General features: G+C 71.8%; 402 protein-coding genes, 1 tRNA gene, 3 rRNA genes, 1 pseudogene and 3 riboswitches (2 of these 410 running past the window's edge). Of the genes and pseudogenes, 245 read left to right on the top strand and 162 right to left on the bottom strand.

Annotated elements, in window-relative coordinates; all coding sequences use genetic code 11:
* Positions 1–193, bottom strand: the 5' portion of a protein-coding gene (locus AC5677_RS11070; RefSeq protein WP_497194850.1) for a DUF3043 domain-containing protein. 404 nt of this gene lie to the left of the window's left edge; the window shows 193 of its 597 coding nt (coding positions 1–193); the start codon lies at positions 191–193; its stop codon lies off the left edge, out of view.
* Positions 194–736: 543 nt separating this feature from the next.
* On the opposite strand from AC5677_RS11070, the gene AC5677_RS11065 reads away from it, so the two are divergent.
* The 5 genes from AC5677_RS11065 to AC5677_RS11045 all read left to right on the top strand — a co-directional run bounded on the left by AC5677_RS11065 (position 737) and on the right by AC5677_RS11045 (position 7,350).
* On the top strand, positions 737–1,531 hold the full coding sequence (locus AC5677_RS11065; protein ID WP_497194849.1) for a PspA/IM30 family protein: 795 nt from the start codon (positions 737–739) through the stop codon (positions 1,529–1,531).
* Between the two features lie 57 nt (positions 1,532–1,588).
* A complete protein-coding gene (pspAA, locus tag AC5677_RS11060; RefSeq protein ID WP_497194848.1) occupies positions 1,589–1,867 on the top strand; it encodes a PspA-associated protein PspAA in 279 nt (92 codons plus the stop codon).
* A 138-nt stretch (positions 1,868–2,005) separates the two neighbouring features.
* Positions 2,006–3,271: a sensor histidine kinase gene (locus AC5677_RS11055; protein ID WP_497196583.1), complete on the top strand. Its 1,266-nt coding sequence runs from the start codon at positions 2,006–2,008 to the stop codon at positions 3,269–3,271.
* Positions 3,268–3,957, top strand: a complete 690-nt coding sequence (locus AC5677_RS11050) for a response regulator (RefSeq protein ID WP_497194847.1) — start codon at positions 3,268–3,270, stop codon at positions 3,955–3,957. The genes AC5677_RS11055 and AC5677_RS11050 overlap by 4 nt, the downstream gene beginning before the upstream one ends.
* Positions 3,958–4,161: 204 nt before the next feature.
* The gene (locus AC5677_RS11045; protein WP_497194846.1) at positions 4,162–7,350 is read left to right on the top strand and encodes an efflux RND transporter permease subunit; all 3,189 of its coding nucleotides are present in this window, start codon (positions 4,162–4,164) and stop codon (positions 7,348–7,350) included.
* Between the two features lie 169 nt (positions 7,351–7,519).
* Here the strand turns inward: AC5677_RS11045 and AC5677_RS11040 are convergent, their stop codons facing one another.
* Together AC5677_RS11040 and AC5677_RS11035 are read right to left on the bottom strand one after the other, a co-directional pair.
* Entirely contained in the window at positions 7,520–8,026 is a 507-nt protein-coding gene (locus AC5677_RS11040; protein ID WP_497194845.1) for a DUF1877 family protein, read from the bottom strand.
* Between the two features lie 163 nt (positions 8,027–8,189).
* Positions 8,190–9,056: a helix-turn-helix transcriptional regulator gene (locus AC5677_RS11035; RefSeq protein ID WP_497194844.1), complete on the bottom strand. Its 867-nt coding sequence runs from the start codon at positions 9,054–9,056 to the stop codon at positions 8,190–8,192.
* A 228-nt stretch (positions 9,057–9,284) separates the two neighbouring features.
* Here AC5677_RS11035 and AC5677_RS11030 point away from each other — a divergent pair, with 228 nt between their 5' ends.
* Both AC5677_RS11030 and AC5677_RS11025 read left to right on the top strand, forming a co-directional pair.
* The gene (locus AC5677_RS11030) at positions 9,285–10,718 is read left to right on the top strand and encodes an MFS transporter (protein ID WP_497194843.1); all 1,434 of its coding nucleotides are present in this window, start codon (positions 9,285–9,287) and stop codon (positions 10,716–10,718) included.
* Between the two features lie 97 nt (positions 10,719–10,815).
* Positions 10,816–11,487, top strand: a complete 672-nt coding sequence (locus AC5677_RS11025; protein ID WP_497194842.1) for a rhomboid family intramembrane serine protease — start codon at positions 10,816–10,818, stop codon at positions 11,485–11,487.
* 155 nt (positions 11,488–11,642) lie between these two features.
* Here the strand turns inward: AC5677_RS11025 and nadA are convergent, their stop codons facing one another.
* Positions 11,643–12,830, bottom strand: a complete 1,188-nt coding sequence (nadA, locus tag AC5677_RS11020) for a quinolinate synthase NadA (protein ID WP_497194841.1) — start codon at positions 12,828–12,830, stop codon at positions 11,643–11,645.
* Between the two features lie 309 nt (positions 12,831–13,139).
* Here nadA and erpA point away from each other — a divergent pair, with 309 nt between their 5' ends.
* Both erpA and AC5677_RS11010 read left to right on the top strand, forming a co-directional pair.
* Positions 13,140–13,496 (top strand): iron-sulfur cluster insertion protein ErpA, encoded by a 357-nt coding sequence (erpA, locus tag AC5677_RS11015; RefSeq protein ID WP_490854082.1) that lies wholly within the window; start codon positions 13,140–13,142, stop codon positions 13,494–13,496.
* Between the two features lie 118 nt (positions 13,497–13,614).
* On the top strand, positions 13,615–14,208 hold the full coding sequence (locus tag AC5677_RS11010) for a MepB family protein (RefSeq protein ID WP_497194840.1): 594 nt from the start codon (positions 13,615–13,617) through the stop codon (positions 14,206–14,208).
* Between the two features lie 65 nt (positions 14,209–14,273).
* Here AC5677_RS11010 and AC5677_RS11005 read toward each other — a convergent pair whose 3' ends face one another.
* Positions 14,274–15,755, bottom strand: a complete 1,482-nt coding sequence (locus AC5677_RS11005) for a hypothetical protein (RefSeq protein WP_497194839.1) — start codon at positions 15,753–15,755, stop codon at positions 14,274–14,276.
* Between the two features lie 157 nt (positions 15,756–15,912).
* Positions 15,913–16,143, bottom strand: a complete 231-nt coding sequence (locus AC5677_RS11000) for a hypothetical protein (protein ID WP_497194838.1) — start codon at positions 16,141–16,143, stop codon at positions 15,913–15,915.
* Positions 16,144–16,302: 159 nt separating this feature from the next.
* On the opposite strand from AC5677_RS11000, the gene AC5677_RS10995 reads away from it, so the two are divergent.
* Positions 16,303–17,277, top strand: coding sequence for a carbohydrate kinase family protein (locus AC5677_RS10995; RefSeq protein ID WP_497194837.1), 975 nt, complete (start codon positions 16,303–16,305; stop codon positions 17,275–17,277).
* A 16-nt stretch (positions 17,278–17,293) separates the two neighbouring features.
* On the opposite strand, the gene AC5677_RS10990 is transcribed toward AC5677_RS10995, so the two are convergent.
* Complete coding sequence (locus AC5677_RS10990; RefSeq protein WP_497194836.1) at positions 17,294–18,691, bottom strand: cysteine desulfurase/sulfurtransferase TusA family protein; 1,398 nt, start codon at positions 18,689–18,691, stop codon at positions 17,294–17,296.
* 307 nt (positions 18,692–18,998) lie between these two features.
* Between AC5677_RS10990 and ctaC the strand changes: the two genes are divergently transcribed.
* From ctaC to AC5677_RS10970, 4 genes are all read left to right on the top strand, one after another.
* Entirely contained in the window at positions 18,999–19,961 is a 963-nt protein-coding gene (gene ctaC / locus AC5677_RS10985) for an aa3-type cytochrome oxidase subunit II (protein WP_497194835.1), read from the top strand.
* Positions 19,958–21,694, top strand: a complete 1,737-nt coding sequence (gene ctaD / locus AC5677_RS10980) for an aa3-type cytochrome oxidase subunit I (RefSeq protein WP_497194834.1) — start codon at positions 19,958–19,960, stop codon at positions 21,692–21,694. Before ctaC ends, ctaD begins: the two co-directional genes overlap by 4 nt.
* A complete protein-coding gene (locus AC5677_RS10975; protein ID WP_128506350.1) occupies positions 21,691–22,089 on the top strand; it encodes a cytochrome c oxidase subunit 4 in 399 nt (132 codons plus the stop codon). The genes ctaD and AC5677_RS10975 overlap by 4 nt, the downstream gene beginning before the upstream one ends.
* A 192-nt stretch (positions 22,090–22,281) precedes the next feature.
* Positions 22,282–23,571 (top strand): L,D-transpeptidase, encoded by a 1,290-nt coding sequence (locus tag AC5677_RS10970; RefSeq protein ID WP_497194833.1) that lies wholly within the window; start codon positions 22,282–22,284, stop codon positions 23,569–23,571.
* A gap of 45 nt (positions 23,572–23,616) precedes the next feature.
* Here AC5677_RS10970 and AC5677_RS10965 read toward each other — a convergent pair whose 3' ends face one another.
* A complete protein-coding gene (locus AC5677_RS10965) occupies positions 23,617–24,018 on the bottom strand; it encodes a hypothetical protein (RefSeq protein ID WP_497194832.1) in 402 nt (133 codons plus the stop codon).
* Between the two features lie 307 nt (positions 24,019–24,325).
* On the opposite strand from AC5677_RS10965, the gene ctaE reads away from it, so the two are divergent.
* The 6 genes from ctaE (at position 24,326) to AC5677_RS10935 (ending at position 31,497) form a co-directional block, all read left to right on the top strand.
* On the top strand, positions 24,326–24,946 hold the full coding sequence (ctaE, locus tag AC5677_RS10960) for an aa3-type cytochrome oxidase subunit III (RefSeq protein WP_497194831.1): 621 nt from the start codon (positions 24,326–24,328) through the stop codon (positions 24,944–24,946).
* An 89-nt stretch (positions 24,947–25,035) separates the two neighbouring features.
* On the top strand, positions 25,036–25,845 hold the full coding sequence (qcrC, locus tag AC5677_RS10955) for a cytochrome bc1 complex diheme cytochrome c subunit (protein ID WP_497194830.1): 810 nt from the start codon (positions 25,036–25,038) through the stop codon (positions 25,843–25,845).
* On the top strand, positions 25,842–26,903 hold the full coding sequence (gene qcrA / locus AC5677_RS10950; protein WP_497194829.1) for a cytochrome bc1 complex Rieske iron-sulfur subunit: 1,062 nt from the start codon (positions 25,842–25,844) through the stop codon (positions 26,901–26,903). Before qcrC ends, qcrA begins: the two co-directional genes overlap by 4 nt.
* Entirely contained in the window at positions 26,900–28,537 is a 1,638-nt protein-coding gene (gene qcrB / locus AC5677_RS10945; protein WP_497194828.1) for a cytochrome bc1 complex cytochrome b subunit, read from the top strand. Before qcrA ends, qcrB begins: the two co-directional genes overlap by 4 nt.
* A gap of 136 nt (positions 28,538–28,673) precedes the next feature.
* A complete protein-coding gene (trpD, locus tag AC5677_RS10940) occupies positions 28,674–29,738 on the top strand; it encodes an anthranilate phosphoribosyltransferase (RefSeq protein WP_497194827.1) in 1,065 nt (354 codons plus the stop codon).
* Positions 29,739–29,829: 91 nt separating this feature from the next.
* A riboswitch (SAM riboswitch) is annotated at positions 29,830–29,947 on the top strand.
* A 170-nt stretch (positions 29,948–30,117) separates the two neighbouring features.
* Positions 30,118–31,497, top strand: coding sequence for an aminotransferase class V-fold PLP-dependent enzyme (locus AC5677_RS10935; RefSeq protein ID WP_497194826.1), 1,380 nt, complete (start codon positions 30,118–30,120; stop codon positions 31,495–31,497).
* Positions 31,498–31,934: 437 nt separating this feature from the next.
* Here AC5677_RS10935 and AC5677_RS10930 read toward each other — a convergent pair whose 3' ends face one another.
* Positions 31,935–32,216 (bottom strand): Lrp/AsnC family transcriptional regulator, encoded by a 282-nt coding sequence (locus tag AC5677_RS10930; protein ID WP_497194825.1) that lies wholly within the window; start codon positions 32,214–32,216, stop codon positions 31,935–31,937.
* Entirely contained in the window at positions 32,213–32,893 is a 681-nt protein-coding gene (locus tag AC5677_RS10925; protein WP_497196582.1) for a rhomboid family intramembrane serine protease, read from the bottom strand. The genes AC5677_RS10930 and AC5677_RS10925 overlap by 4 nt, the downstream gene beginning before the upstream one ends.
* A gap of 309 nt (positions 32,894–33,202) precedes the next feature.
* Here AC5677_RS10925 and AC5677_RS10920 point away from each other — a divergent pair, with 309 nt between their 5' ends.
* The 6 genes from AC5677_RS10920 (at position 33,203) to AC5677_RS10895 (ending at position 40,319) form a co-directional block, all read left to right on the top strand.
* Positions 33,203–33,442: a hypothetical protein gene (locus AC5677_RS10920; protein WP_497196581.1), complete on the top strand. Its 240-nt coding sequence runs from the start codon at positions 33,203–33,205 to the stop codon at positions 33,440–33,442.
* 18 nt (positions 33,443–33,460) lie between these two features.
* Positions 33,461–34,834 (top strand): NYN domain-containing protein, encoded by a 1,374-nt coding sequence (locus AC5677_RS10915; protein WP_497194824.1) that lies wholly within the window; start codon positions 33,461–33,463, stop codon positions 34,832–34,834.
* 316 nt (positions 34,835–35,150) lie between these two features.
* Positions 35,151–36,176, top strand: a complete 1,026-nt coding sequence (locus tag AC5677_RS10910) for a C40 family peptidase (RefSeq protein ID WP_497194823.1) — start codon at positions 35,151–35,153, stop codon at positions 36,174–36,176.
* A 370-nt stretch (positions 36,177–36,546) separates the two neighbouring features.
* Complete coding sequence (locus AC5677_RS10905) at positions 36,547–37,602, top strand: C40 family peptidase (RefSeq protein ID WP_497194822.1); 1,056 nt, start codon at positions 36,547–36,549, stop codon at positions 37,600–37,602.
* A gap of 73 nt (positions 37,603–37,675) precedes the next feature.
* The gene (locus AC5677_RS10900; RefSeq protein WP_497194821.1) at positions 37,676–39,067 is read left to right on the top strand and encodes a hypothetical protein; all 1,392 of its coding nucleotides are present in this window, start codon (positions 37,676–37,678) and stop codon (positions 39,065–39,067) included.
* Positions 39,068–39,176: 109 nt separating this feature from the next.
* Positions 39,177–40,319 (top strand): glycosyltransferase family 4 protein, encoded by a 1,143-nt coding sequence (locus AC5677_RS10895; RefSeq protein WP_497194820.1) that lies wholly within the window; start codon positions 39,177–39,179, stop codon positions 40,317–40,319.
* A 379-nt stretch (positions 40,320–40,698) separates the two neighbouring features.
* Here AC5677_RS10895 and AC5677_RS10890 read toward each other — a convergent pair whose 3' ends face one another.
* On the bottom strand, positions 40,699–42,495 hold the full coding sequence (locus AC5677_RS10890) for an AMP-dependent synthetase/ligase (protein WP_497194819.1): 1,797 nt from the start codon (positions 42,493–42,495) through the stop codon (positions 40,699–40,701).
* A 285-nt stretch (positions 42,496–42,780) separates the two neighbouring features.
* Between AC5677_RS10890 and AC5677_RS10885 the strand changes: the two genes are divergently transcribed.
* The 6 genes from AC5677_RS10885 (at position 42,781) to AC5677_RS10860 (ending at position 48,080) form a co-directional block, all read left to right on the top strand.
* Positions 42,781–43,557 (top strand): metallophosphoesterase family protein, encoded by a 777-nt coding sequence (locus AC5677_RS10885; protein ID WP_497194818.1) that lies wholly within the window; start codon positions 42,781–42,783, stop codon positions 43,555–43,557.
* Between the two features lie 150 nt (positions 43,558–43,707).
* Positions 43,708–44,190 (top strand): SRPBCC family protein, encoded by a 483-nt coding sequence (locus tag AC5677_RS10880; protein WP_497194817.1) that lies wholly within the window; start codon positions 43,708–43,710, stop codon positions 44,188–44,190.
* A gap of 2 nt (positions 44,191–44,192) precedes the next feature.
* Positions 44,193–45,446 (top strand): ArsA family ATPase, encoded by a 1,254-nt coding sequence (locus tag AC5677_RS10875; RefSeq protein ID WP_497194816.1) that lies wholly within the window; start codon positions 44,193–44,195, stop codon positions 45,444–45,446.
* Positions 45,447–45,642: 196 nt separating this feature from the next.
* Entirely contained in the window at positions 45,643–46,128 is a 486-nt protein-coding gene (locus AC5677_RS10870) for a DUF5304 domain-containing protein (RefSeq protein ID WP_497194815.1), read from the top strand.
* Between the two features lie 86 nt (positions 46,129–46,214).
* Positions 46,215–47,156 carry an ROK family glucokinase gene (locus AC5677_RS10865; protein WP_497194814.1) on the top strand — a complete coding sequence of 314 codons (942 nt, stop codon included), beginning with the start codon at positions 46,215–46,217 and terminating at the stop codon, positions 47,154–47,156.
* A gap of 174 nt (positions 47,157–47,330) precedes the next feature.
* A complete protein-coding gene (locus AC5677_RS10860) occupies positions 47,331–48,080 on the top strand; it encodes an endonuclease/exonuclease/phosphatase family protein (RefSeq protein ID WP_497194813.1) in 750 nt (249 codons plus the stop codon).
* A gap of 7 nt (positions 48,081–48,087) precedes the next feature.
* Here the strand turns inward: AC5677_RS10860 and AC5677_RS10855 are convergent, their stop codons facing one another.
* Both AC5677_RS10855 and AC5677_RS10850 read right to left on the bottom strand, forming a co-directional pair.
* Positions 48,088–48,684 carry a hypothetical protein gene (locus tag AC5677_RS10855; protein WP_497194812.1) on the bottom strand — a complete coding sequence of 199 codons (597 nt, stop codon included), beginning with the start codon at positions 48,682–48,684 and terminating at the stop codon, positions 48,088–48,090.
* Positions 48,671–49,468 carry an alpha/beta hydrolase gene (locus tag AC5677_RS10850; protein ID WP_497194811.1) on the bottom strand — a complete coding sequence of 266 codons (798 nt, stop codon included), beginning with the start codon at positions 49,466–49,468 and terminating at the stop codon, positions 48,671–48,673. Before AC5677_RS10850 ends, AC5677_RS10855 begins: the two co-directional genes overlap by 14 nt.
* A 219-nt stretch (positions 49,469–49,687) precedes the next feature.
* On the opposite strand from AC5677_RS10850, the gene AC5677_RS10845 reads away from it, so the two are divergent.
* The 5 genes from AC5677_RS10845 (at position 49,688) to AC5677_RS10825 (ending at position 55,027) form a co-directional block, all read left to right on the top strand.
* Positions 49,688–50,437, top strand: a complete 750-nt coding sequence (locus tag AC5677_RS10845) for a lysophospholipid acyltransferase family protein (RefSeq protein WP_497194810.1) — start codon at positions 49,688–49,690, stop codon at positions 50,435–50,437.
* A gap of 29 nt (positions 50,438–50,466) precedes the next feature.
* Complete coding sequence (macS, locus tag AC5677_RS10840; protein ID WP_497194809.1) at positions 50,467–51,738, top strand: MacS family sensor histidine kinase; 1,272 nt, start codon at positions 50,467–50,469, stop codon at positions 51,736–51,738.
* Positions 51,735–52,406: a response regulator gene (locus tag AC5677_RS10835; RefSeq protein ID WP_497194808.1), complete on the top strand. Its 672-nt coding sequence runs from the start codon at positions 51,735–51,737 to the stop codon at positions 52,404–52,406. The genes macS and AC5677_RS10835 overlap by 4 nt, the downstream gene beginning before the upstream one ends.
* 181 nt (positions 52,407–52,587) lie before the next feature.
* The gene (locus AC5677_RS10830; protein WP_497194807.1) at positions 52,588–53,616 is read left to right on the top strand and encodes a 6-phosphofructokinase; all 1,029 of its coding nucleotides are present in this window, start codon (positions 52,588–52,590) and stop codon (positions 53,614–53,616) included.
* A 394-nt stretch (positions 53,617–54,010) separates the two neighbouring features.
* A complete protein-coding gene (locus AC5677_RS10825; RefSeq protein ID WP_497194806.1) occupies positions 54,011–55,027 on the top strand; it encodes a 2-hydroxyacid dehydrogenase in 1,017 nt (338 codons plus the stop codon).
* Here the strand turns inward: AC5677_RS10825 and AC5677_RS10820 are convergent.
* Both AC5677_RS10820 and AC5677_RS10815 read right to left on the bottom strand, forming a co-directional pair.
* On the bottom strand, positions 54,993–56,954 hold the full coding sequence (locus AC5677_RS10820) for an anthranilate synthase family protein (RefSeq protein WP_497194805.1): 1,962 nt from the start codon (positions 56,952–56,954) through the stop codon (positions 54,993–54,995). The genes AC5677_RS10825 and AC5677_RS10820 overlap by 35 nt on opposite strands.
* A 109-nt stretch (positions 56,955–57,063) precedes the next feature.
* A complete protein-coding gene (locus AC5677_RS10815) occupies positions 57,064–57,126 on the bottom strand; it encodes a trp operon leader peptide (RefSeq protein ID WP_497196580.1) in 63 nt (20 codons plus the stop codon).
* A gap of 620 nt (positions 57,127–57,746) precedes the next feature.
* Between AC5677_RS10815 and AC5677_RS10810 the strand changes: the two genes are divergently transcribed.
* A complete protein-coding gene (locus AC5677_RS10810; protein ID WP_403507464.1) occupies positions 57,747–59,090 on the top strand; it encodes a class II 3-deoxy-7-phosphoheptulonate synthase in 1,344 nt (447 codons plus the stop codon).
* A 189-nt stretch (positions 59,091–59,279) separates the two neighbouring features.
* Positions 59,280–59,558 (top strand): (2Fe-2S)-binding protein, encoded by a 279-nt coding sequence (locus tag AC5677_RS10805; protein ID WP_497194804.1) that lies wholly within the window; start codon positions 59,280–59,282, stop codon positions 59,556–59,558.
* 39 nt (positions 59,559–59,597) lie between these two features.
* Here the strand turns inward: AC5677_RS10805 and bfr are convergent, their stop codons facing one another.
* Positions 59,598–60,074, bottom strand: coding sequence for a bacterioferritin (gene bfr / locus AC5677_RS10800; protein WP_497194803.1), 477 nt, complete (start codon positions 60,072–60,074; stop codon positions 59,598–59,600).
* Between the two features lie 154 nt (positions 60,075–60,228).
* On the opposite strand from bfr, the gene AC5677_RS10795 reads away from it, so the two are divergent.
* Positions 60,229–60,852, top strand: coding sequence for a sulfite oxidase-like oxidoreductase (locus AC5677_RS10795; RefSeq protein WP_497194802.1), 624 nt, complete (start codon positions 60,229–60,231; stop codon positions 60,850–60,852).
* A gap of 32 nt (positions 60,853–60,884) precedes the next feature.
* Here the strand turns inward: AC5677_RS10795 and AC5677_RS10790 are convergent, their stop codons facing one another.
* From AC5677_RS10790 to thiO, 6 genes are all read right to left on the bottom strand, one after another.
* Complete coding sequence (locus AC5677_RS10790) at positions 60,885–61,469, bottom strand: DUF4396 domain-containing protein (RefSeq protein WP_497194801.1); 585 nt, start codon at positions 61,467–61,469, stop codon at positions 60,885–60,887.
* Between the two features lie 66 nt (positions 61,470–61,535).
* Positions 61,536–62,447, bottom strand: coding sequence for a deoxyribonuclease IV (locus tag AC5677_RS10785; protein ID WP_497194800.1), 912 nt, complete (start codon positions 62,445–62,447; stop codon positions 61,536–61,538).
* A gap of 61 nt (positions 62,448–62,508) precedes the next feature.
* Positions 62,509–64,467, bottom strand: a complete 1,959-nt coding sequence (pknB, locus tag AC5677_RS10780; RefSeq protein ID WP_497194799.1) for a Stk1 family PASTA domain-containing Ser/Thr kinase — start codon at positions 64,465–64,467, stop codon at positions 62,509–62,511.
* Between the two features lie 435 nt (positions 64,468–64,902).
* Positions 64,903–65,700 carry a thiazole synthase gene (locus AC5677_RS10775; RefSeq protein ID WP_497194798.1) on the bottom strand — a complete coding sequence of 266 codons (798 nt, stop codon included), beginning with the start codon at positions 65,698–65,700 and terminating at the stop codon, positions 64,903–64,905.
* A 9-nt stretch (positions 65,701–65,709) separates the two neighbouring features.
* Positions 65,710–65,931 (bottom strand): sulfur carrier protein ThiS, encoded by a 222-nt coding sequence (gene thiS, locus AC5677_RS10770; RefSeq protein WP_497194797.1) that lies wholly within the window; start codon positions 65,929–65,931, stop codon positions 65,710–65,712.
* Positions 65,928–67,145, bottom strand: a complete 1,218-nt coding sequence (gene thiO, locus AC5677_RS10765; RefSeq protein WP_497194796.1) for a glycine oxidase ThiO — start codon at positions 67,143–67,145, stop codon at positions 65,928–65,930. Before thiO ends, thiS begins: the two co-directional genes overlap by 4 nt.
* Positions 67,143–67,255: riboswitch (TPP riboswitch) on the bottom strand. Its footprint overlaps the gene before it by 3 nt.
* Positions 67,256–67,399: 144 nt before the next feature.
* Here thiO and AC5677_RS10760 point away from each other — a divergent pair.
* The 5 genes from AC5677_RS10760 (at position 67,400) to AC5677_RS10740 (ending at position 72,293) form a co-directional block, all read left to right on the top strand.
* Positions 67,400–68,641, top strand: coding sequence for an NAD(P)/FAD-dependent oxidoreductase (locus AC5677_RS10760; RefSeq protein WP_497194795.1), 1,242 nt, complete (start codon positions 67,400–67,402; stop codon positions 68,639–68,641).
* Between the two features lie 143 nt (positions 68,642–68,784).
* Entirely contained in the window at positions 68,785–69,150 is a 366-nt protein-coding gene (locus AC5677_RS10755) for an Rv2175c family DNA-binding protein (protein ID WP_497194794.1), read from the top strand.
* 95 nt (positions 69,151–69,245) lie between these two features.
* Positions 69,246–69,896 (top strand): thiamine phosphate synthase, encoded by a 651-nt coding sequence (gene thiE / locus AC5677_RS10750; RefSeq protein WP_497194793.1) that lies wholly within the window; start codon positions 69,246–69,248, stop codon positions 69,894–69,896.
* A 212-nt stretch (positions 69,897–70,108) separates the two neighbouring features.
* Positions 70,109–71,026, top strand: a complete 918-nt coding sequence (gene metF / locus AC5677_RS10745) for a methylenetetrahydrofolate reductase [NAD(P)H] (RefSeq protein WP_497194792.1) — start codon at positions 70,109–70,111, stop codon at positions 71,024–71,026.
* A gap of 37 nt (positions 71,027–71,063) precedes the next feature.
* Positions 71,064–72,293 (top strand): hypothetical protein, encoded by a 1,230-nt coding sequence (locus AC5677_RS10740; protein ID WP_497194791.1) that lies wholly within the window; start codon positions 71,064–71,066, stop codon positions 72,291–72,293.
* A 57-nt stretch (positions 72,294–72,350) separates the two neighbouring features.
* On the opposite strand, the gene AC5677_RS10735 is transcribed toward AC5677_RS10740, so the two are convergent.
* The 5 genes from AC5677_RS10735 to AC5677_RS10715 all read right to left on the bottom strand — a co-directional run bounded on the left by AC5677_RS10735 (position 72,351) and on the right by AC5677_RS10715 (position 78,924).
* Positions 72,351–73,868 (bottom strand): phytoene desaturase family protein, encoded by a 1,518-nt coding sequence (locus AC5677_RS10735; protein WP_497194790.1) that lies wholly within the window; start codon positions 73,866–73,868, stop codon positions 72,351–72,353.
* Between the two features lie 363 nt (positions 73,869–74,231).
* Positions 74,232–74,852, bottom strand: coding sequence for a DUF4126 domain-containing protein (locus AC5677_RS10730; protein WP_497194789.1), 621 nt, complete (start codon positions 74,850–74,852; stop codon positions 74,232–74,234).
* Between the two features lie 400 nt (positions 74,853–75,252).
* The gene (locus AC5677_RS10725) at positions 75,253–75,867 is read right to left on the bottom strand and encodes a TetR/AcrR family transcriptional regulator (RefSeq protein ID WP_497194788.1); all 615 of its coding nucleotides are present in this window, start codon (positions 75,865–75,867) and stop codon (positions 75,253–75,255) included.
* A gap of 35 nt (positions 75,868–75,902) precedes the next feature.
* Positions 75,903–78,110: a YhgE/Pip family protein gene (locus AC5677_RS10720; RefSeq protein ID WP_497194787.1), complete on the bottom strand. Its 2,208-nt coding sequence runs from the start codon at positions 78,108–78,110 to the stop codon at positions 75,903–75,905.
* Entirely contained in the window at positions 78,082–78,924 is an 843-nt protein-coding gene (locus AC5677_RS10715) for an ATP-binding cassette domain-containing protein (RefSeq protein WP_497194786.1), read from the bottom strand. Before AC5677_RS10715 ends, AC5677_RS10720 begins: the two co-directional genes overlap by 29 nt.
* Positions 78,925–79,167: 243 nt before the next feature.
* Here AC5677_RS10715 and AC5677_RS10710 point away from each other — a divergent pair, with 243 nt between their 5' ends.
* The 3 genes from AC5677_RS10710 (at position 79,168) to AC5677_RS10700 (ending at position 81,291) form a co-directional block, all read left to right on the top strand.
* Positions 79,168–79,698, top strand: a complete 531-nt coding sequence (locus AC5677_RS10710; protein ID WP_497194785.1) for an SAV_6107 family HEPN domain-containing protein — start codon at positions 79,168–79,170, stop codon at positions 79,696–79,698.
* Between the two features lie 166 nt (positions 79,699–79,864).
* Positions 79,865–80,620, top strand: a complete 756-nt coding sequence (locus AC5677_RS10705) for a class I SAM-dependent methyltransferase (protein ID WP_497194784.1) — start codon at positions 79,865–79,867, stop codon at positions 80,618–80,620.
* A 266-nt stretch (positions 80,621–80,886) separates the two neighbouring features.
* The gene (locus AC5677_RS10700) at positions 80,887–81,291 is read left to right on the top strand and encodes an SCO2097 family morphological protein (RefSeq protein ID WP_497194783.1); all 405 of its coding nucleotides are present in this window, start codon (positions 80,887–80,889) and stop codon (positions 81,289–81,291) included.
* 112 nt (positions 81,292–81,403) lie between these two features.
* On the opposite strand, the gene AC5677_RS10695 is transcribed toward AC5677_RS10700, so the two are convergent.
* From AC5677_RS10695 to AC5677_RS10680, 4 genes are all read right to left on the bottom strand, one after another.
* A complete protein-coding gene (locus AC5677_RS10695) occupies positions 81,404–83,818 on the bottom strand; it encodes a transglutaminase TgpA family protein (RefSeq protein ID WP_497194782.1) in 2,415 nt (804 codons plus the stop codon).
* Between the two features lie 40 nt (positions 83,819–83,858).
* A complete protein-coding gene (locus AC5677_RS10690; protein WP_497194781.1) occupies positions 83,859–85,235 on the bottom strand; it encodes a DUF58 domain-containing protein in 1,377 nt (458 codons plus the stop codon).
* Positions 85,235–86,257: an AAA family ATPase gene (locus tag AC5677_RS10685; protein ID WP_497194780.1), complete on the bottom strand. Its 1,023-nt coding sequence runs from the start codon at positions 86,255–86,257 to the stop codon at positions 85,235–85,237. The genes AC5677_RS10690 and AC5677_RS10685 overlap by 1 nt, the downstream gene beginning before the upstream one ends.
* A gap of 116 nt (positions 86,258–86,373) precedes the next feature.
* The gene (locus AC5677_RS10680; protein ID WP_497194779.1) at positions 86,374–86,931 is read right to left on the bottom strand and encodes a beta-class carbonic anhydrase; all 558 of its coding nucleotides are present in this window, start codon (positions 86,929–86,931) and stop codon (positions 86,374–86,376) included.
* A gap of 415 nt (positions 86,932–87,346) precedes the next feature.
* On the opposite strand from AC5677_RS10680, the gene rsmH reads away from it, so the two are divergent.
* The 16 genes from rsmH to AC5677_RS10600 all read left to right on the top strand — a co-directional run bounded on the left by rsmH (position 87,347) and on the right by AC5677_RS10600 (position 105,362).
* Positions 87,347–88,312: a 16S rRNA (cytosine(1402)-N(4))-methyltransferase RsmH gene (rsmH, locus tag AC5677_RS10675; RefSeq protein ID WP_497194778.1), complete on the top strand. Its 966-nt coding sequence runs from the start codon at positions 87,347–87,349 to the stop codon at positions 88,310–88,312.
* Entirely contained in the window at positions 88,309–88,905 is a 597-nt protein-coding gene (gene ftsL, locus AC5677_RS10670) for a cell division protein FtsL (RefSeq protein WP_497194777.1), read from the top strand. Before rsmH ends, ftsL begins: the two co-directional genes overlap by 4 nt.
* A gap of 7 nt (positions 88,906–88,912) precedes the next feature.
* A complete protein-coding gene (locus tag AC5677_RS10665) occupies positions 88,913–90,934 on the top strand; it encodes a peptidoglycan D,D-transpeptidase FtsI family protein (RefSeq protein WP_497194776.1) in 2,022 nt (673 codons plus the stop codon).
* Positions 90,935–90,952: 18 nt separating this feature from the next.
* Positions 90,953–92,743, top strand: a complete 1,791-nt coding sequence (locus AC5677_RS10660; protein WP_497194775.1) for a Mur ligase family protein — start codon at positions 90,953–90,955, stop codon at positions 92,741–92,743.
* A 62-nt stretch (positions 92,744–92,805) separates the two neighbouring features.
* Complete coding sequence (locus tag AC5677_RS10655; protein ID WP_497194774.1) at positions 92,806–94,239, top strand: UDP-N-acetylmuramoyl-tripeptide--D-alanyl-D-alanine ligase; 1,434 nt, start codon at positions 92,806–92,808, stop codon at positions 94,237–94,239.
* A gap of 5 nt (positions 94,240–94,244) precedes the next feature.
* Entirely contained in the window at positions 94,245–95,309 is a 1,065-nt protein-coding gene (mraY, locus tag AC5677_RS10650; RefSeq protein WP_403507466.1) for a phospho-N-acetylmuramoyl-pentapeptide-transferase, read from the top strand.
* Positions 95,310–95,338: 29 nt separating this feature from the next.
* Positions 95,339–96,745 (top strand): UDP-N-acetylmuramoyl-L-alanine--D-glutamate ligase, encoded by a 1,407-nt coding sequence (murD, locus tag AC5677_RS10645; RefSeq protein ID WP_497196579.1) that lies wholly within the window; start codon positions 95,339–95,341, stop codon positions 96,743–96,745.
* 56 nt (positions 96,746–96,801) lie between these two features.
* Positions 96,802–98,151, top strand: a complete 1,350-nt coding sequence (ftsW, locus tag AC5677_RS10640; RefSeq protein WP_497194773.1) for a putative lipid II flippase FtsW — start codon at positions 96,802–96,804, stop codon at positions 98,149–98,151.
* Between the two features lie 6 nt (positions 98,152–98,157).
* Positions 98,158–99,249 (top strand): undecaprenyldiphospho-muramoylpentapeptide beta-N-acetylglucosaminyltransferase, encoded by a 1,092-nt coding sequence (gene murG, locus AC5677_RS10635; protein WP_497194772.1) that lies wholly within the window; start codon positions 98,158–98,160, stop codon positions 99,247–99,249.
* Between the two features lie 23 nt (positions 99,250–99,272).
* Positions 99,273–100,082 carry a cell division protein FtsQ/DivIB gene (locus tag AC5677_RS10630; RefSeq protein WP_497194771.1) on the top strand — a complete coding sequence of 270 codons (810 nt, stop codon included), beginning with the start codon at positions 99,273–99,275 and terminating at the stop codon, positions 100,080–100,082.
* 282 nt (positions 100,083–100,364) lie between these two features.
* The gene (gene ftsZ, locus AC5677_RS10625; RefSeq protein WP_497194770.1) at positions 100,365–101,597 is read left to right on the top strand and encodes a cell division protein FtsZ; all 1,233 of its coding nucleotides are present in this window, start codon (positions 100,365–100,367) and stop codon (positions 101,595–101,597) included.
* Positions 101,598–101,610: 13 nt separating this feature from the next.
* Positions 101,611–102,375, top strand: a complete 765-nt coding sequence (gene pgeF, locus AC5677_RS10620; protein ID WP_497194769.1) for a peptidoglycan editing factor PgeF — start codon at positions 101,611–101,613, stop codon at positions 102,373–102,375.
* Positions 102,372–103,094, top strand: a complete 723-nt coding sequence (locus tag AC5677_RS10615) for a YggS family pyridoxal phosphate-dependent enzyme (RefSeq protein ID WP_497194768.1) — start codon at positions 102,372–102,374, stop codon at positions 103,092–103,094. Before pgeF ends, AC5677_RS10615 begins: the two co-directional genes overlap by 4 nt.
* A gap of 122 nt (positions 103,095–103,216) precedes the next feature.
* The gene (locus tag AC5677_RS10610; RefSeq protein WP_497194767.1) at positions 103,217–103,837 is read left to right on the top strand and encodes a cell division protein SepF; all 621 of its coding nucleotides are present in this window, start codon (positions 103,217–103,219) and stop codon (positions 103,835–103,837) included.
* A gap of 66 nt (positions 103,838–103,903) precedes the next feature.
* Positions 103,904–104,194, top strand: coding sequence for a YggT family protein (locus tag AC5677_RS10605; RefSeq protein WP_046928503.1), 291 nt, complete (start codon positions 103,904–103,906; stop codon positions 104,192–104,194).
* Between the two features lie 49 nt (positions 104,195–104,243).
* Complete coding sequence (locus AC5677_RS10600) at positions 104,244–105,362, top strand: DivIVA domain-containing protein (protein WP_497194766.1); 1,119 nt, start codon at positions 104,244–104,246, stop codon at positions 105,360–105,362.
* A 222-nt stretch (positions 105,363–105,584) separates the two neighbouring features.
* On the opposite strand, the gene ileS is transcribed toward AC5677_RS10600, so the two are convergent.
* Positions 105,585–108,722 carry an isoleucine--tRNA ligase gene (gene ileS, locus AC5677_RS10595; protein WP_497194765.1) on the bottom strand — a complete coding sequence of 1,046 codons (3,138 nt, stop codon included), beginning with the start codon at positions 108,720–108,722 and terminating at the stop codon, positions 105,585–105,587.
* 574 nt (positions 108,723–109,296) lie between these two features.
* Here ileS and AC5677_RS10590 point away from each other — a divergent pair.
* From AC5677_RS10590 to AC5677_RS10575, 4 genes are all read left to right on the top strand, one after another.
* Complete coding sequence (locus tag AC5677_RS10590; RefSeq protein WP_497194764.1) at positions 109,297–110,136, top strand: TraR/DksA family transcriptional regulator; 840 nt, start codon at positions 109,297–109,299, stop codon at positions 110,134–110,136.
* Between the two features lie 124 nt (positions 110,137–110,260).
* On the top strand, positions 110,261–110,929 hold the full coding sequence (gene lspA, locus AC5677_RS10585; protein ID WP_497194763.1) for a signal peptidase II: 669 nt from the start codon (positions 110,261–110,263) through the stop codon (positions 110,927–110,929).
* A 93-nt stretch (positions 110,930–111,022) separates the two neighbouring features.
* A complete protein-coding gene (locus AC5677_RS10580) occupies positions 111,023–111,964 on the top strand; it encodes an RluA family pseudouridine synthase (protein ID WP_497194762.1) in 942 nt (313 codons plus the stop codon).
* Positions 111,965–112,150: 186 nt separating this feature from the next.
* Positions 112,151–113,746 carry a Na+/H+ antiporter gene (locus AC5677_RS10575; protein ID WP_497194761.1) on the top strand — a complete coding sequence of 532 codons (1,596 nt, stop codon included), beginning with the start codon at positions 112,151–112,153 and terminating at the stop codon, positions 113,744–113,746.
* Between the two features lie 7 nt (positions 113,747–113,753).
* Here the strand turns inward: AC5677_RS10575 and AC5677_RS10570 are convergent, their stop codons facing one another.
* Complete coding sequence (locus AC5677_RS10570) at positions 113,754–114,836, bottom strand: mechanosensitive ion channel family protein (protein ID WP_497196578.1); 1,083 nt, start codon at positions 114,834–114,836, stop codon at positions 113,754–113,756.
* A gap of 178 nt (positions 114,837–115,014) precedes the next feature.
* Between AC5677_RS10570 and AC5677_RS10565 the strand changes: the two genes are divergently transcribed.
* Positions 115,015–115,581, top strand: a complete 567-nt coding sequence (locus AC5677_RS10565) for a dienelactone hydrolase family protein (RefSeq protein ID WP_497196577.1) — start codon at positions 115,015–115,017, stop codon at positions 115,579–115,581.
* 30 nt (positions 115,582–115,611) lie between these two features.
* Here AC5677_RS10565 and AC5677_RS10560 read toward each other — a convergent pair whose 3' ends face one another.
* The 6 genes from AC5677_RS10560 to AC5677_RS10535 form a co-directional block, all read right to left on the bottom strand.
* A complete protein-coding gene (locus tag AC5677_RS10560) occupies positions 115,612–117,255 on the bottom strand; it encodes an alkaline phosphatase D family protein (RefSeq protein ID WP_497194760.1) in 1,644 nt (547 codons plus the stop codon).
* Positions 117,256–117,367: 112 nt separating this feature from the next.
* Positions 117,368–118,309 carry a thioredoxin domain-containing protein gene (locus AC5677_RS10555; RefSeq protein WP_497194759.1) on the bottom strand — a complete coding sequence of 314 codons (942 nt, stop codon included), beginning with the start codon at positions 118,307–118,309 and terminating at the stop codon, positions 117,368–117,370.
* A gap of 44 nt (positions 118,310–118,353) precedes the next feature.
* Positions 118,354–119,028, bottom strand: coding sequence for a hypothetical protein (locus tag AC5677_RS10550; RefSeq protein WP_497194758.1), 675 nt, complete (start codon positions 119,026–119,028; stop codon positions 118,354–118,356).
* Positions 119,029–119,090: 62 nt separating this feature from the next.
* Positions 119,091–119,939 (bottom strand): thioredoxin domain-containing protein, encoded by an 849-nt coding sequence (locus AC5677_RS10545; RefSeq protein ID WP_497194757.1) that lies wholly within the window; start codon positions 119,937–119,939, stop codon positions 119,091–119,093.
* Between the two features lie 87 nt (positions 119,940–120,026).
* A complete protein-coding gene (locus AC5677_RS10540) occupies positions 120,027–120,692 on the bottom strand; it encodes a hypothetical protein (RefSeq protein WP_497194756.1) in 666 nt (221 codons plus the stop codon).
* A gap of 237 nt (positions 120,693–120,929) precedes the next feature.
* Complete coding sequence (locus AC5677_RS10535) at positions 120,930–122,264, bottom strand: DUF2252 domain-containing protein (RefSeq protein ID WP_497194755.1); 1,335 nt, start codon at positions 122,262–122,264, stop codon at positions 120,930–120,932.
* Positions 122,265–122,548: 284 nt separating this feature from the next.
* Here AC5677_RS10535 and dnaE point away from each other — a divergent pair, with 284 nt between their 5' ends.
* Positions 122,549–126,091: a DNA polymerase III subunit alpha gene (dnaE, locus tag AC5677_RS10530; RefSeq protein ID WP_497194754.1), complete on the top strand. Its 3,543-nt coding sequence runs from the start codon at positions 122,549–122,551 to the stop codon at positions 126,089–126,091.
* Between the two features lie 56 nt (positions 126,092–126,147).
* On the opposite strand, the gene AC5677_RS10525 is transcribed toward dnaE, so the two are convergent.
* The gene (locus tag AC5677_RS10525) at positions 126,148–126,648 is read right to left on the bottom strand and encodes a COG4705 family protein (protein WP_497194753.1); all 501 of its coding nucleotides are present in this window, start codon (positions 126,646–126,648) and stop codon (positions 126,148–126,150) included.
* 131 nt (positions 126,649–126,779) lie between these two features.
* Positions 126,780–126,956: a hypothetical protein gene (locus AC5677_RS10520; protein WP_497194752.1), complete on the bottom strand. Its 177-nt coding sequence runs from the start codon at positions 126,954–126,956 to the stop codon at positions 126,780–126,782.
* A gap of 354 nt (positions 126,957–127,310) precedes the next feature.
* On the opposite strand from AC5677_RS10520, the gene AC5677_RS10515 reads away from it, so the two are divergent.
* From AC5677_RS10515 to AC5677_RS10500, 4 genes are all read left to right on the top strand, one after another.
* Positions 127,311–128,651: an NYN domain-containing protein gene (locus AC5677_RS10515; protein ID WP_497194751.1), complete on the top strand. Its 1,341-nt coding sequence runs from the start codon at positions 127,311–127,313 to the stop codon at positions 128,649–128,651.
* A 61-nt stretch (positions 128,652–128,712) separates the two neighbouring features.
* Positions 128,713–129,723 carry an ABC transporter ATP-binding protein gene (locus AC5677_RS10510; protein WP_497194750.1) on the top strand — a complete coding sequence of 337 codons (1,011 nt, stop codon included), beginning with the start codon at positions 128,713–128,715 and terminating at the stop codon, positions 129,721–129,723.
* A 91-nt stretch (positions 129,724–129,814) separates the two neighbouring features.
* Positions 129,815–130,636 (top strand): ABC transporter permease, encoded by an 822-nt coding sequence (locus AC5677_RS10505; protein ID WP_497196576.1) that lies wholly within the window; start codon positions 129,815–129,817, stop codon positions 130,634–130,636.
* Between the two features lie 68 nt (positions 130,637–130,704).
* On the top strand, positions 130,705–131,484 hold the full coding sequence (locus tag AC5677_RS10500; RefSeq protein ID WP_497194749.1) for an ABC transporter permease: 780 nt from the start codon (positions 130,705–130,707) through the stop codon (positions 131,482–131,484).
* A 435-nt stretch (positions 131,485–131,919) separates the two neighbouring features.
* On the opposite strand, the gene ybaK is transcribed toward AC5677_RS10500, so the two are convergent.
* From ybaK to AC5677_RS10485, 3 genes are all read right to left on the bottom strand, one after another.
* Positions 131,920–132,414 (bottom strand): Cys-tRNA(Pro) deacylase, encoded by a 495-nt coding sequence (ybaK, locus tag AC5677_RS10495; RefSeq protein ID WP_497194748.1) that lies wholly within the window; start codon positions 132,412–132,414, stop codon positions 131,920–131,922.
* 17 nt (positions 132,415–132,431) lie between these two features.
* The gene (locus tag AC5677_RS10490) at positions 132,432–133,178 is read right to left on the bottom strand and encodes an LON peptidase substrate-binding domain-containing protein (protein WP_497194747.1); all 747 of its coding nucleotides are present in this window, start codon (positions 133,176–133,178) and stop codon (positions 132,432–132,434) included.
* A gap of 143 nt (positions 133,179–133,321) precedes the next feature.
* On the bottom strand, positions 133,322–134,953 hold the full coding sequence (locus tag AC5677_RS10485; RefSeq protein WP_497194746.1) for an oxidoreductase: 1,632 nt from the start codon (positions 134,951–134,953) through the stop codon (positions 133,322–133,324).
* A 195-nt stretch (positions 134,954–135,148) separates the two neighbouring features.
* Here AC5677_RS10485 and hisD point away from each other — a divergent pair, with 195 nt between their 5' ends.
* Genes hisD through hisF form a run of 8 tightly spaced genes read left to right on the top strand, consistent with a single transcriptional unit; the run spans position 135,149 to position 140,940 of the window.
* Positions 135,149–136,474, top strand: a complete 1,326-nt coding sequence (gene hisD / locus AC5677_RS10480) for a histidinol dehydrogenase (RefSeq protein ID WP_497194745.1) — start codon at positions 135,149–135,151, stop codon at positions 136,472–136,474.
* Between the two features lie 8 nt (positions 136,475–136,482).
* Complete coding sequence (locus AC5677_RS10475; protein WP_497196575.1) at positions 136,483–137,589, top strand: histidinol-phosphate transaminase; 1,107 nt, start codon at positions 136,483–136,485, stop codon at positions 137,587–137,589.
* Entirely contained in the window at positions 137,586–138,179 is a 594-nt protein-coding gene (hisB, locus tag AC5677_RS10470; protein ID WP_403835125.1) for an imidazoleglycerol-phosphate dehydratase HisB, read from the top strand. Before AC5677_RS10475 ends, hisB begins: the two co-directional genes overlap by 4 nt.
* A 4-nt stretch (positions 138,180–138,183) precedes the next feature.
* Positions 138,184–138,348: a CG2302 family histidine operon protein gene (locus AC5677_RS10465; protein WP_497194744.1), complete on the top strand. Its 165-nt coding sequence runs from the start codon at positions 138,184–138,186 to the stop codon at positions 138,346–138,348.
* Entirely contained in the window at positions 138,345–138,992 is a 648-nt protein-coding gene (gene hisH / locus AC5677_RS10460) for an imidazole glycerol phosphate synthase subunit HisH (protein WP_497194743.1), read from the top strand. Before AC5677_RS10465 ends, hisH begins: the two co-directional genes overlap by 4 nt.
* 5 nt (positions 138,993–138,997) lie before the next feature.
* Positions 138,998–139,720: a bifunctional 1-(5-phosphoribosyl)-5-((5-phosphoribosylamino)methylideneamino)imidazole-4-carboxamide isomerase/phosphoribosylanthranilate isomerase PriA gene (priA, locus tag AC5677_RS10455; RefSeq protein ID WP_497194742.1), complete on the top strand. Its 723-nt coding sequence runs from the start codon at positions 138,998–139,000 to the stop codon at positions 139,718–139,720.
* 35 nt (positions 139,721–139,755) lie between these two features.
* Positions 139,756–140,178: a Rid family hydrolase gene (locus tag AC5677_RS10450; protein ID WP_497194741.1), complete on the top strand. Its 423-nt coding sequence runs from the start codon at positions 139,756–139,758 to the stop codon at positions 140,176–140,178.
* 6 nt (positions 140,179–140,184) lie between these two features.
* On the top strand, positions 140,185–140,940 hold the full coding sequence (hisF, locus tag AC5677_RS10445; RefSeq protein ID WP_497194740.1) for an imidazole glycerol phosphate synthase subunit HisF: 756 nt from the start codon (positions 140,185–140,187) through the stop codon (positions 140,938–140,940).
* Between the two features lie 80 nt (positions 140,941–141,020).
* On the opposite strand, the gene AC5677_RS10440 is transcribed toward hisF, so the two are convergent.
* Genes AC5677_RS10440 through AC5677_RS10430 form a run of 3 tightly spaced genes read right to left on the bottom strand, consistent with a single transcriptional unit; the run spans position 141,021 to position 144,494 of the window.
* On the bottom strand, positions 141,021–141,764 hold the full coding sequence (locus tag AC5677_RS10440) for a succinate dehydrogenase/fumarate reductase iron-sulfur subunit (protein ID WP_497196574.1): 744 nt from the start codon (positions 141,762–141,764) through the stop codon (positions 141,021–141,023).
* Positions 141,765–141,799: 35 nt separating this feature from the next.
* On the bottom strand, positions 141,800–143,785 hold the full coding sequence (locus AC5677_RS10435; RefSeq protein ID WP_497194739.1) for a fumarate reductase/succinate dehydrogenase flavoprotein subunit: 1,986 nt from the start codon (positions 143,783–143,785) through the stop codon (positions 141,800–141,802).
* A 1-nt stretch (position 143,786) separates the two neighbouring features.
* A complete protein-coding gene (locus tag AC5677_RS10430; protein WP_497194738.1) occupies positions 143,787–144,494 on the bottom strand; it encodes a succinate dehydrogenase cytochrome b subunit in 708 nt (235 codons plus the stop codon).
* A 95-nt stretch (positions 144,495–144,589) separates the two neighbouring features.
* Between AC5677_RS10430 and AC5677_RS10425 the strand changes: the two genes are divergently transcribed.
* Entirely contained in the window at positions 144,590–145,489 is a 900-nt protein-coding gene (locus tag AC5677_RS10425; protein WP_497194737.1) for a LysR family transcriptional regulator, read from the top strand.
* Positions 145,490–145,500: 11 nt separating this feature from the next.
* Here the strand turns inward: AC5677_RS10425 and AC5677_RS10420 are convergent, their stop codons facing one another.
* The gene (locus AC5677_RS10420) at positions 145,501–146,136 is read right to left on the bottom strand and encodes a TIGR03085 family metal-binding protein (RefSeq protein WP_497194736.1); all 636 of its coding nucleotides are present in this window, start codon (positions 146,134–146,136) and stop codon (positions 145,501–145,503) included.
* A gap of 46 nt (positions 146,137–146,182) precedes the next feature.
* A complete protein-coding gene (locus AC5677_RS10415; RefSeq protein WP_497194735.1) occupies positions 146,183–146,332 on the bottom strand; it encodes a hypothetical protein in 150 nt (49 codons plus the stop codon).
* 94 nt (positions 146,333–146,426) lie between these two features.
* Between AC5677_RS10415 and hisI the strand changes: the two genes are divergently transcribed.
* The 11 genes from hisI to lgt all read left to right on the top strand — a co-directional run bounded on the left by hisI (position 146,427) and on the right by lgt (position 155,806).
* The gene (hisI, locus tag AC5677_RS10410) at positions 146,427–146,792 is read left to right on the top strand and encodes a phosphoribosyl-AMP cyclohydrolase (RefSeq protein WP_497194734.1); all 366 of its coding nucleotides are present in this window, start codon (positions 146,427–146,429) and stop codon (positions 146,790–146,792) included.
* A gap of 124 nt (positions 146,793–146,916) precedes the next feature.
* A complete protein-coding gene (locus AC5677_RS10405) occupies positions 146,917–148,452 on the top strand; it encodes an anthranilate synthase component I (protein WP_497194733.1) in 1,536 nt (511 codons plus the stop codon).
* 55 nt (positions 148,453–148,507) lie between these two features.
* Positions 148,508–149,161 (top strand): TIGR02234 family membrane protein, encoded by a 654-nt coding sequence (locus AC5677_RS10400; protein ID WP_497194732.1) that lies wholly within the window; start codon positions 148,508–148,510, stop codon positions 149,159–149,161.
* Between the two features lie 82 nt (positions 149,162–149,243).
* A complete protein-coding gene (locus AC5677_RS10395) occupies positions 149,244–149,489 on the top strand; it encodes an HGxxPAAW family protein (RefSeq protein ID WP_497194731.1) in 246 nt (81 codons plus the stop codon).
* A 138-nt stretch (positions 149,490–149,627) separates the two neighbouring features.
* Positions 149,628–150,071: a DUF2752 domain-containing protein gene (locus tag AC5677_RS10390; protein ID WP_497194730.1), complete on the top strand. Its 444-nt coding sequence runs from the start codon at positions 149,628–149,630 to the stop codon at positions 150,069–150,071.
* A gap of 187 nt (positions 150,072–150,258) precedes the next feature.
* The gene (gene trpC / locus AC5677_RS10385) at positions 150,259–151,068 is read left to right on the top strand and encodes an indole-3-glycerol phosphate synthase TrpC (protein ID WP_497194729.1); all 810 of its coding nucleotides are present in this window, start codon (positions 150,259–150,261) and stop codon (positions 151,066–151,068) included.
* 25 nt (positions 151,069–151,093) lie between these two features.
* The gene (trpM, locus tag AC5677_RS10380; protein ID WP_403835080.1) at positions 151,094–151,336 is read left to right on the top strand and encodes a tryptophan biosynthesis modulator TrpM; all 243 of its coding nucleotides are present in this window, start codon (positions 151,094–151,096) and stop codon (positions 151,334–151,336) included.
* A 160-nt stretch (positions 151,337–151,496) separates the two neighbouring features.
* The gene (gene trpB, locus AC5677_RS10375) at positions 151,497–152,777 is read left to right on the top strand and encodes a tryptophan synthase subunit beta (RefSeq protein WP_497194728.1); all 1,281 of its coding nucleotides are present in this window, start codon (positions 151,497–151,499) and stop codon (positions 152,775–152,777) included.
* Positions 152,777–153,595, top strand: coding sequence for a tryptophan synthase subunit alpha (trpA, locus tag AC5677_RS10370; RefSeq protein WP_497194727.1), 819 nt, complete (start codon positions 152,777–152,779; stop codon positions 153,593–153,595). Before trpB ends, trpA begins: the two co-directional genes overlap by 1 nt.
* 90 nt (positions 153,596–153,685) lie before the next feature.
* Positions 153,686–154,549 carry a DsbA family protein gene (locus tag AC5677_RS10365; protein ID WP_497194726.1) on the top strand — a complete coding sequence of 288 codons (864 nt, stop codon included), beginning with the start codon at positions 153,686–153,688 and terminating at the stop codon, positions 154,547–154,549.
* Positions 154,550–154,669: 120 nt separating this feature from the next.
* Positions 154,670–155,806, top strand: coding sequence for a prolipoprotein diacylglyceryl transferase (lgt, locus tag AC5677_RS10360; protein ID WP_497194725.1), 1,137 nt, complete (start codon positions 154,670–154,672; stop codon positions 155,804–155,806).
* Between the two features lie 113 nt (positions 155,807–155,919).
* On the opposite strand, the gene AC5677_RS10355 is transcribed toward lgt, so the two are convergent.
* Genes AC5677_RS10355 through AC5677_RS10330 form a run of 6 tightly spaced genes read right to left on the bottom strand, consistent with a single transcriptional unit; the run spans position 155,920 to position 162,979 of the window.
* Positions 155,920–156,789: an HpcH/HpaI aldolase/citrate lyase family protein gene (locus AC5677_RS10355; RefSeq protein WP_497194724.1), complete on the bottom strand. Its 870-nt coding sequence runs from the start codon at positions 156,787–156,789 to the stop codon at positions 155,920–155,922.
* Complete coding sequence (locus AC5677_RS10350; protein ID WP_497194723.1) at positions 156,786–158,027, bottom strand: CaiB/BaiF CoA transferase family protein; 1,242 nt, start codon at positions 158,025–158,027, stop codon at positions 156,786–156,788. The genes AC5677_RS10355 and AC5677_RS10350 overlap by 4 nt, the downstream gene beginning before the upstream one ends.
* Positions 158,024–159,481 carry an ADP-ribosylglycohydrolase family protein gene (locus AC5677_RS10345; protein WP_497194722.1) on the bottom strand — a complete coding sequence of 486 codons (1,458 nt, stop codon included), beginning with the start codon at positions 159,479–159,481 and terminating at the stop codon, positions 158,024–158,026. The genes AC5677_RS10350 and AC5677_RS10345 overlap by 4 nt, the downstream gene beginning before the upstream one ends.
* Positions 159,482–159,483: 2 nt before the next feature.
* Entirely contained in the window at positions 159,484–160,692 is a 1,209-nt protein-coding gene (locus AC5677_RS10340) for an ADP-ribosylglycohydrolase family protein (protein WP_497194721.1), read from the bottom strand.
* Positions 160,689–161,969 carry an ADP-ribosylglycohydrolase family protein gene (locus AC5677_RS10335; protein ID WP_497194720.1) on the bottom strand — a complete coding sequence of 427 codons (1,281 nt, stop codon included), beginning with the start codon at positions 161,967–161,969 and terminating at the stop codon, positions 160,689–160,691. Before AC5677_RS10335 ends, AC5677_RS10340 begins: the two co-directional genes overlap by 4 nt.
* A complete protein-coding gene (locus AC5677_RS10330; protein WP_497196573.1) occupies positions 161,966–162,979 on the bottom strand; it encodes an ADP-ribosylglycohydrolase family protein in 1,014 nt (337 codons plus the stop codon). The genes AC5677_RS10335 and AC5677_RS10330 overlap by 4 nt, the downstream gene beginning before the upstream one ends.
* 432 nt (positions 162,980–163,411) lie before the next feature.
* Here AC5677_RS10330 and AC5677_RS10325 point away from each other — a divergent pair, with 432 nt between their 5' ends.
* The 3 genes from AC5677_RS10325 to AC5677_RS10315 all read left to right on the top strand — a co-directional run bounded on the left by AC5677_RS10325 (position 163,412) and on the right by AC5677_RS10315 (position 170,514).
* Entirely contained in the window at positions 163,412–164,152 is a 741-nt protein-coding gene (locus AC5677_RS10325; protein WP_497194719.1) for a VIT1/CCC1 transporter family protein, read from the top strand.
* Between the two features lie 292 nt (positions 164,153–164,444).
* A complete protein-coding gene (gltB, locus tag AC5677_RS10320; RefSeq protein WP_497194718.1) occupies positions 164,445–169,061 on the top strand; it encodes a glutamate synthase large subunit in 4,617 nt (1,538 codons plus the stop codon).
* Positions 169,054–170,514 (top strand): glutamate synthase subunit beta, encoded by a 1,461-nt coding sequence (locus AC5677_RS10315; protein ID WP_497194717.1) that lies wholly within the window; start codon positions 169,054–169,056, stop codon positions 170,512–170,514. The genes gltB and AC5677_RS10315 overlap by 8 nt, the downstream gene beginning before the upstream one ends.
* 105 nt (positions 170,515–170,619) lie before the next feature.
* On the opposite strand, the gene AC5677_RS10310 is transcribed toward AC5677_RS10315, so the two are convergent.
* Entirely contained in the window at positions 170,620–171,180 is a 561-nt protein-coding gene (locus tag AC5677_RS10310; RefSeq protein WP_497194716.1) for a hypothetical protein, read from the bottom strand.
* A 79-nt stretch (positions 171,181–171,259) separates the two neighbouring features.
* Here AC5677_RS10310 and AC5677_RS10305 point away from each other — a divergent pair, with 79 nt between their 5' ends.
* Positions 171,260–172,072 carry an ArsR/SmtB family transcription factor gene (locus AC5677_RS10305; RefSeq protein WP_497196572.1) on the top strand — a complete coding sequence of 271 codons (813 nt, stop codon included), beginning with the start codon at positions 171,260–171,262 and terminating at the stop codon, positions 172,070–172,072.
* Here the strand turns inward: AC5677_RS10305 and AC5677_RS10300 are convergent.
* The 3 genes from AC5677_RS10300 to AC5677_RS10290 all read right to left on the bottom strand — a co-directional run bounded on the left by AC5677_RS10300 (position 172,069) and on the right by AC5677_RS10290 (position 174,366).
* Positions 172,069–172,542 carry a PPOX class F420-dependent oxidoreductase gene (locus tag AC5677_RS10300; RefSeq protein ID WP_497194715.1) on the bottom strand — a complete coding sequence of 158 codons (474 nt, stop codon included), beginning with the start codon at positions 172,540–172,542 and terminating at the stop codon, positions 172,069–172,071. The genes AC5677_RS10305 and AC5677_RS10300 overlap by 4 nt on opposite strands.
* 64 nt (positions 172,543–172,606) lie before the next feature.
* On the bottom strand, positions 172,607–173,086 hold the full coding sequence (locus AC5677_RS10295; protein ID WP_497194714.1) for a hypothetical protein: 480 nt from the start codon (positions 173,084–173,086) through the stop codon (positions 172,607–172,609).
* 224 nt (positions 173,087–173,310) lie between these two features.
* Complete coding sequence (locus tag AC5677_RS10290; protein ID WP_497194713.1) at positions 173,311–174,366, bottom strand: LacI family DNA-binding transcriptional regulator; 1,056 nt, start codon at positions 174,364–174,366, stop codon at positions 173,311–173,313.
* 88 nt (positions 174,367–174,454) lie between these two features.
* On the opposite strand from AC5677_RS10290, the gene AC5677_RS10285 reads away from it, so the two are divergent.
* Entirely contained in the window at positions 174,455–175,150 is a 696-nt protein-coding gene (locus tag AC5677_RS10285) for an alpha/beta fold hydrolase (protein WP_497194712.1), read from the top strand.
* Positions 175,151–175,220: 70 nt separating this feature from the next.
* Here the strand turns inward: AC5677_RS10285 and AC5677_RS10280 are convergent, their stop codons facing one another.
* The 3 genes from AC5677_RS10280 to AC5677_RS10270 form a co-directional block, all read right to left on the bottom strand.
* Positions 175,221–175,673, bottom strand: coding sequence for an ABA4-like family protein (locus AC5677_RS10280; RefSeq protein WP_497194711.1), 453 nt, complete (start codon positions 175,671–175,673; stop codon positions 175,221–175,223).
* A complete protein-coding gene (locus AC5677_RS10275) occupies positions 175,670–176,623 on the bottom strand; it encodes a hypothetical protein (protein WP_497196571.1) in 954 nt (317 codons plus the stop codon). The genes AC5677_RS10280 and AC5677_RS10275 overlap by 4 nt, the downstream gene beginning before the upstream one ends.
* A gap of 306 nt (positions 176,624–176,929) precedes the next feature.
* Positions 176,930–177,829, bottom strand: coding sequence for a hypothetical protein (locus AC5677_RS10270; RefSeq protein ID WP_497194710.1), 900 nt, complete (start codon positions 177,827–177,829; stop codon positions 176,930–176,932).
* Between the two features lie 274 nt (positions 177,830–178,103).
* Here AC5677_RS10270 and AC5677_RS10265 point away from each other — a divergent pair, with 274 nt between their 5' ends.
* The 3 genes and pseudogenes from AC5677_RS10265 to AC5677_RS10255 all read left to right on the top strand — a co-directional run.
* Positions 178,104–178,916, top strand: coding sequence for a S1 family peptidase (locus AC5677_RS10265; RefSeq protein WP_497194709.1), 813 nt, complete (start codon positions 178,104–178,106; stop codon positions 178,914–178,916).
* Positions 178,917–179,060: 144 nt separating this feature from the next.
* Positions 179,061–179,741, top strand: a complete 681-nt coding sequence (locus AC5677_RS10260) for a response regulator (protein WP_497194708.1) — start codon at positions 179,061–179,063, stop codon at positions 179,739–179,741.
* 169 nt (positions 179,742–179,910) lie between these two features.
* Positions 179,911–183,015, top strand: a pseudogene (locus AC5677_RS10255) (endo-alpha-N-acetylgalactosaminidase family protein); the annotation flags it as partial.
* Here the strand turns inward: AC5677_RS10255 and AC5677_RS10250 are convergent.
* Complete coding sequence (locus AC5677_RS10250) at positions 182,907–184,808, bottom strand: glycoside hydrolase family 35 protein (protein ID WP_497194707.1); 1,902 nt, start codon at positions 184,806–184,808, stop codon at positions 182,907–182,909. The pseudogene AC5677_RS10255 and the gene AC5677_RS10250 sit on opposite strands and share 109 nt — an antisense overlap.
* Positions 184,809–184,967: 159 nt before the next feature.
* Here AC5677_RS10250 and AC5677_RS10245 point away from each other — a divergent pair, with 159 nt between their 5' ends.
* The 4 genes from AC5677_RS10245 to AC5677_RS10230 all read left to right on the top strand — a co-directional run bounded on the left by AC5677_RS10245 (position 184,968) and on the right by AC5677_RS10230 (position 192,044).
* Positions 184,968–185,843: a helix-turn-helix domain-containing protein gene (locus tag AC5677_RS10245; protein ID WP_497196570.1), complete on the top strand. Its 876-nt coding sequence runs from the start codon at positions 184,968–184,970 to the stop codon at positions 185,841–185,843.
* Positions 185,844–186,459: 616 nt separating this feature from the next.
* A complete protein-coding gene (pepN, locus tag AC5677_RS10240) occupies positions 186,460–188,991 on the top strand; it encodes an aminopeptidase N (protein ID WP_497194706.1) in 2,532 nt (843 codons plus the stop codon).
* A gap of 201 nt (positions 188,992–189,192) precedes the next feature.
* Positions 189,193–190,623: a pyridoxal phosphate-dependent decarboxylase family protein gene (locus tag AC5677_RS10235; RefSeq protein ID WP_497194705.1), complete on the top strand. Its 1,431-nt coding sequence runs from the start codon at positions 189,193–189,195 to the stop codon at positions 190,621–190,623.
* Positions 190,620–192,044: a lysine N(6)-hydroxylase/L-ornithine N(5)-oxygenase family protein gene (locus AC5677_RS10230; RefSeq protein ID WP_497194704.1), complete on the top strand. Its 1,425-nt coding sequence runs from the start codon at positions 190,620–190,622 to the stop codon at positions 192,042–192,044. The genes AC5677_RS10235 and AC5677_RS10230 overlap by 4 nt, the downstream gene beginning before the upstream one ends.
* A 49-nt stretch (positions 192,045–192,093) precedes the next feature.
* Here AC5677_RS10230 and AC5677_RS10225 read toward each other — a convergent pair whose 3' ends face one another.
* Complete coding sequence (locus AC5677_RS10225) at positions 192,094–193,914, bottom strand: bifunctional metallophosphatase/5'-nucleotidase (RefSeq protein ID WP_497194703.1); 1,821 nt, start codon at positions 193,912–193,914, stop codon at positions 192,094–192,096.
* A gap of 347 nt (positions 193,915–194,261) precedes the next feature.
* On the opposite strand from AC5677_RS10225, the gene AC5677_RS10220 reads away from it, so the two are divergent.
* The gene (locus AC5677_RS10220) at positions 194,262–194,990 is read left to right on the top strand and encodes an SIMPL domain-containing protein (protein ID WP_497194702.1); all 729 of its coding nucleotides are present in this window, start codon (positions 194,262–194,264) and stop codon (positions 194,988–194,990) included.
* A gap of 145 nt (positions 194,991–195,135) precedes the next feature.
* Complete coding sequence (pyk, locus tag AC5677_RS10215) at positions 195,136–196,572, top strand: pyruvate kinase (RefSeq protein ID WP_497194701.1); 1,437 nt, start codon at positions 195,136–195,138, stop codon at positions 196,570–196,572.
* Between the two features lie 91 nt (positions 196,573–196,663).
* Here the strand turns inward: pyk and AC5677_RS10210 are convergent, their stop codons facing one another.
* The gene (locus AC5677_RS10210; protein ID WP_497194700.1) at positions 196,664–197,437 is read right to left on the bottom strand and encodes a helix-turn-helix domain-containing protein; all 774 of its coding nucleotides are present in this window, start codon (positions 197,435–197,437) and stop codon (positions 196,664–196,666) included.
* 110 nt (positions 197,438–197,547) lie between these two features.
* Positions 197,548–197,620 (bottom strand) — tRNA-Leu (locus AC5677_RS10205).
* Positions 197,621–197,717: 97 nt separating this feature from the next.
* Between AC5677_RS10205 and AC5677_RS10200 the strand changes: the two genes are divergently transcribed.
* Positions 197,718–198,368 (top strand): ANTAR domain-containing response regulator, encoded by a 651-nt coding sequence (locus tag AC5677_RS10200; protein ID WP_497194699.1) that lies wholly within the window; start codon positions 197,718–197,720, stop codon positions 198,366–198,368.
* 78 nt (positions 198,369–198,446) lie between these two features.
* On the opposite strand, the gene AC5677_RS10195 is transcribed toward AC5677_RS10200, so the two are convergent.
* The 7 genes from AC5677_RS10195 to AC5677_RS10165 form a co-directional block, all read right to left on the bottom strand.
* Positions 198,447–199,163, bottom strand: a complete 717-nt coding sequence (locus AC5677_RS10195) for an ABC transporter ATP-binding protein (protein WP_497194698.1) — start codon at positions 199,161–199,163, stop codon at positions 198,447–198,449.
* Positions 199,160–200,086 carry an ABC transporter ATP-binding protein gene (locus AC5677_RS10190; protein ID WP_497194697.1) on the bottom strand — a complete coding sequence of 309 codons (927 nt, stop codon included), beginning with the start codon at positions 200,084–200,086 and terminating at the stop codon, positions 199,160–199,162. The genes AC5677_RS10195 and AC5677_RS10190 overlap by 4 nt, the downstream gene beginning before the upstream one ends.
* 5 nt (positions 200,087–200,091) lie before the next feature.
* A complete protein-coding gene (locus AC5677_RS10185) occupies positions 200,092–201,888 on the bottom strand; it encodes a branched-chain amino acid ABC transporter permease (protein ID WP_497194696.1) in 1,797 nt (598 codons plus the stop codon).
* A gap of 5 nt (positions 201,889–201,893) precedes the next feature.
* Positions 201,894–202,823, bottom strand: a complete 930-nt coding sequence (locus AC5677_RS10180) for a branched-chain amino acid ABC transporter permease (RefSeq protein WP_497194695.1) — start codon at positions 202,821–202,823, stop codon at positions 201,894–201,896.
* A gap of 96 nt (positions 202,824–202,919) precedes the next feature.
* The gene (locus tag AC5677_RS10175) at positions 202,920–204,140 is read right to left on the bottom strand and encodes a branched-chain amino acid ABC transporter substrate-binding protein (protein ID WP_497196569.1); all 1,221 of its coding nucleotides are present in this window, start codon (positions 204,138–204,140) and stop codon (positions 202,920–202,922) included.
* A 593-nt stretch (positions 204,141–204,733) separates the two neighbouring features.
* The gene (locus AC5677_RS10170) at positions 204,734–205,207 is read right to left on the bottom strand and encodes a PaaI family thioesterase (protein WP_497194694.1); all 474 of its coding nucleotides are present in this window, start codon (positions 205,205–205,207) and stop codon (positions 204,734–204,736) included.
* Between the two features lie 181 nt (positions 205,208–205,388).
* Positions 205,389–207,707, bottom strand: coding sequence for an FdhF/YdeP family oxidoreductase (locus AC5677_RS10165; RefSeq protein WP_497194693.1), 2,319 nt, complete (start codon positions 207,705–207,707; stop codon positions 205,389–205,391).
* A gap of 272 nt (positions 207,708–207,979) precedes the next feature.
* Here AC5677_RS10165 and polA point away from each other — a divergent pair, with 272 nt between their 5' ends.
* The gene (gene polA, locus AC5677_RS10160; protein ID WP_497196568.1) at positions 207,980–210,640 is read left to right on the top strand and encodes a DNA polymerase I; all 2,661 of its coding nucleotides are present in this window, start codon (positions 207,980–207,982) and stop codon (positions 210,638–210,640) included.
* A 313-nt stretch (positions 210,641–210,953) separates the two neighbouring features.
* Here the strand turns inward: polA and AC5677_RS10155 are convergent, their stop codons facing one another.
* On the bottom strand, positions 210,954–211,802 hold the full coding sequence (locus AC5677_RS10155) for a DUF4184 family protein (protein WP_497194692.1): 849 nt from the start codon (positions 211,800–211,802) through the stop codon (positions 210,954–210,956).
* A gap of 150 nt (positions 211,803–211,952) precedes the next feature.
* On the opposite strand from AC5677_RS10155, the gene AC5677_RS10150 reads away from it, so the two are divergent.
* The 3 genes from AC5677_RS10150 to pgfA all read left to right on the top strand — a co-directional run bounded on the left by AC5677_RS10150 (position 211,953) and on the right by pgfA (position 215,161).
* The gene (locus AC5677_RS10150) at positions 211,953–213,842 is read left to right on the top strand and encodes a lytic transglycosylase domain-containing protein (RefSeq protein ID WP_497194691.1); all 1,890 of its coding nucleotides are present in this window, start codon (positions 211,953–211,955) and stop codon (positions 213,840–213,842) included.
* A 173-nt stretch (positions 213,843–214,015) separates the two neighbouring features.
* On the top strand, positions 214,016–214,150 hold the full coding sequence (locus tag AC5677_RS10145) for an SPW_0924 family protein (protein WP_497194690.1): 135 nt from the start codon (positions 214,016–214,018) through the stop codon (positions 214,148–214,150).
* Positions 214,151–214,168: 18 nt separating this feature from the next.
* On the top strand, positions 214,169–215,161 hold the full coding sequence (gene pgfA / locus AC5677_RS10140) for a cell envelope lipid trafficking protein PgfA (RefSeq protein ID WP_497194689.1): 993 nt from the start codon (positions 214,169–214,171) through the stop codon (positions 215,159–215,161).
* 345 nt (positions 215,162–215,506) lie between these two features.
* On the opposite strand, the gene hrpB is transcribed toward pgfA, so the two are convergent.
* Together hrpB and AC5677_RS10130 are read right to left on the bottom strand one after the other, a co-directional pair.
* Entirely contained in the window at positions 215,507–218,125 is a 2,619-nt protein-coding gene (gene hrpB, locus AC5677_RS10135) for an ATP-dependent helicase HrpB (RefSeq protein ID WP_497194688.1), read from the bottom strand.
* Positions 218,029–218,844: a class I SAM-dependent methyltransferase gene (locus AC5677_RS10130; protein ID WP_497194687.1), complete on the bottom strand. Its 816-nt coding sequence runs from the start codon at positions 218,842–218,844 to the stop codon at positions 218,029–218,031. Before AC5677_RS10130 ends, hrpB begins: the two co-directional genes overlap by 97 nt.
* Before the next feature lie 365 nt (positions 218,845–219,209).
* Between AC5677_RS10130 and rpsA the strand changes: the two genes are divergently transcribed.
* The gene (gene rpsA / locus AC5677_RS10125) at positions 219,210–220,727 is read left to right on the top strand and encodes a 30S ribosomal protein S1 (RefSeq protein ID WP_046928576.1); all 1,518 of its coding nucleotides are present in this window, start codon (positions 219,210–219,212) and stop codon (positions 220,725–220,727) included.
* A 137-nt stretch (positions 220,728–220,864) separates the two neighbouring features.
* Here rpsA and AC5677_RS10120 read toward each other — a convergent pair whose 3' ends face one another.
* Positions 220,865–221,866: a right-handed parallel beta-helix repeat-containing protein gene (locus tag AC5677_RS10120; protein WP_497194686.1), complete on the bottom strand. Its 1,002-nt coding sequence runs from the start codon at positions 221,864–221,866 to the stop codon at positions 220,865–220,867.
* A gap of 519 nt (positions 221,867–222,385) precedes the next feature.
* Between AC5677_RS10120 and AC5677_RS10115 the strand changes: the two genes are divergently transcribed.
* From AC5677_RS10115 to AC5677_RS10100, 4 genes are all read left to right on the top strand, one after another.
* On the top strand, positions 222,386–223,333 hold the full coding sequence (locus AC5677_RS10115; RefSeq protein WP_497194685.1) for a PAC2 family protein: 948 nt from the start codon (positions 222,386–222,388) through the stop codon (positions 223,331–223,333).
* Between the two features lie 162 nt (positions 223,334–223,495).
* Positions 223,496–224,086: a dephospho-CoA kinase gene (gene coaE, locus AC5677_RS10110; RefSeq protein WP_497194684.1), complete on the top strand. Its 591-nt coding sequence runs from the start codon at positions 223,496–223,498 to the stop codon at positions 224,084–224,086.
* Between the two features lie 23 nt (positions 224,087–224,109).
* Entirely contained in the window at positions 224,110–224,586 is a 477-nt protein-coding gene (locus AC5677_RS10105; protein WP_497194683.1) for a cupin domain-containing protein, read from the top strand.
* A 162-nt stretch (positions 224,587–224,748) separates the two neighbouring features.
* Entirely contained in the window at positions 224,749–225,150 is a 402-nt protein-coding gene (locus AC5677_RS10100; RefSeq protein WP_497194682.1) for a tetratricopeptide repeat protein, read from the top strand.
* A gap of 309 nt (positions 225,151–225,459) precedes the next feature.
* On the opposite strand, the gene AC5677_RS10095 is transcribed toward AC5677_RS10100, so the two are convergent.
* Entirely contained in the window at positions 225,460–225,774 is a 315-nt protein-coding gene (locus AC5677_RS10095) for a DUF6343 family protein (protein WP_497194681.1), read from the bottom strand.
* A gap of 102 nt (positions 225,775–225,876) precedes the next feature.
* The gene (locus AC5677_RS10090) at positions 225,877–227,469 is read right to left on the bottom strand and encodes a UvrD-helicase domain-containing protein (RefSeq protein WP_497194680.1); all 1,593 of its coding nucleotides are present in this window, start codon (positions 227,467–227,469) and stop codon (positions 225,877–225,879) included.
* Between the two features lie 621 nt (positions 227,470–228,090).
* Between AC5677_RS10090 and AC5677_RS10085 the strand changes: the two genes are divergently transcribed.
* The 3 genes from AC5677_RS10085 to AC5677_RS10075 are packed head-to-tail and all read left to right on the top strand — an operon-like array spanning position 228,091 to position 234,190.
* Complete coding sequence (locus AC5677_RS10085) at positions 228,091–230,862, top strand: SCO1167/SCO6262 family helicase (RefSeq protein WP_497196567.1); 2,772 nt, start codon at positions 228,091–228,093, stop codon at positions 230,860–230,862.
* A 5-nt stretch (positions 230,863–230,867) separates the two neighbouring features.
* Positions 230,868–232,304 carry an SWIM zinc finger family protein gene (locus AC5677_RS10080; protein WP_497196566.1) on the top strand — a complete coding sequence of 479 codons (1,437 nt, stop codon included), beginning with the start codon at positions 230,868–230,870 and terminating at the stop codon, positions 232,302–232,304.
* A complete protein-coding gene (locus tag AC5677_RS10075; RefSeq protein WP_497194679.1) occupies positions 232,301–234,190 on the top strand; it encodes a helicase-associated domain-containing protein in 1,890 nt (629 codons plus the stop codon). Before AC5677_RS10080 ends, AC5677_RS10075 begins: the two co-directional genes overlap by 4 nt.
* Before the next feature lie 37 nt (positions 234,191–234,227).
* On the opposite strand, the gene AC5677_RS10070 is transcribed toward AC5677_RS10075, so the two are convergent.
* Both AC5677_RS10070 and AC5677_RS10065 read right to left on the bottom strand, forming a co-directional pair.
* Positions 234,228–235,304, bottom strand: a complete 1,077-nt coding sequence (locus AC5677_RS10070) for an RNA ligase (ATP) (RefSeq protein ID WP_497194678.1) — start codon at positions 235,302–235,304, stop codon at positions 234,228–234,230.
* A gap of 142 nt (positions 235,305–235,446) precedes the next feature.
* Positions 235,447–236,829 (bottom strand): FAD-dependent oxidoreductase, encoded by a 1,383-nt coding sequence (locus tag AC5677_RS10065; protein WP_497194677.1) that lies wholly within the window; start codon positions 236,827–236,829, stop codon positions 235,447–235,449.
* Positions 236,830–237,552: 723 nt separating this feature from the next.
* Between AC5677_RS10065 and AC5677_RS10060 the strand changes: the two genes are divergently transcribed.
* The 3 genes from AC5677_RS10060 to AC5677_RS10050 all read left to right on the top strand — a co-directional run bounded on the left by AC5677_RS10060 (position 237,553) and on the right by AC5677_RS10050 (position 240,420).
* Entirely contained in the window at positions 237,553–238,497 is a 945-nt protein-coding gene (locus AC5677_RS10060; RefSeq protein WP_497194676.1) for a quinone oxidoreductase family protein, read from the top strand.
* Positions 238,498–238,653: 156 nt separating this feature from the next.
* Positions 238,654–239,622, top strand: a complete 969-nt coding sequence (locus tag AC5677_RS10055) for an IclR family transcriptional regulator domain-containing protein (RefSeq protein WP_497194675.1) — start codon at positions 238,654–238,656, stop codon at positions 239,620–239,622.
* Positions 239,623–239,781: 159 nt separating this feature from the next.
* Complete coding sequence (locus AC5677_RS10050; protein WP_497194674.1) at positions 239,782–240,420, top strand: nucleoside/nucleotide kinase family protein; 639 nt, start codon at positions 239,782–239,784, stop codon at positions 240,418–240,420.
* Positions 240,421–240,444: 24 nt separating this feature from the next.
* Here the strand turns inward: AC5677_RS10050 and AC5677_RS10045 are convergent, their stop codons facing one another.
* Positions 240,445–241,875 (bottom strand): WGR domain-containing protein, encoded by a 1,431-nt coding sequence (locus AC5677_RS10045; protein ID WP_497194673.1) that lies wholly within the window; start codon positions 241,873–241,875, stop codon positions 240,445–240,447.
* A gap of 141 nt (positions 241,876–242,016) precedes the next feature.
* Here AC5677_RS10045 and AC5677_RS10040 point away from each other — a divergent pair, with 141 nt between their 5' ends.
* Positions 242,017–242,487: a type II toxin-antitoxin system PemK/MazF family toxin gene (locus AC5677_RS10040; RefSeq protein ID WP_497194672.1), complete on the top strand. Its 471-nt coding sequence runs from the start codon at positions 242,017–242,019 to the stop codon at positions 242,485–242,487.
* A 22-nt stretch (positions 242,488–242,509) separates the two neighbouring features.
* Here the strand turns inward: AC5677_RS10040 and AC5677_RS10035 are convergent, their stop codons facing one another.
* The 3 genes from AC5677_RS10035 to AC5677_RS10025 all read right to left on the bottom strand — a co-directional run bounded on the left by AC5677_RS10035 (position 242,510) and on the right by AC5677_RS10025 (position 244,810).
* Entirely contained in the window at positions 242,510–243,052 is a 543-nt protein-coding gene (locus tag AC5677_RS10035) for a DUF1697 domain-containing protein (RefSeq protein WP_497194671.1), read from the bottom strand.
* 120 nt (positions 243,053–243,172) lie between these two features.
* Positions 243,173–243,775: a methylated-DNA--[protein]-cysteine S-methyltransferase gene (locus tag AC5677_RS10030; RefSeq protein ID WP_497194670.1), complete on the bottom strand. Its 603-nt coding sequence runs from the start codon at positions 243,773–243,775 to the stop codon at positions 243,173–243,175.
* Positions 243,776–243,925: 150 nt separating this feature from the next.
* A complete protein-coding gene (locus AC5677_RS10025) occupies positions 243,926–244,810 on the bottom strand; it encodes a glycerophosphodiester phosphodiesterase (RefSeq protein WP_497194669.1) in 885 nt (294 codons plus the stop codon).
* A 522-nt stretch (positions 244,811–245,332) separates the two neighbouring features.
* Here AC5677_RS10025 and uvrB point away from each other — a divergent pair.
* From uvrB to AC5677_RS10005, 4 genes are all read left to right on the top strand, one after another.
* Complete coding sequence (uvrB, locus tag AC5677_RS10020; RefSeq protein ID WP_497194668.1) at positions 245,333–247,477, top strand: excinuclease ABC subunit UvrB; 2,145 nt, start codon at positions 245,333–245,335, stop codon at positions 247,475–247,477.
* Between the two features lie 185 nt (positions 247,478–247,662).
* Positions 247,663–248,241: a TerD family protein gene (locus AC5677_RS10015; protein WP_497194667.1), complete on the top strand. Its 579-nt coding sequence runs from the start codon at positions 247,663–247,665 to the stop codon at positions 248,239–248,241.
* 102 nt (positions 248,242–248,343) lie between these two features.
* Positions 248,344–250,260, top strand: coding sequence for a TerD family protein (locus AC5677_RS10010; protein ID WP_497194666.1), 1,917 nt, complete (start codon positions 248,344–248,346; stop codon positions 250,258–250,260).
* A 294-nt stretch (positions 250,261–250,554) separates the two neighbouring features.
* Positions 250,555–251,538 carry a TerC family protein gene (locus AC5677_RS10005; protein ID WP_497194665.1) on the top strand — a complete coding sequence of 328 codons (984 nt, stop codon included), beginning with the start codon at positions 250,555–250,557 and terminating at the stop codon, positions 251,536–251,538.
* A 59-nt stretch (positions 251,539–251,597) separates the two neighbouring features.
* Here the strand turns inward: AC5677_RS10005 and AC5677_RS10000 are convergent, their stop codons facing one another.
* The 3 genes from AC5677_RS10000 to AC5677_RS09990 all read right to left on the bottom strand — a co-directional run bounded on the left by AC5677_RS10000 (position 251,598) and on the right by AC5677_RS09990 (position 254,662).
* The gene (locus AC5677_RS10000; protein WP_497194664.1) at positions 251,598–252,254 is read right to left on the bottom strand and encodes an MBL fold metallo-hydrolase; all 657 of its coding nucleotides are present in this window, start codon (positions 252,252–252,254) and stop codon (positions 251,598–251,600) included.
* Between the two features lie 9 nt (positions 252,255–252,263).
* Positions 252,264–252,995: a maleylpyruvate isomerase family mycothiol-dependent enzyme gene (locus AC5677_RS09995; protein ID WP_497194663.1), complete on the bottom strand. Its 732-nt coding sequence runs from the start codon at positions 252,993–252,995 to the stop codon at positions 252,264–252,266.
* A gap of 116 nt (positions 252,996–253,111) precedes the next feature.
* A complete protein-coding gene (locus AC5677_RS09990) occupies positions 253,112–254,662 on the bottom strand; it encodes an FAD-dependent monooxygenase (RefSeq protein WP_497194662.1) in 1,551 nt (516 codons plus the stop codon).
* 48 nt (positions 254,663–254,710) lie between these two features.
* Here AC5677_RS09990 and AC5677_RS09985 point away from each other — a divergent pair, with 48 nt between their 5' ends.
* Positions 254,711–255,433, top strand: a complete 723-nt coding sequence (locus tag AC5677_RS09985) for a TetR/AcrR family transcriptional regulator (RefSeq protein WP_497194661.1) — start codon at positions 254,711–254,713, stop codon at positions 255,431–255,433.
* 286 nt (positions 255,434–255,719) lie between these two features.
* The gene (gene uvrA / locus AC5677_RS09980; protein ID WP_497194660.1) at positions 255,720–258,719 is read left to right on the top strand and encodes an excinuclease ABC subunit UvrA; all 3,000 of its coding nucleotides are present in this window, start codon (positions 255,720–255,722) and stop codon (positions 258,717–258,719) included.
* A 63-nt stretch (positions 258,720–258,782) separates the two neighbouring features.
* Here the strand turns inward: uvrA and AC5677_RS09975 are convergent, their stop codons facing one another.
* Positions 258,783–259,751, bottom strand: a complete 969-nt coding sequence (locus tag AC5677_RS09975) for a carbohydrate kinase family protein (RefSeq protein ID WP_497194659.1) — start codon at positions 259,749–259,751, stop codon at positions 258,783–258,785.
* On the bottom strand, positions 259,748–260,842 hold the full coding sequence (locus tag AC5677_RS09970; protein ID WP_497194658.1) for a LacI family DNA-binding transcriptional regulator: 1,095 nt from the start codon (positions 260,840–260,842) through the stop codon (positions 259,748–259,750). The genes AC5677_RS09975 and AC5677_RS09970 overlap by 4 nt, the downstream gene beginning before the upstream one ends.
* 247 nt (positions 260,843–261,089) lie before the next feature.
* Here AC5677_RS09970 and AC5677_RS09965 point away from each other — a divergent pair, with 247 nt between their 5' ends.
* A complete protein-coding gene (locus AC5677_RS09965; RefSeq protein ID WP_497194657.1) occupies positions 261,090–261,503 on the top strand; it encodes a Rieske (2Fe-2S) protein in 414 nt (137 codons plus the stop codon).
* Positions 261,504–261,528: 25 nt separating this feature from the next.
* Here AC5677_RS09965 and AC5677_RS09960 read toward each other — a convergent pair whose 3' ends face one another.
* The gene (locus AC5677_RS09960; RefSeq protein WP_497194656.1) at positions 261,529–262,467 is read right to left on the bottom strand and encodes a hypothetical protein; all 939 of its coding nucleotides are present in this window, start codon (positions 262,465–262,467) and stop codon (positions 261,529–261,531) included.
* A gap of 241 nt (positions 262,468–262,708) precedes the next feature.
* Between AC5677_RS09960 and AC5677_RS09955 the strand changes: the two genes are divergently transcribed.
* The 13 genes from AC5677_RS09955 to AC5677_RS09895 all read left to right on the top strand — a co-directional run bounded on the left by AC5677_RS09955 (position 262,709) and on the right by AC5677_RS09895 (position 276,410).
* Positions 262,709–263,341: a papain-like cysteine protease family protein gene (locus tag AC5677_RS09955; protein ID WP_497194655.1), complete on the top strand. Its 633-nt coding sequence runs from the start codon at positions 262,709–262,711 to the stop codon at positions 263,339–263,341.
* A 4-nt stretch (positions 263,342–263,345) separates the two neighbouring features.
* Positions 263,346–264,200 (top strand): hypothetical protein, encoded by an 855-nt coding sequence (locus AC5677_RS09950; RefSeq protein ID WP_497194654.1) that lies wholly within the window; start codon positions 263,346–263,348, stop codon positions 264,198–264,200.
* Between the two features lie 271 nt (positions 264,201–264,471).
* Positions 264,472–266,523, top strand: a complete 2,052-nt coding sequence (gene uvrC, locus AC5677_RS09945) for an excinuclease ABC subunit UvrC (protein WP_497194653.1) — start codon at positions 264,472–264,474, stop codon at positions 266,521–266,523.
* Between the two features lie 14 nt (positions 266,524–266,537).
* Entirely contained in the window at positions 266,538–267,464 is a 927-nt protein-coding gene (gene rapZ / locus AC5677_RS09940; RefSeq protein WP_497196565.1) for an RNase adapter RapZ, read from the top strand.
* Positions 267,461–268,525: a gluconeogenesis factor YvcK family protein gene (locus AC5677_RS09935; protein WP_497194652.1), complete on the top strand. Its 1,065-nt coding sequence runs from the start codon at positions 267,461–267,463 to the stop codon at positions 268,523–268,525. Before rapZ ends, AC5677_RS09935 begins: the two co-directional genes overlap by 4 nt.
* Positions 268,516–269,505 (top strand): DNA-binding protein WhiA, encoded by a 990-nt coding sequence (whiA, locus tag AC5677_RS09930; RefSeq protein WP_018091880.1) that lies wholly within the window; start codon positions 268,516–268,518, stop codon positions 269,503–269,505. The genes AC5677_RS09935 and whiA overlap by 10 nt, the downstream gene beginning before the upstream one ends.
* A gap of 233 nt (positions 269,506–269,738) precedes the next feature.
* Positions 269,739–270,743 carry a type I glyceraldehyde-3-phosphate dehydrogenase gene (gene gap, locus AC5677_RS09925; RefSeq protein WP_497194651.1) on the top strand — a complete coding sequence of 335 codons (1,005 nt, stop codon included), beginning with the start codon at positions 269,739–269,741 and terminating at the stop codon, positions 270,741–270,743.
* Positions 270,744–270,853: 110 nt separating this feature from the next.
* Positions 270,854–272,065 carry a phosphoglycerate kinase gene (locus AC5677_RS09920; protein WP_497194650.1) on the top strand — a complete coding sequence of 404 codons (1,212 nt, stop codon included), beginning with the start codon at positions 270,854–270,856 and terminating at the stop codon, positions 272,063–272,065.
* Between the two features lie 39 nt (positions 272,066–272,104).
* Positions 272,105–272,860 carry a triose-phosphate isomerase gene (gene tpiA, locus AC5677_RS09915; RefSeq protein WP_497196564.1) on the top strand — a complete coding sequence of 252 codons (756 nt, stop codon included), beginning with the start codon at positions 272,105–272,107 and terminating at the stop codon, positions 272,858–272,860.
* A gap of 111 nt (positions 272,861–272,971) precedes the next feature.
* Entirely contained in the window at positions 272,972–273,208 is a 237-nt protein-coding gene (gene secG, locus AC5677_RS09910; protein ID WP_497194649.1) for a preprotein translocase subunit SecG, read from the top strand.
* 157 nt (positions 273,209–273,365) lie between these two features.
* Positions 273,366–273,701, top strand: coding sequence for an RNA polymerase-binding protein RbpA (locus AC5677_RS09905; RefSeq protein ID WP_016578660.1), 336 nt, complete (start codon positions 273,366–273,368; stop codon positions 273,699–273,701).
* Between the two features lie 232 nt (positions 273,702–273,933).
* Positions 273,934–275,586 (top strand): glucose-6-phosphate isomerase, encoded by a 1,653-nt coding sequence (pgi, locus tag AC5677_RS09900; protein ID WP_497194648.1) that lies wholly within the window; start codon positions 273,934–273,936, stop codon positions 275,584–275,586.
* Between the two features lie 71 nt (positions 275,587–275,657).
* Complete coding sequence (locus AC5677_RS09895) at positions 275,658–276,410, top strand: hypothetical protein (protein WP_497194647.1); 753 nt, start codon at positions 275,658–275,660, stop codon at positions 276,408–276,410.
* Between the two features lie 83 nt (positions 276,411–276,493).
* On the opposite strand, the gene pgl is transcribed toward AC5677_RS09895, so the two are convergent.
* The 5 genes from pgl to tkt are packed head-to-tail and all read right to left on the bottom strand — an operon-like array spanning position 276,494 to position 283,098.
* Positions 276,494–277,276 carry a 6-phosphogluconolactonase gene (gene pgl / locus AC5677_RS09890; RefSeq protein ID WP_497194646.1) on the bottom strand — a complete coding sequence of 261 codons (783 nt, stop codon included), beginning with the start codon at positions 277,274–277,276 and terminating at the stop codon, positions 276,494–276,496.
* Positions 277,273–278,307, bottom strand: a complete 1,035-nt coding sequence (opcA, locus tag AC5677_RS09885) for a glucose-6-phosphate dehydrogenase assembly protein OpcA (RefSeq protein WP_497194645.1) — start codon at positions 278,305–278,307, stop codon at positions 277,273–277,275. Before opcA ends, pgl begins: the two co-directional genes overlap by 4 nt.
* The gene (gene zwf / locus AC5677_RS09880) at positions 278,304–279,836 is read right to left on the bottom strand and encodes a glucose-6-phosphate dehydrogenase (RefSeq protein WP_497194644.1); all 1,533 of its coding nucleotides are present in this window, start codon (positions 279,834–279,836) and stop codon (positions 278,304–278,306) included. The genes opcA and zwf overlap by 4 nt, the downstream gene beginning before the upstream one ends.
* A gap of 6 nt (positions 279,837–279,842) precedes the next feature.
* Positions 279,843–280,961 (bottom strand): transaldolase, encoded by a 1,119-nt coding sequence (gene tal / locus AC5677_RS09875; protein WP_497194643.1) that lies wholly within the window; start codon positions 280,959–280,961, stop codon positions 279,843–279,845.
* Between the two features lie 34 nt (positions 280,962–280,995).
* Positions 280,996–283,098, bottom strand: coding sequence for a transketolase (gene tkt, locus AC5677_RS09870; RefSeq protein ID WP_497194642.1), 2,103 nt, complete (start codon positions 283,096–283,098; stop codon positions 280,996–280,998).
* A 479-nt stretch (positions 283,099–283,577) separates the two neighbouring features.
* Here tkt and AC5677_RS09865 point away from each other — a divergent pair, with 479 nt between their 5' ends.
* From AC5677_RS09865 to AC5677_RS09855, 3 genes are all read left to right on the top strand, one after another.
* Complete coding sequence (locus AC5677_RS09865; protein WP_497194641.1) at positions 283,578–284,528, top strand: heme o synthase; 951 nt, start codon at positions 283,578–283,580, stop codon at positions 284,526–284,528.
* A gap of 49 nt (positions 284,529–284,577) precedes the next feature.
* Positions 284,578–284,955: a hypothetical protein gene (locus AC5677_RS09860; protein ID WP_497194640.1), complete on the top strand. Its 378-nt coding sequence runs from the start codon at positions 284,578–284,580 to the stop codon at positions 284,953–284,955.
* A 131-nt stretch (positions 284,956–285,086) separates the two neighbouring features.
* Positions 285,087–286,151, top strand: a complete 1,065-nt coding sequence (locus tag AC5677_RS09855; RefSeq protein ID WP_497194639.1) for an amidohydrolase — start codon at positions 285,087–285,089, stop codon at positions 286,149–286,151.
* Here the strand turns inward: AC5677_RS09855 and AC5677_RS09850 are convergent.
* From AC5677_RS09850 to AC5677_RS09835, 4 genes are all read right to left on the bottom strand, one after another.
* Positions 286,124–287,128, bottom strand: coding sequence for a COX15/CtaA family protein (locus tag AC5677_RS09850; RefSeq protein ID WP_497194638.1), 1,005 nt, complete (start codon positions 287,126–287,128; stop codon positions 286,124–286,126). The two genes, AC5677_RS09855 and AC5677_RS09850, sit on opposite strands and share 28 nt — an antisense overlap.
* 70 nt (positions 287,129–287,198) lie before the next feature.
* Positions 287,199–288,080, bottom strand: coding sequence for an MBL fold metallo-hydrolase (locus AC5677_RS09845; RefSeq protein ID WP_497194637.1), 882 nt, complete (start codon positions 288,078–288,080; stop codon positions 287,199–287,201).
* Positions 288,081–288,244: 164 nt separating this feature from the next.
* Positions 288,245–289,069 (bottom strand): ABC transporter permease, encoded by an 825-nt coding sequence (locus AC5677_RS09840; protein ID WP_497194636.1) that lies wholly within the window; start codon positions 289,067–289,069, stop codon positions 288,245–288,247.
* A complete protein-coding gene (locus AC5677_RS09835; protein WP_497194635.1) occupies positions 289,066–289,992 on the bottom strand; it encodes an ABC transporter ATP-binding protein in 927 nt (308 codons plus the stop codon). The genes AC5677_RS09840 and AC5677_RS09835 overlap by 4 nt, the downstream gene beginning before the upstream one ends.
* A gap of 159 nt (positions 289,993–290,151) precedes the next feature.
* On the opposite strand from AC5677_RS09835, the gene AC5677_RS09830 reads away from it, so the two are divergent.
* The 14 genes from AC5677_RS09830 (at position 290,152) to AC5677_RS09765 (ending at position 301,113) form a co-directional block, all read left to right on the top strand.
* Positions 290,152–291,012 (top strand): helix-turn-helix transcriptional regulator, encoded by an 861-nt coding sequence (locus AC5677_RS09830; protein WP_497194634.1) that lies wholly within the window; start codon positions 290,152–290,154, stop codon positions 291,010–291,012.
* Complete coding sequence (gene sufB / locus AC5677_RS09825; protein ID WP_053926972.1) at positions 291,009–292,430, top strand: Fe-S cluster assembly protein SufB; 1,422 nt, start codon at positions 291,009–291,011, stop codon at positions 292,428–292,430. Before AC5677_RS09830 ends, sufB begins: the two co-directional genes overlap by 4 nt.
* Before the next feature lie 61 nt (positions 292,431–292,491).
* Positions 292,492–293,676 carry a Fe-S cluster assembly protein SufD gene (gene sufD / locus AC5677_RS09820; protein WP_497194633.1) on the top strand — a complete coding sequence of 395 codons (1,185 nt, stop codon included), beginning with the start codon at positions 292,492–292,494 and terminating at the stop codon, positions 293,674–293,676.
* The gene (locus tag AC5677_RS09815) at positions 293,673–293,990 is read left to right on the top strand and encodes a non-heme iron oxygenase ferredoxin subunit (RefSeq protein ID WP_083104538.1); all 318 of its coding nucleotides are present in this window, start codon (positions 293,673–293,675) and stop codon (positions 293,988–293,990) included. Before sufD ends, AC5677_RS09815 begins: the two co-directional genes overlap by 4 nt.
* 7 nt (positions 293,991–293,997) lie before the next feature.
* Positions 293,998–294,762: a Fe-S cluster assembly ATPase SufC gene (sufC, locus tag AC5677_RS09810; RefSeq protein ID WP_403507295.1), complete on the top strand. Its 765-nt coding sequence runs from the start codon at positions 293,998–294,000 to the stop codon at positions 294,760–294,762.
* Positions 294,759–296,015 (top strand): cysteine desulfurase, encoded by a 1,257-nt coding sequence (locus AC5677_RS09805; RefSeq protein WP_497194632.1) that lies wholly within the window; start codon positions 294,759–294,761, stop codon positions 296,013–296,015. Before sufC ends, AC5677_RS09805 begins: the two co-directional genes overlap by 4 nt.
* A gap of 55 nt (positions 296,016–296,070) precedes the next feature.
* A complete protein-coding gene (sufU, locus tag AC5677_RS09800; protein ID WP_497194631.1) occupies positions 296,071–296,529 on the top strand; it encodes a Fe-S cluster assembly sulfur transfer protein SufU in 459 nt (152 codons plus the stop codon).
* Positions 296,526–296,855, top strand: a complete 330-nt coding sequence (locus AC5677_RS09795) for a metal-sulfur cluster assembly factor (protein ID WP_497194630.1) — start codon at positions 296,526–296,528, stop codon at positions 296,853–296,855. The genes sufU and AC5677_RS09795 overlap by 4 nt, the downstream gene beginning before the upstream one ends.
* A 139-nt stretch (positions 296,856–296,994) precedes the next feature.
* The gene (locus AC5677_RS09790; RefSeq protein ID WP_497194629.1) at positions 296,995–297,315 is read left to right on the top strand and encodes a DMT family transporter; all 321 of its coding nucleotides are present in this window, start codon (positions 296,995–296,997) and stop codon (positions 297,313–297,315) included.
* A complete protein-coding gene (locus AC5677_RS09785) occupies positions 297,315–297,854 on the top strand; it encodes a TetR/AcrR family transcriptional regulator (protein WP_497194628.1) in 540 nt (179 codons plus the stop codon). Before AC5677_RS09790 ends, AC5677_RS09785 begins: the two co-directional genes overlap by 1 nt.
* Positions 297,855–297,970: 116 nt before the next feature.
* The gene (gene dapD, locus AC5677_RS09780; RefSeq protein ID WP_497194627.1) at positions 297,971–298,978 is read left to right on the top strand and encodes a 2,3,4,5-tetrahydropyridine-2,6-dicarboxylate N-succinyltransferase; all 1,008 of its coding nucleotides are present in this window, start codon (positions 297,971–297,973) and stop codon (positions 298,976–298,978) included.
* Between the two features lie 199 nt (positions 298,979–299,177).
* The gene (locus tag AC5677_RS09775; protein WP_497194626.1) at positions 299,178–299,360 is read left to right on the top strand and encodes a hypothetical protein; all 183 of its coding nucleotides are present in this window, start codon (positions 299,178–299,180) and stop codon (positions 299,358–299,360) included.
* Positions 299,357–300,028 (top strand): hypothetical protein, encoded by a 672-nt coding sequence (locus AC5677_RS09770; protein WP_497194625.1) that lies wholly within the window; start codon positions 299,357–299,359, stop codon positions 300,026–300,028. Before AC5677_RS09775 ends, AC5677_RS09770 begins: the two co-directional genes overlap by 4 nt.
* A 98-nt stretch (positions 300,029–300,126) precedes the next feature.
* Positions 300,127–301,113, top strand: a complete 987-nt coding sequence (locus tag AC5677_RS09765) for an EI24 domain-containing protein (protein ID WP_497194624.1) — start codon at positions 300,127–300,129, stop codon at positions 301,111–301,113.
* A 74-nt stretch (positions 301,114–301,187) separates the two neighbouring features.
* On the opposite strand, the gene AC5677_RS09760 is transcribed toward AC5677_RS09765, so the two are convergent.
* Together AC5677_RS09760 and AC5677_RS09755 are read right to left on the bottom strand one after the other, a co-directional pair.
* Positions 301,188–301,328 carry a hypothetical protein gene (locus AC5677_RS09760; RefSeq protein ID WP_497194623.1) on the bottom strand — a complete coding sequence of 47 codons (141 nt, stop codon included), beginning with the start codon at positions 301,326–301,328 and terminating at the stop codon, positions 301,188–301,190.
* 195 nt (positions 301,329–301,523) lie between these two features.
* Positions 301,524–303,362 carry a DUF8508 domain-containing protein gene (locus AC5677_RS09755; RefSeq protein WP_497194622.1) on the bottom strand — a complete coding sequence of 613 codons (1,839 nt, stop codon included), beginning with the start codon at positions 303,360–303,362 and terminating at the stop codon, positions 301,524–301,526.
* A 234-nt stretch (positions 303,363–303,596) separates the two neighbouring features.
* Between AC5677_RS09755 and AC5677_RS09750 the strand changes: the two genes are divergently transcribed.
* Together AC5677_RS09750 and AC5677_RS09745 are read left to right on the top strand one after the other, a co-directional pair.
* Positions 303,597–305,081, top strand: coding sequence for a hypothetical protein (locus tag AC5677_RS09750; RefSeq protein WP_497194621.1), 1,485 nt, complete (start codon positions 303,597–303,599; stop codon positions 305,079–305,081).
* 178 nt (positions 305,082–305,259) lie between these two features.
* Positions 305,260–306,711, top strand: coding sequence for an alkaline phosphatase PhoX (locus tag AC5677_RS09745; protein ID WP_497194620.1), 1,452 nt, complete (start codon positions 305,260–305,262; stop codon positions 306,709–306,711).
* Here the strand turns inward: AC5677_RS09745 and AC5677_RS09740 are convergent.
* The 4 genes from AC5677_RS09740 to AC5677_RS09725 form a co-directional block, all read right to left on the bottom strand.
* The gene (locus tag AC5677_RS09740; RefSeq protein WP_497194619.1) at positions 306,695–307,561 is read right to left on the bottom strand and encodes a class I SAM-dependent methyltransferase; all 867 of its coding nucleotides are present in this window, start codon (positions 307,559–307,561) and stop codon (positions 306,695–306,697) included. The two genes, AC5677_RS09745 and AC5677_RS09740, sit on opposite strands and share 17 nt — an antisense overlap.
* 196 nt (positions 307,562–307,757) lie before the next feature.
* Complete coding sequence (locus AC5677_RS09735) at positions 307,758–308,945, bottom strand: TerD family protein (RefSeq protein ID WP_497194618.1); 1,188 nt, start codon at positions 308,943–308,945, stop codon at positions 307,758–307,760.
* A gap of 85 nt (positions 308,946–309,030) precedes the next feature.
* Positions 309,031–309,303: a GlsB/YeaQ/YmgE family stress response membrane protein gene (locus tag AC5677_RS09730; RefSeq protein WP_497196563.1), complete on the bottom strand. Its 273-nt coding sequence runs from the start codon at positions 309,301–309,303 to the stop codon at positions 309,031–309,033.
* Positions 309,304–309,441: 138 nt separating this feature from the next.
* Positions 309,442–310,260: an NAD-dependent epimerase/dehydratase family protein gene (locus AC5677_RS09725; RefSeq protein WP_497194617.1), complete on the bottom strand. Its 819-nt coding sequence runs from the start codon at positions 310,258–310,260 to the stop codon at positions 309,442–309,444.
* Between the two features lie 273 nt (positions 310,261–310,533).
* On the opposite strand from AC5677_RS09725, the gene AC5677_RS09720 reads away from it, so the two are divergent.
* Positions 310,534–311,505, top strand: a complete 972-nt coding sequence (locus AC5677_RS09720) for a 5-dehydro-4-deoxyglucarate dehydratase (protein ID WP_497194616.1) — start codon at positions 310,534–310,536, stop codon at positions 311,503–311,505.
* Positions 311,505–312,725 (top strand): hypothetical protein, encoded by a 1,221-nt coding sequence (locus AC5677_RS09715; protein WP_497196562.1) that lies wholly within the window; start codon positions 311,505–311,507, stop codon positions 312,723–312,725. The genes AC5677_RS09720 and AC5677_RS09715 overlap by 1 nt, the downstream gene beginning before the upstream one ends.
* A gap of 40 nt (positions 312,726–312,765) precedes the next feature.
* On the opposite strand, the gene AC5677_RS09710 is transcribed toward AC5677_RS09715, so the two are convergent.
* The 5 genes from AC5677_RS09710 to AC5677_RS09690 form a co-directional block, all read right to left on the bottom strand.
* Positions 312,766–313,344, bottom strand: coding sequence for a hypothetical protein (locus tag AC5677_RS09710; RefSeq protein ID WP_497194615.1), 579 nt, complete (start codon positions 313,342–313,344; stop codon positions 312,766–312,768).
* A 168-nt stretch (positions 313,345–313,512) separates the two neighbouring features.
* Entirely contained in the window at positions 313,513–314,214 is a 702-nt protein-coding gene (locus AC5677_RS09705; protein WP_497196561.1) for a response regulator transcription factor, read from the bottom strand.
* 14 nt (positions 314,215–314,228) lie between these two features.
* Positions 314,229–315,392 carry a histidine kinase gene (locus AC5677_RS09700; protein ID WP_497196560.1) on the bottom strand — a complete coding sequence of 388 codons (1,164 nt, stop codon included), beginning with the start codon at positions 315,390–315,392 and terminating at the stop codon, positions 314,229–314,231.
* Between the two features lie 104 nt (positions 315,393–315,496).
* The gene (locus AC5677_RS09695) at positions 315,497–316,522 is read right to left on the bottom strand and encodes a hypothetical protein (protein ID WP_497194614.1); all 1,026 of its coding nucleotides are present in this window, start codon (positions 316,520–316,522) and stop codon (positions 315,497–315,499) included.
* An 87-nt stretch (positions 316,523–316,609) separates the two neighbouring features.
* Positions 316,610–317,380, bottom strand: coding sequence for an IclR family transcriptional regulator (locus AC5677_RS09690; RefSeq protein WP_497194613.1), 771 nt, complete (start codon positions 317,378–317,380; stop codon positions 316,610–316,612).
* Positions 317,381–317,522: 142 nt separating this feature from the next.
* Between AC5677_RS09690 and AC5677_RS09685 the strand changes: the two genes are divergently transcribed.
* Together AC5677_RS09685 and AC5677_RS09680 are read left to right on the top strand one after the other, a co-directional pair.
* Positions 317,523–319,082 (top strand): aldehyde dehydrogenase (NADP(+)), encoded by a 1,560-nt coding sequence (locus AC5677_RS09685; RefSeq protein WP_497194612.1) that lies wholly within the window; start codon positions 317,523–317,525, stop codon positions 319,080–319,082.
* Positions 319,083–319,087: 5 nt separating this feature from the next.
* A complete protein-coding gene (locus AC5677_RS09680) occupies positions 319,088–319,627 on the top strand; it encodes a GNAT family N-acetyltransferase (protein WP_497194611.1) in 540 nt (179 codons plus the stop codon).
* Here AC5677_RS09680 and AC5677_RS09675 read toward each other — a convergent pair.
* Positions 319,587–320,258, bottom strand: a complete 672-nt coding sequence (locus AC5677_RS09675; protein ID WP_497194610.1) for a class I SAM-dependent methyltransferase — start codon at positions 320,256–320,258, stop codon at positions 319,587–319,589. The genes AC5677_RS09680 and AC5677_RS09675 overlap by 41 nt on opposite strands.
* Positions 320,259–320,385: 127 nt before the next feature.
* Between AC5677_RS09675 and AC5677_RS09670 the strand changes: the two genes are divergently transcribed.
* From AC5677_RS09670 to AC5677_RS09660, 3 genes are all read left to right on the top strand, one after another.
* Positions 320,386–321,099, top strand: coding sequence for a DsbA family oxidoreductase (locus tag AC5677_RS09670; RefSeq protein ID WP_497194609.1), 714 nt, complete (start codon positions 320,386–320,388; stop codon positions 321,097–321,099).
* A gap of 52 nt (positions 321,100–321,151) precedes the next feature.
* Positions 321,152–322,240: an aminotransferase class V-fold PLP-dependent enzyme gene (locus AC5677_RS09665; RefSeq protein WP_497194608.1), complete on the top strand. Its 1,089-nt coding sequence runs from the start codon at positions 321,152–321,154 to the stop codon at positions 322,238–322,240.
* A 119-nt stretch (positions 322,241–322,359) separates the two neighbouring features.
* Positions 322,360–323,433, top strand: coding sequence for an alkene reductase (locus AC5677_RS09660; RefSeq protein WP_497194607.1), 1,074 nt, complete (start codon positions 322,360–322,362; stop codon positions 323,431–323,433).
* A 102-nt stretch (positions 323,434–323,535) separates the two neighbouring features.
* Here AC5677_RS09660 and thpD read toward each other — a convergent pair whose 3' ends face one another.
* The 4 genes from thpD to ectA all read right to left on the bottom strand — a co-directional run bounded on the left by thpD (position 323,536) and on the right by ectA (position 327,007).
* Complete coding sequence (gene thpD, locus AC5677_RS09655) at positions 323,536–324,435, bottom strand: ectoine hydroxylase (protein ID WP_497194606.1); 900 nt, start codon at positions 324,433–324,435, stop codon at positions 323,536–323,538.
* A 106-nt stretch (positions 324,436–324,541) separates the two neighbouring features.
* Positions 324,542–324,946, bottom strand: a complete 405-nt coding sequence (locus AC5677_RS09650; protein ID WP_497194605.1) for an ectoine synthase — start codon at positions 324,944–324,946, stop codon at positions 324,542–324,544.
* Between the two features lie 66 nt (positions 324,947–325,012).
* Positions 325,013–326,281 (bottom strand): diaminobutyrate--2-oxoglutarate transaminase, encoded by a 1,269-nt coding sequence (gene ectB / locus AC5677_RS09645; RefSeq protein ID WP_497194604.1) that lies wholly within the window; start codon positions 326,279–326,281, stop codon positions 325,013–325,015.
* A gap of 159 nt (positions 326,282–326,440) precedes the next feature.
* Positions 326,441–327,007, bottom strand: a complete 567-nt coding sequence (gene ectA, locus AC5677_RS09640) for a diaminobutyrate acetyltransferase (RefSeq protein ID WP_497194603.1) — start codon at positions 327,005–327,007, stop codon at positions 326,441–326,443.
* 474 nt (positions 327,008–327,481) lie between these two features.
* On the opposite strand from ectA, the gene AC5677_RS09635 reads away from it, so the two are divergent.
* Complete coding sequence (locus tag AC5677_RS09635) at positions 327,482–328,573, top strand: amidohydrolase family protein (RefSeq protein WP_497196559.1); 1,092 nt, start codon at positions 327,482–327,484, stop codon at positions 328,571–328,573.
* Positions 328,574–328,723: 150 nt separating this feature from the next.
* On the opposite strand, the gene AC5677_RS09630 is transcribed toward AC5677_RS09635, so the two are convergent.
* Positions 328,724–329,728: a bile acid:sodium symporter family protein gene (locus tag AC5677_RS09630; protein WP_497194602.1), complete on the bottom strand. Its 1,005-nt coding sequence runs from the start codon at positions 329,726–329,728 to the stop codon at positions 328,724–328,726.
* 464 nt (positions 329,729–330,192) lie between these two features.
* Here AC5677_RS09630 and AC5677_RS09625 point away from each other — a divergent pair, with 464 nt between their 5' ends.
* Positions 330,193–331,233: an SCO1860 family LAETG-anchored protein gene (locus tag AC5677_RS09625; RefSeq protein WP_497196558.1), complete on the top strand. Its 1,041-nt coding sequence runs from the start codon at positions 330,193–330,195 to the stop codon at positions 331,231–331,233.
* Between the two features lie 106 nt (positions 331,234–331,339).
* Here the strand turns inward: AC5677_RS09625 and cobC are convergent, their stop codons facing one another.
* From cobC to AC5677_RS09585, 8 genes are all read right to left on the bottom strand, one after another.
* Complete coding sequence (gene cobC / locus AC5677_RS09620; RefSeq protein ID WP_497194601.1) at positions 331,340–332,518, bottom strand: Rv2231c family histidinol phosphate aminotransferase CobC; 1,179 nt, start codon at positions 332,516–332,518, stop codon at positions 331,340–331,342.
* Positions 332,502–333,479 carry a sirohydrochlorin chelatase gene (locus tag AC5677_RS09615; RefSeq protein ID WP_497194600.1) on the bottom strand — a complete coding sequence of 326 codons (978 nt, stop codon included), beginning with the start codon at positions 333,477–333,479 and terminating at the stop codon, positions 332,502–332,504. The genes cobC and AC5677_RS09615 overlap by 17 nt, the downstream gene beginning before the upstream one ends.
* The gene (locus AC5677_RS09610; RefSeq protein ID WP_497194599.1) at positions 333,479–334,084 is read right to left on the bottom strand and encodes a cobalamin biosynthesis protein; all 606 of its coding nucleotides are present in this window, start codon (positions 334,082–334,084) and stop codon (positions 333,479–333,481) included. The genes AC5677_RS09615 and AC5677_RS09610 overlap by 1 nt, the downstream gene beginning before the upstream one ends.
* A gap of 79 nt (positions 334,085–334,163) precedes the next feature.
* A complete protein-coding gene (locus AC5677_RS09605) occupies positions 334,164–335,555 on the bottom strand; it encodes a cobyrinic acid a,c-diamide synthase CobB (RefSeq protein ID WP_497194598.1) in 1,392 nt (463 codons plus the stop codon).
* Positions 335,556–335,613: 58 nt separating this feature from the next.
* Complete coding sequence (cobO, locus tag AC5677_RS09600) at positions 335,614–336,210, bottom strand: cob(I)yrinic acid a,c-diamide adenosyltransferase (RefSeq protein WP_497194597.1); 597 nt, start codon at positions 336,208–336,210, stop codon at positions 335,614–335,616.
* The gene (locus AC5677_RS09595; RefSeq protein WP_497194596.1) at positions 336,210–338,369 is read right to left on the bottom strand and encodes a putative cobaltochelatase; all 2,160 of its coding nucleotides are present in this window, start codon (positions 338,367–338,369) and stop codon (positions 336,210–336,212) included. The genes cobO and AC5677_RS09595 overlap by 1 nt, the downstream gene beginning before the upstream one ends.
* Before the next feature lie 148 nt (positions 338,370–338,517).
* Positions 338,518–340,059, bottom strand: a complete 1,542-nt coding sequence (locus tag AC5677_RS09590) for a cobyric acid synthase (protein ID WP_497194595.1) — start codon at positions 340,057–340,059, stop codon at positions 338,518–338,520.
* On the bottom strand, positions 340,056–341,012 hold the full coding sequence (locus tag AC5677_RS09585; protein WP_497194594.1) for a cobalamin biosynthesis protein: 957 nt from the start codon (positions 341,010–341,012) through the stop codon (positions 340,056–340,058). Before AC5677_RS09585 ends, AC5677_RS09590 begins: the two co-directional genes overlap by 4 nt.
* 130 nt (positions 341,013–341,142) lie before the next feature.
* Positions 341,143–341,295: riboswitch (cobalamin riboswitch) on the bottom strand.
* A gap of 206 nt (positions 341,296–341,501) precedes the next feature.
* On the opposite strand from AC5677_RS09585, the gene AC5677_RS09580 reads away from it, so the two are divergent.
* Genes AC5677_RS09580 through AC5677_RS09570 form a run of 3 tightly spaced genes read left to right on the top strand, consistent with a single transcriptional unit; the run spans position 341,502 to position 345,992 of the window.
* Positions 341,502–341,942 carry a hypothetical protein gene (locus AC5677_RS09580; protein ID WP_497194593.1) on the top strand — a complete coding sequence of 147 codons (441 nt, stop codon included), beginning with the start codon at positions 341,502–341,504 and terminating at the stop codon, positions 341,940–341,942.
* Positions 341,943–341,946: 4 nt separating this feature from the next.
* Complete coding sequence (locus AC5677_RS09575; protein WP_497194592.1) at positions 341,947–344,601, top strand: caspase family protein; 2,655 nt, start codon at positions 341,947–341,949, stop codon at positions 344,599–344,601.
* Positions 344,598–345,992 carry an extracellular solute-binding protein gene (locus AC5677_RS09570; RefSeq protein ID WP_497194591.1) on the top strand — a complete coding sequence of 465 codons (1,395 nt, stop codon included), beginning with the start codon at positions 344,598–344,600 and terminating at the stop codon, positions 345,990–345,992. Before AC5677_RS09575 ends, AC5677_RS09570 begins: the two co-directional genes overlap by 4 nt.
* Before the next feature lie 68 nt (positions 345,993–346,060).
* On the opposite strand, the gene AC5677_RS09565 is transcribed toward AC5677_RS09570, so the two are convergent.
* Both AC5677_RS09565 and AC5677_RS09560 read right to left on the bottom strand, forming a co-directional pair.
* Positions 346,061–346,297 (bottom strand): hypothetical protein, encoded by a 237-nt coding sequence (locus AC5677_RS09565; RefSeq protein ID WP_497194590.1) that lies wholly within the window; start codon positions 346,295–346,297, stop codon positions 346,061–346,063.
* Positions 346,298–346,343: 46 nt separating this feature from the next.
* On the bottom strand, positions 346,344–347,645 hold the full coding sequence (locus AC5677_RS09560) for an inorganic phosphate transporter (protein WP_497194589.1): 1,302 nt from the start codon (positions 347,643–347,645) through the stop codon (positions 346,344–346,346).
* A 712-nt stretch (positions 347,646–348,357) separates the two neighbouring features.
* Between AC5677_RS09560 and AC5677_RS09555 the strand changes: the two genes are divergently transcribed.
* The 3 genes from AC5677_RS09555 (at position 348,358) to AC5677_RS09545 (ending at position 351,893) form a co-directional block, all read left to right on the top strand.
* Positions 348,358–349,038, top strand: a complete 681-nt coding sequence (locus AC5677_RS09555; protein WP_497196557.1) for a class II aldolase/adducin family protein — start codon at positions 348,358–348,360, stop codon at positions 349,036–349,038.
* 107 nt (positions 349,039–349,145) lie between these two features.
* A complete protein-coding gene (locus AC5677_RS09550) occupies positions 349,146–350,273 on the top strand; it encodes an alpha/beta hydrolase (protein ID WP_497194588.1) in 1,128 nt (375 codons plus the stop codon).
* Positions 350,274–350,414: 141 nt separating this feature from the next.
* Positions 350,415–351,893, top strand: a complete 1,479-nt coding sequence (locus tag AC5677_RS09545; protein WP_497194587.1) for a hypothetical protein — start codon at positions 350,415–350,417, stop codon at positions 351,891–351,893.
* 26 nt (positions 351,894–351,919) lie between these two features.
* On the opposite strand, the gene AC5677_RS09540 is transcribed toward AC5677_RS09545, so the two are convergent.
* The gene (locus AC5677_RS09540; RefSeq protein WP_497194586.1) at positions 351,920–352,330 is read right to left on the bottom strand and encodes a VOC family protein; all 411 of its coding nucleotides are present in this window, start codon (positions 352,328–352,330) and stop codon (positions 351,920–351,922) included.
* Between the two features lie 237 nt (positions 352,331–352,567).
* Here AC5677_RS09540 and AC5677_RS09535 point away from each other — a divergent pair, with 237 nt between their 5' ends.
* From AC5677_RS09535 to AC5677_RS09525, 3 genes are all read left to right on the top strand, one after another.
* A complete protein-coding gene (locus AC5677_RS09535) occupies positions 352,568–354,166 on the top strand; it encodes an ABC-F family ATP-binding cassette domain-containing protein (protein WP_497194585.1) in 1,599 nt (532 codons plus the stop codon).
* Positions 354,167–354,521: 355 nt separating this feature from the next.
* Positions 354,522–354,743 carry a helix-turn-helix domain-containing protein gene (locus AC5677_RS09530; RefSeq protein ID WP_030366669.1) on the top strand — a complete coding sequence of 74 codons (222 nt, stop codon included), beginning with the start codon at positions 354,522–354,524 and terminating at the stop codon, positions 354,741–354,743.
* A 116-nt stretch (positions 354,744–354,859) separates the two neighbouring features.
* Entirely contained in the window at positions 354,860–355,639 is a 780-nt protein-coding gene (locus AC5677_RS09525) for an enoyl-CoA hydratase/isomerase family protein (protein WP_497194584.1), read from the top strand.
* 97 nt (positions 355,640–355,736) lie between these two features.
* Here the strand turns inward: AC5677_RS09525 and AC5677_RS09520 are convergent, their stop codons facing one another.
* Positions 355,737–356,453, bottom strand: a complete 717-nt coding sequence (locus tag AC5677_RS09520) for a hypothetical protein (protein ID WP_497196556.1) — start codon at positions 356,451–356,453, stop codon at positions 355,737–355,739.
* A 216-nt stretch (positions 356,454–356,669) separates the two neighbouring features.
* Here AC5677_RS09520 and AC5677_RS09515 point away from each other — a divergent pair, with 216 nt between their 5' ends.
* Genes AC5677_RS09515 through amaP form a run of 5 tightly spaced genes read left to right on the top strand, consistent with a single transcriptional unit; the run spans position 356,670 to position 359,066 of the window.
* Positions 356,670–357,128: an Asp23/Gls24 family envelope stress response protein gene (locus tag AC5677_RS09515; protein WP_497194583.1), complete on the top strand. Its 459-nt coding sequence runs from the start codon at positions 356,670–356,672 to the stop codon at positions 357,126–357,128.
* 55 nt (positions 357,129–357,183) lie between these two features.
* Positions 357,184–357,381 (top strand): hypothetical protein, encoded by a 198-nt coding sequence (locus AC5677_RS09510; protein WP_497194582.1) that lies wholly within the window; start codon positions 357,184–357,186, stop codon positions 357,379–357,381.
* A 6-nt stretch (positions 357,382–357,387) separates the two neighbouring features.
* Positions 357,388–357,777 (top strand): hypothetical protein, encoded by a 390-nt coding sequence (locus tag AC5677_RS09505; protein WP_497194581.1) that lies wholly within the window; start codon positions 357,388–357,390, stop codon positions 357,775–357,777.
* Positions 357,774–358,451: a DUF6286 domain-containing protein gene (locus AC5677_RS09500; protein ID WP_497194580.1), complete on the top strand. Its 678-nt coding sequence runs from the start codon at positions 357,774–357,776 to the stop codon at positions 358,449–358,451. Before AC5677_RS09505 ends, AC5677_RS09500 begins: the two co-directional genes overlap by 4 nt.
* Before the next feature lie 9 nt (positions 358,452–358,460).
* Positions 358,461–359,066, top strand: coding sequence for an alkaline shock response membrane anchor protein AmaP (gene amaP / locus AC5677_RS09495; RefSeq protein ID WP_497194579.1), 606 nt, complete (start codon positions 358,461–358,463; stop codon positions 359,064–359,066).
* Positions 359,067–359,096: 30 nt separating this feature from the next.
* Here the strand turns inward: amaP and AC5677_RS09490 are convergent, their stop codons facing one another.
* From AC5677_RS09490 to AC5677_RS09465, 6 genes are all read right to left on the bottom strand, one after another.
* Positions 359,097–359,852 carry an SDR family oxidoreductase gene (locus AC5677_RS09490; protein WP_497194578.1) on the bottom strand — a complete coding sequence of 252 codons (756 nt, stop codon included), beginning with the start codon at positions 359,850–359,852 and terminating at the stop codon, positions 359,097–359,099.
* A 4-nt stretch (positions 359,853–359,856) separates the two neighbouring features.
* On the bottom strand, positions 359,857–361,653 hold the full coding sequence (locus AC5677_RS09485; RefSeq protein WP_497194577.1) for a glycoside hydrolase family 15 protein: 1,797 nt from the start codon (positions 361,651–361,653) through the stop codon (positions 359,857–359,859).
* A 29-nt stretch (positions 361,654–361,682) separates the two neighbouring features.
* Positions 361,683–362,606: an SURF1 family cytochrome oxidase biogenesis protein gene (locus AC5677_RS09480; RefSeq protein ID WP_497194576.1), complete on the bottom strand. Its 924-nt coding sequence runs from the start codon at positions 362,604–362,606 to the stop codon at positions 361,683–361,685.
* A 112-nt stretch (positions 362,607–362,718) separates the two neighbouring features.
* Positions 362,719–362,952 carry a metallothionein gene (locus tag AC5677_RS09475; protein WP_497194575.1) on the bottom strand — a complete coding sequence of 78 codons (234 nt, stop codon included), beginning with the start codon at positions 362,950–362,952 and terminating at the stop codon, positions 362,719–362,721.
* 322 nt (positions 362,953–363,274) lie between these two features.
* Positions 363,275–364,339 (bottom strand): DEDDh family exonuclease, encoded by a 1,065-nt coding sequence (locus AC5677_RS09470; RefSeq protein WP_497194574.1) that lies wholly within the window; start codon positions 364,337–364,339, stop codon positions 363,275–363,277.
* Positions 364,340–364,830: 491 nt separating this feature from the next.
* Entirely contained in the window at positions 364,831–365,505 is a 675-nt protein-coding gene (locus AC5677_RS09465) for a TetR/AcrR family transcriptional regulator (RefSeq protein ID WP_497194573.1), read from the bottom strand.
* A 127-nt stretch (positions 365,506–365,632) separates the two neighbouring features.
* Between AC5677_RS09465 and AC5677_RS09460 the strand changes: the two genes are divergently transcribed.
* From AC5677_RS09460 to AC5677_RS09435, 6 genes are all read left to right on the top strand, one after another.
* Positions 365,633–366,430: an acetoacetate decarboxylase family protein gene (locus AC5677_RS09460; protein WP_497194572.1), complete on the top strand. Its 798-nt coding sequence runs from the start codon at positions 365,633–365,635 to the stop codon at positions 366,428–366,430.
* Positions 366,430–367,314, top strand: coding sequence for an SDR family NAD(P)-dependent oxidoreductase (locus tag AC5677_RS09455; protein WP_497194571.1), 885 nt, complete (start codon positions 366,430–366,432; stop codon positions 367,312–367,314). The genes AC5677_RS09460 and AC5677_RS09455 overlap by 1 nt, the downstream gene beginning before the upstream one ends.
* A gap of 10 nt (positions 367,315–367,324) precedes the next feature.
* Positions 367,325–368,626 carry an amidohydrolase family protein gene (locus AC5677_RS09450; RefSeq protein ID WP_497194570.1) on the top strand — a complete coding sequence of 434 codons (1,302 nt, stop codon included), beginning with the start codon at positions 367,325–367,327 and terminating at the stop codon, positions 368,624–368,626.
* A gap of 41 nt (positions 368,627–368,667) precedes the next feature.
* Positions 368,668–369,942 (top strand): amidohydrolase family protein, encoded by a 1,275-nt coding sequence (locus tag AC5677_RS09445; protein ID WP_497196555.1) that lies wholly within the window; start codon positions 368,668–368,670, stop codon positions 369,940–369,942.
* A gap of 191 nt (positions 369,943–370,133) precedes the next feature.
* Positions 370,134–371,030 (top strand): sterol desaturase family protein, encoded by an 897-nt coding sequence (locus AC5677_RS09440; protein WP_497194569.1) that lies wholly within the window; start codon positions 370,134–370,136, stop codon positions 371,028–371,030.
* A complete protein-coding gene (locus AC5677_RS09435; RefSeq protein WP_497194568.1) occupies positions 371,027–371,743 on the top strand; it encodes a lysoplasmalogenase in 717 nt (238 codons plus the stop codon). The genes AC5677_RS09440 and AC5677_RS09435 overlap by 4 nt, the downstream gene beginning before the upstream one ends.
* Here the strand turns inward: AC5677_RS09435 and AC5677_RS09430 are convergent.
* Complete coding sequence (locus tag AC5677_RS09430) at positions 371,740–373,257, bottom strand: S8 family serine peptidase (protein ID WP_497194567.1); 1,518 nt, start codon at positions 373,255–373,257, stop codon at positions 371,740–371,742. The genes AC5677_RS09435 and AC5677_RS09430 overlap by 4 nt on opposite strands.
* Before the next feature lie 196 nt (positions 373,258–373,453).
* Positions 373,454–373,651, bottom strand: coding sequence for a hypothetical protein (locus AC5677_RS09425; protein WP_497194566.1), 198 nt, complete (start codon positions 373,649–373,651; stop codon positions 373,454–373,456).
* 205 nt (positions 373,652–373,856) lie between these two features.
* Between AC5677_RS09425 and AC5677_RS09420 the strand changes: the two genes are divergently transcribed.
* From AC5677_RS09420 to moaA, 3 genes are all read left to right on the top strand, one after another.
* The gene (locus AC5677_RS09420; protein WP_497194565.1) at positions 373,857–374,255 is read left to right on the top strand and encodes a DUF485 domain-containing protein; all 399 of its coding nucleotides are present in this window, start codon (positions 373,857–373,859) and stop codon (positions 374,253–374,255) included.
* Positions 374,252–375,889 (top strand): monocarboxylic acid transporter, encoded by a 1,638-nt coding sequence (locus AC5677_RS09415; protein WP_497194564.1) that lies wholly within the window; start codon positions 374,252–374,254, stop codon positions 375,887–375,889. The genes AC5677_RS09420 and AC5677_RS09415 overlap by 4 nt, the downstream gene beginning before the upstream one ends.
* Positions 375,890–376,077: 188 nt before the next feature.
* Positions 376,078–377,067, top strand: coding sequence for a GTP 3',8-cyclase MoaA (gene moaA / locus AC5677_RS09410; RefSeq protein ID WP_497194563.1), 990 nt, complete (start codon positions 376,078–376,080; stop codon positions 377,065–377,067).
* Between the two features lie 12 nt (positions 377,068–377,079).
* Here moaA and AC5677_RS09405 read toward each other — a convergent pair whose 3' ends face one another.
* Together AC5677_RS09405 and AC5677_RS09400 are read right to left on the bottom strand one after the other, a co-directional pair.
* Complete coding sequence (locus AC5677_RS09405; protein WP_497194562.1) at positions 377,080–377,349, bottom strand: hypothetical protein; 270 nt, start codon at positions 377,347–377,349, stop codon at positions 377,080–377,082.
* A gap of 197 nt (positions 377,350–377,546) precedes the next feature.
* Complete coding sequence (locus AC5677_RS09400; RefSeq protein WP_497194561.1) at positions 377,547–377,936, bottom strand: DUF3099 domain-containing protein; 390 nt, start codon at positions 377,934–377,936, stop codon at positions 377,547–377,549.
* Positions 377,937–378,168: 232 nt separating this feature from the next.
* On the opposite strand from AC5677_RS09400, the gene AC5677_RS09395 reads away from it, so the two are divergent.
* Positions 378,169–378,447: a GlsB/YeaQ/YmgE family stress response membrane protein gene (locus AC5677_RS09395; RefSeq protein ID WP_497194560.1), complete on the top strand. Its 279-nt coding sequence runs from the start codon at positions 378,169–378,171 to the stop codon at positions 378,445–378,447.
* Between the two features lie 82 nt (positions 378,448–378,529).
* Here AC5677_RS09395 and tyrS read toward each other — a convergent pair whose 3' ends face one another.
* The 3 genes from tyrS to AC5677_RS09380 form a co-directional block, all read right to left on the bottom strand.
* A complete protein-coding gene (tyrS, locus tag AC5677_RS09390) occupies positions 378,530–379,933 on the bottom strand; it encodes a tyrosine--tRNA ligase (RefSeq protein WP_497194559.1) in 1,404 nt (467 codons plus the stop codon).
* Positions 379,934–380,062: 129 nt separating this feature from the next.
* The gene (locus tag AC5677_RS09385) at positions 380,063–381,517 is read right to left on the bottom strand and encodes a metallopeptidase TldD-related protein (protein ID WP_497194558.1); all 1,455 of its coding nucleotides are present in this window, start codon (positions 381,515–381,517) and stop codon (positions 380,063–380,065) included.
* An 82-nt stretch (positions 381,518–381,599) separates the two neighbouring features.
* A complete protein-coding gene (locus tag AC5677_RS09380) occupies positions 381,600–383,132 on the bottom strand; it encodes a TldD/PmbA family protein (RefSeq protein WP_497194557.1) in 1,533 nt (510 codons plus the stop codon).
* 162 nt (positions 383,133–383,294) lie between these two features.
* Here AC5677_RS09380 and fabG point away from each other — a divergent pair, with 162 nt between their 5' ends.
* The 3 genes from fabG to AC5677_RS09365 all read left to right on the top strand — a co-directional run bounded on the left by fabG (position 383,295) and on the right by AC5677_RS09365 (position 385,290).
* On the top strand, positions 383,295–383,999 hold the full coding sequence (gene fabG / locus AC5677_RS09375) for a 3-oxoacyl-[acyl-carrier-protein] reductase (protein WP_403515703.1): 705 nt from the start codon (positions 383,295–383,297) through the stop codon (positions 383,997–383,999).
* 5 nt (positions 384,000–384,004) lie between these two features.
* Positions 384,005–384,775 (top strand): enoyl-ACP reductase FabI, encoded by a 771-nt coding sequence (fabI, locus tag AC5677_RS09370; protein ID WP_497194556.1) that lies wholly within the window; start codon positions 384,005–384,007, stop codon positions 384,773–384,775.
* Between the two features lie 164 nt (positions 384,776–384,939).
* Positions 384,940–385,290, top strand: a complete 351-nt coding sequence (locus tag AC5677_RS09365; protein WP_497194555.1) for a hypothetical protein — start codon at positions 384,940–384,942, stop codon at positions 385,288–385,290.
* A 355-nt stretch (positions 385,291–385,645) separates the two neighbouring features.
* Here AC5677_RS09365 and AC5677_RS09360 read toward each other — a convergent pair whose 3' ends face one another.
* Positions 385,646–386,329: a FadR/GntR family transcriptional regulator gene (locus AC5677_RS09360; protein ID WP_497194554.1), complete on the bottom strand. Its 684-nt coding sequence runs from the start codon at positions 386,327–386,329 to the stop codon at positions 385,646–385,648.
* 154 nt (positions 386,330–386,483) lie between these two features.
* Between AC5677_RS09360 and AC5677_RS09355 the strand changes: the two genes are divergently transcribed.
* The 4 genes from AC5677_RS09355 (at position 386,484) to AC5677_RS09340 (ending at position 389,321) form a co-directional block, all read left to right on the top strand.
* Positions 386,484–387,791 (top strand): CynX/NimT family MFS transporter, encoded by a 1,308-nt coding sequence (locus AC5677_RS09355; protein WP_497194553.1) that lies wholly within the window; start codon positions 386,484–386,486, stop codon positions 387,789–387,791.
* Positions 387,792–387,807: 16 nt separating this feature from the next.
* Entirely contained in the window at positions 387,808–387,924 is a 117-nt protein-coding gene (locus tag AC5677_RS09350) for an SGM_5486 family transporter-associated protein (RefSeq protein ID WP_497194552.1), read from the top strand.
* 214 nt (positions 387,925–388,138) lie between these two features.
* Positions 388,139–388,351 carry a hypothetical protein gene (locus AC5677_RS09345; RefSeq protein ID WP_497194551.1) on the top strand — a complete coding sequence of 71 codons (213 nt, stop codon included), beginning with the start codon at positions 388,139–388,141 and terminating at the stop codon, positions 388,349–388,351.
* 451 nt (positions 388,352–388,802) lie between these two features.
* Positions 388,803–389,321, top strand: a complete 519-nt coding sequence (locus tag AC5677_RS09340) for a SixA phosphatase family protein (protein ID WP_497194550.1) — start codon at positions 388,803–388,805, stop codon at positions 389,319–389,321.
* Positions 389,322–389,558: 237 nt separating this feature from the next.
* On the opposite strand, the gene serB is transcribed toward AC5677_RS09340, so the two are convergent.
* Positions 389,559–390,806: a phosphoserine phosphatase SerB gene (gene serB / locus AC5677_RS09335; RefSeq protein ID WP_497194549.1), complete on the bottom strand. Its 1,248-nt coding sequence runs from the start codon at positions 390,804–390,806 to the stop codon at positions 389,559–389,561.
* A 545-nt stretch (positions 390,807–391,351) separates the two neighbouring features.
* Between serB and AC5677_RS09330 the strand changes: the two genes are divergently transcribed.
* Entirely contained in the window at positions 391,352–393,922 is a 2,571-nt protein-coding gene (locus tag AC5677_RS09330; RefSeq protein ID WP_497194548.1) for an ABC transporter ATP-binding protein/permease, read from the top strand.
* A gap of 86 nt (positions 393,923–394,008) precedes the next feature.
* Here the strand turns inward: AC5677_RS09330 and AC5677_RS09325 are convergent, their stop codons facing one another.
* Positions 394,009–394,749 carry a transglycosylase SLT domain-containing protein gene (locus AC5677_RS09325; RefSeq protein WP_497194547.1) on the bottom strand — a complete coding sequence of 247 codons (741 nt, stop codon included), beginning with the start codon at positions 394,747–394,749 and terminating at the stop codon, positions 394,009–394,011.
* Positions 394,750–395,412: 663 nt separating this feature from the next.
* Here AC5677_RS09325 and AC5677_RS09320 point away from each other — a divergent pair.
* The 4 genes from AC5677_RS09320 (at position 395,413) to AC5677_RS09305 (ending at position 398,046) form a co-directional block, all read left to right on the top strand.
* Positions 395,413–396,558: a GAF domain-containing sensor histidine kinase gene (locus tag AC5677_RS09320; protein WP_497194546.1), complete on the top strand. Its 1,146-nt coding sequence runs from the start codon at positions 395,413–395,415 to the stop codon at positions 396,556–396,558.
* A complete protein-coding gene (locus AC5677_RS09315; RefSeq protein ID WP_497194545.1) occupies positions 396,551–397,207 on the top strand; it encodes a response regulator in 657 nt (218 codons plus the stop codon). Before AC5677_RS09320 ends, AC5677_RS09315 begins: the two co-directional genes overlap by 8 nt.
* 190 nt (positions 397,208–397,397) lie before the next feature.
* Positions 397,398–397,643, top strand: coding sequence for a chaplin (locus AC5677_RS09310; protein ID WP_497194544.1), 246 nt, complete (start codon positions 397,398–397,400; stop codon positions 397,641–397,643).
* A gap of 157 nt (positions 397,644–397,800) precedes the next feature.
* Complete coding sequence (locus AC5677_RS09305) at positions 397,801–398,046, top strand: chaplin (RefSeq protein WP_497194543.1); 246 nt, start codon at positions 397,801–397,803, stop codon at positions 398,044–398,046.
* A gap of 103 nt (positions 398,047–398,149) precedes the next feature.
* On the opposite strand, the gene AC5677_RS09300 is transcribed toward AC5677_RS09305, so the two are convergent.
* A complete protein-coding gene (locus AC5677_RS09300; RefSeq protein ID WP_497194542.1) occupies positions 398,150–398,995 on the bottom strand; it encodes an Rv1486c family protein in 846 nt (281 codons plus the stop codon).
* An 89-nt stretch (positions 398,996–399,084) separates the two neighbouring features.
* On the opposite strand from AC5677_RS09300, the gene AC5677_RS09295 reads away from it, so the two are divergent.
* The 4 genes from AC5677_RS09295 (at position 399,085) to AC5677_RS09280 (ending at position 402,274) form a co-directional block, all read left to right on the top strand.
* Positions 399,085–399,894, top strand: a complete 810-nt coding sequence (locus tag AC5677_RS09295; protein ID WP_497194541.1) for an ABC transporter ATP-binding protein — start codon at positions 399,085–399,087, stop codon at positions 399,892–399,894.
* A gap of 71 nt (positions 399,895–399,965) precedes the next feature.
* Positions 399,966–400,379 (top strand): NfeD family protein, encoded by a 414-nt coding sequence (locus AC5677_RS09290; RefSeq protein WP_497196554.1) that lies wholly within the window; start codon positions 399,966–399,968, stop codon positions 400,377–400,379.
* A gap of 128 nt (positions 400,380–400,507) precedes the next feature.
* Positions 400,508–401,443 (top strand): SPFH domain-containing protein, encoded by a 936-nt coding sequence (locus tag AC5677_RS09285; RefSeq protein ID WP_497194540.1) that lies wholly within the window; start codon positions 400,508–400,510, stop codon positions 401,441–401,443.
* A gap of 63 nt (positions 401,444–401,506) precedes the next feature.
* Positions 401,507–402,274, top strand: a complete 768-nt coding sequence (locus tag AC5677_RS09280; RefSeq protein ID WP_497194539.1) for a sulfite exporter TauE/SafE family protein — start codon at positions 401,507–401,509, stop codon at positions 402,272–402,274.
* A gap of 27 nt (positions 402,275–402,301) precedes the next feature.
* On the opposite strand, the gene AC5677_RS09275 is transcribed toward AC5677_RS09280, so the two are convergent.
* The 3 genes from AC5677_RS09275 to AC5677_RS09265 all read right to left on the bottom strand — a co-directional run bounded on the left by AC5677_RS09275 (position 402,302) and on the right by AC5677_RS09265 (position 404,583).
* A complete protein-coding gene (locus AC5677_RS09275) occupies positions 402,302–402,808 on the bottom strand; it encodes an HNH endonuclease (RefSeq protein WP_497194538.1) in 507 nt (168 codons plus the stop codon).
* 409 nt (positions 402,809–403,217) lie between these two features.
* A complete protein-coding gene (locus AC5677_RS09270) occupies positions 403,218–403,757 on the bottom strand; it encodes a YbhB/YbcL family Raf kinase inhibitor-like protein (RefSeq protein WP_497194537.1) in 540 nt (179 codons plus the stop codon).
* A 43-nt stretch (positions 403,758–403,800) separates the two neighbouring features.
* On the bottom strand, positions 403,801–404,583 hold the full coding sequence (locus AC5677_RS09265) for a sporulation protein (RefSeq protein ID WP_497194536.1): 783 nt from the start codon (positions 404,581–404,583) through the stop codon (positions 403,801–403,803).
* Positions 404,584–404,767: 184 nt separating this feature from the next.
* Between AC5677_RS09265 and AC5677_RS09260 the strand changes: the two genes are divergently transcribed.
* The 6 genes from AC5677_RS09260 to AC5677_RS09235 all read left to right on the top strand — a co-directional run bounded on the left by AC5677_RS09260 (position 404,768) and on the right by AC5677_RS09235 (position 413,249).
* On the top strand, positions 404,768–405,424 hold the full coding sequence (locus AC5677_RS09260; protein WP_497194535.1) for a DNA-3-methyladenine glycosylase: 657 nt from the start codon (positions 404,768–404,770) through the stop codon (positions 405,422–405,424).
* Positions 405,425–406,142: 718 nt separating this feature from the next.
* A 16S ribosomal RNA gene (locus AC5677_RS09255) occupies positions 406,143–407,671 on the top strand.
* Between the two features lie 299 nt (positions 407,672–407,970).
* Positions 407,971–411,092: ribosomal RNA gene (locus tag AC5677_RS09250) — 23S ribosomal RNA — on the top strand.
* 114 nt (positions 411,093–411,206) lie between these two features.
* Positions 411,207–411,323, top strand: a 5S ribosomal RNA gene (gene rrf, locus AC5677_RS09245).
* Together the 16S, 23S and 5S rRNA genes form the textbook arrangement of a ribosomal RNA operon.
* Positions 411,324–411,507: 184 nt before the next feature.
* On the top strand, positions 411,508–412,566 hold the full coding sequence (locus AC5677_RS09240; RefSeq protein WP_497196553.1) for a hypothetical protein: 1,059 nt from the start codon (positions 411,508–411,510) through the stop codon (positions 412,564–412,566).
* Positions 412,503–413,249 (top strand): tetratricopeptide repeat protein, encoded by a 747-nt coding sequence (locus AC5677_RS09235; RefSeq protein ID WP_497196552.1) that lies wholly within the window; start codon positions 412,503–412,505, stop codon positions 413,247–413,249. The genes AC5677_RS09240 and AC5677_RS09235 overlap by 64 nt, the downstream gene beginning before the upstream one ends.
* Before the next feature lie 64 nt (positions 413,250–413,313).
* On the opposite strand, the gene AC5677_RS09230 is transcribed toward AC5677_RS09235, so the two are convergent.
* The 5 genes from AC5677_RS09230 to AC5677_RS09210 form a co-directional block, all read right to left on the bottom strand.
* Positions 413,314–415,134, bottom strand: a complete 1,821-nt coding sequence (locus AC5677_RS09230) for an IucA/IucC family protein (protein ID WP_497194534.1) — start codon at positions 415,132–415,134, stop codon at positions 413,314–413,316.
* The gene (locus AC5677_RS09225; protein WP_497194533.1) at positions 415,131–415,700 is read right to left on the bottom strand and encodes a GNAT family N-acetyltransferase; all 570 of its coding nucleotides are present in this window, start codon (positions 415,698–415,700) and stop codon (positions 415,131–415,133) included. The genes AC5677_RS09230 and AC5677_RS09225 overlap by 4 nt, the downstream gene beginning before the upstream one ends.
* Positions 415,697–417,073: a lysine N(6)-hydroxylase/L-ornithine N(5)-oxygenase family protein gene (locus tag AC5677_RS09220; protein ID WP_497196551.1), complete on the bottom strand. Its 1,377-nt coding sequence runs from the start codon at positions 417,071–417,073 to the stop codon at positions 415,697–415,699. Before AC5677_RS09220 ends, AC5677_RS09225 begins: the two co-directional genes overlap by 4 nt.
* Positions 417,074–417,093: 20 nt before the next feature.
* Positions 417,094–418,656 carry a pyridoxal phosphate-dependent decarboxylase family protein gene (locus AC5677_RS09215; protein WP_497194532.1) on the bottom strand — a complete coding sequence of 521 codons (1,563 nt, stop codon included), beginning with the start codon at positions 418,654–418,656 and terminating at the stop codon, positions 417,094–417,096.
* Between the two features lie 175 nt (positions 418,657–418,831).
* The gene (locus AC5677_RS09210; RefSeq protein WP_497194531.1) at positions 418,832–420,097 is read right to left on the bottom strand and encodes a DUF1015 family protein; all 1,266 of its coding nucleotides are present in this window, start codon (positions 420,095–420,097) and stop codon (positions 418,832–418,834) included.
* A gap of 213 nt (positions 420,098–420,310) precedes the next feature.
* On the opposite strand from AC5677_RS09210, the gene AC5677_RS09205 reads away from it, so the two are divergent.
* Entirely contained in the window at positions 420,311–421,336 is a 1,026-nt protein-coding gene (locus AC5677_RS09205) for an HAD-IIA family hydrolase (protein WP_497194530.1), read from the top strand.
* Between the two features lie 46 nt (positions 421,337–421,382).
* Here the strand turns inward: AC5677_RS09205 and AC5677_RS09200 are convergent, their stop codons facing one another.
* Together AC5677_RS09200 and AC5677_RS09195 are read right to left on the bottom strand one after the other, a co-directional pair.
* The gene (locus tag AC5677_RS09200) at positions 421,383–422,303 is read right to left on the bottom strand and encodes a siderophore-interacting protein (protein WP_497194529.1); all 921 of its coding nucleotides are present in this window, start codon (positions 422,301–422,303) and stop codon (positions 421,383–421,385) included.
* A gap of 79 nt (positions 422,304–422,382) precedes the next feature.
* Positions 422,383–423,411, bottom strand: coding sequence for an ABC transporter substrate-binding protein (locus AC5677_RS09195; protein ID WP_497194528.1), 1,029 nt, complete (start codon positions 423,409–423,411; stop codon positions 422,383–422,385).
* A gap of 91 nt (positions 423,412–423,502) precedes the next feature.
* Here AC5677_RS09195 and AC5677_RS09190 point away from each other — a divergent pair, with 91 nt between their 5' ends.
* From AC5677_RS09190 to AC5677_RS09180, 3 genes are read left to right on the top strand one after another with little or no spacing between them, the layout of a single operon-like run.
* Positions 423,503–424,552, top strand: coding sequence for a FecCD family ABC transporter permease (locus AC5677_RS09190; protein ID WP_497194527.1), 1,050 nt, complete (start codon positions 423,503–423,505; stop codon positions 424,550–424,552).
* A complete protein-coding gene (locus tag AC5677_RS09185) occupies positions 424,549–425,670 on the top strand; it encodes a FecCD family ABC transporter permease (protein ID WP_497194526.1) in 1,122 nt (373 codons plus the stop codon). The genes AC5677_RS09190 and AC5677_RS09185 overlap by 4 nt, the downstream gene beginning before the upstream one ends.
* A 5-nt stretch (positions 425,671–425,675) precedes the next feature.
* A complete protein-coding gene (locus AC5677_RS09180; RefSeq protein ID WP_497194525.1) occupies positions 425,676–426,587 on the top strand; it encodes an ABC transporter ATP-binding protein in 912 nt (303 codons plus the stop codon).
* On the opposite strand, the gene AC5677_RS09175 is transcribed toward AC5677_RS09180, so the two are convergent.
* Positions 426,535–426,882 (bottom strand): sterol-binding protein, encoded by a 348-nt coding sequence (locus tag AC5677_RS09175; RefSeq protein ID WP_497194524.1) that lies wholly within the window; start codon positions 426,880–426,882, stop codon positions 426,535–426,537. The two genes, AC5677_RS09180 and AC5677_RS09175, sit on opposite strands and share 53 nt — an antisense overlap.
* A gap of 130 nt (positions 426,883–427,012) precedes the next feature.
* Here AC5677_RS09175 and AC5677_RS09170 point away from each other — a divergent pair, with 130 nt between their 5' ends.
* From AC5677_RS09170 to AC5677_RS09160, 3 genes are read left to right on the top strand one after another with little or no spacing between them, the layout of a single operon-like run.
* A complete protein-coding gene (locus AC5677_RS09170) occupies positions 427,013–427,336 on the top strand; it encodes a hypothetical protein (RefSeq protein WP_497194523.1) in 324 nt (107 codons plus the stop codon).
* A 7-nt stretch (positions 427,337–427,343) separates the two neighbouring features.
* Positions 427,344–428,159 carry a TlyA family RNA methyltransferase gene (locus AC5677_RS09165; RefSeq protein WP_497194522.1) on the top strand — a complete coding sequence of 272 codons (816 nt, stop codon included), beginning with the start codon at positions 427,344–427,346 and terminating at the stop codon, positions 428,157–428,159.
* A complete protein-coding gene (locus AC5677_RS09160) occupies positions 428,156–429,097 on the top strand; it encodes an NAD kinase (protein WP_497194521.1) in 942 nt (313 codons plus the stop codon). Before AC5677_RS09165 ends, AC5677_RS09160 begins: the two co-directional genes overlap by 4 nt.
* Here the strand turns inward: AC5677_RS09160 and AC5677_RS09155 are convergent.
* Complete coding sequence (locus AC5677_RS09155; RefSeq protein WP_497196550.1) at positions 429,094–430,548, bottom strand: S41 family peptidase; 1,455 nt, start codon at positions 430,546–430,548, stop codon at positions 429,094–429,096. The genes AC5677_RS09160 and AC5677_RS09155 overlap by 4 nt on opposite strands.
* A gap of 388 nt (positions 430,549–430,936) precedes the next feature.
* Here AC5677_RS09155 and recN point away from each other — a divergent pair, with 388 nt between their 5' ends.
* The 6 genes from recN (at position 430,937) to AC5677_RS09125 (ending at position 438,361) form a co-directional block, all read left to right on the top strand.
* Positions 430,937–432,682, top strand: a complete 1,746-nt coding sequence (gene recN / locus AC5677_RS09150; protein WP_497196549.1) for a DNA repair protein RecN — start codon at positions 430,937–430,939, stop codon at positions 432,680–432,682.
* A gap of 174 nt (positions 432,683–432,856) precedes the next feature.
* Positions 432,857–433,840 (top strand): IS481 family transposase, encoded by a 984-nt coding sequence (locus AC5677_RS09145; RefSeq protein ID WP_497190566.1) that lies wholly within the window; start codon positions 432,857–432,859, stop codon positions 433,838–433,840.
* Between the two features lie 348 nt (positions 433,841–434,188).
* A complete protein-coding gene (locus tag AC5677_RS09140; RefSeq protein ID WP_497194520.1) occupies positions 434,189–434,974 on the top strand; it encodes a hypothetical protein in 786 nt (261 codons plus the stop codon).
* 410 nt (positions 434,975–435,384) lie between these two features.
* Entirely contained in the window at positions 435,385–436,545 is a 1,161-nt protein-coding gene (locus tag AC5677_RS09135) for a glycosyltransferase family 4 protein (RefSeq protein ID WP_497194519.1), read from the top strand.
* Positions 436,546–436,674: 129 nt separating this feature from the next.
* On the top strand, positions 436,675–437,337 hold the full coding sequence (locus tag AC5677_RS09130; RefSeq protein ID WP_497194518.1) for a LysE family translocator: 663 nt from the start codon (positions 436,675–436,677) through the stop codon (positions 437,335–437,337).
* A 256-nt stretch (positions 437,338–437,593) separates the two neighbouring features.
* The gene (locus AC5677_RS09125) at positions 437,594–438,361 is read left to right on the top strand and encodes an NAD(P)-binding domain-containing protein (protein ID WP_497194517.1); all 768 of its coding nucleotides are present in this window, start codon (positions 437,594–437,596) and stop codon (positions 438,359–438,361) included.
* Between the two features lie 144 nt (positions 438,362–438,505).
* Here AC5677_RS09125 and AC5677_RS09120 read toward each other — a convergent pair whose 3' ends face one another.
* Together AC5677_RS09120 and AC5677_RS09115 are read right to left on the bottom strand one after the other, a co-directional pair.
* Positions 438,506–440,140: a PucR family transcriptional regulator gene (locus AC5677_RS09120; protein ID WP_497194516.1), complete on the bottom strand. Its 1,635-nt coding sequence runs from the start codon at positions 440,138–440,140 to the stop codon at positions 438,506–438,508.
* Positions 440,141–440,260: 120 nt separating this feature from the next.
* Positions 440,261–441,322, bottom strand: coding sequence for a LacI family DNA-binding transcriptional regulator (locus tag AC5677_RS09115; RefSeq protein ID WP_497194515.1), 1,062 nt, complete (start codon positions 441,320–441,322; stop codon positions 440,261–440,263).
* Positions 441,323–441,532: 210 nt separating this feature from the next.
* Between AC5677_RS09115 and AC5677_RS09110 the strand changes: the two genes are divergently transcribed.
* The 3 genes from AC5677_RS09110 to AC5677_RS09100 all read left to right on the top strand — a co-directional run bounded on the left by AC5677_RS09110 (position 441,533) and on the right by AC5677_RS09100 (position 445,264).
* A complete protein-coding gene (locus AC5677_RS09110; RefSeq protein ID WP_497194514.1) occupies positions 441,533–442,531 on the top strand; it encodes a glycoside hydrolase family 16 protein in 999 nt (332 codons plus the stop codon).
* Complete coding sequence (locus AC5677_RS09105) at positions 442,528–443,730, top strand: beta-1,3-glucanase family protein (protein ID WP_497194513.1); 1,203 nt, start codon at positions 442,528–442,530, stop codon at positions 443,728–443,730. Before AC5677_RS09110 ends, AC5677_RS09105 begins: the two co-directional genes overlap by 4 nt.
* A gap of 73 nt (positions 443,731–443,803) precedes the next feature.
* Positions 443,804–445,264: an MFS transporter gene (locus AC5677_RS09100; protein WP_497194512.1), complete on the top strand. Its 1,461-nt coding sequence runs from the start codon at positions 443,804–443,806 to the stop codon at positions 445,262–445,264.
* 461 nt (positions 445,265–445,725) lie between these two features.
* Here the strand turns inward: AC5677_RS09100 and AC5677_RS09095 are convergent, their stop codons facing one another.
* Positions 445,726–447,540 carry a glycoside hydrolase family 15 protein gene (locus tag AC5677_RS09095; protein ID WP_497196548.1) on the bottom strand — a complete coding sequence of 605 codons (1,815 nt, stop codon included), beginning with the start codon at positions 447,538–447,540 and terminating at the stop codon, positions 445,726–445,728.
* Positions 447,541–447,938: 398 nt separating this feature from the next.
* Here AC5677_RS09095 and pyrG point away from each other — a divergent pair, with 398 nt between their 5' ends.
* The 10 genes from pyrG (at position 447,939) to AC5677_RS09045 (ending at position 460,291) form a co-directional block, all read left to right on the top strand.
* Positions 447,939–449,594 (top strand): CTP synthase, encoded by a 1,656-nt coding sequence (pyrG, locus tag AC5677_RS09090; RefSeq protein ID WP_497194511.1) that lies wholly within the window; start codon positions 447,939–447,941, stop codon positions 449,592–449,594.
* 97 nt (positions 449,595–449,691) lie between these two features.
* Positions 449,692–450,318 carry an NUDIX domain-containing protein gene (locus tag AC5677_RS09085; RefSeq protein ID WP_497194510.1) on the top strand — a complete coding sequence of 209 codons (627 nt, stop codon included), beginning with the start codon at positions 449,692–449,694 and terminating at the stop codon, positions 450,316–450,318.
* A 170-nt stretch (positions 450,319–450,488) separates the two neighbouring features.
* Entirely contained in the window at positions 450,489–452,699 is a 2,211-nt protein-coding gene (locus AC5677_RS09080; RefSeq protein WP_497194509.1) for a tetratricopeptide repeat protein, read from the top strand.
* 166 nt (positions 452,700–452,865) lie between these two features.
* Positions 452,866–453,981: an alanine dehydrogenase gene (ald, locus tag AC5677_RS09075; RefSeq protein ID WP_497194508.1), complete on the top strand. Its 1,116-nt coding sequence runs from the start codon at positions 452,866–452,868 to the stop codon at positions 453,979–453,981.
* A 501-nt stretch (positions 453,982–454,482) separates the two neighbouring features.
* Positions 454,483–455,499, top strand: coding sequence for a ParA family protein (locus tag AC5677_RS09070; protein WP_046928739.1), 1,017 nt, complete (start codon positions 454,483–454,485; stop codon positions 455,497–455,499).
* Positions 455,496–456,146 carry a hypothetical protein gene (locus AC5677_RS09065; protein WP_497196547.1) on the top strand — a complete coding sequence of 217 codons (651 nt, stop codon included), beginning with the start codon at positions 455,496–455,498 and terminating at the stop codon, positions 456,144–456,146. Before AC5677_RS09070 ends, AC5677_RS09065 begins: the two co-directional genes overlap by 4 nt.
* A 28-nt stretch (positions 456,147–456,174) precedes the next feature.
* A complete protein-coding gene (locus AC5677_RS09060; RefSeq protein WP_497194507.1) occupies positions 456,175–457,278 on the top strand; it encodes a segregation and condensation protein A in 1,104 nt (367 codons plus the stop codon).
* Entirely contained in the window at positions 457,275–457,991 is a 717-nt protein-coding gene (scpB, locus tag AC5677_RS09055; RefSeq protein ID WP_497194506.1) for an SMC-Scp complex subunit ScpB, read from the top strand. The genes AC5677_RS09060 and scpB overlap by 4 nt, the downstream gene beginning before the upstream one ends.
* On the top strand, positions 457,991–459,151 hold the full coding sequence (locus tag AC5677_RS09050) for a pseudouridine synthase (RefSeq protein WP_497194505.1): 1,161 nt from the start codon (positions 457,991–457,993) through the stop codon (positions 459,149–459,151). Before scpB ends, AC5677_RS09050 begins: the two co-directional genes overlap by 1 nt.
* A gap of 123 nt (positions 459,152–459,274) precedes the next feature.
* Positions 459,275–460,291 (top strand): ADP-ribosylglycohydrolase family protein, encoded by a 1,017-nt coding sequence (locus tag AC5677_RS09045; protein WP_497194504.1) that lies wholly within the window; start codon positions 459,275–459,277, stop codon positions 460,289–460,291.
* Positions 460,292–460,728: 437 nt separating this feature from the next.
* On the opposite strand, the gene AC5677_RS09040 is transcribed toward AC5677_RS09045, so the two are convergent.
* Positions 460,729–461,373 carry the 3' portion of a nucleotidyltransferase domain-containing protein gene (locus AC5677_RS09040; protein WP_497194503.1) on the bottom strand. It continues 60 nt past the right edge of the window, so 645 of the gene's 705 nt are visible here — the last part of the coding sequence; its start codon lies beyond the right edge, outside the window; its stop codon occupies positions 460,729–460,731.

The following is a 461,373-nucleotide window of genomic DNA, read 5'->3' as shown; positions in this document are numbered from 1 at the left end:
CCTCGCGCTGCGCCTTCGCCGCGTCCTTGCGGTTGGTGGGCGTCTGCGCGCGGGACCGGCGCTGCGTCTGGGCGTCGCTGCGCTTCGGGGTCGGGCGACCCTTGGGGGCCTGCGGGTCGCGGGGCTGCTGGGGCTGGTCCGCGTTCGCCTTGGCGGTCGCGGCCTGCTGATCGTTCGAACGGCTTCGGAACACACTGCCAGGGTACGTGCTGGCCGGGTGTGGGCCAGGGGCGGACGGGGAACGATATGGCAACTCTGTTGTTCCCCCGCGGCGTGGTGGGCCGGGGCGGGAGCCGTTGGTGGTTTGGGTTGGTGGTGGGGATTCGGGGGTTCGGCTGTTTCCCCGCGGCGTGGTGGGCCGGGGCGGGAGCCGTTGGTGGTTTGGGTTGGTGGTGGGGATTCCGGGGGTTCGGCTGTTTCCCCGCGGCGTGGTGGGCCGGGGCGGGAGCCGTTGGTGGTTTGGGTTGGTGGTGGGGATTCCGGGGGTTCGGCTGTTTCCCCGCGGCGTGGTGGGCCGGGGCGGGCGTTGTCGGTGGCCGGGGGCCGGTTCGGGTGGCGCTTCCGGGCCCGCCCTACTCCTTGGGCGGGAGACGCCGGGCCGCCGATCGTCCTGGAGGAGGAGCGCATCCGGGCCCGAACAGTGCGGTAATGGAACCAGGGCCCGTACTGTGGGGTCTGTAGATGTGCTGGAGCCAATGCCCGATGTAACTCGGTCAGAAGGGGGCGCGCGAGGCCCATGAGCGATGGTGTCATGAAGCGGATGGGGATGATCTTCCGCGCGAAGGCCAACAAGGCCCTGGACCGGGCCGAAGACCCGCGCGAGACCCTCGACTACTCGTACCAGAAGCAGCTGGAGCTGCTCCAGAAGGTGCGCCGTGGAGTCGCCGATGTGGCGACCTCCCGCAAGCGCCTGGAGCTGCAGCTCAACCAGCTCCAGGGTCAGTCCTCCAAGCTGGAGGACCAGGGCCGCAAGGCGCTCGCGCTGGGCCGGGAGGACCTCGCCCGCGAGGCGCTCTCCCGCCGTGCCGCGCTGCAGCAGCAGGTCACCGACCTGGAGACGCAGCACCAGACGCTGCAGAGCGAGGAGGAGAAGCTCACCCTCGCCTCCCAGCGGCTGCAGGCCAAGGTCGATGCCTTCCGTACGAAGAAGGAGACGATCAAGGCGACGTACACCGCCGCCCAGGCACAGACCCGGATCGGCGAGGCCTTCTCCGGCATCTCCGAGGAGATGGGCGATGTGGGCATGGCCATCCAGCGGGCGGAGGACAAGACCGCACAGCTGCAGGCACGTGCCGGTGCCATCGACGAGCTGATGGCCTCCGGCGCGCTGGACGACCCGTCCGGCATGGCCAAGGACGACATCGCGGCCGAGCTGGACCGGCTCTCCGGCGGCACGGACGTCGAGCTGGAGCTGCAGCGCATGAAGGCGGAGCTGGCGGGCGGCTCGTCGGCCGGCCAGCAGGCCATCGAGAGCGGTCAGGGCGGCCAGAACGGCCCGCAGCAGGACCAGCCGCGTTTCGACAAGCAGTGACGACCGGCGGCGGATAGCCTCGCAGAGATCGTCGGGACCGGACCAAGGGAGACCGTCGTGATCGTACGGATCATGGGGGAGGGCCAGGTGAAGCTGGACGACAGCCACTTCATCGAGCTCAACAAACTGGACGACGAGCTGCTCGACGAGATGGAGAGCGGCGACGAGGCGGGCTTCCGCCGCACCCTCGGCGCTCTCCTGGAGGCGGTCCGCCGCATGGGATCGCCGATGCCGGACGACTCCCTGCAACCGTCCGAACTGATCCTCCCGTCCGAGGACTCGACGCTCGACGAGGTACGGGAGATGCTCAGCGACGACGGCCTCATCCCCGGCTGACCGTCTCCGCTCCGCTCCACTCCAGCGCATACGGCACACGGCGCCCCGGCCCCATTTGGGACCGGGGCGCTACCGTTTCCTCTTGTGACCTCCCTCGACGCCGCTCCGGGCACCGCGCCGGCGCCCGCACCGGATGCCGTGCCGCAGGCCGTGCCGGAAGCCCGCCGCACCGGCCGCTTCCAGTGGCACCGGACGCATCCGCTCGCGTTCGACGCCGTCCTGGCCACGGTGTTCTTCGCGGCGACGCTGTGCGGCGCGGTGATCGATCCGCACGGCGCGCACGGTGGCCCCCGGTTCGGCGGCCGCGAGCTGTCCGTCACCACCGTCGTCCTGGCCGGGCTCGCCTGCACCGCCCTGGTCGCGCGCCGCCGGTTCCCCCGCTCCGTCCTGGCCGCCACCGGCTCCCTGACCGTCGTCGAGCTGCTCACCCGCACCGACGACCCCCGCGCCCCCGTCGCCTTCTCCGCCGTCCTCGCGCTCTACACCGTCGCGTCCCGCACGGACCGGCCCACCACCTGGCGGATCGGCGCGCTGACCAGCTTCGTGCTCACCGCCGCCGCGATGCTCTTCGGCGGGAACCCCTGGTACGCCCAGCAGAACGTCGCGATCTTCGCCTGGACGGGCATGGCCGCGGCCGCCGGCGACGCCGTACGCAGCCGCCGGGCCTACGTCGACGCCATCCGCGAGCGCGCCGAACGCGCCGAGCGCACCCGCGAGGAGGAGGCCCGCCGCCGGGTCGCCGAGGAGCGCATGCGCATCGCCCGCGAGCTGCACGATGTCGTCGCCCACCACATCGCGCTGGTCAACGTCCAGGCCGGGGTCGCCTCGCACGTCATGGACAACCGCCCCGACCAGGCCAAGCAGGCCCTCGCGCACGTCCGCGAGGCGTCCCGCTCCGCCCTGGACGAACTGCGCGCCACGGTCGGCCTGCTGCGCCAGTCCGACGACCCCAAGGCGCCCACCGAACCCGCCCCCGGCCTGGGCGTCCTGGACCAGCTCGTCGAGGGCTTCGTCCGCGCCGGCCTCCCCGTCGACCTGGAGATCCCGCCCGCACCGCAGTCCCTGCCCGCCTCCGTCGACCTCACCGCCTACCGCGTGGTCCAGGAGGCGCTCACCAACGTCCACAAGCACGCCGGCGACGGGGCCCGCGCCACCGTACGGATCATCCGCTCCGAGGCCGCGCTGACGGTGACGGTCCAGGACGACGGCGGCCGGACGGACGGCCCCGCACCGCAGCGGGCGGACGAGCCGGCGGAGCGCGGCGGCGGCCACGGCCTGATCGGCATGCGCGAGCGGGTCTTCGCGCTGCGCGGCACGGTCGTCACCGGCCCCCGTGCCACCGGCGGCTTCCAGGTACGGGCCACCCTTCCGTTGCACACCACCCGTCCGGGGGAGACGTCATGACCATCAAGGTGCTGCTCGCCGACGACCAGATGCTGCTGCGCAGCGCGTTCCGCATACTCGTCGACTCCGAGCCCGACATGCAGGTGGTCGCCGAGGCCTCCGACGGCGCCCAGGCGTACGAGCTGACCCGTACCAGCGGCGCCGATGTCGTCCTGATGGACATCCGCATGCCCGGCGTGGACGGCCTCGCCGCCACCCGCATGATCAGCCAGGACCCGGAGCTCACCGACGTCAAGGTGGTCATCCTGACGACCTTCGAGGTCGACGACTATGTGGTGCAGTCGCTGCGGGCCGGCGCCAGCGGCTTCCTCGGCAAGGGCGCCGAGCCGGACGACATGCTCAATGCGATCCGCATCGCGGCCGCCGGGGAGGCGCTGCTCTCGCCCGTCGCGACCAAGGGCCTGATCGCCAAGTTCCTTGCACAGGGCGGCAGTTCGGACGAGGCCGGCGGGCCGGGCGGCCGGGGCGCCGAGCGGCTGGCGACGCTCACCGGCCGCGAGCGCGAGGTGCTGGTCCTGGTGGCCGGCGGACTGTCCAACGACGAGATCGCCGAGCGGCTGGCGGTCAGCCCGCTCACCGTCAAGACGCACGTCAACCGCGCGATGGCCAAGCTCCGCGCCCGCGACCGGGCCCAGCTGGTGGTCATCGCCTACGAATCCGGACTGGTCCGCCCGCGGGTGCAGTGAGCCCTTACGGGCGCGCCGCGGCCCCTACGCCCACGGGTGCAGGGCGGAAGGAGTCGCCCGTACTCCGAACGCGGTACGGCCGGCGACCGGAAACCGACCTGCGAGCGAGGAAAACCGGCCTGGGCATGGCGGAAGGTGTAGGTGGGCCTGTGCAGGCCCCGCCGACCTTCCGGACTTTTCTGAACAGAAGAGAGACCCTCACCCATGTCCTGGCTGTCCCGACTCAGCCTCGTACAACGGGGCCTGATAGCGCTGATGTCGATCGTCGCGATCGCCTTCGGCGCCATCGCGATCCCGCAGCTCAAGCAGCAGCTCCTGCCCTCCATCGACCTTCCGATGGTGTCCGTGGTGGCGCCTTATCAGGGTGCCTCGCCCGATGTCGTCGAGAAGCAGGTGATCGAGCCGCTCGAGGACGGCATCCAGGCGGTCGACGGCATCAAGGGCGTCACCTCGACCTCGAGCGAGGGCTCGGGCGTCGTCATGGCGCAGTTCGACTACGGCAACGACACCAAGACGCTGGTCGCCGACGTCCAGCAGGCGGTCAACCGCGCCCGCGCGAAGCTGCCCAAGGACGTCGACCCGCAGGTGGTGGCCGGCGGCACGGACGACCTGCCCACCGTCGTCCTCGCCGTCTCCTCCGACACCAAGGACCAGCAGACCCTCGCCGACCAGCTCAACCGCAGCGTCGTCCCGGGCCTGAAGAACATCGACGGCGTCGGCCAGGTCAGCGTCAGCGGTGTCACGGACCGGGTCGTGGCGGTCACCCCCGACGACCGTAAGCTCGCCGCCGCCGGACTGAACGCTGCCGCGCTCGGCCAGGCGCTGGACGCGGGCGGGGCGTCGGTCCCGGCGGGCTCCTTCTCCGAGGACGGCAAGAGCCGGACCGTCCAGGTCGGCGCGGGCTACACCTCCGTCAAGCAGATCCGGGACCTGATGATCGCGCCTTCGGCGGGCGCGGGCGGTGCGCGGGACGGTGCCCCCGGCGCCGGCGCGGCCAGGCCCGTTCGCCTCGGTGACGTCGCCACCGTCAAGGAGGAGTCGGCCACTCCGACCTCCATCACCCGCACCAACGGCAAGCCCAGCCTCGCCGTCACCATGACGATGGCCCAGGACGGCAGCGCGGTCGCCATCTCCGACGCGGTCAAGGACAAGCTCCCCAAGATCCGTCAGGACCTCGGCAAGGGCTCCGACGTCACGGTCTCCTTCGACCAGGGCCCGGCCGTCTCCAAGTCCATCGAGTCGCTCACGACCGAGGGCCTGCTCGGCCTCGTCATGGCCGTGATCGTGATCCTGCTCTTCCTCCTGAGCCTGCGCTCGACCCTGGTCACCGCGGTCTCCATCCCGCTGTCGGTCGTCATCACCCTGATCGTCCTGTGGACCGGCGACCTCTCGCTGAACATGCTCACCCTCGGCGCGCTGACCATCGCGATCGGCCGCGTCGTCGACGACTCGATCGTCGTCCTGGAGAACATCAAGCGGCACCTGGGCTACGGCGAGGAGCGCCGCGAGGCCATCCTCACCGCCGTCAAGGAGGTCTCCGGAGCGATCACGTCCTCCACCCTCACCACCGTCGCGGTCTTCCTCCCGATCGGCGTGGTCGGCGGCATGGTGGGCGCCCTCTTCGGCTCCTTCTCCATCACGGTCACGGTCGCGCTGCTCTCCTCCCTGATCGTCTCGCTCACCGTCGTGCCGGTCCTGTCGTACTGGTTCCTGCGCGCCCCGAAGATCGCCGAGGGCACCACCCCCGACGAGCTCCGCCGCAAGGCCGAGGAGAAGGAGAGCCGCAGCCCCCTCCAGCGCCTCTACGTCCCGGTCCTGCGCTTCGCCACCCGCCGCCGGTTCACCAGCCTGCTCATCGCCGTCGTCATCCTCATCGGCACCTTCGGCATGGGCCCGCTGCTGAAGACCAACTTCTTCGACCAGGGCGACCAGGACACCCTGAGCATCAAGCAGGAGCTCAAGCCCGGTACGAGCCTGGGCGCCTCCAACGCCCAGGCCAAGAAGATCGAAAAGCTCCTCGCCGACACCGACGGCATCGAGGACTACCAGGTCTCCGTCGGCTCCGCCGGCATGATGGCCGCCTTCAGCGGCGGCAGCGGCGCCAACGAGGCGTCGTACCAGGTGAAGCTCAAGAACTCCGAGGACTCCGACAAGGTCACCGACGCCCTGCGGGCCGGTCTCGACAAGCTCGGCCCGTCCATCGGCGAGACCACCGTCACCGCCAGCGGCGGCGGCTTCGGCAGCCAGGACCTGAGCGTGGTCGTCAAGGCCGGCGACGCCGACGTCCTGCGGAAGGCCTCCGAGCAGGTCCGTAAGGCCGTGGCCTCCCTCGACGACGTCACCGACGTCCAGAGCGACCTCGCGCAGAGCGTGCCGCGGATCTCCGTGACGCCCAACGCCAAGGCGGCGGCCGCCGGTTACAACCAGACCACGCTCGGCGGCGCGGTCGCCCAGGCCGTCCGGGGCACCACCAGCCAGAGCAAGGCCGTCCTGGACGACACCGAGCGCGATGTCGTGATCAAGTCGGCCCACCCGGCCACCACCGAGGCCCAGCTGAAGAACCTCCCCATCCCGACCCCCTCGGGCATGGCCAAGCTCGGCACCCTCGCCACCGTCAAGACGGTTCCCGGCCCGGTCCAGATGACCCGTATCGACGGCGCCCGCTCGGCGACCGTCACCGCCAAGCCGACCGGCGACAACACCGGCGCGGTCAGCACCAAGCTCCAGTCCAAGATCAACGACCTGAAGCTGCCGGACGGCGCCACGGCCACCATCGGCGGCGTCTCCCAGGACCAGACCGACGCCTTCTCGTCCCTGGGCCTGGCCATGCTCGCGGCCATCGCCATCGTCTTCATGCTGCTGGTGGGCACCTTCAAGTCCATCGTCCAGCCGCTGATCCTCCTCATCTCCATCCCCTTCGCGGCAACGGGCGCGATCGGCCTGCTGGTCGCCACCGGCACCCCGCTGGGCGTCCCGGCGATGATCGGCATGCTGATGCTGATCGGCATCGTCGTCACCAACGCCATCGTGCTGATCGACCTGATCAACCAGTACCGCGCACAGGGCTACTCCGTCGTCGAAGCCGTCATCGAGGGCGGCCGGCACCGCCTGCGCCCCATCCTGATGACGGCCCTGGCGACGATCATGGCGCTGCTCCCGATGGCCCTGTCGATCACCGGCGACGGCGGCTTCATATCCCAGCCGCTCGCGGTCGTCGTCATCGGCGGCCTGATCACCTCCACCCTCCTGACCCTCCTCCTCGTCCCGACGCTCTACGCGATCATCGAACTCCGCAAGGAACGCCGGGCGAAGAAGAAGGCGGCCAAGCGCGCCAAGAAGGACGGCACGCCCACCGAGGAAACCGAGCGCACCCCGGAGCCGGCCGGGGTGTGACCACCCCGATCCGCTGACTCCCCGACCGCAGCCCCCGCAGCCGTGACCCACGGCCGCGGGGGCTCTCGCCGTTCGGCGGCCCGTGCGGGCCGCGTGATGCATGCGGCGGGGGCTCAACTCCCTCTCGCCGTGAGGTCGGTCGAGGCGGCCGTCCCCGAGCGGACGCACCCTAGAAGCTGAAGGTCATGAAGGCCCCGTATCCGCCCTCGGCCGCTTCGGTGAAGAATCCGAGAATGTCCTCGTAGGCGTTCTTGAGCCACGCCAGCTCATCGTCGGGGGCGAATCTCCACATGTTGGGGTACACCTCCTCCTTCGTCATCTGCTCCGGGGCGTAGTGGGCCGCCAGCTGCTCCCACGGGGTCGCCCGCAGCCGGCGTGCCACGCTCGCGATCTGCTTCGGGGACCACGTGAACAGGGTGCCGCTCTCCAGGACCATGAACCCGTCCATCAGGAAGTCGAGACGCACATCCGTCCTGTCGAGCAGGAACTGGAGGCCGGCGAACGCCTTCTCCGGTCCGCCACAGGGGCGATCCCGCATCGAGGGGTCGTCACACTCGTTCAGCCCGTAGACGCATCCCTCCAGGGCGTCGACGTATTCCTCGGCCCCGCTCGGGTCCTTCTCCGCCCGCTCCAGCTCCTCCGTTGTCGCGCCGACGAACGAAACAGTCACGCTCATGAGAGGCAATCCCCCTTGCCGTACCGCGTGTTCGACCCTTTGGCCGCACAGTGGCGGCGAGTGTTCCACGCGGCTCTGACAACCGGGCCGTGCCGTGCCCCGTGGGTGTCCGACCGCCTCGCCGTCCGGTGCCGGGCGGGCCGGGTGCGTCGTCCCGGGGGCGCTACTCGGAAGCCCGGGGCGCCCCGCCCGCACCCGCCGCGGGATCCAGCCGCAGCATCGCCGCCTCGTCCGCGCTGCCGGGCGGGGCCTGGTAGACCACGAGCCGCTGTCCGCCCGTGCGGGCCAGCTTCATGACCTCGTACGTGAGGGTCATCGCGCCGACCTTCGGATGCGCGAAGTTCTTGGTGCCGCCGCCGCGCTCCCGCACGTCGTAGCGGTCCCACAGCCGCGCGAAGTCCGGGGACTTCAGGAGGAGTTCGCCCACCAGGGCGGCCATCTGCGGCGAGTCCGGATCGGCGCCGCCGACCGCGCGCAGATGCGCCACCGACTTGGCGACGGTCTCCTCCCAGGGCTGGTAGAGGGCGCGTCCCGCCGGGTGCAGGAACAGATACCGCGTGACATTGCGCTGCTCCGCCGGCCAGTCCCACAAACCGGGCAGCAGCAGCCGGCCCGCCGGGTTGGCGGCCAGCATGTAGCTGTGCGGGCTCACGACGTACGCGGGCAGCGGACGCACCGCCTCCAGCATGTGCAGCACCGAATCGCGCACCGTGTGCTCGGCGGTGGGGCGCGGCTCCGTGAAGCGCCCCGAGGCGAGTTCGGCGAGGTCGTGCAGCCGCTCGTGGGCGTCGCCGCTCAGGCGCAGCGCACGGCCGAGCGCGTCGATCACGGCCGGCGACGGGTTGGTCTCGCGCCCGCGCTCAAGTCGCGTGTAGTAGTCGACGCTCACCCCCGCCAGCGTCGCCAACTCCTCGCGGCGCAGCCCCGGCGTGCGACGGATTCCCGTGCCCGCGGGGAGCCCCGCTTCCTCGGGGGTGATCCGCGCGCGCCGCGCCCGTAGGTATCTGCCCAGTTCCGTGCCGTCTGCCATCCGTTCATTGTCCCCGGTGGCCGCCGTGGTTGGGGGGCCGTGTCAGGGCCAGGAACGCGGCACCCCGGAGAACCGCGGCCTGCCATCGCGCGGGCCGGCCGAACAGACTGGTCACCGTTGCGGACGGCCCGTCCGCCGCGGTCCCAGGGGGCGCACGTCGCCGGACCGCGGACGCGGTGGACGGTGCCGACCGCGGCCCGCCGCCCGAAACGCAGGAGGTCCTCGTCCATGTCGTCCCCCACCACAGCACAACGGCAACGGCCCGCCCCACCCGCGGCGCACCCCGACGTGCCGCCGGCGACGCCCGCGCCCCCGGCCTCCTCCGTCGCGCTGATCGCCGCCCTCCTCGGCTTCACCGTCATCACCATCGATGTCTCCGCCGTCAACATCGCGCTGCCCGCCATCCGCAGCTCCCTCCATGCCGGGATGTCCGGACTGCAGTGGGTCGTCGACGCCTACACGCTGATGTTCGCCGCCCTGATGCTCTCCGCCGGCGCCCTCGCCGACCGGGCCGGTGCGCGGCGCGCCTACGCCTGGGGCGTCGCCCTGTTCACGCTCGCCTCCCTCGGCTGCGCCCTCGCCCCCGGCATCGGCGCGCTCATCGCGGCGCGCGTCGTACAGGGCGGCGCGGCGGCCGTCGTCATGCCCGCCTCGCTCGCGCTGATCCGGCAGGCGTATGACGACCCGCGCCGCCGCGCCCGTGCCATCGCGCTGTGGACGGTGGGCGGTTCCGTCGCGCTGGCGGCCGGGCCGGTGCTCGGCGGCGTCCTCACCCAGACGTCGGGCTGGCGCACCGTCTTCCTGCTCAACCTCCCGGTCGGCGCCGTGATCCTGGCGCTCCTCCTGCGCACCGCCGCCTCCCCGCGCCGCCCCGCCCCCCTCGACCTGGCGGGCCAGGCCACCGCCGTCCTCGCCCTCGCCGGCCTCGCGTACGGGGTCATCGAGGGCGGACACACGGGCTGGACGTCCGCGCCGGTCCTCGCCGCCTTCTCCGTCGCGCTCGCCGCCGCCGTCGCCTTCTACGCCACCGAGAAGCGGCACCGCGCGCCGATGGTCCCGCTCGGCATGCTGCGGCAGCGCCAGGTCGCCGTACCCCTCATCGTCGGCTTCGCCATGAACGCCGGCTTCTACGGCGTCGTCTTCCTCCTCGGCCTCTACTACCAGCAGCTGCGCGGTATGACGGGCACGGCCGCGGGGCTGATGTTCGTCCCGCTGGCGGCCGTCACGACGCTGATGAACGTGGTCTCCCCGCGCCTGGCGGAACGCGCGGGCCGCCGCACGGTCATAGTGGCCGGCCAGGTGATCATGGCGCTGGCGATGTTCGCCCTGCTCCCGCTCACGGCCCACACCCCGCTCTGGCTGGTCCTGATCCTGCTCGTCCCCACCAGCATGGGCGGCGCGCTGGCCGTCCCGGCGCTCACCGCGCTGCTCATGGACGCCGTCCCCGGCCACCGCGTCGGCACGGCCTCCGGCCTGCTCAACGCCCTGCGCCAGACCGGTGGAGCCCTGGCCGTCGCGCTGTTCGGCATACTCCTCGCGGGCGGCGGGGACGGCGCGGGCTTCTCCCTCTCCGGTATGCACGAGAGCCTCCTGGTGGTGGGCCTCACGCTCTGCGTCACGACCGGTCTGGCCGCCTGGCTCCTGCCGCGGGACCGGTCGTAGTGGCCCCCGGCGTCGGGCCCACCCAGGACATATGTCATGGCCGTTCCACCACAGGGATCCCTGTTGGCCGGCAGGGTGCGCGCGCCACCATTGCGGCATGAACCTGCACACTCTCGTCCTGTACGGCTGTGCGGCCGCTGTCGTCGTACCCGGTTCGCGGCTCGTCATGGACCAGTTGGCGGGACGGCAGGCCGGCCCCGGCCGGCTGCTCGCGGCGCTGTGGCGGCGGCCGGTGCCGTGGGCCGCCGCCGTCCTGGTGGGCGTGATGACGGCGATGGCCGTGGTGCAGACCGTCGTCCCCGGTGTCCTGCCCCACCTGGAGCGGGCGCCCCATGGACCGTGGTGGCGAGTGGTGACCGCGCTGCTGGTGCAGACGTCGGGATGGCTGCAGCTCGCTTTCAACCTGGCGGCCCTCGCGGTCGTCGCGCCGGTGGCCGAGCGCAGGCTGGGTGCCGTGTGGATGCCGGTGGTCTTCGTTCTGTCCGGCGTGGCGGCACATGTGGTGAGCACGGCGGGCTGGAGCGTGCACGGCGGGGGTGACTCGGTGGGGATATGCGGTCTGGTCGGCGCGCTCGCGACGTCCTACGCGCTCGGCGGCCGGATACGGCGGCTGCGGCTGCTGTCCGTGCTCGTGCCGGCCGCCGGTGTGGTGCTGTGCCTGATGGAGAACAACCATGGCATCGGCGTGCTGACCGGGACGGTGCTGGGCGTCGCCCTCGCGCGGCGGCCCGAGGGCGGCCGCGCGAAGGCCGTGGCCGTGCAAACGTGAAACCCGCACCCGGCCGATGGCGGCGCACGGAGAACCACCGAAGGACATCCGACCCGCGGGCACCGCGGGCACCTCGGCGGATCTCCCCGTAACGACTGCGGGGCGCCCCTCCGAAGAGGGACGCCCCGCGGTGCCTGTCGGCTTGCCCACGGCGACTACGGCAGCGCCAGCATCCGCTCCAGCGCCAGCTTCGCGAAGCTCTCGGTCTCGCGGTCGACCTCGATCCGGTTGACCACCTTGCCGGCGGCCAGCGACTCCAGGGTCCACACCAGGTGGGGGAGGTCGATGCGGTTCATGGTCGAGCAGAAGCAGACCGTCTTGTCGAGGAAGACGATCTCCTTGTCCTCCGCGGCGAAGCGGTTGGCGAGGCGGCGGACCAGGTTCAGTTCCGTGCCGATCGCCCACTTCGAGCCGCGCGGGGCGGCTTCCAGGGCCTTGATGATGTACTCCGTCGAGCCGACGTAGTCCGCCGCGGCCACGACCTCGTGCTTGCACTCGGGGTGGACGAGGACGTTCACGTCGGGGATGCGGGCGCGGACGTCGTTGACGGAGTCCAGGGAGAAGCGGCCGTGGACGGAGCAGTGTCCGCGCCACAGGATCATCTTCGCGTCCCGCAGCTGCTCGGCGGTCAGGCCGCCGTTCGGCTTGTGCGGGTTGTAGACCACGCAGTCGTCCAGCGACATACCCAGGTCGCGGACGGCGGTGTTGCGGCCCAGGTGCTGGTCGGGGAGGAAGAGGACCTTCTCTCCCTGCTCGAAGGCCCAGTCCAGGGCGCGCTTGGCGTTGGAGGAGGTGCAGATCGTGCCGCCGTGCTTGCCGGTGAAGGCCTTGATGTCGGCGGAGGAGTTCATGTACGAGACGGGGACCGTACGGTCGGCTATGCCCGCCTCCGTCAGCACGTCCCAGCACTCGGCGACCTGCTCCGCCGTCGCCATGTCGGCCATGGAGCAGCCGGCGGCGAGGTCGGGGAGGATGACCTGCTGGTCGTCGCCCGTGAGGATGTCGGCCGACTCGGCCATGAAGTGGACGCCGCAGAAGACGATGTACTCCGCGTCCGGCCGGGCGGCCGCGTCCCGCGCGAGCTTGAAGGAGTCGCCGGTCACATCGGCGAACTCGATCACCTCGTCGCGCTGGTAGTGGTGCCCCAGGACGAAGACCTTGTCGCCGAGCTTCTCCTTGGCGGCGCGGGCGCGCTCGACGAGGTCGGGGTCGGACGGGGCCGGCAGGTCGCCGGGACACTCCACGCCGCGCTCGCTCTTCGGGTCGGCCTCGCGGCCGAGGAGGAGCAGCGCCAGCGGGGTCGGCTGGACGTCCAGGGGCTGGGCGGTGGTCACGACACGCACCCTCTCTTTTCTGCAGACGGCTCTGAGGCACGGCCTTTTCGTCTATTTGACGCTATCTATCATAGCTTCTTCACGTCACTTTGACGATGGCCATAGTGTCGATGTGACGCATCCGCCTTCCCCTTGCGCTTCGCGGATTCCTCCCCTTCCCGCCCCTCCGTGTGACCAGGCAGCCACCGGCGTCCGGCCCGTCATGTGCGAGCATGAAGAACGAAGACCAAGGACAAGTTGCGCGCTGCCGGAATAGATCCGGAGGCCCTTCGGTTGCAGCCGAGGGCAAGCGGTCCGTACAACCCGGGAGAGATGTAGATGAGCGTTCAGGACGAGCAGACCACCGTCAGCGACGGCATCATCCTGTCCGACGCGGCCGCGTCGAAGGTCAAGAGCCTGCTGGAGCAGGAAGGCCGGGACGACCTCGCGCTGCGGGTGGCGGTCCAGCCCGGCGGCTGCTCCGGACTGCGCTACCAGCTCTTCTTCGACGAGCGCTCGCTCGACGGCGATGTCGTCAAGGACTTCGACGGCGTCAAGGTCGTCACCGACCGGATGAGCGCCCCCTACCTCGGCGGTGCCTCCATCGACTTCGTCGACACCATCGAGAAGCAGGGCTTCACGATCGACAACCCCAACGCCACGGGCTCCTGCGCCTGCGGCGACTCCTTCAGCTGAGCGGCGGAGTAGCGGGTACGAAGGCGGCGCGCCCCCGGGTGGGGGAGCGCCGCCTTCGTCGTTCCCGGGCGGCCGCCCCCCGTCGGAAGCGCCCGCCCGGGGATGCCACGATGGCGCAATGGTGAAAGATCACGACGAATGCGCAGCGGCGGCCGCCGGTGCACCCGCGGCCGGGACCTGGCCGGGCGCAGGGCCGGTCCACGGCGACCTGCTCGCCGCGAAGACGCTGGTCTACGACCCGCTCGGGTTCACCTGCTCGCCTCCGCTGCCCGAGGCGGAGAGCGCCGAATACGCGGCGTACGCCTTCACCCTGGACGGACTTTCGGTCAGATTCCGCGCGGCCAGGACCACCCCGACGAAGATCGGCCAGTTCGTGACGGTGTGGCAGCGGTCCGCGAGCGGGCCGATCCGGCCTTTCGACACCGCCGACCCCGTCGATCTCTTCGTCATCAGCACCCGGGACGGCGACCACTTCGGGCAGTTCGTCTTCTCGCGGGACGCGCTCTGCGAACGGGGCATCGTCTCGCGGAACGGCACCGGCGGTAAGCGTGCCTTCCGCGTCTACCCGCCGTGGGTCACGACGGTGAACCGCCAGGCCCGCAGTACGCAGCGGTGGCAGCTGGAGCATTTCCTGGAGATCGGCACGGACGGCCGGGGCGGCGCGGCCGGGGCCCTGGACGCCGCCCGCGCCCGGGCGCTCTACCGGCCATGAGACGGCGGCTGCCGGGCACCACGCCCGGCAGCCGCCGCCCTCGTGTCACGCCCCCAGGCGAGCACCTACTGCTTGGGGACCGACTTACCGGTCGAGACATCGATCACCTTGCGGCCGTCCAGCGGCTTCTTCAGCGTCACCGACTTGGTGAACTCCTTGGCGATCTTCACGCAGATCTGGTGCGGCTTCTTGTCCCGCCCGACGACCTTGGTCTTCACCGTCGTGCCCGACTCCTCGGCGCTCACCGAGTAGACGCTGCACACCCCGCCCCAGAAGTGCACCGTCACCTTCCGGCCCCCGTCGCTCACGTCGTACGACTCCAGCGCCATCACGCCGGGCTTCCCGGACGGGATCTCCGGCGTCCGGTCCTTGTGCGCCAGGTACTTCGGGTTCACCGCGGGGTGCGCGACGAGCGAGGTCGCGTCCGGGCCGTCATCGGCGCCCGGCTGCCGCACCCGGTAGAGCCACGACGGCACCAGCGCCTGCCCGCCGTCCACGTACTGCACCGCCAGCCCGAAGGTCGCGCCGGTCACCTCGGTCGGCCGCTGGCCCTTCGTCGGCGAGGGCTCGCAGGGCGCGATCGGGGTGCCGCTCTTCTCGTCCGGGGGCGTCGAGGGGCAGGCGGCCGGCTTGCGGCCGTCGCCGGTGTTCAGCCGGTCCAGGGTCTTGTCGGCGCTCAGCACGGGATAGTCGGCACCCTTGACCGGATGCGCCAACTGGCCGCTGCCGCCGACCACTTGGCCGTCCGGGCCGACCTGGAGGTCGCTCTGCCAGCCGTAGGTCGGCAGCCCGCCGAACACCGGGTCCGCGGTCACGATCCGTACCGCGCCGGACAGCCCGCTCGCCTCCAGCTTCGCGTCCTTCTGGCCGAGCGCCGCGAGCGCCGGCCGCACGGCCTGCTTCGCCTTCGCCGCCGAGACCGCGCCCTTGCCGCTGCCGTCGTCCTCGGTGGACGCGTCCCCGCCCCCGCGGTACGAGGGGCAGCCGGGGCGGCTCGACGGGGAGCCCTTGTCGGGCAGCGCGCAGTTCGTCCCGCCCGGGGTGCCGTACTGCGAGTACGTCCACGCCCCCGAGCCGGTCTTGGTGACCTGGAGCACGGGGCTACGGGCGTCCCGCGTCAGCCCGCCCACCTTCCAGGTGTTGCCCTCCGAACGGACCTTTCCGGCCACATCCAGCGCCTTCGCCAGCCGTTCCACGGCCGCCTTGCCGATCTGCCCCTTCGGCCGGTAGACGGGCGCCGAGTCCGGCCCGTCGGGCAGCTTCGCCACCGCCTTGTAGTGCGCGCCCTGCGGATTGGGCTCGCCGGCCGCGATCCCGCCGCCGGTGTAGCCGTCGAGGGCCAGCGGCGGCGGGCCGCCCTTGGCCGCGGCCCCCGCCGGGGCCTCCTTGCTTCCGGCCGTCGACGAGGCCCAGTACGCCGCGCCGCCCCCGGCGATCAGCACCGCGGCGGCCATCGAGGCGATCACGAGCCGGCTCGGCCGCCTGCGGGCTTCGGGCTCCGGGCTCTTCGGGGCCGCCCCGGTGTCCTCGGTGTCCTCGGTGTTCACCGCATCGCTCCTTCAGCTCCGCCGAACATCTGACGTGCCATCCTCCAGGAAACCGGGAGACCCGCTTCCTGGAGGTCTGGACACCGATGGGACGGAGCCGGGGCGAAGGTGGTTCCCTCCCCGGGGCGCCCGGCCGTCGTGCCGGGCCCGCCGTCACTCAGTCGCCGTACTCGGACATCCCGTCGACGAGCGCGGCCGACTTCGCCGGGACCGTGACGCCGTGGAGATCGGAGGCCTTGCCGGGCACGGGAGCACCGGACCGCCGGGCACGGAAGCGCGGCGCCATCCGCGCGCAGTCGCCGCGCAGCTGGGCGAGCGACTCCGGGTCGGCCGTGGCGGAGGCGGAATGTACCGCGGACGGTGTGACGGCTTTCACAGGCTTGGTCATAGGGGCACCGTACGCAGCCGCCGATCGCGAAGAAAGACCTACTATTGGGTAGTTTCTGTATGTCCAATCGTCCGGGATGACCGGGTGGTACGGGGCTACGCCGGGTAGCGTTGTCCTACGTCCGCCCGTCCCTCCGCCTTCCGCAGGAGCAGACCAGCCGTGCGTATCGCAGTCTCCGGCTCCATCGCCACCGACCATCTGATGACCTTCCCCGGCCGCTTCGCCGACCAGTTGGTCGCCGACCAGCTGCATACGGTCTCCCTCTCCTTCCTCGTCGACCAGCTCGACGTCCGCCGCGGCGGCGTCGCGCCCAACATCTGCTTCGGCATGGGCCAGCTCGGCATCCAGCCGATCCTGGTGGGCGCCGCGGGCAACGACTTCGAGGAGTACCGCGCCTGGCTCGACCGGCACGGCGTCGACACCCGCTCCGTGCGCATCTCCGAGGTGCTGCACACCGCCCGCTTCGTGTGCACCACCGACGCCGACCACAACCAGATCGGCTCCTTCTACACCGGCGCCATGAGCGAGGCCCGGCTGATCGAGCTCCAGCACGTGGCCGAGCGGGTCGGCGGGCTGGACCTCGTCCTGATCGGCGCGGACGACCCCGAGGCGATGATCCGGCACACCGAGGAGTGCCGCAGCCGCGGCATCCCCTTCGCCGCCGACTTCTCCCAGCAGATCGCCCGGATGGACGGCGAGGACATCCGCACCCTCATGGAGGGCGCCACCTACCTCTTCTCCAACGAGTACGAGAAGGGCCTGATCGAGTCCAAGACCGGCTGGACCGACGAGGAGATCCTCGCCAAGGTCGGCACCCGGGTCACCACCCTCGGCTCCAGCGGCGTCCGCATCGAGCGGGTCGGCGAGCCCGCCATCGAGGTCGGCGTCCCCGAGGAGAAGGCCAAGGCCGACCCGACCGGCGTCGGCGACGCCTTCCGCGCCGGCTTCCTGTCCGGCCTGGCCTGGGGCGTCGGCCTCGAGCGCGCCGCACAGGTCGGCTGCATGCTGGCGACGCTGGTCATCGAGACCGTCGGCACCCAGGAGTACGAGCTGCACCGCAGCCACTTCATGGACCGCTTCACCAAGGCCTACGGCCACGAGGCCGCCGCCGAGGTCCAGGACCACCTGGCCTGAGCCCGGCCCGTTCCGCTCAGACGCGGCGCCGCACGACGTACGCGGCGCCGCGTTCCGCGTTTTCCTCTCCCACATACTCCTGCTCGCGCATCGCGCACCAGGCGGGAATGTCCTGCCGCGCGGCCTCGTCGTCGGACAGCACCGTCACCGTGCCGCCGACCGGCACCTGGCCGATCACCTTCGCCAGCTCGATGACCGGAATCGGACAGCGCCTGCCCAGGGCGTCGACCACCAGCCCGGGCTCGGCCCCGGGCTCCTCCGGCACCGCCTCGGCCGACGGCGCCCCCCACCGCTCCCGCACCGAGCGCACCGTCACGGGCAGCACCTCCAGAAACCGCTCCACCTCCGCCGCGGGCGTGCCGTACGGGAGCGATACCCGGACATTCCCCTCGGACAGCACACCCATCGCGCGCAGCACATGGCTCGGCGTCAGGGTGCTGGACGTACAGGAGGATCCGGACGACACCGAGAAGCCCGCCCGGTCGAGTTCCTGCAACAGGGTCTCTCCGTCCACATAGAGACAGGAGAAGGTGACCAGATGCGGGAGGCGGCGGTCCGGGTCGCCGACCACCTCCACATCGGGGACCAGCTCCGGTACCCGGGCGCGGATCCGCTCCACCAGGCCCCGCAGCCGGGCCGCTTCGTCCCGTTCGGTCCCGGCTTCCACCCGCAGCGCCCGCAGCGCGGCGGCCGCCGCCACGATCGCCGGGAGGTTGCCGAACCCTGGCGCGCGGCCCGACTCCCGTTCGTCCAGCGGGCCCTGGGGCGCGAAGCGGGTGCCCTTACGGATGGCGAGCAGACCGACGCCGGGCGGGCCGCCCCACTTGTGGGCGCTCGCCGCCAGCAGCGACCAGGCCCCGGCCACCGGCCCCCAGGCCAGCGACTGGGCCGCGTCCACCAGGAGAGGCACCCCCGCCTCCTGGCAGAGCTGCGCTACCTCCTCGACCGGCTGTTCGGTTCCCACCTCGTGGTTGGCGGACTGGAGGCAGGCGAGCGCGGTACCGGGCAGCAGCGCGGCGCCGAAGTCCCCGGCCGCGATCCGGCCCGTACGGTCCACGCCGACCTCCGCCGCCGTGCCGCCGGCCGCCTCATGGACCTCGGCGGCGTGCAGTACGGAGGAGTGCTCGACGGCGGAGTGCACCAGACGACGGCCGACACGCCGACGGCCGGCCAGCGCCCCGAAAATCCCGGAATGTACCGCCTGCGTCCCCGAAGGGGTGAAAACCAACTCGTCGGGGCGGCAGCCCACCGCCTCCGCCGCGGCCTCCCGCGCCGCGTCCAGCAGCAGCCGGGCCCGCCGGCCCTCCCGGTAGAGGCGGACAGGGTCGGCCCACCCCTCGTCCAGAGAGGCGAGCAGGGCCTCCCGGGCGACGGGATGCAGCGGGGCGGCGGACGCGGCGTCGAAGTAGGGCACGTACGAGACGGTAGAACACCGTTCCCCCGCCCCGCGGCGGAACGGGTCCGGGGCGGAGTTCGGCACGCCGTCAGATGCCTGGTGGGGCGGGGCATTCGAGGGTCCGGAAGGGGGCCAGCGAAGGACACGCCCACCCCATCGGGGTGGCTCGCGGCGCGTTGGGCACCCTCCCCGCGCGACCCCAAATAGCGTCCAGTAGGGTTTGGTCCGCATAAACATCCAAACCCCTGCCCGACGCAGGGCGGCGACCGACCAGCGAGTAAGGCCGCAGCCGACCGCGCGGGCGAGACTCTCGGGAAGGCGCTACGTGAGTCCCAACGGCTCCGACCGCTCGTCGCGGCGCCCGATGCGGCGGAAGCTGCCGCAGGTGCTTGCTGCGGGCCTGGTCCTGGCGACCGCTACTGGTTGCACATATAAGGACTTCCCCCGCCTCGGCATGCCAACGCCCGTCACCGACGAGGCGCCGCGGATCCTCTCTCTTTGGCAGGGCTCCTGGGCCGCCGCCCTCGCAACGGGCGTGCTGGTCTGGGGCCTGATCATCTGGAGCGTGATCTTCCACCGCCGCAGCAGGACCAAGGTGGAGGTCCCCACACAGACGCGTTACAACATGCCCATCGAGGCGTTGTACACGATCGTCCCGTTCATCATCATTGCGGTGCTTTTCTACTTCACCGCGCGCGATGAGAGCGCTGTTCTGAAGACTTCCAAGAAGCCGGACCACGTCATCAACGTGGTGGGCTTCCAGTGGAGCTGGGCGTTCAACTACATGGAGAACGTGGACGGCAACAAGTCGACCACGGGTATCAACTCCCCTGAACTCTCCGCCATCCCGGACAAGTGGAAGAAGTCCGCTCCGGCCGGCGCCGACGGCGTCTACGACGTGGGCACCCCGGGCACGAAGAACCCGCAGACCGGCAACCCGGGTCCGACCCTGTGGCTGCCGAAGGGCGAGTCCGTCCAGTTCATCCTCACGTCCCGCGACGTCATCCACTCCTTCTGGGTGGTGCCGTTCCTGATGAAGCAGGACGTGATTCCGGGCCACACCAATGTCTTCGAGGTGACTCCCAACAAGGAGGGCACCTTCATGGGCAAGTGCGCCGAGCTCTGCGGCGTCGACCACTCCCGGATGCTCTTCAACGTCAAGGTCGTCTCTCCGGCTAAGTACCGGGAGCACCTGAAGGACCTGGCGAAGAAGGGCCAGACCGGATACCTGCCGTCGGGCATCAAGCAGACGGATCATGCCAGGAATGCGGAGACGAAGAACACGTGAGCATCCTCAACGAACCTCAGGGTGCCGCCGCCGATACGGCTCCGGCAGCACCGCCCGTACGCAAGAAGCAGCCGGGCATCGCCGCGGTCAAGTGGCTCACGACCACCGACCACAAGACCATCGGCACGATGTACCTGGCCACGTCGTTCGCGTTCTTCTGCGTCGGCGGCCTGATGGCGCTGCTGATGCGCGCCGAGCTGGCCCGCCCCGGCGAGCAGATCATGACGAACGAGCAGTTCAACCAGGCCTTCACGATGCACGGCACGATCATGCTGCTGATGTTCGCGACGCCGCTGTTCGCCGGGTTCGCGAACTGGATCATGCCGCTGCAGATCGGCGCGCCCGACGTGGCGTTCCCGCGGCTGAACATGTTCGCGTACTGGCTGTACCTCTTCGGCTCGCTGATCGCGGTGGCCGGCTTCCTCACCCCGCAGGGTGCGGCCGACTTCGGCTGGTTCGCCTACTCCCCGCTGTCGGACGCGGTCCGCTCGCCGGGCGTCGGCGCCGACATGTGGATCATGGGTCTGGCCTTCTCCGGCTTCGGCACGATCCTCGGTTCGGTCAACTTCATCACCACGATCATCTGCATGCGGGCACCCGGCATGACGATGTTCCGGATGCCGATCTTCACGTGGAACGTCCTGCTGACCGGTGTGCTGGTCCTGCTGGCCTTCCCGGTCCTGGCCGCCGCGCTGTTCGCCCTGGAGGCGGACCGTAAATTCGGTGCGCATGTATTCGATGCGGCAAATGGCGGAGCATTGCTCTGGCAGCACCTCTTCTGGTTCTTCGGCCATCCAGAGGTGTACATCATCGCCCTGCCGTTCTTCGGCATCATTTCCGAGGTCATTCCGGTGTTCTCCCGGAAGCCGATGTTCGGTTACATCGGTCTGATCGCGGCGACGATTTCGATTGCCGGTCTTTCGGTCACGGTCTGGGCGCACCACATGTATGTGACGGGCGGCGTGCTGTTGCCGTTCTTCTCCTTCATGACGTTCCTGATCGCGGTGCCGACCGGTGTGAAGTTCTTCAACTGGATCGGCACGATGTGGAAGGGCTCGCTGTCCTTCGAAACGCCGATGCTGTGGACGATCGGCTTCCTGATCACCTTCACCTTCGGTGGTCTGACCGGCGTCATCCTGGCCTCGCCGCCGATGGACTTCCACGTCTCCGACTCGTACTTCGTCGTGGCGCACTTCCACTACGTCGTCTTCGGCACGGTCGTCTTCGCGATGTTCGCCGGCTTCCACTTCTGGTGGCCGAAGTTCACCGGAAAGATGCTCGACGAGCGCCTCGGCAAGATCACCTTCTGGACGCTGTTCATCGGCTTCCACGGCACCTTCCTCGTCCAGCACTGGCTGGGCGCCGAGGGCATGCCGCGCCGGTACGCCGACTACCTGGCGGCCGACGGCTTCACCACGCTGAACACCATCTCGACCATCAGCTCCTTCCTGCTGGGCCTGTCGATCCTGCCGTTCTTCTACAACGTCTGGAAGACCGCCAAGTACGGCAAGAAGGTCGAGGTCGACGACCCGTGGGGCTACGGCCGCTCGCTGGAGTGGGCGACCTCCTGCCCGCCGCCGCGGCACAACTTCCTCACCCTGCCGCGCATTCGCTCCGAATCCCCGGCGTTCGACCTGCACCACCCGGAGATCGCGGCCCTCGATGCGCTGCACAACGGTCACGGCTCTGCGGATGACAAGTCCCTCGCCGGCGGCAAGGAGGCGGGCAAGTGAAGATCCAGGGCAAGATGTTCATCTGGCTCTCCGTCTTCGTCCTCGCCATGGCGATCGTCTATGGCGTCTGGTCGAAGGAGCCGGCGGGCACCACCGCGCTGTTCCTCGCCTTCGGACTGTGCATCATGGTCGGCTACTACCTGGCCTTCACGGCCCGGCGGGTCGACGCGGGTGCGCAGGACAACGAGAACGCCGAGGTCTCGGACGACGCCGGTGAGCTGGGCTTCTTCAGCCCGCACAGCTGGCAGCCGCTGTCCCTGGCCGTCGGTGGCGCGCTCGCCTTCATGGGCGTCGTCTTCGGCTGGTGGCTGCTCTACTTCTCGCTCCCGGTGATCCTCGTCGGCCTCTTCGGCTGGGTCTTCGAGTACTACCGCGGCGAGAACCGCACCCAGTAGGACATGCAGTAACGACGGCCGAGCGCCGTACGGGCCGGGCCCGGACACCTCATCAGGTGTCCGGGCCCGCTGTCGTTCCCGGCGGGGCGCCGGCGCGTCGGCGTGTCGTCCCGGCGTGTCGGGCGCCCGGACCGCACCCCATTTGCAGTCATCCAGCGCGCCGGAAGAGGTGATTCTTCATATTTTTGGGGCATGAGCAATAGACCTCGAACCCGGACGGTGCTGCGCTGCGGCCTCCTGATAGTGCCCCTGGCGGTGAGCGCCGCTGCCTGCGGGGACTCGTCGTCACAGTCGCTCTCCGTCAAGCCCTACGACGCGGCCGACCAGATCTCGGCCAACACCCCGGACGGCAAGCAGAAAGCCGATCCCGACAAACCGCTTGAGGTCTCCGTCAAGGGAGACGCCGATGGAGCCGCGCGGATCACGGACGTGACCGCCACCGACGCCTCCGGCCGCTACATCCGCGGCGAACTGAGCGCCGACGGCAAGCGCTGGAAAACCACCGTGCCACTGGCCGCCGGCACCCGCTACACGGTCCGGGTCAGCACCGAGGACCACAAGGGCGCCCCGGGCCGCAAGACCCTCGTCGTCGACACCGTCGACAACGAAAGCGGCGACCGGCTCGGCGTCACCTTCGGCCCGGACACCGGCGAATACGGCGTCGGCCAGCCCGTCACCGCCGTACTCAGCAGGGAGATCAGCGACCCCAAGCAGCGGGCCGTCGTCGAAAGCGCGCTGAAGGTGGACTCCTCGCCGCGCGTCGAGGGCTCCTGGCACTGGGTGGACGGCAAATCCCTGCACTTCCGCCCCAGGGAGTACTGGCCCGCCCACGCGACCATCTCCGTCCACAGCAACCTGGACGGCCTCAAGATCACCCGCGGGCTCTACGGAGGCCCCGCCAAGCCTGTGAAACTCACCACGGGCGACGCCATCGAGGCCATCACCGACGCCGCGGCACACCACATGACGGTGCTGCGCAACGGTGAGGAAATCAACACCATTCCCGTCACCACCGGAAAGCCCGGCTTCTCCACCCGCAACGGCGTCAAGGTCGTCCTCGGCAAGGAGAGCTTCGTACGGATGCGCTCCTCCACCGTCGGCATCGCCGCCGGGAGTTCGGACTCCTACGACCTGCCGGTCCACTGGGCCACCCGGGTGACCCTGAGCGGCGAATATGTGCACGCCGCCCCGTGGTCCGTCGGCTCACAGGGCGCCGCCAACGTCAGCCACGGCTGCACGGGCATGTCCACCGGCAACGCCCAGTGGTTCTTCAACCATGTCCGGGTCGGCGACATCGTCGAGGTCATCAACAGCGGCGGCGACACCATGACGCCGTTCGACAACGGCTTCGGCGACTGGAACATGCCGTGGAAGGAATGGCGGGACGGCAGCGCGCTCAAGAACAAGGCCTCCAGCACCACAGGAGCGGCCGAGCGCGAGCAGGACACGTCCGCCGACGCCCGGCTGCGCCCGAAGCTCTGAAGGCCTCTCAGCAGCCGTCCAGGCCCGCTCTCCCGGGCCGCCCGCTCAGGCCTGGACGAGCAGTCGGCGGCGCAGCAGCGAGGCGAGGGAGTCCGCGAACGCCACCGGGTCGATCGGATGGGTCACGGCGGCGTCCGCGCGGCTCCAGGTCGCCAGCCAGGCATCCTGCGGGCGGCCGATGAGCAGCAGCACCGGAGGGCAGTTGAAGATCTCGTCCTTGATCTGCCGGCAGACGCCCATCCCGCCCGCGGGCGCGGTCTCGCCGTCCAGCACGCAGACGTCGATCCCGCCCCGCTCCAGGGCCTCCAGCACGGCCGGGGCGGTGGCGCACTCCAGGATCTCGACCTGCGGGGCGTCGGCGGCGGGGCGCCGGCCGGCCGCCAGCCTGACCTGCTCGCGGGTGTGGGCGTTGTCGCTGTAGACCAGCACCGTGGCAGTCGCCTGCATCGTTCCTCCACGCGTTGTAGCGGCTCAGTTAGCGGCACAGCTCGGGCGGGACCCGCCGGCTGGCGCCGGGAGGTGCCCCACCGCGGAGGCTACTCCCGCACCGGGCCCCCGAAGGAGGGTTCGTAAGGATCCAAGATCTGTCCGACGGGCCGTCAGGACCGGTCCGGGAGCGGACCCGCGCGCGCCGGGGGAGCCCGCGCTTCCCCCCTTTGGGCGACCGCCGCAGAGGTCCCCGCGAGCAGGCATTACGGCCTTGACACACCGAACGGCACCCCCCGGAGTGAGGGCGGGATAAGCGACCGACATAATGTCGGTCGTGGCGACAGCAACGACAGTAGAAACCGGGCACGCGCACCCGACGGTCAATCGGCCGAACCTCACCAGCGTCGGAACCATCATCTGGCTGAGTTCCGAGCTGATGTTCTTCGCGGCCCTCTTCGCGATGTACTTCACCCTTCGATCGGTGACCGGTTCGGAGTATTGGAAGGAATCGGCCTCCGCGCTGAATCTTCCGTTCTCCGGAACGAACACCGCGATCCTGGTGCTCAGCTCTCTGACGTGTCAGCTCGGCGTTTTCGCCGCCGAGCGCGGCGACGTCAAGAAGCTGCGGGCCTGGTTCGCGGTCACCTTCGTCATGGGTGCGATCTTTATCGGCGGTCAGGTCTTCGAGTACACCGAACTGGTCAAGCACGAGGGCCTCTCGCTCTCGTCCGGCCCGTACGGTTCGGTCTTCTACCTGACCACCGGTTTCCACGGACTGCATGTGACGGGCGGACTCATCGCCTTCCTGCTGGTCCTGGGCAGGACGTACGCGGCCAAGAGGTTCACCCACACGCAGGCCACCGCGGCCATCGTTGTGTCCTACTACTGGCACTTCGTCGATGTCGTCTGGATCGGCCTCTTCGCCACGATCTACCTGATCCGGTAACCGGTACGCATCCGGTCAAGACCGGTTACGCATTTCAGACAGACATAGCCAAAGCATCGACGCAGAAGATCCTGACACCGGGGTAATCCGTGAAAAAGCTCTCCGCACGACGGCGCCATCCACTGGCGGCGCTCGTCGTCCTACTCTTCGCGCTGGCGGTCACTGGGGGGCTGTACGCCGCGTTCGCGCCGGCGGACAAGGCTCAGGCCGATGACACCGCCCAGTCCCTTGCCATCAAGGAGGGCAAGAAGCTCTTCGCCGTGGGCTGCGCAAGCTGCCACGGCACCGGCGGTCAGGGCACCTCCGACGGCCCGAGCCTGGTCGGAGTCGGCGCCGCAGCCGTCGACTTCCAGGTCGGCACCGGCCGCATGCCCGCCCAGCAGCCCGGCGCCCAGGTGCCGCGGAAGCGGAACATCTACACCAACGCCCAGATCGACCAGCTCGCGGCCTACGTCGCGTCGCTGGGTGCCGGTCCCGCTGTGCCCGACAAGGAGCAGTACAGCCCGGACGGTGCCGACATCGGCAAGGGCGGCGAGCTGTTCCGTACGAACTGCGCGCAGTGCCACAACTTCACCGGTAAGGGCGGCGCCCTCACCAACGGCAAGTTCGCACCGACCCTCGAGGGCGTGGACCCGAAGCACATCTACGAGGCCATGGAAACCGGCCCGCAGAACATGCCCTCCTTCGGTGACGGCTCGCTGTCGAAGGAAAACAAGAAGGACATCGTCGCGTACCTCGGCGCCGTCAACGGCGATGAGTCCGAGAGCCCCGGCGGCCTGGACCTCGGCGGTCTCGGTCCGGTCAGTGAGGGTCTCTTCGGCTACATCTTCGGCCTGGGCGCGCTGGTAGCGGTCGCCATCTGGGTCGCAGCCCGGACTACGAAGGCCAAGAAGTCATGAGTGAGACTGGACGACACGAAGACGTGCCAGAAGAAAACCTTCCCGCGCGGGAGACGGCGCACGAGGGCGCGGTGACGCCGGCGGAGGATCCGTTCGCGGACCCCGGCCTGCCGGCGCACGAGCACCGCATCCAGGACATCGACGAGCGGGCAGCCCGGCGCTCCGAGCACATGGTGGCGCTGCTGTTCCTGGTGTCGATGGTGGCCACGGTCGGCTTCATCGCCTCCTACGTGGCCATCCCGATCGACAAGATCGTCTACATCTGGCCGATCGGCCACATCAGTGCCCTGAACTTCGCGCTGGGCCTCACGCTCGGCGTCGCGCTGTTCTGCATCGGCGCCGGCGCGGTCCACTGGGCCCGCACGCTGATGTCGGACGTGGAGGTCGCCGACGACCGCCACCCGATCGAGGCCACCCCCGAGGTCAAGGCCAAGGTCCTGGCGGACTTCGCGGAGGGCGCCAAGGAGTCGCAGTTCGGCCGGCGCAAGCTGATCCGCAACACGATGTTCGGCGCGCTGACCCTCGTCCCGCTCTCCGGCGTCGTCCTGCTGCGTGACCTCGGTCCGCTGCCCGGGACGAAGCTGCGCACGACGAACTGGAAGAAGGGCGTCCGCCTCGTCAACCAGTCCACCAACCTTCCGCTGCGTCCCGAGGACATCGCGGTCGGCTCCCTGACCTTCGCCAAGCCCGAGGGCCTGGAGGAGGACAGCGAGGACTTCAACGAGAAGATCGCCAAGGACGCCCTGATGCTCGTGCGGATCAAGCCGCAGGACATCAAGGACAAGCACGAACTGTCCTGGTCGCACGAGGGCATCGTCGCCTACTCGAAGATCTGCACCCACGTGGGCTGCCCGATCAGCCTGTACGAGCAGCAGACGCACCACGTGCTGTGCCCCTGCCACCAGTCGACGTTCGACCTCTCTGACGGTGGCAAGGTGATCTTCGGCCCGGCCGGACACGCCCTGCCGCAGCTGCACATCACGGAGAAGGACGGCTTCCTGGAGGCCGCGAGCGGCTTCGGTGAGCCCGTCGGCCCGAGCTTCTGGGAGCGCGGATGAGTAACGAGACAAGCGCGACCACACCGCGCCGTGGCCAGGCGCCACGGGGTGAACGGATCGCCGACTGGGCGGACGGCCGGCTGGGTATCTACAGCCTCGCCAAGTCCAACATGCGCAAGATCTTCCCGGACCACTGGTCCTTCATGCTGGGTGAGGTCGCGCTCTACAGCTTCATCATCATCATCCTGACCGGTGTCTATCTGACGCTGTTCTTCCACCCGAGCATGGCCGAGGTGACCTATCACGGTCCCTACGTGCCGATGCAGGGCATCCGGATGACCCAGGCCTTCGAGTCGACGCTGAACATCAGCTTCGACGTCCGCGGCGGCCTGCTCATCCGCCAGATCCACCACTGGGCGGCGCTGGTCTTCCTCGCCGCGATGATGGTGCACATGATGCGGGTGTTCTTCACCGGCGCCTTCCGCAAGCCGCGCGAGGTCAACTGGCTGTTCGGCTTCCTGCTGTTCGTGCTGGGCATGTTCACCGGCTTCACCGGCTACTCGCTCCCCGACGACCTGCTCTCCGGCACCGGCGTGCGGTTCATCGAGGGCGTCATCCTGGCGATCCCGCTGGTCGGCTCGTACCTGCAGATGTTCATCTTCGGCGGCGAGTTCCCCGGGCACGACATCATCGCGCGGTTCTTCACGGTGCACGTCCTGCTGCTGCCGGGCATCATGCTCGGCCTGCTGGTGGCGCACCTGATCCTGGTCTTCTACCACAAGCACACGCAGTTCCCGGGTGCCGGCAAGACCAACAACAACGTCGTCGGCATGCCGCTGCTGCCGGTCTACATGGCCAAGGCCGGAGGCTTCTTCTTCCTGGTCTTCGGTGTGATCTCGGTGATCGCAGCGATCGCCAGCATCAACCCCGTCTGGGCCATAGGGCCGTACCGGCCGGACCAGGTCTCCACTGGTGCGCAGCCGGACTGGTACATGGGCTTCGCCGAGGGTCTGGTCCGTGTCATGCCGGGCTGGGAGTGGAACTTCTGGGGCCACACCGTCAACTTCGGTGTGCTGATCCCGATCGTGATCTTCCCGCTGGTCCTGGTCGCCATCGCGGTCTACCCGTTCGTCGAGTCCTGGGTCCGCGGCGACAAGCGCGAGCACCACATCCTGGACCGCCCGCGCAACGTGCCCACCCGCACCGGCTTCGGTGTGGCCTGGCTCGTCGCGTACTTCGTGATGCTCATCGGTGGCGGCAACGACCTGTGGGCGACGCACTTCCACCTGTCGCTCAACTCGCTCACCTGGTTCGTCCGGATCGGCTTCTTCGTCCTTCCGGTGCTGGCCTTCATCGCCACCAAGCGGATCTGCCTGGGTCTGCAGCGGCGCGACAAGGACAAGGTGCTGCACGGCCGCGAGTCGGGCATCATCAAGCGCCTGCCGCACGGTGAGTTCATCGAGGTCCACGAGCCGCTCGGCCAGGAGCAGCTGCACGTGCTCACCCAGCACGAGCAGCCCGAGCCGCTGGAGCTGGGCCCGGAGGTCGACGAGAACGGCGTCCGCCGCAAGATCTCCCGGTCGCAGAAGCTGCGTGCCAAGCTCTCCAAGACCTACTACGGCGAGGACAACGTCATCCCCAAGCCGACGGTCGAGGAGTACAAGGAGATCACCAGCGGCCACGGCCACCACTGATCACCACGGCGCCGTGAGGCGCACGCAGCAACGCCACCCAGAGGGCCCCGTCCGAGCATCGGACGGGGCCCTCCGGCGTGTCCCAGGGGTCGATAGGGTGAGGTCACAGGCAGTAGACAGACCAGGAGTGTGGACCATGAACGTTGTGACCCCGGTTGGCGGCGACAGCGTGGCGGCCCACACCTGGCCGGGCATCCTCAACGCCCTGCTGGACGGCCGCGACCTCGCCGCCGACGACACCGCCTGGGTGATGGACAAGATCATGCGGGGCGAGGCCAGCGACGCCCAGATCGCCGGGTTCGCGGTGGCGCTGCGGGCCAAGGGCGAAACCGTCGCCGAGATCTCCGGGCTCGTACGCACCATGTACGCGCACGCCCGGCTGATCGAGGTGCCCGGCCCCAGCGTGGACATCGTCGGCACCGGCGGCGACGGCGCCAAGACCGTCAACATCTCCACGATGTCCTCGATCGTGGTGGCCGGCACCGGCGCCAAGGTCGTCAAGCACGGCAGCCGCGCGGCCTCCTCGGCCAGCGGCGCCTCCGACGTCCTGGAGAAGCTCGGCGTCAATCTGGACCTCACCCCCAAGCGGGTCGCCGAGGTCGCCGAGGAAGCGGGCATCACCTTCTGCTTCGCGGTGAAGTTCCACCCCTCGCTGCGCCATGTCGCCAACGCCCGGGGCCAGCTCGGCATCCGTACGACCTTCAACGTGCTGGGCCCGCTGACCAACCCCGCCAAGGTCCGCGCCCAGGCGACCGGCGTCGCGGACGCCCGGATGGCGCCGATCCTGGCCGGGGTGCTCGCCGAGCGCGGCTCGTCGGCCCTGGTGTTCCGCGGCGACGACGGCCTGGACGAGCTGACCACCACCGCCACCTCCCGGGTGTGGGTCGTCCGGGACGGCGCGGTGCACGAGGAGCCCTTCGACCCCCGGGACGTCGGCATCGACCTCGTCCCGGTCGAGGCGCTGCGCGGCGCGGACGCCTCGTACAACGCCGATGTGGCCCGCCGGCTGCTCGACGGCGAGCGGGGCCCGGTGCGCGATGCGGTGCTGCTGAACGCCGCCGCGGCGCTGGTGGCCCTGGAGCCGTCCGAGGCGCCGCTGGCGGAGCGGATCCGGGCCGGGATCGCCAAGGCCGCCGAGGCCATCGACTCGGGCGAGGCCAAGCGGGTGCTGGAGCGCTGGGTGGCGGCCAGCAACAGATGAGCGCCCGGTGACCCTGGGTGTGACGCAAGGCCCTGTCCGTTATCCGGACCGGGCCTTGCGCCATTCCGTGCCTGTGGCATCATTCTCGGCAGGTCACGAGTGACAGCGACACAGGCCCCGGCCCGCTGTCCGGCAACCCTCCGTCCGTGGCGGGGTGCCCCGGGTGATGACCAGGCCGCAGGCAGCGAGGTCTGCGGCAAGCGCGGATCCCTCGCCAGGGATCCTGGTCCTCGAGGGAGCCCCTTCCGTGATGAAGCGAATGCGATAGGGCCGTCGGCCCCTTTCCCGCACCCCTTTTCCTTTTCCACCGCGGCGCCGTTCCGCGCGCTGTGACGCGCCCGCCCGCGGTGAATTCGCTTACCTCTTACGGGAGTTCGCCATGTCTGTTTCCGCCGTTGCCGCCGACCGTTCCGTTTGTGCCCCACTGCCGGTTCTGGGCCGGGATGTCACCGTGCCGCTCGTGACCGGCGGCGAGGTCGACTACGCCGCACTGGACTACGCCGCCAGCGCCCCGGCCCTGCAGCGGGTCTGGGACGACGTGGCCGCCTACGCCCCGTACTACGGCAGCGTGCACCGCGGCGCCGGATACCTCTCGCAGCTGTCCACCGACCTCTTCGAGAACAGCCGCCGGACCATCTCCGACTTCCTCGGCTGCCGCGCCGACGACCAGGTGGTCTTCACCCGCTCCACCACCGACTCGCTCAACCTCCTCGCGGCCGCGCTCCCGCAGAACACCCGGGTGTTCGTCTTCGAGACCGAGCACCACGCCTCGCTGCTGCCCTGGGAGCAGCGCGCGGACACCCCCGTGACGTACCTGAACGCGCCGCGTACGCCGCGGGAGGCGGTGGACACCCTGGAGAAGGCGCTGGCCGAGCGCAAGCCTCACCGCTCCGCGCTGGTGTGCGTCACCGGCGCCTCGAACGTGACCGGTGAGCTCTGGCCGGTGCGGGAGCTGGCGGCCGCCGCGCACGCCCACGGCGCCCGGATCGTCCTCGACGCCGCGCAGCTGGCCCCGCACCACCCCGTCGACATCGCCGAGCTGGACGTCGACTGGGTCGCCTTCTCCGGGCACAAGCTGTACGCGCCGTTCGGCGCCGGCGTGCTGGCCGGCCGCGCGGACTGGCTGCAGGACGCGGACCCGTACCTGGCGGGCGGCGGCGCCAGCCGCAAGGTCTCGCGGCGTACGGACGGCGGGGTGGACGTCGAATGGCACACCACCGCCGCCCGGCACGAGGCCGGCTCGCCGAACGTCATCGGCGCCTACTCCATCGCCTCCGCCTGCCAGGCACTGACCGAGGCCGGTTTCGACGCCCTGGTCGCCCGCGAGCAGGCGCTGGTCGCCCGCGTCCGGGCGGGCCTGGCCGAGGTCCCCGAGGTCAAGGTCCTCTCCCTCTTCGGCGACGACGCCCCGCGCGTGGGCGTCATCTCCTTCGTCGTCGAGGGCTGGAACAGCTCGCACTTCGCGGCCGCCCTGTCGGCGGAGTACGGCATCGGGGTCCGTGACGGCCTGTTCTGCGCCCACCCCCTCGTCCGCACCCTGCTGGGCAGCGACCCGCAGGACCCGGGCGAGTGCGGCGCCCCCGAGGCGGCCCCCGGCGAGCGCTCCCTGAACGCCATCCGCGTGAGCTTCGGCGCAGGCACCCCCGACGAGCACATCGACCGCTTCGTCCACGCGGTCAAGGAACTGGTGGCAGACGGCGCGCGGTGGAACTACCACACGGAGGACGGCCGTTGCGTGCCCGCGCGGAGCGCGGGGTAGTTCCCCACGTTGTCGTCTGCGGCCCCTCCGCTGCGCTTTGCCTGGGCCGTACGTTGTCGGCTTTCCCGCCGTGGGGGTGTGTCGCCGTTGCGCCTGCGCGGCGGGCGTGGGTTTGTCGGGTGCGGTGCCACCCCTCCGGACTTCGTCCTGCGGGGTGGCCCCTCCCGTGGGTGGGTGGGAGAGGCCGGTGGGGGCGGACGTCTCATGTCGGGTGCCGATGGTCGTGTCCACCAGGCACACCTGACCACTGACGCACGCCCCCACTGTCCTTCTCCCTACCCCCAACGGGGAGGGGGCGGGCCGCAGGACGGAGTCCGGAGGCCCGGTCCCGCAGCCGAACAGCCCCGCGCAAGCGGCACCAGCCCGCCGCAGGCGCAACGGCGACAAACCCCCACGGCGGGCAAGCCGAAAACGTGGGGCGCAGGCCAAGCGCAGCGCTACGCGTCGAGGCCGATCGAGAACGCGGCCTCGAGGTCATGCTGCGAGTACGTCCGGAACGCGATGTGCGTCTCGGTGGAGGCGACGCCCGGTACCTTGCTGATCCGGCCGGGGATGACATCGGCGAGGTCGTCGTGGGCGGCGACGCGGACCATCGCGATCAGGTCGTGGGCGCCGGTGACGGAGTAGACCTCGCTGACACCCTCCAGGGCGGCGATCTTCTCGGCGATCTCCGGGATCCGGTCCACGCTGGTCTTGATGAGCACGATCGACGTGATCACGGCTGGCTCTCTCCCTCGGTCGCCGGTTCGTTCCCCCTGGTGGACCCCACACTATCCCCCCTGTAGCGGGCCCATGCGTACAGGAAACCCAGCGCGAAGCCGACGACATGGGCGAGGTAGGCGACGCCGGGGCCGTTGGGGTCCTGCTGCGCGGCGTGCCACTGGAGTGCGAACCAGAAGAGCAGCACGATCCAGGCGGGGAAGCGCAGCGGGAGGAAGAAGAGGAAGGGGAAGACGCTGGTGACCCGGGCCTTGGGGAAAAGGTAGAGGAAGGCGCCCAGGACGCCGGAGATCGAGCCGGAGGCGCCCACCAGGGGCTGCGCGGAGGCGGCGTGCGCGGCGGCGTAGCCGAGCAGGGCCAGATAGCCGGTGACGAGGTAGAAGACGGTGAACGGCAGCCGCCCCATGCGGGTCTCGGTCATGCCGCCGAAGACGTACAGGAACAGCATGTTGCCGAGCAGATGAAGCCAGCCGCCGTGCACGAACAGCGCGGTCAGCGGGGTGATCAGCGCGCGGGGTGAGCCGCTCCACAGGTCGAGCGGAACCACTCCCCAGCGTTCGAAGTAGGCGGTCTGGGCCTGGAGCAGGGCGTCGCCTTCGCCGTACACGTGGTTCAGGCCCGAGCCGGGGCCGATCACGAAGATCACGCAGCACAGCCCGATCAGCACATTCGTCATCCGGGAGAAGACCGCTGTCAGGGAGCGCGCGGGGTGCGGTGGCCGGGGGAACCACGAGGGACGCGAGAAGGGGGACGGCGCCGTCATGAAGTGATCATGGCGCAATGCGGGCATTCAGGGCAGAGCGCCTCGCCGCGTCCCGCCTCCTGGGCACGGCCCGCGCCCGTCCCCTCTCAGGCCGTAGGGTTGCAGTCAGTACCTTGCGTATTTTCCGCAGTCCGACGGCGCACCGCGTGCACCTGTTGCATCAGGACGGGCGCACATCAGCACAGACCGACGAGCATGACGAGTACGAAAGAGGACAACACGATGGGTGTTCCCCTGCCGACGGCCGAAACCCGGTGGCGCTGCACGCTCTGCGGCAACCTCACCCGTTTCGATGTGACCCGCCGGTCCAAGGTTGTGGAGTACGTCCACCTGGACCTTGCCGGGGAGCCCAAGGTGGAGGAGCGCGACGTGCTCAGTGAGAGCATCGAGTCCGTGCGCTGCCGCTGGTGCAACGCGGTCGACCAGATCGAGCTGGTGGACCGGCCGGGCGCGAGCGCCTGAGATCGGAGCGAGCAAGCCGTGGTGGAGCGTCCAGAAAGGGAGCCGGGGGCGGCGCGTGCCGACGCATCCGAGGACGGCGTCGACGAAGTGCTCGACCGCCCGCTGCCCGAGGGCGTACGGCGCCGTGTCGTGGCGCTCACCGCGGAGTCGTTCGGTGCGCTGACGGTCTCCGAACTCCCGCCCCCCTTGCGGCAGTACGCCCGTTTCACCCCGACCCGCCGGGCCAAGTTCGCCGGGAACGCCATGGCCGCGGCGCTGGAGAGCGACGCGGTCTTCCGGCAGCGGATCGCGGGCAAGCTGCGCGAGGCCCAGCCGGAGCTGGCCGCGGCGTTGGAGGACGGCACCCCGCCCGCGGCCGCCGATCCGCTGGATGTCGCGGCCGCGGCGTATGTGCTGCGCCCCGAGGGCTGGGTCAAGCTGGTCGCGGCGGCCGGCGAGGAGGCGCAGCGGGTGCGCGCCGAACGGGCCGGCGAGGAGACCGAACGGGAGCTGGCCCGGCTGCGCGAGGAGCTGGCGCAGGCGCGCGGCGAGGCCCGCGGCGACGTCGACCGGGCGCGGGCCGACCTGGAGGCGGCCCGTAAGGAGAACGAGTCGCTGCACCGCAAGCTGCGCAGCGCGCTCAGCGACGTCAAGCGCCGCGAGGCGGCGGTGCGCAAGGCCGAGGCCGCGCTGGAGGCCGCGCGGTCCCAGGCCGCGACCGACAAGACCCTGGCGGACAGCGAGCTGCGCCGGCTCAAGGCCCGGGTCGCCGAGGTCGAGACGGCGCTGGAGGCCAGCCGGCGGGCCGCCCGCGAGGGCCGCAGCGTCGAGGACATGCGGCTGCGGCTGCTGCTGGACACGGTGCTGGACGCCGCCCAGGGGCTGCGCCGCGAACTGGCCCTGCCGCCCGCCAGCGTCCACCCCGCGGACACCGTCGAGGCGGTCGCCCCGGGCAAGATGACGCCCAGGGACATCGCGACCCGGGCCTTGTCGGAGATGGATCCGGCGCTGCTCGACCAGCTACTGGCGCTGCCGCAGGCGCATTTGGTGGTGGACGGCTACAACGTCACCAAAACCGGCTATCCCACCATGCCTCTGGACAAACAGCGGCTGCGGCTGCTGGGCGGCCTGGCGGTGCTGGCCGCGCAGACCGGCGCGGAGATGACCTGTGTCTTCGACGGCGCGGAGCTGGCGGCGCCGGTGCTGCTCGCGCCGCCGCGCGGGGTGCGGGTCCTGTTCAGCAAACCGGGCGTAACGGCCGATGAGTTGATTCGTCAGCTGGTACGGGCCGAACCCCCCGGCCGCCCGGTCGTCGTGGTCTCCACGGACCGGGAAGTGGCCGACGGCGTCGCCAAGGCGGGCGCCCGGCCGGTCGCATCGGCCCTGCTGCTGAAGCGACTTGCCCGGACCTGACGGTTTTGCGGCACCGGCGCCGTCCCGTCGGGAAAATCGCTTGCGTTCCCCTCCATTCCGTATCGCAGCGTCAGATGACGCTCACTGCCTGTGTGATGTTGGTAAAGGATGGGGCTGGTGAAGCAGTTTTTTCCCGGGGGGATTTGAAGGGATCACAGCTCGGTTACTAAGGTCGGGCCTCGAACCTTCATACAGGTGATTATCCAACCGGGATGGTCAGTGAAGGTACCGCCGAGTCCGCGGCGTTCGCGCGGAGCCGGGGCTTCACCCCCCCCACTTCCCGGTAGGCGGCTGGAGGAAGAAGGAGCTCGCCCCCGTGGCGTCCCACCGTCGACCCAAGCAGCCGAGCCGTACTCGCGTGACCGTGCTCACCGCGACCGCCGCCGCGGCCGTCGCCCTCTCGTCCCAGGCCGCCCAGGCCGCCCCGAACCCGTCCAAGAAGGACGTCAAGGCTCAGGTCGACAAGCTCTACGAGCAGGCGGAGCAGGCCACCGAGAAGTACAACGGTGCCAAGGAAGACCAGCAGAAGCTCCAGAAGGAGGTGGACCGCCTCCAGGACAAGGTCGCCCGCGGCCAGGAGGAGCTGAACCAGCTCCGCAAGGGCCTCGGCGCCGTCGCCTCCGGTCAGTACCGCAGCGGCAGCATCGACCCCTCCGTCCAGCTCTTCCTCTCCGGCGACCCGGACAGCTACCTGGACAAGGCCTCCACCCTCGACCAGCTCAGCGGCCACCAGGCCGAGCAGCTGAAGACCATCGCGGACAAGCAGCGCCTGCTCGCCCAGGAGCGCGCCGAGGCCGCGGGCAAGATCAAGGACCTCAGCGAGACGCGTAAGGCGCTCGGTGAGAAGAAGGACGAGATCAAGGGCAAGCTCGCCAAGGCGCAGGAACTCCTGAACACCATGACCGCCAAGGAGAAGGCGGCCATGCAGGCCAAGGAGGAGCGCGCCAACCGCGACAACAGCCGGGTCAACCTCGGCGACGACGTGCCCGCCTCGCAGCGCGGTGCCGCCGCCCTGGCCGCCGCCCAGTCCAAGATCGGCTCGCCCTACGTCTGGGGCGCCACCGGCCCGTCCTCCTTCGACTGCTCGGGCCTGACCTCCTGGGCGTACCAGCAGGCCGGACAGTCGCTGCCGCGCACCTCCCAGGAGCAGGCCAACGCCGGCACCCGGATCGGCTCGGAGAGCGCCCTCAAGCCCGGCGACCTGGTGCTCTTCTACAGCGACCTGCACCACATCGGTCTCTACGCGGGCAACGGCACCGTGCTGCACGCCCCGAAGCCGGGCGCCGCGGTGCGCTACGAGTCGATCAACAACATGCCGTTCGCGTTCGGCGTGCGGGTCTGACCGTCCCCGCCCCGGCTCCGAACGCCCCGGCGCACGGGTCGGAAAAACCTCACAACAGTCTCGACCTGCCGCCCGAACGGGCGAATTGCGGCCCCCGCCGCTGACCTGCCGCCCCGCCGGTGACCTGCACAGTCACCGGCGGGGCGGCCTTTTGCGTACGGAAATCCACCGCGCGCAGTCTTTGGCCGCCACCGACCGTCGCGGCTACTGTCCTGGCTCGCGGCCGCCGGTCACCGTCCGCCCTCCCGGGCGACAGCGGCTTCCCCCGGGCTCCCGGTGCCTCCCCGAACTCTCGGCTCCTTCCCCAAGCGCTCGAGCAGGGGGGACCGCCATGAGCGTGGGGACCCCTCTACGGAAGGAAGCGGCAGACGTGGTCTCCCATCGCCGTACCTCACAGCCAGGTCCCGTCACCCGCACCGGTGTCACCGTCGTCTCGGCGGCCCTGGCAACCGCCGCCGCCGCGCTGTCCGGCCCGCCGGCCGCGGCCGACCCCACGGAAGGCCCCCTGACGAGCCGGGAAGCGGTCGGCGCACGGGTCGACAAGCTCTACGAGGCGGCCGAGCGGGCCACCGAGAAGTTCAACGGCGCCAACGAGCGGACCCGGCAACTGCGGGACGAGGTCGCGGCCCTCCAGGACCGCACCGCCCGCGCCCAGGAGCGGGTCAACCGGATGTGCAACCGGCTGGGCGCGCTGGCCGCCGCCCAGTACCGCGCCGGCGGCATCGACCCCACCCTCCGGCTGCTGCTCTCCGAACGCCCCGACAGCTACCTGGAGAAGGCCGCCGCGCTCGACCGGATCGACCGCAGCCAGGCCGGCGAGCTGCGGGTGCTGCAGAGCGCGCGACGGGCCCTGGAGCAGCAGCGCCGGGCGACCGCCGCCAAGCTGGCGGACCTCGAGGCCGGACGCCGGGACGTCGCCCTCCGCAAGAAGGACGTCCAGCGCAAGCTGGCCGCCGCCCGGCATCTGCTGAACACGCTCCCGAAGGCGGCCAGGGCGGCCTACGACCGGGCCTCGCGCGGCGACGGGCGCGAGGGGATGCTCGCGGGCCTCCCCGACCTCTCCGGCGCCGCGGCGGTCTCCGGCCGGGCCGCCGCGGCGGTCGCCGCCGCCCGCGCGGCCGTCGGCTCTCCGTACGCCTGGGGAAGCACCGGCCCCTCGGCCTTCGACTGCTCCGGACTCACCCAATGGGCCTATGCCCAGGCCGGCGTCTTCATCCCGCGCACGTCCCAGGCCCAGAGCGGCGCCGGCCACCAGGTGCCGCTCGCCCAGGCACAACCCGGCGACCTGGTCATCTACCGCTCGGACGCCAGCCACGTCGGGATGTACGTCGGCAACGGCCAGGTCGTCCATGCGCCCTATCCCGGCGCACGGGTCCGCTACGACCCGGTCGGCGTGCTGCCCGTTTCCTCCGTCACCAGGCCCTGAGACGGGCCGCGGACCTCCCCTCACGCCCGCCCAGCGTTTTTGCCCCGCCCCCGTCGCACATACGATCAGCGGCATGTCACGTCAGCGGGCGGGGCGGCGGTGGCCGTCGCGAGCCGGGGCGGCGGCCGGTGCCGTCCCGCTCCTCGCGCTGCTCGTCCCGGTCACCGGCTGCGCGCCCCAGGCCCCGCCGCGGGACCGCTACCCGGACGTCCAGCGGATGCTCGACACCCGCTCGCGGGCCGTCCGCGACGGCGACACCACAGCCTTCCTGTCCACCGTCGACCCGCACGCCGGCGGCTACCGCGCCCGCCAGCGCCGCATGATCGCCAACCTCGCGGCGGTACCGCTCACCGACTGGCACTACGACCTCGTCGCCACCGACGCCTTCCCGCTCCCGATGGGCGGCCCCCGCGGCCGGATGGCGGCCAAGGTACGGCTCAGCTACCGCCTCAAGGGCTACGACACCGCGCCCGTCACGTCCCTCCAGTACCTCACGCTGACCCGGCACGCCGGCCGCTGGCGGATCTCCTCGGACTCCGACGGCGCCTCCTCCGGAAAGCCCGGCACCCGCCAGCTGTGGGACCAGGGCCCGGTACGGCTGGTCCGCGGCCGGCACAGCCTGGTGCTCGGCGGCGCCGGGACCCCGGAGCGGCTGCGCGATCTGGCGCACCGGGTCGACGAGGCGGTGCCCGCCGTCTCCGACGCCTGGAAGGGCGGCTGGTCGGGCACGGTGGTGGTGGAGGCCCCGGACACCGTCGACCAGATGGCGCAGCTGCTGGGCGACGGCGACTCCGCCGGGTACGCCGGGATCGCCGCCGTCACCACCGGCGAGGCGGGCGCCTCGGCCACCGCCCCCGCGGACCGGGTGATCGTCAACCCGGAGGCGTACGAGGAACTCAACGACCTCGGCCGCGCGGTCGTGCTCACCCACGAAACCACCCATGTGGCCACCCGCACGGTCACCACCGCGGCCACCCCGCTGTGGCTCTCCGAGGGCTTCGCCGACTGGGTCGCCTACCGCCGGATACGCCGCGAGGCGGCCAGCACCGCCCCCGAACTCTCCCGCGCGGTGGCCCAGGGCACGGCTCCCGACCGCCTCCCCACCGACGAGGACTTCGGCTTCCAGGCCGGTGCGGACCGCCTGGCGAAGGCGTACGAGGGCGGCTGGCTGGCCTGCCGGATGATCGCCGACAAGTGGGGCGAGGCCAAGCTCATCGCCTTCTACCGGGCGGCGGGCCGCAGCGGCACGGAGAACACCGCCGGCCGCGTGCGCGGCCCGATGGAGGCCGTACAAGCAACCCACCGCCCCCGGCCGCACCGCACACCCGGCTCCGCCCCCGCCCGCACCCGGCGCCCGCCCGACCGCGCCGAGCGGCTGGACCGGGCGATGCGCGCCCAACTGGGCGTAGGGCTCGCGGAGTTCACCCGGGAATGGCGGGAGTACGTGGCGGGCGAGCTGCAGTGAGGGAAGCGGGCCCGGCCGCCCCCGGGAAGCCGGGCCGCCCCCCGCCGGCCGGCGACCCGGTACTGTCGGCCGGGACCGGCCCCCTCACAGCCCCTGTCGAAAGACCACCGTGCACAAGACCTTGATCGTCACCAACGACTTCCCGCCCCGGCCCGGCGGCATCCAGGCCTTCCTGCACAGCATGGCGCTGCGCCTGGACCCCTCGCAGGTCGTGGTCTACGCCTCGACGTGGAAGCGCACCGAGGAAGGTCTCGCGGCCACCGCCGCCTTCGACGCCGAGCAGCCGTTCACGGTGGTCCGCGACCGTACGACGATGCTGCTGCCCACGCCCCGGGTGACCCGCCGCGCCACCGCCCTGCTGCGCGAACACGGCTGCTCCTCCGTCTGGTTCGGCGCGGCCGCGCCCCTCGGCCTGATGGCCCCCGCGCTCCGCGCCGCCGGCGCCCGCCGCATCGTGGCGACCACCCACGGCCACGAGGCCGGCTGGGCCCAGCTCCCCGCCGCCCGGCAGCTGCTGCGCCGCATCGGCGAGGGCACCGACACCCTCACCTACCTCGGCGAATACACCCGCTCCCGGATCGCCGCCGCCCTGACCCCGGCCGCCGCCTCGCGGATGGTCCAACTCCCGCCCGGCGTCGATGAGAAGACCTTCCACCCCGCCTCGGGCGGCGACGCCGTACGCGCCCGCCTGGGCCTCACCGACCGCCCGGTCGTCGTCTGCGTCTCCCGCCTCGTCCCCCGCAAGGGCCAGGACACCCTCATCGAAGCCATGCCCGCCGTCCTGGCCGCGGTCCCGGACGCGGTCCTGCTGGTCGTCGGCGGCGGCCCCTACGAGCGGGAACTGCACGCCCTCGCCCTGCGCAAGGGGGTGGCCGACTCCGTACGCTTCACCGGCGCCGTCCCCTGGGAGGAACTCCCCGCCCACTTCGGCGCCGGCGACGTCTTCGCCATGCCCTGCCGCACCCGCCGCGGCGGCCTGGACGTCGAAGGCCTCGGCATCGTCTACCTGGAGGCCTCCGCCACGGGTCTCCCCGTGGTCGCGGGCGACTCCGGCGGCGCGCCCGACGCCGTCCTCGACGGCGAGACCGGCTGGGTGGTCCCCGGCGGCTCCCCCACCCCCACGGCCGAGCGCCTCATCACCCTCCTCAAGGACCCGGACCTGCGCCGCACGATGGGCGCCCGCGGCCGCGCATGGGTGGAGGAGAAGTGGCGCTGGGACCTTCTTGCGGGGCGCCTGGAGGCGCTGCTTTAGCCCCACGTTGTCGGCTTTCCCGCCGTGGGGGTTGTTGTGCGTTGCGCCTGCGGCGGGCGTGGTTTGTCAGGTGCGGTGACGGCCCTACACGGCTTCGCCGCTACGGTCCGTCCCCTCCCGTGGGTGGGTGGGAGAGGCCGGTGGGGGCGGACGTTTCGTGTTCAGGTGCAGGTGGTTGTGTCCACAGGGTGCACCTGACCACCGACGCACGCCCCCACCGGTTTTCTTCCCACCCCTCACGGGGAGGGGCCGGGCCGCAGGACGGAGTCCGGAGGCCCGGTCCCGCAGCCGAACAGCCCCGCGCAAGCGGCACCAGCCCGCCGCAGGCGCAACGGTGAGAAACCCCCACGGCGGGACGGCCGACAACGTGGGACGCCGACTACCCCCGGTAAATCGCCTCGATCTCCTCCGCGAAGTCCTTCGCCACCACATTCCGCTTCAGCTTCAGCGAGGGCGTCACATGACCCGACTCCTCCGTGAACTGCGTCGGAAGGATGCGGAACTTGCGCACGGACTCGGCCTTCGACACGGCCGCATTGCCGTCGTCGACCGCGCGCTGCACGGCGGCCAGCAGCTCCGGGTCCTGGGCGATGTCGGCCGGGGCGACATCGGCGGGGTGGCCGTGTTCCTCGGCCCAGCGGGGGAGGAATTCCTCGTCGAGGGTGACGAGGGCGCCGATGAAGGGGCGGCCGTCGCCGACGACCATGCATTCGGCGATCAGCGCATGGGCGCGGATACGGTCCTCGATGACCGCCGGGGCGACGTTCTTGCCGCCCGCGGTGACCAGGATTTCCTTCTTGCGGCCGGTGATGGCGAGGTAGCCGTCCTCGTCGAGGGTGCCGATGTCGCCGGTGTGGAACCAGCCGTCGGAGAGGGCCTCTTCGGTGGCCGAGGGGTTGTTCCAGTACTCGGTGAAGAGGTGCTCGCCGTGCAGCAGGACCTCGCCGTCGTCGGCGATACGGACCACGGAGCCGGGCAGCGGCTGGCCGACCGTGCCGATCTTCTGGCGGTCCCACGGGTTGAAGGCGGTGGCCGCGCAGGACTCCGTCAGGCCGTAGCCCTCCAGGGCCGTGAAGCCGATACCGCGGTAGAAGTGGCCGAGGCGCTCGCCCAGGGGGGCGCCGCCGGAGATGGCGTGGGTGGCGCGGCCGCCGAGGACGCCGCGCAGCTTGCCGTAGACGACGCGGTCGAAGACCTTGTACTTGAGCTTGAGGCCGAAGGAGGGGCCGTCGGCGCTGTCCAGGGCGCGGCTGTACTCGATGGCGGTGTCGGCCGCCTTGTCGAAGATCTTGCCCTTGCCGTCGGCCTGGGCCTTGGCGCGCGCCGAGTTGTAGACCTTCTCGAAGACGCGGGGGACGCCCAGGATCATGGTCGGCCTGAAGGACGCCAGATCGTCGGTGAGGTTCTTGATGTCGGGGGCGTGGCCCAGCCGGATGGGCGCCATCAGCGCCGCCACCTGCACCATGCGGCCGAAGACATGCGCGATCGGCAGGAAGAGGAGGACGGAGGCCTCGCCCGTACGGAAGAGGGGGCGCAGGCGCTCCACGATGTTGCCGCACTCGGCGAAGAAGCTGCGGTGGCTGAGCACACAGCCCTTGGGCCGGCCGGTGGTGCCGGAGGTGTAGACGATGGTGGCGGGCGAGTCCGCGTCGGCGACCGCGCTGCGCTCGTCGACTTCCTCGTCCGTGATGCTGTCGCCCGCGGCCCGCAGCCGGGCCACCGCGTCCCGTTCGATCTGCCAGATGTTCGCCAGGTCCGGGAGCCGGTCGCGGACGGATTCCACGGTGGCCTCGTGCGCCGGGCTCTCCACCAGGCAGGCCACCGCGCCCGAGTCGCCCAGGATCCACTGGATCTGCTCGGCGGAGGACGTCTCGTACACCGGGACGGTGATACCGCCGGCGCACCAGATCGCGAAGTCCAGCAGCGTCCACTCGTAGCGTGTGCGCGACATCAGGCCGACCCGGTCACCGGGCCGGACGCCGGAGGCCATCAGGCCCTTGGCGACGGCGCGGACCTCGGCCAGGAAGGTGGTGGCGGTGACGTCCTGCCACTGCCCGTTCACCTTGCGTCCGATGACCGCAACATCCGGGTGCTGCGCGGCATTTCGGCGGATGAGATCCGTCAGATTGCCGTCTGCGGGGACCTCGTACAGGGCCGGAAGGCTGAACTCGCGCAAGACTGCTGCTCCTCATTGGCGCCGGCGCCACGACGCTGTGTGAACACCGGTTGCGGTCCATGATCATGCAGGGGGGGATTGGACTGCCCGGACGTTACCCACCGGTATTGCTTTTGGGATAGGGGGTCACGGCCAGATGTTTGATGCGTCACACGCGCACACAGGGTTCACGACACGCCATGGGACTGCTCCCGCGCAGACTAGACCAGCAGCGTGCTGACCCGAAAGTAACCCCAGGTCGTGGGCGCCCTCCCGGCAACTGCCCGGGGCATCTAAGGTGGCGCCATGCGTGTGCATGTGGTCAGTGACGTCCATGGCAACAGTCGTGGCCTGGCAGCCGCGGGCGACGGCGCCGACGCGGTGGTCTGCCTCGGCGACCTGGTGCTCTTCCTGGATTACGCCGATCATTCGCGCGGCATCTTCCCCGATCTGTTCGGCGCCGAGAACGCCCGCACCCTCGTCGAACTGCGCACCGCGCGCCGCTTCGAGGAGGCCCGCGACCTGGGCCGCAGGCTCTGGGGCGAGCTGGAGGGGGCGGGCCGCAGCCGGGAGTCGGTCATCGAGGGTGCGGTCCGCAAGCAGTACGCCGAGCTGTTCGCCGCCTTTCCCACCCCTACGTACGCCACGTACGGGAATGTCGATATGCCGCGGCTGTGGTCCGAGTACGCCAGGGAAGGCGTCACCGTCCTCGACGGCCAGCGGGTGGAGATCGGGGGGTGGGTGTTCGGGTTCGTCGGCGGCGGGCTGACGACGCCGATGGCCACCCCGTACGAGATCGCGGACGAGGAGTACGCCGCAAAGATCGAGGCGGTGGGGGAGGTGGACGTGCTGTGCACGCACATTCCGCCGGAGGTCCCCGAGCTCTGCTACGACACGGTCGCCCGCCGCTTCGAGCGCGGGAGTTCGGCGCTGCTGGAGGCGATCCGCCGGACCCGTCCCCGTTACTCCCTCTTCGGGCATGTGCATCAGCCGCTCGCCCGCCGGGTGCGGATCGGCGTCACGGAGTGCGTGAACGTCGGCCACTTCAACGCGACCGGTACGCCGTACGTCCTGGAGTGGTGACCCGGCGTCCGTGCCGGGCCCGGCCGCGCGTCCGCCGGGCAGCGCCCGCGCGGTAGCCTTCAGCAGCACGGACATGGAGTTTGACGAGGTTGACGCGAGTCGGCGGACCGGCCCGAATCGGCATGGAATTGGCATGGAGGAGTCACGGCGATGGCCGAACACACCAGCTCAAGCATCACGATCGAGGCGGCGCCCGCCGAAGTGATGGGAGTGATCGCCGACTTTGACCGCTACCCGGAGTGGACCGGAGAGGTCAAGGAGGCGGAGGTGCTGGCCAAGGACGACCGGGGCCGCGCCGAGCAGGTGCGCCTGGTGCTGGACGCCGGTGCGATCAAGGACGACCACACCCTCGCCTACACCTGGACGGGCGAGAGTGAGGTCAGCTGGTCGCTGGTCAAGTCGCAGATGCTGCGGGCGCTGGACGGTTCGTACCGGCTCGCCGCGGTGCGTGGCGGAGCGGCGACCGAGGTGACGTACCGGCTCACCGTCGATGTGAAGATCCCGATGCTCGGGATGATCAAGCGCAAGGCGGAGAAGGTCATCATCGACCGGGCGCTGGCCGGGCTGAAGAAGCGCGTGGAGTCCGGTCCCGAGGGCTCCGGTGCGCCCGCCGACGAGGGCAAGAAGCTCTGAGCATGCGCACCGTCCTCGTCACCGGTCCCGGCGGGGCCGGCCGCAGCACGCTGGCCGCCGCGACCGCCCTGGCCGGTGCCCGGCGGGGAGCGCGCGTACTGCTGCTCACGGCCGAGAGCGGCGCTCCGGAAGCGGTGCTGTGCTCGCGTCTGAGTGCGGATGCCCCGACGGCGATAGCCCCTGGCCTGCACGCCCGCCGCATCGACTCCGGCGACCGCTTCCGCCAGGAGTTCCTCGCCTTCCAGGAACGCGCCGGCGCCGCCCTCGACCTGCTCGGCGCCGGCCCGCTCGACGAGGACGAACTGACCGAACTCCCCGGCTCCGAGGCCTTCGCGCTGCTGCACGCCCTGCGCGCCGAACACTCCTCGGACGACTGGGACCTGCTCGTCGTCGACATGCCGCCCGCCGCCGAAACGATCCGGCTGCTCGCGCTGCCCGCCCAGGTCCGACGCTATCTGCGCCGCCTGCTGCCGCCCGAGCGGCAGGCCGCCCGTGCGCTGCGCCCGGTGCTCGCCCAGCTCGCCGGCGTCCCGATGCCGGCCCAGAAGCTGTACGAGGCCGCCGAGCGCTGGGAGCGCGAACTCGCCGCCGTCCAGCGGGTGATCGAGGCCCCCGGCACCTCCGTACGCCTGGTCACCGACGCCGGTCCGGTCGCCGCCGCCGCGCTGCGCGATCTGCGCGCCGGACTCGCGCTCCACGGCCGGCGCACCGACGCCCTCCTCGTCAACCGCCTGCTGCCCACCGGCTCCGCGGACCCCTTCCTCGCCGCCCTCTCCGGCAGCCAGCAGACCGCCCTCAAGGCGCTGCGCGAGGAATACCCCGATCTGCCGGTGCACGAGGTGCCGCACCTGGGCCGGGACCCGCAGGGCGTCGAGGACCTGGCCGAGCTGGCCGGCCCTGCCGAACCGGCGGACCTGGATGAACCTGCCGAATCTGCCGACGCGACCGGCCCGGCCGACGCCACCGGCTCCGCCGACGCCCGCCACGACCCCTGGACCGTGGCGGACCGCCTCGCCACCGACGGCATCCTCCTGTGGCGGGTGCCGCTGCCCGGCGCCCGGCGCGACGGCCTGAGCCTGGTGCGCCGCGGCGACGAAATCGTCGTCACCGTCGGCTCCTTCCGGCGGATCCGTACGCTCCCCTCCGCGCTGCGCCGCTGCACGGTCTCCGGCGCCGGACTGCGCGACGGCGTCCTCGACATCCGTTTCACACCCGACCCCGCCCTGTGGCCGGCGGGCACCGAGCGGAGTTCCTGAACGCCGTACCGCCCTGCGGCCGGCGCGTTTCCGGCGGCGTGGACAGCGCGATCACGGCACCACGGACGGCCGTGCGGATCCCGCCCGCGGAATCCGTACGTATTTTCGGCCTTGGTGCCGAAAGGCCGACGTTGTCACCCGGCATCGTTGGTAACGTCGGGAGTAAGTCCCGCCGCCGGAGCCCACGGAGAACATCATGAGTGACGCCACCGAGCGCCCCGCCGACCGCACGGCCGGCGTCGACGCCGATGCCTGGGAGACGGCCTGCGCCGAGGACCTTGCGGCGGAGCAGGCCCGCCGCCGCAGTGCATACGGCCCGCAGCCGGGCAGCGCCGCCGAGGAGCTGCGCAAGCTCGCCGAGGCCGTCACGGACAAGCTCGCCGGCATCCAGCTGCCCGGCGCGCTGGGCGGGATCGCCGCGCAGGGCGCCGTCAGCCAGCTGTTCCGGCAGGCCAAGGCCGCCGTCGAGCCGGTGATCGAGCGCAACCCCGATGTCTTCGACCACCTCGCCGCGGCCGGTTCCGAACTGCTCGCCGCCTACCGCTCGGCCGTCGAGCGCAGCGAGCGCCGCTGGACCCGCGACGACGCCGCCGACCGCCCCGGGGACCGCCCCGAGGGCCGCTCCGGCGACCCGCGCGACGACGACGGCCCCACCGGCACCGAGCGCATCGATCTCGACTGACGCCCCGCAACCGCACGGCAGGGAAGGCGGTCCCTCCTCCGGTACGGTTGATCCCGGCGGGGTTCGAGCGAATAACTGAGGGACACATGGGACTCACCATCGGCGTCGACATCGGCGGCACGAAGATCGCGGCCGGCGTGGTCGACGAAGAGGGCTCGATCCTCGAAACGTGCCAGGTGCCGACCCCGCAGGCCACCGACGCGCTGACCGAGGCCATCGCGGACGCCGTCCGCCAGGTCGGCAGCGGCCATCAGATCGAGGCCGTCGGCATCGGCGCGGCCGGCTATGTCGACGAGAAGCGGGCCACGGTCCTCTTCGCGCCCAACATCGACTGGCGCCACGAGCCGCTCAAGGACAAGGTCGAGCAGCGCGTCGGCCTCCCCGTGGTCGTCGAGAACGACGCCAACGCCGCGGCCTGGGGCGAATACAGATTCGGCGCGGGCCAGGGCCACAGCGACGTCATCTGCATCACGCTCGGCACGGGCCTGGGCGGCGGCATCATCATCGGCAACAAGCTGCGCCGCGGCCGCTTCGGCGTCGCCGCGGAGTTCGGCCACATCCGGGTCGTGCCCGACGGCCTGCTGTGCGGCTGCGGCAGCCAGGGCTGCTGGGAGCAGTACGCCTCCGGCCGCGCCCTGCTGCGCTACGCCCGCCAGCGCGCCTTCGCCACCCCCGAGAACGCCACGGTCCTGCTCTCGCTCGGCGACGGCACCCCCGAGGGCATCCAGGGCAAGCACATCAGCGCGGCCGCCCGCCGCGGCGACGCGGTCGCCATCGACTCCTTCCGCGAACTGGCCCGCTGGGCCGGCGCGGGCCTGGCGGACCTCGCCTCCCTCTTCGACCCGTCCGCCTTCATCGTCGGCGGCGGCGTCTCCGACGAGGGCGAGCTGGTCCTCGAACCGATCCGCAAGTCCTTCCGCCGCTGGCTGGTCGGCAACCAGTACCGCCCGCACGCCCAGGTGCTCGCCGCGCAGCTGGGCGGCAAGGCCGGGCTGGTCGGCGCGGCCGACCTCGCCCGTCAGGGCTGACTTTTCCGTTGCAGCACAGCGCCCGCCGCGTCCTATGGGAACGTGGCGGGCGCTGCCGTTCCATGAGAAGGCCGACGTGCGGCAGCCGCGCAACCACCGACCGAGGAACCCGACGGCCGTCCGCCATGTCCCTGGGAGCGGCGCCGGGTCAGCCGTAAGAGGAGGCCCGCCCCCTTGAACCCGCTCCCCGACTCCCATACCGAACCCGACGGTTCGGCCGTGATCCGGGTGCTCAGCTACAACATCCGCTCGCTGCGCGACGACCGCGCGGCGCTGGCCCGGGTCATCAGGGCCTGCGCCCCCGACCTCGTACTGATCCAGGAGGCGCCGCGGTTCTTCCGCTGGCGCAAGGCCGCCGAGCGGCTGGCCCGGACGTCGGGGCTGGTGTACGTCACCGGCGGCGCCCCGGCCGCGGGCCCGATGATCCTCTCCACGCTGCGCGCCCATGTGGAGCGTACGGAGGACATCCTGCTGCCCCGCACACCCGGCCTGCACCAGCGGGGCTTCGCGACCGCCGTGGTACGGATCGGCGGCGCCCGGCTCGGGGTGCTCAGCTGCCACCTCAGCCTCGCCGACGCGGAACGCTACCGGCAGGCAGGTCTGCTGCTGGAGCGGCTGGCGCTGCTGGACGTCCCGTACGCGGTCGCGGGCGGAGACCTCAACGACCGGCCGGACGGCAGGAGTTTCCGGCGGCTGGCGGGGGCGCTGACGGACGGCTGGACGGCCGGGCCGTGGGGCGGGGAGTTCACCTCCACGCCCCACGATCCGCATCAGCGGATCGACGCCGTGTTCGCGACGGAGGGCGTGGAGGTGCTCGGCTGCGGTGTGCCGCACGGCCTGCCCGGCGTGCGGGCCGCGGATCTGCGGGCCGCCACGGACCATCTGCCCGTGCTGGCCGCACTGCGCGTGCCGGCCAGCGGCTAGCCGGGGTCTACACCACCGCCCCGCCGCCCGGCAGATCGTCGTCGTCCCCGTCGTCGTTGCCCATCCGCCCCACCAGCGTGGCGAAGCCGCCGAGAAAGCCGCCGATGCCCAGGAGGGCGATCCACCACGTCACGGGCTGCTGGATGATCACCATCGTCACCAGCAGCAGCGGACCGCCGAGCACCGCGAGCCAGGCGAACTTCGTGGTGACATCGGCCTGTGGCAGCGGGGGCGGCTCCGGCGGGGTGAAGTGGCCCTCGTCCGTTTCGTCGAAGTCGTCGTCGGACGGCTCGGAGGCGCTCCAGTCGCGGGGTCCCACGCCGGGGGCGAAGACGACGAAGCTGCCCGGCCGGGCGCTTCCGGAGGCCGTGTCGCCGCCCTCCGGAAGCGCCTTGCCGTCCTTGGCGTCCGCGGCGTCCGCGCCGCCCTTGCCGTCCGTACCGTCCTCGGCGCCCTTGCCGTTCTCGGCGTCCATACGGCCGTCCTCGGTGTCCTCGTCCACCGTGGGGAACTCCGGCTGCTCGCCGTACCCCGCGACGATCTCGGCCCACGCGGCCTCTTCGTCCAGCGGTTCCTGGGGGTCGCGCGGGCTATGCTCCGCCACTGGCCGCCGTCCCCTCCTTGACGTCACCGGGCAGCGCCTCGGGGGCGAGCCGGGTGATGAAGGCGAAGGTATCCGCGAAGATCTGCTCGGCGTCGTGGTCGAGCGTGGCGACGTGATAGCTGCGCTCCAGCAGCTTGTGCCGGACGTCCGTGGAGGACACCCGGGCGAGGATCCGCTCCGAGTCCGCGGGCGGTACGACATGGTCCTGCGGGCTGGTCATCACCAGCAACGGCTGCGTGACGCCCGGGAGTTCGGAGTCGACCTGCTGGAAGAGGCGGCGCACCGAGTACGCGGCCTGCAGCGGCACCCGGTCGTAGCCGACCTCCGCCGCGCCCGGCTTGGCGATGTCGCTGGCGATCCCCTTGGTGGACCGTACGAGATGCCGCAGCACCGGAAGCAGCGGCGCCGCGGCATCATGGACCTTGTTGGCAGGGTTGACCACGGCCACGCCGCTGATCGCGTCGCCGTGCCGGGCGGCCAGACGCAGCGCCAGCGCGGCGCCCATCGACAGGCCGCAGACGAAGACCTTGGTGCAGCGCTCGGACAGCGCGCGCAGCTCGCGGTCGACCTCGGCGTACCAGTCCTGCCACGTCGTGATCGCCAGGTCCTGCCAGCGGGTGCCGTGCCCCGGCAGCAGGGGCAGGGCGACGGTCAGCCCGCGGTCGGCCAGATGATCGGCCCAGGGGCGTACGGACTGAGGGGAGCCGGTGAAGCCGTGGCACACAAGGACGCCGACCTCTCCGCCGTCACGGCGGAACGGCTCGGCTCCGGGAAGGAGCGGCACCGGGGAACTCCGATCGATAAAGGGGGCCTGGTGGGTTACCTCAGGGTACGCGGAGCGACGCGGAGCGGATAGGTCCGGCGGCGCCCGCGCGGCCCCGTTGCGCGCAGTCCGCTCGGCCGTAGATGGGCCCCTCGCAGCCCCGCCGCGGCGAGCGGGGCGCCGGGGCAGGTTAAGGTCTTTGCGTCACACACAGGAGGCAGTCGGTTGATCTACGGCGCAATGAAGTTTTCCATCGGCGGGTCGCTGAAGCTTGCGTTCCGGCCCTGGGTGGAAGGCATCGAGAACATCCCCGCCGAGGGTCCGGCGATCCTCGCGAGCAACCACCTGTCCTTCTCGGACTCCTTCTTCCTGCCCGCGGTGCTCGACCGCAAGGTCACCTTCATCGCGAAGGCCGAGTACTTCACCTCCCCGGGGGTGAAGGGCAAGCTGACGGCCGCGTTCTTCAAGGGCGTCGGCCAGCTGCCGGTCGACCGCTCGGGCGGCCGGGGCGCCGGCGAGGCGGCCATCAAGAGCGGCATCGAGGTGCTGGAGCGCGGTGAGCTGTTCGGCATCTACCCGGAGGGCACCCGCTCCCCGGACGGCCGCCTCTACCGCGGAAAGCCGGGCGGACTGGCCCGCGTCGCACTGGCCACCGGAGCGCCGGTCATCCCCGTGGCGATGATCGACACCGAGAAGGTGCAGCCTCCGGGCAAGATCGTCCCGAAGATGATCCGGCCGGGCATCCGGATCGGCAAGCCGCTGGACTTCACCCGCTATCAGGGCATGGAGGGCGACCGCTTCATCCTGCGGTCGGTCACCGACGAGGTCATGTACGAGATCATGAAGCTGTCCGGCCAGGAGTACGTCGACATCTACGCGACGGCGGCCAAGCGGCAGATCGCCGAGGCGGCGAAGGCGGCCGAGACGAAGAAGAAGGCCGAGGCGGAGGCCGGCAAGGCCGCCGGAAAGGCCGAGACGACCGGGGCGTAAACGCGCCCGGCGAGGGGTGGGGGGCCGGCATGACGGATGCCGACACAGCGGCGGTCGGCGCCGCCAGGCGCCACGGCAAGCGCCCGAGGGTGCTGCGGATGTCCGTGGAGCTGCCGCTGTGGCGCGCGCTCACGGGCTACCGCATCCTCACCCTCTGCTACGCGCTCTGCCTGTTCGCCCTCACGTACAAGCAGTACGCCCATCCGCTGGGCGCCTTCGCCTACATGGCCACGCTCACCGTCTGGATGGCGTTCACCTGGCGCCGTACGACCACCGCGGAGCGCTGCACCCGGCACTTCCTGATCGTCGACCTCGCCCTCGCCGTCGGCGGCATCCTCCTGACGCCGCTGGTCGACACCGCCGCCCGCGTCGCGGGCGGCGGGCCCACGCTGCCCTCCATCTGGACGGCGGGCGCCGTCCTGGGCTTCGCGATCAAACGCGGCTGGCGCTGGGCCGCGGTGGCCTCCGCCGCGGTGGCCGTCGCCAACCTCGTCGAACGCCAGGAGCTGGCCCGCGACACCATCCACAACGTCGTCCTGGTGTGGGTGGCCAGCGTCGCCATCGGCTATGTCGTCGAGGTGGCCCGCGCCAGTGAGCGCACCCTCGCCCGCGCACTCCGGATAGAGGCCGCCACCCGCGAACGGGAGCGCCTGGCCCGCGACATCCACGACAGCGTGCTGCAGGTGCTGGCGATGGTGCAGCGGCGCGGCAACGCCATCGGCGGCGAGGCGGCCGAGCTGGGCCGGATGGCGGGTGAACAGGAGGTCGCGCTGCGGACGTTGGTGGCCGGCGGGCTGCTGCCGCCGCCGCGGGCGGAGGCCGCACCCCTGCCGCCGGCCCCGCACACCGGCCCGTCGCCCGCACCGGCCGGCGGCCCGTGCGACGTCCGTGCCCTGCTCGCCCCGTACGCGGGTGCCGGCGTCACCTTCTCCGAGCCCGGCGCCCCGGTCGAGCTGGCGGCCGCCGCCGCGGCGGAGCTGGCGGCCGCTGTCGGTGCCGCACTGGACAATGTACGGGTGCACGCGGGGGACGACGCCCACGCGTGGATCCTGGTGGAGGACGAACCGCAGGCCGTGATCGTGACGGTCCGCGACGACGGCCCCGGCATCCCCGAGGGACGGCTCGCGGACGCCGAGCGCGAGGGCCGCCTCGGCGTGGCCCTGTCGATCCGCGGCCGGCTGCGGGACCTGGGCGGCAGCGCCGAGTGGATCTCGACCCCCGGCCAGGGCACGGAAGTTGAGCTGACGGTCCCCAAGGGCGCGGAGCCCAAGGGCAGAGGGCGGGGGAAGGCGAAAGAGTGAGTGAGCAGACGGCCCTGAGGGTGATGGTGGTCGACGACCACCCCATGTGGCGGGACGCGGTCGCGCGGGATCTGGCCGAGGCCGGGTGCGAGGTGGTGGCGACGGCCGGCGACGGCCTCCAGGCGGTGCGCCGGGCGCAGGCCGCCGCCCCCGATGTGCTGGTGCTGGACCTGAATCTGCCGGGCCTGCCCGGCGTCGAGGTGTGCAAGGAGCTGGTCGGCTCCCTCCCGGCGCTGCGGGTGCTGGTGCTCTCCGCGAGCGGCGAGCACGGCGACGTCCTGGAGGCGGTCAAGTCCGGGGCGACCGGCTATCTGCTGAAGTCGGCGAGCACGGAGGAGCTGCTCGACGCGGTGCGCCGCACGGCCGCCGGCGACCCGGTGTTCACGCCGGGCCTGGCCGGTCTGGTGCTCGGCGAGTACCGCCGCCTCGCCACCGAGCCGGCCCCCTCGGCGCCGGACGAGCCGGGCGCACCGCAGCTGACGGAGCGGGAGACCGAGGTGCTGCGCCTGGTGGCCAAGGGCCTCTCGTACAAGCAGATCGCCGAGCGGCTGGTCATCTCGCACCGCACGGTGCAGAACCACGTCCAGAACACCCTCGGCAAGCTCCAGCTGCACAACCGCGTGGAGCTGGTGCGGTACGCCATCGAGCGCGGCCTCGACGACGCGTAACCACGCGGCCGTGAGTTCACCCGCTCGTACGGGTGAACGCCCGGAATCAACTCCCGGGCAAATCAATGGAATCGGCGTTTGCCCCATCCCGGAGTGACGTACGTGATGTACGTCACCATTAGCGTGACGCGGGTCTGCTCATGCACGGCCGTAGGCGGCCAACGACGGGATAGGTGAAGCGATGCGGGTCGGAGTACTCACCGGCGGCGGCGACTGCCCTGGTCTGAACGCGGTGATCAGGGCCGCCGTCCGCAAGGGCACCCAGGAATACGGATATGACTTCGTCGGCTTCCGGGACGGATGGCGCGGCCCCCTCCAGGACGACACGGTGCCGCTGGACATCGCCGCGGTCCGCGGGATCCTGCCGCGCGGCGGCACCATCCTCGGCTCCTCGCGGACCAACCCCTTCAAAGAGGACGACGGCATCCGCCGGATCAAGGACACCCTGACCAAGAACGAGATCGGCGCGCTGATCGCGATCGGCGGCGAGGACACCCTCGGCGTCGCCACCCGCCTCTCCGGCGAATACGACGTGCCCTGCGTCGGCGTCCCCAAGACCATCGACAACGACCTCTCGGCCACCGACTACACCTTCGGCTTCAACACCGCCGTCGGCGTCGCCACCGAGGCCATCGACCGGCTGCACACCACCGCCGAATCCCATATGCGGGTCCTGGTCGTCGAGGTGATGGGCCGCCACGCCGGCTGGATCGCTCTGCACTCCGGGCTCGCCGGCGGCGCCAACGTCATCCTCATCCCCGAGCAGCGCTTCGACATCGACGAGGTCTGCGGCTGGATCGAGTCCCGCTTCAAGGTCCGCTACGCCCCGATCGTGGTCGTCGCCGAGGGCGCGATGCCCAAGGACGGCCAGATGGTCCTCAAGGACGGGTCCACCGACTCCTTCGGGCACGTCCGGCTGTCGGGCGTGGGGGAGTGGCTGGCCAAGGAGATCGAGTCGCGCACCGGCAAGGAGGCGCGGACGACGGTACTCGGGCACACCCAGCGCGGCGGCACGCCCAGCGCCTTCGACCGCTGGCTGGCCACCCGCTTCGGGCTGCACGCCATCGACGCGGTGCGGGACGGCGACTTCGGCAAGATGGTCGCGCTGCGCGGCACCGACATCGTCCGGGTGCCGATCGAGGAGGCGACGGCGAAGCTGAAGACCGTCGACCCGTCGCTCTACTCCGAGGCGGGCGTCTTCTTCGGGTGAGTTCGCGGGGGCCTGCGAGGGCCTGCGGGGCCCTGCGGGGCCCTGCGCGGCGGTGCGTCAAGGTGCCTCCGGATGCCTGGACCCCCGGATGCCTGGACCCCCGGGAACATCCGGCCCGCCCGCCGCGTTGTGGCCCCGCAGGGGGCGCTCGCAACCCCTACGGGATCTGTTCGCCCGCACCCTAAGGGACCCCGCCCCAAGGCCCCCGCCCCGCCCCGCGCCACCCCATCCCCATCCCCATCCCCATCCGCGTCCCCACCCCCACCCCCACCCCATCCCCGCCCGGCCCCCGCTCCGGTCGGCGCCGCCACCCAATGGGCCGTATATTCGCCATACGCGACATATCCGGCCCATTGCGTCTATGCGGGGCGAAAACGTACCGGCGGGAGAGAACGTGGAGATCGTCGCCTTCGGTGTCCAGGCGGATGAGCGCGCACAGCTGGAGCGGGCCTTCGAGGGTCGGCACCAGGTCCGCAGCCTCGACGTCTTCATCAACCGCGACACCGCCCCCATCGCCCACGGCTACGAGATCGTCAGCTCCAGCGTCAACGCCGATCTGAGCGCCGACGTGCTCCAGGTCCTCGCGGTCGGCGGCACCAAGATGATCGCCCAGCGCTCCACGGGCTTCAACAACGTCGATCTGCAGGCCGCGGCCGACCTCGGCCTGACCGTCGGCCGGGTCTCCTGCTACTCCCCCTACGCGGTCGCGGAGTTCGCCTGGGGCCTGGCGCTGGCGCTGAACCGGCGGATCGTCCTCGCCGCCAACCGCACCCGCAACTTCGACTTCCGGCTGGACGGCCTGATGGGCCGCGATCTGCGCGGCCGCACGGCGGGCGTGATCGGCACCGGGAGGATCGGCGAGGCGTTCACCCGGATCGCCCATGGCTTCGGCATGAATCTCCTCGGCTGCGACATCGCCGAGAACCCCAACTGCGCCGCGCTCGGCATGAAGTACGTCGGCCGCGAGGAGCTGTTCGCCCGGTCGGACCTGATCACCCTGCACGTCCCGCTGCTGGAGGACACCCGGCACCTCGTCGACGCCGCCGCGCTCGCCGCGATGAAGGACGATGCGATCCTGATCAACTCCAGCCGGGGTGGGCTCATCGACACCGCGGCCCTCGTCGACACGCTCAAGGCCGGCCGGCTCACCGGTGTCGGCCTGGACGTCTACGAGGAGGAGGCCAAGTTCTTCTTCTTCGACAAGTCCCTGGACGTCATCGACGACGACACCCTCGCCCGCCTGATGACCTTCGCGAATGTGCTGGTCACCTCGCACCAGGCGTACTTCACCGAGGACGCGGTCGGCCAGATCGTCGACGCCACCGTACGCAACGTCGAGGACTATCTGGCCCACCGCACCAACGAGAACATGCTGGTCACACGAGGACAGCTGCCAGCAGCTGGGCAGTGACCGCGGCGCCGTCCAGCGTCAGCACCGACTCGGGGTGGAACTGCACGCCCGCGAAGCCGGGCCCGCGCAGCGCATGGACGTCGCCGGTATCCGCGTCCCGGCTCAACTCGACGCGGTGCATGGCCAGTTCGGCTGCCGTGGTGTCGTCGCAGCGGGCCGTGAAGGTGTTGTAGAAGCCGACGGTCTCCCTGCGCCCGAAGAAGTCGATCCGCTCCTGCGCGCCCTGGAAGGGCACCTCCTTGCGGACGATCTCCAACCCCAGCTCGGCGGCGAGCAGTTCATGGCCCAGGCACACCCCCAGCAGACCGTGCCGGTGCTCGCGCACCAGCTCCGCGGTCAGCGCGCGCAGCGCCCGCATCTTGGGGTCGGCGGCGTCGGCCGGGTTGCCGGGGCCGGGGCCGAGCACCACCGGCCCTTCGTGCGCGAGCACGGCGGCCCGCAGCCCCGGCTCGTCGTAGCGGCGGACGTCCACCGTCAGACCCGAGGTGCGCAGCAGATGCGCCAGCATCGCGGTGAAGGTGTCCTCGGCATCGATGACCAGCGCATGGCCGCCGAGCGCGGCGGTCGGCGCGGTGGTCTGCATCCGCAGCCAGAAGGGGGCCAGGGCGGCGCGGCGGCCGGCCAGCGCCGCCTGCACACGCGGGTCGTCGGCCAGCCGGGGTGCCGGGCCCGCCGCGCCCTCCCGCCCGCCGGGGCGGGCGGGAGCGGGGCGCACACCGAGCGCGCTGAGCACGCCCGCCGCCTTGGCGTGGGTCTCGGCCACCTCGCCCGCCGGGTCCGAGCCACGTACCAGCGTCGCCCCGACCGGCACCCGCAGTTTCCCGTCCGCGGCGATATCGGCCGTACGGATCAGGATCGGCGAGTCCAGCGTCTGCGCGCCGCCCGCATCGCGCCCGATCAGCGCCAGCGCACCGGCGTAGTAGCCGCGGCCGCCCGCCTCGTGCCGTTCGATGACCCGGCACGCGTTCTGCACGGGCGATCCGGTGACGGTCGCCGCGAACATCGTCTCCTTCAGCACCTCCCGCACATCCAGCGACGACCGTCCGCGCAGCTCGTACTCGGTGTGCGCGAGATGCGCCATCTCCTTCAGCCGCGGCCCGATCACCACGCCGCCCATGTCGCCGACGGTGCACATCATCTTGAGCTCCTCGTCGACGACCATCGAGAGCTCCTCGATCTCCTTGCCGTCCGAGAGGAACTCCAGGAGCCCCTCGGCGGTCGGGCCGCCGGCCGGATAGCGGTAGGTCCCGCTGATGGGGTTCATCACGACGGTGCCGCCCACCCGCCCCGGGCCACCGCTGGGAGATGCCCCCGGTCCGCCGTCGCCCGCGAGCGCCTCGGCCCCGCCCCGCTCGCCCGTCATCCGTACGTGCACCTCGGGGCTGGCACCGACCAGGGTGCGCCCCTCCGCCCCGTCACCGGTGTGCACCACGAACGTCCAGTACGCGCCCCGCTCCGTGACCAGCAGCCGCCGGAACAGCGCGAGCGCATCGGCCCTGCCGAACCCCGGGATCTCGCCTTCATAGGTACGCCGGATGACGAAGTTCGCGCCCTCGCCCCGCCCGATCTCCTCGTCCAGCACCCGGCCGACGATCGCCGCGTACTCCTCGTCGGTCACATCGAAGCCCCCGCCCCGCACCTGCACCGCATGGCCGGGAAGCTGCGCCAGCGCCTCGGCGAGCGGCACCTCGTACGTCTCCTCCGGGACCAGCGCCATGAGCGGCGTGCCGTCGTCGCGGACATCGAAACCGCGCTCCCTGATCTGCCGGAACGGCACCATCGCCAGCCCCTCGGGGAGGTCGGCGAGCCGGTCGTACGCCGCGACGGAACCGATGAGGACCTCCACCGTGTGGTGATCACGGCCGGGGGTGCGGCGGTGCAGCAGGGCAAAGGGCCGGTCGTCGGCGAGCAGCTCGGGCAGATGCATGATTCTCGTCCTTCTCACTCATGTGCTGGGGGAGAGGGACGACCCGGATCGGGAAACACCGAAGGCCGCCCCTGGGGCGGCCTTCGCGGAGTCTGTGGGTGCGCGCGAATCAGTGGGCCGCCGGATGAGCGGTCCACCACCAGTTCCTGTTGAAGGTCGGCTGCGCGTGCATGGGCGGCACCTTACCCCACGTTGTCGTCTGCGGCGCCGCGCTGGTTGTTCGCCGTTGCGCCTGCGGCGGGCGTGGGATTTTCGGGTGCGGTGACGGCCCTACACGGCTTCGCCGCTACGGTCCGTCCCCTCCCGTGGGTGGGTGGGAAAGGCCGGTGGGGGCGAGCGTCTCGTATCCAGCTCAGTGTGACGGGATGCACAGGCCGTACCTGACCGCCGACGCATACCCCCACCGGGTTTCTCCCACCCCCATCGGGGAGGGGCCGGGCCGCAGGACGGAGTCCGGAGGCCCGGTCCCGCAGCCGAACCGCCTCGCGCAGCGACCACCGCCCGCCGCAGGCGCAACGGCGGCAAACCCCCACGGTGGGAAAGCCGAAAACGTCGGCCCAGGCAAAGCGCAGCGAACGGGCCGCAGGCGCAACGGCGGCAATCCCCCACGGTGGGAAAGCCGAAAACGTCGGCCCAGGCAAAGCGCAGCGGACGGGCAGGCGCAACGGAGAGGACCCCTACGGCGGGGAAGCCGACAACGTGGGGCGCAGGCAAAGCGCAGCGGACCCGTCTCATACTGCGGTCGCCGTGCTGGACCCCCCGTCGGGACCCCGTAATGTGGTGTTCGTGACCGTGAACGCTGAAACCCACGCCGGTGGCAACACCTGGCGAGACCTGCCCGCGGCGCAGCAGCCTGACTGGCCGGACCAAGAGGCTCTGCGCGATGTGATCGCGGAGCTCGAGTCCTATCCCCCGCTCGTCTTCGCGGGCGAGTGCGACCAGTTGCGTGAGCGCCTGGGAGCGGTCGCCCGTGGTGAGGCGTTCCTGCTTCAGGGCGGCGACTGCGCGGAGGCCTTCGACGCCGTCTCCGCCGAGCACATCCGCAACAAGCTCAAGACGCTCCTGCAGATGGGCGCCGTGCTGACCTACGCCGGGTCCGTCCCGGTGGTCAAGGTCGGACGGATCGCCGGCCAGTACAGCAAGCCGCGCTCCAAGCCGACCGAGACCCGCGACGGCGTGACGCTGCCGACCTACCGCGGCGACTCCGTCAACGGCTTCGAGTTCACCGAGGCGGCCCGCATCCCGGACCCGCAGCGGCTCAAGCGGATGTACAACGCGTCCGCCGCGACGCTCAACCTGGTGCGTGCCTTCACCACCGGTGGCTACGCCGACCTGCGCCAGGTGCACGCCTGGAACCAGGACTTCGTGAAGTCCTCGCCCTCCGGGCAGCGCTACGAGGCGCTGGCCCGCGAGATCGACCGCGCGATGAACTTCATGAACGCCTGCGGGGTGGACCCGGAGGAGTTCCGCACCGTCGAGTTCTACGCCTCCCACGAGGCGCTGGTCCTCGACTACGAGTCGGCGCTGACCCGCGTGGACTCGCGCACCGGCAACCTCTACGACGTCTCCGGCCACATGGTGTGGATCGGCGAGCGCACCCGGCAGCTCGACGGCGCGCACATCGAGTTCGCCTCGCGCATCCGTAACCCCATCGGCGTCAAGCTCGGCCCGACCAGCACGGTGGAGGACGCGCTCACGCTCATCGAGCGCCTCGACCCGGAGCGCGAGCCCGGCCGGCTGACCTTCATCACCCGGATGGGTGCGGACAAGGTCCGCGACAAGCTCCCCGAGCTGGTCGAGAAGGTCACCGCCACCGGCGCCCAGGTGGCGTGGATCTGCGACCCGATGCACGGCAACACCTTCGAGGCGGCCTCGGGTCACAAGACCCGTCGCTTCGACGATGTGCTGGACGAGGTCAAGGGCTTCTTCGAGGTCCACAAGGGCCTCGGCACGCACCCGGGCGGCATCCACGTCGAGCTGACCGGTGACGACGTCACGGAGTGCGTGGGCGGCGGCGACGAGATCTTCGTCGACGATCTGCACCAGCGCTACGAGACCGCCTGCGACCCCCGGCTCAACCGCAGCCAGTCGCTCGACCTGGCGTTCCTGGTGGCGGAGATGTACCGCGACCAGTAGGGCTCGCGGGGCTTCGGCCCGTATACGGCAGTGGGGCGCGGATCCTGTGATCCGCGCCCCATCGCGTTGTCTCCGCATTGTCGCCGCCCCGCGGTCCAGGTAAGGTAAGGGTTACCTCACTCAAGATCGGCGGGCCGGTGAGCGTCGCCGGGCGTCCGCGGGTGAGTGTCCCTACGGAGGTGAAACCGCGTGTACGTCTGCTCATGTTTCGGGATCACCGAACAGCAGGTCCGCGAACACGCGGGGACGGGCGCCTGCACGCCCCGCCAGATAGCCTCCGCCTGCAAGGCCGGCACGGACTGCGGCGGCTGTGTGCGCCGCATCCAGCAGCTGCTCGGCCGTGGCGCATGCCCGCGCCGTGAGCTCATCGACAGCGGCGCTTCCGATCTGCTGGGCGCCGCGGCCGAACCCCCGCCGGTCGCGGAGGTGGCCGCAGCGGCGCCCGTGGAGCTCCAGGAGGCCGCGTAGCCCTGCGGGGCGGTACGGCCCGTGCGGTGGTGAGCGCGCTCAGCTCGGCTGCTCGATCAGCTGGGCGATGTACAGCGCCTCGCCGAGCTTCTCGACCAGCTCCAGCTGGGTGTCGAGATAGTCGATGTGGTGCTCTTCGTCCGCGAGGATGTCCTCGAAGATGTTCGCCGAGGTGATGTCGCCCTTGGCGCGCATGATCTCGATACCGCGCCGGAGCCGGTCGATCGCCTCCACCTCGACCTGCCGGTCGGCCTGGAACATCTCGGTGACGGTCTGGCCGACGCGCACATGGAACAGCCGCTGGTAGTTCGGCAGCCCGTCGAGGAAGAGAATGCGGTCGGTCAGGATCTCCGCATGCTTCATTTCGTCGAACGACTCGCTGCGCGTGTACTTGGCGAGCTTCGTCCAGCCGAAGTTCTCCTGCATCTTGGCGTGCAGGAAGTACTGATTGATCGCGGTCAGCTCGGCAGTCAGCTGCTCGTTGAGGAATTCAATGACCTCGGGGTCGCCCTGCATGGCTGCGGGCTCCTTCCGCGCGAGAACTGGGCAGGTGCCGCGCATCCTTGCACCGCCCGGAGCAGACATCCAGTAAGTGCACGCTTAGTACGAGTTGCCCGATTCTCTCCCTCCCTGGTCATCGGCACCCCGTCCGGTCTGACAACATGGAGGCATGGGTCAGCCGCACAGCCGCGATGAGGAGCATCCTCAGCTGCCTCCGGGGCAGCGACTGCAGCGGGGCTGGCCGGTGACGCATTACGGTCCGGTGCCGAAGTTCCGCTCCGAACGCTGGGAGTTCCGCGCCTTCGGCGCCACCGCGGACGGCGGAAAGCACTGCTGGACGCATGAGGAATTCACCGCCCTGCCCTATGCGACCGTCGTCTCCGATATGCACTGCGTGACGAAATTCAGCATGCTGAAAGCCGAATGGGGCGGGGTCCGGACGCAGACGATCTTGGATCTCGCGCCGCCCGCGCCGGACGTCACCCATGTGATGGTGTGGGCCGAGTACGGATTCAGTTCGAATCTGCGGCTGGCGGATTTCGCCGACGGGAACTGCATCTTCGCCACCCACCGTTCCGGTGAACTGCTCACCGCCGAACACGGCTTTCCGGTCCGGCTGATCGTGCCGCATCTGTACGCCTGGAAGGGCCCCAAGTGGGTCCGCGGCATCGAATACATGACGGCCGACCGCCGCGGCTTCTGGGAAGAGCGCGGCTACCACAACCTCGGCGACCCCTGGCGCGAGCAGCGCTACTCGTATCAGGAGGAGCCGGGCGAGGGCCCGGAGCTCTGAGCCCCGCGCCCCCGCCCCTCGTGCGCCCGCCCTCAGTGGTGGTACCGGTGCACCACCGCATGGTCCTTGCCGCGGCCGATCATCCACTTGTTGACCGGCGTGGTCACCACGAAGGCGAGCGCCAGTGAGGCCGCCAGGGCGCCCCAGAACAGCAGGTCCGACAGATGGGCGTCCATGGCGCTGGGCCACAGTGCGATGACGCCGTTGTCGATCAGCTCCATCACGGCGATGGAGAGGGTGTCGGCGGCGAGCGCGATCCGGAACGCCGTACGGAAGTCCACGCCGGCCTTGAGGACGCCGCGCAGGGTGAGCGAGTAGCCGAAGACGAAGGCCAGCGCGATCGCCAGGATCATCGTCGGGACGTTGTGCCAGCCCAGCGCGGTACCGATCACCATGCCGAGGATCTCGCCGATGGCGCAGCCGGTGAGGCAGTGCAGGGTGGCCTTGGCGGCCATCGCCCAGCTGACGGGGCCGTGGCCGTGACCATGATCGTGGTCGTGGTGCCCGGCGTGGTGCTGCCCGGCCGCCTCGTGCCCCGCCTCCTCGTGCTCGATGGCGTGCTGGTCGACGGTGTGGTGCTCGGCGGTGTGGTGCTCATGGTGCGCGTGGTGCTGCATGGGGAGCCCCCAACGAGAGGTAGCGGTTCCTGCCCGACAGCGGGAACCGTATACCCCCGGGGGGTATCAAGCAAGGGTGGTGGAAGCCGACGGCGACCGCAGCTCCTTCAGCCGGGCCACGTCCGCCGCATGCCCCTCCTTGCCGCCCGGCGTCTCGATGACCAGCGGCACCCCCTCCGTCGCCGGATGCCGGAACAGCTCCCCGAACGGCTCCGCGCCGATGTGCCCGGCGCCGATGTTCGCGTGCCGGTCCTTGTGGGCGCCCACCACGTCCTTGGAGTCATTGGCGTGGATCAGCTTCAGCCGGCCCTCGCCGGTCACCTCCACCAGCTCGTCCAGCAGCGCCTTCATCCCGCCCGGCGCCGCCATGTCGTGCCCCGCCGCGAACGCATGACAGGTGTCCAGGCAGACGCCGAGCTTCGGGTGCCGGTCCAGCGCGGCGAAATACGGCCCGAGATCCTCGGCCAGCGCGCACAGCGAAGCGCCCTGCCCGGCCGTCGGCTCCAGCAGCAGCCAGGGGTCGTCGTCCCGCGTCAGTTCGTCCAGCAGCGGCCGCATCCGCTCCCGTACCTGCGCCAGGGCCTCGGTCCGCGGCCGCCCGCCGGTCGCCGACCCGGTGTGCACGACCACCCCGAGCGCGCCGATCTCCCGGCCGCGCCGCAGCGAGTGCCGCAGGGAGTCCACCGACTTGTCGACCGTCGCCTCGTTGTGCGACCCGAAATTGATCAGATACGGCGCATGGACGTACGCCGGAATGTCCTCCTGCGCACAGGCGGCCCGGAACGCCTCGTCCTGTGCGGGGCTGCCGGCCGGCGTCGCCCAGCCGCGCGGATTGGCCACGAAGACCTGCACGGTTTCCCCGCCCATCTCACGGGCGTACGGAAGACCGATCTTCGCCAGGCCGCCGGCCACCGGCACATGGCCGCCGACCGGATTACGTGCGCGGGCGCGGTGCCCGTCGTGCTCTGCGGTACTCACCCTCACAGGGTGCCAGGTGCCCCGCGGCGGCCGTCCGCCGGACGGCCGCCGACCAGGAGAACTACAGGGCGCCCTTGAGCTTGATGGTGATCGTGCTGCCCTTCGGGGCCTGCTGGTCACCCTCGACCGACTGGCTGTCGACCTCGTCCTGCGGGAAGAGCCACGGCTTCTTCACCTCGACCTGGAAGCCGGCATCCGTCAGCGCCTTCCTGGCGTCCGCTTCGCTCTGGCCGGTCACGTCCGGGACGGTGACCATCTGAGGCCCCTTGGAGAGCGTGAGGGTGACGGTGTCGCCCTTGCCCAGCGGCTTGTCCGGGTCGTTGGACTGCTGGGCGACGGTGCCCTTGTCCTGCTCGGAGAAGACCGGCTGGTCCGCGAACTTGACCTTGAAGCCCGCCTCGCGCAGCGTGCTCTCGGCATCGGCACGGTCGTCCCCGATCACCTCCGGCACATCGATCGGCGCACCCCGGCTGACCGTCAGCGCCACCGCGGTGTCCGGCCGCCGCTTGCTGCCCGCGGCCGGATCCGTACCGATCACCGAGCCCTGGGCGACATCGGCGTCGAAGTCCCGCTTCACGGTGCCCGGAATCAGACCCAGGTCACGCAGCTTGCGCTTGGCGTCGGCCACCGGGGTGCCCGACAGGTCCGGTACGGAGACGATCTCCGGGCCCCGGGAGACGGTGAGGGTGACCGTGTCCGTACCGCGGATCTGCTTGCCGGTCCCCGGGTCGGTCTTCATGACATGGCCGCGCTCCACATTCGAGCTGAAGCCGCGCACCACCTTCACGTCCAGCCCCTCGTCGTGCAGCGTCTTGACCGCCTTGGCCTGCGTCATGTCCAGGACCGCGGGGACGGTCGTGAACTGGCCGGCAGTGATGTACCAGACGCCCGTGCCCACCCCGAGGACCAGCAGGACGGCCGCGACGATGGTGAGGATCTTGTGGCGCTGTATCAGGCCCGCACGCGGCGCCGCGGCGGGCACCGGGCGCAGCCGCGTGGTCCGCTCGTTGGCGGGCACCGCGTCCGCCGGCGGAACCTCGAAGCGGCTGGTGCGGTTCAGCTCCGCGTCGCCGGGCGCCGCCGGACCGCCGACCCGCGGCAGCACGTCCGTACGCTCGGCGTCGCTCCCCGGCACGTCGTGCGCCTGCGGCGGCACCGCGTCCAGCTGCTCGTCGCCCAGCTCGGCGCGGGCCGACCGCGTCCGGGACAGCAACGCCACCGCGTCCTGCGGGCGCAGCTGGGGATCGCGGGCGGTGGCCAGCGCGACCAGACCGTCCAGCTGCGGCGCCAGACCCGGCACGAAAACGGACGGCGCGGCCACGTCCTCGTGCAGATGCTGATAGAGGATCTGCGCCGCGGAGCCGCCGGTGTGCGGCTTGCCGCCGGTCAGCATCTCGAAGAGCACCACACCGCAGGCGTAGACATCGACCCGGGCATCCGCCGTGCCGTGCTCCATCTGCTCGGGCGCGAGATACGAGACGGTGCCCAGAACGGAACCGGTGGAGGCGGTGGTGTTGGTGTCGACCGCGCGCACCAGCCCGAAGTCGGCGACCTTGACCCGGCCGTCGTCGCCGATCAGGACGTTCTCCGGCTTCATGTCCCGGTGGACCAGACCCGCGCGGTGCGCGGCACCCAGGGCGGCGAGGATCGGCTCGAGGATGTCCAGCGCGGCCCGCGGCTGCAGGGCGCCCCGCTCCCGCAGTACGTCCCGCAGCGTGCACCCGGCCACGTACTCCATCGCCAGATAGACGTACGTACCGTCCGTACCCTGGTCGAACACGCCCACCACGTTCGGGTGCGACAGCCGCGCGACCGACTTCGCCTCGCGGATGAACCGGTCCACGAACGCGGCGTCGGTGGCCAGGCTCGGGTGCATCACCTTCAACGCGAGCACACGGTCGAGACGGGTGTCCAAGGCCCGGTAGACCGTGGCCATCCCGCCTGCGGCGATGCGCGCCTGGACGTGGTAGCGGCCGTCGAGCAGCTGGCCCTCTAGCGGGTCCTGAAGGGTCGTATCCACGGGCCGTAGTTTAGAGGCCCCACGTGTTCGGCTGTCCCGCCGTGGGGGTTTCTCGCCGTTGCGCCTGCGGCGGGCGGTGCCGCTTGCGCGGGGCTGTTCGGCTGCGGGACCGGGCCTCCGGACTCCGTCCTGCGGCCCGCCCCCTCCCCGTTGGGGGGTGGGGAAGACCGTGGGGGCGTGCGCCGGTGGTCAGGTGCACCCGGTGGACACGATCACCGGCACCCGACGCACGACGCCCGCCCCCACCGGCCTTTCCCACCCACCCACGGGAGGGGCCACCCCGCAGGACGAAGTCCGGAGGGGTGGCACCGCACCCGACAAACCCACGCCCGCCGCGCAGGCGCAACGGCGACAAACCCCCACGGCGGGACAGCCGAAAACGTACGGCCCAGGCAAAGCGCAGCGAAGGGGCCGCAGACGACAACGTGGGGCGCGTTACTGAAACGCCGGCCGCTCCGGATCGAGTGCCGCCACGCCCTCCTCCGGCGATGAGGCCAGGGCGAAGTGGCGTCGGGGGATGCGCCCCGCGAGGCGGGCCAGGCGGCCCGCCTCGACCGCATGGCGCATGGCCGCGGCCATGCGTTCCGGTTCCTGGGCGCGGGTCACCGCGGAGGCCAGCATCACCGCCGCGCAGCCCAGCTCCATGGCGAGCGCGACATCCGAGGCGGTGCCGGCGCCGGCGTCCAGGATGACGGGGACGCCCGCCCGTTCCGTGATCAGCTGGAAGTTGTGCGGATTGCGGATGCCCAGTCCGGAGCCGATCGGCGAGCCCAGCGGCATGATCGCGGCGCAGCCCACGTCCTCCAGCTTGCGGGCCAGCACCGGGTCGTCGTTCGTGTACGGCAGCACCGTGAACCCGTCGTCCACCAGGGTCTCGGCGGCGTCCAGCAGCTCGATCGGGTCGGGCAGCAGGGTGCGCTCGTCCGCGACGACCTCCAGCTTGACCCAGTCGGTACCGAGCGCCTCCCGGGCGAGCCGGGCGGTGAGCACCGCCTCGCCCGCGGTGAAGCAGCCCGCGGTGTTCGGCAGCACCCGGATCGAGTGCCGCTCCAGTACGGACAGCACCGAGCCCTGCACGCTCGGGTCCAGCCGCCGCATGGCGACCGTGGTCAGTTCCGTACCGGAGGCGAGCAGCGCCCGCTCCATGACGTCAAGGCTGGGCGCACCGCCGGTGCCCATGATCAGGCGCGAGGTGAAGGTGGTGTCACCGATGGTGAGCGGATCGTCGGCCATGTCTGCGGATCAGCCTCCCTGGACCGCGGTGAGCACCTCGACGCGGTCGCCGTCGCCGAGCGGAGTGGTGGGCCACTGGGTGCGCGGCACCACGGTTTCGTTGACCGCGGCGGCCACCCCGGAGGACGCCGGGGTCAGGGTCGCGACAAGGCGGTCGAGGGTCAGATCCCCGGGGATCTCGCGGGCCTCGCCGTTGACGGACACCGACACGGTGGAAGGGGGCGCGCTCATACGGGCTGCTCCTCTGGGACGCGGGCGCGCTCGGCCCGTGGGGCGGTGAAGCGCGCGGGGGAGAACGGGCGGGCCTCTTCCGGGAGGCGCCCGGTGACCAGCGCCTCGGCCATCACGTCGCCGGTCACCGGCGTCAGCAGAACACCGTTACGGAAGTGCCCGGTGGCCAGCTGGAGACCGGGCAGCGCGGACGGGCCGAGCAGCGGGGCGTTGTCGGGGGAGGCGGGGCGCAGGCCCGCGCAGGTCTCGACGAGCGGCAGCTCGGTGATGCCGGGGACCAGTTCGTGCGCGTCCCGCAGCAGCTCGTAGACTCCGCCCGCGGTGACGGTGGTGTCCCAGCCCAGCTCCTCGCTGGTGGCGCCCAGCACCAGCTCGCCGTTCTCCCGGGGCACCAGGTAGAGGGGATTGCCCCGGACGACGGCCCGTACGGTCCGCGACAGAAAGGCGGGGCTCCGGGCCGGCACCTGCGGCAGCCGCAGCCGCAGCACCTGCCCCTTGACCGGCCGCACCGGCGGCAGCACCGCCTCGGGCACCCCGGCCAGCCGCCCGCTCCAGCTGCCCGCGGCCAGCACCACCTGACCGGCCGGCAGCCGCCCGCCGCCGGCGAGTTCGACGCCCGTGGCGCGCCCGCCGTCGACCGTCAGCCGCTCCGCCCGGTCCCGGTGGAAGACCACCCCCGCGCGCTCGCAGGCCGTCAGCAGGGCGCTCGCCAGGCGGCGCGGATCGACCTGGTGGTCGCCGTCGACCCGGAGGCCGCCGCGTACCCCGGGAGCCAGCATCGGCTCCAGACGGCGGCACTCGCGGCCCGTCAGCCACTGGGAGTCCAGCCCGCACCGGGTCTGCAGGGCGTGCAGTTCGCGCAGATGGGCACGGTCGTCGGCGTCCAGCGCCACGGCCAGGGTGCCGCACCGCCGGTACCCGATCCGCTGCCCGGCGGCCTCCTCCAGCTCCGCGGTGAAGTCCGGATACCGCCGCGCCGAGGCCAGATTGAGGCCGAGCAGGGTCTGCTCGCCGTAATGGAGTTCGGTGACCGCGGCCAGCATGCCGGCCGCGACCCGGGCGGCGCCGCCACCGGGCGCGGGGTCGACGACCGCGGCCGTCAGCCCGCGGCCGGCCGCCCGCCAGGCGGTGGCCAGCCCGATGATGCCGCCCCCGATGACCAGGACATCGGGGTGGCCTGCGGCGGGCACGGATGATGTGGCAGGTGGAAGCATGGGCGTCCAGCCCCTCCCTTCGCCGGCATGACCCGGATCAGGTTCGTACGGTCGGAGGCCGGCCAGCCTCCCTCTCAGCCCGGTACGTCCGGGCTCCCGCGAGTGCGTGTATCCGTCACCCTAATACGCGCCCGCGACGCGCCGTAAGGGAGCGCCCCCGGGCGGCGCCCCGGCGTCACCGTCCGTGACGCTGTGTCAGAGATCTCCTTGCGTGCTGCTGCGAGCGGCCTCCCCCGCCGTCCTACAGTGAGCGGGTGAGCGAGCAGAGCACGTCCTCCCGGACCCCTGACCACACGCCGCGCGTCGTGATCGCCGGCGCGGGAATCGCGGGGGTACAGACCGCGGTCGCCCTGCGCGAGGCGGGCTGGCGCGGCGCGATCACCCTGCTCGGCGACGAGCCCCACCAGCCCTACGACCGCCCGCCGCTGTCCAAGGCGCTGCTGCTCGGCAAGGCCGACGGCGCCGCCTTCGACGTCGACTTCGCCGCCCTCGGCATCGAACTGCACCTCAACCGCCCGGTCACCGCGCTCCGCCCGGACGCCCACGAAGCCGATACGGCCGAGGGCCCGATCGCCTACGACTACGCGGTACTCGCGACCGGCGCCGACCCCGTCCTGCTGCCCGGCAGCGAGGGCGTGCCCGGCGTCCATCTGCTGCGCACCCTCGACGACGCCGAGCGGCTCCGGCCGGTGCTCGCCGCCCGGCACGAGATCGTGGTCGTCGGCGCGGGCTGGATCGGCGCCGAGTTCGCGACCGCGGCCCGCGAGGCGGGCTGCTCGGTCACCGTCGTCGAGGCCGCCGACCGCCCGCTGGCCGGTGCGCTGCCCGCCGAGGTGGCCGCCCATATGGCCTCCTGGTACGCGGACGCCGGCGCCGAACTGCGCACCGGAGCCCGGGTCGCCGCCGTCGCACCCGGCGCGGTCACGCTCGAGGACGGCACGACGCTCCCCGCCGACGCCGTCGTCGTCGGCATCGGCGCCCGGCCCGCGACCGGCTGGCTGGCCGGCTCCGGCATCGCCCTGTCGCCCGAGGACGGCTCCGTACTCGCCGACGAACAGCTGCGCACCTCCGCCCCCGACGTCTACGCGGTCGGCGACTGCGCCTCCTTCCCCTCCGCCCGCTACGGCCGCCGCCTGCTGATCCACCACTGGGACAACGCCCTCCAGGGCCCCCGCACGGTCGCCGAGAACATCGCCCGCGGGGAGGCCGAGGGCATCGTCTACGACCCGGTCCCGTACTTCTGGTCCGAGCAGTTCGGCCGGTTCGTGCAGTACGCCGGGCATCACCAGTCCGCCGACGAGATGATCTGGCGCGGCGACCCGGCCGGCGCCTCCTGGTCCGTGCTGTGGCTCCGCCAGGGACAGCTGGTGGCGCTGCTCGCCGTCGGCCGCCCCCGGGACCTGGCCCAGGGACGCAAGCTCATCGAGAAGGGCGCCGCCCTCGACCCGGTCCGGGCCGCGGACGCCGCACGGCCGCTGAAGTCGGCGGTGCGGTAGCGGGCCGCGGGCCGCGACGAACGAGGCACGGTGACGGAGGGTGGTGGCGGGGGCGCGCCGAGGCGTCACCCTCCGGGGTGCCGCACGCCCCCGATGGCGATGCCCGGCTACCGACTGTCAGTGCGAGATGGCACGCTTGTCCTGTGACCGAGATTGACGCAAACATCGATGGACTCGTCCCCGCCTGGCTCACCCTCCCCGACATCGCCGAAGAGATCGGCGTCGAGGTGACACGCGTCCGGCAGCTGGTCAAGGAGGGCCAGCTGATCGCGGTGCGCCGCGGCGAGAACAGGGCGCTGCAGGTGCCCGCCGATTTCATCAAGGACGGCAAGGTCGTCAAGGGCCTCGTCGGCACCCTGACGCTGCTGCGCGACGACGGCTTCGCCGACGACGAGATGCTCGAATGGCTCTTCACGCCCGACGAGACCCTGCCCGGCACCCCGGCGCAGGCGCTGCGCGAGAATCGCGGCACGGAGGTGAAGCGCCGGGCGCAGGCGCTCGCCGTCTGACGCCACCGCACCCGCACCCGAATCCGTAACCGCACCGGGGCGTACGAGCCGGAGCCTCCGGCCCGTACGCCCCCGACCTGGGGGGAAGCCGCCCGATGACCACCGCACGACAGGCCCTCGCCGACGCCCGGCTCTACCTCTGCACGGACGCCCGCAAGCAGCAGGGCGATCTGCCGCAGTTCCTGGACGCGGTGCTCTCCTCGGGCGTGGACATCGTCCAGCTGCGCGACAAGGGCATGGAGGCCGGCGAGGAGCTGCGCCATCTCGAGGTCTTCGCGGACGCCTGCCGCCGGCACGGCAAGCTGCTGGCCGTCAACGACCGCGCGGACGTCGCTCATGCCATCGGCAGCGATGTGCTGCACCTCGGCCAGGGCGACCTGCCGGTCCCCGCCGCCCGCGCCATCCTCGGCCAGGACGTCCTCATAGGCCGCTCCACCCACGCCGAGGCCGAGGTGGACGCCGCGATCGCCGAGGCGGGGACGGACTACTTCTGCACGGGCCCGTGCTGGCCCACACCCACCAAGCCCGGCCGCCACGCCCCGGGCCTCGACCTGGTCCGCTACACCGCCGCCCGTACACCCGAACGGCCCTGGTTCGCCATCGGCGGGATCGACGCCGGCAATCTGGACGAGGTGCTGGAGGCCGGCGCCCGCCGGATCGTCGTCGTCCGGGCCATCACCGCGGCCGACGACCCGGCCGCGGCCGCCGCCGGCCTGGCGAAGCGGGTCCGCGCCTGGGGCGCATAGCGACGCCGTACGGCGCGCGTACGGGGCGCATACGGGGTGGATGCGAGACGGACACGGGCCCGGCCGCACACCGGGTCCGGGGACGTTCCCCACCGGCCTCCCGTACGCCCCGGCGACGATTTCCGGACGCCCGGTGGCCGGGAAAATGTCCAACCCGTGGACAAACGCCGCCGCCGGTTGGTGTGCGCCAGGGCTCTGGTTAACCTGCCCGTATGGCCCTAGGTACAGCTTCCACCAGGACTGATCGCGCACTCACCGTGCGCGAGCTGCTGGCTTCCGGCAAGCAGTCGTATTCGTTCGAGTTCGCCGCCCCGAAGACGGAGAAGGGCGAGCGGACCCTGTGGAACGCCATTCGCCGGATCGAGGCCGTCTCCCCGACCTTCGTCTCCGTGACGTACGGCGCCGGCGGCACCTCCCGTGAGGGCACGGTGCGCGCCACCGAACGCATCGCCACCGACACGACCCTGACCCCGGTCGCCCATCTGACCGCCGTCAACCACTCCCTGGCCGACCTGCGCAACGTCATCGGACAGTACGCCGACGCCGGTATCCGCAACATGCTCGCGCTGCGCGGCGACCCGCCCGGCGACCCGATGGGCGAGTGGGTCCGCCACCCGCAGGGCGTGGACTACGCCGCCGACCTGGTCCGGCTCATCAAGGAATCCGGCGACTTCTGCGTGGGCGTCGCGGCCTTCCCCGAGATGCACCCGCGCTCCACGGACTGGGACACCGACGTCGCGCACTTCGTCGACAAATGCCGCGCCGGCGCCGACTTCGCGATCACCCAGATGTTCTTCTACGCCGAGGACTACTTCCGGCTGCGCGACCGCGTCGCCGCGGCGGGCTGCTCGACGCCGATCATCCCCGAGATCATGCCGGTCACGAACGTACGCCAGATCGAGCGCTTCGCCCAGCTCAGCAACGCCGCGTTCCCGCCCGAGCTGGCCGAACGCATTCTGGCCGTCAAGGACGATCCCGCGGCGGTACGCTCCATTGGCATCGAGTACGCAACGGAACTGTGTGCGCGCTTGATGGCCGAGGAGATTCCGGGGCTGCACTTCATTACCCTGAACCACTCCACGGCGACCCTGGAGATCTACGAGAATCTGGGGTTGCATCAGCAGTCCTGATCTACGGTGGCCGGACAGCGGCGGAAGAGGGGCGTACATGGGCTGGACGGTCCTCTACATCGCGTTCGGTCTCGTTGCGGTCTGGCTGCTGGCCGAAGTGCTCCTCCAGTACAAGGCCCGGCTGCGCTGGCGGCTGCTGGCCTTCGTGGGCTTCCTCGGCGTGGTCGTCGGCGTGGTGCTCCCCCAGATCATCGTGATCGGGGTGGGCCTGATCGCGTTCGCCATCGGCCAGACCCAGGTCACGCTCTCCTTCCGGCGCGGCTTCTCCACCGGCTGGGCCCTGGGCGGCAAGCCGGGGGAGAGCCGGCGCCGCCGGGGCCGCTCGGGCCGCGCGCCCGCTGCTGCCGAGCCGACCCTCCAGGTCTCCGATCTGGAGGCGGTGCCGGCCGGCGGCGACAGCGAACAGGACGAGGACGAGAACGTCTTCGCGGGCGGCCACGCCTTCCAGGGCCAGGACGCCTACGCCGGTCAGGGCGGCTACCCGGGGCAGGACGCGTACGGCGGCGGCCAGGACGCCTACGGCGGGCAGAGCGGCCCCTACGACTCCCGGGACTCCTACGAATCCCAGGACTCCTACGACTCCCGGGACCCCTACACCGGCCAGAGCTCCACCACCGGCCAGGGCTCCTTCTCCGGCGACGGCCCGTTCTTCGGCGGCGGCTCGTACCCGGGCGAGAGCCCCTCTCCCACGCAGAGCACCTACGACACCACCGCCGTCTACGCCCCCCAGCCGCTGCCCGACGAGACCGGCCAGTACGGCATATACAGCCCCGACGCCCGCGCCCCGCAGGCACCACAGCCCGGTTACCCGTCCTACGACGCCTACGGCACCACCACCGGAAACGGCGACATCGGCGACATCGCCGGCAACGGCGGCGGCGATGCCAACGGCTATGCCTACGGCGGCAGTTACGACCGGAGCGCGACGGGCCAGGACGGCTACGCCGACCCGTACGCCGACCCCTACGCGGCGTACGGAGACGGGTTGGGCGGCCAGGCCGGGCAGGCGCCCTACTCCGACCCCTACATCGGCACCCAGCAGTACTCCGCGCCCTACGACCCGTACGCGCAGCCGGATCCCTACGGCCAGGCGCCCTACGCCAACGGGCAGTACGACGACGGCCGGCCGCAGGACCAGGGCTACGGCACGACGTCGCCCGGCGGGGTCTGGATGCCGCAGCAGCGCGACGGCGAACTCCCGCCCGAGCCGCAGCCGTACACGCCGTACCAGCAGCAGGGATACGACGAGCAGCAGTACCGCTACTGAGCCCGGGCCGGAACGCCGGGGCCGGAGCCCTGTGGCGTCCGGCCGGGGGCTAGGCGCTCATACCGAGCCGTGCCAGTCGTCGCCGTTCACGATCAGGCCCGCCACGATCGCGCCGGACATCCCCGCATGCGCCGGCCCGCCGCCCGGGTGCGACCAGCCGCCGACCGTATAGAGCCCCGGTATCCGGGTGCGGTTGCCGGGCCGCAGAAAACGGCCGTCCTGGCCCGCCAGCGCCGGTCCGGGCACCAACTCCTCGTCCGTGGGCGGCAGTACCTCCCGCCACAGCACCCGCTCGCGCAGCCCCGGAACGGCCGCCTCGGCGATCTCGGTCATCCGGTCCGCGACCCGCGCCAGGGCCTCCCGGTCCTGCCGGTCGGCCGGACCGGGCGGGGCCACCGTCGCGGACAGCGTCACGGCCTCATGGCCGTCGTCGGGCCGGGTGGTGGGGTCGTCGGGGCGCAGCACCGTCAGCGTGGGCCGGGCGCAGGGGGCCCGCAGGCCGGAACCGTCGCCGAACACGCCCGCCAGCTCCGCCTCGCGGTCCGCGGCATGCACCACCGTCCGGTGCACGGCATCCTCCGGGCGCCCACCACGCAGCGCCAGACAGACCGTCAGCCGCGCCGTGGCCCGGCCACCCGGCCCCGAGGAGGGGCGTACGTCGTCGGCCCCCCAGGGCTCCCTCCCGGGGCAGAGCGCGGGAAGCCGCACCGGATCGATGCCCGCCACCACGAACTCCGCCTCCGCCACCCGCCCGTCGGCCAGCTCGACGCCCGCCGCGCTGCCGTCCTTCTCCAGGATCCGGGTCACCTCCGCACCGAAGGTGAACTCCACCTTGCGCGCCAGGCACCGCTCGTGGACCGCCTCGGCCAGCGCCCGCATCCCGCCACGCGGGTACCAGCTGCCGAAGGTCTGCTCCATGTACGGGAGCACCGTGGCACTGGCGGGCGCGCTGCGCGGGTCGAAGCCGTAGGCCAGCGCATGGCTCTCCAGCAGGGCGATCAGCCGCGGGTCGGCCAGCTCGCGGCGGGCGATCTCGGCGAGCGTGGCGGTCGTGGGGCCCTTGCCGCGCCCGAACAGCCCGCGCCTGCGGACCGCCGGATACGGATCGCGGCCCAGCACCCGCCAGTCCTGCCACAGCGGCTCCTCCAGCAGGGGGCGGCGAGTGGCGTCCCAGGCGTCGCGGGCGCGGCCCACCAGCGCGCTCCAGCGTTCGCCCGCGCCGTCGCCCAGCGCCTCGTCCAGTGCCGTGAGCACACCGGCGCGGGAGGCGTTCGGCAGCGAGACGGTGGTGCCGTCCGCGAAGACATGGCGGCTCGCGGGATCGACCTGGGACAGCTCGACGCGGCTCTCGAGCGGCTCGCGGCCGGTCTTGAGGAACAGATCGCGGTAGACGGCGGGCAGATACAGCAGGCCCGGCCCCGTGTCGAAGGCGAAGCCGTCCCGTTCGTGGCGCCGCAGCGCACCGCCGTACGTCGCGCCGCGCTCGTACACCGCCACCCGGTGGCCCGCGACGGCCAGCCGGGCAGCGGCCGCCATCGCGCCCATCCCGGCGCCGATCACCGCAATCCGTGCCATGCCTGCGACTTTATCCGCCGCCACTGACAACGCGGCGGGGCGGTGGGGCGGCGGGAGTCCCCGGCCGCACGTCGTCCGCCCTGGGCCGGGCCCGGGCCCCCGCCCCCACCCCCCCGTCACCCTGCCCTCCCCCCTTCGGGGGGAGGGCAGGGTGGGGGCGGGGGAGGGTGTGTGGGTGGGGTGGGGGAGCGGAAGACGCACCTCCGCTCCCGTCGGAAAGCCTCCCCCGCCGGGCCGTCTCGCCCGCCGGCCCCGGCCTCGCTCCGCAGACCCGGCCCGCCCGCCGGTCCCGGCTCACCGGCCCCGGCCTCCGCTCCCGGCGGCCCGGCCCGCCGTACCCGGCCCGGCCCGCCAACCCCGGCCTCAGCCCGTAGGCGGAGCCACCGCGCCCTCCGCGGCCAGGCGCTTCTCCTCACGGCGCGCCCGCCGGCGGCGCAGGAACCGGCGGATCCGCGACCACATGAAGATCACCAGCGCGATGCCGCCGATCAGCAGCACCGCCGCGATACTCGCCGCGATCACCGGGTGGAAGACGGCGAAGGCGATGAGCGCGGCCACGCCCAGATCCTCGGCCAGGCTCAGCACGATGTTGCTCGCGGGCTCCGGCGAGGTGTTGACCGCGATCCGCGTGCCCGCCTTGACCAGATGGCTCAGCAGCGCCGTGGTGCCGCCCACCGCACCCGCCGCGAGCTGCGGCAGCGACCCGTCGTGCCCGGCCAGCAGGGCCGCCACGACCCCGCCCGAGATCGGCCGGATCACCGTGTGGACCGCGTCCCACACCGAGTCCACGTAGGGGACCTTGTCGGCGACCGCCTCGCACACGAAGAGCACCGCGGCCACGATCAGCACATCCGGGCGCTGCAGCGCGGCGGGCACATCGTCGGTGACACCGGTGGCGCCGAGCAGACCGAGGAGCAGGACGACGGCATAGGCGTTGATCCCGCTCGCCCAGCCACTGGTGAAGACCATCGGGAGTACGGACACGCAGGCGATCGTAGACCGACAGCGAGGGGTGCGGGACGGCACCGGCGTCATGTGCTCAGGTTTGAGTATCCGTACTCAGTCGCCGAGATGAGTAGGTACGCGGATGGGCCGGCCGCTGTCCGGACGGAAGAGTGGTGGCCACGGAAGGGACGCGGCGCCGCACCGCCGACACGGGGCGGCGGAACGGCGCGGCTCCCGGCCGTAACGGGGAAACACGGGGGAAAGTACGGGGGCTCCACGGGGGAGCACGGGGGAGTTCGGGGGAAGCGCTGTCCTGGTCGGATCGATGGGGGAACGATCCGTGCCAGGGCAGCGCGCTCTTTTGCGCGGAGCCGGAGACCGGCCCGTACGGTGCGCGCCGGATCCGACCGCCCGGCGCGCACCACCTCCTCGGCCCCGGTCACTCCCGGCGGCCGGTGACCCTCCCCTGGAGGAGCCGCGACAGCGCCGCATGGACATCGTCGATCGACCGGTCCGGCTGGTAGGACTGCCAGTCCAGGGCGGCCACCAGGACCATCCCGAACAGCGCCGAGGCGGTCAGCGGAATGTCGATCTCCTCGCTCAGCTCCCCGCTGGCCACCGCCTCCCGCAGCACGCCCTCCACCACCGTGATGGCCCGCCCCCGCACCACCATCAAGGTGGACTGCCAGGCGCGGTTGGTGCGCCACAGTTCGGCGACGTAGAGCTGGGTGAGCGCCGGGTAGGTGGAGATGAACTCCAGCCCGGCCCGGATCATCGCGTCCAGCGCGTCGATCTGGCTGCCGCCCCGGCCGGTCACCGCGTCGGCCGCTTCCTGCAAGGAGGTCGCCAGCAGCTCGATGCCGTGCCGCAGCAGCTCCTCGAAGAGAACGTTCTTGCTCGCGAAGTTGTAGTAGACGGTGCCCTTCGCGACGCCCGCCCGCTCGGCGATCTCGTCCACCGTGGTGGAGGAGAAGCCCTGTTCGGCGATGAGCGTGACCGCGGCTTCGAAGAGCTTGCGCCGGGTGGCGTCGCGGCGTGTAGTGGAGCTGTCCATGGGGGTGATTGTGCCGGTCCTCACCGGGCGGGCGCTCACAGGCTCAGCTCCGGGTGCAGGTCCTTCATCCGCACGACCTGGCGGCCGCGGGCCGCCAGCGACGTCAGCGCGAGCGCCCCGAGGGTGAAGGCGACGAGGACGAGACTGCCCTGCCATACGGGCGTGAGGTCGCCCCCGGTGATGAGCCGGCGCAGCCCCTCGACGATGTAACTCATCGGCAGATAGGGGTGGATGGCGGCGAAGAAGCCGGGGCTGGTCTGCACCGGGTAGGTGCCGCCGGCCGACGTCAGCTGGAGCATCAGCAGCGCCAGTACCAGGATCCGGCCGGCCGGTCCGAACTTCGCGTTCAGCCACTGGACGATCGCCGAGAAACAGGCCGTGACCAGCACGAGGAAGCCGATGGTGCCGGCCGCCCGCGCCATCTGGAGGCCGAGCGCGAAGTGCAGTACGGACATCAGGGCGGCGGTCTGCAGCACCCCGATGCCGACCACCGGCAGCCATCCGGACACCGCCACCCGCCAGGGGGAGGCGCCCATCGCCAGCGCCCTCCGGTTGAGCGGCTGGATCAGCATGTACGCCACCATGGCGCCGACCCACAGGGACAGCGGGATGAAGTACGGGGCGAAGCCGGTGCCGTAGTTCGGCGCCTTGTGGGCGGAGTCGGAGGCCAGCCGCACCGGGTCGGACATCACCCGGGTACGTGCGTCGCGGTCCTTCTTGCCGTAGTCGGGGATCTGCGCGGCCCCGTCGTGCAGCCCGCCGGCCAGCTTCTGCGAGCCGTCGGAGAGCTTGAACAGGCCGCCGTTCAGCGTCTGCGCGCCGTCCTTGAGCCTGCCCACACCGGAGTCGAGGTCGCCCATCCCGGTGGCGGCGCGGCCGGTGCCGTCGTGCAGTTGGCGGGCACCGTCGTCGAGCCGGTCCGCCCCGGCGGCCAGTTGGGCGTTGCCGGCGGCCAGCTTGCGGGCTCCCGCGGAGACCCGGTGCGCACCGTCGTTGAGGTCGTTGACCTTCTTGACCGCGGCGTCCATGTCCCGGCCCAGGGTCGGCCCGCGCCGGGCCAGCTCGCCCGCCAGGGAGTGCAGCGTGTCCAGGTCCCGGCCCAGCTGGTCGAGGTTCTTCTGGTCGTGGACGTAGCCGCTGATCTCCTCGGCCTGGTCCGCCGCGGTGGCCGCCTCCTGCTTGATCTTCTTCAGCTCGGCGCAGGACGGGTCGAGGGTGACCGCGCCCGCACACCGCAGCCGGTAGTACGTGGCCAGGTGGTCGGCGATGCCCCGGGAGAGGCGCGCCCCGGTGTCGGCCGCGGCGGGGAGCTTGTCCAGGTGGTCGCGGGCCGCCTGCGAACCGTCGGCGACGAGCTGCGCCGCCTCGCCGATCTCCTTGCCGTGCGCCCGGATGAAGGGCCCCACCTTGTCGGCGATCCCGTTGACGGTGTCGGCCAGCTGCTGCGTGCCGTCGGCCACCTGCCCGGAGCCGTCGGCCAGTTGGCGCGACCCGTCGGCGGCCGTACCGGCTCCCCGGGCGAGGTCGGAGCTGCCCCGGGTGAGCCGCCCGGCGCCCGCGTCGAGGTCGCCCAGGCCCTTGACCAGCTGCCCGCTGCCGTTCTTGGCGGTGCCCAGTCCGTCGGCCAGTTCGCCGCTGCCGTCCTTGGCCCGGCCGATGCCGTTCTTCAGCTTGTCGGCGCCGTCGGCGGCCTCTTCGGTCTTGCCGTGCAGCGTCGAGAAGGAGACGAAGATCTTGTCCAGGAAGGTGCGGGAGGCCTTCGTGGAGGCCGCCGAGCGCACTTCGGAGAAGACGGTCCGGGAGATCTGCCCGACGATGTAGTTGTTCGCGTCGTTCGTCCGCACCTTGAGGGCGCCGGTCTCCGGACGGTCACCGGAGCTGGAGGCGATCCGCTCGCTGAAGTCCTTGGGGATGGACAGCGAGAGGTAGTACGAGCCGTCCTCGACGCCCCGGGCGGCCTCCTTGGCGTCCACCGGGCGCCAGTCGAAGGTGTGGCTGTCGCCCAGCCCGTCGACGATGTTCTCGCCCGCCGAGAGCCGCTTGCCGTCGACGTCGGCGCCCTTGTCCTCGTTGACCAGCGCGACCGGAATCCGGTCCAGCCGTCCGTACGGGTCCCAGAAGGACCACAGGTACAGCGCGCCGTACAGCAGCGGCAGCAGCAGCAGCGCGGCCAGCGCGGCGCGCGGCAGCTTGCCCCTCCCGAACCGCTTGAGCTCAAGCGCGGCCAGTTTCGGCGAGCGCATCGGCCGCCCCCTCCTTGTCGTCGTGAATCCCGTCGCGAGCCTCGTCGCGAACGTCGTCCCGGGCGCCGTCGCGGGCGCCGTCCGTGCGGTCCGCCCCGGAGCGGCCGGTACGCACCAGCACCACGCCGTCGGTCCCCTCGCCGCCCTCCGGCGGTTCGCTGCACACCGCGAGCACCGTCGTGCCGGCCGCCGCCAGGCCGCGCAGCATCTCCCAGGCCCGGCGCCGCTCGTCGTCGGACAGCTTCAGATCGGTGTCGTCCACGGCCAGCAGCCGCGGGCCGCCGATCAGCGCCAGCGCCACCGACAGCCGCAGCGCCTCCAGCCGCTCCAGATCGCGGACCGACGTGCGGATCCCCTTGGGTAGCGACTCCAGGTCCAGTCCGGCCGCCTCGAGCGCGGAGTCCACCAGGGCGCGGGCCGCTGCCCGGCGTTCCTGGCGCGGCCGCAGCAGCGCCCGCACCGAACCGCCGAACCGGCCCTGCAGCAGGGCGCGTTCGCGCAGATGCTCGCCCACCGTCAGTGCGGGATCGAGCTCGGCGACGCCGGGGACATGGGCGAGTGCGGTGACGGAACGGACCGCGGCTATCTTCTTGGGGAGCGGCAGTCCGCCGACCTCGGCGGTGCCCTCGGCCGACTTCATCCGGCCGGTGAGCGCGAGCAGCAGGCACGTACGGCCCGAACCCGACGGGCCCTGTACGGCGATCAGCGAGCCGGGCGCCGCCGTGATGTCGATGCTCCGGAACGCCCAGCCGCGGGGGCCCTTGAGCCCGAATCCCGCGGCCGTGACCGCCGCCCCGTGCGGGGTGCTGTCCACGGTCCCCTCTCCCTCCTTGAACTGACTGGTCAGTTCAAAAAGTATCGGTGCCGCACCCGCCTTCCCGCAAGGGGCTGCCGGGAACCGACGCCAAAATCCCGCCCACCGCCGCGGCCCCGCCGTCCGCTTTCCGGGGAAAGTGCAGGTCAGCGCCGATTGTCAGTGGTGTACCTCACGATGGGGTCATACGGTCCCGAATCGGCATTCGGTCCCGAACCGGCATGCGACGACAGGAGGTTCGTCATGGCAGCTCGTCCCACAGCGGGCAGCTCCGCTGCGTACGGTCCCCCGAGCGATGTCCACCCCGTCCTGCGGCGGACGACGGCACCACCCGCCGCCCTCGACCTGCTCGCCCAGGCCCGCCGCGGCCTGGACGAAGCGGCGGCCCTCGAGATCCCCAACGAGCGGTTCGCCACGGCCCATCTGGCCGCCCTGCGCACCGCGGCCGCGGTCCTCGCCGTACGCGGCCGCCCGGAGGCCACCCGGCGCCGTCGGCAGCAGATCCGCAGCGCCTGGGAGGTCCTGCCCGAGATCGCGCCCGAACTCGCCGAATGGAGCGCCCTGTTCGCCTCCGGCGCCGAGCGCCGGGCCAGGGCCGAGGCCGGCATAGCCGGGGCGGCCGGGAGCCGAGACGCCGACGATCTGCTGCGGGACGTGGGGATGTTCCTGCGCCTGGTGGAGCGGATGCTGCTGCTCCAGCCGCCCCTGCCGCCGCAGCGGGTGGGCGACGCGGCGGCAGGCCGGGAGGGCGGAGAGCGCCGCCGGGCGGGCTGAGCCGGGGGCGGCGGGTCCGCGGGACGGGGGCGGGCCGGGGCGGCCGGCCCCCGGAGCCGCCCGCGCCCCACACGCCGCGGGCGGCTCCGCAGACCAGGCACGGTGCGGGACGCAATAGGGTGGTGGGTGACTGGATGTTCATGCCCCCGCCGAGGAGCCACCCGCCGTGTCTGACCCGCTGCGCCCCCGCGCATCCCTTCGTACCGCCGTGGTCTGGGACGTCCTCAAGGACGCCCTGGAGCGCAGGGTCAAGGCCGCCGGGCGCGATGCCCTGGACGTCCTGGACACCGGCGGCGGCACCGGCAACTTCGCCGTACCGGTGGCCCGCCTCGGCCACCGCGTCACGGTCGTCGACCCCAGCCCCAACGCCCTCTTCGCCCTGGAGCGCCGGGCCGCGGAGGCGGGGGTCGAGGACCGGGTGCGCGCGGTCCAGGGCGACGCCCACGGCCTGTTCGACGTCGTCGAGCGCGGCGGCTACGACGCCGTGCTGTGCCACGGCGTCCTGGAGTACGTCGACGACCCGGCCGAGGGCGTGCGCAACGCCGTCGACGCACTGCGCCCGGCCGGCACGCTCAGCCTGCTCGCCGCGGGCCTGGGCGGCGCCGTGCTGGCCCGCGCCCTGGCGGGCCACTTCACCGAGGCCCGGCATGCCCTGACCGACCCCGCCGGGAGCTGGGGCGAGGGCGACCCGGTGCCCCGCCGGTTCACCGCCGAGCAGCTCACCGGCCTGGTCTCCGCCACCGGCCTCGAGGTCGGCGCGGTGCACGGCGTACGCGTCTTCGCCGACCTGGTCCCCGGTGTGCTGGTCGACACCGAGCCGGGAGCCATGGAGGCCCTCCTCAAGCTGGAGGCGGCCGCGGCCGAGCAGCCCGCGTTCCACTCCGTGGCCACCCAGCTGCACGTCCTGGCCGAGCGCGACTGAACCACGCCCCACCCGAGCTGCACGATTACCGCGTGCAGTCGGCCACAGGCCACCCGATCGGCCCCTTCTCCCCGTATGATCGGGGTACAACGTTCCGGCATGACGGAAGGGCGGGTGGGGAATGCAGGCAGCATCACACCGGTCGCCGTGGCGGCCCGGAGCAGTGAACTGGCGTTGAGGGGCGGGTTTCACGGGGACGAATCCCTGCCTATCCTGAAAGGGTCGCACCCCGGTCGCCCCCCGCGACCGACGAGTAGGAGGACTCCGTGCCGCTCTCGGAGCACGAGCAGCGCATGCTCGAGCAAATGGAGCGAGCGCTGTACGCCGAAGATCCCAAGTTCGCGACAGCGCTTGAGGGAAGCGGGCTGCGTACGTACACCCGGCGACGGGTCTACCAAGCGGTCGCGGGCTTCCTGGTGGGTATCGGCCTGCTCATGGCCGGAATGGTCGCGCAGCAGATCTGGATCAGCGTGGTGGGCTTCCTCGTGATGCTCGGCTGCGCGGTGCTTGCGGTCACCGGATGGCGTAAGGCTCCCAAAGCCGGGGAGCAGCAGGCCTCCGGAGGCGCCGCGGGCGGTGGTTCCGCACGCCGGCAGCCCAGGCAGCGGCGCTCGATGATGAACCGCATCGAGGACCGCTGGCAGCGCCGCCGGGACGAACAGGGCCACTGAGGCCCCGGACACCGAGGCTCCGGCCCTCTCCTTCGCCTCTGACCAAGCTTTGCGCGGCCGCCCGACAGGATCGGGCGGCCGCGCCGCTGTGTGTACGCAGCGCCCTGACCCGTTACGCCCGCTGCCGTCCCGGCCGCAGGGCCGACGCCGCGCGCCGGGCCGCGGTGGCCGGACCACCCGTGGCGCAGCGCAGGAGAAGGGCGTTCCAGCGGTCGGCGCAGCCCCGGGCGAGGCGGACGGCCGAGCGCGGGGCGAGCAGGGCGCGCAGGCGCAGGGTCCGTCCGGCGGCGGCGCGCAGTCCGGCGTGTACACGCCGCACGTCCGCGGTGAGGCCGGCGGCCGGGCGCGGCTGCGGGGCGTACAGGGCCTGCTCCACGGCTGCCGCCACCCGGTGGGCGGCGTCGGCCGCGTCCGACGGCAGTTCCCCGATGCGAACGATCCGGGCGGCCGCCTTGCGCGGGGTCAGCGAGTCGTCCGGCAGGATGCCGAAGTCCCAGCCGGTGTCCAGCAGCTCCCGCCAGGCGGCGAGGACGCCCGCCGCGCCGTCGCCGCCCGCCAGCCGCCGGGACCGGATCCGTATGCGCCACAGGAGCGGCACCCCCGGGAGCAGCAGGACGAGCAGCACGGCGAGGCCGAGGGCAACGACGGACCAGGGGGAGGGGCCGTCGTCCGAGGGACCTGCGCCGGCCTGCGCGGGCATCGCGGCGCAGGCCGTGCCGGCGTCTTGGCGCTCTTCACCGGGGGCGCAGCTGGGGGCCGTGGACGGAGCGTCCGGCGCGGTGGCGGACCGTGACGGCGCCGGCTCGCGCTCACCGGGGTCGACGGTGGTCGACCCCTGGCCGGGGAGGGTGTAGTCCGGGGTGCTGCCGCGGCTCGGGGTCGGCTCGAAGCGGGTCCAGCCGATGCCCTGGAAGTACAGCTCGGGCCAGGCGTGCGCGTCCTTGAGGCTGACGGAGGTCGTGCCGTCGGACTGCGGGGTGCCCGGAGTGAAGCCGACCGCGACCCGGGAGGGAATGCCCAGGGTGCGCGCCATCGCGGCCATCGAGAAGGAGAAGTGGACGCAGAAGCCCTCTTTCTGCTCCAGGAACCGCGCGATGGCCTCGCTGCCGCTGCCGGCGCTGACCTGCGGGTTGTAGGTGAAGCCGCCGGAGATCGCGAACCAGTCCTGCAGCTTGACGGCCTTGTCGTACGAGGTGCGGGCGCCGCGCGTGACCGTGCGCGCCGTCTTGCGCACCACCGCGGGCAGCGAGGCCGGCACCTTGGTGTATTCGTGCACCAGCCGCGCGGGCGGCGGCGGGGCCGCGGCCAGCTGCTTCGCGGTCGGCCGCACCTGCAGGCTTTCGACCTGGTACTGCATGCCGCGGGTGGTCTGACCCCGGTCACCGACCAGGGTGCGGCCCTTGGGCTCGAAGCGCCACCGCCCGGTGATGTCCACCCTGGAGGCCGGATAGGGCAGCGGCAGCCAGTTCTGGGCGTACCACGCGGCGGTCGAGACGGAGGTGTTGATGCTGGTGGTGGCCACCTGGCCGGAGAGGCCGGGCGGATCCGGCAGCCGGTCGGGGACGTCCGTGACCATGCGCTCGGACGGCTTCCAGGCCGTGCCGTCGAACTGGTCCAGGGCCACGATCCGCAGATACATGTCGCGGGTGTCGGGTGCGGTCGTGCGGTAGTTGAGGACTTCCTTGTCCTCCGGCTGGTTGAGGCTGTTCTGCAGCGACACCAGCGGGTTCACCGCGGAGATCGTGCCCCCGCCGCCCCCGGGGCCGCTGCCGCCGCCGGGCGCGCCGATCAGCCCGCCGCCCAGCGAGGGCAGCACGGCGGGCACCACCAGCGCGATCCCCAGCGCCAGCGCGCCGATCCGGCGGCCCGTCCGGACCGGGGCGAGCGCCGGGCCGCCCGCGGCGCGGCCGAAGCCCGGCCGGCCCGTGTCCGTGGCGCCGAACACCCGGCCCCACCGGGACAGCCGGTCGCGGCCCTCGGCGAGCAGGAGCAGCAGATAGCCGGCCGCCGCCACCAGGAACCACAGCCATCCCGCGCCGCCCTGGGACAGCCCGGCCGCCACCGAGTACAGCGCGAGCAGCGGCAGCCCGGCGGGCGCCGCGCTGCGGTAGCTGACCGCCAGCGCGTCCACCACCAGACCGATCAGCAGCACGCCCGCCACCAGCAGCAGCCGGATACCGGGCGTGACCGGGGCCGGGGTGGCGTACCGGCCGACGTCCCGCATGCCGTCCTGGACCAGCCGTCCGAACTCCGTGATCGCGTCCGGGCCGGGCAGCAGCCCCAGGACGGCCTGGCCGGGGGCGAAGAGCAGGGTCAGCAGCAGCACGCCGGCCAGCGCCTGCGCGCCGATGGTCAGCGGTCTGGCCAGCGGCACCCGCCGGGTCAGCGCCCCCACACCGCTCACGATCGCCAGCAGGACCGCGGCCTGCACCAGCCAGGTGAACGGCTGCACCAGCGGCAGCAGCGCACAGGCCGCGCACAAGGTCGCCACCGCCGCACACAGCGTCAGCCGTCCCAGGCCGCTCATGCGCCCGCCTCGCTTCCCTCAAGGCCCGTCGTCCGCGTCCTCATACCCGGCCTCCCGCCGCGGCGCCGCTCCCCGCGGCCCGGTCCGGACCCGCCCCGGCGTGGTCGGCGGCGCACCGCCACAGCTCGGGGAGGGTCGTGCCGGAGGTGACCGGCAGGGCCGTCCAGCCGGCCTTTTGCAGCATCAGCACCCGCTCGCCCACCGGCACCTGGCCGTCGGAGAACCGGATCCCGCCCGGCCCCGGCAGCCAGGAGTCACCGTCCAGGACGAAGGCGACCGCCGCGCCGCAGCGCTGCCGTATCCGTCCGGCGACCGCGGCCTGTTCCTCGTCCAGATCGCCGAAGAAGGCGACCAGCAGGCCTTCGTTGCCGCTGCGCAGCGCGTCGTACGCGCCCGAGAGCCCGGCTTCCTCGGAGTGCTCCAGCACGGCGAGGGTGTCCAGCATCAGGCCCGCGGCGTCGGCGGATTCGGTGCCGCCGACGCCGTCCGGGCCGGGCACCGAGGCGCCGGTGTCGGTCAGCAGCCGCACCGAGAACCCCCGCTCCAGCAGATGGACGCCCACCGATGCGGCGGCCGTGACCGCCCATTCGAAGGCCGAGTCGGGCCCGGCCCCCTGGTGGGCCGTCGCGCGGGTGTCGAGCAGGACCGTGCAGCGTGCCTTCTGCGGCTGTTCCTCCCGGCGCACCATCAGTTCGCCGTAGCGGGCGGTGGACCGCCAGTGGACCCGGCGCAGATCGTCGCCGTGGCGGTAGCCGCGCGGGATGACGTCGTCCTCACCGGCCAGCGCCGGCGAGCGCCGGAGCCCGTCGCCGTACCCGGGAGTGCCGCCCGTGAGGCGGACCGGCGGCAGCGGCTCGGTACGCGGCACCACCGTCAAGGTGTCGGCGACGCTGAAGGAACGCGTCAGCTCGCACATGCCGAACGGGTCCGACAGGCGCAGCTGCAGCGGCCCCAGCGGATAGCGTCCGCGCAGGTCCGAGCGGACGCGGTAGGCCACCTCACGGCGGCCGCCGGCCTCCACCCGGTCCAGTACGAAACGCGGCCGCGGCCCCAGGACATAGGGCACCCGGTCCTGCAGCATCAGCACCCCGGTGGGCAGCCGGGAGACGTTCTCGATCACCAGCCGGACCCGGGACTCGGCGGCCGCCGGCACCCGGGCGGGGGAGAGCGTACGGCTGCCCGCGACGCGGTGGCGGGTGCGGTGCAGGACCAGCACGCACACCAGCGGCAGCGCCGCCAGCAGCAGCCCGACCCGCAGCAGATCCGCCTGCCCGAGGAGGAGCGAGCACACCGCGGCGGCCACCCCGGCCGCCAGGAACGATCTGCCGCGCGTCGTCAGCCCCCCGAGCGCGGCCCGCAGCCCGCCCCGCTCCGACGTCCCTTCCTGCCCCGCCACCGGACTCCCCCCTTCGGACATCACAACCCCCGTGCCCCGGGCGGCTGCTGGCCGATGCCGTGCCGCCACTGCGGCGCGGACGGGTCGGGAACCGGGGTGCGGCGCAGGATCTCCAGCACGATCTGCTCGGCCGTACGGCGGTTCAACTGGGCCTGCGCGGTGGGCAGCAGCCGGTGTGCGAGCACCGCCACCGCCAGCGACTGCACATCGTCGGGCAGCGCGTACTCCCGCCCGGCCAGCGCCGCCGCGGCCTTCGCGGCCCGCAGCAGATGGAGCGTGGCCCGCGGCGAGGCACCCAGCCGCAGTTCGGCGTGGCTGCGGGTGGCCGCCACCAGGTCCACCGCGTATCTGCGGACCGCTTCGGCGACATGGACCGTGCGCACCGCGTCGATCAGCTTGACGATCTCGTGGGCGTGCGCCACCGGCCGGAGGTCGTCCAGCGGGGAAGCGCCGCCGTGCACGTCCAGCATCTGCAGCTCGGCCGCGGGGCTGGGGTAGCCGATCGACACCCGCGCCATGAAACGGTCCCGCTGCGCCTCGGGGAGGGGGTAGGTGCCCTCCATCTCCACCGGATTCTGCGTCGCGACCACCATGAACGGGCTGGGCAGCTCATGGGTCTGCCCGTCCATCGTGACCTGGCGCTCCTCCATGGACTCCAGCAGCGCCGACTGGGTCTTGGGGGAGGCGCGGTTGATCTCGTCGCCGATCACGATCTGCGCGAAGATCGCGCCCGGCTTGAACTCGAATTCCCGGCGCTGCTGGTCGAAGACGCTGACCCCCGTGATGTCCGAGGGCAGCAGATCGGGCGTGAACTGGATCCGCCGCACCGAACAGTCGAGGGAACGGGCCAGCGCCTTGGCGAGCATCGTCTTGCCCACGCCCGGCACATCCTCGATGAGCAGATGTCCCTCGGCCAGCAGCACCGTCAGCGCGAGCCGTACGACCTCCGGCTTGCCTTCGATCACCCTTTCCACCGACCGGTGCACGCGCTCCACCGTCGCGGTCAGATCCCCAAGGCCCGCGCGTTCGTCGTACGTCGTCACTCGGCCCTCCCCGGCCCTTCCCCAAGCACTGTTCACCCACGCATTCTTGCTGTCCGCGCGGGTTCGCGTCATGGCCTGTGGATAACTCGGGGCCGATATGTCCGGACCCTCCGGGATCAGGGCTGGGGATCGACCTCCCGCAGCAGTCCCGTTGTCACGTCGAAGACAAACCCGCGGACGTCGTCGGTGTGCAGCAGGAAGGGCGAGGTGCGCACCCGCTGCATGGACTGGCGCACATCGTCGTCGAGATCCTTGAACGCCTCGACCGCCCAGGTGGGCCGCTGTCCGACCTCGGCCTCCAGCTCGTGGCGGAAGTCCTCGGTGAGGTTCAGCAGACCGCAGCCCGTGTGGTGCAGGAGCACGACGGAGCGGGTTCCCAGTGCCCGCTGGCTGATGGTCAGGGAGCGGATGATGTCGTCGGTCACCACGCCGCCCGCGTTGCGGATGGTGTGGCAGTCGCCGAGCTCCAGGCCCAGCGCGGCGTGCAGATCGATCCGGGCGTCCATGCAGGACACCACCGCAACCTTCAGGACGGGCCGGGCGTCCATGCCGGGATCGGTGAAGGCGGTGGCATAGCGCCGGTTCGCCTCGACGAGGCGGTCGGTGACGGTGTCACCGCCGGCGGCGGCGCCGTCGGCGGACGGGGGCAGAGGCTGCGACGCAGGTATGGGCATGCCCTCACCGTAATCGGCAACATCGGATCCGGCCCCGTATGAGGCCGGGCATACGGGTCGACATCACCCTTTGTGAGGTAACCCACAGCGCCCTCCGCCCCGCCGCCATTCGGGTGAGAGGCCGGTCCCGAAGCCGTCGCGGGACGCGCGGAACCGGTTGATTGACCGGGACAGCCGGTGGACTAAAGTGGCGCGAAGTGGGAGGCGTGACGCTCTCCTTGGATCCCGAATCCCTCGCGTGCGACGCGTCGCACGTACGGCTCGGCCTCCTCCCGCTCCACCGGTCTTCCGACGCCACTTCCCCGTCGCCGGAGGGCCACTTCCCCTTCAGAGCGGGCGGGGACCAAGCGGTGCGTACGGCGTCCCCCAGCCAACGGCCGGGGACCCACCTGCCGCCCACCCCATCGGAAGGCGCATGAGTAACACTCGGCACGTACCCGTCATGCTCCAGCGTTGTCTGGACATGCTCGCCCCTGCGCTCACCGGGCCCGGAGCGGTCGTGGTCGACTGCACGCTCGGGCTCGGCGGGCACAGCGAGGCACTGCTCGCCGCCTTCCCCGAAGCCCGGCTCATCGCCCTCGACCGCGACCCGGCGGCCCTGAAGCTCGCGGGCGAGCGGCTGGCCCCGTACGGCGAGCGCGCCACCCTGGTGCACGCCGTCTATGACGAGCTCCCCGAGGTCCTCGACCGGCTCGGGGTGCCGCGTGTCCAGGGCGTGCTGTTCGACCTGGGCGTCTCCTCGATGCAGCTGGACGAGGCCGACCGCGGCTTCGCCTACGCCCAGGACGCCCCGCTGGACATGCGGATGAACCAGACGACGGGCATCAGCGCCGCGGATGTCCTCAACACCTACGCGCCCGGTGAGCTCGTGCGGATCCTGCGTGCCTACGGGGAGGAGAAGCAGGCCAAGCGGATCGTCGGGGCGATCGTGCGCGAGCGGGCCAAGGAGCCGTTCACCAACAGCGCGCGGCTGGTCGAACTGATCCGGGACGCGCTGCCGCAGGCCGCCAAGCGCACCGGAGGAAACCCCGCCAAGCGCACGTTCCAGGCCCTGCGCATCGAGGTCAACGGCGAACTCGCCAGCGTGGAGCGGGCCATCCCGGCCGCCGTCAAGGCGCTGGCGGTCGGTGGCCGGATCGCCGTGCTCTCGTACCACTCGCTGGAGGACCGCCTGGTCAAGCAGGTCTTCGCGGCCGGTGCGGCCAACACCGCGCCGCCCGGCCTGCCGGTCGTGCCCGAGCGCTACCAGCCCCGTCTGAAGCTGCTGACCCGCGGCGCGGAGCTCCCCACCGACGAGGAGATCGCCGAGAACCGCCGCGCGGCCCCCGCCCGGCTGCGCGGCGCCGAGCGCATCCGCGAGAACGTCGAGGACTCCCCGTGAAGGCCCGGGGGCGGCCGCGCGGGGGAGGGGGGCGCCTGGGCGCGCTCTTTCCCGCCGCCTCCGGTACGGCGGCGCGCACGCCCTTCGTCCTCCTGATCGTCCTGCTCCTCGGCTCCGGGCTGATCGCCCTGCTGCTGCTCAACTCCGCCCTCAACCAAGGGTCGTTCGAACTCAGCAAGCTGGAGAAGAAGACCGACGACCTGACGGACGAGCAGCAGGCGCTCCAGCAGGAAGTGGATGGCTACTCGGCTCCGGGCGCCCTGGAGAAGCGGGCCCGCCGGCTGGGGATGGTGCCCGGCGGCAACCCGGCGTTCCTGATGCCGGACGGCACGGTCCGGGGCAGGCCGAGCGTGGCGACGGGCGAGGAGGACGCGGCGGCGCTCGGCGCGGCCGCCGAGCCGCCGTCGCTGGGGCCGTCCGCCTCCGGAGGCCCGTCCGCCTCCGGAGGCCCGTCCGCCACTCCCGCACCGCCCTCCGGGACGCCCGGCAGGACGGCGGGCCGGCCGGCGGCCGCGGCCGCATCCGGCACCCCGCACGCCCCCGGCCGCCGCGCCGCCGCGGCCGGCCCCGCCCCGACGGCCCCCGGCAGGTGACGGCGCCATGACCGAGCCCAGGGACCCCCGCCGCCGCGTACCGCGCCCGGCCCGGCCCGCCCGCGGCGGCCCGCAGCGCCCGGCCGCCCGCCCGTCCGCGGCCGCCAAGCGGCCCGGCGCCAGGCCGTCCCCCAAGCCGCCCTCCAGGCCGTCCGCCCCCGGGCCCGCGGCCCGCCGCCCGGCGGCCCGCCCCGCCCCGCTCCGCCTCGGCAGCCCCCGCCCCCGGCTGCGCCTGGTCTCCCTCGCGCTGACGCTGGTCCTGCTGGTCTTCGTCGTACGGCTCTTCCAGGTCCAGGCCGTCGACGCCGCGGCGTACGCCGCCAAGGCCAACGAGAACCGCTATGTCCCGGTCAAGCTGGCCGCCGAGCGCGGCGCGATCACCGACCGCAACGGCGTGGCGCTGGCGACCACCGTCGACGCGTACGACATCACCGCCGACCCGAGCCTGCTGGCGCCCGACCGGACCGGGATCGACGACGCGCCGCAGCGGGCCGCCGCCCTGCTCGCGCCGATCCTCCACGAGGACCGCGGCACCCTCGCCGGGAAGCTCGCCAAGCGCGGGACGCGCTATGCCCTGCTCTCCCGGCAGCAGACCCCGCAGGTCTGGAAGCGGATCAAGGACCTCCGCCGGACCCTGGACGCCGAGGCGGCCGCCGCCCCCAAGAAGGCACCCCGCCCCAACGTCCTGGTCGGGATCTTCGCCGACAAGCACAGCAAGCGGCTCTACCCCAACAAGGACCTGGCCTCCGGCGTCCTCGGCTTCGTCAACAGCGAGGGCAAGGGCCGCGGCGGGATAGAGGCACAGCTCGAAGCGGCCCTCGCGGGCAAGGAGGGCAAGCTCGTCTACGCCCAGTCCGGCGGCCGCCGGGTGCCCACCGGCGACACCCAGGAGCACCCCGCCGTCCCCGGCAGCGACGTGCAGCTGACCCTGGACCGCGACATCCAGTGGGCGGCGCAGCAGGCCATCACCCGGCAGGTCAAGAAGTCCCGGGCGGACCGCGGCTATGTCGTCGTCCAGGACACCCGGACCGGCCAGATCCTGGCGATGGCCGATTCCCCCGGCTTCGACCCCAACGACGTCTCCAAGGCCGACCCCGAGGCGCTGGGCAACGCCGCGCTCACCGACGCGTACGAGCCCGGCTCCACCAGCAAGCTGATGTCGATGGCCGCGATCCTGGAGGAGGGTGTCGCCACGCCGTCCACCCGGGTCACCGTGCCCAACCGGCTGCACCGCGGCGACCGGCTGTTCGCGGACGACGTCGACCACGACACCTGGCATCTGACCCTCAACGGCGTCCTCGCCAAGTCCAGCAACATCGGGACGATCCTGGCGGCCGGCCAGCTCGGCGAGACACAGCCCCAGGCCAACCGGGTGCTCTACTCCTATCTGCGGAAATTCGGCATCGGGCGGCCCACCGGGCTCGGCTTCCCCGGGGAGACCGACGGCATCCTGGCCAAGCCGCAGGACTGGAACACCTCGCAGCAGTACACGATCCCGTTCGGCCAGGGGCTGTCCCTCAACGCCGTCCAGGCCGCCTCCGTCTACTCCACGATCGCCAACGGCGGCGAGCGCATCGCCCCCACCCTGGTCCGCGGCACCACGGGCCCCGACGGCCGCTACACCCCCGCCCCCAGGCCCCAGCGCGACCGCGTCGTGAGCAAGAAGACCGCCACGACACTGGCCGCCATGCTCGAATCGGTGGTCGACGACCGGGAGGGCACCGGCCCCAAGGCGAAGATCGACGGCTACCGGGTCGGCGGGAAGACCGGCACGTCCAACCGGGTGGACCCCGAAACGGGCCGCTATCACGGCTACACCGCGTCCTTCGCCGGCTTCGCGCCCGCCGACAAGCCCCGGATCACGGTCTACTGCGCCATCCAGAACCCCACCACGGGCAGCTACTTCGGTGGCCAGATCTGCGGCCCCATCTACCGGCAGGTCATGGAGTTCGCGCTGAAAACCCTGCAGGTTCCGCCGACCGGCACCACATCCCCGCACCTGCCGGTCACCTTCAAGCCAGGCGACTGAAATCGAGGCAACACCGCCGTGACGACCATCACTACCGACGGCACCCCCGACCCCGCGAACAGCCCCTGCGCGCGGCCCTCACTTCGCCCCGGGCCCGATCGGCCCGGTACGCTCACCGCCGTGTCACAAGCTGATCAGTCCCCGAAACCCCCGCAGGCGGAGGAGGGCGGCCCCGGCAGATATCCGGGCGCGCCCCGCCCCGAGCAGGTCCGCCCCACCCCTTTGGCGGAGCTCGCCGCGCAGCTGGGCATCCCCGCTCCGGCCGGTGCAGAGGATGTCCGGGTCACCGGCATCACGCATGACTCCCGGGCAGTCCGCCCCGGCGATGTCTATGCCGCGCTGCCCGGTGCCCGCCTGCACGGCGCCGACTTCGTCGCGCAGGCCGCCGACCTCGGCGCCGCCGCGATCCTGACCGACCCGTCGGGCGCCGACCGCGCCGCCGAGACCGGCCTGCCGGTCCTGGCCGTCGAGCACCCGCGCTCCCGGATGGGCGCCCTGGCCGTCTCGATCTACGGAGCGCCGGGCAAGGACCTCCTCCAGATCGGCATCACCGGCACGTCCGGCAAGACCACCACCGCGTACCTCATCGAGGGCGGGCTGCGGGCCGCGGCCGCCGCGAAGGCCGATGAGGAGGGCCTGCGCGAAGGGCAGTCGGCCGAGGGCGGTGGCGGGCGCCGGGTGGGACTCACGGGCCTGATCGGCACGGTCGAGACCCGGATCGGCGACGAGCGCCTGAAGTCCGAGCGCACCACCCCGGAGGCCACCGACCTGCAGGCGCTGTTCGCGGTGATGCGCGAGCGCGGCGTGACGGCGGTCGCCATGGAGGTTTCCAGCCATGCGCTGGTCCTCGGCCGGGTCGACGGCTGCGTCTTCGACGTCGCGATCTTCAACAACCTCAGCCCGGAGCACATGGAGTTCCACTCCGGCATGGAGGACTACTTCCAGGCCAAGGCCCGGCTCTTCACCAAGGCCCGCAGCCGCGCCGGTGTCGTCAACATCGACGACGAGTACGGCAAGCGGCTGGCCGAGGGCGGATCCGAGGTCCCCGTCACCACCTTCTCCGCGGAGGGCCACCCGGACGCCGACTGGCGCGCCTCCGACGTCGAGGTCGGCACCCTGGGCTCCACCTTCACCGTGCACGGCCCCCAGGGACAGCGCCTGCGCGCCGCCGCCCCGATCCCCGGTCCGTTCAACGTCGCCAACGCGCTCGCCGCGATCACCTCGCTGATCGTCGCCGGGATCGACCCGCAGACCGCCGCCGACGGCGTCGCCGCGGTGCCCGGCGTCCCCGGCCGCCTGGAGCGCGTCGACGCCGGCCAGCCGTATCTGGCGGTCGTCGACTACGCCCACAAGACGGACGCCGTCGAATCGGTTCTGCGCGCGCTGCGCAAGGTCACCGAAGGCAAGCTGCACGCCGTCCTCGGCTGCGGCGGCGACCGCGACCCGCACAAGCGCGTCCCGATGGGCGCCGCGGTCGCCCGCCTCGCCGACACCGCCGTACTGACCTCCGACAACCCCCGTACCGAGGACCCGCTCGCGATCCTGGCCACCATGCTCCAGGGCGCCGCGGAGGTGCCGATCCACGAGCGCGGCACGGTCCTGGTCGAGGAGGAGCGGGCCGCCGCCATCGCCGCGGCCGTCGCCCGCGCCGAACCCGGCGACACCGTCATCGTCGCGGGCAAGGGCCATGAGCAGGGCCAGGACATCGCCGGAGTGGTACGCCCCTTCGACGACCGTCAGGTGCTCCGCCAGGCCATCGAGGAATCGCTGAAGACACAGCAGTCACAGCAGCCGAACCACCAGGGATGACACACCGCCATGCGCGCACAACCCTTTGACTGGCCCGCTCCGCCTCCGGCCGGGGGTGACCTGTGATCTCCCTGTCCCTCGCCGAGATCTCGAACATCGTCGGCGGGCAGATGCACGACATACCGGACGCCGGCCTTACGGTCACCGGCCCCGTCGTGACGGATTCCCGCCAGGTACGCCCCGGCGGCCTGTTCGTCGCGTTCGCAGGTGAACGCGTCGACGGCCACGACTTCGCCGCGGGCGCCGTGGCGGACGGCGCGGTGGCCGTACTGGCCGCCCGGCCCGTCGGCGTCCCCGCGATCGTCGTCGACGACGTGGTCGCGGCCCTCGGCGCGCTCGCCCGCGCCGTCGTCGGGCGGCTGGGCACCAAGGTCGTCGCCCTCACCGGCTCGGTCGGCAAGACCGGCACCAAGGACCTGATCGCCCAGCTGCTGCAGCGGCACGGGCCGACGGTGTGGCCGGAAGGCAACCTCAACAACGAGATCGGGCTGCCGCTGACCGCGCTGCGCGCCGAGGCGACGACCCGTCATCTCGTCCTGGAGATGGGCGCCCGCGGGGTCGGCCACATCCGCTATCTGACGGAGCTGACCCCGCCGGAGATCGGTGTGGTGCTCAACGTCGGCACCGCCCACATCGGCGAGTTCGGCGGCCGCGAGCAGATCGCGGTGGCCAAGGGCGAACTCGTCGAGGCGCTTCCCGAGCACGGCGTCGCGGTGCTCAACGCCGACGATCCGTACGTACGTGCCATGGAGTCGCGTACGAAGGCCCGTACGGTCCTGTTCGGCGAGGCCGAAAATGCCGACATCCGTGCCGAGAATGTCCGGCTCAGCGCTCTCGGTCAGCCCGCTTTCACGCTTCACACACCCTCCGGGTGCAGCGATGTGACGATGCGGCTGTACGGTGAGCACCACGTGTCGAACGCGCTCGCCGCGGCCGCCGTCGCCCATGAGTTGGGCATGCCCGTGGACGAGATCGCCACCGCGCTCTCCGAAGCCGGCACGCTCTCCCGTTGGCGGATGGAGGTCACCGAGCGCGCGGATGGCGTGACGGTCGTCAACGACGCCTACAACGCGAACCCCGAGTCCATGCGAGCGGCGCTGCGAGCGCTGGTCGCGATGGGCGCAGCCGCCAAGGCGAAGGGCGGTCGTACGTGGGCGGTGCTCGGTGAGATGGCCGAGCTCGGCGAGGACGCGCTCGCCGAACACGACGCGGTCGGACGCCTGGTCGTCCGGCTCAACGTCAGCAAGCTCGTGGCGGTCGGCGGCAGGGAAGCGGCCTGGCTCGACATGGGCGCCAAGAACGAGGGTTCGTGGGGTGAGGAGTCGGTGCACGTGTCCGACGCGCGGGCGGCGGTCGACCTGTTGCGCAGCGAGCTGCAACCGGGAGACGTGGTGCTGGTGAAGGCGTCCAGGTCGGTGGGACTGGAGCGGGTCGCCGCGGCATTGCTGGACGGCGAGAGCGTCATCGGCGCTGAGGGCGGAGCCGCGTCCCGATGAACTCGATGAAGCAGATCCTCTTCTCCGGAATGATCGGGCTCTTCCTGACCCTGATCGGCACGCCGCTGCTGATCAAGCTGCTGGCCAAGAAGGGGTACGGGCAGTTCATCCGCGATGACGGCCCGCGCACCCACGGCAGCAAGAAGGGGACGCCCACCATGGGCGGTATCTCCTTCATCCTGGCCACGATCATCGCCTACGCGCTGACCAAGGTCATCACGAGCAGTGACCCCACCTTCTCCGGTGTGCTGGTGTTGTTCCTGATGGCGGGCATGGGCCTGGTCGGCTTCCTCGACGACTACATCAAGATCGTCAAGCAGCGTTCGCTGGGCCTGCGGGCCAAGGCGAAGATGGCCGGCCAGCTGATCGTCGGTATCGCTTTCGCGGTGCTCTCGCTGCAGTTCGCGGACCTGCGGGGGCAGACCCCGGCCTCCGACCGGCTGTCCTTCACCCAGGACTTCGGCTGGCAGGTCGGCCCGGTGATCTTCGTGATCTGGGCGCTGTTCATGATCCTGGCGATGTCCAACGGCGTGAACCTCACCGACGGCCTCGACGGCCTGGCCACCGGCGCCTCGGTGATGGTCTTCGGTGCCTACACCTTCATCGGCATCTGGCAGCACCAGGAGTCCTGCGCCAACCAGATCACCGCGGGACCGGGCTGTTACGAGGTACGCGACCCGCTCGACCTCGCGGTCGTCGCCTCCGCCCTGATGGGTGCCTGCTTCGGCTTCCTGTGGTGGAACACCTCGCCCGCCAAGATCTTCATGGGTGACACCGGCTCGCTGGCCCTGGGCGGCGCGCTCGCGGGCCTGGCGATCTGCTCCCGTACGGAACTGCTGCTCGCCCTCCTCGGCGGCCTCTTCGTCCTGATCACCATGTCCGTGGTCATCCAGGTCGGCTCCTTCAAGCTGACCGGCAAGCGGGTCTTCCGTATGGCGCCACTTCAGCATCACTTCGAGCTAAAGGGGTGGTCGGAAGTCCTTGTGGTGGTCAGGTTCTGGATCATTCAGGGCATGTGCGTGATCGTCGGACTCGGCATCTTCTACGGCGGCTGGCAGGCAGCGAAGTGACCACGCAGGGGCCGGTGGACTTCGCCGGTATGCACATCACCGTGGCCGGTCTCGGCGTGAGCGGCGTTCCCGCCGCCCGCGCCCTGGCCGGCCTCGGCGCCCGCGTCACCGTCGTCAACAGCAGCGACGGTGAGCGGGAGCGCCGGCAGGCGGCCGAGCTGGAGGCGCTCGGGGTCACCGTGCGCCTCGGCGACGGGGACACCCTCCCCGAGGACGCGGAACTGGTCGTCACCACCCCGGGCTGGAAGCCGTCCAGCCCGCTCTTCCTCGCGGCGGAGAAGGCCGGCATCGAGGTCTGGGGCGACGTCGAACTCGCCTGGCGGCTGCGCGGCCCCGACTCCGCACCGTGGCTCGCGGTCACCGGCACCAACGGCAAGACCACCACGGTCCGGATGCTGGCCTCCATCCTGGAGGCCGAGGGGCTGCGCACGGCCGCCGTCGGCAACATCGGCGTACCGCTCGTCGATGTCGTGCTGGGCGAGGGGCAGGAGGGCGGCGAGGCGTACGACGTCCTCGCGGTCGAGCTCTCCAGCTACCAGCTGCACTGGGCGCCCTCCGTACGCGCCCACTCCGCGGCCGTCCTCAACCTCGCCCCGGACCACCTCGACTGGCACGGCTCGATGGCGGCGTACGCGGCCGACAAGGGCCGCATCTACGAGGGCAACACCATCGCCTGCGTCTACAACGTCGCCGACCCCGCGACCGAGGAGCTGGTCCGCGTGGCCGACGTCGAGGAGGGCTGCCGGGCCATCGGCTTCACCCTCGGCACCCCCGGCCCCTCGCAGCTGGGCGTGGTCGAGGACCTCCTCGTCGACCGGGCCTTCGTCGAGAACCGGCAGACCGCCCAGGAGCTCGCGGAGATCTCCGACCTCGCCTCCCCCGCGCCGCACAACATCGCCAATGCGCTCGCCGCGGCGGCCCTGGCGCGGGCCTTCGGGGTGCGGCCGGCCGCCGTACGCGACGGACTGCGGGCCTTCCACCCGGACCCGCACCGCATCCAGCACATCGCGGACACCGGCGGCCTGACCTACATCGACGACTCCAAGGCCACCAACACCCACGCCGCCGAGGCGTCGTTGGCGGCGTACGAGCACATCGTCTGGATCGCCGGCGGGCTCGCCAAGGGCGCGACCTTCGACGAGCTGGTGCAGAAGTCGGCGGACCGGCTGCGCGGTGTGGTGCTGATCGGTGCCGACCGGGCGCTGATTCGCGAGGCCCTGGCGCGACACGCCCCGGATGTCCCGGTCGTCGACCTCGACCGGACCGACACTGGGGCGATGTCCGAGGCGGTACGGGAAGCCACCCGGCTCGGCAGGCCCGGCGACACCGTTCTGCTGGCCCCGGCCTGTGCCTCGATGGACATGTTCGTCAATTACACCAAGCGGGGCGAGGCCTTCGCCGACGCGGTCCGTCAGCTGACCGCCGGGGAAAACTAGCCGGTCCCCGCCGCCGTCGGCGACCCGCGGCGCGCGCACCTGTGGAGGGGGCGAGGATGACGGCCCGATCGGCCAAGGCGGCGCCGGCCCGTCCGGCCCGCCGGACTTCCACGGTGCGGGCGCCGCGCGGCGCCCGCCGCCCCGGCGGCCCCCGGCGCCTGTCGACCCGGCTCAGGCGGGCCTGGGACCGCCCGCTGACCGCGTACTACCTCATCCTCGGCGGCAGCCTGCTGATCATCGTCCTCGGTCTGGTGATGGTCTACTCGGCCTCCCAGATCAAGGCCCTGCAGTCCGGCCTCGCGCCGTCCTACTTCTTCCGCAAGCAGCTGCTGGCCGCGGCCATCGGCGGCGTCCTGCTGCTGGCCGCGTCGAGGATGACCGTCAAGCTGCACCGGGGGATGGCCTATCCGCTGCTCGCGGGGTCGGTGTTCCTGATGTGCCTGGTGCAGATTCCGGGCATAGGGGTCTCGGTCAACGGCAACCAGAACTGGCTCAACCTCGGCGGCCCTTTCCAGATGCAACCGAGCGAGTTCGGGAAGCTCGCCCTCGTCCTGTGGGGCGCCGACCTGCTGGCCCGTAAACAGGAGAAGAAGCTGCTGGTGCAGTGGAAGCATCTGCTGGTGCCGCTGACCCCGGTCGCTTTTCTGCTGCTCGGGCTGATCATGCTCGGCGGCGACATGGGAACAGCGATCATTCTCACGGCGATCCTCTTCGGGCTGCTGTGGCTGGCCGGCGCTCCCACCAGGCTGTTCGCGGGGGTGCTCGGCGCCGCCGCGGCGATCGGGGCACTGCTGATCGCCACCAGCGCCAACCGGATGTCCCGGCTGGGCTGTACCCTCGCCACCGACCCCGGCCCCGGCGACAAGTGCTGGCAGGCGGTGCACGGTATCTATGCCCTCGCATCCGGCGGATTCTTCGGATCCGGCCTCGGTGCGAGTATGGAAAAATGGGGTGAACTCCCTGAACCGCACACCGACTTCATCTTCGCCATCACCGGGGAGGAACTGGGTCTGGCGGGGACGCTGTCGGTGCTCGCCCTCTTCGCGGCTCTAGGCTATGCGGGTATCCGCGTGGCCGGACGTACGGAGGACCCCTTCGTCAGGTACGCAGCGGGAGGTGTGACCACCTGGATCATGGCCCAGGCCATGATCAACATCGGTGCGGTGCTCGGCCTGTTGCCGATCGCCGGTGTTCCGCTCCCGCTGTTCTCCTACGGAGGCTCCGCCCTGCTGCCGACGATGTTCGCCATCGGGCTGCTGATCGCCTTTGCGCGTGAGGAGCCCGCTGCGCGGGCGGCACTGGCCGCATTGGCTACGCGGAGGCCGGTTTTCGGCAGAAGGCCGGCCGGGGTGAGATGGAAGACGATGAGACGGCGCATGAAGAAGCGTCCGTCCGGAGAGCGGTGAATTTCGGTGCATGTCGTACTCGCCGGTGGGGGGACCGCCGGCCACATCGAGCCCGCGCTCGCCCTCGCGGACGCCCTGCGCAGGCAGGACCCGACCGTGGGGATCACGGCACTCGGCACGGAGAAGGGCCTGGAGACCAGGCTCGTCCCGGAGCGCGGCTATGAGCTCGGCCTGATTCCGGCCGTACCGCTGCCGCGCAAGCCCACCCCCGAACTGATCACCGTCCCCGGGCGGCTGCGCGGCACGATCAAGGCCGCCGAGCAGATCCTGGAGCGCACCAAGGCGGACTGCGTCGTCGGCTTCGGCGGCTATGTCGCGCTGCCCGGCTATCTCGCGGCCAAGCGCCTCGGGGTGCCGATCATCGTCCACGAGGCCAACGCCCGGCCCGGTCTCGCCAACAAGATCGGCTCGCGGTACGCCAAGTTCGTCGCCGTCAGCACGCCGGACAGCAAGCTGCGTGGCGCCCGTTATGTCGGGATCCCGCTGCGCCGCACCATCGCCACCCTGGACCGCGCCGCGGTCCGGCCCGAGGCGCGGGCCGCCTTCGGGCTCGACCCGAACCTCCCGACGCTCCTGGTGTCGGGCGGTTCGCAGGGCGCCCGCCGGCTGAACGAGGTCATCCAGGCCGCCGTGCCGACGCTGCAGCGCGCCGGGATCCAGGTCCTGCACGCGGTCGGCCCGAAGAACGAACTGCCGCACGTCGACAACATGCCCGGGATGCCGCCGTATGTCCCGGTACCGTACGTGGACCGGATGGATCTCGCGTACGCCGCGGCCGACATGATGCTCTGCCGCGCGGGCGCGATGACCGTCGCCGAACTCTCCGCCGTCGGGCTCCCGGCCGCCTTCGTCCCGCTGCCCATCGGCAACGGCGAACAGCGGCTGAACGCCCAGCCGCTGGTCAACGCCGGCGGGGGCCTGCTGGTCGACGACGCCCAGCTGACCCCGGAGTGGGTGCAGTCCACGGTGCTGCCGGTCCTGTCCGATCCGCACCGGCTGTACGAGATGTCCCGCGCCGCCTCCGAGTTCGGCCGCCGGGACGCCGACGAGCTGCTGGTCGGCATGGTGTACGAGGCGATTGCCCAGCAGCAGAAATAGCGAACGAGCAAAGGCAGGGGAGCGTGGCCGGACCCAGAACCGCCCAGCGCGGCGCCAAGAAACGGCCGTCCGGCCCGCCCTCCGCCTCTGCCGCACGGCGTTTCGCGCGGCTGCGCGTACTCCTTCGCACCCCGCGCCGCCGCCGGGTGGCCCTCGTACTGGTCCTCGCGGCGGTGCTCGGCGGCTTCGGCGCCTGGGTCCTGTACGGCTCGGACTGGCTCCGCATCCGTCAGGTGAAGGCCGCCGGCACCCGCGTTCTGACGCCGGATGAGGTGGTGGCCGCGGCCGACGCCCCGATGAACGCACCGCTGATTTCGGTCGACCCCGACGCGATGGCCCACCGGATCCGGGCGCGGCTGCCGCGCATCAAAACCGTTGAGGTGGTGCGGTCCTGGCCGGACACCATCGGTCTGAAAGTGTCGGAAAGAACGCCGGTACTGGTGATGCGATCGGGCGGAAAGTACAGCGAAGTGGACCGCGAGGGCGTCCGTTTCGCCACCGTCCGTACCGCTCCTCGCGGCATTCCGCTTCTGGAAATGACCGTTTCTGACTCTCCGAGCCTTCGTCGGTACGGAATCGACCGCTTGCGACGCGCAGCCGTTGACGTCACCGGACAGCTCCCCAAGGCGGTCCGCAAAGACCTCAAAAAGGTCCGGGTCATCTCGTACGACTCCCTCACCCTGGAACTGACAGATGGTCGTACGGTCGTATGGGGAAGCCCCGAACGGGGCGCGGACAAGGTCAGGGTGCTCACCGCCCTGCTGAAAGCCGCGCGTGATGCGCACCACTTCGACCTTTCGGTACCCAGCGCCCCTGCGGTATCGGGGAGTTGACGTTCGTAGCCGCAGGCCAGCACCCTGGATGGCTACGACTATGGGTGATCACATAGGGTGAAAAGAAAAACGGGAGGTTCGGCGTGTTCGTTGAACGCGCGCGCCTTGTCGACTTAGTGTCTCGTTCCAAAGGGACTATGGAACCAAGGAACACAGGCACAGGTAACCCTAAACTTCAGGCTTAGGGTTCGGGTCGGCATACGAACCGCCCCATCGGCATCAGTCGGCGTCCACACGGCATGTGAGGCGGCGACACGTAACTCGAGGCGAGAGGCCTTCGACGTGGCAGCACCGCAGAACTACCTCGCAGTCATCAAGGTCGTCGGCATCGGCGGCGGTGGCGTGAACGCCATCAACCGGATGATCGAGGTCGGGCTCAAGGGCGTCGAGTTCATCGCGATCAACACCGATGCACAGGCGCTGCTGATGAGCGACGCCGACGTCAAGCTCGACGTCGGCCGCGAAATGACGCGCGGACTCGGCGCCGGCGCCAACCCGGATGTGGGTCGCAAGGCGGCCGAGGACCACCGCGAGGAGATCGAGGAGGTCCTCAAGGGGGCCGACATGGTCTTCGTGACCGCGGGTGAGGGCGGCGGCACCGGCACCGGCGGTGCACCCGTCGTCGCCAACATCGCCCGCTCGCTGGGTGCCCTGACGATCGGTGTGGTCACCCGGCCGTTCACCTTCGAGGGCCGCCGCCGCGCCAACCAGGCCGAGGACGGCATCGCCCAGCTCCGCGAAGAGGTCGACACCCTCATCGTGATCCCCAACGACCGGCTGCTGTCCATCTCGGACCGTCAGGTGAGCGTGCTCGACGCGTTCAAGTCCGCGGACCAGGTGCTGCTGTCGGGTGTCCAGGGCATCACCGACCTGATCACCACCCCCGGCCTGATCAACCTCGACTTCGCGGACGTCAAGTCCGTGATGTCGGAGGCCGGCTCGGCCCTGATGGGCATCGGCTCGGCACGCGGCGACGACCGCGCGGTGGCCGCCGCCGAGATGGCGATCTCCTCGCCGCTCCTGGAGGCGTCCATCGACGGCGCCCGCGGCGTGCTGCTGTCCATCTCCGGCGGCTCCGACCTCGGTCTCTTCGAGATCAACGAGGCCGCGCAGCTGGTCAGCGAGGCGGCACACCCGGAAGCCAACATCATCTTCGGCGCGGTCATCGACGACGCCCTGGGCGACGAGGTCCGGGTGACGGTCATTGCCGCGGGTTTTGACGGGGGGCAGCCGCCGGCCCGTCGCGACTCGGCGGCGAGCGGGCTGACGTCCGCCAAGCGCGAGGAGCCCGCACCGGCCCCGAGCCGTCCGGCCAACCCGCCGGAGCCGCGGACGTCGTCGTTCGGGGGCCTGGGCTCGGTGCCCGTACGGGAGGAAGAGCCGGCCCCGGCCGAGTCCTCCGCGCTGGGTGAGGTCTCGACCCCCTCGACCGGCGCACCGCAGGTTCCCCCGGCCCGCCCGTCCTACACGGACAGCGCGGCCGAGGAGCTGGACGTCCCCGACTTCCTGAAGTGACCAAAGCACCGAAGTGATAGGGAAACAGCACCACGAGAGCGGCGCGCACTTCGCCTTCACCGACAGGTGGGGCGGGGTGAGCGCCGCTCCGTATGATCAGCTCAATCTGGGCGGCGCGGTCGGCGACGACCCGCTGGCGGTTCGTACGAACCGGGAGCTCGCCGCCAAGGAACTCGGCCTCGATCCGGGCGCGGTGGTCTGGATGAACCAGGTCCACGGCCGGGACGTGGCGGTGGTCGACGGACCGTGGCGCGGCGCCGACACCCCCTGTGTGGACGCGGTGGTGACCGCCCGTCGAGGTCTCGCGCTCGCCGTACTGACCGCCGACTGCACCCCGGTGCTGCTCGCCGATCCGGTCGCCGGGGTGGCCGGGGCCGCGCACGCGGGCCGGCCGGGTCTGGTGGCCGGGGTCGTGCCGGCCGCCGTCGAGGCGATGGTGGAACTGGGTGCCGAGCCGTCGCGGATCGTGGCCCTCACCGGGCCCGCGGTCTGCGGACGCTGCTACGAAGTGCCCGAGGAGATGCGCGCCGAGGTTGCCGAGGCGGTGCCCGCGGCCTGGTCGACGACCAGCTGGGGCACCCCCGCGGTGGACGTCACCGCAGGTGTACGGGCCCAACTCGGCGCGGCGGGCGTGTCGGTCCGTGCGGATTCCCACCTCTGCACACGCGAATCCGCGGACCATTTCTCCTATCGGCGGGACCGCACCACGGGGCGGCTCGCGAGCTATGTATGGCTTGGAGACCCCTCCCGGCCGAAGGTTGGGGGAGCTGACCAGTGACGGACGATCGTAGAACCCAACTGGCCGACAATCTGGCGCGGGTGGAGGATCGTATCGCCGCCGCCTGCGCCACGGCCGGCCGGCCGCGTGACGAGGTGACCCTGATCGTGGTCACCAAGACCTACCCGGCGAGCGATGTCCGGCTGCTCGCGGAGCTGGGCGTGCGGCATGTCGCGGAAAACCGCGATCAGGATGCGGCACCGAAAGCCGCCGAATGTGCCGATTTGCCTCTTACTTGGCACTTCGTCGGTCAATTGCAAACGAACAAGGTACGGTCCGTCGCCCGGTATGCCGGAATTGTTCAATCGATCGACCGGGCCAGGCTCGTGACCGCGCTCTCCAAGGAGGCGGTCCGTGCCGAGCGTGAACTGGGCTGCCTGATTCAGGTGGCGCTCGATGCCGAGTCGGGGGAGCAGGGGAGCCGGGGCGGGGTCGCACCGGACGGTGTCGCGGCTCTGGCCGATGCGGTCGCCGGGGCCCAAGGTCTGCGGCTGGACGGTGTGATGACCGTCGCGCCGTTGAGCGGACCGTATGCCGGGCGGCAACTCGCCGCATTCGAACGACTCGTGGAAATCTCAACCGACCTGCGCGCCAACCATCCTGCTGCCAACATGGTGTCAGCAGGCATGAGCGCGGACCTCGAAGACGCCGTGCAGGCCGGGGCGACACATGTGCGCGTCGGCACTGCGGTACTCGGAGTCCGACCACGGCTCGGGTAACGTCGCGAAGCAAGTCGGACCACAGCACAAAATATGGTCATTCCCGCAGAAAGCGGGAGGCTGCGTGGATCCAAGGCGCCCGGTGACGGAGCCGATCCACCACAGAGCGGAGGACGCAGAGAATGGCCGGCGCGATGCGCAAGATGGCGGTCTACCTCGGCCTCGTGGAGGACGATGGGTACGACGGCCGGGGTTTCGACCCCGACGACGAGTTCGAGCCCGAGCTTGACCCGGAGCCGGAGCGGGGGCGGCGCCAGCAGCACCAAGTACCGGCGGAAACACGCCCGGAACGGGAGGAACCGGTCCGTGCCGTGACGCCTCCGGCGCAGCGCGAGCCTGCCCCGCTTGCCGCGGAAAGCGGACGACCCGCCCGAATCGCCCCCGTGGCATCCATCACACCCGACCGTCCGAATCTGGAGAAGAACGCACCGGTGATCATGCCCAAGGTTGTGTCCGAGCGGGAGCCGTACCGCATCACGACGCTCCACCCCCGGACCTACAACGAAGCCCGTACCATCGGGGAACACTTCCGTGAGGGCACTCCGGTGATCATGAATCTCACGGAGATGGACGACACCGATGCGAAGCGACTTGTCGACTTTGCGGCCGGTCTAGTCTTCGGCCTGCACGGCAGCATTGAGCGGGTGACGCAGAAGGTGTTCCTGTTGTCGCCTGCTAACGTCGATGTCACGGCGGAGGACAAGGCTCGTATCGCAGAGGGCGGGTTCTTCAACCAGAGCTGAGACGCAACACCGGGCACACCAGGGCCAACAGGCCAAATCGGGACCAAGGGGAGAGGGACGCGCGAGATGAGTGTCGCTGGTCAGGTGATCTATATCGCGCTGTACTGCTTCCTGATCGTGTTGATCTTCCGGCTGGTGATGGACTACGTGTTCCAGTTCGCCCGTTCATGGCAACCCGGCAAGGCGATGGTGGTCGTTCTGGAGGCCACCTACACTGTCACCGATCCGCCACTCAAGCTTCTGCGGCGGGTCATTCCGCCGCTGCGTCTCGGGGGCGTGGCGCTCGACCTGTCCTTCTTCGTATTGATGATCATCGTCTACATCCTGATCACCGTCGTGAGGTCGGTGTTGTTGTGAACGATACGGTCTTGCCGATTGCCGACGACTACGTTGAGGTGAAGTAGAGATGCCGTTGACCCCCGAGGACGTGCGGAACAAGCAGTTCACGACCGTCCGCCTCCGAGAAGGCTATGACGAGGACGAGGTCGATGCCTTCCTCGATGAGGTCGAAGCCGAACTGACCCGGCTCCTGCGGGAGAACGAGGACCTGCGCGCCAAGCTGGCCGCCGCCACGCGCGCGGCCGCGCAGAACCAGCAGCAGCAGGGCCTGCGCAAGGGACCCGACCAGCAGCAGGAGCAGCAGCAGCGAGGCGGGGCCCCCGTGCCCGCCGCCATATCCGGTCCGCAGCCGGTTCCGCCGCAGCAGCAGGGGATGGGTGGCCCGCCCCAACTGCCCGGTGGTGCACCGCAGCTGCCCCCAGGTCCCGGTGGCCACGGTCCCGGTCCGCAGGGCCCGCACGGCCCCGGTCCGATGGGCCAGGGCGGTCCGATGGGCGGCCCGCTCGGCGGCCCCGGCGGACCGCAGCAGCTCCAGCAGGGCGGCCAGCAGGGCGGCCCCGGCGGTGACAGCGCGGCGCGCGTGCTGTCGCTGGCGCAGCAGACCGCCGACCAGGCGATCGCGGAGGCCCGTTCCGAGGCCAACAAGATCGTCGGCGAGGCGCGCAGCCGCGCCGAGGGCCTGGAGCGGGACGCCCGCGCCAAGGCCGATGCGCTGGAGCGGGACGCGCAGGAGAAGCACCGCGTGGCGATGGGCTCGCTGGAGTCGGCCCGCGCGACGCTGGAGCGCAAGGTCGAGGACCTGCGCGGCTTCGAGCGCGAGTACCGCACCCGCCTGAAGTCCTACCTGGAGAGCCAGCTGCGTCAGCTGGAGAACCAGGCCGACGACTCGCTGGCCCCGCCGCGGACCCCGGCGCCCGCCGCTGCCTCGCTGCCGCCGTCCCCGTCGATGGCGTCGGCCGGTGCGGGCACCATGGGCGGCAACCACACCATGGGTGGCAACCACACCATGGGTGGCGGCCAGTCGATGGGCAACGGCTCCAGCGGTGGTCCGTCCTACGGCGGCCAGCAGCAGATGTCGCCGGCGATGACCCAGCCGATGGCACCGGTACGGCCGCAGGGCCCGTCCCCGATGGGGCAGGCGCCGTCGCCGATGCGTGGCTTCCTCATCGACGAGGACGACAACTGACGCCCGCCTAGCGCACAGCGTCGGCAATCAAGGGCCGGGCCCCGAGGGATTCCCTCGGGGCCCGGCCCTTTTGCGTGCCCCGAGTCGGGCGGGACGTGCCACATCGGGGCACCGACGGCCCGCGCCACGGGTGCCTGCCGTCGCGGCGGACGGTGCCCGCCCATGACGAAGCCCCCGGCACCGCATGCCGGGGGCTTCGTCGGATCGGCCGTGCCGTACCGCTTACGCCTTGCGCAGGTGGAACGTCAGCGCCAGGCTCTCGTCCGTGAAGGCGGGACCGTAGGAGCCGTCGGGCTCGCCCTGGGCGTAGTCCGCGGCGAGGACCTCGTCGGCGATCAGGGCGGCGTGGTCGGTCAGGGCCGTACGGACGTCCTCGTCGCCGGCGCTCCAGCGCAGGGCGATCCGGTCGGCGACGTCCAACCCGCTGTTCTTACGGGCCTCCTGGATCAGCCGGATGGCATCGCGGGCCAGGCCCGCCCGGCGCAGCTCCGGGGTGATCTCCAGGTCGAGGGCGACGGTCGCGCCCGAGTCGGAGGCCACCGACCAGCCCTCGCGCGGGGTCTCGGTGATGATGACCTCGTCGGGGGCGAGGGTGACGGTCTCGCCGTCGACCTCGACCGACGCCGTCCCCTCGCGCAGCGCGAGCGAGAGGGCCGCGGCGTCCGCGGCGGCGACGGCCTTGGCGACCGCCTGGACGCCCTTGCCGAACCGCTTGCCCAGGGCGCGGAAGTTGGCCTTGGCGGTGGTGTCGACGAGGGAGCCGCCGACCTCGGAGAGGGAGGCCAGCGAGGAGACATTGAGCTCCTCGGCGATCTGGGCGCGCAGGTCCTCGGAGAGGTCGGCGAATCCGGCCGCGCCGACCAGCGCGCGGGACAGCGGCTGGCGGGTCTTCACACCGGACTCGGCGCGGGTCGCCCGGCCCAGCTCGACCAGCCGGCGGACCAGCTGCATCTGGGCGGAGAGGGCGGGGTCGATGGCCGTCGTGTCCGCCTCCGGCCAGGTGGTGAGGTGGACGGAGTCCGGGGCGTCCGGGGTGACCGGGACGACCAGGTCCTGCCAGACCCGCTCGGTGATGAAGGGGGTCAGCGGGGCCATGAGGCGGGTGACGGTCTCGATGACCTCGTGGAGCGTGCGCAGCGCGGCCGCGTCGCCCTGCCAGAAGCGGCGGCGGGAGCGGCGCACGTACCAGTTGGACAGATCGTCGACGAAGGACGAGAGGAGCTTGCCGGCGCGCTGGGTGTCGTACGTCTCCAGGGCCTGGGTGACGCCCTCGACCAGGGTGTTCAGCTCGCCGAGCAGCCAGCGGTCCAGGAGCGGACGGTCGGCCGGGGCCGGGTCGGCCGCGGACGGCGCCCAGCCGGAGGTGCGGGCGTACAGCGCCTGGAAGGCGACGGTGTTCCAGTAGGTGAGGAGGGTCTTGCGGACCACTTCCTGGATGGTGGTGTGGCCCACCCGGCGGGCGGACCACGGCGAGCCGCCGGCCGCCATGAACCAGCGGACCGCATCCGCGCCGTGCTGGTCCATCAGCGGGATCGGCTGGAGGGTGTTGCCCAGGTGCTTGGACATCTTCCGGCCGTCCTCGGCGAGGATGTGCCCCAGGCAGACGACGTTCTCGTAGCTCGACTTGTCGAAGACGAGGGTGCCGACGGCCATCAGCGTGTAGAACCAGCCGCGGGTCTGGTCGATGGCCTCCGAGATGAACTGCGCCGGGTAGCGCTTCTCGAAGAGCTCCTTGTTGCGGTACGGGTAGCCCCACTGCGCGAACGGCATCGAGCCCGAGTCGTACCAGGCGTCGATGACCTCCGGGACGCGGGTCGCGGTGCCCTGGCACGTCGGGCAGGCGAAGGTGACCTCGTCGATGAACGGGCGGTGCGGGTCCAGGCCGGACTGGTCGGTGCCGGTCAGCTCGGTCAGCTCGGCGAGCGAGCCGACGCAGGTGAGGTGGTCCTCCTCGCAGCGCCAGATGGGCAGCGGGGTGCCCCAGTAGCGGTTGCGGGACAGTGCCCAGTCGATGTTGTTGTTCAGCCAGTCGCCGAACCGGCCGTGCTTGACCGACTCCGGGAACCAGTTGGTGTTCTCGTTCTCCCGGAGCAGGGCGTCCTTGATCGCGGTGGTGCGGATGTACCAGGACGGCTGGGCGTAGTAGAGCAGCGCGGTGTGGCAGCGCCAGCAGTGCGGGTAGCTGTGCTCGTAGGCGACGTGCCGGAACAGCAGGCCGCGGGCGGTGAGGTCCTCGACGAGGGCCTCGTCGGCCTTCTTGAAGAAGGCGCCGCCGACCAGCGGCAGCTCCTCGCCGAAGGTGCCGTCGGGGCGGACCGGGTTGATCACCGGCAGGCCGTACGCCTTGCAGGTCTTGAGGTCGTCCTCACCGAAGGCCGGGGCCTGGTGGACGAGGCCGGTGCCGTCGTCGGTGGTGACGTACTCGGCGTTGACGACGAAGTTGGCGCCCTCCAGCTCGACGAGCTGGAAGGGGCGCTCGTAGGCCCAGCGCTCCATCTCGCGGCCGGTGAAGGACTCGCCGGTGGTGCTCCAGCCCTCGCCGAGGGCCTTCTCCAGCAGCGGCTCGGCGACGACCAGCTTCTCCGTGCCGTCGGTGGCGACGACATAGGTGACGTCGGGGTGGGCGGCGACGGCGGTGTTGGAGACCAGGGTCCAGGGGGTGGTCGTCCAGATCAGCAGCGCCGCCTCGCCCGCGAGCGGGCCGGAGGTCAGCGGGAGGCGCACGAAGACGGAGGGGTCGACGACCGTCTCGTAGCCCTGCGCCAGCTCGTGGTCGGACAGGCCGGTGCCGCAGCGGGGGCACCAGGGGGCGACGCGGTGGTCCTGGACCAGCAGCCCCTTGTTGAAGATCTCCTTCAGCGACCACCACACCGACTGGATGTAGTCGGGGTCCATCGTGCGGTACGGGGACTCCAGGTCGGTCCAGTAGCCCATCCGGGTCGTGAGCTCGGCGAACGCGTCGGTGTGCCGGGTCACCGACTCGCGGCACTTGGCGTTGAACTCGGCGATGCCGTACGCCTCGATGTCCTTCTTGCCGTTGAAGCCCAGCTCCTTCTCCACGGTCAGCTCGACCGGGAGGCCGTGGCAGTCCCAGCCGGCCTTGCGGTTGACGTGGTAGCCCCGCATGGTGCGGAACCGGGGGAAGACGTCCTTGAAGACGCGCGCCTCGATGTGGTGGGCGCCGGGCATGCCGTTGGCGGTCGGCGGGCCCTCGTAGAAGACCCACTCGGGCCGTCCCTCGGACTGCTGGAGGGTACGGGCGAAGACCTTCTGCTCCTGCCAGAACTCGAGCACCGCGTGCTCAAGGGCGGGAAGGTCTACCTGGGCGGGCACCTGGCGGTACTGGGGCTGCTCACTCATCGGGGGTTTCCTCCGGCGGACACCTGCTGCGTTCTCCGTCCGGAGGGACGAGAGCCTGCGCTCCCGCGGTACCACCCTCCTTGGCGGCGCCGCTGGCACCGCCCCCTCATTGGGGTCGCGCGGCCGGTTCTACTCGCCCTGGACGGCCCGTGGGCGGAGCCCACTGTCCCAAGCTTTCTTCCGGCGGCTCCGGGCTGATCTTCACGTCGCGCACGCCCCCGGGCTCACACCGTCCCCGGGTCGCTCCTGGCTGCGTACGACGCTACTCGTCCCATCAATGCCTCTCGCTGGGCCCAGTGTACGGGGCCGCGCCGCCGGCGGCCGACCGGATTTCCGGGCGCCGGCGGCGCGGCGGGCCGGGCGGCGGTCGCGGCGCGGGTGTCACCCGAATGGCCAGATGCCGGGCTCCGGAGTGTGCGGCTCGGGCAGCGGGGCACAACCGAGGCAGACCGGGCTTCCGGGCGGGGCGGCCGGGTCCGCCGGGCGGTGCGTCCCGTTGCCGCGTGCCGTGTGGCGTTTTATCGTTCCCGTCACGATTCGCGCACAAGCTCACATATGTGAAGGGGTCGCGGCCATGGTGGCGAAAAAGACCGCCGCGCAGACGAGCTCGACGCCTGCCGAAGAGGCCGATGAGGCTGTCGCGAAGCAGCCCGCACCGACCAGGACAGCATCGACGAAGACAGCACCGAAGAAGAGCGCGGCCACGAGGAAGAGCGCGGCCACGAAGTCCGACGCGCAGAAGTCCGGGGCGAAGAAGACCGACGCGCACAAGCCCGAGGCGAAGAAGGCGGCGGCGAAGAAGGCAGCGGCGAAAAAGGCGCCCGCCAAGAAGACCGCCGCGAAGACGACAGTCACCAGGACGGCGTCGAAGAAGACGGCGAAGAAGACCGCGGCCAAGAACGCCGCGGTGCCCGCGAAGAAGACGGGAGCTCACACGGTGGTGGCGAAGAAGACGGCGGCCGCTGCGGCGCATGCCATGGATACCGCGGTGCCCCCGGCCCGGGTGGCCGCGTCGCCCGGTGAACTCGCCGTACGGCCCGGCGAGGACCCCTGGACCCCGGAGGAGGTCGCCGAGGCGCGGTCCGACCTGATGGGCGAGGTGGGGCGGCTGCGCGCCGAGATCGTCGCGTCGGAGGACGCCATCGCCGGGCTGATGCGGGACTCCGGTGACGGCGCGGGCGACGACGAGGCCGACACCGGCAGCAAGAACATCACCCGCGAGCACGAGCTGGCGCTGGCCTCCAACGCCCGCGAGATGCTGCAGCAGACCGAGCGGGCGCTCGGCAGGCTGGACGCGGGCACGTACGGGCTGTGCGAGAACTGCGGCAAGCCCATCGGCAAGGCGCGGATGCAGGCCTTTCCGCGCGCGACCCTGTGTGTGGAGTGCAAGCAGAAGCAGGAGCGGCGCGTCTGACGGCGTGAGCGGATCCGTCGCGGGCGGCGCCCGTACCGCCCGCGACCGTACGTGTGTGCCGTACGCTCGTGCTCAGCCAGGCGTGTCGCCTGGTCGCTGACTCGAACGGGCTGAGGACTCACACGTGGCAGAGGCGGAGCGCATCACCAGGACGCCGGAATCCGGGCCGGAATCCGGGCCGGGTGCCGAAGCGGATTCCAAGGCGGAGACCGGGACGGGTTCCGAGGCGGGGTCCGGGACGGGTGCGGAGACCGAGCGGGGTTCCGAAGGGGGAGCGCCGGTGGAGCCGGAGCAGAAGGCGGGCCGGGGCAAGCGGCGGATCCTCGCGCTGCTGCTGGTGGCCGCGGTCGTCTACGCACTGGACCTGGGCAGCAAGCTCCTCGTGGTCGCGAAGCTGGAGCACCATGCGCCGGTCGAGGTCATCGGGACGCTGCTGCGGTTCACGGTGATCCGTAACCGCGGTGCGGCGTTCAGCATGGGCGAGGCGCTGACGATCTTCCTCACGCTCATCGCGACCGCCGTGATCGTGGTGATCGCCCGGATCGCCCGCAAGCTCTACAGCCTGCCCTGGGCCATTGCGCTGGGCCTGCTGCTCGGCGGCGCCTTCGGCAACCTCACCGACCGGATCTTCCGCTCGCCGGGCGTCTTCGAGGGCGCGGTGGTCGACTTCATCGCCCCGGCGCACTTCGCGGTCTTCAACCTCGCCGACTCCGCGATCGTCTGCGGCGGCATCCTGATCGTGATCCTGTCCTTCCGGGGCCTGGACCCGGACGGCACGCTGCACAAGGACTGACGGGCCCGGGGGCCGCCCACGGCCCGGGCCCGGGGCCGGGCGGTCGGCACCGCACCGGACCGGACACCGCGACGGGACTGCCATACTCGTGGGGTGAGCACGATTCCCGAGATCCGCACCCTGCCCGTACCGGACGGCCTCGAGGGCGAGCGCGTCGACGCCGCGCTGGCCCGTATGTTCGGCTTTTCCCGGACGAAGGCGGCCGAGCTCGCCACGGCCGGCAAGGTCCGGGTCGACGGCTCCGAGGTGATGAAGTCCGAGCGGGTGTCCGGCGGCGCCTGGCTGGAAGTCGAGATGCCGCAGGCCGCGCAGCCCGTGGAGATCGTCGCCGAGCCCGTCGAGGGCATGGAGATCGTGCACGACGACGACGACATCGTGGTGATCGTCAAGCCGGTCGGCGTCGCCGCGCACCCCAGCCCCGGCTGGACGGGTACGACCGTGATCGGCGGTCTGGCCGCGGCCGGTTACCGCATCTCCACCTCCGGCGCCGCCGAGCGCCAGGGCATCGTGCACCGCCTCGACGTCGGCACCTCCGGCCTGATGGTCGTCGCCAAGTCCGAGCGCGCCTACACCCTGCTCAAGCAGCAGTTCCGCGAGCGTACGGTCGACAAGCGCTACCACGCCCTGGTCCAGGGCCACCCGGACCCGATGAGCGGCACCATCGACGCCCCCATCGGACGGCATCCGCAGCACGACTACAAGTGGGCGGTCACCGCCGAGGGCAAGCCGTCGGTCACGCACTACGACCTGATCGAGGCGTTCCGCGCGGCCAGCCTGCTCGACATCAAGCTGGAGACCGGGCGGACGCATCAGATCCGGGTGCACATGGCCGCGCACCGCCACCCCTGTGTCGGCGATCTCACGTACGGCGCGGACCCCACCCTCGCCAAGCGCCTCGGCATCGGCCGGCAGTGGCTGCACGCGGTCCGGCTGGGCTTCACGCACCCCGCCGACGGCGAGTGGGTCGAGTTCGCGAGCGCCTACCCGGACGATCTGCAGCACGCGCTGGACACCGTGCGGGACGAAAGCTCCTGACCCGAAGGCGTCGCACCGCCGAGGAGACAGGCACCGTGCACCGGCAGTGCGACGCACACCGCGGGCAATGAGACGCATGCCAGGAAAGCGTCGCGCCGCAAAAGCGTCCGGCAAAGCGGGTAATCCGGCGGAACATGGCAGGCTTGGGGCGGAAGTGATCACACCCGACCCCGGAGCGTAGCCACCGTGGATCAGCTGGCTCTGCTGTTCGTCCTGCTGCTCGGCGCCGTGGTCATGGTGCCGGTCGGCGACCGGCTGGGGCTGCCGTCACCGGTGCTGATGACGCTCGCGGGGGCGGTGCTGGCGCTGCTGCCGTTCGTGCCCAACGTCGAGGTACCGCCCGAGTTCATCCTGCCGCTGGTGCTGCCGCCGCTGCTCTACGCCGCCGTACAGCGCACCTCCTGGCGGCAGTTCACCGCCAACCTCCGGCCGATCTTCCTGCTCGCGGTGGCGCTGGTCTTCGCCACCACGGCCGCGGTCGCGGCGGTCGCGCAGGCGGCGGTGCCCGGTATGCCGATCGCCGCCGCGGTGGTGCTCGGCGCGCTGGTCGCCCCGCCCGACCCGGTGGCCGCGACCGCCGTCGCCGGCAAGCTCGGGCTGCCCCGCCGGATGGTCTCGATCCTGGAGGGCGAGGGGCTGTTCAACGACGTCACCGCGATCGTGCTCTACCACGTCGCGCTGGCCGCGGCGGTCAGCGGCACCTTCTCGGCGCCCGCCGCGGTCGCCTCGCTGGTGCTGTCCGCGGTGGTCGCCATAGCGGTCGGGCTGGTGCTCGGCTGGCTCACCAACAAGCTGATGGGACTGCTCGGCGACCCGACGCTGCAGATCGGGCTGACGCTGCTGGTGCCGTTCGTCGCGTACGTCCTGGCCGAGGACTTCCACGGGTCGGGCGTGCTGGCCGTGCTGACCACCGCGCTCTTCCTGGCCGAGTACGCGGTCGACGCCGACGATGTGCTGGGCCGCCTCGCCGGCTACACCTTCTGGGAGGTCGTCGACACCCTCGTCACCGGCGTCGCCTTCGGGCTGATCGGGCTGGAGCTGCACAATATCTTCGGGGCCGCGTCCGAGCGCTGGGACGCGATGCTCGGCGCCGGCGCCGCGGTCGTCGCGGTGGTCGTCGCCGTACGGCTGCTGTGGCTGCTGCCCGCCGCCTGGCTGGCCAAGCGGATGCACAAGCTCCGCGACTACGACGAGGACATCCCGATGAGCTGGCGGGAGACGCTCATCATGTGGTGGTCGGGGATGCGCGGGGTGGCCTCCGTGGCGCTGGCGCTGGCGATTCCGTACAGCGTCGACGGCGGCGGGCCGTTCCCCGCCCGCGACGAGATCCTCTTCATCGCCTTCGCCGTGGTCCTCACCACCCTGCTCGTCCAAGGGCTGACGCTGCCCTGGCTGGTGCGCCGGCTGCGGGTGCGCGCCGACGCCGATGCGGAGGACGCGCTGGAGCGGGAGCTGGCGCTCCGGGTGATCAAGGCGTCCAAGCGGCGGCTGAAGGAGATCCTGGAGGTGGAGGAGCTGCCGGAGGAGGTCAGCGACCAGCTCTCCCGCCGGGCCTACGACATCGGCGCCCGGATCGCGCCGGACATCGTCGACGACGAGCGGCGCGAGCTGTTCGACAAGCGGATCACCCGGATGAAGAAGGTGCAGCGCATCCAGGGCGAGATGCTCTCCGCGGCCCGGCACGAGGTGCTGGCGGCCCGCAGCGAACCGGGCGCCGACCCGGAGATCGTGGACCGGGTGCTGCGCCATCTGGACATGCGCAGCCTGCGCGGCACGCCCTGACGAGCGCTCAGCCCGCCGGCGGTGCACCGTCGCCCCGGCGCACCGCGTGGTGGCCCGGCGGCGCGGGCGCGGTGGTGATCCGCGGCAGCGCATAGGCGTGCTCCGCCTGCAGCCACTCGATCATCCGCTCCCGCACCTGGCAGCGCACCGCCCAGATGGTGTCCGCGTCGCGGGCGGTCATCAGCGCCCGGACCACCATGGTGGAGGGCGTGGTGTCGGTGACCACCAGGCTCCAGGACCGGCCGTCCCAGTCCGCGCACTCCTGGAGGATCTCGTGGAGGCGCCGGCGCATCTTCTCCACCGGCGCGCTGTGGTCGAGATGGAAGAGGACGGTGCCGGTCATCTGGGTGCCGCCGCGGGACCAGTTCTCGAAGGGCTTGCCGGTGAAGTACGAGACCGGCATCGTGATCCGCCGCTCGTCCCAGGTCCGTACGGTCAGGAACGTCAGGGTGATCTCCTCGACGGTGCCCCACTCGCCGTCCACCACGACCGTGTCGCCGATGCGCACCATGTCGCCGAACGCGATCTGCAGGCCGGCGAAGAGGTTGCCCAGCGTGGACTGGGCGGCGATACCGGCGACGATGCCCAGCAGCCCGGCCGACGCCAGCACGGACGCGCCGGCCGTCCGCATCTCGGGGAAGGTCAGCAGCATCGCGGCCGCGGCGACCACGATCACCGTGGCCGTCACCACCCGCTGGATCAGCGTCACCTGGGTGCGTACCCGCCGCACCCGGGCCGCGTCCCGGGCACTCGCCGCGTAGCGGGTGTACGAGGATTCGACGATGGCCGCCGCGGCCCTGATGAGCAGCCAGGCGGTGGCCGCGATCAGCACCAGGGTCAGCGCCCGGCCGACCCCCGCCCCGTGCTCCTCGACGGGCCGCAGTCCGGTCTGGTCGTACGCGCCGCGCAACAGGGCCGTGCACAACGCCACTTGGGCCGGTCTCCGGCAGCGGCGCAGCAGCCCCCACAGAGGGGTCTCGGGGTGGGCGGCGTCGATCCGCTGCAGCGTCCGGTCGGCGAGCCGGACCAGGATGAGCGTGACCACGATCGAGCCGCCGATGACGGCGAGCGGGCGCAGCACGTCCTCCAGGGACACGGGTTCCTCCTTGCGGTGGTGCGGTGGTGCGGTGGTACCGGTCGTGCGGTGGTGCCGGTCGTGCTGGTGCCGGTCTCCCCGACCGTAGCTGGCACCATGGAAGAGAGCGATCCAACCCAGGGAAGTGATCTCAGTGCCCGAGCCCAGCGAGGCCGCCACCAGCGGGTCTTCGATGATTGTCCTGTTTCATTCGGTGTGCGGCGTGCGTCCCGCGGTGCAGGCCGCGGCGGACCGGCTGCGGGCCGCGGGCCATGAGGTGATCGTCCCCGATCTGTTCGACGGCCGGACCGCGGACTCGGTGCCGGACGGCATCGTCATCAAGGACGAGATCGGCAAGGACGAGCTGCTCAAGCGGGCCGTCACGGCCGCCGCGCCCTACTCCGACCGGGGCCTGGTCTACGCCGGCTTCTCCTTCGGCGGCTCGGTCGCGCAGAACCTCGCGCTGGCCGACGAGAAGACCCGCGGGCTGCTCCTGCTGCACGGCACCTCCGACATCGCCGAGGGCGCCGTCGCCGACGATCTGCCGGTGCAGCTGCATGTCGCCGACCCGGATCCGTACGAGCCGCACGACTGGCTGAACGCCTGGTACCTCCAGATGCGCCGGGCCGGCGCGGACGTCGAGGTCTTCCGCTACGCCGGCGCCGGTCACCTCTACACCGATCCCGACCTGCCGGATTACGACGAGGAGGCGGCGGAGAGCACCTGGAGGGTCGCGCTGGGGTTCCTGGCCGGGTTGTGACCCGGAAGGGGAGGGGGCGGTCGGTGTGCGTCAGGCCACCGGCTGGTCCGTCTTCTCGACCTGCTGGGTGCCGCTGAGCGTGCGGTACGAGCGCAGCAGCTCGGTGGTGGCGTTCGGGTCGGTCTTGTCGGAGATCCCGAAGTAGTCCATCTGGGTGCGCTCGGCGCTGACGTCGAGGACGCCGTAGCCGTGCGAGTCCATGTCCACCCACTTCACATGGCGGTTGGCGGCCCGGATGGCGGCGACCCCGACCAGCGAGACGGTGTGCGGGGCGACGTGCAGGATGTCGTCCACGTTGTCGGAGGTGACGGAGGTGACCACGAACTCCGTCGCCACCGGCTTGGTGTGCGGGTAGGTCGCCGCTTCCAGCGGTACGTCGTTGGCCCAGGCCATGTGGATGTCGCCGGTCAGGAAGACGGTGTTGTCGATGCCGCGGTCGCTGAGGTGGCCCAGCAGCTCGTGCCGGTCGTCGGTGTAGCCGTCCCACTGGTCGGTGTTGACCGCCAGGCCCTCCTTGGGGATGCCGAGGACGTCGGCGAGCGGGCCGAGCAGATGCGCGGGTACGGAGCCGAACGCCACCTGCGAGATCATCACCGAGGTGCCGACCAGCCGCCAGGCGGTGTCCGACCCCGCAAGTCCCTTCTTGAGCCAGTCCAGTTGGGCCCGGCCGGTGATCGTCCGGCTCGGGTCGTCGACCGCGCCGCTGCCCGGCTTCGCCTGCTCGTCGCGGAACGACCGCAGGTCGAGCAGATGCAGATCGGCCAGGTTGCCGAAGCGCAGCCTGCGGTACGTGGTCCCCGCGATGGAGGGCCGCACCGGCATCCACTCGAAGTACGCCTGCTTGGCCGCGGCCATCCGCGCCGCCCACGGGCCCTCGGTGTCCGGGGTGTGGTTGACCGCGCCGCCCTTCCAGGCGTTGTCGGCGAACTCGTGGTCGTCCCAGATGGCGATGACGGGGTGGGCGGCGTGCATCGCCAGCGCGTCCGGGTCGGTCTTGTGGACGCCGTGCCGGATGCGGTAGTCGGCGAGCGTGAGCAGCTCGTGGGCGGGGGAGTGCGGGCGCACGACGTACTTGAAGGCGGGGTATTCGCCGGACTTGTACTCGTAGAGGTAGTCGCCCAGATGCAGCACCGCGTCCAGGTCGGCGCGGGCGGCCAGGTGGCGGTACGGCGAGAAGTAGCCGGACTCCCAGTTGGCGCAGGAGACCACGCCGAAGCGGACGTTGCCGGGCTTCGCGCCGTTCGCGGGTGCGGTGCGGGTGCGGCCGACGGGGGAGTGCTGCCCGTCGACGGTGAAGCGGTAGTAGTAGCGGGTGGCCGGGCGCAGTCCGCGGACGTCCGCCTTGACGGTGTGGTCGGCGGCGGCGGTGGCGGTCACGCTGCCGTGCGCCACGAGGTCGGCGAAGCCCTCGTCCTTCGCCACCTGCCAGGTCACCTTGGTGGCCGGTCCCCGGCCGGAGCCGGGGGTGGCGTCGTCGTTCGGGGTCACCCGGGTCCACAGCAGGATGCCGTCGGGCAGCGGGTCGCCGGAGGCGATGCCGTGCCGGAAGAACCGGCGCCGGTCGGGGGCGCCCTGGGCGTGTGCGGTGGTGGCGCCGGCCAGCGGCAGCAGGGCGGCGGTGGCGGCTACGGCCGTGACGGCGGAGCGGCGTGAGATGTGGTCATGATCGGTCACGGCCGCTCACCTTACTGGCCAGTAGGTGGAGAAGGGGAGGACGAACCCCGGGGATACCGAGAATTCGCCCACCCGTTCCCGTTACGACCTCATTGCGGCGCCGCCAGGGCACTCAGCGCCCGGCCGTGGGGTCCTTCTCGCCCTCGCGGATGCCCTGGCCGCCGCCCTTGCCGGGCTCGGTCCCCTTGCCCTTGCCCTTGCCCTGGTCCGCGCCCTTCGCCGGGCCGAACTCCTTGTCGATCATCTTCTTGAAGTTGGCCAGCGAGATCTGGTTGTACTGCGCCTGCGTCATCTGCTGCTGCGGGATCTTGTCCATCACCAGCTTCTTGTCGCCGTGCATGAACGTCGGCGTGCCCCGTACGCCCTTGCGGCCGAACAGCGCGGTCATGTCCATCGCCCAGCGGTCGTAGGTGCCCTTCTTGACCGCGTCCTCGAACGCCTTGTTGCCCTTGAGCGCCGGCACTTCGGCGGCCACCTTGAGCAGCGCGGAATCCTTGGCATAGGTGTCCACGGTCTCTTCGGGGTGGTTCTTGGCCGAGTACAGCGCGGTCTTGTACTCGAGGAAGGCGTCCGGGCTGACGTTGAGGGCGGCGCCCAGCGCGCTCAGGGCGTTCTTCGAGCCCTCGCCGCCGGACATGCCGTCGATGAACGAGTACATCGTGTAGCGGACCTTGAACCGGCCCTCCTTGATGTCCTTGATCAGCTCCGCGCCGGTGCTCTGCTCGAATGCCGCACACGCCGGACACCGCACGTCCTCGAAGACCTCCAGCGTCTGCTTCGCCTTCGGGTCGCCTATCAGGATCTCGGTGCCGTTCTTGCCCTGGGTGTGGGCCGGCGGCACGGACTTGGCCTCGGCGGCGGCCTCCCAGCCCTTGGGCGCGGTCAGCTTCATGATGCCGAAGCCGATACCGGCGGCGACGGCCAGGACACCGACCACCGAGGCGCCCACGATGAGCTGCCGCCGCGTCTTCTCCTGCTTCTTCTGCCGCTCGCGCTCGGCGCGGATCCGTTCGCGGGCCGCCGACTTGCTGGCCTGACTGTTGCGATTGCTCATGGGGGGTTCCCGTTCCTCAGGAGGTGATGGCTCGTACGTACCGGTCAGCGGGCTGCCACAGGGGGCGGGCCGCGGCGCAGTACGCAGTGCACGAGGAGGAGGAGCGGGCGGGCCGGGGGCCGGGGGCGCAGCGGGCGCGGCACCCCGCGGCGGGGCCGGCCGGGGCAGGAGCCGTTGGCGGTGCCCCTCAGTGCGTGCAGCAGCGGGCGGAACGCGAAACCGGCGATCGCGCGCAGCAGCCCGTCCAGGGCGGCGTCCCCGCGGTGCAGCCAGGCGGCGGCGAGCAGGCCGACGGCCAGGTGGGCGGCGAGCAGCAGCCAGGGGGAGGCCCCGCCGGTACCGGCGGGGCCCTGGGCGAGGGCGGCCATCCTGGCCAGCGGCAGGCCCAACTCGCCGCCCCGGCACAGCAGATCGACGCCGACCGAGTGCAGCGCCCCGACGACCGGGCCGCCGGCCGGTCCGTAACAGGCGTGCTGGCCGGTGGTGAAGACCGTGTCGGCGGCCAGCTCCAGCGGCACCAGCAGCGCGGCGACCGCCCCGTACCCGCGCTCCCGGCCGGTCAGCGCGTACGCCGCCGCGAAGACACCGGCGCTGACGGCCGCCGGCATGACGGGCGGCAACGGGGCGCGGGAGAGCAGGACATGGGAGGCGGCGGACAGGGTGACGCACAGCGCCGTGAACAGCGCCGCCCGTACCGCCCGAAATCCCCTCCCCTGCATGCCGGGAGTCTGCCATGAGCACGGCAGACTCCCGGGTCAAGATTTGGCATCGGCCGGATGCGTCAGTGCTTGAGTTCCTTGTCCACCATGGAGTTGAACTCCGCCACGCTGGACGGCGCCGCGACGCCCTGGGGGCCCTTCGTACCGATCACGGTGTCGTTGACCTTGAGGGTCGGGGTGCTGGCGACGTCCTTGTGCGAGTTGAACTCGTCGGACATCTCCAGCGCCCACCGGTCGTAGGTGCCGCTCTTGACGGCCTTCTCGAAGGCCGCGTTGCCCTTGAGCGCCGGGACGGTGTTCGCGACCTTGAGCAGGTAGCTGTCCTCGGCGAACTTGTCGGGGCCGCGCTCGTCCGGGTGGAACTGCTTCGAGTACAGCGCGTACTTGTACGTGAGGAAGGCGTCCGGGCTGACGTTGAGGGCGGCGCCCAGTGCGCTCAGCGCGTTCTTCGAGCCGGTGCCCTGGAGGTTGCCGTCGAGGAACGTCCCGAGGTGGTACGCCGCCTTGTACTTGCCGTCCTTGATGTCCTTCTCGACGGTCGCGCCGACGGTCTCCTCGAAGGCGGCGCAGCCGGGGCAGCGCGGGTCCTCGAAGAGGCTGAGGGTGTTCTTGGCGTCCGGCTTGCCGATGACGATGGTGGTGCCGTTGGCGCCGGAGGTGTGCGCGGGCTTGACGAGCTTGGCCTTCGCGGCCTTCACCCACGCCTGGCTGTCGTCCGTGCCGCCGTTGCCGCCGCCGCCCGAGTTGGCGACCGCCAGCCCGATTCCGCCGGCCACCGCCAGCACGCCGACGACCGCGCCGCCGACGATCAGCTGCCGGCGCAGCCGCTCCTTCTTCGCCTGCCGCTCACGCTCGGCGCGCAGCCGCTCACGGGCTGCCTGCTTGTTGGCCTGACTGTTGCGATTGCTCATGACTGTGGTGCTCCGTGGTGATCCGTGGACAGGGGGATGCCTGGGTGCGGTGCTGTCCGAGGGGCGCGCACAGGGCGCGGCCGGGTCTCAGGCAGCGAGCGCGCAGGGCGGTCCACGGCGGACGACGCTGTGCACGAGCAGCGGGACGGCGCGGGCGGGCCGGACGGAGCGCACGGGGGCGGGCAGCGGGCGGCCCGGGGCGGGCCGCGCGCCGATGACCGCGACGGCGATCAGCAGCGGGCGGAAGGCGAGGCCGGCCACCGCGCCGAGCAGCTGCGTCAGCGCGGCCTCGCCGCGGCGCAGCCAGGCCGCCGCCAGCAGCCCGACCAGCAGATGCGCCGCGAGCAGCAGCAGCCACGGCGCGGTGGTCGCGGGGGCGGCGGCGTCCTGGGGCAGCCGAACCAAGGGGGCGCCGACGGAGCCGCCGCCGCAGAGCAGATCGACGCCCAGCGAACGCAGCGGCCCGGTGACCGGACCGCCGCCCTCGCCGTAACAGGTGTGCTGGCCGATGCTGAAGACCGTGTCGGCGGCCAGCTCCAGGGGGAGCAGCAGCGCGGCGATCCGCCAGTAGCCGCGCTCCCGCCCGGCCAGCGCGTAGGCGAGGGTGAAGACGGCGGCCGAGAGCGCGGCGACGGTGGTCAGCGGCAGCGGCATCCGGGACAGCAGCACATGCGACGCCGAGGACAGCGTCACGCACAGCGCCGTGAAGAGCGCTGCGCGCAGTGCCCGCAGGTGTGCCGCAGATATGTCCATTGCTGCGAGTGTGCCATGGTCCGGGCCGGGCGGTGCCCAAGGGGACCCGGACCCACAGGAATCTCAGAAACCTCTCAGAAACCGCCGAGGCGGTCTCCCGGGAGTCTCTTCCGCTCTCCCGGGAGACCTCGTGTGCAATGCCTTACAGGTCCCTTGCAGATCCCCCTGCAGCTCCCGTGCAAGCCCTTGCGGGCCTCTTACGGGCCTCTTACGGGCCTCTTGCGGACCGGGAATCCCTTAAAGGCCGGGGATCCGCCCGTTCCGGAACAGATCCACGAAGATCTGGTGGTCGGCGCGGGCGCGGGCCCCGTAGGAGTGCGCGAAGTCGACCAGGAGCTGGCCGAAGCCGTCCTCGTCGGCCGCGATGGCCGCGTCGATGGCGCGCTCGGTGGAGAACGGCACCAGCGAGTGCCCGCTCTCGTCGTCCGCCGCGGCGTGCATGGTGGCCGTCGCCCGGCCGAGGTCGGCCACCACGGCGGCGATCTCCTCCAGGTCGTCGATGTCCGACCAGTCCAGATCGACCGCGTACGGCGAGATCTCGGCGACCAGCTGGCCCGCGCCGTCCAGCTCGGTCCAGCCCAGCCAGGGGTCGGCGTGGTCCTGGAGGGCGCGCTGCGAGATCACCGTGCGGTGGCCCTCGTGCTGGAAGTAGCCGCGGACCGCCGGCTCGGTGATGTGCCGGGAGACGGCCGGGGTCTGCGCCTGCTTCATGTAGATCACGACGTCGTTCTCCAGGGCGTCGCTGTTGCCCTCCAGCAGGATGTTGTACGAGGGCAGCCCGGCCGAGCCGATGCCGATGCCGCGGCGGCCCACCACGTCCTTGACGCGGTAGGAGTCGGGGCGGTCCAGGCTCGAGTCGGGCAGGGTCTCCAGATAGCCGTCGAAGGCGGCCAGCACCTTGTAGCGGGTCGCCGCGTCCAGCTCGACGCTGCCGCTGCCCGCCGAGAAGCGGCGCTCGAATTCGCGGATCTCCGTCATCGACTCCAGCAGCCCGAACCGGGTCAGCGAGCGGGCGTCGCGCAGCGCGTCCAGCAGCGGGCCCTCGGCGGTGTCCAGGGTGAAGGGCGGGACGTCGTCATCCTTGGCCCCGGAGGCCAGCGCGTGGATGCGCTCGCGGTAGGCGGCGGCGTAGATGCGCACCAGCTCGGTGATCTGCTCGTCGCTGAGCGCCTTGGCGTAGCCGATCAGCGCGACCGAGGCCGCGAACCGCTTGAGGTCCCAGGTGAACGGGCCGACATAGGCCTCGTCGAAGTCATTGACGTTGAAGATCAGCCGGCCCGTGGCGTCCATGTAGGTGCCGAAGTTCTCGGCGTGCAGATCGCCGTGGATCCACACCCGGCCGGTCCGCTCGTCGAGGTAGGGGCCGTTGTCCTTGCCGTCCTCGAGGTCCTTGTAGAACAGGCAGGCCGTGCCGCGGTAGAAGGCGAATGCGGAGGCGGCCATCTTCCGGAATTTGACGCGGAAGGCCGCGGGGTCGGCGGCGAGCAGCTCTCCGAAGGCGGTGTCGAAGACGGCGAGGATGTCCTCGCCGCGCTGAGCGGCGTCCTGGGCCGGGGCGTGCTGGGACGACATCGCTGGGTGCCTCCTGGGGTGCGGGAGATGCAGAAGAGGGGTGACAGGAATCCATGACGGATAACGATCGCGAGGTGACCGCGATTGTTCGTTATGGATCTGCGTGTGACAACGGGTGAGGCTACTCGGGAGTGCCCCGCGGCGGGCACCGGGGAGCCGCGGCACGCACATCGATTGTCGGCGCGGAGTCGTAGACTTCGAGACCGTCCACCCCGTCCCGCGCGACCCGCCCGCCACCCCTGACAGCACTGCGCGCCGCACCGTTCCCCTGGAGGTCCCCCGCCGTGGCCAAGCCGCCGTTCACGCACCTGCACGTCCACACCCAGTACTCGCTGCTGGACGGTGCGGCCCGGCTGAAGGACATGTTCGCCGCGTGCAACGAGATGGGCATGACGCATATCGCCATGTCCGACCACGGCAACCTGCACGGGGCGTACGACTTCTTCCACTCGGCGCAGAAGGCGGGCGTGACACCGATCATCGGCATCGAGGCGTATGTCGCCCCCGAGTCGCGCCGCAACAAGCGCAAGATCCAGTGGGGCCAGCCGCACCAGAAGCGCGACGACGTCTCCGGCTCCGGTGGTTACACCCACAAGACGATCTGGGCGGCGAACAAAACGGGCCTGCACAACCTCTTCAAGCTGTCCTCGGACGCGTACGCCGAGGGCTGGCTGCAGAAGTGGCCGCGCATGGACAAGGAGACGATCTCCCAGTGGAGCGAGGGCCTCATCGCCTCCACCGGCTGCCCCTCCGGTGAGCTGCAGACGCGGCTGCGCCTCGGCCAGTTCGACGAGGCCCTGAAGTCGGCCTCCGAGTATCAGGACATCTTCGGCAAGGACCGCTACTTCCTGGAGCTGATGGACCACGGCATCGAGATCGAGCGCCGGGTCCGCGACGGCCTGCTGGAGATCGGCAAGAAGCTCGGCATCCCGCCGCTGGTGACGAACGACTCGCACTACACCTACGCCCATGAGGCGACCGCGCACGACGCCCTGCTCTGCATCCAGACCGGCAAGAACCTCTCCGACCCGGACCGCTTCCGGTTCGACGGGACGGGCTACTACCTGAAGTCCACGGACGAGATGTACGCCATCGACTCCTCGGACGCCTGGCAGGAGGGCTGCCGCAACACCCTCCTGGTCGCCGAGCAGATCGACACCACCGGCATGTTCGAGAAGCGCGACCTCATGCCGAAGTTCGAGATCCCGGACGGCTTCACCGAGGTCACCTGGTTCCAGGAGGAGGTCCGGGTCGGCATGGGCCGCCGCTACCCGGAGGGTGTCCCCGAGGACCGGCAGAAGCAGGCCGAGTACGAGATGGACATCATCATCCAGATGGGGTTCCCGGGCTACTTCCTCGTCGTCGCCGACTTCATCATGTGGGCCAAGAACAACGGCATCGCGGTGGGCCCGGGCCGAGGTTCGGCGGCCGGTTCGATCGTCGCGTACGCCATGGGCATCACCGACCTCGACCCGATCACGCACGGCCTGATCTTCGAGCGGTTCCTCAACCCCGAGCGTGTCTCCATGCCCGATGTCGACATCGACTTCGACGAGCGCAGGCGCGTCGAAGTGATCAGGTACGTGACGGAGAAGTACGGCGCCGACAAGGTCGCCATGATCGGCACGTACGGCAAGATCAAGGCCAAGAACGCGATCAAGGACTCCGCGCGCGTGCTCGGCTACCCGTACGCGATGGGCGACCGCCTCACCAAGGCGATGCCCGCCGACGTCCTCGGCAAGGGCATCGACCTCTCCGGCATCACCGACCCCAAGCACCCGCGCTACAGCGAGGCGGGCGAGATCCGGGGGATGTACGAGAACGAGCCGGACGTCAAGAAGGTCATCGACACCGCCAAGGGCGTCGAGGGCCTGGTCCGGCAGATGGGCGTGCACGCCGCCGGCGTCATCATGTCCAGCGAGCCGATCGTCGACCACGCCCCGATCTGGGTGCGGCACACCGACGGCGTCACCATCACGCAGTGGGACTACCCGCAGTGCGAGTCGCTCGGCCTGCTGAAGATGGACTTCCTGGGCCTGCGAAACCTGACCATCATGGACGACGCCGTCAAGATGGTGAAGACCAACAAGGGCATCGACCTGGAGATGCTCTCCCTCCCGCTGGACGACCCGAAGACCTTCGAACTGCTCTGCCGCGGTGACACGCTCGGCGTCTTCCAGTTCGACGGCGGCCCGATGCGCTCGCTGCTGCGCCAGATGCAGCCCGACAACTTCGAGGACATTTCCGCCGTCTCGGCCCTCTACCGGCCGGGCCCGATGGGCATGAACTCCCACACGAACTACGCGGAGCGCAAGAACGGCCGCCAGGAGATCACACCGATCCACCCGGAGCTCGAAGAGCCCCTGAAGGAGACGCTCGGCCTGACCTACGGCCTCATCGTGTACCAGGAGCAGGTGCAGAAGGCCGCCCAGATCATCGCCGGGTACTCGCTCGGCGAGGCCGACATCCTGCGCCGCGTGATGGGCAAGAAGAAGCCCGAGGAACTGGCCAAGAACTTCGTCCTGTTCCAGGAGGGCGCGAAGAAGAACGGCTACTCGGACGCGGCGATCCAGGCCCTGTGGGACGTCCTCGTCCCCTTCGCCGGCTACGCCTTCAACAAGGCGCACTCCTCCGCGTACGGCCTGGTCACCTACTGGACCGCCTACCTCAAGGCGAACTACCCGGCCGAGTACATGTCCGCGCTGCTCACCTCGGTCCGCGACGACAAGGACAAGTCCGCGGTCTATCTGAACGAGTGCCGCCGGATGGGCATCAAGGTGCTGCCGCCGAACGTCAACGAGTCCGAGGCCAACTTCGCCGCCCAGGGCGACGACGTGATCCTCTTCGGCCTCACCGCGGTCCGCAACGTCGGCCAGAACGTCGTCGAGGCGATCATCCGCTCCCGCAAGGCCAAGGGGAAGTACTCCTCCTTCCCCGACTACCTCGACAAGGTCGAGGCCGTCGTCTGCAACAAGCGCACCACGGAATCGCTGATCAAGGCCGGCGCCTTCGACGAGATGGGGCACACCCGCAAGGGCCTGACCGCGCAGTACGAGCCGATGATCGACAACGTCGTGCAGGTCAAGCGCAAGGAGGCCGAGGGACAGTTCGACCTGTTCGGCGGGATGGGCGACGCCGCCGCCGACGAAGGCCCCGGCTTCGGTCTCGACGTCGAGTTCTCGGACATCGAATGGGACAAGACCTACCTGCTCGCCCAGGAACGCGAGATGCTCGGCCTCTACGTCTCCGACCACCCGCTCTTCGGGCTGGAGCACGTCCTGAGCGACAAGGCCGACGCCGCCATCGCCCAGCTCACCGGCGGCGACTACTCCGACGGCTCGATCGTCACCATCGGCGGCATCATCTCGGGCCTCCAGCGCAAGATGACCAAGCAGGGCAACGCCTGGGCGATCGCCACCGTCGAGGACCTGGCCGGCTCCATCGACTGCATGTTCTTCCCCGCCACCTACCAGCTGGTGTCCACCCAACTCGTCGAGGACTCCGTGGTGTTCGTCAAGGGCCGCCTCGACAAGCGCGAGGACGTCCCCCGGCTCGTCGCCATGGAGATGATGGTCCCCGACCTCTCGGAGGCGGGCGCCAACGCCCCGGTGACCATCACCATCCCCACCGTGAAGGTCACCCCGCCGATGGTCGAGAAGCTCGGCGAGGTGCTGAGCAGCCACCGCGGCTCGACGGAGGTCCGGATCAAGCTCCAGGGCGCCCGGAAGACCACCGTGCTACGGCTGGACCGCCATCGCGTCACACCCGATCCGTCCCTGTTCGGCGATCTGAAGGTGCTGCTCGGCCCGTCCTGTCTGGCGGGGTGAGCCGGCCGCCGGGGACGGGGACGGGCGGCGGCCCGCCCGCCCGGCCCCGGCGGTGCTCAGGAGAGGCTCTTCGCGAGGGGCCCGCCCTGCGGGCCGGCCCGGCGCTCCTCGGCCTGGGCGTGGATCATGAGGCCGACGAAAATCGCCAGGGGTACGGCCGACGAGCCCGCCGTGCCGAGACCGGGACCGCCCTTGGTGACGGGCTTGGCGACGGGCTTGGTGAGGAAGTCGCCGGCGGTGGCCCCGAGCGGGCGGGTGAGCACGAAGGCGATCCGGAACAGCAGCACATTCGGCACGACCGGCACCCGCCTCAGGGCGAGGAGGCCCGCGAGCGGCCCGCCGACGAGCAGCGCGCCACCCGCGTAGCCGAGTCCGGAGCCGTCCGGGAGGAAAGCCCCCGCGGAGGTGCCGAGCGTGTTCGGGACGAGGATCGCGGCACCGGCGGGGTAGCCCGGTCCCAGGCCCTGCGGACCCCGGCCGAGCGAGGTGGCGCCGCCGGTGAGGTACCGGGCACCGGCGTCACGGTTCATGAAGTCGGACATCGTGGTGCCGGCCATGCTCGTGGACAGGATGACCGTCCAGGAGAAGAACGGGTTGTACCGCTCGACCGCAGCTGGACGACCGGCGTCACCACGACAAGGGGCGCGCCCGCAATCGGGCGCGCCCCTCAACTCAGCGGCGAATCAACTCAGTTGTGACCGAAGCGCCTCTGGTGCTTACGGGCGACATCCGCCGGGCTGCCCTGGGCGTGCTGCGGGGCCTGGGAGATGGCCTCGATGGCCGACTTCTCCGCCGCCTGCTGGCCGCGCTCCGCCGGGCTGCCCTTCTGCTGACTTCGTTCCTTCTTGGACTTGTTCTTCGCCATGGCCGTGCCTCCTGAGGGGGATCCTGGATCGGGGCCGGGACCAGACTTACATGTCGGATGAAAAGCCGCATTTCGGGCAATTACCGTGCGTGATGCGGGACGTGGGACAGGGCGTGCCGCGGGACGCGACCAGGGACGCCCGGCACCCCGCGACGAGACACGAACACCCCTCTCCCGGCACGGACTCACGCCACATGCCCAACATCCCCGCCGAATCCGCCACGCCGATGATCCAGACGGGGCAGATAACCCCCGTACGGTCGGGCAGACTCGAGGGAAAGCCGAAGAGAACTCGTGCCACGGGCCGAGCCGGGGGGCGACCGGACCTCAGCACCTCAGGGAAGAGGGTGGAACGTGGATCGCTGCGTCGTCCTGGTGGACGCCGGATATTTGCTCGGCGCCGCCGCGAGTCTGCTCGCGGGAGAGCCCGCCCGTTCCCGGATCACCGTCGATCACGCCGCCCTCATCCAGGGCCTGCGGCAACGCGCCGAAGCCGATACCGAACGGCCGCTGCTGCGGATCTACTGGTTCGACGGCGCCCCCGACCGCGTCCCGCAGCCCGAGCACCGCAGGCTGCGCGTCATGCCCCGGGTCACCGTCCGACTCGGCGCCCTGACCCGCAGCGACGGCCGCTGGGCACAAAAGGGCGTGGACGCCGCCATGCACGCCGAGCTCACCGAACTCGCCCGCAACCGCGCCTGCTCCGACATCGTCCTGGTCACCGGCGACGGCGACCTCCTGCCCGGCCTGATGTCCGCCAAGGAACACGGCGTCGCCGTCCACCTGTGGGCCGTACAGGCGGCGGACGGCGACTACAACCAGTCCGAGGACCTGGTCGCCGAGGCCGACGAACGGCGGGTGCTGGACCGCGCCTGGATCATCCGGGCGGTGCGCGCCAAGGAGCTCGGCGGGTCCTGCGCGCCGACGCCCGCCCCGCGCCCGGAGATCGCCGCGATCCTCTCCGCCCCGCTGCCCGAATCCGCCGTCGCCGCGGCCGCCGCGGCCGCCGCCGGCCCCGACACCGCCGACCACCCCCACGAACGCAACGGCAGCAACGGCACCGCGCATCCCGCCCCCGACGCCGACCGGGACGGCGCTACCGCCGACGCACCGGGCGCCGGCGCCTCCCGGGTCGTGCCCACCCCCAAGGACCTGGCCGGACTGAGCCGCACCCACGCCCCGGGCACCCCCACCCCCGGGAACGGCAACGGCAACGGCAATGGAAACGGCAACGGCAACGGCAACGGCAACGGCACCGCCGTCCCCGCCCCCTCCGCCACCCTGCGCTGGTCCTCCGACAAGGGCTGGGCCGAGCGCGGCGGCCCCGTGGGCGAACCGTCCGAGACCGCCTCCCTGCCCACCCTGGCCCTGCTCACCAGCGCCGAGCAGCGCTGGGCCGACCGCGAGGAGGACATCACCGCCGTCAGCGGTGACCCCTTCGAGGTGGGCCAGGTCTTCGCCCGCCGCTGGACCGAGCGGCTCTCCGAGACCGCCCACCTCCAGCAGCTCTCGACGGAATACCCGCGCATCCCGCACCGCATCGACGGTGAACTGCTGCGCTACGCCGCCCGGTTCGGCCTGCTGGCCCACAAGGACGACCAGATCGACGAGCACGACCGCTATGCGATCCGGGCCGGCTTCTGGCGCGAGGTCGACGCCCGCACCGCCGCCGAGCATGCACCGGTCGCCGACTGAGGGCGCGCCCCGAGTGCCCCGCGGCCCGGGGCCCGCGCCGGGCCGCGTACCCTCGTAGCTCGTGAGGACGGGCGCAAAACAGGCGGAGCGCGGCGGCACGGCGTGCGTCGTACAGGACCTGGTCAAGACCTACCCCGCGGTGCGCGGGCGTCGCGGGGCGGACCGGGCGCCCGCCGTACGGGCCAGCGACGGCATCAGCCTGGAGGTACGGCGCGGGGAGATCTTCGGGCTGCTCGGCCCCAACGGAGCCGGCAAGTCCACCCTGGTGCGCCAGCTGACCGGACTGCTCCGCCCGGACTCCGGCCGGATCTTCGTCCTCGGCCACGACCTGGTACGCCACCCCGAGCGCGCCGCCCGGCTGCTGGCCTACCTCGGCCAGGAATCGCCCGCCCTGGACGAGATGACCGTCGCGCTCGCCGTGGAGACCACCGGGCGGCTGCGCGGACTGGACCTGCGCCGGGCGCGCGCCGAGCGCGACGCGCTGATCACCGAGCTGGACCTCGCCGACATCGCCGCGCGTCCCCTGAAGAAACTCTCCGGCGGGCAGCGCCGGCTGGCCTGCTTCGCGACCGTACTGATCGGCGAGCGCCCGCTGCTGGTGCTGGACGAGCCGACCACCGGCATGGACCCGCTCGCCCGCCGCGCCGTCTGGGCCGCGGTGGACCGCCGCCGCGCCGAGCGCGGCGCCACCGTCCTGCTGGTCACCCACAACGTCCTGGAGGCCGAGAGCGTGCTGGACCGGGTCGCGGTGATCGACCGGGGCCGGGTCATCGCCTGCGATTCGCCCGGCGGCCTCAAGGAGCGCGTGGCGGAGGAGGTGCGGCTGGAGCTGGTGTGGCGGGACCGGCCGCCCCTCGACGTCCCCGAGGTCGCCGCCCTGCGGCCCGCCGCCCAGGTCTCCGGCCGCCGCTGGACCCTCCGGCTCCCGGCCGCCGAGGCCCGCGCCGCGGTCTCGGCCGTCACCACCGGCCCGGCCTTCGCCGCCCTCGACGACTTCACCTTCGCCACGCCGAGCCTGGAGGACGTCTATCTCTCACTCGGCGGGCGCGCGGAAGGACTGGTCAAGGCGTGAAACGGCCGATGACGACGGGAGCGGCCACGCAGGCCGCCGGCGGGACGACGTACCGCGGGGGCAGCGACGAAGGCCGGGTGAGGGCGTGAGTGTGGTTCCCACGCAGGCCGTGCCCGGGGCATCCCCGGGCACCGGCACGTGGCCCGAGGACGAGGCGCCCGCCCCGCTGGCGCCGCGCGCCCGGATGCTCCCCGCGCTCGGCGCCGTCTACCGCGCCCAGCTCTCCCGCGCCCGGGTCGCCCGGATCCCGCTGCTGTTCGTCGCCACCTTCCAGTCCGTCGGCATCATGATCATGATGCGTGGGGTGGTCGACGGCGGCACCGCGGCCCGGTCCGTGGTCTCCGGCGCGAGCGTGCTGGTCGTGGCCTTCGTGGCGCTGAACCTGCTCGCCCAGTACTTCGGCCAGCTACGGGCGAGCGGCGGCCTCGACCACTACGCGACGCTGCCGGTGCCGCCGGCCGCCGTGGTGCTGGGCGCGGCCGCCGCCTACGCCTCCTTCACCGTGCCCGGCGCCGTCGTCACCGCGCTCGCCGGCGGCCTCCTCTTCCAGCTGCCGATGGCCCATCTGTGGGTGCTGGCCGCCGTCATCCCGCTGTCCGGAGCGGCGCTCTCCGGCCTCGGTGCCGCCTGCGGACTGCTCGCCCCGCGCCAGGAAATCGCCACGCTCTGCGGCCAGTTGGGCATGTCGGCGGCGCTGCTGCTCGGCGTCCTGCCGCCCGACGGCATGCCCCCGGTGGTCGGCTGGGCCCGCGATCTGCTGCCCTCGACGTACGGGGTGGAGGCGCTGACCCGGAGCTACGCGGCCCGCCCCGACTGGCCGGCCGTCGGCGCCGACCTCGGCGTCTGCGCCGCCGTCGGCGTCCTCTCGCTGGCCGTCGCGACCTGGGCATACCGCCGCGCCGCGGCCCGATGACGGACACGGCCGGCCCTCATGGGCGTCCCTCTTCCCGCCCCACCACGCCGACCTGGCACGATGACAGGGTGACCGCACCGCTGACGCCACGCGACAACCAACCGCCCGACGAACCGCAGCACGACCGGCAGGGGAGCGACGGGCCGGACAACCCCTGGGCCGCGCCCGCCGCCCACCACGGGGCCACCGCCGTCGACGCCGGCCCCGGACTCGTCCGTGAACTGCGCGAGGCCGCGGTGATCGCGCTCCTTGTCGCCGTGTGCGGCCTGCTGCTCGGCGTCCTGTGGAACTGGCTCGCCCCGCACACCCCGCTGATCTCCGACACCAAGGCCGTCTACCTCAAGAACACCGAGGGCGAGGAGGCGATCGGCGCGGACGGCACCTTTGTGCTGCTGGCCCTCGGCTTCGGGCTGCTCACCGCGGCGGTGGTCTTCCGCTTCCGCCGGCGTGGCGGAATCCCGCTGGTGGTGGCGCTGGCCCTCGGCGGGCTGCTCGGCGCCGTGCTGGGCTGGCAGACCGGGATGTGGCTGGGACCCACCGCCGATGTCGCCGTCCACGCCCGGCAGGTCGGGCCCGGCGTCACCTTCGACGGTCCGCTGCAGCTGGGCGCCAAGGGCGCGCTGCTGGCCTGGCCGGTCGCGGCGATGCTGGCCCAGCTCGCGCTGAGCGGCCTGTTCGGCCCGCGCGACCCGGAGCCGCCGCACCCGGACTGGTCCGCTCACTACGCGCAGGGGCCCGAGCGGCACGAGCACGAGCAGCACGAGCACGAGCACGAGCGGCATGAGCACGAGCCCGAGCGGAATGAGCAGGAGCACGGCCGGCACGGGCAGGGGCCTGCGGGCTCCTAGGGGGCGGGGGAACAGATCCCCTAAGGGTCGCGAGGGCCCCCTGCGGGGCCACAACGCGGCGGGGCCGGGGAGGTATTCCCGAGTGCCGCCGCGGCGGGCGGGCCCTGTGAGCCGGCCGACGAGCCGACCGGTAAGCCGACCGGTTGGCCGACCGGTGAGCCGGCCACTCGACGAAGCCGGTCGGCCAGTCGGTCAGCCCGCCGGTCGGCCGGCCCGCCGGTCCGCGGCCGGCCGGCGCGCTACGCCGGCTTTCGCCCGTGGTTGGCGCGGTGCTTGCGGATGCGCCATTTGCGCTTGCGGGTCCGTTTCGACATGGCGGGTCTCCTCCCCGGTCCGGTCGACCGCTCTCCCGGTCGTAGTAGCCGAGGAGGAGACGGCCGTAAAGGCTTACGGACCGGGTGTACGGCTCTTATCGGCCACGCCGCCGGACCGCGGTCACCCGCGGGCGATCGGCGCGAGCAGCGCCCCGGTGAGCGCCACCAGGTCCCCGGGCGCCAGCTCGACCTCCAGGCCGCGCCGCCCCGCCGAGACACAGACCGTGGCCCGGCCCTCGGCCGACGCGTCCACGACCGTCCGCAGCCGCTTGCGCTGCCCGAGCGGAGAGATCCCGCCCAGGACGTACCCCGTACTGCGCTCGGCCGCGGCCGGATCCGCCATCGCGGCGCGCTTGCCGCCCACCGCGGCCGCCAGCGCCTTGAGATCCAGCGAGCCGGACACCGGCACCACGGCCACTGTCAGGGTGCCGTCGACCTCCGCGAGCAGCGTCTTGAACACCTGCTCCGGCGCGACCCCGAGCGCCTCGGCGGCCTCCTCGCCGTACGAGGCGACGGCCGGGTCGTGCGCGTAGGAGTGCGTGGTGAAGGCGACGCCGGCCTCGGTGAGGGCGACCGTCGCGGGGGTTCCGGCGGACTTCTTGGACTTCTTCGCCAACGTCTTCGTGCCTCGCGTCAGTTCGGGCTGGTCGGCTGCCGCGTCAGATCCACCGCCGGCAGCGACGGGAGCTTACCGAGCAGCGCCGACTCCTGGCGCAGTAGCGTCAGCTCCTGGGTCAGGCGGGCCGCGGTGTCCGGGGCCTCCAGCAGCCGCTGCTTGGCGGGCACGTCCAGCACCGCCGCCGCGGCGACCAGGTACGACAGCACCGAAGGGTCGGCCGGCAGGTCCTGGCCGCTCGACAGGGTCCGCTCGTTCGCCCAGGCCAGCCGCTTCTGATAGGTGCGGAAGGCCCGTACGACGCCCGAGGCGAGCGCGCCCGCACCCTCGCCGTGGTCCTCGTCCAGCTCGTCCGTCTCGGCCGTCAGATACGGCCCGGAGGCGTCCACCGACCGCAGCCGGAAGCGGGTGGTGCCGGTGGCCAGCACCTCGTAGCCGGTGTCGTCGTCGGACGACTTGGCGCGGATGGTGGCCGCGTCCGCGATGCAGCCCACCGTGTGGAACGCCTGCATCGGATCGTCGCCGAAGCCCGCCGCGGGCCCCTCGGCGGTCGGCAGCGTGGCGTCCGGCATGCCCTGTGCGGTGGGCGCGACCTCGCGGCCGTCCCGGATGGCGATCACCGCGAAGCGGCGCTCGTCCTCGGGCCGGTCGGCCAGGTCGCGCATCAGCGCTCGGTACCGCGCCTCGAAGACGTTCAGCGGGAGAACGAGTCCCGGGAACAGCACCGAGTTGAGCGGGAAGAGCGGCAGGCGCACGGAGGTCACAGCGGGTAAGCCTAGAGCCTGTGGCCGGCCGGGCCATCACCCCGGGGGCGCATTGGCACGCCCCGGCCGGGAGGCGAAAGCATTCCCCGACCACCGGGCGGAGCCACCAACGGCTCCTGCCCCGGCCCACCCGCCGTACGGGATCATTGCCGTCGCAGCAGCCGCGACGCGCCCGCCGCCACCGTCGTCGCCAGCACCCAGCCCGCCAGGATCAGCACCGCCGCCGCCCACTGCGCCCCGCCGCCCGGCTTCCAGGCCGCGCCCTGGTTGAGGTCGATCACCGGCAGCAGCAGGTCGAGGGCGTAGAGATACGGATTCCACGGCGGGGTCTCGCCCGCCTTGAGCGGCGGCGGCGGATTCTCCGAGAAATAGACCGTGCCGATCGCCCACAGGATCGCCATCCACACCGCGGCCCGCCCCGGGCGGTAGCCGTACGCCACCGTCCAGTCCTGCAGCACGCCCCACGTCTTCGCCGCCAGCGGCAGCGTCTCCCGGCGGCGCCGCTGCTTGGCCAGCAGTACCTCCCGGGCGTCGGCGTCCTCACCGCTGGCGCGCAGTGAGGCCGCCAGCATCTCGTACGGCTCGGGCGCGTACTCGGGCGTCGCCGCGGCCACCCACTGCAGCCGCAGCGCCAGCGGGAAGTGGCCGCGCGGGATCAGCGTCTCGTAGGCGAAGCCGGCCATCCACAGCCCGCCCAGGCCCGGCCAGCTCGCCGACTTGTCGACGAGATTGACGACCCGGGCGCCGGAGAGGATCACCCGGCCGCGCTGCGGGCGCTCGCACAGGAACCGCAGTTCGGGCGTCTGGATGCGGCGCAGCGACAGCTCCTGGTCGGACTCCATCAGGAACCGGGCGTGCTCGATGTCGACCGCGTCGCCGAACCGCCCGTCGTCCAGCCGCATCCCGCCCTCGCACTCGAAGCGCTGCATCCGCGTGCCGCGGGAGGGGGTGTGGCCGATGCCGTACGGGGGAGTGGCGCCGCTGGAGAACGGGGAGTTCGCCAGGCCCGCGGCGGTCAGATGGAGGGTGCGTTCGACGGTCAGCTGGGGGGCGTTCAGCGCCCGGCGGCCGAACGGGTTGCTCAGCCGGCTGCCGCGCAGGCTCAGCGACACCCCGATGGTGGCGCCGCGCAGCGACAGCTCGCCGTAGGACTCCATCATCTCGGCCTGCAGGTCCTGGGCGACGGTCAGCCCGTCGGCCATGATCGAGCGGCCCTGGCGGTCCTTGTGCGCCACCACCTGATTGAGCATCAGGTCCGTGCCGATGTGTGCGTCCGTGAGCCGGATGCCGTTCTGCACCACGCAGCGCGGCAGATGCAGATCACCCTCGGTCTGCAGCCGGGCGGCCTCCAGCCGGGGTATCGCGCAGTTCACCAGCCGCAGCGTGGTGAACCGGCTCTCCGGCAGTACCACCTCGGCCTCGAAGCGGCAGTCCCGCAGCTCCACGAATGGCTTGATCGTGCCGCCCGCAAGGTCGAGAGTGTCCGTGATGTACGCACCGGTGAGCTTGAGCGCGGAGACCCGCCCCGGCTGCGCCACCGGCCCCTCCAGGAGCAGCAGCGCCACCACGCGGGCCCGCACCCGCCGCTCGGGGCCCCACAGATGCTGTCCGTGCGGATCGTCGCGGGCCGGATCGCCGATGTGCAGATCGCAGGTGCTGCCGTTGCGGAAGGCCTGCCACATGCTCCACTCCGCAGAGGTCAGCTGCAGGTCGGCGGGCGCGTCGCCGTCGCCGGGCTCGGTCACGTGTGTCCCCCTTTCTTTGCCCCCGTACATCCCGTGTTGCCGTACGCCTGTACGGACCCCTTGCCCGCTGGGTGATCGGTTGAACACGCGCGGTGAGGTCCAACTCCGGTCAACTTCACACGGCCGGTACCAGCCGGTCGCACGGGCGTCCGGCCCCTGCCTGGCTGTGTATCACTGAGTGATACGGGCGGCCGGGCCCGAGATCGGGTCTGAGACACTGGGAGGGTGATCTCCCGAATCGATCTGCGCGGTGACGCCCTCCCCGAGGGCGGCGCCCTGCGCGACCTGCTGCCCCGTGCCGAGTTCGACGTGGAAGCCGCCCTGGAGAAGGTGCGGCCCATCTGCGAGGACGTACGCCATCGCGGCACCGCGGCGCTGATCGACTACGCGCGGCGGTTCGACGGCGTCGAGATCGAGCGGGTACGCGTCCCCGCCGAGGAGCTCACCAAGGCCCTCGACGAGCTGGACCCGGCCGTCCGCGCCGCCCTGGAGGAGTCCATCCGGCGCGCCCGGACCGTCCACCGCGCGCAGCGCCGCACCGACCACACCACCAAGGTCGTCCCCGGCGGCACGGTCACCGAACGCTGGGTGCCGGTCGAGCGCGTGGGCCTCTACGTCCCCGGTGGCCGCTCGGTCTACCCCTCGTCCGTCGTCATGAACGTCGTCCCCGCCCAGGAGGCCGGCGTCGCCTCCCTCGCCGTCACCTCCCCGCCCCAGGCGGAATTCGGCGGCCTGCCGCACCCCACCATCCTCGCCACCTGCGCCCTGCTCGGCGTCGACGAGGTCTACGCGGCCGGCGGCGCCCAGGCCATCGCGATGTTCGCCTACGGCACCCCGGAGTGCCCGCCCGCCAACCTCGTCACCGGCCCCGGCAACATCTACGTCGCCGCCGCCAAGCGCCTGCTCAAGGGCCGTATCGGCATCGACGCCGAGGCCGGGCCCACCGAGATCGCCATCCTCGCCGACGACACCGCCGACCCGGCGCACGTCGCCGCCGACCTGATCAGCCAGGCCGAGCACGACCCGATGGCCGCCGCCGTCCTGGTCACCGACTCCGTCGAGCTGGCCGAGGCGACCGAGAAGGAACTGGCCCCGCAGATCGCGGCCACCAGGCACGTCGAGGACCGGATCAACCCGGCGCTCTCCGGCCGGCAGTCCGCCATCGTCCTCGTCGACGGCATCGACGAGGGCCTGCGGGTCGTCGACGCCTACGGCGCCGAGCACCTCGAGATCCAGACCGCCGACGCCTCCGCCGTCGCCGCCCGGGTCCGCAACGCCGGCGCGATCTTCGTCGGCCCCTACGCCCCCGTCTCCCTCGGCGACTACTGCGCAGGCTCGAACCACGTCCTGCCCACCGGCGGCTGCGCCTGCCACTCCTCCGGGCTGTCCGTGCAGTCCTTCCTGCGCGGCATCCACGTCGTGGACTACACCCGCGACGCGCTGGCCGAGGTCGCCCACCACGTGGTGACCCTCGCCGAGGCCGAGGACCTTCCGGCGCACGGCGCGGCGATCAAGGCACGGTTCGACTGGAAGGTCCCGCAGAGCAAGTGAGTCAGCACGTGACCAGGATCGACGACCTCCCCATCCGGGACGAACTGCGCGGCAAGTCGCCCTACGGCGCCCCGCAGCTGGACGTCCCCGTACGCCTGAACACCAACGAGAACCCCTACCCGCTCCCCGAACCGCTGGTCCGGCGGATCGCCGAGCGGGTGACCGAGGCCGCCCGGCAGCTCAACCGCTACCCCGACCGGGACGCGGTCGAGCTGCGCACCGAGCTGGCCCGCTACCTCTCCCGTACCGCCCGTCACGAGGTCACCAAGGAGCAGGTCTGGGCCGCCAACGGCTCCAACGAGGTCATCCAGCAGCTGCTGCAGACCTTCGGCGGCCCCGGGCGCACGGCCATCGGCTTCGAGCCCTCGTACTCCATGCACGCGCTGATCGCGCGGGGTACGGGCACGGGCTGGATCTCCGGCCCGCGCCACGACGACTTCACCATCGACGTGCCGGCGGCGAAGGCGGCCATCGCCGAGCACCGCCCCGACGTCGTCTTCATCACCACCCCCAACAACCCCACCGGCAACGCCGTCCCGGCCGAAGCGGTCCTCGCCCTGTACGACGCGGCCCAGGCGGCCCGGCCGTCGCTGGTCGTGGTCGACGAGGCGTACATCGAGTTCAGCCACGGCGATTCGCTGCTGTCGCTGCTCGACGGACGGCCGCATCTGGTCATCTCGCGCACGATGTCGAAGGCGTTCGGCGCGGCCGGGCTGCGCCTGGGCTACCTCGCCGCCGACCCGGCGGTCGTCGACGCCGTGCAGCTCGTACGGCTGCCCTACCACCTCTCGGCCGTCACCCAGGCCACCGCGCTCGCCGCGCTGGAGCACACCGACACGCTGCTCAAGTACGTCGACCAGCTCAAGCAGGAACGCGACAGGCTGGTGAACGAACTGCGCGCGATCGGCTACGACGTGACGCAGTCGGACGCCAACTTCGTCCAGTTCGGCCGCTTCGACGACGCGCACGTGGCATGGCAGAAGATCCTCGACCGGGGCGTCCTGGTCCGGGACAACGGCGTACCGGGATGGCTGCGGGTCACCGCCGGCACCCCGGCGGAAAACGACGCGTTTCTCGACGCGGTCCGTGAACTGAAGAAGGAGCAGAGCGCATGAACCGCGTCGGACGCGTGGAGCGCACGACCAAGGAGACCACCGTCCTCGTCGAGATCGACCTCGACGGCACCGGACAGGTCGATGTCTCGACCGGGGTCGGCTTCTACGACCACATGCTCGACCAGCTCGGCCGGCACGGTCTGTTCGACCTCAAGGTCAAGACCGACGGCGATCTGCACATCGACACCCACCACACCATCGAGGACACCGCCCTCGCCCTGGGCGCCGCCTTCAAGCAGGCCCTCGGCGACAAGGTCGGCATCTACCGCTTCGGCAACTGCACCGTCCCGCTGGACGAGTCGCTCGCCCAGGTCACCGTCGACCTCTCCGGCCGCCCGTACCTGATCCACACCGAGCCGGAAAACATCGCGCCGATGATCGGCAGCTATGACACGACGATGACCCGGCACATCTTCGAGTCGTTCGTCGCCCAGGCCCAGATCGCGCTGCACATCCACGTCCCCTACGGCCGCAACGCCCACCACATCGTGGAGTGCCAGTTCAAGGCGCTGGCCCGCGCGCTGCGCTACGCCAGCGAGCGCGACCCCCGCGCGGCCGGCATCCTCCCCTCCACCAAGGGAGCCCTGTAGCACCGTGAACGGTCTGTCGACAGTCTTCATCCTCCTCGGCCTCTTCCTCCTGGGCGGCGTCTACTCCTTCTGGAAGCAGCAGCTGCCCAAGAGCATCATCACCGTGCTCGCCCTCGGCTCCGCGATGTGCCTGGCCGCGGGCGTGCTCCGGCTGGAGGTGTGGAATTGACCGCCGCATCCCGCAAGAAGGTCGTCGTCTTCGACTACGGCTTCGGCAACATCCGCTCCGCCGAGCGCGCCCTGGCGCACGTCGGCGCGGACGTCGAGATCACCCGTGACTACGACACCGCCATGAACGCCGACGGCCTCCTCGTCCCCGGCGTCGGCGCCTTCGCCTCCTGCATGCAGGGGCTCAAGGACGCCCGCGGCGACTGGATCGTCGGCCGCCGGCTGTCCGGCGGCCGCCCCGTCATGGGCATCTGCGTCGGCATGCAGATCCTCTTCGCCCGCGGCATCGAGCACGGCGTCGAGACCGAGGGCCTGGACGAATGGCCCGGCACGGTCGGCCCGCTCAAGGCCGACGTCGTCCCGCACATGGGATGGAACACCGTCGACGCCCCTGAGGGGTCGCGGCTCTTCGCCGGCCGGCCCGACGACGCGCGCTACTACTTCGTGCACTCCTACGCGGTGCACGACTGGGAGCTGGAGATCGGCAACCCCGCCCTCACCGCGCCGAAGGTCACCTGGGCCACGCACGGTGAGCGGTTCGTGGCCGCCGTCGAGAACGGCCCGCTGTGGGCCACGCAGTTCCACCCCGAGAAGTCCGGCGACGCCGGTGCCCAGCTCCTGACCAACTGGATCGAAACGCTGTGAGTGCTGTGAACAAGCTTGAACTGCTGCCCGCCGTCGACGTCCGCGACGGCCAGGCCGTGCGCCTGGTGCACGGCGAGTCCGGCTCCGAGACCTCCTACGGCGACCCGCTCCAGGCGGCCCTCGCCTGGCAGCGGGCCGGCGCCGAATGGCTGCACCTCGTCGACCTCGACGCCGCCTTCGGCACCGGCGACAACCGCACGCAGATCGCCGAGGTCGCGCGCTCCATGGACATCAAGGTCGAGCTGTCCGGCGGCATCCGCGACGACGACTCCCTCGCCGCCGCCCTCGCCACCGGCTGCACCCGCGTCAACATCGGCACCGCGGCCCTGGAGAACCCCGACTGGGTCGCCAAGATCATCGCCGAGCACGGCGAGAAGATCGCGGTCGGCCTGGACGTCCGCGGCACGACGCTGCGCGGCCGCGGCTGGACCCGCGACGGCGGCGACCTCTACGAGACGCTGACCCGCCTGGACTCCGAGGGCTGCGCCCGCTACGTCGTCACCGACATCAACAAGGACGGCACCCTCCAGGGCCCCAACCTGGAGCTGCTGCGGAACGTCTGCAAGGCCACCGACCGCCCGGTGGTGGCCTCCGGCGGCGTTTCCTCCCTCGATGACCTGCGGGCACTTGCGACCCTGGTGCCGGAAGGTGTCGAGGGCGCCATCGTCGGCAAGGCGCTCTACGCAAAGGCCTTCACCCTCGAAGAGGCCCTGGCAGCAGTGTCGTAGCCGCGTCGTGGCGGCGCGTACGGAAAGGCGGCGTGATGACCATCGAGCGCGTACGGACCGACAGCCCCTGGGAAGCGACCATCGGATATGCGCGCGCCGTGGCGGCCGGCGACCGCGTCCTGGTCGCCGGCACGATGCCACTGGTCAACGGCGTACTCCAGGGCGAGGGCGACCCGTACGAACAGACCAGGGCCGCCTTCGCCAACGCGCTGGCGGCCCTGAAGCCCTTCGGGCTCGACGCCGCCGCCGTCCTGCGCACCCGGATGTATCTGACCCATCTGCGCGATGTGGACGCGGCCGCCCGCGCCCACAAGGAGATCTTCGACGCCGCTCCGCCCGCCACGACCCTGGTCGTGGTCTCCGGCTTCGTCGACTCCCGCGTCCTGGTGGAAGTAGAGCTGGAAGCCTTCCGAGAGGTCCCACAGCCCTCGGACCCCACACCCTTCAGAGAGGCCTGAACAGCAATGACCCTGGCGGTCCGCGTCATCCCTTGCCTGGACGTCGATAACGGCCGGGTCGTCAAGGGCGTCAATTTCCAGAACCTGCGCGATGCGGGCGACCCCGTCGAAATGGCCAAGATCTACGGGGACGAGGGCGCCGACGAGCTGACCTTCCTCGACATCACCGCCTCCTCCGGCAACCGCGAGACCACCTACGACGTGGTCCGCCGCACCGCCGAGCAGGTCTTCATCCCGCTCACCGTCGGCGGCGGCGTCCGCACCACCGAGGACGTCGACAAGCTGCTGCGCGCGGGCGCCGACAAGGTCGGCGTGAACACCGCCGCCATCGCCCGCCCCGACCTGATCCGCGAGATCGCCGAACGCTTCGGCAGCCAGGTCCTGGTCCTCTCGGTCGACGCCCGCCGTACGGCATCGGGCTCCTTCGAGGTCACCACGCACGGCGGCCGCCGCTCCGCCGGCATCGACGCCGTCGAATGGGCGCACCGCGCCGCCGAACTCGGCGCCGGCGAGATCCTGCTCAACTCCATGGACGCCGACGGCACCAAGGACGGCTACGACGTCGAGATGATCGAGGCCGTCCGCAAGCACGTCACCATCCCGGTCATCGCCTCCGGCGGCGCCGGCAAGCTGGACCACTTCGCCCCCGCGGTGGCGGCGGGCGCGGACGCGGTGCTGGCCGCCTCCGTCTTCCACTTCGGCGATCTGCGGATCGGGGACGTCAAGGGCGCCCTGCGGGACGCGGGTCACCCGGTGCGCTAGGTCCGGAACGGCAATACGGCAAAACGGCAACAGGGGGCGCCACCGCACCGCGGTGACGCCCCCCTGTTGCCGTCGGCCCCTTACCCCCGCTTGCGCGCCGCCCGGACGAACTCGCGGTTCATCCTGGTGATGCTGAACAGCGGAATGCCCTTGGGGCAGGCCGTGGCGCACTCGCCGGCGAGCGTGCAGCCGCCGAAGCCTTCGTCGTCCATCTGCCCGACCATGTCCACCACACGCGACTCGCGTTCCGGCGAGCCCTGCGGCAGCACATTGAGATGGTTGACCTTCGCCGAGGTGAACAGCATCGCCGAGCCGTTGGGGCAGGCCGCCACGCAGGCCCCGCAGCCGATGCACTCGGCGTGCTCGAAGGCGGCGTCGGCGGTCGGCTTGGGCACGGCGGTGGCGTGCGCCTCGGGGGCGGCGCCGGTGGGGGCGGTGATGTAGCCGCCGGACTGGATGATCCGGTCGAAGGCGGAACGGTCCACCACCAGGTCCTTGACGACCGGGAACGCCGACGCCCGCCAGGGCTCGATGTCGATCGTGTCGCCGTCGGAGAACGCCCGCATGTGCAGCTGGCAGGTCGTGGTCCGCTCCGGGCCGTGCGCATCGCCGTTGATGACGAGGCTGCACGCACCGCAGATCCCCTCGCGGCAGTCGTGGTCAAAGGCGACCGGGTCCTCACCGCCGAGGATCAGCGACTCGTTGAGGGTGTCGAGCATCTCCAGGAACGACATGTCCGGGGAGATGCCGTCCACCTCGTACGTGGACATGGTGCCCGGGGCATCGGCGTTCTTCTGACGCCAGACGCGCAGGGTGAGGGACATCGTGGCTGCGGGGGTCGCCCCCCGGGAGACGGCGGTCATGCGTAGCTCCGCTGGGTGGGGTGGACGTACTCGAAGAGGAGGTCTTCCTTGTGGAGGGTGGGAGCGCCGCCGGTGGCGGTGCTGTGCTCTCCCGGGGGACGACCCCCGGACCCCCCGTGTTCCCAGGCGGCCACGTACGAGAACTCCTCGTCGCGGCGGGCGGCCTCGCCGTCCGGGGTCTGGGACTCCGTGCGGAAGTGGCCGCCGCAGGACTCCGCCCGGTGCAGCGCGTCGAGGCACATCAGCTCCGCGAGCTCCAGGTAGTCCACGACGCGGTTGGCCTTCTCCAGCGACTGGTTGAACTCCTCGCCGGTGCCCGGGACCTTGATCCGCCGCCAGAACTCCTCGCGGATCCCCGGAATCCGCTCGAGGGCCTTGCGCAGCCCCTCGTCGGTACGGGCCATCCCGCAGTACTCCCACATGAGTTCACCGATCTCGCGGTGGAAGGAGTCGGGCGTACGGTCCCCGTCCACGGCCAGCAGCCTGGCGAGCCGCTCCTCGGTCTCCCGCACGGCCGCCACCGCCTCCGGATGACCGGCGTCGACCTCGTCCTTGTGCGGATGGCGGGCGAGATAGTCGTTGATCGTCGAGGGCAGCACGAAGTAGCCGTCGGCCAGGCCCTGCATCAGGGCGGAGGCGCCGAGGCGGTTGGCGCCGTGGTCGGAGAAGTTGGCCTCCCCGATCGCGAACAGGCCGGGGACGGTGGTCTGGAGGTCGTAGTCGACCCACAGACCGCCCATCGTGTAGTGCACGGCCGGGTAGATCCGCATCGGGACCTCGTACGGGTCCTCATCGGTGATCCGGGCGTACATGTCGAAGAGATTGCCGTACTTCGCCTCGACGGCCTTGCGGCCCATCCGCGCGATGGCATCCGCGAAGTCGAGGTAGACGCCCTGGCCGCCGGGGCCGACCCCGCGCCCCTCGTCGCACACGTTCTTCGCCGCCCGGGATGCGATGTCACGCGGCACCAGGTTGCCGAAGGAGGGGTAGATGCGCTCCAGGTAGTAGTCGCGCTCGTCCTCGGGAATGTCCTTCGGCGACCGCGCGTCGCCCTTGGCCTTCGGCACCCAGATGCGGCCGTCGTTGCGCAGCGACTCGCTCATCAGCGTCAGCTTGGACTGGTGGTCGCCGGTGCGCGGGATGCAGGTCGGGTGGATCTGGGTGAAGCAGGGGTTGGCGAAGTACGCGCCGCGCCGGTGCGCCCGCCAGACGGCGGTCGCATTGGAGTTCATGGCGTTGGTGGAGAGGTAGAAGACGTTGCCGTAGCCGCCGGAGGCCAGCACCACCGCATCGGCGAAGTAGGTGTCGATCTTCCCGGTGATCAGGTCGCGGGCGACGATCCCGCGGGCCCGCCCGTCCACCACGATCAGGTCCAGCATCTCGGTACGCGGATGCATCTCGACGGTGCCGGCGGCTATCTGCCGCGACAGCGCCTGGTAGGCGCCGAGCAGCAGCTGCTGACCCGTCTGGCCGCGGGCGTAGAACGTACGGGAGACCTGCACGCCGCCGAACGAGCGGGTGTCGAGCAGCCCGCCGTACTCGCGGGCGAACGGCACACCCTGCGCCACACACTGGTCGATGATCTCCACGGAGACCTGCGCCAGCCGGTGCACATTGGACTCGCGCGCCCGGAAGTCGCCGCCCTTGACGGTGTCGTAGAACAGCCGGTGGATGGAGTCGCCGTCGTTGCGGTAGTTCTTGGCGGCGTTGATGCCGCCCTGCGCGGCGATGGAGTGGGCCCGGCGCGGCGAGTCCTGGTAGCAGAACTGCACGACGTGATAGCCCTGTTCGGCGAGCGTGGCGCCCGCCGCGCCGCCCGCCAGGCCGGTGCCGACGACGATCACGGTGTGCTTGCGCCGGTTGGCCGGGTTGACCAGCTTCGCCTCGAAGCGGCGGGTGTCCCAGCGCTCGGCTATCGGGCCCTTGGGGGCCTTGGTGTCGACGACCGGGGCGCCGGTCGCGTAGTCGGTGTATGCGGTCACGTCAGCTCACCAATCCGGTCATGACGGCGACGGGTACGGAGATGAAACCCGCCGTCAGCAGCAGCGCGAGGACGGTGGCGGTGGTCTTCAGCACGCGGTCCCGGGCGGCGCTGCCGGCACCGAGGGTCTGCGCGGCGCTCCAGAAGCCGTGCCGGATGTGCAGGCCCAGCGCGAGCATCGCGACGATGTAGATCACATCGCCGTACCAGGTGGAGAAGGTCGCGACGACGTTCGCGTACGGGTGGCCGGCCTCGGCGTGCGGGTTCACCGTCAGCGTCGTCAGGTCCAGGATGTGCCAGACGATGAACAGGCCGAGGATGATGCCGCCCCAGCGCATCGTGCGGGTGGCGTAGGAGGCGCGCTTCCGCTTGTGCGCGTACTTCACGGGACGGGCGGCGATATCGCGGCGGCTGAGCTGGTACGCCGCCACCGCATGCGTCACCACGGCCACGACCAGCACCACCCGCGCGATCCACAGGAACCACTCGTGGTGCAGGAACGGCTCGCCGATGGTGCGCAGCCAGGCGGCGTACGCGTCGAAGTCCCCGGCCCCGAAGAAGATCTTGAGGTTGCCCAGCATGTGGACGACCAGATACAGCAGCATCACGATGCCGCTGACGGCCATGGCCGTCTTCTTGCCGACGGTCGAGCCCCACAGGAGGGCCGCGAAGGACGGCCGTCGGTCCGTCCGAGTGTCCAGTGCTGCCATGAGTCCCGACGGTAGGGACGTATCCGGCCATCAGTCCAAGACATGCTCCGGCTCATCTCCATAGGCCAGAACTATCGCTGCCTTATATTCCCCTTATGCAGCTGCAACAGCTCCGCTACTTCACGGCCGTCGCGGACACCCGCCACTTCACCCGCGCCGCCGAGCGCGAACACGTCGCCCAGCCCTCCCTCTCCCAGCAGATCCGGGCCCTGGAACGGGAGTTGGGCGCCGAACTCTTCCACCGCGCCCGCGGCCACATCACCCTCACCGACGCGGGCGAGACCCTGCTGCCGCTGGCCCGCCGCATCCTCGCCGACACCGAGACCGCCCGCCGCGAGGTCCAGGAGGTCGCCCAGCTCCGCCGCGGCCGGCTCCGCCTCGGCGCCCCGCCCAGCCTCTGCGCCAGCCTCGTCCCGGACGTGCTGAGCGCCTTCCACGCCACCTACCCGGGCGTCGATCTGATCGTCACCGAGGACGGCTCCCAGGACCTCGTCCGCGCCCTGGCCGACGGCGCACTCGACCTCGCCCTGATCATCACCCCGCTGCCGGTCCAGGCCCCCGCGCTGACCACCTCCGACCTGCTGCGGGAGGAGCTCGTCGTGGTCTCCGCCCCCGACCGCCCCGCCCCGGTGGCCGGCCGCCGCACCCGCATCCGCGTCGAAGATCTCCGCGGCCGCCCCCTGGCGATGTTCCGCCGCGGCTACGACCTGCGGGAATTCACCACCGCGGCCTGCCGGGCGGCTGGCTTCGAGCCCACCTTCACCGTCGAGGGCGGCGAGATGGACGCCGTCCTCGGATTCGTCCGGGCGGGGCTGGGCATCGCCGTCGTCCCGAGCATGGTCGCCGAACGCTCCGGACTGCGCGTCACCCGCTTCGCCACCCCCGGCATGCACCGCGTCGTCTCGGTGGCCCACCGCGGCGATGTCTCCCCGCCCCGCGCCGCCCGCGAACTGGAGCGGATCCTCCTGGCACACCTCGGCCTCGGGGCGCCCTGAGGATCCCGCCGCTAGACCCCCAGCTGCTTCGCCGACCGCAGTTGCTCCACCGCGTCCTTGTCCCCGTCGAGCTCCACATCGGCCACCGCCTGCCGGCCGAACGCGAACATCGTCAGCTCACCCGGCTGCCCGGTGACCGTCACCACCGGCGTGCCCTTGTGCGCCACCGCCGTCTGCCCGTCCGGCCGCCGCAGCACCAGCCCGACCGGCGCCTTGCGCCCCAGCACCCGCGCCATCTTCTCGATCCGCGACCACAGCGCATCGGAGAAGACCGGGTCCAGCTCCCGGGGGGTCCAGTCCGGCTGCGCCCGCCGCACGTCCTCGGCGTGGACGAAGAACTCCACGGTGTTGGACGCCTCGTCGATCTGCTTCAGGGCGAACGGCGAGAACCGCGGCGGCCCCGTCCGGATCAGCTGGATCAGTTCCTCGTACGGCTTGGCCGCGAACTCCGCCTGCACCCGCTCCAGCCGCGGGGCCAGCGGCTTGACGAGAATCCCGCCCGCCGCGTCCGCGCGCCGCTCGCGCACCACCACATGCGCGGCCAGATCCCGCGCCGTCCAGTTCTCGCACAGCGTCGGCGCCTCCGGTCCCGCGCTCTCCAACAGATCGGCGAGAAGGAGCCGTTCACGCTTCGCATGGGTCGACATACGGCCACCCTACGACCGCGGCCCCCGCACTGCCACGGCGCCGCACTCAGCGCCCCCGGGCCAGCACCACCAGCACCACCGCGACCGCCACCGCGGCCAGGAACACCGACACCAGCACCCGCACCGCGACCCGCGCCGCCCGGTCCGGGTCCGGCGGCGGGGGCGGCGGCGACGGCGGCGGGGACGGCGGAGGCATAGGAGCAGAATGCCGTACCCGGCGGATGCCCCGCCCCGCACGGCGGCCCGGGACGGCGCGGGGCGCCCCGGCGGCGGCAGGCACAATAGGAATCATGAGCAGCCGCGTCACCGCCTCCGCACTGGACCCCGCCATCGCCGCCCGCCTCAAGCGCGCCGCCGACGGCCTGGTCCCCGCCATCGCCCAGCAGTACGACACCGGCGAGGTGCTGATGCTCGGCTGGATGGACGACGAGGCGCTGCACCGCACGCTCACCACCGGGCGCGGCACGTACTGGTCGCGCAGCCGCCAGGAGTACTGGGTCAAGGGCGACACGTCCGGGCACTTCCAGCACGTCAGGTCCGTGGCCCTGGACTGCGACGCCGACACCATCCTGGTGAAGGTCGACCAGATCGGCGCGGCCTGCCACACCGGCGACCGCACCTGCTTCGACGCGGACGTCCTGCTCACCCGGGACTGACCCGGCGACGGGCCCGGCCAGGGGCCCGGCCAAGGGCCCGGCACAAGGGGCGGCCGGGCCATCCGTGGATCATCAGGCGGACGTGCCCCGCGTACCGCACCGAGCACCACTAGGATCCGACGCCATGACCACGGGAACCACCGGCACCGCGACTCCGGGCCTCGAGAACTTCCGCACCCTCGCGAAGGACCGCCGGGTCATCCCGGTCACCCGGCGCCTGCTCGCCGACGGCGACACCCCGGTCGGCCTCTACCGCAAACTCGCCGCCGAACGCCCCGGCACCTTCCTCCTCGAATCCGCGGAGAACGGCCGCACGTGGTCGCGGTACTCCTTCATCGGCGTCCGCAGCGCCGCGACGCTCACCACCCGCGACGGACAGGCCCACTGGCTGGGCACCCCGCCCGTCGGCGTACCCACCGACGGCGACCCCCTGGACGTGCTGCGGACCACCGTCGAGGCGCTGCACACCCCGCACGACCTGGTCGAGGGCGCGGGCCTGCCGCCGTTCACCGGCGGCATGGTCGGCTACCTCGGGTACGACATCGTGCGCCGCCTGGAGAAGATCGGCGACAGCACCGAGGACGAGCTGAAGCTGCCCGAGCTGACCATGCTGCTCACCTCCGACCTCGCGGTCCTCGACCACTGGAACGGCACGGTCCTGCTGATCGCCAACGCGATCAACCACAACGACCTCGAGACCGGCGTCGACGAGGCGTACGCGGACGCGGTGGCCCGCCTCGACGCCATGGCCGACGACCTGGCCCGGCCCGCGCCCGCCGGCGCCGCCGCGCTGCCGCCGTCCGAGGTGCCGTCGTACACCGCCAAGTGGGGCGGCCCCGCCTTCCAGGACGCCGTGGAGGACATCAAGGAGCGCATCCGGGCCGGCGAGGCCTTCCAGGTGGTGCCCTCGCAGCGCTTCGAAACCCCTTGTGCGGCAAGCGCGTTGGACGTCTACCGCGTGCTGCGGGCCACCAACCCCAGCCCCTACATGTACCTCTTCCGCTTCGAGGGGGCGGACGGCGAGGCCTTCGACGTCGTGGGGTCCAGCCCCGAGGCGCTGGTGAAGGTCGAGGGGGGCCGGGCGATGGTGCATCCGATCGCCGGGACGCGGCCGCGCGGCTCATCCGTCCAGGAGGACCAGGCCCTCGCCGACGAGCTGATGGCCGACCCCAAGGAGCGCGCCGAGCACCTGATGCTGGTCGACCTGGGCCGCAACGACCTGGGCCGGGTCTGCGAACCCGGCAGCGTCGAGGTCGTCGACTTCATGTCCGTCGAGCGCTACAGCCACGTCATGCACATCGTCTCGACGGTGACGGGCACGGTCGCCGAGGGCCGTACCGCCTTCGACGTCCTGACGGCCTGCTTCCCGGCCGGGACCCTCTCCGGGGCGCCCAAGCCGCGCGCCATGCAGATCATCGAGGAGCTGGAGCCGACGAAGCGCGGCCTGTACGGCGGCTGCGTCGGCTACCTGGACTTCGCCGGGGACTCCGACACCGCCATCGCGATCCGTACGGCGCTGCTGCGCGACGGCACCGCCTACGTCCAGGCGGGCGCCGGAATCGTCGCCGACTCCGACCCGCTCGCCGAGGACACCGAGTGCCGGAACAAGGCGGCGGCGGTGCTGCGGGCCGTGCACACCGCCAACCACCTGGGCAAGTAGCCCGCCGCACCCCCGCGCGCCGGGCGCCGTCGACGGGTGCGCGATAGTGGTACGCGTGAGTGCCGTACCCCAGCCCCGTACAGACGCCGCGCCCGCGCCCGCGCCGGCGGTCGCGCCCCCCGGCGCCAGGCGAAGCCTCGCCCTCGCGCTGGCGGCCGGCGCGGCCGGCGCCGGGCTGACGCTGTTCGCCGCCGGCCGGACCTGGGCCACCGGCAGCGCCGTCCTGGCCCAGGGCGCGCTGCCGCGCAGCGTGACCGGCAACGACGTGACCGGCGTGCCCGGCGCGCTGGCCGTCGTCGGCCTCGCCGCGCTGGTCGCCGTCTTCGCGGTCCGCCGGGCCGGCCGGATCGCGGTCTCCGCACTGCTCGCGCTCAGCGGCCTGGGCATCGCCGTCGCCGCCGCGCTCGGCAACGCCGACACCGCGGCGCTGCGCGAGAAGGCCTCCACCGCGGTCGGTCTGGCCGGCACCGATGTGCATCACATCACGCACACCCCCTGGCCGTGGGCGACCGCGGCCGGCGGTCTGCTGGTGCTGACCGCCGGACTGCTCGCCCTGCTCCGCGGCCGCCACTGGCCCGCAATGTCGGGGCGGTACGAGCGCACGCCGGACGGCGCCCGCGGTCCGCGGCGCGCGCCCGCGCCCCCGGACCTGGACCGTCCGGAGGAGATCTGGAAGTCCCTGGACCGGGGCGAGGACCCCACCCGGTAACGGTGCCTGCCCCGGCATCGGTGACAATGGACGACGATTACCGCGCCCGGACCCCGGCGCGAGAGAGCAACGAGGAGCACTCATGTCGAGCAGTGGCCACGGACACACCCCCGCCGCCTGGACCGGCGTCATCATCTCGTTCATCGGCTTCTGCGTCGCCGGTGCCTTCATCGTGCTGGCGAACGTCCCCGGCTTCTGGGCGGGCATCGCCCTGATCGGCCTGGGTGCCCTGGCCGGCGGCCTGATGAAGATGGCCGGCATGGGTTCCGAGCCCAAGCGCTCGGCCAAGGTGCGCCCCGCGGCCCAGGCCCAGCCGCAGGAGAGCTGACCACCGCTCCCGCCCCCTCGCGGTACCTCCGAAGGCGTCGCTTCCCGGCCCGTACGCACCCCTGGTGCCGTACCCCGCCGTCCGTGTCCACCCCGTACGGCGGCCGAGAAGCTGCGCCTTCGCGCATGCGGCGGCACCATGGGCACCGTGACCGATCCCGTGGCCGGATCCCGGATGACGGGCGGACTGCCGCGACGGCTCGCGGCGCCGCTGGGCGGCGTCGCGGCCGTCGCCGCCGCCTTCGCGCTGGTCGGCGCCGTCGACCCGAACGAGCCCGGCCACTACCCCGTCTGCCCGCTGCGGCACCTCACCGGCCTTTCCTGTCCGGCCTGCGGGGGCCTGCGCAGCGCCTACGCCGTCGCACACGGCGACCTCGGCGCCGCCCTGCACGCCAATGCGCTCGCGGTGGCCGGCTACGCCGTTCTCGCGGTCCTGGCGGGGCGCTGGCTGCTGCGCGCGGCCCGCGGCCGCCGCACGGCGGGACCGCAGCTGCGGGCCGTCCACTGGTGGGCGCTCGGCGGCCTGCTGCTGGCCTTCACGGTCGTACGCAACCTCCCCTTCGGCGCGGGCCTGACGCCATGACCGGGCGCGCGCACGGCGGCAGCCGGATTCCGGCCGATGTCCAGGTGGTGGGACCACCGTCAACCGGATGCGAAACCTGCGCCCCATGGCGGATACCATCGGAGTGCCTGATGGGACGGCACCTCGTACGGCAGGTCGTATCAGGGGGCGCCGTCCACCCCCACCGTTCTAGAAGGAGGCCGCTCGCGTGAGTGTGCTCGACGAGATCATCGACGGAGTCCGCGCCGACCTCGCAGAGCGGCAGGCCCACGTCAGCCTCGACGAGCTCAAGGAGCGGGCCCAGAAGGCGCGGCCGGCCAAGGACGGCGTGGCGGCCCTCAAGGGCGAAAGCGTCACGGTGATCTGCGAGGTCAAGCGCTCCAGCCCGTCCAAGGGTGCGCTCGCCGCGATCGCCGACCCGGCCGGGCTCGCCGCCGACTACGAGGCGGGCGGTGCGGCCGTCATCTCCGTGCTGACCGAGCAGCGCCGGTTCGGCGGCTCGCTGGCCGACCTGGAGGCGGTCCGCGCCAAGGTCGACATCCCCGTCCTGCGCAAGGACTTCATCGTCACCGCCTACCAGCTGTGGGAGGCCCGCGCGTACGGCGCCGACCTGGCGCTGCTGATCGTCTCCGCGCTGGAGCAGGAGGCGCTGGTCTCGCTCATCGAGCGGGCCGAGTCGATCGGCCTGACGCCGCTGGTCGAGGTGCACGACGAGGAGGAGGTCGCCCGCGCGGTGGACGCCGGCGCCCGGATCATCGGCGTCAACGCCCGCGATCTGAAGACCCTCGAGGTCGACCGCGGCAACTTCGCCCGGGTCGCTCCCGAGATCCCCGACCACATCGTCAAGATCGCCGAGTCCGGGGTGCGCGGTCCGCACGACCTGATCGCCTACGCCAATGACGGCGCGGACGCCGTCCTGGTCGGCGAGTCCCTGGTCACCGGCAAGAACCCCAGGACCGCGGTCGCCGACCTGGTAGCCGCGGGCTCCCACCCGGCGATCCGCCACGGCCGGTCCTGAGCGCCGGGACGGGACGACACACGCCATGACCGCCACCGCCGCAGGCATCCGCCGCCCGGCCCGGGGAGTACACCCGGGCCCGGCCGGTGTGCGCGCCGCGGCGGGGGCCGCCCGCGTTCCGCACCCGGCGCTGGGCCGTGGCTGCCGGCCGCGGGGCTGCCGGGCGCCCGCGCGGCGGGTGCACGGACGGCGGGTCAGGTATCACATCGGATCCGAGCCGGGACAGATCAACGGCAGGCGATGGCGACCGGAGCGGACCGCGCGCTGACGCGTCGCCCCTCCTTGCCACGGAACACCCTCATGCGTTCCGTGGCGGCAGCGACCCCTTGTCGTGCGCGCCGCCTACCGTGATCTCTCAGTTTCCCGTTTCGCATATTCCGACATAACCGGATTCCCGGGGCGAGTGCCCCGGTCTAGGAGTGCGTCAGATGTCCTCCGAGTTCTTCATTCCCGACCCCGAGGGTCAGGTGCCCAGCCCCGCAGGCTATTTCGGTGCCTTCGGCGGCAAGTTCATCCCCGAGGCGCTGGTCGCCGCGGTCGACGAGGTCGCCGCGGAGTACGAGAAGGCCAAGGCGGACCCCGCGTTCGCGGCCGAGCTCGACGACCTGCTGGTCAACTACACCGGGCGCCCCAGCGCGCTCACCGAGGTACCGCGGTTCGCCGAACACGCGGGCGGGGCCCGGGTGTTCCTCAAGCGCGAGGATCTCAACCACACCGGCTCACACAAGATCAACAACGTGCTGGGCCAGGCGCTGCTCACCAAGCGCATGGGCAAGACCCGGGTCATCGCCGAGACCGGCGCCGGCCAGCACGGCGTCGCCACCGCCACCGCCTGCGCCCTCTTCGGCCTCGAATGCACCATCTACATGGGCGAGATCGACACCCAGCGCCAGGCGCTCAACGTCGCCCGGATGCGGATGCTCGGCGCCGACGTCATCGCCGTGAAGTCCGGCAGCCGCACCCTCAAGGACGCCATCAACGAGGCGTTCCGCGACTGGGTCGCCAACGTCGACCGCACCCACTACCTCTTCGGTACGGTCGCCGGCCCGCACCCCTTCCCCGCCCTGGTCCGCGACTTCCACCGGGTCATCGGCGTCGAGGCCAAGCGGCAGATCCTGGAGCGCGCGGGCCGCCTGCCGGACGCCGCCATCGCCTGCGTCGGCGGCGGCTCCAACGCCATCGGCCTCTTCCACGCCTTCCTCTCCGACGCGGACGTCCGCCTGATCGGCTGCGAGCCGGGCGGCCACGGCGTCGAGAGCGGCGAGCACGCGGCCACCCTCACCGAGGGCACCCCCGGCATCCTGCACGGCTCGCGGTCGTACGTCCTGCAGGACGAGGACGGCCAGATCACCGAGCCGTACTCGATCTCGGCCGGCCTGGACTACCCCGGCATCGGCCCCGAGCACGCCTACCTCAAGGACACCGGCCGCGCCGAGTACCGCGCGGTCACCGACGACGAGGCGATGCGCGCACTGCGGCTGCTGTCGCAGACCGAGGGCATCATCCCGGCCATCGAGAGCGCCCATGCGCTGGCCGGCGCCCTGGAGGTCGGCCGCGAACTGGGCCCCGACGGCCTGCTGCTGGTCAACCTGTCGGGCCGCGGCGACAAGGACATGGACACCGCCGCCCGCTACTTCGGGCTGTACGACGACGAGGGCGGCGCCGATGTGAACGGCGCGGTCCGGCCCATGGGCGAGGGGGAGAAGTGATGGCGGGCAACGTGGAACTCCTGAACTCGGTACTGGCCCAGGCCCGCACCGAAAGCCGCGCGGCCCTCGTCGGCTACCTCCCGGCCGGCTTCCCGACCGTCGACGGCGGCGTACGGGCGATGACCGAGATGTTGGACGGCGGCTGCGACATCGTCGAGGTCGGCCTGCCGCACAGCGACCCGGTCCTGGACGGGCCGGTGATCCAGACCGCCGACGACATCGCGCTGCGCGGCGGCGTCAAGATCGTCGACGTCATCCGCACGGTCCGCGACGTGCACGCCGCCACCGGCGCGCCGGTGCTGTGCATGACCTACTGGAACCCCGTCGACGCCTACGGCGTGGAGCGGTTCGCCGCCGACCTCGCCGAGGCGGGCGGCGCGGGCTGCATCCTGCCGGACCTGCCGGTCGAGGAGTCCGAGGTGTGGCGCAAGGCCGCCGAGCAGCACGGGCTGGCCACCGTCTTCGTGGTCGCGCCGAGCAGCCGGGACGAGCGGCTGGCCAAGATCACCGCGGCCGGCAGCGGCTTCGTCTACGCGGCATCCCTGATGGGCGTCACCGGCACCCGCGCCTCGGTCGGCCGCGAGGCCGAGGAGCTGGTGGAGCGCACCCGCGCCACCACCGACCTGCCGGTGTGCGTCGGCCTCGGCGTCTCCAACGCCGAACAGGCCGCCGAGGTCGCCCAGTTCTCCGACGGCGTGATCGTCGGCTCGGCGTTCGTCAAGCGCCTGCTGGCCGCGGACGGCGACCTTGACGCCGGTCTGACCGGCGTCCGGGCGCTGGCGGGCGAGCTGGCAGAGGGCGTACGCCGGCGCGCGTAGGACCGTCCGCCCGTCGAGGATGTCCCTCGATAGGGCGAACATCGGTGCGGAGGGGTGCGACGGTGCCCCTCCGCTTCGTTGTCCAGTGGCGTGAACCAGAAGAATCATGATGCAAAGGGCAGCGCCCGCGAGCGGCTGCAGGCACAGCGGGCGAAGGAGCAGGCACGCGCCCGCCGGAGCCGCCAGGCGATCGTCGCCGGATCGGTGGTGGCGGCGCTGGCCCTCGCCGGCGGTATCGCCGTCTGGGCCTCGACCGCCGGTGGCGGCGGCAGCAGCAGCGACAACGAAACCGCCCGCCCCAAGCAGGCCAGCGGCGGCGACCGGCCCGCCGTCCCGGTGGGCGCGCCGGACGCCCCCTCCACCCTCACGGTGTGGGAGGACTTCCGCTGCCCCGCCTGCCGGCAGTTCGAGATCGGCTTCCGCCCGGTCCTCCACGAGCTGGAGGACGCCGGCCAGCTCAAGATCGAGTACCACCTCGCCACGATCATCGACGGCAACACCGGCGGCAAGGGCTCCCTGGCCGCCGCCAACGCCGCTCTCTGCGCCCAGGACGCCGGCCGGTTCCGCGACTACCACGACGTCCTCTACGCGAACCAGCCGCCGGAGCCGCAGGACAGGTTCGCCGACAAGAAGTACCTGCTCCAGCTCGCCGGGAAGGTGAAGGGACTGCCGTCCGCCGCCTTCACCAAGTGCGTCGACGACGGCCGTTACGAAGGCTTCGTCCGGAAGTCCAACAAGGCCTTCACGACCTCCGGATACGGCGGCACCCCCACCGTCCTCCTCAACGGCAAGGACCTCTCCAAGGAGAAGGGCGGCCGGCTCACGGCGACGGACTTCAAGAAGTTGGTGCTGGAGGCCAACAAGGGGAAGCAGCCGGGGAAGCAGCAATCACCGCAGTCACCGCAGTCACCGCAGTCGCCGCAGAAGCCGCAGCCGAGCGCCTCGCCGTCGTAGCGCGGGTGCCCGGGAGGCCGGGCACGCACCGTCACGGCGTGATACGCCAGGGTCGTTACGGAGCCGTTGCCGGGTGTGGTTGTCGCCGACCCCGCCCGGCGCGGTAGCGTCGACCCTGCCATGGACCTCGCATTCATTCCCAGCCCGTCGACCGGTGTCGTCTATCTCGGCCCGATCCCGCTGCGCGGCTACGCATTCTGCATCATCATCGGCGTCTTCGTCGGCGTCTGGCTCGGCAACAAGCGCTGGATCCAGCGCGGCGGCCGCTCCGGAACCGTCGCGGACATCGCGGTTTGGGCCGTGCCCTTCGGGCTGGTCGGCGGACGCCTCTACCACGTCATCACGACGTACGAGCCGTACTTCGGCCCCGACGGACACCCCCTCGACGCCTTCAAGGTGTGGCAGGGCGGCCTCGGTATCTGGGGCGCGGTCGCGCTCGGCGCGGTGGGCGCCTGGATCGGCTGCCGCCGCCGCGGTATCCCGCTGCCCGCCTACGCCGACGCGCTGGCACCGGGCCTGGCCATCGGGCAGGCGATCGGCCGCTGGGGCAACTGGTTCAACCAGGAGCTCTACGGCAAGCCCACCGATGTGCCCTGGGCGCTGAAGATCAGCTCCGACCCGGAGATCGGCCGCATCGGCGGCACCTACCACCCGACCTTCCTGTACGAGTGCCTGTGGTGCCTGGGCGTCGCGGCCCTGGTGATCTGGGCCGACAAGCGCTTCCGGCTCGGCCACGGACGGGCCTTCGCGCTGTATGTCGCCGCGTACTGCGCGGGCCGGGCCTGGATCGAGTACATGCGGGTCGACGAGGCGCACCACATCCTGGGCCTGCGGCTGAACGTCTGGACCGCGCTGATCGTCTTCGTCCTGGCCGTCGTCTACCTGGTGGTCTCGGCCAGGCTGCGGCCGGGCCGGGAAGCGGTCGTGGAGCCGGGCGCGCAGACCGCGGAGGACGCGGAGGACGAGGGCGCGGACGATGCCACGTCCAAGGGCGCGGACGACGCCACGTCCGATGCCGAGGACGGCGCCAAGGTGTCCATCGAGAAGGCGGGCGGGGCGAAGAAGGAGGAGGCGGCGGCCGAGTCCGACGCCGACGCCGAGCCCGCGGCCGAGTCCGAGGTGACGCCCGATGCGAAGGCAGCGGCCGAGTCCGAGGCCGGGGACGCCGAGGAGCCGGCGAAGGGCAAGAGCGACGACGCGAAGTCCGCGGACGCCGCGGACGCGCCGGCCGGGAGCGGTGGCTCGAAGAAGTCCTGAGGCGGCCGACGGCCGCCACCGGCGCCGGGCGGACCCGACACGTACGACACGTATCGGGTCCGCCCGGCGCTTTGTCGTACCAGGACCAGGACGACGACTGCGGGGCCGGTCGCTCAGCGGCACCGTCCGGCCAGCGCAAGCACCCGCCGCGCCCCCGCCACCACCGCCGCGTCCACGAACCGGCCGTCCGGCAGCGCCAGCGCCCCCGCCGCGGTGGCGGCGGCGCCGACCACCTCCTGTGCCGCCTCGATCTCCGCCGCCGACGGAAGATAGGCCGCCTCGATGACCGGCAGCTGGCGCGGATGGATCGCCGCCCGGCCCCAGAAGCCCAGGTCCCGGCCGTGCGCACAGGTGGCGGCCAGGCCCTCGGTGTCGCGTACGTCCGGATGGACCGACTGCGGCGGCGCCGCCAGACCGGCCGCGCGGGCCGCGACCACCGCCCGGCTGCGCGGCCAGGCCAGCCCCGCCTCGTCCCGTACGCCCAGTTCCGCGCGCAGGTCCGCCTCGCCGAGGGCGAGGCCGCGCAGCGTGGGGTGCGCGGTGGCGATGGCGTAGGCCCGCTCGATGCCGAGGGCGGATTCGAGCAGGGCGTGCAGCGCGGGCCGGGCCGGCCGGGAGCCGTCGGCCGCCCAGGCCGCGGCGCGGCGGACCTCGTCCGGGCCCTGCACCTTGGGCAGCCGCAGTCCGGCCAGGCCCGGCAGCCCGGCCAGGGTGCGGATCTCGGTCTCGGCGAGCGGGCCGTCCAGGGCGTTGACGCGGACGTGCAGGGGAGGGGCGGTGCCGGGCGCCGGGTCGGCGAGCAGCTCGGCGGTGGCGCGCAGCGCGTAGTCCTTACGGTCCCCGGCGACCGCGTCCTCCAGGTCGATCACGATCACATCCGCCCCGCAGCCGAGCGCCTTGGCGACCACATCCGGCCGGTCACCGGGCACATACAGCCAGGTCAGGGGAGGGGAGGAGGCCGCGGGCTCCGGTGGTGGGGTCATAGCGCGCCCGCCTCCCGCAGGCCGGCGATCTCGGGCCCGGTCAGGCCGAGCCCGGCCAGCACCTCCTCGGTGTCCGCGCCGTGCGGGCGGCCCGCCCAGTGGATGGCGCCGGGGGTCTCGGAGAGCCGGAAGAGGACGTTTTGCATCCGTACGGTGCCGAGCTCGTCGTCCGGGACCTCGGTGACCGATTCCAGGGCCCGGTACTGCGGGTCCGCCAGGACATCGCGGATGTCGTGGACCGGGGCGATGGCCGCCTCGGCCCGCTCGAAGGCGGCGAGGACCTCGTCCCGGCCGTGCCGGGCGATCCAGCCGCCGACCGCCGCATCCAGCTCGTCGGCGTGCCGGGCGCGGCCCTCGCCGGTCGTGAACCAGGGCTCGTCGATCAGCTCCGGCCGGCCGACCAGCCGCATCACGCGCTCCGCGATGGACTGCGCCGAGGCGGAGACCGCCACCCAGGAGCCGTCGGCGGTGCGGTAGGTGTTGCGGGGGGCGTTGTTGGTGGAGCGGTTGCCGGTGCGCGGCTGGACATGGCCGAGCTGGTCGTACCAGAGGGGGTGCGGGCCGAGCACGGTCAGCATCGGCTCGATGATCGCCATGTCGATGACCTGGCCCCGGCCGGTGGTGTGCCGGCCGCGCAGCGCGGCCATCACGGCGTACGCGGTGGTGAGGGCGGCGACGGAGTCGGCGAGGCCGAACGGCGGAAGCGTCGGCGGCCCGTCCGGCTCCCCGGTGAGCGCGGCGAAACCGCTCATCGCCTCGGCCAGGGTGCCGAATCCGGGGCGCCGGGCGTACGGGCCGAACTGCCCGAAGGCGGTGACCCGGGCGAGGACCAGGCGGGGGTTGGCGGCGGAGAGTTCGGGCCAGCCCAGGCCCCATTTCTCCAGGGTGCCGGGGCGGAAGTTCTCGATGACGACGTCCGCGTCGGCGGCGAGCCGCAGCAGGACGTCCCGGCCGCCGGGCCGCGACAGGTCGAGGGTCATCGTCTTCTTGTTGCGGCCCAGCAGCTTCCACCACAGGCCCACGCCGTCCTTGGCGGGCCCGTGTCCGCGTGCGGGGTCGGGCCGCCGGGGATGCTCGACCTTGATCACCTCGGCGCCGAAGTCCCCGAGCATGGTGGCGGCGAGCGGCCCGGCGAACAGCGTCGCGAGATCGAGGACGCGCAGCCCGGCGAGGGGGCCCGACGGGCCGGGGGGCGGGGCCGCCTGCTCGTACAGGGCGGTGAGGGACGGGTCGGTCATGGTGCGGGCCTCCGGTCGGTCGGGGGGCGGTGTGCCGCGGCCGGTGCGGACGGTGCGGCCAGCGCGGCGGTGCGCCGGGCGAGGGCGTCGAAGCCGATGCCGTCCAGGCCGCCGACGCTGGTGGCGAGCCGGTTGCGCAGCGGCGCGGTCCAGCGCCGGGGGAGGGCGGCGGGGCGGCCGGCGAGCAGTCCGGCCAGCGATCCGGCGGTCGCGCCGTTGGAGTCGGTGTCCCAGCCGCCGGACACCGCACGGCAGATGGCGCCGGTGAAGTCGCCCTCCGCGTGGGTGAGCGCGGCGGCCAGCAGCGCGGCGTTCGGCACGGCGTGCACCCAGTGGTGGTGGCCGTACCGGCGGTGCAGCAGGTCGGCGACGGCCGTGAAACCGTCCGGCGTCCCGGTGGGTTCGTCCCGCGCCGCCGCGATCGCGAAGCGGACGGCCTCCGCGAGCCGGGACCGGCCGGGGATCACGGCGAGCCCGGCGCGCAGCGCACCGTGCACATCCGCGCGTCCGTCCGCCGCCCGCGCCACGGCCGCGGCGACGAACATCGCCCCGTACACCCCGTTCGCGGTATGGCTGAGCACGGCGTCCCGCCAGGCCCCCGCCGCCGCGGCCGCCGGGTCGCCCGGGTGGGTCCAGCCGTACACATCCGCGCGGATCCCGGCGCCGATCCACTCCCGGAACGGATTGCGGTACCGCGCGGTGGCGGGCGGCTCGATGCCGTCGAGGAGATTGCGGTACGCGATGCGCTCGGCGGTGAAGGTACGGCCGGCCGGCAGTTCCTCCAGCCACAGCCGTGCCACATCGGCGGTGGTGGCGTCATGACCGTGGCGTTCGAGCAGCAGCAGCCCGAGCAGCGGGTAGTTGAGGTCGTCGTCCTCGGGCATCCCGTTGATGTTCTCGGCGAGCGAGGTGGCCCGGCTGCGGCGGTTCCACGGGTAGCGGGCGGCCACCGCCGGATCCAGCCCGCGCTCGGTGAAGTACGAGGTCAGCGGCCAGTTCCCGGTGGCGCGGGCGAGCGCGCGGATGCCGTCGAGGGGCAGCTTCTCGACGGGCTTGCCGAGCAGACAGCCGGCCGCCCGGCCGAGCCAGGCGGCCTCCAGACGGAGCGTCAGATCACTGTGACGGATCGTCAACGCCGACCCCTGTGCGGGCCATTGCGCGCACGAGGCCCGGATCGCCGCCAGCTCCGTCGGCTCCCTCTCGTCCAACGGGCAGGGCAGCAGGGCGAGTTCGTCGAGCAGCGCCTCGGCGAGCGGGCGCAGCGACGGGTCCGCGGGTGCGGCGGAGGCGCCGGCCCGGTCCGGTGCCGGCGCGCCGCCCGCCGCCCGCCACCGCGCCTCGATCTCCCGGGCGTCCCGTCCGTCCTCGGCCGCCTGCCGCAGTTCGTGCCCGACCAGGTCCTCGGGCTGCACCCAGGTCACCCGGAGCGGGGGTGCGGCCACCGCCGTGCCCATGGTCAGCCCTCCGCGAGCGCCGCGAAGGCCCGCTCGTGGGCGCGGCGGCGGGTCCGGTCGCGGGCGAAGATCTCGCGGGTGACGGCGGCCAGCGCCGCTGCCGGGGCGCGCAGGTCGAGGCGGCTGGCGCGGGCGACCTCCGTGGCCCATTCGGCCGGTACGGCGGCGGCGCCGTGCAGCGCACCGGCGATCGCGCCGCTCATCGTGGCGATGGAGTCGCAGTCGCGGCCGTAGTTGACCGAGCCCAGGACCGTGCGGCGGAAGTCCCCCTCACAGGACAGCAGCATGCCCAGGGCGATGGGGAGTTCCTCGATGGCGTGCAGCCGGGAGGGGCGGCGGGCGCCCAGCGACGGGTTGCGGTAGTCGGGGCCGACGGTGTCGAAGGGGGCGACGGCCGCCCGCAGCGGCACCAGCGCGGACTCGTAGCCGGTGTAGAGCGTGGCCGCCTCGCACACCGCCTCGATCGCGGCGCGGGTGCCGTCCTTGGCGAGCCGCAGCGCATGGCCGATGACGGAGGCCACGGTGGCGTCCGGGACGAAGGCGGCGGCCACGGCGGCGGCGAAGACGCCCGCCGCCTCCCTGCCGTAGGAGGACTGGTGGGCGCCGGCGATGTCCAGCGCCTCGGCGTAGGCGCGGTCGGGATGGCCGGCGTTGACGATGCCGACCGGCGCCATGTACATCGCCGCCCCGCAGTTGACGATGTTGCCGACGCCCGCCTCGCGCGGGTCGATGTGCCCGTAGTGCAGCCGCGCCACGATCCACTTCTCGGCGAGGAAGATCCGCTGCAGCGGCAGCGCCTCGTCCTCCAGCTCGGGGATCCAGCGCGGGGTGCCGATCAGGTCCGGCACGAGGTGGTCGGCGATGTCGAAGGCGTCGAGGTGGTCGCGGACCTTCTCGTAGACCCGCACCAGCGCATGGGTCATCAGGGTGTCGTCGGTGACGTGGCCGTCGCCCTTGTGGTACGGGGCGATCGGGCGGGCGGTGCGCCAGTCCTCGTGGAACGGGCCGACGATGCCGGTGACCCGGCCGCCGTGCCGCGCCGTGATCTGCTCCGGCGTCCAGCCTTCGACCGGCCCGCCGAGGGCGTCGCCGACGGCGGCGCCGACCAGGCAGCCGGCCGCCCGGTCCTCCAGGGGGGCGGCGGCGCCGGTGGCCGTGGCCGCGGAAGGCGCCGCGGCCGGCTCCGGGGCGGTCTGCATCGTGTGGGTCATGGGGAGGTGCGTCCTTCCGCGGTGGATACGGCGGGGCCGTGCGGTGTGGTCAGGGGTGTGCTCAGCGGGGTCACCAGGGCCAGGGGGGCCGGCGCGGCAGGCGGGGCCGCCGGGGTCTCGGGCACGGCGTGGTGATGGTCCGTCAGCTCGGTTCCGGCGAGCAGGCCCGCCAGTTCGACGAGATCGGTGCCGGCCAGCCGGGGCAGGGCGCAGCCGGAGAGCACCCGGCAGGCGTCGCGCCAGGGGCGGGGCACCTCGCGGGCGCCGCCGAGCGCGCCGGTCAGCGCCCCGGCGAGGGCGGGCGCGGAGTCCGCGACGCGGGAGAGACAGGCGGCGGCCGGGACCGCCTCGGCGACCCGGCCGCCGCCCGCGAGGGCCAGCGCGAGCGCGACGGGGACGGTCTCGGCCGCGGCGATGCCGTAGCTGTAGACATGATCGACGATCTCGTGCTCCAGGACGGGCACCAGGGCGAAGGCCCCACCGGCGCGGACCGGCCGGTCGGCGGCCGCGGCCCGCGCGAGACCGACCGCGTGCAGGGCGTTGCGGCGGATCTCGGTGCCCTCGGGGAGCTGGCCGAGCGCGGCGTCCACGCAGTCGGCCACCGGCGCGCCGCCGAGCGCCGCCGCGAGGGCCGCGGCCATCGCGCGGGCGCCGTGCACCCCGTCGCCGTCCTGGGTGTAGCGCGCGTCGTACTCGGCCAGCCCGGCGGCCGCGGCCGGTTCGCCCGGATAGACGACCGCGAGGACGGCGGCCCGTACGCAGGCCGCGTCGTCGAAGTAGTGCGGGTTGTCGTGGCCGGTGGCGGGCGGCCGCAGTCCGGCGGCGAGATTGCCGAGCCCGGCCCGCACCGAGATCCGGGCGCGCAGCGGCAGCACCGCGGACTCCACCTCGGGTGCCCGGTCGGCGGCCGCGGCGATCTCGGCGGCCAGCGCGTTCCAGGCCAGGTCGAGGGCGGCCCGTATCCGCCGGTCCCGGCCCAGGTCGCTGAGGAGCGCACCGGCCGCCGTCAGCACCGACCCGGCGGTGAAGGCCGCCCATTCGGCGTCGTCGGACGGGCCCAGCCGCAGCGGTTCGGGCGGCTGGTTCAGGGCGATCGGCACCGGCAGGGTGGTGGTGGCGTTCTGCTCGGCGAAGGTGTCCAGCTCGCGGGTCAGCCGCCGGGTCCACTCGGGCATCCGGGCCGCCCGGTGCCGGGCCGCGGGCCAGCCGGCGGCGTCCCCGGAGGCCAGCCCGAGCAGCAGGCCCTCGATCCGGGCGCGGGCGTCGGGGCCGTTCATCCGGCGGCCGCCCCGGCCTCCGCGGGGGCGAGCAGGTCCGCGATGTCCAGCACGTGGTAGCCCGCCATCGAGGGCAGACAGCTGCCGCGGGCCGGGCCGATGGCGGCGGTCCAGGACTCGGGGATCGCGGCGGCACCGGCCAGCGCCCCCGCCAGGGCGCCCGCCACCGCCGCGGTGGTGTCGGCGTCGCGGCCCATGTTGACCGCGGTCAGCACCGACCCGGTGAAGTCCCCGCGGGCGGCGGCGAACGCCCCGAAGGCCAGCCCCACGGCCTCGGGGGCCAGATCCGTCCACGGGTAGCCGCCGACGACGACCGCGGAGCGCACCGCGCGTTCGGTGCCGAGCTGGGTGATGCCGGGGGAGTGCCGCGAGCGCTGGGCGGCGCCGACCGCGCGGCGCAGCGAGCGGGCGGTCCAGGAGTCCTCGGGGACGACGGAGAGCGCCGCGGCGATCACCGCGTCGGTGCTGGGGGTCCCGCCCGGACCCGGGCCCGTGGCAGGCCCCCGGGGGAGGGCGACCATGGCGGCCGCGACCCCGGCGGCCACCGCCTGGCCGCCGTAGATGCCCTCGCCGTCGTGGCTGACCGTGCCGTCGATGGCCACCAGCCGGGCGGCCTCGGCGGGGCGCCCGGCGGCGAACACCCCGAACGGCGCGGCGCGCATCGCCAGCCCGTCGCTCCAGGCGTGCCGGTGCTGCGCCGAGATCGGGGCCGCCAGGCCGCGGCGCAGGTTCTCCAGCGTCCCGCGCTCGCTGAAGCCCGCGCCGCGGAAGGGCCCCTCGTCGCGGTCGGCGATCCACTGGTGCCAGGCCGCCTCGACGTGGGCGACGGTCAGCGCCGAGCCGTGGGCGGCCAGCAGCAGCCCGGAGAAGATCGCGTACTCGGTGTCGTCGGTGCCGGCCGGATCGTCCTCGACATAGCCCTCGATACGGCCCCACCGGCGGCGGATCTGCGAGGGCTTCATGTTCTCCGCGGGCGCGCCGAGCGCATCGCCGACCGCCAGCCCGAGCAGCGCCCCGCGGGCCCGGTCCTGGCCGCCCGTCGGCGGCCGGCCGCCGCAGTCCGTCACCCGGCCGCCGCCCCCGGTGGCGGCTCCCCCGGGCGCCGCCCGGAGCAGCCCCCGGCGCGCCGCCCCGCGCCCGCCGGCGCCGGCCGTCGAGGGCGGGGGATCCGGTGCGCTCATGGGGTGCCCTTTCGTCGTGCGGGTCGGGGTGTATCCGTCCCACGCGAGGGCCCGCCTCTCTTGCCCGGGGCGGTCAGGTCACCCGGTCGACGGCACTTCCTGACGGTGCATCAACAACTTGTTTTGGAGAAAGCCGCAGGTCAGGGCGGTAAGTTCGGCCTTCCTTGCTAGCGGCGGAGGGTGATGGATGCATAACGTCGAGGTGTTGCAGGGGGAAGCGCCGCCATCGGCCCACACCTCGTGGAAGGGAGAGGTCCCTTTATGTCAGTCCTGGAGATCATGGACAGCGCGGCGCCGACGCATATCGCGCACCGTGACAACCACACCCACCGCGATGTCAACGGCGGATGGCTGCGCCCCGCAGTCTTCGGCGCGATGGACGGTCTGGTCTCGAACCTCGCCCTGATGACCGGTGTCGCCGGCGGCTCCCTCTCCCAGCAGACGATCGTCATCACCGGCCTGGCCGGGCTGGCCGCCGGTGCCTTCTCGATGGCCGCCGGCGAGTACACCTCCGTCGCCTCGCAGCGTGAGCTGGTGCAGGCCGAGCTGGACGTCGAGCGGGCCGAGCTGCGCAAGCACCCCGCGGACGAGCTGGAGGAGCTGGCGGCGCTGTACGAGTCCCGGGGCGTCGAGCCGGCGCTCGCCCGGCAGGTGGCCGAGCAGCTCTCCCGGGATCCCGAGCAGGCGCTGGAAATTCACGCGCGCGAAGAATTGGGAATTGACCCGTCCGACCTTCCTTCTCCCGCAGTAGCCGCCATTTCTTCCTTCGGATCATTTGCGTTGGGCGCGCTTTTGCCTGTCCTTCCCTATCTTCTGGGGGCTTCGGCCTTGTGGCCCGCGGTGCTGCTCGCGCTGTTCGGACTCTTCGCCTGCGGGGCGGTCGTGGCGCGGGTGACGGCGCGCTCGTGGTGGTTCAGCGGATTGCGCCAACTGGCCCTGGGCGGTGCCGCCGCAGGTGTGACGTACCTCCTGGGATCGGTGTTCGGAACCGTCGTAGGGTGACGAGCCCCGCGGGGCTTTGCATAATTAACGCGTTACCCAGCGGTTTCGGTTTGTTGACGGCCGGGCATAAGGCCCAGGCGTCGCGGGCAATGTCGCTCGCCGAACGCCGCCTTACAGGATGGCGGAGTGTCCGCCCGTGTCCTTGATCCACCGCAATGCGCGGTGTCCGTATGTTGGAAGGCACTATCCGCTTTTCGAGAAGCGGGCCATCCTGTAACCTGCACGAAAATTTCGCGGAGGGCCAACGTCGTCCCTCGGCAATGCCTATGCCACGACGACGTTGGGAGAGCCGATGCGTTCCGCGTCCACGCACTCCGCGACCACCGGCAGCGCCAGCGCCGCCTGGTCGCCCATGGACGGGCGCCCCGCCCAGCAGGGGATGTACGACCCGCGCAACGAGCACGACGCCTGTGGCGTCGGCTTCGTGGCCACCCTCACCGGCGAGGCCAGCCACGCACTGGTCGAGCAGGCGCTCACCGTCCTGACGAACCTGGAGCACCGCGGTGCCACCGGCTCGGAGCCCGACTCCGGCGACGGTGCCGGCATCCTGCTCCAGGTACCGGACGCGTTCCTGCGCGAAGAGACCACCTTCGAGCTCCCCGAGGCCGGCGCCTACGCCGTCGGCATCGCCTTCCTGCCGTCCGCGGCCCAGGATGCGGCCGACGCCGTCTCGCGCATCGAGACGATCGCCGTCGAAGAAGGCCTGGACGTCATCGGCTGGCGGATCGTCCCCGTCGCCCCGCAGCTGCTGGGCAACGGCGCCCGCGCGACGATGCCCGCCTTCTCCCAGATCTTCGTCGGCGACGGCAAGAACACCGGCCTGGCGCTGGACCGCAAGGCCTTCGCGCTGCGCAAGCGCGCCGAGCGCGAGGCAGGGGTCTACTTCCCCTCCCTCTCCTCCCGGACCATCGTCTACAAGGGCATGCTGACCACCGGCCAGCTGGAGCCCTTCTTCCCGGACCTGTCCGACCGCCGCTTCGCCACCGCCATCGCGCTGGTCCACTCGCGGTTCTCCACCAACACCTTCCCGAGCTGGCCGCTGGCCCACCCGTACCGCTTCGTCGCGCACAACGGCGAGATCAACACGGTCAAGGGCAACCGCAACTGGATGCGCGCCCGCGAGTCCCAGCTCGCCTCCAAGCTCTTCGGCGAGGCCACCGAGTCCGTCGAGCGCCTCTTCCCCGTCTGCACGCCGGACGCCTCCGACTCCGCGTCCTTCGACGAGGTGCTGGAGCTGCTCCACCTCGGTGGCCGCTCGCTGCCGCACTCGGTGCTGATGATGGTCCCGGAGGCGTGGGAGAACTCCACCTCCATGGACCCGGCCCGGCGCGCCTTCTACCAGTACCACTCCACGATGATGGAGCCCTGGGACGGCCCGGCCTGCGTCACCTTCACCGACGGCACCCAGGTCGGCGCGGTCCTCGACCGCAACGGTCTGCGCCCCGGCCGCTACTGGGTCACCGACGACGGCCTGGTCGTGCTCTCCTCCGAGGTCGGCGTCCTCGACATCGACCCGGCCAAGGTCGTCCGCAAGGGCCGCCTCCAGCCCGGCCGGATGTTCCTCGTCGACACCGCCGAGCGCCGCATCATCGAGGACGACGAGATCAAGGCGCAGCTCGCCGCCGAGCACCCCTACCAGGAGTGGCTCGACGAGGGCCTGATCGACCTCGCCGACCTGCCCGAGCGCGAGCACATCGTGCACACCCACGCCTCGGTCACCCGCCGCCAGCAGACCTTCGGCTACACCGAGGAAGAGCTGCGCGTCATCCTCGCCCCGATGGCCAAGGCCGGCGCCGAGCCGATCGGCTCGATGGGCACCGACTCGCCGATCGCCGCGCTCTCCGAGCGCCCCCGGCTGCTCTTCGACTACTTCACCCAGCTGTTCGCGCAGGTCACCAACCCGCCGCTGGACGCCATCCGCGAGGAGCTCGTCACCTCGCTGATCTCCTCCCTCGGCCCCCAGGGCAACCTCCTGGAGCCCACCGTGGCCTCCTGTCGCAGCGTGACCCTGCCCTTCCCGGTCATCGACAACGACGAGCTGGCCAAGCTCGTCCACATCAACGCCGACGGCGACATGCCCGGCATGAAGGCCGTGACCCTCTCCGGCCTCTACCGCGTCTCCGGCGGCGGCGAGTCGCTGGCCGCCCGGATCGAGGAGATCTGCGCCGAGGCGGACGCCGCCATCGACGACGGCGCCCGGCTCATCGTCCTCTCCGACCGGCACTCCGACGCCGAGCACGCGCCGATCCCGTCGCTGCTGCTGACCGCCGCGGTCCACCACCACCTCATCGGCACCAAGGAGCGCACCCAGGTCGGTCTGCTCGTCGAGGCCGGCGATGTGCGCGAGGTGCACCACGTCGCGCTGCTCATCGGCTTCGGCGCCGCCGCGGTCAACCCGTACCTGGCGATGGAATCCGTCGAGGACCTGGTCCGCGCCGGCACCTTCCTGCCGGGCATCGAGGCCGAGACCGCCATCAAGAACCTCATCAAGGCGCTCGGCAAGGGCGTCCTGAAGGTCATGTCCAAGATGGGCATCTCCACCGTCGCCTCCTACCGCGGCGCGCAGGTCTTCGAGGCCGTCGGCCTGGACGAGGAGTTCGTCGCCACGTACTTCCAGGGCACCGCCACCAAGATCGGCGGCGCGGGTCTGGACGTCATCGCCAAGGAGGTCGCGGCCCGCCACGCCAAGGCCTACCCGGCCTCCGGCATCGCCGCCACACACCGCGCGCTGGAGATCGGCGGCGAGTACCAGTGGCGCCGCGAGGGCGAACCGCACCTCTTCGACCCGGACACCGTCTTCCGGCTGCAGCACTCCACCCGCTCGCGCCGCTACGACATCTTCAAGCAGTACACCGACCGGGTGAACGAGCAGTCCGAGCGGCTGATGACGCTGCGCGGCCTGTTCGGCTTCAAGACCGGCGATGAGGGGCGTCCCTCGATCCCGATCGAGGAGGTCGAGCCGGCGTCCGAGATCGTCAAGCGCTTCTCCACCGGCGCCATGTCGTACGGCTCCATCTCCAAGGAGGCGCACGAGACCCTCGCCATCGCCATGAACCAGCTGGGCGGCAAGTCCAACACCGGTGAGGGCGGCGAGGACCCGGAGCGTCTGTACGACCCGGCGCGCCGGTCGTCCATCAAGCAGGTCGCCTCCGGCCGCTTCGGTGTCACGTCCGAGTACCTGGTCAACTCCGACGACATCCAGATCAAGATGGCCCAGGGCGCCAAGCCCGGCGAGGGCGGCCAGCTGCCCGGCCACAAGGTCTACCCGTGGGTCGCCAAGACCCGGCACTCCACCCCCGGCGTGGGCCTGATCTCCCCGCCGCCGCACCACGACATCTACTCCATCGAGGACCTGGCTCAGCTGATCCACGACCTCAAGAACGCCAACCCGGCGGCCCGCATCCACGTGAAGCTGGTCTCCGAGGTCGGCGTCGGCACCGTCGCCGCGGGCGTCTCCAAGGCCCACGCGGACGTCGTCCTCGTCTCCGGCCACGACGGCGGCACGGGCGCCTCCCCGCTCACCTCGCTCAAGCACGCGGGCGGCCCCTGGGAGCTCGGCCTCGCCGAGACCCAGCAGACGCTGCTGCTCAACGGCCTGCGCGACCGCATCGTCGTGCAGACCGACGGTCAGCTCAAGACCGGCCGCGACGTCGTCATCGCCGCCCTGCTGGGCGCCGAGGAGTACGGCTTCGCGACCGCCCCGCTGGTGGTCTCCGGCTGCGTCATGATGCGCGTGTGCCACCTGGACACCTGCCCGGTCGGCATCGCCACCCAGAACCCGACGCTGCGCGAGCGCTTCAGCGGCAAGGCCGAGTACGTCGTCAACTTCTTCCAGTTCATCGCCGAAGAGGTCCGCGAACTCCTCGCCGAGCTGGGCTTCCGCACCCTCGAAGAGGCCGTCGGCCACGCCGAGCTGCTGGACACCGCCAAGGCCGTCAGCCACTGGAAGGCGCAGGGCCTGGACCTGGCCCCGCTGCTGCACGTCCCCGAGCTGCCCGAGGGCGCCGTCCGCCACCAGCTCATCGCCCAGGACCACGGCCTGGAGAAGGCGCTGGACAACGAGCTGATCGAGCTCGCCGCGGACGCACTCGCCGCGGACACCGCCGAGGCCGCGCAGCCCGTACGGGCCCAGGTCGCGATCCGGAACATCAACCGGACCGTCGGCACCATGCTCGGCCACCAGGTGACCAAGAAGTTCGGCGGCGCGGGCCTGCCCGACGACACCATCGACATCACCTTCACCGGCTCCGCCGGCCAGTCCTTCGGCGCGTTCCTGCCGCGCGGCGTCACGCTGCGCCTGGAGGGCGACGCCAACGACTACGTCGGCAAGGGCCTCTCCGGCGGCCGCGTGATCGTCCGCCCGGACCGCGGCGCCGACCACCTCGCCGAGTACTCCACCATCGCGGGCAACACCCTCGCCTACGGCGCCACCGGCGGCGAACTGTTCCTGCGCGGCCGGGTCGGTGAACGCTTCTGCGTCCGCAACTCCGGCGCCACGGTGGTCTCCGAAGGCGTCGGCGACCACGGCTGCGAGTACATGACCGGCGGCAACGCGGTCGTGCTCGGCGAGACCGGCCGCAACTTCGCGGCCGGTATGTCCGGCGGGTTCGCGTACGTCATCGACCTGGACCCGGCCAACGTCAACAAGGAGCTGGCCTCCGCGGTCCACGCGCTGGACGACGCCGACAAGCAGTGGCTGCACGACGTGGTGCGCCGCCACCAGGAGGAGACCGGCTCCACCGTCGCCGAGAAGCTCCTCGCCGACTGGGACGCGGCTTCGGCCCGCTTCAGCAAGGTCATCCCCCCCACGTACAAGGCAGTGCTCGACGCCAAGGACGCCGCTGAGCAGGCCGGACTCTCCGAGTCCGAGACCCACGAGAAGATGATGGAGGCGGCGACCAATGGCTGACCCCAAGGGCTTCCTGACCCACGAGCGCGAGATCGCCAAGACCCGCCCCGTCGAGGAGCGCCTCAAGGACTGGAACGAGGTCTACCAGCCCGGCTCCCTGCTGCCGATCATCAGCAAGCAGGCGTCGCGCTGCATGGACTGCGGCATCCCCTTCTGCCACAACGGCTGCCCGCTCGGAAACCTCATCCCCGAGTGGAACGACTACGCCTACCGCGAGGACTGGACCGAGGCCAGCGAGCGGCTGCACGCGACCAACAACTTCCCGGAGTTCACCGGTCGCCTCTGCCCCGCCCCCTGCGAGGCCGCCTGCGTGCTGGGCATCAACCAGCCGCCGGTGACCATCAAGAACGTCGAGGTCTCCATCATCGACAAGGCGTGGGACAACGGCGACGTCACCCCGCAGCCGCCCGAGCGCCTCTCCGGCAAGACCGTCGCCGTCATCGGCTCCGGCCCGGCCGGTCTGGCCGCCGCCCAGCAGCTGACCCGGGCCGGCCACACCGTCGCCGTCTACGAGCGCGCGGACCGTATCGGCGGGCTCCTGCGCTACGGCATCCCCGAGTTCAAGATGGAGAAGCGCCACATCAACCGCCGCATCGAGCAGATGCGCGCGGAGGGCACCAAGTTCCGTACGGAGGTGGAGATCGGCCGCGACCTCGACGCGAAGAAGCTGCGCAAGCGCTACGACGCCGTCGTCATCGCCGCCGGTGCCACCACCTCCCGCGACCTCCCCGTCCCCGGTCGCGAGCTGAACGGCATCCACTTCGCGATGGAGTACCTCCCGCTCGCCAACAAGGTGCAGGAGGGCGACCTGACCGTCTCCCCGATCACCGCCGAGGGCAAGCACGTCGTCGTCATCGGCGGCGGCGACACCGGCGCGGACTGCGTCGGCACCGCCCACCGTCAGGGCGCGGCCTCCGTCACCCAGCTGGAGATCATGCCCAAGCCGGGCGACGAGCGCAGCGCCAACCAGCCCTGGCCGACCTTCCCGATGCTCTACAAGGTCACCTCCGCGCACGAGGAGGGCGGCGAGCGGGTCTACTCCGTCTCCACCACCCACTTCGAGGGCGACGAGGACGGCAACGTCCAGTACCTGCACCTGGTCGAGGTGGAGTTCAAGGACGGCAAGCTGGAGCAGAAGCCCGGCACCGAGCGGAAGATCCCCGCCCAGCTGGTCACCCTCGCGATGGGCTTCACCGGCACCGACCAGGAGAACGGCCTGGTCGAGCAGTTCGGCCTGGAGCTGGACGCCCGCGGCAACGTCGCCCGCGACGCGGACTTCGCCACCAACGTCCCCGGCGTGTACGTCGCCGGTGACGCGGGCCGCGGCCAGTCGCTGATCGTGTGGGCCATCGCCGAGGGCCGCTCCGCCGCCCGCGGCGTGGACCGCTTCCTGACCGGAGTCAGCGCCCTGCCGGCTCCCATCAAGCCGACGGACCGTGCACTGACCGTGTAACGACCGTCCCCGGATGTCCCGTACAACGTCGTACGGAACAACTGCGCGGCGCCTGCTTCCTTCCCCGACCGGAAGGCAGGCGCCGCGCGCTGTCCGCACACCCCGTCAACCGCCGGGGAACCGCCGCCCCAGCTCCTGCGCCATCTGCCGCGCGGGCGCCGGTACGGCCAGCGGCGGCGGGGCGCCCGACGGGCGGAAGTCGTGCACCGGCGGCCGCCAGGCCGACAGATCGATACGGTGGTCGCCCAGCGGCAGCACCCACCGCGGATCGGCGTGCACCCGCAGCACCTGGGCCTCCATCTGCGTCCAGGCCCCCTCACACACCCTCAGCTCACCGACCCGGCGCGCCTCCAGCTGCACCGGGCAGTTCAGCAGCCGGGGCGGCCGCACCAGTTCCGACGGCTCGGTCCAGGGAGTGTCCGGCGAAGGGGGACCGGCGCCCGCCGCCTCCTCGGCCCCGCTCCCCGCCTGCGGCAGGTTGAAGACCACATCCGGGCGCACCGCGAGATTGCGCGCGGTACGCCCGCGGGCCGGCAGCGCCACGCACACCACCGGCCCGAGCTCCCACCGGATCCGCAGCGCGACCAGCGCAAAGGTCCCGTCGTCGTTCTCCGTGGACAGCAGCGCCGGCGCGGCGGAACTGCTCCCTTCCCGCACGCCGTTCATGCCCCCGAGGATAGAAGCCGGACACTTCGGTGCTCACCGAAGTGTGATGAGAGATTACTCTCTGCGCATGACTCGACGCATGACTCGACGCGTGACTCAACTGCACACGAACCGAGGGGACGCCGACCAGGACACCGTCGCGGAAACCCCCGACCTGGCGGCCCTGGCCCAACTCCTCGCGGACCGCACCCGCGTCGCCATCTGCACGGCCCTGCTGGACGGCGGCACATGGACCGCGGGCGAGCTGGCCGAATACGCGGCCGTCGCCCCCTCCACCACCACCGAACACCTCAACCTCCTGGTCTCCGGCGGCCTGTTGACCGAGCAGCGGCAAGGCCGGCGGCGCTACGTACGGCTCGCCGGACCGGATACCGCGGAAACCCTGGAGAACCTCGCCGGCCTCGCCCCCTACCGCCAGGTCCCCATCCGCTCCCTCGCCGAGGCCAACCACCGCCGGGCCCTGCACCACGCCCGGACCTGCTACGACCACATCGCGGGCGCCCTGGGCGTGGCGATCGCCGACGCCATGACCGAACGCGGCCTGCTGGCACGGGAGTACGGACTGGTCCTGACCGACGCCGGCGCCCGCTGGCTGACCGCGCTCGGCATCCCCGACGCCGCCCCCTCCGTCGCCCACCGGGCCCATGTCCGCACCTGCCTCGACTGGACGGTGCGCCGCCGGCACCTCTCCGGCGCGGTCGGCGCCGCCCTCTACCGGCACGCCGTGGACCACGAATGGATCGTCAAGGCCCCCGCCACCCGCATCCTCACCGTCACCGACACGGGCCGCACGGCCCTCCGCGACCATCTCGCCCTGCCCGACGAGGCGCTCTCGCCCTGCCCGGCGCTCGTGTCCCGTCCCGGCCAGGTCCGCCCGTCGGACAGCTCCTAGGCGTCGTCCTCCGCGAGCCGGGCCGGGAAACCCCCCTTGGCGATGGGCCCCCACCGCAGCGGGGTGACCCGGATCAGCGACTTGCCCTGCTTGCGCATGGCCGCCCGGTACTCGTCCCAGTCCGGATGCTCCCCGGCGATATTGCGGTAGTACTCCACCAACGGCTCGACCGAATCCGGCGCATCGATCACCTCGGCCTCCCCGTCGATCTGCACCCACGGCCCGTTCCACTCATCGCTCAGCACAATGACACTGACCGACGACACCCGCCGGGCGTTACGGACCTTGGCGCGTTCCGGATACGTCGACATCACCAGCCGCCCGGAATCGTCCACCCCGCACGTCAGCGGCGAGCCCTGCGGGCTGCCGTCGGAGCGGCGGGTGAGCAGGATCGCGCGGTGCCGGGGGCGGACGAACTCCAGAAGTCCGGGCAGCTCGACACGGGTGTTGGAGGCGATGGAAGGGCTCATACGGCCGAGCGTAGGCCGTGAAGCGCACTCCAAGGCGCATCCAGGTGCCGGGTTCCGGCCCGCCTCACCCGGCCGCCAGCTCCTTGCCGGTGGCCGCGTCCACCACCTTGCGCCCGTCCAGCGCCCGGTCCAGCGTCAGCTTCACCTTGTCGGTGGCCAGTTGTTCCGTGCACATTCCCTTGGCGCTCTTCTTCTTGCCCCAGCCGGTGACCACCACGAGGTTCTTCGACTCGTACTTCCGCGCACCGAAGCGGGCATCGCAGGCGCTGTGCCCGACGGTCACGGTGATCTCCCGTGCCCCGCTCTTGGGGTGCTCGGCGGAGACCAGCGGCAGCACCGCCTCGTGCCGGCCCTTGACCGGCGAGACCTTCGGCCAGTCCCGCACTATCTGATCCGCCCGCGTCTCGAAGGCGTCCCGCTTCTTCGGCGGGTCGGCCGCCACTCGCTGGGTGTCCTTGCCGCAGCCGGTCAGCGCGACGGCGGCGGCCGCCGCCATCGCGAGCACGGCGGCGAGCGTACGGTGTGGGGCGAGCGTTCCTTGCATGACATGCCTCCTCGGGTCACGGTTGTGACGTGGCAGGCGGGAGCCGGGTTCCGTTCCTCTTCCCCGTAGGGCATGTGCACGTCGTCGCCGTCCTCGATGACGGCTGCGCACCGGTCGGCACGGGCCTCCCCGGATCCGCCCCGCCGTCATCGACGCGCTCGCCCGCCCCGGTGCCCTCGACGCCCCGTGCCGCCGCGGCACCGCCCCCGGACCTCCGCGCGTCCTCACCCCGACTCGCGTGCCACCACCCGGAAGCCGCCGAGCCGGTGTCCGGCGGGCGCGGTGTTCGGTTCCCGGATCAGCGCGTCGACCAGTTCGGCGATCCGCTCCGGCGGGATGATCTCGGCCCGTACGGTCGTCAGCCGGGGCCGCAGCAGCCGCCCCAGCAGCAGATCGTCGGCCCCGATCACGGCGATGTCGCCGGGGTCGTCGGCGCCGATGGTGTGGCCCGCGTCCTGCAGGGCGCGCATCAGCAGCATCGCGTACTCGTCGTTGTACGCGAACACCGAGTCCAGGCCCAAGTCGGGCCAGTTCGCGGCTAGTTGCGCGGCGGACTCTTCGGTGAGGGCCAGTTCGAGGGGGCGCACCCCGGCGCCGGGGCAGGCCCCGGTCGCGGCGCGGACGCCCGCCAGGCGGGGGTCGGCGAAGCGCGCCAGGCCGGGCTCGGCGGGGCGGACCACACCGATCCGGCGGCGGCCGCGGGCGAGCAGACGGTCGCCGGCCTGCCGGCCCGCCTCGTGCTGGTCCAGCAGGAGGGTGTGGGCGCCGGGGGTGCGGGGCGGGCCGTGGGTGAGGACGGCGGCGGTGCCGGAGCGGCGCAGCAGCGCGACGGCGGCGGCGTCCAGCGGCGGGCCGTGCAGGGTCAGTACGGCGGCGGGGCGGAGTTCGGCCCAGGCGCGGGCGGCCGCCAGGGGGGAGTCGGCGGGGGCGCCGTGCAGGACGCCGGTGTAGCCGAGGCCGTGCAGCGCGGTCTGGAAGCCGGCCAGGAAGGTGGTGAAGAGGGGGCCGAAGGCGGGGACCGTATCGGCGGGGGCGGCCAGGAGGACGATGCTGCCCCGGCCGGCCCGCAGGCTGCGGGCGGCGGCGTGCGGGACGTAGCCCAGCTCCTCGGCGGCGGCCCGGACCCTGTCCTGGGTGCGGGCGCCGACCCGGCCGGCGGCCTGGCCGTTGAGGACGTAGGAGACCGTCGCGCGGGACACCCCGGCGCGGCGGGCAACGGCCGCACTGGTCGGGGGCGTTGGGGCGGCGGGATCGTCCTGGGGTCCGGCTGCGTCAGTCATGCTGCTGGGCATCCTCGCACAGGGGTTCCCGCGCCGCGCGGCGCCCCGGCACCCACCCGGAATCCCCTTACACGTGTAACCTCGACGCATGCTGCTGCACACTCGGGAGTGGGGTACCGGCGACCGGACCGCGGTGCTGGTGCACGGAATGATGTCGGATCACCGCACCTGGCACCGGGTCAGCCCGGCCCTCGCGGACCTGGGCTATCGCGTCATCGCCGTCGACCTGCGCGGCCACGGCCGCAGTCCGCGCGGCGAGTACGGCCCGGAGCTGTTCGCCGAGGACCTGGTCGACACGCTCCCGACGGGCGTGGAACTGGCCCTCGGGCACTCGCTGGGCGGGCTCGCCCTGTCCCTGGCGGCGGACCGGCTGCGGCCGCAGCGCGCGGTCTACAGCGATCCGGCCTGGTCGCTCGGCGGCACCGGACAGGCCGTGGACCCCGCCGTCTTCCTGACCTTCAAGCGCGCCACCCGCGAGACGGTACGCGGCTTCAACCCCCGCTGGGACGAGGCCGATATCGACCTCGAACTGGACACGGTCGCCGCCTGGGACGCCGGCACCGCCCTCGCCCTCTCCGGCGCCCATCTGACCGACCGCACTCCCGAGCGGCCCCTCGTCCCGTCCCTCGTGCAGGTCGCGGGGGACGGCTTCCTCTTCACCGAGGAAGCCGTCAAGGAACTGCGCACCCGCGGCTTCGAGGTCCGTACGGTCCCGGGCGCGGGCCACACCATCCACCGCGATGACTTCGAGGGGTTCATGGCGGGGCTGGCGGGCTGGCTCTGAGGACCTGGGCGTCGGGCCGGGCCCGGCGCCCAGGGAGCTCGTCGCGGCGGTCAGCCGCACGGCGGACCCGTCACGGTGTGCGGGGGCGCGCCCCGCGGCGGGCCCGGAGCCGGACGGCGCCGCGGAGGGCGAGGAAGAGCAGCACGCCGATGGGGGAGAGCAGCACGGTCAGCACCAGCAGCGGCCCCATCACCAGCGGATGGATCCCCAGCGCGCGGGCCTCGCGGTACATCCACTGGCCCAGGAACAGATCCCAGGCGATCACCTGCGCCCAGATCGCGCCCGCCCCGCCGCCGAGCCGCAGCAGTTCCTGGAACCCGGCCAGATCGGGGTGGCTGACGGCGGCCCACAGCTGCGGGAACACCGGTACGGCCAGGGCGAGATAGACCCCGATGACCGGCACCATCGGGAGCGGTGAGGCCGCGATCCGGTCGGTCCAGCGCCATCCCGGCGCCAGGATCAGCAGCGCCCAGAACGGCGCCGCGAGGTAGAAGGCCAGCTCGAAGAGGGTGCGGTCGCTCATGCCGTGAACTCCGGTGCGGTGGTGGTGGACGGGGCGGGGTCGCTCGTCTGCGGGGGAGCGGGCGGGCCGCCGGGGGCGTCATCGGCGGCGGCCGGGCGCCGCAGCGCCGCGAAGGTGGCGACGGCGGTGGCCGCGACGATGACGCCCAGCGCGCCGAGCGTCGCCCCGTCCGGGTGGACCAGCGCCTGGCCGCGCAGCGCCTGCCAGGTCAGCAGCGCCAGCAGCCCGGCGGTCCAGCCGGCCGCGACCAGCACCAGCCGCAGCCGTACCCGCTCGCTCCGCAGCCGGGGCAGCCGGGTGGCCAGCGCCTCGATCCCGTACAGGAACAGGGGCAGCGCCTGGAGGGCGTGCATGCCGACGAAGTGCGGGATGCGCAGATCGCCGCCGGTGGTGTTCCAGCCGGTCAGCGGCATCGACGGGCCGCCGTCGGGCACGCCGACGCTGTGCGCGCCGACGGCGGTGCGCAGCGCGCCCGCGGCCTGCTGCTCGGGGGTGGGCGCCAGCATCAGCCCGCCGAGCAGCAGCCCCACCAGCGCGAGCAGCAGCCCCAGCCGGATCGCCCAGGTCGCGGCCCGGTCGCCGAGGCGGGCCCGGAAGAGCAGCAGCGCGATGACCAGGGTGCCCGTCCAGAGGACCACGATGGTGAGCCCCATGACGACGAACAGGGCCCGGTCCAGCGGGGTGGCGATGTTGAAGTGGCTGGGCCGGCCGCGGACGGTCTGTCCGGTGATGACCGCCATCTCGACGACTCCGGCCGCCACGACGGTGTGGGCGGCCCAGGTGCCGATCCGGCTCGGGGCCGGGTGCCGGGACAGCATCCAGGCGAGCGTCAGCCCGTAGGCGGCGAACGAGACCGCGAACTTGAACGGTTTGAACCAGATCGGCGCGCCCACCAGGACCCGGTCGTCGACGATCGGGCCGATCGCCGCGACGACGGCCAGCGCGGCCATCGCCCAGGAGAAAGCGAGCAGGGAGCGATATCTGGACACAAGGATCCCCCAAGAATGGATAGTAGCGCTTGCTGCTATCTGATAGTTGGACTATCCATGACGGGGGGTGGATCTGGCAAGCCGGGAGGGGCGGGGGTGCGCGCGAAAGGTGGCGGCGAGCAACTCGCCTGCGTCGGCGCGCAGTTGTGTAAGGGGTCGGTGCTCAGGCCCGCCGGGCATCCGCGGCCGAGGCGCGGAGGGGCGGCCGGGAACGTGCTGCTGATCCGCCGGGGACGGTGCCCTGCCGGGCGTCCGCCCGGCGCTCCGTCAGGTCTCGCACTCCAGCAGCGTCTTGCACAGCCCGCACCGCGCCTGGAGCCGGCCGCGCACCGGCACCCGGATGCGCTGGTGACAGGCGGGGCAGGGGAAGGACACCCGCAGCGGGGCGGGCCCCTCGAAGAGGTAGCCGTCGGGGGACTCGGGCCCCGGGCCGGGGCGGCCCGCGGCGCGGGCCAGGCGGCGGTCCTTGGCGTAGCGGAGACGGGCGAGCCGGCCGGCCGCGGCCAGCGGCGGGCGGCGGGCGTCCTGGCGGGCCCGCGCCGCGCCCGCGGTGTAGGCGTCGTACGCCTGCGGGCTGGTGAACCACGGCGCGGGGTCCTCGCCGAAGAACTCCGCCCGCTTGGCCAGGACGTAGCCGAACTCCTCCGGCGTCAGATAGCCGAGCTTCTGCGAGAACGGGCCGTGCTCGCGGTAGGCGTCCAGCAGCAACCAGCCCGCGCCGAGGTAGGTGGTGGCGGTGTCGGTGAGGATCTCGTTGTCGCGGGTGCCGGGGAAGGACAGATCGAGGCGGTGCAGGGCGACATGCATCACCTCATGGGCGAGGGCGGCGCCGATGTCCGTGCGATGCGTCTTGAAGCGCTCGTTCAGCTCGATGAAGTACTCGGGCCCGGCGGTGAGTTCGACGTTCGCGGCATGCTCCATCTCGCGGAAGGAGACGATGACCCGGGCGTCGGGGAGGTGGAGCTGACGGACCATGGCGCGGGCCACCCGCTGCACCCCCAGGTGGATGTCCTCGGCGTCGTCGAAGGCGACATCGACGGGCAGCACGCTGGTGTCGAAGGTGCTGACGGTGTCGTACGAAAGGCGCTTGAACAGCGCGGTGACGGCCGACCGCACCATGTCGAGATGCGGAAAACCGTGCTTGATCTCGCTGCCGCCCGCTGCCACCCGGCCACTGTACGGGCGACCGGGTTCGTCCGGTATGGGCCGAACGAGGCATACGCAGTACGGGAGTTGGCCGGAAAGTGGCCGGATGCACACCCTTGTCCTCCGGTCCCTCTCTTCACATAATCACAGGGCGCTTTGCGGACTCATCCCCACTGGGTCCGGACGCCCCACGGCGTGCCGCCTTCTTCCGCGTACTTCCGCGGCGGCCACGTCCGGCTCCGGTGGTTGGCATGGGCTCGTCATCGACGTGCAACCCCCCACGAAAGGAAGCCCGTTGCGCACCCACCTGAAGCACCTCAAGAGAACCACCGCCGTCGGCGCGGTCGCCCTCGCCGCCTTCAGCCTCCAGCCCGCCGCCGCCTCCGCTTCCGCCGCCCCCACCCCCCAGCCCGGCGGAAGCCACACCCGAGTCGTCGGCGGCACCAAGGCCGACCAGGGCGAATTCCCCTTCATGGTCCGCCTCTCGATGGGCTGCGGCGGCGCGCTCTACACCAAGAACATCGTGCTCACCGCCGCGCACTGCGTCGACGGCAGCGGCCCCAACACCTCCATCACCGCCACCGCCGGCGTGGTCGACCTCGAGGACTCGAAGGCGATAACCGCCAAGTCCACGGAGGTGCTCCAGGCGCCCGGGTACGACGGCAAGGGCAAGGACTGGGCGCTGATCAAGCTCGACAAGGCGATCGACCTGCCGACGCTGAAGATCGCCGAGGACGACAAGCTCAACAACGGCGACTTCACCATCGCCGGCTGGGGCGCCGACAAGGAAGGCGGCGACCAGCAGCGCTACCTCCTCAAGGCGACCGTCCCGTTCGTCGACGACGCCACCTGCCAGAAGGCCTACGGCGACCAGCTGACGCCCGGCGACGAGATCTGCGCCGGCAAGCTGGACACCGGCGGCGTCGACACCTGCCAGGGCGACTCCGGCGGCCCGATGTTCCGCAAGGACGACGCCGGTGCCTGGCTCCAGGTCGGCATCGTCTCGTGGGGCGAGGGCTGCGCACGGCCCGGCAAGCCCGGCGTCTACAGCGAGGTGAGCACCTTCGCCAAGGACATCAAGGCGGGCGCCGACAAGCTGGGCGGCTGACCGCACGCACCACCGCAGGGCCCGGGGACGTCGCTCCCCGGGCCCTGCGCCGTGCCGCCGGCCGCGCCGCGGGCCGAGCCCTCCCGTTGGTCCGTCCGCCGCTACGCGGTTGCGGGCCGCCCGCACCGCAGGTCGGATGAGGCCATGCCGATCAGCGTGGTCATCGCCGACGACCAGGAAATGGTGCGGACCGGATTCCGGATGATCCTGGACAGCCAGGGCGACATCGAGGTCCTCGACGACGTCGTCGACGGCGCGGCCGCCCTCGACGCCGTCGAACGGCTGCGCCCCGATGTGCTGCTGCTCGACATCCGGATGCCCCGGCTCGACGGCCTGGAGGTCACCCGCCGGCTCAGCGCACGCGCCGCCGCCCACCCCGAGTACGACCACAAGCCGCGCATCGTCATCGTCACCACCTTCGACCTGGACGAATACGTGCATGCCGCGCTCCGCGACGGCGCCTCGGGATTCCTCCTGAAGGACGCCAGCCCCGCCATGCTGGTCGAGGCGGTACGCGCCGCCGCCGTCGGCGACTCCCTGGTCTCGCCCGCGATCACCGTGCGGCTGCTGCGCGAGATGTCCCCGGCCGCCGGCCCGGGCGCCGCCGCCCGCACCCCGTCCGAACCGCTCACCGGCCGCGAGGAGGACGTCGTACGGGCGCTGGCCAAGGGACACACCAACGCCGAGATCGCCGACCAGCTCTTCGTCTCCCTCTCCACCGTCAAAACGCATCTGGCGAATGTGCAGACCAAACTGGACGCCCGCAACCGGGTCGAAATCGCCGCCTGGGCCTGGGAGAGCGGCCTGGCCGGCAGTACGACATGACCGGGACGGCGGCATGAACGGGCGCGCGGCCACCGGCGGACGCGGCGCCGACGGGCCCCGCCGCCCGTTAGTCCAAGACCTGTCCCTCCTTTGTCCATAGGCGCCCGCCCCGCCCGCACAGCACCCTGTCCCGCGACAGGCAGTGCAGGTGCGAGGGAGGACAGCGGGCATGAACGAGCAACCAGGACCCAGCCGCAGAAAGGTCGTCACCGCGACCGCGCTCGCCGGGGCCGCCACCGCCCTCCCCCTCGGCGCCCGCCCCGCCGCGGCCACCCCACCCGACACCCCACCCGCCGCCGAGGCCGTGCTGCGCTCCGACGCCCTGGACGTCCGCGTCGACACCGCCTTCCCCCGCATCGTCTCCTACACCGACCGCGCCACCGGCCACGTCCTGCACGCCCAGGACACCCCCGTCACCCACGTCCTCATCGACGGCACCGCCCGCACCCCCCACGTCACCCACCGCACCCGCGCCGACCGCGCGGCCTACACCCTGACCTTCGACGGCGGCACCCGCATCGCCGTCGAGATAGCCGCCGACGGATGGCAGGTCACCTGGCGCGTCACCGACATCGCCGACACCCCCGCACTGCGCATCGGCACCCTCCAGATCCCCGGCCTCGCCCTGCTGAGCGTCCGCAGCGACCAGCCCGGCGCCACCCTGCTCGCCGCCCGCATCGAGCTGGACAAGGCCAAGAGCGGCGACACCCTGATCCAGGTCACCCCGCACACCCCCGTCGAGGCCGCACCCACCGGCTGCGCCTACGCCGTCGTCGCCACCGACCAGCTGGCCGCCGCCGTCGAGACCAACACCGTCTACGACCGGCCCAGCGGTCAGACCACCTGGGAGAACGGCCGGCTGTGGCGGCAGACCACCCAGGGCGACGGCTTCATCGCGGCACAGCTGACCCCCGGCCAGTGGACCCACCGGGCGGCCGGCGCACCCCTGGACGCCACCGAACCGCTCCCGTACGCCACCGTCATCGTCACCCGGGACCGCAACGGCGACCACCGCACCGACTGGCAGGACGCCGCCATCGCCCTGCGCGACATCATGGTCATGCCGCTCGGCGCCGACGAACAGCATCTGCGGGTCGTCCCGCACATCCCGTTCAACTTCGCCAGCCAGGCCACCAATCCCTTCCTCGCCACCCTCGACCACATCAAGCGCATCGCGCTCGCCACCGACGGACTGCGGCAGTTCACCCTCCTCAAGGGCTACCAGTCCGAAGGCCACGACTCCGCCCACCCGGACTACGCCGGCAACTACAACGAACGGGCCGGCGGCCTCACCGACCTCAACGACCTCGTCCGGGCCGGCAAGAAGTGGAACAGCGACTTCGCCGTACACGTCAACGCCACCGAGTCCTACCCGGTCGCCCACGCCTTCTCCGAAACCCTCGTCGACAAGAACGACGAACAGTGGGACTGGCTCGACCAGTCCTACCGCATCGACCCCCGCCGCGACCTGGTCTCCGGCGACATCGCCCGCCGCTTCGCCCGGCTGCGCAAGGACACCGACCCGGCACTGAACACCCTCTACCTCGACGTCTTCCGCGAATCCGGCTGGAACTCCGACCGCCTCCAGCGCCATCTGCGCGACCAGGGCTGGCAGATCGCCAGCGAATGGGGCCACGGCCTGGAGCGCTCCTCCCTCTGGTCCCACTGGGCGACGGAGACCGACTACGGCCCCGACACCTCCCGCGGCATCAACTCCCAGCTGATCCGCTTCCTGCGCAACCACCACAAGGACGTCTTCGCCAACAAATGGCCCACCCTGCTCGGCGCCGCCCGCATGGGCAACTTCGAGGGCTGGACCGGCAAGACCGACTGGCACACCTTCCACACCATCATCTGGACCGACGCACTGCCCGCCAAATACCTCCAGGCCTATCCGATCAAAACCTGGGACGCACACGAGATCACCTTCGAAGGGCCCACCAGGACCGTCGTCAGCGACGCGGGCTCCGCTTCCGAGGACTCCCCGAAGAGCGGAACCCGGAAGATCACCACCGACGGCCGCCTCGTCTACGACGACGGGACCTACCTGCTGCCCTGGGAACCCCGCCGCGCCACCGACCCGGACAAGCTCTACCACTACAACCCCCTTGGCGGACACACCAGTTGGGACCTTCCGCGCGGCTGGTCCGGCGCGCCCGCGGTGTATGCGTACCGGCTCACCGACCAGGGCCGCGCCGATGAGACCCGCATCCCGGTCGGCGGAGGCCGGATCACCCTCACCGCCGACGCCCACACCGCCTACGTCGTCCACCGCAGCAAGGCCCCCGCCCAGCCCGACCCCGACTGGGGCGAGGGCACACCGCTGACCGACCCCGGCTTCCACTCCGGAACCCTCGACGCCTGGCACGTCACCGGCCCGGCCTCCGTCAAGGCGTCCGAACAAGGCGACTACGAGCTGGTCGTCGACGCGGGCGCGGCCGCCACCGTCAGCCAGAAACTCACCCGCCTCACCCCCGGCCACTACGCCGCCTCCGTACAGATCGAGGTCGGCGCCACCGCGGGGGAGCGGCGCCGCGCCGCCCTGGAGATCCGGACCGCCGACGGCCTCACCGCCGCCAACTGGACCGAGACCTCCACCGCCGCCAACTACGTCGCCGCCGACCGCAAATCCGGCACCCGTTTCCAGCGCCTGTTCACCCGCTTCACCGTCCCCGAAGGCGGCGGCCCCGTCACCCTCGCCCTGACCGCGGCGGCCGGCCGGGCCCGCATACGGTTCGACAACGTACGCGTCGTACCCGCCACCCCCACCACCAAGAAGGACACCCTCGCCCACGAGGACTTCGAGCACGTCCCCCAGGGCTGGGGCCCCTTCGTCAAGGGCGACGCCGGCGGCATCACCGACCCGCGCACCCATATCGCCCAACGGCACGCCCCGTTCACCCAGCGCGGCTGGAACGGCAAGGCCATCGACGACGTCATCGACGGCAGCCAATCCCTCAAATCACGCGGCGAGAACACAGGCCTGGTCCACCGCACCGTCCCGCACACCGTCCGCATCACCCCGGGCCGCCGCTACCGGATCACCTTCCGCTACGAGAACGAGAAGGCCGACCAGTACGCCTGGATCACCGCCGTCGACGCGCCCGGCCCCCGCGAACTCACCCGCACCCCGCTGCCCGTGGCCACCCGGCCCGCCACCCACACCTACGAGTTCACCGCACCCGCCGACGGCGAGGCCTGGGTGGGGCTGCGCAAGACCGGCGACGACGGCACGGCGGAATTCGTCCTGGACTCCTTCGAGGTACAGGAGATACCGCTCCCCGCCGGCGGATGAAGACCCGGCGCCCCCGCCCCTGCCCCCACCAGGGGCGGGGCGCCCTCCAACTCCCACAGCAAAAGGTCGTTGACGCCCTCCCGCAGCACCGGACCCGGCACGAACAGGGTGCGCTGCACCCCCACGTCCCAGTACCGCCCCAGACAGAACCCATTGATCCAGGCGAAGCCACGCCCCCAGCCCGGCAGCGCGAGATCGGCGTCACCCGGCCCGGCATCCACCCGGAAAGTCCCGCGATACAGCCCCGGACGCCCTCCTCCCGCAACCGGCCGGAACCCGACATCCGCCGTCGCCACCGCATCCAGCCGCAGCCCCCGCGCCCGCACCCCGTGCAGATACTGCCGCTCGTGCAGCAGCCCCCCGGTGATCCCCTTGGACTCACCCAGCCGCGGCCCGTAGTTCACCCGCCCCAGCGACTCCACCCACAACTCCACCTCCGCCGGCCCGGACACCTCCGCCACCAGCGCGTCCTCCGTGTCCACCACCGCCACCCGCACCCCGTCGACATACACCGTCGCCCGGTCCCGCAGCCCCCGCACCCACAACGGATATCGGCCGCGCGGCCCCGGCACCGCCACCCGGTAGCGCACCACCCCCCGGTCCACCCCCAGCTCCTCGAACGTCACCGGGCCGCCGCCCACCACCTCCTCACCACCCAGTGCATCCATCACCTCACCCGCCGGCACCCACCCCTCGACCACCCCATCCACCGGGGCCGACAGCGCCCGCGGCGGCCCGGGAACCTCCGGCAACGGACCGTCCGCATACGCCGCCAGCACCTCACGGAACAGATGGAACTTCTCCGTCGCACGACCCCGCTCATCCACCGGCGCCTCGTAGTCGTACGACGTCACCGTCGGCAGCAGCGCCCCCTCGTGCAGCTCACCCGCGCGGTTCGCGCCCGCCCAGCCCCCGAAACTGGTGCCACCGTGCGCCATGTACACATTCACCGACCCGCCGCACTCCAGAATCTCCCGCAACGCCGCCGCCGCGTCCTGCGGCGCCCGCGGCTCGGCCCGCCGCCCCCAGTGCGCGAACCACCCGCACCAGAACTCCATGCACATCAACGGCCCCTCCGGCCGGTGTCGCCGCAGCGCCGCGAACGCCTCCCGCGCCCCCGACCCGAAATTCACCGTCGCCGCCACCCCCGGAATCGACCCGCCGCTGAGCATGTGATCCTCCGGCCCGTCCGACGTGAACAACGGCACCCGCACACCCAACTCCCGCAACCGCCCCGCGAGATGCGCCAGATACACCACATCGCTGCCGTAGGACCCGTACTCGTTCTCCACCTGCACCAAGACCACCGGACCGCCGCCCGGCCCGCCCGGACCCGACGCCACCGTGCACTGCCGCGCCACCACCTGCGGCAACAGCCGCGCGAACCACGCATCCACGGCCGCCAGATACGCCGCATCCCGCGTCCGCACCCGCCGCCCCAGCGGACCCGTCAGCCAGTGCGGCAGCCCGCCGTTCTCCCACTCCGCGCAGATGTACGGCCCCGGCCGCACGATCGCCCACAACCCCGCCGCCTGCACCGCATCCAGAAACCGCCCCACCGCCCCCGGATCGTGGAACTCACCCGGCCGCGGCTCATGCAGATTCCACGGCACATACGTCTCCACACAGTTCAGCCCCATCGCCCGCAGCATCGCCAGCCGGTGCCCCCACTGCGCCTCGTGCACCCGGAAGTAATGCAGCGCCCCTGACAACAGCCGCACCGGCCGCCCGTCCCGCAGAAAATCCCGCTCGCCCACCTCGAACTGCGCCACGTCTGCCTGCCCTCGCCGCCGTCCCGCCGCGTCCCGGTCACCGGTCACCCTCGCCCCCTGGCGGCGCGGCGGTCCATGGACAAAGATCGGCGCTGATTGGACGAAGCGGCACGCACCACACACACCGACGCACCCCCCACAGCGACGGAAGGGCCGGCCATCTACCACACCTGGATGCGGTACTTCACCCCCAGCCCGGTCCACCACCGGCTGGGCCTGGTCTGCCTCGGCGTCGGACTCCAGCACGGCACACTGCCCACCGTCGGCCCACGCACCCTCGACCACCACGTCGCCGTCGTCATCAGCGCCGGCCGCGGCTGGTTCACCACCCACGACGGACGACGCCGGCAGGTCACCGCCCCCGCCCTCCTCTGGATCATCCCGGGCGTCACCCACCACTACGCCGCCGACCCCCACACCGGCTGGGACGAAAGCTTCGTCGACTTCACCGGCACCGCCACCACCACCTACACCGAACTCGGCTACATCGAACCGGACTGCCCCGTCGTCCCACTCGCCGACACCGGCCCCGCCCGCACCGCCATCGGCAAGATCGCGCGAGCCGCCCGGCGCGGCAACCCCCTGCTGGAGGTGGAGACCTCCGCCGCCGTCCACGAACTCCTCGTCGTCCTGCGCCGCGCCCGCGCCGACACCGACGCCGACGGCGACCCCGTCCTGACGGCCCTGGCCCGCGACGCCTTCCTCCCCCTCTCCGTCGCCGAACACGCCGCCCGCCACGGCATGACCCCCGCCGCCCTGCGCACCGCCGTCCGCCGCGGCGCCGGCTGCAGCCCCAAGGACTACCTCCTCGGCATCCGGCTCGGCCGCGCCAAGGAACTCCTCATCGCCACCGAACTCCCCGTCGCCGCCATCGCCCGCCGCGTCGGCTACGACGACCCCGCCTACTTCAGCCGCCTGTTCACCCGCCGCGTCGGCACCGCCCCCGTACGCTTCCGCGACCGCCAGGCCCACAGCGTCCCCGGCGGCTGGTCCACCCGCATCCCGGACCCGGACAATCCGCCGCTGGTCCGCTGAACGGGCCACTCGCCGTGGGGGCGGGCCGGTTGGCCGTGGCTTGGTGGGTGGGGCCGGAGGGGACGCCCCGTAACCCGTCCTCGGGCCGGGCGCTTCTGGTCCCGGACACAGGAACCCCGGTGTCCGCTCCGGTCCCTGCGGGCGGGTTACGGGACATCCCCTCCGGCGACCGACGCGGGCGACCGTCCCGCCGTACCGATCACCGTCACACCACACCACACCACGGCACGGCCCGAGGCGACGCGACGCGATGCGATGCGGCACGGCAAGGCACGGGGCGAGGCGATGCGATGCGGCGTACCCGTCGTCTCCCTGGGCCGGTACGGGCAGTGCCACCGGGCTGCAGACGGGACACGTAGGCCGGAGGGGATGTACGGGTGTCCGCCCGCAGGGACCGGAGCGAACGGGGGGCCGCCCTTCCTACGGACCAGAAGCGCCCGGCCCGAGGACGGACACCCGTGCGTCCCCTCCGGCCCCCCCCGCGGCACCAACGAACCCCGCTCCACACCCGCCCCCACCAGGCCCGGCGACGCACAACAACCCGCGGCACAACGGACCCCGCACCCCCGCCCCCAACACCCATGCGCCCCCGCACCCCCGATGGCAGCATGACCTCATGCCCGCACTGCAGCGCGACGAGGCGCAGACCCGAGCCCGGCTCATCGACGTCCACCGCTACGAGATCACCCTCGACCTCACCCAGGGCGAGGAGCACTTCGGATCCCGCACGGTCATCCACTTCAGCGCACGCGAGCCCGGCGACACCTTCGTCGACATCAAGCCCGCCGAACTGCACACCGTCACCCTCGACGGCCACCGGATCGACCCCGCCGCCCTCGACGACAACCGCCTCCCCCTCACCGGCCTCACCGCGGGCGACCACGAACTCCGCCTCGACGCCACCATGCGCTACTCCCGCACCGGCGAAGGCATGCACCGCTTCACCGACCCCGCCGACGGCGAGACCTACGCCTACACCCAGCTGTTCATGGAAGACGTCCAGCGCGTCTTCGGCGCCTTCGACCAGCCCGACCTCAAAGCCGTCTTCGCGCTGACCCTCAAGGCCCCCGAAAACTGGACCGTCCTCGCCAACGGCATCACCCAACACCTCGGCAACGGCACCTGGCAGGCCGCCCCCACCCCTCTCATCTCCACCTACCTCGTCGCCGTCGCCGCCGGCCCCTGGCACTCCGTACGCACCGAACACGCCGGACTGCCCTTCGGCATCCACTGCCGCCGCTCCCTCGCCCCGCACCTCGACGCCGACGCCGACGAAATCCTCGACATCACCCGCCGCTGCTACGACCGCTACCACCAGATCTTCGACGAGCCCTACCCCTTCGACTCCTACGACCAGGCGTTCGTCCCCGAATTCAACGCCGGCGCCATGGAAAACCCCGGACTCGTCACCTTCCGCGACGAATTCATCTACCGCTCCGCCGTCACCGACACCGAACGCCAGACCCGCGGCATGGTCATCTCCCACGAAATGGCCCATATGTGGTTCGGCGACCTCGTCACCCTCCAGTGGTGGGACGACATCTGGCTCAACGAATCCTTCGCCGAATACATGGGATACCAGGTCCTCGCCGAAGCCACCCGCTTCACCGACACCTGGACCGACTTCGCCATCGGCCGCAAGGGCTGGGGCTACGACGCCGACCAGCGGCCCTCCACCCACCCCGTGGCCCCCGCCCCCGACGACGTCCCCGACACGGCCTCCGCCCTCCTCAACTTCGACGGCATCTCCTACGCCAAGGGCGCCTCCGCACTACGCCAACTCGTCGCCTGGATGGGCGAGAAGGACTTCCTCGCCGGCATCAACGACCACTTCGCCCGGCACCGCTTCGCCAACGCCACCCTCGCCGACTTCATCGACTCCCTCGCCCGCGCCACCGACCGCGACGTTCACACCTGGGCCGAACACTGGCTGCGCACCACCGGGGTCGACACCCTCACCCCCGTCATCGGCGTCAACCACGACTCCTGGCGCCTGGACGTCGAACACCACGGCAGCCGCCCCCACCGCATCGCCGTCGGCGTCTACGACCGCGGCGCCGACGACACAGGCCCCCTCGCCCTGCGCGACCGCTTCGAGATCGACATCCCCGCCGAAGAAGGCCACACCTACCGCGCCTTCCCCAAGCCTGCCCCCGACCTCGTCGTCCTCAACGACGGCGACCACACCTACACCAAGATCCGGTTCACACCCCAGTCCTGGAAGACCGCGGCCCGCGCCCTGTCCGCCCTGCCCGACGCCCTCACCCGCGCCGTCGTCTGGAACGCCGCCCGCGACATGGTCCGCGACGGCGAACTCGCCCCCACCGCCTACCTCGACGCCGCCCGCACCCACCTCCCGCACGAAACCGACCTCGCCATCGTCCAGGGCGTCCTCACCTTCGCCCGCACCCAGATCGCCGACCGCTACCTCCCCCCAGCCGAACGCCACACCGCCCTCGCCACCCTCACCGCCACCAGCCGAGACATCCTCCGCCGCACCGAAGGCCCCACCCACGGCACCTCCACCGGCCTGCGCCTGAGCGCCGTACGCGCCTGCGTCGACAGCGCCACCACCCCCGAAACCCTCCAGGAATGGCTCGACGACGGCACCGTCCCCGGCGGCCCCGACCTCGACCCCGAACTGCGCTGGCGCATCCTCGGCCGCCTCGCCACTCTCGGCGCCACCCCCCTCCCCGCCCTCCGCGACACCATCGACGCCGAACTCGCCCGCGACCCCAGCGCCACCGGACAACAGGGCGCCGCCCGCTGCCGCGCCGCCCTCCCCGACCCCGACGCCAAACAAGCCGCCTGGAACGCCCTGTTCACCACCGACGACAAGGCCGCACTCTCCAACTACCTCTTCACCGCCACCGCCACCGGCTTCTGGGCCCCCGAACAGCACGACCTGCTCCGCCCCTACGTCACCCGCTACTTCACCGACGCCCCCGCCCTCGCCGCCCACCGCGGCCCCGCCCTCGCCGAAGCCGCTGGCCGCTACGCCTTCCCCACCCTCATCGAGCAGCACACCCTCCACCTCGGCGAAACCTGCCTCACCGAAGCCGACCCCACCCCCGCCCTGCGCCGCAAACTCATCGACCAACTCGACGACCTGCGCCGGGCGTTGCACGTCCGCACCGGCCAGAGCTGAACCCGGACGGTGCCGCCGGACCACCGTCCGGCGGCACCCGAACAACTGCGGCAGGCCCGTAACACAAAAGGGTGGTACCACCGCCCGTACGAGTGGTGGTACGGCGACCGGTGCCTACACACCGTGCAGGGAAAGTAACTTAGGGCGGCCTTGGTCTCCAGCGGACCGCCACCCGAACTCCCCCTGAAAAAGAGCGCATTGATGCCCCAGCCGCCTGCCGAGACCGCCCTCGCAGGCGGCACCGACGGCCCCCGCGCACTCCGCCCCCTCCTCGACACCGTCCTCGACGCCCTCACCACCGGCGCCGAACACCGCGCCGGCCCCCTCCCGCCCGGCGGACCCGACGCCGTCACCCACGCCGTACGCACCGCCTGCGCGCCCCTCCTCCCCGAACACGGCATCGGCGCCCACCGCGCCCTGCGCACCCTGGTCCACACCCTCGCCGCCGGCTCCGCCGACCCCGCCGACCCCCGCTGCGCCGCCCACCTGCACTGCCCCCCGCTGGCCCTCGCCACCGCCGCGGACCTCGCCGCCGGCGCCCTCAACCCCTCCATGGACTCCTGGGACCAGGCCCCCGCCGCCTCCGCACTCGAGGCCCTCACCTGCCGGGAACTCGCCACCCTCGTCTACCCCGACGCCCCCGCCCCCGACGCCCTCGTCACCACCGGCGGCACCGAATCCAACCAGCTCGCCGTCCTCCTCGCCCGCGAGGCCGCCCCCCACGGATCCGCCACCGAACCCCACGACCCCCCCGCCCCCCTCCAGATCATCTGCGGCGCCAACGCCCACCACTCCCTCCACCGCGCCGCCTGGCTCCTCGGCCTCCCCGAACCCCTCACCCTCCCCACCCCCGACGGCACCCTCACCCCCGACACCGTCCACACCTGCCTCACCACCCTCACCGGACGCACCGGCCCCCTCCTCCTCGTCGCCACCGCCGGCACCACCGACTCCGGCGCCATCGACCCCCTCCCCGCCCTCGCCGACCTCGCCGAACAACACCACGCCCGCTTCCACATCGACGCCTCCTACGCCGGCCCCCTCCTCTTCAGCACCACCCACCACACCGCCCTCCGAGGCCTCGACCGCGCCCACACCGTCACCCTCGACCTGCACAAACTCGGCTGGCAACCGGTCGCCGCCGGCCTCCTCGCCGTCCCCGGCCCCGCCACCCTCACCCCCCTCGCCCACCAGGCCGACTACCTCAACGCCGACGACGACACCGAAGCCGGCCTCCCCGACCTCCTCGGCCGCTCACTGCGCACCACCCGCCGCCCCGACATCCTCAAAATCGCCGTCACCCTCAAAGCACTCGGCCGCACCGGCCTCGGCGAACTCATCGACCGCACCCTCGCCGCCGCCCAGACCCTCGCCGACCTCATCGAGGCCCACCCCCGCTACGAACTCCACTCCCGCCCCACCCTCTCCACCGTCCTCTTCCGCCCCATCGACGCCGACCACACCACCCTCGCCACCATCCGCCGCACCCTCCTCACCGACGGACACGCCGTACTCGGCCGCGCCACCACCCCCACCGGCCTCTGGCTCAAAGCCACCCTCCTCAACCCCCACACCCAACCCGGAGACCTCACCACCCTCCTCACACTCGTGGAAGGCCACACCCCCCGATGACCCCTCCCGACACCACCGGCCCGCACACCAACACCCCCGACACCCCCCTCGACCTCGCCGGCATCGGCATCGGCCCCTTCAACCTCTCCCTCGCCGCCCTCGCCCACCCCCTCACCCACCTCCGCACCGCCTTCTACGACCAACGCCCCGCCTTCCACTGGCACCCCGGCCTCCTCATCGACGGCGCCACCCTCCAAGTCCCCTTCCTCGCCGACCTCGTCACCCTCACCGACCCCACCAGCCCCTGGACCTTCCTCAACTACCTCCGCAGCCGCGAACGCCTCTACCCCTTCTACTTCGCCGAGCGCTTCCACATCCACCGCGCCGAATACGACGCCTACTGCCGCTGGGTCAGCGAAAACCTCACCGGACTCCACTTCGGCCACCACATCGACGCCGTCCGCTGGAACCCCGAACGCGCCCTCTTCGAAATCGACTACACCCAGCTCGACGCCGACGGCGAAGCCCAAGCCCTCGGCCGCACCCACGCCCGCAACCTCGCCCTCGGCATCGGCACCACCCCCCACATCCCCGAACCCCTACGCCCCCTCGCCGACGCCCCCACCGTCCCCGTCATCCACTCCGCCGACTACCTCGACCACCGCGAAACCCTCCTGGCCGCCGACCACATCACCGTCATCGGCGCCGGCCAGTCGGGCGCCGAAATCTTCCTCGACCTGCTCCGCACCCGCCCCACCGGCCGCGAAGGCCTCCACTGGCTCGCCCGCACCCCCGCCTTCGCCCCCATGGAATACAGCAAACTCGGCCTCGAACACTTCACCCCCGACTACACCCGCTACTTCCACGCCCTCACCGAATCCGTACGCGACGCCCTCGTCCCCGGCCAATGGCAGCTCCACAAAGGCATCGACCACGACACCCTCACCGCCATCCACGACGAGCTCTACCGCCGCACCCTCCACGGCGGCTGGCCCGACACCACCCTCACCCCAGGCATCTCCGTACGCACCGCAGGCCGCGTAGGCACCACCAAGATCGAGCTCCACCTCGACCACACCCAGCAAGGCACCCGCTCCCGCCTCACCACCGACGCCGTCGTCCTCGCCACCGGCTACCGCGAACGACGCCTCGACACCCTCCTCGCCGCCCTCGACCCCCACCTACGCCGCGACCGCGCCGGCCGCCCCCGCGTCGACGCACACCACCGCCTCGCCCTCGACCCCTCCATCACCGGCGCGATCTACGTCCAGAACGCCGAAACCCACACCCACGGCGTCGGCACCCCCGACCTCGGCCTCGCCGCCTGGCGCAGCGCCACCATCCTCAACACCCTCACCGACACCCCCGCCTACCCCCTCCCCACCCGCACCGCCTTCACCACCTTCGGCCTCCAACAGCCCACCCCCACCCGCACCGGAACGGTCCCCCGACAGGGCTCCACCCTCGTCCCCCGCGGCTGACACACGGCGGCGATGCCCCAGGGCACCGCCGCCCCGCCGCCAACCGGCCTCAGAACACCGGCACCCCGTCCCGGGTAAGCCGCCAGTCCTGTGAAGCAAACCTCGACCCGTCGATCTCCTTCTCCTCCTGCACCCACCCGATCAGGAGACTCCGGATCTCATCGGACGTCGACCACACCTGCTTCGCCGCCGCCACATGCGGGAAATTACCGCCACCGCTCGCCCGGTAATTGTTCACCGCCAGCACGAACCGGGCCGCATCCTCCACCGGCTTCCCCTGCCACATCAGCTTCCCGATCCGCTGACCCGCCGGCTTCGCGATATCGATCTCGTACGACACCCCGCACACCGCGTCATAGTTGTAATCCGGCGTCCCGTCCGCATTCGTGATCCTCGACGGATCCACCGGCCCACCCGCCGCCGTCTGCACGTAATACCGCGCCGAGAACTCCAGATAGTCCCGCACCTGCGCACCCGTCAGCACCCGGGCCTCCAGCGTGTTGTCGAACGGATACAGCGCCGCCATCGACCGGATCGTCACATCCCCCTCCGGCACCTTCGCCGTACGCGAAAAACACGACGCCTGCGACAACACCGGCAACGCCGCGGAATCCGACCCCGCCAGCGCCTTCCGCACCACCTCCGCCTGCACAAACGCAATGAAGTCCAGAATCGGGGTGTCCTTCACCGGCGCCTCGGCCGCGGTCATCTCCGCCTTCGACCGGCCGATCACCCGGTTCACATACGCCACGACCTTGCGATGCTCCGCCCGCAACAGACCCGTGATCCGCGCATCCTCCGCCACCGCATTCGCATTCAGGACCCGCGATCCGACCGACTCCACCTCCCAACGCCCCCGGCGCCACTCCACCGCCACATCGAAAAGCGTCAGCCGCTGCCCCCACTTGAGCGGCTCCGACAGCACCACCTCACGGCCCGTCCGCTTGTTCACCACCCGCCGCTCGGCCACCTCCACATGCGCATGCCCCACCAAAATCGCATCGATCCCCGGCACCTGCTCCGCGACCAGCGCCGCCGCATTCTCCACATACGGCAGCTGATCCCCGTACGACGACGTCCCGCTCATCCCCGAATGCGCCGACACCAGCACCACATCCGCGCCCATCGACCGCAGTTTCGGCACCCACTTCGCCGCCTGCTCCACCAGCCCCGGAAAAGCCAGCTTCCCCTGCACATGAGCCTTGTCCCACAAGGCGATGCCCGGATTCGTCAGACCCAGCACCGCCACCTTCACCTCCCGCCCGCGCGGCGAACGCAACCGCTTCATCACATACGGCCGGAACGCCGGCCGCAGCGACTTCGCATCCACCGCATTCGCCCCCAGCAGCGGGAAATCGCAGCTCTCCTCGAATTTCCGCAGCACCTCGATCCCGTAATTGAACTCGTGATTCCCCAGCGCCGCCGCGTCATAGCCGATCGCATTCATCGCCCGCGCCATCGGATGCACCGGACCGTTCGGCCCGGTGATCGGGTCCACCTTGGCGTAGTAATAGGCCAGTTGCGTGCCCTGAATGGTGTCGCCGGCGTCTATCAGCAGCGTGTTGTGCCGGCCCTTCTCCCGCCGAACATCCGCCACCAGCGTCGAAATCTTCGCCAGCCCCACATCATTGTGGTCCGCATCATCGAACTCGGCGTCCGTGGCGTAGTCCCAGTTGAAGACATTGCCGTGCAGATCCGTCGTCCCCATGACCGTGAAGGCATACCGGTCACCCCGGTGACCGGACCCGTCCCTGCCCGGCTCCCGCCCCGCCGCGGCCTCCGCCGCCGGCGCACCCACCGCCCCGGCGAGCGCCACCCCGGCCCCCGTCACCACGGAACTCCCCAAGAACTTCCTACGGTCGAACGACATGCCAACTCCCTCGGACATACCCACGGCCGAATCCATCTGACTGCCACGAAGACCGATGAACTCGAATGGAAGGCAACGAACACGGATGAATGCGAACGAATGCGAACAAATACGCACGTACGTCGCCGAGATGTCCTTTCGGCGCACCGGGCAACGCACGGAGGTGACGCGCGTAGATTCTGGCGCAGTCACCCCTCCCGCAACACCCCTCACGCGTAGCCCCATCCGATCCCCATCCGACCGCGACCCCCAACCCGCCCCCGATATGCGACCCTTCACCACCAGATGCCCCCGGCCGACCCCGAACCCCGCGTGCGGAACGCACAGCACAGAACTGGAGAGCGCCCATGCCCGCCGACCCCACCCCCCAAGAACCCGCCACACCCCTCCCTTACGGCACCCCCGACACCCCCCGACTCGCCGTACGCGGCGAAGCCCGCCTCGAAGTCGACCCCGAAATAGCCCGCGTCTTCGTCACCGTCACCGCCCGCGGCACCGACCGCAACGCCGCCCTCACCGACCTCGCCCGCCGCAACGACGAAGCCCTCACCCTCATCAAAAGCTACGGAAACGCCGTAGAACACCTCGAAACCGGCGCCTTCAGCATCCACCCCCAACTCACCGACAAAGGCCGCAACGAACGCATCCGCACCTACCGCGGCAGCGTCCACCTCACCGCCACCCTCAACGACTTCACCACCCTCGGCGAACTCACCACCCGCCTCGCCGACCTCGAACTCACCCACATCGCCGGCCCCTGGTGGGCCCTGCGCCCCAACTCACCCGCCCACCGCGCCGCCCGCACCCAAGCCGTCCACGAAGCCGTCCAGCGCGCCCGCGAATACGCCGAAGCCCTCGGCGCCCGCCTCGACTCCCTCGTCGAACTCGCCGACCTCGGCGCCGAAAACGCCCCCATGACCGCACCCCCCGTCATGCGCGGCTACGGCGCACCCCCGCTCCCGCCGGACCCCGGCGGCGCACCCGGCTCCGCCCCCGCCCTCGACCTCCAGCCCCAGCGCCAGACCGTCCACGCCGCCGTCAACGCACGCTTCACCATGACCCGTCCCGCACTATGAGACGACGCCCCGAGAAGGCGAATTTCCGCTCATCGGAGCGGCTTCACGCCCATTCCAATACTTGTCAACAGCCCTTCATCAAACGGCCGTTGAGCAGTCACCTCTTCACAGTTCCCTACCGCCCGGTAGGTCATAGGGTCGAACCATGCGCCGAGCAAAAATCGTCTGCACACTAGGACCCGCCACCGACTCGTACGAGCAGATCAAAGCCCTCGTCGAAGCCGGAATGGACATCGCCCGCTTCAACCTCAGCCACGGCACCTACGCCGACCACGAAGCGCGCTACGAACGGGTACGCAAAGCATCCGAAGAAACCCGCCGCAGCGTCGGAATCCTCGCCGACCTTCAAGGTCCGAAGATCCGCCTCGGCCGATTCCGCGAAGGACCCGTACTTCTTGAACGCGACGACGAGTTCACCATCACCGTAGAGCCGTCCATCGAAGGCGACCGCCAGCTCTGCGGCACCACCTACGCCGGCCTCGCCGACGACGTCACCCCCGGCGAACGCATCCTCGTCGACGACGGCAGGGTCACCCTGGAAGTCACCGGCGTCGACGGACCCCGCGTCCGCACCAAGGTCATCGAAGGCGGCATGGTCTCCGACCACAAAGGCCTCAACCTTCCCGGCGTCGCCGTATCCGTCCCCGCCCTCTCCGAGAAGGACCAGGACGACCTCCGCTGGGCCCTGCGCACCGGCGCCGACATCATCGCCCTCTCCTTCGTCCGCAGCGGCCGCGACATCGAAGACGTCCACCGCATCATGCGCGAAGAAGACCGCTTCCTCCCCGTCATCGCCAAGGTCGAAAAGCCCCAGGCCGTCGAGCACATCGACGACATCGTCGCGGCCTTCGACGGCATCATGGTCGCCCGCGGCGACCTCGGCGTCGAAATGCCCCTGGAAGCCGTCCCGATCGTCCAGAAGCGCGCCATCAAGCTCGCCAGGCGCAACGCCAAACCGGTCATCGTCGCCACCCAGATGCTCGACTCGATGATCGACAACTCCCGACCCACCCGCGCCGAGGCCTCCGACGTCGCCAACGCCGTCATCGACGGCACCGACGCCGTCATGCTCTCCGGCGAGACCAGCGTCGGGAAATACCCCACCGAAACCGTCAAAACGATGAGCCGCATCGTCGAGGCCGCCGAGGAAGACCTCCTCGCCAGGGGCCTCCCGCCGCTCACCGAGGCCAACAAGCCCCGCACCCAGGGCGGTGCCGTCGCCCGCGCCGCCGCCGACATGGGCGACTTCCTCGGCGCCAAGTTCCTCGTCGCCTTCACGCAGTCCGGCGACACGGTCCGCCGCCTCTCCCGCTACCGCTCGCCGATCCCCCTCCTGGCCTTCACCCCCGACCCGGCCACCCGCTCCCAGCTCAACGTCAGCTGGGGCGTGGAGACCTTCCTCGGCCCGACCGTCAACTCCACCGACGAGATGGTCGCCCAGGTCGACGAACAGCTGCTGAAGATCGGCCGCTGCCAGAAGGGCGACGTCGTCATCATCACCGCCGGCTCCCCGCCCGGAGTCCCCGGCTCCACCAACCTCGTCCGCGTGCACCACATCGGCGAGGACGACTCCCCGAAGTAACCCGCAGTACCTGAAGTACCGGAAGTACCCCGAAACACCCTGAAGTTGCGCCCCGAATGCGCTGGGCCGAGGTATCTGACTGCCGTCCCTGTCAGTACTTCGGCCCGATGTGTTGGTCCATGAGGGCGACGGAGGCCTTGCGGGCCACGGAGATGTTCTCCGCTTCACGTGCCTGCCGCGCCGGCTTCCATTCCACGCCGACCTTGTCGAGAGTGTCCGTATAGAGCCGCAGGATGTCGGCGGACATGTTGGTGAAGAAGTACCGCGGGTATTCGTAGCGCTTCCGCTCCCCGCCGACCATGCGCGTCGTCCAGTTGGTGATCCGACATCCGTCGGAATGGATCAGCCCGCGGAGGAAGGCCCAGGGGTGGTCGTCCACGATCTGCTGCTGCCATGGCTCGAGGGTGATGGGACGGCCATGCTTCTTGCCGGGGCCGTGCTGGGGGAACAGACATTGCCAGTGCTGAGTGAAGGACTTCACCTCGACGCAACCGCTTCTGTGGCGTCGTCTCACGCTCGGCAGTGCCATCACCTTGCGCATGGCATCCTCGGCCGCTTGGATCAAGCCCGGCCAGGCTTCGTCGCAGAAGACAGACAGGTGATGTTGCTTCGGCTTCGAGATGATGTGACCGTCGCCGAGGTAGAGCCCCAGTAAGTACGCGTACGCCGTGTGGTCAAAGGGCCGCTTGATGCACCGTGGGCAGTCATGAGGGCGTTCGAACGTCTCGCCTCGACGCTTTCGGTCTTCGTGCCGCCACCAGCCGATCGTCCCGCGCGGGATGTTCAGCTCCTCTGCAACCACGCGATTGGTGACGCCTTGCCGAAGCAGTAGGAGGGCTCGCTCGCGGATCTCATAGTCGTACATGCGAGCGAGGTTGCTGCACGTTTAGCCGCGACGCGCCGAATCGAAGGGATGTTCACTGAACCGAGTGAAGATCGCAAATCTTTTGCGGAACCTTCGATTTGAAGATCAAGTGCCCCGGGTGGGATTCGAACCCACGCTATATGGTGTTTGAGACCATCGCCTCTGCCGCTGGGCTACCGGGGCATCCTTCGAAGTGAAGGTCAACGGAGACCCGCCGTGCATCAAACATACAGGAGATAGGTAGGCTCATGGGGCACCACCTGCCAGCAAGAGGAGTCCCGTGAGCGCCGCCGAGCCGCAGCCGCCCGTCGCCGACGACGATCAGTCGCACGTCCCCCCGCTGACCACCCGCGTGGTGATCGCCGAGGACGAGGCCCTCATCCGTCTCGATCTCAAAGAGATGCTGGAGGAGGAGGGCTACACCGTCGTCGGTGAGGCCGGGGACGGCCAGACGGCCGTCGACCTGGCCCGGGAGCACCGGCCCGACCTGGTGATCCTCGATGTGAAGATGCCGGTTCTGGACGGTATCTCGGCGGCCGAGAAGATCGCCGAGGACAGCATCGCCCCGGTGCTGATGCTCACCGCGTTCTCGCAGCGCGAGCTGGTGGAGCGGGCGCGGGACGCGGGCGCGATGGCGTATCTGGTGAAGCCGTTCTCCAAGAGCGATGTGGTGCCGGCGATCGAGATGGCCGTGAGCCGGTTCACGGAGCTGAAGACGCTGGAGAAGGAGGTCGCCGACCTCACCCAGCGGCTGGAGACGCGCAAGCTCGTGGACCGTGCGAAGAGCATTCTGCAGACGCAGTACGGGCTGACGGAGCCCGCGGCGTTCCGGTGGATCCAGAAGACGTCGATGGACCGGCGGCTGTCGATGCAGCAGGTGGCCGAGGCGGTCATCGAGGACGCCGAGGAGAAGAAGCAGCAGAAGGACTAGCGTCCGCCGGAGCGTGTGAGCGGCCCCGTACCGATGGTGATCGGTGCGGGGCCGCTTCGTGTGGGTGGGTGTGGTGGTTCAGTCCTCGCCCAGGTAGGCCTTGCGGACGGATTCGTCGTGCAGGAGGTGTTCGCCGGTTCCGGAGAGGACGATGCGGCCGATTTCCATGACGTGGCCCTGGTCGGCGAGGGAGAGCGCGGCTTGGGCGTTCTGCTCGACGAGGAGGATGGTGGTGCCTTGGGAGCGGAGTTCGCGGATGGTCTCCATGATCTTTTGCATCATGATCGGGGAGAGGCCCATGGAGGGTTCGTCGAGCATCAGGAGTTTGGGGCGGGACATGAGTGCGCGTCCCATGGCGAGCATTTGCTGTTCGCCGCCGGAGAGGGTGCCGGAGGCTTGTTTTCTGCGTTCGCCGAGGATGGGGAAGAGGTCGTAGGCGCGCTGGATGTCCTTTTCGATGCCGGCTGCGTCCTTGCGGAGGAAGGCTCCCAGCTGGAGGTTTTCCTCGATGGTGAGGCGGGGGAAGAGGCGGCGGCCTTCGGGGGAGTGGGCGAGGCCGCGTTCGACGATTTTGTGGGCGGGGACGCCGTCGAGGGGTTCTCCGTCGAAGGTGATCTTTCCGGCGAGTGGTTTGAGGAGGCCGGAGAGGGTGCGCAGGGTGGTGGTCTTGCCGGCGCCGTTGGTGCCGATGAGGGTGACGGCCTGGCCGGCTTCGACGGAAAACGAGATGCCTTTGACGGCTTCGATCTTGCCGTAGGCGACGCGGAGGTCCTCGACCTCGAGCAGTGCGGTCATGGGGTGTCTCCGGTGTCTCCGGTGTCTGCGCCGGTTTCTGCGCCGGTTTCTGTGCCGGTGTTCGTGCCGGTGGGTGGGGCCGCCGGGGCCGGGTCGTCCGGGGGTGCGGTTTTTTCCGGGGTGGGCGGGGTGTCGTCCATGGGGGTGCCGAGGTAGGCGGCGACGACGCGTTCGTCGGCCTGGACGACGTCGGCGGTGCCTTCGATGAGTTTCTGGCCCTGGACGAGGACGGCGACGCGGTCGCAGAGGTTGAAGATGAACCGCATGTCGTGCTCGATGACGAGGATCGCGGTGCCCTGGTCGCGGATGGCTAGGACGAGGTCCTGGGTGGCGCGGGTTTCCTGGGGGTTCATGCCGGCGGTGGGCTCGTCGAGGAGGAGGAGTCCGGGGTCGCTGGCGAGGGCGCGGGCGATTTCGAGCTTGCGTTGTTCGCCGTAGGGGAGGTTGCGGGCGAGGTGGTCGCGTTTGTGGGCGAGGCCGGTGAATTCCAGGAGTTCCATGGCGCGTTGCTCGGAGGCGCGTTCGGCTTTCTTGAAGCCGGGGCCGCGGAGGAGGGCGGACCAGAGGCCTTCTTTGGTGCGGGTGTGGCGGCCTACGAGGACGTTTTCGAGGACCGTCATGTTGGCGAAGAGGCGGATGTTCTGGAAGGTGCGGGCGACGCCGGCCTGGGTGACGAGGTGGGGTTTGCGGGAGAGGCGGGTGCCTCGGTAGCTGACGGTGCCTTCGGTGGGCACGTAGAGGCCGGTGAGGCAGTTGAAGAAGGTGGTTTTTCCGGCGCCGTTGGGGCCGATGAGGCCGACGATTTCGCCGGTGCCGACGGTGAGGTCGACGCCGCGTACGGCGGTGAGTCCGCCGAAGCGCATGGTGACGCCGGAGGCTTCGAGGACGGTGGCGTCGGTGGTGGCGATGGTGGGTGTGGTCATGGTCGTCACGCCTTTGCCTGGGTGGCGCCGAGGGTGGCGTCGGTTTCGGGGAGGCGCTGGTCGGGGACGTCGAGCTGGCCGGTTTCGTGGAATTCGAGCTGCTTGCGGCGGTCGGGGATGAGGCCTTCGGGCCGGAAGCGCATCAGCAGGACGAGGGCGATGCCGAAGAGCAGCAGCTGGTAGTCCTGGAGGAAGTCGAGCTTGGCGGGGATGAGGAAGAGCAGTGCCGCGCCGACGAGGGGTCCGCTGAGGGTTCCCATGCCGCCGAGGATGACGGCGGCGAGGAGGAAGGCGGAGTTGGGGGGCTGGGGTCCGGCGAACTGGAATTGTTCGGGGGTGGCGGTCGTTACTACGTGTGCATGGACGGTTCCGGCGAGTCCTGCGAGGGAGGCGCCGAGGGCGAAGGCGAGCAGGCGCAGCCGGAAGGAGTTGATGCCCATGGCGATGGCGGCGGTTTCGTCTTCGCGGATGGCGATCCAGGCGCGGCCGATGCGGGAGGCGGCGGCGCGGCGGAAGACGAGGACGACGAAGGCGGTGACGAGGATCATCAGCAGGTAGTAGTTGCCGTAGGTGGCGACGGGGATGCCGAGGATCTGGTGCGGTTCGCCGAAGTTGAAGCCGAAGATTTCGAGGTTGGGGATGTTGGGGATGCCCATGGCGCCGTTGGTGATGTCGGGGCCGGTGGTGCCGTTGAGGTTGAGCATGGCGATGCGGAAGATCTCACCGAAGCCGAGGGTGACGATGGCGAGGTAGTCGCCGCGCAGGCGGAGGGTGGGGGCTCCGATGAGGACGCCGAAGACGAGGGAGGCGGCGGCGCCGGTCAGGAGTGCGGCCCAGAAGGGGAAGTGGAGGCCGAGGGCGGATTCGGGGGAGCCGGAGACCAGGGCCGCGGCGTAGGCGCCGACGCCGAGGAAGGCGACGTAGCCGAGGTCGAGGAGGCCGGCGAGGCCGACGACGACGTTGAGGCCCAGGGCGACGGTGGCGAAGATCAGGATGTTGGCCCCGATGATCGTGTACTGGTCGGTGTCCTGGGTGAAGGGGAAGCTGGCGGCGGCGATGAAGGCGGCGGCGAGGGCCGGTCCGCGGTGTTTGTGGGTGAGTTCGGTGAGTCGCTTGATGAGTCCGGCCCGGTTGAGGGCGGGTATGGCGATCACGACGAAGAGGAGGTAGCCGACGAAGGGTGCGCCGTCGTCGGTGTCGATGCCGTAGGTGAAGGCGAGCAGTCCGGTGGCGAAGGCGGCCGCGATGATGAGGATTTCGGCCCAGCCGGGGAGTTCGCGGGTGCGGCGTGCGACGGGGGTGGCGGCGAGGCTGTTGGTGAAGCGTTGCCAGGCGCCGGTGGGTGGGGTGCCGGGGGTGTGGTCGGCGGGGAGGCCGAGGGCCGCGGCGAGGGTGACGAGGGAGGTCGCGCCGGCGAGGAAGCCGCCTGGTTCGAGGTTGACGAGGCCGCCGAGTTGGATGGCGATGGCGATGAGGGTGAACCAGGTGGCGGCGAAGGTGGCGAGGGCGGCGAGGAGTACGGGGGCGTTGCGGCCGCCGGGGGTGAGCCATCGGAGGCCGCGGATGCCGAGTCCCGCCGCGGCGAGGAGGAGGGTGAGGATGCCGCCGGCGAGGGTGACGATCTGGAGGCCGGCGGGGGATCCGTAGTAGGTGAGTTCGCCGGGGAAGTCGTTGCTCCAGGTCCAGGCGAGGGCGGTGGTGAGGGCGGTGGCGAGGGCGGCGGCCGCGGTGGTGGTGCGGGCGGTGCGCTCGGGGAGGGGGAGCACGCTGCGGGCGGTGTTCGTGGTGGTCTGTGTGGTCATCGCTATCACGCCCGATCCGCGACGCGTTCGCCCAGTAGGCCTTGTGGCCGCAGGAGGAGTACGAGGATGAGGAGGACGAAGGCCCAGACGTCCTTCCAGGCTCCGCCGCCGAATTGCTGCATACCGGGGATTTCCTCGATGTAGGCGGTGGCGAGGGCTTCGGCGATGCCCAGGACGACGCCGCCGAGCATGGCGCCGTAGATGTTGCCGATGCCGCCGAGGACGGCTGCGGTGAAGGCCTTGAGGCCCATGATGAAGCCCATCCGGAACTGCACCTCGCCGGTGCGCAGGCCGTAGGCGACGGCGGCGACGCCGGCGAAGGCGGCGCCGATGGCGAAGGCGAGGACGATGATGCGGTCCGTGTTGATGCCCATGAGTTTGGCGGTGTCGGGGTCCTGGGCGGTGGCCTGCATGGCGCGGCCGCTGCGGGTTTTGGACACGAAGAAGCCGAGGGCGATCATGCAGGCGGGGGCGGCGATGAGGACGAAGAGGTCGCCGCGCTGGACGGTGGCGCCGAGGATGTCGAAGGAGTGGCCCTTGAACTGCGGGAAGACGCGGGCCTGTTTGCCGTCGGGGTACCACTTCCAGATGGCCTGCTGGAGGGCGATGGACAGGCCGATGGCGGTGATGAGGGGGGCGAGGCGGGGGGCGCCGCGGAGCGGGCGGTAGGCGAATCGTTCCGCTGCGACGCCGACGAGGACGGATACGGCGATGCCGCCGATGAGCATGACGGGCAGGGCGAGGGCGAGTGAGGTGCCGGCGGGGAGGGCGAGGTAGACGCTGAGTGCCCCGAAGCCGCCGACCATGAAGATCTCGCCGTGGGCGAAGTTGATGAGCTGGACGATTCCGTAGACCATCGTGTAGCCGATCGCGATGAGTCCGTACATCGCGCCGAGGATGAGTCCGTTGGCCAGCTGTTGCGGCAGTTCGTTCACCGCAGGGCCTCCGTTGTGTGGGAGTGGGGTGGCTGTGCCGCGGGCCGCGCCGGGGTGGTGTTCCGGCGCGGCCCGGTTGGCCGGCCTGCGGGCGGGTCAGCTCTTGTCGAACTTCTTGAATTCGGCGCTGAAGCGGGACTTCCAGGTGCCCTTGTCGACCTGGTAAGCGGTGATCATGGTGTTGGTGGTGTCGCCGTACTTGTCGAAGGCGACGCTGCCGGTGACGCCTTCGAAGGTGACCTTGTTCATGGCCGTGACGACCTTGGCGCGGGCGTCGTCGGGGAGCTTGCCGCCGTTGTCGCCGACGACGGCCTTGACGGCCTGGATGAGGGCCCAGGTGGCGTCGTAGGTGGAGCCGCCGTAGGCCTCGTAGGCTTCCTTGAAGCCGGCTGCCTTGTAGTCGGCGATGAATTTCTTGGCGGAGGCGAGCTGTTCGACGGGCTTGCCGACGGAGGAGGCGAAGTCGCCCTGGGCCTTCTTGTTGAGCTTGATGTAGTCGGCGCTGTACATGCCGTCGCCGCCCATGAGGGGCACGGTGACGCCGCCGTCCTTGAGCTGCTGGCTGAGGGGTCCGGAGGCCGGGTATTCGCCGCCGTAGAAGACGACGTCGGGCTTGGCGGACTTGACCTTGGAGACGACGGCCTTGAAGTCGCGGTCGTCGGGGCTGATGTGCTCGTTGCCGACGATCTTGCCGCCGAGCTTGGTGAACTGGTCCTTGAAGGAGGAGGCCAGGCCGACGCCGTAGGTCTTCTGGTCGTCGATGACGTAGGCCTTCTTGACCTTCATCTTCTCCCAGGCGTACTGGCCGTCGAAGGCGCCCTGTACCTCGTCGGTGGTGGCGGTGCGGAAGTAGGTGGGGAACTGGCGGACGCGCTTGTCCTTGCGCCAGTCCGGGCCCTGGGTGAGGTCGGGCGTGGTGTTCGCCGGGGATATCAGGGTGAGGTTGTTCTGCTTGGAGACCTGCTGCATGGACTGGGCGACGCCGGAGTTGAGGGGTCCGACGATGCCGAGGACGTCCTTGTCGCCGGCGAGCTTGGTGGTGTTCTGCTGGCCGACGTTGGGCAGGGCCTTGTCGTCGAGGGCTTCGAGTTTGAAGGTGACGCCCTTGACCTCGCCGGTTTTGTTGGCGTTGTCGATGGCGAGCTGGGCGGAGTTGCGGATGCCCAGGCCGAGAGCGGAGAGCTCGCCGGTGGTGGGGGCGTCGAGGCCGATGACGACGGTGGTCTTCGAGCCGTCGCCGCTCTTGTCTTCGCCGCGGGAGCCGCACGCGGTGAGCGTGAGGGCGCCGGTGGCGAGTGCGGTGGTGAGGATGAGCAAGGAACGGTGACGCACGATCAGTCCTTTCCCTGGCGCGGCCGCGGTTGTCGCGTGGCCGTTTCGCGCGGGCTGTACGGGTTGGTACAGGGGCCGTGCTTGCAGCGCGCCCCGCGGCGCGGTGACTGGCGGTGAACTCTAGAGCGGTGTTCGGCGCCCCGGCAGAGGCGCTGACCAGGATGTGACGCTCTTGTTATGACCTGCGATGAGCGTTATGCCCTCATGGTCCTTACAGCTCGGGGGCGGACGCGGGGCGGAAGGCGAAGTTGCACTTCCGCGGGGGAATGTGGGCCGGGGTGTCGGTGCGGCGTCCGGATATCGGTCGCGGTGGGCGCGGAGACGTCAACGGCGGTGCGGGGGAGGGGTGATGGGCCCGGCGCGGAAGGGCGCGCGTGTTACGCAGCGTTACGAAAATGTGTACGGGGGCGCGTGCGGAGGTGTGTACGGGGGCGTCTGCGATGCCGTGTGAGGCCGTGTGAGGGCGGGCGGGGATGTGCATGACGGGCGCGGCGTGCGGGGAGGCGGGGCGGACGGTCCGGGCATGCGGACGGCCCCGCTCCCGGGGGCCGGGGGCGGGGCCGTCGTGGCGGTGCGGTTCAGCTGCGGTAGGCGTCGGCGTCCACCTCGCGCAGCATGCAGGTCAGTCGCGCGGTGCAGACCCGCTTGTCCTGCTCGTCGGTGATGACGATCTCGTAGGTGGCGGTGGACCGGCCGCGGTGCACGGGGGTGGCGACGCCGGTGACGAGGCCCGAGCGGGTGCCCCGGTGGTGGGTGCAGTTGAGGTCGACGCCGACGGCGAGCTTGGTGGGGCCGCCGTGCAGCATGGAGCCGACCGAGCCGAGGGTCTCGGCGAGCACGGCGGAGGCGCCGCCGTGCAGGAGCCCGTAGGGCTGGGTGTTGCCCTCGACGGGCATGGTGCCCACGACCCGCTCCGGTGCGGCCTCCAGGACCTGCACGCTCATCCGCTCGCCGAGGTGCCCGGCGGAGAACAGGGCGGGCAGGTCGAGGCCGAGGCCCGCCCACTGCGCCAGGATCTCCGGCGGAAACTTGGTCGTGCTCTGCTCACCCATGCCTGCGGCTCCGTTCGCTGTCCGTGATCGTTGCGCCCGTGATCGTCGATGGTCGTGACCGGTGTGGGCCGTGACCGGTGTGGGGCGCGACCGGGCGTCGGTCGTGGCCCGTACCGGTCGTGCCCGGTGGCCGTGATCGTCATCGGCCGTGCCCGTTCCTATCAGGCTCCTGAGCGAGCGCTCAGCCCGGGGTGTCCTGCCGGGGGTTCGGGGCGCTCTCCAGGCGGATCACCACGGACTTGGCCGCGGGGGTGTTGCTGGTGTCCGCGGTGTGGTCGAGCGGGATGAGGACATTGGTCTCGGGGTAGTAGGCGGCCGCGCAGCCGCGGGCCGTGGGGTAGTGCACGACCCGGAAGCCGGGCGCGCGCCGTTCGCTGCCGTCCGTCCATTCGCTGACCAGGTCGGTGTACGCGCCGTCGGCCAGGTCCAGGGCGCGGGCGTCGTCGGGGTGGACGAGCACCACGCGGCGGCCGTTCTTGATGCCCCGGTAGCGGTCGTCGAGGCCGTAGATGGTGGTGTTGTACTGGTCGTGCGAGCGCAGCGTCTGCAGCAGGAGCCGTCCTTCGGGGACGGTGGGGTACTGCACCGGGGCGGCGGTGAAGTTGGCCTTCCCGGTGGCGGTGGGGAAGCGGCGGTCGTCGCGGGGGGCGTGCGGCAGGGCGAAGCCGCCGGGGTGGGCGACCCGGGTGTTGAAGTCCTCGAAGCCGGGGATGACGCGCGCGATGCGGTCGCGGATCGTCGCGTAGTCCTTCTCGAACTCCTCCCAGGGGGTGCGGCTGGCCTCGCCCAGGGCCCGCCGGGCCAGGCGGGCGACGATCGCCGTCTCGGACAGCAGCTGGGGGCTCGCCGGCTCCAGGCGTCCTCGGGAGGCGTGCACCATGCCCATGGAGTCCTCGACGGTCACGAACTGTTCGGCGCCCTTCCCGTCCGGGCCGGCCTGGACGTCGCGCTCGGTGCGGCCCAGGGTGGGCAGGATCAGCGCGCGGGCGCCGGTGATCACATGTGAGCGGTTGAGTTTGGTGGAGACGTGCACGGTGAGGCGGGCGCGGCGCATGGCGGCCTCGGTGACGTCGGTGTCGGGAGTGGCGGAGACGAAGTTGCCGCCCATCGCGAAGAACACCTTGGCCTGCCCGTCGCGCAGCGCGCGGATGGCCCGTACGACGTCGAGGCCGTGTTCCCGGGGCGGTGCGAAGCCGAATTCCTTCTCCAGGGCGTCCAGGAAGGCGGGTGCGGGCCGCTCGAAGATGCCCATGGTGCGGTCGCCCTGGACGTTGCTGTGGCCGCGTACGGGGCACACGCCCGCGCCGGGGCGGCCGATGTTGCCGCGCAGCAGCAGGAAGTTGACGACTTCCTGGATGGTGGGGACGGAGTGCTTGTGCTGGGTCAGGCCCATGGCCCAGCACACGATGGTGCGCCGGGAGGCGAGGACCATGGCGAGCGCGCGGTCGATCTCCTCGCGGGTCAGTCCCGTGGCGCGCAGGGTTTCGTCCCAGTCGTCGTCGGCGCGGGCGGTCCGCGCGAACTCCTCGTATCCGTGGGTGTGTTCGCGGATGAACTCCTCGTCGACGGCGCCGTCCGTCTCGAGGATCGCACGGTTCAGGGCGCGGAAGAGGGCCTGGTCGCCGCCGAGGCGTACCTGGAGGAAGAGGTCGGTCAGGGCGGTGCCGCCGCCGGCCAGGCCGCGGGGGGTCTGCGGGTTCTTGAAGCGTTCCAGGCCGGCCTCGGGCAGCGGGTTGATCGAGATGATCTTTGTGCCGCCGGCCTTGGCCTTTTCCAGGGCGGTGAGCATCCGGGGGTGGTTGGTGCCCGGGTTCTGCCCGGCGATGATGATCAGGTCGGCCTTGTAGAGGTCCTCCAGGAGGACGCTGCCCTTGCCGATGCCGATGGTCTCCGTCAGGGCCGAGCCGGAGGACTCGTGGCACATGTTGGAGCAGTCGGGGAGGTTGTTGGTGCCCAGTTCGCGGGCGAAGAGCTGGTAGAGGAAGGCCGTCTCGTTGCTGGTGCGGCCGGAGGTGTAGAAGACGGCCTCGTCGGGGGAGTCGAGGGCGTTCAGCTCCTCGCCGATGATGTCGAAGGCCTTCTCCCAGGGGACGGGGACGTAGTGGTCGGCGCCCTCGGCCAGGTACATGGGGTGGGTGAGGCGGCCCTGCTGGCCGAGCCAGTAGCCGCTGCGGTCGGCGAGGTCGGTGACGGAGTGCGCGGCGAAGAAGTCCGGGGTGACCCGGCGCAGGGTGGCCTCCTCCGCGACGGCCTTGGCGCCGTTCTCGCAGAATTCGGCGGTGTGCCGTTTGTCGCCCTCGGGCCAGGCGCAGCCGGGGCAGTCGAAGCCGTCCTTCTGGTTCACGCGGAGCAGGGTGAGGGCGGTGCGCTTGACGCCCATCTGCTGCTGGGAGATGCGCAGGGCGTGGGTGATCGCGGGCAGGCCGACCGCGGAGTGCTGGGGCGGGCCGACCTCGGGGGCGTCCTGGACCGGGTCCGATGCGGGCGGCTTGCCTGCCATGGCGCTCTCCCTTGAGCCGTGTGCTGTGCCGGGTCCGCCGGGGGTGGGGCGGATCGTTGCCGTACACATCTGATGCGTCCCCGAATCCTGTCACGGACGGGAGGCGCGGCGTAGACCAGGAGCGGCGGCGTCCGCGGGCGGCGGGGCGGCGTCCGCGGCGGGGATTGTCAGTGGGGCGTGGCAGGATCGGGGGCGTGGCAGCAAAGGCAGCGAAGAAGAGCGAAGCGACCGGCACCGAGGCGGCGGCGGGCGGCCGTCCCCGTCTGCTCCTGATGGACGGGCATTCCATGGCATACCGGGCGTTCTTCGCCCTGCCCGTGGAGAATTTCACCACCGCCACGGGGCAACCGACCAATGCGATCTACGGCTTCGCGTCGATGCTCGCGAACACCCTGCGCGACGAGGCGCCCACGCATTTCGCGGTGGCCTTCGACGTCTCGCGCAAGACCTGGCGCTCCGAGGAGTTCCCCGAGTACAAGGCGAACCGCTCCAAGACGCCCGACGAGTTCAAGGGCCAGGTCGAGCTGATCGGCGAGCTCCTCGACACCATGCATGTCAAGCGGTTCGCGGTCGAGGGCTTCGAGGCCGACGATGTGATCGCCACGCTCACGGAGCAGGCCGTTGCGCAGGGTTTCGAGGTCTCCATCGTCACCGGTGACCGCGACTCCTTCCAGCTGGTCTCCGACGACGTCACGGTCCTCTACCCGACCAAGGGCGTCTCGGAGCTGACCCGTTTCACCCCGGAGAAGGTCTTCGAGAAGTACGGCCTGACCCCCGCCCAGTACCCGGATTTCGCGGCGCTGCGCGGCGACCCGTCCGACAACCTCCCCGGCATCCCCGGTGTCGGCGAGAAGACCGCCACGAAGTGGATCACCCAGTTCGGCTCGTTCGCGGAGCTGGTGGAGCGCGCCGAGGAGGTCAAGGGCAAGGCGGGCGCCAACCTCCGCGAGCATCTGGAGTCGGTCAAGCTCAACCGCCGGCTGACGGAGATGGTCCGCGACGTGGAGCTGCCGTGCGGCCCCGACGCGCTGACCCGCGAGGCGTACGACCGCGAGGCGCTCAAGGTGTTCCTCAACGCCCTGGAGATCCGTAACCAGGGCCTGCGCGACCGGCTGCACGCCGTGGACCCGGGCGAGGCGCAGGCAGCCGAGGAGGCGGCGCCGGCCGGCGGCGTCGAGGTGGACGGCACGGTCCTGGGCGCGGGCGAGCTCGCTCCGTGGCTGGCCGAGCACGGCACCGGCCCGCTGGGCGTCGCCACGGTGGACGTCTGGACGCTGGGCAGCGGCAGCGTCGCCGAGGTGGCGCTGGCCACCCCCCAGGGCCCGGCCGTCTGGTTCGACCCGACGCAGCTGGACGAGGCCGACGAGCGGGCCTTCGCCGCCTGGAGCGCGGATCCCGCCCGGCCCAAGGTGATCCACAACGCCAAGGGTCTGATGCGGGTCTTCGGCGAGCACGGCTGGCTCATCGAGGGCGTCACGATGGACACCGCCCTGGCCGCCTATCTGGTCAAGCCCGGCCGCCGCTCCTTCGCCCTGGACGCTCTGTCCCTCGAGTACCTGGGCCGCGATCTCGCGCCGGCCGCCGCGGGCGACGGCCAGCTGGCCTTCGGCGCGGACGAGGAGGCGGAGGCGGACGCCCTGATGGGGCAGGCCCGTACGGTCCTCGACCTGGGCGCCGCGTTCGGGACCAAGCTGGCGGAGGTCGGCGCCGCGGAGCTGCTGCGCGATGTGGAGCTGCCCACCAGCGCCCTGCTGGCCCGGATGGAGCGGGCGGGCATCGCCGCCGACCGGGGCTGGCTGGAGCGGATGGAGCAGCAGTTCGCGGCCGCCGTCCAGCAGGCCGTGCAGGAGGCGCATGCCGCCGCGGGCCATGAGTTCAACCTCGGCTCGCCCAAGCAGCTCCAGGAGGTTCTCTTCGGCGAGCTGGGCCTGCCCAAGACCAAGAAGACCAAGACCGGTTACACCACCGACGCCGACGCCCTGGCGTGGCTGGCCGCGCAGACCGAGAACGAACTCCCGGTGATCATGCTCCGCCACCGCGAGCAGGCCAAGCTGCGCACGACGGTCGAGGGCCTGATCAAGACCATCGCCGCGGACGGCCGTATCCACACCACGTTCAACCAGACCGTCGCCGCCACCGGCCGGCTGTCGTCCACGGACCCCAACCTCCAGAACATCCCGGTCCGTACGGACGAGGGCCGGGCCATCCGCCGCGGCTTCGTCGTCGGCGAGGGCTTCGAGTCGCTGCTGACCGCCGACTACAGCCAGATCGAGCTGCGGGTGATGGCCCATCTCTCCGAGGACGAGGGGCTGATCGAGGCCTTCACCTCCGGCGAGGACCTGCACACCACCGTCGCCTCCCATGTCTTCTCGGTCGCCAAGGACCAGGTCGACCCGGAGATGCGCCGCAAGATCAAGGCGATGTCCTACGGGCTGGCGTACGGCCTGTCGGCGTTCGGCCTCTCGCAGCAGCTGGGCATCCAGCCCGACGAGGCCCGCAAGCTGATGGACAACTTCTTCGAGCGCTTCGGCGGCGTCCGCGACTACCTCCAGCGCGTCGTCGAGGAGGCCCGCGCCACCGGCTACACGGAAACGATCCTCGGCCGCCGCCGCTACCTCCCCGACCTCAACAGCGACAACCGCCAGCGCCGCGAAATGGCCGAGCGGATGGCGCTGAACGCCCCGATCCAGGGCACCGCCGCCGACATCGTCAAGATCGCCATGCTCAAGGTCGACGCGGCCCTGCGCGAGGCCGGGCTGCAGTCGCGGCTGCTGCTCCAGGTCCACGACGAAATCGTCGTCGAGGTGGCCCCCGGCGAACGCAAGAAGGTCGAGGAGCTGGTCCGCCGCGAAATGGCCGACGCGGTCGAGCTGAGCGCCCCGCTGGACGTCTCGGTCGGCGCGGGTAAGGACTGGGAGTCGGCGGCGCACTGACCGAGCGGGTACGGCAACCGCGGTGCGACGGCCCCGGGGCGAGGGAGTGACCCGCGCCCCGGGGCCGCCTGCTTCCCCGGGGCCGCCTGCTTCCCCGGGGCCGCCTGCTTCCCCGGGGCCGCCTGCTTCCCCGGCGCCGGCCCTGCGGTGGTCCGTGGCGACCCGGCGACGACCTCGTACGAGACCGGGCCTGCCGGCACCGTCCGGCACCGTCACCTCCGGGTCGGCGCCGAGGGCGCCCCTCCGGGCCGGGACGTCCGGGCCGGGCCTTGCCGCCGCCTGCGCCGCCGCCTTGCCGTCCCGGCGAGCGGCGTCAGCCGACGGGCGCCCGGTCGCCGTCCTGCGCGCCGTGCCTCCGGCGGTGCAGCAGCCGTACGGCCACGGCGTACAGCGCCAGCCCGGGGACGAGCCCGGCCCCCGCGCCGAAGAGGGCGGACGGGAGGTAGTCGAACCAGACGGCCGTGCCGTCGTAGACGGCGTACGCCCGCCACGTCCGGTCGGCGGCGCCGGCCAGGACACACAGCGCGAGCGGCGCGGTCAGCAGCAGCCGCAGCCGGACGCTCAGGGCGGGTACGGCGGCCGGCGGCCCCTCGTCGCGCCCGTCCCGTAGCGCCGTCCACAGGAACCAGCCGATCGCCGCCAGCGCCAGCGCCGAGGTGCCGTACTGCACATACGTGGCGACGGGCCGGATGCCCGCCCGCTCGTTCAGCCAGGGAATCAGCCGGGTGCCCCAGCGGCCCGGGTGCGTGAACGCGTCCCACACCACATGGGACGCAGCGCCCAGCACGGCGGAGAGGTAGAACCAGCAGGCCAGTGAGGCGAGTTGGCGGACTCCCCGTGCCTGCCAGGGGCGGCCGCGGGCGAAGGCGTACGCCCGTCCCTGCCACGCCCGCGGGAGCAGCGCCAGGAGCGGTTCGCGCACCAGCAGCCAGCCGCCCACCAGCGCCGCGGTGACGGCGACATCGATCGTCAGCACACCGGGCAGACCGTGTGTCACCTCACCGAACTCCATGGCGCCCGGCACCGCCGTGTCCGCGTAGTACGTCAGGTCCGGTGCGAACGAGCCCGCAACGAGCGCCGAGGCGACCAGCGGTCCGCGCCCCGCGCCCGTGCGGCGGATCGCCGGAAGCACCGCGGCGGCATGACTGAGCGTGAACGGCATGGCCCCCCCTTGATCGGTTCGGATCATTATGTCGGCCGATGAGAGCGGTAGCTGCTCGGCCCGAGTTGTCGTAGTCTCGCCCGAGTTGGAGCGCTGGGGGCGCGCACCGCGTGGTGCGCGCGGCAGGTCACGGTGGAGGGGACGGCACGTATGGCAGCCATATTCGGGCGACGGCTCCGCAGGGGAGCGGCCTCAACGGCCGTGGTGGCGCTGGCGCTGGCCGCGCTGACCGCCTCTCGGGGACCGGGCGCACCGCAGCACGCGGCCGCCGCGGAGCCGGACCCGGGCCCGCCGCCCGCCGACGCCCCGATCGACGGCGGCGCGGGCTACTACACGGACCTCCCGCCCCTCAACAGCGCCGTCCCGCACGGTGGTTCGCACCATCGCGGTGGCGGCCACCCCGCCACCGGGCCCGCCCAGGCCGGCATCCCGGCCACCGTCCTCGCCGCCTACAAGAAGGCCGCCGCCCGCCTCGACGCCACTCAGCCGGGCTGCCGGCTGCCCTGGCAGCTGCTCGCCGGAATCGGCAAGGTCGAATCCGGCCAGGCACGCGGCGGAGCCGTCGACGGAACGGGCACCACCCTCGCGCCGATCCTCGGCCCCCAGCTCAACGGCCACGGCTTCGCCCGCATCGGCGACACCGACGACGGCCGCCTGGACGGCGACCGCGCCTACGACCGCGCTGTGGGACCGATGCAGTTCATCCCCTCCACCTGGTCCAACGGCGGCCCCCTCGGCGCGGGCTGGGGCGCGGACGGCAACGGCGACGGCAAGAAGGATCCCCACAACGTCTTCGACGCGGCGCTGGCCGCCGGCCGCTATCTCTGCGCCGGCGGCCGCGATCTGTCCGCGGCGGACGACCTCGACCGCGCGATCCTCGGCTACAACGACTCCGCGGCGTATCTGCGGACGGTGCTGTCCTGGTACGCGTTCTATCGCACGGGGACGTACGAGGTGCCGGACGGCAAGGGCGTGCTGCCGGTGCGACGGGGCGGCGTCACCAAGAGCGGCGAGCACACGGACGGCCGGTCGGCAGGGCGTACGGGCCACGGCCGGGACACCGCAGGCGCGCCGGGCAGGAGCCGCCACCCCGCCGGGACCCGGCCGAACGGCCCTGCCGCGCCGAGCGGTTCGGGCGGCTCCGGCCACACCCCGGGCGGCTCCGGCACCCCCGCCCCGAAGCCGGCCCCCAAGCCGTCCACCCCCAAGCCGCCCACCGGGCCCACCCACCCCACAGAGCCCGCCCATCCCGCCGAGCCCGCCGCCGTCGCCGCCCTCCAGCGGACCGGCGACCACGACCTGAGCGCCACCGCGGGCACCGACTTCGCCACGAAGCCGCGGGTACGCGCCGAGGACGCGGCGGGCAGGCCGGTCGCCGGCGCCGCCATCCGCTTCACCCTCCCCAAGGCCACGGACGCCCGCTTCCCCGACGCCGCCACCACCGTCACCGTCACCACCGGCAAGGACGGCCTGGCCACCGCGCCGACGCTGCACGCGGGCGAACGGACCGGCACCTTCACCCTCCGGGCGACGGCCGTCGGCCGCGGCGTGCCCGCCGTGGCCTTCGACGCCACCGTCAAGGCCAGGCCCGCGCCGCGGGCCGACCGGCTCGTCCGCACGTCGGACAAGAAGCTGACGGTGACCGCGGGCCAGGCCTTCGCGGCCGGCGCGATCGAGCTCCGGGCGACCTGCCAGGGCAAGACCGCCGCCGGGGTGCCGGTCACCGCCACCATGGTCACCGAGGACCCCCGGAGCGCCGGGACCTCCGGGACCCCCCGAAGCCCCGAGAACTCCCAGAGCCCGGACAGCCCCGTGGAGAACGACAAGGGCCCCTACTTCAAGGACCCCGAGGCCACCGGCGCCGACAAGGACAAGCCCGTACGCACCCTCACGACCCTCACCACGGACGCCCACGGCCTGCTCAGGCTCCCGAAGATCTACACGGACACGCACACCGGGACGTTCCTGCTGCGGCTGACCACCGACGACGGCGCCTCACTCACCGTCGAACTGGAGGTCACACCGACCGGCGCGAGCTGACCCGCCCCACACCGCCCGCCCCACGCCGCCCCGCCGCCGTCCCGCCCGCCGTCCGGGCCGGGACGGCGGCGGGGCGCGTCATCGGGTGCAACGTGTTCTCATCTCGGCCCCCCGTTGCTACGGTGCCCCGACCTGACGCCGTATCAGCTCCAGTGCTCTCCGGGAGGCCGGCCATGCGCGCCCTGACAGCAGCCGTCATCGGACTGGCCGCGGCGCTCGCCCTCATCGCCACCATCACGGCGATCGGCGCGCCCAGCGGCACGACCTCACCCAAACCGCTGCTGACCACCGTCCCCGAACACCCCTGAGGGAGGGACGAACCCGCCATGCGCCGCAAAGCCAGCCTGGTACTCCTCGCCTTCGCCGTCTTCTTCACCACCCTGTCGCCGCTGATGCGGTGGTACGCCTTCCCCCGGCTCGCCAAGATCCCGCCCAGCCAGTACCAGGACATGGTCCTGGAGGCCAGACCCGCCACCCTCCTCGACTACGGCACGATGAAGGCCAGGCGCGTCCCCAAGGTCACCATCGTGCAGACCCTCAAGGGCGATGTCGGCGCATCCGACCGCATCGAACAGACCGCGGGCCGCGACGTCGTCGTCTGGGACGCCCTGTCCTACGTGGCCGGACCCGACGGCAAGATGGTCTCCGAGGTCCCCGAGCGCTACATCTTCGACGCCCACTCCCAGGACCCCGTGCACGCCACCGGCGAGATGGTCGACGGCGACCCGGTACGCCGCGAGGGCATCGAGTACAAGTGGCCGTTCCTCACCGAGAAGCGCGACTACACCTACTTCGACGCGCAGACCCGCACCTCCGCCCCCATCCACTACAAGGGGACCACGACCTTCCACGGCCTGGAGGTCTACTACTTCGAGCAGACCATCCCCTGGACCAAGGTCCCGCTCCCCAAGAAGATGCCGGTCAAGGGCATCACCCCCGAGTCCGTCGCGAAGATGGGCACCACCCGCTGGTACAGCACCAAGCGGATGTTCTGGGTCGACCCGGTCACTGGGGCGCCGGTCAACGGCCAGGAGATCCACAAGGAGGAGCTGCGCGGCGGCGATCTGCTGCCCGGCGGCGGCAAGGTCACCGCCTTCGCCGGCCATGTGAAAATGCGCGACGACTACGTCGCCTCCACCGTCGCCCTGGTGAAATCCCAGCGCACCCTCGTCCTGCTGCTCACCAGCTATCTGCCCTGGGGCTTCCTGACCCTCGGCGGGGCACTGCTGGCCCTCTCCCTGTGGCTGGAGGCCCGCAGCCGCAGGCCGGGCGGGCCGGACCGGGCCACGGCACCGGTACCGGAGCCCGCCGGAGCCTGACGCCTCAGGTGACTGTCAGCGCCCGCCCCCAGGGTGGGCACACGGCACTCCTGCTGCGCGCTCCCGATGCCCTGCTGGCCCGCCAACTGGCCGAGTTGGCGGACCTGACCCGGGCCGACGGGCCGGTGACCGCCGCCGCGGCCGAGGCGTTCGGCCGGATACCCGACGGCCCGCGGAGGAATGAGTTCGTCACCCAGGGCGGCCACCCCGTCCATCCGGAGTACTTCGGCAGCGACGGCGCCGACGAGGACCACTGCCTGGTGCCGTTCGCGTACTCCTACGAGGAGAGGGGGGAGAGGGAGAGCCGACGGCGTCGGAGGCCCGCCGGAGAGGCGGCCCGCCCGCTCAGCGCCGCGTGTTCGTACGCCGCGTCGGCACCGCCCCCGCCGGATCCTCCGGCCACGGATGCTTCGGATACCGGCCGCGCAGCTCCGCCCGCACCGACCGGTAGCCCTCGCGCCAGAACGACGCGAGGTCGGAGGTGACGGCGGCGGGCCGCCCGGCCGGGGACAGCAGATGCACGACCACCGCGACCCCCGCTGTCCGCGGCGTCTCGTCAAGACCGAACATCTCCTGCAGCTTCACGGCCAGCACCGGCCGCTCGCCCCCGTAATCCACCCGCACCCGCGACCCGCTCGGCACCTCGATACGCTCCGGCGCCAGCTCGTCGAACCGCGCCGCGTCACCCGACGCCCACGGCAGCATCCGCGCCAGCGCCTGCCCCGCATCGATCCGCTCCAGATCGGCCCGCCGCCGCGCCCGGTCCAGCTCCACCCCCAGCCACTCCTCGGCCCGCTCCAGCAGCGCCGCATCCGACACATCCGGCCACGGTCCGCCCAGCTCCCGGTGCAGGAACGCCATCCGCTGCCGCAGCGATTCCGCCCCCGCCGACCAGCGCAGCAGACCGGGACCCTCCCGGCGCAGCCCCGACACCACCGCCTCCCGCAGCAGTACCGGATCCGGCGCGCCCAACGGCCGGGCCGACAGCTCGACCGCCCCCAGCCGGGTCACGCTCCGCGCCACGACGTCCCCGTCCGCCCAGCGCACCTCCTCGCCCGAGGAATACAGCGCCCGCGCCGCGGCACACGCCGTCCCCTCGTCGATCACGGCCGCCAGCCGCACCCGGGCGGACGCCGCGGCCACCGGCCGGTCCGCCACCGCGACCGCCAGCCACGGCGCATCCCGCAGCGGCGACGCCTCCCCGCCGAGCTCGGCCCCGGTCCCGGACGCCATCAGAAAGCTGCCCGCCCCTCTGGCCCGCGCCACCCGCTCCGGAAACGCCAGCGCGGCAACGAGCCCCGCATCGGCGTCGTCACCCGAGCCCGTCCCGGCCGCCCCGACCGCCCCCTCGGCCGCGGACGCCAGCCGCCGCGCCTCCCGCCGCCAGCTCGCCGCGTACGCATCGCCGCCCCGGCGCGCCGTACGCCACGCCGCCGCCAGATCGTCCCCATAGGCCCGCGGCGGCTCCTCGCTCAGCAGCGCCACCACCTCCGCCGCCCGCCGCACCCCGATCTCCCGCGCACCGTCCAGCAGCGCCCGGCCCAGCCGCGGCGGCAACCCGAGCCGTGCCAGCTGCCCGCCACGCCCGGTCGCCCGGCCGTCCGCGTCCACCGCACCGACCGCCGTCAGGACCTCCCGCGCCGCGGCCAGCGCACCCGACGGCGGCGCATCCAGCAGGGCCAGCCCGGCCGCCTGCGGATCGCCCCAGCACGCCGCCTGCAACGCGAACGCCGTCAGATCGGCAACCTTGATCTCCGGGTCGGGGAACCGTGGCAGCCGCCCGTCCTCCCCCTCCGACCAGCAGCGATAGACCACACCCGGCGCCTCGCGCCCGGCCCGCCCGGCCCGCTGCCGCCCCGCCGCCTGCGAGGCCCGTACGGTCGCCAGCGCGCTCAGCCCCCGCGCATGATCCATCCGCGGCACCCGCGCCAGCCCGCTGTCCACCACCACCCGCACCCCGGGCACGGTCAGACTCGACTCCGCCACGGACGTCGCCAGCACCACCCGCCGCGCGCCCCCACCACTCCCCGCCAGCACCGCGTCCTGCGCCTCGGCCGACGCCCGCCCGTGCACCTGCAGCACCTCGGCATCCACCCCCGCCAGCTGCCCCGCGACCCGCCCGATCTCCCCGACACCCGGCAGAAAACACAGCACATCGCCGCTCTGCTCCCGCAGCGCCCGCCGCACCACCGCGGCCACATGCGCCAGCTGCGCCGGATCCACCCGTATCCCGTGCGGCGGCCGCACCGGCCGCTCCGGCGGCGCCCACACCACCGCCACCGGATGCGACACGCCCGCCGCCTCCACCACCGGCGCCGCGCCCCCCGCACCGCCCAGCAACCGGGCCCAGCCCTCGGCGTCCGTCGTCGCCGACGCCGCCACCAGCCGCAGCTCGGGCCGCAGCGTCTCCCGTACGTCCAGCAGGAACGCCGCGCAGGTATCGGCATCCAGATGCCGCTCATGGCACTCGTCGAGCACCACCACATCCACCCCGGGCAGCTCCGCATCCCGCTGCAACCGCTGCAGCAGCACGCCGGTGGTCACCACCTCCACGGCCGTACGCGGCCCCACCCGGCGCTCCCCGCGCACCGTGAACCCGACCGTCCCGCCGACCCGCTCACCCAGCAGCCACGCCATCCGCCGCGCCGCCGCACGGGCCGCGATCCGCCGCGGCTCGGCGACCAGCACCCGCCGCGCGGGCCCCGCGCCGGTCAGGCCCGCCAGCGCCAGCGGCACCAGGGTCGTCTTCCCGGTGCCCGGCGGCGCGCACAGCACGGCCGCACCGTCCCCGTCGAGGGCCTCCCGCAGCGCGGGCAGCGCGGTCCGTACGGGCAGCCGGTCCAGGGCGGCGTGGCGGATGCCCCCGCTCACTCCGCCACGCACACGAAGATCGCCGTCCCAGGGATCAGATTCCCCCGCAGCGGGGACCAGCCACCCCACTCCTGAGCGTTCCATTCCGGCCATTCCGGCTCGACCAGATCCACCAGCCGGAACCCGCCGGCCACCACGTCCCGCACCCGGTCACCCACCGTCCGGTGGTGCTCCACATACACCGCCCGCCCGGCCTCGTCCTGCTCCACATACGGCGTCCGGTCGAAATACGAGGCCGCCACCGACAGCCCCTCGGGCCCCGGCTCGTCGGGGAACGCCCAGCGAACGGGGTGCGTCACCGAGAACACGAACCGGCCACCCGGCCGCAGCACCCGGCGCACCTCCCGCAACACGCGCACCGGATCGGAGACGAACGGAATCGCCCCGTAGGCGGAACAGGCGAGGTCGAAGCAGCCGTCGCGGAACGGCAGCGCCCCGGCGTCCGCCTCCACCAGCTGAGGCTCCGCCGCCGCCCCGTCGGCGATCCGCAGCGCGTGCTGCAGCTGCCGGTGGGAGAGGTCGAGCGCCACGGGACGGGCACCCTGCGCCGCCAGCCAGCGTGAGCACTGCGCCGCGCCGGCCCCGATCTCCAGGACCCGCTTGTCCTTCAGCTCCGCCGCCGGCCCCAGCAGCCCGGCCGCCGCCTCGTCCAGCCCCTCGGGGCCCCAGACGAACCGGTCGTCCCCCAGGAACGCTCCGTGCTCGCTCTGGTACTCGTCGGCATTGCGGTCCCACCATCCCCGGCTGGCCCGGCTGCTTTCGGTGTCCGAGGCGTCACGTCGGGTCGCCTCCGGCTCGTGCTCTTGGTTCATCGCGCCCGTCGTCGTAGTCTTCGCTCTGCTTGGAGCTGCAGGGACTGTGAGGCCGTTCGACCTCGCGGAACACCGCGTGTGCCGGTTATGGGGTTTCTGCCCCCGGTGTGCGCGTTCGCGCATTGACCGTGTCCGGCTGCGCCCGTATGCTACAAGTTGCGCTGCGGGCTTGCGCGCCTCAGACGGAGCAGGCCGCGCTCGCATCTGTATGCACCCCTCGGTTTTTGAGGCGTTTCGGGTGCTCCGGCCCAGAGCCGAGCTCCCTGGAAGTCCGCCTTGACGCTGTCCGGCTTATGCAGAGGCGATACCGGCTCTCGGCGTAGCAGTACCTACGACTCAATGTCCGTACCGGAGCCCTTTCCCACATGACGAGCAGCACCGAGACCACCGCCACCACCCCGCAGGTTGCGGTCAACGACATCGGTAACGAGGAAGCCTTCCTCGCCGCGATCGACGAGACGATCAAGTACTTCAACGACGGCGACATCGTCGACGGCGTCATCGTGAAGGTCGACCGGGACGAGGTCCTGCTCGACATCGGTTACAAGACCGAAGGCGTCATCCCGAGCCGCGAGCTCTCGATCAAGCACGACGTCGACCCCAACGAGGTCGTTGCCGTCGGTGACGAGATCGAGGCCCTGGTTCTCCAGAAGGAGGACAAGGAAGGCCGCCTCATCCTGTCCAAGAAGCGCGCTCAGTACGAGCGTGCCTGGGGCACGATCGAGAAGATCAAGGAAGAGGACGGGATCGTCACCGGTACCGTCATCGAGGTCGTCAAGGGTGGTCTCATCCTCGACATCGGCCTCCGTGGCTTCCTCCCGGCCTCCCTGGTCGAGATGCGCCGCGTCCGCGACCTCCAGCCCTACGTGGGCAAGGAGCTCGAGGCCAAGATCATCGAGCTGGACAAGAACCGCAACAACGTGGTCCTGTCCCGCCGTGCCTGGCTGGAGCAGACCCAGAGCGAGGTCCGCCAGACCTTCCTCACCACCCTCCAGAAGGGTCAGGTGCGCTCCGGCGTCGTCTCCTCCATCGTCAACTTCGGTGCCTTCGTGGACCTGGGCGGCGTCGACGGTCTCGTCCACGTCTCCGAGCTGTCCTGGAAGCACATCGACCACCCCTCCGAGGTCGTCGAGGTCGGCCAGGAGGTCACGGTCGAGGTCCTGGACGTCGACATGGACCGCGAGCGCGTGTCCCTGTCGCTCAAGGCGACCCAGGAAGACCCGTGGCAGCAGTTCGCCCGGACCCACCAGATCGGTCAGGTCGTCCCGGGTAAGGTCACCAAGCTCGTTCCCTTCGGTGCGTTCGTGCGCGTCGACGAGGGCATCGAGGGCCTGGTCCACATCTCCGAGCTGGCCGAGCGCCACGTCGAGATCCCGGAGCAGGTTGTCCAGGTCAACGACGAGATCTTCGTCAAGGTCATCGACATCGACCTCGAGCGTCGCCGGATCTCGCTGTCGCTGAAGCAGGCCAACGAGTCCTTCGGCGCCGACCCGTCGGCCGTCGAGTTCGACCCGACCCTGTACGGCATGGCCGCGTCCTACGACGACCAGGGCAACTACATCTACCCCGAGGGCTTCGACCCCGAGACCAACGACTGGCTCGAGGGCTACGAGGCCCAGCGCGAGGCGTGGGAGAACCAGTACGCCGAGGCGCAGCAGCGCTTCGAGCAGCACCAGGCCCAGGTCATCAAGTCCCGCGAGGCCGACGAGCAGGCGGCGGCCGAGGGCGCTGCGGCTCCGGCGGCGGCCGGCGGTGGCCAGGCCGGTGGCGGCCAGGTCTCCGGCGGCTCGTACTCCTCGGAGTCGGCGGACAACTCCGGCGCCCTGGCGTCGGACGAGGCGCTCGCCGCGCTCCGCGAGAAGCTGGCCGGCGGCCAGAGCTGAGCTCTTGCCGACAGGCGGCGGCTCGCCGCTAGGCACTAGCCGATAGGCGAAGGCCCGTTCCCCTCCGGGGGAGCGGGCCTTCGCCGCGTCCGGGGCTCCGTCGTGTTCCGGGCCTCGTCGCTTCGGGGCTTCGGGGGTCAGCCCACGGGGATTCCCGGGTTGGCGGTACCGCGGCCGCCGGTGACGATGTTGTCGCCCGCGATGGTCACCGGGCAGCCGGCTGCGTCGTAATGGGTGATGTTGAAGCCGTAACGGCCGGACCCGGTGGCACCGCTCAGATCGGACCTGTTCCCGCGGAAGACCGTGCCGCAGCCCCAGCCCGACCGCTGGCTGTGTGTCTCGTAGCCGTTGTTGGTGGTGTGCTTGCCCGTGTTGTTCTCGACGACGACGTCGTTGCCCTTGATGTCGACCCACGAGTCATCGAAGTGGGCACCGGTCAGACCACTGCCGTCGAACGTATTGCCGCTGATCCTCGCCCCGGTGGTGCCCTCCTTGATGTCGATGTTCTCGCCTCCGACACCGGGGCCGATGGTGTTGCCGATCATCTGGACGTTGTCGCTCCTGTCGTCCGTACCGCCCGCGCTGCCGACGTAGATCCCCTCGCCCATCCCGCGGCCGTTCTTGCCGGTGTCGCGGATCGTGGAGTTCTTGATGACGCCGTCCTTGCTGGACCTGCGGAAGTGCACACCCTCCATCTCCAGGTCATGCACGGTGACGGAGTCGATGACCACACCGTTCGCGGCGTCCATCATGATGCCCTTCTGGCCGCCGGTGACGGTGATCCCCCTGATGGTCCAGTACGAGGCGCCGTCCAGATGGAGCCCATAGCCGCCGCTCGCCGTGAGCACCGCCTTCGGTGACCCGGTGAGGGTGATCCGGGCGGCGGAACTGCCCGTGGCGGAGGTCGTGAAATTGCCGCGGTAGGTGCCGTCGGCGAGCCGAAGGATGTCACCGGGCTCGGCGGCGGCGAGCGCGTCCTTGAGCTGGGCCGCGGTCGACACCTCGATCACGCGGATGGGGGAGGGGCGGGCGGCCGGAGCCGTTGCCGGGGCGCCGAGGGCGGTGGCAGTGACGGTGAGGACGGTGCCGACGGCCAGCAGGGCGGCGCCCGGGAGGGTGAGGCGGGACCTGGTGCGCATTCAACTGCCTTTCCATATCTGAACGCTGGACTGCAGTGTGAATCGCGAGGGTGGGGGTGAAAGTAGGGGGTGGGGCGTGGAGCGTCAAGGGGCAGGTGGGTTGGGGGCAACTCCGCGGTGGGGGAGGTTCGTTGGGTTCTGCGTCTGTCTTGCAGGTTCATGGATGTGTACGGCGTGAGCGGTGTAAGTGGCGTATGCGGAGTGCAGGGCTGAATGCCGTGAAGGGGGCGGTTTTCCAAGGGCGGCGGGTCTTGGGGAGTTCACGGCTCGACGTCGGCGGCCGATGCGGGCCGGGTCCGGGATGGCGGCCGCAGCAATGGCGCGATCTCAACCGTGCCGCTGGGGTGCGCGGCCAGTGTGGGTGGTCGACGTGGGCGGCGAAACGGGGCGTGGGTGCCGGGCGGCGGCGCTGCGCGGTACGGGGCGCTTTTGCGCCGTGCGTGGCATCGGGCGCCGGGCCGGGAATGCGAGCCCGCGTCCGGACGTTGTTGCACACGGACATGAGGAGGAGCGCTCACTGTGTTGGATGCCCAGGGGTTGTACGAATGGGAGCCGAGCGGGCTCGCGGCGGTCGAGGCGATCGCCGCCACGGACTCCGCCGGACTGGTGCTGCTGTACCACTTCGACGGCTACATCGACGCCGGTGAGGCCGGCGACCAGATCGTCGAACGGCTGCTGGAGGGTCTGCCGCACCGCGTGGTCGCCCGGTTCGACCACGACCGGCTGATCGACTACCGCGCCCGGCGGCCGCTGCTCACCTTCGAGCGGGACCACTGGACCGCCTTCGAAGCCCCCGCCATCGAGCTGCGGCTCGTCGAGGACGGGACCGGAGCACCCTTTCTGCTGCTCTCCGGCCCCGAGCCCGATGTGGAGTGGGAACGCTTCGCGGCCGCGGTGCGCCAGATCGTCGAACGACTCGGGGTCCGGCTGTCGGTCAACTTCCACGGCATCCCGATGGGCGTCCCGCACACCCGCCCCGTAGGCATCACCCCGCACGGCAACCGCACCGACCTGATGCCGGGGCACACCAGCTTCTTCGACGAGGCGCAGGTGCCCGGCAGCGCGGAGTCGCTGATCGAATTCCGGCTGGCCGAGGCCGGACACGACGTACTGGGTGTGGCGGCGCACGTACCGCACTACATCGCCCGCTCCGCCTACCCGGACGCAGCACTCACGGCCCTGGAAGCCGTGACGGCGGCAACGGGCCTGGTGCTGCCCGGCGCCGCACACGCGCTGCGCATGGAGGCGCTGCGGACGCAGGAGGAGATCGAGCGTCAGATCTCACAGGGCGACGAGGAGCTGGTCTCGCTGGTCAGCGGGCTGGAGCATCAGTACGACGCGGTGGCCGGAGCGGAGAGCCGGGGGAACTTGGTCGCCGAGCCGGTGGAACTCCCCTCCGCGGACGAGATCGGCAGGGAGTTCGAGCGCTTCCTGGCGGAGCGGGAGAGCGAGGGCGGCGGAGCCTGAGCGCGGCCATCGGCCTGCCCTGTGCGCGGGGCGGCCGGATCGCCGGGGAGTGGAGCCTGTCGGTACGTCGACCGCCGGGGAGCGGGACTGCCGGGGAGCCGCCGCCGGAGCATGGCTTGGGGCCGCCCTCCGTCCCGGTTCTCGACCGTATAGCGTGACCGCATGGTCAAGGTGGGGCTGACGGGCGGAATCGGCGCGGGCAAGAGTGAGGTCTCGCGGTTGCTGGCGTCGTACGGCGCGGTGATCGTGGACGCGGACAAGATCGCACGCGAGGTCGTCGAGCCGGGTACATCCGGGCTCACGGCGGTGGTTGAGGAGTTCGGGGAGGGCGTACTCGCCCCGGACGGCACCCTGGACCGGCCGAAACTCGGCGGGATCGTCTTCGCCGACCCCGAGAGGCTGAAGGCGCTCAACGCGATCGTGCACCCGCTGGTGGGTGCACGATCGACCGAGCTGGAGGCGTCGGCCGGGCCGGACGCCGTCGTCGTCCACGATGTGCCGCTGCTGACGGAGAACGGCCTGGCGCCGCTCTACGACCTGGTCGTCGTCATCGACGCCGCACCGCAAACCCAGCTGGACCGGCTCGTGCGGCTGCGCGGAATGACGGAGGACGAGGCGAAGTCCCGGATGGCCGCCCAGGCGACCCGCGAACAGCGGCTGGCGGTCGCGGATCTCGTCATCGACAACGACGGCCCCCTCGAGGCACTGGAACCCCAGGTCCGCGCGGTATGGGAGCGGCTGCGGGACGCCTGAGGCCGGGAGATAGCCTCACCGCCATGAGTGCTACCCATCTCGCCCCCGAGACTCCCGACGCCGAGCCGACCGCTGCCCTGGCCGCGACCACCTCCTCTCCCTCCGCGTCCTCTTCCGTTTCCGCCGCCTCAGACGGCGCCGCGGCCGCTCCCGCATCCTTTGTCGTGAACATCCCCGGCATCGCGGACGCCGATCTGGAGCCGGAACCGCTGGATCCCGAACAGATCGTCTCGGGCGAGCCGGTGGTGACGGGCAAGGTGCTGTGGGAGTCTCCGGACGGCAAGCAGATCCGGGGAATCTGGCAGATCACGCCGGGCGTGGTGACCGACACCGAGGCCAACGAACTCTTCGTGGTCGTCAGCGGGCGCGCCACCATCGCCGTCGAGGGCGGCTCGGTGCTCGAGGTGGGACCGGGCGACGCCTGCGTTCTGCGCGAGGGCGACCGCACGCAGTGGACCGTGCACGAGACGTTGCGCAAGGCGTACCACATCAGCCTTTGACGGGCCGGGGCGGGCCGGGGCGCGCGGGGCGCCGGGCGGACCGTGCCCGGTGCGCTGCCCGACCGACCGGGAATGCGGCGGCTGACGTGGTTGTTGTGCCGCACGACATGGCGTACGGGTGGCTGAGAAGGGCCGCCCGTACGGCTACGAGAGGAGATGGCCGTGCCCGAGCGCAGTCCCGAGACGAACGTCATCGACTTCCGCGCCGCGGAGCAACTGCTGGCAGCCCGCGACCCGCGCGGGGCGATCCGATTGCTGGACCCGGTCATCACCGCCCACCCGGAGAACACCGCGGCGCGCCTGCTGCGCGCCCGTTCCTTCTTCCTGGCCGCTCAACTGCGGTCGGCGGAGCTGGAGTTCCAGATCGTCCTGGAACGCGAGCCGGCCAACGCCTTCGCTCATTTCGCCCTGGCCCGTACGTTGGAACGCGCCAACCGCACCGACGAGGCCCTGCGCCACTTCCGTCTGGCGGCGGCCCTGGATCCCCGCCCGGATTTCCTCGAAGCGGCGCGTTTTGCACCGGGGGGTGGCAACCCTGGGGGTGGCAACCCTGGGGGTGGCTAAGGGGGAGCGGGGGGCGGGCGCTGAGGGCGGCGCCGCGTCGTGACGGGCGGGGGGGCTCCCCCCCGCCCCCCACCCCACCCCACCCCCGCCACGCCTCCCCTGCGCCGTCCTCGGTTGTCTGTCTGCCTCCCTTCCCACGGCATGCTGCCGGTGTAGCCCGCGCCGTACTGCCGGCAGGTTCCACTGCCGTGTTTCCGGGCGGCACCACGCCGGCGTGCCTCTGCGTCCGGCGCTCCCGCCCTGCCTCCGGCACCCGGACCCAGCACCCGGCACCCCTACCCAGCACCCCCTTGCACCCGGGGCTGAGTTCTACGGCCTGGGGTTGCGTCTTCGGCCGTTGGCGTTCCGGCGGCCGAAGACGTCGTTCCGGCCGTGGTCGGGTTCGTAGGGCGGTATGTCCTTGCCCGGCTGATAGTGCGGGCCCTGGTGGATGTGCCGTATCACGATGGCCAGGTCCATGGCGGCCAGCAGTGCCAGGGCGGCGCAGGCCGCTGCCCACTCCGGCCGTCCGGCCGCGGCGAAGGCCACGGCTCCGGCGATGGCCCACAGCATGCCCCACAGTGCCAGCCCGCAGCGGATCTTCAGCGGGCTGCGCGCCTGAACCGGCTCATTTCCCGTACGCATCGGTGCCCATCTCCCACCTCCAGGATCCTCCCGATTGACGCGTCAGTCACTCACTCAGGGATTGGCTTCAGGTGGGGGCGGAAGAGGAAGCCTCGCCCCCGGTCACGGGTCCTCACCGTGGGTTTTGTGGTCTCTGTGGTCGGCGAGTGGTTGGTGGTGCGCGGTGTCGGATGGTGCCGGGCCGGGACTCGTTGTAGTGGGGGTGGCGCCGGCGGGGCTCGGATCGCCTGCCGGGTGGCCGTTGATCCAGGACAGGCCGCCGATGTCGAGCCGGGCTCTGGCGCGTGTCACCGCTACGTACGCCAGGCGTGCCTCGTCGATGTCGATCGGCCCCGGGACCGGCCTTCCGTCCGCTCCGTGTTCGTCCAGATCATCGGGGCCCGTGAAATCGTCCGCGATGCGCACGCTCGCCCACTCCCGCCCCTTGGCCCGATGTGCCGTGGACACCGTGACCTCGGCGGAGTCCTCGGGTGAGAGCCGGCGCAAGGCATGCAGGAGGGACGCTGTTCCGTGCTCGTCGACGAGTTCGACCAGCGGCAGCAGATCCCGTCCGGCCGGGTCGTACTCCGCGTACTCGCGCAGTTCCGGCCAGGACTCAAAGAGCATCAGCTCGGGGTGCATCGTCCGTCGTCCCGCTTCGAGGTCGTGTGCGGCCCGCGCCAGTGCGCTCAGCGCCTCGCCGCCCCCGGCGAGCGCGACGCTACGGTGCGCTTCCAGCTGCCGTATGACCTCCACCATCGCCCCGACATTCGATCGGCACAGAATCGCCTCCGGGGTGGGCAGCCTGGTCAACTCCGTCTCCAGCTGGGGCGATCCCGTGAGCCTGATGGGCGCGCCGACGATCGTCAGCCAGCGGTTGGCCTCTGCCGCCAATGCCCGGCCGAAGCGGAAGGAGCGGGTGAGGGTGAGTTGTACGCCGTCGAATCCCGTCATGACGTCGCGTGCCCCTCGCCATCCGTAGATCGCCTGCGCCGAGTCGCCGACCAGCACCAGCTGAGCGTGGTCGCGCTGGGCACAGAAGACCTGCTCGACCACGGGGTTGGTGTCCTGGGCCTCGTCGAGGAGCAGGAAATCCGCCGGGATCACGGGGTCTTGCAGCGCCCACATCTTGAGGTAGTGGTCGTGTTCGAAGCGGACCACGCCGCGGTCCTGGCGCTGGAGGTCGGCCCAGGCCTTGCGGGCGTACGGCAGGACGAGGTCGGCGAGTTGACCGTGCAGGGCTTCCGAGGCGACGCCGCGTAAGGGCGGGACGTGGTGGCGCGCGATGTCGTCGTCGGCCGACTGGCAGAACCGGGTGACCGTGCGCAAGGCCGAGAAAGAGAGCGCCTTGTTGTTGACCTTGCGCGCGCCGAGGCGCACCGAGAGGCCTTCGTCGATGCCGAGGGCCGAGCCCGTCCTCCATCCCGCTTGTCTGGGGGCGTTCATCCGGGCCTGGTATTTCCTGCCGACTGCGTTGTAGGCGAGGGCGTGGGCGGTCCCGCAAGCCGCTCCGGCGGGGAATGCTCTGGCGGCGTCGCGGGCGATGGCTCGGTTGAAGGCGATATATCGGCCGCTGCGGCCCTGGCGCTGCGCGTCATGCGCGAGCATCGCGAGGGTGGTCGTCTTGCCCGTGCCGGCACCGGCCTGGATGACGAGATGTGTGCCGGTGCGGAAGGCCTCGGCCGCGGCGCACTGCTCGGGTGTGGGGGTGTGCATGACGGCTCCTTGATGAGATTGCGTGATCACTGAGCGTGATGATGTGACGGACTGTAGCCGCTTTCGCGACGCTGCGCAGATGCGTTTCGAGGCCTGTGGATAACTTTGGTCCGGTGCGGCCCGGCGGCGCTTTCGTTCTGCGACGTCGCCGTTGCGCGACGCCCTTGTGCGACGTCTCTGACCTGGGAAGCGAAGCGGCGGAGGCGCGGGGAGGACTGCGTTGTCAGTGCCGTGTGATTCCATCGAATTCCTGCAGAGCTGCAGCGGTGCAAGCTCCGTCGGCGACCCGTTCATCGCGCGGAGCGGCGAGCGTGGGCAGCACACCGGCAGCGCAACGGCAGGGTGTGGGTCTGCGGGAGTGAGCCGGGCAGGGAGGGGCGGTCGGACGGGCGCCCGCGGCCGCCGGGCGCGGAACGATCAAGCGACAGGGCGACAGGAACGAGAGGACGGCACGGCATGGTAGGGCGGTGGGGGGCAGCGGGGGCGGTGAGCGGGGCGGCGCCGTGGGCGGACGCTCCGGCGTCCGCCGTGCCCGGGACGGGCGACGGCACCGGCAGCGGTGCCGTCCTGGCCCGCTGTGCCGTGACCTTCCTGCCCGGCCGACCACCACGCGCCGGGAAGATGGCCTTCTGGCGGCCCGATGGCGGCCCGCTGCCGGACGGGGGAGCGGGGCGGATCACGCCGGGTGCGCCGCAGCCGGACGGTGAGCTCTCGGAGCTGACCGTCGCCCGGCGGCACGGCAACGGCGCCCGCAGCCGTACGGTGCCCGCGGTGCTGCTTCCGCTGGCCGAGGCGCTGCCGCTGCTGGCCGGGGCCCGGCACGACCCGACTGCCCATCCGTCCGCCGCATGCTGGGGCGCGGCGACGCTGCACGCCCTGCATCTCGCCGCGCGCGGCAGGCTGCTCCCCGGGCTGACCGACGAGGACACCGATGCCTGGCGCGCCGGCCCCCTGGACCCCGACGACATCGCGCACCTCCGGGCCATCGCCGCGGCCATGCCCGGCGAGGCCCATGCCGTCCCCGTCCCCGGCAGCCGCCCGCTCCGGCTGCCCGATCCGGCGGCGCTGGTCCGCCTCTTCGCGGACGCGGTCGCCGACGTCCTGCCCCGCACCCCCGCCGCCGAGCTGGTGGCCGCCGCCCCGTTCGCGGCGCGCGCACCGCAGCATCTGCCCGGCGCCCGCGAGTGGGCCGCCGAGGCGGCGGCCGGCATCGATGCCGGCGTACGGCTCTCGCTGCGCCTCGACCTGCCGTCGCACAAGGTTTTCGACGGCAGGGCGGACAGTGCGGCAGATGCCGAAGAGCGCAGCGCGGCGGCCGCCGTCCTCCAGGTGCACAGCCTCACCGACCCGACCCTCGTCGCCGATGCCCGTCACCTGTGGGAGGGCGAAGGCCCCGATCACTTCGGGCCGCGTTCCCGCGTCGACACCCTCCTGGCGCTGCGGCGGGCGGCCCGTATCTGGGAACCGCTCACGCGCCTCCTGGAGCGGCCCGTTCCCGATGTCCTCCCGCTCAGCGAGGACGAACTGTACGACCTGCTGGGACCGGCGGGGCCGCGGCTGGGCGCCGCCGGGGTCGCCGTCCACTGGCCCAAGGAGCTGGTCCGCGGGCTGACCGCCGCCGCGGTGCTGCGCCCGGCACCCGGTTCGGCCGCGGACGGCTTCGGCTTCTTCGACACCGACGAACTGCTGCAGTTCCGCTGGCAAGTGGCGATGGACGGCGAGCCGCTGAGCGAGGCCGAGATGGACGCCCTCGCCGAGGCCCACCGCCCCGTCGTCCGGCTGCGCGACCAGTGGGTCCTGGTCGACCCGGCCGTCGTACGCAAGGCCCGCAAACGCGAACTTGGCTACCTGGACCCGGTCGACGCCCTCGCCGCGACGCTCGGCGGCACCACGGAGGTGGACGGAGAAGAGGTCGAGGTAGTGCCACTGGGGGCCCTCGCGGCGCTGCGCGGGCGCCTCACCACCCCGGCGCCGCCGCTGCCCCAGCCGCCCGGACTGCGGGCGACCCTGCGCGACTACCAGCTACGGGGCATGGCCTGGCTCGACACCATGACGTCCATCGGCCTCGGCGGCTGCCTCGCCGACGACATGGGCCTGGGCAAGACCATCACCATCATCGCGCTCCACCTGCACCGAAAGCCCCGAGCGCCCGTGCTCGTCGTCTGCCCGGCCTCCCTCCTGGGCAACTGGCAGCGCGAGATCGAGCGCTTCGCCCCCGGCACGCCCGTACGCCGCTTCCACGGCGCCGGCCGCAGCCTGGACGCCCTGGACGGCGGCTTCGTCCTGACGACCTACGGGACGATGCGCAGCAGCGCCGCCCAACTGGCCGCCCACCGCTGGGCCTGGGTCGTCGCCGATGAGGCGCAGCACGTGAAGAACCCGCGTTCGTCGACGGCCAAGGCGCTGCGCGGCATCAAGGCGCCGGCCCGGATCGCCCTCACCGGCACGCCGGTGGAGAACAACCTCTCCGAGCTGTGGGCCCTCCTCGACTGGACGACGCCGGGACTGCTGGGGTCCCTCAAGACGTTCCGCGCGCTGCACGCCCGTGAGGTCGAGGGTGGGGAGGACCCGCAGGCGGCACAACGGCTGGCGAGGCTGGTGCGGCCGTTCATCCTGCGCCGTAGGAAGTCCGACCCCGGAGTCGCCCCCGAGCTGCCCCCGAAGACCGAGACGGACCATCCGGTGGCGCTGGGCCGCGAACAGGCCGCCCTGTATCAGGCCGTTGTCCGCGAGGCCCTCGCCCGGATCGAGGCCGCCGAGGGCATGGCGCGGCGCGGCCTGGTGATGAAGCTGCTCACGGACCTCAAGCAGATCTGCAACCACCCCGCGCAGTACCTCAAGGAGACCGCGCCGGGCCTGGCCGCCCGCTCCGGAAAGCTGGAACTGCTCGACGAACTCCTGGACACCATCCTGGCCGAGGGCGGCGCCACCTTGGTCTTCACCCAGTACGTGGGGATGGCACGGCTGCTGGAACGGCACCTCGCCCACCGCGGCATCCCGAACCAACTGCTGCACGGCGGCACCCCGGTGACGGAGCGGGAGAAGATGGTCGACCGGTTCCAGGCGGGCCACGCCCCGGTCTTCCTGCTGTCCCTCAAGGCGGCGGGCACCGGCCTCAACCTCACCCGTGCGGCACATGTCATCCACTACGACCGCTGGTGGAATCCGGCAGTGGAGGAGCAGGCCACCGACCGCGCCTACCGCATCGGCCAGACCCAGCCGGTCCAGGTGCACCGCCTGATCGCCGAAGGCACCGTCGAGGACCACATCGCCCAGCTCCTCACCGCCAAAAGGGCTTTGGCCGACGCGGTGCTCTCCGGCGGCGAGACCGCCCTGACCGAGCTGTCCGATGCCGAGCTGGCCGATCTCGTCTCCCTGAGGAGGTCCGCATGAACCGGATGAGTCCCTCCGGTTACCGGGGACGGCCGGCGGCGTCCGGGCGGGCCGCCGCGGCCGACCGGCTGGCGCGCGCGGACCGCTCGCGGACGTTCCCGCCGCTGCCGGCCCGCACCGGTGCCCGCGGGCTGTTCGCCGAATCCTGGTGGGGCAGCGCCTGGCTGGACGCGCTGGAGACCACCGCCCTCGACAGCGCCCGGCTCGCCCGCGGCAGGACGTATGCGCGCGACGGCCATGTCGACACCATCAACGTCACGCCGGGCCGCATCGTCGCCACCGTACGCGGCAGCCGGCCCCGCCCCTACAGCGCCGAAATCCGCCTGCGGACCCTCACCGACCAGGAGTGGGACGGTCTGCTCGACGCGATCGCCGCGGAGCCCGCACAGCTCGCCGCGCTACTGGCCAAAAAGCTGCCCGGCGCACTCGCCGAGGGGGAGGTACGCCTCCTCCCCGGGCCGGGCGACCTCGATGCCCGCTGCTCGTGCCCCGATCACGGACGGCCCTGCAAACACGCCGCCGCGCTCTGCTTCCAGGTGGCCCGCCTGCTGGACGCGGACCCCTTCGTCCTGCTGCTGATGCGCGGCCGCGGCGAACGGGAACTCCTCGATGAACTCTCCCGCCGTCACGCCGGCCGCAGCGCCCAGGAGAGCCGTGCCGCCGCCCCCGTCCCCGCCGCGCCCGCCCCCGGGGAGCCCGCGGTGGCGGTGCCCACCACGCCACACAGTGTCCTCGCCCGGGACGCCCTCGCCGACCGCCGCCGCCCGCCGCTCCCGCCACCCCTGCCGGTGCCCTCCCACCCCGGCCGGCCACCGGCCCTCCCCGATGCCGACGGGCTCTCCTTCGACCCGGCCGCCCTGGAATTCCTGGCCGCCGACGCCGCGGCCCGCGCCCACGCCTTCCTGTCCGCCGCCGGAGCCACCGAAGCCGCCGGGGCCTCGGAAACCGCCGAAGCCGCCGGAACCGCCCGTTCCGGCGAGGAACGGCGGCCGGTCCGCGGCCCGTTCCCGGATCTGCCCCCCTGGGAGGACGCCATCCGCCTGGCGGCCACCGCCCACCCCACCGCCGGACTGACCTCCGCCACCCGGGCCCTCTACCGCGACCTCGCGGCCGCCACCGGCCGCACGCCGACCGAGGTGGCCCGCTCCGTCGCCGCCTGGCGCCAGGGCGGCCCCGAAGGACTCGCCCTCCTCGACACCCCCTGGGACCCCCCGGCCGGCGACTTCGACCGGGCCCGCAGCGCCCTGCTCGCCGCCGACCTCCCGCCCCTGCGCCCGCGCCACAACCACCTCACCGACCCCGGGCGCCGCATCCAGCTGCGGTTCGGCCACGACAACCGCTGGTATCCGTACGAATCCGAGCCCGGCGCCGAGGACTGGTGGCCCACCGGCCCCGCCGACCCCGACCCCGTGGGTGCCCTGACCGCCCTGCTCGCGCGATGACTACCCTCGACGCCGTGGAAGGCCTCGACACACTCACCCGATCCCTCGCCCGGCGCACCCCGGAGCAGCTCGCCGCACTCCTGACCCGCCACGCCGAGCCGCTCGCCCGCCGCCCCGCCCCCACACAACTGCGCGGCCTGGCAAGCGCATTGTGGTCGTACGAGGTCCTCCACCAGCTGGTGATCCACCTCGACCACCCCCGGCTGCAAGTGCTCGCCGCCACGGCCCGCATCAGCCAGGAACGGGCCGCCCACACCGCCCCGGGCCCCGCCGCCCCCGCCCCGGGCGCCGACTACCAGTCCCTGATGGCGCACCGCCTGTCCTTCGCCCACCTGGCCAGCGAACCCGTCCCGCCCGAAGAGGTGTACGCGGCGCTCGGGGCCGCAGGGCCAGGCCCCGCCCGCACGGCCGCCGAAGCCGCCCTGCACGCCCTGTACGACGACGGTCTGGCCGCGCCGGCCGAGGACGGCAGCATCGTCGTCCCGCCGCGCACCCCGCAGCTCCTGGCCGCCCACGACCTCGGCCCCTTCGCCGCACACGCCCCGCAGCCGGCCCCACACTCCGGTCCCGGCGCCGGCGTCCCGCACACCGCAGCCGCCCTGCCCGACGCGGCGAAGGCCGCCGCGGCGACCCTCGCCGCCACCTCGGAACGCCTCCTCGCCTCCCTGGCGACGCAGCCCGCCGCGCTGCGCAAGTCCGGCGGCCTGACGATCCGGGAGATCAAACGGCTGGCCAAGGCAGCCGGCGCCACCGAACCGCACACCCGGCTCCTGCTCGACCTCGCCCTCGCCGCCGGCCTGATCGCGCTGACCCGCACCCCGGCCGGCATCACCGCGCTCCCCACCGGCGCCTACGACGACTGGCTCGCCCGCCCACCGGGCGAGCGCCTCGCCCCTGTACTGGCCGCCTGGTCCGCCCTGTGGGCCGTCCCCACCCACACCCCCTTCGGCGAGACCCCCACCGCGCTCGTACGGGGCCACGACCGGCACGCCCCCGCCCTGCGGCACGCCCTCCTGGCCGCGCTGGCCACCGTCCCCCTCGACGCCGGGGCGCCCCTGCGGCCGGCCGTGTCCGCCGAACACCCCGCGTTGCCGGCCCTCCTTGCCGCCGCCGACTGGCACCGCCCCCTCGCCGTCACCGCACAGCCGCAGGCCGAGGAACGCGCCGCCCACACCCTCGACGAAGCCGCCTTCCTCGGCCTGAGTGCCCAGGGCACGCTCACGCCCCTGGGCCGGGCCCTCCTCGCCGATCCGCAGTCCCTCGGCGAGCCGCTGCGGGACCTGCTGCCGCCGCTCCTCGAACGGGCCCACTTCCAGGCCGATCTGACCGCCGTCGTCACCGGCCGCCCCACCGCCGCCCTCGACGGACTGCTCGCCGCGGCCGCCGACCGCGAATCCGAAGGCCACGCCGTCACATGGCGCTTCACCCCCGCCTCCGTACGCCGCGCCCTGGACACCGGCCGCAGCGCCGAGACCCTCCTCGCCGACCTCGAGGCCGCCTCGGCGACCGGCGGACTGCCGCAGCCGCTCGGCTACCTCATCCGGGACACCGCCCGCAGTCACGGCCGGATGCGCGTACTGCCCGCCGCCTGCTGCATCCGCTCCGACGACGAAACGCTCGTGACCGAACTCGCCGCCCACCGCGGCCTGCGCGACCTGGGGCTGCGCGCCATCGCGCCGACCGTGCTGGTCAGCGGCCGTCCCCCGGCCGCCACCCTGGAGGCGCTGCGCGCCGCGGGCTACGCCCCGGCCCTGGAGTCCGACACCGGCGCAACGACCGTCGAACGCCCGCCGACGCACCGGACCACGGCTCCCGCGCCGGCCCGCGCCCCCGGCGCCCCTCTGGCCCTCGCCCAACGCCTCCTGGCAGAAGCCGGCGGCGCCTGACCCGTGGGCCGGCCGGAACGGGCCAACGGACCGGCGGCTACTCGTACTCCGTGCCGCCCTTGCGCGTCAGATACGCGCCCCCGACCACCTTGGCGATGGCGCGGCCGCCCAGCACCGGGCTGAAGCGGTCGCCCAGCGGACGGACGACGACGCCCTCCCGGATGTGCACCGCGCGCCCGGACAGCGTCTCGCGCCCCTCGGCCAGCTCCATCACCCGCCGCGCGTCATAGGGACCCGTGAACAGCGTCGGCACCACCGGAAGCCGCCCGGCCAGCACCTTCGTCAGCTCCTGCGGCTCCAGCCAACGCACCTGACCGCCGACCTCCACCGACACATCGAACACGGCGTACGCGGGCTCGCCCCGGCGGCTGTCCGCGCCGTACCCCAGATCCTGTACGCCGTCGCCGTACACCTCGCCGAAGACGCCGACCCGCGAAGCCCCCAGCTCCGCGGCCAGCTCCGCCGCGACCCGGTCCGCACGATGGGCGCGCACCGCCCGCCAGTACAGATTCTTCGGGTCCTCCACCAGGGCCAGCCGCTGCGCGCCCAGCCCCTTGGACGTCACCTGCACGCGGCCGTCGCCCGCGCTGTAGGTCAGCGCGCACGCGGTGCCGTGCACCTTCTCCGTGACCGCCACCGGCTCGCCGTCGGCGAACACCTCCGGATAGCGCTTGAGGTTCTCGATATCGATCCACGGCAGCAGACCGGGCGCCGGCTCGACCTCGCCGCTCATCGAAATCGGCACCGGCGGCACCCATTTCACGATGCCCAGCTCCGCCGCGAAGTCCACGCCCTCCTCGCCCGCCCGCGCCAGATCCCTGCCGTCCAGGGCCTTCGGCCGGCAGACGATGCCCTGCGACAGCTCACCGCGCAGCCGGATCGCCTTGATCCGGTTGGCGGCGGACCCGGCCAGCTTGCCGGTCAGCCCGAGCTCGGCCACCAGCTCCTGGGGCAGTACGGCCTGCTCGGGGATGTACAGGGCGAAGTCGCCGGTGCGGTAGACCCCCTTGGCGACGACGGCGCGGTACAGCCCGACCTGGGCGAGTTCCAGCGCATCGGCGTTGGGATGCTCATGAATCGTCACCTGCTCGACCGTGACGCGCAGCGTCGACATGCCGGATCCCCGTTCCTGTGCACGGCAGTTGTGCCGTGGTTGCGTGGTGCGGGCTGCCGCGCGGTGCGGCACCCCGCCACCACTGTGATCGACGGGCGGGCGCCGGGCGAACGGATTTTCCCTGCCGTGCGGGGCCGGCCCGTCAGTGCTCTGCCGGTTTGCGCCGGCCGGCCACGGTCGCCGATACGGGTACCGAGGCGGCCGGGCGCGCGAAGCGGGCCGGGGGAGCGGCGGGTGTGATCACGTCGATGTAGGCGCGGTGGACCGGGGGGCGGCCGAGGGCGGTGGTGAGCACGCCGTTGACGGCGCCGCGGACGAACCGGGCGGCCGCGGACCGCGGCCGCCCGGTGGGGGCGGCGGGGATCTCCCGGCGCGTGGCCGGTGCCCAGGGTGCCTGGGCGATGCGTGCGATGGTCTGCTGCACGCTGCGGGCCAGGGACGGTTCGTCCAGCCCGCGCCGGTGCACCGCCTCCCGCAGCGCGAGGGCGCTGTGCGCGGCGATGGACAGACCCTGACCGTAATCGGGGGTGAACGAGGCGACGGCGCCGCCGAGGGCCACGAAGCCGGTGGGCCAGCACCGCAGCTGTTCGTAACGCCGCAGCCGGCTGGCGGTGTCGCGGGAGACGCGGACCTCGCTCAGCGGCTCGGCGTCGGCTATCAGGTCGCCGATGACGGAGTGGGGTATGCCGCGGGCGAACGGCACGAACCGGTCGGCGTGTTCGGACGGCCGGCCGGCGCCGGTGCCGGTGAGGGTGACCAGCCAGCGGCCGCCCTCGATGGGGACCAGCGTCGCCGTCCGCCCGGGATCCCGGCGGCTCTCCGGGCCGGAACGGTCGGCGATCACCGGGCAGTTCTCCGCGCCGGGCGGTGCACGGAAGATACGGGTGGCGCAGACGATGCCGGAGTCGGCGAGCTCTTCGCGCACGACCGGCAGGCCCAGCGCGGCCAGCCGGCCGGGCGTCGTGGAGCCGCGTCCCGTGGCGTCGACGACAAGGTCGGCATCCAGACGGTGGGCCTTGCCGGTGACGGTGTCCCGGACGCGTACCCCGGTGATGTGCTCCGCCGTTCCGGTCAGCTCCTCGGCCTCCGTTCCGTCGAGGACGCTGACGCCCTCGAGGGCCGGGACCTGCTCACGGACGACCCGGTCGAGCAGGTCGCGGGAGCAGGCGATCACGCACTGCGCGGGCCGGCGGGGTAACCAGCCCTGCGGGGCGGCGGCGTGCCTGGCCGGCAGCGGCATGGGGCGGGCCCCCTCGGCCAGCCATTGTTCGATGACGCCGGGCAGCAGCTCCGCCACGGTCCGGGCGCCGTCCGCCGACAGCAGATGCGCATGCCGGGCCTGCGGAAGGTCCGTGGGCAGGGCGCGGGTACGCGGCAGCCGGTCCCGCTCGACGATGACGACATCGGCGTGTTCGGACAGCGCCGCGGCGGCGAGCATTCCCGTGAAACCGCCGCCCAGCACCACGGCGAGATACGGGTGGGTGAACTGGAGCCCGGTGGTGCTCGTACTGCTCGACGCGTTCATGGGCAGTGCCTTTCTCGGCGGGGGCGCGTGGTTCCCCTGCGGTAGCGGGTCGCGTCCAGAAAGGGCGGTGCCGCATGCATGCGGGAGTGCCGGCGCGCGGCGGCGATGACGGCGTCGGTGGCGGCCGCGATCGAGGCCGTCAGGGAGGCAGGCAGGGAAGCGGAGGCGGACCGCAGGAGGCGGAGTGGTGCCGGCGGCGTCGGCCGGGCCATTTGAAGGTCCCGGCAGGCCGGCGCGAACGCCGGCCTGCCGCCCCCCGTTTTCCCCATCATGATTCCCCCTCAGGCCGTGTCCGCCCCACCGCACACGGGGCCGTACCCGCCGCCACCCGCCCGTGTCACCGGGTGGGATGGGCCGGCGCGCTTGCCTCGCGGAACGCACGCCGCCCCTGGGGGCGTGGCCGTCATATCCGGTCGACGGCGGACACAGTTCCGGATCGTAGGCGGCGGAGATCCCTTCCGGTAGCCGGAAGAAAACGAAGGGCGCGTAGGAGCCACCCGGGGAATACCGTGGGGTAGATCCATGGCAATTCGGGTCAATGGGTGGAAAGCGTCCCGCTGCTTTCTCACCTCGCGAGAAAGCCGCCGGATATGTGTCGCCGGAGGTGGAAAGTTGGCGCACGAACGGCCGGATGGTTGGCGCGAATTGATCGGATGACGGCGGGCCCGCGGGCGCCGTGCCTACCCTGTGCGGGCACCGCACCTGAGAACCCGAGGGAGAGTCGTGCGCGCGATCGTGATGCGAGAATTCGGCGGCCCGGACGTACTGCAGCTGGAGGACGTGCCCGACCCCGAGCCCCGCAGCGGACACTCCCTGGTCGAGGTGACCCTGGCCGGCATCAACTACGCGGATGTGCACGTCCGCGGCGACTCCTACCTCGCGCCCGTCGAACTGCCCTATACACCGGGCAACGAGGTGGTGGGCACCGTGGACGGCGGGCGCCGCGTCGTCGGACTGACCCGCGGCGGCGGATACGCCGAGCGGACCCTGCTGCACCGCCGCGTCACCTGGGACGTGCCCGACGGCATCACCGATCAACAAGCCGTCGCGCTGGCCCTCCAGGGCAACAGCGCCTGGCATCTGCTCTTCACCTCGCTGCGCATCACCGAGGGCGAGACCGTCGTCGTCCCGGCCGCGGCCGGCGGCGTCGGCTCGCTGGCCGTCCAGCTCGCGGCGCAGGCCGGCGCCAAGGTCATCGCCCTCGCCGGCTCGGAGGCCAAGCGCAAGGTGGCGGCGGAGCTCGGCGCCCACGCGGTGGTCGACTCCACGGCGGACGACCTGACCGAACGCATCGTGTCGGCGGCCGGCGGCCCCGTGCAGGCGGCGCTGGAGATGACCGGCGGCGCCACCTTCGCGCAGACCCTCGCCGCCGTCGCCCCGCGCGGCCGGCTGGCGGTGTACGGCTTCGCCGGCGGCGAGCTGGCGAGCGTGCAGACCCGGGCGCTGATGGAGCGGTCCCTCACGCTCTCGGGCTTCTGGCTCCCGCAGCTCTACGCGGACCGCACCGCCCTGCCCACCTCCATGCGGGCCCTGTTCGACGCGGTGGCCGACGGCCGGCTCAAGCCGCTGCTCGGCGCGTCCTACGCTCTCGGTGACGCGGCGCGCGCACACCACGATCTGGCCGCGCGCACCCCGACCGGGAAACTCACCCTGGACGTCGCCCGGTAACCGAGGGCGCAGGATGGGCACAACGGCTTCGGGAGGGCACCCCGCAGCCGCCCACCCGGGGCAGCAACGGGGGCCGCGAGCGCGGGGGGTGCCGGCTCGCACCACACAAGCCGTGCGCCTCAGGGCGCGGATCACTGCCAGGGGAGAGAGCACACCATGGGCAACAGCACCACAGCGCCGGGAGCCGCGGCTTCGGCCGCCGCCACCCCCTCCGACGGGGGAGCGGCCGGGAACCCGGGGGAGGGCACCGCGGCCACGGCGAAGCGCAGCTCGGCCCGCGCCAAGAACGTGGGCCAGGCCCCCAAGGCCACCTCGGCCGCGGGCGCGCGGACGTCGGGATCCGGCCATGCCGAGCGGGTGTTCCTCGTCCAGACGGCATTCGCCGAACTCGGCGGATACGCCCATGGACCCGGGGAGATCGCCGAATTCACCGGCCTGGACGACTCCGTCGTCTACCGCATCCTGCAGTCCGGTATCTACCAGCGCATTTTCGAACGCGTCGACCGCGGCCTCTACCGCCTGCGGACCTCCGCCGCCCAGCTGGCCTTCAGCGCCCTCGACCACCGCCTCAACGGCGACACCACACAAACCGCGCTGCGCGCGCTGCGCGAGGCCACTGACGGCGGGCTGGCCTTCCTCTACATGGTGGCGCCGTTCTCCGGCGCGCAGCGCCAGTGCATCGACATGGCCGTCGGCGACTCCGACCTCGCCGAGCTGGGGATGACGCCCCGCGATGTGCTGTCGGTGACCCGCTCGCTGCGCACCGGCGCCTCCGGCCGGACGATCCTCGCCTACCTGTCCCCGGTGCTCCAGCAGCGGGTGCTGGCCGAGCCCGTACCCGACCAGGCGGGGCCCGGCGTCTTCCGGGACAACGACGCGCTGCTGGCCTCCCTGGCAGAGGTCCGCGACCTCGGCCATGCGCTGGGGTACGAGGAGTGCATGGCCGGCTGGAACTCCTGCGCGGCGCCGATCATGTGGGACGGTTCCATCATGGGTTCGGTGCTGCTCCTCAAGCCCAAGCACGTGATGCCGCAGCCGCCCGAGAGCGTCATCGAGGCGACGAAGGAGGCGGCGGCCGAACTCAGCCGCTACGGAGCCGCCCGCCCGGCCGCCAACGAGGCCTGAAAACCGGTACCGACGCAGCGCGCACCACGCCGAGGGGACCCGAGGGACGACCGCGGCGCGGCGACGGCGGCCGCGCCGTGCGCCGGCCGACGGCCCGGAGGCGGCAGCCGACCACCGAGCGGACGGGAGCCCTCCCCGGCGGCCGGGCACAATGGCCGGGTGCGGTTTGAAGCGATCACCTGGGACCGGCTGGCCGACGCCCTCGCCGGGCACATCGCGGCGATGACGGCGAAGGACGGGAGCCCCTGGCTGCGGATCGCGGTCGACGGGGCCCCCGCGGCCTCCACGGGCGAGCAGGCCGGGCGGCTCGCCGAGGCGCTGCGGATCCGGGGGCGGGCGGTGCACAAGGCCGGCACCTTCGGCTTTCTGCGCCCCGCCTCCCTGCGGCTGGAGTACGGCCGCGAGGACCCCGACGCCTTCTACGACGAGTGGTTCGACCGGCGGGCCCTGTGGCGCGAGGTGTTCCAGCCGCTGGAACCGGGCGGCACCGGGAGGGTGCTTCCGGACCTGTGGGATCCCGTGGCGGACCGTGCCACCCGCAGCGGATACGTGGAACTCCCGCCCGGCGGCGTCCTGGTGCTGCACGGCCCGCTGCTGCTCGGCCACTGGTTCCCCTTCGATCTCACGGTGCACCTGAAGCTGTCGCCCGCCGCGCTCACCCGCCGTACGCCGCAGGACCGGCGCTGGACGCTGCCTGCGTTCGCCCGCTACGAGGACGAGGCGCGGCCGCAGGAGGCGGCGGATGTCGTCGTACGGGCCGACGATCCCCACCGGCCGGCCTGGAGCGGGCTCGGCTGAGCGCCCCGGGGCACGCCCAGGACGTCAGACGAGCTGCCGGATCTCGCCTCGCACGCGGTAGAAACCGCCCGAAGCCGGCGACAGGTCCTCGACGACATAGCGCGCCCCGGGACGGCGTATGTGGCGGGGGAACTGGACGTTCCAGGACGGTTCATAGCCCTCGGAGACCACATGGACCCGCAGCCGGCTGCCCTCCTGGACACACTCCACCACGATCCCGGAAGCCACTGCGGACGCCACCGTCTGCACCGTGGCGGACGGGGTGTAAGTGGGCAGCGCGGCCGCCGACTTGACGTCCCGGGCAACCGGGACCGTGCCCGACCGGGCGGCGGCGATCGCCGCGTCGCCGGCGTCCACGCACAGCAGGGAGCCGTCGGTGGTCACCATGTACAGCTTCTCGTCCAGATACTGCATCGACAGCGCCGAGCCGCCGCCCGTGCCCAGCTTCCACAGCCGGGTGCCGTCGGCGGCGAAGCAGTACACCGAGGAGGACGAGTCCCCGGCGAAGACATAACGGCCGTCGAGGGCGGTGGCGCAGGAGTAGACGACCGTGTCGCAGCTGTAGGTGGCCTCCACGGCACCGGTGTTCTTCGCCAGCCGCTGGACCACGTGCCGGTCCGTGCCGGCGTACACCGCGCGGTCCTCCTGCCAGCCGAACATCACCCCGCCCCGGGTCGGGGTGTGCCACAGCTCGCCGCTGCCGTCGGCGCGGTAGGCCGTGACGCCCCGGTGATGGCCGTGGTAGACGGCGTGTTCGTCGCGCCGCACCATCCAGGCGTGCTGCCCCGGGCTGCGCCGCGACCACTGGTACTCGTCCTCGTGGTCGATGACGGTCAGGCCGCCGTTGCGGTCCGCGACGTTCAGGATGCCCTCGCGGATGTCCAGCCAGAAGATGTCGACGTCGGGCCCGATGTCGTAGGCGGCGAACGGCAGCTTCGAGGACAGGTCGTAGACCTTGCCGTCGTCGCAGCCCGCGTAGATCCAGAAATCGTCCGCCACCAGGCACTTGACGCCGTCGGGCAGCTGATAGCGGGCGAGCACCTCGCCGTCGTGGCCGAGGGTGTGGACCTCGCCGTTCTGATTTCCCACCCAGCAGCGGTCCTCGGCGATGTGGATCCCGAACATGGCGGCGTCCGTGCGGAACCGCCACAGCACCGGCGCGACCGCGCGCGCCGTCGACGGCGCGGAGGTGACCTGGCGCCGCGTCACCGACCGCGCGGAGCGCTGCCCCTGGACGGCGGGAGCGTAGCCCTTGCGGACCTTTTCACCGATCTTCCTGGCGGCCGCGGCCTGCGCCTTCTCCCTCGTCGGGAACGTCGAGGTCTGCTGCTGGCCGGCCGCTCCGATCCGGCCGTAGCGCACCGAGACGTCCGTGCCCGAAACCGTCACTTCGTAGAACTTGTGGGCGCCGCCGCCCTCTTGGGACAGCTCCAGATATGTCGTGGTCTCGAACATGGCGAACTCCCTCCCCCGGGCGGCCCCGACGACCGTCCCCCGCTGCTGAAAAAACCGTACGACCCACCACTGACAATCGGCCTCCGGCGCTGGTCACGGGCCGCCGGACGGCCCGCCGGCGACGGCGGTTAGCGTGTTGCCATGAGCACTTCACCCACCGCAGGCAACGCATTCGACGACGCCACGCCGCTGCCCGGCCGCGCGGGCCCCACCGCGACCGTGGAAGCCCTGCCGCGCTCCGTCGGCACCGTCACGACGTCCTACGCACCCGACCACGACGGCGACCCGGACCCCGGGGAGATCGTGTGGACCTGGGTGCCCTACGAGGAGAACGACGGCCGCGGCAAGGACCGGCCCGTCCTCGTCGTGGCCCGCGAGAGCGGCGGCACCCTGCTGGCCGTGCAGCTCTCCAGTAAGCGGCACAACCACGACCGGGACTGGGTCGCCATCGGCGTCGGCCCCTGGGACCGCGCGGGGCGCGACTCCTGGGTGGCGGTGGACCGGGTGCTGCGGGTGCACCCGGACGGGATGCGGCGCGAGGCCTGCGCACTGGACCGGGGCCGCTTCAACCTGGTCGTCAACCGGCTGCGAGAGCGTTACGGCTGGCGCTGACGGCCCCGGGCACCGCGAGCTGTCAGGCGTCCGCCAGGGCCAGCAGCTTGGTGACGGTGTTCCAGTTACGGGCGGTGGCCGTCACCCCGAGCGGGGCGCGGCTCACGGCATCGGCGAGCTTGGAACGGCCGATGCCGTCGGGGCACCACAGATACAGTTCGCGCCCGGTCAGCCGGAATCGGTCGGGCGCGAACGCGCCCGCATCGAGCGCGTCCAGCCGTGAGGTGTCGGCCGGCACCGCCGACAGAAACGTGACATGCAGGCTCTTCGGCTCCGCCGTCGCCTGCGGAAAGGGGTTCGCGGCGACGGCGGCGGCCAGCTCGTCGCGGGTCCGGACGACGACCGGCACGGTCAGGCCCAGATCGGCGGTGATCCGGTCGTGGATCATCCGGGCCGTCTGCGCCGGCGGTGTTCCCGGGTCGGCGAAGACGATGTTGCCCGTCTGCAGCAGGACGGAGACGTCCTGGAACCCCAGGGCTTGAGCCAGCTCCAGCTGCTGCGCCTTGGGGAAGCGGTTGTGGCCGCCGACGTTGATGCCGCGCAGCAGAGCGATCTGACGGGACATGGCACTGCCCTTCGCTGGAGCCGGACACCGGCCCGGGGAACAGGGAACGGGGAACGGGGAACAGGGAACGGGGAACAGGGAACAGGGAACAGGGAACGAGAACCGGGGAACGGGAGACGGTCAGAACAGCGGCGCGGGCAGGACCCCCTCCAGCGCCAGCAGCAGCCGTTTGGTCTCCAGCCCGCCGCCGAAGCCGCCGATACCGCCGTCGCTGGCCACCACCCGATGGCAGGGCACGACGACCGGGAGCGGATTGGAACCCATCGCCGCGCCCACCGCGCGGGCGGCGCCCGGCTCCCCGACCCGGTCGGCGAGGTCCTGATAGCCGACGACGCTGCCGTAGGGGACACCGTCCGCCAAGGCGTGCAGGACCCGGGCATGGAAGCCGGACGACAGCGACCAGTCCAGGGGCACCGTGAAGGACCGCAGCTCGCCGGAGAAATAGGCGGTGAGCTCGGCGCCGGCCGTCGCCACGTGGGGTATCCCGGCGACCGGAGGTCCGCCGAAGTACTGCTCCAGTCGGGTCAGCGCGCGGCGGGCCGTGCGCTCGTCGGCATGGAAGACCACCTGGACCAGGCCCTTGCGGGTCGCGGCGAGCAGCAGCGGACCGATGGGGCTCTCGCGCCGGGTCCAGGCCCAGTCGCGGCGTGCGCCGCGCTCCGCCTCCGGCGGTGTCACCGGACCGGTCCCCTGCGCGGCTGTGGCCTGCTCGGAATTCGTCACGTGATTCAGCGTAGGACCCGCCACTGACATCGCGCCGGGAAAGGACACCGGGAGCCGGCGACCGAGCCCCGCGCGACGGGTGCCACACGCCGGATACGGGCAGGTCAGGGCGACGATGCCGGTCCTGCCCGCTTGCCGTCCCGCGGCCGGTCAGTCGTCGCTGGTCTCCAGCGCCTCGCGGATCTCGTCGGCCTTGTTGCTGATGATGCCGTCGACACCCATCCGGGCGAGGCCGACCGCCTTCGTGCCGTCGTCGACGGTCCAGGTGTAGAGCTGCATCCGGCGCCCGTGCGGGCCCTGCAGGCCGTGCACGGCGTTGACGTAGCCGGGCGTCACCGTCGTGTAGTTGGGGTTGATCTGGTCGCAGTACTCCGCGTACGTGGGGAGGTCGGCGACCGACGGATTGCCGAGGAAGCCCGTTTTGATGTCCGGCCGGATGCTGTGGACGGTCTTGACGGCCTCGGCGTTGAAGCTCTGGATGATCAGCCGGCGCTTGACGTGGCTTCTGTCCAGCCAGCCCTGGTGCCGCAGCTGCATCAGGGTCTGCAGCTCGATACCGGGGTAGAGCTCCGGCGATTTGAGCTCCAGCAGGAGCCTTTGGCCGTTGTCCTCGACCTCGTCCATGTAGTCCTCGAGCGTGGGCACCCGCTCACCCTCGAACTTCGGGCTGAACCAGCTGCCCGCGTCCAGCTTCTCGATCTCGTTGAGGGTGAAGTCCTTGACGTTCCACGGCTTCCGGTCGGGGAAGACCTGTTCGACGTTGGTGGTCCGGGCCAGCGAGTTGTCGTGCAGGACGACCAGCTCGCCGTCCTTGGTGCGCTGGACGTCGTTCTCGACCCAGACATCGCCGAGCCGGCGGGCCGCGTCGATGGAGGCCAGGGTGTTCTCGGGGGCGTGCGTCGGGGCGCCGCGATGGGCGATCGCCACCGGGTTGTGCCCGTTGGCCGCGGCCTGCGCGGCGGGGCTGGAGACGACGAGCGCGGACAGACCCATGAGCGCACCGGCGACAACGGTGGCGACGGGACGAATACGCATACGGACTCCTCGTGACGTCGGGGACGTGAACAGACCTGGAGTGACGTGCACCGGTCATACGGGCGGAGGCTCGCAGCCGGGCCGTAGCGGTAGGTGGTCGGAAGGTGGCCGGGGAATGAAGGCGAGGCGGCCGGTGTTCCGCGTGAGTGCCGTGGTTGGAGGATGCCCGTATCTGCCGTGCGGCAGTGCGCCCGACGCCGTCCAACTTGCCGGAGTCACGGCATCTGCGCATCTCGACCGATGCCGCGTCACCCGTAGCGTTTGTGAGCGGTTTTGCCCCGAAGGGCCCGCCCCGGACCGGCCCCCGTGGCGGCCGCCGCACCCCGCTCCGCGGCGGACCCGCGAGGTCAGACCCGCCGGAGCGGTCCGCGGCCGGCACCGGCCGTGCGGCGGTGACGGCCCCGGCGGGGCGGCGCGGGCGGACGGCCGAGTGCCCGCGACGGGTGGCGGCCATTCGCGCGAATCAGCTGGTCGGAGCGTTTGCCACCCCGGTTGTCAGTGGCGGGTCGTACGGTGGATCCCATGCGGCCCGTATCAAAGATCGAACGCACGGTGGCGCCCTTCGAGGTCGTCAGCCCCTTCCAGCCCAACGGTGACCAGCCGGCGGCCATCGCCGAGCTGGAACGGCGCATCCGCGGGGGTGAGAAGGATGTCGTCCTGCTGGGCGCGACCGGCACCGGCAAGTCGGCGACCACCGCGTGGATGATCGAGAAGCTGCAGCGCCCGACCCTCGTCATGGCGCCCAACAAAACCCTCGCGGCCCAGCTCGCCAACGAATTCCGCGAGCTGCTGCCCAACAACGCCGTCGAGTACTTCGTCTCGTACTACGACTACTACCAGCCCGAGGCGTACGTCCCCCAGTCCGATACGTACATCGAGAAGGACTCCTCCATCAACGAGGAGGTCGAACGGCTGCGCCACTCCGCGACGAATTCGCTGCTCACCCGGCGGGACGTCGTCGTGGTCGCCTCGGTGTCCTGCATCTACGGCCTCGGTACGCCGCAGGAGTACGTCGACCGGATGGTGCCCCTGAAGGTCGGCGACGAAATCGACCGCGACCAGCTCCTGCGCCGCTTCGTCGACATCCAGTACACCCGCAACGACGTCGCCTTCACCCGCGGCACGTTCCGGGTCCGCGGCGACACCATCGAGATCTTCCCGGTCTACGAGGAGCTGGCCGTCCGCATCGAGATGTTCGGCGACGAGATCGAGGCGCTCTCCACGCTCCACCCGCTCACCGGCGAGGTGATCAGCGACGACCAGTCGCTGTACATCTTCCCGGCCAGCCACTACATCGCCGGCCCCGAGCGCATGGAGAAGGCCATCGCCGGCATCGAGGCCGAGCTGGCGGAGCGCCTGGCCACCCTGGAGAAGCAGGGCAAGCTGCTGGAGGCCCAGCGGCTGCGGATGCGCACCACCTACGACATCGAGATGATGCGGCAGATCGGCTCCTGCTCGGGCATCGAGAACTACTCGATGCACATGGACGGCCGCGAGCCGGGCTCCGCGCCCAACACCCTCATCGACTACTTCCCGGACGACTTCCTCCTCGTCATCGACGAGTCGCATGTCACCGTCCCGCAGATCGGCGCGATGTACGAGGGCGACGCCTCCCGCAAGCGCACCCTGGTCGAGCACGGCTTCCGCCTGCCGTCGGCCATGGACAACAGGCCGCTGAAGTGGGAGGAGTTCCTCGAGCGCATCGGCCAGACCGTCTATCTGTCCGCGACCCCCGGCAAGTACGAACTCGCGCGCGGCGACGGCTTCGTGGAGCAGATCATCCGCCCGACCGGCCTGGTCGACCCGGAGGTGGTCGTCAAGCCAACCGACGGGCAGATCGACGACCTGGTGCACGAGATCCGGGCGCGGACGGAGAAGGACGAGCGCATCCTGGTCACCACCCTGACCAAGAAGATGGCCGAGGACCTCACGGACTACTTCCTGGAGCTCGGTATCCAGGTCCGCTATCTGCACAGCGACGTGGACACCCTGCGGCGTGTGGAGCTGCTGCGTGAGCTGCGGTCCGGCGAGTTCGACGTCCTGGTGGGCATCAACCTGCTGCGGGAGGGCCTCGACCTGCCCGAGGTGTCGCTGGTGGCCATCCTGGACGCCGACAAGGAGGGTTTCCTGCGCTCCGGTTCGGCGCTGATCCAGACGATCGGACGTGCCGCCCGTAACGTCTCCGGCCAGGTGCACATGTACGCCGACAAGATCACCGCGGCGATGGAGAAGGCCATCGACGAGACCAACCGCCGCCGGGAGAAGCAGCTCGCGTACAACAAGGAGAACGGCATCGACCCCCAGCCGCTGCGCAAGAAGATCGGCGACATCGTGGCCACGATCGCGCGGGAGGAGATCGACACCCAGGAGCTGCTCGGCACGGCGTACCGCAAGCCCTCCGAGGGGGCGGGTGGCAAGGGCGGCAAGGCCCCGGTGCCGGCGCTCGGCGCGAAGGCCGCCGCGGGCGCGAAGGGCAAGGGCGGCAAGGGCGGGGCGGCCCTGACGGACCGTCCGGCCGCCGAACTCGCCGAGCTGATCGAGGAGATGACGGAGCGGATGCGGGCCGCCGCGGCCGAGCTGCAGTTCGAGGTCGCGGCCCGGCTCCGCGATGAGGTCGGCGAACTGAAGAAGGAACTGCGGCAGATGAAGGAGGCCGGCGTGAAGTGAGGGGCGTCGCCGCACGTCGGCGCGGGGGCCTCCCCGCTCCGGGTGTGTCGCCGAGGCACGCCGCCGAGGTGTGTTGCAGAAACGCCACAAAACGCGGGGCGCGGACGTCCTGGCCCCGTCGTGGTGCGTAGGGTCGAAGGCACCGCCGGAAAAGCGGGCGGGGAAGTACGGAGAGGGGACGGCGCGTGTCGGTCAATTTGTCCAAGGGGCAGGGCATCAGCCTGCAGAAGTCCGACGGAGGCACCCTTACCGCGGTGCGGATGGGGCTGGGCTGGCGCTCGGCGCCGCGCCGTGGTCTGTTCGGACGGCGAACCAACGAGATCGACCTCGACGCCTCGGCGGTGCTGTTCGCCGACAAGAAGCCCGTCGACGTCGTGTTCTTCCAGCACCTCATCAGCGACGACGGTTCGGTGCGGCACACCGGCGACAACCGGGTCGGCGGCGCCGGCCAGGGCGGCGACGACGAGGCGATCGTGGTCGACCTGGCGCGGGTCCCGGTGCACATCGACCAGATCGTGTTCACCGTCAACTCCTTCACCGGCCAGACGTTCGCCGAGGTGCAGGACGCCTTCTGCCGGCTGGTCGACGAGACCAACGGCCAGGAGCTGGCCCGCTACACCCTCACGGGCGGCGGCAACTACACCGCGCAGGTCATGTCCAAGGTGCACCGCTCGGGCAACGGCTGGGCGATGACCGCCATCGGCGAGCCCTCCAGCGGCCGCACCTTCCAGGACCTGGTGCCCGCGATGGTGCCCCACCTCTGAGCACCGCAGCGGCAGCGCGCACCGGGCCGCGCCGCCGCAGCACCCCGGGCGCCACGCCCGACGCCCGGCCCGGGACGCACGCCAACCAGGGGGAAGACAACGATGACGGCCGAGCTGGTCCGTGGGCAGAACCATCCACTGGACCGGACCCGTGTGGAGATCCGCATCACCGCGGGCGGTCCCGTCATCGCCGGGGTCACGCTCGGCGATGCACAGGGCACGCTGTCGGGCGTCGAGGCGGTGGCCCATCCGGGAGCGCCCCGCCGCACCGGCGTCGAGGTCCCCCGCCAGGCGGCGTCCGAGCACCGTGTCGCGGTCGATCTCGACGCGCTGCCGGAGGCCGTCCACCGGGTCAGCGTGCTGCTAGCGCTGCCCACCGGGGCCGGCTCACCGGCCGGTTTCGGCGCGGCCGCGGCGCCCCGCGTGGCCGTCACCGGCCTCGACGGCAGCCCGCTCGCCGGCTACACCATCACCGGCCTGGGCACCGAGGCGGCCGTCGTCGCCGTGGAGCTGTACCGCAGGCAGGGCGCCTGGAAGGTGCGGGCGGTCGGCCAGGGGTACGCCGACGGCCTGGTGGCCATGCTGCGCGACCAGGGGCTGCCGCAGGCGGCCGAGCTGGCCACGGAGATCGAGGATGCGGTCAGCCTGGGGCATGCCCGCGCGGTGCCGGCCCCGGTGGCGGCCGGCCGCGCCGAGCAGCCCGGGGCGGCCACGGGTGACCCCGCCGCCGCGCCGCCGGGTGGCGGCGGCCCCATCGACTACCACCATCCCAAGCGGCGTACCGCCCCGGCCCCCGCGGTCTCCGCCGCCCCCGCCCCACAGGACGGCCCGCCGGCCCCGAAGGCCGGTGACGCCGCCGGGTGGAGCATGGACGAGCGGCTCTACAACCAGGTCTGGGGCATGTTCGAGGACCTGGCCCGCTCGGTGGCGGCCTACCGCAGCGCCTGCGACTTCGCCGAGTCCCGCCTGGAGCAGGAGCTCGACAAGGCCCTCGCCGACCCGCGCAGCCGCATGGGCGACGCCGCCGACGCCGCCCGCGCCACCGCCCGCGACAAGCACGCCGCCCTGGTGGCCCAGGCCCGCGCCGCCCTCGACCGCGACCTCGCCCAGCTCGCGGCCGAGTCGGATGTCGTCGAGCCGGCGCTGCCGCCCGCCTATGCCCGCTGGGACAGCCCCGTATGGCAGGGCTATCACGTCCCCCTGGAGCCCCCGATGGCGCTCCGCCTGGGCGATCTGCACCTCCCGGAGGTCCTGGACCTGCGCATCCCCATGCTCCTGCGGCTCCCCCTGGAGCGCGGTCTGTGGATCGACAGCGGACCGGCCGCCTACGCCCAGGCCCTGGACCTCGAGCGCGAGTACCCCCGCCGGGAGCTGGGCAGCGCCCTCGCCGACGGGCCGCCGGACGAGGCCGAGCTGAACCGCCTCGCCCTGGAGACCGCCGTCGCGGTCGCCGCCCGGCTGCTCGCCGTCCATCCGGCCGGGGACTTCGCCGTCCAGGTCATCGACCCCGGGGGCACGGCGGCGCCCGCGCTCGCCCCGCTGCTGGAGTCCCGCGCGCTGCGCGAGCCCCCGGCGCCCGGCGCCCAGGGGGTGGCCGCGACCCTGGAGGCACTGACCCGGCGGGTGGACCTCGTCCAGATGGCGGTGCGCAACCGCGCCGCGGAGTCCCTGCCGCCGGACATCGACGTCGCCCAGCAGCTGCTGATCGTGCACGACTTCCCGCACGGCTTCGACGACCGGGCCGTCACCCAGCTGCGCTATCTGGCCGATGAGGGTCCCGCGGTCGGGGTTCATCTGCTGATGGTCGCCGACCGCGCCCAGTCCCAGGAGTACGGCCCCGTCCTGGACCCGCTGTGGCGGTCCCTGATGCGGATCACACCGGTGCCCGACGCCCATCTCGCCGACCCCTGGGTCGGGCACGCCTGGACGTACGAGCCGCCGCTCGTCCCCAAGGGAAGCCAGGTCCTGCGGCAGGTCCTCGGCCGCCTCGCCCAGGCCCGGCCCGCGCACCGCCACTGAGCCCCGAGGCCCTGCCCCGGTCTCTCACCCCCACGTCCAGCTCCCGAAAACCCACCTCTGACCAGCAGCTTTACCTTTCCCTTTACTCTTCCTTGGTCTTCCTTTACTCTTTCGGTGCGGAGGGGAGTATTCCTGCTATCCCTGCTACGACGTACCCGTCATCACGGATTGCGAGTGTGACGAGATCCCGGGGCGTCGGCCCGGCGCAGCGACCGCGAGCGGCGCGGATCCGGGTGGAAGAGACCTCCGGCAGCGACGACGCTGTGAGTGCCGTACGACTCTGCCGGAGGAGCAGTGGACGTTTCCCTGACCCTGTGGGTGCTGACCATCCTTGGTCTGTGCGCCCTGATCGCCGCCGATTTCTTCATCGGCGGCCGTAAACCGCACGAGGTCTCCCTCAAGGAGGCCGGAATCTGGACCGGTGTCTGGATCGCGCTCGCCGCGCTCTTCGGCCTCGGGCTGCTGCTCTTCGGCGGCACCGCGCCCGCCGGGGAGTTCTTCGCGGGCTTCATCACCGAGAAGTCCCTGAGCGTCGACAACCTCTTCGTCTTCGTGCTGATCATGGCGAAGTTCGCGGTCCCGGCGATCTACCAACAGCGGGTGCTGATGGTGGGTGTGCTGATCGCGCTGGTGCTGCGGGCCGGCTTCATCGGCGCCGGCGCCGCGATCATCGCCAACTTCTCCTGGGTGTTCTACCTCTTCGGCGCGTTCCTCATCTGGACCGCGTGGAAGCTCATCAAGGAGGCGCGCGCCGAGGAGGAGGACGAGGAGTTCGAGGAGAACCGCTTCCTGAAGATGGTCGAGAAGCGTTTCCCGTCGACCGACACGTACCACGGCACCAAGCTGTTCATCGTCGAGAACGGCAGGCGGCTGATGACGCCGATGCTGATCGTCATGCTGGCGATCGGCACGACGGACGTGCTCTTCGCGCTGGACTCCATCCCGGCGATCTTCGGCCTGACCCAGGACCCGTACATCGTCTTCACCGCCAACGCCTTCGCCCTGATGGGCCTGCGTCAGCTGTACTTCCTGATCGGCGGGCTGCTCAAGAAGCTGGTCCACCTCTCGTACGGCCTGTCGGTGATCCTCGGATTCATCGGGGTGAAGCTCGTGCTGCATGCGCTGCACGAGTCCGGGGTGGCCGTTCCGGAGATCAGCATTCCGGTCTCGCTGGGCGTCATCTGCGCCGTGCTCGTCGTCACGACGATCACCAGCCTGTACGCCTCGAAGAAGCAGGCGGCCGCCGAGGTGAAGGCCAAGGACGACGTCCCCGCCTGACGGCCACGCGGCCGGTGGTCCCGTACGGCTACGGGGCCACCGGCCGCGACGCTGAACGCCTACCAGCCGCGCTCGCGCCACTCCGGCAGATGCGGCCGCTCGGCGCCGAGCGTGGTGTCGTCGCCGTGGCCCGGATAGACCCAGGTCTCATCGGGCAGCCGGTCGAAGAGCTTGGTCTCCACATCGTCGATCAGGCTGGCGAAGTCCTTGGCGTTGCCCCGGGTGTTGCCGACGCCGCCGGGGAAGAGGCAGTCCCCGGTGAACAGATGCGGCGCGCCGTGCGGGTCGTCGTAGACCAGGGCGATGCTGCCCGGGGTGTGGCCGACCAGATGGCAGGCGGTCAGGCGGACGTGCCCGACGCTGATGGTGTCGCCGTCCTCGACCGGGAAGTCCGTGGCAACGGGAATGCCCTCGGCGTCGTACCGCCCCGCGTACGTCCGCGCGCCCGTCGCGTCGACCACCTCCTGCAGCGCACCCCAGTGGTCACCGTGCCGGTGCGTGGTCACCACGGAGGCGATGCCGCTGTCGCCGATCATCGCGAGCAGGGTGTGCGGCTCGGCCGCGGCGTCGATCAGCAGCTGCTCGTCGGTGGCCCGGCACCGCAGGAGATATGCGTTGTTGTTCATCGGACCGACCGCGACCTTCGAGATCATCAGGTCGGTCAGCTCGTGCACGTCGGCCGCCCCGCCGACCTTCACTGCTCCGCTGTAGCCCATGAGGCCACTCTAGAGCGGGGGAACGGCGGGCAGTGCGGAGCCCGGGAAATCGAGCCCGGTGCCGTCGCCGCGGCCGGTCAGCCAGCCGACCAGCTCTGCCGCGGAACCCATCACCACCAGGGGTGCGGCCCCGGTGTCCGTGCGCCCGGTGGGCCACCGGCGGCCGTCGTCGCTCACCAGCTCCAGGGCGGGCAGAGCCGGATGCCCGGCGAATTTCACCGCGGTCAAAAAGCCCAGCTCGCCCTCGACGAACACGGGCAGCAGCTGGTCAAGGGTGTAGCCGACGCCCAGGTCGATGTGGTGCAGCTCGATCTCGGCCAGCCGGCGCAGCGCCAGCCGGTCGGCGCGCTCGACGACGCCGTTGCGCATCTCGACCCGGTACCCCCGGCGGTCGTCCGGCAGGGCCCGTGCCGCCGCGTCGAAGCGGGCGGCGCTCTCCCGGAGGTCCTCCAGGTGGTCGGCCAGCGGGCGGTCGGCGTCCCGCTCGATGTCGGCGTCGCGGGACGTTTCGCTCGCGTACATGGGCGTGCGGACGTCCGTACGCGCCCAGGTCAGGAGGTTGCCCAGGGCGTCCGCGTTGCGTGCGAGATGGGCGAGGACATGGCCGCGGGTCCAGCCGGGAAGCAGGGACGGTTCGGCGATCGCCTCGTCGTCCAGTTTGCCGGCCGAGACCAGGAGCCGGTCGGTGGCCTCACGGACGGCGGATGCGTCGCGCGGGAAGTCCTGCGGGGTGGTGGTCATGTTCCGAAAGTAGCGCCACCGGGCCGAGTTGGGGAGTCGGCCGGCGCGGTCGGGGGCGTACGCGGGGGGCGGAGGAAGGCGGGCGGCGGGCCGGAAGGCGCCGCCGTCCGCCCGTCTCAGGCCGCCGCGTGGTCGGGCTCGCCGAACCACCGGCGCAGCGCGGCGTCGAGCCCGTCGGGCGTGTCATCGGTGTCGGCCGCCCAGGCGGTGCAGCCGTCCGGGCGCACCAGCAGGCCGCCGAGGCCGGGCCGCGCCGGGCAGGCGGCCGTGTGCAGCCGCACCCGGTCGCCATACCCGGCGGCGCGCTTGCGGACCTCGGGGTCGTCCGCGAGATCGAGCAACAGGGCGCGGCCGTCGTGCAGATGGCCGGCGAGCCGGGTGCCGTCGGACAGCTCCAGGTCGGGCGCGCTGCCGCCGGTCAGCGGATGGCCGCCGGGCAGGTCGTAGCGCTGCCAGACGCCGGAGATCTTCTTGGCGAAGAAGGTGGTGGCGTCGACCGTGCCGGTCAGTTCCGCGATCACCACGCGCAGCGCGAGGGTGTGCGATTCCGGCCGCATCAGCGCCACCTGGGCCCGGGTCCACTCCAGCACCCAGGCGCCGAGGGGATGCCGCTCGGTGGTGTAGGTGTCGAGCAGCCCCTCCGGTGCCCGGCCCTTGACCGTGGCGGCCAGCTTCCAGCCCAGGTTCATCGCGTCGCCGAGGCCGAGGTTGAGGCCCTGTCCGCCGAACGGCGAGTGCACATGCGCCGCGTCACCGGCCAGCAGCACCCGCCCCGCGCGGTAGTCGGGCACCTGGCGGGCGTTGTCCGTGAAGCGGGTGGCCGAGTGGACCTTGGTGATCGTGACGTCCTGGACACCGGAGACGTGGCGCAGGGAGGCCTGCAGCTCCTCGGCGGTGACGGGCGCGGTGCGGTCGGCGGGCGGTCCGTCGAACTCCACGGTGAGGATCCGGCCGGGCATCGGGCCGTGCACATAGGTGCCGGTCCCGGTCCAGTTCCAGCCCGTTCCCAGGGCGTCGGCGCCGGTCAGCTCGACGATGGCCTGGTGGCCGGTGATCTCGGGGTCCGTGCCGGGGAACGGGAAGCCGGCGAGCCGGCGGACCGTGCTGCGGCCGCCGTCGCAGCCCACCAGCCAGCCGGTGCGCAGCGAGCCGTCCGAGGTGTGGACGTGTACGCCGTTCTCGCCGGCGTCGAAGCCGGTCAGGGTCACTCCGCGGCGCAGCTCGACGCCCAGCTCGGCGGCGCGGGCGGCGAGCAGCCGCTCCAGGGCCTCCTGGGGTATCAGGCCGAGGTCGCCGGCCGGGCCGGTCTCGCCGAAGTCCGGGTCCGACTCGTCCAGGAGGTCGCCGCGCAGCATGATCCCTGCGAAGTGGCCGGCGAACTTCGGCGGCGGCTTCACCTGGGAGGCGCCGGCGGCCTGCCGCTGCCGCATGAACGCGCTGAAGCGCTCGAAGGCGGCGCGCTGCACCTCCATCAGGTCGGGCAGCATCCCGCGCCGGTAAAGGGCCTCCGCGCTGGGGGAGTTGATCGCCCCGGCCTTGATCGTCGTATCCACTTCGGTCAGCCGCTCCAGGACGACGACCGTTACGTCCGCCAGTGCGAGTTCGCAGGCGAGCATCAGCCCCACCGGGCCGCCCCCTGCCACTACTACGTCTGCGTCATGGCTCATGCGGGAGATTGTAGTCACTAAAAATTTGTTCCGGCTAAAATTATGGCCATGGGAGAACGAGAGCTGGGCGGCGAAGGGACCGGGTACGCGGAGGAGGACGGGCACCTGACGCTGCGCGAGCGCAAGAAGCTGCGGACCCGGCAGCGGATCTCCGGCGAGGCCACCCTGCTGTTCGTCCGGCACGGCTTCGACAACGTCACGGTCGCCGAGGTCGCACGCGCCGCCGAGGTGTCCACGATGACCGTCTTCAACTACTTCCCGCGCAAGGAGGACCTCTTCCTCGACCGGATCCCGGAAGGGCGGGAGCTGGTCACCCGCGCGGTCCGGGAGCGCGCGGCGGACGAGACGCCGCTCGCCGCGCTGCGCCGGCTCGTCCTCGACCTGCTCGCGCGGCGGCATCCGCTGGGGGGTGTGGGGGAGGGGTTCGCGCACTTCTGGCGGACGGTGCTGGACTCGCCCGCGCTGCGGGCGCGGGCCCGCGAGGCGGTGGAGGAGCTGGAGGACGCACTGGCCGGGCTGCTGGACGAGGCGGCGGGCGGGGTGGCCGGGGGTGTTGGGGCGGACGGTGCGGGCACTGCGGGCGGTGCGGGCGGTGCGTCCGAGGAGGCGCGGCTGGCCGCGGCGCTGATCATCGCGGCGTACCGCGTCGCGTACGCCGGGGCCGCGGCCCGGCAGCTCGGGGGTGACCCGGTCGACGAGGTGGCCGTTGACCAGGAGGCGGTGCTGCGGCGGACCTTCGATGTGCTGGAGCGGGCGCTGCCCGGCGGCTGAGGCCGGACGATCACCGGCCGGGCGGGGTCGAGGGGCGGCGTGCGCCGGGAGGGGGAGGGGCGGGAAGGTTGTGGGGCCGCCACACGTTTGGGTGAAGAGGGCTTGCGCGTACCGTAAATCGAATGCACGTGCTATAGGCTCGTTAAGGCATCACAAAGACAGTGCCGCGGCGGTCCCCATACCCTGGGGCGGGGGCTCCGCTCCGCTCCGCCGCCTCTGCTCGCACACCGAGCGGCGGACGCAGAGCCGCGGCTCCCGCCCCTCTCCAAGAAAGGTGCCGACCGGCGTGGCCGACCGTCTCATCGTCCGTGGCGCTCGCGAGCACAACCTCCGCAACGTCTCGCTCGACCTCCCCCGCGACTCCCTCATCGTCTTCACGGGGCTCTCCGGGTCGGGCAAGTCCTCGCTCGCCTTCGACACGATCTTCGCCGAGGGGCAGCGGCGCTATGTCGAGTCGCTCTCCTCCTACGCCCGGCAGTTCCTCGGGCAGATGGACAAGCCCGATGTGGATTTCATCGAGGGCCTGTCCCCCGCGGTCTCGATCGACCAGAAGTCGACGTCCCGCAACCCCCGCTCCACGGTCGGCACGATCACCGAGGTCTACGACTACCTCCGCCTCCTCTTCGCCCGTATCGGCAAGCCGCACTGCCCCGAGTGCGGGCGGCCGATCGCGCGGCAGTCGCCGCAGGCCATCGTCGACAAGGTCCTGGAGCTGCCCGAGGGCAGCCGTTTCCAGGTGCTCTCCCCGCTGGTCCGCGAGCGCAAGGGCGAGTTCGTCGACCTCTTCGCCGACCTCCAGACCAAGGGCTACAGCCGGGCCAGGGTCGACGGCGAGACCATCCAGCTCTCCGAGCCGCCGAAGCTGAAGAAGCAGGAGAAGCACACCATCGAGGTGGTCGTCGACCGCCTCACCGTCAAGGAGAGCGCCAAGCGCCGGCTGACGGACTCCGTCGAGACCGCTCTGGGTCTGTCCGGCGGCATGGTCATCCTCGACTTCGTCGATCTCGACCCCGATGACCCGCAGCGCGAGCGGATGTATTCGGAGCATCTGTACTGCGCCTACGACGACCTCTCCTTCGAGGAGCTGGAGCCGCGCTCCTTCTCCTTCAACTCCCCCTTCGGCGCCTGCCCGGAGTGCACGGGCATCGGGACGCGCATGGAGGTCGACCCCGAGCTGATCATCCCCGACGAGGACCGCTCCCTCGACGAGGGCGCCATCCACCCCTGGTCGGGCGGCCACACCAAGGAGTACTTCGGCCGCCTGGTCGACGCGCTGGCGGACGCCCTCGGATTCCGTACGGACATTCCCTGGGCCGGCCTCCCGGCCCGCGCCAAGAAGGCGCTGCTGCACGGCCACAAGACCCAGATCGAGGTCCGCTACCGCAACCGCTACGGCCGCCAGCGTGCCTACACCACGCCCTTCGAGGGCGCCGTGCCGTTCGTCAAGCGGCGGCACAGCGAGGCCGAGAGCGACAGCAGCCGCGAGCGCTTCGAGGGCTATATGCGCGAGGTGCCCTGCCCGACCTGTGAAGGCACCCGGCTCAAGCCGATCGTGCTCGCGGTCACGGTGCAGGAGCGCTCCATCGCCGAGGTCGCGGCCATGTCAATCAGCGACTGCGCCGACTTCCTGCGGGAGATGACGCTCAACGCCCGCGAGAAGAAGATCGCCGAGCGGGTCCTCAAGGAGGTCAACGAGCGGCTGAAGTTCCTGGTCGACGTCGGCCTGGACTACCTCTCGCTGAACCGCGCGGCGGGCACCCTCTCCGGCGGCGAGGCCCAGCGCATCCGTCTCGCCACCCAGATCGGCTCCGGCCTGGTGGGCGTGCTCTACGTCCTGGACGAGCCCTCGATCGGCCTGCACCAGCGCGACAACCACCGGCTGATCGAGACCCTGGTACGGCTCCGCGACCTCGGCAACACCCTGATCGTGGTGGAGCACGACGAGGACACCATCAAGACCTCCGACTGGGTCGTCGACATCGGTCCCGGCGCCGGTGAGCACGGCGGCAAGGTCGTCCACAGCGGCCCGCTCAAGGAGCTGCTGACCAACAAGGAGTCCATCACCGGGCAGTATCTGTCCGGCAAGCGGTCCATCGCGACGCCCGACATCCGCCGGCCCGCCGACCCCGCCCGGCAGCTGACGGTGCACGGCGCGAAGGAGAACAACCTCCGCGACATCGACGTCTCCTTCCCGCTCGGCGTGCTGACCGCCGTCACCGGCGTCTCCGGCTCCGGCAAGTCGACGCTGGTCAACGACATCCTCTACACCCACCTGGCGCGCGAGCTGAACGGCGCCAAGTCGGTCCCCGGGCGGCACACCCGGGTGGACGGCGACGACCTCGTCGACAAGGTCGTCCATGTCGACCAGTCGCCCATCGGCCGGACGCCGCGCTCCAACCCGGCGACGTACACCGGTGTCTTCGATCATGTCCGCAAGCTGTTCGCGGAGACGATGGAGGCCAAGGTCCGCGGCTATCTGCCGGGACGCTTCTCCTTCAACGTCAAGGGCGGCCGCTGCGAGAACTGCTCCGGCGACGGCACGATCAAGATCGAGATGAACTTCCTGCCGGATGTGTATGTGCCGTGCGAGGTCTGCCACGGCGCGCGCTACAACCGCGAAACGCTGGAGGTCCACTACAAGGGCAAGTCCATCGCCGAGGTGCTGGACATGCCCATCGAGGAAGCGCTCGACTTCTTCGAGGCGGTGCCGACCATCTCCCGGCATCTGAAGACCCTGCACGAGGTCGGTCTGGGCTATGTGCGCCTCGGCCAGTCCGCGCCGACCCTCTCCGGCGGTGAGGCGCAGCGGGTGAAGCTGGCCAGCGAGCTCCAGAAGCGCTCGACGGGCCGGACGGTCTACGTCCTGGACGAGCCGACCACCGGCCTGCACTTCGAGGACATCAGCAAGCTGATCACCGTGCTGTCCGGGCTGGTCGAGAAGGGCAACTCCGTGATCGTCATCGAGCACAACCTCGATGTGATCAAGACGGCGGACTGGGTCATCGACATGGGTCCCGAGGGCGGCAACGGCGGCGGGCTGGTCGTCGCCGAGGGCACGCCGGAGGAGATCGCATCGATCCCGGCCAGCCACACCGGCAAGTTCCTGCGGGAGATCCTCGGCGACCGGGTCAGCGATGCCGCGACGTCCGGGAAGCCGGCGAAGAAGGCTGCGGCGAAGAAGACGGTGGCCAAGGTGAATTCCACCAAGGTCGGCGCGGCCAAGACGGCCGCGGCGAAGAAGGCCGTGGCCAAGAAGGCGGCGGCGAAGGCCCGTCGGCTCTCCTGAGGCCGAGCGGGGCGGACGGTCCGGCCGGTGGGCCGTGCGTCCGCCCCGCTTCGTCGATGCCCGTCAGGCGAGATCCACCGGGTACGGAGGTTCGGCGCCCGCCCGGGAGCAGGTGACGGCGGCGGCGTGCGCGGCGAACCCGAGGATGTCGCGCCAGTCGTCGGGACCGAGCGCGGCGACGCCGTCGCGGGAGAGAGCGTCATGGGCGTCGAGCCGGTGCAGCAGCGCCGCATTGACGGTGTCGCCCGCGCCGATGGTGTCCACCACGTCGATCCGGCGGCCGGGCACGCTGACCTCGTCGCCGCCCCGGGTCAGCACCGTAAGTCCGTCGCCGCCCCGGGTAATGACGATCGCCGCGGGGCCGTGGCGCAGCCATTCCCCGGCCACGTCCGCGACCGCGGCGTCCCAGGCCCCGTCCGGCCGGCCCGGTCCGGCCCCCGCCAGCCACCCCGCATCCTCCTCCGACAGCTTCAGCAGCGTCAGATGAGGCAGCCAGGACCGGAAACGGGCCCGGTAGGCGTCCGCGTCCGGGATCAGGCCGGGCCGGATGTTCGGGTCGAGCGCCGTGCACACCCCCCGCCCGGCCTCCCGCCGCAGCAGGGCCTCGTACGCGCTCGCCCCCGGCTCCAGCACCAGCGAGCAGGTGCCCAGCGAGAGCGCGCGGACCCCGTCCGGCAGTGCGGGCGGCAGGGCGAAGAGCCGGTCGGCGGTGCCGTCCGCATAGAACCCGTATCCGGCCGAGCCGTCCGGGCTGATGTCCGCCACCGCGAGCGTCGTCGGCTCGTCGCCGCGCTGCACCAGGCGGGTGTCCACGCCATCGGCCCGCAGCCCCTCCAGCAGCGCCTCGCCGAAGGTGTCGGTCGAGACCCGCGAGCAGAACGCGGTGGGCGAGCCCAGCCGCCCCAGGGCGACCGCGGTGTTGTACGGACCGCCGCCGCGCCGGGGGAGCAGCGCGGGCAACTGGCCGTTCCCCAAAGGACCTTGGGGGCTGGGGACGAGGTCGATCAGCGCCTCGCCGGCGACGACGATCACGGGATGCGGTTCCTTTCCTGGGCGGCCGGGGGAGTGGCCGGCGGTGCGGCCGGTGGTGCGGCCTCGGGGCAGCCGCACGACGTACGGTGCACAAAGGTGCAGGGCAGACGGACGGTGCGGGACGGCCGGTCCGGATCCGCCAGGCGCTCCAGCAGCAGCCGGACCGCCGTCGCACCGATCTCCTTGCTGGGCTGGGCGATCGCGGTGAGCCGGGGCGCGAACAGATCGGCCCAGGAGAAGTCGTCGAAACAGGCGAGCGCGATATCGCGGGGCACCTCCAGACCGCGCTCACGCAGCGCCCGCAACGCACCGATCGTCATGGCGTTGTTGGCGGTGACGATCGCGGTGGGCGGCTCGGGCGCGGCCAGCAGCCGGCCGGTGGCGCCCTGGGCGCCGTCCGCCTCGGAGTTGCCGTCGGCCAGCAGCTCGGGCGCGCACTCCAGGCCGCGGGCGCGCAACCCCTCGCGGTAGCCGCGGACGCGCTCGGTGGTCGTACTCAGCCCGGGCAGCCCGGCCATCAGCCCGATCCGGGTGTGCCCCAGGTCGGCCAGATGCTCGACGAGGTGCCGTACCGGGCCGGTGTTCTCGGCGCACACCTGGTCGTGGCCCGCCCGTTCGTCGCCGTCGCCGTCACTCTCACCGTTGCCGACCAGCCGGTCCAGGAAGACCGTGGGGACCTTGCGCCGCACCAGATAGCCGACCATCTCCGAGGGCTCCGCGGACGGCGCGACGATCACGCCGTCCACCCGCCGCTCGTGCAGCAGCTGGACGACCTTGCGCTCGTGCCCGGGGTCGTCGTGCGGATCGGCGATGAGCAGGCTGTAGCCGGCCTCCAGGGCGGCGGCCTCGACGCCTTGGAGGATCTCGGTGAAGTACGGGTTGCTGATCGCGGAGACCGCGAGGCCGATGGAGCGGGTACGGGCGGTGACCAGGGAACGGGCGAGGGTGTTGTGGGTGTAGCCCAGCTCGTCGATGGCGCCGAGCACCGCGCCACGGGTGGCGGGGCGCACCCGGCGGGTCCCGTTCAGCACATGCGAGACCGTGGCGACGGAGACGCCCGCGCGCCGTGCCACATCCACCATCGTTGTCATCCGGCTCTTCCTCCCCGGGCCCGCCGTGCCGTCCACACAGTACGAGCATCCGGGGCCGAACGTAAACGCTTGCGTAAGCGTTTACGTACATCCCCGGACTCTCGGGACCCGGTCAAGAGGCGCAGCCCGGAGGAGGCGGAGCGGGAGCCGCTGCGGGGGCGCCGGGCCCGCGCCGAAGCGGAACAGCCCGCCCCGGTATCGTCGGGAGCCGCCGGCCTCTGACCCGCAGATCACCCTTGGAGCAGCCATGAGCCAGTCCCCCGCCCGCCGAACCGTGCTGCGCGGGGCCGCGCTCGCGGGCATCGCGTGCTTCGGCGCCGCCGCCTGCGGTGCGGGGGAGCAGGACTCGGGCAGTCGGCCGGCCTCGGACGCCGCGGTCGAGCTGGGCCCGGCCTCGGAGGTGCCGGTCGGCGGCGCCAAGCTCTACGGCAAGCAGCGGCTGATGGTCTCGCAGCCCACCAAGGGCGAGTTCAAGTGCTTCAGCACCGTGTGCACGCACATGGGCGCGATCCTCAACAAGATCGAGAAGGATCAGAGCGTCTGCCCGTTGCACGGCAGCCGCTTCGAGGTGGCCACCGGCAAGGTCGCCGAGGGCCCGGCGAGCCGCCCGCTGGAGGAGGTCCCGGTCAAGGTCAAGGACGGCAAGCTGGTGGCGGGCTGACCCGCCGCGCCGTCCCCCGGGGGGCTCACCCCCAGTCCCAGCCGATGCCCAGTATCCCGGGCCGTACGCCCTGCTCCACCAGATGGACGGCCCGATGGGTGCCGCCGAGCGTCAGCTCCTGCTGGGCGCTGCGCGGCGCGCCGGCCGAGACCTGGGCGAAGCGGCGGCAGCGCACCGGCAGGGCCGCCTCGTCGAAGCGCACCTGCAGGACGTACTGGCCGCCCGCGAAGCTGAAGCCGCGTACGTACTCGGTGCTGGGGCCGCCGCTGCCGTCCTCGAAGAGATACCCGAAGACATGGGTGTCGCCGGCCCGCAGCCGGGCGTCGAAGAGCAGCTCGGCGACCACCACCCCGGAGCCCGCGTCGCCGCGCACCCGGCCCAGCCGGCAGTTCTCCGCCGCTCGCACGCGTACCCGGGACGGATCGCAGCCCGTTTCGCCGCGGTGAATGGCGACATAGCGGTCGACGCCGTCCCGGTGGGCGCGCACGACCTGCAGCGATTCCCGGGCGCTCAGCTCGCGGCGCGGCCCGATCAGGACCCGTTCGTGATGGCCGACGGTGTGCAGCCCGCCGTCCGCGGGGGTCTCCAGCTCGGCGAACAGCTGCTGCAGCGCGCCGGCGGGCGCCACCAGGGAGCGGTACGAGCGCGCGACGGGGCGTTCGGCCTCGGGGCGGGCGCCGTCCTCGGGCACCAGGAGGCGGTGCAGCGACCGCGCGGGCAGCTCCAGAACCTCCTCCAGGGCGCGTACCGCCCGCAGCGACTCGGGGCGCTGCGGCCGCCGGGCGCCCTGCTGCCAGTAGCTCAGGCTCGTCACCCCGACCTTGATGCCGCGCTGGGCGAGCTTGTGCTGGACGCGGGTCAGGGCGAGGCCGCGGGCGGTCAGCGCACTGCGCAGCGCCAGATGGAACGGGCCGGTCCGCAGCAGCTGCGCCAGCTCGGCCGACTCGGGGGTGTTCTGTGACATTGCCTCAATTCCTCAGCGTGCAGGTGAATGTTCACAACCGGCTCGCACGCCGCGCGCTCTGACCGCCTGTTCACTGCAGTACGCCGGGCACCGGACGTTCACATCCGGGCCCGCACGTCCACACCCCCATGTCACCCCGCATTGAAGCGTGTTGACCCGCGTGCGACAACACCCGATGCTCCTCAACAGCATCCGGATGCGCTCCTCTCACCCCCTCACCCCCCGTCTCGGGAGGAACGCCATGACCCGTGCTCCCCACGCACGTCACGCGCGCCGCAGATGGTTGTCGGCAGCGGCGCTCACCGCCGCCGCTTTCACGGCGCTCACCACGCTTCCCGCAGCGGCCGTCTCGGCGGCCACGCCCCCGGCGCACGCCGCCACCAGGAAAGCGGCCGCCGCCAACCGTCTCGACATCGCGATGCAGGCCCAGGAGAGGACCAACTGGTGCTGGGCCGGCTCCGGCAACACCATCGCGGCCTGGTACGGCCGGAATTACAGCCAGAACCAGTTCTGCAACGCCGCCTTCGGCCGCCAGCAGAACACGGCCTGCCCCAACAATCAGGCCACGCTCGGCAATGTGCAGAACGCATTCGACTGGATGGGCATCAACTCCGGCTCGTATGTGACCGGCTATCTGCGCTACGGCACCGTGCAGAGCGAGATCAACGCCAACCGGCCCGTCGAGACCCGCATCGAGTGGGCCTCCGGCGGCGGCCATATGCACGTCATCTACGGCTTCGACACCGCCGACAACTGGGTCTACTGGGGCGACCCCTGGGCCGACAACAGCCGCTACAACTGGGGCGACTACGACTACTACGTCAACGGCAACTCCTTCTCCTGGACGCACTCCCTCTACCGGATAGGAGCCTGAGGCCATGCCGAAGCACACCGCTCGCGCCGCCTTGCGCGCCGCCGCCACGGGAACGTTCGCCGCCGCGCTCCTCGGCTCCGCCCCGTACACCGCGCGGGCCGCCGAGGCTCCCGCGGCCCCCGAGGCACCGCCCCGCGCGGCCGTCGCCGCCGCCCACGAGGCGGCCAGCGCGCCCGCGACGCTGGACACCCTCACCCGGTTCTTCGCCCACGCGCCCGGTGCCGCCCGCGCCGCCGCCCCGGGCCGGGCGCACATCGAGGGTGACACCGTCCCCGTGTACGTCCTGTCCCCGGACTTCGTCCGCGGCAAGGCCCACGCCCCCGTGGCCCGCCTGGAGTTCCTCGCCAGCAAGGCGGTCGCCGCCGACGGGCGGACGGCCTCGGTGTGGACGGTGCGGCGCGGCGCCGTCTGGAAGGTCGTCAACATCGCCGACGGGGACGACGAGACCCGTTACGCGGCCGCCGCCGGCCGGGCCGGGACGGTTTTCCAGGAGCCGCAGATCGACGCCTGGTACGTACAGCGCGGCGACCGCATCGAGCCGCTGGACCCGGACGCCAGGAAGGCCGTCGGGGCGCACGGCAGCACCGTCGCCGCCTATCAGGAGCGGGTGGCGAAGGCGTACGGCGACAAGCTCCCCGGCTCCGCGTACGACAAGCGCGGCGCGGCCGGGGGGTACGGGCCGGCGGCCACCGCCCGGAAGGACGCGCCCGCCATGGCGGGCTCCGGCGGGGAGCTCGCCGGGGCCGAGGCGCCGGCGGACGGCGGCATCCCGGCCGCCGCCTGGACGGCCGCGGCCGTCGCCCTGCCGGCGCTCGGCCTCTGCGGCGCCGCGGCGCTGAGGAGGCGGCGCAGCGGCTGACGGAAGCGCGGCTTCCGCCCCCCACCCCACCCACACACCCTCCCCCGCCCCCACCCTGCCCTCCCCCCGAAGGGGGGAGGGCAGGGTGACGGGGGGTGGGGGCGGGGGCGCGCCCTGTGCCCGCGGACCGCCCCGCCCGGTGCCCGCCCCGCACCCGCCGGGCCCCGTCCAGCCCCGCCTTGCCCCGTCCCCGTACCCGCCCTGCCCCACCCCCCCGCCCGGATCGCTCCGCCGACCGTGAATGTCAGTGGCGGTCAGTAGGGTGGTGGTCATGGCAGACCCCAGCAGCTATCGACCCAAGCCGGGACAGATCCCCGACTCGCCGGGGGTCTATAAGTTCCGCGACGACCACGGCCGGGTCATCTACGTGGGCAAGGCGAAGAGCCTGCGCCAGCGCCTGGCCAGCTACTTCCAGGATTTGGCCGGCCTCCATCCGCGTACGCGCACGATGGTCACCACCGCGGCTTCGGTGGAGTGGACCGTGGTCTCCACGGAGGTGGAGGCGCTCCAGCTGGAGTACAGCTGGATCAAGGAGTTCGATCCCCGTTTCAACGTCAAGTACCGCGACGACAAGAGTTATCCGTATCTCGCGGTGACCCTCAACGAGGAGTTCCCGCGGGTGCAGGTGATGCGCGGCGCCAAGAAGAAGGGCGTGCGCTATTTCGGTCCCTACGGCCATGCCTGGGCGATCCGTGAGACCGTCGATCTGATGCTGCGGGTCTTTCCGGTACGCACGTGCTCCGCCGGTGTCTTCAAGCGCTCCGCCCAGATCGGCCGGCCTTGTCTGCTGGGCTATATCGGCAAGTGCTCGGCGCCGTGCGTCGGCCGGGTCTCCGCGGCGGAGCACCGCGAACTCGCCGAGGAGTTCTGCGACTTCATGGCCGGCCGTACGGGCGCCTACATCCGCCGTCTGGAGCGGCGGATGCAGGACGCGGCGGAGGAGATGGAGTACGAGCGCGCCGCCCGGCTGCGTGACGACATAGGTGCGCTGAAGCGGGCCATGGAGAAGAGCGCCGTGGTGCTCGCGGACGCCACCGACGCCGATCTGATCGCCGTCGCCGAGGACGAACTCGAGGCGGCCGTCCAGATCTTCCATGTCCGTGGCGGGCGGGTGCGCGGCCAGCGCGGCTGGGTCACCGACAAGGTGGAGGCCGTCACGACCGCGGGTCTTGTCGAGCATGCCCTCCAGCAGCTCTACGGCGAGGAGCGGGGCGATGCCGTGCCCAAGGAGGTCCTGGTCCCGGCGCTGCCCGAGCCCGTCGAGCCGGTCCAGGAGTGGCTGGCCGGCCGCCGGGGCTCCCAGGTCTCGCTGCGCATCCCGCAGCGCGGCGACAAGAAGGACCTGATGGCCACGGTCCAGCGCAATGCCCAGCAGGCCCTGGCCCTGCACAAGACCAAACGCGCGTCGGACCTGACGACCCGCTCGCGGGCTCTGGAGGAGATCGCCCGGTCGCTGGGGCTCGATACGGTGCCGCTGCGCATCGAGTGTTTCGACATCTCCCATCTGCAGGGTGAGGATGTCGTCGCGTCGATGGTGGTCTTCGAGGACGGTCTCGCCCGGAAGAGCGAATACCGCCGTTTCCAGATCAAGACCTTCGAGGGGCAGGACGATGTCCGCTCCATGCATGAGGTCATCGGCCGCCGCTTCAAGCGCTATCTCCAGGAGAAGCAGAAGTCGGGGGAGTGGACGGAGGAGGCGTCCGCCGGGGCTCCCCTGGAGGACGACGGCGCGCCCGAGGCGATGGCCGGCCGCCCCACCGACGAGGACGGCCGTCCCAAGCGGTTCGCCTATCCGCCGCAGCTGGTGGTCGTCGACGGCGGTGCCCCGCAGGTGGCGGCCGCCCGCCGTGCCCTGGACGAGCTGGGTATCGATGACGTCGCGGTCTGCGGCCTGGCCAAGCGTCTGGAGGAGGTCTGGCTGCCCGATGACGACGATCCGGTGGTGCTGCCGCGCAGCAGCGAGGGGCTCTACCTCCTCCAGCGGGTGCGTGACGAAGCGCACCGCTTCGCCATTACGTATCAGCGCAGCAAGCGCACCAAGCGGCTGAAGTCCTCGCCGCTGGATGCCGTCGCGGGCCTGGGGGAGACCCGCCGGCAGGCGCTGCTCAAGCACTTCGGTTCGCTCAAGAGGCTGCGGGCCGCCACCATCGACGAGATCTGCGAGGTTCCGGGCGTCGGCCGCAAGACCGCGGAGACGGTTGCGGCGGCGCTGGCCGGGGCGGCGCCGTCCGCTCCGGCGGTGAACACCGCCACAGGAGAGATCATTGAGGATGACGGGGTCCCCTCGGCCGCGTTGTCAGCAGAACGGGGGCAGGACCGATGAGCGCAGAGCACGACATGCAGGAAACCGAGAAAGACGGTGCACAGGTGAGTACGGGCACGACCGACCAGGGCGAGAGCGCCGCGATCCCCGAGCTGGTGATCATCTCCGGCATGTCGGGGGCGGGCCGGAGTACGGCCGCCAAGTGCCTGGAGGACCTCGGCTGGTTCGTCGTCGACAACATCCCGCCCGAGCTGATTCCGCCGATGGTCGAGCTGGGCGCCCGTTCCCAGGGCAATGTCGCCAAGATCGCCGTCGTGGTGGATGTCCGCGGCCGTCGTTTCTTCGCCAATCTCAAGGAGTCCCTGGCGACCCTCGACGCGCAGAACGTCAAGCGCCGCATCGTCTTCCTGGAGTCCTCCGACGAGGCCCTGGTGCGCCGCTTCGAGTCGGTGCGCCGCCCGCATCCCCTCCAGGGCGACGGCCGGATCGTCGACGGCATCGCCGCCGAGCGCGATCTGCTGCGTGAGCTGCGCGGCGACGCCGACCTGGTCATCGACACCTCCAGCCTCAACGTCCATGAGCTGCGCGCCAAGCTGGACGCCCAGTTCGCCGGCGAGGAGGTCCCCGAGCTGCGGGCCACGGTCATGTCCTTCGGCTTCAAGTACGGCCTTCCGGTCGACGCCGACATGGTCATCGACTGCCGTTTCATCCCCAACCCGCACTGGGTCCCGGAGCTGCGCCCCTTCACGGGCCTGAACGACGAGGTCTCCGACTACGTCTTCAACCAGCCCGGCTCCAAGGAGTTCCTGGACGGCTACGCGGAGCTGCTGCGCATCGTCGCCGAGGGCTACCGCCGTGAGGGCAAGCGCTATGTGACCATCGCGGTCGGCTGTACGGGCGGTAAGCACCGCAGCGTCGCCATGTCCGAGAAGCTGGCCCGCCGCCTGGTGACCGAAGGCGTCGAAACGGTCGTCGTTCACCGGGACATGGGGCGCGAATGACCGGCCGTACACCGCGGCTGCGCCGCGTCCGCAGATTCGTCCCCGGCGGCCGTACGGCGAAGAAGGGCGCCACCCCGAAGGTGGTGGCGCTCGGGGGCGGCATGGGGCTGTCCGCGTCGCTCGCCGCGCTGCGCCGGATCACCGGCGATCTGACGGCGGTCGTCACGGTCGCCGACGACGGCGGCTCCAGTGGCCGGCTCCGCGATGAGCTGGGGGTGCTGCCGCCGGGTGATCTGCGCAAGGCGCTGGCGGCGCTGTGCGGCGACGACGAGTGGGGCCAGACCTGGGCCCGGGTGATCCAGCACCGTTTCCAGTCCGAGGGCGAGCTGCACGACCACGCGGTCGGCAATCTGCTGATCGTCGCGCTGTGGGAGCAGCTCGGCGATCATGTCCAGGCGCTCGACCTGGTCGGCAAGCTGCTCGGCGCGCAGGGCCGGGTGCTGCCCATGTCGGCGGTGCCCCTGGAGCTCCAGGCGCAGGTGAGGGGCCATGACGTGGCCCGTCCGAGCGAGGTCGGCACGGTCCGTGGTCAGGCCACCGTCGCGCTCACCCGCGGCGAGGTGCTCTCGGTGCATGTGGTGCCCGAGGACCCGCCGGCCGTTCCCGAGGCGGTCGCCGCGGTGCGCGATGCGGACTGGGTGGTGCTGGGCCCCGGCTCCTGGTTCTCGTCCGTCATCCCGCATCTGCTGGTGCCGGAGCTGCGCGAGGCCCTGGAGGAGACCAAGGCCCGAAAGGTCCTTTCGCTCAACCTTGCTCCGCAGCCGGGCGAAACCGATGGCTTCTCACCGCAGCGTCATTTGGAGGTTTTGGCCCGACACGCCCCTAAACTCGCCTTCGACGTGGTGCTGGCCGACAAGGCCGCCGTGCCCGACATCGATGGTCTGACGGTTGCCGCCAAGCAGCTGGTGGGCAGCGAGGTCGAGCTGGCTGCGGTCGCCGCACAAGGAGACGACGCCCGGCCGAGTGCCGGGCCGCCGCCCGACCGGCACGACCCGGAGCTGCTGGCAGCCGCGTACGACCGTATTTTTCGGATGCATGGAAGGATCGGCCCATGGCGATGACGGCTGCGGTGAAGGATGAAATCTCCCGGCTCCCCGTCACCCGGACCTGCTGCCGGAAGTCGGAGGTCTCGTCGATCCTGCGGTTCGCGGGTGGTCTGCACCTGGTCAGCGGCCGCATTGTGATCGAGGCGGAGCTGGACACGGGCATCGCCGCCCGGCGGCTGCGCAAGGACATCCTGGAGATCTTCGGACACTCCTCCGACCTGGTGGTGATGGCCCCCGGCGGTCTGCGGCGCGGCAGCCGCTATGTCGTACGGGTCGTGGCCGGCGGCGATCAGCTGGCCCGGCAGACCGGTCTGGTGGACGGCCGCGGCCGGCCCATCCGCGGGCTGCCACCGCAGGTGGTCTCCGGCGCGACCTGCGATGCGGAGGCGGCCTGGCGCGGCGCCTTCCTGGCCCATGGTTCGCTCACCGAGCCCGGCCGCTCCTCGTCCCTGGAGGTCACCTGCCCCGGGCCCGAGGCGGCGCTGGCGCTGGTCGGCGCGGCCCGCCGGCTGGGCATCGGCGCCAAGGCCCGCGAGGTGCGTGGGGTGGACCGCGTTGTCGTCCGTGACGGTGATGCGATCGGCGCGCTGCTGACGCGGCTGGGTGCCCATGAGTCGGTGCTGGCGTGGGAGGAGCGGCGGATGCGCCGCGAGGTGCGGGCCACCGCCAACCGTCTCGCCAACTTCGACGACGCCAACCTCCGTCGTTCGGCGCGCGCCGCGGTCGCGGCCGGTGCCCGGGTCCAGCGGGCGCTGGAGATCCTCGGCGAGGAGGTTCCCGAGCATCTCGCGGCGGCCGGCCGACTGCGCATGGAGCACAAGCAGGCCTCCCTGGAGGAGCTGGGTGCCCTCGCCGATCCGCCGTTGACCAAGGACGCCGTCGCCGGCCGGATCCGCCGCCTCCTGGCGATGGCCGATAAGCGCGCGCAGGATCTCGGCATCCCGGGCACCGAGTCCAACCTCACCGAGGAGCTGGCCGAGGGCATGGTCGGCTGACTTTCCGTGCCTCAAGCGCCCCTGGCGTCCCCTCGCACTCTCACGTCACCACCGAATCGGTGTCGTCGGCGGAAGTGCGGAACGGGGTTGCCGGGGGCGCTCGTTTGAGACCATGGAAGCGCTTTTGTCAATGTCACGTACGTCTCTCTTTGGGGGTAGGGTCGGAGGCGGTCGGGGACATCCCATACAGCTCGCCGGTATCTGCGCCGGCGTACCAACGAGGAGATCGGTTCGTGACGATCCGCGTAGGCATCAACGGATTCGGCCGCATTGGTCGTAACTACTTCCGCGCGCTCCTGGAGCAGGGTGCGGACATCGAGATCGTCGGTGTCAACGACCTGACCGACAACGCCACCCTGGTCCACCTGCTCAAGTACGACACCATCCTGGGCCGTCTCAAGCAGGACGTCAGCCACACCGACGACAGCATCACGGTCGGCAACCAGACCTTCAAGACGATGGCCGAGCGCGACCCGGCCAACCTCCCCTGGGCCGAGCTCGGCGCCGACATCGTCATCGAGTCGACCGGCATCTTCACCAAGAAGGCCGACGCCGAGAAGCACATCGCGGCCGGCGCCAAGAAGGTCCTGATCTCCGCGCCCGCCAAGGACGAGGACATCACGATCGTGATGGGCGTCAACCAGGACAAGTACGACGCGGCGAAGCACCACGTCATCTCCAACGCCTCCTGCACCACCAACTGTGTGGCGCCGATGGCGAAGGTTCTCGACGAGAACTTCGGCATCGTCAAGGGCCTGATGACCACGGTCCACGCGTACACCAACGACCAGCGCATCCTGGACTTCCCGCACAGCGACCTGCGCCGCGCCCGCGCCGCCGCGGAGAACATCATCCCGACCTCGACGGGTGCCGCGAAGGCCACCGCCCTGGTCCTCCCGCAGCTCAAGGGCAAGCTGGACGGTATCGCCATGCGCGTGCCCGTCCCCACCGGCTCGGTCACCGACCTGGTCCTGGAGCTGGACCGCGAGGTCACCAAGGACGAGATCAACACCGCCTTCCAGAAGGCCGCCGAGGGCCAGCTCCAGGGCATTCTCGAGTACACCGAGGACCCGATCGTCTCCTCGGACATCGTGAACTTCCCGGCCTCCTGCACCTTCGACTCGAAGCTGACGATGGCTCAGGGCAAGCAGGTCAAGGTCGTCGGCTGGTACGACAACGAGTGGGGCTACTCCAACCGCCTGGTCGACCTGACCACCTTCGTCGGCGGCCAGCTCTGATCTCTGGCGGACAGCCGAGGCACCCAGATGTGAGGACGGGGCTCGTAGGGCGCGATGATGCGTCGTACGGGCCCTGTCCCGTGACCGACCTACCAACGGAGTCACTCCGCATGAAGACGATCGACGACCTCGCCTCCGAGGGCGTGGCGGGCAAGCGGATCTTTGTCCGCGCCGACCTGAACGTGCCGCTCGACGGCACCACCATCACCGACGACGGCCGGATCCGCGCCGTCGCCCCGACGATCGCCAAGCTGGCCCGGCTCGGCGCCAAGGTGATCGTCGCCTCCCACCTGGGCCGTCCCAAGGGCGCCCCGGACCCGGCGTTCTCGCTGGCCCCCGCGGCGAAGCGGCTGGGTGAAATCCTCGGTCAGGATGTGGCGTTCGCCACCGACACGGTCGGCGATTCCGCCGGGTCCGTGGTCGCGGGCCTGGCCGACGGCCAGGTGGCCGTGCTGGAGAACCTCCGCTTCAACGCGGGCGAGACCAGCAAGGACGACGCCGAGCGCGGCGCCTTCGCCGACCGGCTCGCCGCCCTGGCGGACCTGTACGTGGGCGACGGCTTCGGTGCCGTGCACCGCAAGCACGCCTCCGTCTTCGACCTGCCCCAGCGCCTTCCGCACGCCGCCGGCGACCTGATCGCCACCGAGGTCGGCGTCCTGAAGAAGCTCACCGAGGACGTCCAGCGCCCCTACGTCGTCGTGCTCGGCGGCGCCAAGGTCTCCGACAAGCTCGCGGTCATCGACCAGCTGCTGGAGAAGGCCGACCGCATCCTGGTCGGCGGCGGTATGGCGTACACCTTCCTCAAGGCCAAGGGCCACGAGGTGGGCATCTCGCTGCTGCAGGAGGACCAGGTCCCGGCGTGCCTGGAGTACCTGGCGCGGGCCGAGAAGCGCGGTGTGGAGTTCGTCCTCCCCGTCGACGTGCTGGTTTCGGCCGAATTCCCGGACCTGAAGACCAAGGCCCCGGCCAACCCCGAGGTCGTCGCCTCGGACGCCATTCCGTCCGACCAGGAGGGCCTGGACATCGGCCCGAAGACCCGCGAGCTCTACGCCGCGAAGCTCGCCGACGCGGGCACGGTCTTCTGGAACGGCCCGATGGGCGTCTTCGAGCACCCCGACTACGCGAACGGCACCAAGGCCGTCGCGCAGGGGCTGCTGGACTCGGACGCCTTCACCGTCGTCGGCGGCGGTGACAGCGCCGCCGCGGTCCGGCTGCTGGGCTTCGACGAGAATGCTTTCGGCCACATCTCGACCGGTGGCGGCGCCAGCCTCGAATACCTCGAAGGCAAGACGCTGCCCGGCCTCGCCGCACTGGAGGACTGAACAAACGTGACTGCTCTCACCAACGGCCGTACTCCGCTGATGGCGGGCAACTGGAAGATGAACCTCAACCACCTCGAGGCCATCGCCCACGTCCAGAAGCTCGCCTTCGCGCTCAACGACAAGGACTTCGACGCCGTAGAGGTCGCCGTCCTGCCGCCCTTCACCGACCTGCGCTCGGTGCAGACGCTGGTCGACGGCGACAAGCTCAAGATCAAGTACGGCGCCCAGGACGTCTCGGCGCACGACTCCGGTGCCTACACCGGTGAGATCTCCGGCCCGATGCTGGCCAAGCTCAAGTGCACCTACGTGGCCGTCGGGCACAGCGAGCGCCGCCAGTACCACGGCGAGGACGAAGAGATCTGCAACGCCAAGGTCAAGGCCGCTTTCCGCAACGGCCTCACCCCGATCCTGTGCGTCGGTGAGGGCCTGGACGTCCGCAAGGCGGGCAACCAGGTCGCGCACACCCTCGCCCAGGTCGACGGCGGCCTGAAGGACGTCCCGGCCGAGCAGGCCGAGACGATCGTGATCGCCTACGAGCCGGTGTGGGCCATCGGCACCGGCGAGGTCGCCACCCCCGAGGACGCACAGGAGGTCTGCGGTGCGATCCGCGGCCGCCTCGCCGAGCTCTACAGCCAGGAGCTGGCCGACAAGGTCCGCATCCAGTACGGCGGCTCGGTCAAGTCCGGCAATGTCGCGGCGATCATGGCGCAGCCCGATGTCGACGGTGCGCTGATCGGCGGCGCGGCGCTGGACGCGGACGAATTCGTGAAGATCGTCCGCTTCCGCGACCAGTAGCAGCTATGACGACGGGCCCGGCCCGTCGTACCCTGTCGGGGCCGGGTCCGGCGTTCAGTGCGCCGTCCGGCCCCGCACCATTTCAACCAGTCCCAGAGAGTTGGTCCAGCCGTGGTCATCGGGTTCTCGATCGCCCTCATCGTCTTCAGCGTGCTGCTGATGATGCTGGTGCTCATGCACAAGGGAAAGGGTGGCGGTCTGTCCGACATGTTCGGTGGCGGTATGCAGTCCTCGGTCGGCGGCTCCTCGGTCGCCGAGCGGAACCTCGACCGCATCACCATCGTGATCGGTCTGCTGTGGTTCGCCTGCATTGTGGTCCTCGGCATTCTGATGAAGCTCGGCAACTGACATACCGTCGAAGGCGCGGCCTATCATGAGGGCGGCGTCCTTGGACGGGGTGGTAACTCCTGTCACTGGACGCGCGTTGGGCCTTACATAGACTGGAGCGCCCGCAGCGCAGCTGCTGTTAGATGCTTGCAGCACCATTACGCAGGGAGTTACGACCGTGGCAAGTGGCAACGCGATCCGAGGAAGTCGGGTCGGAGCGGGGCCGATGGGGGAGGCCGAGCGCGGCGAGTCCGCGCCGCGCATCCGCATCTCCTTCTGGTGCTCCAACGGGCACGAGACGCAGCCCAGCTTCGCCGGTGACGCACAGGTGCCGGACACCTGGGACTGCCCGCGCTGTGGATTCCCGGCCGGCAAGGACCGGGACAGCCCGCCGGACCCGCCGCGCACCGAGCCGTACAAGACCCACCTCGCCTATGTCCGGGAGCGCCGCAGCGACGCCGACGGTGAGGCGATCCTCGCGGAGGCGCTGGCGAAGCTCCGCGGCGAGATCTGACGCGCCCGCACCCGCGATGTCCGGCCCGGCCGGAGGGAAGACCCCTCCGGCCGGGCCGTTTGCGTGGCCCGGGGGCCGTGCCGGCCCCGGTGCCGTCGCGTCGGCAACCCGTACGCAAGACGCCCGACGGTCCGCCGTTCACCAGGGGACAGATACCTCATACCGCGCCCTGATCAATTAGGTTGGGAGCCGGCGGGGTGCCGGTACGAGACGAAGAAGGCTGATGTCCGAGATGAACGCAGAAAGCCGCAACAGGCTCGACCAGATGCCTGAGTGGACCGCGTTGAGCAAGCACCGCGAGCAGTTGGGGGAGGTGCATCTGCGCGAGCTGTTCGACCGCGACCCGGCCCGTGCCGAGCGGTACACCCTCCAGGTCGGCGATCTGCACCTGGACTACTCCAAGCACCTGGTCACCGACGAGACGCTGCGGTTGCTGGGCGACCTGGCGGCGGCGACCGGTGTCGCCGCCCTGCGGGACGCCATGTTCCGCGGCGAGAAGATCAACATCACCGAGCGGCGGTCGGTGCTGCACACCGCGCTGCGCGCGCCGGAGTCGGCGGTCATCGCGTCCGACGGCCACAACGTCGTCCCCGCGGTGCATGCTGTGCTGCTCAAGATGCAGGTCTTCGCCGACCGGGTGCGCTCGGGCGACTGGAAGGGCCACACCGGACGCCGTATCAAGACGGTCGTCAACATCGGTATCGGCGGCTCGGACCTGGGCCCGGCGATGGCGTACGAGGCGCTGCGCGCCTACACCCACCGGGACATGCAGTTCCGCTTCGTGTCCAATGTGGACGGAGCCGATCTGCACGAGGCGGTACGGGACCTGGACCCGGCCGAGACGCTGTTCGTCATCGCGTCGAAGACCTTCACCACCATCGAGACCATCACCAACGCCACGTCGGCCCGCAATTGGCTGCTGACCGGGCTGCGCGCGGATCAGGACGCGGTCGCCAAGCACTTCGTGGCGCTGTCGACCAACGCCGAGAAGGTGGCGGAGTTCGGCATCAACACGGACAACATGTTCGAGTTCTGGGACTGGGTCGGCGGCCGCTACTCGTTCGACTCGGCGATCGGCCTCTCGCTGATGATCGCGATCGGCCCGGAGCACTTCCGCGAGATGCTGGCCGGTTTCCATCTCGTCGACGAGCACTTCCGCACGGCCCCGCCGCAGGAGAACGCCCCGCTGCTGATGGGCCTGCTGGGCATCTGGTACGGCAACTTCTTCGGCGCCCAGTCGCATGCCGTGCTGCCCTACAGCCACTATCTCTCCCGGTTCACCGCCTACCTCCAGCAGCTGGACATGGAGTCCAACGGCAAGTCCGTGGACCGCGACGGCAATCCGGTGGGCTGGCAGACCGGCCCGGTCGTCTGGGGCACGCCCGGTACGAACGGCCAGCACGCCTACTACCAACTGCTCCACCAGGGTACGAAGATGATCCCGGCCGACTTCATCGGCTTCGCGGAGCCGGTCGCCGATCTGCAGCCGGGCCTGGTGGCGCAGCACGATCTGCTGATGGCCAATCTCTTTGCGCAGGGCCAGGCCCTCGCGTTCGGCAAGACGCCCGAGGAGGTGCGCGCCGAGGGGGTGGCCGAGGAGCTGGTGCCGCACAAGACCTTCAAGGGCAACCACCCCACCACCACGATCCTGGCCAAGGAGCTCAGCCCGTCCGTGCTGGGCCAGCTGATCGCGCTGTACGAGCACAAGGTGTTCGTCCAGGGCGCGGTCTGGAACATCGACTCCTTCGACCAGTGGGGCGTGGAGCTCGGCAAGGTGCTCGCCAAGCGGGTGGAGCCCGCGCTGACGGAGGGCGCGGACGTGCCGGGGCTGGACGCCTCGACGGCCGGTCTGGTCGCCAAGTACCGGGCGCTGCGCGGGCGCTGACCGCCTGGTAGCGGGTCGCACTAGGATCCCCCGGACGATCATCGATGCAGGTGCGTTCGGGGGAGACGGCCATGACGGGAGTGCGGCGCGGCGGGGGCATACGGTCCAGGGCGGGCCTGCTGTGGCCGCGGCAGGCGGCCTGGACGGTGTTCCAGCCCGGCTGGATCCCGCCGGCGGACGACCCGCTGGTGGAGCGGCTCAAACGGGTGCGGGTCATCGCGGGGATGATCGTGGCGAGCGGTGTCTACACCTTTGTCGCACGGGACTTCGACGGCAAGGAAGCGCTGGAGAACCTGCTCGTCGCCTGTCTGGTCCTGCTGGTCATCGCCCCGCTGACCGTCGGGGTGATGCTGATGGTCTGGCGGCGCCGCGGACCGCTGCGGCCGCTGGTGCCCGCGCTGATCGGCTCGTTGCAGCTGCTGCTGTACTTCGTGGGCTCGGCGGCCCTGGCGCTGCTGCTCCTGCCGGCCGGGGTGCAGTTCCTGGTCCTCGCCCCGCTGATCCCGTGGCTGCTGTGGTTCCTGTGCGTCGCGGCGGTCCGGGTCAACAGCAACTTCTTCGGTACCGCGGCCGTGCACCGTGCCCTGCCGCCGGTCCTGGCGTCCGTCACGTCCTGGCTGACGGCGGTCCCGGATCTGGTGACCGGTGATCTGCACGGCCTCGGGCTGACGCTGGGAGTGCTCTTCATCCTCGGGGCGCCCGTGCTGGTCACCTGTATCGCCGTACTGGAGATGCACCGGCTGTGGCGTTTCCACGGCGTCCGGCTGCTGGACCACCCGGGGGCGCCGCAACGCCCGTACGGGGGCAGCGATCCCCGCTCCTAGGGCCCGGCCCCGATCCACCGGAAAGCCGAAGGGCTCCCGCACCGGATGACGGTGCGGGAGCCCTTCGTCGCGCTACGGCCGGCTCAGGCCGAGGCAGGGGGATACAGGTCGCGCGGCAGCTGGGACGCCGCCGCCTCGTCCAGCAGCCACAGCGTCCGGCTGCGGCCACGGGCGCCCGCCGCCGGGGCCTGCACCTCTCCGGCACCGGAGAGGGCGATGGCCGCGGCATTGGCCTTGTCCTCGCCGGCCGCCAGCAGCCACACCTCCCGCGCCGCGCGGATGGCGGGCAGGGTGAGCGAGACGCGGGTGGACGGCGGCTTCGGCGCGCCGTGCACCCCGATCACCGTCCGCTCCTGCTCGTAGACGCCCGGCAGCTCGGGGAAGAGCGAGGCGACATGGGTGTCCGGGCCGACGCCCAGGAGCAGGACGTCGAAGGACGGCACCGCGGCGTGGTCCTCGGGCCCGGCCGCGGCGGCGAGTTCGAGGGCGTATTCCTCGGCCGCGGCGTCCGCGTCGTTGCCGAAGCGGCCGCCGGCCGGCTCCATCGGGTGCACTCGTGCCGGGTCCAGCGGGACGCTGTCCAGCAGCGCCGCGCGGGCCTGGGTGTAGTTGCGCTCCGGGTCCCCCTCGGGCAGGAACCGCTCATCGCCCCACCACAGGTCCAGCCGGTGCCAGTCCACCGCGTCCCGGGCGGGCGCCTCGGCGAGCGCGGCCAGCAGGCCGTTGCCGTTGCGGCCGCCGGTCAGGACCACCGAGGCGAAGCCACGGGCGGCCTGGGCGTCCACGATCTTCGTGATCAGCCGGGCCGCCGCGGCCTTCGCCATCAGGTCCTTGTCGCGGTGGACGACCACCTGCGGTGCGCTCACTTGGCGGCCGCCTTCTTGGCGGGCTTGGCGGGCGCCTTCTTCGCCGTGGCCTTGTCCGGTGTGCCGTCCCCGGCCGCCGGGGCCTCTTCCGCGGGCGCCGCCTGAGCGTCCGCGAGCCGGTCCACGCCGTACTTGAGCGCGGCGGCGTAGATGTCGTCCGGGTCGAGCCGGCGCAGCTCCTCGGCGAGCAGCTCGGAGGTCTCCCGCCGCTTGAGCGCCACCGCACGGTCGGGCTGGCCGTGCATGGAGAGCGTGGCCAGCGAGCCGTCCGGGCGGTCCAGCACGATCGTGCCGCCGCTGGACTCCATCCGTACGGCCGTCAGACCGGGGCCGGCCGACACCGTGCGCCTGACCGGGACGTTCAGCCGGCTGGCGAGCCACATGGCGAGCAGCTCACAGCTGGGGTTGAACTCCTCGCCCTCGACCTCGGCGGAGGTGACCGTGCACGGTGCCTGGTCCAGCGCCGCCGCGAGCATCGAGCGCCACGGGGTGATCCGGGTCCAGGACAGGTCGGTGTCGCCGGGGGTGTAGGTGTCGGCGCGGCCGGACAGCTCCTCGACGGGCCGCTCGGCGGCGTAGGCGTCGGTGACGCGGCGCTGTGCCAGCGCGCCGAGCGGGTCGTTGGCCGGGTCCAGCGGGGCGTTGACCGCCCACCAGACCACCACCGGGGCGTCCGGCAGCAGCAGCGGCAGCACCACGGACTGGGCGTGGTCGATGGCCTCGCCGTACAGCCGGAGTATGACCGTCTCGCCGGTGCCCGCGTCCGTGCCGACCCGGACCTCGGCGTCCAGCCGGGCCTTGGCGCGGTCGCGGGGCGAGCGGCTGACCCGCTTGATGACGACCAGGGTGCGCGAGGGGTGCTCGCGGGAGGCCTCGTTGGCCGCCTTCAGGGCGTCGTAGGCGTTCTCCTCGTCGGTGACGATGACGAGGGTGAGCACCATGCCGATGGCGGGCGTGCCGACGGCGCGGCGGCCCTCCACCAGCGCTTTGTTGATCTTGCTGGCCGTGGTTTCCGTCAGATCGATCTTCATGGCCGACGCCAGCTCCGTCCGTCTCGTGCGAGCATTTCGTCCGCCTCGGCCGGGCCCCAGGTGCCCGCCGGGTACTGCGCGGGCTTGCCGTTCTTGTCCCAGTACTCCTCGATCGGGTCGAGAATCCGCCAGGACTGCTCGACCTCCTCCAGGCGCGGGAAGAGGTTGGCGTCGCCCAGCAGCACGTCGAGGATCAGCCGCTCGTACGCCTCCGGGCTGGACTCCGTGAAGGACTCGCCGTACGCGAAGTCCATCGAGACGTCCCGGACCTCCATCGAGGTGCCCGGCACCTTGGAGCCGAACCGCACGGTCACGCCCTCGTCCGGCTGGACGCGGATGACCAGGGCGTTCTGGCCCAGCTCCTCCGTCGCCGTGTGGTCGAAGGGGGAGTGCGGGGCGCGCTGGAAGACCACCGCGATCTCGGTGACCCGGCGGCCCAGCCGCTTGCCGGTGCGCAGATAGAACGGCACGCCCGCCCAGCGGCGGTTGTCGATCGACAGCTTGATCGCGGCGTAGGTGTCGGTCTTCGACTTGGGGTCGATGCCGTCTTCCTGGAGATAGCCGACGGCCTTCTCGCCGCCCTGCCAGCCCTCCGCGTACTGCGCGCGGACGGTCTCCTTGCCGAGGTCCTTGGGCAGCCGTACGGCGCCGAGCACCTTGGTCTTCTCCGCGACCAGCGCGTCCGCGTCGAAGGAGGCCGGCTCCTCCATGGCGGTCAGCGCGAGCAGCTGGAGGAGGTGGTTCTGGATGACGTCACGGGCCGCGCCGATGCCGTCGTAGTAGCCGGCCCGGCCGCCGATGCCGATGTCCTCGGCCATGGTGATCTGGATGTGGTCCACATAGCTGCGGTTCCACAGCGGCTCGAACATCGTGTTGGCGAAGCGCAGCGCCAGGATGTTCTGGACCGTCTCCTTGCCCAGGTAGTGGTCGATCCGGAAGACCTCGTTGGGCGGGAAGACCTCGTGGACGATGCGGTTGAGCTCCTGCGCGCTCTCGAGGTTGTGCCCGAAGGGCTTCTCGATGACCGCGCGGCGCCAGGAGTCCGCCTTCTGGTCGGCGAGGCCGTGCTTCTTGAGCTGCTGGACGACCTTGGGGAAGAACTTCGGCGGTACGGAGAGGTAGAAGGCGAAGTTGCCGCCGGTCCCCTGGGCCTTGTCCAGCTCCTCTATGGTCGCCTTGAGCGTCTCGAAGGCCTGGTCGTCGTCGAAGTTGCCCTGGACGAAGCGGCAGCCCTGGACCAGCTGCTGCCAGACCTCCTCGCGGAACGGCGTCCGCGAGTGCTGCTTGACGGCCTCGTACACCTCCTGCGCGAAGTCCTCGTTCTCCCACTCGCGGCGGGCGAACCCGATGAGGGAGAAGCCCGGCGGCAGCAGACCGCGGTTGGCCAGGTCGTACACGGCGGGCATCAGCTTTTTACGGGACAAATCGCCCGTGACGCCGAAAATGACCAGGCCCGACGGCCCCGCGATACGCGGGAGCCGTCGGTCCAGTGCGTCACGAAGCGGGTTGGCTCCGTGGGATGCAGTCAAAGGAGATCAGCCCTCCGAGGGAGCGAGGCGCTTGAGCTCCGCCTCCGTGGACTTGAGGAGGTCGTTCCAGGCCGTCTCGAACTTGTCGACGCCCTCGTCCTCCAGGAGCTGGACGACCTCGTCGTACGAGATCCCGAGTGCGGCGATCGCGTCGAGCTCGGCACGGGCCGCCTCGTACGTGCCGCGCACCGTGTCACCGGTGATCTCGCCGCGCGCCGCGGTGGCCTCGAGGGTGGCCTCCGGCATGGTGTTGACCGTGCCCGGGGCGACCAGCTCGTCGACGTACAGGGTGTCCTTGTATGCCGGGTCCTTGACGCCGGTCGAGGCCCACAGCGGACGCTGCTTGTTGGCGCCGGCCTTGTCCAGGGCGGCCCAGCGCTCGGAGGCGAAGACCTCCTCGTACGCCTGGTACGCCAGACGGGCGTTGGCCAGCGCGGCCTTGCCCTTGAGCGCCTTGGCCTCGTCCGTGCCGAGCACCTCCAGGCGCTTGTCGATCTCGCTGTCCACCCGGGACACGAAGAACGAGGCGACCGAACGGATCAGGGACAGGTCCAGGCCCGCGGCCTTCGCCTTCTCCAGGCCCGCCAGGTAGGCGTCCATCACCTCGCGGTAGCGCTCCAGCGAGAAGATCAGCGTGACATTGACGCTGATGCCCAGGCCGATCACCTCGGTGATGGCCGGCAGACCCGCCTTGGTGGCCGGGATCTTGATCAGGGTGTTGGGGCGGTCCACCAGCCAGGCCAGCTGCTTGGCCTCGGCGATGGTCGCCGCGGTGTTGTGGGCCAGGCGCGGGTCGACCTCGATGGAGACCCGGCCGTCCTGGCCGCCGGTGGCGTCGAAGACCGGCCGCAGGATGTCGGCGGCGTCGCGGACGTCCGCCGTCGTGATCATGCGGATGGCTTCCTCGACGGTGACCTTGCGGGCCGCCAGGTCCGCGACCTGCTGGTCGTAGCCGTGGCCGTCCGAGATCGCCTTCTGGAAGATCGACGGGTTGGTCGTGACGCCGACGACGTGCTGCTGGTCGATCAGCTCGGCGAGATTGCCGGACGTGATGCGCTGGCGCGACAGGTCGTCCAGCCAGATCGCTACGCCTTCGTCGGAGAGGCGCTTGAGTGCGTCTGTCATGGGTTTAGCATCTCCTACTTGTCGTATACGGGCGTCAGCGCGCAGCCGCGTCAAGAGATTCCCGGGCGGCGGCCGCCACCGCGTCGGCGGTGAAGCCGAACTCGCGGAAGAGGACCTTGCCGTCGGCCGAGGCACCGAAGTGCTCCAGCGAGACGATGCGCCCGGCGTCACCGACGTAGCGGTGCCAGGTCAGGCCGATGCCGGCTTCGACGGCGACACGGGCCTTGACGGACGGCGGCAGCACGCTGTCGCGGTACGCCTGGTCCTGCTCCTCGAACCACTCGACCGAAGGCATCGACACGACCCGCGTCGGGATGCCGGCGGCCTGCAGCTGCTCGCGCGCCTCGACGGCGAGCTGCACCTCGGAGCCGGTACCGATCAGGACGGCCTGGGGCGCGGTGCTCTGCCCATCGGGGCCGGTGGCCTCGAAGAGGACGTAGCCGCCCTTGGCGGCGTCTTCGTTGGCCGGGTACGTCGGCACGCCCTGACGGGTCAGCGCGAGGCCGTGCGGGGCCCCCACGCCGAACTTCTTCGTGTAGCGCCTGAGGATCTCGCGCCAGGCGAGGGCGGTCTCGTTGGCGTCGGCCGGGCGGACGATGTTCAGGCCCGGGATGGCGCGCAGCGAGGCCAGGTGCTCGATGGGCTGGTGGGTCGGGCCGTCCTCGCCCAGACCGATGGAGTCGTGCGTCCACACATACGTCACCGGCAGGTGCATCAGCGCGGACAGCCGGACGGCGTTGCGCATGTAGTCGGAGAACACCAGGAAGGTGCCGCCGTAGATGCGGGTGTTGCCGTGCAGCGCGATGCCGTTCATCTCCGCGGCCATGGAGTGCTCGCGGATGCCGAAGTGGATCGTGCGGCCGTACGGGTCGGCGCCCGGCAGCGGGTTGCCCTCCGGCAGGAACGACGACGTCTTGTCGATCGTGGTGTTGTTGGAGCCCGCGAGGTCCGCGGAGCCGCCCCACAGCTCGGGGATGACCGCGCCGAGCGCCTGCAGCACCTTGCCGGACGCGGCGCGGGTGGCGACCGCGTGGCCGGGCTCGAACGCCGGGAGGTGCTCCTCCCAGCCCTCGGGGAGGTCCGTCGCGGCGATCCGGTCGAACTCGGCGGCGCGCTCCGGGTTGGCCGTGCGCCAGGCGGCGAACGACTTCTCCCACTCCTTCTTGGCGTCGCGGCCGCGGTCCAGGGCGGCGCGGGTGTGCGCGAGCACCTCGTCGGCGACCTCGAAGGACTGCTCCGGGTCGAAGCCCAGGACGCGCTTGGTGGCCGCGACCTCCGTGTCGCCCAGCGCCGAGCCGTGCGCGGCCTCGGTGTTCTGGGCGTTCGGGGCCGGCCAGGCGATGATCGAGCGGGCCGCGATGAAGGACGGGCGCCCGGTCTCGGCCTTGGCGGCCTCCAGGGCCTTGGCCAGACCGGCCGGGTCCAGGTCGCCGTTGGGCAGCTGCGCGACCCGCTGGACGTGCCAGCCGTAGGCCTCGTAGCGCTTGCAGGTGTCCTCGGAGACCGCGGTCTCGGTGTCACCCTCGATGGAGATGTGGTTGTCGTCCCACAGCAGGACGAGGTTGCCGAGCTTCTGGTGGCCGGCGAGCGAGGAGGCCTCGGCGGAGATGCCCTCCTGGAGGCAGCCGTCACCGGCGATGCACCAGATGGTGTGGTCGAAGGGGGAGGTGCCCGCCGCCGCCTCGGGGTCGAACAGGCCGCGCTCGTAGCGGGCCGCCATCGCCATGCCCACGGCGTTGGCGACACCCTGGCCCAGCGGGCCGGTGGTGGTCTCCACGCCGGTGGTGTGGCCGTACTCCGGGTGGCCGGGGGTCTTCGAGCCCCAGGTGCGGAAGGCCTTGAGGTCATCGAGCTCCAGGCCGTAGCCGGCCAGGTAGAGCTGGATGTAGAGGGTCAGGCTGGAGTGGCCCGCGGAGAGGACGAACCGGTCGCGGCCGGTCCAGTCCGCGTCCGCCGGGTCGTGCCGCATCAGCTTCTGGAAGAGAACATAGGCGGCGGGCGCCAGGCTCATGGCCGTACCCGGATGGCCGTTGCCGACCTTCTGCACGGAATCCATGGCCAGGACGCGGACGGTGTCCACCGCCCGCTTGTCCAGATCGGTCCACTCGAAATCTGTGGTGGTCGGCTTGGTGCTCACCCTGAGTCAGGGCTCCTCTCCACATGTCGAACGCCGGGAACGGTTTGCCCTCCGGCGGTGCCGAGCCTACCCCCGCCGGTGCGCGCTCCTTTTCGACGCTCAGTCGGTGTTTTCGGCGCTCAGCCGGTGCTCAGTCGGCGTCCTGGGTGCTCAGTCGGCGGGTGGCGGCACGGGCAGTCGTCGCTTTGCGCAGCCAAGTCACGACATCGGGTGATCCCGCCCCGGATGCGCCGGCCATACGACCAGACTGCCGGGCCGTGGTGCCGTTCGCCTCCTGAACGCCGGGCGAACGTCGCGGGAATGCCGCCGCCCCCAGGCCAGGGGGCGGCGCCCAACACGACCGCACCCCCGCGAAGATCGCTCTCTCGCCAACGTCTAAAGTGGCGTGGTACGCGCAAGCTTTACCGCCGCTTCGGCGGTTGGGCTTGCGGGCCTTATCTCTGCGGCAATGGCCGCTGAAGTTACTTCCAGGGGTGTGCGTGACGGCCGTCGAATCCCGTCCTGCGGGGGCGCTCTCTGAGGTCTCCGGGAGTCCCGGAAAGCGGCCGTTCCCGGCTCGCGTCAAGGCATTCATCGCGCTGACCAAGCCGCGGGTCATCGAATTGCTGCTGATGACCACCGTGCCGGTGATGTTCCTGGCGGCCAAGGGCGTCCCCGATCTGTGGCTGGTGCTGGCGACCTGCATCGGCGGCTATCTCTCGGCCGGCGGCGCGGGCGCCTACAACATGTACATCGACCGCGACATCGACGCCCTGATGGACCGCACCGCGCAGCGGCCGCTGGTCACCGGCATGGTCTCGCCGCGCGAATGCCTGGTCTTCGCGACCACCCTCGCGGTCGGCTCCACCGCCTGGTTCTGGTTCCTCGTCAACCCGCTGTCGGCAATGCTGTCCCTCGGGGCGCTGCTTTTCTATGTCGTCGTCTACACGATGATCCTCAAGCGGCGCACCGCACAGAACATTGTCTGGGGCGGAATCGCGGGCTGTATGCCGGTCTTCATCGGCTGGTCCTCGGTGACGAATTCGGTCTCCTGGGCCGCGCTGATTCTGTTCCTCGTCATTTTCTTCTGGACGCCGCCGCATTACTGGCCGCTGTCGATGAAGGTGAAGGACGACTACGAGCGGGTCGGCGTGCCGATGCTCCCGGTCATCGCCGGCAACAAGGTCGTGGCCCGGCAGATCGTCGCCTACAGCTGGGTCATGGTCGCCGTCTCGCTGCTGCTCCAGCCCCTGGGCTACACCGGCTGGTTCTACACCGCGGTCGCGGTGGTCTGCGGAGCGTTCTGGCTCAAGGAGGCGCACGGCCTGCAGGCCCGCGCCAAGGCCGGGATCACCGGGGCCAAGCTCAAGGAGATGCGGCTCTTCCACTGGTCCATCACCTATGTCTCGCTGCTGTTCGTGGCCGTCGCCGTGGACCCCTTCCTGCGCTGACCACCGACCCGCCGGCCGCCTCTTCCTCAGGTGATTACCGGCGGGTAGCATGCTGTTCATGGCAGACACCCAGCAGGTGGAGACGGCCGGCAGCACCACCGGCGCCCAGGCCGGCAAGCGGGACCGGAAGCGTACGGCCAGGCTCGCCCGGCAGATCCGCGCCTTCGCCGACGCGCACGGCGGCAGCGCCGAGGGTCAGCTCGCCCACATCGGCCGCGGCCGCACCCGGATCGCCCTGGTCGGCGCCAACGGCGAGTGGGGCAATCTCGTCGCCGACACCTTCGAGGCCGCCAAGGACGCCGCGGCGCTGGCCGGCCTCGAAGTGCACGACGACTTCGACGGCGAGCTCGCCGCCAAGGTCCGCACCGGCCGCTACGAGTGGTCCCGGATGGCGGGCCTGCAGCTGGGCGGCCCGGCCAACGCCTGACGGCCGCCGGGTGGCGTGCGCCGGGGCGCACGCCACAAGCGGAGCCCGCTACCTCACCACCTCCTCACCCGTTAAGCCACCGGGCGCGGCGCTTCGTTCGCGCCCGGCGGGCTCTTGGGTAGGAGGACCGGATGGACGGCCATACCTTCCTGGCAGATCAGCCCCCGCTCATCGACCAGCACAGCCATGGCGCGCTGCACGGCGAACTCGGCCTGGGCTCGTTCGAGGCCCAGCTGGCCGCCGCGGCCGGCGCCCACGGCCCGGCCCCGGCGGGCACGAGCTACTTCGACAGCTGGACCGGCCTCGCGCTGCGCCGCTGGTGCCCCCCGCTGCTGGGCCTGGAGCCGCACTGCGCGCCCGCCCGCTATCTGGCCCGCCGGCGCGAGATCGGCGCCTTCCGCGCCGGCCGGCTGCTGCTGCGCGGCGCCGGCATCGGCACGTTCCTGCTGGAGGTCGGCGCCCCCAGCGAACTGACCTCGGCCGCCGAGCTGGCCGCCGCCGCCGAGGCCCGCGCCCATGAGGTCGTACGCCTGGAATCACTCGCCGAACAGGTCGCCGACACCTCGGGCAGCGTCGACTCCTTCATCACCTACACCGCCGAGGCCCTCTACGCCGCGGCCCAGCACGCCACCGCCTTCGCCTCCGGCGCCACCTACTGCGACGGGCGTGCCCCGCAGGCCGGCGAGGTACGGCGCGCCGCGGAACGCTGGCTGAGCGGCCGCCGTCCCGGGGGACGGCTCGGCGAGCCGACGCTGGTACGGCATCTGCTGTGGAGCGCGATGGCCACCGGGCTGCCCGTCCAGCTGCACTGCCCCGATCCCCGGCCGCTGGCGGGCTTCCTGCAGGCCACGACCGGGATCGGCGCGGACGTCGTCCTGCTGCCACCGGTGCCGCACCACCGGCGGGCGGCGCAGCTCGCCGCGGTGCACGCCCATGTCTACGCGGACGCCGGACCGAGCCCCGAGGAGACCCTCGGCCAGGCGCCGTTCGGCAAGCTGCTGTTCTCCTCGGGGGCGCACGGGCTGCCCGAGCTCTACGTCACCGGGGCGCGGTTGTTCGTACGGGCCATGGAGCGGGTCGTGCGGGAGTGGACCGACGAGGGGATGTGCGGCCCGGAGGACGGGCCGGTCATCACCGAGATGGTCGGGTCGGGGACGGCGCGCCGGGTCTACCGGCTGGACGCGGCGGCCACCTGAGGACCGGGCGCCTCGTGCCCGTCGGAGGGGGCGGGCACGACGGGCTCCTCCTCCTGCAGCGGACCGCGGTCGCGCAGCGCCAGCGCGACCCGCAGCACGCAGAGCCACACCATGGCCGATCCGAGCATGTGGAACCCGATGACCAGCGCCGGCAGGCCCATGAAGTACTGGACGTAGCCGATGACGCCCTGCAGGGCGAGGCAGACGAACAGCTCCAGGACCCGCCGGCGCGGCGCCGCCGGGGCCTTGACGGCCCGCAGGGTGAACCACAGCGCCACGCTCAGGCCGACCACGATGTAGACGAAGTCGACGTGCAGCTGCGTGATCTCCTGCCAGTTCAGCGGAATGCGGTGGACCTTCTTGGCGTCGCCCGCGTGCGGGCCCGCGCCGGTGACCACCGAGCCGATGACCGTGAGCGCGCCGGTCGCCGCGACCAGCAGCCAGGCCAGCTGCCGCACCGGGCGGGCCACCAGCTCACGCGGTTCCTCGTCGCCCTCGCCCGCCCGCTGCCAGCTCAGTACGGCGACCGTGAGCAGGGCCGTGGCCGCGAGGAAGTGGGAGCTGACGATGTACGGGTTCAGGCCCGTCAGGACCGTGATGCCGCCGATCACGGCGTTGCTCATGACGAGCCAGAACTGCGCCCAGCCGAGCCGGGTGAGCGAGCGGCGCCGCGGGTGCCGGGCGCGCGCGGCGATGATGAACAGGCCGACGACCACGCACAGCACATCCGTCAGCATGCGGTTGCTGAACTCGATGATGCCGTTGATGCCCATCGCCGCGGTCGGCGTCAGGCTGTCCGGGGTGCACTTGGGCCAGGTCGTGCAGCCCAGCCCGGACTGGGTGAGCCGGACCGCGCCTCCCGTCACGACGATGATGACGGCCATGACGACGGTCGCCAGCGCGGCCCGCTGCACGAAGCGGGCGGACGGCTGCCAGCGGCGGGCGATCAGCTCGAGGGGATTCAGCGTGTTCGGCACGGTTGCCATCGTAGGCGGCGGCTTGTGCGAGTTTTCACGAGGGCCCCTTCCGGGCGTCCCCCATCCGCCGTCACCAGCGCAGAGCCGTGAAATCGACCGGCTGCGGCCGCATGTCCTGGGCGCGCACGGCCAGTTGCCGCATCCGCTGCGCCATCTGTTCGGCGGGCAGCTGTCTGCGGTCGCCGTGGCCGGGCAGCAGCCATGCGAAGCGGAGCCGGCCGACGGTGCGTGCCAGCGAGGCCGCCAGCTCCTCGATGGAGTACCAGGTCACGCTCTGCGCGATCTCGATGTCGCCGGTCGTCCGCGACCAGTAGAAGCTGTCGCCGCTGAAGCAGTACCGGTCGTCGGCCAGATAGAGCACGCTGCCCTCGGTGTGGCCGGGCAGCGGCACGGCGTGGACACCCTCGGCGATCTCGACGTCCTCGGTGCCGCGAAGGACGCGGTCGGCGTCGGGGGCCGCGTCGAGGTCGCCCTCGTGGATCCACAGCCGGGCGCCGAAGCGGTCGGCGTAGCGGCGGCCGTGTGCCGCGTGGTCACGGTGGGTGAGGAGGACGTCGGTGACGCGGCCGAGCCGCTCGTACCGGGAGGCCAGCGCCTCGCTCCAGCGCGGGGTGTCGATCATCATCAGGGTCCCGGAGGGGCGCCGCAGAAGGTAGGAGTTGGCCCCGGCGGTGTGGGGGGAGTTGTGCCCGCAGAGATGGACGGTGTCGTCGAGCGCCAGCGGGAACGGGTCCTGCGCCGGGTCCAGCCGGCCGGTGCCGGGGCGGATGGAGCGGGTGGGGCAGGCGAACGCGGCGGCCTGTAACCGGCGCTCCTCCGCCGCGTCGGCCGGTTCGCGCAGGATCACGGAGCGGTTGCCGGCCTCGCCGATCAGGCCGGGTGCGAGCTGCCGGGCGACGTCGCAGTTGGTGCAGCGGTCGTCCACGTACCAGTCGGTGGATGCGTTGGTCATGACCACGAGATTCCTCGGTGGCCGGCGAAAGGGGAAGGGGCGCCGGATCTTGTTTTTGCCGGTGGCGGCCGCTCTGCACCGCAGCGAATGAGAGCAAGGAATGAAGGCATGGCCATGACAAGGCATGCGCGCGGGGTGACCGGATCAACGAGCCATCCGGCCGCTCACTCCCAGCGGAAGAACCTGGCCGCCGCCCCGAGCCCCAGCACCGCCCACCCGGCGAGCACGCCGAGGTCCCCCCACGGCACACCGGCCCCGTGCTGCAGCACCTCGCGCAGCCCGTCCGACAGCGCCGAGATCGGCAGCAGCCCCAGCGCCGACTGCGCGGCCTCCGGGAACTTCGTCAGCGGGACGATGACCCCGCCGCCCACCAGGAGCAGCAGAAACACCAGGTTGGCGGCGGCGAGGGTGGCCTCCGCCTTGAGCGTGCCCGCCATCAGCAGGCCCAGGCCCGAGAACGCGGCGGTGCCCAGGAGGAGCAGCAGCACCACGGAGACGGGGTTGCCGTGCGGGGACCAGCCCAGGGCGAGGGCGACCGCCGTCAGCAGCGCGATCTGCAGCACCTCGGTGACCAGCACCGCGCAGGTCTTGGCGGTCATCAGCCCCCAGCGCGGCAGCGGCGAGGCGGCGAGCCGCTTGAGCACGCCGTAGCGGCGCTCGAAGCCGGTGGCGATGGCCTGGCCGGTGAAGGCGGTGGACATCACGGCGAGGGCGAGGACGCCGGGCGCCAGGAAGTCGACGGCCTTCCCCGAACCGCCCGCGGTGTCCGTGGGCACGGCGATGATGTCGACGGCGGAGAAGAGCACCAGTAGCAGCGTCGGGATGACGACGGTCAGCAGCAGCTGCTCGCCGTTGCGCAGCAGCATCCTGGTCTCCAGGGCCGCCTGTGCGCGAATCATCCGGGGCAGCGGGGCCGCCCCGGGCCGCGGGGTGAAGGTACCGGCGGTGGCGGCGGCCCCGGTGGCGGTCGCGGGCTCGGTGGCGGTCATGCGCGCAGCTCCTTACCGGTGAGCTCCAAGAAGACGTCCTCCAGGGTGTGCCGCTCGACGGCTATCGCGTCGGGCATGACGCCGTTCTGGGCGCACCAGGAGGCGACGGTGGCCAGGAGCTGCGGGTCGACCTTGCCGTTGACGCGGTAGGTGCCCGGGGTGACTTCGGTGGCGGCGCTGTCGGAGGGCAGCGCCTTGAGGAGGGAGGCGACATCGAGCCCCGGCCAGCCGGAGAAGCGCAGGCTGTTCTCCGCGCCGCCGCGGCACAGCTCCTCGGGGCTGCCCTGGGCGATGACCCGGCCGCCGTCGATGATCGCGACATCGTCGGCGAGCTGCTCGGCCTCGTCCATGAAGTGGGTGGTGAGGACGACGCTCACGCCGTCGGTCCGCAGCTCCCGTACGAGGTCCCAGGTGGCGCGCCGGGCCTGCGGGTCCAGGCCGGCGGTGGGCTCGTCGAGGAAGACCAGCTCGGGGCGGCCGACGACGGCCATCGCCAGCGCGAGCCGCTGCTGCTGGCCGCCGGACAGCCGGCGGTAGGGCGTACGGCCGCAGCTGCCCAGGCCGAGCCGCTCGATGAGCGGGCCGACGTCGAGGGGGTGGGCGTGCAGGGTGGCGGTGTGCCGCAGCATCTCCTCGGCGCGGGCGCCCGCGTAGACGCCGCCGGACTGGAGCATGACGCCGATCCGGGGGCGCAGCGCGGTGGCGTCGGCGACGGGGTCCAGGCCCAGGACGCGGACCGTGCCGTCGTCCGGACGGCGGTATCCCTCGCAGGTTTCCACGGTGGTGGTCTTGCCGGCGCCGTTCGGGCCGAGAACGGCGGTCACCGCGCCGCGCGCGACGGTGAGGTCGAGCCCGTCGACGGCGGTCTTGGTCCCGTATCGCTTGACCAGGCCGACGACCTCGACGGCAGGCTCGGTTCGCATGGCGGGCAGTTTACGGAGCGGACGCCGGGCGCCGGTGCGCGGGGGCTCGGGTTCGGCCATGGCCGCCCCGAAGATAGGTGACCCTAAGTGATGGAGACCACCAGTCCGTCATCCGGACGTGGGTTGAATCGCTCCGGCGAATTACGCAACAATGACGTTGTGAAAAACCCGAGCGAGGATCAGGGAGCACCCGCGGTCGAGCCGACCGCCGGGCCGGCCCCCGCCGCGCCCGAGCCGTCCGCGCAGTCCCGGGCCGCACATCCCGTCCCGCCGGCGCACGACGAGCAGCACGGCACCCGCAATCGGGTCGCCCGCTCCATTCTCGACCACGGTCCGTCCACCGCGGCCGAGCTGGCGCTGCGCCTGGAGCTCACCCAGGCGGCGGTGCGCCGCCATCTGGATGCGCTGGCCGCCGAGGGTGTCGTCGAGCCCCGCGAGAAGCGGGTCTACGGCGCACGCGGCCGCGGCCGCCCCGCCAAGGCCTTCGCCCTGACCGACTGCGGCCGGGACGCCTTCGACCAGGCCTACGACCAGCTGGCCTCCGACGCGCTGCGCTGGATCGCGCAGTCCGCCGGCGGCGGCGCCATGGGTGAGGCGGCGGTCGCCGCGTTCGCCCGCGCGCGGTTCGCGGCGCAGGCCGCCGGCTACCGCGAGGCGGTCGAGGCCGCCGAGCCGCAGGCCCGTACCCAGGCCCTTGCCGAGGCGTTGACCGCGGACGGGTACGCTGCTACGGCGCGCAGCGCGCCCAACCCACAGCTCGGTGAACAGCTCTGCCAGCACCACTGCCCGGTCGCCCATGTCGCCGAGCAGTACCCGCAGCTGTGCGAGGCGGAGACCGAGGTCTTCTCCCGACTGCTCGGGACCCACGTACAGCGTCTTGCCACCATCGCCCACGGCGACGGAGTGTGTACGACCTTCATCCCGAAGGCCGGGGCCGGCAAGGCAGCTCACCGCACCGGTGAGCACACCACAAAGACCACCACAGCATCTGCCAGCACGGCCGGGAGGAACCCCGCATGACGCTCCCCACGGAGACTGCTCACCCTGAGCTCGAGGGCCTGGGCAACTACGAATACGGCTGGGCCGACTCCGACGTGGCCGGCGCCTCCGCCAAGCGCGGTCTTTCCGAGGACGTCGTCCGCGACATCTCGGCGAAGAAGAACGAGCCGGAGTGGATGCTCAAGCTCCGTCTCAAGGGCCTGAAGCTGTTCGACAAGAAGCCCATGCCCAACTGGGGCTCGGACCTGTCGGGCATCGACTTCGACAACATCAAGTACTTCGTCCGCTCCACCGAGCAGCAGGCCGCCTCCTGGGAGGACCTGCCCGAGGACATCAAGAACACCTACGACAAGCTCGGCATCCCCGAGGCGGAGAAGCAGCGCCTGGTCGCCGGTGTCGCCGCGCAGTACGAGTCCGAGGTCGTCTACCACCAGATCCGCGAGGACCTGGAGGAGCAGGGCGTCATCTTCCTGGACACCGACACCGCGCTCAAGGAGCACCCGGAGCTCTTCCAGGAGTACTTCGGCACGGTCATCCCGGTCGGCGACAACAAGTTCGCGTCGCTGAACACCGCGGTGTGGTCCGGCGGCTCGTTCATCTACGTCCCCAAGGGTGTCCACGTCGACATCCCGCTGCAGGCCTACTTCCGGATCAACACCGAGAACATGGGCCAGTTCGAGCGGACGCTGATCATCGTCGACGAGGACGCCTACGTCCACTACGTCGAGGGCTGCACGGCGCCGATCTACAAGTCGGACTCGCTGCACTCCGCGGTCGTGGAGATCATCGTCAAGAAGGGCGGCCGCTGCCGCTACACGACCATCCAGAACTGGTCGAACAACGTCTACAACCTGGTCACCAAGCGCGCCGTCGCCTACGAGGGCGCGACCATGGAGTGGGTCGACGGCAACCTCGGCTCCAAGGTGACGATGAAGTACCCGGCGGTCTACCTGATGGGTGAGCACGCCAAGGGCGAGACGCTGTCCATCGCCTTCGCGGGCGAGGGCCAGCACCAGGACGCCGGTTCCAAGATGGTCCACATGGCGCCGAACACCTCCTCCAACATCGTCTCGAAGTCGGTGGCGCGCGGCGGTGGCCGGACCTCCTACCGCGGTCTGGTGGAGATCGGCGAGGGCGCCGCGGGCTCCAAGTCCAACGTGCTGTGTGACGCCCTGCTGGTGGACACGATCTCCCGCTCGGACACCTACCCCTACGTCGACGTCCGCGAGGACGACGTCTCCATGGGCCACGAGGCGACCGTCTCCAAGGTCAGCGAGGACCAGCTCTTCTACCTGATGGCGCGTGGCCTGACGGAGTTCGAGGCGATGGCGATGATCGTGCGCGGCTTCGTCGAGCCGATCGCCCGTGAGCTGCCGATGGAGTACGCCCTGGAGCTCAACCGGCTGATCGAGCTGCAGATGGAGGGCGCGGTCGGCTGACCCGCCGCCCGTCCCGCCCGCAGCACCCTTCTTGACGCAGAAAGCGAGCACTACGACAGCCATGGCTGAGGCTCAGAACATCCCGGCAGGTTCCACGACCACCGGCTCCATCGCGGTGGCCGCGGAGTCCACCGTCGCCACCCGGATGAGCGCCCCGCCGTCCTTCGACGTGGCGGACTTCCCGGTGCCGCACGGCCGTGAGGAGGAGTGGCGCTTCACTCCCCTCGCGCGGCTGAAGGGCCTGCACGACGGCTCCGCCGTGGCCGGCGGCCCCGACCTGAAGATCGACATCACCGCGCCCGAGGGCGTCACCCACGAGCTGGTCGACCGCAGCGACCCGCGGGTCGGCAAGGCCGGTACGCCCGTGGACCGGGTCGCGGCGCAGGCGTACAGCTCCTTCGAGAAGGCCTCGGTCGTCACGGTCCCCAAGGAGACCGTGCTGCCCGAGCCCATCCGGATCACCGTGCACGGCGAGGGGGGCACCGCCTTCGGCCACCAGGTCATCGAGCTCGGTGCGTTCGCCGAGGCGGTCGTCGTCATCGACCACACCGGTGACGCGGTGCTCGCCGCCAACGTCGACTACCTCCTCGGCGACGGCGCCAAGCTGACCGTCGTCTCGGTCCAGGACTGGGCGGAGACCGCCGTCCACACCGGGCAGCACAACGCCCTGGTCGGCCGGGACGCCACCTTCAAGTCCGTGATCGTCACCTTCGGCGGCGACCTCGTCCGGCTGCACCCGCGCATCACGTACGCGGCCCCCGGCGGCGAGGCCGAGCTCTACGGCCTCTACTTCACCGAGCAGGGCCAGCACCACGAGCACCGCCTCTTCGTCGACCACGACGCGACGAACTGCCGCTCCAACGTGACGTACAAGGGCGCGCTCCAGGGCCAGGACGCCCACGCCGTCTGGATCGGCGACGTCCTCATCCGGGCGTCCGCCACCGGCACGGACACCTACGAGCTCAACCGCAACCTCGTCCTGACCGACGGCGCGCGGGTCGACTCGGTGCCCAACCTCGAGATCGAGACCGGCGAGATCGTCGGCGCCGGCCACGCCTCGGCGACCGGCCGGTTCGACGACGAGCAGCTGTTCTACCTGATGGCCCGCGGAATCCCGGCCGACGAGGCCCGCCGTCTGGTCGTGCGCGGCTTCTTCGCCGAGCTGGTCCAGCAGATCGGTCTCCCGGACGTCGAAGAGCGCCTGATGAGCAAGATCGAGGCCGAGCTGGAAGCGTCCGCGGTATGAGCTACGTACGCGCAGCGGCACTCAGCGAGCTGGAGGAGGACACCCCCAAGAGGGTGGAGATCGACGGCACGCCCGTTTCCCTGGTGCGCACCGAGGGCGAGGTGTTCGCGATCAACGACATCTGCTCGCACGCGAACGTCTCCCTCTCCGAGGGCGAGGTCGAGGACTGCTCGATCGAGTGCTGGCTGCACGGCTCGAGCTTCGACCTGCGCACCGGCAAGCCGAGCGGCCTTCCCGCGACGCGCCCCGTCCCCGTATACCCCGTAAAGATCGAAGGGGACGACGTGCTCGTCTCCGTCACCCAGGAGTCCTGAGTTCCCCATGGCAACGCTTGAGATCCACGACCTGCACGTCTCCGTCGAGGCCGAGAACGGCCCGCGCGAGATCCTGAAGGGCGTCGACCTGACCGTGAAGCAGGGCGAGACGCACGCCATCATGGGCCCCAACGGCTCCGGCAAGTCGACTCTCGCCTACTCGCTGGCGGGTCACCCCAAGTACACGATCACCGGCGGCACGGTCACCCTCGACGGCGAGGACGTCCTGGAGATGTCCGTCGACGAGCGCGCCCGCGCCGGCGTCTTCCTCGCCATGCAGTACCCGGTCGAGGTCCCCGGTGTCTCCGTCTCCAACTTCCTGCGCACCTCCGCGACCGCGATCCGCGGCGAGGCCCCCAAGCTGCGGCTGTGGGTCAAGGAGGTCAAGGAGGCCATGGAGCGTCTCCAGATGGACCCCGCCTTCGCCGAGCGCAACGTCAACGAGGGCTTCTCCGGCGGTGAGAAGAAGCGCCACGAGATCCTCCAGCTGGAGCTGCTCAAGCCGGCCATCGCGATCCTCGACGAGACCGACTCCGGCCTCGACGTCGACGCGCTGCGCACCGTCTCCGAGGGCGTCAACCGCGTCCGCGAGACCGGCCAGGTCGGCACTCTGCTGATCACCCACTACACGCGCATCCTGCGCTACATCAAGCCCGACCACGTCCACGTGTTCGCGAACGGCCGCATCGCCGAATCCGGTGGCGCCGAGCTCGCCGACAAGCTGGAGGCCGAGGGCTACGAGGCTTACACGAAGGGTGGCGCAACCGCGTGACACAGCTGCCGGGCCTCCTCGACACAGAGGCGATCCGTAAGGACTTCCCCCTCCTGGACCGTCAGGTCCACGACGGGAAGAAGATCGTGTACCTGGACAACGCCGCGACGTCCCAGAAGCCGCGCCAGGTCCTCGACGCCCTGAACGCCTACTACGAACGCCACAACGCCAACGTCCACCGCGGCGTGCATGTGCTCGCCGAGGAGGCCACGGCGCTGTACGAAGGCGCGCGCGACAAGGTCGCCGCCTTCATCAACGCACCGAGCCGCAACGAGGTGATCTTCACCAAGAACGCCTCGGAGTCGCTCAACCTCGTGGCCAACATGCTCGGCTGGGCCGATGAGCCCTACCGCGTGGACCGCGAGACCGAGATCGCCATCACGGAGATGGAGCACCACTCCAACATCGTCCCGTGGCAGCTGCTCTCGCAGCGCACCGGCGCGAAGCTGAAGTGGTTCGGCATCACCGACGACGGCCGCCTCGACCTGTCCAACATCGACGAGATCATCACCGAGAAGACGAAGATCGTCTCCTTCACGCTGGTCTCCAACATCATGGGCACGATCAACCCGGTCGAGACGATCGTCCGGCGCGCCCAGGAAGTCGGCGCGCTGGTCTGCATCGACGCCTCGCAGGCCGCCCCGCACATGGTGCTGGACGTCCAGGCGCTGCAGGCCGACTTCGTCGCCTTCACCGGCCACAAGATGTGCGGGCCGACCGGCATCGGCGTCCTGTGGGGCCGCCAGGAGCTGCTGGAGGACCTCCCGCCGTTCCTGGGCGGCGGCGAGATGATCGAGACCGTCTCGATGCACTCCTCGACGTACGCGCCCGCGCCGCACAAGTTCGAGGCCGGTACGCCCCCGATCGCGCAGGCCGTGGGCCTCGGCGCGGCCGTGGACTACCTCACCTCGATCGGCATGGACAAGATCGCCGAGCATGAGCACGCGATCACCGAGTACGCCGTCAAGCGGCTGCTGGAGGTCCCCGACCTGCGCATCATCGGCCCCGGCACGGCCGAGGACCGCGGCGCGACGATCTCCTTCACGCTCGGCGACATCCACCCGCACGACGTCGGCCAGGTGCTGGACGAACAGGGCATCGCGGTCCGGGTGGGTCACCACTGCGCCCGCCCCGTCTGCCTGCGGTACGGAATTCCCGCGACCACGCGAGCGTCGTTCTATCTGTACTCCACCCCCGCCGAGGTCGACGCCCTGGTCGAGGGGCTTGAGCACGTACGCAACTTCTTCGGTTGAGGAAATGCGGCCGGACAACCAAGCGCAGCGGATGAGGACGAGGACTGACTGAGTCGTGAAGCTGGATTCCATGTACCAGGACGTCATCCTGGACCACTACAAGCACCCCCATGGGCGCGGTCTGCGTGACGGCGACGCGGAGGTGCACCACGTCAACCCCACGTGCGGTGACGAGATCACCCTGCGCGTGCGGCTGGACGGCGCGAAGATTGAAGATGTGTCGTACGAGGGGCAGGGCTGCTCCATCAGCCAGGCCTCGGCGTCCGTCCTCAACGAGCTTCTGGTCGGCAAGCAGCTGGGCGAGGCGCAGAAGATCCAGGAGACGTTCCTGGAGCTGATGCAGTCCAAGGGCCAGGTGGAGCCGGATGACGCGATGGAGGAGGTGCTGGAGGACGCGGTCGCGTTCGCCGGTGTCTCCAAGTACCCGGCGCGCGTGAAGTGCGCCCTGCTCAGCTGGATGGCCTGGAAGGACGCCACGGCCAAAGCTCTCTCCGAGGAGGCGAAGACCGCATGACGGAAACGACCACCAAGCCGGCCTCTGAGGAAGAGGTCCGCGAGGCGCTGTACGACGTCGTCGACCCCGAGCTGGGCATCGACGTCGTCAACCTGGGCCTGATCTACGGCATCCACATCGACGACGCCAACATCGCCACCATCGACATGACGCTGACGTCCGCGGCCTGCCCGCTGACCGATGTCATCGAGGACCAGGCGAAGTCGGCCACCGAGGGCCTCGTCAACGAGCTGAAGATCAACTGGGTCTGGATGCCCCCGTGGGGCCCCGACAAGATCACCGACGACGGCCGCGAGCAGCTGCGCGCGCTCGGCTTCAACGTCTGACGGGATCCCCCGCAACGCACGGCGCGATACGGCCGTGCCCGCCAGGACGTCCTGGCGGGCACGGCCGTTCGTCTTTCCGTGGCTTTTCCCCGGGCGCCGTTGTGTACGTCCGTACGCAACGCTGTGTACGCTCGTACGCATGGTCTATGTGACGCTGGGCGCCGCGATCCTCTCCGAGATACTCGCGACCACCGCGATGAAGTACAGCGACGGGCTCAGCAGGCTCTGGCCCTCGGTGGGCACCGTGGTGGGCTACCTCATCGCCTTCGCGCTGCTGGCCCGGACGCTGAAGACGATGAGCGTCGGGACCGCCTATGCGATCTGGTCCGGGGCCGGCACGGCCGTGATCGCGGCGATCGGCATGGTCTTCCTCGGGGAGAGCACCAGCGCGCTGAAGATCCTCGGGGTGCTGCTGGTCATCGCCGGGGTCGTGGCGCTGAACCTGGACGGGGCGCACTGATGGCGCGGCGCTACGACCCCGACCGGCGGCAGCGGATCATCGACGCAGCGATCCGCGTGGTCGGCGAGCGTGGGATCGCCGGGCTCAGCCACCGGGCGGTGGCCGCCGCCGCCGATGTGCCGCTGGGATCGACGACGTACCACTTCCGCACCCTGGACGATCTGCTGGTCGCGGCGCTGGAGCAGATCAACCGGGAGTGCCTGGCCGAATTCGCGCGATGGGTGGTGGGCATCGACCCGGCGGTGCCGCTCGGCGAGGAGGTCATGCGCTACGTGGCGGACCTCCTGGGCGGGGACCGGGCTCGGCGGGAGCTGGAGTACGAGCTGTATCTCGCGGCGCTGCGGCATGTGGCGGTGCGCCCGATCGCGGCCGCCTGCCTGGACGAGATGGCGCAGCTGCTCGGGGAGCGGATCGGCGATCTCCCGACCGCCCGCGCCGTGGTGGCCTTCACCGACGGGCTGGTGCTCCAGCATCTGCTCACCGGACAGCCCTTCGAACCGGCCGCGCTGCGCGCCGGACTGGCCTCGGTGCTGGGCTGAGGCCGGGGCCCGCGCGGCTCGTACGGCCCTACGAAGCGGTTGGTGCGACCCTACGGCCGGGCCCGATCGCTGAGACCGGTTCGCCTGAGCGGGCGAGCTCCGGTTAGGTTTCGAGCATGACCGATGCTGCTACTTCCGCTTCCCGTACGACCGGCGCCGTCGCCGCCGGGCTCGCCACCGTCGCCTCCGACGGCACCATTCTCGACACCTGGTACCCGGCGCCCGAGCTGGTCACCGCGCCCTCCGAGGACCTCGGCCCGGCCGGCACCGAGCGGCTGGAGGACGACCGCGCCACGGATCTGCTCGGCCCCGCCGCTCTCAAGGCGATCGGTCCCGACCCGGTCCGTGACGTGGAGGTCGTGGCCGTCCGCACGGTCATCACCTCGCTGGACGACAAGCCGCTGGACGCGCACGACGTCTACCTGCGCCTGCACCTCCTCAGCCACCGGCTGGTCAAGCCGCACGGGCAGAGCCTGGAGGGCATGTTCGGCCTGCTGGCGAACGTCGCCTGGACCTCGCTCGGCCCGGTGGCCGTCGACCAGGTGGAGTCGGTGCGGCTGAACGCCCGCGCCGAGGGGCTGCACCTGATGGTCACCAGCATCGACAAGTTCCCGCGGATGACCGACTACGTCGCGCCGACCGGCGTGCGCATCGGCGACGCCGACCGGGTGCGGCTGGGTGCCCACCTCGCGTCCGGCACCACCGTCATGCACGAGGGATTCGTCAACTTCAACGCCGGGACGCTGGGCACCTCCATGGTCGAGGGCCGGATCAGCGCGGGCGTCGTCATCGGCGACGGTACGGACATCGGCGGCGGCGCCTCCACCATGGGCACCCTGTCCGGCGGCGGCAAGCAGATCATCGCGATCGGCGAGCGCTGCCTGCTGGGCGCGGAGTCCGGTATCGGTATCGCGCTGGGCGACGAGTGCGTCGTCGAGGCCGGTCTGTATGTGACCGCGGGCACCCGCGTCACCCTGCCCGACGGCCAGATCGTCAAGGCCTTGGAGCTCTCCGGCGCCGACAACATCCTCTTCCGCCGCAACTCCACCACCGGCACCGTCGAGGCCCGTCCGAACAAGGCGGTCTGGGGCGGTCTCAACGAGATCCTGCACAGCCACAACTGACGCCGCACCGCCCGACGGCCCGGTGGGAAGCCCCGCCGGGCCGTCGGCGTGTCCGCGGCGGTGTCCGGTGCCTGCGCGGGCGCGGAGCGGCGCTTGCTCCGGGCGCGGGAGCGGGGGCCGCTTTGCGCTGGTGCCAAGGGGGCCGGGGGTGGGTCACCATGTCGGGGACGGTGTTCCACGGACCGCGCCGGGAGGCGGCATGAGGCTGGGCAAACCGCTCGCTGTCGGCATCGCGGAGGAAGAGACATCACAGGCCGGGGAGGTGCTGGCCGAGGAATGGGGGGCCGGGGCCTGGGCGGCCGTCGAGCCGCTGGACGAGGTGACGGTGGGCGGGACCGGGGACCCGGGCGCGCAGTTCGCCGGGGCGCTGGTCACGCGATGAGGCTGCGGCTGCCGAGGGAGCGTCCCGCCGAGCCGCCCCGGGGATACAAGCTGGCCAACCCCGTGCTGTCCGAGGACTGCGGCCGGATCGGGTTCGCCGGGGTCTCGATCGGCGGGGCGCAGCCGTACGGCGTGGTGGACGAGGCGCGGTGCATGTACGGCCGGCGGCACCGCTGCCCGGCGCTGCGCTGCGACTGCGGCTTCTACTGTCTGCACACCCTCGCCGCGGCGCAGGGCCTGGCCCGGGTGGGCGCGCACCGCCGGGCTGCGATCCTGGAGGTCACGGTGCTCGGCGCGTACATCCGCTTCGAGCGCGGGATGCGCTATGCGCGCCAGCGGGTACGGGTGGCGCGCATCGGGCCGTGCGGCTGCGGGCTGCCGCCGGAGGTCTTCGTGGACGCGGGCTGGGGGCGGACCGGCTGGCGGGCGCTGGCCGGGGCCTGCAAGGGCTGTGCGGCCGGGCGCGGCGAGGTGAGCTTCGAGGACTTCGTGCGGATCGGCGGCGGCCGGCTGCGGGTGGTGTCCGGCCACCGGGAGAAACGCGACGGCGCCGCGGCGGAGGCGGTCCCCGCCCGCCGGGCCCCGGGGCCCGGCGCCGAGGCGACCGTGCTGCAGGCCCGACTCGACCGGCTCCAGGGGCAGTTGGGGCGGCTGGCCGGCGAGGTGTGAAGGCCCGGGGCGGCGCGCTGTGCCGGGCCGGGCACACCTGCGTAACCATCCGGCACGGGCGTGCGAATGCCCCGTGAGGCGCCGTTAGGCTGTGCCGTATGCGTGATCTTGTAGCGGGGATGCGGTATCTGGGCAAGGGGCAGCGCTGGGTCGCCGGCCACGGCCGGTGGTGGGGATTCGGTCTGATCCCCGCGCTGATCGCCTTGGTGCTGTACGGCGCGGTGCTCACCGTGCTCGCCATCTGGTCCGGCGATATCGCCGCCTGGGCGACGCCGTTCGCCGACGACTGGGGCTCGCCCTGGCAGGGCCTGCTGCGCGGGCTGTTCGTCGCGCTGCTGTTCGCGGGCGCGCTGATGCTGTCCGTACTGACCTTCACCGCCGTCACGCTGGTGATCGGCGACCCCTTCTACGAGTCGCTGTCGGAGCAGGTCGAGAAGAGCGAGGGGTACTGCCCGCCGGCGCCGGACCGGCCGCTGTGGCAGGAGATCTGGATCGCGCTGCGCGACAGCGTCCATGTGCTGCTGCGGGCCGCCGGGTTCGGCGTCCTGCTGTTCGCCCTCGGGTTCCTGCCGTTCATCGGGCAGGCCGTGATCCCGGTCATCGGCTTCTGCGTCAACGGCTTCTTCCTCGCCGTCGAGCTGACCTCGGTGGCGATGCAGCGCCGCGACGTTCCGGTCCGCGAGCGGCTGCGGCTGCTGCGCGGCCGCAAGGCGCTCGCCGTCGGCTTCGGCACCCCGATCGTGCTGCTGTTCCTGATCCCGTTCATCGCCGTGGTGCTGATGCCGGGTGCGGTGGCGGGGGCGACGCTGCTGGTGCGGGACCTCGTACCGGACGAGGACCGGGACCGGGATCAGGACCGGGACGGGGACGAGCGGGGGCCGGAGGGCGGCCCTCCGCCGCAGGGCGGGCCGTACGGACAGGCCGCGCCGTACGGACAGGCCGCGCCCTACGGTCAAGCGGCACCGTACGGCCAGGCGGCGCCCCATGGGCAGGCCGGACCCTATGGGCAGCCCGCGCCGGGGCAGCCCGCGCCCGGCGGATTCGGGCCGGCGCCCGCGCCCTACCCGCCGCACCAGGGGCACTGAGCACCCGCACGGAAACGGCCGCCGCACCCGAAGGTGCGGCGGCCGTCCGGCCGTCAAAGGCCCTCACCCGTACGTCAGGTCTCCCGCGAGGGGGCCTTGAGGTCCTGGGTCCGCTCCGCGGCGGACTCCTCCGGCATCCTCTGCTCCCGCTCGCGTCCGGTGCGCCGCTCGGCGGCACGCTCCTTGCCCGGCTTACGGTCCTGCGCCTTCGTCATGCTGACTCCCTTGGTGGGCTCGCTGGGCCCGAGGGGCTCACGGGGTCCACGGGGCCCGCGGACCCCGCCGGACTCCGTGAGCCGGAACGGTGCTTACCAGCCCAGTAGCGCACCCCGGGTGACGCGCGGCGCCCGGACCGGGGCCGATGGAGTGACGGGCGGTGACAGCCGGTGACAGCCGGTGGCAGCCGGATACTAGGGCTTGACGCGCAGCACCTGGGGGTCGTGGTCGCTGGCCTGGTCGGCGTACTCGGCGTTGATGTGGACGATGTCGTAGTCGGTCCCGGCCAGCGCCTTGGTGGTGAGCATGTGGTCCAGGACCTGGGAGTTGCCCTGGTAGACGTAGCCGTAGCGCTCGGCCTTCGGCAGCCCGCCCACCAGGTCGGTGAGCACCCCGCCGGCCGTCAGGTTCTTCAGCGCGGGCGAGAACTGGTAGTCGTTGAGGTCACCGGCGACCACCACCTCGGCCTTGGGGTCCTTGGCCAGCAGCTCCTTGACGAAGGTGTTGACCAGCTTGGCCTGCGCGGTGCGCTGGGTCTCCGAGCTGCGGGCCGGCGGCTGGAAGCGGCTGTCCAGGCCCTGGTCGCCGCCCTTGGAGTTGAAGTGGTTGGCGATCACGAACACCCGGCTGTCCGGGCGGTTCTTGAGCGCGAACTCCCCGACGAGGGGCTTGCGGCTGGCCTTCCACGCCTGGTCGGCCGGCGCGATCCGGCCCGGCGAGACGGACAGCCCGGCCTTGCCGTGGTCGTCGACGACCTTCACCGGCGTGGTGGCGTCGCCGCCCTTGACGTCCGTGAAGGACACCCGCTGGGGGTTGAACAGGAAGGCGGTGCGGATGTTGCCGCCGGGCTGCCCGCCGTCCTGGTCGTTCTGCGGGTCGATCTGGCGCCACTCGTACGCCGGGCCGCCCGCCGCCTTGATCGCGTCGGTGAGCTTCTTGAGGGTGACCTCGGCGGTGACCGTGCCGTCGTCGGTGGCGCCGTTGTCGTCCTGGACCTCTTCCAGCGCGACCACGTCGGGCGCCGACAGATTGTGCACCAGCGCCTTCGCCAGCCGGTCGAACTTGGCCTGCGGGGTGGTGGGGGAGAGGTTCTCGACGTTGTACGTGGCCACGGCCAGCTCGTCGGACTTCTGCTTGCGGGTGGTCTCCGGGGCCGGGCCGTGGTCGGTGACCTTGCCCAGGTCGGTGGCCTGGACGGTGTAGCCGCCGAAGTTGTCGTAGTCCAGCGGCCCGGCGGTGGTGCCGGTCAGCTCGTCGCCGACGTCGGCCACCGGGAACGGCCGCTGGGAGAAGGGGATCAGCGACTGCACCTTGATCCGGCCGCCGTTGGGGTCCGCGTACGAGCCGTAGAGGGTGCCGCCGCGGGCCGTGCGGTTGTGCCGCGGCTCCGCGGTCACCCACAGCTCGTTGTGGGTGTTGGTCGCGCCGACGACGGGGGAGCTGCCGAGCGAGACCCGCATGCCCTCCAGGGACTCATAGCGGTCCAGCGCGTACGAGGCGGGCTTCAGCTTGAGCGATTCGATGCTCTTGCCGCCCGCTGCGGGGGCGTAACTGTCCGGCACCGAGGACGGGTTGAGCTTGAAGGCGGCCGGCAGCGGGGTCTTGGAGGCGGTGACCTTCCAGGTGGCGTCGGTGATTTCGGTGACGGACTGGAGGCCGGCGTCCTTGCCGCCGGGGTAGTACTCGCTGACCGTGCCGGCGAAGGTGATCGCATCGCCCACGGCGACCTTCGGGGTCTCCTTGCCGGTGAAGACGAAGACGGCCTCGCTGGTCGCCTCGTCCTTGTCCGGGTGCGTGTCCTGCACCCAGAAGCCCCGCGCCGAGCCGAAGGAGCGGACCGCGGTGACCGTGCCCGGCACCTCGCTGACCTGCTTCCCGGCGAGCGGGGATATTCGGGTGCTGCCCTGGATGTCATGGATGCGGGTGCCGGCCGCGTGGGCGGACTGGGTGGCCGTGATCAGGCCGCCGGTGAGAGCGGCCACGGCCACCACGCCTACGGCGGCCGGTCTGCGGAGAGAACGGGGGGACGGCATGCAGTGCCTCCGGAAAATATGGGGGGTATGGGGGGTGAAGGAGAACGGAGCGTGCGGGCGGGACCGGCGCTCGTACGCTACGCGCGTCAATCTCCGTGCTGGGTAAGGAAGTTGTCAAGGTTCTCCCGGTGACCGGGAGCGTACGCGCGGGTGAACCGTCCGAGATACGGCAAATTCCGTCTACGCTTGGGCGTCGCACGAGCCCGTAGTCCCCTCCGAGGAGCTGAGCCCCAGATGTCCGCAGACCGCCCCACTCTGCCGCCGGTGCGGCTGCACTCCGAAGCGGAGCTGGCCCGGGAGGCGCTCGGCGCCCCGCTGATGGCCCGCGCCGCCAAGCTCGCCCGCTGGGCCGAGCGGGGCGTGCCCGTCGGCGCCGGCGGCGAGATCCTGGAGGAGGCGCTGGGCGCCGCCGTCGAGCACCTGGGCCTGGCGGGCGACGAGGACGGGCCCGCGTACACCGCCGAGGCCTGGCAGCTGGCGGTGGACACCGGACTGGTGGAGATCGAGGAGAGCGCCGAGAGCGAGGACGGCGACGAGGAAGCTGCCGCGGTCGGCACGGCCACCCCGGGCGAGGAACTGGGCCTGCTGACCTCCGGCAGCCCGAGCGACATCCTCGACATCTGGCTCCAGGGCATGGAGACGGTGCTCGCCGATGCGGCCGCCCCCGACTTCTCCGACATCGCCGACCAGATCGCCGAGGGCGGCGAACTGGACCTGGACGCCATCGACTGGAACCCGGAGGAGGAGGCCGAGCTGCTGGACGGCATCCTCGGCAACCTCTACCTGCTCACCGCCGTCAGCGAACGCCCCGACCAGGACGTTCCGCTGCCCGCGCTGGCCGCCTCCATGATCGTCCCGGATGATATGGACGAGCCCACCGACGACATCCTCGAAGAGGTCTCCGAGGCGATGATGCGCCTGGACGACCAGTTCCGGGTGCTGGAGCCGATCGGGCTGGTCGCCTACCAGCCGGTCGACGAGGCGCTCATCGAGGAGCTGGACGAGCAGGGCGAAACGGTCCGGTCGGCCGAGCCGCTCACCGACGAGGACGTCTCCCGCTACGGCATGGTCCGCCTCACCCCGCTCGGCGTCTACGCCGTCCGCGCCCGGATGCTGGACGCCGGTGTCCACGCCCCGGCCGTCGGCGACCTCACCGGCAAGGGCGCCGACGTCCTCCTGGAAGAGCTGCCCGACTACCCCGAGCCGCTCGCCCAGGCCGAGTCCGAGCTGTGGCTCGCCGCCCGTACGCCCCTCGACGCCGCCCGCGATCTGCTGGGGGCCGCCCGCGGCGACGACGGGCGCGCCCCGCTGCGCCGGCTCGCCGCCCAGCAGACCCTCTCGCTGGTCTCCCCGGACGCCGAGGCCGCGCTGCGTGAGGTCCTCGGCGACCGGCAGCTGGGCGGCCTGGCCCGGGTCTGGCTCGCCGAGCGCGCGCTGCCGGGCATCCCCGAGCCGTCCCAGGACATGATCTTCTGGCTGACGGTGGACACCATCGCGGCGCAGCTGGAGGGCGCGGACGACGAGACGGCGGCCGAGCTGCGCGACCTCGTCCAGAGCCTGACCGAGCAGCACAGCGGGTTCTTCGACACGGTCTGGCGGGTCGATCACCCGGCCACCGCCGATGTCCTGGAGGCCATGGGCCGGCTGCACCCGGACAAGAAGGCCGCCAAGGAGGCCCGCAAGGCCGCGTTCAAGGCGCGGTCGCGACGGGCGGGCTGAACGGGGCGGTTCCTCGGTGTGTGCAGCGGGTGGCCGGACCGGCCACCCGCTGCTCGTGTGTGAGGGGCAACGGCTTCCTCGGCGTCGGGCCGCGTTCAACTGGAGTTCGACGGCGCACGAGAGCGTGTGCGGCGCAGCACAGACACAAGGGAAGAAACCGGCCGTCCAGGAGATGACTATGCCGTTCACCCGGAGAGACTTCGCCAAGCGTTCCGCCCTCACCGGCGCCTCGGTGGCGCTGGCCGGCAGCGTCGGCGTGCTGGCCACCGCGCCCGGCGCCCTCGCGGAGCAGGCCCCGGACGCCGGGCCCGACGGCACCGCGGACGACCGGGCCGTCGGCTACGGCCCGCTGTTCCCGGACCCGGACGGCATCCTCGCGCTGCCCGCCGGATTCTCGTACCGCATCATCACCCGGACCGGTGTGACCAAGCTGGAGAGCGGGGAGTCCACCCCCTCCAACCATGACGGCACCGGCACCTTCGCGGGCCACCGCGGCACCACCCTGCTCGTCAACAACCACGAGCTCAAGGGCCCGCGCGCCGACTGGCCGCATCCGGTGCCGCTGGCCGACGGCCTGGTCTACGACCCGGCGGCGGCCGGCGGCTGCACCGTCGTCGAGGTCGCCAAGGACGGCACCCCGGTCGGCGAATGGATCGGCATCGCCGGTACGTCCACCAACTGCGCGGGCGGGACCACCCCTTGGGGCACCTGGCTGACCTGCGAGGAGAACGAGGACAAGGCCGGCCAGCACGGCATGACCAAGGACCACGGCTATGTCTTCGAGGTCGACCCCCACGACCGGAAGGCCGGCCGCGATCCGAAGCCCGTCAAGGCGCTGGGCCGCTACGCCCACGAGGCCGTGGTCGTCGACCCCCGGCGCGGCCACCTCTACCTGACCGAGGACGCCGCGGGCCCCAACGGACTGCTCTACCGCTGGACCCCGCCCAAGGGCTTCGAGCACGGCCGCGGCAGGCTGCGGACGCTGGCCGATGACGCCGGTGTGCTGGCCGCCCCCAAGTGCTTCGACTCCGGCGGCCGTTACGTCGACGACCTCTCGCGCGCCACCAAGGTCGGCACGGTCTACGGCGTCGACTGGATCGAGGTCCCCGACCGCGACGCCCGCACCGTCTCGGTCCGCAAGCAGTTCCCCGAGGGGGAGATCACCCGCGCCCGCAAGCTGGAGGGGATGTGGTGGGCGGACGGCGGCGCGTACATCGTCTCCTCCTTCGCCCGCGAGGAGAGCCCCGTCCAGCACGACGGGCAGGTGTGGTTCTACGACCCGCGGCGGCGGACGCTGACCCTCAAGGTGCGCTTCGGCGTCAACCCGGACCCTGGCAAGGACGGCGCGTTCGACGGCCCCGACAACATCAGCGTCTCGCCCTACGGCGGGCTGATCATCGCCGAGGACGGCGAGGGCGTCCAGCATCTGTTCGGGGCGACCGAGGACGGCCGCACCTATCCCGTCGCCCGCAACGAACTCAACATCGGCACGGCCGACAAGCCGGAATTCAGCGAGTTCACCGGGCCGGTCTTCTCGCCCGACGGGCGGACGCTGTTCGCCAACATCCAGGAGCCGGGGATCATGCTGGCGATCACCGGGCCGTGGAAGCGCATCAGGCGGCAGCGCTGAGGGAGTCCGGCGCCGCGGCCGTGATGACGTAGTAGTCCAGCAGACCGGTCCGGTACGCCGTCAGATAGTGCCGCGGCCATTCGTCGCGCAGCTCCCGCCGCTGGGCCATATAGCGGTCGTACGGCTCCCAGACCCCCTCGCCGATCGCCCGCACCTGGACGTCCCGCAGCCCGGCCGCGGCCAGCGTCTCGACCACGTCGTCGATGACGTACGGGACGTCCAGGCCGTCGGCGTACGGGGGCAGCAGCTCGGGCAGCGCGCGGGCGGCTTCGGGGATGCGGGCGAAGAACGTCGTCAGCGCCATCCGGCCGTCCGGGCGCAGCACCCGCGCGGTCTCCCTGGCGAAGCCGGCCAGGTCGCGGAAGTGCTGGGCGGCCTCGACGGAGTAGAGGCAGTCGACGCTCGCGGTGGGCAGCGGGAGGCGCTGGGCGGCGCCCTCGACGAAGTCCAGCCGGGCGGTGGTGTCCGGGGGCGCGGCCAGCAGGTCGGTGTTCGCCTCGCGGGCGCGGGCGATCTGGTCCGGGTGCACGTCCAGGCCGGTCACCGGCCCCAGGCCGAACTCCCGCAGCGCCAGCGCGCAGCCCAGCCCGCGCCCGCAGCCGACCTCCAGGGCGCTGCGGCCCCGCGTCCGCTCGAAGGTGCTCAGCACCAGGCGGTAGAGCTCCTGCTCGCTGCGGACCCGGTCGGCCTCGCTCAGCGGCTCGTCGGTGCCGTCCGGCAGCCATGCCCAGTAGCCGAAGTTGATGAAGCCGCCGGCGAAGGCGGGGACGGTGGCGAGGTCGTGCTCCCCGTAGAGGGCGGCGACCTGTTCGGGAAGGTCCGGGCCGTCGCCGTCCGGTTGCTGTGGCATGGTCGAGGGCTCCTCACGGGCGGGATCCGGCGCGTGTACGGATGCCACGATTGTGAATCCTGAGGCCGGGAGAGGGGCGTCACCACGCCCGGTGTCCCCCTTCCCCGCCGCCCGCGCAGCGGCGGGGCCGTGGCGGCGGCCCCGTACCGCTGCGGGCGCAGGGGTGAGGCTCCCTGCGGCCGGGCGCGGCGCGGCGTTACAGCGCCGCGGCCGCCGGCTTGATCATGCCGCGTACCGTCCGGGCGTCGACGAACTCGCCCATCGCCGTCATCTCCCACTCGCCGGAGAACTGGCGGATCAGCTTGGCCATCATCACGCCCGTGCGGGGCTCGGCGTGCGTGAGGTCGAAGCGGACCAGCTCCTCGCCCGTGCCGGCGTCGCTCAGCCGGCAGTAGGCCTTGGCGACGTCGGAGAACTTCTGTCCGGAGAAGGAGTTCACCGTGAAGACCAGGCCGGTGACCTGCGGGGGGAGGCCGCCCAGATGGACGGTGATGACCTCGTCGTCGCCGGAGCCGTCGCCGGTGAGGTTGTCGCCGGAGTGCTGGACCGAGCCGTTGAGGATCATCAGCTTGCCGAAGAAGCAGTTGTCGATCTTCTTGCGGTCGGGGCCGTAGGCGATGACGGAGGCGTCCAGGTCGATGCTCTTGCCGTGGAAGGCGGGCTCCCAGCCCAGGCCCATCGTGACGGAGCTGAGCAGGGGTTGGCCGCCCTTGACGAGGGAGACGGTCTGGTTCTTCTGGAGGCTGACCCGGCCCTTGTCGAGGTTGATCTTGCCGGTGCCCGGAGCCGCCGGGGCCTGCGCCGGGGGAGCGGACGGAGCCGGGGGAGCGGCGGCCTGCGCCGGGGCGGGGGGAGCGGCCGGCGTCTGCGGGGCGGCGGCCGGGGCGGCCGGCTCCTCCACGCTGACGCCGAAGTCGGTGGCGATCCCGGCCAGTCCGTTGGCGTAGCCCTGGCCGACCGCGCGGACCTTCCAGGCGCCGTTGCGGCGGTAGAGCTCGACGACGACCAGGGCGGTCTCGGTCCCCAGCTGCGGCGGGGTGAAGGAGGCGATCACGCTGCCGTCGTCGGCGTTGCGGATCGTGCCGGTCGGTTCGGTGCCGGCGAAGGTCGCACCGGGCGCGTCCAGGCTCGCGGTGACCACGATCTTCTCGATGCCCTCGGGCACCGCGGAGGTGTCCACCGTGATGGCGTCGCCGCTGCCGCCGGCCGCCGCGGTGTGGGTCACACCGGGGCCGTTGGGCTGGTTGTAGAAGACGAAGTCGTCGTCGGAGCGCACCTTGCCGTTGGCGGTGAGGAGCAGGCCCGACACATCCAGCTGCGCGGGGGCGGTGACGTCCACCGCCACCCGCGTGGCGTTGAGGGGGAGATTCGAGCCAGGAGTCATAGCGGTCATGTCAGAGGTAACGATCGGTCGGCTTTTGCGGTTCCATTACCCGGCACGCGCCCGCCGGCGGCCGCCGTGCGGATCCTCAGTGCCGTTCGCGGGAGTTGCCGAAGAGCAGGCGGTAGGCGATCAGCAGGACCAGGGCCCCGGCGATCGAGGAGATCCACATGGAGGGCTCGCCGATGTCCTTCGGTATCGGGCGGTGCAGGATCTTCGTGGACAGCCAGCCGCCGATGAAGGAGCCGGCGATGCCGATCAGGGTCGTGCCGACCAGGCCGCCCGGGTCCCGTCCCGGCAACAGGACCTTGGCGATGACGCCCGCGATCAGGCCCAGTACGAGCCAGGTGACGATGCCCATGAGGTGTTCCTCGTTCCTGCCGGGAGAGATCGGTACACCCACCAGGACGCCGCCCGGACGGCGCGGGTTCCCCGGCGTGGTGCGGACCACGTTCACGGCGTGGCGCGGACCACCTTCACGGCGTGGCGCGGACCGCGTTCAGTGCGGCCACCGGGGCGGGTCGGTGCAGAAGGCGCCGCCGAGGTGCGCGTGTTCCGGGTTGCCGGGGTCGAGCGCGCCCTGGGCGGCGATCAGCCCGGCGGCGTAGGGCTCGGAGTCGTCCTGCGGGACGTAGCCGAGCGCGCGGGCGGACGACAGGTCCCACCACAGGCGGGTGTTGGCGGAGGAACCGTAGACGACGGTGTGCCCCACGTCCGGGGCGGTGAGCGCGGCGTGCAGCAGCCGCGCGGCGTCGGCCGGGCTCAGCCAGATCGACAGCATCCGCACCGTGGTGGGTTCGGGGTAGCAGGAGCCGATGCGGATGGAGACGGTCTCGATGCCGTGCAGGTCCCAGTAGAGGGAGGCGAGGTCCTCGCCGAAGCCCTTGGACAGGCCGTAATAGGTGTCGGGCCGGCGGGGGGTGCCGACGGGGATCGCGCCGGAGCCGTCCTCGGGGCGCGGGGTGAAGCCGACGGCGTGGTTGGAGGAGGCGAAGACGATGCGGCGCACGCCCGCCTCGCGCGCCGCCTCGTAGAGCTGGTAGGTGCCTTCGATGTTGGCCCGCAGGATCTCCTCGAACGGGGCCTCCAGGGAGATGCCCGCGAGATGGACGATCGCGTCGACGCCCTGTACCGCCTTCCGCAGCGCCTCGGTGTCGGCGAGTTCGGCGGTGACGGCGTCCGCTGCGCCGTCCGCGTTCTCGATGGTTCGCCGGTCGAAGAGCCGCAGTGCATAGCCGTAAGGGGGCAGCAGCTCGCGCATCAGGGTGCCGAGGCCGCCGGCGGCGCCGGTGAGCAGAACGGTGCGGGGTGCGGTCATGGGCGGGGACTCCTCCGCTGGGCTGCAGGGGTGTAGGGGTGCAGGGCTGTAGGGGGTGTCTAGGAGCGTACGGGCGTTCACATCCGTGGACACGCTAGGAAGCCCTCGCCGACCGGTCAAGACGCTTGACCGACCTGGTGAATCCGCTTGCGCGGCGGGAGTTGTGGGGCCTTGACCGGCATGGTGGGCTGCCCTAGCGTACGCATTGTTCATGAATATGGACGTCAATCATGAACATGCACGGCAGATGTCTCAACTCGCCAGGGAGAGCCCGTGACCGCACATCCTCCCCCCGTCACCGCCGCGAGGTCCCGCCAGCTCGCCGACCGTCTCGACGGGCCGCTGTTCTTTCCCGTGACCGCGTACGCGAAGGACGGCGCCGTGGCTCCGCGGACGTTCCGCGCCCATGTGCGGGCCGGGATCGAGGCGGGCGCCGCCGCGGTCTTCGCCTGCTGCGGCACCGGCGAATTCCATGCGCTGACGCCGGAGGAGTTCGCCGAATGCGTCGCCGCCGCGGCCGAGGAGGCCGGCGGCCGCGTCCCGGTGATCGCGGGCACGGGCTACGGCACCGCGCTCGCCTGCCACTTCGCCCGCCTCGCCCGGGACGCGGGCGCCGACGGGCTGCTCGCCCTGCCGCCCTACCTCGTCGCCGCCGGACAGGAGGGCCTGCTGCGGCACTACCGCGAACTCGCCGCCGCCACGCCCCTGCCCGTCATCGTCTACCAGCGCGACAACGCCGTCTTCGAGCCCGCCACCGTCGCGGCGCTGGCCCGGACGCCGGGCGTCATCGGCCTCAAGGACGGCCTGGGCGACCTCGACCTCCTCCAGCGCATCATCAGCGCGGTCCGCACCGAGGCCCCCGACGAGGACTTCCTCCACTTCAACGGCCTGCCCACCGCCGAACTCACCGCCCCCGCCTACCTGGGCCTGGGCGTGCGCCGCTACTCCTCCGCCGTCTTCGCCTTCGCCCCCGAGATCGCCCTCGCCTTCCACCGGGCGCTGGCCACCGGCGACCAGGACACCGTCGCCCGGCTCCTGGACGGCTTCTACCGGCCGCTGGTCGAACTGCGCAACCAGGGCCGCGGCTATGCCGTTTCGCTGGTCAAGGCCGGCGTACGGCTGCGCGGCCCGGACGTCGGCGAGGTCCGGCCGCCGCTGACCGAACCGGCCCCCGCGCACATCGAGCGGCTCGCCGGACTCATCGACCGCGGGCTGCGCCTGGCGGCGGCCGCTCCGGGGGCATGATGCGCAGCGCCGCCTTCCTCTACCCCTGGGACGTGGTCGGCGACCCCGCAGCCGCTGAGCGCATCGCCGGCCTCGGCGTCCAGCAGGTCACCCTGGCCGCCGCCTACCACTCCACCCGCGCCCTCACCCCGCGCCACCCCCGCCACCGCATCGTCACCGCCCGGCACTCCGCCGTCCTCTACCCGCCCGACCCGGCGCGCTGGGCGGGCCGGGCGCTGCGCCCGTACGCGCAGGACTGGGTGCCCGGCGCGGACCCCTTCGGCGAGGCCGCGCGGGCGCTGACCGCCGCGGGCCTGGAGGTGCACACCTGGGTCGTCCTGGCGCACAACTCCCGTCTGGGCGCCGAGCATCCGGACTCCGTCGTCCGCAATGCCTACGGCGACCCGTACCCCTGGGCGCCCTGCATCGCCCGCCCCGAGGTCCGCGCCCACCTCGTCGATCTCGCCGCCGAGGCGGCCGTGCGGCCCGGCGCCCGCGGCGGCGAGCTGGAGTCCTGCGGCTGGTACGGCCTGGCCCATCTGCACGGCCACGACAAGACCGGCGGGGTGCCGCTCTCCGGTGCCGCGCAGTATCTGATGTCGGTGTGCTTCTGTGCGGTCTGTGCCCATGGGTACGGCGAACTCGGCCTGCCCGCAGGGGAGTTGAGGGCGGCCGTGGTGCGTGCCCTGGAGCCGGTGTGGGCGGGTGCGGACGGCGGGCCGGGGGAGCGGGCGGCGGGGCGCGGGGGAGAGTGGGCGGCCGTCGAGGCACTGCTCGGCGCGGAGCGTGCGGGGGTGCTGCGCGCCTGGCGCGACGGGGTGGCGCGGTCCTTCCAGCGGGATGCGGTGCGGGCCGTACGGGACGCGGCGACGGGCCCGTTCCGGGTGCTGCTGCACGCCGACCCCGCGGCGCACCGCTGCGGCGCCGACACCGGGGTGGACCCGGCGGAGGTCCTCGCGCATGCGGACGGCGTGGTCGTGCCGTGCACCGGCGACGCGCGGGCCCGCACCGACGCACTCGGCCCCTTCGGTGACCGCCCGGCGGGGGCCACCGTCGCCGCCAACCTCACCGTCGTCTCCGGCCTCGGCGGCCGTCCGGACACGCTCGCCGCCGACGCCGCGCACGCCGCCTCGCTGGGCGCCACCGAACTGCGGCTCTACCACGCGGGCCTGGCGAGCGACGCCGATCTGGCGTCCGTGCGGGAGGGGCTGCGCTCGCTCGCGGGCGGACCGGTGGTCTGAGCGCCGTTCCCGGCCGCCGTCATGCGGGCCGCCGGCCGGGTCAGTCCCGGCGGCCCGCGTGCCGGCGCCGCAGGACCCAGCTGCCCCCGGCGGCAACGGCCAGCATCAGGCTCGCACCCGCGAGCACCTCGGCGGTGCCGGCGCTCTCCTCCGCGGCCCCGGCGCGGCTGGCGGGGGCACCGGTCCGCACCCCGCCGCCGGGCGTCGGACCCCGCGCGCCGTCCCGGCCGGTGCCGGTATCGACGCCGGTGTCGGTTCCGGTGCTGACCGTGCCGGTGAGGGCCTTGCCGTCGGCGCATCTGCCGCCGAGTCCGTAGTTGCCCGGCCGGATGTCCGGTCCGACCCTGACCTCGCCGACCAGCACCCCCTTGCGCGCGCCGGGCCGCAGCGTGACGGTGCCGCCGCCCAGCGCGGCGGCGTCGACGGTCGCGGACCGGCTGTGCCCGCAGTCCCTGGTGACCAGCGACACGCCGGCGCCCGCCCCGGCGGGCCGCGGCGAGGCCTCGACCTCCCCGAAGTCGCCGGCGGACGCCCCGGGCGCGGCGAGGGCGAACGCGGCGGCGCAGAGCCCGACGGCGGTGAGCGGCCGGGCCGCTCTCAGCAGTGGCAGGGGGCGCATGGCGGGACCTCCACGACGCGCGGCCTGCGGCACGCCGTTGTGCCACCGGAGGAAGGTCCGCGCCTCTTGATCCCCGAGCTAATCGGTACGGCGGCGGCCGGGCCCGCCCGGCCGGGACGAATGGGTGAACGGCGGCACCTCAGGAGCGGCGGCCGCACCGCCGGGTGGTCATCCCGGCCGTACGAAACCGCACTCGTACGCCGCGATCACCGCCTGGGTCCGGTCCCGTACGCCGAGCTTGGCCAGCACCCCCGCCACATGGGTCTTCACGGTGGCCGGGCCGACGCCCAGCCGGTCCGCTATCTCGGCGTTGGTCAGCCCCGCCGTCATCAGCCGCAGCACCGCCCGCTCCCGGTCCGAGAGCCGGGCCCGCAGCGCCCCCGCGCCCTCGCCGGCCGCGGTCCGTTCCCCGGCGTGCCGGGCGGCCAGCGAACGGACCGCGGCCGGGAACAGCAGCGAATCGCTGTGCGCCACCATCCGTACCGCCTGCACCAGCTCCTGCGCCCCGCACCGTTTGAGCAGGAACCCGCTGGCCCCGGCCCGCAGCGCGTCATACACATACGCATCGTTCTCGAAGGTCGTCACCACGATGATGCGCGGCGGCTCCGGCATTCCCGCCAGCACCTGCTCGGTCGCCCGGATCCCGTCGATCTCCGGCATCCGCACGTCCATCAGGACGATGTCCGGCCGCAGTTCACGGATCAGCGGCACCGCCTCGGCGCCGGTGGCGGCCTCCCCGACCACCTCCATATCGGCCTCGGCGCCCAGGATCGCGCGCAGCGCCGTCCGCACCATCCGCTCGTCGTCGGCGAGGAAGATCCGCAGCGCGGGGGCGCCCTCGCCCTCGCGCGCCGTGCCGTCCCCGTTCACCGTGCCGTCCCCGTTCACCGTGCCGCCCCCGCGATCGGCAGGGCCGCCGTCAGCCGCCAGACGCCCTCGTGCGCGGCGGCCGTCGTCTCGCCGCCCAGCAGCCGGGCCCGCTCGCCGATCCCGCGCAGGCCGCGGCCGCCGCCGGTGCGGTCCGTCGCTCTGTCCGCAGCCACCGGATTCTCCATCGTCAGCCTCAACTCTCCCTCGTTTACACGCAGTTGCAGCGTCACCGTCACCGGCCCGGCGTGCCGCAGGGCATTGCTCAGCCCCTCCTGCACGATCCGGTACGCCTCCCGCGAGACCACCGGCGGCAGTCCCGCGTACGCTCCCTCGACCGTCGCCTCGATGCCCAGGCCCGCCGCGCGGGTACGGTCCAGAAGGGCGTCCAGGCCGTCCAGGGTGGGCGCCGGCGCGGTCGGCTCGGCGCCGCTCTCCTCGCGCAACAGCCCCAGTACGGTGTCCAGTTCGGCGACCGCATCGCGGGTGGTCTCCTCGATGGCCCGCAACGCCTGGCGGGCGAACTCCGGGTCCGTGTCCAGCACCCGGCCCGCCGCGCTCGCCTGGAGGGTGACCGCGCTCAGCGCATGCCCCACGGAGTCGTGCAGCTCACGGGCCAGCCGGTTGCGGGAGGCCAGGTCGGCGGCGCGGCGCTCGGCGGCGGCCAGCCGGTCGGCGGGCGTGGGGCCCAGCAGCACCGGCGCCAGACGGGCCAGCAGCGTCCCGGCCCCCCAGGCCGTGCCCGCCACCAGGGCCATCAGCGCCACCCCGGCGAGCGGCCCGAGCGCACCGGGGACGGCCTGCTGCCACGCCGGGAAGCCGCGCCGCAGCGCCGGCCAGAACGGCATCGCCAGCAGCACCACCGCGGCCGGCGGCGCGGCCAGCGACATCCCGCTCACGATGCCGCCGGCCGCCTGGTGCAGCAGGAACCACAGCGCGGTACGCCGCCGGGCGGCCCACGAGTGCCCCGGCCCGTCGGCCAGCAGTTCCCCCGGCACGCCGCAGAACGTCCGTACGGCGCTCACCGCGATCGGCCGGGCCGGCGCGAAGGACAGCGCGGCCAGCCAGGCGAGGGGCAGGGCGGCGCCGAACGCGATGAACTGGATCTCGACGTGGTGGTACGGGTCGGCGCCGTCCATGGCCAGCGACACGATGACCGACGTCACCAGGAAATACGGCATCAGGATCGCGCCGCCGATCACCAGATGGACCCAGCGCAGTGCGTGCCGTCGCAGCGCCTTCGGCCACAGCCCCTTCGGCCGCGGTCGGTTCCGCGCCGGCCGGTTCAGTCGCACCGCACGGCCTCGCACACGGCCGCGTGCTTCGCCTCGCGCTCGGCGAAGAAGTAGGCCCCGGCGGCGGCCACCAATATCCCGGTGATCATCTGCACACAGTAGGTCAGGCTCATCACCGGAGTGGGCAACTTCGGGTCACCCGGCGCACAGTTCAGCGTGGTCAGCATCAGCCAGCCGCCCCAGCAGGCCAGGGCGCCCGCGCCGGTCCAGACGGCGGCCAGCGGTACGAGGACGGGGATCCGGCGCCCGCGCCCGTGTCCGAGCATCAGCACACCGGCCACCAGGAGCACCGAGAACAGGACGTAGGAGGCGTCGTTCACACGGGCGTTGAGATCCTGCGCCGCGACCCGCTGGGCGCTGAGACCGGCCGTGCCGCCGAGGGCCCACAGCAGGTGCATCGCGGCGGGGAACAGGCTCAGCGCGATCGCCACGCCCCCGACCACCCGGCGCGCGGGGCGGCTCGGGCCGTCGGGCAGGTCCCCGACCCGGCCGCGCCACAGATGGCTCCAGCGGTCCCTGGCGTACAGGACGAAGAGGGCGCCCAGGGCCAGGGCCTGGACGATGAAGCCGGAGTAGACGATGCTCCACACCCAGGGGTCGAGCAGTGCGGCGGCCTCGCCGTCGGTGACCTTCGAGCCCCGCAGCGCGGCGGTCAGCGTCTGGACCGGGAACGCCGTGAGGATCGGGGCCAGCAGCCCGGTCGCGCACCACATCGGCAGCGCCAGCAGCCAGGCCGGGACCTTCCGCCCCCAGGGCCGGGTGAGCAGGAACGCCAGCAGGATCACCATGCCGTCCATCAGCAGGGTGAGCGCGTTCAGCGCCATCAGGGAGTTGCCGTCCTTGCGCAGCGCGCTGCCCTCGGGGATGCCCAGCCGGCTCCCCGCGACCCAGGCGATCTTGAGGGAGAGGTAGGGGACGCAGGCGGCGAGGGTGACGGCCCGCAGCGCGCTGCGAACGCCCTTTCGGGGGGCGGGAGTTGCGGCGGCCGGGGTGCGGTGGCGGGTCTGTGTGGTCATGGTGACCAGCCTTCCGGCGCCGCCGCTCCGCCGCCTCGTCCGCGCCGACGATCCCCTCCGCCGCACGGGTGAGGACCGCCTCCTCCCTCAGAGGCGGCGGGTCGCCAGCGTCAGCCGGTCGCGGGCGTCGAACAGCATGTCCTTGATCATCTGCTCATGGTCGGGGGTCAGCCGGGCCACCGGCACCGAGCAGCTGATGGCGTCCCGGGCCGGGGTGCGGTAGGGGATCGCGAGGCCGAAGCAGCGCAGCCCGAGGGTGTTCTCCTCGCGGTCCACCGCATAGCCCTGTTCGCGGACCGCGTGCAGCTCCTCGATGAGCGCCTCGCGGTCGGTGATGGTGTGTTCGGTCAGCGCCGCGAGGGCCGGCGGGAGCATCGCCCGTACCTGGTCGTCGGTGTACGTGGCCAGCAGCGCCTTGCCCAGCGAGGTGGAGTGCGCGGGCAGCCGGCGGCCGACCCGGGCGAAGGGGCGCAGATAGTGCTGCGACTGGCGGGTGGCCAGGTAGACGACGTTGGTGCCGTCCAGGCGGGCGAGGTGGATGGTCTCCGTGGTGTCGTCCGAGAGCCGGTCCAGCGTGGGCCGGGCGGCGGCGACCACCTCGTCGCCGTCGATGTACGACGTACCGACCAGCAGCGCGCGGACGCCGATGCCGTACCGCGTGCCCGTCGCATCGGTCTCGACCCAGCCCAGCTCGACGAGGGTGCGCAGCAGCATGTAGAGGCTGGACTTGGGGTAGCCGACGGCCTCTTGGACAACGGCCAGACTATGCATACCGGGGCGGCCCGCGAAGTACTCCAGCAGCTCCACCGTCCGTACCGCGGACTTGACCTGAGATCCCCCGGTATCGGCAGCTGACATCGCCCTTGACCCCTCTGTTCGGACCGCCATAGAGTCCCGTTTATTCACCATCTGGGACGATGTTCAGCATATCGAACGCCGTCCAGGGTGCGGCAAGTCTTCGGTCGGTCTTCGGCCGGTCTTCGCGCAGGAGGTATGCACGGTGGCAACAGCGGCAGCGGCACCAGTCTGGAGCGTCGACCCCCGAACCGGGAAGCGCCGCGAACAGGTTGCGGTGGAAGCCACAGCGGCCGAAGTGGACCAGACCGTACGGGCCGCGCACGACGCCCGCGCCGCCCTCACCGACCGCCCGGTGCGCGCCGCGCTGCTGCGCCGCGCCGCCGAGCTGCTCGACGAGGCGGGCGAGGCGGTCATCGAGGCCGCCGACGCGGAGACCGCCCTGGGCCCCGGCCGGCTCACCGGCGAACTGGGCCGCACCACCTACCAGCTGCGGGCGTTCGCGGACATCGTGGCCGAGGGCGCCTTCCTCGACGTGCTCATCGACCACGCCGACCCCGCCCTCACCCCGCCCCGCCCCGACCTGCGCCGCTACAAGATCCCGCTGGGACCGGTCGCGGTCTACGCCGCCTCCAACTTCCCGCTCGCCTTCTCCGTCCCCGGCGGCGACACGGCCAGCGCCCTGGCGGCCGGCTGCCCCGTCGTCGTCAAGGCGCACCCCGACCACCCCGCCACCTCCGAGCTGTGCGCCGCGCTGCTGCGCCGCGCCGCCGCCGACGTCGGCCTGCCCGAGGGCGTGATCGGCCTGGTGCACGGCTTCCGGGCCGGCCTCGACCTGGTCCGCCATCCGCTGATCCGCGCCGCGGGCTTCACCGGCTCGGTACGCGGCGGGCGCGCCCTGTACGACGCCGCCGCGGCCCGCCCGCAGCCCATCCCCTTCCACGGCGAGCTGGGCAGCCTCAACCCCGTGGTGGTCACCGAGGCCGCGGCCGCGGAGCGCGCCGAGGCGATCGGCGCCGGGCTCGCCGGGTCGATGACGCTCGGCGTCGGCCAGTTCTGCGTCAAGCCCGGCCTGGTCCTGGCGCCCGAGGGCGAGGCCGGCGACCGGCTGCTGGCCTCGCTGACCGCCGCCGTCAGCGACACCGAGGCGGGGGTGCTGCTCGACCACCGGATGCGCGAGGCGTTCCTCGACGGCATCCGCAGCCGGGCCCAACTCCCCGGCGTCCACGCACCGGTGACCCCCGGAGCGGGCGGCCCGCACACCGTCAGCGCGGGCTTCCTCACCGTCCCCGCCGCCCACCTCACCAAGGAGGGGCCGCACGACCTCCTCCTGGAGGAGTGCTTCGGCCCGGTCACCGTCGTCGCCCGTTACGCCGACGACGCCGAGATCGGCGCCGTCCTCGCCCGGCTGCCCGGCAACCTCACCGCCACCCTGCAGCTCGGCGACGCGGAGAGCGCAGGAACGGATGACACCGGGCAAAGCGGCCGGGGCGCCCGCCTCCTCGCCGAGGCCACCCCGCTCGCCGGCCGGGTCGTTGTCAACGGCTGGCCGACCGGCGTCGCGGTCGCCCCCGCCCAGCACCACGGCGGCCCCTACCCGGCGACCACCTCCACCTCCACTTCGGTCGGCGGCACCGCCATCGAACGCTGGCTGCGCCCGGTCGCCTACCAGGACACCCCGCCCGCCCTGCTCCCGCCCGAGCTGCACGACGACAACCCGCTCGGCCTGCCGCGCCGCGTCGACGGCCGCCCCGAGGGCGGGTAGCCACCGTGCGCTCCGCCGCCGCACCCCTCCAGGTCCGCTCCGCCACCCCCGCCGACCTGGAGGCCATCGCCCGCCTGCACACCGCCGCCCGCGCCGCGTACCACCGCAGCCGCTTCCCGGACGCGCCCTTCGACACCCCCGCCGAACACTCCCGCCGGCTCGCCGCCTGGGGCCGCGTCCTGCACCACGACGACACGCCCGCACTGTGCGCCGTACGGCAGGACACCGTCGTCGGCGCCGCCTCCTACCGCCACCGCACCCCGGCCGGCGGGGCCCGCCCGCCCGCCACCGTCACGCTCCACCAGCTGCACGTCGACCCCGGCCACTGGGGCACCGGCGTCGGCCGCGCCCTGCACGCCGCCTGCCTGCACGCCTGGCACGCGGCGGGCTGCTCCCGGGCCTTCCTGGAGGTGCTCTGGCACAACCGCCGCGCCCGCGCCTTCTACACCGGCCTGGGCTGGCGGCCCGATCCCGCGCGCCGCCCCGCCCCCGACGCCACCCACCTCAGCCTGACGCTCCCGCTGGCCGCTCCCGCCGCGCGATGAGCTGCAGCCGCCCCACGCTGCGGCCGTCCAGGGTGCCCACCGTGTCCTCGCGCTCCCGCACCACCGCGAACCCCGCCGCCCGCACCAGCCCCCGCAGCCGCTCCGGCGGATGGTGCCGGAACACCCCGCCGTCGGGCGTCCCGAAGACCCCGTAGGTGCCGTACCGGCCGGCGAAACGCTCGTACCGCTCCCGGTTGAGCGGATCGCTCTGCAACGGCACATCGCTCAGATACAGCACCCCGCCCGGCCGCACCAGCCGGCCCAGCTCGCCCACGATCTCTTCCTGGTCCGCGTCCCCGGTCACACACGTCAGCACCGCGAACAGCAGCGCCGCATCGAACGCCCCGTCCTCGAACGGCAGCGGGAACCCCGGGCACCGCATCAGATCGACCCCGGGATGCTCCCGCCGCCCCCGCTCGACCAGCGCCGCCGAGAAGTCCACCCCGCACACCGAGCGGTACCCCAGCCCGGCCAGCTCCGCGGTCAGCCGCCCGTAGCCGCAGCCGTAGTCCAGCACCCGCGCCGTCACCGGCACGAACTCCTCCAGCAGCGCCGTATCGAGCGGATGGGTGAACGTCTTGGCCGCTCCGGTGGTCTCCCAGAACCCGGCCGCATCCTGTGGGGTGGTCATGCCCGGACCGTACCCAGGGAATAGCCCGGCGCCCCCGCAGGTTGTACCGGCGTCCACCCACAAGGCACACGACACCGGGCACACCGCACACGGCAGGTGCCCGCCGACAACGAGGAATGCACACCCCATGCGCGTCGAGATCTGGTCCGACATCGCCTGCCCTTGGTGCTACATCGGCAAGGCCCGCTTCGAGGCCGGCCTCGCCGCGTTCACGCAGCGGCACGGCACCCACGACGTCGAGGTGGTGCACCGCTCCTTCGAGCTGGACCCCAAGGCGCCGGCCGCCACGGACCTCCCCGTGCTCGACATGCTCGCCGCGAAGTACGGCGTCAGCCGGGAGCAGGCCGAGGCCATGGAGGCCCGGGTGGCGGACGCGGCGGCGGGGGAGGGGCTCGCCTACCGCTCCGACCGGATCCACGGCAACACCTTCGACCTGCACCGGCTGCTCCACCTCGCCAAGGCCCACGGCGTCCAGGACGCACTGCTCGGTGCCTTCTACCACGCCAATTTCGCCGAGGCCCGCACGCTCGGCGACCCGGCCGTGCTCACCGAAACGGCCGTCGCGGCCGGGCTGCCCGCCGACGAGGTCGCCCGCGTGCTGGCCGACCCCGACGCCTACGCCCAGGAGGTCCGCGCCGACGAGCGGGAGGCGGCGGAGCTGGGCGCCACGGGCGTGCCGTTCTTCGTCATCGACCGGCGGTACGGCATCTCCGGCGGCCAGCCCGCCGACGTCTTCCGGCAGGCGCTGGAGCGCGCCCATGAGGACGGCGCCGTCCCGGTCCGCACGGCCGCCGACGCGGAGGTCTGCGGGGACGACGGCTGCGCCCTGCCCGGCAGCTGAGCGACACGGCGATGCCGTGGACGGCGCGGGAACGGTCCCGCACAGTGGGGGCATGCAGCGATACGCGCCACTGGGCGGGGCGGACTTCACGCCCGAGACGACCTATCTGAACACCGCCTCGAGCGGACTGCTGCCGCGGCGCAGCGCCGAGGCGCTGCGCGCGGCCGTCGAGGAATCCGCCTCCTACGGCACCATGGGCCGCGACTACTTCGGCCCGACCGCCGCCTCCCGGGCCGCCTTTGCGCGGCTGCTGGACATCCCCGAGGAGCGGGTCGCCATCGGCAGCTCGGTGGCGGTGCAGTCCGCGTTCGTCGCCGCCTCGCTGCCGCCGGGCTCCGAAGTGCTGGTCCCCGAGGGCGACTTCAGCTCCCTGGTCAATCCGCTCGCGGTGCGCCCGGGGATCACGCTGCGCACCGTACCGCTGCAGGCGCTGGCCGAGGAGGTGCGGCCGGACACCGCGCTGGTGGCGTTCAGCGCGGTGCAGTCGCTGGACGGCCGGATCGCCGACCTGGCGGCCGTACGGGAGGCCGCGCGGGCCCACGGCGCGCGCACCTACCTCGATGCCACCCAGGCCGCCGGCTGGCTGCCGCTGCGCGCCGCCGACTACGACTACCTGGTCTGCGGCGCCTTCAAATGGCTGCTGTGCCCGCGCGGTACGACGTTCATGACGTTCGGGGGCGACGGCGCACCGGACGGCGAGTCCTGGCCACGGCCGCTGCACGCGGGCTGGGTCGCCGGCGAGGACCTCGACGACGCCAACTACGGCCCGATACGGCGGCCGGCCGCCACCGCCCGCCGGTTCGACGAACCGCACGCCCACTACTCCTACGTCGGGGCCGAACGGTCGCTCGCCCTGATCGAGGAGCTGGGCGTGGCCGCCGTCCACGCCCACAACACCGCGCTCGCCGACCGCTACCGCGCCGGACTGGCCGAGCGCGGCCTGGTGCCCCGCCCGGCACCCGGCTCCGCGATCGTCTCCGCACCGGGCCTGGCGGACGCGGAAGGGCGGCTGGCCGAGGAGGGCGTACGGGTCTCCGTGCGCGGCGGCCTGCTGCGCGCGGCCTTCCACCTCTACAACTCCACCGACGACGTCGACCGGCTGCTGGAGCTGATCGGACCCGCCGGCGGCACCTGGGGGTGAACGAGGGGCGCCGGGCGGGAATGCGGGACCCGGCGCGGCTGCTGACAGAAGTGCCAACGATCATGGCCAGTGATCCCCTGATCATTTTCCCTGCCCGCACCGCAGTTGAGAGGCCCTCAGTGACCACCGCGTTCGATCCCGTAGACCTCGCCGGCACCCCGCTCGCCAACCGCATCGTCATGGCGCCGATGACCCGCAACCGCGCCACCGAGGGCGGCGGGGTGCCGACCGACTCGATGGTCGCCTACTACGCCCAGCGCGCCACCGCCGGCCTGATCGTCACCGAGGCCGCGCAGACCACCGTCGTCGGCCAGGGCTACCCCTTCACCCCGGGGCTGCACACCGCCGAGCAGGTGGCCGGCTGGCGCCGGGTGACCGACGCCGTCCACGAGGCGGGCGGCCGGATCTTCGCGCAGCTGTGGCACGGCGGCCGGATCGGCCACCCGGTGCTCCTGCCGGACGGCCTGATTCCGGTGGGGCCCTCCCCGGTGGCCGCCGACTGCCAGGTCTTCACCGAGGACGGGATGAAGGACTGCGTCACCCCGCACGAGCTGACCGACGCCGAGATCCGCACCACCATCGAGGAGTTCGCGGCCGCCGCCCGCAACGCCGTCGAGGCCGGATTCGACGGGGTGGAGATCCACGGCGCCAACGGCTATCTGGTGCACCAGTTCCTGGCCCCCAACAGCAATCTGCGCACCGACGCCTGGGGCGGCGACACCGAAGGCCGGATCCGCTTCGCGGTGGAGGTCACCCGGGCGGTGGCCGAGGCCGTCGGCGCGCACCGCACCGGCCTGCGGCTCTCGCCCGGCAACCCCTTCAACGGCATCGACGAGCCGGCCCCCGAGCCGCTCTACACCGCCCTGCTCCGGGCCGTCGAACCGCTCGGCCTGGCCTACCTGCACATCTGCGACGTTCCGGACCGCGAGCTGCTGGCCCGGCTGCGCAAGCACTTCACCGGCCCCCTCGTCCTCAACCCCGCCAACGGCGGCCGCCCCACCGGCCCCGAGGACCTCGGCCTGATCGAGGACGGCAGCGCCGATCTGCTGGCCTTCGGACGGCAGTTCCTGGCCAACCCCGACCTGCCCCACCGGCTCGCGCTCGGCGGCCCCTTCAACACCCCCGACCGGGAGAGCTTCTACGGCGGCGACGACACCGGCTACCTCGACTACCCGGCGCTGGACCCCGCCTGACGGACACACAGCGCGGCGCGGCCGCCGCACAGACCTGCTGTGCGGCGGCCGCGCCGCTTCTTCCGCCCATCTCCCGGCCCGTCGGCCGGGCGGCTACTTCACCTACTTCACCGGCGTGAAGTCCCGTGCCCCGATGTACTCCGGACGCCGCACCGGCGCCTCGAAGGGCTCCACCGCTGCGTTCTCCACGCTGTTGAACACGATGAAGACATTGCTGCGCGGATACGGCGTGATGTTGTCACCCGAACCGTGCATGGCGTTGCAGTCGAACCACGTCGCCGAGCCGGCCTTGCCGGTGAAGAGGCGGATCCCGTGCCGGTCCGCCATCTTCGTCAGCACCTCGTCCGACGGGATGCCCGCGTCCTGCATCTGCAGCGACTTCTTGTAGTTGTCCTTCGGCGTCGCACCCTCGCAGCCCACGAAGTGCTGATGCGAGCCGGGCATGATCATCAGGCCGCCGTTGGTGTCGTAGTTCTCCGTCAGCGCGATGGAGACCGACACCGTGCGCATGTTCGCCAGACCGTCCTCGGCGTGCCATGTCTCGAAGTCCGAGTGCCAGTAGAAGCCGGACGCACCGAAGCCGGGCTTCACATTGATCCGCGACTGGTGGACATAGACGTCCGAGCCGAGGATCTGCCGCGCGCGACCCACCACGCGCGGATCGGAGACCAGCTTGGCGAACACCTCGCTGATCCTGTGCACCTCGAAGACGGACCGGACGCTCCCCGACTTCTTCTCGACGATGGAGCGCGGGTCCGCGCGCATCGCCGGGTCGTGGACGAGCCGGTCCAGTTCGGCGCGGTACACCGCGACTTCCTCCGCGGAGAGCAGCTCCCCGATGGCGAAAAAGCCGTCGCGTTCGAAGTCGCTCAGCTCGGACGGCTCGAACGGGCCGGCCGCTCCGGGCTGCGACCACACCACCGGGTCCTTCCGCGAGGTGATGACCTCGGCGGTCCCGCGGGTCGGGTACAGGTCGGCGATGCGCTCGGGTGCGGTGGTCATGGTGTTGCCTTCCTCTCCTCTCGTACGTGCTTTCGGTTTCGTGCGGGTGTTACATGCCTCCTCGGCTGCCGGACGGGGCAGTCGGGCGAAGCCGGCCGGGACGGTCTCAGACCGTCTCGGGCTCGGTGAGCAGCGGGTAGACGCCGTTCTCGTCGTGGTCCTCCCGGCCGGTGACCGGAGGGTTGAAGACACAGACGCAGCGGAAGTCCTTCTTGATCCGCATGGTGTGCTTCTCGTGGCCGTCGAGCAGGTACATCGTGCCCGGCGTGATCACGTGCTTCTCGCCGGTCTCGTCGTTGGTGAGTTCGGCCTCACCCTCTACGCACAGTACGGCTTCGATGTGGTTGGCGTACCACATCGACGTCTCGGTTCCCGCGTACAGGGTGGTCTCGTGCAGGGAGAAGCCGACGCGCTCCTTGGCGAGGATGATGCGCTTGCTCTCCCACGTGCCGGACTTGGCCTTGACGTGGCGGTCGGTGCCTTCGATGTCCTTGAAGGATCGGACGATCACGGTGCTCGGTGCCTTTCTGTGAAACGTTAAGGAGCGCTGGGCCGGTCGGGTGTCCGGCCCGGCGGGTCAGGCGCAGTCGCGGACCGCGCGGGCGAGGATGCGAAGCCCCTCGTCCAGCTCCTCGGGGGTGGTCGTCAGCGCCGGAAGCAGCTTGACGACCTCGCTCTCCGGGCCGGAGGTCTCGATCAGCAGACCCAGCTCGAAGCAGCGCCCCGCAATCTTGTTGGCGAGGCTCTTGTCGAGGCACTCCAGGCCCCACACCAGACCGCGGCCGCGGTACTCGGCGAAGGTGCCGGGGTGCTCCTCGACGATGGCCTTCAGGTGCTCCTCGACGATCTCGCCGCGGCCCAGCGTCTGCTTCTCCATCTGCCCGTCGGCCCAGTAGGTGTCGAGCGCGGCGGCGGCGGTGACGAAGGCCGGGTTGTTGCCGCGGAAGGTGCCGTTGTGCTCGCCCGGCTCCCAGATGTCCAGCTCCGGCTTGAACAGGGTGAGCGCGAGCGGCAGGCCGTAACCGCTGATCGACTTCGAGACGGTGACGATGTCCGGCACGATGCCCGCCTCCTCGAAGGAGAAGAAGGCACCGGTACGGCCACAGCCCATCTGGATGTCGTCGACGATGAGCAGCATGTCCCAGCGCTTGCAGACCTCGGCGAGCTGCCGCAGCCACTCGGCGCGCGCGACGTTGATGCCGCCCTCGCCCTGCACCGTCTCGACGATGACGGCCGCGGGCTGGTTGAGGCCCGAGCCGGAGTCCTCCAGGAGGCGCTCGAACCAGATGAAGTCCGGGGTCTGGCCGTCGAGGTAGTTGTCGAACGGCATCGGGGTGCCGTGCACCAGCGGGATACCGGCACTGGCCCGCTTGAACGCGTTGCCGGTGACTGCCAGCGAACCCAGCGACATGCCGTGGAAGGCGTTGGTGAAGGACACGATCGACTCGCGGCCCTTGACCTTGCGCGCCAGCTTCAGCGCGGCCTCGACCGCGTTGGTGCCCGTCGGACCCGGGAACATGACCTTGTAGGGCAGGTCACGCGGCCGCAGGATGATGTTCTGGAACGACTCCAGGAACGCCCGCTTGGCCGTGGTGGACATGTCCAGGCCGTGGGTGACGCCGTCCCGCTCGATGTAGTCGATCAGGGCGCGTTTGAGGACCGGGTTGTTGTGGCCGTAGTTGAGCGATCCGGCACCGGCGAAGAAGTCGAGGTAGGTGTGGCCGTCCTCGTCGGTCATCCGGCTGCCCTGCGCACGGTCGAACACGGTCGGCCAGCCGCGGCAGTAGCTACGGACCTCCGACTCCACGGTCTCGAAGACGCTCAGGTCGGGCTGGGTGATGGTCACAGCATGCTCCAGGGAGATGAGTGGCGAAAGAAGATCGAAGTCTGTGGGGGCGGGGCGGCGGCACGCGGTGTCACGGGGGAGTCACCACATGGCTGCCGGTCCCGCATGCCGTACGGGGCACGGTCGGCGCGGTGCACGGGGCCGCGCCTGCGGGGGCGTTCAGTCCCGGGGCTCCGGTGGCGGGCCGAACGGGCCGATGAGGTGCAGCACCTCCGGCTCGTGGCCCTGCTCGGGGAAGAGCCCGGCGTCGAAGAGCACCTCGCGCGTCAGGTCGGTCCTGTGGCGCTCGGCGAAGGACGCGAACAACCGCATGGAGGCGGCGTTGTCCGGCGTGATGGTGGTCTCGACGTGACGAATGCCCAGTTCACGTACGGCGCGGAGGGTCAGTCCGTCCAGGAGGGCGGCCGCCAGCCCCTGGCCGCGGTGCGCTTCGTCGACGGCGACCTGCCAGACGACGAGGGTCTCCGGGTGCTCGGGGCGTATGTAGCCGGTGACGAAGGCCGCCGGCTCGCCCTCCGTGTCGCGGGCGACGACGGAGGTGGCGGCGAAGTCCCGACACCACAGCAGGTAGCTGTAGGAGGAGTTGAGGTCCAGAGTCCTGGAGTCGCGGGCGATACGCCAGATCGCGGCTCCGTCCTCCACGCGTGGGGAGTCGAGCTTGAAGCCCTCCGGCAATTCTCTGATATCGCTTCGGGCACCTGCATGGTCTGCTTGTGCGGCGGTCATGGGAATTAAATTTACCGAGGGAAAAAGGAAATTGCATCGCGGGCAGGGGTTACGCGGATGGTTTGACTGTGTTATCGCGCGGGTGCGCACGAGCGCGCGATTCGGTCGCGGAATGTGGTGATTTGGCCTGGAAGTTTGGGGTGAAACGGGCACGCTGTGTAGTCGGTCACAGCTCCGTAACGCCCGCGAGATGCGTCCGAATTCTGATACTTGCCGCTAGCGAAATCTTGGCGTTTGAGGTGCGGAAAAGCGGGCAGAAGAATACGGGAAGCTGTACTTCTGAAGAATTGGGAATTCGCAACCGGAAGGCCTGCGCCAAGGAGTGCGGGAAGAAAATCGGGGTAGTCGCCTCGGTTTCCGGGAATCCGGCGGCGGAATGCGCCCTTGATACCCCCGTGGCGGGCCGTGGCCGGGCGCTGCACCGCCGGGACCCGGGCGCGGGGCCCGGCGGCCTAGAGTGCCGGTATGACGTCCATGAGCGAAGGTGCGGCGCTGCACCTCACGGGGAGGGTCCTGGTCGGGCCGGACGACGTGCGCGATGAGCTGTGGGTTCTCGGCGGCCGGGTGACGTTCGAACGGCCCAGTGGGGTCCGGGAGGTCACCACCGTCGCGGGCTGGGTGCTGCCGGGCCTGGTCGACGCCCACTGCCACGTCGGTCTCGACATGCACGGCCCGGTCGACGCGGAGACCAGCGAGAAGCAGGCGCTCACCGACCGTGACGCCGGAACGCTGCTGATCCGCGACGCAGGGTCACCCTCCGACACCCGCTGGATCGACGACCGCGAGGACCTGCCGCGGATCATCCGGGCCGGCCGGCACATCGCCCGCACCAAGCGCTACATCCGTAACTACGCGCATGAGATCGAGCCCGAGGACCTCGTCGCCTATGTCGCCGAGGAGGCCCGGCGCGGCGACGGCTGGGTCAAGCTCGTGGGGGACTGGCTCGACCGCTCCACGGGCGATCTGGGGGCCTGCTGGCCGCCCGGCGCCGTCGCGGCGGCCATCGCCGAGGCGCACCGCCTCGGCGCCCGCGTCACCGCCCACTGCTTCGCCGAGGAGACCCTCGCCCCGCTGGTCGAGGCCGGTATCGACTGCATCGAGCACGCCACCGGGCTCACCGAGGAGACCATCCCGCTCTTCGCGGCGCGCGGCGTCGCCATCGTCCCCACCCTCGTCAACATCGCCACCTTCCCGCAGCTCGCGGACGGCGGCGAGAAGAAGTTCCCCCAGTGGGCCGGCCATATGCGCCGCCTCCACGCCCGCCGCTACGACACCGTACGGGCGGCCTACGACGCCGGCGTCCCCATCTACGCCGGCACCGACGCCGGCGGTTCGCTCCCGCACGGCCTGGTCGCCGACGAGGTCGCCGAGCTGATGAAGGCCGGTCTGCCCGCCGAAGCCGCGCTCTCCGCCACCACCTGGGGCGCCCGCGACTGGCTGGGCCGCCCCGGCCTCACCGAGGGCGCACCGGCCGACCTCGTCGTATACGAAACGGACCCGCGGGCGGACGTCCGCGTCCTGGCGGCCCCGCGGCTGGTGGTGCTGCGGGGGCGTGTGATCGGGTAGGGGCGCGTAATCGGGTAAGGGCGGTGGTGGCGGTGGTGGCGGTCCGGGGAACCACGGGAATACCGCCCCGCCCCCGCCGGTTGTGGCCCCGCAGGGGGGCCTCGCGCCCCCTACGGGATCTGTTCGCCCGGCCCCTAGGGGTGCGCCCCGCTACCGGTCCCGGCGCGCGGAGCGGGCCATGAAGGCGGCCACCGCCGCCCCCGACACGTTGTGCCACACCGAGAAGACCGCCGCCGGCAGCGCCGCCGCCGGGCTGAAGTGGGCGGTGGCCAGCGACGCGGCGAGGCCGGAGTTCTGCATGCCGACCTCGAAGGCCATCGACCGGCTGGCGGGCCTGCCCAGCCGCGCCAGCTTCCCGGCCGCGTAGCCGAGCGCCAGCCCGAGCCCGTTGTGCAGCACCACCGCGAGCAGCACCAGCGCCGCCGCGTCCTTGATCGCCGCCGCGCTCCCGGACACCACCACCAGCACGATCGCCGCGATGGTCAGCGCCGAGACCCACGGCAGCGCCCGCAGCACCTTGTCGACGAACCGCCCCGCGACGATCCGTACGAGCAGCCCGGCGATCACCGGCAGCAGCACGGTCTTGAGGATGTCCGTCACCATCACCCCGGCGTCCACGTCGAGGAACTGCCCGGCGAGCAGCAGCGTCAGCGGCGGCGTGACGAGCGGCGCGAGCACCGTGGAGACCGTCGCCACCGACACCGAGAGCGCCACATCGCCACGGGCCAGGAACGTCACCACGTTCGACGCGGTCCCGCTGGGCGCGCAGCCGACCAGGATCACCCCGGCCGCCAGCTGCGGCGGCAGATGCAGCACGGTCGCGATCAGCCACCCCAGCCCCGGCATGATCACGTAATGCGCGACCAGCCCCAGCCCCACCGCCCAGGGACGCCGGGCCACCGCGGTGAAGTCCGGCGGGGTCAGCGTCAGCCCCATCGAGAACATCACCACCCCGAGCAGCCACGGCACCCCGGGCGCCCACCCGGTGAAGTGCGCGGGCCACAGCAGCCCCACGACCCCGGCGGCGATCACCAGAAGCGGGAAGAGGGTGACCGCCCGGCGGGCCGCCCGGTCGGCGGCGGGGAGATCGCCGGACGGCGGGGCGGGCTGCGGGGCGGGCTGCGGGGGCGCCTGATTCGTCTGCTCGGTCGACACGGCGGAACCCTAGCGGTCGTCTGCATGTACGGGACAACGAATTCTGGATGCTGGACGTTCGGCCGCTGTCCTTCCCTGTCCGGGGCTCCCGGAGATAGGGCGGGAGTCGTCGCGGGAGCGGACACGGGCACGAACCGGGCGAGATCCGCGCTGTCCTGACGCCTCGTCCGGTATCGACCGTGGCCGGTGCGGAGGGCGTCGGGGGAAGCGGCTCGCAGTGCCCGCCCGATGGGGCGGCTGAGGTGCAGGTGGTCCCACGAGCCGGGCGAATCGAATGAAAACTCGGAAACCACCCCTTCAGGTGAACTCACTTCGCGTGGCCGCCCATTCACCCTTGGTGCGTACACGATGTGCGGGTCGAGGTCGTCGGCCCGCGTGATGTCCCCCATTGGCGCGGCCGGCGGCTCCATTTCTCTTGTGGGGGTTCCACTCACGTGTCCACCAGTTCCACCAGCTCCTTCGGCATGCCCCGACGGCTCGCCGCGACCTTCGTCGCCGCCGCCCTCACCGCCGGTCCCGCCGTCCTGACGGGCGCCGCGCCCGCCTACGCGACCGGCGGCAACGGCACGTCCGGCGCGGTCGTGCTCCGTACCGGCCTGGACGTCGGGCTGCTCGGCAAGGCGCTCGATGTCCCGCTGCACGCCGTGCTCAACGAGGTGCATGCACCGGCCTCCGCCGACAAGACGGTGCTCACCGTCGATCTGGACGGCATCAACCAGGGCCGGCCGTTCAGCGTGCTGCGCGCGGATGTCGCCACCGCGCGGGCGAGTGCCGACCGGCACAAGGCCGAGGGGTACGCGCGTCTCGTGCACGCGAAGGTGCATGTCCCCGGGCTGGGGGCGCTGTCCCTGGTGGAGGTCGAGCAGGTCACGGCGCGGGCGGTGTGCGCGGCGGGGCAGCGGCCACGGGCCGAGTCGAACGTGCTGGGCAGCGTCCTGGTCCTGGGCAAGAAGGTCACGCTGCGCGCGGGCGGGACGACGGACGTCAAGGTGCCGGGGGTGGGCGACGTACGCCTCGACCTGTCGCAGCGGCGGGTGACGGGCGCCAGCGCGGCGGCGACCGCGCTGGAACTGAAGGTCGCGGTCAACCCGTTGAAGCTGAACGTCGCCGATGTCCGGGGACGGGTCACGCTCGCCGAGGCGACCTGCACGACGCCGCACGGCAAGCCGCCGCACCCGGGCGGCTCCGGAGGTACGACCGGCGGCCAGAGCGACGGCGGGCAGAGCAGCGGCGGCCAGTCGGGCGGCGAGAGCGACGGCGGCCAGAGCGGCGGTCAGTCGGGTGGCCAGGGTGACGGCGGCCGGTCAGGGGGCTCGACGGGCGGTGGGGGGACCGCCGGCGGCACCCGGGCCGGCTCGCACCCCAGCACCCAGAACCTCGCCGAGACCGGCGGCAGTTCGGCCACCCCGTATCTCGCCGGCGGCGCCGCCCTGCTGGTCGCCGCGGGAGCCGGAACGCTCGGCTATGCGCGCCGGCGCCGCACCGCGCAGGGCGGCCGCGGCTGAGAGACCCTCCCCCTCGTCCGAACGGAGGGGAGGCGGGCCCATCCGCGCCGGTGCCGTGGGGGCGCCGGGCGCGGGTGCGGCCGGGGCAGGCACCGCACGGTGCGCCTCACCCCCCGCCGGGGGCCCGGTCGAAGCGTGGTGCGGCCGGGCCCCCGGCGGGGTCCGACCGTCCGGACGCGGTACGCACCTCGGTCAGGACCTCGGCCAGCGCCGCCACGAACCGGTCCGTGGTGGCCCGGTCCCGGACCGCGAGCCGCAGCCAGTCCGGGCCCAGCCCCGGGAAGGTGTCCCCCCGGCGCACCGCGAAGCCACGCGCCCGCAGCCCGGCCCGTACCGCCGCCGCCCGAGCCAGCCGGATCAGTACGAAGGACCCCTCGGCCGGCCCGACGGCCCGCACCGCGGCGAACTCGCCCAGCCGGGCCAGCAGATGGGCCCGGTCCCGGGCGATCTCCTCCGCCGCCGCGGCCGCCTCCGCCAGCGCCCGCGGCGTACAGCAGGCCTCGGCCGCGGCCAGCGCCGGGCTGGAGACCGGCCACAGCGGCTGCGCCCGCTCCAGCGCGGCGATGGTGCCGGGTCCGGCCAGTACGTAGCCGATCCGCAGCCCCGCGAGCCCCCAGGTCTTGGTGAGGCTGCGCAGCACCACCAGGCCCGGCAGATCCCTGCGCCCGGCCAGCGACGCCCGCTCCCCGGGCACCGCGTCCATGAACGCCTCGTCGACCACCAGCGTCCGGCCGGGCCGCGCCAGCTTCGCCAGGTCCTCGGCGGGATGCAGGACGGAGGTGGGGTTGGTGGGGTTGCCGATGATGACGAGGTCGGCGTCCTCGGGGACCGCGTCCGGGTCCAGCCGGAAGCCGTCCCGCTCGCTCAGCAGCACCCGCTCCACCTCGTGCCCGGCGTCCCGCAGCGCCGCCTCGGGCTCGGTGAACTGCGGGTGCACCACCACCGGCCGGACGGTCCGCACGGCGCGCGCGAGCAGCACGAACGCCTCCGCGGCGCCCGACGTCAGCAGCACCTCCGCCACCGGCAGGCCGTGCCGCTCGGCGACCGCCCGGCGCGCCGCCCGGCCGTCCGGATACGCGGCGAGGCCGTCCAGGGACGCGGCGATCTCGGCCTTCAGCCACGCCGGGGGAGTACCCGCCCGGACATTGACCGCCAGATCCGTCAGCTCCGTCAGATCCGCCGGGTCCGCCCCTCCGCCGTCCGCGCTCCGCACCTCGGCATCGCCGTGATGCCGCAGATCGTGCTCATGGGGCGCCGCGGCCCCGGCGTCAGCGAGCGCCCGCATGCTCGTCCCGGTCCGTTTCGTGCCCGCTCCGCTCGTCCCGGCTCCGGTCGTTGCCGCTCGGCTCGTCCTGCTCCCCGGCGGCCGCCCGCTCCGGTACGCCGTCGGCGCTCCGGGCCTCCTCCGCCACCGCCCGGTATCCGCTCGGTACACCGTCCGGCAGCGCATCGCCCGCCACCGCCGCGCGGTAACGCTCCATGACCACCTCCGCCACCTCGGCCGGCGTGCCGATCACCCCGGCAGCCAGCACCTCCGTGTCGGGGTGCACCGCGGACCAGCCCTCGGTCTGCATCCGCAGCCGCTCCAGCAGGCCGCCGGGGAAGAAGAAGTACGGCAGGACCACGATCCGGCCCCTGCCGCCGACGCCCGGGGCCAACGAGGCCAGCGCCCTGCACCGGTCGAGGCCGGCCGGGACGTCGGGCGCCGCCTGCGACACGAACGCGGTCTCCACCCCCGCGAAGCCGCGCCCCTCCCACAGCAGCCGCGCGGCCCGCACCACCTCGGCGTTGGCGTACGGGTCGGCCGACCCGCGCCCCACCAGCAGCACCGTCGTACGGGCCCGGTCCTCGGGCCGCCGGGCGCCGCCGCCCAGGGCCTCGTCAAGACGCCGCTCCAGCACATCGAGCAGCTTGGGATGCGCACCCAGCTCCGTGCCGCAGACGTACGCGAGCCCCGGGTGGCGCCCGGCCGCCTCCTCCAGCACGGCGGGCAGCGTCTGCGCCGCCGGCCCGGCCGGGGCCGGCAGCAGCGGTATGACGGCGAAACGGGTCACGCCCCGCCCGGCGAGCTCGTCGACGGCGCCGCCCAGCGGCAGCGGCGAGTCGGCGGTGCCGAAGAACCCGCCGGCGACGGGCACTTCCGGATACCGGGCGCCGAGCACACGCACCAGCGCGCGCAGGGCCTCGGCCCCGCCTTCGTCACGGGTGCCGTGACCGGCGATGAGCAGTGCGGGAGGGGTGGTCACTAGGTCTCCTTGGTACCGGTGGTATCGCTGTCGGGCGCCTTGTCGTCGATGCCCGTCGTCCGCCGATCCGGGCCCCGGCGGGGCGGGTTGGGGGAGGTCATGACGATATCGGCACCGGACGGGCGAGCGGCGGGCGCTCCCTCCCTACCAGCGGTAACTGCACCGCGCGGTGTTACTGCCGGCGCCGCGAGCGCACAGGTCGCCCGCGCCGGCCGCCCCCGCGGCGCCGACTTCCGCTTCCCGGCGATCAGTTCGGCACCCGGCCCGGCGGCCAGCAGCGCCGCGGCCTCGGCGACGCTCGGCGTCCCGACGGCGGCCGCCGCGAAAGGGGACGGATCCGGCACCCGTACGGCGGCCAGCGCCGCCGCCGGGAACGACCACAGCGGCACCCCGAGCCGCCGCGCCGCCCCGATCAGCCCCGGCTCCCCGGCCCTGGCCGACACCGTCGCCAGCGCCGCGACCGGCCGGTCCGTACAGCCCGCCGCCGCGAGCGCGGCCGTGACCAGGCCGACCACCTCGGACACCGGGACGCCGCGGCCCGCCCCCACGCCGACGACCAGCGGCGCACGCAACGCGCCGGCGCCGCCGGCCGCCCGGCCGCTCATGGCGCGACGGCTCCCCGCCCGGAGGCCACCCGGCCGGGCCGCCCCGCCGCAACGGCAGCCGCGATCGGGCCGGTGCCCGTCATCGCACCGCGCCTGGCGCCGCCGTGTGCCGCGCCGCGCTCTCGGTCAGCCGGGCGGCCAGCGACGGTTCCGCCGCCCAGTGGACATGCAGATACGAGGCGTGCACCCCGCCGCTCACAAAGCCCTCCACCCGCCGCTGGGGATGCGTCATACCCCACGCCGGACGGGCGCCCGCGCCCGGCTCCAGGACCGTGCGGTGGAACTCATGGCCGCGCACCCGCGTCCCGGCCACGGCCAGGGCGTTGTCCTCCAGCGCCACCGCCTCCCGGTAGCCGAGCGTGAGGCGTTCCGTCATCCGGGCGTCGGCGGGCAGCACCCCGCACATCGGCTTGCCGTCGAGGGACCGGGACAGATACAGCAGCCCGGCGCACTCGGCGGACACCGGCGCCCCGGAGGCGGCCAGCGCGGCCACCGCCGCGCGCAGCGGGGCGTTCGCCGACAGATCCGGTGCGTACATCTCGGGAAATCCGCCGCCTATCACCAACCCCTGCGTACCGGGCGGCAGTTGCTCGTCCCGCAACGGATCGAAGGGGGCCACTTCGGCGCCCGCGGCGGCCAGCAGCTCGGCATGCTCGGCGTAGGAGAACGTGAAGGCGGCGCCGCCCGCCACGGCTATCAGCGGCCGCGGCCCCCCGCCCGCCGCGGCCCGCACCTCCGCGGCCGGGTCCCAGGGGTCGTCCGGCAGCGGCGGCACCGCGCGCGCCAGCGCCAGCAGCGCCTCCAGATCGCAGCCCTCGCGCACCCGCGCGGCCAGCTCCCCCACCGACTCCACCGCCTCGGCGCGGCGTTCGGCGACCGGCACCAGGCCCAGATGCCGGGAGGGCGTACGGGCCGTGGGGGTACGCCGCAGCGCGCCCAGCACCGGCACCCCGGAGGAGCCCATCGCCTCGCGCAGCAGCTCCTCATGGCGGTCCGAGCCGACCTTGTTGAGGATCACCCCGGCGAGCCGTACCTCCGGATCCCACGAGGCGAAGCCGTGCACCAGGGCGGCCACCGACCGCGACTGCGACGAGGCGTCCACCACCAGCACCACCGGCGCCCGCAGCACCTTCGCCACCTGCGCCGTCGAGGACAGCTCGCCCATCCCGGACGCACCGTCGAACAGCCCCATCACGCCCTCGACGACGGCCAGGTCCGCACCCGCCGCGCCGTGCAGGAACAGCGGCGCGATCCGGTCCACGCCGCACAGATAGGCGTCCAGATTGCGGCCGGGACGGCCGGTCGCCAGGGAGTGGTAGCCCGGGTCGATGTAGTCGGGGCCCACCTTGTGCGGCGAGACCGCGAGGCCCGCCTCGGCGAACGCCGCCATCAGGCCCGTGGCCACCGTCGTCTTCCCCGCGCCCGAGGACGGCGCGGCGATCACCAGCCGGGGGACGGCACCCGCATTCATCGCGCGCTCACCCTTGCCACCACTCCCTCTTCCTCACTCGACCGTTCTCACTCGACCGTCACCACTCGATGCCCCGCTGGCCCTTTTGGCCCGCGTCCATCGGGTGCTTGACCTTCGTCATGTCCGTCACCAGATCCGCGAAGTCCAGCAGCGGCTGCGGGGCGTTGCGCCCGGTGATGACGACATGCTGCGTGCCCGGACGGTCGCGCAGCACCGACACCACCTCCTCGGTGTCGATCCACCCCCACTTCAGCGGGTAGGCGAACTCGTCCAGCACCAGCAGCTTGTACGTCTCGGCCGCCAGATCCCGCTTGACCTGCTCCCAGCCCTCGCGCGCCGCGTCCTCACTGGAGGCGATGTCGCGCTGCACCCAGGACCAGCCCTCGCCCATCTTGTGCCAGGCGACGCTGCCGCCCTCGCCGGATTCGCCGAGCACCTTCAGCGCCCGTTCCTCCCCGACCTTCCACTTCGCCGACTTCACGAACTGGAAAACACCGACCGGCCAGCCCTGGTTCCATGCCCGCAGCGCCAGCCCGAAGGCGGCGGTGGACTTGCCCTTGCCCTGACCGGTGTGGACGAAGACCAGCGGGCGGTTGCGGCGCTGGCGGGTGGTGAGCCCGTCGTTCGGTACGACGGACGGCTGTCCCTGCGGCATTACGCGGCCTTCCTGTTGGCGTCGACGGGATTGCCGGACCGCACGGGCCTGCCCTGCGCGGTCCGTACGAGCGCGGAGACGTTGTCCGCGCGCAGTTCATCGAGGGTGACGACGGTGCCCTGCAACGACCGGGCCAGCTCGCCGGCCAGCCCCAGTCGGACCGGGCCCGCCTCGCAGTCCACGACCACCGACGCGGTGCCGTCGGCGGCCAGCAGCCCGGCCGCGCGATGGGCGCGCCCCAGCGGCCCGCCGGCCGCCCGGCCGCCCCGCGCCGCCCCTTCCGAGGCACCGGTCGCCCGGCCGTCCGTCACGAGCACCACCAGCGGACGCCGGGCGGCATCCCGCATCCGCTCGATCCGCAGCACCTCATGGGCGAGCAGCAGCCCCTCCGACAGCGGCGTACGGCCGCCCGTCGGCAGCTCCTCCAGCCGCGCCGCGCCCGCCTCCACCGATGACGTCGGGGGCAGCGCCAGCTCCGCGCCCTTCCCCCGGAAAGTGATCATGCCGATCTTGTCGCGCCGCTGATACGCGTCGAGCAGCAGCGACAGCACCGCCCCCTTGACCGCGCTCATCCGCTTGCGCGCCGCCATCGAACCGGACGCGTCCACGACGAACAGGACCAGATTGCCCTCCCGCCCCTCGCGCATCGCCTCGCGCAGATCGTCCCGGCGCACGACCAGACCCGGCCCGCGCCGCCCGCGCGCCCGCTGATGCGGCGCCGCGGCCTGCACGGTCGCCGACAGATGCAGCTTGCCGAGGGCGCCCCGGGGGCGCCGCGCCCCGGTGGTACGGCCATGGGCGGTACGGGCCCGGGAGCGCCGGCCGTCCGCGCCCTCGCCCAGGCCCGGCACGTCCAGCCGACGGGTGCGGAAGGGCTCGGCGGCGCCGACCGCGGCCTGCTGGGCACCGGGCGCGGCGGCGGGCTGCTCGGCGGGGCGCTCCTCGGGGGCGGGCGCCGGGGCGTCGTCACCGCCCGGCTCGGGCCCGGCGGGCGGCTCCTGCTCCGGTGCCTGCCGGCCGCGGTCCTGCGGCGGCACACCACCGGGGCCGGGTCCGTCCGGTCCGCCCTCGGGCCCGTCGGGGCCGTCGTCCGGCCCCTGCGGCCCCTCCGGCTCGGGGTCGGGCTCGGGGTCGTCGTCGCCGTCCGTCCCGCCGAACTCGTCCAGCACCTCGTCCAGCTTGTCCTCGTCCAGACCGGGCGCGTCGAACGGGTTGCGGCGCCTGCGGTGCGGCAGCGCCAGCAGCGCCGCCTGCCGCACGTCTTCCGACCGGACCTCGGTCCGCCCCGCCCACGCGGCCAGTGCCGACGCCGTCCGGGCCATCACGATGTCCGCCCGCATGCCGTCCACCTCGAACGCGGCGCAGGTCGCGGCGATCTGGCGGAGCGCGGAATCCGCCAGCACCACGCTCGGCAGCAGCGCCCGCGCGGCGGCGATCCGCTCCCGCAGCGCCGCCTCCTCGTCCGCCCAGCGCGCCGCGAAACCCGCCGGGTCGTCGTCGTACGCCAGCCGGCGCCGGACGACCTCCACCCGCTGCTCCGGCTCGCGGGAGGCGGCGACCTCGACGGTCAGCCCGAAGCGGTCCAGCAACTGCGGCCGCAGCTCGCCCTCTTCGGGATTCATGGTGCCGACGAGGAGGAAACGGGCGGCGTGGCGGACCGAGACGCCCTCGCGCTCCACGTAGGAGGCGCCCATGGCGGCGGCGTCCAGCAAGAGGTCGATCAAGTGGTCGTGCAGCAGATTGACTTCGTCCACGTACAGGATTCCGCGGTGCGCGTCCGCCAGCAGCCCCGGCTCGAACGCCTTCACGCCCTCGGCGAGCGCCCGCTCGATGTCGAGCGCGCCGACGAGCCGGTCCTCGGAGGCGCCGACCGGGAGTTCGACCATACGGGCCGGACGGGACGCGGCCGGACCGGTCGCGTGCGGTCCGTCCGGGCAGCGCTCGTCCGGCGCCGCGGGGTCGCAGCTGAAGCGGCAGCCCGTCACGACCGGCACCTCGGGCAGCAGATCCGCCAGTGCCCGCACGGCGGTGCTCTTCGCGGTGCCTTTCTCGCCGCGGACGAGGACACCGCCGACCGCGGGGCTCACGGCGTTGAGCAGCAACGCCAGCCGCAGGTCGGCCATGCCGACGACGGCGGTGAACGGGTACCGGGTGCTCATGTGGTGGTCACTCCTTCGAGTGGCTTTCGTTCATTGCCGGTCGATCCGATGGATTGGTGCAGCACACTTGTGCCATCGACTTCACGGGCACCGTGTGGAGTTCCTCCTGTGATCCGCGCACAGGCGGGGACGCCGCCTCCGGAGCCGTTCACGGCGCCCCCGGAGGCACGAACGGCAGCCCCGCCGGGACCCCGTCCTCGATCAGCCGCAGCAGTGCCCCGGTGTCCGCATGCTCCTCGATCAGATCGCCGAGCCGGTCCAGCTGCTCCTCGCGCAGCGCGCCGAAGCTGGTGTCCGGAGCCGGTACGAACGCCCGGCCCGCGTCGGCCGCCACCCGGCGCAGGAACGCCCGCCGGAAGCCGTCGCTCTCCAGCGAGCCGTGCCAGTGGGTGCCCCACACGGAGCCGACCCGGCAGCCGTCCAGGAACGCTTCCTCGCCACCGGTCACCTCGGCCACGCCATGGTGGATCTCGTACCCCTCCACCGGCTCGCCCAGCGCCTCCCCGACCGGCCGCGCGAGGGTCTTCCCGGTGGCGAACCGCACCCGTACGGGGAGCAGCCCCAGCCCCTCGACCGTGCCCGCCTTCGACTCGACGTCGTCCTCGATGCGCTCGCCCAGCATCTGGAAGCCGCCGCAGATGCCCAGCACCGGGCGCCCCTCGGCGGCCCGCCGGGCGATCGCGGTGGCCAGCCCGCGCTCGCGCAGCCAGGCGAGCGCGCGGACCGTGCCGCGTGTCCCGGGCAGCACCACCAGGTCCGCGTCGGCCAGTTCCTCGGCGCGGTCCACGAAGCGCACCACCACGCCCGGCTCGGCGGCCAGCGCGTCCACGTCCGTGAAGTTGGACATCAGGGGCACGGCACACACCGCGACCCGCAGCACATCCGCGCCGACCGGCGGAGCGACCACCGACTCGCGGACCGCCCCGCGCAGGGACACCCGCAGCCCGTCCTCCTCGTCGATGCCGAGCCCGTGCGCGTACGGCAGCACACCCAGCGTCGGCCGCCCGCTCAGCTGCTTCATCATCTCCAACCCGGGCTCCAGCAGCGTCACATCGCCCCGGAACTTGTTGACGAGATACCCCGCCACCAGCTCCTGATCCTCCTTGGACAGCAGCGCCGTGGTCCCGAAGAAGGAGGCGAAGACGCCACCGCGGTCGATGTCGCCGACGATCACCACCGGGATCCGGGCCGCCCGCGCGATGCCCATGTTCACGATGTCGGTGCGCCGCAGATTGATCTCCGCGGGGCTGCCGGCACCCTCGCAGATCACCGCGTCATGGGTACGGCGCAGCTCGGCGAGGCAGTCGGTCACCGTGCCCAGCAACTGCTCCTGCCGGCCCGCGTGGTAGCCGCGCGCCGACAGCTCACCCACCGGCTTGCCCATCAGCACCACCTGGCTGCTGCGGTCGCCGCCCGGCTTGAGCAGTACGGGGTTCATCAGCGCGGTCGGCTCCACCCGCGCCGCGGCCGCCTGCATCGCCTGCGCCCGCCCGATCTCCGCTCCCTCGCGCGTGACGAAGGAGTTCAGGGACATGTTCTGCGCCTTGAAGGGGGCCACCTTGACGCCCTGCCGGACCAGCCAGCGGCAGATGCCCGCCGTCACCACGCTCTTGCCCGCGTCCGACGTCGTACCGGCCACCAGCAGGCCGCCGCCGACGCCCCCGCCGGACCCATGGAACCGCCCGCTCACCGGGTCCTCCTCCTGTGGTGCAGCGCCCCGGCCACCAGCCGGCCCGCCACCGTTGTCACCAGAGCCAGCACGCTCACCCGGCGCGAGAGCCGCACCGCCCGCTCGATGTCGTCCGTACCGGGCGGCGGCGCGGCGCCGTTGAGCACCGGGCGGTGCTCGACCCGTCCGCCGTACGCCAGGGTGCCCCCCAGCCGTACGCCGAGCGCGCCCGCGAACGAGGCCTCCACCGGGCCCGCGTTGGGGCTCGGATGCGCGCCGCCGTCGGCCCGCCAGGCCCGCAGCGCGCCGCGCCGGTCGGGGCCCGCGAGGACGGTCAGCGCGGCGGTCAGCCGGGAGCCCGGCCACCCCGCGACATCGTCGAGCCGGGCCGACGCCCAGCCGAACCGGCGGTAGCGGGACGACTTATGACCCACCATCGCATCCAGGGTGTTGACGGCACGGAACGCCACCAGACCGGGCACTCCGCCCAGCGCGCCCCACACCAGGGCGCCCACCACCGCGTCCGAGGTGTTCTCGGCGACCGACTCCACCACCGCGCGGGCCATCCCCGGCCCGTCCAGCGCCTGGGGGTCGCGGCCGCACAGATGCGGCAGCCGCTCGCGCGCCACGTCCAGATCGCCCGCCTCCAGCGCGCCGCCGACGGCCCGCGCCTCCCGGCCGAGCGAGGTGCCGCCCAGTACGGCCCAGACGGCGGCCGCGGTCAGGGTGACCCGGGCGGTGCGGCGGTGTGCGGCGCGCTGCGCAAGCGCGGCCGCGGCCGTCGCGCCGCCCGCGCACACCACCGCGTGCACCGCCCCGTATCCGCGATGGTCGCGCCACAGCCGGCGTTCGAGTGCGCCCGCCGCGCGGCCGAAGGCGGCCACCGGATGGCCGCGCCGGGGATCGGCCGCGATCAGGTCACCGAGAAAGCCGAGGGCCGCGCCGCACGCATATCCCGCGTGTTCGCCGCGCATCGGATCAGACCGCCGTCAGGCCTCGAAGGGACACGGCGACGGTGGGGCGCGGGCATCTCGAACGGCGGCCGGGCATGGCGATATGTCCTCACTCAGGGTCCGCGCCCTGGCTCGACGTGACGGCGACGAGAGTCTCCTGGCTCCCGGATCGGCGCTTCCCCCGGCCTTCCAGCCCGTACACGGCGGCCCCTGCGGGCATCCGTGCGGCGGACCGTGGCCGTCGCTGGAGGAGCGCTCCCCGGTGACAGTGGCGGGACCGCGCCGGATTCTCACCGGACTTCCTCATCTGTCGCCGAATGGCTCGGGCAGTCCACCACGCCCCGCGAATGCCCGTCAACTCACCCTTGACCTGCGAAGCAGCCCTGTGGCAGGGGGTGTGGTGCGGGCCACAGGGTGGCCGGTACGTCACGGACGGTTGCCCCTGGGCCCGGTCCCGCGCCACTATCTGGTGCACGGCGGGCGATGAGGCCCGCCGGAAGGGGGCGGGGGATGCCGGACAGTGCGGACCATCGGGAGAGCGGCCAGGAGATCCGTCAGGAGATCCGTCAGGAGATCCGCATCAGGATCGCGGGCACCAACGACGCGGAGCAGGACGCCGCGGACCTGCGGACATGGCTGGAACGCGAGCCGTGGCTGAGCCGCCGGCGGCACGACTGGACGCAGCGGCCGAGGCCGTCGGGCGAGAGCGGCGGCAGCGGCGATGCGGGCCCGGACGACATGGCCGTCGGCGTCGACGACCTCATCCTCGTCGTCGTCGGCGCGGTCGCCGGGGAGATCACCAAGAGCCTGACCATCGCCCTGCAGGAGTGGCTGCGCCGGCGCAGGGAGGAGCGCGCCGACGGCGAGGAGCCCTCCGTCGCGGTCGGCGACGGGGGCGGCGGACTGCGCGAACTGGGCGGCGCCGAGGGCGGCAGCACCGCCGGGGACTGAGCGGATGCCCGAATACGACGCACGGGGCAAGGTCAACCGGGCGCTGCTGATCTGTGTCAGCGACTACAAGCACCTGCGCCCGCTGCGCGCGGTGAAGGACAACGCCGAGAAGCTCAAGAGTGTCCTGACCGACGCCGGCACCGACCTGTTCACCGAGGACGAGGTCCGCATCTGCCGGGCTCAGGAGCCATGGGAGGTCCAGCAGGAGCTGGACGCCGTCACGAGCGAGGCGCGCGGACTGCTGCTGGTGTACTTCTCCGGCCACGGGCGGGTCGGCCCGGACGGCGGCGATCTGCAGCTGATGGTCGGTACGTCGCAACGGCGCCACAAGACCGTCTCCTGGAAGGACGTGGTGCTGCGCTACCTGGACAACGCGCGGGCCGACCGGATCGTGATCATCCTGGAGTGCTGCTACGCCGGGAACGCCGGCGAGGCCTTCCACCTCTGCCGCAAGCCCATGTCGCTGCTGATGGCCGCGCAGCCCAACCGCCGTATCTTCAGCGGCGACGAACCGGTCGGCGGCAGCCTCTTCACCCGCGCCGTGGTGCGGGTCCTGGAACGCGGCATACCGGGCAAACGCTTCGTCACCTTCGACGATCTCGTCCTGGCGCTGCGCAGCGAGGTGGTGGGCGAGCGCACCCCGATGGGCGACGTCTGGAAGCCCCGCTCGGCCAAGCAGAACACCACCGACGACGTCATCCTCTCCTTCGCCACCTCCGAGGTCCGGCCCCCCACCCCGCTGCGCATCCGATTACGCCGCTGGCTCCACACCTACATCCGGCACTGGGCCCGGCTCCTCCTCGTCCTCGCGATCATCTTCGTACCGGCCACCGCGGGCGTCGTCCTGCTGAACGTCCCCGGCGATCCCCCGCCCTGCCCGCCCGCCCTCGAACTGCGGCTGCTCACCGCCCCGGAGGCCGAACCCACGCTGCGCCGGGCGGCCTTCGACTACGAGATGTCCGACGCCAACACCCGCCCCCTGGACGGCGAGGGCAGCTACCCCGACGGCTGCCGACGCGCCCAGATCACCGTCTACTCCGCCGCCAAGGACCAGGTCGACCAGGGCTTCGCCGCCGCCGACCGCTGGCAGGGCGAGGCCCAGGGCACCGGCAAGGGCCGACCGGACGCCAAGGGCATCGACCCCCTCTACCGGCCCGGCCCGCAGCCCGACCTGTGGATCCCCGAGTCCACCGCCGACTACGACGAGGCCCGCCGCGGGATGCCCGCGACCGGATCCCCGGCGGCCCTGCACAACACCGGCCCGGTCGCCTACACCCCGCTGGTCGTCGGCATCCCGACGAAGAAGCGGCTGGAGGACGTCGAACAGGCCGGCGCCTCCTGGCGGGACCTGCTCACCGGCACCGACGGCCGGCACCGCGATCTCCGGCTGCTGCGGCCCAGCCCCGTCCTGTCCGGTACCGGACTGCTGCACACCATCGGCCTCTACCTCGCCAACGACGGTTCCACCATCGGCTCCTCGGACCCGTCCGGCCCCGACCCGACGCTCGCCGACAAGGCCGAGAGCCGGCTGTCCGCCCCGGGCAGCCAGTACGCGGGCAGCACCGAGCTGCTGTGCTCGCTGCGCCCCGGCGCCGACGGCCCGGGCGGCGCCGAGGCCGGCTCCGCCGCCACCTCCGCGCCGCTGGTCTCCGAGAAGTCCCTCGCCGACTTCAATTTGGGCCGCGCCACGGGGAGTTGCCCGATGCCGGAGTCCCCGCTCCCGCTCGGCGAGCGCTACGCCGCCTACTACCCCAAGAACGTCCCGGCCCTCGACCACCCCCTCATCCGGGTGGACTGGCGCGGCGCCGCCGACGCCACCGCCCGGCGGGCCGCCGTCGACAGCTTCGCCCGGTGGCTGCGCGACCCCGACGGCGGCCAGCGCACCCTCACCGCACAGGGCTACCGCGGGGTGCCCGGAAAGGACGGCACGATGCCGCAGCCGGCGAAGGGCTCGCCGCTGCTCGACAGCCGCGCCCAGACCGATCCGCACGCCCCGGTCGTCCCCTTCACGGCGGACCCGGAGCAGGTGGCCGAGGTGCTCGACGGCTACAACAAGGCCCAGCGGTCGAGCCAGTTGCTGATCCTCATGGACACCTCCACCTCCATGGCGGACGGCGGCAAGCTCTCCCTCGCCGGCAGCGCGGCGAGCCGGGCCCTGGAGATGGTGGGCGCCCACCACACGTACGGCCTGTGGACCTTCCCGGACCGCGCGCATCCCGGCGACCCCGACGCGGTACGCGAGGTGGTCCCGCTCGGCAGCGCCGACCCGGCCCGGGGAAAGGCCGCGTTGGAACGGATCGCGGGCGGCGAACTCGTCGACCACGGCGCCGCGATGGAGGAGGCGCTGACCGCCGCGGTCCGGGCGATGAAGAAGGCCAAGGGCACCAACAACGCCATCGTGCTCATCCTCGACCAGGACGACGGCGCCGGACCGCGGCGCGCCGCGGGCGTGGAGAAAACGCTCACCGAGCTGCTCAAGAGCGGTCCCGACGTGCCGGTGCTGACGCTGGCGATGGGCCGGTCGGGCTGCGACTCCTTCGCCCTCCAGTGGCTGGCCGGCGCCTCCAAGGGGCAGTGCGTGCCCGGCGGCCCCGGGGCGCCCGATCAGCTCGCCGGTTTCGTCGCCTCGATCGGCACCGCGGTGAAGGGGTACAGGTGACCACTTCGCGCAGCGTTCTGACCACCGCACTGGCCGCTCTGACCCTGGTGGCGGCCGGTGGCTGCACGTCGGGGACCGGGCCCGGCCCGGAGAAGGGCGCGATCGTGCTCGCCACCGGCAGCGACCTCTCCAGCTCCGGCGTCCGCCAGGACCTCATCCGCGCCTTCGAGCGGCGCACCGGCCGCACGGTGCGGATCGTCAAACTCCCCGACACCGCCGACGGCCAGCGCAGCCAGCTGCTGGCGGCCGGCCAGTCCGGCAACGGCGGCTACGACGTCCTCAACCTCGATGTCACCTGGACCGCGGAGTTCGCCGAGGCGGGCGTCATCCGCCCCTGGGGCACGAGCCTGGACGGCGACTTCCTCCGCTCCGTCGTCAAGACCACGGAGTACGACCACAAGGTGTGGGGCGTGCCCTTCAACACCGACGCCGGGCTGCTCTATTACCGCAAGGACATCCTGCGCGAATTCGGGCACGACGGCCCCCCTGCCAACTGGGGGCAGCTGAAGGGCTGGGCCGACCAGGTCGCGAGCGCGTACAACCGCAAGGCCGCCGAGGAGGCCAAGGGCGGGAAGAAGACGCCCAGGATGTACGGCATGGTCGCCCAGCTGCGGCCGTACGAAGGGCTGACCGTCAACACCCTGGAGGCCGCCTGGGACGCGGGCGGCGACCCGGAGGCCGGCAGCTTCACCAAGGGCGCGCAGGTCGGCTCGCTCCAGCAGGGCGTGGGCGACCTCAAGCTCCGGCTCGACGCGATCATGCCGCACGAGGTCACGACGATGGACGAGACGGAGAGCCGCCGCTGGTTCGCCGACGGGCGCGCGCTGTTCATGCGCAACTGGCCGGTCGAATACGCCTCGGTCGCCGAGAAGCTCACCCCGGGCGAACAGTTCGACGTCGCCGAGCTGCCGGCCCGCCCCTCCGACGGCAAACGGATATCCGTGCTGGGCGGCCAGAACCTCGCGATCTCCGCGGGCAGCACCCGCCCCGAGGGCGCCCGCGCGCTGATCGAGGCGCTGACCAGCCGCAGCAGCGAGCGCTGCCTCCTGGAGCGCGGATTCGCCGCGACGCGCGACTCGGCCTACCGGCACGGGGCCGGCGCGCCCGTCTGCCCGCTGCCGCCCGGGGACGCCGAGCGCGGCGAGCGGGGCGCTGGCGGCGCCCCGGCGCAGGCGCCGGGCCAGGAGCCGCCGTACACCCGGACGCTGTACGCGGCCCTGCGGGCGGCCGAGCCCCGGCCGCGCAGCGCCCACTACCAGACCTTCAGCAAGGTCGTGCAGATCCGCGTCTCGGAGTACCTCGGCAGCCAGGGCGGTACGGCCATCGCCGACAAACTGGCCAAGGAAGCGGACGAGGCGCTCAGCGGCCGGGGGGATCCCCGCGGCCACTGAGCGCCTCGTGCCGGTTGTCGCAGAGCAGGGGCCCCGCGGCGTCACCGCGGGGCCCCTGCCGCGCACTCTCAGGCGGCGACGATCAGATAGATGCCGTACGCCACGGCCGCCGCGCACAGCGCGAAGGCGGCCACCGCTCCGGCCCGTGCGCCGACGCCGGGCCCGGTGGCCGTGGCGGTGTCGCCCGGCCGGACCGGCGTGCGGGACGTCCCGACGATGCCGACGGTGAACAGGCCCACGATCCCGACCGTCACCGCGAGCGTGACGCCGAAGACCTGGCCGAGAGCTGCCCAGTCGATGCTCATTGCGTTCCCTGTCCTTGTGTTCCGTGTCCCGTGCGGGAGATCGGGGTTAGCGGGCGGCCGCGGTCTTCTTGCGTGCGGCGGGCGGGGTCGGAGAGGTGTCCGCGGCGGCATCCGTGGATGGCGCGGACGGCGCGGCCGGTGCGTCGGAGGCGTCCGGCTCGGTGGCCGGCGCGGTCAGGGAACCCGCCGGGGGAGGGGAGACGGTCTGCAGCGCGGCGGTCACCACGCCCGCCGGCTCCGCGGCCGGGCCGTCGTTGACATTGGTGTGGTCGATGGGCTTGCGCCGGGAGGCGGCCCAGATCGCGCCGCAGACACCGAGACCGAGGACGGCGACCGCCGCCACGCCCCAGCTGCCCTGCTTGGCCAGGAGCGCGGCGCCCGCCGCGACCAGACCGGCCGCCGGCAGCGTCAGGCCCCAGGCCAGGACCATGCGCCCGGCCGTCGACCAGCGCACCACGCCGCCCTTGCGGCCCAGGCCCGAACCCATCACGGAACCGGAGCAGACCTGGGTGGTGGAGAGCGCGAAGCCCAGGTGCGAGGAGGCCAGGATGGTGGCCGCCGCGCCGGTCTGGGCGGCGAAGCCCTGCGGCGGCTGGATGTCGGTGATGCCCTTGCCCATCGTGCGGATGATCCGCCAGCCGCCCAGGTACGTGCCGAGCGCGATGGCCATGCCGGCGGAGGCGATGACCCACAGCGGCGGGTCGGCGTGCGGGGCGATCACTCCGCCGGTGATCAGCGCGAGCGTTATCACGCCCATTGTCTTCTGCGCGTCGTTGGTGCCGTGCGCGAGGGAAACCAGGGCGGCGGAGGCGATCTGGCCCGCGCGGTAGCCCTTGGCGGTGTCCGCCTCGTCGCGGTGGCGGGTCAGCCGGTAGGTGAGCCGGGTCGCGGCCATCGCGGCGAGACCCGCGACGATCGGCGCGGCCACCGCCGGGATGAGGACCTTCATCACCACGGCACTGCCGTGCACGCCGCCGGTGCCCACCGACACCAGCGTGGCGCCGATCAGACCGCCGAAGAGGGCGTGGGAAGAACTGGAGGGGAGGCCCGCGAGCCAGGTCAGCAGGTTCCAGACGATCGCGCCGACCAGACCGGCGAAGATCACTTCAGGTCTGATACCGGCGCTCTCGTCGATGATCCCCCCGGAGATGGTCTTTGCCACCTCCACGGACAGGAATGCACCGACGAGGTTGAGAACTGCCGACATCGCCACCGCGGTCTTGGGTCGCAATGCCCCGGTGGAGATGGTGGTGGCCATTGCATTGGCCGTGTCGTGGAAGCCGTTCGTAAAGTCGAACACCAAGGCCGTGACGATCACGATCCCGATGAGAAGCGTGATGTGTTCCATTCACCCAGGCAATCAGTTCGAAGGTCAGTGTCGCTGGGACCGTACGGAGGGTTGGTGAACGGGAGGTGAACTACGAGGGGCTCGGTAGTGACACCCCCGCACGGTTCACGCGGAGGTGCCTCCGGCGTCACTTCCGCATCACCTGTTGGCAAACTCCCTGCGCTGGGCCACCGGCCCCTTTCAGCGGTTCCGATCCGGCGGTCCCGGGCGTCCGGTGGCGCGCGCGGCGGCCGTGGCTATCGCCCGGCGCGCGGGCCGGGGGAGCGACGGCCGGGAAGGTGAGGGGCGGGGGCGCGAGGGGCGGCGGGGGTACGGGCGGCGGGTCGGGGCGCGTCCGGGATCGCCGGGCGGGCCGTCGGATGCCGTGCGGTGCGGGTCGTGCTCACGGTCCATGGCTCCCCTTGGAGTTGGTGACGGTACGTCGGTTCGGCACGTCGGTTCAGCAACTCATGCCCGACGCTAGCGGCCGGCCAACACAAGACGGCTCAAATCAGGCCAATCACCACAGACGTGCCAGTAGCCCTATATGGCGGATACCGGACATGCGTGACCGTGCCGTATCGTGCCCCCGCCTGCCCGTACGGTGGCGCGCACGCAGTCGCCCATCCGCAGTTCTGCCGCCACCGCGCCGGAGGACACCATGCACGACCCCACCGCCCACGCCATGCACGACCCCACCGCCCGCGCCATGCACGACCCCACCGCCCGCGCCATGCACGACCCCACCGCCCGCCCGACGAAGGGCCACCCCGACCGCATCGCCGACGCCTGGAGCGAGCTGGTCGCCACCGCCCGCCGCACCGTCGCCGACGGCCTGGTCGTCGGCACCTCCGGCAACGTCTCCTGCCGCATCAAGGACCTGATCCTGGTCACGCCCACCGGCGTCCCCTACGACCGCCTCGGCCCCGGCGACACCACCGCCGTGGACCTCGACGGCCACCAGATCCTCGGCTCCCTGCGCCCCACCAGCGAACTCCCCATGCACCTCGCGGTCTACCGCACCACCACGGCCGCCGCCGTCGTCCACACCCACGCCCCGTACGCCACCGCGGTCTCCACCCTCGTCGCCGAGCTCCCGCCGGTCCACTACATGGCCGGGGTCCTCGGCGGTCCGGTCCGGGTCGCCCCCTACGCCCTCTACGGCACCGACGAGCTTGCCGCGCACATGCTCGACGCGCTGCGCGACCGCACCGGCTGCCTCCTCCGGAACCACGGCACCATGGCCTACGGCGACAGCCTCGACCAGGCCCTGGACCGCACCGCCCAGCTGGAGTGGATGTGCCGGGTCTGGCTCACCGCGAGCTCCCTGCCGGGGCACACCCCCAGCCTGCTGTCGCCGGCCCAGCTCGACGAGGCCCGGGAGAAGCTCGCCGGATACGGCCGGCACGACTGACCCGCCGGGCCCGCACCCCGCACCCCGCGCCACGGCCGCCCCGCCGCCGTCACCCGCCCGCTCCCGCCCCGCTGGCCGCACCGGGCATCCCTTTGCACACTGGAAAGATGCGAAGGGGTACCGCGGTGGCCGTGGCCGCCATGACCGTGCTCGGCGCCGGGGCGGCGGCCGTGGCGGTCGGCCGATATGCCGGCGATGTTGCCCTGAAACCGCCCCCCGACCGCCCCCTGCCCGGCGACTCCCGTCTCACCGTTCACTCCGTCACCGACGATCTGATCACCCTGACCCGCAGTTTCGTGTCCCTGCGGCCCGGCGTCTACGGCCTCACCGGTGGCGGCTGCCACGCCGAGATCGGCCCCGTCGTCCACGGCACCCCGCACGCCCCCGACACCGTCGTCCGCCGCCTGACGCGCGTCACGCACGGCACCCTGCGGCCGGGCCTGCGGATGCGGCTGACCCCGCAGGTTCACATCGGCAACCCCCGCGACGCCCTCGGCGCCGACAGCGCCGACGTCGACGTCCCCGGCGAGCTCGGCCCCCTCCCCGCGTGGTTCGTCCCCGGAGTCCGCGACACCTGGATCATCACCGCACACGGCCTGGGCACCACCCGCGAACACCCCATGGTCGTCATGCCGTTCCTGCGCCGTCACCGCCTCCCGGTCCTCGACATCGCCTACCGCAACGACCTCGGCGCCCCCGCCACCGCCGACGGCATCAACCACCTCGGCGACGCCGAATGGCGGGACCTGGACGCCGCCATCCGCTACGCGATCCGCTACGGCGCCCACGATGTCGTCCTCTACGGCTGGTCCACCGGCGCCACCATGGCGCTCCGCGCGGCCGCCCACTCCGCACTGCGCGACCGGATCAGCGGCCTCATCCTGGACTCGCCGGTCCTCGACCGGCACGCCACCGTCCGCGCGCTGGCCGCCTCCCGGGGGGTCCCGCGCGCCCTGCTCCCGCTGGTCGTCCGCGCCGCCGAAGGCATCACCGGACTGCCCGTCCACCGCCCCGCCGACGCCATCGACCCGGCCACGCTGACCGTCCCCACACTCCTCTTCCACGGCCCGGACGACACCCTCGCCCCCTGGGCCGCCTCGCGTTCCTTCGCCGCCCGCCGCACGGACCTGATCACCCTTCATCCCGTCCCGCACGCCCCGCACGCCGCGATGTGGAACGCCGACCCGCCCCGCTACGAAGAGGCCCTGCGCCGCTTCCTGACCCCGCTGATGTGACCGGGCCGCTTCGGTGACCGGCAGGCATACGGGGGGACAACTCCCCACATCACGGATGGGTCGGTGAGGCGGCGCACCCCTGGAAGATCGCAGGACGGGTTCCGATTGGGCTTTCGGGCCGTCAGCGGCAACACTGCTCCTGTGACGTCCCGTACTCCGCGCGACTCCCGGCTCCGACTCGTCTCCGGTCAACCGATTGCGGCCGCCCGCCGGGCGGTGAGCACGAGGGCCGCCCGTCCGGCGCCCCGCCCGCCCGCCGGCACCCCCACCCCGGCGGAACTGGCCCGTCAGGCCCGCGCCGCCCTGGCCGGCGCGGCCCGCCTCGCCCGCTGGGCCGACGGCCCCGGCGCCACCGGAACCGGTCTGCGGGCCGGCCCCGACGGAGCCCTGCCGGACGCCGCCGTGGAACGCGCCGCCGGCGACCTGGGACTGACCCCGCACCAGGTCCGCGGCGACTGGGACCGCGCCCGGCTCGCCGGCCTGATCGAACTCCACGGCGGCGTCGCCCGCCCCGGCTGGCGGCTGCGCGCCTGGGACCGCGACGACACCGCCGCACTGCGCGGCTGGGTCGCCCTCTTCGACGCCTGGTCGCTGGCCCGCCCGGCCCCGTACGGCGCCGGCCCCGCCATCGTCGCCGAAGTCGTCGAGGCCGTACCGCAGTTGCTCTCGCTGCTGTATCTGTCGGCCGGGCCCGTACGGCTGTCCGCCCTGCTGGACATGCTCGAACAGCGCGTCGCCGAGCTGCGCACCGAGCGCTGCGAGGTCCCCTACGGACGCCACCCCGCCGACGCCGCCGACGCCGACGACACCGACGGCTCCGGGGGAACGCCGCACGACGCCGCGGCGGCCTCGCTCGCCGAACTCCTGAACTGGGCGCTGGGTGCCCTGACGACCGTGGGCGCGATGGTCCCGCCGGGCGCCGCGCCGGGCGAAGCCCATGACGGTGCGTACGAGGAGTCCTACGACAGCGACGAGGCCCAGCTGACGCCGCTGGGCAACTGGTCGGTGTGGGTCAAGCTGGAGCAGATCTGCGTGGCCGCGCAGAGCCCGGCGGGCCATATCGAGCAGTCCGCGGAGGCGATGCTGCGCGGCTGCGCCCGGCTCACCCCGGGCCCGGCCCGTACCGAATACCGCGCCTGGCTCGCCGCCCGCGCGGTCGGCGCCGCCGTCGAGGAGCTGCTGACCGTGGCCCGCGGCGAGGACGCGCTGCTGCGCGGCCTGGCCTTCGAGGCGCTGCGCGCGGTCGGCGCCCCCGCCGAACCGGCCGTCCGCGCCGCCGCCGACGAGCCGGCGCTGCGCCCCTACGCCCTGCTGTGGCTGGTCGAGCACGAGGGCGGCGACCCGGAGACCGCCCCCGATGTGCTCACCCGCGAGGAGTCGACCTGGCTGTGGGTGGACACCGCGGCGGCCGTCGCGGACCACGGCGAGACCCAACTCCTGGTCCGGCACCTCGACTCGGCGGTGCAGGGCTCGGTGCCGCGCCTGCTGGCGGAGGTACGCGCCGTCGGCCATCCCCGCACCGTCCAGGTGCTCGTCGCCCTGGCCGCGGCACATCCCGACCCGGCACTCGCCAAGGCCGTGCGCCGCGCGGCCTTCCAGGTCCACACCGGCGGCGTCTGACGGCGGCGGACGCCCCGGGCGCCCCGTCACGGGGCGCCCGGCCGGTAGGTCCCGAAGCTCCAGACGTTGCCCTCCAGGTCCCGCGCCATGTAGTCGCGCGAGCCGTAGTCCTGGTCCGCGGGCGGCCGGAGGATCTCCGCCCCCGCCGCACCGGCCCGCGCACAGTGGGCATCCGCGTCCTCGACCACCACGTAAACGGCGCTCGGGCCGGCCCCCGCCATCGCCGCGTCGAAGGCCCCGCCGTGCCCCTTCGAGCCCAGCATCACCCGCCCGTTGCCGTACGACAGCTCCGCATGCACCACCCTTCCGCCCGCGTCCTCGTGCACTGCTTCCGCCACGAACCCGAAGGCCTCCGTCAACTGACGGATCGCCGCCGGGGCATCGCGGTAGAGCAGCGCCGGAAACACCGTGGGCGCACCCGCCATGGCGCTCGTCATCTCCCTCACCGTCCCTTTCGTGACGCCGTATTGAGATCTGCGTCACAGTCTCCCAGCTGGGTCTGACAACGGCCCGGAAACCGCCCGTGACCTGCGGATACCGCGCGAGGGAAAAAGCGCTTGCACAACACCGTTAGACTGCCTGTATGGCAGTTCTCCTTTGGGTTCATTAGACGGCGCTGACCGCTCTCGGACCGTCCGTCCAACCCGCCGTCTTCCTGCCCTGGAGTTTTTTCCGTGATCACCGCCTCCGGCCTTGAGCTGCGTGCCGGCGCCCGAATCCTCATCGAGTCCACTTCCTTCCGCATCGCCAAGGGCGACCGCATCGGCCTGGTCGGCCGCAACGGTGCCGGCAAGACCACCCTCACCAAGGTGCTGGCCGGCGAGGGCATCCCCGCCGCCGGCACGGTCGCCCGCTCCGGCCAGGTCGGCTATCTGCCGCAGGACCCGCGCACCGGCGACATGGACGTGCTCGCCCGCGACCGCATCCTCTCCGCCCGCGATCTGGACTCCGTGCTGCGCAAGATGCGCGAGAACGAGGACCGGATGGCCAACGGCAAGGGCGCCACCCGCGAAAAGGCGATGAAGAAGTACGAGCGCCTGGAGACGGAGTTCCTGACCAAGGGCGGGTACGCCGCCGAGGCGGAGGCCGCGACCATCGCCGCCAGCCTCGGCCTGCCCGACCGCATCCTCGGCCAGCCCCTCCATACGCTCTCCGGCGGTCAGCGCCGCCGCGTCGAGCTGGCCCGGATCCTCTTCTCGGACTCCGACACGCTGCTCCTCGACGAGCCGACCAACCACCTCGACGCCGACTCCATCGTCTGGCTGCGCGACTACCTCAAGACCTACCGCGGCGGCTTCATCGTGATCTCGCACGATGTCGACCTGGTCGAGACCGTCGTGAACAAGGTGTTCTACCTCGACGCCAACCGGTCGGCGATCGACGTCTACAACATGGGCTGGAAGCTCTACCAGCAGCAGCGCGAGGCCGACGAGAAGCGCCGCAAGCGCGAGCGGGCGAACGCCGAGAAGAAGGCCGCCGCGCTCAACTCCCAGGCCGACAAGATGCGCGCGAAGGCCACCAAGACCGTCGCCGCGCAGAACATGGCCAAGCGCGCCGACAAGCTGCTCGCCGGCCTGGAGGCGGTGCGCGCCTCCGACAAGGTCGCCAAGCTGCGCTTCCCGGACCCGGCGCCGTGCGGCAAGACCCCGCTGACCGCCGAGGGCCTGTCGAAGTCCTACGGCTCCCTGGAGATCTTCACCGACGTCGACCTGGCGATCGACAAGGGCTCCCGGGTCGTCATCCTGGGCCTCAACGGCGCCGGCAAGACCACCCTGCTGCGGCTGCTGGCCGGCGTGGAGCAGCCGGACACCGGCGCGGTCGTCCCCGGCCACGGCCTCAAGCTGGGGTACTACGCCCAGGAGCACGAGACGCTGGACCCGGACCGCACGGTCCTGGAGAACATGCGCTCGGCCGCCCCGGACATGGACCTGGTCGCCATCCGCAAGACGCTGGGCTCCTTCCTCTTCTCCGGCGACGACGTCGACAAGCCCGCCGGCGTCCTCTCCGGCGGCGAGAAGACCCGTCTCGCCCTGGCCACGCTGGTGGTCTCCTCCGCCAACGTCCTGCTCCTCGACGAGCCCACCAACAACCTCGACCCCGCCAGCCGCGAGGAGATCCTCGGCGCGCTGCACACCTTCACCGGCGCGGTGGTCCTGGTGACGCACGACGAGGGCGCGGTCGACGCGCTGCAGCCGGAGCGGATCATCCTGCTGCCCGACGGCGTCGAGGACCTGTGGGGCCAGGACTACGCGGACCTGGTCGCGCTGGCCTGACGGCGGCGGGACGGCCGTATGGATCATGCGGTCTGGATCATTCGGCCTAGGCGTGATCCATCATCTGTGTGAGAACGGCTCGTACATCGGCGAGTCTGCACGGCACGGCCGGGCCCCGAGGGGCCCGGCCGTCACCTTTTCGGCCGTATCTTCCGGCGCTGCCCCTGACCTGCCGCTTTTCCGGGAATTCCATGACCGGGCGGCCCGCCGGACGGGCGGAATACACGGTTCCGGGCGCGTCGGCGACGCATCCGGCGGCAATTCATGTCGTACCGACCTTGTGGAATGGGTGGCCAGGAAGCCGGGGAGGGGTGATCATGAGAGTCCAGAGCGCACTTCCCACGAGGAGGCACGGGTGGCCGAGACTCTGAAGAAGGGCAGCCGGGTAACCGGCGCCGCGCGCGAGAAGCTCGCGGCAGACCTGAAGAAGAAGTACGACTCCGGAGCGAGTATCCGGGCGCTGGCCGAGGAAACCGGTCGCTCCTATGGATTCGTGCACCGGATGCTCAGCGAATCCGGTGTGATCCTGCGCGGTCGAGGCGGAGCCACCAGGGGCAAGAAGGCCGCTTCGGCCTGACGCCCGCGACTCCGGGTAGCAACGGTTCTCCCCCCGGTCGGCCGAGCAGTCGGCCGGGAGGTTACCGTTCAGTCACTTACGCACGCAGGTGCGGTCGGCTGACCCGGAGGCGCTCCATGACTCTGCTCGACAAAGACGGTGTGCGGCTCACCGTGGACGACACCATCGCCACGGTGACCCTCGCCAATGCGGCCAAGCGCAATGCGCAGTCGCCGGCCATGTGGCGGGCGCTGGCCGAGGCGGGTTCGCTGCTGCCGGGAAATGTACGGATCGTGGTGCTCCGCGGCGAGGGCAAGTCCTTCTCCGCGGGTCTCGACCGGCAGGCGTTCACGCCAGAGGGGTTCGACGGCGAGCCGTCGTTCATCGATCTGGCGCGCGGTGCGGACAGCGAACTGGACGCCACGATTGCCGAGTACCAGGAGGCGTTCACCTGGTGGCGGCGCACCGACCTGGTGTCGATCGCCGCCGTACAGGGTCATGCGATCGGTGCGGGCTTCCAGCTCGCCCTCGCCTGCGATCTGCGGGTCGTCGCCGAGGACGTGCAGTTCGCCATGCGGGAGACCAGCCTGGGCCTGGTGCCGGACCTGACCGGTACGCATCCCCTGGTCGGGCTGGTGGGCTACGCCCGCGCGCTGGAGATCTGCGCCACCGGACGCTTCGTGCACGCCGCGGAGGCCGAGCGGGTGGGCCTGGCCAACCTGGTGGTGCCCAACGGTGAACTCGACGGTGCGGTGGCCGACCTGGCGGCCGCGCTCGTCGCCGCGCCGCGGGACGCCGTCATCGAGACCAAGGCGCTGCTGGCCGGCGCCGCGGGCCGTACGTACGAGGAACAGCGCACCGCGGAGCGGGCGGCCCAGGCGCGCCGGCTGCGCGATCTCGCCGGGCTGGGGGAGTAGCCCCCGGCAGCGGTACGCACTGCCGGCGCCCGGCCGGCGGACGACTTCGGCCGTCCGCCGGCCGGGCGTTCTTGCGTGATCGCCCTCGGCGGGGCGCTCATACGGCGTCGCCGACGGCCGTGACCAGCACGGCGACCGTCTCCGGGGCGGGTGTCGCGGCCGCCACCGCCGCCCGTACGGCCCGTGCGACGTCCAGCACGCGAGAGCCGGGCGCGGTCGCCAGCTGGATGAGGGCATGGCCGTCGCGGAGCCGGACGGAGCGGCCGAGGCCGCCGAGTGCCGGGGCGAGGCGGGCGACACCCGGGACGCCCAGGACGATGGCGGCGAGCCCCTCCGGCGCGGCCTCCTGCGGGGCTTCCCCGCGGTCCTCCGGCGGGACGCGGCGCTCCGGGGGCGCCGGGGGCGAGGGCGCCCCGGCCGGCTCCAGCAGTCCGCTGATCCGTAGGTCCACCGGGCCCACCACCAGCCCCAGCTCCCGGTCCGACGCCTCCAGCAGGGCCGCGCGCACTCGGTCCGCGGTGTCGGGCAGCGGGCGGTCGCCGGGTGCGGCGAAGTCCGCGGTGATGCGCAGCGGGCCCGGCGGCAGTGCGCTGGAGGGCGGCGGAACGGCCGGTTCCGGTGCGGTGCCGGGCTCCGCGACGGTCAGCCGCAGCGCGCCGAGCCGTGCGCCGGCCGGTGTGCCGACGGCCTTCCGCAGCGCCGCGGCGGCCGCCCGCTCGGTGATCCACGAGCCGTCCGCGGGCCCGCCCAGGGGCAGCACCCGCCCGATGCCGAGCTGCTGTCGTACGGCCGGCGCCAAGTCGTTCACGGGCACCACGCTCACCCCTTCTCCGGACGGTGCCCCCAGCCTGCCGCAGTCCGGCCCGCAGGGCCCGGCGCCCGGCGCGCGCGGCCGTATGGAGCACTCCGCTGCCGCATACCGGGGCGTATCGCAGTATCCGGGCCTAGTGTGGAAATCGGAATGACCCCCTCCGATTCCCTCTGCCCCCCCGATGCCCCCCGATGCCCCCTCCGAAAGGGACGAACGGCGATGAGCGAGAGCCAGCAGATGCCGGGCGGTGCGAAATCGCCGCTCCAGCGGGGCGGCGGTGACCCCGCGTCCCGAGGGCGCACCACCATCGCCGACGGCGTCGTGGAGAAGATCGCCGGACTGGCGGCCCGCGATGTCGTGGGCGTCCACGCCATGGGCAGCGGCTTCGCGCGAACCCTGGGGGCCGTACGGGAGCGGGTGCCCGGCGGTGGCAAGTCCTCCGCGACGCGCGGGGTGAAGGCCGAGGTCGGAGAGGTGCAGGCCGCGCTGGACCTGGAGATCGTCGTCGACTACGGCGTCTCCATCGCCGATGTCGCCCGCACCGTCCGGGAGAACGTCATCGCCGCCGTCGAACGGATGACGAGCCTGGAGGTCGTCGAGGTCAATATCGCGGTGAGCGATGTCAAGCTGCCCGACGAGGAGGACGAAGAGGAACACGCGGAGCCGCGGATTCAGTGATGGGGTCCGGCCGCGGCAGCGGGACCCGACCGGAGTGAAAGCGAAGGAGCGCACGATGAGCATGGCCGTGGTCGGCCTTCTGGCCGGCATGGCGCTGGGCTTCGCCGGATACTTCGGCGGGCTCGGGGCGTTCGTCCTGGTGGCGGTGCTGGGCGTGATCGGATTCGTGGCGGGCAAATTCCTGGACGGGGATCTGGAGCTCGGCGATTTCTTCCGCGCGCGGACCGGCGACCGCGACAGCCGGCGGCGGTGAGCGCGGGTGGCGAAGGCGCCGGCCGCCGCCGACCCGGCCGTACCGGCGGCCGAGCGGGGCGCGACCACCCTCGCGGACCGGGTGGTGGCGAAGATCGCCGCCCAGGCGGCGCGCGAGGCGCTGCGTGAGACGGCTCCCACCGCTCCCACCGACGCCCATGCGACGGTGACCGTCCACCGGCGCGACACCCGGCAGCCCTTCGGCGAGGCCCGGGTGCGGGTCGCCGTCGAGCTGGGCTATCCCTCCGACATCGGCGCGCAGTGCGGTGTGGTGCGTCGTCAAGTCGTCGAGCGGGTAAGGGCGTTGGCGAGTATGGAGGTGCCGGAGGTCGCGGTGGAGGTGGAGCGTCTGCACTCCCCGCTGTCGGCCGGCGGGGCGCGGGAAAGGGTGCGATGAGCGACGACGACGCGGATCTGCCGGAGACCGGACGGCTGCCCACGCTCGAGAAACGGCCGGGCGGCGGGGACGGGCTGCGGCAGTCCGCATCGGCCGCGGCATATACGCACCACGGCGACGACGGCCGCGCCCGGCGCCCCTGGTCGGCCCGGCGGGTACCGGCCGCGCTGCTCGCCCTGGTGCTCCTCGGCGCCGCCGGCCTGCTGCTGTACGACGTGGCCGCGGTGCGGGCCGGCCGCCCCGCCATGGCCTGGCGCGTGTGGCTCGCCCGTCAGCTGGCCACCCGTCACCTGGACAGCCCCTGGGTACTGGGCGCCGCGGCGGCCGCGATGCTGATCGGGATCTGGCTGATCGTGCTGGCCCTCACGCCCGGACTGCGCAAGGTGCTGCCGATGCGCCGCACCGCCCCCGGCATCCGGGCCTGCCTGGACCGGTCGGCCGCCGCCCTGGTGCTGCGCGACCGCGCCATGGAGGTCGCCGGGGTGCAGTCCGTACGGATGACGGTCGGCCGCCGCAGGGCCAGGGCGCGGGCCGTCGCGCACTTCCGGGAGCTGGACGAGGTCCGCGGCGACCTCGACACGGCGCTGGGAGACGGCCTCGAACAACTCGGGCTGGCCCACGGTCTGCATCTGCGCGTCGATGTACGGCGCCCGAAGAACCCGAGGAAGGGGTGAGCGCACACGATGCGCAGGGTACGCACGGGCACCAATCGGGTGCTGCTGGGCCTGGCCGGCGCGGTGCTGCTGGGCACCGGCGCGACGGTGCTGATGGGCGGGCTGGGCCTGCCCGCGAAATGGCATCTCGCGCTGCCCGCCGGCTGGCCCTGGACGCGCCCCGACGAGGTGCTGCTGTCCTCGGGGAACCGCACCCGGTGGACGGACCGCGGCTGGTGGTGGCCCGTCGTCATCGTCGTCCTGGCGGTGCTCGTCCTGCTGCTGCTGTGGTGGCTGGTGACCCAGCTCCGCCGGCACCGGCTGGCCGAGATCCTCGTCGACAGCGGGGACGGCGAGGGCGCCCTGCTGCGCGGCCCGGCGCTGGAGGGCGTGCTGGTCGCCGAGACCGAGGCGCTGGACGGCGTGGCGGGGGCCGCCGCGCTGCTGACCGGACGCCGCACGCAGCCGCGGGTACGCGCCGTCCTGTCGCTCGCCCCGCACGCCGACCCCGGCACGGTCCTGCTGCGTTTCTCGGACGAGGCGGTGGCGCATGCGCGCGGCTCGGCGGGGCTGGAGCGGCTGCCGGCGAAGGTACGGCTGCGGGGGGTGCGGCACCGGGCGGAGCGGGTCGGCTAGCCTGCCGCCCCGCCCCGCCGTCGTCGCAGGTCAGAACCCGTGCCGCGCCCCGCCGTCCACGGGCACCATCACCCCGGTGACATACGACGCGGCCGGCGAGAGCAGGAACGCCGCGGCGCGGCCGAACTCCGCGGGGGTGCCGTAGCGGCCCAGGGGGATCGACGCGGAGTTGCGGGCGCGGGAGCCCTCGGGGTCCCCCGAGAGGGAGTCGAGCTGGGTCATCCGGTCGGTGGCGATACGGCCGGGCAGGACGCCGACGACGCGGATGCCGCGCGGGCCGAGCTCGTTGGCGAGGGACTTGGCGAAGCCGGCGAGCCCGGGGCGCAGGCCGTTGGAGACGGTCAGGCCGCCGATCGGCTCGTACACGGAGCCGGACAGGACGAAGCCGATGACGCCGCCCTCGGCGAGTTCGGCGCCGGCGGTACGGGCGAGGCGTACCGCGCCCAGGAAGACCGATTCGAAGGCGGACCGCCACTGTTCGTCGGTGTTGTCGGCGGCCGTGCCGGGGGCCGGTCCGCCGACACTGATCATGACGCCGTCGAGGCGGCCGAAGCGCTCGCGGGCGGCGGCCACCAGGCGGGCGGGGGCCTCGGGGTCGGCGTTGTCGGCGGCGACGCCCAGGGCCCGCTCGCCCAGGGAGGCGGCCGCCTCGATCGCGCTCTGCTCGGTGCGTCCGGTGAGCACCACGTTGGCGCCCTCGGCGACCAGTTCGCGGGCGGTGGCGAAGCCGAGGCCGCGGGTCGCTCCGGTGACGATGTACGTCCGGTCGGTGAGTCCAAGATCCATGGCCCTAGTCTGCCTTTGTGCACCCGAACAGTCCGAAGACGGTCCCCACCAGGCCGAGATGGCTGAAGGCCTGCGGGAAGTTGCCGAGCTGGCGCCGGGCCGCCGGGTCGTACTCCTCGGAGAGCAGCCCCACGTCGTTGCGCAGGGCCAGCAGCCGTTCGAACAGGGCGTGCGCCTCCTGGCTGCGGCCGGTCAGCCCGAGCGCGTCGGCGAGCCAGAACGAGCAGACCAGGAAGGTGCCCTCGCCGCCGGGCAGCCCGTCGACATTGCCGCCGCCGGCGGTGCTGTAACGCTGTACCAGACCGTTGTTCGACAGCTCCCGGCGTACCGCGTCGACGGTCCCGATCACCCGGGGGTCGTCGCCGGGGAGAAAGCCGACGCGGGGGATCAGCAGCGTCGCGGCGTCGAGTTCGGTGGAGCCGTAGTACTGGGTGAAGGTGCCGCGCTCCGCGTCGTAGCCCCGTTCGCAGACCTCGCGGTGGATGTCGTCGCGCATCGCCCGCCAGCGGCCGAGGTTCCCGCCGAGCTTCGGGTCGGCCTCCAGCGCCCGTACGCCGCGGTCCGCGGCGACCCAGGCCATGACCTTGGAGTGGACGAAGTGCCGGCGCGGCCCGCGGATCTCCCACAGTCCCTCGTCGGGGTCGCGCCAGGTGGACTCGAGGTAGTCGACCAGGGCGCGCTGGATGTTCCAGGCGTGTGACTCGGTCTCCATGCCGGCCTGGCGGCCGATGTGGAGGGAGTCCAGGACCTCGCCGTAGACGTCGAGCTGGCGCTGCTGGACGGCGGCGTTGCCGATCCGTACGGGCGCGGATCCGGCGTATCCGGCCAGCCAGGGGATCTCGCTCTCCGGGAGCCGCCGTTCGCCCGCCAGGCCGTACATGATCTGCAGGTCGTCGGGGGATCCGGCCACCGCGCGCAGCAGCCAGTCCCGCCAGGCGTTGGCCTCGTCCAGATATCCGGCGGAGATCAGGGAGTCCAGGGTGAGGCTGGCGTCGCGCAGCCAGCAGTAGCGGTAGTCCCAGTTGCGCACGCCGCCCAGCTCCTCGGGGAGCGAGGTGGTGGGGGCGGCGACGATGCCGCCGGTGGGCGCGTAGATGAGGGCCTTGAGGGTGATCAGGGAGCGCATCACGGCGTCGCGGTGCGGACCGTGGTAGCGGCAGCGCGCGGCCCACTCGTGCCAGTCGTCGAGAGTGGCCCCGAGCGCCTCGAACGGGTCGATCTGGTCGGGACGGGGCTCATGGGAGGGGTGCCAGGTCAGTACGAAGGCGGCGCGTTCGCCCGCCGCGACGGTGAGGTCGGTGCGGGTGCTGAAGTCCTTGCCGTAGGTGGTGCCCCGGCCGGGGGTGCGCAGCCACACGGAGTCCGGTCCGGCGATCGCGACCCGGCTGCCCTCGGCGGCGCGCACCCAGGGGACCACCCGCCCGTAGTCGAAGCGCAGCCGCAGCACACTGCGCATCTCGACGCTGCCGCGGAGCCCCTCGACGATCCGTACGACATCGGGTGCGCGGTCGCGCTGCGGCATGAAGTCGGTGACCCGTACGGAGCCTTCGGGGGTCTCCCAGACGGTGTCCAGGACGAGGGAGTCGCCGCGGTAGGAGCGCTCGGCGCGGGCACCGGGGGCGGCGGGGGCCAGTCCCCAGTGGCCGTTGTCCCGGTGGCCGAGGAGGGCGGCGAAGCAGGCGCCGGAGTCGAACCGCGGCAGGCACAGCCAGTCGATGGAGCCGTCGCGGCCGACGAGGGCGGCGGTCTGCAGATCGCCGATGAGCGCGTAGTCCTCGATATGGGGCTGATGTGGGTGCACTCCAGGCGCTTTCCCGCCCGGCGCCCTCGCTACTCGGTGATGGCGGCTGTCCGGGCTACCGGCTCGTTCCGCTGTTCCGGGCCCTGTGGCGCCCCGGACCCGTCGGCCTCCCCGGGGATCGTCGCCGCGTCGTCGGTCTCCTGGGCGGCCTCGGTCTTCTCGGCGTCGCCGGTCTTCTCGGCGGCCTCGGCCTCCTTGGCCGCCGCCTCCGCCCGGTCGCGGCGCTCGCGGCGTACGAGGATGACCCAGCCGACCGGGACCGCCGCGGCGAACAGCCACCACTGGATGGCGTAGGCCATGTGCGGGCCGATGCTGTCGTGGTCCGGCTCGGGCACCGGCTCGGGCTTGCCGCCGGGCGGCTCGGGCGCGGTCTGCTCGATGTAGCCGCCGAGCACCGGCCGCGGCAGCCGCTTCGCCATCTCCCCGCTGTTGATCAGCATGACCTGACGCGGCGGCAGGCCTTTGGTGTCCTTGATGCCGCTCGCCGACGTGGTCTCGTCGGCCATGAGCCGGCCGGTGACGGTGACCTTGCCGCGGGGCGCGGCCGGCACGTCGGGGAAGCGGGTGAGGTCGTTGCCGGCCGAGATCCAGCCGCGGTTGACCAGGACGTCCTTGCCGCCGTCGAGTTGGAGCGGGGTCAGGACGTAGTAGCCGATGCTCTGCTCGTCGGCGGCGGTGCGCTGCCGGACCACGACCTCGTGCGCGGTGTCGTAGGTGCCGGTGGCGGTGACCCGGCGCCACATCTCGTGGTGCGGCACCGCCTGCCCGGGGGCGGCCAGCTCGGTGACCGGGACCGGCCTGGCGGCCAGGTTGCCGGCGATCAGGGTGTTCTGCGCCACCTTGTGCTCATGGCGGTGCAGCTGCCAGTAGCCCAGCTTGATCATGGCGGGGATCATCGCGAGACCCAGGAGGGTGAGGATCACCCACTGCCGGGACAACAGGAAGCGGTACACGGCAACGACCGTACCTGGCGTGCGGCGGCCCCCGGGCAGGGGGGCCTGCCGGGGGCCATGAGCCGCGCGGTGGTGCGGCGGCCGCGAGCGCGGGCCGCGAGCGGAGCCGGGCTCAGACTCTGTCGACGATGCCCACCTTCCCCTCCGAGCGGGCGCAGTGGGCGCCGCAGTACCAGTGCCCATCGACCTCGACGCCCTGGCCGATGATCTGGCACCGGCAGTGCTCGCAGATCGGCGCCATGCGGTGAATGGCGCAGGAGAAGCAGTCGAAGACGTGCACCGCGCCCTGCGCGTGCACTTCGAACGTCATGCCGTATTCGTTTCCGCAGACCTCACAACGTGCCATGCGCCACAGGGTGCGGGCGGCACCCGTACGCGGCGAGGCGCCGGCGGGTGTGTTGGCCGGGCTTCACCCGGACAGGCCCCAATCCGCAAGGGGCGACGGCTGCGGCCGTTCTCTTCGTTCCACGCTTTTGCGTCCGTGACGCCTGTTCTGCGTCTTCCGCCTTTTCGGCCTTGGCTGCCTTCGCGGTCTTTACCGCTATCGCCGGCTTGGCCGGCTTCGCTGCTTTCTCCGCCCGCTCCGCCTTTTCCCGTCCGCCCCGCCTATTCCGCTTTTCCGCCGGCCAGGCTTTGTGGGCCTTCTCCGCCTTCTTCGCCTTCTCTGCTCACTCCGCCTTTTTCGCTTCCTCGACGTTCTGCAGCAGCTGCATAAAGGCCGCCTCGTCGACCACGACCGTGCCGAACTGGGCGGCCTTGGCGGTCTTGGCGGTCTGCGCATCGGGGTCGTTGGTCACCAGCAGGCTGGTCAGCCGGGACATGCTCGTGGCGACATGCAGCCCGGCCTCGGTCGCCCGGTCCTCCAGCAGCTCCCGGTCGACGGAGGTGTCCCCGGAGAACGCCACCCGCATCCCCTGGACGAGCCGGCCGCCCGCCACGAACCGCCCCGGGTTGGGGTACGGGCACGCGGGGCGCTTACGGGACGGCCGCCAGGAGGTCGGGCGGTAGGACGCCGCCGAGGACTGCTGCCGGGGCGCGGTGGGGGTACCTCCCGCTCGCGGGGGAGAGTCCGACCACTCCGTCAGCGGCTGGCACGCCAGCAGCGGCAGCCGCAGCTCCGCCCGCGCGGCCAGGTGCAGGCTGGGCCGGAACGCCTCGGCCAGCACCCGGGCGTCGTCCAGGGCATGGTGGGCGCGTTCCTGAACGACGCCGTAATGGGCCGCGAGGGACTCCAGCTTGTGGTTGGGCAGCGGCAGCCGCAGCTCCTTGGAGAGCGCGATGGTGCACAGCCGCCGGCGCACCGGGGCGGCCGACCCGGCGCGGGCGTACTCCCGGGCGATCATCGACCAGTCGAACATGGCGTTGTGCGCGACCAGCACGCGGTCCGCGAGGCGCCGGGACAGCTCCGGGACGATGTCGGGGAAGAGCGGCGCGTCGGCCAGCATGTCGCTGGTGAGGCCGTGGATCCAGACCGGGCCCGGATCCCGCTGCGGATTGACGAGGGTGTACCAGTGGTCCTGGACCTCGCCCCGTGCGTCGAGTTGATACACCGCGGCGGAGATGATGCGGTCGTCGCGGGCCAGGCCGGTGGTCTCCACGTCGACCACCGCGTACCCCTGGGGATACCCGTCCGGCCAGGCAGCCGGGGGCGTCTGAGGGCCCGGCTGCTGCCCGATCTTCGGCGCGGTCTTCGGCGCGATCGAGTGAGCTGCTGCCATGCGGTCTTCGAGCATGGTCACTGAGGATACGGGCCGCCACTGACAGCCACCGCACCGCCGTCGTCCGGAACCCGTGCATCCGGGGCGGTCTCCCCGCCCGTTCCCCGCGGGTCTGCGGGGTGCCGGTCGGGCGTGCGCGGCGAACCGGCGCAGCCCGGGGATACCGTCAACGGCCCCGGGCGCAGCCGGTGGACCGCCCCCGTCGCCTCCTGGGCTGCGAAGGCGCCGCCCGCCCGACTCGGCCGTGCCCGCCGTCCGCCGGTACGTCCACACCCCGCCGGACCCGCCCGGCTCGGGTGAGTTGTCCGATTCCTTGCGGTCCCCGCCCGCCGCACGCCGAGGCCCCGGAGAGTGACCCGGCCGTCCGCGGCACACCGCTCGATGAGGTGACGGGCCCTCACCCCGAGCCGCGCGGCGCGCACGGCCACGCGGCGGCGGCGGCCCGGCGGGCTCCGTGGCCCGCGGCCGGGGTTGCCGTACCGCGGAGCCGCCCCGCGACCGCGGTTTCACGACGCCGGCGATCGTGGCGACCGGCCGTTCCCCGGGGCCGCCCGCCGCGGATTCCCGGGCGCCAGCAGCGACGTCACCAGCGCATCCAGCGAGACCAGGAAGAGCCGTTCGGCGTCGGCCGGTCCGGCCAGCGCGCGGGCCAGCGCGGGGTCGTGTTCGGCGGTGGGGGAGTCCCACAGCTCGCCCTCGCTGGGGCGCTGCTGCGGCGACCGCTCCCGGTTGCGTTCGATCAGGACGAAGCCGACGACCTGGAACTGCACGGCCCGTACCGCCTCGGCCGCGAGCTCCCCGCGCAGTCCGGCGGCGTGTGCCTCGTGGACCAGCGCCTGCTGCGCGGGCAGGAACATCCGCTCCGTCAGGCCGCGTTCGTGCACCATCGCGATCAGATGCGGCCGCTCGCGCAGCGCGGTACGCAGCGCGCGGGCCACCGAGACGATCCGGGCGTGCGGGGTGCGGCCGGCGGGCCGGATGTCGCCCATCTCCCGGACGGTGCGCTCCACCAGGGCGTCCAGCAGCGATTCGCGGTTGCCGACGTGCCAGTAGATGGAGGTGACGGCGGTGCCCAGCTCGGTGGCGAGCCGGCGCATGGTCAGCGCCCCGGGGCCGTGCGCCCGCACCAGCCGGGCGGCCGTCGTCAGAACCTCTTCGCTGGTCAGCGCGGTACGTGTCATGACCTCCACCTACCCCCACAACTCCCGTGCGCACAAGGCCCTTTACCCTTCGCCCCGCTCGGTGTAACAGTGTTACAGGCGCCTGGCACGACCCCCGCAAGTCACTGACGACGAAGGGCGGTACGACATGGCACGCATACGCTACGGAGCACGCACCGCGACGGAGATCACCGCCGCACGCACCGCGAGCTCGAAGCTCCCCGACATCTGGTCCACCGGTGTGGTGGCCGTCTGGGAGAGCGACCCGGACGCGGTCGCGGCGGTTCTGCCGCCCCCGCTCAAGCCCACCGGCCGCCCCCTGGTCCGGGTCACCATCTCCGCCGTCGACCTGCCCGGCTACCCCTTGGGCGCCGGCTCGGTCGCGGTCGCGGCCGCGCACCACGGCGTCGAGGGCTGGTATCCGCTCGTCATGCCGATGACCCACGAGCGGGCCCTGATCGGCGGCCGCGAGGTCTTCGGCGAGCCCAAGAAGCTGGGTGAGGTCACCGTCGAGCGCGACGGCCCGGTCGTCCGCGCCGCGCTCGCCCGGCACGGCATCGCCTTCGTCGAGGTCCGCGGCGCGGTCAGCGCCCCGCTCCCGGTCCCCGAACCGGCGCAGAAGACGGACTTCTACTTCAAGTTCCTGCCCGCGGTGGACGGTTCCGGCTTCGACCTCGACCCCGTACTGGTGCACTGCGTCCGCAACGAGAAGGTCCGCAAGCTGGAGCGGATCACCGGGGACGTGGTCCTGCGCGAGTCGATGTACGACCCCGTCGCGGACCTGCCCGTCCGCACCCTCGTGGAGATCACCCTCGGCGAGAAGACCAGCGACCAGACGGGCAGGGTCGCCGAGCGGGTCAGCGCCCAGGCCCTGCTCCCGTACATCCACCAGCGCTACGACGACCCGCAGCAGATCCTCGACGGGCCGCCCGAGGGGAGCGTCTGATGCGGCTGCGGGCGGGGCAGGTCGCGGTTGTCACCGGCGCGGCCGGCGGCATCGGCCTGGCCATGGCGCGCCGCTTCGCCGCGGAGGGCCTGCAGGTCGTCCTCGCGGACGTGGAGGAGAAGCCGCTGCGGGCCGCCGCCGACGAGCTGATCGCGGGCGGCGCCGAGGTCCTGGCGCGCACCGTGGACGTCGGCGTACGGGAGGAGGTCGCCGCCCTCGCCGACGCCGCGTACGACGCCTTCGGCGCGGTCCATGTGCTGTGCAACAACGCGGGCGTGGGCTCCGGAGCCGAGGGCCGGATGTGGGAACACGAGCCCAACGACTGGAAATGGGCGTTCGCCGTCAACGTCTGGGGCGTCTTCCACGGTGTGCAGTGCTTTCTGCCGCGGATGCTGGCGGCGGGTGAGCCCGGCCATGTCGTCAACACCGCCTCGACGGACGGCGGCGTCGCGCCCCTGCCCACCGCCTCCGTCTACGCCGTCACCAAGTCGGCCGTGGTGACCATGACCGAATCGCTCTACGCACACCTCAGGGCGGAGGACGCCCCCATCGGCGCCTCGGTGCTCTTCCCCGGCCCGCACATGCTCCGTACCGGCCTGTGGGAGTCGCACCGCAACCGGCCCGAGCGGTACGCCAAGTCCCGGCCGCGCCGTACGCCGTACCGCAGCCTGGCCCAGTGGGAGGCGGCGATGCGGGAGGCCGGCCGGGAGGTCGCCTTCACCCCGGTCGAGGACGTCGCCGAGCAGGTCGTGGACGGCATCCGGGCCGGCCGTTTCTGGATGCTGCCGCCCAGCGAGCACACCGACGCCCAGATCCGCGCCAGGTCGCGGTCGATGCTCGACCGCGCCGCCCCCTCGTATCTCGAGAACTTCATCCTGGACTAGGGAGCCGTCCATGACGGAACACGACGACCGGGGCCAGGAGGCCCCCTACCTGATCATCTCCTCCGACTGCCATGCCGGACTGCCCACCGAGGAGTACCGGCCCTACCTCGACGCCCGCTTCCACCGTGCCTTCGACGACTTCCTCGGCGAGCGCGACGCCCGCCGCGCCGAGGCCACCCGCCTGGGCATCCGCAACGACGCCTTCGCCGCCCAGTGGTTCGCCGACCACGCCGAGGGCCTGCGCGGCGGCTGGGACACCGCGCAGCGCCTGAAGGAACTCGACGGCGACGGCGTGGCGGCGGAGGTCGTCTTCCCGGACGCGGACGCCGTCGACAGCGGGACCGCCGCCCCCTTCGGCGTGGGCCTGGGCCTCTCCGGCGACCACGACCCCGACCTCGGCATGGCGGGCGCCCAGGCGCACAACCGCTGGCTCGCCGACTTCGTCTCCGAACACCCCGAACGGCACTGCGGCGTCGCCCTGCTGCCCGTCACGGCCGCCCCCGAGAAGGTCGTCGCGGAGATCCACCGCGCCAAGGAGTCCGGTCTCGGGGCGCTGATGATCCCGTCCATGTGGGGCGGCAACGCGCCCTACCACGACCGCTGTTACGACCCCGTCTGGGCCGCCGCCGCCGAATGCGCGATGCCGGTGCTCACCCACTCCGGGGCCGCACCCCGCCACGAGTACGGCGACCACCTCGGCATCTACGTCACCGAGGTCACCTGGTGGCCGGCCCGCCCCCTGTGGTTCATGCTGTGGTCCGGCGTCTTCGAACGCCACCCCGGCCTGAAGTTCGGCATCGCCGAATCCGGCTGCTGGTGGCTGCCCAACCTCCTGTGGTTCATGGACCGCCTCTACCTGGGTGCCCACGGCGGCAAGAAACTCTCGCCCTTCGCCGCCCTCACCCGCCCCCCGCACGAATACCTGGACCGCCAGGTCTTCGTCTGCGCCACCAACACCAAACGCCGCGAACTGGCCCAGCGCTACGAGATCGGCGTCGACAACATCCTGTGGGGCAGCGACTTCCCGCACCCCGAGGGCACCTGGCCCGACACCCGAGCCTGGCTGAAGAAGACCTTCCACGACATCCCCGTCGCCGAGACCCGGCGCATGCTGGGCCTGTCCGCCGCCGAGGCCTTCGGCTTCGACACCGCCGCACTGGCCCCGCTGGCCCGCCGCATCGGCCCCACTCCCGCCGAACTGGGCCAGCCCGCCGACCAGTTGGCCGTCGAGTCCTCCTGGGCCCGCTCCCGCGACGTGGGCCGCCACTGGCTGACCGACCACGACTTCCCGGTACTGGGGGCGCAAACATGACCGAGGGCACCATGACCGAGGGCACCATGACCGAGGGCACCATGACCGAAGACACCGGAACCGAGGCCGGCGCCGCCGAAGACCCCGTGACCGAGGACCGCTACACCGTCATCTCCGCCGACTGCCACGCCGGTGCCGACCTCCTCGACTACAAGCCGTACCTGGAGTCCCGGCACCACGAGGCCTTCGACGGCTGGGCCGCGAGCTATGTCAATCCGTACGAGGACCTGCTCGCCGACACCGCCGACCGCAACTGGAACTCCGCCCGGCGGCTGGCCGAGCAGGAGGCCGACGGCATCGTCGCCGAGGTCGTCTTCCCCAACACCATCCCGCCCTTCTTCCCCTCCGCCTCCCTGATGGCCCCGGCCCCCACCGCCGAGGAGTTCCGGCTGCGCTGGGCGGGTCTGCGCGCCCACAACCGCTGGCTCGCCGACTTCTGCGCCGAGGCCCCCGGCCGCCGGGCGGGCGTCGCCCAGATCCTCCTCAACGACGTCGACGAGGCCGTACGGGAGGTCCGCCGCACCAAGGAAGCGGGCCTGACCGGCGGCATCCTGCTCCCCGGCACCCCGCCCGGCTCCGGCCTGCCCGAACTCCACTCCGAGGTCTACGACCCGCTCTGGGCGGCCTGCGCCGAACTCGGCGTCCCGGTCAACCACCACGGCGGCTCGGCCTCCCCGCCATTGGGCGACGCACCCGCCGCCCGCGCCGTCTTCATGGTCGAGACCACGTGGTTCTCGCACCGTGCCCTGTGGCACCTCATCTTCGGCGGCGCCTTCCGCCGCCACCCGGGCCTCGAGCTCGTCCTCACCGAACAGGGCTCCGGCTGGATCCCCGGCGTCCTGGACATGCTGGACTACTACCACGACCGCCTGGTGGCGGCCTCGACCCGGGCGGCCACCGCCGAGGCCAAATTCGGCGCCGGCCTCGCCGCCACCATGGGCGACACCCCGGCAACCATCTGGCGCGAGCACTGCTACGTGGGCGCCAGCTTCATGCGCCCCCACGAGGTCCCGCTCCGCCACCGCATCGGCGTCGACAAGATCATGTGGGGCAGCGACTACCCCCACGACGAGGGCACGCCGCCCTACTCCCGCGAGGCCCTGCGGCTGGCCTACGCGGGCCTGCCCACGGACGAGGTCGCCGCCATGGTGGCCGGCAACGCCGCCCGCGTCTACGGCTTCGACCTCGACCGTCTCGCCCCGATCGCCGCCCGCGTCGGTCCGCCGGTCGCGGAGATCGCCGAGCCGCTGGAGAAGATCCCGCCGGACGCCACGAGCCCGGCGTTCGCGCGGGGCGGGTCGGTGCGGGTGTGGTGAGGGCGGCCGGGCCGGCCCGCCCGAGGCGGCGCGGCCGGCCGCGGCCCGCCCCTCGCCCGTGCGCGTGCGATCCGGCAGGCTACCGACGGTAATCCCGGGCGTGCCGGGGCCCGCCAGCTGACGACCCGTCTTACATACTTCTCGGTAACAACCCCTAGCGGCATCCCCGTCACCACATTTATGGTGCGGGCATGCCGCACCTGCCCGATGTCGTGTTGTGGTCCGTACCGGCCTTCGTCCTGCTCACCGTCGTGGAGATGGTGAGCTATCGCCTGCATCCCGACGAGGATGCGGCGGGCTATGAGGCCAAGGACGCCGTCACCAGCGTCGGCATGGGGCTGGGCAGCCTGGTGTTCGACGCGCTGTGGAAGATCCCGATCGTGGCGATCTACGCGGCGGTCTACGAACTCACCCCGCTGCGCGTGCCCGTGCTCTGGTGGACGCTGCTGCTGATGCTGCTCGCCCAGGACTTCTTCTACTACTGGTCGCACCGCGGCCACCACGTCATCCGCGTCCTGTGGGCCTGCCATGTGGTGCACCACTCCAGCAAGAAGTTCAACCTCACCACCGCGCTGCGCCAGCCCTGGACGACCTGGACCGTCTGGCCGTTCTACGTCCCGATGATCGCCCTCGGCGTGCACCCGGCCGCGATCGCCTTCACCTCCGGGGCCAACCTCGTCTACCAGTTCTGGGTGCACACCGAGCGCGTCGACAAGCTGCCCCGGCCCTTCGAGTTCGTGCTCAACACGCCCTCGCACCACCGGGTTCACCACGCCTCCCAGGGCGGCTATCTGGACCGCAACTTCGGCGGGATCCTGATCATCTGGGACCGGATGTTCGGCTCGTTCGTCGCCGAGACCGAGCGGCCCGTCTACGGCCTCACCAAGAACATCGAGACCTACAACCCGCTGCGGGTGGCCACCCATGAGTACGCCGCCATCGCACGCGACGTACGGGCGGCCGACAGCTGGCGCGAGCGCGCGGGGCGCATCTTCCGCGGCCCCGGGTGGCAGCCGGCCGACGCCGCCGGGGAGCCCCGCACGCCGGCGCGCACCGCCGCCGCCTCCGTCGAGGAGACCGCCGCGTGACGGCTCGTCGGCCGCGGGCCGTACGGCCGTTGCTGGGCGCCTTCGCGGTGCTCGCCGCCGTACACCTCGTGGCGCTCGCGGCGGGCGCCACCACCGCCGAGCAGCTCACCAAGCCCGCCCTGATGCCGGTGCTCGCCGCGGCCGTGCTGGCCCGCGGGGGTCCTCCGCTGCTCGCCGGTGCGCTGCTGTTCGGCTGCGGCGGCGACACCTTCCTCCAGATCGGCGGGGACGGCGGCGGCAGCGTCTTCCTGATCGGGATGGCGTCCTTCGCCGCCGGGCACGTCTGCTATCTGCTGCTGTGCGCCCGGCACGGCGCCCCGCCGGGCGGCCGCGCCCGTACGGGGGCCTTCGGCGGCGCCTACGCCGTGGTCCTGGCCGCCACCGTCGCGCTGCTGTGGCCGGACCTCCCGGCGGACCTGCGCATCCCGGTCGCCGGCTACAGCCTGCTGCTCACCGCGATGGCCTTCGGCGCGCTGCGGGCGGGTCCCTGGGCCGCGGCCGGCGGGCTGCTCTTCCTGCTCTCCGACACCCTCATCGCGAGCGGTATCGCCCACTGGCCGCAGCTCCCGACCCCGCAGTTCTGGATCATGTTCACCTATGCGGCGGCGCAGGTCGCCCTGGCGGAAGGCGTGCTGCGGGCCGCCGCGGGCCCGGGGGACCCGCAAGGGGCCGGGCGGCGCACCACCCGGCCCCCGGAGACGGCGAGCGCCTAGCTCTTCACCGCTTTGAGCGCGTTGACGATGCCGTAGCCGTAGTGGCCGTTGACGTGCTGGGTGCCGGTGCAGGTGGCGTCACCCGTGGGGCAGCCGGGGTTGTCCGCCTGCTCCTTGAGCAGCCACTGGATCTCCTGCGGGCTGGACTTGGGGTGCGTGCTCTTCAGCAGCGCCGCCACGCCCGCGACGTGCGGGGTCGCCATGGACGTGCCCGCCAGATAGGCCCAGTCGCCGCCCGGCATGGTGGAGAGGATGTTGCCGTTCTTGGCGGGCAGCTCGGGCACCTGCTTCGAGTCGCCGCCCGGGGCCGCCACATCGATCTGGCCCAGGCCGTAGTTGGAGTAGTAGGACTTGGCCTTGTGCACGCCGGTCGCCGAGACGGTCACCGTGCCCGGCAGCTGGGTGGGTACGTCCCAGCAGGTCTTGGGGCTGACGGTGCGCTCGACCGGGGTCGAGTCGTTGGGGCTGCCGGTGTCGGTGAGCTTCTCGGCCGCCAGGTCCATGTTGGAGTTGCCGGCCGCCGCGACATTGAGCACGCCCTTGCCCTGGGCGTACTTCGCGGCCCGGCCGACCGCGTCAATGATCGCGGCCTGATCGGCGTCATCCTTGCAGTTGAACATCCACGGGTCGACGTAATAGCTGTTGTTGGTGACCTCGACGCCGTGGTCGGCCGCGAAGACGAAGGCGCACACCACGCTCTCGGCGTAGAAGAGGGCCGTCTTGGGCTCGCTGACCTTGATGGCGGAGATCTTCACGCCCGGTGCGACGCCCGCCACGCCCACGCCGTTGCGGGCCGCGGCGATCGTGCCCGCGACATGGGTGCCGTGGTAGTCCTCGTCCGGGTCCCAGGGGCGCCAGGCGCCCTTGGACGTATCGGCCACGCCGCCCACGCAGTTGGCGGACTGCTTCGCGGAGAAGTTGGCCTTCAGGTCCGGGTGGGTGTCGTCCACACCGGTGTCGATGATGCCGACGGTGACGTTCCGGCTGCCGGGGTTCACCTTCGCGGCCTGGTCGGCCTTGATGGCGGGCAGATCCCACTGGAGCGGTTCGAGCGGCTCCTCGCCGTTCGCCTTCGCCGCCGCGGCCGCCGCCTTGAGCTGCGACTTCGGCAGCCGGTCGAGCTTCTGCGGCTTGCCGACGTCGGTGGTGCCGGACGCCTTGAGCGGGGCGGTACGCGAGGCTCCCGCCGACTGCACGCCCGGCACCGCGCGCAGGGTTTCCGCGAACTTCGGGTTGGCCGAGTGGACGACGATCACGCCTATCTGCTCATGGGCGACGATCACCTTTCCACCGGCCTTGGCTATCGCCTTCTTCACCTTGCCGACCGTGGCGTGGTCCGGCGTGGCGTTCACGACGTACGACAGCAGCGGGCCGCTCGCCGTGGCCGCGGCGGCGGGGGCGGAGTCCTGGGGTGCGGCGGTGGCCGCGTTCGGGAGGAAGCCGAGGGACGCCGTCAGAGCCAGTCCGAGCGGCAGGGCCAGGACCCGCGCGCGTCTGGATCGGGGATGAGCCATGGGTACTCCACATCATCCGTGAGACCGCCCGTACGCGGGTTTGCGCACGGGCGGATGCAATGTGACGTGAAGCTATCGGCGATCACCGGCGCTCATCAATGGAACCGGTAAAAAACCCGTCAGTGATGACGAATTGACATCGCGTCACGCTATATCGAGGCCCGGACGGCCGGGCGCGCGCCGCGGTGAGCGGGCGTCAGATGCCGCGCCGCAGGGAGCCGATGCTCAGCGGGGGCAGCGCGACCCGCGGGCCGTACCAGCGGCGCGGTTGCACCGGGGAGCGCCGTCGTACCGCCGCGGTGGCGGGTGGGGGAGGGGCGGGCAGCCGGATGCTGCCGTAGGGATGCCGACGGGGACCGGAGGGCTGCGGGGCCTGCGCGGGCGGCGGAGTCACACCCGGCTCAACGAAGCGCCCGCACGGCGGTGGCGGCCGGGGAGGCATTCCCGCGATTTTCCTTGCGATATCAACCAACCGCCCCCTGTCGCATCGCCTGCCACGGCCCTACGATGCGTGATCCACGTCACTTATCTGGGCCTTATCGTCGGACTCAGTGGCGGCACTTCGGCCACTTCAGCCCCCCCGTACGACAGGAGATTCCGTGAGCGCCACACCGGCCATCGACCCGGGGATGCAGGAACCACCCGACTACCGACAGGCGCAGGCGAGCGCGGAATTCGCCGCACTGCGCCGCTCCCACCGCTCCTTCACCTTCCCCCTCACCGTCGCCTTCATCCTCTGGTACCTGGCGTATGTGCTGCTCTCCAGCTACGCCGGCGACTTCATGGCCACCAAGGTCCTCGGGCACCTCAACGTCGCCTTCGTCCTCGGCATCGCCCAGTTCGCGACGACCTTCCTGATCGCCTGGTGGTACTCCCGCCACGCCGCCGCCGAGCTCGACCCCAAGGCCGAGGCCATCAGGGCCCGCCTCGAGGACACGTCCCTCGGCAAGGGCACCTCCCTCAGCAAGGACACGCCCCGCCTGGAGGACCCCGCATGATGCACCCTCAGCAGCCGCTCGCGCTCCAGCTCGCGGCAGGCGGCGCGGGCGAGCACCGCGCCCTGATCATCACCCTCTTCGCGCTCTTCGTCGCCGCCACCCTCGGCATCACCGTCTGGGCCGGCCGGCAGACCAAGGGCGCGGAGGACTTCTACGCCGGCGGCCGCCAGTTCAGCGGCTTCCAGAACGGCCTGGCCATCTCCGGCGACTACATGTCCGCCGCATCCTTCCTCGGCATCGCCGGCGCCATCGCCCTCTTCGGGTACGACGGCTTCCTCTACTCCATCGGCTTCCTCGTCGCCTGGCTCGTCGCCCTCCTCCTGGTCGCCGAACCGCTGCGCAACTCGGGCCGGTTCACCATGGGCGACGTCCTCGCCTACCGGATGCGCCAGCGCCCGGTCCGCACCGCCGCGGGCACCTCCACCATCGTCGTCTCGATCTTCTATCTGCTCGCCCAGATGGCGGGCGCGGGCGCCCTGGTCACCCTGCTCCTCGGCATCACCACCGAGGCGGGCAAGATCCTGGTCGTCGTCCTCGTCGGCATCGTGATGATCCTGTACGTCACCATCGGCGGGATGAAGGGCACCACCTGGGTCCAGATGGTCAAGGCCGTGATGCTGATCGCCGGCACCCTGCTGATCACCTTCCTGGTGGCGCTCAAGTTCCACTTCAACATCTCCGAACTGCTCGGCGCCGCCGCGCAGAACAGCGGAAAGGGCTCGGCGTTCCTGGAGCCGGGCCTCAAGTACGGCGCCACCGCCACCTCGAAGATCGACTTCATCTCGCTGGGCATCGCCCTCGTCCTGGGCACCGCGGGCCTGCCGCACATCCTCATCCGCTTCTACACCGTCCCCACCGCCAAGGCCGCCCGGAAGTCGGTGAACTGGGCGATCGGCATCATCGGCGTCTTCTACCTGATGACCATCGCGCTCGGCTTCGGCGCCGCGGCCCTGATCAAGCCGGACGCGATCACCGCCGCCAACAAGGCGGGCAACACCGCCGCCCCGCAGCTCGCCGAGGTGATCGGCGGCGGCGCCGGATCCACCGGGGGCGCGGTGCTGCTCGCCGTCATCTCCGCGGTGGCCTTCGCGACCATCCTCGCCGTGGTCGCCGGCCTCACCCTCGCCTCGTCCTCGTCCTTCGCCCACGACATCTACGTCAATGTGATCCGCAAGGGCCAAGCCACCGAGAAGGAAGAGGTCGGCGCGGCCCGCTGGGCGACCGTCGGCATCGGCGCCGTTGCCATCGTGCTCGGCGTCTTCGCCCGGGGCCTGAACGTCGCCGGCCTGGTGGCGCTCGCCTTCGCGGTCGCCGCCTCCGCCAACCTCCCCACCCTCCTCTACAGCCTCTTCTGGAAGCGCTTCACCACCCAGGGCGCCCTGTGGTCCATCTACGGCGGCCTCGCCTCGTCCGTCCTGCTGGTCCTCTTCTCCCCGGTCGTCTCCGGCAAGGAGACGTCGATGTTCCCCGGCGCGGACTTCGGCTTCTTCCCCCTGGAGAACCCCGGCCTGATCTCCATCCCGCTGGGCTTCCTGCTCGGCTGGCTCGGCTCCCTCCTGTCCAAGGAGGAACCGGACGTCAAGAAGTACGCCGAACTGGAGGTCCGTTCGCTGACCGGAACCGGCGCCCACTGACCGCCTGACCCCCGCCTGAGTCGTCCGTACAGGGAGTGGGCGGGGTGGCGTCGTAGAGATCTACGACGCCACCCCGCCCACCTCGTGCTTCTCAGCCCTGCTCGGCGACGCCGCCATCGCGTAGTCTCGAAGACGTACTGATCCATCGCCGAAGGCAACCGATCAACCACCGTCGGGGAGGGGGCCCTGTGCTCATCGACACTTACGGCCGCGTGGCCACCGACCTGCGCGTTTCGCTGACCGACCGCTGTAATCTGCGGTGCACGTACTGCATGCCCGAAGAGGGGCTGCAATGGCTCGCCAAGCCGGATCTGCTCACCGACGACGAGATCGTCCGGCTGATACGCATCGCGGTCACCGACCTCGGCATCGAAGAGGTCCGCTTCACCGGCGGTGAGCCGCTGCTCCGCCCCGGCCTGGTCGGCATCGTCGAGCGCGTCGCACAGCTGACCCCGCGCCCGCAGATGTCCCTGACCACCAACGGCATCGGCCTCCAGCGCACCGCCGGCGCCCTGCGCGACGCCGGCCTCGACCGCGTCAACGTCTCCCTCGACACCCTGCGGCCCGACGTCTTTCAGACCCTGACCCGCCGCAAGCGGCACGACGACGTCCTGCGCGGCCTGGACGCGGCCCGCGCGGCCGGCCTGACCCCGGTCAAGGTCAACACCGTCCTGATGCCCGGCCTCAACGACGACGAGGCCCCCGATCTGCTCGCCTGGGCGATCGAGAACGACTACGAGCTCCGCTTCATCGAGCAGATGCCGCTGGACGCCCAGCACGGCTGGAAGCGCGACGGCATGATCACCGCCGGTGACATCCTCGCCTCGCTGCGCACCCGCTTCGAGCTGACCCCCGAGGGCGAGGAGAAGCGGGGCGCCGCACCCGCCGAGCGCTGGGTCGTCGACGGCGGACCGCACCGCGTCGGCGTCATCGCCTCCGTCACCCGCCCGTTCTGCCGCGCCTGCGACCGTACGCGCCTGACGGCCGACGGCCAGATCCGTACCTGCCTGTTCGCCACCGAGGAGACGGACCTGCGGGCCGCCCTGCGCTCGGACGCCCCCGACGCCGAGATCGCCCGGATCTGGAAGCTGGCGATGTGGGGCAAGAAGGCGGGCTCCGGTCTGGACGACCCGTCCTTCCTGCAGCCCGATCGCCCGATGTCCGCCATCGGCGGCTGACCGCCGCCGGTCTCAGCCCTCGGCGGCCGACGCCTCCCACTCCTCCAGCGTCACCACGTCCTTCAAGAAGCCGCGCACGCCGAGGAACTGCGACAGATGCTCACGGTGTTCCTCGCACGCCAGCCACGTCTTGCGCCGGTCCGGGGTGTGCAGCTTCGGGTTGTTCCAGGCCAGCACCCACACCGCGGCCGCACGGCAGCCCTTCGCGGAGCAAATGGCGGCGCCCGCATCGGAGCCGGAGCCGGGGCCGGTCAGGAAATTCGGGGGATTCGGGGAGTTCACGGCCTCAACCCTACGTCCCGCCCCATGAGGCGGACATGGCGACGCCGGGCAGCCACGGGGGGAGCCGCCCGGCGTCGGTCCGTCGCTCCGACGGGGGATGCGGAGCGCGTACGCAGTATGTCACGGGGAATGGTGCCCGGTGCACTGGATCTGCATGATTGATCTGAGCTTTTCTTGAGCTTTGCAGACGCGTGCGCTCAATTCTGCCCCTGCCCGGCTCCCGGAGCGTTCGCCTCCGGCGACTCCGGAACGGATTCCGCCGACCCGTCCTGTCCGTCGGAGGCCTGACGGCCGGGGCCCAGCATGGGCCGGGCGGGCGGGGCGACAAAGGTCGAGGGGAGCGAAGGGGCGTTCTCCCGCCCCGCGTTGGCGATCACCACCGCGACATAGGGAAGGCCTATCCCCAGCACCAGCATCGCAATGGCAACCGGCCGTTCGATGCTCCACAGCACCGTGGCGAGCACGACCGCCACGGTCCGGATCGCCATCGAGATCACATAGCGGCGCTGCCGTCCCTTCACGTCCTCGGACAGCCCCTGCCGTGCTCCCGTGATCCGGAAGGTCTGGGCGCTGCTCTGCTTCCGCATCACGTTCCACCACCTGCTCAGTTGTGCCGGATTCTCCCCGCTTTCCGGGCAGATTCCACGGTACGCCGCGACTGGGCCGCCTTCGAGACCGGGTCGTGCTCCAGACGCCGGGGTCCGCCACCACACCTGGCGTAGCCGCGGCTCCGGCGTGCGGCGTAGGAAATGCGGAGCGACACTGGCGGGGCACGGTTACCTGCGCGGCAGCCTGCTCCGCGCCGGATGAGGAGGCGACATGAGTTGGTTGTGGGCCATCATCCTCGGTCTGATCCTGGGCCTGATCGCGAAGGCCATCATCCCGGGCAAACAGCAGATTCCCCTCTGGCTGACCGTGATCTTCGGCATGCTGGGCAGCGTCCTGGGCAACTGGGCGGCCACCGGTCTCGGCGTCAACGAGACCAAGGGCATCGACTGGACCCGCCACCTGCTGCAGCTGGTCGGCGCGGTGATCATCGTCGCCGTGGGCGACCGGCTCTGGGCCTCCCTCCGCGGCCACAAGAGACAGCCCGGCTGAGCGGCGGTGGACGAAAACCGGCGGGCCGGTGCGCGACACTCGCGCACCGGCCCGCCGCCGTTTCCGTATACCGCTCGGTGACTCAGCGGCCCGCGAGCTGCGCGAGCTTGCGCCCGGCCTTGAGGTACGCGGTGCCCGGCGCACCGGCCAGCTTCTCCGCCAGCACCTCGGCCAGCGGCCGCACCGACTCCGCCTCGGCGAGCACCACGGTCTCCTGGCCGCCCTCGCCCTCCACGACCAGCCGCAGCGCGTTCTGCTTGGCCAGCCGACGCGCCGCCGAGGCGCTCGGCGTGAACTCCAGGACCTTCGTCAGCACCGCCGCGACCGTCTCCGCGCCGTGCTCGGCGACATCGACGACCGGCAGCGACTCCACATCGGCGAAGGACTTCTTGGAGAACTGCGCGATGAACCCGGCCCGCGCCGCCATCGCGGCCTCCAGCCCGTACAGCGCCGCCACGACCTCACCCGCGAGGATCTTCTTGAGGTCCATCGGGTGCAGCGAACGGTCGCCGATCCGCCCCAGAACGAGCGCGATCTCGTCGTCCGTCCACTCCGTCCAGGCCTTGAGGTACGGCTCCATCAGCCGGTCCGGCACCGACATGATCTTGCCGAAGACATCATCGGCGGGCGCGCTCAGACCGACGTAATTCCCCTTGGACTTGGACATCTTGGCGCCCGTGCCGTCCGTGCCCTCGATCAGCGGCATGGTGACGACCAGCTGCGGCGTCTGCCCGCGCAGCTCCATCAGCTTCCGGGCCATCTGGAGATTGAGCAGCTGGTCCGAGCCGCCCAGCTCCACATCGCAGTTCAGCGCCACCGAGTCCAGGCCCTGCGCGATGGGGTACAGCAGCTCCGTCATGGTCAGCCCGGAGCCGGCCGCCAGGCGGTTGCGGAAGTCCTCGCGCTGCAGCAGCTGCGAGGCCGGCACATGGGCGAGCAGCCCGAGCAGCTCGGGGAAGGTGTACGGCGCCAGCCACTCGCTGTTCTGCCGGAAGCTGACCTTCTCGAAGTCGAAGAAGGGGCGCACCTGTTCGCGGTAGGTGGCGAGGTTGTGCGCGATGTCCTCGTCGGTCAGCGGCGGACGCTCGGCCGTACGGCCCGACGGGTCACCGATCTTGGCGGTGAAGTCGCCGATGATCAGCGTGACGTCGTGACCCAGCCGCTGGAACCGGCTCAGGATGATCAGCGGGACGGCATGCCCCAGGTGCACATCGGTCGCCGTCGGGTCGATGCCCAGCTTGATGTGCAGGCCCCGGCCGGCCGCCCGGCGCTCCTCGATCCGCTCGGCCAGCTTGTCCACGCCCGGCAGGACCTCGACCGTACGGGCCGCGATCAGCTCTGCCTGCTCCTTGGCGGACAGGTCCGTCAGGTCGAGATAGCGCCGGGCGCCCGTCTCCTGGAGCAGCTCCTGGACCGTGGCGTCCGAGGAGAGGTCGGCGGAGAGCAGCGTGCTGGCGCGGGCGACGGATTCGCCGAGGCGTGTCATGGCGTTCCTGATCGATCGTGGTTCCCCAAGGGTGGTTCCCCAAGGGGGGAGGCAAGAGGCCAGTCTATTCGGTGTCCGTGCACCGGCCCCCACCTCCCCGGCCGCGCCGCCGGGCTCATGCCCCCGGGCTCACACCCCCGGGCTCACCGAACTCATATGGAAGTCCGGGATCCGCAGCGCGGGCATCGCGGCCCTGGTGAAGTAGTCGCCCCACTCGCGCGGCAGGGTCCGCTCCGTGCGGCCCGCCTCCACCGCCCGCGACAGCAGATCCACCGGCGACTCGTTGAAGCGGAAGTTGTTGACCTCCCCGACCACCTCGCCCTGCTCGACCAGATACACGCCGTCCCGCGTCAGCCCGGTCAGCAGCAGCGTCGCCGGATCGACCTCGCGGATGTACCACAGGCAGGTCAGCAGCAGCGTCGGCCCGTCGTGCCCGCTCGCCGCCACCATCTCCTCCAGGGAACGCGAACCCCCCGCCTCCAGCAGCAGATTGTCGATCCCCGGCGCCACCGGCAGGCCGGTCAGCCCGGCGCTGTGCCGGGTGGTCAGCAGCCGGTTCAGCACGCCGTCGCGCACCCAGTCCGTGGCGGTCAGCGGCAGCCCGTTGTCGAAGACCGACGCATCGTCGCCGGAGGCATGCGCCAGGACGAACGGCGCGCACTCCAGCCCCTCCGCCGCCGGATCGCTGCGCAGCGTCAGCGGCAGGGAGGAGAGCCGCTCGCCCACCCGGGTACGCGATGCCCCCGCGCCCTCGCCCGCCCTGGAGAACACCGTACGGCCCTCCGCGGCATCCCGGGCCGAGGACGACCACAGCTGGTAGACCAGCAGGTCGGCCACGGCGGTCGGCGGCAGCAGCGTCTCGTAGCGCCCGGCGGGCAGCTCGATCCGCCGCTCGGCCCAGCCCAGCCGCCGGGCCAGCTCCGCATCCATCTCCCGCGGGTCGACGTCGGCGAAGTCGCGGGTGGCCCGCCCCGCCCAGGCCGACCGGGTGCGGTCCGGGGACTTGGCGTTGAGCTCCAGCGTCCCCGTGGGCTGGTCGTGCCGCAGCCGCAGCCCGGCCGAGGTGCCCAGATACGACGAGACGACGCCGTGGTGCGCGAAGCCGTACAGCTCCCGGCCGCCGGCACGGGCCTGCTGAAAGGCCTCACCGAGAGCCGGCGCGAACTGCGCGAAGACCTCCGAGGAGGTCTCGTCGGGCGCGTCCGTGAAGTGCGCCGACGCCTTCCGGCCGGCCACCAGCGGCTGCGCGTCCTCGGCCGGCCCCGCCTCCCGGGCGGCCGCCTCCGCGGCTCGCACCAGCGGCTCCAGCTCGTCCGCGGTGACCGCCGACCGCGACACCACACCGGAGGCGGTGCCCTGCCCGCCGTCCACCGTCGCGACGACGGTCAGCGTCCGGCCCCGGGTGACGCCGTTGGTGGTCAGCGCATTGCCCGCCCAGCGCAGATTGGCGCTGGACTCCTCATCGGCGATCACCACACACCCGTCCGCACGGGAGAGCTCCAGGGCCCGCTCGACGATCTCGTGCGGTGCGTTGCCGCGGCCCGTGCGGTTCCTGCCGTTCGTACGGTTCGTACGGGGACTCATCGACCCGCCTCCTGCGTGGTGTTGAGACCGTGCTTGCCCGGGGAGCGACCCCCGGCCCCCCGGCCGATTCCGTGGTGCGCGCTCATCGACCCGCCTCCTGCGTGGTGTTGAGGATGTTCACGCCCTCGAACAGTGCCGACGGGCAACCGTGCGACACCGCCGCGATCTGTCCCGGCTGCGCCTTGCCGCAGTTGAAGGCGCCGCCCAGGACGTAGGTCCCGGGACCGCCGACCGCCCGCATCGAGCCCCAGAAGTCGGTGGTGGTCGCCTGATAGGCGACATCGCGCAGCTGCCCGGCCAGCCGGCCGTTCTCGATCCGGAAGAAACGCTGCCCGGTGAACTGGAAGTTGTAGCGCTGCATATCGATCGACCAGGAGCGGTCGCCGACGACGTAGATGCCGCGCTCCACGCCCGCGATCAGATCCTCCGTGGACGGCCCGTCCGGCGCCGGCTGCAGCGAGACATTGGCCATCCGCTGCACCGGCACATGGCCCGGCGAATCCGCGAAGGCGCAGCCGTTGGAGCGCGGGAATCCCGTCAACTTCGCGATTCTGCGGTCGAGTTGATAGCCGACCAGGGTCCCGTCCTTGATCAGGTCCCAGGACTGCGCGGCCACCCCCTCGTCGTCGTAGCCGATCGTCGCCAGGCCGTGCTCGACGGTCCGGTCGCCCGTCACATTCATGATCGGGGAGCCGTATGCCAGCTTCCCCAGCTGGTCGAAGGTGGCGAACGAGGTGCCCGCGTAGGCCGCCTCGTACCCCAGCGCCCGGTCCAGCTCGGTGGCGTGGCCGATCGACTCATGGATGGTCAGCCAGAGGTTCGACGGGTCCACCACCAGGTCGTACGCACCCGGCTCGACGCTCGGCGCGCGCATCTTCTGCGCGAGGTGCTCGGGGATCTGCGCCAGCTCGCCGTCCCAGTCGTAGCCGCCGCCGGTGAGGTACTCCCAGCCGCGGCCGACCGGCGGCGCGAGGGTGCGCATCGAGTCGAACTCGCCGCTCGTCTCGTCCACCGCGACCGCCGTCAGCTGCGGATGCAGCCGCACCCGCTGCTGGGTCGTGCTGGTGCCCGAGGTGTCCGCGTAGAACTTGTTCTCCTGGACGGCCAGCAGCGAGGCGTCCGCATGCGCCACGCCGGGCGCGGCCAGCAGCCGGGAGCTCCACTCGGCGAGCAGGCCCGTCCGGTCGGCGTCCGGTACGTCAAAAGGGTTGATCTCGTACGAGGAGATCCAGGTGCGGTCGGGGTGTGCGGGCTCGGCCGCCAGCTCGACCTTCTCCTCGGCTCCGGCGGCCTCGATCACCTTGGCGGACAGCTTCGCCATCGCCACCGCCTGCGACGCCACCCGCGCCGCCGCGTCCATCGTCAGATCGACCCCGGAGGCGAACCCCCAGGCGCCGCCGTGCACCACCCGCACCGCGTAACCGAGGTCGGTGGTGTCCGAGGTCGCGGCCGTACGGGCGTCCCGCAGCCGGCAGGCCGCGCTGCGGATCCGTTCCAGGCGGAAGTCGGCGTGTTCGGCGCCCAGTGCGCGGGCCCGTGCCAGCGCGGCGTCGGCCAGCGCGTGCAGCGGCAGGGCGAGGAAGGTCTCATCAAGGGTGTGGGGTACAGCAGGCACGTCATCCTCCCGTAGTTGGCGCCTGCATCATGCCCTGCTTCTGTGGGGACCCGACAGTGACCGGCGCGGGGCCCTGTACAGGCTCGATTCCCCGGATTGCCCCTGTGACCGATAGTTTCGTAGCGAACTCAGGACGGATCAGGAAACGGAAAGGGTGATCTTTTGAGCCGCTCGGTTCTGGTCACCGGAGGCAACCGCGGCATTGGCCTCGCCATTGCCCGTGCCTTCGCCGAGGCAGGCGACAAGGTCGCCATCACCTACCGCTCGGGCGAGCCTCCCGCGGGATTTTTGGCCGTGAAGTGCGACATCACGGACAGCGAGCAGGTCGAGCAGGCGTACAAGGAGATCGAGGAGAAGCAGGGCGCGGTCGAGGTGCTGGTGGCCAACGCCGGCGTCACCCGCGATCAGCTGCTGATGCGGATGTCCGAGGAGGACTTCACCTCGGTCCTCGAGACCAACCTCACCGGCACCTTCCGGGTGGTCAAGCGCGCCAACCGCGCGATGCTGCGGGCCCGCAAGGGCCGCGTGGTGCTGATCTCCTCCGTGGTGGGCCTGATGGGCGGCCCGGGGCAGTCGAACTACGCCGCGTCGAAGGCCGGTCTGGTGGGCTTCGCCCGCTCGCTCGCCCGGGAGCTGGGCAGCCGGAACATCACCGTCAACGTCGTGGCGCCCGGTTTCGTCGACACCGACATGACCCGCGCGCTGACCGACGACCAGCGGGACAACATCATGAAGCAGGTGCCGCTCGGGCGCTATGCGCAGCCCGAGGAGATCGCCGCCTCGGTCCGCTTCCTGGCCTCCGACGAGGCCGCGTACATCACTGGAGCCGTCATTCCCGTCGACGGCGGATTGGGCATGGGTCACTGATCAGCATGAGTGGAATCCTTGCAGGTAAGCGCATCCTGGTCACAGGCGTGCTGACCGAGTCGTCGATCGCGTTCCAGGCGGCCAAGGTCGCCCAGAACGAGGGCGCCGAGGTCATCCTCACCGGCTTCGGCCGGCTCTCGCTCGTCGAGCGGATCGCCAAGCGGCTGCCGAAGCCGGCGCCGGTCATCGAGCTGGACGTCACCAACCAGGAGCACCTGGACTCCCTCGCCGACAAGGTCCGCGAGCACCAGGGCGAGGACGCCCGCATCGACGGCATCGTCCACTCCATCGCCTTCGGCCCCCAGGGCGCCTTCAACTTCCTGGAGGCGAGCTGGGAGGACGTCTCGACGGCGGTGCAGGTTTCGGCGTACTCCTACAAGTCGCTGACCATGGCCCTGCTGCCGCTGATGAGCCCCGGCGCCTCGATCGTCGGCCTCACCTTCGACGCGCAGATCGCCTGGCCGAAGTACGACTGGATGGGCGTGGCCAAGGCGGCCCTGGAGGGCACCAACCGCTACCTGGCGCGCGACCTGGGCCCCAAGGGCATCCGCTGCAACCTGGTCTCGGCCGGCCCGATCAAGTCGATGGCCGCCAAGTCCATCCCCGGCTTCGAGGAGCTGGCGGACGTGTGGAACCACCGCGCCCCGATCGGCTGGGACCTGGCCGACCCGGAGCCGGCCGGCCGCGGTGTCGTCGGCCTGCTGTCCGACTTCTTCCCGCGCACGACCGGTGAGATCGTGCACGTCGACGGCGGCGTGCACATGATGGGCGCCTGACGCCCGCAGCGCATCTCCACTGCCCGTCCCGGTCCGCCGGGGCGGGCAGAACGCGTTTTCGAGTCGAGAAGCGGCGGGCCGCGCCACACACTGGAGAAGGCGCCGGGGCTCGCCCGGCGCCTTCCCGGCCCATCGTTCCCGGCGCATCGTGGGGAGGTTTCGGCATGCCCGCATCCCGCCGCCGTACGGCCGCTCTGACGGCCGCCCTGACCGCCCTCCTGGGCGTCACCGCATCGGCCGCGCGGGCGATGCCGCCCGCCCCCGGTGACGATCCCCGGGAGGTGCCACGGGCCCAGTGCCGTACCACCGTCGTGGGCAGCACCGGCACCGCCCGCTGCTTCAACCCCAACGGCAGCCTCAGCCGGGTACGGCTGCACATCGAGTGCAAGCGCTGGTACGACCCGGACGTGGACACCCGCGCCGTGCCGGTCGGTCCCGCCCGGCAGATCACCGTCGCCGGGCGCTGCTGGCAGGAGATCCAGGACCTCTGGGTCAGCCAGGAACCGGGGGAGTGAGGGGGCGGACGGGGCGGAGGGGGTGGACGGGGCGGAGGGTCTGGGGCTTGTCGGTCACGCCGTGCGCACCGGTCCCCTCGCGTCGTGCGCTCCGGCCCTCGTCGCGTCGTGCGCCGTGGTCCCCATCAGGCCCTGCCCTCAGGTCCCCATCGTGCCGTGCCCTCAGGTCCCGATTGTGCTGTGAGCGCCGGTCCTCATCCCGCCGTGCGCTCCGTCCCCATCCCGCCGTGCGCTCCGGGAATACGGTCCCGGGACCGCCGCGTTGTGGCCCCGCAGGGGGCGCTCGTACCCCCTACGGGATGCGTTCGACCGCGCCTTAGGGGACCCGCGGCCCCCCGGCACCCGACCGCCTGACTCAGGCGCGTCCCAGGGCGGGGAACCGGCAGCCGAAGGAGTGTGTGCTGGCCTCGGCGGCGGCGCGGTCGCCGTCGCCCGCACGGATCGCCTCCACCAGGCGCGCATGGTCCATATGCGCCTCCGGCCGCAGCACCTCGCCCACATCGGCCCGCAGGAAGTGGCGCAGCACGCCCCCGAGGTCGGCGTAGAGCTCGGCGAGCACCTCGTTGTGCGAGGCCGCCACCACCGCCATGTGCAAGGTCGCGTCCGCCTCCACGAACGCCTCGGCCGCCCCGGACTCCCAGGCCGCCTCGCGTCGCTCCAGCAGCGCGTCGAGCTGCCGCAGATCCTGTTCCGTACGGCGCTGCGCGGCCAGCCGGGCGGCCTCCGCCTCCAGCGCGCTGCGCAGCTCGGCGACATGGCGGGGGTCGGCGTCCGCGAAGCGGCGGTTCATCACCCCGGCCAGCTCGCTGGTGGCGATCACATAGGTGCCCGAGCCCTGCCGGATGTCGAGCAGCCCGTTGTGCGCCAGCGCCCGTACGGCCTCGCGGACGGTGTTACGGGCCACTCCGAGCTCCTCGACGAGCTCCGGCTCGGTCGGGATGCGGGAGCCCACCGGCCACTCGCCGGATGTGATCTGGGCGCGCAGCTGCGCGATCACCTGGTCGGCCAGGGCGGACCGGCGGGGCGAGCTCAGTGGCATGACGGTGCTCCGGAGGGGTGGGGCGGACGGGCGGCGGCGCGGACGCCGGCCGGTCCGTGCGGTCCGTGGCGTCGTGTGCGACGGCAGAGGCTATCCGTAACCGCGGCCCTCGCGAGTGGACAATCATTCATCCCATGATTCTATGATGACGTCCATGGCAGACGAAGACCTCGCGACCCTCGGCCCGGCGGCGACCGCGCCCTCCACGACCCCGCGCCCCCTCAACAGAAGCGATGACACCTCGGGCGCAGCCCGGCCCGGCGGCGCAGACCCGCGCTGGCTGTCTGCGGTCGTGATCGCCGGAATCGTCCTCGCCGCACTCAACCTCCGCCCCGCGATCACCAGCCTGGGCGCGCTCCTGGAGGAGGTCCGCGACGGCCTCGGTATGAGCGGCACCGTCGCCGGGCTGCTGACCTCCGTACCGTCGCTGTGTTTCGCCGTCTTCGGCATCGCGGCACCCCGGCTGGCCCGCCGTTTCGGCCCCGGCGCCGTGGTCTGCGGCGGTATGGCCGCGATAGCCACGGGCGTCGCGCTGCGGCCGTTCACCGGAGGCACCGCGGGCTTTCTCGCCGCCAGCGCGCTGGCGCTGGCCGGCATCGCGGTCGGCAACGTCCTGATGCCGGTCGTCATCAAGCGCTGGTTCCCCGACCGGGTCGGCCCGATGACCGGGCTGTACTCCATGGCGCTGGCCCTGGGCACCTCGCTGGCCGCGGCGCTCACCGTTCCCATGACCTCGGCGCTGGGCGGCAGTTGGCGGAGCGGGCTGTCGGTGTGGGCGGTCCTCGCGGCCGTCGCCGTACTGCCCTGGCTCGCGGTCGTCCGCCGTCGTTCCGGCTCCGCGGGACCGTCCGCGGACGTTGCGGCGTCCACCCCGGAACCCCCCGTACGGATCACCTCGTCACCCACCGCCTGGGCGCTCGCCGTCTTCTTCGGCCTCCAGGCCACCGCCGCCTACATCACCATGGGCTGGATGCCGCAGATCTTCCGCGACGCCGGGGTCTCGCCGAGCACCGCGGGCGTGCTGCTCGCCGTCACGATGGCGATGGGCGTCCCACTCTCGTTCGTGCTGCCGCGGCTGGCCTCCCGGATGCCGCACCAGGGTCCGCTCGCGGTGGGCCTCGCCGTCTGCGGCCTGGCCGGCTACGCCGGGCTCTGGCTGGCACCGGCCGCCGGGGCCTGGGCCTGGGCGCTGCTCATGGGCATCTCCAACTGTTCCTTCCCGCTGGCCCTGACCATGATCGGGATGCGCTCGTCCACCGCGGCGGGCGTGGCCAAGCTGTCGGCCTTCGCGCAGTCCGTCGGCTATCTGATCTCCATCCCCGGGCCGCTGCTCGTCGGCACGCTCTACCAGCACAGCGGCGGCTGGGGCCTGCCGATCGCGCTGATGGCCGGGCTGCTGGTGCCGCAGATGCTGGTGGGCGTGCTGGCAGGCCGGGACCGCCGCATCGAGGACGAGGCGTGAGTGCGACACTGGGCGCATGCCAGTGCTCGAACCGAACCCGCAGGGTGGCCAGAAGAAGCTGCTCCTCGTGCTGGGCGCCATGCTCGGCGTGACCGTCCTCATCGCGATCATCGCGAGTATCGCGGCGCCCTGACGCATCCTGACGCACCCTGACGCGACCCGGCAGGCGTGGTGCGGGTGGGGCGATCCCCTCGTCCCCTAGGGGGTCGGGTCAGGGGTAAATGGGGGGCTTCCCCGATAGGAACGGGCGCCGAAGATCCGTAGCTTCGAAGTACACCGCCCGCCGCGGTGGGCGCGCCGCAGCTCGCGGCCGCGCAGTCCTTCGATTCGCCACGGAGGCGATCGCCATGTCCGCCGCGTCGTGCAGGCCGTCCGTTCCCAAGGCCACCGGCCTGCGCAGACGACTGCCGTGGTGGGCGCTGGGCCTGCCGGTGATCTCCTTCGTCGCCCTGCTGGCGCTGATATCGGCCCCGTCCGCCGCGCATGCCGCCGAGGCCTCCCCGAGCGGCCTGGCGTCGCTGCTGGACTTCCTCGCCCGGCTGGTCGGGGCGGGGGTCTGACGGGGGCAGGCAGGGGGCGTGGGGGAGGGGTCCGGCCGCGACGGGACAGGGGGCGGCGCACCGCTGGTGCCCTCGCGGGTGCATGCCGGCCGCGCGTCGTGGCGGCCCCGGCACACGGCGAGCGGCCCTCGCGCCGGGACGCCATGTGGCGGAGCGCAACCGAGCCCGGGACACCACACCGCCCGAGTGCGCCGGGGCGCGGCGGACGGTGCGCGCCCCGGGTATCCCGTCCCGCGTGCCCCGTCCTGCGTGTCCCGTCCTGCGTATCCGCCCCGCGTATCCGCCCCGCGCTTCGCGCCCTGCCCGTCCCAGCCCGTCCCGGCCCGTTCTCCGCGTCCCCGAGGACGTACGACGGGACGACGCGGAGCCCTCGTCACCCGTCGTCACCCGCCAGAGGGCAGCCCCTCAACACCCCGCGCCCCGCGCTGCCTTTCGTGCGAAGCTGGGACGCATGAGCGCCGATACACCCCGCCGGATTGTCCTCCTCCGACACGCAAAGGCCGAATGGTCGGATTCCAGCGACCATGAGCGCCCGCTCGCCGACCGCGGCCGTAAGGACGCCCCGGCCGCCGGCCGCCGGCTGGCCGGTGCCGGGATCACCCCCGATCTGACCCTGTGCTCGACCGCCGTCCGTACCCGTGAGACCTGGAAGCTCTTTGTCTCCGAGCTTCCGCAGCGGCCCAAGACCGTGTACGAGGAGCGGCTCTACGAAGCCTCGCTCGGCGAGCTCCTCGCGCTGCTGAACGAGACCTCCGACGATGTGAACGACCTGATGCTGGTCGGCCACAACCCGGGGATGCACGCCCTGGCCGACGCGCTCGCGGGCGAGGCGGAGGGCGACCTGCTGCCGCGGATGAACCGCTCCGGCTTCCCGACCGCGGCGATGGCGGTGATCGCTTTCTCCGGCTCCTGGAAGACCGTCGAGCACGGCGTCGGCCGTCTCATCGCCTACCTTCCGCCGCACGAGTGAGCCACGGCGGCCGGCGCCACCCCCGCTGACCGGCTCCGGCGCCGAAGGGCCCACCGGCACACGCAACGAAGCCGCGCGGCCGCCGAGCCACGAAGCCGCCAAGCCACGAAGCCGCGAGGCAAGAGCCACAAGGCCACGGCGCAACGAAGAAGGGCCCCGGCGTGCACCGCCAGGGCCCTTCTCGTACAGCTGGTACGGCTGAGTAAAACGGGTACGGCGCGAAGCCCGCGCCCCGCCTCACTCCGCGTGCGTGTCCGCCGCCTCGACCTCTTCGCGGGTGACGCCCAGCAGGTACAGCACGGTGTCCAGGAACGGCACGTTCACCGCGGTGTGCGCCGCCTCGCGCACCACCGGCTTGGCGTTGAAGGCCACCCCGAGCCCGGCCGTATTGAGCATGTCCAGGTCGTTGGCGCCGTCGCCGATGGCCACGGTCTGGTCCAGCGGCACCCCGGCCTGCTGCGCGAAGCTGCGCAGCAGCCGCGCCTTCCCGGCCCGGTCCACGATGTCGCCCGTCACCCGGCCGGTGAACTTGCCGTCCACGATCTCCAGGGTGTTGGCGGAGGCGAAGTCCAGCCCCAGCTCCTCCTGGAGCGCGTCGGTGACCTGCGTGAAACCGCCCGATACGACGCCGACTTGATAGCCGAGCCGCTTGAGGGTCCGTACGAGCGTGCGGGCCCCGGGGGTGAGCCGTACCTCCTTGCGCACGGTCTCCACCACGGACGCGTCGAGCCCGGCGAGCAGCTCGACCCGGGCGTGCAGCGACTGCTCGAAGTCCAGCTCACCGCGCATCGCCGCGGCCGTCACCTCGGCGACCTCCTTTTCGCAGCCGGCATGCGCCGCGAAGAGCTCGATGACCTCGTCCTGGATGAGGGTGGAGTCCACATCCATCACGACCAGCCGCTGCGCCCGCCGCTGCAGGCCCGCCGCGACCACCGCGACATCCACGCCGAGCCGGGCGGCCTCCGGAGCCAGCACCGTGCGCAGCGCATCGGTCGCCGCACCGGACACCGCGAATTCGACGGCGGTCACCGGATACTTCGCAAGCCGGAAAATACGGTCGATGTTGCCGCCCGAGGACGTTATGGCGGCGGCGATGGCGGCGGTCGATTCCGCGGTGAGCGGGTGCCCCAGCACCGTCACGTGCGAGCGTCCGACGCCGCGCGGACGGTTGTCGCCCCGGCCGGAGATGATCTCGGCCTGGAGGTGCAGCGACTCGGCCCAGCTGTGCACGGTGGCCCGCAGGTCGCCCTCGGACGAGCCGGTGACGCCCTGGCCGGGCGTGGGGGCGGTGACCAGCGCGCACAGCGTGATGCGGCCCCGGGTCACCACCTGCTCGATGTCCACGACATCGACGGAGTAGGCGGCGAGGGTGTCGAAGAGACCGGCGGTGATGCCGGGCCGGTCCTTCCCGAAGATCTTCACGAGGAGGGTCGGTACGTCTTCGCCCGGTACGGCGGTGGCAGGCGGGATCTGCGATGCGCTCATGGTGCTCTTACGTTAACCGGCGGCCGGGCGCGGCCGTACAGGTGTCCGTGCCTCGGACCGCGGGTCCGCCCGGCTGCCGCGCCCACGATCCCGCGCGCCCGCGCTCCGCCGTCCGGGTCCCTCACCCCCTCCGCGACCCGCCGCACCCACGGCCCTGCGCGCCCCTACTCCGCCCTGACCAGGCCCCCGCCGCGCCCAGGCCCCCGGGGAACCCCGATCGTTATCGACTCGTGTCCGGCCCGGCCCGCCCAGGTGACCCGGAAGAGTGGCCCGCGGCCCGAACTCCCCTTTTGGTGCGGCCATTTCGCCCGATGTTCGTCTCGCGGACACCGTGCAGAGGCGTACGGAACACCCGTAATCCATGGAACTCCGGGCAACTTCGGGCCCTTCCGGCCCCGCGGGAGGCATCGCCGGGCGCCCCCGGCGGCCCGATGCACCCGGGCCCGCTCCCGGTTTCCGGTCGGCGGGCCGAGCCTGAAATAGTTCCTCACGATGATTCGCCATCCCTGACTTCCCGTCCAGGGTGTCACTCGGGGGACTATGTAATGGGGCATGGAGTGCCTGAACTCGTACTCGAATTGAACGGAAGGACCTGGACGCTCGATCCGTCCCGGTCCTACAACGTGGGGCGTGATCCGCAGGGCGACATGGTGCTCGACGACGCCAGGGTCTCCTGGCGGCACGCCACCGTGCGGTGGGCCGGCCGCAGCTGGATCATCGAAGACCAGGGCAGCACGAACGGCACCTATGTGCAGGGCCAGCGGATCCACCAGATGGAGATCGGCCCCGGCTCGGCCGTGCACCTGGGCAATGCGACGGACGGCCCGCGGATCAGCCTCTCGGCCGCCGCGCCGGCCGCGGGCCCCGTCGGCGCGCAGCCCTCGATGGCGCCGCAGCAGCAGGGCTGGCAGGCCCCGCCCGCGCATCAGGCGCCCGCGCAGCAGCAGCCGCCCGCCCAGCAGGGCTGGCAGGCACCGCCGCAGGCCCAGCAGCCGCCGTACATCCCGCCGCAGCAGGCCCAGCAGCCGCAGCAGGCCGTGCCCCCGCAGCAGTCCGTCCCCCAGGCGCGCCCCGCCCAGAAGGTCGGCGGCCCGCCGCAGCAGGCCCAGGGCGACCGCAGCCCGACCACGTTCCACCGCCTCGACCAGGGCCGCGTGATGCGCATCGGCCGTGCGCTGGAGAACGAGCTGGTCGTCTCCGACCTGCAGGTCTCCCGCCACCACGCGGAATTCCGGGCCACCCCCGACGGCCGCTTCGAGATCCACGACCTCGGCAGCCACAACGGCACGTACATCAACGGCCAGCCCGTCCCCAAGTCCGGCAAGGCCCCCGTCGGCGCGAACGACATCATCGGCGTCGGCCACTCCACCTTCCGGCTGGTCGGCGACCGCCTGGAGGAGTTCGTCGACACCGGCGAGGTCTCCTTCTCGGCCCGCCATCTGACCGTCACCGTCGACGGCGGCAAGCAGATCCTCAAGGACGTCTCCTTCGGCGTCCCGGAGAAGTCGCTGATCGCCGTCATCGGCCCGTCCGGCTCCGGCAAGTCGACGCTGCTCAAGGCGCTGACCGGCTACCGCCCCGCCAACCAGGGCGATGTCCTCTACGACAACCGGAACCTCTACAAGCAGTTCGCCGAGCTGCGCCAGCGCATCGGTCTGGTCCCGCAGGACGACATCCTGCACAAGGAGCTGACCGTCCAGAAGGCGCTCCGCTACGCCGCCAAGCTCCGCTTCCCCGGCGACACCGCCGAGGCCGAGCGCGAGGCCCGGATCGACGAGGTCCTGCACGAGCTCAAGCTGCACGTGCACAAGGAGAAGAAGGTCACCTCCCTCTCCGGCGGCCAGCGCAAGCGCGTCTCGGTCGCCCTGGAGCTGCTGACCAAGCCGTCGCTGATCTTCCTGGACGAGCCGACCTCCGGCCTCGACCCGGGCATGGACCGCGATGTCATGCAGCTGCTGCGCGGCCTCGCGGACGACGGCCGCACCGTCCTGGTCGTCACCCACTCGGTCGCCGAGCTCGGCATCTGCGACAAGCTGCTGGTGATGGCGCCGGGTGGCGGCGTGGCCTACTTCGGCCCGCCCGAGGAGGCGCTGAACTTCTTCCAGTACGACACCTGGGCGGATGTCTTCTCGGCCTTCGAGAACTACCGCGACTACGACTGGATGGGCCGCTGGCGCGGCTCCCCGCACTACCAGATGTACGCCGCGGACATCGACGCCGTCGCCCCGCAGTCGGTCAACGTCCAGGCGCCGCCGGCCCGGATACAGAAGTCCCAGAGCTGGGGCTCCCAGCTGTGGACCCTGATGCGGCGCTATGTCTCGGTGCTCGCCTCCGACCGCGGCTTCCTGGGCCTGATGCTCATCCTGCCCGCCGTGCTCGGTGTCGTCTCGATGCTGATCCCCAGCGACTACGGCCTGGGCTACGGACCGTTCCAGAAGCACCGCACCAACCGCGACGCCAGCACGATCATGCTGATCCTCGCGGTCGGCATGTGCTTCTCCGGCGCCGCCAACTCGGTCCGTGAGCTGATCAAGGAACGGGTCATCTACGAACGCGAACGGGCGACCGGCCTGTCGCGGTCCGCGTATCTGATGTCCAAGATCATCGTGCTCGGTGTGGTCACCGCCTTCCAGGGCGTGATCATCGCGGCGATCGGCTTCTCGACCCGCAACATGCCCTCCGAGGGCCTGATCGTGCCGAAGGCCCCGGCCATCGAGCTGGCGGTGGCGATCATCGCGCTCGGCTTCACGTCGATGATGTTCGGCCTGATCATCTCCTCGCTGGTCAAGACCGCCGAGAAGACCATGCCGCTGCTGGTCATGTTCGCCATCGTCCAGGTCGTCTTCACCGGCGTGCTCTTCCAGCTCTTCGACACCCCGGGCGTCGCCCAGGTCGCCTGGCTGATGCCGTCGCGCTGGGCCGTCGCCGCCATGGGCGCGACCGCCGACATGAACACCCTGCTGCCGTGGGAGCTGGGCAACCCCGACCCCCTCTGGAAGCACCAGACCGGCGTCTACGTCATGGACGTGATCATCCTGATCGCGCTGGGCGTCTCGCTCGCCTTCGCCGTCGCCCGGCTGCTGCGCCGGCACGAGCCGGAGGTCATGCGCAAGTAGCGCCGCGCGCCGCAGGAGAACGCCGAGGGGCGGCACCCGATACCGGGTGCCGCCCCTCGGCGGTGTGATGAGCGGTGAACCGCGGCTCAGTAGGCCGAGTTCACGTTGTCCATCGAGCCGTACTTGTCGGCCGCGTAGTTGCAGGCCGCGGTGATGTTGGCGACCGGGTCGTAGCTGTCCCAGGAGGTGCCGGCCACGTGGTACGCCTTGAAGGTCGGGTCGATGACCTGGAGCAGACCCTTGGACGGGATGCCGTTCTGGGCGTTGATGTCCCAGAGGTTGATGGCCTTGGGGTTGCCGGACGACTCCCGCATGATGTTGCGGTAGATGCCGTTGTACGAGCCGGGGATGCCCTTCTGGCCCATGATGTGCAGCGACTCGCGGATCCAGCCGTCCAGGTTGTTCGGGTAGACCGGCTTGGGGGCGGGCTTCGGGGCGGCGGCGCGCACGGAGGACCGGCTCGCGGCCTGCTTCGCCGCGCGCTCCTTGGCTGCGGCGGCGGCCTTGGCCTTCGCCGCGGCGGCCTTCTCGGCGGCGGCCTTCTTCGCGGCGGCCTCGGCCTTGGCGTGGGCGGCGGTGACGGTGGCCTGCTTGGCGACGGTGGCCTGCTGGCTCTTGACCGCGGTGGCGACCTGGCTGAAGGCGACCGGCTTGATGTTGATGTTCTCGGCGGCAGAGGCCTGGCTCACGCTCGACGCCTGCTCGGCGTCGGCGCCCGGAACGATCGCGAAGACCAGGGCGGCGGCACCGGCCGCGGCGACTCCGGCCGCGGAAAGCTTGTGGGTCCGGGTGAGGCTGGTGAATCCAGGAATGGCGTGCTTGGGCATGGCTGGGTTGACCTCTCCTTGGGGAACGTCGCCAGGGCCATCAGCGGCGGAATACGCCGAGTTCTGAGCACGGCGCCTGGCGACGGAGGCCATTCTTAGCGGCCGAAAATTAGCCGAGCAATGGTGTGACGTACGACCTTGGATAGTGGAACCAGGGGGCGGAGAATTGCGTCCGAGGCGGTAAATGTCCAGCTCACACCGGATCCATGGGGCCACTAACCGGGCTCGTAAGTGACCTGCGCCCTATGTTCGGCGTCACATTGTGGCGAGGATTATCTAGCCGGCCGTAATTGCAAATGCACAGCACGTATCCGCGTCCTCTCCGGCGCGTTTTAACTCAGGAATTTTCTGGTCAAATCGGGCATATTGCATTTCGTGTTCCGCATTCCCGTGGTACCGGAGGGCCGATTCGCCGGACGGCCGATACGCCGGGCGACCGGCTCCTGCGGCCCCGGCCGCCCCTATATAGAGGGGGCGGGTCCGATGCGGCGCGCCCCAGCGGCAACGCCGCCGGACGAGCCCCGGCGGCGCCACCCTGTCCAGCTCCCGCGCCGACCGGCACCCGACAGGCCGTGACCAGGGCATTCGTCCTAGGCCGCGGGACGTAGGCGGGGCGTCCGCGGGACCGATACGGCCTCCTCGTCCCGCCGGTACGGTGAAGCCATGACAGACGGAACGGGGGCCGGGATCCCCGCGGTGAGCACCGCGATCCTGGCGATGAGCAGGCATCTGGAGGTACGCGACGTCCTCAAGACGATCGTCGCCTCGGCCCGCGAGCTGCTGGACGCCGAGTACGCGGCCCTGGGCGTACCCGACGACCACGGAGGCTTCGCCCAGTTCGTCGTGGACGGCGTCAGCGCCGAGCAGTGGAAGGCCATCGGCCCGCTGCCCCGCCAGCACGGCATCCTCGCCGCGATGCTCCACGAGGCCACTCCCGAGCGGCTCGCCGATGTGCGCGAGGACCCCCGCTTCGGCGGCTGGCCCGCCGCCCACCCGGACATGTCCGACTTCCTCGGCCTGCCGGTCGCCGACGGCGACGAGATCCTCGGCGCCCTCTTCCTCGCCAACAAGCGCTGCCCCAAGCCCGAGCGCACCTGCGGCTTCACCGAGGAGGACGAGCACCTGCTCGGCATACTCGCCCAGCACGCCGCCATCGCCCTGACCAACGCCCGCCTCTACGAGCGCAGCCGCGAGCTGACCATCGCCGGGGAGCGCGCCCGGCTCGCCCATGAGCTGCACGACGCGGTCTCCCAGAAGCTCTTCTCCCTCCGGCTCACCGCCCAGGCCGCCACCGCACTGGTCGACCGCGACCCGGCCCGCGCCAAGGACGAGCTCCACCAGGTCGCCGCGCTGGCCGCGGAGGCCGCCGACGAGCTGCGCGCCGCCGTCGTCGAGCTGCGCCCCGCGGCCCTGGACGAGGACGGCCTGGTCGCCACGCTGCGCTCCCAGGCCCAGGTCCTCGACCGCGCCCACACCGCCCGCGTCACCTTCGAGGCCCGGGGCGTCCGCGCCCTCCCCGCCGCCCAGGAGGAGGCGCTGCTGCGGGTCGCCCAGGAGGCACTGCACAACGCCCTGCGGCACTCCGGCGCCGGCCAGGTCGAGGTGACCCTCGCCCGCCACGGCCAGGGCGCGCTGCTGCGCGTCGCCGACAACGGCCGCGGCTTCGACACCGGCCTGGTACGCCGGGCCGGCCGGCACCTGGGACTCGTATCGATGAGGGACCGCGCCGGCGGCGTCGGCGGCAAGCTGAGGGTGGAGTCGGAGCCCGGCCAGGGCACCGCTGTGGAGATGGAGGTACCCGGTGGCTGACATCGGCGACGGGCGGACCATTCGCGTACTGCTGGTGGACGACCACCAGGTCGTACGCCGGGGACTGCGCACCTTCCTGGAGGTCCAGGACGACATCGACGTCGTGGGGGAGGCCTCCGACGGCGCCGAGGGCGTCGCGGCCGCCGAGCAGCTGCGCCCCGACGTGGTCCTGATGGACGTCAAGATGCCCGGCATGGACGGCATCGAGGCGCTGCGCAAGCTGCGCGGGATGAGCAACCCCGCGCGGGTGCTGATCGTCACCAGCTTCACCGAACAGCGCACCGTCGTCCCCGCGCTCCGGGCCGGCGCGGCGGGCTATGTCTACAAGGACATCGACCCCGAGGCGCTGGCCGGCGCCATCCGGTCCGTCCACGCGGGCCATGTGCTGCTCCAGCCCGAGGTCGCCGGCGCCCTGCTCGCCCAGGAAGAGGGGAACAACGGCCAGGGGCGCGGTACCTCACTGACCGAGCGGGAGCGCGAGGTCCTCGGCCTGATCGCGGACGGGCGCTCCAACCGCGAGATCGCCCGTGCGCTGGTGCTCTCGGAGAAGACCGTCAAGACGCATGTCTCCAACATCCTGATGAAGCTCGACCTCGCCGACCGGACACAGGCCGCGCTCTGGGCGGTCCGGCACGGCATCGGGGCCTGACGGCGTCCGCGCTTCCCCGCTGCTCGCTGCCGCTCTCTACCGCGCCGTCGAAGCGGAACGTCGTCTTCCCATCCGAGATTCATACTGTCGTGTAGACGTAGCCCATTCGGCGTATCCCTCTTCGTGCCCCGGCGTTGTCCAGTGCAGCCGCGGCGGCTGGCCGCGGCATCGGCAACGAGGAGCAAGAGAAGTGAAGAACATCAAGCGGGTAGCGGCGATCACGATGGTGGCGGGCGGTCTCGCCGCCGCGGGCGCCGGAGTCGCCTCCGCTCACTCCGGCTCGCAGGCGCACGGCGTTGCGGTGCACTCCCCGGGCGTCGTCTCCGGCAACCTCGTCCAGGCTCCCGTCGACGTCCCCGTGAACGCCTGCGGCAACACCATCTCCGTCGTCGGTGTGCTCAACCCGGTCTTCGGCAACCACTGCGTCAACTTCTGATCGCAGCACCGCCCGCACCATCCGCATGACCCGCGTGCCGCCACGGTCCGCGCGGGCCGTGCCGGACCGGCCCCGCCACTCCTGGACGTGCGGCCGGTCCCCCTCCACACAGCCCCGTCATCGCGGCCCTGCGCCGCCAAGTGAGGAACTCGCTCTCATGAACACCGCCAAGAAGGCCGCTCTCGTCCTCGCCACCACCGGTCTCGCCGTCGGTGCCGCCGCCGGTTCCGCGTTCGCTGCCGGTGGCCCGCAGGCCGACGGCGCGGCGACGAACTCCCCCGGTGTCGGCTCCGGCAACCTCGTCCAGGCCCCGGTGCACATCCCCGCCAACGTCACCGGCAACAGCGTGAACGTCGTCGGCGTGCTCAACTCCGCCTTCGGAAACGAGACCACGAACCTCTGAGGCACCCGGCCCGGGGTGCGACACCCCGGGCCGCCCGGGGCCCCTCGGGCCCCTTTCTCAGCGCCCCGCCGACCGCGCCATGGCCCGGCGGGGCTTTCCCGCGCTATCGCCGGCGCCGCTCCTGCTCCTCCACCGCGGAGTTGTACGCCGCCACCTGCGCCCGCCGGGCCGTACGCTCCACCGGCCGCAGCGCCTCGGCACGCGCCGCGATCTCCGACGAGCTGACCGCCCCGCCGTGCTCCGCGCCCGCCATGGGGGCACCCCCACCACCCAAGCCCTTGAGGCTCCGGGGGAGGGCGATGTCGATCAGCGCACCCACCCGCTGCGCCAGCTCCAACACCCGCACCGCACGCGGCGGATAGCCCGGCGCCAGCACCTGCCGCCCCGCCTCGGCCCGTGCCCGGTACGCCTCCAGCGCGGCCTGCGCGACCGGACCGGCACCGGCCACATCCAGCTTCGAGAGCACCTCGGTCGCATCCCGCAGCGCCTCGGCCAGCTCCCGCTCCGCCTCACCCAGCGACGGCACATCGGCCGGCGGCGCCTCCCGTACCGGCAGGCAGTGCCAGACCACCTCGACATGCACATCGGGCCCCGAGCCGCCCTGAGGCCCCGCTTCGTGTATCTCCGGCACCAGCCCCAGCCCGGCCCCGGTGGCGATCACCGCCTCCCCGGCCTCCAGCGCCCGCGCGTTGAATTCCGGCGGTCCGCTGAGCCCCAGCGGATGCCCCGGCACCGGCAGTGCCACCCGCAGGCCGACCGCCCCCAGCCGCCGCAGCCGCCCCAGGGCAAGGGTCAGCCCGACCGGTCCCTCCTCTCCGGGCAGATCCGCGACGCGGTGCACCGCGTCGTCGTCCGCGATGCGGTGCACGGCTTCATCAGGTGAGACAAGTCCGGCCAAAAGGGCATTTCCCCATGCCGCCAGCCGTCCTGAACGAGGTTCATCGAGCATGCTCCCCAGCCTAGGGAACGGCACTGACATCGAGTGGCGTAGGTTTGCCGGGGGATGCGCCTACAGGTGCACGAGACGACCGAGAAGCAATGGGAGACAACGCGCTCATGAGCGATGTACTGGAGCTGGTGGACGTATCCGTGGTCCGCGAGGGACGGGCTCTGGTGGAGCAGGTCTCCTGGTCGGTGAAGGAGGGGGAGCGCTGGGTGATCCTCGGCCCCAACGGCGCCGGCAAGACCACCCTCCTGAACGTTGCCTCCAGCTACCTCTTCCCGAGCGCCGGCAGCGCCACGATCCTCGGCGAGCAGCTCGGCCGGGTCGACGTCTTCGACCTGCGCCCGCGCATCGGCATCGCCGGCATCGCCCTCGCCGACAAGCTGCCGCGCAGCCAGACCGTGCTGGAGACCGTGCTCACCGCCGCGTACGGCATGACCGCGCACTGGCAGGAGAGCTACGAGGACGTCGACGAACAGCGCGCCCGCGCCTTCCTCGACCGCCTCGGCATGAACGACTACCTCGACCGCAAGTTCGGCACGCTCTCCGAGGGCGAGCGCAAGCGCACCCTGATCGCCCGCGCGATGATGACCGACCCCGAGCTCCTCCTCCTGGACGAGCCCGCCGCAGGCCTCGACCTCGGCGGCCGCGAGGACCTCGTCCGCCGCCTCGGCCGCCTCGCCCGCGACCCGTACGCCCCCTCGATGATCATGGTCACCCACCACGTCGAGGAAATCCCCCCGGGCTTCACCCACGTCCTGATGATCCGTCAGGGAAAGGTCCTGGCCGCCGGCCCGCTCGACCTCGAACTCAACTCCAGCAACCTCTCCCACTGCTTCGGCCTCCCCCTGATCGTCGAGCGCAACGGCGACCGCTGGACCGCCCAGGGCCTGCCCCTCGCCTGACGGAGCCGCTGACCGATCGCGCCCTGTCCCGCGCCGCTCCGCCGACCTACCATGAAGCCGTGGATCCATGGGTGTGGTGGCTGATCGCCGCCGTAGGACTGGGTATTCCTCTCATCGTGACCGCGATGCCCGAATTCGGGATGCTCGCGGTCGGTGCCGCCGCCGGCGCCGTCACCGCTGCACTCGGTGGCGGCGCCGTCCCGCAGTTCCTCGTCTTCGCCGCCGTATCGGTCGCGCTGATCGCCGTCGTACGCCCCATCGCCAACCGCCACCGCGGCCAGAGCCCCCAACTCGCCTCCGGAGTCGAGGCCCTCAAGGGCAAGACCGCCACGGTCCTGGAACGCATCGACGGCACGGACGGCGGCCGCATCAAACTCGCCGGAGAAATCTGGTCCGCCCGCGCCCTCGACGACGACCAGATCTACGAAGTGGGCCAGAAGGTCGACGTCGTCGAGATCGAGGGAGCCACGGCCGTCGTCATCTGACCTGAACACACTGCACGACGCCCCACGTCTCTGAAAGACTGATCAACGGCAGGAAACGCACGACCGATTGACAGCCACGCCGGTCACCGGACCGGCACGGACCAGAAACGAAGGGCACGGGAGCCGCTGTGGATGCCGTCATCATCGTCCTGATCATCCTGGTGGTGCTCGTGTTCATCGCACTCATCAAGACGATCCAGGTCATCCCCCAGGCCAGCGCCGCCATCGTCGAACGCTTCGGCCGCTACACCCGCACCCTCAACGCCGGCCTGAACATCGTCGTCCCGTTCATCGACTCCATCCGCAACCGCATCGACCTCCGCGAACAGGTCGTGCCGTTCCCCCCGCAGCCGGTGATCACCCAGGACAACCTGGTCGTGAACATCGACACCGTCATCTACTACCAGGTCACCGACGCCCGCGCCGCGACCTACGAAGTCGCCAGCTACATCCAGGCGATCGAGCAGCTCACCGTCACCACGCTCCGCAACATCATCGGCGGCATGGACCTGGAGCGGACCCTGACCTCCCGCGAGGAGATCAACGCGGCGCTGCGCGGCGTCCTCGACGAGGCCACCGGCAAGTGGGGCATCCGCGTCAACCGCGTCGAACTCAAGGCGATCGAGCCGCCGACCTCCATCCAGGACTCGATGGAGAAGCAGATGCGCGCCGACCGCGACAAGCGCGCCGCCATCCTCCAGGCCGAAGGTGTCCGGCAGTCCCAGATCCTCACCGCCGAAGGTGAGAAGCAGTCCTCCATCCTGCGCGCCGAGGGTGAGGCCAAGGCCGCCGCCCTCCGGGCCGAGGGCGAGGCCCAGGCGATCCGGGTGGTCTTCGAGTCCATCCACGCCGGCGACCCGGACCAGAAGCTGCTGTCCTACCAGTACCTCCAGATGCTCCCGAAGATCGCCGAGGGCGACGCCAACAAGCTCTGGATCGTGCCCAGCGAGATCGGCGACGCCCTCAAGGGCCTCGGCGGCGCCATCGGCAACTTCAACCCCGCGGGCGGCGGCACGATCCCCAAGCCGAGCTCGCCCAACCGTGAAGCGCCCCCGATCGACTGACATCCGCACGCCCCTGGTGCATGATCGACAAGGACCACACCGATCATGCACGGGGGGACTCGCGTGACCATCTGGGAAGCCGTTGCCGTCTTCGTCGCGGGGCTCGGTGCCGGCACCATCAACACCATCGTCGGCTCGGGAACGCTGATCACCTTCCCGGTCCTGCTCGCCACCGGCCTGCCGCCGGTCACCGCCACCGTCTCCAACGGCCTCGGCCTCATCCCCGGTTCGATCAGCGGAGCCATCGGCTACCGCAAGGAACTCACCGGCCAGCGCCGCCGCATCATCCGCCTGGGCATCGGCGCGGCCATCGGCGGATTCACCGGGGCCACCCTGCTCCTGGCCCTGCCCTCCACGGCCTTCGAGACGATCGTCCCGATACTGGTCGGCCTCGCGCTCGTCCTCGTGATCCTCCAGCCGTACATATCCCAGGCCGTCCAGCGCCGCCGCGAGCGCAACGGCACCACGGCCAAGGCCGACGGCGGACCGCTCCTCTTCGTCGCGATCATGATGGCCAGCGTGTACGGCGGCTACTTCACCGCCGCCCAGGGCATCATCTACGTCGCCCTGATGGGCATGCTGCTCCAGGACTCGATGCAGCGCATCAACGCCACCAAGAACGTCCTCGCCGCCCTGGTGAACAGCGTCGCCGCGCTCTTCTTCGTCTTCGCCGCGGACATCGACTGGGCGGCCGCCGCGCTGATCGCCGTCGGCTCCACGATCGGCGGCCAGATCGGCGCCAGGGTGGGCCGCCGCCTGCCGCCCACCGCCCTGCGCATCGTCATCGTCCTCGTGGGCCTGGCCGCCATCGCCCAACTCCTCCTCAAATAAGGCGAGCGGGCCGATGGCGGGCGGCCCTCACGCCGGCAGGGCCCCCAGCCACTCCGGCAGCTCCTCCCGCACGGACACCCCGAGCGCCGAGAGCATCGCATCGGCCGGCGTCGGCTCGAACGGCCGCCGCAGCAGCCGCATCCCCGCCTGTTCGGGCGTACGGTCCGCTTTGCGGTGATTGTCCTCCGCGCACGAGGCGACGGTATTCAGCCAGGTGTCCCCACCACCCTGGGCCCGCGGCACCACATGATCGACGGTCGTCGCCCGCCGCCCGCAGTACGCACACCGGTGCTGGTCCCGCACCAGCACACCCCGCCGCGACCACGCTGCACGTCTTCGGAACGGCACCCGTACGTATCTGCTGAGCCTGATCACCCGCGGCACCGGCACCTCGACCGAAGCGGCCCGGATACGCAGCCCCGGGTGCGCGTTCTCGACCACGGCCTTGTCCTGCATCACCAGCACCACCGCGCGCCGCAGCGACACCGTGGAAAGCGGTTCGAAGCTCGCATTGAGCACCAGAGTCTCGCGCATCCCGTCCACCTCCCGGACCCGCTCCGCCCCCGCGGCGAAGTTGCTCCACTGTGCAGTGGCAGGTATCCCCCGAACAACGCAATTTCCGTACGCCACAAGGGAAATGACAGGCGGCAAGCAGGTGAAGAAGAGGTGGTCCGGCGGCGGCCCCCAGGGCGGCACACGGGAAGAGAGGACGCTCCGGATCCCGCCCCCGTGACACACACGGGACCCGGAGCGCACGACAGCCGGCGCGGACGCCCGGCACAAGACCGGACTCCGGCAAACCGCGGGCCGACACACCTGCGCCCCGCCGCTCCCGCCACTGCGGTACCAGCTGCCCGACGGCCTTGTACATGCCGTCAGCCAGGAACCACTGTGCGTGCGGGAAGCGCCGGGGCGCAACGCAATTACCGGTCGGTCATGGGCCTCAGCCCGCCGCCGGCACCTCGTACTCGGCAATCAGCTGGGCCCGCCCGATCGCATGGAACCGCAGATTGAACCCGACGACCGCGGGCGAGGCATCCGCATCCGGACCGAGCTTCTCCTGATCCACCGCGTACACGGTGAACACATAGCGGTGCGGACCGTCACCGGGCGGCGGCGCCGCACCCCCGAAGTCCCGCGTCCCGTAGTCGTTCCGGACATGCACGGCCCCGTCGGGAAGCCCCTTCATGTCACCGCTGCCGGCGCCGGCCGGCAGCTCGGTCACCGATGCCGGGATGTCGAACAGCGTCCAGTGCCAGAAACCACTGCCCGTCGGCGCGTCCGGGTCGTAGCAGGTGACCGCGTAGCTCTTGGTCCCCGCGGGCGCCCCCTCCCACCGCAGCTGCGGCGAACGGTTCCCCTCGGCGAGGACCTGCTCGGGCCCCAGCGTCCCGCCCGGCTCCACCTCATCGCTGCCCACCGTGAACTCGGGCACCGGCGGATGGAAATCGTGCGGGAGCGGCCGCCGCTTCAGCTCGGACACCTCGACACCTCCAGATCGCTTGCTGACACTCTGTCCGGCCAGGTTAGAGCCAGTTCCGCTTACCGCCGACCTCCGCCAGCCACTGGTTGAGGTAACCCGCCCAGTCGGTCCCCTCGAAGTCGTTGAGACCCACCGTGAACTGCCGGTACGAGTCCGATCCCCCGGTGAACAGACCGGGCTTCTTGTCCATCTCCAGCACCACGTCCATCTCGCGGTCATCCGCGACGAAGGACAGCTCGACCTGGTTCAGCCCGCGGTACTGCTGCGGCGCATGGAACTCGATCTCCTGGTAGAACGGCAGCTTCTGCCGCGTCCCCCGGATGTGCCCCTGCTCCAGGTCAGCGGACTTGAACCGGAACCCGAGCCGGCCGAACGCATCCAGAATCGCCTGCTGCGCCGGCAGCGGGTGCACGTTCACCGGGTCCAGGTCGCCGGAGTCCACCGCACGCGCGATCGCCAGCTCCGTCGTCACCCCGACGCTCATCCCGCGCAGATGCGTCCCCAGGAACGTCGTGATCGGCGTCTCCCACGGAATCTCCAGACCGAACGGCACGGTGTGCGCGGCGCCCGCCTGCACCTGGAACGCACCACCCACCTGCAGCTTGGTGAACTCGATGTTCCGCTTCGACTCGCCTTCGCTGGTCTCCACCTCGACGACGGCCTGCAGCCCGACGGAAATCCCCTGGATGTCCTGCGCCACGGTCCCGCCCTGGACCCGCACCTCACCCTGGACGACGCCACCGGGAACGACGTTCTCCTCGAAGAGCACCGTCTCCACCTTGGCGCCCCCGGCCCCCATGCTCGCCAGCAGCTTCTTGAACCCCATGCTCGTCCTCCCCAGGCGCAACGCCTGTGCTTTGTGTAGCCGCCGGGACCGCGGCTTGTGCCATCCCGGCTCGATCTCTACGAACGCGGAACGGCGCAGGCCGGTTCCGCGAGCCACACCTTCCCAATCCCGATGCCCTCGTGGCCAGTCGCCGGCCCGTTTGCCTGCATTACCCTCGGTGCGCATGACCGACGTACCGGAACGTATGCCGCTCACCCGCGCTTTCTTCGACCGCCCGGTTCTCGAGGTCGCCCCTGACCTCCTCGGCCGCACGCTCGTCCGCCACACCCCCGACGGCCCGATCGAACTCCGCCTGACCGAGGTCGAGGCCTACGACGGAGAGACCGACCCCGGCTCCCACGCCTACCGCGGCCGCACCGCCCGCAACGCCTCGATGTTCGGCCCGCCCGGTCATGCGTACGTCTACTTCATCTACGGCATGTGGTTCAGCCTCAACCTGGTCTGCGGCCCCGAGGGCAAGGCCAGCGGTGTCCTCCTCCGCGCCGGCGAAATCCTCACCGGAACGCACCTGGCCACCGGCCGCCGCCCCAAGGCCCGCAACACCAACGAACTGGCCAAGGGCCCGGCCCGCCTCGCCACCGCCCTCGACATCGACCGCACCTTGAACGGCACCGACGTCTGCCACGGCGGCGATCCCGCCGCCCCGCTCTCCGTCCTGCACGGCACCCCCGCCGCCCCCGCCCGGGTACGCAACGGCCCACGCGTCGGCGTCGGCGGCGACGGCGCCGACCACCCCTGGCGCTACTGGATCGCCGACGAACCCACCGTCAGCCAGTACCGCCCGCACACCCCGCGCCGCCGCACCACTTCAGCCTCTTGACCGCCCGGAGCTACTTGACTCTCCCCGGCCGAACGCCTAACGTAGCCCGAGCCGCTGGAGACGGGCAGCGCTATCTGCGCAGACCGCGAGGCGGCACAACCAACCACTACGAACGCTTCCCTAACGGGTCTTTTTTGGCGTTGCCAAAATTCGACCCCAGCGGCTCGATTATGAGCCGCCAAGGAAAGTCGCTAAAGTAGTTGACGCGCCAAAGGCGTGCACAACCCCCTTCGACGGGAATTCAGAACCGAAATTCGACCGGTAACGGCGAGGCCCGGATCTGCTAAAGTCGGAAAGGCCGAAAAGCGAAAGCGAAGCGGCTAACCCCGCTCCAACAGGGGGCCGGAGACGGAAACGGATCTGGTAAGGTTGGAAACGCGAAGAAGCCGAAAGGCGGAAACGCACCGGCGAAAATCGGAGCCGCAAGGATCTGATAGAGTCGGAAACGCAAGACCGAAGGGAAGCGCCCGGAGAGCCTGGTGAAACAGGCACAAAGGAAGCGTCCGTTCCTTGAGAACTCAACAGCGTGCCAAAAGTCAACGCCAGATATGTTGATACCCCGTCGACCGGAAACATCCGGGAGATGAGGTTCCTTTGAAAGTCCTGCCGACACCTTGTGTGACGGTAGGCAATACACAGCGAGGACGCTGTGAACGAGCAGGCTTATTCCGCCCGCTCGTTCCGCTCAACGCGAGTGTCACCCGATTACGGGTAAACATTCACGGAGAGTTTGATCCTGGCTCAGGACGAACGCTGGCGGCGTGCTTAACACATGCAAGTCGAACGATGAAGCCGCTTCGGTGGTGGATTAGTGGCGAACGGGTGAGTAACACGTGGGCAATCTGCCCTTCACTCTGGGACAAGCCCTGGAAACGGGGTCTAATACCGGATACGACACGGGGTCGCATGACCTCCGTGTGGAAAGCTCCGGCGGTGAAGGATGAGCCCGCGGCCTATCAGCTTGTTGGTGGGGTGATGGCCTACCAAGGCGACGACGGGTAGCCGGCCTGAGAGGGCGACCGGCCACACTGGGACTGAGACACGGCCCAGACTCCTACGGGAGGCAGCAGTGGGGAATATTGCACAATGGGCGAAAGCCTGATGCAGCGACGCCGCGTGAGGGATGACGGCCTTCGGGTTGTAAACCTCTTTCAGCAGGGAAGAAGCGAGAGTGACGGTACCTGCAGAAGAAGCGCCGGCTAACTACGTGCCAGCAGCCGCGGTAATACGTAGGGCGCAAGCGTTGTCCGGAATTATTGGGCGTAAAGAGCTCGTAGGCGGCTTGTCGCGTCGGATGTGAAAGCCCGGGGCTTAACCCCGGGTCTGCATTCGATACGGGCAGGCTAGAGTTCGGTAGGGGAGATCGGAATTCCTGGTGTAGCGGTGAAATGCGCAGATATCAGGAGGAACACCGGTGGCGAAGGCGGATCTCTGGGCCGATACTGACGCTGAGGAGCGAAAGCGTGGGGAGCGAACAGGATTAGATACCCTGGTAGTCCACGCCGTAAACGTTGGGAACTAGGTGTGGGCGACATTCCACGTCGTCCGTGCCGCAGCTAACGCATTAAGTTCCCCGCCTGGGGAGTACGGCCGCAAGGCTAAAACTCAAAGGAATTGACGGGGGCCCGCACAAGCAGCGGAGCATGTGGCTTAATTCGACGCAACGCGAAGAACCTTACCAAGGCTTGACATACACCGGAAAACCCTGGAGACAGGGTCCCCCTTGTGGTCGGTGTACAGGTGGTGCATGGCTGTCGTCAGCTCGTGTCGTGAGATGTTGGGTTAAGTCCCGCAACGAGCGCAACCCTTGTTCTGTGTTGCCAGCATGCCTTTCGGGGTGATGGGGACTCACAGGAGACTGCCGGGGTCAACTCGGAGGAAGGTGGGGACGACGTCAAGTCATCATGCCCCTTATGTCTTGGGCTGCACACGTGCTACAATGGCCGGTACAATGAGCTGCGATACCGCGAGGTGGAGCGAATCTCAAAAAGCCGGTCTCAGTTCGGATTGGGGTCTGCAACTCGACCCCATGAAGTCGGAGTTGCTAGTAATCGCAGATCAGCATTGCTGCGGTGAATACGTTCCCGGGCCTTGTACACACCGCCCGTCACGTCACGAAAGTCGGTAACACCCGAAGCCGGTGGCCCAACCCCTTGTGGGAGGGAATCGTCGAAGGTGGGACTGGCGATTGGGACGAAGTCGTAACAAGGTAGCCGTACCGGAAGGTGCGGCTGGATCACCTCCTTTCTAAGGAGCATCTAGATCCCGTAAGGGATCCAGAGCCACTACGTCGGCAAATGTCCGACGGTGGTCAGCTCATGGGTGGAACGTTGACTATTCGGCGCACTTGATTGGTTGTCACTAGTACTGCTTCGGCGTGGAACGTGGGGATTGAGATGGTGGGTCGGGCACGTTGTTGGGTATCTGAGGGTACGGGCTACGGTCTGGACCTTCGCGATGCCGGCCCCAGTGAACTCAGCCTTCGGGTTGGGGTGGTGGGTGGCTGGTCGTTGCTTGAGAACTGCACAGTGGACGCGAGCATCTGTGGCCAAGTTTTTAAGGGCGCACGGTGGATGCCTTGGCACCAGGAACCGATGAAGGACGTGGGAGGCCGCGATAGGCCCCGGGGAGCTGTCAACCGAGCTTTGATCCGGGGGTGTCCGAATGGGGAAACCCGGCAGTCGTCATGGGCTGTCACCCGCTGCTGAACACATAGGCAGTGTGGAGGGAACGCGGGGAAGTGAAACATCTCAGTACCCGCAGGAAGAGAAAACAACCGTGATTCCGGGAGTAGTGGCGAGCGAAACCGGATGAGGCCAAACCAGTCACGTGTGATACCCGGCAGGGGTTGCGTGGTTGGGGTTGTGGGATCTCTCTTTCATAGTCTGCCGGCTGTGAGACGAGTCAGAAACCGTTGATGTAGGCGAAGGACATGCGAAAGGTCCGGCGTAGAGGGTAAGACCCCCGTAGCTGAAACATTGACGGCTCGTTTGAGAGACACCCAAGTAGCACGGGGCCCGAGAAATCCCGTGTGAATCTGGCGGGACCACCCGTTAAGCCTAAATATTCCCTGGTGACCGATAGCGGATAGTACCGTGAGGGAATGGTGAAAAGTACCGCGGGAGCGGAGTGAAATAGTACCTGAAACCGTGTGCCTACAAGCCGTGGGAGCGTCGCACAAGGAACTTGTTCCTTGTGTCGTGACTGCGTGCCTTTTGAAGAATGAGCCTGCGAGTTTGCGGTATGTTGCGAGGTTAACCCGTGTGGGGAAGCCGTAGCGAAAGCGAGTCCGAATAGGGCGTTGAGTAGCGTGCCCAAGACCCGAAGCGGAGTGATCTAGCCATGGGCAGGTTGAAGCGGAGGTAAGACTTCGTGGAGGACCGAACCCACCAGGGTTGAAAACCTGGGGGATGACCTGTGGTTAGGGGTGAAAGGCCAATCAAACTCCGTGATAGCTGGTTCTCCCCGAAATGCATTTAGGTGCAGCGTCGTGTGTTTCTTGCCGGAGGTAGAGCACTGGATAGGCGATGGGCCCTACCGGGTTACTGACCTTAGCCAAACTCCGAATGCCGGTAAGTGAGAGCGCGGCAGTGAGACTGTGGGGGATAAGCTCCATGGTCGAGAGGGAAACAGCCCAGAGCATCGACTAAGGCCCCTAAGCGTGTGCTAAGTGGGAAAGGATGTGGAGTCGCAGAGACAACCAGGAGGTTGGCTTAGAAGCAGCCACCCTTGAAAGAGTGCGTAATAGCTCACTGGTCAAGTGATTCCGCGCCGACAATGTAGCGGGGCTCAAGCACACCGCCGAAGTCGTGTCATTGCAGCATTAGGACCAACGTCTGCTGTGATGGGTAGGGGAGCGTCGTGTGCCGGGTGAAGCAGCCGTGGAAACGAGTTGTGGACGGTTCACGAGTGAGAATGCAGGCATGAGTAGCGATACACACGTGGGAAACGTGTGCGCCGATTGACTAAGGGTTCCTGGGTCAAGCTGATCTGCCCAGGGTAAGTCGGGACCTAAGGCGAGGCCGACAGGCGTAGTCGATGGACAACCGGTTGATATTCCGGTACCCGCTTTGAAACGCCCAATATCGAATCCATTAATGCTAAGGCCGTGAAGCCGGCCTGGAGTCTTCGGACGAAGGGACGTGGTGGAGCCGCTGACCCAAGGTGGTAGTAGGTAAGCGATGGGGTGACGCAGGAAGGTAGTCCAGCCCGGGCGGTGGTTGTCCCGGGGTAAGGGTGTAGGCCGTGTGGTAGGCAAATCCGTCACACGTTAAGGCTGAGACCTGATGCCGAGCCGATTGTGGTGAAGTGGATGATCCTATGCTGTCGAGAAAAGCCTCTAGCGAGTTTCATGGCGGCCCGTACCCTAAACCGACTCAGGTGGTCAGGTAGAGAATACCGAGGCGTTCGGGTGAACTATGGTTAAGGAACTCGGCAAAATGCCCCCGTAACTTCGGGAGAAGGGGGGCCATTGCTGGTGATCCGATTTACTCGGTGAGCTGGTGGTGGCCGCAGAGACCAGCGAGAAGCGACTGTTTACTAAAAACACAGGTCCGTGCGAAGCCGTAAGGCGATGTATACGGACTGACGCCTGCCCGGTGCTGGAACGTTAAGGGGACCGGTTAGTCACATTTCGGTGTGGCGAAGCTGAGAACTTAAGCGCCAGTAAACGGCGGTGGTAACTATAACCATCCTAAGGTAGCGAAATTCCTTGTCGGGTAAGTTCCGACCTGCACGAATGGCGTAACGACTTCTCGACTGTCTCAACCATAGGCCCGGTGAAATTGCATTACGAGTAAAGATGCTCGTTTCGCGCAGCAGGACGGAAAGACCCCGGGACCTTTACTATAGCTTGATATTGGTGTTCGGTTCGGCTTGTGTAGGATAGGTGGGAGACTTTGAAGCAGCCACGCCAGTGGTTGTGGAGTCATTGTTGAAATACCACTCTGGTCGTGCTGGATGTCTAACCTGGGTCCGTGATCCGGATCAGGGACAGTGTCTGGTGGGTAGTTTAACTGGGGCGGTTGCCTCCTAAAGAGTAACGGAGGCGCCCAAAGGTTCCCTCAGCCTGGTTGGCAATCAGGTGTTGAGTGTAAGTGCACAAGGGAGCTTGACTGTGAGACTGACGGGTCGAGCAGGTACGAAAGTAGGGACTAGTGATCCGGCGGTGGCTTGTGGAAGCGCCGTCGCTCAACGGATAAAAGGTACCCCGGGGATAACAGGCTGATCTTCCCCAAGAGTCCATATCGACGGGATGGTTTGGCACCTCGATGTCGGCTCGTCGCATCCTGGGGCTGGAGTCGGTCCCAAGGGTTGGGCTGTTCGCCCATTAAAGCGGTACGCGAGCTGGGTTTAGAACGTCGTGAGACAGTTCGGTCCCTATCCGCTGTGCGCGTAGGAGTCTTGAGAAGGGCTGTCCCTAGTACGAGAGGACCGGGACGGACGAACCTCTGGTGTGCCAGTTGTCCTGCCAAGGGCATGGCTGGTTGGCTACGTTCGGAAAGGATAACCGCTGAAAGCATCTAAGCGGGAAGCCTGCTTCGAGATGAGGGCTCCCACCCCCTTGAGGGGTTAAGGCTCCCAGTAGACGACTGGGTTGATAGGCCAGATATGGAAGCGCCGTAAGGTGTGGAGTTGACTGGTACTAATAGGCCGAGGGCTTGTCCTCAGTTGCTCGCGTCCACTGTGTGGTTCCCGGGTTGCGAACAGTCGCAATCGCTGGTTGAACCAAGTTTCACTCTTTAACTAAAAAGTGTGCTTGTTCGCTAGAACCCGATAGGGTTTCGGTGGTCATAGCGTTAGGGAAACGCCCGGTTACATTCCGAACCCGGAAGCTAAGCCTTTCCGCGCCGATGGTACTGCAGGGGGGACCCTGTGGGAGAGTAGGACGCCGCCGAACAATCTTTCAAGGACCCTTGGTCCCAGCGTTCAGCTGGGACCAAGGGTCCTTTTTGTTTTCCCCGAAGCGCGCTGAAGTGGTCGGTGCGTGAGAATGAATGCAGTACCGAAGACAGGAGTCACGTCGATGTCCACCAACTCTTCCGACGATCGTTCGGAGCGCCGGCCTCAGCGGCGCGACGGCGGTGACCGCGGTGGTTTCCGGCGTGATGACCGTGGGCCGCGCCGCGACAACGACCGCGGCGGGCGCCCGGCCGGCAGTGGCGGCGGCTACGGCGGCGGGCGGGACAGCCGCGGTGGCGACCGTGGTGGTTTCCGGCGTGATGACCGGCCTTCGGGTGGCGACCGCGGTGGGTACCGCGGGGGCGACCGGCGGGATGAGCGGCGTGACGACCGGCCGCGTGGGCCGCGTCGTGACGATGAGCGTGGTGGGTTCCGGCGTGATGACCGGCCGTCGGGTGGCGACCGTGGTGGGTTCCGTAGGGACGACCGGCCCTCGGGCGACCGTGGCGGGTACCGCGGCGGTGACCGGCGGGATGAGCGGCGTGACGACCGCGGCGGCGACCGCGGTGGATTCCGGCGCGATGACCGTCGGGACGAGCGGGGCGGTGACCGCGGTGGATTCCGTAGGGACGACCGGCCGTCGGGTGGCGACCGCGGTGGGTTCCGTAGGGACGACCGGCCGTCGGGTGGCGACCGCGGTGGGTTCCGTAGGGACGACCGTGCGTCCGGTGGTGACCGCGGTGGGTTCCGACGGGATGACCGGCCGTCGGGTGACCGTGGTGGGTACCGCGGGGGCGACCGGCGGGATGAGCGGCGTGACGATCGGCCGCGTGGGCCGCGTCGTGATGATGAGCGTGGCGGGTTCCGGCGTGAGGAGCGGGGCGGGGACCGTCCCGGGTTCCGTCGGGACGACCGGCCCTCGGGCGACCGTGGCGGGTACCGCGGCGGTGACCGGCGGGACGACCGCGGGGGCGACCGCGGTGGGTTCCGGCGCGATGACCGTCGGGACGATCGGGGCGGCGACCGCGGTGGATTCCGTAGGGACGACCGGCGGGATGACCGTGGCGGGTTCCGCAGGGACGACGAGCGTGGCGGGCGTCGGCCGTACGGTGGCGGTCGTGGGCGCGATGACCGGCGGGACGAGCGTCGCGACCGGGACCGGGAACCGATCAAGCGGATTCCGATTCCGGAGGACGTCACCGGTGACGAGATCGACAAGGATGTGCGGCAGGAGCTGCTGAGCCTGCCGAAGACGCTGGCCGAGGATGTCGCCAAGAACCTGGTGATGGTCGCCAAGCTGCTGGACGAGGACCCGGAGAAGGCATACGGGTACTCGCGGGTGGCGTTGCGGCTGGCGTCCAGGGTTGCGGCGGTGCGCGAGGCCGCGGGCTTCGCGGCGTACGCGGTCGGTAAGTACAGCGAGGCGCTCGGGGAGTTCCGGGCCGCGCGGCGGATGACCGGCGGCGTCGACCTGTGGCCCGTCATGGCGGACTGCGAGCGCGGTATGGGCCGGCCGGAGAAGGCGCTGGCGATGGCCGGTGAGCCCGAGGTGCAGCGGCTGGACCGGGCCGGACAGGTCGAGATGCGGCTGGTCGCGGCGGGTGCCCGTCGGGACATGGGCCAGGCGGACGCGGCGGTCGTGACGCTGCAGAGCCCCGAGCTGGCGTCGAACGCCGTGCACCCGTGGACCGCGCGGCTGCGCTACGCGTACGCGGATGCGCTGCTGGAGGTCGGGCGCGAGGACGAGGCGCGCGACTGGTTCGCCAAGGCGCTGGAGGCCGACCAGGCCGGTGCGACGGATGCCTCGGACCGGCTCGCGGAGCTGGACGGTGTGCAGTTCACCGATGCGCTGGAGGACGGCGACGACGCCGAGGACGGCGACGGGGACGCGGCCGACGACGAGGAGCGGTCCGAGAAGGGCTGAGTAGCGCAGCGGTAAGGCGAAGGGCGGGATCCCGATGGGGTCCCGCCCTTCGGCGTTGTGGGGGTCAGGAGGGGGAGGAGGGGGCGTAGGGGGCTATGGGGTTGTGGAGGGTGCCTTGGAGCTGGAGGGCGCCGGCCGGGTCCTCGAGGTCGACCATCTGCTGGTTGTTGCGCAGCTGGAGGCGGTTGAGGCAGGAGAGGGCGAACTCGTCGGCGAAGAGGTCGTATTGGGCGAACTTGTCGGCGAGGTGGGGGTGGGCGGCCTGGTAGGCGGTGATGCGGTCGGCGACCGTATGCCAGAAGGCGTCCTCGGTGAGGATGCCGCGGTCGGCGAGGGTGCCGGACAGGAAGCGGAAGAAGCAGTCGAAGACGTCGGTGAAGAGGGAGAGGAGCTTCTTGTCCTCGGGGACGTCGGCGCGGATGCGTTCGACGGCGGGCGGCAGGACCGCGTGGGGGTCCATGACGGCGATTTCCTCGGCGATGTCCTTGAAGATCGCCCGCGTCACCGCGCCGTCCTCCAGGACGAGGATGACGTTTTCGCCGTGCGGCATGAAGACCAGGTCGTAGGCGTAGAAGGCGTGCAGGACCGGGGTGAGGTAGGCGTCGAGGTAGCGGCGGAGCCAGGTGCTGGGTTCCAGGCCGGATTCCTCGATGAGGGCGGCGGTCAGGGAGGCGCCGTCGTGGTCGGTGTGGAGGAGGGACGCCATGGTCGCCAGGCGCTGACCGGGTTCCAGGGTGGGGACGGGGCTTTCGCGCCAGAGGGCGGCGAGCATTTTGCGGTAGGGGGAGCCCTTGTCGGTGGCGGCCTCGTACCGGCGGTGGTGGTAGCCGATGGCGGCGCGCTCGCGGATGATCGAGAAGCGGGCGGCCTGGAAGGTCTCATCGGCGGCGATCAGGCGGTCGAGCCAGTCGTTGATGGCGGGGGTGGCCTCCATGTAGGAGGCGGAGAGGCCGCGCATGAAGCCCATGTTGAGGACGGAGAGGGCCGTTTTGACGTAGTGGTGGGTGGGGTGGGTGGTGTTGAAGAAGGTGCGGATGGATTGCTGGGCGAGGTAGTCGTCGTCGCCGGGGCCGAGGCAGACCAGGCGCTGCTGGGCGACTTCGGCGGCGAAGGTGATGGAGAGTTTGTTCCACCACTGCCAGGGGTGGGTGGGGAAGAGGTAGTAGTCGCCGGGGTTGAGGCCGAGGCCGGTGAGGGTGGTGGTGAAGCGGGTGAGGGTGGCTTCGTCGAGTTCGGTGTGGATGAGGGTGTCGTAGTCGAGTCCGGTGCCGGCGGTGAACGTGGCGTGGTCGCGGTGGGCGGCCAGCCAGAGGAGCCGGATGGGGCTCGCGGCTTCCGGGGCGTAGGCGTGGTACTCGTGGATGCCGAAGCCGAGGCGGCCGTTGTTGGCGACGAAGCAGGGGTGGCCCTCGGTCATGCCGGTCTCGATGGCCTGGAAGCCGGAGGCGGCGAGTTCGCGTGCGGTGGGGCGGTCGGCGGCGAGTTTGTAGGCGGTGCCGGAGAGGGTGGAGCTGATTTCCTCCAGGTAGACGGGGAGGACGGCCGGGGTGAGGCCCAGGGTGTCGCGGAGCTCGGTGAGGAACTCCAGGGCGTCCAGGGGGAGTTCGGTGTGGTCGCGGTGGCGGGTGATGCTGTCGGGGTCGATCGCCCAGTGGTCCAGGGCCTGTCTGCGGGCGGCGAAGCGGTAGGCGGTGGTGCCGTCGTCGCTGGGGACGGTGTAGTGGCCGTCCTGGGGGAGGCGCTGGGGGGTGAGCAGCCGTTCGTGGGCGAATTCGGCCAGGGCCTTGCGGATCAGCAGGCGGTTGGCGCGGGCCCACAGCGCGGGGGTGAGGTGGGCGACGGCTTGCCGGACGGACCGGGCGGTCGGCGGGGTGGCGGCGGTCATCGGGTCTCTCCTCGGGTGGCCAGGAACTGGTCGCGGGTGCAGGTGCTGAGGTAGGCGTCCTTGGAGGGGAGGGAGACGGTGCGGACGACCTCGAAACCGACGGCCTTGTTGAGGGCGTGGACGGCGGTGTTGCGGGCGTCCGGTTCGACGACGACGCGTCGGGTGGCCGGGTCGGCGAACAGCATGTCCATGACGGTGGTGAGGGCGGCGAGGGTGAAGCCGTGCAGGGGCGTGGCGGTGGGGGCCGTGAGGAAGTGCATGCCGATGTCGCCGGGTGCGGCGGTGTGGATGCCGACCAGCTCGCGGTGGGCCGGGTCGTAGCGCTCCATCAGGAAGGCGGGGGTGCCGTTGTGCAGGCCGAGGAAGGCGTCGTGGAAGGGGTCGGCGTCGATCCGGGTGAATTCCTTCTCGACGGCGGCGAGGTCGCAGTCCTGCATCAGCCAGAAGACGGCTTTGGGGTGGGTGACCCAGCCGTGGAGCAGTGCGGCGTCGGCGCGCGGGTCTACGGGCCGCAGGGAGAAGTCCCCGAGTGCGGGGTCCGTGCGGGTGAAGAGGGCGGTGGTCATGCGGGGATCTCCAGCGCGTGGTGCGGGGTGGCCGGGGCGGCGAACTCCTGGAAGGCGATGGCCTTTTCGACCGGGTAGTGCTCGCGGCCGAGCAGCTCGCGGATGATGCAGGAGTTGCGGTACGCGGCCATGCCGAGGTCGGGGGTGACGAAGCCGTGGGTGTGCAGCTCGGCGTTCTGCACGTAGATGCCGTGGCCGGTGGTGTCGATGCTGTAGTTGCGGGCGACGTCGTAGCGGCCGGCGTCGTCCCAGGCGATCCGGTCGTGGACGGGGGCGAGGAAGTCCGGTACGCGGTAGCGGTAGCCGGTGGCGAGGATCAGGCCTTGGGTGTCGAGGGTGAAGTCCCGGCCCTGTTCCTCCTGGCGCAGGCCGAGCGTGTAGGTGCCGTTCGCCGCGTCGTAACTCGCCTGGTGGAGGGCGGTGTTGGTGAGGAGCCGGGTGGGGACGGGGCCCGCGAGGTTCTTCTGGTAGAGGAGGTCGAAGATGGCGTTGATCAGCTCGGAGTCGATGCCCTTGTAGAGGTGTTTCTGGGTGGCGTTGAGGTGGTCGCGGGTGGCCCGGGGGAGGGCGTGGAAGTAGTCCACGTACTCCGGTGACGTCATCTCCAGCGTGAGTTTGGTGTATTCGAGGGGGAAGAAGCGGGGGGAGCGGGTGGCCCAGGTCAGGTGGTAGCCGTGGCTGTCGATGTCCTGGAGGAGGTCGTGGTAGACCTCGGCCGCGCTCTGGCCGCTGCCGACGATCGTGATGCTGTCCTTGGCCTGGAGGGTGGCCTTGGCGTCCAGGTAGTCGGTGTTGTGGAGGAGGTCGCCGCCCAGGTCCCGGCAGGCGTCGGGGAGGTGCGGCGGGGTGCCGGTGCCCAGGACGAGCTTGCGGGCGCGGTGGGTCGTGCGCTCGCCGGTGGTCAGCTGCTCGGCGTGGACGACGTACAGCTCTTCGCTCTCGTCGTACTCGACGGTGGTGACCTGGTGGGCGAAGCGGACGCTGCGGAGTTTGCCGGCCGCCCAGCGGCAGTAGTCGTTGAACTCGGCGCGCAGCGGATAGAAGCTCTCGCGGATGTAGAAGGGGTAGAGCCGCCCGGATTCCTTGAGGTAGTTGAGGAAGGAGAACGGGGAGGTGGGGTCGGCGAGGGTGACCAGGTCGGCCATGAAGGGTACTTGGAGGTGGCTGCTGTCGAGCATCATGCCGGGGTGCCAGTCGAAGGCGGGCTTGTTGTCGAGGAACAGGCCGTTCAGCTCGTCGATGGGGTCGGTCAGAGCGGCCAGGCCGAGATTGAAGGGGCCCAGGCCGATGGCGATGAAGTCGTACGGGGCGGGGTGCGGGGCGGGCACGGGGTCTCCGATGGGGATGGTCGGCTCGGTGGGGGCGCCTTGCATGCCCTCAGGCATGGGGAGGGTCAGCGGGCGCTGAGGGCCGGTGCGGCGGCCTCGGCCAGGTAGCTGCCGGCGTGTTCGGCGATCAGGTCGAGGACGGTGGCGATGTCCTCGAGCGTGGTCTCCGGGTTGAGCAGGGTGAACTTGAGGTAGTGGCGGCCGTCGACGACGGTGCTCGCGACGACGGCGTCGCCGGAGGCGAACAGGGCGTCCCGGGCGTGCAGGTTGACGCGGTCGCTGAGCTCGGGGTCCGGGTCGCCGCCGGGTACGTACCGGAAGACGAGGGTGCTCAGCTGCGGCTCGACGACGACGTCGAAGCGGGGGTCGTCGTGGAGGAGTTTCCAGGCGTCCGCGGCGCGGTCGATGACGTCGTCGAAGAGCTCGCCGATGGCCTGGGCGCCCATGACGCGCAGGGTGAGCCAGAGTTTGAGGGCGTCGAAGCGGCGGGTGGTCTGGATCGACTTGTCGACCTGGTTGGGGATGCGGTTCTCGGCCATCCGGCGCGGGTTGAGGTAGTCCGCGTGGTAGGTGACGTGCTTCAGGGTGGCTCGGTCGCGGACCAGGACGGCGCTCGAACTGACCGGCTGGAAGAAGGACTTGTGGAAGTCGACGGTCACCGAGTCGGCGCGTTCGATGCCGGCCAGCAGCTCGCGGCGGCGGGAGACCAGCAGGCCGCAGCCGTAGGCGGCGTCGACATGCATCCAGGCGCCGTGCCGGGCGCACAGGTCCGCGATGGCGGGGAGCGGGTCGATGGAGCCGAAGTCGGTGGTGCCGGCGGTGCCGACGACGGCCATGGGTATCAGGCCCTCGCGGTCGCAGCGCGCCAGCTCGTCGGCCAGGTCGGCGGTGCGCATCCGCTTGTTGTCGTCGGTGGGGACGGTGATGACCGCCTCCGCGCCCATGCCCAGCAGGGTCGCCGCCTTACGGATGCTGAAGTGGCTGCAGGCGGAGGTGAGGATGCGCAGCCGGGGCAGCACATCGGTGAGGCGGGCATCCGAGGGCGCGCCGTCGCGGGTCAGCTCCCGGCGGCAGGCCTCGTCGCGGGCGAGCAGCATGGCCTGGAGGTTGGACTGGCTGCCGCCGCTGGTGAAGATGCCGTCGGCCCGTTCGCCGAGGCCGGTGCGGGAGGCGGTCCAGTCGATGAGTCGGCGTTCGATGAGGGTGCCGCCGGCGCTCTGGTCCCAGGTGTCCAGGGAGGAGTTGACGGCGGTGAGCACGGCCTCGCCGACCAGCGCGGGGATCACCACGGGGCAGTTGAGGTGCGCGAGATAGCGCGGGTGGTGGAAGTAGACGGCGTCGCGGAGGTAGACCTCTTCGAGTTCGTCGAGCGCGGCGGCCGGGTCGTGGAGCGGCGCTTCGAGGTCGACGGCGGCGACGGCGGGCGTGAGGCCGTCGACGGAGATGCCGGTGAACGGGCGGTCGGTGGCGGCGATGGTGGCGCCGATCCGGTCGACGGATGCGGTGACGGCGTCGCGGTAGCGGGCCGCCGTGGCGTTGTTGAGCAGGTAGCTCCTGCTGTCGGCCGGTTCGGCGGGGGATGTTCCGGCGGACGACGGATCCTCGGCAAAGGGCGCGAGGAGACTCATGAAGGTGTCCTCCCTGATGCGGGTGTGACCACGTCCTGCGCAGGGCGAAGGGTGCGCAGGGGCAGGAAAACCCACCCGAGCGACGTAGTTAGGTAAGCCTAACCTAACTAGTCACTCGGGTGGGTGTGGGGTGCCCGCCCCCGGGAGGTGTCGGCAGGGGCGGCCCGCGGAGGGTTCAGTTCTCGTCGTCGTCCAGCGTGCGCAGGACCAGACCGGTGGCCGGCTTGGGGCCGAAGGAGGTGGACTTGCGCGGCATCGTCACGCCGCACCGGGCGAGTTGACGGACCGTGTCCTCGGACGTGGCGCGCATCAGCACGGCCGTGCCGCCGTGCCGGGCGGCCTGCGCGACGGCGGCCTCGGCGTGATGCAGATAGCCGATGTCCGACGGATGGTCGGGAATGCGCCACACCTCGTCCAGGAGAACGGAGTGCAGCACGGTGGCATCCAGCCGCCGCCACGCCTCGGGCCGGTCGGTGCGGACCGTACGGTCGAGCAGCCCGGGATCGGGACGGTCCAGGAGGTGGAAGGCGCCCGGCCCGCCGGTGAGGACGAAGGCGTTGCCGGGCGTCTCGTCCAGGGCCTTGAGGGCGTCGGGGAGATCGCCGGGCAGCCGGCGGACGCGGAAGGCGCCGGTCACACCGGTCAGCGCCTTGCCGATCGCCAGATGCGGCAGGACGCGGTGGATCGCCCGGACCTGGAGCGGATAGCGGGCGGTGTCGACCAGCAGCACCAGGCCGGACGCCCAGGGGGAGGCCGAAGTGGCGCCCGGCTGCTGCTCGTAGAGCCGCTGGTAGGTCGCCCAGCGGTGGTGGCCGTCGGCGATCAGGGCCTCCCGGCGGGCGAGATCGTCGTCGATGGCGGCGAGGTCGGCGGGATCGGTGACGGCCCACAGGCGGTGGGCGAAGCCGTCCTCCGTGGTGGTGGCGAGCAGCGGGGCGCTCTGCACGGTCCGTTCGATCACGGCGGTGGCGCCGGTGGCCGTGCCCTGGCCGCGGTACGAGAGCAGCAATGGCTCGAAATTGGCGGCCGCGGTACGCATCAGCGCGGCCCGGTCCTCGACCACCTCCGGGATGACGTCCTCGTGCGGCAGCACCGGCCCGTCCAGGCGCAGCGCACCGATCAGCCCGCGCTGCAGGATCTCGCCGCTGCGCTGCTCGTACACATACAGCGCGGGCCGCGCGTCCGGGGCCAGGATGCCCTCCTCGCGCCAGCGGCGCAGGGTGTCGGCGGCCTGGCGGTGGCGGGTGGCGGGGTCGGGGGCGTGCGGCAGGATCAGCCGGACGATGTTGTAGGGGTCCGCGGTCTCCAGTTCGCGCACGCCGTCCGGGCGGACCACGACGTCGTACGGCGGGGAGGTGACAGCGGTGAGGCTGCTGACCCGGTCCGGGGCGTAGCGCAGTCCACGGAACGGGAGGAGGCGAAGGCCGTCGGTGCTGGTCATTGAAGAATGCTATGCCGATCGTGCGATGAGGGAAGATCGGGGTACAGACCGCGACGGCCGGAAATATCGGCTGGAAACAGCCGTGGGAGAACGGCGGGAAAACTGCTGGGGAACGACGGCTTGCGGGAGGCGGGGAACGCCCCCCGGAGGGCGGGCGCCCGGATGCGCGTCGGACACTGGGGGGACGACGTGCGGAGCGAGGAGCGAGACGGCATGAACGAGCAGGTGCGCAGGCAGCCCGACGGATGCGAGCGCGCGCTGAGCGAGGCGTACGACACCGCGCTGCTGGATCTGGACGGGGTCGTCTACGCGGGCGGCGAGGCCATCGCGCACGCCGTGGAGTCGCTGACGGCGGCGCGGGAGGGCGGGATGCATCTGGCGTATGTGACCAACAACGCCGCCCGCACCCCGCAGGCGGTCGCCGATCAGCTCACCGGCTTCGGGCTGCCGACCGCCGCGGACGATGTGATCACCTCGGCGCAGGCGGTGGCGCGGCTGATCTCCGAGCAGGTGCCGGACGGTGCGCGGGTGCTGGCCATCGGGGGCGAGGGCCTGCGGGTGGCGCTGCGCGAGCGGGGGCTGGAGCCGGTGGCGTCGGCGGACGACGATCCGGCGGCCGTGGTGCAGGGCTACGACCCGACGCTGGACTGGGGGCGGCTGGCGGAGGCGGCGTACGCGGTGCAGCGCGGGGTGCCGTGGTTCGCGTCCAACACGGATCTGACCATCCCCAAGGAGCGGGGGATCGCCCCCGGCAACGGCGCGTTGGTGGAGGTCGTGCGGATCGCCGCGGGCGGCGCGCCGCAGGTGGCCGGCAAGCCGCAGCCGCCGATGCACCGCGAGACCGTGCTGCGCACCGGCGCGCGGCGGCCGCTGGTGATCGGCGACCGGCTCGACACGGACATCGAGGGCGCCTACAACGGCGGGGTGGACTCGCTGCTGGTGCTCACCGGCGTCACCACGGCCGCGGAGCTGGTGGCCGCGCCGCCGCAGCACCGCCCCACGTACGTGGACGCCGATCTGCGGGGGATGCTGGGGCCGCAGCCGCCGGTGACGCCGGAGGACGGCGGGTTCCGGTGCGGCGGCTGGCGGGCCGCCGCGGCCGGGGGCGCGCTCGTCCTGGACGGGGACGGTACGCCGCTGGACGGGCTGCGGGCGCTGTGCGCGGCGGCCTGGACGGCGGCGGGGGACGGCAGTTGTACGGCGGACGCGGGGAAGGCGCTGGCGCGGATCGGGAGGTGAGGCGCGGAGCCCGCGCGGTGCGGGCCCCGCGGCCGGCGGAGCGCGTTCAGTCCTCGTCGGACGGGGCGGCAGCGCCCGCCATCAGCTCCGCGATCAGGTCTTCCTCGGTGGCGCCGCGCCGCCAGTAGCCGGTGAACTTCACGGCCCTGCGGTCGATCCCGCGGTCGCGGACGAGATGCCGGCGCAGTGCCTTGACCGTCCCGGACTCACCGGCGATCCAGGCGTACGGGGTGCCCTCGGGCAGCTCCGCGGCGCGTACCGCGGCGAGTACCGGATCGTGGTGAGCGGCGCCCGGTTCCTCCGCGCGGTCCGTGCCTTTTGTGCTGTCGCGTACGAGCCAGGTGATGTCGGCGTCGGCGAAGGTGGGCAGCTGCTGCCGGTCGTCGTCGTGGGCGATCTCGATCCAGACCTTGGCGCGGGTGCCGGGGGAGAGCCAGGAGAGGATGCCGGCGATGGCGGGCAGCGCCGTCTCGTCGCCGGTGAGCAGGATCCAGTCGGTGCCGGCCGGCGGGCGGAAGTCGATGCCGCCGTTGTCCTCGACGGCCGGGGCGAGGACGGTCAGCCGGTCTCCGGGCCGGGCGGCGGCGGCCCAGCGGGAGGCGGGGCCGCCCGCCGTGGACCCCGCGCCCGGCACGGCGCCGTGCAGCGCGAAGTCGACATCGAACTCCCGTGGCGCATGGCGCTGTTCGCGGATGGTGTACGAGCGCATCACGGGCCGTTCGGCCGGGTCCTGCATCCGCCAGGCGGTGTACCAGCCGTCCCCGGTGTCGTCGAAGACCGGCCGGTCCTGGTGGGGCTGCGGGAGGAAGAGCTTGAAGCGCTGGTCGCGACCGCCGGACGCCAGATCGTCCAGCCGTTCGCCGCCGAAGGTGATCCGGACCACGGAGGTGCTCACCCGCCGGGCGCGGACGACACGGACATCGAAGAAGCGGAAGGGCGCGGTGGCGGGGGCGGCGGTCGTGGTCATGTCGGGGACCTTCCGTGGTGGTGGCGGGGGTGGGGAGGCCGCGGTGCACGCGGGGCCGGCCGGGCACCGCGGCCGGACGTCAGCCGGTCTTCTCGGCGCCCTCGATGGCGCGGGCGAGCGACTCGATGAGCGGTGCGGCGCCCGCGTAGGAGAAGCGCGGCTCGCTCGACCAGGGAGTGATCTGGCCGGCCTTGACGGCGGGCAGCTTGGCCCAGGAGGGCTTGGCGGCCAGGTCCTTGGGCTGGAGGGTGGCGGTCCGGTTGTCCAGCAGCAGGACATCGGCCTTGTACTTGTCGGCGTTCTCCCAGCTCAGGCTCTCGAAGTAGCCGCCCTTGTCCAGGTGGTCGGGGACGATCAGATCGACGCCGAGGGACTTGTAGTACATGAGGTCGGCGTTGATGCCGGGGTTGGAGGCGTAGAAGAGGTTGGCGCTGCCGGAGCAGGCAAGCACCTTGACCGGGTTGCTCTTGGCGGCCTTGCGCAGTGCGGCGGCGGCCTTCTCGAAGCGGGCCTTGGCGTCGGTGACCTTCTTGGCCTTCAGGTCGGCGCCGAGCGACTTCGCCAGTTCGGCGTACCGCTCGATGATCTTGACGAGCGGGACCCGTGCGGAGGTGATAGCCACGGACGGCGCGAGCCCCGTGATCTTGTCCTTGCTGTCGTCGGGTACGAACCACAGCGCGCCCGGCTCGTACATGTTGGTGATCAGCAGATCGGGGTTCAGGCTCGCGTACTTCTCGACGTTGAACTGGTCGTAGGCGTTGCCGATGATGGTGACCTTGTGGATGTCGAGGTCGCCGGCCTGCGGGTCGGGCTTGCCGTTCTTGAGCTCGGTCGGGCCGAAGACGCCGACCATCTGGTCGTCGATGCCGAAGTCGTGCAGCGCGGCGGCGGTGCCGGTGAAGGCGACGATGCGCTGCGGGGTGTTCTTGAGGGAGACCTTCTTCCCGCGGTCGTCGGTGAAGGACCAGGAGCCGCCCTTGGCACCGCCGTTGGCGCCCCCGGAGCCCTTGTCACCGCCGCAGGCGGCGAGCAGGGCGCCGATGCCGACGGCGCCGCCCGCGGCCAGGATGCCGCGGCGGGTCAGGGTGACGCTTCGGGAGGTGCTCATGGTGGGTGCGCTTCTCTCTGAAAGGCGGGCAGGGCAGGGCCCGGCACGGGGGCCCGCACGGTGAATGTGAGGGTAGGCTAACCTAACCACCGTGTTGGTTGACAGTCCCCCCGAAACACCCACGCCCCCGGCCCCGGTGGCGCCGCGGCGCCGGCACCTCACCCGCTCCGGCGGGCTGCTCGCCGCCGTCGCCCTCCTGGCCGTCATCACCGTCGCCGGCATCGCCGTCGGCGCCAAACAGATACCCCTCGACCAGGTGTGGCACGGGGTGTTCCACTACTCCGGCTCCGACACCGACGTCGTCATCCGCGACGTACGGCTGCCGCGCACCCTGCTCGGCGTCATCGTCGGCGCCGCCCTGGGCCTGGCCGGTACGGTCATGCAGGCCCTGACCCGAAACCCCCTCGCGGACCCCGGAGTTCTCGGCATCAACGCCGGCGCCTCCGCCGCGGTCGTGACCGCCATCAGCTTTCTCGGCGTCACCTCGCTGACCGGCTATGTGTGGTTCGCCTTCCTCGGCGCCGCGGTGGTCTCCGCCGCGGGCTACCTCCTCGGCGGCACCCGCGGCGCCACGCCCGTACGGCTCGCCCTGGCCGGCACCGCGCTCACCGCCGTCCTCACCGGCTACCTCAACGCCGTCAACCTCATGGACACCGCGGCGCTGGACAAGATGCGCTTCTGGACGGTCGGTTCGCTGGCCACCGCCACCATGCCGACGGTCACCGAGATCGCGCCGTTCCTCGCCGTGGGCGCCGTCCTCGCCCTGCTGCTCGCCCGGCCGCTGAACGCCATCGCGCTCGGCGACGACCAGGCACGCGCCCTGGGCACCAAGCTCACCCGCACCCGCGTCCTGGCGATGCTCGCGGTCACCCTGCTGTGCGGCGGCGCGACCGCGGTCTGCGGCCCCATCGTCTACGTCGGCCTGATGGTGCCGCACGCCGTACGCGCCCTCACCGGGCCCGACCTGCGCTGGATCCTGCCGTACGCCGCGGTCCTCTCCCCGGTGCTGCTGCTCGGCGCGGACATCCTCGGGCGGGTGGCGGCCCGGCCCGGCGAGCTGCAGGTCGGCATCGTCACGGCCGTCATCGGCGGCCCCGTCTTCATCTACCTCGTACGACGCCGGAGGATGGCTCAGCTGTGACCGCGACCAGGAAGCCCCACCAGGACGCGGACCGTCGGCCGCGGACCGCCCGGCAGACCGTGTCCCTGCGGACCCGGGGCGGGCTCTCGCTCCGGCTGGACATCCGGGCCGTCGCCGTCTGCCTGCTGCTGGCGGTCCTCGCGCTGGCCGCCGCGGTCGCGCTGATCGGCTCCGGCGACTATCCGATGACCCCGGCCGAGGTGCTCCGCACGCTCACCGGCGGCGGCAACCCCGGCCAGCAATTCATCGTCCAGGACCTGCGGCTGCCCCGCGTCCTGGTGGGACTGCTGGTCGGCGCCGCGTTCGGGATCTCCGGCGCGGTCTTCCAGACCGTCTCCCGCAACCCGCTCGGCAGCCCCGACGTCCTGGGCTTCGCCCAGGGGTCGTCCGTCGGCGCCCTGGTGGTCATCGTCTTCTTCCAGGGCGGGACCTTCGCGGTCGCCGCCGGGTCCGTCGTCGGCGGCGTGGCCACCGGCATCGCCATCTTCCTGCTCGCCTGGAAGCGCGGCATCCAGGGCTACCGCTTCGTGCTCGTCGGCATCGGCGCCGGCGCGATGCTCTACGCCGTCGTGCTCTACCTCCTGACCAAGGCGAACATCGTCGAGGCGACCCGGGCCACCACCTGGATGAACGGCTCCCTCAACGGCCGAGACTGGTCCCAGGTCTGGCCGCTGGCCGCGGTCTGCGCCGTCCTCGTCCCGCTGCTCCTGCTCCACACGCGCCCGCTGCGGATGCTGGAGATGGGCGACGACGCCGCGTACGCGCTCGGCGTACGGGTCGGCCGGGTCCGCATCGTGACGCTGCTGGCCGCGGTCCTGCTCGTCGCCGCCGCCACCGCCGCGGCCGGGCCCATCTCCTTCGTCGCCCTCACCGCACCCCAGCTCGCCCGGCGCCTGCGGCTCCCCCGCCGGCTCACGGCCTCGGGGAGCGCCCCCATGCCCGGCCCCGGCCTGCTGCCCGCCGCCCTGATGGGCGCCCTGCTCCTGGTCGCCGCGGACTGGGCCTCGCAACGCCTCTTCGGCGCCGACCAGCTGCCGGTGGGCGTGCTGACCGGCGTCCTCGGCGGCGGCTATCTGCTGTGGCTGCTGGCGACCGAGCGCAGGGCGGGGCGGATGTGAGAGCCATGCGCGCCGCGCCGGACAACCGCAGTGATCACGACAATCCCAGGAGCCCCGAAGTGAGCCGTCTCACGGCCGAGAACGTCACCCTCGCCTACGACCAGCGGGTCATCGCCGAGAACCTCTCGGTCGCCATCCCCGACCACTCCTTCACGGTCATCGTCGGCCCCAACGCCTGCGGCAAGTCCACCCTGCTGCGCGCCCTGTCACGGATGCTCAGGCCCAGCTCCGGATCGGTACTGCTGGACGGCTCCGCGATCTCCTCGCTCCCCGCGAAGAAGGTCGCCCGGACGCTCGGGCTGCTGCCGCAGACCTCCATCGCCCCGGACGGCATCACCGTCGCGGACCTGGTGGCGCGCGGCCGCTACCCGCATCAGGGCCTGCTGCGGCAGTGGTCGGCCGAGGACGAGCGGATCGTCCAGGAGTCGATGGCGGCGACCGGCGTCGGCGAACTCGCCGGGCGCTATGTCGACGAACTCTCCGGCGGACAGCGGCAGCGCGTCTGGATCGCCATGGCACTGGCCCAGCAGACCCCGCTGTTCCTCCTGGACGAGCCGACGACCTACCTGGACATCCAGCATCAGATCGAGGTCCTGGACCTGTGCGCGGAACTGCACGAGGAACAGGGACGCACCCTCGTCGCCGTGCTGCACGACCTCAACCACGCCGCCCGCTACGCCACCCACCTCATCGCCATGAAGAACGGCGCCGTCATCGCCGAGGGCGCGCCGTCCGACATCGTCACCGCGGACCTGGTGGAGCGGGTCTTCGGGCTGTCCTGCCAGGTCATCGACGACCCGGAGACCGGCACCCCGCTGGTCGTGCCGGCCGCCCGCAAGCCCCGTAAGGCGGCGGCCGCGGCGGCTACAGCAGCGTTCGCAGGCGCAGCAGGTCGCGCAGGCTCGCTTCCAGCTTGATGCGGCCGCTGCCCCAGGCCCTGGCGAAATTGAGCCGGCCGTCCACCACCGCCACAAGATCGTCACCGGCCATGGACAGCCGGATCTCGGCCCGCTGCGGCGGCCTGCCGGCGACATGGGTGACGTCCTTGATGGTGCCGTCGGCCAGGCGGCCGACGAAGGTCACATCCAGGTCGGTGATGTGACAGCTGAGCGAGCGGTCGAGTGCGGCGGCGCTGCGTACCTTGCCGTCCGCCGTGGTCATGTTCTGGGCCAGCCGGTCGAGCGCGGCGCGGCACTGGTCGAGGGTTGCCATCGGGAGCGACGATACGCCAGGAGCGGGGCGCCCCGTTCGCCGTCGGCGAGCCGGACGGCACGACGCGCACCGTCCCGGCGGGCGGCGGTGTCCGGGCGACCGGCGGCCCGGCCGAGGTAGCGTCGGGGGTATGGAAGAGCCGACGTCCGGCCAGGGGCCGGAGGCAGCCGCGGGGGACGCCACCGGGGAGCCCGCGGAGACCGCAGGGCCGTCCCCCGCGCCGCCCGCCGGGCCGCAGCCGCTCGGGGTCGCGATCACCCCGACCGGCGATGCCGGCGTCGACGCCGGGCTGCGGCGTCTCGCCGATGCCGACCACCTCCCCGCGAGCGGCCACCTCCAGGTGTACGAGGATGTCCACCGTGGGCTGCGCGATGCGCTGGCCGCCCTCGACCAGCGCCCCGCGCCGCCCGCACCTTCCTCGACTTTCTCGACGCCGCACGACAACAGGAGCTGAACCACAGGTGGCAGGAGTGGCACGACGCCGACTCGACGCGGAGCTGGTGCGCCGCAAACTGGCACGCTCGCGCGAGCACGCGAGCCAGCTGATCGCCGCCGGACGGGTGACCGTCGGCGGGACCACCGCGACCAAGGCGGCCACGCAGGTCGAGACCAGCGCGGCCGTGGTCGTACGCGAGGACGCCGGCGACCCCGACTACGTCTCGCGCGGCGGCCACAAGCTCGCCGGCGCCTTCGCCGCCTTCGTCCCGCTCGGCCTGGAGATCAAGGGCCGGCGGGCCCTCGACGCCGGCGCCTCGACCGGCGGCTTCACCGATGTCCTGCTGCGCGCCGGAGCCGCGCACGTGGTCGCCGTCGACGTCGGATACGGACAGCTGGCCTGGTCGCTGCAGAGCGACGAGCGGGTCACCGTGAAGGACCGTACGAACGTCCGCGAGCTGACGCTCGACGCGATCGACGGGCAGCCCGTCGACCTCGTCGTCGGCGATCTCTCCTTCATCCCCCTCGGCCTCGTCCTGCCCGCGCTCGTCGCCTGCGCCGCCCCCGACGCCGACCTCGTCCTGATGGTCAAGCCGCAGTTCGAGGTGGGCAAGGAGCGCCTCGGCAGCGGCGGGGTGGTGCGCAGCGCCGAACTCCGCGCCGAGGCGGTGCGCGGTGTCGCGGCCCGCGCCGCCGGGCTCGGGCTCGGCGTACGTGGCGTGACAGCGAGCCCGCTGCCCGGACCTTCCGGTAATGTCGAGTACTTTCTGTGGCTGCGCGCCGGGGCGCCAGCACTCGACCCGGCGGATGTCGACCGTGCAGTGGCGGAGGGGCCTCGTTGACCACACCCAAGGCAGTTGAAGGCAGCGCAGCACACGAACACCACGACGCGCGGCGGACGGTCTTCCTGCTCGCGCACACCGGCCGCCCGGCGGCCATCCGCAGCGCCGAACTCGTCGTCCAGGGGCTGCTGCGCAGCGGCATCGGCGTACGGGTCCTGGCGGAGGAGGCCGCGGACCTGCCGCTGCCGCCGGAGGTCCAGCGCGTCGAGTCCGAGCAGTGCGCGGCCGAGGGCTGCGAACTGCTGGTGGTCCTCGGCGGTGACGGCACGCTGCTGCGCGGCGCGGACTTCGCCCGTACCTCCGGGGTGCCGATGCTCGGCGTCAACCTCGGCCGGGTCGGCTTCCTGGCGGAGGCCGAACGCGACGACCTCGACAAGGTCGTCGACCGGGTCGTCACCCGCGCGTACGAGGTCGAGGAGCGGATGACCCTCGACGTCCTGGTACGCAACAACGGCAGCGTCGTGCACACCGACTGGGCGCTGAACGAGGCGTCCGTGGAGAAGGCCGCGCGGGAGCGGATGCTGGAGGTCGTCACCGAGGTCGACGGCCGGCCCGTGTCGCGCTTCGGCGGCGACGGCGTGGTCTGCGCGACCCCCACCGGCTCGACCGCGTATGCCTTCTCGGCGGGCGGCCCGGTGGTCTGGCCCGAGGTCGAGGCCCTGCTGATGGTCCCGATCAGCGCCCATGCGCTGTTCGCCAAGCCGCTGGTGACCTCCCCGCGTTCGGTGCTGGCGGTCGAGGTCCAGCCCAAGACCCCGCACGGCGTGCTGTGGTGCGACGGCCGCCGCAGCGTCGAACTGCCCGCGGGCGCCCGCGTGGAGGTCCGCCGCGGCGCCGTCCCGGTGCGCCTGGCACGGCTGCATCACGCCTCCTTCACCGACCGTCTGGTGGCCAAGTTCGCCCTGCCGGTGGCCGGGTGGCGCGGGGCGCCGCACTAAGGCCCTACGGCACCGGCACCGGGCGCGGGCCGGTCCAGGAGCGTGCGGGCGCGGGTGAGCGCCCGGTCGCGGTGGGCATCGAGCTCCCGTTCCGTGAAGACGGGCGTCCGGATGTCCGGGGGGATGCCGGGGCCGTCGAAGGTACGGCCGTCGGCGGTCAGGAACTCCTCGTTGGGCAGGCCGAAACTCCAGCCGTTGGGGAGGGCGCGGTCCATGACGTCGGAGAAGACCCCCTGGGTGGGCTGTCCGATCCGGACGACCGAGGGGGTCCGGCCCATCAGCGACTGGGTGAAGGTCTCGCCCGCGCTGATCGTCAGCGGCCCGGTGAGGACCGTCAGCGGGCCGGTGTAGACGGGACCCCGGTGCGGGTGAATCCGGATCGGCTGCGGCCGGGTGAACCTCCCCGGGGCGGACGGGTCGTTGCGGGCCCGCTTCGCGTACGCGAGATACGGGCGGCCGGTGAGCCGGGCGGCGATCCGCAGGCCGAGCGGGTCCGCGCCGCCGCCGTTGAGCCGGACGTCGACGACGAGGCCGCGCAGGGCCGCCGGGCCCCGCGTACGGGCCCTGGTGAACACGGAGTTCAGGGCGCGGTCGAGCACCGCGACATCGCCGGCGTGGTCGCCCTTCTCGGTGTAGTCGGCGAACTGGGTGATGCGGAAGTAGCCGATGCGGCCGGGCAGATCGGCGTAGGAGAGCCTGCCGTCCGCCCAGTGGCGCTGCGTGACTCCCGGCCCGAGCTGTGCCGCGATGGCCGCGGCGATCCGGGCGGTGGACCGGGGGGTGGGCAGGACCGTGCCGGGGCGTTTGCCGGCGTAGCGCCGGCCGGGGCCGGCGACGACGCTGGTGTGCGCGTCGTGCAGCGGCTCGATCATTTCGCGCAGCACCGCGAAGAGCTCGCCGTCGGTGGTGCTCGCCGTGATGCGGGGGCGGTAGCGGTCGCGGACCGCCGCCCAGTCGACCTTCTTCGCGCGGAAGAAGGGGTAATTCTCGGCGTAGGTCCGCCAGAAGACGTCGAACACCGCACGCGGGTCGCGGGACGGCCGCTCGGCGCAGCGGGCGGGCAGCGCGTCGATACGCCGCAGGGAGCGCCGCCCGACGTTGTCCTCGACGGTCAGGGCGGCGCGGCCGGCGCCGGCCGGTGACACCGTGACGGCGGCCGCACCGGGGACCGTGAAGCGGCTGCGGCCGTGCGCGTCGGGGACGCCCACGCGGGTGCCCGCGACGGAGCCGGGCAGGCAGCTGCGCGCGGTGGTCTCGTACGTCCGCAGGCCGCGGCCCTTGATGGCGACCAGCGTCCCGTAGCCGTCCATCCGCCAGACGCCCTCCAGGGAGCCCGCCGATGCCGGGCGGCCGGCCGCGCCGCGGGCGTGCGTGTCCGAGCCGCTCGCACGGGACGGTCCGGCCGGGGCGGTGCACGCCGCGGTGGTGGCGAGGGCCGTCAGGACGCCCATGGCGGTGAGGAGCAGCGGCGCCCGGCCGGGGCGGCGGGTGCGGCGGGGCGTGGCGCGGGGCGGGAGGATGCCGTTCGCGGGGGCACCGCCCGGCTCTACGGGGGCATCGTTCGTCTCCACGGGGGCACCGCCCGTCTCTACGGGGGCATCGTTCGTCTCCGCAGTGACACCGGTTGTTTCCACGGGGGTACCTTCGCTTTCCTGCGGACGTCATGCGCTTCCCGTCGTGACTCAGCGTGACGGACGCGTGCGGGCCCGCACCATGAGGAATCCCTCCGGATTCCGGTGGGGTTTTCCGCAGGTGCCGGGCCGGAGACAGCAGGAGACGGGGGGAGGCCGTCGCGGGGCGGCCCCCGGACCTCGTAAGGTCGTATCCGTGTTGGAGGAGATGCGGATCCGGTCCCTGGGCGTCATTGACGATGCCGTTGTCGAGCTGTCCCCGGGCTTCACGGCGGTGACGGGCGAGACGGGCGCGGGCAAGACCATGGTCGTCACCAGCCTCGGCCTGCTGCTCGGCGGGCGCGCGGACCCCGCCCTGGTGCGGCTCGGCGCCAAGTCGGCGGTCGTCGAGGGCAGGGTGACCATCCGCCCCGAGGCGCCGGCGGCCGTACGGGCCGAGGAGGCCGGCGCGGAGCTGGACGACGGGGCGCTGCTGATCAGCCGCACCCTCTCCGCCGAAGGCCGCTCGCGCGCGCATCTGGGCGGCCGGTCCGTCCCGGTCGGCCTGCTGGGGGAGTTGGCCGACGACCTGGTCGCCGTGCACGGCCAGACCGACCAGCAGGGCCTGCTGCGCCCGGCCCGCCAGCGCCAGGCCCTGGACCGCTACGCCGGGGACGCGGTCGCCGTCCCGCTCGCCAAATACACCTCCGCCCACAAGCGGCTGCGCGCCGTCGCCGCCGAGCTGGAGGAGCTGACGACCCGGGCCCGCGAACGCTCCCAGGAAGCCGATCTGCTGCGCTTCGGCCTGGAGGAGATCGCCGCCGCCGAACCGCAGCCGGGCGAGGACACCGAGCTCGCCGCCGAGGCGGAGCGGCTGGGCCACGCCGAGGCGCTGGCCTCCGCCGCGACCGCCGCGCACGCCGCGCTGGCGGGCAACCCCGAGGACCCGGAGGACGTCGACGGCTCCACCCTGGTCGCCGGCGCCCACCGCGCCCTGGACTCCGTGCGCAGCCATGACCGGGAGCTGTCCGCACTGGCCGACCGGCTCGGCGAGATCGGCATCCTGATGGCGGATGTGGCGGGTGAGCTGGCCAGTTACGCGGACGGCCTGGACGCCGACCCGCTGCGGCTCGCCGCGGTCGAGGAGCGGCGCGCCGCCCTCGGTCATCTGACCCGCAAGTACGGCCAGGACATCGCGGGCGTCCTGGCCTGGGCCGAGGAGAGCGCCGCACGGCTCGCCGAGCTGGACGGCGACGACGACCGGATCGGCGAGCTGACCGCCGAGCGGGACGCGCTCCGCGGCGAACTGGGCGAGCTGGCACAGGAGTTGACCGACGCCCGGACGGCATCGGCGAAGCGTTTTGCCGACGCGGTGACCGCCGAGCTCGCCGAACTCGCCATGCCGCACGCCCGGGTGAGCGTGCAGATCCGGCAGACCGAGCTGCCTGGGACGGCGGACGCGGCGAACGCCGCCGACGGCATCGAGGTCGGCGGCCGCCTGGTGGCCTACGGCCCGTCCGGCGCCGACGAGGTCGAGCTCCTCCTGGCCCCGCACCCGGGCACCCCGCCCCGCCCCATCGCCAAGGGGGCGTCCGGCGGTGAGCTCTCCCGGGTGATGCTCGCCGTCGAGGTGGTCTTCGCCGGGTCCGACCCCGTACCGACGTACCTCTTCGACGAGGTCGACGCGGGTGTCGGCGGCAAGGCGGCCGTCGAGGTCGGCCGGCGGCTGGCCCGGCTCGCCAAGTCGGCGCAGGTCGTGGTCGTCACGCACCTTCCGCAGGTCGCGGCGTTCGCGGACCGGCAGCTCCTGGTGGAGAAGACCCACGACGGTTCCGTCACCAGGAGCGGCGTCACGGTCCTGGAGGGCGAGGAGCGGGTCCGTGAACTCTCCCGGATGCTGGCCGGCCAGGAGGACTCCGAGACGGCCCGCGCGCATGCCGAGGAGCTGCTGGAGACGGCGCGCACGGGGCGCTGACGCGGGGCGCTAGACGCGGGGCGCTAGATGCGGCGGGGCGGGTGCGCGGGTTGGTGGGGGGTGCGTGCCCTAGGTGTATTGATCACGAGCGTTGTTAACGGTCGCTGAGCTTGATCATGGCGAAGACCTCCGGTGTGGTGGAGGTGTCTAGGACTACACCGTACGGAGGTCTTCGTGTCCCACCGTAACGCCCGGCTGACCGTCTTCGGCAGGCGGCTGCTGGTCGAACGTGTCCGCTCCGGCCGCCCTGTGGCTCATGTGGCGGCTGAAATGGGCGTATCCCGGCCCACCGCGCACAAGTGGGTCCGACGCTGGCGAGCCGAAGGCGAGGCGGGCCTGCACGACCGCTCCAGCAGACCTCGCACCACCCCGCACCGCACAGGGTCCGAGACCGAAGCCCGCGTCTGCGAACTGCGGCAGAGCCGCAAGCTGGGACCTGCCCGCATCGGACCGGTCCTGGGCCTGCCGGCTTCCACCGTGCACCGCATCCTCACGCGCCACGGACTGCACCGCCTGGCCTGGCTGGACCGGCCCACCGGCCGGCCGGTAAGGCGTTACGAGCGGGCCCGGCCGGGCGAGCTGGTCCACGTCGACATCAAGAAGCTGGGCAACATCCCCGACGGAGGCGGATGGCGCACGGTCGGCAGAGAAACCGGCGACCGCAACCGCCAGGCCACCACCGACCAGCGCAGAAGCTGTAAACCGGTGATCGGCTACAGCTACATCCACTCCGCCGTCGACGACCACTCCCGCCTGGCCTACAGCGAAGTCCTCACCGACGAACGCAAAGAGACCGCCGCAGGCTTCTGGCAGCGGGCCCATGCCTTCTTCACCGCCCACGACATCACCGTCGAACGGGTCCTGACCGACAACGGCCCCTGCTACAAGTCCAGGCACTTCACCCGCACCCTCACCGCCGCGGGCATCGCCCACAAACGCATCCGCCCCTACCGCCCACAGACCAACGGCAAGGTCGAACGCTTCAACCGCACCCTGCTCGACGAATGGGCATACCTACAGCCCTACACCAGCAACACCCAACGCACCGAAGCCCTGACAGACTTCCTCCACACCTACAACCACCACCGATGCCACACCGCACTGGACGGGAAACCACCCATCAGCCGCGTGAACAACGCTGCGGGTCAATACACCTAGGGGGTGGTCGAACGCATCCCGTAGGGGTTGTGGGCGCCCCCTGCGGGGCCACAACGTGCCGGTCCGCGGCGGTATTCCCGAATTCGCGTATTCCTCGTATTCCCGGGTCCGTTGGGCGTGGCCGGTGGCCGGTGGCCGGTGGCCGGTGGCCGGTGGCGCGCGACACGTTGGGCATGGCGCGTCGCGCGGCACCGCGCCCGTTGCCCGCGCCCGCGCCCGCGCCCGTCGCCCCCCGCCTCCGCCCCCGGAAACGTGCCCGGCAGGGCGCCCCCTAGGGTGACGGGAGTTGAGCCCGGCGCGGTGCCGGGTGACGGGAGCCGCAGGGCGGCGGGTGACGGGAGCGGCACGGTGGCGACGGACGGCAGGACACCGGGGCGGATCGCGGCGCTGCTCGGGGCGGCGGGGGCGACCCGGGCCGCGTACGGGGCGCTGCGCAGCCGTCCGCCGGGCGGGGCCGTCCTGTGGGACCGGAAGAACTACGCGGGGCGCACCGTCGACCTGCACGCCGGACTCGCCGCGACCGCCGGCACCGCGCTCGCCGCCGCTACCGCACCGGGTCTGTCCGCCCGCACCCGGGGCGCCACGGCGCTCGCGGTGCTGGCCGCCGGCGGCTGCGGGGCGTACGACGACGTCTTCGGCGCCGACGACACCCGGCGCGGCTTCCGGGCGCATCTCTCGGCGCTCCGCCAAGGGGAGGTCACCAGCGGGGCGGTGAAGCTGTTCGGCATCGGCGCCGCGGGGCTCGCCGCGGGCGCCCTCCTCAAGCGGCGCCCGGCCGACAAGCTGCTGGCCGGAGTGGTGATCGCGGGCTCGGCCCACCTGGTGAACCTCCTGGACGTCCGGCCGGGCCGGGCGACCGGCGCCGTACTGGCCATCGGCGCGCCGGGGCTGCTGCGCCGGGGCGAGGCCGGAGCGCTGTCCGCCGCGCCCATGGGGGCCGCGGCCGCGGTGGCCGGCGACGACCTCGCGGAGCGCACGATGCTCGGGGACGCCGGGGCGCATGCGCTCGGTGCGGCCCTCGGCGTCGCCATCGTCGCGGGGAACGGCCGCGCGGGGCTGGCCGCGCACGCCGTGGGCCTGGTCGCCGCCGCGGCGGCCGGGGACCGCGTCAGCCGGGCGGCGGCCGCGATCTGAGGCCGCCCGCCGCGGCCGGCCGCGCCGCCCACGGCAGCTGCGGGCGGCGACCCGCAAGGAAGCGCCGGGCGGGGCCCGCCGGACCCTTCCGGGGCGACGAATTCCGGCCGTCCGTGCATCCCGCGCGGAGGCCGGAAAGCGCGGAATTCATCGCCCATGTGAGTGAACCCGCGGCGGCGAGGACGAGACATCCCACCGCAACGGCGCCCGCACCGTGCCGAACCGGTGCCGCGGGGCTGGCATCCTGGGCGCGGTGCGGGGTACCGGGCACGCTCGCCCCTCCCGCCCGGTCGGGGGACGTCGCGCGCCTCCACCGGCAGCCTGCCGCAGCGCCTTGTAGTACTCGGACCGCACCACCGGTACGGTCCGTACCGACCCGAGCCCGCCCCCGACCCAGGAGCCCCGATCACGTGACCAGCACCCGGATCTCGTCGCACGGGCAGTCGCCGCTGCGCACGGTCCAGGTGCTCGGGTACGGCAGCGCCGGCAGCGCGGCGCATGTCCGCTCGCTGGCGGAAGGGCTGGTCGCGCGCGGCGTGCGGGTGACGGTCTGCGCCACGGCCGACGCCGAGCGGACCTACGGCTTCACCGCGGCGGGCGCACGGTTCACGCAGGTCAGCCCGCGGATGGACCCGGCGGCCGTGGCCTCGCTGCGCAGCGCCTGCTGGGACGCCGACCTGGTGCATGCGCACGGTCTGCGGGCCGGGCTGCGCGCCTCGATGGCCCTGCGCGGACTGCGCGGTCCCCGGGGCGCGCGGGTCCCCCTGGTCATCACCTGGCACACCAAGGCGCACACCGAGGGCGCGCGGGCCGGGCTCGTGCATCTGATGGAGCGGCGGGTGGCCCGCGCCGCCGCCGTCGTCCTCGGAGCCTGCTCCGACCTGGTGGACCGGGCGCGCGAGCGGGGCGCGCGCGATGCCCGCCTGGCGCCGGTCGCGATCCCGCGCCCCCGTCCCGCCCGCGCACCGTCCGAGCCCGAGGACCATGACCGGATGCGGCGCAAGGAACGCGCCGAACTGGGCGCGGTGGACCGGCCGTTGCTGCTCGCGGTCGGCCGCCTCGACCGCCATCAAAGCCATGATCTGCTGCTGGACACGGCACACGCCTGGTCCGTGCTGGACCCCCAGCCGCTGCTCGCCATCGCCGGCGATGGCGGGCAACGGGCGGAGCTGCAGCGGCGTATCGATGCGGAGCGGCTGCCGGTCCAGCTGCTGGGCCGTCGCGACGATGTTCCCGAACTCCTCGCCGCCGCCGACCTGGTGGTGCTGCCCAGCCGCTGGGAAGCGCGGTCCCTGATCGCCCAGGAGGCGCTGCGGGCCGGCGTCCCGCTGGTCGCCGCCGACACCGGGGGCACCCGCGAACTGGTCGGCCCGGCCGCGGAACTCGTCCCCTACGGCGACACCGCGGCCCTCGCCCGCAGCGTCCTCGGCCTCCTCGCCGACCCCCTGCGCCGGGACGCGCTGGCCGAGGCGGGCCGAGTCCAGGCGGCCGGCTGGCCGACCGAGAACGACACGGTCGCGCAGGTCCTGAGCGTCTACGACGAGCTGACCGAGCCGCTGCGGTCCCGCTGAGGGCCGCCGCGACGGCCGTCCGCGCGCCCCCGTCCCCGCCCGGCGGGGACACCGCCTTATCCGGCGGGGACACCGCCTTATAGGGTCGGCGCAACGGAACCCTCGTACGACCTACGACAGGAGATCGCCGTGTCGGCCGCAGTCCTGGGATTCGCACTGTTCGCCCTGCTCATGACGGTCACTCCCGGTCCCGACACCCTTCTGGTGCTGCGCAATTGCGTACGGGGCGGACGGCGTACCGGCGCCGCCACGGCCATCGGCGCCGCGATCGGATCGCTCGCCTGGGCGGTCGCCGCGGCGGTCGGCCTCGCGGCGGCGCTGCAGCGGTGGGATGCGGCGTTCACGGTCGTACGGCTGGCGGGTGCCGCCTATCTGGTGGTGCTGGGCGGGCAGGCGCTGTGGGCCCACCGCCGCTCCGGGGCGGCGGCCGGGGCCGCGGGCGCGCCCGCTCCGATGGAGACGCAGGACGCCACCGCCGGACGGCTCGGTCCCGTACACGCCTTCCGGCAGGGGCTGTTGAGCTGCATGCTCAATCCCAAGGTCGGCATCTTCTTCGTCGCCGTGGTCCCGCAGTTCCTGCCCGCGGGCCACTCGGTCCTGGGGGCGACGCTGCTGCTGGGGGCCGTGGACGCGCTCATCGCGGCGGGCTGGCTGCTGCTGGTCGTGGGCTGCGCCGGCCGGCTGCTGGACCGGCTGCGGCGGCCCCGCGTCCACCGCAACCTGGAGCGGGCGACGGGCGGGGTCCTGCTGGCGCTCGGCGTCGGCACCGCGGCCGAGACGGTCGCCGGGTAGCGGGCCCTCGTCGGACGTTCCGTTTCCCCGGGCCGATGGCCCTCGACGCTGACGGAGACGCCGACCGGGACACCGACGGATCCCCGGCGGCCTGCGTCGCAGCGGACGGCACGCGCGAGGGCCGTGTGGTGCCGTGGTGAGGCAAAGGTAAAGGTAAAGGTAAAGGAGAAGGTCAGGGGCAGGGGCAGGGGCAAGGCGGTGTCACGGCGGAAGTCCGGGGACGCCAGGTGCACATGACAAGGAGACGTGGGGAGACATGGTGCAGCGCATCGGAATCATCGGCGTGGGCGAGATCGGCCACGCCCTCGTGGACGGCCTGTGCGACGGCGTCGGGGAACCGCCGGAGATCTTCCTCTCTCCCCGCGGAGCGCATACCGCCGCCGAGCTGTCCCGGCGCTATCCGAACGTGCGGGTGTGCGCCGACAACCAGGACGTGGTGAACCGCTCCGAGCTCGTGCTGCTCGCCGTCCGCCCGCAGCACCGCGCCGAGGCCCTCGCCGGCCTGCGGGTCGGCAGCGAGGCCGTCGTCGTCAGCGTCATGGCCGGCGTCGGTATCGACGAGCTGCGCCGGACGCTCGGCACGGAAGCCCCGCTGGTACGCGCCATCCCGCTGCCCGCCGTGCGCGAGCGCCGTTCCGTCACCGTCACCTGTCCCTCCCACCCGGCCGTGGACGCCCTGTTCGACCGCCTCGGCGGGGCACTGCCCGTCGCCGACGAAGCCGACTTCAGCGTCTTCTCCGCGCTGACCGCCACGCTGAGCACCCACTACGGCTATCTGGCCACGCTCACCGCCTGGGCCGGCCGGCAGGGCATCGCGTCCGAGGACGCGGAGCGCTACCTCCGCGGCCTCTTCCAGGGCATCGGGCGCTCCCTGGGCGACGAGACCCGTTCCCTGCAACGGCTCGCGGCCGACCACGAGACGCCCAAGGGGATCAACGAGCGCATCCGCACCACCTGGTTCGACACGGCCAACTCCGAGGCTCTGGGGAAAGCACTGGACGCGCTGCTCTCCGACCTCAGGTAGTCACGTGGGCGGGGACGGCCGGTCGGCGCTGCGCAGCCGCTGCCGCCGCCGCACGTGACGTCCGCGGACGCACACCCCTCGCGGGCCCGACCCCGGCGGCGGGCCCACGACTTGAGCGGCGGGCCCACGACTTGGGCCGCGGGCCTACGGCTTGTCCGTGTGGCGTCGGGCGCGCAGGGCCAGGCGCAGGCCCAGGACCGTTTGCGGGTCGTCCAGGTCGGTGCCCAGGAGCTGGGCGATACGGGCCAGGCGGTCGTAGAGGGTCTGGCGGTTGACGTTCAGGTCGCGGGCGGTCTCCGCCTTGCGGCCCGCGCTGGCCAGATAGGCCTCCAGGGTCGGCAGCAGCGGCTGGCGGGCGCCCCGGTCGTGGGCGAGCAGGGGGCCGATGGCGCGGTCCACGAAGTCGGCCAGGACGCCCTGTTCGCCGTGCTCGCGCATCCGCCAGAGCAGCAGCTCGATGTCCAGGCGGCGCGCGTCGTACCAGGGTTGCTCGGGCAGGCCCTGGGCCGCGGCCGCCGCCTCCGCCGCGTGCTGCAGCCCCGGGCCCGCGGCCGCCCAGTCGCCCGCCGTGCCGACGACGACCACGGGGCGGTGCCCCGCCGGGCGGTCGAGGCCCGCGCGGACGACTCCGGCGCGCAGGGCCTCGGCGATGCGGTCGGCGAGCGCCTCGCGGTCCTGGCCCGCGCGCAGGGAGACGAGCATCGGGACGCGGCTCTCCACCGGCCGTACGCCGAGGAGTACGGCCACCCCGGGGGCGGCGAGTTCCTCGCGCAGCGCCTGGGCGAGCAGGGCCCAGCTGCCGGGGGAGGGGAGGCCGGAGGGTAGCCGCATGACGACCGGGAGGACGGCCTCCGCGCCGGGGCGGAAGCCCAGCAGGCGGGCCTGGCCGGGGGCCTCGGCCGCGGAGATGCGGCCCTCGGCCAGATCGGCCAGGAAGTCGCCGCGCCCGCGGGCGGCCAGCACCTCCTCCTGACGGGACTGGAGCATGACCACGGCGAGGAGGTCGGCGGCGCGTTCGGCGGCGATCCGGTGGACGGGCGCCAGCGGGGCGTTGACCGGAAGCAGGACCAGGCGGGCGCGGACGGCGTCGGGGCCGGGGCCGCCGCCGGGGATGTCGATGCGTACGCCGGTCTCGCGCAGGCCCTCCCAGGCCAGCAGGGGGTCGGCCTCGGCGGGCCCGTCGTCGTCACCGCTTCCCGGCCCCGCCGCGTAGAGCGGGCTGCCGTCGGGGGCCTCCAGGCACAGGGGATTGCCGGTGAAGACGGCGAGCAGCCGGAGCACCTCGGGGGCGCCGCCGCCGCGCAGCAGGACGTCCGTGCAGCGGCGCAGGATCTCGTCCGCCCGGCGCAGCAGCGCGTAGTGGCTGTTGACGATCTCGGTGTGGATGGCTTCGGTGACGGCGACGTACGGGACCTCGCGGTGCAGCTGGATCAGCGGCAGGCCGCAGACCCGGGCGCTGTCGATCAGTGCCGAGGGCAGCGATTCGAAACGAGAGCCCAGCTCCACGACGAGAGCGGCGATCTCGCGGTCGGCGAGCTTGCGGATGAAGGCGCGCTGTTCCGACGGCCGGGTGCCCAGCCCCAGGCCGGTGGTCAGCAGCAGCTCGCCCCCCTTGAGCAGCGAGGCGATATGCGGCACCTCGCCCGCGTGCACCCAGCGCACCGGCCGGTCCAGCCGGTCCTCACCGGCCAGTACCTCCGGCAGGCCGCGCCGCAGCGCGGGCAGCTCCAGCGCCCTGCGTACCGTGATCTCGGCTTCGACTTTTGCTTCCGGCCCCATGGCGACGAACGGTACCCGTAGTCCACTATCCGGAGTCACATGGTCCGGATGGCCGGGCGCCGGGAGCGGGCTGCGGGCGCGAGCACCGGAAGCGGGCAGGCGGGCGCGGGCACCGGCCCCTCACGCCGATTCGCGGATCACCAGCGTCGCCTCCATGATCACCGGTGCGAGCTCCCCGGCCTCCGCCGCCCGGCCCCCCAGCCGCCGCAGCAGAAGGCGCGCCATCAGCCGGCCCATCTCCTCGACGTCCTGCCGCACCGTGGTCAGCGGCGGGTCCGCCCAGACCGCGGGCTCGAGATCGTCGTAGCCGACCACCGCCACATCGTGCGGGACCCGGCGCCCGCGGGCGCGCAGGGTGCGCAGCGCGCCGTTCGCCATCAGGTCGGAGCAGACGAAGACGGCGTCCAGGTCGGGCGCGGCGTCGAGGAGTTCGGCCATGGCGCGCTCGCCGCCCTGGGCGGTGAATCTGCCGTCCGCGCGGAGCCGCGGGTCCGGCTCCGCGATGCCCAGGGCGTCGCGGTAGCCGTCCAGGCGGTCCAGCGCGGAGGTCTGGTCGAGGGGGCCGGTGATGACGGCGATCCGGCGGCGGCCGCGGGCGAGGAGGTGGCGTACGGCCTGACGGGCACCGTCGCGGTTGTCGGTGTCGACATAGAGCGGCCCCGGTACGCGGTCGGCGCCCGCCCAGCCGGGGCGGCCGCCGTAGACCGTGGGCAGCCCGGCGCGTTCGGCCAGGGCGGGCAGCGGATCGTCGTCGTGCAGCGAGAACATCAGCGCGCCGTCGACGTGTCCGGCCGCCAGATAGCGCCCGATCCGGCCGTAGTCGTCGCGGTCCTCGACGAACAGCAGCAGGAGCTGGGTGTCCGCGGCGGACAGTTCGCGGCTGATGCCGCGCAGCTGGCGGCCGAAGAACGGGTCGGAGAACACCCGGGTCTCCGGCTCGGCGATGATCACGGCCACCGCGCCGGTGCGGCGGGTGACCAGGGAGCGGGCCGCGCTGTTCGGTACGTATCCCAGCTCGGCCACCGCCTGGCGGACCCGCTCCTGGACCGCCGTCCGGACGCCCCTGCCGCCGTTGACCACGCGGGAGACCGTCGCCCGGGAGACCCCGGCGCGCGCCGCGACGGCCTCCAGCGTCGGCCGGGGGCCGTGCGTCCCACGGGCCCCGTTGGGTTCAGAGGTCATCCGGCACCTTCCAACTCCTTTTACTCCGCGATGACTTGACGGTATGCCGCCGAGTCGGCAGGGTTCCCCTTGGATGCGGCGTGAGAGCGCTCTCATGCCGCGTACCCCTTCAGAACTCCTCACTACCCCCCACCGTGCGAGGAGAATGTCATGGGCATGAATATCGGCAGAAGTGTGAGCCGGAGCGTGCGAGCGGGCAGAAGAAGCGGCGTGAGAGCGGTGCTCTTCGCCGCGAGCGCCGCACTCCTGGCCGCCCCGTCCCTCACCGCGCCGACGGCGTCGGCCGCGGCGGCCCGCCCCGCGAAGGCGCCCCCCGCGAAAGCTCTTCCCGCCCCCTTCGAGGACGTCTGGCGCACCGACTTCGACGGCGCCGCCGGGACGCCGCCCGCCGCCGGCGACTGGATCACCGACACCGGCACCGGCTACCCGGGCGGCCCGGCCAACTGGGGCACCGGCGAGCGCCAGACCTACACCGACCGCCCCGAGAACCTCCAGCTCGACGGCGCGGGCCATCTCAAGATCACCGCCCTTAAGGACCCCGGCGGCAACTGGACCTCGGGCCGGATCGAGACCCGCCGTACCGACTTCGCGGCACCGGCCGGCGGCAAGCTGCGCATCGAGGCGAGCATCCGGATGCCCGCCGTCTCCGGCGACGCCGCGCTCGGCTACTGGCCGGCGTTCTGGACGCTCGGCGACGCCTACCGCGGCAACTACCAGAACTGGCCGGGCATCGGCGAATTCGACGTGATGGAGAACGTCAACGGCGTCAACAAGGTCTGGGGCACGCTGCACTGCGGCGTCAACCCCGGCGGGCCCTGCAACGAGACCCAGGGCAAGGGCGCATCACGCGAGTGCCCGGACACCGCCTGCCAGGCCGGATTCCATACGTACGCGCTGGAGCTCGACCGCACCGACAGCGCCGCGGAATCACTGAACTGGTACGTGGACGGGCAGCGGTTCCACACCGTCAACGCCTCGGAGGTGGACGCCGACACCTGGGCGAAGGCCACCCACCACGGCCACTTCCTGCTGCTCAACCTCGCCATGGGCGGCGGCTTCCCCGACGGCGTCGCGGGCACCGTCACCCCCACCGGCGCGACCACTTCCGGCGGTTCGCTGCTCGTCGACCACGTCGCCGTATCCGTCGCCCGACCCGCCCGCACCCGGTCCGCCCACGCCCGTACCGCACGGCAAGGAGCCGCAACGTGATCACTCGCCGCACCCTCCTCGGCGGCCTCGCCGCCGGTGCCGCCGCCGCGTCCGGCCTGGCCCTCGCCGGCCGCGCCCTCGGCAGCCCGGCCCCCGGCCGCGGTGCCGCCGCCGGTCTGCCGCTGCACCTCGTCAACAACACCGGGGAGTACGCGAATTCCTCGGTCTGGATCTACATAGTGGGCAACGACGGTACGCAGCAGGTGCATGTCACGCCCGACGGCGAACTCAGGCCCGTCGCGCTCGCCGACAACGGTCCGGACGGATTCACCGACTACGCCATACCCCTCGCCGCAAGCGGGAGCACGACCCTCCAACTGCCCCGGATGTCCGGCCGGATCTACACCGCGCTCGGCAACAAGCTCAAGTTCAAGGCCGTCGAGGACGGCAACGGCAAGGCGGCGCTGGCCTATCCGGCGGGCTGGGTCTCCGCCGACCCCAACTTCGGCGTGCTGCACGACTGCGCCGAGTTCACGTACAACTCCGGCGGGATGTACTGCAACACCACCATGGTCGACATGTTCAGCGTGCCGCTCGCGATCAAGCTCAGCGGCGCCAAGGAGCAGACCACCGGCACGCTCAAGGACGGCGCCCGCGCCAAGGTCTTCTCGGACGTCAAGGGCGCCGAGGGGTTCGACCGTCTGGTCATCGGCGACACCCGTGTGATCGCCCCGGGCCACGGCCTGGACAGCGGACTGTTCGACAAGGACCATCTCGCGCCGGCCATCGACGAGGCCTGGTCCGTGTACGAGTCCAAGGACCTGGCCGTGACGACGAACGCGGGCACGTTCACCGGGCGGGTCGGCGGCGGCAAGCTCACCTTCACCGGCCCCCAAGGCCGCGAGGGCCACACCGCCGCCCCCGCCGGCACGGTCGCGTTCGACAAGCCCTCCACCCGTGACGTCCTCTTCTGCGACGGGACCCTCGCCGCCCCCAACGACGCCACCCTCGGCCCGATCGCCGCCGTTCTGGGCGCCGCCCTCAACCGTTCCACGCTCACCGCGCACGCCGCCCAGCCCACCACCGACCCGGCGGCCTTCTACCAGGAGCGGCTGACCAACCACTACGCGCGGGCCATGCACGCGGCGACCCAGGACGGCAGGGCGTACGGCTTCGCCTTCGACGACGTCGGCGGGTTCGCCTCGTACATCGAGGACGGCGCCCCCAAGGAGCTCACCCTCACGCTCACCCCGTTCTGACGCGGCCCCGCCCCGCAACGCTCCCGCTCCGGCACACCCCCGCGCGGGCCCGCGCCTCCGTACCCTGTGCCGTATGTCAGGTACCGCGCAAACCCGCAATGGCCCCGTCGACGGCGGCGATCCCGCCGACGGCGAGTGTCCCGCCGACGGTCCGTCCCCGGACGGCGAGCCCGCGCACCGAGCCCGGGACGCCGCAGCCCACCACCCCCAGGCCGGGCACCCGATATCCCACCGCCCCCAGGCCCACCACCTCATAGGTCAGGACCCGGACCCCGCGACCGTTGCCACCGTGCAGCGGCGCACCGTCCGGGTCCTGATGTCCGCGCAGATCGTGGCCGGGATCGGGATGGGCTCGATGCTCTCCTCCGGCTCCCTGCTGGTCGGCCGGCTCACCGGATCCGAGGCCACCGCGGGCCTCGCGACCACCTGCACCACCCTCGGCGCGGCGCTCCTCGGCATCCCGCTCGCCGCGCTCTCCCGCTCCCGGGGCCGCCGCGCCGGCCTCGGCGCCGGCTGGCTGCTCGGTGCCGCGGGCTCGCTGCTGGTACTGGCCGCGGCCCGGCTCGGCTGGATTCCCCTGATGCTCGCCGGCATGCTCCTCATCGGCTCCGGCACCGCCGCCAACCTCCAGTCCCGCTACGCGGCCGCCGATCTCGCCGAGGACGCCCACCGGGCCCGCGCCCTGTCCCTCGTCGTCTGGGCCACCACGGCCGGCAGCGTCATCGGCCCCAACCTCAGCGGCCCCGGCGAGCCGGTCGCCCGCGCCCTGGGCCTGCCCGAAGAGGCGGGCACCTTCGTCTTCTCGGTCGGCGCGTTCCTGATCGGCTGGGCGCTGATCCTGCTCCTGCTGCGCCCCGACCCGCTGCTCCTCGCGGCCGCCCTGGCACGTACGGCGGACGCTTCCCCCGCTACGGCACCGGCCGCCGGGTCCGGACCCGGCGCCCCGTTCACCGCCCGTCTCGCCGCCGCCCTCCGGCACGTCCGCGCCGTCCCCGGGGCGCGGCTGGGTCTGGTCGCCGTCATCCTCGGACACGCCGCCATGGTGTCCGTGATGACCATGACGCCGATCCACCTCACCCACCACGGCGCGGGGCTGAGCGTCGTCGGCTTCACCATCAGCCTGCACATCGCCGGGATGTACGCGCTCTCGCCCCTCGTCGGCTGGCTCACCGACCGGATCGGCCGGATCCGCGTCATCCTCGCCGGACAGGTCGTGCTGCTCTGCGCGGTCGCCGTCGCCGGCACCGCGGGCGGCGCCCAAGGGCCGACCGCCACCGGCCTGTTCCTGCTGGGCCTGGGCTGGTCCTGCGCCACCGTCGCCGGTTCGACGCTGCTGACCGAGTCCACCGAGGCCGGGCACCGCTCCGAGGTCCAGGGCCTCGCCGACACCCTGATGAACCTGGCCGGAGCGGGCGGCGGCGCACTGGCCGGGGGCCTCGTCGCGCTCATCGGCTACGGGGGGCTGAACGCGGCCGTGGTACTGCTGATTCTGCCGGTCGCCGTCCTTGCGCTCGCGCCGCGTGGCGCGGGGTGAACCCCACGTTGTCGTCTGCGGCGCCGCGGTGGTTGTTCGCCGTTGCGCCCCTTCGCTGCGCTTTGCCGGGGCCGTATGTCGTCGGCTGTCCCGCCGTGGTTTGTTCTCGCCGTTGCGCCTGCGGCGGGCGTGGGTTTGTCGGGTGCGGTGCCACCCCTCCGGACTTCGTCCTGCGGGGTGGCCCCTCCCGTGGGTGGGTGGGAAGAGCCGGTGGGGGCGGGCGTCTCGTGTCGGGTGCAGGTGGTTGTGTCCACCGGGTGCACCTGACCACCGACGTACACCCCCAACCGTCCTCCTCTCCACCCCCAACGGGGAGGGGGCGGGCCGCAGGACGGAGTCCGGAGGCCCGGTCCCGCAGCCGAACAGCCCCGCGCAAGCGGCACCGCCCGCCGCAGGCGCTACGGCGGCGAACCCCCACGGTGGGGAAGTCGACTACGTGGGGCCCAAGCCAAGCGCAGCGACTAGCCACCCCCATACGCCCCGCTGGCCGTCAGCCGCAGTGCCGTGTCGATCAGCGGGACATGGCTGAACGCCTGCGGGAAGTTGCCCACCTGCCGCTGGAGCCGGGAGTCCCACTCCTCCGCGAGCAGGCCCAGGTCGTTGCGGAGCGAGAGCAGCTTCTCGAAGAGCTTGCGGGCCTCCTCCACCCGGCCGATCATCGCCAGGTCGTCGGCGAGCCAGAAGGAGCAGGCGAGAAACGCGCCCTCCTCGCCCTCCAGACCGTCCACACCGAGGTCGTCCTCGCCCGATGTCGGATAGCGCAGGATGAAGCCGTCCTCCGTGGACAGTTCCCGCTGGATCGCCTCGATGGTGCCGATGACGCGTTTGTCGTCCGGCGGCAGGAAGCCCATCTGGGGGATGAGCAGCAGCGAGGCGTCCAGTTCCTGGGAGCCGTAGGACTGGGTGAAGGTGTTGCGCTCCTTGTCGTAACCCTTCTCGCACACGTCCCGGTGGATCGTCTCGCGCAGGTCCTTCCAGCGCTCCAGCGGTCCGTCGACGTCGCCGGACTCGATCAGCTTGACGGTGCGGTCGACGGCGACCCAGGTCATGACCTTGGAGTGGACGAAGTGCCGGCGCGGGCCGCGGACCTCCCAGATGCCCTCGTCGGGCTCGTCCCAGTGCTTCTCCACCCACTGGATCAGCTTGAGCTGGAGGACGGAGGCGTAGTCGTTACGGGCCAGCCCGGTCATGTGCGCCAGGTGCAGGGCCTCGGTGACCTCGCCGTAGACGTCCAGCTGGAGCTGTCCGGCGGCGCCGTTGCCGACCCGTACGGGCTGCGAATTCTCGTATCCGGGAAGCCAGTTGAGGTCGTTCTCGCCCAGCTCCCGCTCGCCGGCGATGCCGTACATGATCTGGAGGTTCTCCGGGTCGCCGGCCACCGCCCGCAGCAGCCATTCGCGCCAGGCGCGGGCCTCCTCGCGGTAGCCGGTGCGCAGGAGGGAGGAGAGGGTGATCGCGGCGTCGCGGAGCCAGGTGAAGCGGTAGTCCCAGTTGCGGACGCCGCCGATGCACTCCGGCAGGGAGGTCGTCGGCGCGGCGACGATGCCGCCGGTGGGGGCGTAGGTCAGCGCCTTGAGGGTGATCAGGGAACGGACCACGGCGTCGCGGTAGGGGCCGTGGTACGTGCAGTGCTCGACCCACTCGCGCCAGAAGTCCTCGGTGGCCACCAGCGACGACTCCGGCTCGGCCAGGGCGGGCGGCTGCTTGTGCGAGGGCTCCCAGCTGATCGTGAAGGCGATCCGGTCGCCGGGGGAGACGGTGAAGTCGGAGTAGGTCGTCAGATGCTTGCCGTAGGTCTCGGCCTCGGTGTCCAGCCATACGGAGTCGGGCCCGGCGACCGCCACGGTGCGGCCGTCCACCTTGTGGACCCAGGGCACCACCCAGCCGTAGGCGAACCGCATCCGCAGCTCCGAGCGCATCGGCACGCGGCCGCTGACGCCCTCCACGATGCGGATCACCTGCGGGGCGCCGTCCCGCGGCGGCATGAAGTCGATCACCCGTACCGTGCCGCGCGGGGTGTCCCACTCGGATTCCAGCACCAGGGAGTCGCCGCGGTAGCGGCGGCGGTCGGCGGCCCTGGGACCGGCGCCGGGGCCGTAGGCCGGACCGATCCGCCAGAAACCGTGCTCCTCGGTGCCCAGCAGCCCCGCGAAGACCGCGGGCGAGTCGAAGCGGGGCAGACACAGCCAGTCGACGGTGCCGTCGCGGCACACTAGAGCGGCCGTCTGCATATCGCCGATGAGTGCGTAGTCCTCGATGCGCCCGGCCACGTGCATCTCCCGTCGAACTGGAGTCACGCCCCCCATGGGACGTATGTGCTGTCCGTCCTGCCCATGAAACGTCGCCGAGCTGCGGGACCGGAAATCGGGCGGGGGTGGTGCCTTCCCGGGCGGCTCGTAAGCGAGTGTCCGAGCAGGATACGACGCAGATGAGCGTTCCGCGCGACGCTCGCAAGGAGTGGGGTGGTCCGATCGGGTGGCAGGCGTTACATGGCCGTCACATGGAATCGGCCATGCGTGGCCGGGCGCGACCATGCCCGGTCGCTGATAGCCTGGTACCCCGTGGACCGGTGGGCACGAGAACCCCCGAACCGCAGCGACGGCACCCCTGAAAACCCGGGACGGCGCCGCTTCGCACCTCTCCACCTCGCGACCACGGGAGCCCCCTCTTGGCCATGCCGCCCAAATCCTCGACGACCAAGCACCTCTTCGTCACCGGGGGCGTCGCCTCCTCGCTGGGCAAGGGGCTCACCGCCTCCAGCCTGGGTGCGCTCCTCAAGGCGCGCGGCCTGCGGGTCACGATGCAGAAGCTCGACCCGTACCTGAACGTCGACCCCGGAACGATGAACCCGTTCCAGCACGGTGAGGTGTTCGTCACCAACGACGGCGCCGAGACCGACCTCGACATCGGCCACTACGAGCGTTTCCTGGACGTCGACCTCGACGGCTCCGCGAACGTCACCACCGGCCAGGTCTACAACACCGTGATCGCCAAGGAGCGGCGCGGCGAGTACCTCGGCGACACCGTGCAGGTCATCCCGCACATCACCAACGAGATCAAGCACCGCATCCGGCGGATGGCGACCGACGACGTCGACGTCGTGATCACCGAGGTCGGCGGCACGGTCGGCGACATCGAGTCGCTGCCGTTCCTGGAGACCGTCCGCCAGGTGCGCCACGAGGTCGGCCGCGACAACGTCTTCGTCGTGCACATCTCGCTGCTCCCCTACATCGGCCCGTCCGGCGAGCTGAAGACCAAGCCGACCCAGCACTCCGTCGCCGCGCTGCGCAACATCGGTATCCAGCCCGACGCGATCGTGCTGCGCGCCGACCGCGAGGTGCCGACCGCCATCAAGCGCAAGATCTCGCTGATGTGCGACGTCGACGAGGCGGCGGTGGTCGCGGCCATCGACGCGCCGTCCATCTACGACATCCCGAAGGTGCTGCACACGGAGGGCCTGGACGCCTACGTCGTCCGGAAGCTGGACCTGCCCTTCCGCGATGTGAACTGGACCCAGTGGGAGGACCTGCTCGACCGCGTCCACAACCCCGACCACGAGGTGAAGGTCGCGCTGGTCGGCAAGTACATCGACCTGCCGGACGCCTACCTCTCGGTCACCGAGGCGCTGCGCGCCGGCGGCTTCGCGAACAAGACCCGCGTCAAGCTCAAGTGGGTCACCTCCGACGACTGCCGGACCCCGGCGGGCGCCGCCGAGCAGCTCGCCGACTGCGACGCGGTCTGCATCCCCGGTGGCTTCGGCGACCGCGGTGTGGACGGCAAGGTCGGCGCCATCACCTACGCCCGCGAGAACAAGGTGCCGCTGCTGGGCCTGTGCCTGGGCCTGCAGTGCGTGGTCATCGAGGCGGCCCGCAACCTCGCCGGCATCAAGGGCGCGAACTCCACCGAGTTCGACCCGGGTGCCGCCGACCCGGTGATCTCCACGATGGCCGAGCAGATGGACATCGTCGCAGGTGAGGGCGATATGGGCGGCACGATGCGGCTGGGTATGTACCCCGCCAAGCTCGCCGAGGGCTCGATCGTCCGCGAGGTGTACGGCGATGCCCCCTACGTCGAGGAGCGCCACCGCCACCGCTACGAGGTCAACAACGCCTACCGCGGTGAGCTGGAGAAGCAGGCCGGACTGCAGTTCTCCGGCACCTCCCCGGACAACAAGCTCGTCGAGTACGTCGAGTACCCGCGCGAGGTGCACCCCTATCTGGTCGCCACCCAGGCGCACCCGGAGCTGCGCTCCCGCCCGACCCGCCCGCACCCGCTCTTCGCCGGGCTGGTGAAGGCCGCGGTCGCGCGGAAGACGGGTGCCGCGAAGTAGCGGACCGCACGACGGATACGGTTGCCGGGGCACGCCTCGTTCTGCGAGGTCGTGCCCCGGTTTCTGCGTCGGTACGGCACATACAGGAGGACGGGCCATGGCGATCAAGGACACCCCGGAGGAGTGGACGGTCACCGCGACCGCGACGCCGTTCACCGGGAACAAGACCAGCGTGCGCACCGACGAGGTCGTCATGCCCGACGGCACCACCGTCACGCGCGACTACCAGGTCCACCCCGGCTCGGTGGCCGTGCTCGCCCTCGACGGCGAGGGCCGGGTGCTGGTGCTGCGCCAGTACCGCCACCCCGTACGCCAGAGGCTGTGGGAGATCCCCGCGGGGCTGCTCGACATCCCCGGCGAGAACCCGCTGCACGCCGCCCAGCGCGAGCTGTACGAGGAGGCGCACGTCAAGGCCGAGGACTGGCGGGTGCTGACCGACGTCTACACCACGCCCGGCGGCTGCGACGAGGCCGTCCGGATCTTCCTCGCCCGGGATCTGTCCGAGGCGGAGGGGGAGCGGTTCGAGGTCTCCGAGGAAGAGGCCGACATGGAGCTGGCGAGGGTCGCGCACGACGAGCTGGTGCGCGGCGCGCTCGCCGGGGAGCTGCACAACAACTGCCTGGTGGTGGGGGTGCTGGCGCTGGCCGCGGCCCAGCGCGGCGCGGGCCTGGACGCGCTGCGGCCGGCCGACGCGCCGTGGCCGGCCCGCCCCTTCGAGGGCTGACCGGCCGGTAACGGGCCCCTTCCGTACCGGTCAGATGATCTGCTGTTCCGATCGAGTGACTCAACCGCCCTGCTGGGCGCGGGTGGTGACGGATCGTGAACTACGCTCGGCTGTGATCCCGTCGGCGATCGCGGCGGGGTCGTACGCGCAGGTGGACGGGAGCGAGGCCGGTGAGGGATCAGGCGGTGGGCGACGGGCAACGCCCGCCGGAGGCGACCAGCCGGCCGGCCGGGGGCGCCATGGCCGCGCCGTCCCGGCGGGCATCGGGGCCCCGCCGGGACGGCGCCACCCTCCCCGCGCCCGCCGCGCCGCCCGCCGTCGCCCGGATCGCCGGCCGCCGCCGTGAGCTCAAGGCGCTCCGCGCCGACATCGAACGCACCGGCCTGGACACCCTCACCGGCCGCCGGGGCACCCGCAGCCGCGTCCTCCTGATCGCCGGCCGGCCCGGCTCCGGCCGCACGGCGCTCGCCGAGGCACTGGTGCGCGAGCTCGCCGCCGACTACCCCGACGGGGTGCTGCGCGTCACCCTCACCGGCCGGGACGACGAGGCGGCCGCCCCCGCGACCATCGCCCGCGAACTGCTCGACGCGCTCGGCACGACCGCCCCGCCCGGCGCCGCCGAGGACGAGCTGAGCGAGCTGCTGCGCGGCGCGCTCGCCGGACGCCGCGCGCTGCTCTTCCTGGACGACGCCCCGGGCGCCGAACACGTCGAGCCGCTGCTGCCGGACGCCCCGGACTGCCTGGTCGTGGTGGTCTCCCAGGGGCCGCTGACCGGCATCTCCGATGTCCGGCCGTGCACCCTGGGCGGCCTGGACACCGCGGCCGCCGTCGAGATCCTCGCCCGTTACGCCGGGCCGACCCGGATCACCGTCGACCCGCGCACCGCCGACGCGGTCGCCGAGAAGTGCGCCGGCCAGCCCGCCGCTCTGGTGCTGGCCGGCGGCTGGCTCGCCGACCGCCCCAAGTCCTCGCTCGCCGACCTGTACCAGGCGCTGGCCGCCGTCCCGCTGCCCGACGGCGTCCCCAGCGGCGCCCGCCCGCTGGTCCGCGCCTTCCGGCTCGTGTACGACGCGCTGCCGCCGCCCGCCGCCCGGATACTGCGGCTGACCGTCCTGGCCCCGGGCTGCCTGGTGGACGCGCCCACCGCGTCCGCGCTGGCCGGCTGCTCGGTCTCCACGGCCGGGGCGGCGCTGGCGGACTTCGCCGCGCTGGGCCTGCTGCGGCCGGACGGCGGGACCTCCCTGCACATGGGGGTCCCCCCGCTCGAGCGGAGTCGGGAGTGGGGGAGGGGCCACGAGCCCCGGGGCGGGCAGGAGCCGGCGGCCGCCGCCCCCGACGGCGCCGCCGGACACCCCCAGTACCGGGTGCCCGGCTGCCTCGCCCCCTTCCTGCGCACGCTGCTGGAGGAGCACGAGCGGCCCGCCGACATCCAGCTGGCCCGCGCCCGGATGCTGCAGCGCACCGTGCGGCTGCTGGTGTCGTGCCGGGCGATGAGCGAGGAGCCCGGGTCGCCCGCGCGCCTGAAGGTCGCCGGGCTCCCGCGCTCGCTGCGCTTCCCCTCGCGGGCCGCCGCCGCGGCCTGGCTGCGCGGCCGGCGGCCGGTGCTGCTGGACGCCGCCCGGATCGCCGTCGCGGACGGTGAACTCGACACCCTGGACCGGCGGTTGATGGCCGCGCTGACCCGTACGCTGCTCGCCCACCAGGGCCCCGAGGAGGCCGCACCCGACCTCTACGCGCTGCACGGCCTCGTCCTCGAGGTCGCCCAGCGGCGACGGCTGCCGCGCGAGACGGCCGCCGCGCTGCTCAATCTCGCGGACCTGGACGCGCTGGCCGGACGCACCGCCGGGGCGCTCACCCGCTACCGCGGCGCCCTGGAGGCGGCCCGCTCGGCGGACGACCCGGTGGCCACCGGGCGGGCGCTGGAGTCGCTCGGCGGTATGTACGGCGAGCTGGGCGACTGGCAGCGGGCCGCGGACTGGTACGGGCGGGCGCTGGAGCTGCGGCTCGCCCGGGGCGAGCCGGCGGACGCGGCGCGGCTGCACGGCCGGATCGGCGGCGCGCACGCCCAGGCGGGCCGGTGGGACGAGGCGCTCAGGGAGTGGCGGACCGCCGCGCGCACCTACCGGCGGGCCGGTGATCTTGCGGGCCAGGCGCGGGCGACCGGTGAGCTGGCCCACGTACAGGAGTGTGCGGGAGCGCCCGAAGAGGCGTTGCGCACCTACCGGACGACCCTCGAAACCGTCCGGAAAGCGGGCGATGCACGGCTGGAGGCGGCACTGCAACTACGGATTGCGGACACCCTCGAACGGCTCGGCGACCCTGCTGCGGCACGGCTCCATCGTGCCGCTGGAGAGCGACTTCTCGAAGATCACCCCGACTGACCTACGAAATCGGTAGTGGTGCTGGCGAGAATTATTGCTTTACAAGGCTAGACAAGAAGAGCTCCTTCAATAGACTGGGTGGGCCGCGTTCGGCGCGGTCAGTTCCGTCATGCAACGCATGAGGGGATAATTCCTCCTGCAAGCTCTTTTAAGGACCGTGATCGACGTGAAGGTCGGTATCCCCCGCGAGGTCAAGAACAACGAGTTCCGCGTGGCCATCACGCCCGCCGGTGTCCACGAGCTCGTCCGCCACGGCCACCAGGTCGTCATCGAGAAGGACGCCGGTCTCGGCTCGTCCATCACGAACGAGGAGTACGTCGCCGCCGGCGCCACCATCCTCGACACCGCCGACGAGGTCTGGGGCACCGCTGACCTGCTGCTGAAGGTCAAGGAGCCGATCGCGGAGGAGTACCACCGCCTCCGCAAGGACCAGACGCTCTTCACCTACCTGCACCTGGCCGCCTCCAAGGAGTGCACGGACGCCCTCCTGGAGTCCCGCACCACCGCCATCGCCTACGAGACCGTCGAGACGGCCGGCCGCGCGCTGCCGCTGCTCGCCCCGATGTCCGAGGTCGCGGGCCGTATCGCCCCGCAGGTCGGCGCCTACCACCTGATGCGTCAGGCCGGCGGCCGCGGCGTGCTGCCGGGCGGCGTCCCGGGTGTCCAGGCGGGCAAGGCCGTCGTCATCGGCGGTGGCGTCTCCGGCTGGAACGCCGTGCAGATCGCGGTGGGCCTCGGCTTCCACGTCACCCTGCTCGACCGGGACATCAACAAGCTCCGTGAGGCCGACAAGATCTTCGGCACCAAGGTGCAGACGATCGTCTCCAACGCCTTCGAGCTGGAGAAGGCCGTCGTCGAGGCCGACCTCGTCGTCGGTGCGGTCCTGATCCCGGGCGCCAAGGCCCCGAAGCTGGTCACCAACGAGCTCGTCGCCAAGATGAAGCCCGGAAGTGTCCTTGTCGACATCGCGATCGACCAGGGCGGCTGCTTCGAGGACTCGCGTCCCACCACGCACGCCGAGCCGACCTTCGAGGTCCACAACTCGGTCTTCTACTGCGTCGCCAACATGCCCGGTGCGGTGCCGAACACCTCCACCTACGCGCTCACCAACGCCACGCTGCCCTACATCGTGGAGCTGGCGAACCGCGGCTGGGTCGAGGCGCTGCGCCGTGACCCGGCGCTGGCGAAGGGTCTGAACACCCACGACGGCAAGGTCGTCTACCCCGAGGTCGCCGAGGCGCACGGCCTCGAGTCGGTGGAGCTGCGCACGCTCCTCGGCTGATAGCGCGTCAATCCAGCGCGTCGAACCGTCAAATTGCTGTACATCCGGCCGGGCCTTGTCGACAAGGCCCGGCCGGTCGTATGTGCGACACGCCGTGGACCGGCCGTCGGCCGTCGGGCTCCCAACTCGCCGTGAACGTAACCCTTTAACCGATTCGCGACCCCCCGAAACATCGGGCGGATACCGCCTGCGCCCTTGACATTGAGGGGTTCCGTTACCGACACATCGTGCCGGGTCCGGTGGATTGTGTTGCTGCGAACGCCCGACACGCCATAGAGTCGCCAACCGTCGGCATGGTGCCACGCTGACCTATCGATAAGTTTCCTGGTCACATCCAAGGAGGTAAGACGACTTGTGAATGAGTCGACATTTACTCCCGGAGGCGGACGGCCAGGAGCGGTTGCACGGGGCCAGGGTCCCTCGGGGCTCGAGGCTGTCGGCTCCGTCGCGGTCCACACCTTCGCAGCCCACCAGAGCACTTCCTCGACAGCCCACCAGAGTATGGACGGCCATCACGTGAACGCCATGGCCGGCGACCGGGGCAGTGGAGATCCCGCCCGTCTCGCCGACTACGACGACCTGCCCGAGGGGCACTTCTACGATCCGGACGCGGAGTACGAACCGGATCCCGAGTACGCGGCGACACTCGCGCCCGACGCGGCCCGCCAGCGCCGCGAACGCGTCGGCCCGACCGGTCGCCCGCTCCCGTACTTCCCCATCCCGGGACCGCTCTCCGACCACGGCCCCGCCAAAATCATCGCGATGTGCAACCAGAAGGGCGGGGTCGGCAAGACCACCTCGACCATCAACCTGGGTGCCGCACTCGCCGAATACGGACGACGGGTGCTGCTCGTCGACTTCGACCCGCAGGGAGCCCTGTCGGTCGGACTCGGCGTCAACCCGATGGAGCTCGACCTGACGGTCTACAACCTGCTCATGGAGCGGGGCATGTCGGCCGACGAGGTCCTCCTCAAGACGGCGGTCCCCAACATGGACCTGCTGCCCAGCAATATCGATTTGTCAGCGGCCGAAGTGCAGTTGGTCAGCGAGGTCGCGCGCGAGTCGACCCTGCAGCGCGCCCTGAAGCCGCTGCTGGCCGACTACGACTACATCGTCATCGACTGCCAGCCTTCCCTCGGCCTGCTCACCGTCAACGCCCTGACGGCCGCTCATAAGGTCATCGTGCCGCTGGAGTGCGAGTTCTTCGCGCTGCGCGGCGTCGCGCTGCTGACCGAGACGATCGAGAAGGTCCAGGAACGGCTCAACCCCGAACTGGAGCTGGACGGCATCCTGGCGACGATGTACGACTCGCGCACCGTGCACAGCCGCGAGGTCCTGGCGCGCGTCGTCGAGGCCTTCGACGACCACGTCTACCACACCGTCATCGGCCGTACGGTCCGCTTCCCGGAGACCACCGTCGCGGGCGAGCCGATCACGACGTACGCCTCCAACTCCGTTGGTGCCGCCGCCTATCGCCAGCTCGCCAGGGAGGTGCTCGCCCGGTGTCACGCCGAGTGAGTCTGCCCGGAGCCGACGAACTGTTCCGCACCACCGGGGGGACGGGACTGCAGTCCTCGCCGCCCCGCCGGCCGGCGAACGGCTCCCCGGCGGGCGGCTCCCCGGCGACCGGCGAGGCGCCCCGGGTACCCGCACCGGCCGGTGAGGCCGATCCGGGAGCCGAGGCGGCCGGGGCGCCCGGCGCCGTACGGCATGCCGACCCTCCGGCCGCCGACGGCGGCCCGGTCCCCGGCCGCGCCCCCGCGCCCGCCGGGTCCTCCCCGGCCGAGCACAGCGGCCGCGCGGCGGACGCGGAGGCCCCCAAGGGCCACCGGCCCCCGCCGGGACAGACGAGCCAAGAGGGAGCCGCGGGAGCCGCGGGAGCGGCGGCGGTCGCGCAGAACGGCGCAGGGTCCCGCCGCCGCGGCGCCGGGCGGGGCGCCAACCGCCGCCCCAGCGGCCGCGAACGGCACGACGAGAAGATCACCGTCTATGTCTCCGCCGAGGAGCTCATGGACCTCGAACACGCCCGCCTGGTGCTCCGCGGCGAACACGGCCTGGCCGTCGACCGCGGCCGGATCGTCCGCGAGGCGGTCGCCGTCGTGCTCGCCGACCTGGAGTCGCGCGGGGACGCCAGCATCTTGGTGCGGCGGCTGCGCGGGCGCTAGGCGCGTAACCCGATAGCCTGCCCCTTCGATGCCGACGACGAACGACCACGCCCCCGCTCCCCGCGCCCGCCGCCCTCTGGGGGCCGGCCCGGGGACGGGTCCGGCGCAGGAGCCGCCGGAGGTCCCGGCGGACGGGACGGCCGCCCCTCCTGGGCCGCCGGCCCCCCAGGACGAACCGCCGGCCCCGGCCGGGCCGCAGGACGCCGCCGCACCGGACGCCGCCGACACCCTTGTCGCGTCCGACACTCCCGCCACGTCCGACACCTCCGTCGCCCCCGCCGCCTCTGCCGCCGAGCCCGTCGGCGACGGCAGATTCACCGTCCGGCTGGACAACTTCGAGGGCCCCTTCGACCTCCTCCTGCAGCTGATCTCCAAGCACAAGCTGGACGTCACCGAGGTCGCGCTGTCGAAGGTCACCGACGAATTCATGGCGCACATCCGGGCCATGGGGCCGGACTGGGACCTGGACCAGACCACCGAGTTCCTGGTCGTCGCGGCGACCCTGCTGGACCTCAAGGCCGCCCGGCTGCTGCCCGCCGCCGAGGTGGAGGACGAGGCCGACCTCGCGCTGCTGGAGGCCCGTGACCTGCTCTTCGCGCGGCTGCTCCAGTACCGCGCCTACAAACGGATCGCGGACATCTTCAGCGAACGGCTGGCCGACGAGGCGCGCCGCTACCCCCGTACCGTCGGGCTGGAGCCGGAACACGCCGAGCTGCTGCCCGAGGTCGTCATCAGCATCGGGCCGGAAGGGTTCGCCAGGCTGGCCGTGAAGGCGATGCGGCCCAAGGCGAAACCACAGGTCTATGTCGACCACATCCACGCGCCGCTGGTGAGCGTGCGCGAGCAGGCCGAGGTGGTGATGGCGCGGCTGCGCGCGGCGGGCGAGGCCGGCTTCCAGGAGCTGGTCGAGGACGCCCCGGACACCCTCACCGTCGTGGCGCGCTTCCTGGCGCTGCTGGAGCTCTACCGGGAGCGGGTGGTCCTCCTGGACCAGGAGGAGGCTCTGGGGACGCTGACGGTCCGCTGGACGGGCGCGGCGGGGGCCCGGCCGGTCGTGACGGACGAGTTCGACAGGCCCGCGGGGGAGCCGGCGGCGGATCCCCAGGAGCGCGAGAGCGAGGAGAGCGCATGACCGGCGTGCACGGGGCCCAGGAGGACGCGTACGGCGCCCACGAGGAGGCGTACGAGGTCCAGGAGGCCGGGCCCGCGGAGTCCGGGGGCCCGGCGCCCACCGGAGCGCTCGGCGTCGCCGAGCTGGCGCTCAAGCCCGCCCTGGAGGCCGTCCTCATGGTCGTCGACGAGCCCGCGACCGAGGAACACCTGGCGAAGGTCCTCCAGCGGCCGCGCCGGGCGGTGGCCCTCGCGCTGCGCGAGCTGTCCGACGACTACGCCCGCCAGGGCCGCGGCTTCGACCTGCGCCTGGTGGCCGGCGGCTGGCGTTTCTACTCCCGCGCCGAGTACGCCGACGCGGTCGAGAGCTTCGTCCTGGACGGCCAGCAGGCCCGCCTCACGCAGGCCGCATTGGAGACTCTGGCCGTGGTCGCGTACCGTCAGCCGGTCAGCCGTTCCCGAGTCTCGGCCGTACGCGGCGTGAACTGTGACGGTGTGATGCGCACGCTCCTCCAGCGCGGCCTGGTGGAGGAGGCGGGGACGGAACCTGAATCAGGTGCGATCCTGTACAGGACGACGAATTACTTTCTGGAGCGGATGGGCCTGCGCGGCCTGGACGAGCTCCCTGAGCTCGCACCGTTCCTCCCGGAGGCGGACGCGGTCGAGGGCGACTCCCCGGAAGGTATTCCGTCGTTCGACGTAGACGACAGCGGCGACTCTCAGACGGATCATTGATGCGAAGCAGCGGCAGGAACAACAGGGACAGCGGCAGCGGTCGGGGCAACTACCGCGGCGCGGACGGCGGCCCCTCCCGGCCGAAGGCCGGCGGAAAGCGGGACGACAAGCAGCAGCGTGCCGGCCGCCCCCGCCCCGAGGAGCGCCGCTACGACGTGGGCGGATCCGGCGGCTCCGCGGACCGCAGGGACGACCGCGGCGGCCCCAAGAGCGGCGGCAGCCGGGGCGCGGCCGCCCGTGGCGGCGCCAAGGGCGGTCCCCGTACGGGCGCCGCCTCCAAGGGAGCCCGTCCGGCAGGCAAGGGCGGTGGCCCGCAGCGCGGCCGCGGCCAGGCCCCGGCGCGGCCCCGCGAGTACGACGCCCAGATCGAGGAGCGCAACCGCGCCCGGCACAACAAGCCGCAGGTCAAGACCCCCAAGACCTTCCCCGGCGCCGAGCAGGAGGGCGAGCGGCTGCAGAAGGTGCTGGCCAGGGCCGGCATGGGCTCGCGGCGGGCCTGCGAGGAGCTGATCGACCAGGCGCGCGTCGAGGTCAACGGCAAGATCGTCACGGAGCAGGGCGTCCGGGTCGACCCGGAGAAGGACGAGATCAAGGTCGACGGCCTGACGGTCGCCACCCAGTCGTACCTCTTCTTCGCCCTCAACAAGCCGGCCGGCGTCGTCTCCACCATGGAGGACCCCGACGGCCGCCAGTGCCTCGGCGACTACGTCACCAACCGCGAGACCCGGCTCTTCCACGTCGGCCGCCTCGACACCGAGACCGAGGGCATCATCCTGCTCACCAACCACGGCGAGCTGGCCCACCGCCTGACCCACCCGCGCTACGGCGTCAAGAAGACCTACCTGGCGGCCATCCAGGGCCCCCTCCCGCGCGACCTGGGCAAGCAGCTCAAGGACGGCATCCAGCTGGAGGACGGCTACGCCCGCGCCGACCACTTCCGGGTCGTGGAGAACACCGGCAAGAACTACCTCGTCGAGGTCAGCCTCCACGAGGGCCGTAAGCACATCGTGCGCCGGATGCTCGCCGAGGCCGGCTTCCCGGTCGACAAGCTGGTCCGGACGGCCTTCGGCCCGATCGCGCTGGGCGACCAGAAGTCGGGCTGGCTGCGCCGGATGACCAACACGGAGGTCGGGATGCTGATGCGCGAGGTCGAGCTCTAGCCGGACCCGCCCGACGGACCGGCCCGGAAGGAAACGACCCCGGCCGAAACCGCTTGCGGCACCGGAGGACCACCCCTTAACGTCATCATGACATTAAGGGGTGGTTTTTTCATGGGGGCAACCATGGGGACAGGGACGGCGTCCGCCGCGACCGGATCGCTCATCGGGCTCGCGCTCGGTGACGCGCTCGGCTTCCCGACCGAGTTCCACGACGTACCGTCGATCCTCGCCAAGTCCGGACCCTGGCGGGAGATGAGCCTGCCCAGGCCCGCCTTCGTCACCGACGACACCCAGATGACGCTGGCGCTCGGACGCGGCCTGCGGACGGCCATGGAGCGCGGCGAGCTCACACCGCAGAGCCTCGCCGGCCCGGTGCGCGAGGAGTACGTCGACTGGTGGCGCTCACCCGACAACAACCGGGCGCCCGGCAACACTTGCCTGCGCGCCTGCCAGCTGCTCGCCGACGAGGACCGGCCGTGGGCCGCGGCCAGTCAGATCGGCTCCAAGGGCTGCGGCGCCAATATGCGGGTCGCGCCCATCGGGCTCGCGCCGGGCCTCGGCCCGCGCCTGCGCTCCGGCGCCGCCCAGCTCCAGTCCGCGCTCACCCACGGCCACCCCACGGCGCTCGCCGCCAGCGACCTGACCGCGTACGCCGTACGGGCCCTCGCCGACGGCGCCCGGCCCGCCGAGCTCACCGGCCTGCTGCGTGCCCATGCCCACGCCCACCGCACCGACTACCGGGAGGACTGGCTCGGCGACCTCTGGCGGCGCGCCCAGGACCCCTCACCGGAGTCGTTCACCGCGCGCGGCTGGGACGAGTGCCTCGGCGTCCTGGACCGCCTGGACGCGGCCCTGGCCACACCGGACCAGGAGACCGACCCCTGCCTCGCCACCGGCGCCGGCTGGATCGCGGAGGAAGCACTGGCCACCGGCCTGCTCTGCTTCCTGCTCTTCCCCGACGAGCCCCTCACCGCCCTGCGCCGCGCCGCCTGCACCTCCGGCGACTCCGACTCGATCGCCTGCCTCACCGGCGCGTTCGCCGGCGCCCACCTGGGCGCCGACGCCTGGCCCACGGAGTGGGCCGCCCGCGTCGAGTACCGCGACGACCTGGTGGCGCTCGGGGCGGCGTGGGATTGCTGATCCGCACGTTGTCGTCTGCGGCGCCGCGCTGGTTGTTCGCCGTTGCGCCTGCGGCGGGCGTGGGTTTGTCGGGTGCGGTGCCACCCCTCCGGACTTCGTCCTGCGGGGTGGCCCCTCCCGTGGGTGGGTGGAAGAGGTCGGTGGGGGCGGACGTTTCGTGTTCAGGTGCAGGTGGTCGTGTCCACCGGGCGCACCTGACCACCGACGTCCGCCCCCACCGTCCTTCTCCCTACCCCCATCGGGGAGGGGGCGGGCCGCAGGACGGAGTCCGGAGGCCCGGTCCCGCTGCCGAACAGCCTCGCGCAGCGACCACCGCCCGCCGCAGGCGCAATGGTGAGACACCCCCACGGCGGGCAAGCCGAAGACGTCGGCTCAGGCAAAGCGCAGCGAACGGGCCGCAGGCGAACCCAGCGAAACCCCCACGGCGAGGAAGTCGACTACGTGGGGCCCAAACCAAGCGCAGCGGACCGCGACCGGAACAGAAAGTCCGCCACCCGCGCCCGGTCCGGCGCATCCGGCAGCGGGGAGCCGGTGAGCGCCGCCTCGGCCTCCTCCGCGAGCCGCGTCATCCGGCGTTCCACCTCCGCCCAGGCGACCTCGCCGCGTTTGACCGCCAGCAGCTCCTCGCGGGCCGCGCCGACGTCCAGGGTGAGGACGCCCGTACGGAGCAGATCGCGCGCGCTCGCCAGCAGCCGCAGCAGATGCACGGCGGGCTTCCAGCGGGGCGCACCGCGCCGGCGGACATCGGCCTGCAGCTGCTTGAGCTGCCCGGCGGCGTAGCCGGTGAAGGCGCGGTGCACCTGCCGGGAGAGGAAGGCCCCGCGCAGGTCGAGCAGCTCCCGGCCGGTGTCGTCCAGGCGCTCCACGAGGGGGGAGTGCAGGCATTCCAGGGTGTTCGGATCGGCGCGCAGGGCCAGCTCGCAGAACCGTTCCAGCTCCCAGGAGAACTCCTCCTCGCGCGGCCCCGTCACATGCGTCGGCGGCTTCTCGAAGCGCCAGAAGAGCGCCGTCGGCGCGAGATACACCCCGCGCCGGTCGGTGTCGCTGTCCTCCGTCGCCAGCCCGAAGGCGCGCGAGCCCAT

The sequence above is a fragment of the Streptomyces sp. JLSY215 genome, assembly GCF_059682825.1.
The sequence above is the reverse complement of the archived record's forward strand: the minus strand, read 5'-3'. Positions and strand labels throughout refer to the sequence as shown.

Coding starts and splice junctions, on each gene's coding strand:
- AC5677_RS11065 (WP_497194849.1), top strand. CDS start 737: ATGAGCGATGGTGTCATGAAGCGGATGGGGATGATCTTCCGCGCGAAG.
- AC5677_RS11050 (WP_497194847.1), top strand. CDS start 3,268: ATGACCATCAAGGTGCTGCTCGCCGACGACCAGATGCTGCTGCGCAGC.
- AC5677_RS11045 (WP_497194846.1), top strand. CDS start 4,162: ATGTCCTGGCTGTCCCGACTCAGCCTCGTACAACGGGGCCTGATAGCG.
- AC5677_RS11040 (WP_497194845.1), bottom strand. CDS start 8,026: ATGAGCGTGACTGTTTCGTTCGTCGGCGCGACAACGGAGGAGCTGGAG.
- AC5677_RS11035 (WP_497194844.1), bottom strand. CDS start 9,056: ATGGCAGACGGCACGGAACTGGGCAGATACCTACGGGCGCGGCGCGCG.
- AC5677_RS11030 (WP_497194843.1), top strand. CDS start 9,285: ATGTCGTCCCCCACCACAGCACAACGGCAACGGCCCGCCCCACCCGCG.
- AC5677_RS11025 (WP_497194842.1), top strand. CDS start 10,816: ATGAACCTGCACACTCTCGTCCTGTACGGCTGTGCGGCCGCTGTCGTC.
- erpA (WP_490854082.1), top strand. CDS start 13,140: ATGAGCGTTCAGGACGAGCAGACCACCGTCAGCGACGGCATCATCCTG.
- AC5677_RS11010 (WP_497194840.1), top strand. CDS start 13,615: ATGGTGAAAGATCACGACGAATGCGCAGCGGCGGCCGCCGGTGCACCC.
- AC5677_RS11000 (WP_497194838.1), bottom strand. CDS start 16,143: ATGACCAAGCCTGTGAAAGCCGTCACACCGTCCGCGGTACATTCCGCC.
- AC5677_RS10970 (WP_497194833.1), top strand. CDS start 22,282: ATGAGCAATAGACCTCGAACCCGGACGGTGCTGCGCTGCGGCCTCCTG.
- AC5677_RS10965 (WP_497194832.1), bottom strand. CDS start 24,018: ATGCAGGCGACTGCCACGGTGCTGGTCTACAGCGACAACGCCCACACC.
- ctaE (WP_497194831.1), top strand. CDS start 24,326: ATGTCGGTCGTGGCGACAGCAACGACAGTAGAAACCGGGCACGCGCAC.
- qcrA (WP_497194829.1), top strand. CDS start 25,842: ATGAGTGAGACTGGACGACACGAAGACGTGCCAGAAGAAAACCTTCCC.
- qcrB (WP_497194828.1), top strand. CDS start 26,900: ATGAGTAACGAGACAAGCGCGACCACACCGCGCCGTGGCCAGGCGCCA.
- trpD (WP_497194827.1), top strand. CDS start 28,674: ATGAACGTTGTGACCCCGGTTGGCGGCGACAGCGTGGCGGCCCACACC.
- AC5677_RS10935 (WP_497194826.1), top strand. CDS start 30,118: ATGTCTGTTTCCGCCGTTGCCGCCGACCGTTCCGTTTGTGCCCCACTG.
- AC5677_RS10925 (WP_497196582.1), bottom strand. CDS start 32,893: ATGACGAATGTGCTGATCGGGCTGTGCTGCGTGATCTTCGTGATCGGC.
- AC5677_RS10920 (WP_497196581.1), top strand. CDS start 33,203: ATGGGTGTTCCCCTGCCGACGGCCGAAACCCGGTGGCGCTGCACGCTC.
- AC5677_RS10900 (WP_497194821.1), top strand. CDS start 37,676: ATGTCACGTCAGCGGGCGGGGCGGCGGTGGCCGTCGCGAGCCGGGGCG.
- AC5677_RS10885 (WP_497194818.1), top strand. CDS start 42,781: ATGCGTGTGCATGTGGTCAGTGACGTCCATGGCAACAGTCGTGGCCTG.
- AC5677_RS10880 (WP_497194817.1), top strand. CDS start 43,708: ATGGCCGAACACACCAGCTCAAGCATCACGATCGAGGCGGCGCCCGCC.
- AC5677_RS10875 (WP_497194816.1), top strand. CDS start 44,193: ATGCGCACCGTCCTCGTCACCGGTCCCGGCGGGGCCGGCCGCAGCACG.
- AC5677_RS10870 (WP_497194815.1), top strand. CDS start 45,643: ATGAGTGACGCCACCGAGCGCCCCGCCGACCGCACGGCCGGCGTCGAC.
- AC5677_RS10865 (WP_497194814.1), top strand. CDS start 46,215: ATGGGACTCACCATCGGCGTCGACATCGGCGGCACGAAGATCGCGGCC.
- AC5677_RS10845 (WP_497194810.1), top strand. CDS start 49,688: ATGAAGTTTTCCATCGGCGGGTCGCTGAAGCTTGCGTTCCGGCCCTGG.
- macS (WP_497194809.1), top strand. CDS start 50,467: ATGACGGATGCCGACACAGCGGCGGTCGGCGCCGCCAGGCGCCACGGC.
- AC5677_RS10830 (WP_497194807.1), top strand. CDS start 52,588: ATGCGGGTCGGAGTACTCACCGGCGGCGGCGACTGCCCTGGTCTGAAC.
- AC5677_RS10820 (WP_497194805.1), bottom strand. CDS start 56,954: ATGCATCTGCCCGAGCTGCTCGCCGACGACCGGCCCTTTGCCCTGCTG.
- bfr (WP_497194803.1), bottom strand. CDS start 60,074: ATGCAGGGCGACCCCGAGGTCATTGAATTCCTCAACGAGCAGCTGACT.
- AC5677_RS10795 (WP_497194802.1), top strand. CDS start 60,229: ATGGGTCAGCCGCACAGCCGCGATGAGGAGCATCCTCAGCTGCCTCCG.
- AC5677_RS10790 (WP_497194801.1), bottom strand. CDS start 61,469: ATGCAGCACCACGCGCACCATGAGCACCACACCGCCGAGCACCACACC.
- AC5677_RS10775 (WP_497194798.1), bottom strand. CDS start 65,700: ATGGCCGACGATCCGCTCACCATCGGTGACACCACCTTCACCTCGCGC.
- thiS (WP_497194797.1), bottom strand. CDS start 65,931: ATGAGCGCGCCCCCTTCCACCGTGTCGGTGTCCGTCAACGGCGAGGCC.
- thiO (WP_497194796.1), bottom strand. CDS start 67,145: ATGCTTCCACCTGCCACATCATCCGTGCCCGCCGCAGGCCACCCCGAT.
- thiE (WP_497194793.1), top strand. CDS start 69,246: ATGACCACCGCACGACAGGCCCTCGCCGACGCCCGGCTCTACCTCTGC.
- metF (WP_497194792.1), top strand. CDS start 70,109: ATGGCCCTAGGTACAGCTTCCACCAGGACTGATCGCGCACTCACCGTG.
- AC5677_RS10740 (WP_497194791.1), top strand. CDS start 71,064: ATGGGCTGGACGGTCCTCTACATCGCGTTCGGTCTCGTTGCGGTCTGG.
- AC5677_RS10735 (WP_497194790.1), bottom strand. CDS start 73,868: ATGGCACGGATTGCGGTGATCGGCGCCGGGATGGGCGCGATGGCGGCC.
- AC5677_RS10725 (WP_497194788.1), bottom strand. CDS start 75,867: ATGGACAGCTCCACTACACGCCGCGACGCCACCCGGCGCAAGCTCTTC.
- AC5677_RS10720 (WP_497194787.1), bottom strand. CDS start 78,110: ATGCGCTCGCCGAAACTGGCCGCGCTTGAGCTCAAGCGGTTCGGGAGG.
- AC5677_RS10710 (WP_497194785.1), top strand. CDS start 79,168: ATGGCAGCTCGTCCCACAGCGGGCAGCTCCGCTGCGTACGGTCCCCCG.
- AC5677_RS10695 (WP_497194782.1), bottom strand. CDS start 83,818: ATGAGCGGCCTGGGACGGCTGACGCTGTGTGCGGCGGTGGCGACCTTG.
- AC5677_RS10690 (WP_497194781.1), bottom strand. CDS start 85,235: ATGTCCGAAGGGGGGAGTCCGGTGGCGGGGCAGGAAGGGACGTCGGAG.
- AC5677_RS10680 (WP_497194779.1), bottom strand. CDS start 86,931: ATGCCCATACCTGCGTCGCAGCCTCTGCCCCCGTCCGCCGACGGCGCC.
- rsmH (WP_497194778.1), top strand. CDS start 87,347: ATGAGTAACACTCGGCACGTACCCGTCATGCTCCAGCGTTGTCTGGAC.
- AC5677_RS10665 (WP_497194776.1), top strand. CDS start 88,913: ATGACCGAGCCCAGGGACCCCCGCCGCCGCGTACCGCGCCCGGCCCGG.
- mraY (WP_403507466.1), top strand. CDS start 94,245: ATGAAGCAGATCCTCTTCTCCGGAATGATCGGGCTCTTCCTGACCCTG.
- murD (WP_497196579.1), top strand. CDS start 95,339: ATGCACATCACCGTGGCCGGTCTCGGCGTGAGCGGCGTTCCCGCCGCC.
- ftsW (WP_497194773.1), top strand. CDS start 96,802: ATGACGGCCCGATCGGCCAAGGCGGCGCCGGCCCGTCCGGCCCGCCGG.
- AC5677_RS10610 (WP_497194767.1), top strand. CDS start 103,217: ATGGCCGGCGCGATGCGCAAGATGGCGGTCTACCTCGGCCTCGTGGAG.
- AC5677_RS10605 (WP_046928503.1), top strand. CDS start 103,904: ATGAGTGTCGCTGGTCAGGTGATCTATATCGCGCTGTACTGCTTCCTG.
- AC5677_RS10600 (WP_497194766.1), top strand. CDS start 104,244: ATGCCGTTGACCCCCGAGGACGTGCGGAACAAGCAGTTCACGACCGTC.
- ileS (WP_497194765.1), bottom strand. CDS start 108,722: ATGAGTGAGCAGCCCCAGTACCGCCAGGTGCCCGCCCAGGTAGACCTT.
- AC5677_RS10590 (WP_497194764.1), top strand. CDS start 109,297: ATGGTGGCGAAAAAGACCGCCGCGCAGACGAGCTCGACGCCTGCCGAA.
- AC5677_RS10565 (WP_497196577.1), top strand. CDS start 115,015: ATGATTGTCCTGTTTCATTCGGTGTGCGGCGTGCGTCCCGCGGTGCAG.
- AC5677_RS10555 (WP_497194759.1), bottom strand. CDS start 118,309: ATGAGCAATCGCAACAGTCAGGCCAGCAAGTCGGCGGCCCGCGAACGG.
- AC5677_RS10550 (WP_497194758.1), bottom strand. CDS start 119,028: ATGCAGGGGAGGGGATTTCGGGCGGTACGGGCGGCGCTGTTCACGGCG.
- AC5677_RS10545 (WP_497194757.1), bottom strand. CDS start 119,939: ATGAGCAATCGCAACAGTCAGGCCAACAAGCAGGCAGCCCGTGAGCGG.
- AC5677_RS10540 (WP_497194756.1), bottom strand. CDS start 120,692: ATGGACATATCTGCGGCACACCTGCGGGCACTGCGCGCAGCGCTCTTC.
- AC5677_RS10535 (WP_497194755.1), bottom strand. CDS start 122,264: ATGTCGTCCCAGCACGCCCCGGCCCAGGACGCCGCTCAGCGCGGCGAG.
- AC5677_RS10525 (WP_497194753.1), bottom strand. CDS start 126,648: ATGGCCGGCACCACGATGTCCGACTTCATGAACCGTGACGCCGGTGCC.
- AC5677_RS10520 (WP_497194752.1), bottom strand. CDS start 126,956: ATGGCGAAGAACAAGTCCAAGAAGGAACGAAGTCAGCAGAAGGGCAGC.
- AC5677_RS10485 (WP_497194746.1), bottom strand. CDS start 134,953: ATGTACGGGGGCAAAGAAAGGGGGACACACGTGACCGAGCCCGGCGAC.
- hisB (WP_403835125.1), top strand. CDS start 137,586: ATGAACCGCGTCGGACGCGTGGAGCGCACGACCAAGGAGACCACCGTC.
- AC5677_RS10450 (WP_497194741.1), top strand. CDS start 139,756: ATGACCATCGAGCGCGTACGGACCGACAGCCCCTGGGAAGCGACCATC.
- hisF (WP_497194740.1), top strand. CDS start 140,185: ATGACCCTGGCGGTCCGCGTCATCCCTTGCCTGGACGTCGATAACGGC.
- AC5677_RS10440 (WP_497196574.1), bottom strand. CDS start 141,764: ATGTCCCTCACCCTGCGCGTCTGGCGTCAGAAGAACGCCGATGCCCCG.
- AC5677_RS10430 (WP_497194738.1), bottom strand. CDS start 144,494: ATGGCAGCACTGGACACTCGGACGGACCGACGGCCGTCCTTCGCGGCC.
- AC5677_RS10425 (WP_497194737.1), top strand. CDS start 144,590: ATGCAGCTGCAACAGCTCCGCTACTTCACGGCCGTCGCGGACACCCGC.
- AC5677_RS10420 (WP_497194736.1), bottom strand. CDS start 146,136: ATGTCGACCCATGCGAAGCGTGAACGGCTCCTTCTCGCCGATCTGTTG.
- AC5677_RS10415 (WP_497194735.1), bottom strand. CDS start 146,332: ATGCCTCCGCCGTCCCCGCCGCCGTCGCCGCCGCCCCCGCCGCCGGAC.
- hisI (WP_497194734.1), top strand. CDS start 146,427: ATGAGCAGCCGCGTCACCGCCTCCGCACTGGACCCCGCCATCGCCGCC.
- AC5677_RS10405 (WP_497194733.1), top strand. CDS start 146,917: ATGACCACGGGAACCACCGGCACCGCGACTCCGGGCCTCGAGAACTTC.
- AC5677_RS10395 (WP_497194731.1), top strand. CDS start 149,244: ATGTCGAGCAGTGGCCACGGACACACCCCCGCCGCCTGGACCGGCGTC.
- AC5677_RS10390 (WP_497194730.1), top strand. CDS start 149,628: ATGGGCACCGTGACCGATCCCGTGGCCGGATCCCGGATGACGGGCGGA.
- trpM (WP_403835080.1), top strand. CDS start 151,094: ATGACCGCCACCGCCGCAGGCATCCGCCGCCCGGCCCGGGGAGTACAC.
- trpB (WP_497194728.1), top strand. CDS start 151,497: ATGTCCTCCGAGTTCTTCATTCCCGACCCCGAGGGTCAGGTGCCCAGC.
- trpA (WP_497194727.1), top strand. CDS start 152,777: ATGGCGGGCAACGTGGAACTCCTGAACTCGGTACTGGCCCAGGCCCGC.
- lgt (WP_497194725.1), top strand. CDS start 154,670: ATGGACCTCGCATTCATTCCCAGCCCGTCGACCGGTGTCGTCTATCTC.
- AC5677_RS10355 (WP_497194724.1), bottom strand. CDS start 156,789: ATGACCCCACCACCGGAGCCCGCGGCCTCCTCCCCTCCCCTGACCTGG.
- AC5677_RS10350 (WP_497194723.1), bottom strand. CDS start 158,027: ATGACCGACCCGTCCCTCACCGCCCTGTACGAGCAGGCGGCCCCGCCC.
- AC5677_RS10345 (WP_497194722.1), bottom strand. CDS start 159,481: ATGGGCACGGCGGTGGCCGCACCCCCGCTCCGGGTGACCTGGGTGCAG.
- AC5677_RS10340 (WP_497194721.1), bottom strand. CDS start 160,692: ATGACCCACACGATGCAGACCGCCCCGGAGCCGGCCGCGGCGCCTTCC.
- AC5677_RS10335 (WP_497194720.1), bottom strand. CDS start 161,969: ATGAACGGCCCCGACGCCCGCGCCCGGATCGAGGGCCTGCTGCTCGGG.
- AC5677_RS10325 (WP_497194719.1), top strand. CDS start 163,412: ATGTCAGTCCTGGAGATCATGGACAGCGCGGCGCCGACGCATATCGCG.
- gltB (WP_497194718.1), top strand. CDS start 164,445: ATGCGTTCCGCGTCCACGCACTCCGCGACCACCGGCAGCGCCAGCGCC.
- AC5677_RS10315 (WP_497194717.1), top strand. CDS start 169,054: ATGGCTGACCCCAAGGGCTTCCTGACCCACGAGCGCGAGATCGCCAAG.
- AC5677_RS10310 (WP_497194716.1), bottom strand. CDS start 171,180: ATGAACGGCGTGCGGGAAGGGAGCAGTTCCGCCGCGCCGGCGCTGCTG.
- AC5677_RS10305 (WP_497196572.1), top strand. CDS start 171,260: ATGACTCGACGCGTGACTCAACTGCACACGAACCGAGGGGACGCCGAC.
- AC5677_RS10300 (WP_497194715.1), bottom strand. CDS start 172,542: ATGAGCCCTTCCATCGCCTCCAACACCCGTGTCGAGCTGCCCGGACTT.
- AC5677_RS10295 (WP_497194714.1), bottom strand. CDS start 173,086: ATGCAAGGAACGCTCGCCCCACACCGTACGCTCGCCGCCGTGCTCGCG.
- AC5677_RS10290 (WP_497194713.1), bottom strand. CDS start 174,366: ATGACTGACGCAGCCGGACCCCAGGACGATCCCGCCGCCCCAACGCCC.
- AC5677_RS10285 (WP_497194712.1), top strand. CDS start 174,455: ATGCTGCTGCACACTCGGGAGTGGGGTACCGGCGACCGGACCGCGGTG.
- AC5677_RS10280 (WP_497194711.1), bottom strand. CDS start 175,673: ATGAGCGACCGCACCCTCTTCGAGCTGGCCTTCTACCTCGCGGCGCCG.
- AC5677_RS10275 (WP_497196571.1), bottom strand. CDS start 176,623: ATGGCCGCGCTGGCCGTCGTCGCGGCGATCGGCCCGATCGTCGACGAC.
- AC5677_RS10260 (WP_497194708.1), top strand. CDS start 179,061: ATGCCGATCAGCGTGGTCATCGCCGACGACCAGGAAATGGTGCGGACC.
- pepN (WP_497194706.1), top strand. CDS start 186,460: ATGCCCGCACTGCAGCGCGACGAGGCGCAGACCCGAGCCCGGCTCATC.
- AC5677_RS10235 (WP_497194705.1), top strand. CDS start 189,193: ATGCCCCAGCCGCCTGCCGAGACCGCCCTCGCAGGCGGCACCGACGGC.
- AC5677_RS10230 (WP_497194704.1), top strand. CDS start 190,620: ATGACCCCTCCCGACACCACCGGCCCGCACACCAACACCCCCGACACC.
- AC5677_RS10225 (WP_497194703.1), bottom strand. CDS start 193,914: ATGTCGTTCGACCGTAGGAAGTTCTTGGGGAGTTCCGTGGTGACGGGG.
- AC5677_RS10220 (WP_497194702.1), top strand. CDS start 194,262: ATGCCCGCCGACCCCACCCCCCAAGAACCCGCCACACCCCTCCCTTAC.
- pyk (WP_497194701.1), top strand. CDS start 195,136: ATGCGCCGAGCAAAAATCGTCTGCACACTAGGACCCGCCACCGACTCG.
- AC5677_RS10210 (WP_497194700.1), bottom strand. CDS start 197,437: ATGTACGACTATGAGATCCGCGAGCGAGCCCTCCTACTGCTTCGGCAA.
- AC5677_RS10195 (WP_497194698.1), bottom strand. CDS start 199,163: ATGACCGCACTGCTCGAGGTCGAGGACCTCCGCGTCGCCTACGGCAAG.
- AC5677_RS10190 (WP_497194697.1), bottom strand. CDS start 200,086: ATGACCACACCCACCATCGCCACCACCGACGCCACCGTCCTCGAAGCC.
- AC5677_RS10185 (WP_497194696.1), bottom strand. CDS start 201,888: ATGACCACACAGACCACCACGAACACCGCCCGCAGCGTGCTCCCCCTC.
- AC5677_RS10170 (WP_497194694.1), bottom strand. CDS start 205,207: ATGGGTGAGCAGAGCACGACCAAGTTTCCGCCGGAGATCCTGGCGCAG.
- AC5677_RS10165 (WP_497194693.1), bottom strand. CDS start 207,707: ATGGCAGGCAAGCCGCCCGCATCGGACCCGGTCCAGGACGCCCCCGAG.
- polA (WP_497196568.1), top strand. CDS start 207,980: ATGGACGGGCATTCCATGGCATACCGGGCGTTCTTCGCCCTGCCCGTG.
- AC5677_RS10155 (WP_497194692.1), bottom strand. CDS start 211,802: ATGCCGTTCACGCTCAGTCATGCCGCCGCGGTGCTTCCGGCGATCCGC.
- AC5677_RS10150 (WP_497194691.1), top strand. CDS start 211,953: ATGGCAGCCATATTCGGGCGACGGCTCCGCAGGGGAGCGGCCTCAACG.
- AC5677_RS10145 (WP_497194690.1), top strand. CDS start 214,016: ATGCGCGCCCTGACAGCAGCCGTCATCGGACTGGCCGCGGCGCTCGCC.
- pgfA (WP_497194689.1), top strand. CDS start 214,169: ATGCGCCGCAAAGCCAGCCTGGTACTCCTCGCCTTCGCCGTCTTCTTC.
- hrpB (WP_497194688.1), bottom strand. CDS start 218,125: ATGGCCGGAATGGAACGCTCAGGAGTGGGGTGGCTGGTCCCCGCTGCG.
- AC5677_RS10130 (WP_497194687.1), bottom strand. CDS start 218,844: ATGAACCAAGAGCACGAGCCGGAGGCGACCCGACGTGACGCCTCGGAC.
- rpsA (WP_046928576.1), top strand. CDS start 219,210: ATGACGAGCAGCACCGAGACCACCGCCACCACCCCGCAGGTTGCGGTC.
- AC5677_RS10120 (WP_497194686.1), bottom strand. CDS start 221,866: ATGCGCACCAGGTCCCGCCTCACCCTCCCGGGCGCCGCCCTGCTGGCC.
- coaE (WP_497194684.1), top strand. CDS start 223,496: ATGGTCAAGGTGGGGCTGACGGGCGGAATCGGCGCGGGCAAGAGTGAG.
- AC5677_RS10105 (WP_497194683.1), top strand. CDS start 224,110: ATGAGTGCTACCCATCTCGCCCCCGAGACTCCCGACGCCGAGCCGACC.
- AC5677_RS10095 (WP_497194681.1), bottom strand. CDS start 225,774: ATGCGTACGGGAAATGAGCCGGTTCAGGCGCGCAGCCCGCTGAAGATC.
- AC5677_RS10090 (WP_497194680.1), bottom strand. CDS start 227,469: ATGCACACCCCCACACCCGAGCAGTGCGCCGCGGCCGAGGCCTTCCGC.
- AC5677_RS10085 (WP_497196567.1), top strand. CDS start 228,091: ATGGCCTTCTGGCGGCCCGATGGCGGCCCGCTGCCGGACGGGGGAGCG.
- AC5677_RS10080 (WP_497196566.1), top strand. CDS start 230,868: ATGAGTCCCTCCGGTTACCGGGGACGGCCGGCGGCGTCCGGGCGGGCC.
- AC5677_RS10075 (WP_497194679.1), top strand. CDS start 232,301: ATGACTACCCTCGACGCCGTGGAAGGCCTCGACACACTCACCCGATCC.
- AC5677_RS10070 (WP_497194678.1), bottom strand. CDS start 235,304: ATGTCGACGCTGCGCGTCACGGTCGAGCAGGTGACGATTCATGAGCAT.
- AC5677_RS10065 (WP_497194677.1), bottom strand. CDS start 236,829: ATGAACGCGTCGAGCAGTACGAGCACCACCGGGCTCCAGTTCACCCAC.
- AC5677_RS10055 (WP_497194675.1), top strand. CDS start 238,654: ATGGGCAACAGCACCACAGCGCCGGGAGCCGCGGCTTCGGCCGCCGCC.
- AC5677_RS10045 (WP_497194673.1), bottom strand. CDS start 241,875: ATGTTCGAGACCACGACATATCTGGAGCTGTCCCAAGAGGGCGGCGGC.
- AC5677_RS10040 (WP_497194672.1), top strand. CDS start 242,017: ATGAGCACTTCACCCACCGCAGGCAACGCATTCGACGACGCCACGCCG.
- AC5677_RS10035 (WP_497194671.1), bottom strand. CDS start 243,052: ATGTCCCGTCAGATCGCTCTGCTGCGCGGCATCAACGTCGGCGGCCAC.
- AC5677_RS10025 (WP_497194669.1), bottom strand. CDS start 244,810: ATGCGTATTCGTCCCGTCGCCACCGTTGTCGCCGGTGCGCTCATGGGT.
- uvrB (WP_497194668.1), top strand. CDS start 245,333: ATGCGGCCCGTATCAAAGATCGAACGCACGGTGGCGCCCTTCGAGGTC.
- AC5677_RS10010 (WP_497194666.1), top strand. CDS start 248,344: ATGACGGCCGAGCTGGTCCGTGGGCAGAACCATCCACTGGACCGGACC.
- AC5677_RS10000 (WP_497194664.1), bottom strand. CDS start 252,254: ATGGGCTACAGCGGAGCAGTGAAGGTCGGCGGGGCGGCCGACGTGCAC.
- AC5677_RS09995 (WP_497194663.1), bottom strand. CDS start 252,995: ATGACCACCACCCCGCAGGACTTCCCGCGCGACGCATCCGCCGTCCGT.
- AC5677_RS09990 (WP_497194662.1), bottom strand. CDS start 254,662: ATGAGCCATGACGCAGACGTAGTAGTGGCAGGGGGCGGCCCGGTGGGG.
- AC5677_RS09985 (WP_497194661.1), top strand. CDS start 254,711: ATGGGAGAACGAGAGCTGGGCGGCGAAGGGACCGGGTACGCGGAGGAG.
- AC5677_RS09970 (WP_497194658.1), bottom strand. CDS start 260,842: ATGACAACGATGGTGGATGTGGCACGGCGCGCGGGCGTCTCCGTCGCC.
- AC5677_RS09965 (WP_497194657.1), top strand. CDS start 261,090: ATGAGCCAGTCCCCCGCCCGCCGAACCGTGCTGCGCGGGGCCGCGCTC.
- AC5677_RS09960 (WP_497194656.1), bottom strand. CDS start 262,467: ATGTCACAGAACACCCCCGAGTCGGCCGAGCTGGCGCAGCTGCTGCGG.
- AC5677_RS09955 (WP_497194655.1), top strand. CDS start 262,709: ATGACCCGTGCTCCCCACGCACGTCACGCGCGCCGCAGATGGTTGTCG.
- AC5677_RS09950 (WP_497194654.1), top strand. CDS start 263,346: ATGCCGAAGCACACCGCTCGCGCCGCCTTGCGCGCCGCCGCCACGGGA.
- uvrC (WP_497194653.1), top strand. CDS start 264,472: ATGGCAGACCCCAGCAGCTATCGACCCAAGCCGGGACAGATCCCCGAC.
- rapZ (WP_497196565.1), top strand. CDS start 266,538: ATGCAGGAAACCGAGAAAGACGGTGCACAGGTGAGTACGGGCACGACC.
- AC5677_RS09935 (WP_497194652.1), top strand. CDS start 267,461: ATGACCGGCCGTACACCGCGGCTGCGCCGCGTCCGCAGATTCGTCCCC.
- whiA (WP_018091880.1), top strand. CDS start 268,516: ATGGCGATGACGGCTGCGGTGAAGGATGAAATCTCCCGGCTCCCCGTC.
- AC5677_RS09920 (WP_497194650.1), top strand. CDS start 270,854: ATGAAGACGATCGACGACCTCGCCTCCGAGGGCGTGGCGGGCAAGCGG.
- tpiA (WP_497196564.1), top strand. CDS start 272,105: ATGGCGGGCAACTGGAAGATGAACCTCAACCACCTCGAGGCCATCGCC.
- pgi (WP_497194648.1), top strand. CDS start 273,934: ATGAACGCAGAAAGCCGCAACAGGCTCGACCAGATGCCTGAGTGGACC.
- AC5677_RS09895 (WP_497194647.1), top strand. CDS start 275,658: ATGACGGGAGTGCGGCGCGGCGGGGGCATACGGTCCAGGGCGGGCCTG.
- opcA (WP_497194645.1), bottom strand. CDS start 278,307: ATGAAGATCGATCTGACGGAAACCACGGCCAGCAAGATCAACAAAGCG.
- tal (WP_497194643.1), bottom strand. CDS start 280,961: ATGACAGACGCACTCAAGCGCCTCTCCGACGAAGGCGTAGCGATCTGG.
- AC5677_RS09860 (WP_497194640.1), top strand. CDS start 284,578: ATGCTGTTCATGGCAGACACCCAGCAGGTGGAGACGGCCGGCAGCACC.
- AC5677_RS09855 (WP_497194639.1), top strand. CDS start 285,087: ATGGACGGCCATACCTTCCTGGCAGATCAGCCCCCGCTCATCGACCAG.
- AC5677_RS09845 (WP_497194637.1), bottom strand. CDS start 288,080: ATGACCAACGCATCCACCGACTGGTACGTGGACGACCGCTGCACCAAC.
- AC5677_RS09840 (WP_497194636.1), bottom strand. CDS start 289,069: ATGACCGCCACCGAGCCCGCGACCGCCACCGGGGCCGCCGCCACCGCC.
- AC5677_RS09835 (WP_497194635.1), bottom strand. CDS start 289,992: ATGCGAACCGAGCCTGCCGTCGAGGTCGTCGGCCTGGTCAAGCGATAC.
- sufB (WP_053926972.1), top strand. CDS start 291,009: ATGACGCTCCCCACGGAGACTGCTCACCCTGAGCTCGAGGGCCTGGGC.
- sufD (WP_497194633.1), top strand. CDS start 292,492: ATGGCTGAGGCTCAGAACATCCCGGCAGGTTCCACGACCACCGGCTCC.
- AC5677_RS09815 (WP_083104538.1), top strand. CDS start 293,673: ATGAGCTACGTACGCGCAGCGGCACTCAGCGAGCTGGAGGAGGACACC.
- sufC (WP_403507295.1), top strand. CDS start 293,998: ATGGCAACGCTTGAGATCCACGACCTGCACGTCTCCGTCGAGGCCGAG.
- AC5677_RS09795 (WP_497194630.1), top strand. CDS start 296,526: ATGACGGAAACGACCACCAAGCCGGCCTCTGAGGAAGAGGTCCGCGAG.
- AC5677_RS09790 (WP_497194629.1), top strand. CDS start 296,995: ATGGTCTATGTGACGCTGGGCGCCGCGATCCTCTCCGAGATACTCGCG.
- AC5677_RS09785 (WP_497194628.1), top strand. CDS start 297,315: ATGGCGCGGCGCTACGACCCCGACCGGCGGCAGCGGATCATCGACGCA.
- dapD (WP_497194627.1), top strand. CDS start 297,971: ATGACCGATGCTGCTACTTCCGCTTCCCGTACGACCGGCGCCGTCGCC.
- AC5677_RS09775 (WP_497194626.1), top strand. CDS start 299,178: ATGAGGCTGGGCAAACCGCTCGCTGTCGGCATCGCGGAGGAAGAGACA.
- AC5677_RS09770 (WP_497194625.1), top strand. CDS start 299,357: ATGAGGCTGCGGCTGCCGAGGGAGCGTCCCGCCGAGCCGCCCCGGGGA.
- AC5677_RS09765 (WP_497194624.1), top strand. CDS start 300,127: ATGCGTGATCTTGTAGCGGGGATGCGGTATCTGGGCAAGGGGCAGCGC.
- AC5677_RS09760 (WP_497194623.1), bottom strand. CDS start 301,328: ATGACGAAGGCGCAGGACCGTAAGCCGGGCAAGGAGCGTGCCGCCGAG.
- AC5677_RS09755 (WP_497194622.1), bottom strand. CDS start 303,362: ATGCCGTCCCCCCGTTCTCTCCGCAGACCGGCCGCCGTAGGCGTGGTG.
- AC5677_RS09750 (WP_497194621.1), top strand. CDS start 303,597: ATGTCCGCAGACCGCCCCACTCTGCCGCCGGTGCGGCTGCACTCCGAA.
- AC5677_RS09745 (WP_497194620.1), top strand. CDS start 305,260: ATGCCGTTCACCCGGAGAGACTTCGCCAAGCGTTCCGCCCTCACCGGC.
- AC5677_RS09740 (WP_497194619.1), bottom strand. CDS start 307,561: ATGCCACAGCAACCGGACGGCGACGGCCCGGACCTTCCCGAACAGGTC.
- AC5677_RS09735 (WP_497194618.1), bottom strand. CDS start 308,945: ATGACTCCTGGCTCGAATCTCCCCCTCAACGCCACGCGGGTGGCGGTG.
- AC5677_RS09730 (WP_497196563.1), bottom strand. CDS start 309,303: ATGGGCATCGTCACCTGGCTCGTACTGGGCCTGATCGCGGGCGTCATC.
- AC5677_RS09725 (WP_497194617.1), bottom strand. CDS start 310,260: ATGACCGCACCCCGCACCGTTCTGCTCACCGGCGCCGCCGGCGGCCTC.
- AC5677_RS09715 (WP_497196562.1), top strand. CDS start 311,505: ATGCGCAGCGCCGCCTTCCTCTACCCCTGGGACGTGGTCGGCGACCCC.
- AC5677_RS09710 (WP_497194615.1), bottom strand. CDS start 313,344: ATGCGCCCCCTGCCACTGCTGAGAGCGGCCCGGCCGCTCACCGCCGTC.
- AC5677_RS09700 (WP_497196560.1), bottom strand. CDS start 315,392: ATGCCGTATTTCCTGGTGACGTCGGTCATCGTGTCGCTGGCCATGGAC.
- AC5677_RS09695 (WP_497194614.1), bottom strand. CDS start 316,522: ATGACCACACAGACCCGCCACCGCACCCCGGCCGCCGCAACTCCCGCC.
- AC5677_RS09690 (WP_497194613.1), bottom strand. CDS start 317,380: ATGTCAGCTGCCGATACCGGGGGATCTCAGGTCAAGTCCGCGGTACGG.
- AC5677_RS09675 (WP_497194610.1), bottom strand. CDS start 320,258: ATGACCACCCCACAGGATGCGGCCGGGTTCTGGGAGACCACCGGAGCG.
- AC5677_RS09670 (WP_497194609.1), top strand. CDS start 320,386: ATGCGCGTCGAGATCTGGTCCGACATCGCCTGCCCTTGGTGCTACATC.
- AC5677_RS09665 (WP_497194608.1), top strand. CDS start 321,152: ATGCAGCGATACGCGCCACTGGGCGGGGCGGACTTCACGCCCGAGACG.
- thpD (WP_497194606.1), bottom strand. CDS start 324,435: ATGACCACCGCACCCGAGCGCATCGCCGACCTGTACCCGACCCGCGGG.
- ectA (WP_497194603.1), bottom strand. CDS start 327,007: ATGACCGCCGCACAAGCAGACCATGCAGGTGCCCGAAGCGATATCAGA.
- AC5677_RS09635 (WP_497196559.1), top strand. CDS start 327,482: ATGAGCGAAGGTGCGGCGCTGCACCTCACGGGGAGGGTCCTGGTCGGG.
- AC5677_RS09625 (WP_497196558.1), top strand. CDS start 330,193: ATGCCCCGACGGCTCGCCGCGACCTTCGTCGCCGCCGCCCTCACCGCC.
- cobC (WP_497194601.1), bottom strand. CDS start 332,518: ATGCGGGCGCTCGCTGACGCCGGGGCCGCGGCGCCCCATGAGCACGAT.
- AC5677_RS09610 (WP_497194599.1), bottom strand. CDS start 334,084: ATGAGCGGCCGGGCGGCCGGCGGCGCCGGCGCGTTGCGTGCGCCGCTG.
- AC5677_RS09605 (WP_497194598.1), bottom strand. CDS start 335,555: ATGAATGCGGGTGCCGTCCCCCGGCTGGTGATCGCCGCGCCGTCCTCG.
- cobO (WP_497194597.1), bottom strand. CDS start 336,210: ATGCCGCAGGGACAGCCGTCCGTCGTACCGAACGACGGGCTCACCACC.
- AC5677_RS09595 (WP_497194596.1), bottom strand. CDS start 338,369: ATGAGCACCCGGTACCCGTTCACCGCCGTCGTCGGCATGGCCGACCTG.
- AC5677_RS09585 (WP_497194594.1), bottom strand. CDS start 341,012: ATGCGCGGCGAACACGCGGGATATGCGTGCGGCGCGGCCCTCGGCTTT.
- AC5677_RS09580 (WP_497194593.1), top strand. CDS start 341,502: ATGCCGGACAGTGCGGACCATCGGGAGAGCGGCCAGGAGATCCGTCAG.
- AC5677_RS09575 (WP_497194592.1), top strand. CDS start 341,947: ATGCCCGAATACGACGCACGGGGCAAGGTCAACCGGGCGCTGCTGATC.
- AC5677_RS09565 (WP_497194590.1), bottom strand. CDS start 346,297: ATGAGCATCGACTGGGCAGCTCTCGGCCAGGTCTTCGGCGTCACGCTC.
- AC5677_RS09560 (WP_497194589.1), bottom strand. CDS start 347,645: ATGGAACACATCACGCTTCTCATCGGGATCGTGATCGTCACGGCCTTG.
- AC5677_RS09555 (WP_497196557.1), top strand. CDS start 348,358: ATGCACGACCCCACCGCCCGCCCGACGAAGGGCCACCCCGACCGCATC.
- AC5677_RS09550 (WP_497194588.1), top strand. CDS start 349,146: ATGCGAAGGGGTACCGCGGTGGCCGTGGCCGCCATGACCGTGCTCGGC.
- AC5677_RS09540 (WP_497194586.1), bottom strand. CDS start 352,330: ATGACGAGCGCCATGGCGGGTGCGCCCACGGTGTTTCCGGCGCTGCTC.
- AC5677_RS09525 (WP_497194584.1), top strand. CDS start 354,860: ATGACTCTGCTCGACAAAGACGGTGTGCGGCTCACCGTGGACGACACC.
- AC5677_RS09515 (WP_497194583.1), top strand. CDS start 356,670: ATGAGCGAGAGCCAGCAGATGCCGGGCGGTGCGAAATCGCCGCTCCAG.
- AC5677_RS09510 (WP_497194582.1), top strand. CDS start 357,184: ATGAGCATGGCCGTGGTCGGCCTTCTGGCCGGCATGGCGCTGGGCTTC.
- AC5677_RS09500 (WP_497194580.1), top strand. CDS start 357,774: ATGAGCGACGACGACGCGGATCTGCCGGAGACCGGACGGCTGCCCACG.
- amaP (WP_497194579.1), top strand. CDS start 358,461: ATGCGCAGGGTACGCACGGGCACCAATCGGGTGCTGCTGGGCCTGGCC.
- AC5677_RS09490 (WP_497194578.1), bottom strand. CDS start 359,852: ATGGATCTTGGACTCACCGACCGGACGTACATCGTCACCGGAGCGACC.
- AC5677_RS09475 (WP_497194575.1), bottom strand. CDS start 362,952: ATGGCACGTTGTGAGGTCTGCGGAAACGAATACGGCATGACGTTCGAA.
- AC5677_RS09470 (WP_497194574.1), bottom strand. CDS start 364,339: ATGCTCGAAGACCGCATGGCAGCAGCTCACTCGATCGCGCCGAAGACC.
- AC5677_RS09465 (WP_497194573.1), bottom strand. CDS start 365,505: ATGACACGTACCGCGCTGACCAGCGAAGAGGTTCTGACGACGGCCGCC.
- AC5677_RS09460 (WP_497194572.1), top strand. CDS start 365,633: ATGGCACGCATACGCTACGGAGCACGCACCGCGACGGAGATCACCGCC.
- AC5677_RS09455 (WP_497194571.1), top strand. CDS start 366,430: ATGCGGCTGCGGGCGGGGCAGGTCGCGGTTGTCACCGGCGCGGCCGGC.
- AC5677_RS09450 (WP_497194570.1), top strand. CDS start 367,325: ATGACGGAACACGACGACCGGGGCCAGGAGGCCCCCTACCTGATCATC.
- AC5677_RS09445 (WP_497196555.1), top strand. CDS start 368,668: ATGACCGAAGACACCGGAACCGAGGCCGGCGCCGCCGAAGACCCCGTG.
- AC5677_RS09440 (WP_497194569.1), top strand. CDS start 370,134: ATGCCGCACCTGCCCGATGTCGTGTTGTGGTCCGTACCGGCCTTCGTC.
- AC5677_RS09430 (WP_497194567.1), bottom strand. CDS start 373,257: ATGGCTCATCCCCGATCCAGACGCGCGCGGGTCCTGGCCCTGCCGCTC.
- AC5677_RS09415 (WP_497194564.1), top strand. CDS start 374,252: ATGATGCACCCTCAGCAGCCGCTCGCGCTCCAGCTCGCGGCAGGCGGC.
- AC5677_RS09400 (WP_497194561.1), bottom strand. CDS start 377,936: ATGCGGAAGCAGAGCAGCGCCCAGACCTTCCGGATCACGGGAGCACGG.
- AC5677_RS09395 (WP_497194560.1), top strand. CDS start 378,169: ATGAGTTGGTTGTGGGCCATCATCCTCGGTCTGATCCTGGGCCTGATC.
- tyrS (WP_497194559.1), bottom strand. CDS start 379,933: ATGACACGCCTCGGCGAATCCGTCGCCCGCGCCAGCACGCTGCTCTCC.
- AC5677_RS09385 (WP_497194558.1), bottom strand. CDS start 381,517: ATGAGTCCCCGTACGAACCGTACGAACGGCAGGAACCGCACGGGCCGC.
- fabI (WP_497194556.1), top strand. CDS start 384,005: ATGAGTGGAATCCTTGCAGGTAAGCGCATCCTGGTCACAGGCGTGCTG.
- AC5677_RS09365 (WP_497194555.1), top strand. CDS start 384,940: ATGCCCGCATCCCGCCGCCGTACGGCCGCTCTGACGGCCGCCCTGACC.
- AC5677_RS09360 (WP_497194554.1), bottom strand. CDS start 386,329: ATGCCACTGAGCTCGCCCCGCCGGTCCGCCCTGGCCGACCAGGTGATC.
- AC5677_RS09355 (WP_497194553.1), top strand. CDS start 386,484: ATGGCAGACGAAGACCTCGCGACCCTCGGCCCGGCGGCGACCGCGCCC.
- AC5677_RS09350 (WP_497194552.1), top strand. CDS start 387,808: ATGCCAGTGCTCGAACCGAACCCGCAGGGTGGCCAGAAGAAGCTGCTC.
- AC5677_RS09345 (WP_497194551.1), top strand. CDS start 388,139: ATGTCCGCCGCGTCGTGCAGGCCGTCCGTTCCCAAGGCCACCGGCCTG.
- AC5677_RS09340 (WP_497194550.1), top strand. CDS start 388,803: ATGAGCGCCGATACACCCCGCCGGATTGTCCTCCTCCGACACGCAAAG.
- serB (WP_497194549.1), bottom strand. CDS start 390,806: ATGAGCGCATCGCAGATCCCGCCTGCCACCGCCGTACCGGGCGAAGAC.
- AC5677_RS09330 (WP_497194548.1), top strand. CDS start 391,352: ATGGGGCATGGAGTGCCTGAACTCGTACTCGAATTGAACGGAAGGACC.
- AC5677_RS09325 (WP_497194547.1), bottom strand. CDS start 394,749: ATGCCCAAGCACGCCATTCCTGGATTCACCAGCCTCACCCGGACCCAC.
- AC5677_RS09320 (WP_497194546.1), top strand. CDS start 395,413: ATGACAGACGGAACGGGGGCCGGGATCCCCGCGGTGAGCACCGCGATC.
- AC5677_RS09305 (WP_497194543.1), top strand. CDS start 397,801: ATGAACACCGCCAAGAAGGCCGCTCTCGTCCTCGCCACCACCGGTCTC.
- AC5677_RS09300 (WP_497194542.1), bottom strand. CDS start 398,995: ATGCTCGATGAACCTCGTTCAGGACGGCTGGCGGCATGGGGAAATGCC.
- AC5677_RS09295 (WP_497194541.1), top strand. CDS start 399,085: ATGGGAGACAACGCGCTCATGAGCGATGTACTGGAGCTGGTGGACGTA.
- AC5677_RS09275 (WP_497194538.1), bottom strand. CDS start 402,808: ATGCGCGAGACTCTGGTGCTCAATGCGAGCTTCGAACCGCTTTCCACG.
- AC5677_RS09265 (WP_497194536.1), bottom strand. CDS start 404,583: ATGGGGTTCAAGAAGCTGCTGGCGAGCATGGGGGCCGGGGGCGCCAAG.
- AC5677_RS09260 (WP_497194535.1), top strand. CDS start 404,768: ATGACCGACGTACCGGAACGTATGCCGCTCACCCGCGCTTTCTTCGAC.
- AC5677_RS09230 (WP_497194534.1), bottom strand. CDS start 415,134: ATGACCGCCGCCACCCCGCCGACCGCCCGGTCCGTCCGGCAAGCCGTC.
- AC5677_RS09225 (WP_497194533.1), bottom strand. CDS start 415,700: ATGACCACCGCCCTCTTCACCCGCACGGACCCCGCACTCGGGGACTTC.
- AC5677_RS09220 (WP_497196551.1), bottom strand. CDS start 417,073: ATGCAAGGCGCCCCCACCGAGCCGACCATCCCCATCGGAGACCCCGTG.
- AC5677_RS09215 (WP_497194532.1), bottom strand. CDS start 418,656: ATGAGTCTCCTCGCGCCCTTTGCCGAGGATCCGTCGTCCGCCGGAACA.
- AC5677_RS09210 (WP_497194531.1), bottom strand. CDS start 420,097: ATGACCAGCACCGACGGCCTTCGCCTCCTCCCGTTCCGTGGACTGCGC.
- AC5677_RS09205 (WP_497194530.1), top strand. CDS start 420,311: ATGAACGAGCAGGTGCGCAGGCAGCCCGACGGATGCGAGCGCGCGCTG.
- AC5677_RS09200 (WP_497194529.1), bottom strand. CDS start 422,303: ATGACCACGACCGCCGCCCCCGCCACCGCGCCCTTCCGCTTCTTCGAT.
- AC5677_RS09195 (WP_497194528.1), bottom strand. CDS start 423,411: ATGAGCACCTCCCGAAGCGTCACCCTGACCCGCCGCGGCATCCTGGCC.
- AC5677_RS09180 (WP_497194525.1), top strand. CDS start 425,676: ATGCGCGCCGCGCCGGACAACCGCAGTGATCACGACAATCCCAGGAGC.
- AC5677_RS09175 (WP_497194524.1), bottom strand. CDS start 426,882: ATGGCAACCCTCGACCAGTGCCGCGCCGCGCTCGACCGGCTGGCCCAG.
- AC5677_RS09170 (WP_497194523.1), top strand. CDS start 427,013: ATGGAAGAGCCGACGTCCGGCCAGGGGCCGGAGGCAGCCGCGGGGGAC.
- AC5677_RS09155 (WP_497196550.1), bottom strand. CDS start 430,548: ATGGGCGTCCTGACGGCCCTCGCCACCACCGCGGCGTGCACCGCCCCG.
- recN (WP_497196549.1), top strand. CDS start 430,937: ATGCGGATCCGGTCCCTGGGCGTCATTGACGATGCCGTTGTCGAGCTG.
- AC5677_RS09125 (WP_497194517.1), top strand. CDS start 437,594: ATGGTGCAGCGCATCGGAATCATCGGCGTGGGCGAGATCGGCCACGCC.
- AC5677_RS09120 (WP_497194516.1), bottom strand. CDS start 440,140: ATGGGGCCGGAAGCAAAAGTCGAAGCCGAGATCACGGTACGCAGGGCG.
- AC5677_RS09115 (WP_497194515.1), bottom strand. CDS start 441,322: ATGACCTCTGAACCCAACGGGGCCCGTGGGACGCACGGCCCCCGGCCG.
- AC5677_RS09100 (WP_497194512.1), top strand. CDS start 443,804: ATGTCAGGTACCGCGCAAACCCGCAATGGCCCCGTCGACGGCGGCGAT.
- AC5677_RS09095 (WP_497196548.1), bottom strand. CDS start 447,540: ATGCACGTGGCCGGGCGCATCGAGGACTACGCACTCATCGGCGATATG.
- pyrG (WP_497194511.1), top strand. CDS start 447,939: ATGCCGCCCAAATCCTCGACGACCAAGCACCTCTTCGTCACCGGGGGC.
- AC5677_RS09085 (WP_497194510.1), top strand. CDS start 449,692: ATGGCGATCAAGGACACCCCGGAGGAGTGGACGGTCACCGCGACCGCG.
- AC5677_RS09070 (WP_046928739.1), top strand. CDS start 454,483: ATGGACGGCCATCACGTGAACGCCATGGCCGGCGACCGGGGCAGTGGA.
- AC5677_RS09060 (WP_497194507.1), top strand. CDS start 456,175: ATGCCGACGACGAACGACCACGCCCCCGCTCCCCGCGCCCGCCGCCCT.
- scpB (WP_497194506.1), top strand. CDS start 457,275: ATGACCGGCGTGCACGGGGCCCAGGAGGACGCGTACGGCGCCCACGAG.
- AC5677_RS09050 (WP_497194505.1), top strand. CDS start 457,991: ATGCGAAGCAGCGGCAGGAACAACAGGGACAGCGGCAGCGGTCGGGGC.
- AC5677_RS09045 (WP_497194504.1), top strand. CDS start 459,275: ATGGGGACAGGGACGGCGTCCGCCGCGACCGGATCGCTCATCGGGCTC.